Source organism: Haliea sp. E1-2-M8 (assembly GCF_030649675.1).
Taxonomy (GTDB): Bacteria; Pseudomonadota; Gammaproteobacteria; order Pseudomonadales; family Halieaceae; genus Haliea.
Map to the genome: position 1 here is coordinate 57,672 of NZ_JAUTDR010000001.1, position 340,586 is coordinate 398,257.

Below are 340,586 nucleotides of genomic sequence, written 5' to 3' on the forward strand. Positions count from 1 at the left end.
AGGGCTTCGGCTTCGCCAAAGAGTTGGCACTCAACCCATTCAACCATCCGCTTTTTATCCCCGTGAACCTGTTCATGGAGATTGTGGGCCTGCTGGCCAAGCCTTTTTCGCTCGCTCTGCGTCTGTTTGGCAACATGTACGCTGGCGAGATGATCTTTATTCTTATTGCTGCCCTGTTCAGTGCCGGTCTGGCCTGGATGGTGCCTGCCGGCTTCCTGCAGATTGGTTGGGCGATTTTCCATATTCTGGTAATCACCCTGCAGGCGTTTATCTTCATGGTGCTGACGATCGTGTATCTCAGCATGGCCCACGAAGACCACTGATTCACTTAAACTTTGCCTTTTAACGCTAGGAGAAAATCATGGAATTAGTTCTTATTGCTGCTGCAATTATGATCAGCCTCGGTGGTCTGGGCGCCGCTATTGGCATCGGCATGCTGGGCGGCAAGCTCATCGAAGGTTCTGCCCGCCAGCCCGAGCTGGCCCCCAAACTGCAGGTGACCTTCTTCCTGGGCGCTGGCCTGGTAGACGCGATTCCGATTATCGGCGTTGGTCTGGCCATGTACCTGATCTTCGTTGTTGCACCCGGCATGGCCTGAGCAAGAGCCCCGCAACAATATCGTGAGCGGGGCGGCCACACCGGCTGCCCCTTCATATCTGTGAGGAGTACGGCGTGAACATCAACCTTACGCTTATCGGACAGGTAATCGCCTTCTTTGGCTTCGTGTGGTTCTGCATGAAGTTTGTCTGGCCGCCGATCATTGCGGCCATGCATGAGCGCGAAAAGAAAATCGCAGACGGCCTGGCTGCAGCGGACCGCGCCAGCCACGATCTCGAGCTGGCGCAGGAAAAGGCACTTGAGCGCCTGAAAGAAGCCAAGCACGAAGCCTCCGGCATCGTCGATTCCGCCAACAAGCGCGCCAACCAGATCGTGGAAGAGGCCAAGGTCGCTGCCAAGACCGAAGCGGAACGGGTGAAGGCCTCGGCGCAGGCGGAGATCGACCAGGAAACCAACCGTGCGCGGGAAGCCCTGCGTTCACAGGTCGCGGCCCTGACGATGGCCGGCGCCGAGAAAGTACTGGGCGCCACCATTGACCACGACGCACACGCGGACCTGGTCGAAAAGCTGGCTGCAGAACTCTGATGGTGAGGACCTTATGGCGGAACTGACCACACTGGCTCGTCCCTATGCCAAGGCGGCCTTCGCATATGCCCGCGACAACCAGGCTTTGGCTGAATGGCACGCGCAGTTGCAAACGGTCGCGGCGGTGGTTGCAGACAGGCGCATGCAGGCGCTGCTGCGGGATCCGTCCCGGGACGGGCACGAACTGGCTACGATGCTGGCGGATGTGTGTGGCGACGCCATCGGCGATCCGGTGCACAACTTCCTTGCAGTGCTCTCGGAAAACAAGCGGCTGAGCCTGCTACCCCAGATCACCGTGCTGTTTGCCGGCTACAAGGCCAACTTCGAGAAATCGGTGGATGTAGAAGTAGTGTCCGCCTTTGAGCTCGCGGATGAAATGACGCAGAAGCTGGCGGCCGCACTGGGCAAGCGCCTGCAGCGGGAAGTGAACGTGCACAACACAACTGACGCAAGCCTGTTGGGTGGTGTGTTAATCAGAGCCGGCGATCTGGTGATCGATGGCTCCGTGCGTGGCCGGCTGAACAAGCTGGCGACGGCGATGAATTTGTAGGATTGAGGAACAGAGCATGCAGCAACTGAATCCGTCAGAAATCAGCGAGATGATCAAGCAGCGAATTGACCAGCTTGATATCTCTTCTGAAGCGCGCAACGAAGGCACCGTGGTGTCGGTCAGCGATGGTATTATCCGCATCTATGGCCTTACCGACGTCATGTACGGTGAGATGATAGAGTTCGAGGGCGGCCTCTTCGGCATGGCGCTGAACCTCGAGCGCGACTCCGTAGGCGCAGTGGTCCTGGGGGACTACAAGACGCTGGCGGAAGGGCAGTCCTGCCGCTGCACCGGCCGTATTCTGGAAGTGCCGGTTGGCCCCGAACTGCAGGGCCGCGTAGTTGACGCCCTGGGTTCGCCGATCGACGGCAAGGGGCCCATTAATGCTGCCCTGACTGACGCCCTGGAAAAGGTTGCCCCCGGCGTTATCGCTCGCCAATCGGTTGATCAGCCGGTGCAAATCGGCCTCAAGGCGATCGATGCGATGGTGCCGATTGGCCGCGGCCAGCGCGAGTTGATTATTGGCGACCGCCAGGTGGGCAAGACCGCCATCGCGGTGGACGCGATCATTAACCAGAAGGGTTCGGGCATCAAGTGTATTTATGTCGCCATCGGCCAGAAGGCGTCCTCGGTCGCTTCCGTGGTGCGCAAACTGGAAGAACACGGCGCCATGGAGCACACTATCGTGGTTGCGGCCACGGCGGCCGATCCGGCGGCGATGCAGTATCTGGCGCCCTTTGCCGGCTGCACCATGGGCGAGTACTACCGCGACCGCGGCGAGGATGCCCTGATCATTTATGACGACCTCACCAAGCAGGCCTGGGCCTATCGCCAGATCTCCCTGCTGCTGCGCCGTCCCCCGGGCCGGGAAGCTTATCCCGGTGACGTGTTCTACCTGCACTCACGCCTGCTGGAACGTGCAGCCCGGGTCAACGTCGCTTATGTAGAGGAGTTCACCAAGGGTGAGGTGAAGGGCAAGACAGGCTCCCTGACGGCATTGCCGGTGATCGAGACCCAGGCCGGTGACGTCTCCGCCTTCGTCCCGACCAACGTGATCTCCATTACCGACGGCCAGATCTTCCTGGAAGCTGACATGTTCAACGCCGGTGTGCGTCCAGCGATGAACGCCGGTATCTCCGTATCCCGGGTCGGCGGCGCTGCCCAGACCAAGATCATCAAAAAGCTGTCCGGCGGTATTCGTACCGCACTGGCCCAGTACCGGGAACTGGCGGCATTTTCCCAGTTCGCCTCTGACCTCGACGAAGCGACCAAGGCCCAGCTGGATCAGGGTGCGCGCGTCACCGAGCTGATGAAGCAGGGCCAGTATGATCCGCTCAGCATCGCCGAGATGGGTATCGTGCTGTACGCGGCGAACGAAGGTTTCCTGAGCGATATCGAAGTCGACAAGATCGGTGACTTTGAATCCGCGCTGCTTTCCTACATGCACGCCGAGCACGCCGACCTGATGCAGAACATCGTCGATACCGGCGACTACAACGACGAAATCGGGGCGAGTTTCAAAGCAGCGCTGGAGAAGTTCAAAGCCACGCAAACCTGGTAAGCCCGAGGACAACCAGATGGCAGTCGGAAAAGAAATCCGGACCAAGATCACCAGTATCCGGAGCACGCAGAAGATCACCAGCGCCATGGAAATGGTCGCGGCGAGCAAAATGCGCAAGGCCCAGGAGCGTATGGCGCTGGGCAAGCCTTACGCGCGTCGCATGCGTTCGGTAGTTGGGCACATTGCCAACTCCGCGCCGGAGTATCGCCACGCCTACATGGTGGAGCGCGAGGTCAAGCGTGTCGGCTTCATCGTCGTTTCTACTGACCGCGGCCTCTGTGGCGGCCTGAACATCAACCTGTTCAAGGCCACCGTAAAGGCCATGAAGGGCTGGGCCGACCAGGACGTTGGTATTGACCTGTGCCTGATCGGCGCCAAGGCAGCCGCTTTCTTCAAAAGCTATGGCGGCAACGTTACCGCTGCGGTGCGGGATATCGGTGAAGATCCCACCCTGGCGGCCCTGATCGGCAGCGTGAAAACGATGCTGGATGCCTACGAGAACGGGCACATCGACCGCCTGTTCCTGGTCAGCAACGAGTTCGTCAACACGATGACCCAGACCCCCGCTGTGGAGCAGCTGCTGCCGCTGGAGGCCGAAGACAACGCCGAGATGAAGCACCACTGGGACTACATCTACGAGCCCGACGCGATGGTGCTGCTTGAGCGTCTCCTGACCCGCTACATCGAGTCCCAGGTGTACCAGGCAGTGGTTGAAAACGGCGCCTGTGAACAGGCGGCACGGATGCTGGCAATGAAGAACGCGACGGACAACGCCGGCGACCTGATCGACGACTTGCAGCTGGTCTACAACAAGGCGCGCCAGGCATCGATTACCCAGGAGCTGTCGGAAATCGTCAGCGGCGCCGCGGCTATCAGCTAAGGCGCAATTGCAATACATTCGGTGCCGGCAGGACAGTCCGGCTGGCGCCAGACAGAATTGAACTTTGATGCAGAGGATCCGAACATGAGCAGCGGACGAGTCGTACAAATTATCGGCGCCGTTATCGACGTGGAATTTCCACGCGACGCGGTACCCAATATTTACGATGCACTGTTGGTTACCGAGAAGGGGCTCACCCTGGAAGTCCAGCAGCAGCTGGGCGACGGCGTTGTGCGTACGATTGCCATGGGCTCCTCGGAGGGCGTGAGCCGTGAGCTCGCGGTGGAAAATACCGGCGCGCCGATTTCAGTGCCCGTGGGTGTTGAAACCCTCGGTCGCATCATGGACGTACTCGGCAACCCGATCGACGAGCGCGGCCCCATCGGTGAGAAGGACCGCGCCTCCATCCACCGCAAGGCTCCTGCCTATGAAGATCTGGCCGCTTCCGACGAGCTGCTGGAAACCGGCATCAAGGTGATCGACCTGGTCTGCCCTTTCGCCAAGGGCGGCAAGGTAGGCCTGTTCGGCGGCGCCGGCGTGGGCAAGACAGTAAACATGATGGAGCTGATCAACAACATCGCCACCGAGCACTCCGGTCTGTCCGTGTTTGCCGGTGTCGGTGAGCGTACCCGGGAAGGGAACGACTTCTATTTCGAAATGCAGGAATCCAAGGTTGTCGATATCGAGAACCTGGGCAACTCCAAGGTGGCGATGGTCTACGGCCAGATGAACGAGCCGCCCGGAAACCGCCTGCGTGTGGCCCTGACCGGCCTGACCATGGCCGAGAAATTCCGCGACGAAGGCCGCGACGTACTGCTGTTCATCGACAATATCTACCGTTACACCCTGGCCGGTACCGAAGTTTCGGCACTGCTCGGCCGGATGCCCTCCGCAGTGGGCTACCAGCCGACTCTGGCGGAAGAGATGGGTGTACTGCAGGAGCGCATCACCTCCACCAAGACCGGCTCCATCACCTCCATCCAGGCGGTCTACGTACCGGCGGACGACCTGACCGACCCGTCGCCCGCGACCACCTTCGCCCACCTGGACTCCACCGTGGTACTGGCCCGGGACATCGCCGCCAAGGGTATCTACCCCGCGGTGGACCCGCTGGACTCCACCAGCCGCCAGCTGGACCCGCTGATCATCGGCCACGAGCACTATGACGTTGCCCGCGGCGTGCAGTCCGTACTGCAACGCTACAAGGAGCTGAAGGACATCATCGCCATCCTGGGTATGGACGAGCTTTCCGAGGAAGACAAGCAGACTGTGGCCCGGGCGCGTAAAATCGAGCGCTTCCTGTCCCAGCCATTCCACGTGGCGGAAATCTTCACCGGCGCTCCCGGCAAGTACGTGTCGCTGAAGGAAACCATCTCCGGCTTCAAGGGAATCCTGGCCGGCGAATACGACCACATGCCGGAGCAGGCGTTCTACATGGTCGGCGGCATCGACGAAGCCATTGAGAAAGCAGCCAAGCTGTAAGGCACTGCTGAAGAGGGTCTGGAGATGGTAATGACAATTCACTGCGACATCGTCAGCGCGGAAGAGGAAATCTTTTCCGGGCTGGTGGAAATGCTGGTGGCCACCGCCGACCTCGGTGAAATGGGTGTGACCTACGGCCACGCCCCGCTGCTGTCAGCCCTGATCCCGGGCCCGGTTCGCATCGTCAAGCAGGGCGGCGAGGAAGAGGTGTACTACGTGTCGGGCGGCTTTATTGAAGTGCAGCCCGGGGTGGTCTCCATCCTTGCCGACGCTGCTCTGCGTGCCGGTGACGTCGACGAGGCCGCTGCGGAGGAGGCCCGCCGTGAAGCGGTCCATACCCTGACCAACCAGTCGGGCGATTTCGACTACGGCCGGGCCTCAGCGCAGCTCGCCGAAGCCGCCGCTCAGCTCGCCACCTTGCGCAAGATGCGCAATCGCGCTGGACGCGGCTGAGTCGAGAGATTCGCCTCCGGGCCTCGGATTCCCGGGGCCGAATGGGTTATCCTGCGCTTCAGGTTTTCCTGAGAACGGGGCACCGCAATGTCTCTAGAAGTCGTCATCCTGGCAGCGGGCCAGGGCTCGCGCATGCGTTCAAGCCTGCCCAAGGTGCTGCACCTGTTGGCGGGCAAGCCACTGCTTGCGCATGTCATCGACAGCGCGCAACAGCTGTCCCCCACCGCCATTCATGTGGTTGTCGGCCACGGTGCCGAACAGGTCCGCTCCGTTTTTGGCGAGCAGGCGCTGTTCTGGATTGAGCAGCGGCAGCAGCTCGGCACCGGTCATGCGGTACTGCAGGCCCTGCCCGCTATTGGCGAGGGGAGCACAGTGCTCGTGCTGTACGGCGATGTGCCACTGGTGTCTCCTGGTATTCTGCAGGCCCTGGTGGCTGCCGCCGCGGGGGCGCCGGCTTTGCTGACAGCCACATTGGAAGATCCCGCGGGTTACGGTCGTGTCCTGCGTGACGCCGACGGTGCTTTCATGGCGGTAGTGGAACACAAGGATGCCACCGACTCCGAGCGCGGGGTGCGGGAGGTCAACACCGGCATCCTGGCAGCACCCGCCAGTCTGCTGCACCGCTACCTGCCCAGCGTGGACAACAGCAATCAACAGCAGGAATACTATCTTCCCGATGTCCTCTCGCTTGCCGTGGCTGACGGCGTGCCGGTGCAAACCGCCTCCGCCGCCAATCCGCTGGAGGTAATGGGCGTCAACGACCAGTTGCAGCTCAGCCGTTTGGAGCGCGAATTGCAGCGGCAGCGTGCCGAGGCGCTGATGCAGGCGGGAGTCAGGCTGGCGGATCCCGCCCGGATTGACATCCGCGGCAGCCTGCAATGTGGCCAGGATGTGTTTATCGATGTGAACTGCGTGTTTGCCGGCGAGGTGGTTTTGGGTGATGGCGTGTCCATAGGCCCCAACTGTGTCCTCCAGGACGCCACTGTGGGTGAGGGCAGCGAAATCTGCGCCATGAGTCACCTGGAGTCCGCCAGCGTGGGCAGTGCCTGTAATGTCGGGCCCTATGCCAGGTTGCGGCCCGGCACCCGCCTGGGTGATCAGGCCAGAGTGGGCAATTTTGTCGAGACCAAAAAAGCCAATATAGGCGTCGGCAGCAAGGTCAATCACCTGTCCTATGTCGGCGATTGTGAGATGGGTGCTGGGGTCAATGTTGGCGCCGGAACCATTACCTGCAATTATGACGGGGTCAACAAGCATATTACCCGTATCGGCGATGGCGCATTTGTGGGTTCCAACGCGACACTGGTGGCCCCGGTAGAGATTGGCGCCGACGGCTTTGTGGCCGCGGGCTCCACCATAACCCGCCCGGTTGCCACCGGGGAGCTGGCGGTGGGGCGTGGCAAGCAGCGCAATATTCAGGGCTGGACGCGGCCGGGCAAAACAGACAAGGACTGAAACATGTGTGGAATTGTTGCCGCGGCGGCCCGTCGCGAAGTCTCTGAAATCCTGCTTGAAGGGCTGCGGCGGCTGGAATACCGGGGCTATGATTCCGCCGGTATGGCGCTGATCGACAGCGACCACAACCTGCTGTTGCACAAGCGCCAGGGCAAGGTCGCGGAGCTGGAGCAGGCCCAGGCCATGGACCCCAAGTACGGCTGCGTTGGTATCGCCCACACCCGCTGGGCGACCCACGGCGTACCCTCCGCGGTAAACGCACACCCGCACCTCTCGGGCCAGCGGGTCGCCGTGGTGCACAATGGGATTATCGAAAACCATGCTGAGCTGCGCGCCGAACTGCAGGCGAGCGGCTACGAATTTCAGTCAGGGACGGACACGGAGGTGATCGTGCACCTGCTGCATCGGGAGCTGGAATCGGGCCGCAGCCTGCAACAGGCGATGCTGGCGGTAGTCCCCCGTTTGCAGGGGGCCTATGCCCTGGCCGCCATCGATGCAGAGCACCCCGATGAGGTGGTCGGCACCCGCGAGGGCAGCCCCCTGGTAGTCGGTGTGGGCATTGGTGAGTACTTCCTCGCCTCCGACCAGTTGGCACTGCGGCAAGTGACGGACCGTTTCATCTATCTGGAAGAGGGTGACCTGGTCCGGATTACGGCGACCTCCCTGCAAATCACCAACGTCGCCGGGGAGCCGGTGCAGCGCAAGATGTCGATGATCTCGTCGGTGGAGGAGAGCACAGGGCTGGGTAATTTCGAGCACTACATGCTCAAGGAAATCTACGAACAGCCCCGGGCCCTGGCTGACACCATTCCCGTCGCCGGTGCCCGCGAAATCGAAGACAGCGTTTTTGGCGCCGATGCCGGCGCCATTTTCGATCAGGTCAAGGCTGTGCAGATCGTCGCCTGCGGCACCAGCTATCATGCGGGCATGGTCGCTCGCTACTGGCTGGAGGAACTGGCCGGTATTCCCTGTGCGGTGGAGGTCGCCTCCGAGTTCCGCTACCGCAAGCGCGTGACTCATCCCGGTACCCTGCTGGTCACCGTGTCCCAGTCCGGTGAGACCGCCGATACCCTGGCCGCGCTGCGCAATGCCAATGAAGAAGCCTTTGTGGCGAGAATGGTGATCGCCAACGTGGATCACAGTTCCCTGGTGCGGGAGTCCGACCTGGTATTCCTGACCCGGGCCGGTACCGAAATCGGCGTGGCTTCGACCAAAGCCTTTACGACCCAGCTGGCGGCGTTCCTGATGCTGACCCTGGTGCTTGGCCGCAGGCACGCGCTGACACCGGCATTGGCTGCCGATATGGTTTCCGCGCTGCACAGTCTGCCGGACTATGTGGCGCAGACCCTGAGCCTGGACCCGGCAATCAAGCGCATGGCTTCCGCGTTTATTCCACGCCAGCATGCCCTGTTCCTGGGCCGTGGCATTCATTACCCGATTGCCATGGAAGGTGCGCTCAAGCTCAAGGAAATCTCCTACATCCACGCCGAGGCCTATCCTGCGGGCGAGTTGAAGCACGGGCCGCTGGCCCTGGTGGACGCGGATATGCCGGTGGTCGCCGTGGCGCCCGGCGACGAGCTGATGGAAAAGCTCAAGTCAAACCTGGAAGAAGTGCGCTCGCGTGGCGCCGAGCTCTATGTGTTTGCCGACAGCGAGGCCCACTTCGCCGACGAGCCCCGGGTTCACGTACTGGCGCTGCCGAGTTGCCCGGAGCTGCTCAAACCCATCGTCTACACGGTCGCCCTGCAGCTGCTCGCCTACCACGTCGCGGTACAGAAAGGGACGGACGTCGACAAGCCGCGGAATCTGGCGAAGTCGGTGACGGTGGAGTAGGGCGCTGCGGGAATTCGCCCAGCCGACCCGGTCTCCGGCACTTTTCAGTCGGAGTTATTCCGGCAGTAGCATCATGTATACCTTGCGCACTTTTTCCACGACTTCTGCGGAGCCTTTCCAGCCTTTCGGAAAGACCCAGCTATCGCCGGCTCGAACCTCGGTGACCTTCCCGGATTCAGAGGTGAATCGCCAGTGACCCTCGAGCAGGTGACAGAATTCGGTGACGTCCAGATCCAGCTGTAGCGTGCCGGGCTCGCACTCCCACGTACCTGCAATCATATTGTCCTGTTTGAAAAAGCCTTTGTCGGTCTGTGTCGGCAAGGGGCCAACCGGCTCTCCAAACGAATCTGTCAATGCCAGGTCTGTGAGGGAGGCGCACTGGTGTTGAACACTGATTTCGGGCATTTCCGAAGCTCTCCAATTCTGAATTCAGTGAAATTCTACGTCAGGGTGTGCCTGCATCGCTACCTGGCCCATCGGCTCGGAGATCAGGGAAAAACCGGTAACTCCCGGTTGCCTCCTGCACTGTCAGCCGTGATGATAAGGAAGCTTGGCTGTGAGTCCGCTGCTCCCGGCAAAAATGAGGACTAACGCGTGGTGAATAAAAAGACAGACACAGAACTTGGTATGGACGCGGTTATTACACGCCGCGATCTGATCCACGACGCCGGCATGGCGGCGCTGGCAATGGCGTTGTGTCCGTCTATTGTTGCCGCAGCGCCGGAGAAACCGGCGCCGGCCGCGAGCTCCCCGTCCGCCGCCGATTACCCTCCGGTCCGAACGGGCATGCGCGGGTCCCACCCGGGCGCCTTCGAGTCCGCCCATGCACTCGCCCGGGAGGGTCGCAGCTTTCCCGAGCCCGTCGATCTGGACCAGCACTTTGACCTGGTGATCGTCGGTGCGGGTATCTCAGGACTGGCTGCGGCACGCTTTTACCAGCAGCGTTTCGGTGCGGACAGGCGGATCCTCCTGCTTGAGAACCACGATGATTTCGGCGGCCATGCGCGGCGCAACGAGTTCCACCAGGCCGGGCGCATGGTGCTGTCGATGGGTGGTACCCACAACCTCGAATGGTGGGATTTCAGCGCAACGGTGCAGGAGTTCCTGAAAGACCACGGCGTCGATGTGGATTTGATGCGCGAACGGAAACAGTTCCACTACGGCGACACCGCGCCCAACAGCCCCGCAATGTGGTTCGATGCCGCAACGTATGGTGAAAACCGCCTGGTCGTCAACTGCGATCTGACCGCGCGCCTCGACTCCACGACGATCGATCAGATGCCGATCTCCGAGGCGGGTCGCGAGTCATTCAAGCACTTTTATGCCGCTCGCGAGGATCTGCTTGAGCACCTCGACGAGGCGCAAGCTGAAGACTACCTGCGCAGCATTTCCTACCCGGAGTTCCTGCGCCGCCATGGCGGCCTCACGGAGGACGCCGTTCAGCTTTTCGCCAAGCTGGAGCACGGCGGCTGGGGCGTCGAGATGCGTGCGCTCTCGGCGCAGGAGGCGATGGAGAGCGGCTTTCCTGGGGTGCACCTGCTGGGTGGAAGCTGGGACGGGGAGGGCTGGGACTATCCCGTAGCCATGTGGCCGGATGGCAACGCCAGCCTGGCGCGGCTGCAGGTGGCTACGTTGATCCCGGGGGTCGCGCCCGGTACCACGGCCGCTAACGTGGCAGTGGCGCGCTTCAATTACGCCGAGCTCGATCGCCCCGGGAATCCCGTGCGCCTGCGACTGAATTCGACGGTGATCAATACCGCGAATACGGAAGACGGCGTTGCCGTGAGCTATATCAACGACGGCAAGGTGTTGCGGGTTACCGCAGGGCACTGCGTGCTCGCCTGCTATCACAGTATCATCCCGCACCTGTGCCCTGAGCTGCCGCAGTCCCAGCGCGAAGCGCTTGAGTATCAGGTAAAGCACCCCCTGTTGTTGACCAACGTGCTTATCCGCAACACCGACGCTCTCGATACGCTCGGTATTGACGGTGTGCGTTGCCCGGGTCGCCTCATGGAGCGTCTGTTTACCTTTCGTGGCATCAACACCGGGGGTTACGAGCACGCCATTGATGACTCCGGCCCGGTAGCGCTGGTCTTCTGGGGCAGTATTTCGCCGCCGGCGGACGCCGTGGACATCAAGAGTCAGTTACGTGCGTCGCGGGCTATCATGCTGGGTATGAGCTTTGAGGACTACGAGCGCGAGGTGCGCACGGTGCTCGACGGTCTGCTTGGTCCCGCGGGCTTCGATGTGCGGCGCGACATCCTGGCCATTACCGTCAACCGCTGGCCGCATGGTTATGCCTACGAGTATCTCGACCTCTGGGATCCGGACTGGCCCGAGGACGAGGCGCCCCACGAGATCGCCCGCAAGCCGTTCGGCAGGATCGCGATCGCCAATACCGATGCGGCCGCGACCGCCTACACACACACTGCGATTGAGCAGGCCTGGCGTGCAGTGCAGGGGTTGCCGACGCGACGCCCCGCCGGTTTCAGTGAAGACCCGGGACAGCCATGAGCACTGCCAGCAAGGTGCCGATAGAACCCTGGATGCAGGAAACCCTCCGCGAAGGTTTTGCGCACCTGTCTGCAGGGCGCCCCAGCGAGGCATCGGCCTGCTGTAAACGTCTGCTTGGCGCCAAGGGCGATCTCGTCGAGGCGCATTTCCTCGTCGGGCTGATCGCCCTCGAACTCAAGCAGACCTGGCGTGCGGTTCAGGCCTTTGGCTCCGTGACCAGGCTACAGCCAGGTCATGCGGCTGCCTGGGCGAATCTTGCCCGCCTGTTCATGCAGGCGGGCCAGTCTGCCCGGGCGGACGCGGCGCTGGCCAAGGCAGTCGAACACAACGACGGCAACCCGACCGTGATGGATCTGATCGGGACCGTGCATGGCCTCCTGGGTGATCAGCAAGAGGCAGGGGAATGGATCGCCCGCGCCCTCGAACAGCGGCCCGATAGTATCCCCTTCCTTCTTAACCAGGCCAACAATCACATGTTCCTCGATCGCATAGAGGAAGCGGAAGCCGACCTGGAACGGGTGCTGGCGCAGAGCCCCTCGCATCCCAATGCGCACTGGCTCTGGTCCGGACTGAGGCGAGTGCAGGGTCGGGAACACGTCGAGCAACTCGAGCGGCTGATCGGCGATGAGTCGCAAAATCCCCGCTCGCTCGCCTTTCTCTGCTATGCGCTGGGCAAGGAGCTTGAGGATCTCGAGGACTGGGACCCGGCTTTCGAGGCCTTTGCGCGCGGCGCCCGCGCACGGCGCAAGACCATCGATTTCGACGAGGCGGCGGAGGACCAGATGTACCAGGCATTTGCCGACACTTTCACTGAGTCCTGGTTATATGATGGTGCGCGGGGGCATGACGACCCGGCGCCGATCTTCGTGGTCGGCCAGCCGCGCACAGGCACCACGCTCGTGGAGCGTATCATCACCAGTCATTCGCAGGTGCATTCGGCGGGAGAGCTGAAACAGTTCGGGCACTGTGTTCGCCGTATGGGAGACTACCGCGAGCCTCGGCGCCAGTCCGCGAAGCTCGCGGAAATCGGCGCGGCGATCGACCCGGAGCAACTGGGCAAGGCTTATTTGCAGGCGACCCGCAAACTGCAGGGAACACAACCGCGCTTCGTCGACAAGTTGCCCCCCAACTACCTCTACCTGCCTTTGATCCTGAAAGCCCTGCCCAGGGCGAAGATCGTGCACTTGCGCCGCGACCCCATGGATGCCTGTTTCGCAAGCTTCAAGCAACTCTTTGCCGATGCCTATCCACATTCCTACGACCAGGCTGAGATGGCGCGCCATCACGCGCGCTACTACCATCTCATGGCGACCTGGCGAGACCGCTTCGGCGACCGTTTCTTTGACATTTCCTACGAAGACACGGCCGCCAACCTCGAGCCGAATGCCCGCGCGCTTATCGACTTCCTGGAGCTGCCCTGGGAGGAGGCCTGCCTCTCGTTCCACGAGCAGAAAGCAGCGGTCACCACGGCGAGCGTGGTGCAGGTGCGTGAGCCAGCGCACACGCGCTCCGTCGGTCGCTGGCGTCGCTATGCGGAGCGGCTCTCGACCATGCGCGACACGCTGGCTGCCAAAGGTGTCCCGGAAAGCCTCTGATGTGGATGGCGCAACGCTCAGCAACGGTGCACGCACTGTTCCGGTGAGGTGCATACTGTCCCTGTAGGCTGCGAAGCATCAGATTCTGCCTGAACTATAGTCAGTAGCAGTTTACAAAAGCGTCATTTTTCACTACTTTTAATGAAAATAATGTGCGCGTGTCGGAAAGACCGCGGAGGAGAAAAGCATGGAGCCTCAACCATCCTCGTATTTTCCCGGAATCAGTACCACCGGCATCGCCTGCCGCGACGCGCGGGGGCTGCGCTTACCGAGCGCACCACGACGACTGCTGTCGCGGTCCGTGGCGGTGGCCATTCTGAGCGGTGCGGCTGTGACGCCGGCGGCAGCGCAGCAGCTCGAGGAGGTGATCGTTACCGCGACAAAACGCGCAGAGTCAGTAATGGACGTGCCGATTGCGATCACTGCGATGTCCGGCGCGGAAATCCGCAAGGTCAATCTCAGCGACATCAAGGACCTGATTTCCTTTACCCCGGGTATCAGCGGCAACAGCAAGGACAGCTTCCTCGATTTTGTCAGCGTTCGCGGCATTCGTACCATCGACTTTGGTAACGGCGGCGACCCGTCCGTCAGCCTTTACAAGAACGGACTCTATCAGGGCCGTAACGGGGCCGCTGTTTCCAGCCTCTACGATATCGAGCGCGCCGAGGTACTTCGCGGACCCCAGGGCTTCCTGTTCGGGCGCAACTCGGTGAGTGGCGCCATGAACATCATCACCGAGAAACCCGATGTCTCCGCGACCGAGGGCTATGCCGAGATCGACGTTGGTGAGCGTGGCGTTCTTACCCTGGAAGGCGCGGTAAACCTGCCCATCACCGAAAACCTCGCTGTGCGCATTGCAGGGTTTCACTCCGAAGAGGACGGCTATGTCGACAATCTCGCCGGTGGCGATGATCTTATTTCCCACGACAATCAGTCCCTGCGCATCACTACCCGCTACGAGAACGAAAAACTGACCGCTGATCTGATTCTGGAATTCGATGACCGCAACCAGTTCGGCAGCGTTTACCGGGCTACCGGTGAGGGTACGGCATTTAAGGTCAACCAGACGCGCATCAACGGCGGCGTGCCAATCGAAACCTCCGCGGATGGTCGCACCGTCAATAACGACAACTCGATGACACCCCGGGATGATTCCGATATCTTTTCCGTCGGCCTGCTTGTCGATTTTGATCTTGGCTGGGCGACGCTGACATCGCTGACCGGCTACAAGGACCACGAGTACGAGTACCTGGAGGATTACGATGGGTTGCCCACGATCACCTTCAACTACGGGCAGAGCCAGTCGGGGGAGTATTTCGAGCAGGAGCTTCGCCTCGCGTCCAACAGTGAAGGCCCGCTGGACTGGTACGCGGGCGCGTCCCTCTACGACGAGGACATCGACACCATATTTCTCGGCCAGCAGGAAGAGGATGTCTACTGCCTCGGGTACTGGTTCAACACCTGTTCCGATCTGTTTGACTACTACAACGGCCTGGACAGCTATTACGGTCAGACCACCTACTGTGACTACTACCTGGATTACTACTTTGGCAGCTGCGAATGGACACCTTCGCCCACCGGGCTGATCAACGACCGCAACCGGGTTGTCGGAAAATACCAGGGGTATTCAGCCTATCTGGATCTGGGCTACCGTTTCAGCGAAACCCTCGACGGCTCCCTGGGTGTCCGCTACAGCTACGACGAGAAGGACTTTTCCCAGAATGCCCTGCCCGACCCGGGCGGCTCCCTGCTGCGGTACAAGGTTCAGACCGGTTTTTCCACCCCGGAAGGCGCGTTGCGCGACAAGCAGGACTGGAGTGAAGTTACCTGGCGCGCGGTGCTCAACTGGCGCCCCAGTCTGGATACGTTGCTCTTTGCCAGCGTTGCAACCGGCTACAAGCCCGGTGGTTTTGGCAGCTTCAATATCGAGGGCCCCGGCAGCGAAGGCTGTCCCTTCGGCCTCTGTGTGGGCTTGCCCGGCCGCGATCGCCCCGGGGATTTCGGGCCTGAAACGGTGCTTTCCTACGAGATTGGCTACAAGGGGACATTGTGGGACGGGCGAGCCCAGGTAGCGACGACGGCGTTTTATTACGAGTACGAGGACTTGCAGGCGATTTTTGGCGAGGGCCCACGTACCCTCGTTGACAACGTCGGCGAGGTCGAGGGCATGGGGGTTGAGGTGGAAGCCAGCGTAGCGCTGACAGATCACCTGAAGTTCCGGACGGGGGGCTCCTGGTTCGATTCAGAAGCAACCAACGTCCAGGCTTTCTGTGGCGCGGGCGAAACGCTCACGGGATCCGCCGATGTCTGCGAGGGCAATTCTGTCCCCTGGGCACCGGAGTACACGGCGTTCGTGGTGCTTGATGCCAATTACCCGCTGGGCAACGGTGAGGCCTTTGGCACCATCGCGTGGTCCTGGGAGGATGACTATCGTGGCGACTGGCCGGATAAGGACTTGATCTACCAGCGAATCAAGGCTCTGAATCAGACTGACATTATCGTGGGTTATCGCCAGTCCAACTGGCAGGTGAGCGCCTACGTGGAGAATGTGTTCGACGATATCTGGTACGACGGCAACTACTCAGACGACCCCAGCGAGACCACGCTCTTCGTGCAGCATACCTTCGGTCCCTCCCGACCAAGGACCGCGGGTGTGAGACTGAGTTACACATTCTGAGGCGGTGAAACTCAGCCTCGCGCTGTAGCGGGCGCGGGGTCCACCGCTGTCGCTACAGCGCCCGCAGGTACCAGCTGTAGTCCAGGTCGGGCACCTCTCCGTGATACAGGTCGCTCTCACCCTGGCGTTGCGCCGCATAGGATCGGGCATAGCATTCACCAAGATAGGCGGGAATGATTTTCCCGGCCCGGAACAGGTCGAGGGCGCCGTCGAGGCGGGTGGGAAAACTGACAGCCGCGGCTGAGAGATCTGCCTCGCGTGCTACCGGCTCGCCCGGGTCCGCGCCGCTGCGCATGCCATGGTGCAGGCCCGCGAGCACTGCCGCGAGGACGAGATACGGGTTCGCATCGGCACCGGCTATGCGGTGTTCGATGCGTCGGTTTTGTTCTGACGAAGCGGGAACGCGCAGGGCCACTTCGCGATGATCGTAGCCCCAGGTCGGACCCGACGGCGCAAACGCGCCCGCCTTGAAGCGGCGATAGGAGTTGGGATTGGGCGCGAAAATGGCCATGGCTTCGTTGACGGTGTTGACGAGGCCGCCGATGCCGTCCAGCAAAGTCTGCGTTATCTGCGGTGGCTCTGCAGGTTCCCTATGGGCAAAGACATTGACCCCCTCGCCGTTGTAGACGCTCGCGTGTATGTGCAGGCCGCTACCGCCCAGGTCCGCGAACGGTTTTGCCATGAACGTTGCGCCAAGGCCATGGCGTCGGGCAATACCTTTGACCAGCCGGCGCAAGAGAAGCGCGTGATCGCCCGCCAGCAGCGCGTCCTGCTGATGGTGCGTGTTGATTTCCCATTGACCCGGTGAAAACTCGCTGTGGATCGCGGTAAGTGGCACCGACTGCAGTTCGCAGGCAAGGCGCACGTCCTCGAGGAACGCGTCGCAGTCCAGAAGGTCATCCGGCATGCAGTACTGGATACCGCCCTGGAGAAGTCCCGTGCCAGGCACACGCCCCATGAGCGGTTGCGGGCGCGCGCCGTCGCCATCGGCCAGCAGGTAGAATTCAAGTTCCGTGGCGACCACGGGTGCCAGGCCGTCAGCCGCATAATGCTCCAGCACCCGCAGCAGTGGCGCCCGGGGGTCGATCCAGCAGTAGCCTCCATCCTTATCCGCAAAGCCCGTGAGCACCTGCGCCGTGGGCGAGTCCAGCCAGGGAATGGGGGCAAGGGTACCGGCAACCGGGCGCAGGGTCTGGTCCGGATCGCCGCCGATAACAGCCTGATCCTGGCCGCTATACATGTCGCCGCGAACACCCAGGAACGGCACGGTCCGCGGCACCGAGAACGAACCGGCAAAAAAGTCGTCGAATTCGCGGCGCTGGATCCGCTTGCAGCGCAGGAGGCCATTCATGTCGGGCATCAACAGCTCGAGCATGTGTGTGTCCGGATGCTGGCGTAAAAAGTCATCCAGTTCTTGCGGTTGTGCAAAGTCCATGCGCCACCCAACTGATTGCCTGCCGCGCAGGGCAGATGCCTGGAAACTATGCAGCACCGCCCCTGATTGGCGCTTCCTAGCCCATCGGCTCGGAGGTTCCTCCCCCCTGCCCATTCTAGACTGTGGCAAGATTTCTGGGGGTGGTGGGGGTTCAGGTGTGAGCGACCAGTCGGATGTCATTGTCATTGGTGCTGGCCATAACGGCCTGGTCTGCGCTGGCTACCTGGCGGCTGCCGGTCTCAAAGTGACCGTCCTCGAGGCCCGGGACCGGGTCGGCGGCGCCGCGATAACAGAAGAGTTCCATCCCGGCTTCCGCAACTCGGTCTACTCCTATTCCATTAGTCTGCTGCACCCGAAGGTAATCGCTGACCTGGAACTGGAGAAACATGGCCTTGAGATCATGGAGCGGCCGGCGGGCACGCTCAGTATTCTCGACGGCGACCACCTGCAGCTGAGCCGGGACGGCAAGCAGGCGCGGGCCGCAGTGGCGCGCTTCTCCCGGCGTGACGCGGAGCGTCTTGAGGCCTTCGAGAACGAGATCGGTTCCGTGGCCCGGGCGTTGCGAGCCCTGGCCATGGAAGCACCGCCCAATTTTGGCGGCGGCTGGCGCGATGCGCTGGCGCTGCTCAAGGGCGGTAACGCTTTGCGCCGCTTGAGCAGCAAGCACCAGATGGTACTTGGGGAGCTGATGGTGCGTTCTATCGGCGATCACCTCGATGCCTGGTTCGAGGGCGAAGCGCTCAAGGGCGTACTCGGTCTCGAGGGGGTGATCGGCAACTTTGCGGACCCGTATCAGCCCGGCACGGCCTATGTGCTCCTGCACCACGCCTTCGGCGAGGTCAAGGGCCGTGAGGGGGCGTGGGGCATTGCGCGCGGTGGCATGGGTGCCATCACCCAGGCCATGGCCGCTTCCGCCCGGGCCCGCGGCGTGCGCATCGAGCTGGAGGCTCCGGTGGCGCGCATTCTTGTAGAGAAGGATCGGGCCTGTGGTGTGGTGACCGAGGACGGGCGCGAATTGCGCGCGCCATTGGTTGCGGCAAACGTTCACCCTCAGGTTTTGCTGCAGCGGCTGCTGGATGGGCATGGCCTTGATGAGGACGACCAACGGCGCATCGACAACTATCGCAGCCACTCGGCCACCCTGCGGATGAACGTTGCGCTGTCGGAACTGCCGCGCTTCACGAGCCTCAAGGGCAGTGACGACTCCCACTTCCTCGGCGCTATTGAGTTCTGCCCCTCTTTACCCTACCTGCAGAATGCCTACCGCGATGCGCGTGACCAGGGCTGGTCGCAGCGCCCGGTTATTTCCATGCAGATCCCCAGTACCCAGGACGACAGCCTCGCACCCGCCGGCGGCCATGTTGCGAGCCTGTTCTGCCAGCACTTTCAGCGGCACTTGCCGGACGGCCGCTCGTGGGACGAGGTCCGCGACGAGGTGGCAGATCTTGTTATCGATACGATTGACGCCCAGGCGCCAAATTTCCGGGCATCCGTGGTCGGTCGACAGATCAAGACACCGCTGGATATCGAGCGCGATCTGAACATGGTGGGCGGTGATATCTTTCACGGTGCCCTGCACCTGGACCAGTTCTACTGCATGCGTCCGATCCCCGGCCACGCCGGCTATCGCATGCCCACGGCCGGGGTATACCTCTGCGGCTCCGGGGCGCATCCCGGCGGTGGGGTTAGCGGCCTGCCCGGCTATAACGCCGCGCAGGTGATTCTTCGTGATCGATGATCCGCGCGGGGGTTCTCAGCCGGCTCCGGTGATGCAGTGCGGCAGCGCTGCCGAGCGGGTACCTGCGGGCCATGGATAGCTACACGCTGACCATCGCCGTCAGCGTGCTGTCCTTCATCGTGGTGGGGAGCTATGCCGGCCGCCGCGTGCATTCTGTGGAAGACTACTTCGTCGCCGGGCGCCGTGCGCCGACGCTGTTTATTCTCGGCACGCTGGTCGCCAGTGTCTTCAGCACTTCCCTGTTTCTCGGTGAGGCTGGTTTTACCTACGATGGCCAGATGGGGCCCTACCTGCTCTTGCCGGGGATCGCCGTTACCGGCTATATCTACGGCGCGCTCTTCTTCGGTACGTTTCTGCGTCGCAGCCGCGCGCCCACCGTAGCCGATTACTTCGGTCACCGTTTCAACAGCCGTCGTGTGCAGCAGGCAGCTGGGGTGACCATCGTCTTCGGCCTGGGCGGTTACCTGCTCGTCGTCACCCAGGGTGCGGCTCTGCTGCTCGCGGATTTGACGGCCCTGAACTACGTCGAAGCGGTCCTGGTCGCCTGGCTGAGCTACACAATTTTCACGCTCTATGCGGGTTCACGCGGGGTCATTATCACCGACACGCTCATGTTCCTGCTTTTTACCGTGGCAACGGTGCTCTTCGTCGGCAAGCTTGTCGGCGGCTTTGGCGGCGTTGCCACGGCGGTGGAGGCGCTTGCAAGCCAGGGCAGCAAGCCGGATATTGCCGCCTGGCACGGCACTATCGGCGAGGGCACGCCCTGGCCCAGGGCAGTGGATTTCCTCATCTGGTTCATAATTATCGACCTGTCCTGGAGCGTGGTCTACGCCGTCAGTCCCTGGCAGGCCAGCCGACATCTCATGGCGCGCGACGAACACGTGGTGTTGCGCGCATCGATCTACGCCTGTTTCGCCGTGATCATCATGCAGTACCTGATCTACGGCGCGGGTGGGCTGGTGAACCTCGCGCGCACGGATATCGCGCCGTCGGAAACTGTGCTGCTGTGGGCCGCGCGACACCTCGTACCTGGCTTCCTCGGCGCGCTGCTACTGGCGGGAATCGTTGCTGCGGCGCTGTCCTCTGCTTCCACTTTTTTGTCTCTGGTGGGTTTCAGCGTCAGCAATGATCTGGGCAGCCGCGACCGGGCGCCGCGTCTGGGCACAACGCGGCTGCTTATGGGTGGTGTCGCGATCGTGGTGCTCGCCCTGAGCCTGACCGTGCCCGCCAATGTTTTCTGGATCATGCTCTTTATCGGCACCGTATTCGCCTCGTCCTGGGGCCCGGTGGCGTTCATGAGTGTCTGGAGTTCGCGTATCACCGCCGCCGGCGCGTTCTGGGGACTCGTCGCCGGTTTTGCCGGCAATGTGATCCCGGCGGCGCTCGATTACGCCGGGCTTATTCGGCTACCCAGCTATCTCAACCCGGCGTTGCTCGGCGCGTTGACAGGCGTGGCGGCCATCTACCTTGCCTCGTCTGGCGCCGGACCGTCAGCCCTGGAGCAGTCCTTCCGCCAGCGCCTGCACATGACCCCCGCCGGGGACCGGGACCGGCGCAAGACGCTGGTTACTATGCTCGCACCGGCGCTCCTGGTGCTCTACGGCGCGCTCATGCCGGCGCTTCTGTTGCACTGGTACGTGCTGCCGTATCAACGTGGACGGGGGCTCGTGGGCGCCCTTGGCGGCATCGACTGGAGCCAGGCGGAGCCCTGGTTCGCCCTCGGCCCGGCACTGTTGTTCGTGCCGCTGGGCCTGATCGCGGCCGCAGTGATCTGGCGTCGCTACAGCCCCGGTGCAACAACCGCTACACTTCAGCCTGAGGAGGAATCTGTTGCCCCATGGTGAGCTATCTCCAAGCGCAGACCACTGTGTCCTGAACCGGTGCCAATGAACGCCGCCAACACCATGTTGCACCATGAGCGGACGCTGTTTGACGGCTGGCGTTCGCAAACGATCTCGCTTTATATGACGCTCGTAGGCTACGGCGTGCTCGCGGGCATTCCCGTTATCAGTACCGCCTGGGCGACCCAGCTTGGTTTCACGGATGTGCAGACGGGGCGAGTGGCCGGCGCGGACCTCGGTGGGCTCTCTTTTGGTGCCGTTCTCGCTTCCCTGCTGGTGGCGCGCATAAACCGGCGTTTGCTGGTGGTCATCGCGGCAGCGGTCGCCATGGCTGCCAATGCCTTGTGCATGGTGTTCGTGGACTACGAGCACGTCGTCTGGCTGCGATTTCTGGCAGGGTCAGGCAGTGGCGTCTACACGGCGATCGCCGTGGCAAATCTCGGCGCCAGCTCTCGGCCCGCACGCGCCTACAACATCATGCTGTTCTGCTTTGCCTTCACCCAGGCGGCCGAAATGTATGCGCTGCCGCGGCTGTCGATGGACGCCATCTACGCCGTCTTTATCGCCGCCTATGCGTTCGGGCTGCTTTTCCTGCGCTGGGTGCCCGCCCGGCCCGGGGAGCCCGGGCTGGAGGTCGAGGTCGAGGTGCAGGATCCGGAGGCCGGCGTGATCGTCGAGCACCGGCATGTGCCGCCGATGGTTCCCTGGCTTTGCCTGGGCGCTATCGCGCTTACTTATGTGAACATCGGCGCCTACTGGACCTACATCGAACTGGCCACCGCACGCGCCGGCCTGGAGGCACCCTGGGTTTCCGGTGTGCTGGTCTGGGTATCGCTCATGAGTATCCTCGGTTGTCTGGTCGCCACGATCATCAGCAACCGTTTCGGGCTGGTGCGCCCGTTGCTGGTGACGCTGCTGGTGCACGCGGCGGTCGTTGGCATGTTGGCCTTCGGTATTACCAACGTAACCTTTTTCATTAGCGTATATACTTTCAATTTTCTCTGGATCTTTATCGACGTGTACCAGATGGCGACAGTGGCAAACGTGGATCACTCGGGGCGCTTTGCCTCGCTGCTTCCGGCGGCGCAGGGTCTGGGCCAGATCATCGGGCCCAATCTCGCGGCTTCGGTGCTCGCCCTGGGCAATGGCTACGACGCGGTGTTCCAGCTTTGTGCGGCGGCATCCCTGGCCGCCTTCGCGATCTACGCGGGCCTGTATATCCGCCTGCGGCGCACATTGCCGGCCCTGGCGGACGCCCCGTGACGGCGGTCTTTGACGCAATTGTCATCGGTGCGGGCCACAATGGTCTGACCACCGCGAACTATCTCGCGCGGGGAGGCATGAAGGTCTGCGTGCTTGAGCGCCGGCACGTGGTCGGAGGCGCGGCCGTGAGCGAGGAGTTTCACCCGGGTTTCCGCAACTCCGTGGCGTCCTACGTGGTCAGTCTGCTGCGGCCGGAAGTGGTGCGCGATCTTGAGCTCACCCGCTACGGGTACGAGCCGCTGCTGCTCAACAATTCGCTGTACCTCGACTCGCGCGGCGATTACCTGCTGCTGAATGGTGACGAGGCCCACGACCGTGCCCAGTTCGGAAGGTACTCGGCGCGCGACTATGACGCGTACCTTGCCTTCGAGGAGTCGGTGGCAGTGGTCGGCGAGCTGCTGGCGAGCCAGTGGCTGCGTGAGCCACCAAAGCTCCACGGCGGGGGCATCGGCGATCTGCTTTCCGCGTTGCGTCTCGGCCTGGGTGCACGCAGGCTCGACGCCGACCAGCGCTGGCGTCTCATGCAATTTTTCCTCGGCGCACCGGAGACCATCATCGACCGCTGGTTCGAGAGCGACAAGGTCAAGGCCATGGTGGCCGCCCATATCATGCCCGCGAATTTTGCGCCGCTATCCCAGCCCGGCGCGAGCCTGGCCATGCTGCATCACGCCGTGGGCGAAATCGACGGCCGCAAGGGGGCCTGGGGCATTGTCCGCGGCGGGATGGGCGGTATCACCAGCGCCATGGCGGCGTCGGCCCGGGACAGGGGCGTGGAGATCCGCACGCAGGCGCCCGTGCAGCGCATCCTGGTCGCGCACGGCAAGGTGCGCGGCATTCGTCTTGCCAGTGGTGAAGAGATTGCCGCGCCGGTGGTGGCCGCGAACACGGAGCCGAAGCGCACGCTGCTGGAATTTCTCGGCGAGGAGTATTTGCCGGAGGCGTTCGTCCGTGACCTGCGGGCCTTCCGCCAGGAGTCCGCCTCCCTGCGCATCAACCTGGCACTCAGCGGCCTGCCGCGTTTCGCGGCCCTCGGTGGCGAGGGCGCCGGTCCCGAGCACGAGGCGACCATCACCTTCATCGAGAGCAAGGAGCACCTGGATGCCGCCTACCGCAGCGCGCGTGCTGGCGAGCCTGCGTCGCCGCCGATCATCGAGGCGGTGGTCCCGAGCGTTATCGACGACACGCTGACGGACGCCGAGGGTACGCACGTCATGAGCCTGCTGTGCAAATATATGCCCTACGACCTCGCCGATGGGCGGCACTGGGACACGGAGAAACCACGGGTCCTCGAGGATATTCTGGGCTGGGTCGAGCGCTTCGTGCCCAACCTGCGCGAGATTCTCGTCGCTACCCAATGCCTGACGCCGCTGGATCTTGAGCGCGACTTCGGCCTGCCCCGTGGTGACATCTGCCACGGCCGGATGGAACCGGACCAGCTCTTCAGCATGCGCCCACACCCGGACGCGGCACAGTACGCCACCCCCATGCCGGGCCTTTATCTCTGCGGTGCCGGGTCGCACCCGGGTGGCGGCGTTACCGGCGCACCGGGCTACAATGCCGCCCGGCGGATCCTGAAGGACCGGCGCTAAGACCCTGCCACGGCACTAGAGCGTGTCGCGCAACTTGAACCAGGCCATGCCGAGCGCCAGCCCCGGGCGCCGCAGAAGCTTGCCGCCGGGAAAGGAATGGTGCGGGATGCGCGCGAACACATCGAAATCCGTCGGCGAGCCGTCGATCATGGCAGCGGTGATGCGCGCCATCACATGGGTCGGTGCCACGCCGTGGCCCGAGTAGGCCTGGATATAGACGATGTTGCCGTCCAGGCGCCCGAGCTGTGGCATACGGTTGAGACCAATGCCGATCTGGCCGCTCCAGCCGTAGTCGATACCAACATCCGCCAGCGCCGGGAATACCCGCAGCATCTTGCGCCGCAGGGTGCCGACGAGGTCCCGCGGCTCCAGCCCGGTGTAGTTCGACAGGCCGCCGAAGAGCATGCGTTTGTCGGCAGAGAGACGGAAATAGTCCAGCGCTGTGCGCGGATCGCAGACAGCCACATCCCCCGGGATGAGTGACTGCGCGAGCTTGGCAGGCAGTGGTTCCGTGGCAATTACGGAGCTGTTCGAGGGCAGGACACGGCTCGCCAGGCGGGGAATAACCTTGCCCAGGTAGGCGTTGCCGCAGAGTACCACCGTGTTGGCCCGGACGCTTCCCTGCGCCGTTACCACGCGGGGCCGCGCCCCGGGTATTATTTCGGTTACCCGCGACTGCTCGAATATGCGCGTGCCCAGGGACTCTGCAGCCCTGGCTTCACCGAGGCAAAGGTTGAGCGGATGCAAGTGGCCGTTGGCGTGGTTGAGGAGGCCGCCGAGATAGACGTCGGCATTGACGTAGGCTCGCAGTTCCTCCCGGTCCAGGAGCCAATATTCATGTGGATTGCCGACGGCTGCCTGGTGGTCCCGCCACTCGGCGAACTGCCGCAGATGCCGCGGCTTGAGAGCCACATCGCAGTAGCCCCATTTGAGGTCGCAGTCGATGCCATAGCGCTCGGCCCGCTCGCGGATGATATCTGGCCCCTCGATACCCAGTTCATGGATGCGCCGGGCCCCATCGCTGCCGATGTGGCGTTGGAAACGCTCCGGGTCGTGACCGATGCCGCCAATGATCTGGCCCCCGTTTCGCCCCGAAGCGCCCCAGCCGAGGCGATTCGCCTCCAGCAGCACGACTTCGCGCCCGCGCTCGGCTAGCTCCAGTGCCGTGTTGATGCCCGTGAAGCCAGCACCGACAACGACCACGTCGGCCTCAACGTCGTTTGCAAGGGGAGCGTAATCGGTCTGCTGGTTGGCGGTAGCCGCGTAATAGGAACTCGTGTGTTCGGCGGTATCCAACGGTGGTCGCAGTCCAAACATGCCAAAACTCCGTTAGCCGTCGCGCAGGGATTCACGGCGGAACTGCGCCGGCGTCTTGCCCGTAGCGCGCTTGAAGGCTGCGTAAAACGTAGATACCGAGTTGAAACCTACGTCCAGGGCGACGTCGAGGATGCCTGGACAATCCGTCGGTACCAACAGAATCTCTACGGCGTCACGGACGCGGTAGTGGTTGACGAAATCGAAGAAGCCCACGCCATGTCCCTCGTTGATCGCTTGCGACAGGTGATTGATGGAACAGCCGAGGTTGGTCGCCAGTTCTGGCAGGGACAGAAGGGAGTTGAGGTAGGCGCGCTCCTCCTCCATGGCTTCGCGCAGCCGACCCAGCAGCGCTTCCCGCGCCGCTGGGCTCAGGCCCGACTTGGCGTAGCGCTCGCTCCTGGCGGCGGCACCTCGCTCGCGCGTGAGCAGGAGCTGGTCCCGGTAGTAATCCTCAATACGCGTGGCACTGTCCCCGTCCAGGGTAATGAACTCGGCACCCATCCAGCCACTGGCCTCGAGGCCGTCGCCCGTGGGGCAGGCCAGATACTGGAAGGCAATCGTTTCCCGACCTTCGAGCACTTCGCCTACAAGGATGTAGCGGCTGGTGTCGCGGCTGAAGTACTCTTCCAGATGTGTGATCAAGTCGCGGCGGGCGAGCTGTCGCAGCTCGCCCATGTCGTGGTAGGTGCCCCCGACCGCGAGATGGCCGGCGACACGAGTTGGGTCCTGTGCGTTCCAGGCCTCGATGTAGCTTTTGACGAACTCTGTGGACATCATTCGGGTCTTCCTCCGCGCGAGTCTTTGGCTCAACCCGGAGAATACACAAGCCGGCTGCTGGCGGGTAGGCCCCGAAACATACGGCAAACAACACCGCACAGGGTGCGGGCATGAGGTGACTGGCCCTGCGCTCACCGGTCGGGTGCGGGAGTCTGACGGGTGCGCGCAGGTGCCCAGAAAGGCTTGTCACGTACTGTGCAGCGCGCGACCTTGCGGTAGGGGCGCAACTCCTTCGGGTAGTAGATCTCGGCGAAGATGTCGCCAGCAAGGTACTTTGTCCTGACCATGGCGAGGGCGATATTGGCCTTGGCAGCCGGTGACCACATGGCCGACGTTACATAGCCGATTTCCCCTTTGCAGCGCCGGTCGGCATAGAGGATTGCGTCGTTGGCCGGCTTGTTGCCCTCGATATCGAGCTTCACGAGCGTGTACTTCGGCCCCTTGTCCCGCTCGCGGAGCAGAGCGCTGCGACCATTGAAATGGGGTTTGCGGAAATCCACAAGCCAGCCGAGATTGAGTTCGAAGGGCGTCTGGTCGAGTTGGAAATTCACCGTCTTCAGCGCCTCGTTGAACTCCATGGCCGGCATGATGAAGCCCGCCTCGAGACGGGCCATGTTGGTGGCCGCCTCGCCGTAGGGATGAATGCCGTGGTGCTCGCCCGCGCTGTAGAGCGCGTCCCAGAGGTCCAGGGCCAGCGAGCGGTCGATCCAGAGTTCATAGCCGAGATCCCCGCTGAATCCGGTTCGGGAAACCATCAGCGTGTCACCGCGAAAATCGAAGTGCAGGATCCCGAAGGGCTTGAGCTGCTCGATAGCCGCAAGCCCCATGGCCTTGAGTACCGCGCAGGCGGTAGGTCCCTGCAGGGACAGACCGGCGCGCTCCTCACTGATATCCCGCACCGTCAGCTCAGTAAAACCGAGGGCGCTCTGGCGCAGCCAGGCCAGGCAGGGGCTGCCACAGGTCAGCATGTAGTGATCGTCGCCGAGTCGAAAAATGGTGCCGTCGTCGATCATGCGCCCTTCGTCCGTGCACCAGCAGCAGTAGGTCACCCGGTCTAATTTCAGCTTCGCCACGTCCCGGGTCACCATCCGGTTGAGCATGGCGAGGGCGTCGGCACCGCGGATCTCGTACTTCTGCATCGGGCAGATGTCGTAGGTGCCGCAGGTATTGCGTATGCAAAAGTACTCGTACTGGGCGTCGTAATAGTAATCGGCGAACTTGTAGCTGTTCCAGCTGGACCAGGCATCGCGCAGGTTCATGGGCGCCTGCCTGGCATGAAAGGGAGAGAGTTTGAGCCGTTCGCCGGCGAAAGGGTCTGTGTGTTCCATGGCCTACTCGTCGTAGCAGTCGTCGTCGGGGACTACATTGGGCTTTTTCAGGTCGCGGAGGATTTCCCGCGCCGCGTTGGCTCCGCAGGCCGCGGACACGCCGCCGCCGGGGTGCGTCGAGGAACCGCACATATAGAAGTTGCGCAGGGGCATGCGGTACTGCCCATAGCCAGGGAAGGGACGGTTGAAGAGCAGCTGGTCGATGGTGAGCTCTCCCTGGAAGATGTTGCCCTGGGTGAGCCCGATCTCGGCCTCGATCTCGTGCGGCGTACGCACCTCCATGTGCACGATCAGGTCCTTGAAGCCGGGGCTGTAGCGCTCCAGCTTGTTGATCACCGTCTGGCCGAAGGCATCGCGTTTTTCCGGGGTCCAGGGACCGTCGGCCAGCTCGGGCGGGCAATACTGGACGAAGTTTGACATCCAGTGTTTGCCGGCCGGTGCCACGGTCGGGTCCCAGGCGCTCGGTATTATCGATTCGATGAACGGGTCCTCGGACCAGGTGCCGCGTTTCCAGGCGTCGTAGGCGCGCTCCATGGTTTCCAGGGAGCCCGCGAAAGTCTGGCCACCACGGTTGATATAGCGGTTGTCGGGTAGCCCCTTGAAGCGCGGCAGGCCCGAGAGCGCGATGTTGACCTTGCCGGAGGAGCCGCGGATCTTGAAGTTCCGCGCCCGCTCGAGGATGCGCGGCGGCAATTCCTCTGGCTGCAGCAGCCTGGTGAAGGTGCGCTTGGCATCAAGGTTGGACACAACGATATTGGCGTGCAGCTCATCGCCGTTCTCCAGCGCCACGCCCACGGTGGTGCCGTTGCGCACGAGGATGCGCTCCACCCCGGCGCAGGTGCGGATCTCGCCGCCCGCTTCCCGCAGCGCGTTGGCAATGGCATGGGAAATGGCACCCATGCCGCCGCGTGCCAGACCCCAGGCGCCAACGCTGCCGTCGACGTCGCCCATCACATGGTGCAGCAGGATGTAGGCGGAGCCCGGGGACTGTACGCCCAGCGCCGTGCCGATAATGCCGGGGCTCGCCATCGCCGCCTTGATCAGATCGTTTTCGAAGTAGTCCTCAAGGAAATCCGCCGCGCTCATGGTGAAGAAGCGCATGTACTCATAGAGTTCGCGCTCCCCGAGCGCCCAGAACTCTTTCGCCAGGAACAGTATTTCGCGGATATCTCGCGGCTTGAAAGACGCCGGATCTGGCGGCGTGCGCATCAAGGTCTTGCGAATCAGCTGCGCGTAGCGGCCGAGGTCAGCCTGGAAGCGAGACATGGCGTCGGCGTCGTGCGGCGAGTGGCGCTGCAGCTCCAGGTAGTGCGCCCCTTCATCCGGATAATCGATGAGGGTGTTGCCGTCGTCACCGAAGGCCACCGTACCCAGGTAGGGCACGAGCAGCAGACCGTGGCGGGAAAGATCGAGATCGCGGTGCAGGGACTGGCGCATCATGCTGCAGACGTAAGAGCAGCTCGAGTAATGCCAGCCCTCGTGCAGTTCCCGCGTGACCGCAGCGCCGCCGATATAGTCGTTTTTTTCCAGCACGACCACGTCGAGCCCGGCCCGGGCGAGATAGGCCGCATTGGTAAGGCCGTTGTGCCCCGCGCCGATAACGATTGCGTCGTAGCGCTTCACGACAGGATCACCCGCGCCGCATTGTGGCCGGGAGCGCCCGACAGCCCGCCGCCGGGGTGACTGCCCGCGCCACAGAGGAACAGGCCGGGGATGGGCGTTGCGTACTGGGCGGCCTCGTAGGTCGGGCGCATCATGAGCAGCTGGTCAATGGCGAACTCGGTATGGTGCCAGTGGCCGCCGGTCACGCCGTGCAGTGTTTCCAGGTCCGCGGGCGTCAGCAGCTCCGCATGCAACACGAGTTTCCGCAGCCCCGGTGCGTAGCGCTCCAGTTCGTCCAGGAGGCGCGAGGTCAGCGCCTCCCGGGCGTCGGCGGTCCAGCCCCCCTTGAGCCTGGCGGGCACATACATCACATGGGCAGAGAGCAGATGCTGACCCGGAGGCGCCAGCGCAGGTTCCCGCAGGCTTGGGATCACGATTTCCATGACCGGATCACTGGAGCACTGCCCATACTTGGCATCGTCGAAGGCGAACTCGATGGCGTCGAGATCCGGCGCGATGATCATCCTGCCGTCCGCCTGTTCGAGCCCGCGGAACCGGGGTTCTTCCGCGAGGGCGAGGTGCAGCTTGGCGACATAGCCCTCGCAGCGGAGTCGGCGGATGCGGTTGCTGAACCCAATCTCCAGGTGTCTGGTGCCAACCAGCTCGAGGAATGTACGCTGGGGATCCGCGGAGGAGACCACGCGGTCCGCGGCGATACGCTCGCCGCTGGCGAGTTCGACGCCGGTGGCACGTAACCCGGACTCATCGCCTTCGACCAGGATTTGCTTCACCGCCGCACCCAGACGCAGCTGGGCGCCCGCACCCGTCGCCGCGGCAACCAGCGCGTCGATCAGTCCCCGGATGCCCGCCTGCGGCACGACGTGCTGGCCGCCGTGTTCGCCGCAAAGACGGTAGAGCAGCATCAGCACGCTCTGGTTTGGCGAACGGGGTGCGAGTCGGCCGCCGATGATGCCGTCCCAGCTGAGTGCGGCCTTGAGGCGATCGTTGGCGAAGTTCTCGTCCAAGAGATCGCGCATGGGCAAGGTCGCCACGCGGAAGAACTCGAGCATGTCCTCCCGGCCGAGGCGCCGCAGGCGCAGCCCCAGCTGGGCGAAGGTGAGCAGCTCTTGCGCACTGTTGCCACCGATGCCCGGCATCCGTTTCATCCAGAACGGGGCGAGGGCGTCCCGGAAAGTCTCCAGCTCTGCCCGGTAGCGCCGATACCTGTCCGCGTCTTCGGCATCGACGCCGCTGACGCCCTCGGCGGTTATGGCAACGTGGTTTCCTTCCGGGTCCAGCCCGATGGTCGACAGCGGCTTGCCACTGTCGGCATAACCGTGTTTGGCAAGCTCCAGCTCTTTGGCTATCTGCGGCGAAAACTGGTAAACCGTATGCGCAGCGGCGACGTGGAACCCCGGGTGGAACTCCCGGGTGCTGGCGAGACCGCCGGCTGCGTCGGCGGCCTCGACAAGCAATACGCGTTGACCGTGCCGGGCCAGGTAGGCGGCACAGATCAGGCCGTTATGGCCAGCGCCAACGATGATGGTGTCGTAGCGGTCCAAGCCACACTCCCGCGCTGATGTCAGAGTGTGAAAGCCTAGGAGCGCGCTTCGGGTGCGGCAACCGCGCCTATACGCCGGGACTTGTCTCACAGGGACGGCGCCAACAGGGAAAAACATTCGCCGCTGTGCTTTACTGGCAAGCATGAGTCACCGCGATGAATACGATACGGCCATGCTCGCGGCCATGAACCTGATCTGGGGCGAGGGTTTCATGGCGCCGGGCGGAGTGGGGCACGTGGAGAAGCTCGTAGCGGGTCTGGCTCTCGCGGACCAGCGGCTGCTCGATATTGGCTGTGGCCAGGGCATGCCGGCGTGCCTGCTCGCGGAGCGCCATGGCGCCAGGGTCGTCGGCACAGATCTCGAGCATCACCTCGTGCGCCGCTCCCGGTCCCGGGCCGAGCGCCTGGGTGTCGCCGATCGTGCCACTTTCCTCACGGTGCAGCCGGGGCCGCTCTGCTTTGCCGACGGGAGCTTCGACGTGGTGATCAGTACCGGAGCGTTTACCCAGGTAGAGGACAAGCTCGGCATGTTCCGCGAATGCTACCGGGTCCTGCGGCCCGGCGGGAAGCTGCGCTGTTATGACTGGATGCGCAGCGGGGATGGCTACAGTGATGCGATGCGCCGGTGGTTGAAACTGGAGGGCCTTACCTACGCCATGGAAACCGCCGCCGGCCAGGCGGCGCTGCTGACTGAGGCGGGCTTTGGTGACGTACAGGTGATGGATGCCTCTGCCTGGTATCGCGCCGCTGTGCGCCGCGAATACGAGGCGCTCACCGGGCCGCTGCGGCAACCGCTGACGGCGCTGTTGGGTGCGGATCAGGCAGTGCATTTCATCGACAACTGGCGCGCCAGCTGTGACGTCTGTGAACGCGGCGAGATGCGCCAGGTTTACATGCGCGCGTGCCGTCCCTAGGATTGCAGCGCGTCGAGCCCGAAAAGCTTGCGCTTGCCCTCGGGGGCCAGCGCCGCTTCAAATACCAGGCAACATCCCGGGGGCAAAAGGAGTAATAGGTGGAAAACGCTGCATATATAGCCGAAAGGGTTCGCAACATCGCCGACGGCCAGAGGGACCTTCCCGGTGCCCTGCTGCCAATTCTGCACGCAGTACAGGACGCTCTCGGCTTTATCCCCGAGGCCGCAATACCGATTATCGCCGAGGTGCTGAACCTCTCCCGCGCCGAGGTACACGGTGTGGTCAGCTTCTACCACCACTTCCGCCGCCAGCTGCCGGGGCAGCACATTGTGCAGATCTGCCGCGCCGAGTCCTGCCAGGCGGTTGGAGCCCGGGCGCTGGAAGCCGAAGCCAGGGCGCAGCTCGGCATTGACTACCACCAGACCACGGCCGACCGCTGCATCACCCTGGAGCCGGTGTATTGCCTGGGCAACTGCGCCTGTTCCCCGGCGGTACGGGTCAATGACGAGATTCACGGCCTGATGGATGCCGCGAAATTATCCGCCCTGTTGGCTGCCCTGCGCAGCCAGGTTGTGGAGGTACGCTGACGTGAGCGCGATCACGCTCTATATACCCGGCGATACCACCGCCGCCTCCCTGGGGGCCGACCGGGTGGCGCAGCGGCTGGCGAGTGAGTGCCGAGATCGCGGCCTCGAAGTGGCCATCGTCCGCAACGGCTCCCGCGGCGCCTTCTGGCTGGAGCCCCTGCTGGAAATCGACGCCGGGGGGAAGCGCATTGCCTATGGCCCGGTACAGCTTGAGGACATCCCGCAGCTGCTGGACGACGGCATGCTGGCGGGTAGCACCCGGCCCCCGCAGTGTCTCGGCCCGGTCGAGGATATCCCCTTCCTGAAACAGCAGCAGCGCCTGACCTTCGCCCGCCAGGGTCTGGTGGACCCACTGTCGGTGGCCAGCTACCGCGCCCACGGTGGCCTCGCCGGGCTAGGGCACGCCCTGGGCATGACGCCCCAGGCCATCGTCGACGAAATCACCGAATCCGGGCTGCGGGGGAGAGGCGGTGCCGCCTTTCCTACCGGGATCAAGTGGCAGACGGTACTGAACACGGACGCCGCGCAGAAATACATCGTGTGCAATGCGGACGAGGGGGATTCCGGTACCTATTCTGACCGCATGCTGATGGAGGGCGACCCCATGAGCCTGCTGGAGGGCATGATCATCGCCGGCCTGGCGGTGGGCGCCACCCGGGGCTATATCTACCTGCGGGAAGAATATCCCCGGGCCGGTCGCATGCTGCAACAGGCCATGAATGCCCTGCGCGAGGCTGGCTACCTGGGAGAGCGCATAGGCGGTTCCGGCCACCGTTTTGAGCTGGAGCTGCGGATCGGCGCCGGGGCCTATATCTGCGGCGAGGAAACCGCGCTGCTGGAGAGCCTGGAAGGCCGCCGCGGCATGGTCCGCGTGAAGCCGCCCCTGCCGGCGATCCAGGGCCTGTTTGGCCAGCCCACGGTGGTCAACAACGTGATCTCACTGGCCACGGTCCCCGTCATTCTCGAGCGCGGCGGGGCCTTCTACCGGGATTTCGGTATGGGCCGCTCCCGGGGTACGCTGCCCTTCCAGCTGGCGGGGAACATAGCCCGCGGCGGTTTGGTGGAACTGGCCTTCGGCGCCACCCTGCGCGAACTGCTGTATGACTTCGGCGGTGGTAGCCGCAGTGGGCGGCCGCTGCGGGCGGTGCAGGTGGGGGGCCCGCTGGGCGCCTATTTGCCGGAAGCGCAGTGGGATACGCCGCTGGACTATGAGGCCTTCGCCGCCATGGGAGCGATGCTCGGCCACGGCGGTATCGTCGCCTTTGACGACAGCGTGGACCTGCGCGAGCAGGCGCGCTTCGCCATGGAGTTTTGCGCCGAGGAGTCCTGTGGCAAGTGTACTCCCTGCCGTATCGGCAGTATTCGCGGTGTCGAGGTAATCGACCAGCTGGCAGCAGACCCGGAGGGGAACCTGGCGCTGCTGGAGGAGCTTTGCGAAACCATGACCGACGGCTCCCTCTGTGCCATGGGGGGCATGACGCCCTACCCGGTACTGAGCGCCGTCCGGCATTTCCCGGAAGATTTTACTGCTGAGAGGGAGTCAGACGATTCCCGGGAGTCGGTCTGATGCTGCACATTTACGAACCGGAACGGGATTACGGTACCCCCGCGCCCCTGCCCGAGTACAACGAGGGCTACGCTGCGCTGGCAACCGTGGAGCTGACCATCGACGGGCGCGCGGTCGCGGTTCCGCAGGGCACCTCGGTCCTGCGCGCGGCCGCGCTGGCGGGGATCAACATCCCCAAGCTCTGTGCCACCGATGCCCTGGATGCCTTCGGTTCCTGCCGCCTGTGCCTGGTGGAGATCGACGGTCGCAAGGGCTACCCGGCCTCCTGTACCACGCAGGTGGAGGCGGGCATGGCTGTCACCACCCAGAACGGCAAACTGGCACGCCTGCGGCGCAATGTGATGGAGCTATACATCTCTGATCATCCTCTCGACTGCCTGACCTGTGCCGCCAATGGCAACTGCGAACTGCAGGACATGGCGGGCGCCGTCGGTTTGCGCGAGGTCCGCTATCCCGAAGGCGGGGAAAGCCACCTGCAGGCAGAGAAGGATCACTCCAACCCCTATTTCACTTTTGACCCGGCGAAGTGCATCGTCTGTTCCCGCTGTGTGCGCGCCTGTGAGGAGGTGCAGGGCACCTTCGCCCTGACCATCGCCGGCCGCGGTTTTGACTCCCGGGTGGCGGCGGGGGTGGAGCAGTCCTTCATGGACTCGGACTGCGTGTCCTGTGGCGCGTGCGTGCAGCACTGTCCCACCGCGACCCTGATGGAAAACAGCATTATCGAGCGGGGTCAGCCCGAGCATGCGGTGGTAACCACCTGCGCCTATTGCGGTGTCGGCTGTGGCTTCAGGGCGGAGATGCAGGGCGAGCAGGTGGTCAACATGCTGCCCTGGAAGGACGGCGGTGCCAATCGCGGCCACGCCTGCGTGAAGGGGCGTTTCGCCTTCGGTTACGCCACCCACCCGGACCGCGTCACCGCGCCGATGATCCGCGACGCCATCGACCAGCCCTGGCAGGTGGTGTCCTGGGAGGAGGCGATCACCTTTGCCGCCAGGCGCCTGCGCGAGGTTCAGCAGCAGCACGGGCGCAACAGCATCGGCGGCATTACCTCGTCGCGCTGCACCAACGAAGAGACCTACCTGGTGCAGAAGATGGTGCGCGCGGCCTTCGGCAACAACAATGTCGACACATGTGCCCGAGTCTGTCACTCGCCCACCGGCTATGGTCTCAAGAGGACCCTCGGCGAATCCGCCGGTACCCAGAATTTTGATTCCGTGGACCGGGCCGATGTGGTGATGGTGATCGGCGCCAACCCCACGGATGGCCATCCGGTGTTCGCCTCCCGCCTCAAGCGGCGTCTGCGCGACGGCGCCCGGTTGATCGTGGTCGACCCCCGCCGCATCGACCTGGTGGAGTCACCCCACGTTCGCGCCGACTACCATTTGCCGCTGCGCCCGGGCACCAACGTGGCGTTTATCAATGCCATGGCCCATGTCATCGTCAGCGAAGGTCTGGAGGACCGGGAGTTCATCGAGCAGCGCTGTGACCCGGTAGCGTTCGGGGACTGGCTGGAGTTCATCCGCGACTCCCGGCATGCCCCCGAACAGATAGCTGCGGTAACCGGCATTGACGCCGATGCCCTGCGGGCCGCGGCGCGGCTGTATGCCAGCGGCGGCAATGGCGCCATCTACTACGGCCTCGGGGTCACCGAGCACAGCCAGGGGTCGACCATGGTCATGGGGATCGCCAACCTGGCGATGCTCACCGGCAATATCGGGCGCGAAGGGGTGGGCGTGAATCCTCTGCGCGGACAGAACAATGTGCAGGGATCCTGTGATATGGGCTCCTTCCCCCATGAACTCCCCGGTTACCAGCCGATAGGCGATGACGCCGTGCGCAGCCGTTTCGAGCGCAACTGGCAGGTGGAACTGGATCCGGTGCCCGGTTTCCGCATCCCCAATATGTTCGATGAGGCGCTGGCGGGCAATTTCCGCGCGCTGTACTGCCAGGGTGAAGACATCGCCCAGTCTGACCCGAACACCAAACACGTCGAGGCGGCGCTGCGCAATCTCAACTGTCTGATCGTGCAGGACATCTTCCTCAACGAAACTGCCAAGTTCGCCCATGTGTTCCTGCCGGGCGCCTCCTTCCTCGAGAAAGACGGCACCTTTACCAATGCCGAGCGCCGCATCTCCCGGGTGCGCCGGGTAATGACGCCTTTGGCGGGGAAGGCGGACTGGGAGGCGACCATGGCCCTGTCCAATGCCCTCGGCTACCCGATGGATTATCGGCATCCCGCGGAGATCATGGCCGAGATCGCCAGCCTGACACCTTCATTCCAGGGCGTCAGTTACGAGCGGCTGGAACAGGAGGGTTCCATCCAGTGGCCCTGCAATGACGCCGCTCCCGACGGCACCCCGGTGATGCACGTGGACGAATTCGTGCGCGGCAAGGGGCTGTTTGTGGTTACCGAGTACGTACCGACAGAGGAAAAGGTTACCCGCCGTTTTCCGCTGTTGCTCACTACAGGGCGGATACTGTCCCAGTACAACGTCGGCGCCCAGACCCGGCGCACAGCCAACAGCGCCTGGCACCCGGAGGACATTCTGGAAATCCATCCCCACGACGCCGAGGATCGGGGTATTGCCGAGGGTGACCGGGTGAGCATCGCCAGCCGGGTAGGCGAAACCTCGCTCCACGCCAGCCTCAGTGAGCGGGTGCAACCGGGTGTTGTGTATACCACGTTTCACCACCCCATCAGCGGGGCCAATGTTATCACCACGGAGAACTCGGACTGGGCCACCAACTGCCCGGAGTACAAGGTAACGGCGGTGCAGGTGCGCAGGGCCACCGGGCCATCCGCCTGGCAGCGGCAGCACAGTGAGTTTGACCGGGAGCAACAGCGCCTCGCCAGTGGGGAGCCGATGGAGGCCGATCAGGATGCAGCCGGAACAGCCTGAGGCGCCGGTGAGGGGTGGCGGAGAGCTGCCATCTAGCCCGATCCACACCTGGCGGGCGGGGGAGTTGTCCGCCAGCCGGGACACACTGGCCGACGAGACCCCGGTGGCGCTGGTCTACAACTGTGTTTCGCACGCGGTGATGATGACCTCGGCGTTGGATCTGGAGGACTTTGCCCTGGGTTTCAGCCTCGGCGAGGGCATTGTCGACCAGCCCGGGCAGATTTATGACATCGAGGTACGGCATTGCGAGCAGGGCATTGAGCTGCAGATTGCGCTGGCCTCCGACCGCCTTGCCGCCCTCAAGGATCGGCGCCGGTTTCTTGCGGGCCAGTCGGGATGCGGTCTGTGCGGCGTTGAGTCGCTGGACTATTTTGCCGCGCCGCTGCCGACGGTGACGGCCGGGGTCCGGATCAGCCACCGCGCAATCCAGCGCGCCCTGGCGGCACTACCCGGCCTTCAGCGGCTGGGCGGCCTCACCGGCGGCATGCATGCGGCGGCCTGGTGTGACCCGGCCGGGGAAATCCTGCTGCTGCGCGAAGATGTCGGCCGCCACAATGCCCTGGACAAGCTGGTGGGCGCCCTGGCCACAAGTGGGCCGCGCCCGGCGGGATTCGCCCTGGTCTCCAGCCGCGCCAGCTATGAACTGGTACAGAAGGCCGCGAGGGCCGATATGGCGGTGCTGGTCGCCGTGTCCGCGGCCACGTCACGAGCTGTGGCTATGGCGCGGCAGTGCGGCATGACCCTGGTCGGCTTCGCCCGTCCGGGCAGGCAGGTGGTGTATGCGGGAGCCGAACGCCTCGACTGAATTGCGGTAGAATGGGCCATGATCTCACTGAAACAACTCACTTACGCCCTCGCGGTTGCGGATACCCGCCACTTCAAGAAGGCGGCGGAGCAGTGCTCCATCTCCCAGTCCGCCCTGAGCACCGCCATTTCCGAGCTGGAAGCCCAGCTCGGGACCCAGCTATTTGAGCGCGACAACAAGAAAGTGCTGGTAACGCCCGCGGGCGCGAAGATCCTGGAGCGGGCAACGGCGATACAAGTGGAGCTGGAGGACATCTATCGCCTCGCCCAGACCAGCAAGGAACCCCTGAGCTATCCCCTGAGCATGGGCGTCATTCCCACCATCGGGCCCTATCTGTTGCCCAAGGTGTTGCCTGCGGTGCGGCGCGACTACCCGGATTTTCGCCTCAGCATTGTCGAGGAACAGTCCCATGTGCTGGTGGAAAAGGTGCGCAAGGGTGAACTGGACTCCGCGGTGCTGGCGCTGCCCTACAGTCACGAGGGCCTGTTGGCGTTCCCCTTCTGGGAGGAAGACCTGTATCTGGTAACCCACCGGGACAGTCCGCTGGGCAAGCGGACCCGGGTGAAGGCCGGTGACCTGCGCGAGTTGAGCCTGATGCTGCTCAAGGACGGCCACTGCCTCAAGGACCACGCCCTGGCGGTGTGCCATCTGCAGTCTTCCAGCCTCGATGAGACCCTGGAGGGCGCCAGCCTCTACACCCTGATCCAGATGGTGGCAGGGCATATGGGCTCTACGCTGGTTCCTGAGATGGCGCTGGATCAGCTGCTGTCCGGCAGCTCCGAACTCAATGCCCTGCACCTGGATGAACCCGGTCCACACCGGACCATTGCCTTTATCGTGCGCCCCAATTTTGGCGGGGTGGGCAATATCGAGGTGCTGAAGGGGTTGTTCAAGACAGCGCTGGCTACCCACGTTGCGAAGGCAGCGCGGTAGCCACGCAGGGAATCAGGCTGGAGTGACGCCGGGGGTCAAGCCCGGCGCGCGGGATCAGCTGGGATTGGCGGCCCGGAACTCGCGGATTTCGGTATTGAACTGGCCTGCAACGGTCTCCTCGGTGGAGACGGCTTCGTTGTAGGCGTCTATGGATTTCTCATAAGCCGCTTGCAGAGCCTTCGGGTCTTCCGCCTCGCCCCCCTCGATTTCATTCTTTGCCGCAGTGAACTCGCCCTCCAGGCAGCCCATGTACTCGAGATTTTCAGTCTGGAAGGTCTTGACTGCCTGCTGGCCGGCAATCATCTCGTCCATGGTGGCGGCGGCGCCGTCGGGCAGGCTGGGGGTCTCTGGCTGGACACACTCCGCCATGGCCATGGAACTGCCCAGAGCCATTGCTGCAATCAGGGTATTTACAACTTTCATGATCGTACTCCTTAAGTAGTGGGACAAACCTTAGCAGTACCGGAGAGCGCTGCCAAGCTGGGGTGATTGCTGCTTATTCCCGGCCTACCCATAGTTTGGACAGTCCGTAATCCTGTTCCAGTTTCCTGGCGACCGTTTGCGCCTGGCTATCGGATGCCAGGCCGATAACCCGAACGCGATAAAAAGTGCTGCCGTCTTGCTGGGTATCGGTAACAGTCACCTGCCCCGAGCCTGGCTTCAGGCGCGCCGACCACTGCTCGGCCACGCTGCGGTCGCTGTAGCTGCCAAAATTGACGAACCAGTCGCCGCTGCTGGCAGGTGCCGGAGCGGGCTCGGCCGGCGCCGGTTGTGCTGCAGGCTGTTGTGGCTTTGCAGCTGCCGGTGCCGGAGCGGCGCGCGCGGCGGCATCGCGTTGGGCGACGAGTTGCTGCTCCAGCCCTGCCAGGGTGTCGCTGAGCTGGCGGTTTTCATCCCGCAGCTCGGTCAGGGCCGTGCGCAACTCGCGATTGTCCTCCTGCAGGCTGCCCAGGCTGGCCCGGGTATTGCTGATTGCTTCCGGATTCGCAGCCAGCGCCAGCTGTGCCTGCAACTCGCGAATTTCCTGTTCCATGGCCGAGCGCTGCTTCATGACCCCGTAGCCCCCCGCGGCCAACAGCACCAGCGCCAGCGCGGCCACCGCGATCAGCCCGATGGGCCAGGTGTCGGTGAAACGTGCGGGCTCTGTCGGCCGGTACTCGTCCTCGCGCAGCTCTTCATCATCATCCCAGGAATCGGCGTCGTCGTAGTCATCCGCTTCCTCATCGGAAGATGCCGCATTTTCCTGTGGTCGATAGGCCGGTGGCGCGGTTCTGACCGGGCTCACCGGCGGCAGGACAACCGGCGCGGGATCAACAACCTCGTCGGTGTCCCCGCCCCCGTCATCCTCGTCTTCATCTTCATCTTCATCTTCATCTTCATCCAGCGGGTCGCGTACGCTGGTTTCATCATAGCGGCGGAATTCGGCCTCTTCTTCGTCGCTGTCGTGGCTGAAGCTCGGCAGATCCTCTTCGCCGGAATCGTCCTCCAGCCAGGGGTTCCAGTTCTCCGCGGAGTTGTCCTGGTCCTGATCGTCGCGCTTGTCGTTGCTCATCCTTTGACTCCGGTTCGCCCCTGTGGCTATCGCGAATCTTAACAGAGGGCTGCGGCCAATGCTCTGCGACGATACCAATAGGACAACAGGAGAGCGGAATTGCTCACTCGCCCGCGCCGGAATTTGGGTAGAATGTGGCAATGGATGTTTCCGATATTCTCTCTCCCCTGAACGATGCCCAGCGCGAGGCCGTCGCCGATGACAGCCCCAACCTGCTGGTGCTCGCCGGTGCCGGCAGCGGCAAGACCCGGGTGCTGGTGCACCGCATTGCCTGGCTGGTCCGGGCCCAGGACGTGTCGCCCTGGGCCATACTCGCGGTCACCTTCACCAACAAGGCGGCCAAGGAGATGCGCTCGCGCATCGAGGAGATGCTGCATATCCCCACCCACGGCATGTGGGTGGGGACCTTTCACGGCCTCGCCCATCGTCTGCTGAAGGCGCATTGGAAAGAGGCGAAGTTGCCGCAGAATTTCCAGATCCTGGACAGCGACGACCAGTTGCGGCTGGTCAAGCGCGTGTGCCGGGAGCTGGAACTGGACGAGTCCCGCTGGCCGCCGCGGCAGGCGCAGTGGTACATCAATGCGCAGAAGGACGAAGGCCTGCGCGCGGCGCATATCAATCCGCCCCCGGGGGACCTGTTCGCGCAGACCATGCTGCAGGTCTACCGGGCCTACGAGGCAGCCTGCGAACGCGGCGGACTGGTGGACTTCGCCGAGCTGCTGCTGCGCGCCCATGAGTTGTGGCTGCACAGCCCGGCGGTGCTGAAGCACTACCGCGACCGCTTCCGCCAGATTCTGGTGGACGAGTTCCAGGACACCAACACCATCCAGTACGCCTGGCTCCGGGTGCTGGCGGGTGACCGCATCCCGGTGGTGGCGGTGGGCGACGACGACCAGTCCATCTACGGCTGGCGCGGGGCCAAGATCGAGAACATCCAGCGCTTTGGCGAGGATTTCAGCGGCACCCGCACCGTGCGTCTGGAGCAGAATTACCGTTCCACCCAGACTATCCTGCAGGCTGCCAACGGAGTCATCGCGTATAACTTCGGCCGCCTGGGCAAGGAGCTGTGGACGGAGGGTGAGTCCGGTGAACCCATCGCCGTCTATGCCGGCTTCAATGAGCAGGACGAGGCCCGCTTTATCGTCGAGCAGGCGGAGGCCTGGATCAACGAGGGCAATGAACGCGCCTCGGTGGCCATCCTCTACCGCTCCAACGCCCAGTCCCGGGTGCTGGAGGAGGCGCTGATCCGCAGCGGCATTCCCTATCGCATCTACGGCGGCCAGCGCTTCTACGAGCGCCTGGAAATCCGCAATGCCCTGGCCTATATGCGATTACTTACTAACCGGGGAGACGACGCTGCCATTGAGCGTGTCATCAATACACCACCGCGGGGTATCGGTAGCAAGACCCTCGAGACCCTGCGCGAGCTGGCCCGGGAACGCGGCATACCCCTGTGGGCTGCGATCAATGCCGCGCGCGAGGAGAAGCGGTTGCCGGCCCGCGCCCTGAGCGCGCTGGAGGGTTTCCAGGTCCTGATCAACGAACTCGACTCCGGCACCGATGAGCTCGCCCTGGAAGAGCTGGTTGAGCACGTGCTGGAGGGCTCCGGCCTGGTGGACTTCCACCGCAACGAGAAAGGAGAGAAGGGTCAGGCCCGGGTGGAGAACCTGGAGGAACTGGTCAGCGCCGCCAAGCAGTTCAGCCCTGAGGGAGAGGAATTGTCGCCGCTGCAGCAGTTTCTCGACAATGCCGCCCTGGATGCGGGCGACACCCAGGCCGAGGACTTTGAGGACAGCGTACAGCTGATGACCCTGCACTCGGCCAAGGGCCTGGAATTCCCGCTGGTATTCCTCGCCGGAATGGAGGAAAACCTGTTCCCCCACCGCATGTCCCTGGAGGAGCCGGGCCGGCTGGAGGAGGAGCGGCGCCTGGCCTACGTCGGCATCACCCGTGCCATGCAGCGGCTGGTCATCACCTACGCCGAGTCCCGCCGGATCCACGGCAGCGAGAGCTACAACACCCCGTCGCGCTTTATCCGCGAGATTCCCGCGGAGCTGCTGCGGGAAGTGCGCTTGCATACCGCAATCAGCCGCCCGGTGAGCAGTCTGTCCCAGGCCGCGGTGCCGGATACCGGCATTGCCCTGGGCCAGCGGGTCTACCACCAGGTCTTCGGCGAGGGCGTGGTGCTCAACTTTGAAGGCCGTGGCAACAATGCGCGGGTGGAGGTCAACTTCGACTTCGAGGGCAGCAAGTGGCTGGTGCTGCAGTATGCGAAGTTGCAGCTGCTGTAGTCGGGCGGCATCCCGCTGGGCGGCATCCCGCTGGGCGGCATCCCGCTGGGCGGCCCCGCGCCGGGTAGCGCCGCTGGCCAACCCTACCCCCCCGGGGTAGACTGCTGCCACTTGCAATAAATTGATTTTCCACCGCCAAGCAGAATAATCATGGCCGCATCCCCCTTCGAACGTCGCTACACCCCCGCTATCATCCTGCTTTTGCTGGCCGCTTTGGTGCTGGTCATCGCCCTCTGGGCCAGCGAACGGAGCGGGGGCATAGGCGCCCTGGCGGGGCGCGACGGAGTGCAGGCTGGCAGCGGCAACCAGGCCCGCTACACCTGGAAGATCGTCACCACCTGGCCCAAGAACCTGCCGGGGCTGGGCTCCGGGCCGGAGAACTTTGCCCGCATGGTGGGCGAGATGAGCAACGGCCGCCTGACGGCGCGGGTCTACGGCGCGGGCGAGATGGTCCCGGCCTTCGAGGTATTCGATGCGGTGCGCCAGGGTGTGGCGGACGCCGGCCACGGGGCCTCCTACTACTGGAAAGGCAAGATTCCTTCCTCGGTATTCTTTACCGCCATCCCCTTCGGCATGACCGCCCAGGAGATCAACGCCTGGCTGCATTACGGCGGCGGCCTGGAACTGTGGCGTGAGGCCTATGCCCCCTCCAATATCATCCCCTTTGCCGGGGGTAATTCCGGGGTGCAGATGGCGGGCTGGTTCCGCAAGGAAATCAACTCCCTGGCGGACATCCAGGGTCTGAAGATGCGCATCCCCGGGCTTGCCGGTGAGGTATTCACCGCCGCCGGAGGGAGCTCGGTGCGTATTTCCGGGGGCGAGCTGTATACCTCGCTGCAGACCGGGGTGATCGACGCCGCCGAGTGGGTGGGGCCCTACAACGACCTGGCCCTGGGCCTGTACGAGGTAGCCAAGTACTACTACTATCCGGGCTGGCACGAACCCGGCGCCATGCTCGAGTTGATCATCAACAAGGACTCCTACGAGGCCCTGCCACCGGACCTGCAGGCCATCGTCACCACAGCGGCCCGCGCCGCCAACCAGGACATGCTCGACGAGTTCACCGCGCGCAACAACGCGGCCCTGCAGCAGCTGGTGGAGAATCACGGGGTACAGTTGCGGCGGCTGCCGGATGATGTGTTGCAGGCCTTTCACCGGGCTGGCGAGCAGGCCATGAAGGACCTGGTGGCGGCGGATCCCATGGCGGCGAAGGTCTACGCCTCATTCATTGAATTCTACGAGGGGGTGCGGGCCTACCACCATATTTCCGAGCAGTCCTATATCAATGCCCGGGACGAGGTGCTGGACCGGGACTAGTACCTTGAGGGTACTAGCCGCTGATAGCGCGGGTCCTGCCCTTCTCGTCGATCGCGACGAACACGAATTCCCCTTCAGTGACTTTTATCGGGTCGCCGTCGTGCTTGGAGTTGATCCAAACCTCTACCACGATGCGCACCGAGCTGCGGCCGACTTCCAGCACATCGCAATAGCAGGTCACAACGGCGCCGACGTGCACCGGCGTGAGGAAGGCCATGCCCTCGATCGCCACGGTGGCGACACGGCCCCCCGCCACGTCGGTTGCGGTCACTGATCCTGCCATATCCATCTGCGAGACCAGCCAGCCACCGTAGATGTCGCCACTGGCGTTGGTGTCGCGGGGCATGGCAACGACCTGCAGCGCGAGGTCGCCTTGGGGCATGGGAGCGGAGTCGATGTCGTTCATGGGATGCCATTACCTCACAGCAGCGGGTAGCCAGGTTGCCAGGGCGGGCCATATCCAGAGGGCCGCCAACACCAGCAACTGGATGATTATAAAGGGAATCACCCCCCGGTAGATAGCGCTGGTACGCAGCTCGGGTGGCGCTACCCCACGCAGGTAGAACAGGGCGAAACCAAAGGGCGGGGTGAGAAAGGAGGTCTGCAGATTGATCGCGATCATGATCCCCAGCCAGATCGGGTCCAGACCCATCATCAGCAATACCGGGCCGACGATTGGCACCACCACAAAGGTGATCTCGATAAAGTCGAGAATGAACCCGAGCAGGAAGATCACCAGCATCACCACCATCGTGGCGCCGAGAACACCGCCGGGCATCTGTTCGAACCAGTGGTGGATCAGGTCCTCGCCACCGAAGCCGCGGAACACCAGGGAAAATACCGCGGCACCGATCAGGATCATGAACACCATGCAGGTCACCTTCATGGTGTCGATCAGCGCCTCCCGCAGCCGCGCCAGGGGCATCTCTCGCTTGGCCAGGGCCAGCAGCAAGGCGCCCACCGCGCCGACCCCGGCGGCCTCGGTGGGGGTAGCGGCACCGGCGAGGATGGAGCCCAATACCACGGCGATCAGGAGCAGTGGCGGCACCAGGCTGCCCATCAGCTCGGGCAGGGCCACCGGCTCGGTTTCGACATTGGGTGCCAGATGCGGCCGGACGCGGGCAATTCCGAGCACATAGGCAAGGTACAGCAGTACCAGCAACAGCCCCGGGATCAATGCGCCCACAAACAGGTCGCCGACCGAAACCGTCTTCGGGTTGAAAATCCCCATGCTCAGCTGCGCCTGCTGGTAGGCGTTGGAGAGCACATCACCCAGCAGCACCAGGGCGATTGAAGGCGGGATGATCTGCCCCAGGGTTCCGGTGGCGCAGATGGTGCCCGCCGCCAGGGATGGGCTGTAGCCACCCTTGAGCATGCTCGGCAGGGATAGCAGGCCCATGGTCACTACCGTGGCGCCGACAATGCCGGTGCTCGCCGCCAACAGCATCCCCACCAGAATAACCGCGATGCCCAGGCCACCGCGGAGGGCGCCAAAACTGCGGGACATGGTGCCCAGAAGCTGTTCGGCAATCCGGGACTTCTCCAGGATTACCCCCATCATGATGAACAGCGGCACCGCGACCAGGGTGTCGTTGTTGATGGTGCCGAATATCCGCGCCGGCAGCGCCGCCAGGAAAGCCGGGTCGAAATGCCCGGCGATAACACCCACCGCGGCAAAAGCCAGCGCCGTGCCGGCCAGGGTGAAGGCCACCGGGTAGCCCAGCATCAGCAACAGGCAGATGGCGGCGAACAGGTACAGGGCGATGTAGCCGTCCATCAATCCTGGCCCCCGACCAGGATGGCCGCATTGCGCAGGGTTTCCGCCAGGGCCTGCAGGAACAGGTTCAAGGCCAATAGCGGCAGCAGGCTCTTCAGCAGGAATACTGCTGGCACGCCGCCGGCCTCGGCGGAGCTTTCGCGGATGATCCAGGATGCTGCCACGTAGTCCCAGCTGGAGACCAGAATAACTCCGCACAGTGGCATCAGGAATACGATGCCGCCGACGGCGTTGATCCAGGCCTGGCCGCGGGGCGAGAACTTCCGGTAGAAAATATCCACCCGCACGTGGCCGTCGTGTTGCAGCGTATAGGCTGCGCCCAGCATGAATACGCAGCCGTGCAGGTAAATAATGGCTTCCTGGGCCATGATGGAGCCGGTATCGAAACCGTAGCGCAGCACTACCACCGCGGTAGTCAGCAGCGCCATCGCCAGCAGCAGCCAGGCCAGGAGCCTGCCGCAGACATCGGTAAAGCGGTCTATGGTGCGTACGGTGAGCGGTAGCAGGGCCATCAGTTATTGGTCTTTTTGATCAAACCGGTGCAGGGTATCATAGGGCCTGTAGTCAGGCGCAAGCTGCGGCAGCCTTCGCGGCGGCCTGATGATGCCCACGATGGACACAATCCCATGCTTACACTGATCTCGCCGGCGAAGACGCTCGATTTCGACACGCCTCCCACCACCCGCAAAAGCACCCAACCCCGCTTCCTTGAGCAGTCCACGGCGCTGGTGGAAGATGCACGTAAACTGGACCCGGCCGCCATCCGCGAACTCATGGGTGTCAGCGAGGCCATCGCCGACCTCAACTATCGCCGTTTCCACAACTGGGCCACGCCCTTCAGCCTGGACAACGCCAAGCAGGCGGTCCTCGCCTTTCGCGGTGATGTCTATAGCGGCCTGGATGCGAACAGCCTGGACAAGGCAGAGCTGGATTTTGCCCAGCGCCATCTGCGAATTCTCTCCGGCCTGTATGGCCTGCTGCGGCCGCTGGACCTGATGCAGCCCTACCGTCTGGAAATGGGGCTCAAGTTCGCCAACCGCGGTGGCAGCAATCTGTACCAGTTCTGGGGCGCGGAGATCACCCGAGCCATCAATACCCAACTGGGCAAGAGCGGCAGCCGGGTTCTGGTCAATCTCGCCTCCATCGAGTACTTCAAGGCTGTGCAGCCCCGCGCGCTGGACGCCGCTATCATCACGCCGCAGTTCCGGGATCTGAAAAACGGCAAGTACAAGGTCATCAGCTTCTACGCCAAGAAGGCCCGGGGTCAGATGGCGCGCTTCATTATCCAGAACCAGCTCAACGACGCCGAGGGCCTGCAGCACTTCAGCGTCGACGGCTACCGTTACAATCGCCGGGAATCCGGCCCCCTGGAGCCGGTGTTTACCCGCAAGGCACCCGCTGCCTGAAGCGCGGTCCGCTGTCTCCAACAACGATAACAAGGACATTGCATGAACGACGACATTCCGACTCACCAGGTCATCATTATCGGCGCGGGCATGTCCGGCCTGTGCATGGGTATTCGCCTGCAGGCCATGGGCATCAACGATTTTGTCATTCTGGAGAAGTCTGCCGGCGTCGGCGGCACCTGGTACGACAATACCTATCCGGGTGCCTGTTGCGATGTTCCCTCGGTGCTCTACAGCTACTCCTTCGAGCCCAACCCGAACTGGTCCCGCAAGTATTCCCCGCACGACGAAATCCGCGCCTACTTCGAGCATTGCGCCGACAAGTACGGTTTGCGCGAGCGCCTGCGTCTGTCGACCGCGGTGCGCTCGGCGCGCTTTGACGAGAGCGCCGGGGAGTGGGAGGTGACGCTGGAATCCGGCGAACAGCTGCGCGCCAGGGCTGTGGTCAGCGGCCTCGGCCAGCTCAATATGCCCAACACACCGGCGTTTGCCGGCGCTGATTCCTTTCGCGGCGAGTCTTTCCACTCCGCGCGCTGGCGCCACGATATCGATCTCACCGGCAAGCGGGTGGCGGTGATCGGCAACGCCGCCAGCGCCCTGCAGTTCATTCCCCACGTCGCCGCGCAGGCGGCACAGCTGTATGTGTACCAGCGCAGCGCGAACTATGTGGTCAAGCGTAACGACAGCGACTACACCGAAGCCGAGAGAAGCCGTTTCGCGCGCTGGCCCTGGCTACAGAAGCTGCATCGGGCCGGGGTCTACCTCCGCGGGGAGCTGCTGTTCTACCCGGTGCTGCGCAACAGTCGGCTGCTGCGGCCGCTGTGGGAAAAGTGGGCCCGGGAACACCTGGAGGAGCATATCCGGGACCCGGAGCTGCGCCGCAAGCTGACCCCGGACTATCCGGTGGGCTGCAAACGCATCCTGGTGGCGGACGACTATTACCAGGCTTTCGCCCGCGACAATGTGGAACTGGTGACCGCACCGATCAGCGCCATCGACGGGGAGGGCGTGGTTGCGGAGGACGGTCAGGCGCGGCCGGTCGATGTGATTATCTATGGCACCGGGTTCAACGCCTCGGCGCTGCTGTCAGGGGTAGACTTCACCGGCGCCGGCGGGCGCCGCCTGGAGCAGGCCTGGGCCGACGGCGCCGAGGCCTATCGCGGCGTTTGCGTTGCCGGCTTTCCGAATCTGTTCATGCTCTACGGGCCCAACACCAACCTGGGCAGCAATTCCATCATTTTCATGGTCGAGCGGCAGGTGAATTACGTTGCCGCCTGCATCGACAAGCTGCTGGCGCACGAGCTGCGCTCGCTGGCGGTGAACCCGGCGGTCATGCGCGCCTACAACGACCACCTGCAGGGTGACCTGGCGGGAACCGTATGGGTGGCCAATTGCGATAGCTGGTACAAGAATGCCGCCGGCAAGGTGGTCAACAACTGGCCCCGGTCGACGCTGTATTACTGGTGGCACATGCGCGCGCCGGATTTCGCCGACTTCGATATGCACTGACGGCGGCGCGCCGGTGCTCAGCTGTCCTGGCGGAAGGGCAGCAGGGTGGCGGCCTCCTGCCGGTAGGCCTCGATGTGCGGCCGCTCGCGGCGGGTAAAATCGGCGACCGCCGCCGCCAGCTGCGGGTCGGCAATCCAGTGATTGGAGAAGGTCTGCACCGGTCGGAAGCCGCGCTGGATCTTGTGTTCGCCCTGGGCGCCCGGGTCAAATCGTTGCAGGCCCTCGCGGATGCAGTATTCGATACCCTGGTAGTAGCAGGCCTCGAAGTGCAGACAGTCGAAATCCTCGATACAGCCCCAGTAGCGCCCGAACAGGGTACTGTCGGAGCGAAAGTAGAGGGCGGCGGCCACAGGCCGTCCCGCATGCTCTGCGACCACCATGATGACCTGCTCCCCCAGTGACGGTGCAGTCTGCAGGAAGAAGTCGCGGGTCAGGTAGCCACCGTGGCCACTGCGCCTGGCGTAGGTCAGCTGGTAAAAATGGTGAAACTGCTGCCAGTGTGCCCGGGTGATCTCGGCGCCCTGCAGGAGCTGCAGCTGCAGACCCTGTTGGCTGACCCGCTCCCGCTCCCGGCGCAGGTTCTTGCGCTTGCGACTGGCGAAGGTACCGAGGAAGTCCTCAAAACTGGCGTAGCCCTCATTGAACCAGTGGAACTGGGTCGTCATGCGCTGGGGCAGCCCGGCGGCGAGCAGGAGGGCCGAAGTATCCTCGTCGGGAAACAGCAGGTGCCAGGAAGAAATACCCCGGGCGCTCGCGAAACTGCGAATGGCGGCCAGGGCGTAGTCCCACATGGTGCTGCTGTCGAGGCCCGCGGCCACGCACAGGCGCGGCCCGGTGGCGGGGGTGAAGGGGATCGCCGACACCAGTTTGGGGTAATAGCTCAGGCCGCTGCGCTGCCAGGCATCCGCCCAGGACCAGTCGAAAACATATTCGCCGTAGGAGTGGGATTTCAGGTACAGGGGCAGCAGCGCCACCAGCCTCCCGCCCTGGCGCAGCAGCAGATGGCAGGGCTGCCAGCCGGTCGCGGCAGTGGTACAGGCGGTCTGCTCCATGCCCAGCAGGAAGGCGTGGCGCAGGAACGGGTAATCGGTGGCGGCCACCGCATCCCACTCGGAGGCGCTGACCGCAGCGAGGGAGTCGATAAACTCGGCGACGGGCAAGCCCGCGGTATCGGTTGCGGCCATGAGCTTGTCAGTGACCGTTGAAGGCGTAATGCAGGGCAATACCCATGAAGATGACCAGTCCCACCCAGTTGTTGTGGCGGAACGCCCTGAAACAGGCATCCCGGTCCCGGCTGCGTATCAGGTACTGGTGATAACCGAACAGCAGCGCGACTGCAACCAGACTGAGATAATAGATCCCGCCCAGGCCGAAGCGTTGGCCGGCGAGGAACAGGGCCAGCAGGCACAGTAGCTGCATGGCCCCCAGCACCGCTCGGTCGGCGTCGCCGAAGAGTATGGCAGTGGACTTGATGCCCGCCCGGAGGTCGTCATCCCGGTCCACCATCGCATACTGGGTGTCAAAGACCATGGTCCACAGCAGGTTGCCGAGGTACAGCAACCACAGGGCGCTGGGCAGTTCGCCCTGCTGGGCGGCAAAGGCCATGGGTATCGCCCAGGAAAATGCCGCCCCCAGGACCACCTGCGGCCAGTAGGTAAAGCGCTTCATGAACGGGTAGGTGGATGCCAGCAGGAGGCCACCCACGGACAACACGATGGTCAGGGTATTGGTCAGCAGTACCAGGCCAAAGGCCGCCAGGCACAGCAGCAGGAACAGGATGCGGGCCTGGGTGACGGTGACTTCGCCCGTCACCAACGGACGGGTGCGGGTGCGCTCAACGCTGCCGTCCCAGTGCCGGTCTGCCAGGTCGTTGACGATGCAGCCGGCGGAGCGCATCAGGAAAGTCCCGAACACAAAAATCAGCAGCAGCTTTGTATCCGGTACACCCCCCGCGGCTATCCACAGGGCCCACAGGGTCGGCCACAGCAGCAGCAGGGTGCCGATTGGCTTGTCGATGCGCATGAGTTGCAGCAGGGCGGTGATGGTGACGCGTTGACGCATGATCTGGAGCGGCCGGGGAACAAGCAGCAAGCTTACTGCTTTCCGCCGCCGATTGCAGCGCTGACCTTGCCGCGCTGGCTGCGGTGCAGCGGCAGCGCGGCGTCCCAGGGGGTGAAGCCCTGGAGGAAGACTTCGCTGACCAGCAGGCGCTTGCCACCGATATCGAAACAGGAGCGTCGCGCCCAGGCATCCTCCTGCTGGTGTATCCATGGCGCCATATAGGCGCTGTCACCGGTGATTCGGGCCAGCTCAAACGGGCTGCGCTGCATGCCCGGAAAGCGGAACAGGATGGCGCCGAGGGAGCGGTTCTGCAGTTTGCGCAGGTGCGCCAGTTCACCGCTCAGGCTGCTGATGGGAAATACACTGCGGGCGAACACCACGGCGCGTTCATTCAGCCGCAACAGCACCTCCCGGATCAGCGCGCGCTGCCGGGGCGGCACTTGCAGCAGGGTTTGCTCGGAGGGCAGTGGCACCTGCCAGCCCTGGTACAGCCGGCGCACACTGAACTCGCCGGCGTCGAGCGCAATCAGGCGGGCAGTCAGCGAATCGTTGTCCAGCAGCCAGCGGCGACAGGCCGCGGGCAGCTCAAGGGCTGTAAACTGTTGCTCTGGGCGCCAGCGGGGGTCGCGGTCGCCGCTTGCCGGCGGGTTGGCGGGCACAACGCGGGTCTCTCGATTTATCCAAAGGCGGGAGCATGCGCCAGGACCCGGCTGCATGCAAGGGCGTTGAGCCAGGGCCAGCCGGGCTTGCAACCGGTACGGGGGCTGCGGCGCAACTTGTTATCTGGATCGAATCCCGCTTCTTGGCTACAGTACGCTGGACCATAAAGCGCGCCCGCTGGTTTCCGGCGCGCTCCGCCAACAGCTAAACAGGTAAAAACGCGATGAGATTGATTGCCGTATTGGTAACGCTGCTGATCGTTGGCCTCCTGGTCCAGAAACAGCTGGGCGGCGGCAACGCCGCGTACCCGGACCGCGCATTGGACAGCTCGCGCGAGGGAAAGCCCAGGGTGCCGACCAATCCGGGGCAGCTTCCGGCGTTTGAAAAGCAGCTCAATGAATTCGTGGACGAAGAAGCCGCCCGCAGAGCCAGCGAGATGGAGGCGGCCGAGGCTCAGTGACAGGAGGCCTCGGGACGAGCATTCAAGGAGCAGTAGCATGTCTGACCAGTCACACCCGGTCATCATCGAGGTAGCCATCAACGGCGTGACCAGCAGGGAGCAGAATCCCCGGGTGCCCATCACCCCGGAGGAGGTTGCCCGCGACGCCCTCGCCTGTATCGAGGCGGGGGCGGCGGTGGTCCACAACCACACCACGGTGTTCGGCCAGGGCGCCGAGGCCTCGGCGGATGCCTACCTGGCGGGCTGGGCAGCAGTTTTAGCTGCTCGCCCCGACGCGCTGATCTACCCCACCGTGGACTACGACGACAACGGGGTGAGTTACGAACACCTGGCGGTGCTGGCCAGTCGCGGCGGTCTGCGGATCGGTATCTGTGACCCGGGCTCGATCAATCTCGGTGGCATGGGCGAGCGCGGTCCCGAGGGGATCGTCTATGCCAACAGCTATGAGGTGATCGGCCGGGCTCTGGATATCCACGCGCAGCACCGGTTGGGCCCGAGCTTCGCCATCTATGAGCCCGGCTTTCTGCGCACGGTACTGGCGTTCCGCAACAAGGGGCGTGTCCCGGACGGGGCCATGCTCAAATTCTATTTCTCCACCGAACACGGCCTGTTCGGCGCACCTTTCGGTATGCCGCCAACTATCAAGGCCTTGGAGATATATCTCGACATCCTTGGCGATTGCCCCATCCCCTGGGCAGTCTCAGTGGTAGGCGGCGACGCCGGCCGCTCCGAAGTGGCGGCTGCCGCGCTGGAGCGAGGGGGACACCTGCATGTCGGGCTGGAATTTTTCCACGGTGATCGCCAGCCCTCAAATGTTGAGCTGGTGCGGGAAGCCGTGGCCCTGTGTCAGGGCAGTGGCCGCCCGGTGGCCACGCCCAGCCAGGCCGCGGAGATTCTGGGGTTGCCCTAGCCGCGCCTCAGTTGTCCGGGCGATACTCCAGGGCACCCGCCAGGCCGGGCACCGGCACCCAGGTGTCGGCGCTGCCGTCGATGGGCGTGACCGTGACATAACCCTGCTCGAACAGGTGCGCGTCGTCCCCCGCATGGCCGTGGCCACCGACCACCGCGTCGATCAGCAGTTCACCCCCATCTTCGTCAAAGGGCCGTTCGCCGACACGCCAGTGCATATCCACGTGGCTGGCGGTGGAAAGGGGCGCCAGGCGCAGACCCCGTTCAGGTTGCCAGCCCGCGGGCACGTTGACGTTCAGGGCGAGCCCCGCAGGCAACAGCCGCTCGGGGCTGGCCTGTTGCAGCTGCTCCAGCATGGCGGTGAGCAGCTTCCCAGCCGGCCCGAAGGTGGCGATGGTGGAAGGGAAACGCTGAGGTTTGGCGTCAAACTCATCGAAACGCAGGCCTACGCTGATGGCGATGGCGGGGTAGCCCAGAAATGCCGCCTGCAGTGCGGCATTCACCGTACCGGACTGGTGGGCCGCGGCCCGCGCCAGGTTCTGGCCGAAGTTGCTGCCGCTGATCACAATATCCGGTGGGTTATCGCGGAGGATGACCTGCAGGCCGGCGCGCACGGAATCGGAGGGAGTGCCAGCCACCGACCACATGTTGTCAGCCACGCGGTTCACCGCGACATAGCTGCCGACGTCGGTGTTCATGGCGCCGCCGCGGCCGCTCTGGTCGGACAGCGGTGCCACCAGGGTTACCTTGTGTCCCGCAGCGGTCAGCGCCTTGTAGGCGCTCTGGATACCGGGCGCCTGCCAGCCGTCATCGTTGGTGAGCAGGATATTCAGTGCCAACGCGGGGCCGGCCGCCAACGTGGCCAGTACCAGGAAAAGCAATCGGGTCATGTTCGGATCCTTGCAGCTTCAGTGAAATGGCCGGCAATCCCGGCCCGGAAAGTGTGCCCGCTGGAGGCCATGCTTGCCAACGATAACTCGCGCCCATACCCGGCCCCATGCAAGGGTGTTGAACCAGCGCCCGGTTCCGCTGCGCCTGCGCCGCAAAGCCCTTGCACATTTTTCATACAACTCTATAGTGTTGCGCTCGAAATTCGGCCACTTCTGCCCCGGCAACTTTCGAGGATAGCGGCAGCGGCGGCCCGCACAATTGACTGGAGTGAGAGTCCTTATGAGCAAGTGGGAATGCATTGTCTGTGGCCTGGTCTACGACGAAAAAGAGGGTTGGCCGGACGATGGCATTGCGCCGGGCACCAAGTGGGAAGACGTGCCCGAGGACTGGCTGTGTCCGGATTGCGGGGTCGGCAAGGAAGATTTCGAGCTGATCGAGGAGACCCCCGTTGACGAAACGCCCCACCATGATGAACCGGTGGCCGACAAGGTGCATGCGCCGGTTGTTATCGTCGGCACGGGCCTCGCCGGCTACGGCGTGGCCAAGGAGTTCCGCAAGCACGATAGCGAAACCCCGCTGATCCTGATCAGCTCTGATGACGGTCGCTCCTACTCCAAGCCCATGCTGTCCACCGGCTATACCAAGGAAACCAGTGCCGACGACCTGGCCCAGCTCGATGCCGGCTCCATGGCCAAGCAGCTCAAGGCCAGCGTCTGGACCATGACCCGGGTCAGCGACATCGACACTGCGCAGCAGGTCATCCGGGTGGGGGACGCGAAAACAGCGATCCACTACGGCAAGCTGGTGCTGGCACTCGGCGCCCAGACCATTCAGCCGCCTATTGCGGGCGACGGGCTGGAGCTGGTCTACTCGGTCAATGACCTGCTGGACTACGACGATTTCCGCACCGCGATGACCCGGCACAAGGTGCGCAAGGTCTGCATCATCGGCGGCGGGCTGATCGGCTGCGAATTCACCAACGATCTCCTGAACGGCGGCTTCGAGGTGGAAGCGGTGGATCCGCTGGGCTACTGCCTGCCCACCCTGCTGCCCGAAGCGGCCGGCAAGGCGGTGCAGGCCGCATTGGAAGAGAAGGGTGCCAAGTTCCACTTCGGCCCGCTGGTGACGGCGGTAAACCGCGCCGAGCAGGGCGTTGCGGTCAGCCTCAACAATGACGTGACCATCGCCGCGGACCTGGTGGTATCGGCAGTGGGCGTGCGCCCGCGCGTGGATCTGGCGAAGGCCGCCGGGATCGAGGTCAATCGCGGTATTGTCACCAACCGCCTGCTGGAAACCAGCGCTGCCAATGTCTATGCGCTGGGCGATTGCGCCGAAGTGGCCGGCCAGGTGCTGGTCTACGTGGCGCCGCTGGTAGCGGCCTCCCGGGCACTGGGCAAGACCCTGGCTGGCGAACCCACCGAGGTGGTCTACCCGCCCATGCCGGTGACGATCAAGACGCCGGCCTGTCCGGTGGTGGTGGCACCGCCTGCCATCGGCGCGGCGGGCGAGTGGCAGATCGAGGCCGATGGCGTCAATGTGCGCGCCGAGTTCCGCAACGGTGCCGGTGACCTGCTGGGTTTCGCCCTGACCGGCGATGCCACCAGGGCCAAGATCGAGCTGCAGAAGGCGCTGCCGGCGATCCTGCCCTGAGCGGGCTGCGATCAGTGGGCCGCCATCGGTCGGGGCTGCCATGAGCCGGGCTGCGATCAGCGGGGTGCCGCTCAGCGCCGCCCGGGCCGAGCGCCAGCTGCTGGCCTGGCTGGAAAGCAGTGTGGTCGGCCTGAACCTGTGCCCCTTCGCCCGGCCCCTGCTGCAGGGGCCGGGTTTGCGCGTCGCGGTGTGTGCGGCGGATGACAGCGAGCAGGGGCGGCAGTGCATGCAGGAACAGTTGCTGCGGGAGCTGGACCTGTTGCAGGGCACCGGCGCCGAGGAAATTGCCACCACGCTGCTTGCCTTCACCGGCGGCCTCGCCGAGTTCGACGACTACCTGGACTTTCTCGACCATGCCAACGCCTTGTTGGAGGCGGCGGGCCTTGAGGGCGTGATCCAGCTGGCCAGCTTCCACCCGGACTACCAGTTCGCCGGTGAGCCGCCCAATGCCGCCAGCCACTACAGTAATCGCGCGCCGCTACCGGTTATCCACCTGCTGCGGGAGGACATGGTGGAGAGGGCGCTGACTGCCTGGCCCGAGCCGGAAAAGATCCCGCAGGCAAATATTGCCCGGCTGAACGCCATGGGGCGGGACGAACTCGCCGCCCGGCTGGCTCGACTGCGGAAGCTCTAGCGGGTTTCAGACCTCGGCAAAGCGCGCTTTGCTGCCGGTCCAGCGCTGGATCAGCTCGTCTACCACCGCCGGATCTTCCCTTTGCAGGTTGCCGGCGATGGCCTGTACCTGGTCCAGCAGATGATTGTGGGTCGGCAGCTCGGCAATGCGGAAGGCCATTAGCCCGGTCTGGCGGGTGCCCAGTACCTCTCCCGGCCCGCGCAGCTCCAGATCCCGCTCGGCAATGTAGAAGCCGTCGTTGCTCTCGCGCATCGCCACCAGCCGCTGCTTGCCGCCGCGCGACAGCGGGGACTGGTACAGCAGCACACAGTGACTGGCGCCGCCCCCGCGCCCGACCCGGCCGCGCAACTGGTGCAACTGCGCCAGACCCAGCCGTTCCGGGTTCTCGATAATCATCAGGCTGGCATTGGGCACGTCCACGCCCACTTCGATCACGGTGGTCGCCACCAGCAGTGCCACCGTGCCCGCCTTGAATGCAGCCATGACCGCGGCCTTGTCCGCGGGCTTCATGCGCCCGTGCACCAGGCCGATTGTCAGCTCCGGCAGAGCTTCCTGTAACAGCTCCGCGGTGGCCTCCGCCGCCTGGGCCTGCAACGCATCGCTCTCCTCGATCAGGGTGCATACCCAGTAGGCCTGGCGGCCCTCGCTACAGGCGCTGGCCACCCGGGCAATTACCTGTTCCCGGCGCTGGCTGTCCACCAGCAGGGTGGTCACCGGCTGGCGACCCGGCGGCAGCTCATCAATGACCGAACAGTCGAGGTCGGCGTAGGCGACCATGGACAGGGTGCGGGGGATGGGGGTGGCAGTCAGCACCAACTGGTGCGGGCGCCCGTCGATGCCGGCCTTTTCGCTCAGGGCCAGACGCTGGTGAACCCCGAATTTGTGCTGTTCGTCGACCATGACCAGGCCCAGACGGTGGAAACCCACATCCTCCTGGAACAGGGCGTGGGTACCGATCACCATGGCCGCTTCACCGGAGGCGATTCTGTCGGTCGCCGCCTTGCGCGCCCTGCCTTTCACCCGGCCGCTGAGCCATTCCAGGCCGATACCCAGGGGCTCAAACCAGCCGGCAAAGTTCAGCCGGTGCTGCTCGGCGAGGATTTCGGTGGGTGCCATCAGCGCGACCTGGTAGCCGTTGGCAATGGCCTGCAGGGCGGCGTGGGCAGCGACCAGGGTTTTGCCCGAGCCGACATCCCCCTGGACCAGGCGCAGCATGGGTAATGGCCTGGCGAGGTCGCGGCCGATTTCCTGCATCACCCGCAACTGGGCAGCGGTGGGGTCGAAGGGCAGCCCGGTCAGCAGGGCCTGCTGCAGTGGCCCTGCCCGCCGCGATTGCAGGGCGGGCGCGGCTCGCTCCTGCTGCTTCTCCCGCAGCCGCAGCAGGGACAGGTTGTGCGCGACCAGCTCCTCCAGCGCCAGGCGCAGTTGGGCCGGGTGGGTCCCGGTCAGCAGCTGGTTCAGGGGTGCATCCGGGGGCGGTGCATGCAGGTAGCGCAGTGCCTCCACCAGGGTGAAGCGCAGACCGCTGCCCGCGGGCAAAAGATCCCGCGGCTGCGCCTGCTCCAGCCGTTGCAGTGCCTGAGCGCAAAGCTTGCGCCACTGGGCCTGCCCTATGCCGTTGGTCGTTGGATACACCGGCGTCAGCGTCTCCTCCCCCTGCTTGTGGATTCCCTCCTTGTGGGAGCTCGCTCCGCGAGCGATCCCCTCAATGTGGGAGCCCGCTGGCCCAGGCCACTTTCTCTGTCCGCTGCGCGGCCATTCACCTTGTCCGCGGGCGATGCCCCCCCCCTCCTGATCCCCGGTCACCACCCGATACTCCGGGTGAAAAATCTCATAGCCACTGGCGCCGCGTCGCACCTGGCCAAAACAGCGCACCCGGGCACCGGGCTGCAAACTGTGCTTTTGTGCTGCGGTGAAGTGGAAGAAGCGCAGGGTCAGGGTGCCGGTGCCGTCCTGGATCCGAGCCACCAGGCTGCGGCGGCGCCCGAACACGATGTCAGCGAGCCGCACTTCGCCCTCCACCGACACCTCGCCACCTTCCTGCAACGCAGCGATCGGCGTGACCCGGGTGCGATCCTGATAGCGCAGGGGCAAGTGGAACAGCAGGTCCTCTACCTGGGTAACGCCATAGTCCGCGAGCTGTTGGGCGAGCCGGGGCCCGACCCCGCGCAGGGCGGTTACCGGCAGGGTTTCAAGCACGGCCAAGGTCGACGGCTCCGAAGGATGGGATGCGGGCACCGGTGCAGTACACTGTGATCACGGCGGCGGGCTCATTGGGTCAAAGCCGCACAGTGTAACCAGTCAGGGAAGGGCAGATGAAGAACAAAAGCGTGCTGATTGTTGGCTGTGGCGACCTTGGCGCCCGCGCCGGCGCCATTTTGCAGGAAGCCGGCTGGACGCTGACCGGTCTGCGGCGCAATACCCGGCACCTGCCCCAGGGCTTTGCCGGGATCGCAGCGGATTACGCAGCGACCGACGCGCAGCTATCCATGCTGGAAGCGCTGGCGCCGGATTATCTCATCCTGACCCTGAAACCGTCTGGCAGCGGCGAGGAGGGATACCGCGCGGGGTTCAGCCGGGCCATGCACAATGTCCTGACGGGCCTGGGTGAACACCGGCCGGCGGGAATCATCATGGTGTCCAGCACCCGCGTCTATGCCGAGTCGGAGGGCGGCTGGGTGGAGGACGGCAGTCCCCTGGCGACCTCGGATCCCGCGGCCCTGGCGATCATCGACGCCGAGCGGCAGCTACTGGCATCGGGGCATCCGGCCTGTGTGCTGCGCTGTGCCGGCATCTATGGCGACCCGGAGGGCTACCTGCTGCACCGGATCGCCGGCGGCGAGCTATGTTCCCAGACGCCGTTGCGCTACAGCAACCGGATTCACCGGGACGACGTGGGCGGGCTGCTGGCCTGGCTGCTGCAGCAATGGGATCGGGGTGTTGCCCCGGCGCGGACCATGATCGCGGTGGACAATGAACCCGCCCCACAGTTCGAGGTGGAACTGTGGCTGGCGCGGGAGCTGGGATTCACCGGGTGGCGGACCCGGCGGGCCACCGACATGCGCGCTGGTGGCCTGCGCGGCGGCGGCCTACGCGGCAGCGGCCTGCGCGGCGCGGACCACAAGCGTTGCCGCAACCGAGCGTTACAGACATCCGGTTATGTCCTCCGGTATCCGGATTACCGCAGCGGCTATGCCGCGGTGTTGCGTGATCGCCCGCAGACAAGGTGAATGGCCGCGCAGCGGACAGAGAGAGTGGCCTGGGCCAGCGGGCTCCTGCAGGTATTGTAGGAGCGCAGTCCCTGCGCGATCCAACGCTGCTGCAGCCCCGGGTCTCAGAGGGCGAGGATGGCCTCGACCTCGATAGCGACACCCTTGGGCAGGCCGGCGACCTGGACGCAGGCTCGTGCCGGGAAGGGCGCTTGCAGGAATTCCGCCATGACTTCGTTGACGGCGGTGAAGTCGCCCATGTCAGTCAGGGAGATGTTGATCTTCACCGCGCTGTTCAGCGTACCGCCGGCGGCTTCCGCCACCGCGGTCAGGTTGCTGAATACCTGCCGCGCCTGACCGCGGATATCCCCGGTGACCAGTTCCATGGTGCCCGGCACCAGCGGAATCTGGCCCGACAGCCACACCGTGTTGCCCACTTTGACGGCCTGGGAATAGGGTCCGATTGCCGCGGGGGCATCGGGGCTGGAGATAATGGCGCGGTTGGTCATTTGGCTGTTCCCTGTTTCGGGCGCCTCGCAGGCGCCTCATTCTTGAGTCGCGATACCCGGCGCACGGAGTTGATCGTGCGCAGGCGCTTCATGATCCGGGCGAGGTGAATCCGGTTGTTGACCTGCATGGCCAGGTCGACGAAGGTGAATTGGTAGTCCTTGTCCTCGGTGGAGATTTTCTCGATGTTCACGCCCATGCTGTTGATCCGGGTGGCGAGCACCGCGATCATGCCGCGGCGGTTTTCCACCTCAATGCGCAGTTCGGTAAGGTATTCACCCTGTACCTGTTCATCCCAGCGCAGGGCCACCAGGCGCTCGCGATTCTCGCGCATTTCCGCCAGGTTCTTGCAGCGCTCGCGGTGCACGACCACGCCTTTTTCCGAACTCAGGTAGCCCTCGATCGGGTCGCCCGGAATCGGGTGGCAGCAGCGCGCATAGGTGACCATGAAGCCTTCTGTGCCGCGTATGGCCATCGGCTGTGGTTTTTGCTCGGCCGGTTCCAGCAGGCCGGCCGCCAGTTCGCCGAGGATCTGCTGGGCGGTAATTGGCGGCAGGCGGTTGCCGCGGGCGATGTCCTCCAGCAGATCGTCAAGTTCGGCGTACTCGTGCCGTTTCAGGTAGTCCTGCAACTGGCTGGCGGGGAGCTGTTCCACGCCGGTGTCGAAGGCCTGCAGGGCCTTGTCCAGCAGGCGCCGGCCCAGGGCGACCGAGTCTTCCCGGGTCTGGTGCTTGAGAAAGTGGCGGATGTTGGTCCGCGCCTTGGCGGTCACCGCGTAGTTGAACCAGGACGGGTTGGGACGTGCGCCGGGCGCGGTGAGAATCTCGACGGTCTGGCCGCTCTGCAGGGGCTCGGACAGGGGCGCGAGGCGCCGGTTGATGCGGCAGGCCACGCAGCTGTTGCCGACGTCCGTGTGCACCGCATAGGCGAAATCCACCGCCGTGGCGCCGCGCGGCAGCTCCAGGATCCGGCCCTTGGGCGTGAATACGTAAATCTCATCCGGAAACAGGTCAATCTTGACGCTTTCGATGAACTCCAGCGAGTTGCCCGCCCGCTGCTGCATCTCCAGCAATCCCTGTACCCACTCCCGGGCCCGGGCATGGCTGCCGTTGGCCGACTGGCCGTCGCTCTTGTAGAGCCAGTGGGCCGCGATACCGTTGTTCGCCATTTCCTCCATTTCCCGGGTGCGGATCTGGATCTCGATGGGCACGCCATGCATTCCCATCAGCACCGTGTGCAGGGACTGGTAGCCATTGGCCTTGGGGATCGCAATATAGTCGCTGAACTCCCCGGGCACGGGCTTGTACAGGCTGTGCACGGAACCCAGCACCCGGTAGCACGTGTCCACCGAGTCGACGATGATGCGGAAGGCATAGATGTCCATGATCTCGGCGAAGGATTTCTTCTTCGACTTCATCTTGCTGTAGATGCTGTAGAGGTGCTTCTCGCGGCCGATCACCTCCACGTCGTGCCCTTCGTGCTCGAGGGTGGACTCAATCTGGTGGCGAATCTTGTCGACCAGCTCCTTGCGATTGCCGCTGCCGGCCCGCATCGCCGCGGCTATGCGGGTGGCGCGCATCGGGTACAGGGCGTTGAAGCCGAGATCCTCGAACTCGATACGCGCGGCGTTCATCCCCAGGCGCATGGCGATGGGAGCGTAGATTTCCAGGGTTTCGCGGGCAATGCGGCGGGCCTTGTCCTGGGGCAGGACTCCCAGGGTGCGCATGTTGTGCAGGCGGTCGGCCAGTTTCACCAGGATCACGCGGATGTCCCGGGCCATGGCCAGGGCCATTTTCTGGAAGTTCTCTGCCTGTTTTTCCGCCAGCGAGCTGAATTCCATCTGGGTCAGCTTGCTGACCCCGTCGACCAGTTCCGCCACCGCCGGCCCGAACTGGCCGCCGATGGAGTCCTTGTCGATGCCGGTGTCCTCGATGACGTCGTGCAGCATGGCCGCCATCAGGCTCTGGTGGTCCATGTGCATGTCGGCGAGGATGCCGGCGACGGCGAGGGGGTGCGTGACATAGGGCTCGCCGCTGCGACGGATCTGGCCGAAATGCGCCTGTTCGGCGAAATAGTAGGCGCGACGGACCTGCCGGGCCTGATCGGCGTTCAGATAACTGCGCAGGGTGGAATCAAGGGCATCGATGGTTTGCATGGCAGTAATATTAGCTGACTAGCAAGGATGCCCGGGAGACATCAGAACGACTCGTGGGATGCCGCCATGACTTCGGCGAACTCGTCTTCCGCGTCCATTTCTTCTTCACGGGTGAGGATTGACGCCGTGACCAGGCCCTCGGCGATTTCGCGCAGGGCAATGACGGTGGGCTTGTCTGACTCTTCGTCCACCAGCGGATCCTTGCCGCCGGTCGCGATCTGACGGGCGCGCTTGCTGGCGACCATGACCAGTTCAAAACGGTTATCAACGTTTTCCAGACAATCTTCAACGGTTACGCGTGCCATCTGTGTATCAGTCCTGTGGAGGTGAACGAACCGGTAAGTATACCTGTATTGGCCTGAATAAGGTACAGCACCGAAGGGTCGCCGGGCGATGTGAATAATGCCGCACCGGAGTCAGCAATCGAGCAGGTTCAGCAGCAGGTCGGTCAGCACCTCCTGTTGCCGCGTGGTCTGCAGCCGCTGGCAGACCACGATGGCTGCCAGCTCGGCCAGGGCCTGTTCGAAGTCGTTGTTGACCACCAGGAAGTCGGACTGGATATAGTGCGACATCTCCTCCACCGCCTGCGCCATGCGAGCGGCGATGATGGCCGGGTCATCCTGGCCGCGGCCGGTGAGCCGCTGCTCCAGGGCCTGGCGCGAGGGCGGCAGGATGAAGATGGCGCGGGTGGCGGGCAGCAGGCGCTTGACCTGCTCGGCTCCCTGCCAGTCGATTTCCAGAATCACGTCGGTGCCGGCGGCAAGCTGCTCCTCCACCCAGGCCTGGGAGGTGCCGTAGAGGTTGCCGAAGACCCGGGCGTGCTCAAGGAAAGCGGCCCGCTCCAGCATGCTCAAAAATGCGGCCTCGTCGACGAAGTGATAGTTGACGCCATCCTGCTCCCCCGGGCGCTGGGGCCGGGTGGTGTGGGAGACGGAGACCCGCAGGTGGTTGCAGCGCGCAATCAGCGCGTTGACCAGGCTGGTCTTGCCGGCCCCGCTGGGCGCGGAGACAGTGTACAGGGTGCCGGTGCCGCTCATGGTCTCGGGCTGTCCTCTTGCGGGTTTGGTTGGCTCGCATTTTACACAGTCACGCCGGCGCTGGGGCAAGCGGTGTGTTTTCGGGGCTATTCAATATTCTGGATCTGTTCCCGCATCTGTTCGATCAGCACCTTGAGCTGAACCGCGCTGTGGGTGTTACTGCTGGCGATGGATTTCGAGGACAGGGTATTGGCTTCGCGGTTCAGCTCCTGCATCAGGAAATCCAGCCGCCGGCCGCAGGGTCCGCCCTGGTCCAGGGTCCGGCGCACTTCTTCGACGTGGGTATGCAGCCGGTCCAGCTCCTCGTCCACATCGGCTTTCTGGGCCAGGTACACCAGTTCCTGTTCCAGGCGATCGCTGTCCACCTCCACCTCCAGTTCGGCCAGCCGCGCCAGCAGGCGAGCCCGCTGCTGCTGCTTGAGTTCCGGCAGCAGCTCGCGAGTGGCCGCGGTTTCCACCTCCACCTGTCCGAGGCGGTCCTGGATCATCGCCGCCAGCTTTGCGCCTTCCCGGGCGCGGTTCTCGACCAGCGATTCCAGTGCAGCGTCGAACAGTGCCGCGGCACTGGCCTGCAGGGCTTCTTCATCCGCTTCCGCGACGCTGCACACACCGGGGAATTGCAGGACTTCCAACGGGTTGATCGGCTGGGCCTGCGACAGTGCCGTGGCCACTGTAGTTGCCGCCACGATGACCCGCATCATCTGCTCGTGGTTGATGGCCAGCGCCGGCGCCTGGGCCGCCTGCGGTTGCAGCCGGAACAGGCACTCCAGCTTGCCCCGGGCCAGCTTCGCCGCAGCCTGCTGCCGCAGCCGGATCTCCAGGTTGCGCAGGGCGTCCGGCAGTTTGAAGCTGCAGTCCAGATAGCGGTGGTTAACCGTCCGGATCTCGACAGTGAGCGCCCCCTGCTCAGTTTCCGCGGTCTCGCGGGCAAAGGCGGTCATGCTGTAAATGGCTGCCAAGGGGACGCCTCACTGGTGAAGGGAAGCGTCCAGTCTAGCAGCTTGCACAGCCGGCTCACAGCGCGGGGACAGCGCCGTGCCTGCAGCTTGCGCGCGGCTCGCGTATACTGTCGCGCTGCCAATCCCAACGGAGTTCCAACCCATGCAAAGACCCAGTGGCCGCGCGCCCGCCGACCTGCGAAACGTTACCATGACGCGGGACTACACCTGCCACGCCGAGGGCTCCGTGCTGGTTGAATTCGGAGCCACCAAAGTGATTTGCACGGCTTCGGTGGATGCCGGTGTGCCTCGTTTCCTGCGCGGTACCGGCAGCGGCTGGGTGACCGCCGAGTACGGCATGCTGCCGCGTTCTACCGGTTCGCGCATGGACCGCGAGGCCAGCCGCGGCAAGCAGGGCGGGCGGACGCTGGAAATCCAGCGCCTCATCGGCCGCTCCCTGCGCTCCGCCGTGGACCTGAAAAAGCTGGGCGAATACACCATTACCGTGGACTGTGACGTCATCCAGGCCGACGGCGGCACCCGCACCGCGGCCATCACCGGCGCCTGCGTGGCCCTGGTCGATGCCCTCAACCACCTGCAGCGCAAGAAACTGATCACCACCGACCCGCTATTGCAGATGGTTGCCTCAGTCTCGGCAGGTATATTCCAGGGCGTGCCAGTACTCGACCTGGACTACCGCGAAGACTCCAAGGCTGACACCGACATGAACGTGGTCATGGGCGAAGACGGCGGCTTCATCGAAATCCAGGGCACCGCCGAAGGCAAACCCTTCCACCGCGCCGAAATGGATGCAATGCTCAATCTGGCGGAATCAGGCATCCGCCACCTGTTCGCCCTGCAGAAGCAGGCCCTGGCAGGCTAAACTTCGATATCGTAATCCATGATTACCGGCGCGTGACTGGAAAACACCCGCGCCTTGTAAATCGCCCCATAATCCACAGCGTACTTCAGCCCCTTCGACACAACCTGGAAATCAGTGCGCCAGCCATTGCTGCCGGGCTCACCGTCGGGCCACCAGCTGAACTCATCGCTGTCGGAGTTGATCTCGCGGAAGGCGTCCACATAGCCTGACTCCACCAGCTCATCCATCCACTGCCGCTCTTCAGCGAGAAAGCCGGGGGTGGTGCTGTTGCGCTCGGTGTCCTGCACATCGGCCGCGGTGTGGGCGATATGCCAGTTGCCGCAGATGATGAACTCCCGGCGCTTGTTGCGGACTTTTTGCAGGTGGTGCTGCAGCAGGCCGTAGAACTCCGTCTTGCGCCGCAGCTGTTCCGCATTGCCGGGTTCCGCGTAGGGCGCCAGCAGGCAGCCGACGCTGAGGTTTTCGTAGTCCGCCTGGATATAGCGGCCTTCCATGTCAAAGTCCGAGAAGCCCAGCCCGGTCATGATGGCCTTGGGCAGCTTCCGGCAGTAGATGGCCACGCCATCGGACTTGCCGTCCATGTGGTCGAAGAAATAGGCGTTGTATTCCGGCGGGAAGTAGAGATCGTCCCGCAAATCATATTCTGTGCAGCGCAGATCCTGGATGCAGACAAAGTCGGCATCCTGCTCGCTCAGCCAGTCATAGAAACCATTGCCCGCGGCGTGCTGGATGCCGTCGGCACTGAAACTGATGATCCTCATGCGTGGCCCCTTGCAGAGAGAGCGTGTATCATGGTTTTTGTTGGATTTAGCGCAACCTGTTTGCGGTGCGCGGTTACAGGCGCCCATGATAACGGCGCCGACAGGAAAGCATAACCCCAATCCCCCGATTTCGCAGCTTTTTACCCTGCACCGGATTAGCGCATGAATGTATACCAGCAGGAGTTCATTGAACTGGCCCGTCGCTACGAGGTGCTTAGATTCGGTGAATTTACCCTGAAATCCGGGCGCATCAGCCCCTACTTTTTCAACGCCGGTGGCTTTGCCAGTGGCGCCGCACTGGCCTCCCTGGGGCGCTGCTACGCCCAGCGTATTGTTGCTGCCGGGTTGCAATTCGATGTGCTCCTGGGCCCGGCCTACAAGGGTATTCCACTGGCTGCGGCGACCGCGATAGCGCTGGCGGACCAGTACGGGCGCGATGTTCCGTTCGCCTACAATCGCAAGGAAGCGAAGACCCATGGCGAGGGTGGGGTGCTGGTGGGGGCGCCCCTGCGCGGGCGGGTGCTGGTTATCGACGATGTGATAACCGCGGGCACCGCTGTCCTCGAGGTCATCGCGATGATCCAGGCGGCTGGCGCCAGCCTGGCCGGTGTCGCTATTGGCCTGAACCGGCAGGAACGCGGCGCCGGGGAACTATCCGCAATCCAGGAAATCGAACTGGAGCACGGTATTCCAGTGCTCAGCATCATAGATATGAACCACATCATTGCCTACCTCGAGGCTGCCGGTGACGACCACGCAGACGTGCTTGCAGCCATGCGCAGCTACCGTCAACGCTACGGAGTGTGACTTGTTTGCCCGAAGTGCAGGTTCTATATTGGGTCCGATGACCGAAGTACGCCCGCTGCTGCTGTCCTGTTTGCTGCTTTTGCTGGCAGCAGTTGCCTCGCTTGCGCACGCCCAGGGCAAGGAGTTCTACCGCTATCGCAATGCGGAGGGCAACGTGGTAGTTGACCACCGGGTGCCTCCCGAATATGTCGCCGGCGGCTACGAGGTCCTCAGCGACCGCGGTGTGGTGCTGCGTGTGGTGCCGCGAACGCCTTCGGAGGAAGAGCGCGCCGACGCCAGCGCGCAACAGCGACTGGATGCGGCCGCGCGGGCAGAAGAAGAGCGCCTGCGGGAGTGGGACCAGACCCTGCTGCTGCGCTATAGCTCGGTGGCGGACATCGAAGCTGCCCGCGACCGATCTTTGCGCGACCTGCGCGTGCGCCTGACAATTCTCAACAACAATCGCCACGGTCTCCGGGCACAGATTGAGAGCCACCAGGCCCAGGCCGCGGATCTGGAGCGCCGTGGCCGGGAGGTGGATGAAACGCTGCCCAAAACCATCGCCACTTTGCAGCGGGAAATTGCCGTCATTGAGCGCCAGATTGCCGAGCACGAGTGCGAGGCGGCAGAGGTAGAGAAGAGTTTCGCCGAGGATATTCAGCGGTTTTCACAATTGGAAGAGATCGTCCAGCTGCGTCGCGCCGCCGCCCGTCAGGATGATTAGGTGCGGCCGGCCAGGTGGGGCCGCCCAGGTGCGGCCGGCCAGGTGGGGCCGCCCAGGTAGCGCCGTTTAGGCCTGCCCTGCCACCTGGGTCGTCGCAGTCTGGCGAAAAAAACCGGCCATCAACAGTTCCCACTGGTCCTGCCAGTTCGCCGTTGGCGAGCGGGTGAAGCCGCTGCGCACGAATTGGGCAATACGCCCCTCAGCGGTCGCCATCAGCAGATTGGCCGCCGCTCCCAGGGGAATCACCGGCCGCACACCCTCCCGCATTTCCGCTTCCCTGAGCACCTGTTTCAGTTGGGTTTCGTAGCGGTCAAAGAGCTGTGCCACCCGCTGATGCAGGCGCTCGGTTTCACCCGTCAGGGCGTCACCGGTAAGGATGCGGGTTATACCCGGATTGCGTTCGGTGAAGGCCAGCAGCAACAACAGCATTTTTTCACAGCGCGCGGCCGCGCCAGATTCTTCGTTGAGGATGATGCTGATGCGGGAGAAGAGGGTGTCCTCGATGAATTCGATCAGGCCCTCGAACATTTTGCCCTTGCTGGGGAAGTGGCGATAGAGCGCTGCTTCCGAGACCCCTACCTGGCGTGCCAGACCTGCGGTAGTGATGCGCGTGCCGGGGCTGGCTTCCAGCATCTGGGCGAGTGCTTCCAGAATCTGCTGGCGGCGTTGGGATTTTTTCGGCGGCATGTCGCTCACGGTCAGCGGAGAGTGTGATTATGCTAGCGACTCGCCGTCGGTCCTGCAATAAGCCTCGGGCCGATAGCGGGGCTTTTTCCCCGAGTCAGTCCGGGAGGCTGGTGATCAGGGTGCCAATACCGATGTCGGTAAAGATTTCCAGCAGCACCGAGTGGGGTACCCGCCCGTCGACAATGTGGGCGCTGGCAACGCCGCTTTTCACCGCGTCCAGGGCGCAGCTTATCTTCGGCAGCATGCCGCCGCTGATGGTGCCGTCCGCAATCAATTCATCGACCTGTCGGGTGCTGAGCCCGGTCAGGATATTGCCTTCCTTGTCCAACAGGCCGGAGACATTGGTCAGCAGCATCAACTTTTCGGCGCGCATCACCTCGGCGATTTTGCCGGCTACCAAATCCGCGTTGATATTGTAGGTGTTGCCGTCCTGATCGACGCCGATCGGTGCAATTACCGGAATGAAGTGGCTGCCGAGAATGACTTGCAATACCTCGGTGTCGATCTGTTCCACTTCCCCGACGTGGCCGATATCCACTATTTCAGAAGCGCCCAGCTCCGGGCTGTAGCGGTTGACCTGCAGCTTGCGGGCGCGGATCAGCTGGCCGTCCTTGCCGGTAACGCCGATCGCCTTGCCACCGGCCCGGCTGATGGAGGAGACAATCTCCTTGTTCACGCTGCCGCCGAGCACCATCTCCACCACATCCATGGTTTCGCTGTCGGTCACCCGCATGCCGTTGACGAATTCGGTGTGAATGTTGAGCTTTTGCAACAGTTCTCCGATCTGTGGGCCGCCACCGTGCACAACCACCGGATTCATGCCGACCAGTTTCATCAGTACCACGTCGCGGGCGAAGCTCTCGTGCAGCTGGGGGTCCACCATGGCATTGCCACCGAACTTGACCACAATGGTCTTGCCGGTAAAACGCTGGATATAGGGCAGGGCCTCAGTCAGTACATTGGCAATATTCATGGCGGATTCGCGATCGAGTGACATAACAGTTCCTGAGCAGGGCTTAAGCCCGGGTGGGTAAATCAGTCGGGGATTTCGAGGCCTGAGTCGGTGGCAGCGAGCTGCTCCCGAAAAGTGTCCATGATAAGTCGCAGCTGCTCCGGTGTGGAGGCCTCAAAGCGCGCAGTCAGGGCGGGGGAGGTATTGGAGGCCCGGATAAGGCCCCAGCCGTCGTTGAAATCGACCCGCAGCCCATCCAGGGTGTTGACCTTGCCCTCGGGGAAGCTGGCGCCGTCGATGAACTTCTGCATCAGGCCGAATTTGGCGGCCTCCGGCACGGGAATCAGGATTTCGGGCGTGTTTGCGGTCTCAGGGAATGCGGCCATGAGTTGCTCCAGGGTCTTGCCCTGGTTGCTCAGGATTTCCGCCAGCCTGGCCGCAGCGTAGAGGCCGTCATCAAAGCCGTACCAGCGCTCGCCAAAGAAAATGTGCCCGGAGAACTCACCGCCGAGCAGGGCGCCCGTCTCTGCCATCTTTTCTTTCATGAAGGCGTGTCCGGTTTTCGACAGTACCGGCCGGCCGCCGTGCGTCACCACCAGCTGGGCGAGGTTGCGGCTGCACTTGATATCAAACACCACATCGGTGCCCGGGTTGCGGGAGACGACATCCTGTACATAGAGCATCAGCAACTGATCCGTACGCAGGATCCGTCCGGAATCGGTTACCACTGCGATCCGGTCACCGTCGCCATCGAAGGCGATCCCCAGATCGGCCTGCTCGCGCACAACGGTCTCCACCAGAGCGGCCAGGTTGTTCTCCCGGCTGGTATCGGGAGAGCGGTTGGGAAAGCTGCCATCGATGTCGCAGAACAGGGGCACCACCTCGCAGCCCAGCTCGGTAAACAGACGCGGCGCTAGCTCGCTGGTTGCACCGTTGCCGGCATCGATAACCAGTTTCAGCGGCACCGGCAGGGCGATATCGCGGACGACCTCATCCAGATACGCGGGCAACAGGTCTGTATGGGACAGCGTGCCCTGGCCTTCGCAGAAATTTGCCTCCAGGGCCGACTCCCGAATCCGTTGCACCAGGCCACCGGCGATACTGTGGTTCTTCAGCACGATCTTGAGGCCGTTATCCGCTGCCGGATTGTGGCTGCCCGTAACCATGACCCCGGAGCGGGAGTCCAGTTTACGCGTGGCGTAATAGAGCAGCGGTGTCGGCACCAGGCCGATGTCGATCACCTGGCGGCCGGCGCCGAGCAGGGCCTGTATCAGCGCCTGCTTGATCCGGGGGCTGGACTCCCGGCCGTCACAGCCCACCACCAGGGTGTCTTCATTCTTCTCCGCCGCGAGAGTGCCGATCGCCCTGCCGATCAGGTCAACGGCTGTATCGCCCAGCTCACTGTCTGCATTCCCGCGAATGTCATAGGCGCGAAAAATGTACGGCGGCAGGAGCAGCGTGGGGTCTGGTACCTCGCTGTCTTCCTCCAGGTCCAGCTCGAGGACTTCCTCGTCTTTGCCCTGCTCTGGGTCCAGGATGCTGCCGTTCTGGAACAAGGGGTTGGTCAGGTGATGGCCGGTGAGCACGGCCGGGGATTCCGGCCGCTTGCCGCTGTCCGCAGACACTGCTGCGGCGTGCCCGCCCAGCAGTCTGCGCAGGTACTGCCCCAGAGGCACCAGGTGGGGAATGTCCAGATGCAGGCTGGTTTTCAGGCCGGCACCGTCGATGATGCGCGCAACATCCTGCCCCACCAGCCGCGGCAGCCACAGCACCACCGTGAGCAGTCCGGCGCAGAGACCGGCCAGCAGCAGGCCCAGCACCAGCAGCAACGGCAGTCGCTCCACAGTGAAGTCAGCCAACAGTGCGGAGGAGGGTGTGAAGGTGACCTGCCAGGCGGTATCAGTGACTGGCTGCACAGCCTGGAAGGGGCGCCCCTCGGGGCTGGCCTCACCGACGCGAACAAAATCGTTGCGGTCGTTGCGGTAGAGTTGTTGCAGTGTTATCTCGCCGAGATCACCGTTGCCGTCTTGCAAGTGCGAGACCAGCCATTGTTCACGCAAGGTACCGAGGATCACGGTCCTGTCGTCACCCGCGTCCGAGGTGTTTGCCAGAGATGCCATGGAGGTAAGCAGCTCGCCGTCGACACGGTAGGTCTCGGGCCGCCCGCCTTCGCCAGCCGCGGCCCGGCGCACGAGGTCCACCTCTATATGGTTGCGCAGGCCAAACTGGCCCTCACCCAGCGTGGCGGTGCCCATTTCCGTCAGCGGTACCAGCCTGAGTTCGGAAAATTCGGGAAACCAGGGCAGCAGCGCCCGAGCCAGCACCTCGGGGTCGGTACCCTCGGTCAGCCTCAGTTGCCCCGGTGTCCCGGTGCCTGCCTGCTGCAGCCGCAGGCTCAAGTTCTGCAGCAGCGAGGAAAGGCTGTCCGCCTGCTGCCTGGCCACCATGGTGCTGACCGCATGGATGTGCCGGCTCTCAAGCTGCGGATCCCGCAGCAAAGCCAGATAGGCAAAGCCGGCCAGCAGCGGACCCAGTGCCAGCAGCAGGGCCAGGGCCGCGACCTTGAACAGGGTCCTGCTGCCGGCTACCACGCCGCGGCTGTTGTGTGGATCCCGGTCAGTCACGGCTGGCGCCGAACTCTTTGGCGATGAGTTCCATCAGCTCCCGGGCAATGGCAGCCTTGCTGGCCTGCTCCAGTTCCCGGCTGCCGTTGCGCCAGAGCACGGTAACGGCGTTGTTCTCACTGTTGAAGCCAATGGCGCTGTCAGAGACGTCGTTGGCGACAATCATGTCGAGGCCCTTGTTCTCAAGTTTGCCCCGGGCATAGGTCAGCACATCGGTGGTTTCCGCGGCAAACCCAACGGTGAATGGTGCCGCGGCGCTTGCGGCGATGGTGGCGAGAATGTCGGGGTTGCGCTGCAGTTCGAGGGTGATTCGCTCGTCACCTTTCTTGATTTTCTGCCCGGCGACGTCAGCCGGGCGGTAATCGGCCACCGCCGCACAGGCGATAAAGATATCGCAGGCCGGTGTCAGGGCAAGGCATTCGCGCAGCATGTCCTGTGCGCTCTGCACGTTTAGCCTGCGCACATGATCCGGTGTCGGCAGCTCTACCGGCCCGCTCACCAGGGTGGTCTGAGCGCCGGCATCTACTGCGGCCTGCGCGAGGGCGAAGCCCATCTTGCCCGAGCTGTGGTTGGAGAGGTAGCGGACGGGATCCAGTGCTTCCCGGGTGGGCCCCGCCGTGATCACCACGCGCTTGCCCGCAAGCAGGCCGCTGCTGAACAGGCCAGCCGCGGCCGCGGCAATGGCGGCCGGTTGTTCCATCCGGCCCGGGCCGACGTCGCCGCAGGCCTGCTCGCCATCTGCGGGACCGACCATGTGGAATCCGCGCTCTGCCAGGACGGCGACATTGGCGCTGGTCGCCGGGTCGCGCCACATCTGCTGGTTCATCGCCGGCGCCAGCAACCTGGGCGCAGCGGTCGCCAGGGCAACAGTGGTCAGGAGGTCGTCGGCGCGCCCGGCAGCCAGGCGCGCCAGCAGGTCCGCCGTCGCCGGGGCAATCAGCAGCAGGTCGGCCCAGCGGGCGAGTTCGATATGGCCCATGCCCAGCTCGGCTTCGGCATCCAGCAGCTCCGTGTGGACCGGCCTGCCCGAGAGTGCCTGCAGGGTCAGGGGAGTGATGAACTCGCAGGCACCACGAGTCATGATCACCCGTACATCGGCCCCCAGCTCCTGTAACTGGCGCACCAGTTCCGCGGACTTGTAGGCTGCGATGCCGCCGCTGACGCCGAGCACAACATTGCGATTGAAAAGATGTGCCACTGCGGCCACCGAACTGGGACAATAGGGTTGAATGAGTGAAACAATACCATCACGTCAGTCGATTTGACACTGCACGGGCACTGCCAGGGAGGGTAAGCCTATGTCGATCAGTCACTGGGGCGCCGGCGAGGGCCCGCGGGACAAGTTATTGCAGCGGGGGGCGGCGTCACTGTCCGATGCGGAGGTGTTGGCGGTGATGCTGCGCACCGGGCGGCGTGGTCATTCTGCGCTGGATATGGCGCGGGAACTGCTGCTGCGTTTTGGCAGTCTGTCGGGACTGCTGGGGGCGGGGCAGGAGACCCTGCTGGGCAGCCCCGGCATGGGTGCGGGCAAGGTGGCGCAGTTGGCGGCGGCGCTGGAGCTGGCCCGGCGGCACGCGCTGGAAGAAGCCAGGGCCGGCAGTGCCCTGTGCAGCCCGCGGGAGACCCGAAGGTTCCTGCAGCACCACCTTGGCGGCCAGCAGCGGGAAGTGTTCACCTGCCTGTTCCTGGACAACCAGCACCGTATTTTACGCTGTGAGGACCTCTTCTACGGCACGCTTGACGGCGCTGCGGTATATCCCAGGGAGGTGGCGGTCCGCGCCCTGCAATACCACGCAGCTGCGGTGATTCTGGCACACAATCATCCCTCCGGGGTGGCGGAGCCCAGCCATGCTGACCGCCGCATCACCGAGCGCTTGCAGTCCGCCCTTGGATTGCTCGACATCCGGGTGCTGGATCACGTGATTATCGGCCGTGGCCAGAGCTATTCCTTCGCTGAGAGCGGCCTGTTGTAAGCCCCGCTTTTGCTTGCGCAGCGGGGTGCCTTCTGGTATAAAGTCGCGCTCCGCGCGGCCGGGGTACCATTTCAGACCCGTTTGGCCACACCAACTTATTAATTCCCGTGGTAATGGGAGAGGCGAACATGGCAAGAGTATGTCAGGTCACCGGCAAGCGTCCGGTCACTGGTAACAACGTATCACACGCGAAAAACCGCACCCGTCGTCGGTTTTTGCCCAATCTGCACCAGCACCGGTTCTGGGTTGAGTCCGAGAAGCGCTTTGTGTCCCTGCGGGTTTCCAGCAAAGGCATGCGCATCATCGACAAGAAGGGCATCGACCAGGTGCTGAGCGACATTCGCGCCAATGGCCTCAAGGTCTGAGCAGCCAGAGCTGAAGGAGAAATATCATGAGAGACAAGATCAGAATGATTTCGTCAGCCGGTACAGGCCACTTCTATACCACTGACAAGAACAAGCGAACCACTCCGGACAAGCTGGAAATGAAAAAGTACGATCCGGTTGTGCGCAAGCATGTCATGTACAAGGAAGGCAAGATCAAGTAATTGAGCGCCGTAGTTGCTACGCGTAAAACCCCGGCCCAGGTCGGGGTTTTTTATGTTCTGAGCTGATGCCTGAGCTGCCCGAGGTCGAGACAACCCGCCGCGGCGTGGAGCCCTGGAGCTGCGGCCAGCGGGTGGTTGCGGTGCAGGTCCGAGAGCCGCGGCTGCGCTGGCCGGTGCCGCCCGACCTGGCCCAGCGTCTGCAGGGGCAGCTCATCGAGGCGGTGGAGCGGCGGGCCAAGTACCTCCTGTTCCGCACTGTCGCCGGCAGCCTGCTGGTGCATCTCGGTATGTCGGGTTCCCTGCGGGTGATCCGTGACCAGAGTCCCCTGCTGCGCCACGACCACGTTGAGATCCTGCTCGCCAGCGGCGATCGCCTGCGGTTCAACGATCCACGTCGATTTGGCTGCATGCTGTGGCTGGAGCCTGCTACCTCGCATCCGCTGCTGGAGGGGCTGGGCCCCGAGCCGCTGTCAGCCGATTTCAGCGGCGAGCTGCTCTATCGGCGCTCCCGCGGGCGTCGATCGGCGGTCAAGCCCTTCCTGATGGATGGCCGCATCGTGGTGGGTGTTGGTAATATTTACGCCAATGAGGCCCTGTTCCTGGCGGGCATTCGCCCGGAGCGCCCGGCGGGGCGTATCGGCCTGGCCCGCTACGAGCGTCTTGCCGAGCATGTGAAGCAAGTGCTGACTTCGGCTATAAGTCAGGGTGGAACTACGTTGCGAGACTTTGTCGGCGGTGACGGCAAGCCGGGCTACTTCGCCCAGCAGCTGTACGTTTACGGCCGTGGCGGGCAGCCCTGCAAGCGTTGCCAGAGGCTCCTGCGCGAGTGCCGGTTGGGGCAGCGGGCGACCGTCTATTGCGTGGCCTGTCAGCGCTGAACAGGCTAAACTGCAGGCAGTGTTGTCTGGGGTAGGGTTCTTTCCGGGAGTGGAAAATGAAAACAAGCCGCACAAACCGTCGTCTCGCATCCGTTGCACTCATGGCTTCCCTGGCAACGGCGTCACCGCTGTGGGCCCAGAGCGCGGTCGATGAAAGCCCCTCGGCCGGCGCCATGGTTGGCGACCTGCTGTTGGCGCGCCCCATCGGCGTAGTCATGACGGTAGGGGGCACCGCCGCCTGGATTGTCAGCCTGCCTTTTACCCTGATGGCGGGGCACGCCGGGGAGGCTGCCGAGACTCTGATGGTTGGGCCCGCGGAATCGACTTTCCTGCGCTGCCTGGGTTGCCTGGAAACCGGTTACACCAACAAGGATATAGAGCGCAACCGCAGGCAGTCCGCCGACGCGCAGTCCGCCGACGCGCAGTCCGCCGACGCGCAGTCCGCCGACTAGCTGAACCTGGCCTGCAGTGCCTTGGCCACCGGCTCGGGCACGAAGGGCGTGATGTCGCCCCGCAGCGCCGCGATCTCCCTGACCAGGGAGGAGGAAATATAAGACAGGTGTTCCGAGGGCGTCAGGAATACGCTTTCAAATTCCGGATCCATCGCCCGGTTCATGTTGGCCAACTGAAACTCGTACTCGAAGTCCGCCACCGCGCGCAGCCCACGCAGGACGCAGCGTGAATTCTGGCTCTTCGCGAACTCGATCAGCAGGTTGCTGAAGCCGACCACCTCGACGTTATCCAGATGCTGCAGCGCCACCTGGCACAGCTCTACCCGCTGTTCCAGCGAGAACAGCGGGGTTTTTTTCTCGCTGTGGGCAACGGCGACCACTACCCTGCCGAAAAGCCGCGCCGCCCTTTCTGTCAGATCGACGTGGCCGTTGGTGATCGGGTCGAAGCTGCCCGGGTAGATAACCGTGTGTGTACGCATTGTGCCGTCCGGCGTCAGGAAACAAGCGGCGGATGGTAAACACTCACTGATCCTCGTGCAAATGCTGCGCGGCCCCTGTTCGGTTCCGATACAGGCGGTAGCTGACTGCGCCTGCGGTCTTGTCCCGGTGCAGGTGCCAGGATCCCGGCGGTTCCGGCACCACGTCCCCGGCGCCTGTTTCAATATAAACGCAGGCACTTGCCGCCAGCAGTCCCCGGGCCTCAAGCACCTCGCAGGCGGGGGCCACCAGCGCGCGGCCGAAAGGCGGGTCGATAAAGACGATATCCCAGGGATTGTCGGCTCGGGCCAGAAAATCGCCGGCGCCAGCGAGGTGGCAGCTGCCCAGGGTTTCCGCCGCCAGATCCTGCAGGTGGCGCCGGATCTGCGCGATGCTGGCCGGGTTGTTGTCAACGAAATCGCAGTGCGCGGCGCCGCGCGACAATGCTTCTATACCCAGTGCGCCGGACCCGCTGAACAGGTCCAGGCAGCGGGCTTCGCGGATATCCGCTGCGAGCCAGTTGAACAGGGTCTCCCGCACCCGGTCCGGCGTGGGGCGCAGGCCTTCAGCGCCGGTGAAGCGCAGCTTGCGCCCGCGCCAGCGGCCGCCGATGATGCGCAGCAGGCCGGCCGCCGCGGGCGGGTCCTGTGGTCGCCGCCTGCTCCTCCCCGTCATTTCGCCGCTCCGCCCAAGAGTGATAGGATACGTCATCCCGCAGATGTCCTTCGGCAAACTCTACCACGAGACTCATGAAGTTTTTCAAACGCAACAAAAAGGTCCCCGGGCCGCCTGACACATCTGTCGACGGCGACGCCGACAATGGTGCCGCAGAACCGATCTCCGACGGGTCGGTTGACGATTCCACAACACCTGATGTACCAGTATCCACGCCGGTACCCGCAGCGGATGCGATGGTTCCGGAACCCCCCGGCGAAACCGCACCCTCTGTAACCGAGCCCGCCGCCCGCCCCGTCGCCGCCGCAGAGGCCGGGTTTTTCGCCCGCCTGCGACGCGGTCTCGGGCGCACCAGCGATACCCTGGTGCAGGGCATGGGTACGCTGTTCCTCGGTCGCAAGGAAATTGACGCCGAGCTGCTGGAGGAGCTGGAGTCGCGGCTGTTGCTGGCGGATGTCGGTGTCGACGCCACGGTGGAGATTGTCGGCCGCCTTACCCGGCGGGTGTCGCGCAAGGAGCTGACCAGTCCGGAAGCCCTGCAGCGGGCCCTGCAGGAGGAGTTGCTGGAGGTGTTGCGGCCCTGTGAGCAGCCGCTGGAAGTGGCCGGCAAAACGCCCTTTGTGATTCTGATGGTTGGCGTCAACGGCGTCGGCAAGACCACCACCATCGGCAAGCTGGCGCGCCGCTACCAGGCCGAGGGCCGCTCGGTCATGCTCGCGGCGGGTGACACTTTTCGCGCCGCGGCGGTCGAGCAGCTGCAGGTGTGGGGCCAGCGCCACAATGTGCCGGTCATAGCCCAGCACTCGGGAGCAGACAGCGCCTCGGTGATCTACGATGCCCTGCAGGCTGCCCAGGCGCGCAAGGTCGACGTGCTGATCGCGGACACCGCCGGTCGCCTGCACAACAAGGATCACCTGATGGAGGAGCTGCGCAAGGTGGTTCGGGTAATGGCCAAACTGGATCCGGAAGCCCCGCATGAAGTGATGCTGGTGCTGGATGCCGGTACCGGCCAGAACGCCCTGACCCAGGCAGCCCAGTTCCAGCAGGTGGTGGGGGTTACCGGTCTGACCCTGACCAAGCTGGATGGCACCGCCAAGGGCGGGATCATTTTCGCCATTGCCCGCAAGCTCGGACTGCCCATCCGCTTTATCGGTGTCGGTGAAACCGCCGATGACCTCCGGCCGTTCGCGGCCGAGCCCTTTATCGAAGCCTTGTTTGCGGGTGCCGATCCCGAGCAATGATCACTTTTGACCGTGTCAGCAAACGCTACGCGGAGGGTCACGAGGCCCTGAGTGAAATCAGCGTCGACATCCGCCAGGACGAACTGGTATTCCTTACCGGCCACTCCGGCGCAGGCAAAAGCACGCTGCTGCGCCTGATCATGTTGATAGAGCGCCCCAGCCGCGGCCAGCTGATTGTCGACGGCCAGAACCTCGCCAAGATTCGCGCCCGGGGTGTTCCCGGGCACCGTCGCAACATCGGCGTCGTGTTCCAGAACCACCAGCTTCTGTTTGACCGGTCCGTCTACCACAACGTCGCGCTGCCGCTGGTAATCGCCGGCTACGAGCAGCGGGAGGTCGGGCGCCGGGTGCGGGCGGCCCTGGACAAGGTCGGCTTGCTGGCGAAAGAGCGGGCTCTGCCCATCACTCTCTCCGGTGGTGAGCAGCAGCGGGTGGGCATTGCCCGGGCGGTGGTGGCGCGGCCCCGGATTTTGCTCGCCGATGAGCCTACCGGCAATCTCGATCCCGCCCTGTCGGCGGAGATCATGCAACTGTTTGAAGCCTTCAACCAGGTGGGCGTTACCGTGCTGATCGCCAGCCACGATCTGGCCCTGATTTCCCGTCTGCGCCACCGTATCCTGACCCTGCGCGACGGGCGTCTGGTGAGTAACCGCGCATGAGTGCCGCCGACAGCAAGGCGCGGCGGGAAGGCGCCAGCACCAGTCGCGCGCGCTTGCGCCATCGCTTCAACGGCTGGCTGAACCACCACCGTCTGTCGGCCGCCGACAGCCTGGCGCGGGTTCTGGACAACCCGGTGTCCAGCCTGCTCACCTGGTTGGTAATCGGCATTGCCCTGGCATTGCCCGCGGCCCTGGACGTCGCTCTGGACAATGCCCGTCAGCTCAGTGACAAGTGGGACAGCCCCGCCCAGCTGTCCCTGTTCCTGACCGCAACCGCCAGCGCGGAGCAATCCCGGGAACTCCAAAGGGAGCTGCAGGAAAGGCCGGATATCGCAGCGGTGGTGTTTGTCTCCCGGGAAGCGGCGCTGCAGGAATTCAGCCAGCTGTCCGGATTCGCGGATGTACTCGACAGCCTGGACAGTAACCCGCTGCCAGACCTGTTGCTGGTGACACCTGCCCCGGAGGCCGGACCAGTGACGGCGCTGCATCAAGAGCTGGCCGCCGATCCCCGGGTAGCAGAGGCGGTGCTGGACATGGCCTGGCTGGAACGTCTCAATACCCTTATGGAGCTCAGCCGGCGTATCGTGCTGGCCCTGGCCGCGGTGCTGGTGGCCGGGGTTGTGCTGATTCTGGGCAACACTATCCGCCTCGCCATTGAGAGCCGGCGCGAGGAAATCGTGGTGGTCAAGCTGGTGGGCGGCAGCAACGGCTTTGTCCGCAGGCCCTTCCTTTACACCGGCCTCTGGTACGGGGTTGGGGGCGGTTTTTTTGCCGCCCTGCTGGTGGCTGCGGCCCTGTGGTTCCTCGGCGAACCCGTGGCGCGGCTGGCAGAGCTGTACCAGAGTAGTTTCGAGCTGGGTGGGCTGGGGCTTATGGGCAGTCTCAACCTTGTCGTGCTCGGGGGCCTGCTCGGACTTACAGGGGCATGGCTGGCCGTTTCCCGGCATTTGGGCCGCATTGCGCCGCGTTGAAAGAATATTTTAACCTATTGTTATAAAAGGCTATTTTCTTATGAAGCTTAGTTCTGCCGGGAACTTCTCCGTTATTAGCACTCTAATTGAATGAGTGCTAGAATCAGGCACATTGAATATGGAGAGCCTCGCATGAGCAAAACCCTGCTACCGGTTGACCAGATGGTGCCGGGCGCCAATCTTGCGGCCTATGTCCAGGCGGTGGGCAGTATTCCGCTGCTGACTCCGGAGCGAGAGAAAGAGCTGGCCGAGGAGCTGTACTACAACGATAGCCTCGAGGCCGCCCGCCAACTGGTGATGTCACACCTGCGCTTTGTGGTCCACATAGCCCGCAGCTACTCCGGCTATGGCCTCGCGGAAGCGGATCTGATTCAAGAGGGCAACGTCGGCCTGATGAAGGCGGTGAAGCGCTTCAACCCCGAAAAAGGGGTGCGCCTGGTGTCTTTCGCGGTGCACTGGATCAAGGCCGAGATGCACGAATTTATTCTGCGCAACTGGCGCATCGTCAAGGTCGCCACCACCAAGGCCCAGCGCAAGCTGTTCTTCAATCTGCGTAGCGCGAAGAAAAACCTCGCCTGGCTGAGCGCGGAAGAGGCGCAGGCGGTAGCCAATGACCTGGGCGTTGATATTGTCGAGGTGCAGCGCATGGAAGGCCGGCTCACCAGCCGCGACGTCGCCTTCGACTCGCCCCTGGACCAGGACGATGACGATGCCGCCTGGCAGGCGCCCCAGTATTACCTGGAAGACCAGCGCAGTGACCCGGCCCTGGCGGTGGAATCCGACGACTGGCAGGAAAACAGCGAAGGACAGCTGTACCTGGCGCTGGCGGATCTGGACGAGCGCAGCCGCGATATCCTCGCCCAGCGCTGGCTGGCGGACGAGAAAGCCACCCTGCATGAGCTGGCGGCCAAGTACGAAGTTTCGGCCGAACGCATCCGCCAGTTGGAACAGAATGCGATGAAAAAACTGCGGACCGCTATCGCCGCCTGATTATCCCGCGGGAGTGACGCCGGCGTTTTACGTTACACTGGCACTCCCGTTCTCGCCGGATCCTCTGCCATGGCTCAAATCTTTATTGCCAGCGCCGCAATCAGCGGAGCTCTCGCCGTAGCCTTTGGCGCCTTTGGCGCCCACGCCCTCAAGAATCGTCTGGATGCACATGCCCTCGGTGTCTTTGAGACGGCCGTCCAGTATCATTTCTTCCATTCGCTGGCGTTGTTGGCGGTCGGCATCCTGGCCCTCAACTACCCTCACGTGAACCTGCTGCGCAGCAGCGGCTGGCTGTTTCTGCTCGGCCTGTTGGTATTCTCGGGCAGCCTGTATCTGCTCAGCTTCAGCGGCCTGCGCTGGCTGGGCGCGATAACTCCGCTGGGCGGCCTGGCCTTCATCGCCGGCTGGGGCTGCCTGGCCGCCGCCAGCTGGAAACTGCTGCCCTGACTTCATGACTGCTTCCCCGCACCGCCCCATCCGCAGTTACGTGCTGCGCATGGGGCGTCTTACCGACGGCCAGCAACGCGCTTTTGACGAGCACTGGCCGCGCTTTGGTCTGTCCCACAGTGACGGCCTGCTGGATTACCCGGCGGTGTTTGGCCGCGACGCGCCAAGGGTGTTGGAAATAGGCTTCGGCATGGGCCAGTCCCTGGTCGCCATGGCCGCCGCGGCGCCTGCCACCGACTTTATCGGCATCGAGGTGCATCGCCCCGGCGTGGGCAAGCTGTTGCACAGCATGGCGGAGGAGGGCGTGGACAATATCCGTATCTACTGCCACGACGCGGTCGAAGTGCTGCGCGACTGTATCCCGCCGGCTTCACTGGATACGATCCAGATCTTCTTCCCGGACCCCTGGCACAAAAAGCGTCACCACAAGCGGCGCCTGATCCAGCCGGCTTTTGCCGAGCAGCTGGTGGCCTACCTGAAGCCGGGCGGCGTCCTGCACCTGGCGACCGACTGGGAGAACTATGCCGGGCAAATGCTGGAAGTGCTGTCGGCAACGTCCGGGCTGGAGAATACCGCGGGCGCCGGCAACTATGCGCCCAAGCCTGAATCCCGGCCCCTCACCAAATTCGAACAGCGCGGCGAGCGCCTCGGCCACGGCGTCTGGGACCTGCTATTCCGCCGCGTTCAGTAATCGTTACCACCCTGGAGATCCAATGCTGCGTGCTCTGCGCCTGATATTGCTGACCACCGTTTGGACCGCGTTGGCTGCGGCAGCCGTTGCTGCGGCAGCCGTTGCTGCGGCAGCCGTCGCTGCGGCAGCCGTCGCTGCGCCGGCCGTTGCCGCGGCAGCCGAACCCGATCTGGAGCTGATCATGTCCGACCCGGACTGGATCGGCAATCCGCCCACCGGCGCCTACTGGTCCCACGATGGAGCGTCTGTGTACTACCATCAGAAGCGCGTGGGGGAGACTTTTAGCGACCTGTACCGGGTGGCATTGGACGACGACAGGGCGGCAATCGTCGCACCCGGTGAAGAAGCCGCCAGCGGCAATAATTCGCGCGTCTACAGCGCCGACCGCAAGCGCGTAGCCTGGGTCCATCGGGGCGACGTCATGCTGCGCGACCTGGCCCGCGGCGAGACCCGTCAGCTGACCCGCACCGCGGCGGTGGAAACTGCGCCGCTGTTCATGGCAGACGGGAACGCACTCGGGTTTTTGCGCGACGGCCAGCATTTCATTCATGAGTTTGCCAGCGGCCTGCAGGCCCAGGCCGCGGACATCCGCTTTGAGGAGGACCCGGCGGCGGAGCCCGACTTCGATACCCTGCGCGCGCAGCAGTTGCGCAACCTGGCGACCCTGCGCCGGCAGCAACAGCGCAAGGAGGCCAGGCAGGCCCACGACGAAGCGCGCCGTGCCGGCGACCCTGCTGCCGCGCCCGCGCCGATCTATCTCGGGAAGCAATGGCAGGAAGTGAAGCGCTCACTGTCACCCTCCGGCCGCTACCTGCTGCTGGTAGTGAAGGACAGGGAGGCCGACGAGGTTCAGGCGGGCAAGATGCCCAACTATGTAACCGCCGACGGTTATACCGCGGTCAGTGAAACCCGGCGCCGGGTGGGCCGCTCGGTGCCGCCGCCGCAGACCCTGCTGCTGGTGGACCTCGCAAGCGGCAGCGTCAGCCCCGTCGCCTACGACTCTTTGCCGGGCCATGACAGCGACCCGCTGGCGCAGCTGCGCAAGAGCGCGGTACGCTGGCATGTGCGGGAAGGCGCGGACCAGGAGCAGGTGGAGAAGCTGGTGCAAGCGCCCGAGCAACGCCCGCTGACGGTAGAGCGCATTGCGTGGAACAGCGCTGGCAGCCTGGCCGCGGTGCAGCTGCGTGCGATAGACAACAAGGATCGCTGGCTGGCCACCCTCGAGCCCGGCGAAGGCCGCCTGCGGCCCCAACACCGGCTCAGCGACCCGGCCTGGATCAACTGGGATCACAATGAATTTGGCTGGCTGCCCGACGGTGGCACGCTGTGGTATCTGTCCGAAGAATCCGGCTACTCCCATCTTTACATCAAGGCGGTGGACGAGCGCCGCGGCCGCCAGCTCACCGAGGGTGACTTCGTGGTGCGCGAGCCGGCACTGGACCCCTCAGGGCGCTGGTTCTACCTGGTGGCAAACCGCAGCCATCCGGGTAATTACGAGGTGTACCGGGTGGCCGCCGGCGGCGGCGAGCTGGAACAGCTGACCGAGCTGGACGGTGTGGTCCGCTTCCGGCTGTCCCCGGCCGGCGACCAGCTGCTGCTGTCCCGTTCCTGGATCGACCGGCACTCGGACCTGTACGTCCAGGCCGCCATCACCGATGCCGCCCCGCGGCAGCTCACTGATACCGTCAGCGACGCCTTCAAGGCTGTCGACTGGGTGATCCCCGAGATCGTCGAAGTGCCGTCGTCCCAGGTTGACGCGCCGATCTATTCCAAGCTCTACCTGCCGCCGGATTATCGCGCGGGCGAGTCCTACCCGGCGGTCATGTTTGTGCACGGTGCCGGCTACACCCAGAACGCCCACCGCGGCTGGCCTTACTATTTTCGCGAATTCATGTTCCACACCCTGCTCGCCAATGAAGGCTATGTGGTGATCGACATGGACTACCGGGCCTCCAAGGGCTACGGCCGCGACTGGCGCACCGCGATCTACCGCAACATGGGGCGCCCGGAACTCGAGGACTTCCGTGACGGGGTGGACTGGCTGGTCGAGAACTACGGTGTGGACCCGGGGCGAGTCGGTATTTACGGCGGTTCCTACGGCGGCTTCATGACTTTCATGGCACTGTTCCTGGAGCCCGACCTGTTCGCGGCCGGCGCCGCACTGCGGCCGGTGGCGGATTGGATACACTACGAACATTCCTATACCTCCAACATTCTCAACACACCGTTACTGGACCCGGAGGCCTACCACCGCAGCTCGCCGATAAACTATGTTCAGCACCTGGAAAAACCGCTGCTGATTGCTGCGGGCATGCAGGACGGTAACGTCTTCTTCCAGGATTCAGTGCTGGTATTACAGCGCCTGATCGAACTGAAAAAGGAAAATTTCGAGATAGCCATCTACCCGCTGGACCCGCACGGCTTCGTGAATCCAGAATCCTGGCTGGATGAGTACCGCCGCATTTACAAGCTGATGCAGACGAACCTGCGTTGAATTTATTTCTGGTAGCTCAGGCGAGAAACTCGGCAATCACCGAATCGAGGAAGCGCCGCCCCATGCTGGTGGCGCGTATCTGCCCCGCATCCAGTTCCAGCAAGCCGCGCCCGAGCAGCGAGTCCAGGGCGGGCTGCAGCGTATCTGCCGCCAGACCCGTGCGCGCGGTGTAGTCGACCAGGTGAAAGCCCGTATTGAGCCGCAGGGCGTTGAGCATGAATTCTCCGGGCAGGTCCCGCTCCTCCAGCCACAGCGGCCGGAGCTGCATCTGCTCCGGGGTTGCCGTCATATAGGCCTCGGGTTGCCGCCGTTTGGCATAGCGCAGGATGCGGCCGTCGGCGAAACTCACCTTGCCGTGGGCTCCGGCGCCGATACCCAGGTAATCGCCGAACTCCCAGTAATTCCGGTTGTGGCGGCACTGCTGGCCGGGCGCCGCCCAGGCCGAGACCTCGTACTGGCGCAGTTCGGTAGCCGCCAATAGCGCTTCGCCCGCATCCTGTATATCCGCCAGTGCATCTTCCACTGGCAGCAATGGCGGCTGTGTGTAGAACACGGTGTTCTGTTCAATGGTGAGCTGGTACCAGGAAAGGTGGCCGGTGCCATAGCCGGTGGCGGTGGCGAGATCAGCCAGAGCCAGCCCGGAATCCTGTCGCGGCAGGCCGTGCATCAGGTCCAGGTTGATGCGCTGGAAGCCAGCGCTGCGGGCGGCGGCGATGGCGGCGTGGGCCTGGTCGCTGTTGTGCACCCGCCCCAGCGCCTGCAGCTGGGCATCCTGGAAAGACTGGATGCCGATGGACAGGCGGTTGATGCCCGCCGCCCGGAAGCCGGCAAACTTTTCCGCCTCGGCGCTGCCCGGGTTGGCTTCCATGGTCGCTTCGAAGTCTGGTGCCAGCGGTACCCGCGCCGCAATACCCTGGAGCAGGCGCGCAATACCGGCGGCGCTGAACAGGCTGGGTGTGCCGCCGCCGATAAACAGAGTCGCGATGCTGCGGCCCTGGGTGTAGCGGGCATCCGCTGCCAGGTCAGCCAGCAGGCTGTCGATATAGGCCTGCTCCGGAATAAGCTTCGTTTCGTGGGAGTTGAAATCGCAATAGGGACACTTGCGCTCGCACCAGGGCAGGTGAATGTAAAGCCCCAGCGGGGGCAGTTGCAGCTCGGGCATCAGCTGCCCTGAAAGTCCGGGCCGCGCAGTGCCTGTTCCAGCTGGGCGCAGGCGATGGCCCGGTGACTGACGCGGTTCTTGGTGCGGGGTGCCAGTTCGGCGGCGCTGCAATTGAAGGCGGCAACGTGGAACAGTGGGTCATAGCCGAAGCCGCCGCTGCCCGCGGGCGCCTCCAGGATGTGGCCCTCCCAGCTGCCGTGGCAGATGATCGGGGTGGGGTCCAGGGCGTGGCGCATGAATACCAGTACACACTGGTAGCGGGCGCTGCGCTCGGCCCTGGGCACGCCGTCCAGGGCGGCCAGCAGCTTGCGGTTGTTGGCTTCGTCGCCGCCTTCGGCATAGCGCGCCGAGCGAATTCCCGGGGCACCCTGCAGGAAGTCCACTTCCAGCCCGGAATCGTCGGCAATGGCCGGAAGGCCGGTGTGCTGTGCCGCGGCCCGCGCCTTGAGGATGGCGTTTTCGACGAAGGTCAGCCCGGTTTCCTCGACTTCGGGTACCGCGAACTCCGATTGCGCCCGCAGCTTCACCCCGAGGGGCTCCAGGATGCGTGCCAGTTCCGCGAGCTTGCCCTGGTTACCGCTGGCGAGGACGACGGCCTGCGAGGGCGTGATCCTGGTCATCAGTGTTCGTACAGCTGGTGCTTGAGTTCAAAGCGGTAGCTTTCCTCCGCCCCCTCCGGCCGGAAATCGATGGTAAAGAAGCGCCACTCCTCGTTGATGAAGCGAAATTCGGCGAGGTAATAGATGGCCTCGCCCTCGCGGACTTCCAGGAACTCCAGCGCCTGCCCGGTGATGAGGTCGCGAGTGTTGCCTTGCAGCTGCATGCTGCGCGGCTCGGTGCCCTCGCCCACATGCTCGCGTACCGCCAGATTCAGTATCGCCCGGTTGTCGCCCCTGGTAATGCCGTAGGTGGACGCCACGCGGGGGTCGAGAAACGTGGTGTTGACCACGCTGTAGTGCAGTTCGTAGGGTCCGAAACGCTCGGACTGCTGGGCCGTTGCGCCCAGGGCAACAAGCAGCAACAGCGCCAGGGTGTAGCGTAGGTAGCGGATCATGATTACCTCAATGGCTGATCAGGTAGATGGCGGTGACGGCGAACAGGTTGGGCCAGGCACTGGCCAGCAGCGGCTTGCGCTCGGTGTTGCCGACCATGTCCCGGGCGAGAATGCGGATGCCGCGCTCCTCGCACAGCGCCTCGAAATCCTGCACCGTGCAAAAGTGGATATTGGGTGTGTCATACCAAGTATAGGGCATGAAGCGGGACACCGGCATGCGGCCGCGGGTACCCAGGTACAAACGGCAGCTCCAGTGAGCAAAGTTGGGAAAGGTGACAATACCCTGGCGGCCGATCCGCAGCATCTCATCCAGCACCCGGTCGGGGTAGTGAACCGCCTGCAGGGCGTGGGCCATCACCACCGTATCGAAACTCTGGTCGGGGAAATTGTCCATCCCCGCATCCATGTCCTGTTCCACAATGTTCAGGCCGCGGGCAACCGCTGCAGTGATTTTGTCCGGGTCGATTTCCAGCCCCAGGCCGCGCACCTCGCGCTCCTGCTGCAGCAGCTGCAGGAACTCGCCGTTCCCGCAGCCCAGGTCCAGCACTTTGGACCCGGGCTCGATCCAGCGCTGGATGTGGGTCAGATCGAGGCGCATCAGCGGTTCTCCCGCACGCGTTGCATATAGGCGCCAAACAGCTGCAGATAGCGGGGAATGGGCATCAGGAAAGCATCGTGGCCTTCATCGGCTTCAATTTCCGCGTAGGTCACCGGCCGGTCGGCGGCGATCAGGGCATCGACGATCTCCCGCGACCGCCGCGGTGAGAAGCGCCAGTCGGTGGAAAAGGACAGCACCAGGAAACTGCAGCGCGCTTCCCGGAACGCTGCCACCGGGTCATCGCCGAATTCCCGCGCCAGGTCGAAATAGTCCAGGGCCCGGGTCATCAGGATGTAGGTATTGGCGTCGAAGCTGCCGGAGAACTGGCTGCCCTGGTAGCGCAGGTAACTCTGGACCTGGAATTCGGCGCCCTCTTCACCTCCCAGCTCCAGGCTGCCGGAGCGCAGGTCGCGGCCGAACTTGTTGGCCATGGCGCCGTCGGACAGATAGGTGATGTGGCCGACCATGCGCGCGAGGGCCAGCCCCTGCGCCGGCAGCGTGTTATGCGCCAGATAGTGGCCGCCGGCGTAGCCCGGGTCCGACTGGATGGCCTGACGGGCGATCTCGTTGAAGGCAATGTTCTGGGCGCTCAGGCGCATGGCCGAGGCAATCACCACACAGTGGCGCAGGCGCTGTGGGTAGAGCAGGGCCCAGCGCATGGCCTGCATGCCACCCAGGCTGCCCCCTATCACTGCTGCCCAGCATTCAATGCCCAGATAGTCCGCCAGCCGGGCCTGGCTGTGCACCCAGTCCCGCACCCGCAGGGAGGGGAAGTCCGGCCCCCAGGGCTGGCCTGTCTCCGGGTTCAGGGTGACCGGCCCGGTGGAGCCGTGGCAGCCGCCCAGATTGTTCAGGCTGACGACAAAAAAGTGGTTGGTATCGATTGGTTTGCCGGGGCCGATGCATTCGTCCCACCAGCCCGGCTTGCGATCTTCGGCGCTGTGGTAGCCCGCGGCGTGATGGTGCCCGGATAGTGCGTGGCACACAAGGACCGCGTTTGAATGCCGGGCGTTGAGCTGGCCATAGGTTTCGTAGACCAGCTCGTAGTCCTCCAGAACCCGACCACAGGCCAGGGTCAGCGGCTCCGTGAACTGTGCGCGCTGGGGCGCAACGATACCGACGCTGGCGGGGTTCACGGCGCTGGGGTCAAAGTCCGATCACCAGCGCCGGGTGCAGGCCCACGCCTGCCGCCATGTGCCGCAGCGCAATCTGGATAATGTTGATCAGGATGAAAACCAGGATGGGCGAAAAGTCGAGGCCCCCCATATTCGGCAACATCTTGCGAAACGGCGCCATCACCGGCTCTGTGAGCTGGAACAGTAGCAGCAGGGCGGGGTGGCGGCTGGCGGGGGCAATCCAGCTGAGGATGATCATGGCCAGCAGGGCAAAAAAGTAGATATTGACCACCAGCCCGACTACGCCGAGCACTGACCATACCAGCAGCAGGCCGATATTCGGCAGCCCGATGCCGTTGAGTGCCAGCATTGCCGCGATGGCGGCCATCTGCAGCACCAGCGCCAGCAGCAGGGAGGACAGGTCGAGCCCGCCGAGGCTGGGCACGACCCGGCGCAGCGGCAGTACCAGCGGATTGGTCAGCCGGGCGAGAAACTGGCTCACCGGGTTGTAGAAGTCGGCCCGCACCACCTGCAGCAGCAAGCGCAGCACTACCGCCAGCAGCGCCAGGGTCAGCAGGGTCTGGATCAAATACGCGAGAATCTCGCTTATTGCACTCATGCTTTGCGGCTCTCCTGCGCGGCACCCATTTCCGCCGCGCGCTGTTGTGCCGCGGTCATTGCGTGCGCGACCAGTTCTCGCAGCCCCTCGTGCTCAAAGCACTGGACCGCGCGTTCGGTGGTGCCACCGGGGCTGGTCACACGACGTCGCAGCTCGGTCAGGCTGACGTCGCTCTCGCTCGCCATGCGCGCCGCGCCCAGGGCAGTCTGTTTGGTCATGGCAATGGCACACTCCCGCGACAGGCCCATGGCGCAACCTGCGTTGACCATGGCTTCCATGAACAGAAAGAAGTAGGCGGGACCGCTGCCGGACAGGGCGGTAATGGCATCGAGTTGGCTCTCCTCGGGCACCCATTCGATCAAACCCACGGCGCCGAGGACGGTGCTGGCCAGGTCACGCTGCACGGCGCTCACATTGCTGTTTGCGTACAGGGCAGTGGCGCCGACTCCGAGCAGCGCCGGCGTGTTGGGCATGCAGCGCACGACCGCTGTCGCAGCACCGAGGCCGGCCTCCATGGCGGCGATGGTGGTGCCCGCGGCAATGGAGATCACCAGCGCGCCCCTGGCCGTTACCGGCGCGGCGATGCTGTCCATCGCCGCGGCCATGATCTGGGGCTTCACCGCGAGGATCACCACGTCCGCGTCCGCACAGGCAGCGGCATTGTCCTGGAACGTCGCGATTGCACCCAGTTGGCGCAATTGCTCCAGGCTTTCCCTGGAGGGGTCCGAGGCCCGCAACGCGCTCGCGGGGTGGCCGCTTTCCAGCAGGCCACCGATGATGCTGGAGGCCATGTTGCCGGCGCCGATAAAGCTGATAACCGCAGTGTTCAAGGGCATTGATTCCGTTGGCTGATGGTCAGGGCAGGGCGCAGTATACACGCCGGATGGCGCCAAAATCACCCGCCGGGGGGCGCGCTGCGCGGGCCGAAAATGTCGGTGCCGACGCGAATGATGGTGGCGCCCTCGGCAATGGCGGCCTCCAGGTCGCCGGACATACCCATGGAGAGGGTGTCCAGGCCGGGGTCGTCGCGCTGTAATTCCGCCAGTGCCTGACGCAGGGCGGCAAAGGGCTGGCGCTGTTGCGCCGGTTCGGTGGCCGCCGCGGGGATGGCCATCAGTCCGCGCAGGCGCAGCCGGGGCAGTTGCGTGACCGCCCGCGCCAGTGCCGGCAGGTCCTCCAGGCTCACCCCGGACTTGCTCGCCTCCCCGGATATGTTTACCTGCAGGCAGACCTGCAGATCCGGCAGCTCTTCCGGCCGCTGTTCGCTCAGGCGTCTGGCTATCTTGAGCCGGTCGACGCTGTGCACCCAGTGGAAGTGGCTGGCGATTGGCCGGGTCTTGTTGGACTGGATGGGGCCGATGAAGTGCCAGCACAGGTCCAGATCCGCCAGTGTCTCGATCTTGTCCAGCGCCTCCTGCAGGTAGTTCTCGCCGAACTCGCGCAGGCCCAGTGCCGCGGCACTGCGTACATCCGTCGCCGGCCGGGTCTTGCTTACGGCCAGCACCCGCACAGTGTCCGGCTCGCGCTGGCTTTTTTCTGCGCTGAGTCGTACTCTTTCGAGCAGTCTGTCGATATTGTGCCTGAGGGTATCTGCGTCCATACCGGAGATGGTAGCGGATTCCGGCCGCGGCGGGCGAGTGAAGAATAAGTGGTTGCCGCGCCAGCCTGCGCCGGCAGCCGAACCCGGCGCTGGTGCCGGGCTGGCCCCAGGGGAGCGAATCGGTGGATATTACAGAACTTCTTGCGTTCAGCGCGAAACAGGGCGCATCGGACCTGCATCTGTCGGCGGGTTTGCCGCCGATGATCCGGGTGGACGGGGATGTGCGCCGCATCAACCTGCCGCCGATGGATCACAAGCAGGTGCACGACCTGATCTACGACATCATGAACGACAAGCAGCGCAAGGACTACGAGGAGTTCCTGGAGACGGACTTCTCCTTTGAAGTCCCCGGCGTCGCTCGTTTCCGGGTGAACGCCTTCAACCAGAATCGCGGCGCCGGCGGCGTATTCAGGACCATTCCCTCCAAGGTGTTGACCATGGAGGACCTGGGCATGGGCCAGGTCTTTCGCGACATATCAATGATGCCACGCGGCCTGGTGCTGGTCACCGGGCCCACCGGCTCCGGCAAGTCCACCACCCTGGCCGCCATGGTCGACCATATCAATGACAACAAGTATGAGCACATCCTCACCATCGAGGACCCCATCGAATTCGTGCATGAAAGCAAGAAGTGCCTGGTCAACCAGCGCGAAGTCCACCGCGACACCCTGGGCTTCTCCGAGGCCCTGCGCTCCGCCCTGCGCGAAGACCCGGACATCATCCTGGTTGGCGAGATGCGCGATCTCGAGACCATTCGCCTGGCGCTGACCGCCGCGGAGACCGGCCACCTGGTGTTTGGCACCCTGCATACCACCTCGGCGGCCAAGACCATTGACCGGATCGTGGACGTGTTTCCCGCTGCGGAGAAGTCCATGGTGCGCTCCATGCTGTCGGAATCGCTGCAGGCGGTCGTATCCCAGTCCCTGCTCAAGCGCGCCACCGGTGGCCGGGTGGCGGCGCACGAGATCATGCGCGGCACCTCGGCCATCCGCAACCTGATCCGCGAGGACAAGGTGGCGCAGATGTACTCCGCCATTCAAACCGGCCAGGCGCTGGGCATGCAGACCATGGACCAGTGCCTGAAGGAACTGGTCGAGCGGCGGGTGATCAACCGGGATGTCGCCCGCGAGAAAGCCCGCATGCCGGAAAACTTCTAGCCCCCGACGTCGAGAGGACACGCCATGAGGATCGAAGACCTGTTGCAACGCATCGTCAAGGAAGGCGCCTCCGACGGCTTTATCACCGCTGGCGCCGCGCCCTGCATAAAGGTAGATGGCCAGATCTACCCCGTCAGCGACACCAAGCTCAGCGAAGAACAGACCCGTGAAATTGTTCTCTCGACCATGAGCGACAAGCAGCGGGATGAGTTTCTCAGCACCAGCGAATGCAACTTCGCCCTCGCCAGCGAAGGCCTGGGGCGGTTCCGGGCCAGTGCCCTGGTACAACGCGGTCGCTGCGGCATGGTGCTGCGGCGGATTGAAACCCGCATTCCGGAAGTGGACGAGCTGGGCCTGCCCAAGATCATCGAGGATCTGTCGATGACCAAGCGGGGCCTGGTCATTTTTGTCGGTGCCACCGGCACCGGTAAATCCACCTCCCTGGCAGCGATGGTGGGGCACCGCAATCGCAACAGCCGCGGCCACATCATCAGTATTGAGGATCCGATAGAATTCATTCACGAGCACGCCAACTGCCTGGTAACCCAGCGCGAGGTGGGCATTGATACTGAATCCTTCGACGTGGCGTTGAAAAATACCCTGCGCCAGGCGCCGGATGTCATCATGATCGGAGAGGTGCGGTCGGCGGATACCATGGCCCAGGCGCTCACCTTTGCCGAAACCGGCCACCTGTGCCTGTGCACCCTGCACGCGAACAATGCCAACCAGGCACTGGACCGCATCCAGAGTTTCTTCCCCGCCAGCAGGCACACCCAGGTGTGGATGGACCTCTCCCTCAACCTGAAAGCCATGGTGGCGCAGCAATTGTTGCCGCGGAAAGACGGCAAGGGACGCGTCCCCGTGGTGGAAGTGCTGCTGAATTCGCCACTGATCCAGGAATACATCCGCAAGGGCGAAGTGCATCTGATCAAGGACGTGATGGCCAAGTCGACGGAGCTGGGTATGCAGACCCTGGACCAGTCGCTGGTGGCGGCCTACAAAAAGAGCTTCATCAGTCTGGAAGATGCAGTCCGCTATGCGGATTCGGCCAACGATGTCCGGCTGATGATAAAGATGTTCGAAAAGGGCCGTTCTCCCACGGACGGTACCCTGGGGCTCAGCTTCGACGAGGCCGACAATCGCGGCAACTATCTGGGGCGCAAGTAGCAGTTCAAGCTGGGGTCGGGCCGCGCCGGTAGTCCTCGTTCTCCCGCAACCAGGTCTGCAGGATCAGCTCCGCAGCATAGCTGTCGACGGGAACCGCCTTGTAATCACCTCGGTGCCCCTGCTGCCGTTGTTCTTCCTTGGCCGCGTAACTGCTCAGGCGCTCGTCAGTCATGCACACGGGCAAGCCCAGCCGGCCGTGTAAGCGGCGGCCGAACTTGCGCGCCCGGGTGGCCAGTTCACTGACGCTCCCGTCCATGTTCAGGGGGTCGCCGACCACCAGCAGGTCCGGTTGCCACTCGGCCACCAGTGCCTCCAGCGCCGTCCAGTCCGGGATCCCGTCTCGCGCACGCAGCACAGCGACGCTGCGGGTTGTGCCCAGCAGTGTGTTGCCCACGGCGACACCGATCTGCTTCAGGCCGTAGTCAAAGGCGAGCACAGTGGCGTGTTTGTGGTTGGCCGGGGTTGGCGAGTCAGGCATGCCCTGCCTGGGCTGAAATCAGATTCATGTCGATGCCGAGACCGGCCGCCGCCGCCGACAGCCGACGGTGCCAGGGGGTGGCGAAGATGATGTTGCTGTCCGCGGGCAGGGTCAGCCAGCTGTTGTGCGACAGCTCCTGCTCCAGTTGCCCCGCGGACCAGCCCGCATAGCCCAGGGCGATCAGATATTGTGCCGGCCCACTGCCGTCGGCGATGGCGCGCAGGATGTCGCGGGAGGTGGTGAGGGTGATGTCCGGGGTGACCTCGAGGCTCGCCTCCCAGTTTGCTTCGCTGTGGCGGTGCAGGACAAAGCCGTGGTCAATCTGCACCGGCCCCCCCGCCATTACCGGCTCGTCGCTGAAATTGCGGTGAGCGGCGATGTCGAGGTGCTCGAAAATCTCCGCCACGGTCAGGTCCAGAGGCTGGTTAATGATGATACCCATGGCCCCGCTTTCGCCGTGCTCGCAGATGTAGGTGATGCTCTGGGTGAAGATCCCCTCGGACAGGCTGGGCATGGCCAGCAGGAAGTGATCCCGCAGACAATTCCCGCTCTTGATGGCACTGGCCGCGGCCCGGACTGACATTGTGTGTGATAGACCCCTTCCCTGTGGCGGGCAACGTTTGCACCGCCAATTAGCCTGAGCTTAGCCGGTTTTCCTCGAATTGCCACGTGCGGATGATCTCCAGCTTGTCGGCGCTGGTCCTCAACTCGGCGGGAAACGGCGCAAATGGTGCCGCCATCCGCACTATCTTGATCGCCGCTTCATCCAGTACCGCATAGCCGGAAGAGGCGAGAACCTGGATGTCCTCAAGGCGCCCGTCGTAATTGATCACCACCAGCAGGCGCAGGCTGCCGTAGAGGCCGTAGCGGATTGACGCCTCCGGGTAGTACTGATTGCCCACCGCTTCCACTCGCCGCCGCCAGTCGTGCAGGTAGGCCGCGTCCGCGGCCTCCCGGGTCGAAAGCGAGGTCAGCCGTTTTACCCGAGGCCGGTTGGAATAGTCCCGCGCCTGGTCGTCCAGCGCCGCTTCCAGGTTCGCCAGTTCCCGGCTCAGACGTTCCGCGTCCGGGCTCAGCCCCGGCATCGCGGCAGCCTCCGGGGTGCTTGCGGCCGGGCTGGCGGGGGTCTGCCGCGGACTGGCACTGCTGGTGGTTACCGGCGTTCCGGTTTGCGGCTGCGCCCGGGGCGCCAGCTCGGCCTGCTGCTCGCTGGGCATGGCCAGGGGGGCACTGGCGGCGCTGCTGACGCTTGCCTCTGCCGACTCATCGCCACTGCCCTGCTGGCTGAATTGGGCGAGATGGGTGGCCTCGTCGGGGGCAAGTTCGCTGCGCCGCTGGGCCAGGGTGATTTCCAGCTGGGGGGTGTAGGCAGGCTCTGCGCCGGGATCAAAACCGATACCCAGCACCAGGATTGCGTGCAGAGTCGCGGCGAGGAAGATAGCTATCCCCAGGCCGTTTCCGGGTTCTGTGCCTATGCGCTGCTGCATGTCCCGCCTCAGCGTGCGGCCAACTCCTGGGCAATACAATCCATCAGCTGGCCGCCGATGTCCAGGTTATAGGCGTTATCGATTTCCCGAACCCCGGTGGGGCTGGTGACATTGATCTCCGTGAGGTAGTCCCCGATCACATCCAGGCCGACAAAATAGAGCCCCCGCTCCCGCAGGGAGGGGCCGACCTGGGCGGCAATCCACCGGTCCCTGTCGGAGAGCGGCTGCGCCCTGCCGGTGCCCCCGGCCGCCAGATTGCCGCGGGTTTCGCCCGCGACCGGGACACGCGCCAGGCAGTAGGGCAGCGGCTCGCCGTTGATCATCAGGATGCGTTTGTCGCCCTCGGTGATCTCGGGGATGAAGCGCTGGGCCATGATTGTGTGCTTGCCGTGGCCGGTCAGGGTTTCGAGGATGACGTTGAGGTTGGGGTCACCCGGCATGACCCGGAATATGGAGGAGCCGCCCATGCCGTCCAGGGGCTTGAATATGACGTCGCCGTGTTCCTTGTAAAAGGCCTTGAGCCGGGCAGGATCGCTGCTCACCAGCAGGGGCGGGCAGCACTGGGGGAACCGGGTGGCGAAAACCTTCTCGTTGCAGTCCCGCAGGCTCTGGCAGCGGTTCACGATCAGGGTGCCCTCGTTCTCGGCGGCCTCCAGCATATAGGTGGCGTAAACGTACTCGTTGTCGAAGGGCGGATCCTTGCGCATCAGGATCACATCGAGCTCGGTCAGGTCGCGCACATGCGCGGTCTCCAGCTGGAACCAGGCCTCCGGGTCGCGAAACACGGTCAGGTGCGCCATGCTGGCCCGGGCCTTGCCCTGTTCCAGGAACAGGTCCCCCGGTTCCATGTAGTACAGCTGCCAGTCCCGGGCCTGGGCGGCCAGGAGCATGGCCAGGGTGCTGTCTTTCTTGTACTGGATCCGCGAGATGGGATCCATGACTACGCCGATCTTGATGGTCATCGGGGATTTCCGCCGGTCTTGAGGGTTAGCTAAAGTACGCAATGGGTGAGTGCGGTGCAAGCCTGGGACGCGGCTACCGGGGTGTTTACCCGAGGCTGTTCATATCTCCCCAGCGGGCCTGCAGGATGGCGAGCGCCGCCAGCGGCGCCGTCTCGGTGCGCAGGACCCGCGGCCCCAGCGCCAGCGACGCGAAGCCGGCGGCCTCCGCAGCGGCAATCTCGGCCTCGCTGAGCCCCCCTTCGGGGCCTACCAGCAGGCTGACGGAAGCGGGAAAATCGGCTGCCCCCGGTGCCGCCGTCGCGCGGTGGTGGAGCACGTACCTGCGCTCGCCATCAGCGTGGTCCAGCCACTGCGCCAGCGCGACGGGCTCGTGCACTGCGGGGGTGACACTGCGCCCGCACTGTTCGCAAGCGCTTACCATCACCTGCCGCCAGTGCTGTCGTTTGCGCTCCTCCCGCTCCCCGCGCAGCCTTACCTCAGTGCGCTCGGTGTAGAGCGGACTGATCCCCGCCACGCCCAGCTCCGTGGCCTTCTGCACCACCCAGTCCATGCGCTCACCGCGGGAAATACCGATGCCGAGATGGATCCGCAGCGGCGATTCCGTCAGACCGGGCACGGCTTCCAGCAGCGCGACCGTAACCTGACGCTTGTCGGCCGCGACAATTCGGGCCCGGTATTCGACGCCGCTGCCGTCAAACAGGAACAGCTCTTCACCCTGTCCCATGCGCAGTACCCGGGCCAGGTGCTGGCTGGGGCCCGACTCCAGAGCCAGCTCCTCACCCGCTGCCAGGGCTTGCCCGGTAAAGATGCGCGGTATGCGCACGGTCCGCCTTCAGAGCCCCAGGTTGTTGCGGATTTGCCGGGTCGGCTCGATCTGGTTCATGGTATAGAAGTGCAGCCCGGGAGCGCCGCTGTCCAGCAGGGTCTGGCATAGCTGGGTGACCACTTCGATGCCGAACTGGCGGATGCTCTCCTGGTCATCGCCGTAGCCTTCTATGCGCTGGCAGATCCAGCGCGGAATCTCGGCGCCGCAATTGCGCGAAAACCGCGCCAGGTTGGTGAAGTTGGTGATCGGCATGATGCCGGCAACGATGGGCTTGTCGATACCGATCGCCGCGCACTGATCGAGGAAGTAGAAATAGGACTCCACGTTGTAGAAGTACTGGGTGATGGCGCTGTCGGCGCCGGCATCCAGCTTCCGCTTGAGGAATTTCAGGTCGCTGTCATAGCTGTCGGCCTGGGGATGGATTTCCGGGTAGGCGGCCACTTCAATATGGAAGTGCGCACCGGTCTGCTCCCGGACGAAGGCCACCAGCTCGCTGGCGTACACCAGCTGGCCGGCGCTACCCATCCCCGACGGCAGGTCGCCGCGCAGGGCCACCAGCCGCCGCACCCCCATGTCACGATAGCGCTGTAGCAGCGCGGCAATGGTGTCGCGGTCATCGGCACCGAAGCTCAGGTGTGGCGCGACATCAATGCCCTGGGCGCACAGCGCTTCCACGATACCCAGGGTGCTGTCGCGGGTTGAGCCGCCGGCGCCGTAGGTGACCGAGAAGAAGGCTGGATCCAGCGCCTGCAGCGCAGGTGTGGTCTTCTCCAGCAGTGCGGCCCGCCCTTCGGCGGTCTTGGGCGGAAAGTACTCGAAGCTGATGGTGCTCATGTCACTCCTAGTACTTGTAGCTGTCGGGCTTGAAGGGGCCTTCGACCCTGACGTTGATGTACTCGGCCTGGGACTTGGTCAGGCGGGTCATCACACCGCCGAAGCCAGCCACCATGTGCGCGGCCACTTCCTCGTCCAGTTTCTTCGGCAGTACTTCGACCTTCAGGGCCGCCGGTTTCATATCGGACTCCAGATTGGCGAAGCGGCGCTCGTACAGATAGATCTGTGCCAGCACCTGGTTGGCGAAGGAGCCGTCCATGATGCGCGAGGGGTGGCCGGTGGCATTGCCCAGGTTTACCAGGCGCCCTTCGGACAGCAGGATCAGGTAGTCGCTGCGGGCTTCGTCGCGGTAGACCTTGTGCACCTGCGGCTTCACCTCCTCCCACTGCCAGGTGCGGCGCATGAAGGCGGTGTCGATCTCGTTGTCGAAGTGGCCGATATTGCAGACCACGGCGTTGCACTTAAGGGCTCGCAGCATGTTCTCGTCACAGACGTTGAAGTTGCCGGTGCTGGTCACCAGCAGGTCGACGCTGCCCAACAGCTCGCGGTTGATGCAGTCCGGGGCGCCGCTGTTGATGCCGTCGATGAAGGGTGACACCACCTCGTAGCCGTCCATGCAGGCCTGCATGGCACAGATCGGGTCCACCTCGGCAATGCGCACGATCATGCCTTCCTGGCGCAGGGACTGGGCGGAGCCCTTGCCGACGTCGCCGTAGCCGATCACCAGCGCCTTCTTGCCCGCCAGCAGGTGGTCGGTACCGCGCTTGATGGCGTCGTTGAGGCTGTGCCGGCAGCCGTACTTGTTGTCGTTCTTGGACTTGGTGATGGAGTCGTTCACGTTCACCGCCGGAATCTTCAGCTCGCCCCGGGCCAGCATTTCCTGCAGCCGGTGTACGCCGGTGGTGGTCTCCTCGGTGACACCGTGAACGTGGTCCAGCACCGCCGGGTACTGCTGGTGCAGCAGGGCGGTCAGGTCGCCGCCGTCATCCAGCACCATGTTCGCGTCCCAGGGCTTGCCGTCCTTGAGAACGGTCTGTTCCAGGCACCACTCGTATTCTTCCTCGGTCTCGCCCTTCCAGGCGAATACCGGGATGCCGGCGGCGGCGATGGCGGCGGCGGCGTGGTCCTGGGTGGAGAAGATGTTGCAGGAGGACCAGCGCACTTCCGCGCCCAGTTCGATCAGGGTCTCGATCAACACGCCGGTCTGGATGGTCATGTGGATGCAGCCGAGGATCCTGGCGCCGGCCAGGGGCTGGCTGGTGCGGTATTTCTCACGCATGGCCATTAGCGCCGGCATTTCGGTTTCGGCAATGTCCAGTTCGCGGCGGCCCCAGTCGGCGAGGCTGATGTCGGCGACTTTGTAGTCCGCCTTGGTGTCGAGTTTCTTGGCTGTGCTCATGGTCATATCCTTCCTGCTGGTTGATTCAATTTTCGATTAATACTGCTTTGTGTTCCGTATTCCGTGTTCGTGTCCGTGGTTGGTGCTTCGTAGCGCGGCCCCGATTGCCGGCCGGCCGGGGCGACCGGGGCGGGCGGCCTGCGGCTGCCCTCGCTCCGGCGCCTGCTCCGGGCCCCGCCCCGACGCGCGTCCTGCGCGGCGGGGCTTTCCGGCACATCCATGTGCCTCCAGACCCTGCGCAGCCCCCTCCGCTCGGCGCCCTTTACGTTCGCCCCAACCGGCCGGCAATCGGGGCCTGGTTGAGGCGCCAGCTCCTCGGCCTGGTCGCCGGGACGCTTCGCTGCCGGCTGGGGCGGCGAAGTGCGCAAGTCCCGGCGGGCGGCGGGGACGCTTCGCTGCCCGCCGATGTGGCGCAGTGGTATGTGACCGCGGATGACCCAGTGGGTGACGCAAAGTCTGGGCGGCACCCAAGTCAGGCTCGGTGTGGTAGTTGGGGGTTTCGGGACTGTGTGAGACATGGATGTCGAACACAAGCCCCCATGGATGGGTTTACGGCGTGTCCCGAAACCCCCAACTACCACAGCGAGCCGATGCCACGGAGTCCCACTGCCCCACCAAGTAGGCACCCTGAAGTCCCGGTACCGACCGATTCACATAGCCGCCCGCAAAACCTCCGCCTTGTCCGTCTTCTCCCAGGTAAAGTCCGCGTCTTCCCGCCCAAAATGCCCATACGCCGCAGTTTTACGGTAAATCGGCCGCTTCAGATCCAGCATCTCGACGATACCCTTGGGTCGCAGGTCAAAATGCTCCCGCACCAGCTTGACGATGGTGGCGTCGGACAGCTTGCCGGTGCCGAAGGTGTTGAGCGAGATCGAGGTGGGCTCGGCGACGCCGATGGCGTAGGAGATCTGGATCTCGCAGCGGTCGGCGAGGCCGGCGGCGACGATATTCTTGGCCACGTAGCGGCCGGCGTAGGCGGCGGAGCGGTCGACCTTGGACGGGTCCTTGCCGGAGAACGCGCCGCCGCCGTGGCGGGCCATGCCGCCGTAGGTGTCGACGATGATCTTGCGTCCGGTGAGGCCGCAGTCACCGACCGGGCCGCCGATGATGAACTGGCCGGTGGGGTTGATGTGATAGCGGGTATCCGGCCCCAGCCAGGCTTCGGGCAGAACGTCCTTGATGATCAGGTCCATTACCGCCAGATGAATATCGGCCTGGCTGATGTTTTCGTCGTGCTGGGTAGAGAGCACGACCGCGTCGACCCCGATCGGGACGCCATTGTCGTAGCGCAGGGTAATCTGGCTCTTGGCGTCGGGTCGCAGCCAGGGCAGGGTGCCGTGCTTGCGCAGTTCAGCCTGGCGCTCAACCAGCCGGTGGGCGTAATAGATGGGCGCGGGCATCAGGGTGTCGGTTTCATTGGTGGCGTAGCCGAACATCAGGCCCTGGTCGCCGGCACCCTGTTCCTTTTCCGCGCTCTCGTCCACTCCCCGGGCGATATCGGCGCTCTGCTTGCCGATGGCGTTGAGTACGGCACAGGAGGCGCCGTCGAACCCCACTTCGGAGCTGTTGTAGCCTATATCCAGCACCACATTGCGGACTACGTCCTCGAGATCGACATAGGTGTTGGTGGTTACCTCCCCTGCGATCACGACCATGCCGGTCTTCACCAGGGTTTCCACGGCGACGCGGGCATCCCGGTCATCTTTCAGGATCTGGTCCAGGATGGCATCGGAAATCTGGTCGGCCATCTTGTCCGGATGTCCCTCGGAGACCGATTCAGAAGTGAAAATGGCGTACTCGCTCATACCGCGTTCCTTGTTGCTGTGTGTGGGTGGCCGAAAAGGCGCACCTGAATCTGAAAACCGTTGCGCTGGGCCAGGTAGACGCTGGCAATGTCTGCGAGGCCCGCTTCATGGGCCCAGTCCGCCAGCTCTTCCGGGGCGAACCCCAGCCACAGGTCACCGCAGTTCTCCCGTGCCCAGGCCTGATCGTGGCGGCACAGGTCGGTGACCAGCACGACGCCATCCGGCGCCAGGCAGTCGGCAACGTCGCGCAGGATCTGCTGCGGGCTGGGTGTGTGGTGCAGGACCATGTTGAGCACCACGCAGTCGGCCTGGAGCCCGGCGAGGCCGGTGTGGCTGGTATCGCCGTGGATGAACTCGACATTGCCCAGCCGCGCCCTGGCAGCGGAGGACCTGGCGCGTTCCAGCATCGCCGCGGCATTGTCCAGGGCGACGACTCGCCGGAACCGGGGGCTCAGTTCGGCGAGAAAGCTGCCGTCGCCGGGACCAACTTCCAGGGCGGTGTCCAGCCGCGCGAGGGGGGCGTCCCGCAGAATCTGGGCCACCGTGTCGGCGTACTGCTCGTAACTGGCGATCAGGTCCTGCTGCTGGCGGAATTTGTGGGCGTTGTCGCGGAAGAAGTGTCGGGAATTGGCCTCCCGCTGCTCCTGCACCGTGGCCAGGCGCTGTGCCAGGTTGTCAGGCAGGGGCAGCGCATCGAGCGTATCGAATATCTGCTGCTGCACGGCATCCAGGCCCGGTTGCTGCCCCAACTCGGCGCGCCGGTAGAAAATGGAGTTGCCCTCCCGGCGGGTAGCGACCAGCCCGGCGCCGGCAAGGACTTTCAGGTGGTGGCTGAGAGCAGGTTGGCGCATATCGAACAGGGTGCACAGCTCGGAGACGCCGAACGAGTCCTTGCGCAGCACCCGCAGTATTTGCAGGCGCAGGGGGTCCGCACTGGCCTTGCACAGGCTGGCGAGCGCTTCCAGGCGCGAGTCCGGACAGGCGCCGGCTGCGGGTTGTGGGCTGGTGGCAACTAACATGGCGCGGAAGTCTAGCAGGCATTGCAATCTATATCAAAATATTTTGATATAGATGCTGTCGCGGGGAAGAGGGGACGCGGTGTCCGGCAAATGTTTGGCGATTTGTTTGCCGTTGGCCCCTGCTTACGCGAAAATGGCGCCCCTTCTGCTGAAAGTCCCCGAACGTTTGCCCCCATGGAGTTGCCGATGCCAGCCCGTAACGAACTTGCCAATGCGATCCGCGCCCTGAGTATGGATGCCGTCCAGCGCGCCAATAGCGGTCACCCCGGCGCGCCCATGGGCATGGCTGATATCGCCGAAGTACTGTGGAACGATTACCTGCAACACAACCCGGCCAACCCGCACTGGCCCAACCGCGACCGTTTCGTGCTCTCCAACGGCCACGGTTCCATGTTGATCTACTCCCTGCTGCACTTGAGCGGGTACGACCTGCCGATGCAGGAACTGCAGAATTTCCGCCAGTTGCACAGCCTGACTCCCGGCCACCCGGAATACGGCTACGCGCCCGGCGTCGAGACCACCACCGGCCCGCTGGGCCAGGGCCTCGCCAATGCCGTGGGCATGGCACTGTCGGAGCGGGTGCTGGCGGCCCAGTTCAATCGTCCCGGGCACGATGTTATTGATCACTACACCTACGTTTTCGTCGGCGATGGGTGCCTGATGGAGGGGATTTCCCACGAGGCCAGCTCGCTGGCGGGTACCCTCGGCCTGGGCAAACTGATCGCGTTCTACGACGACAACGGTATTTCCATTGATGGCGAAGTGGAGGGCTGGTTTACTGACGACACGCCCGCCCGCTTCCGCGCCTATGGCTGGCAGGTTATCTCCAGCGTCGATGGCCACGATCCGGTGGAGATCCGCCAGGCTATCGAGACCGCTCGCGCGGAAGGCAGCAAGCCGACCCTGATCTGCTGCAAAACCCTCATTGGCAAAGGCGCACCCAACAAGCAGGGCTCCGAGTCCTGCCACGGGGCGCCGCTGGGTGCGGAGGAGATTGCCGCTACCCGGGAGGCCCTGGGCTGGCGGTACGCACCCTTCGAGATTCCGGAAGATATCTACGGCGGCTGGGATGCGCGCCCGGCCGGCGCCACCCGCGAGCAGCAGTGGGAAGAGGCCATGGCCGCCTATGCCAGCGCCCATCCGGGCCTGGCCGCCGAACTGCGGCGGCGCCTGGCCGGTGATCTGCCGGAGGATTTTTCCGCGCAGGCCCAGGCCTGGGTGGAACAGTGCCAGGCCGACGGCCAGACCATTGCCTCCCGCAAAGCCTCCCAGAACTGTCTCAACGCCTTCGGGCCGCTGCTGCCGGAACTGCTGGGCGGCTCCGCCGACCTGGCCGGTTCCAACCTGACCCTGTGGAGCGACTCCAAGGGAGTCAGCGCTGCCGACGCCAAGGGCAACTACGTCTACTACGGTGTGCGCGAATTCGGCATGACCGCCATCATGAACGGTATCGCCCTGCACGGCGGCTTTGTTCCGTACGGCGCCACGTTCCTGATGTTCATGGAGTACGCCCGCAATGCGGTGCGGATGGCGGCGCTGATGAAGCTGCGCTCGATTCTGGTCTACACCCACGATTCCATTGGTCTCGGCGAAGATGGCCCCACCCACCAGCCGGTGGAGCAACTGACCTCACTGCGCACGACGCCCAATCTGCACACCTGGCGCCCCTGTGATACCGTCGAATCCGCGGTGTCCTGGAAAGCCGCGCTGGAGCGCCGCAAGGGCCCGACTGCGCTGGTTTTTTCGCGCCAGAACCTCGCCCACCAGCCCCGCGAGCCGGAGCAGGTGGCCGCGATTGCCCGCGGTGCCTACACCCTGGTCGATTGCGCCCGCCATCCGCAGCTGATCCTGATTGCCACCGGCTCGGAAGTGCAGCTGGCGGTGGACGCCGCGGCGAGCCTGGCCGCCGCGGGCAAGCAGGTGCGGGTGGTCTCCATGCCCTGCGCCGAGCTGTTCATGGAGCAGGATGCCGGTTACCGCGAACAGGTCCTGCCCAGCGACGTGCTGGCCCGGGTAGCGGTGGAAGCCGGGCACACGGATTACTGGTACAAGTTCGTCGGCCTCGACGGCCGCGTGGTGGGTATGACCACCTTCGGCGAGTCCGCGCCCGCGGCTGACCTGATGCCGCACTTCGGCTTCACCGTCGACAACGTGGTGGCAGTGGCGGAAGAGATTCTGCTCGAGGAGTAAGGCCGTGCTGCGCCTCGCCATCAACGGTTATGGCCGCATCGGGCGCAGCATCCTGCGTGCGCTGTACGAGGGCTCGTTGCGAGACCGGTTGCAGGTCGTCGCCATCAACGAGCTGGCGGACGCGCGCACGGTCCTGCACCTGACCCGCTACGACAGCACCCATGGGCGCTTCGGCCTGCCTCTGGAAGGCGATGTCGGTGAAATACGGGTGGCGGGCGACCGCATAGCCCTGCTCAGCCAGCCAGAGGTGGCGAAACTGCCCTGGGCCGACCTCGGAGTCGATATGGTGCTGGAGTGCACCGGCGCCTTCAGCGACCGCGCCACCGCCGAGCTGCACCTGCGTGGCGGGGCCGGCAAGGTGCTGTTCTCGCAGCCGGCCCAGGGCGATGTGGATGCCACCGTGGTCTACGGCATCAACCACGATGCCCTGCGCGCGGAGCACCAGATTGTGTCGGCCGCCTCCTGCACCACCAATGGCATTGTGCCGGTCATCCACGCGCTCGACGACGCCCTGGGCATTGTCAGCGGCACCATCACCACCATCCACTCGGCGATGAACGACCAGCCCGTGCTGGACGCCTATCACCACACGGATCTGCGCAAGACCCGGGCCGCGGCCCAGTCCATCATTCCGGTGGATACCGCCCTGGCCAAGGGCATCGAACGCATCCTGCCGGCACTTGGAGGGCGCTTTACCGCCCAGGCCCTGCGGGTGCCGACCCTGAACGTGTCCGCCATGGACCTCACCGTGCAGGTAAGCCAGCCCACCAGTGAGCAGGCGGTGAACCGGATCCTGCGCGAGGCTGCCGCGGCCCGCTATCACGGTGTGCTTGGCTTTACCATTGAGCCGCTGGCATCCTGTGATTTCAACCACGACCCGCGCTCCAGCATCGTCGATGCCAGCCAGACCCGGGTCAGTGGCGAGCAGCTGGTTAAAGTGCTGACCTGGTTTGACAACGAGTGGGCCTACGCCAACCGCATGCTGGATGTGGCTGCCTGGTGGGGCAGCCTGTAAACTGAACAACAGCGCTGGAGAGCACCGATGATACTGATGACAGATCTTGACCTCGCCGGCAAGCGGCTGCTGATCCGCGAGGACCTCAACGTACCGCTGCAGGACGGCGTGGTCAGCAGTGACGCGCGCATCCGCGCCGCCCTGCCGACGATTCGCCAGGCGGCCGCGGCGGGCGCCAAAGTGCTGCTGATGTCCCACCTGGGGCGACCGCAAGAGGGCGTGTTTGCGGAGGAGTTTTCTCTGGCGCCGGTCGCCACGCATCTGGCGGAGCTGCTGGGCCAGCCGGTGACCCTGCTGGCGGAGTGGCGGGAAGGCGTCGACCTGGCTGACGGCGAGGTCGCGCTGCTGGAAAACGTGCGCTTCAATCCGGGCGAGAAAAAGGACGACGAGTCCCTGGCCCGGGCCTACGCAGCGCTCTGCGACATTTTTGTCATGGATGCTTTCGGCACCGCGCATCGTGCCCAGGCTTCCACCCACGGGGTAGCCCGCTTTGCCCCGGTCGCCTGCGCCGGCCCGCTGCTGGCCGCTGAACTCACTGCGCTGGACAAGGCCCTGGCGCAACCGGCGCGGCCCCTGGTCGCGATTGTCGGCGGCTCCAAGGTCTCCACCAAGCTGACAGTGCTGGAAAACCTGGCGGACAAGGTCGACCAGCTGGTGGTCGGCGGCGGCATCGCCAACACCTTCCTGGCAGCCAGCGGCAAGCCGGTGGGCAAATCCCTGTGCGAGCACGACCTGATCCCGGCGGCCCGGGCATTGATGGCCAGAACCAGTGTTCCCGTACCCGTGGATGTGGTTACGGGGAAGGAGTTCTCCGCCACCGCCACGGCGGAAACCAAGTCCGCGGACGCGGTAGCCGAGGACGACTTGATCCTGGATATCGGCCCCCAGGCCGCCGCCGCCATTGCCGAAGTCCTCGCCACTGCCGGCACCATCCTCTGGAACGGCCCGGTGGGTGTATTTGAATTCGACCAGTTCGGTGGTGGCACCGAAGCCCTGGCTCGGGCCATTGCCGACAGCCCGGCGTTCTCGCTCGCCGGTGGCGGTGACACTTTGGCGGCAATCGACAAGTACGGCATTGCCGACAAGGTCTCCTATATCTCGACCGGAGGCGGGGCCTTTCTGGAATACGTGGAAGGCAAGACCCTGCCCGCTGTCGCCATTCTCCAACAACGCGGCGAGGGCGTCTGAGGGCGCCGTCTCCGCCAGGAACTCATCGAGGATTTTCCCATGGCTCTTATAAGTATGCGTCAGTTGCTGGACCACGCCGCCGAACACGGCTATGGCGTGCCTGCCTTTAACGTCAACAATCTGGAACAGACCCGGGCCATCATGGAGGCGGCGGACGCCACCAATTCTCCGGTGATCATGCAGGCCAGTGCCGGCGCCCGGAAATACGCCGGCGCACCGTTTCTGCGCCACCTGATTCAGGCTGCGATCGAGGAATTCCCGCACATCCCGGTGGTCATGCATCAGGATCACGGGGTGTCCCCGGCGGTGTGCCAGCGCTCCATTCAGCTGGGCTTCAGCTCGGTGATGATGGACGGCTCCCTGGGTGTGGACGGCAAGACGCCCATGGACTACGACTACAACGCCAGCGTTACCCGTCAGGTGGTGGAAATGGCGCACGCTTGCGGCGTTTCCGTCGAGGGGGAGCTGGGTTGCCTGGGCTCCCTGGAAACCGGTCAGGCGGGGGAGGAGGACGGCAGCGGTGCGGCGGGGACCCTGAGCCATGAGCAGCTGCTGACTGATCCGGAAGAAGCCGCGGCGTTCGTCAAGGCGACCGGCGTCGATGCCCTCGCCATCGCCTGTGGCACCAGTCACGGGGCCTACAAGTTCAGCCGCCCGCCGACCGGGGATATCCTCGCCATCGACCGGATCAAGGAGATCCATGCCCGCATCCCCGACACCCACCTGGTGATGCACGGCTCTTCCTCGGTACCCCAGGAGTGGCTCGCCATCATCAACGAGTTCGGCGGCAACATCCCGGAAACCTACGGCGTGCCGGTGGAGCAGATCCAGGAAGGGATCCGTCACGGGGTGCGCAAGGTGAATATCGACACCGACCTGCGCCTGGCCTCCACCGGCGCCGCGCGCCGCTTTCTGGCCCAGAACCCGGCTGAATTCGATCCGCGCAAGTTCCTCGCCGCGACTACGGTGGCGATGAAGGACATCTGCAGAGACCGCTACGAATCCTTTGGCAGCGCCGGCCAGGCGGACAGGATCAAGGTCCGCTCACTGATCGCCATGCAGGAAGCCTACGACGCCGGCCAGCTGAAGCCGAAGGTCAACTAGCACCGCTGGTTGCGTGGCGCGCCCCGACCGCCAGAGCCTGCAGGCCCTCCGCGACGCGCTGCCGCCCCTCGGCGAGGCAGGCTCGGTACCGGGCCTGGCGGAATACCTTGAGTTCTACGGCCTGGACTTTGCCCGGCAGCAGGCGGGCGTAAGCCATGGGACAGGTACTATATCCAGCGGTGACTACCGGGTGGCCGTCCACTGCTGGCAGCAGCCCGGTGCCCGCCACAACCTGCTGCTGGTGCACGGCTACCTGGACCACGTCGGCCTCTACGGCCATCTGATTGGCCACGCCCTGGCGCGGGGCTGCAACGTGGTTGCCTTTGACCTCCCCGGCCACGGCCTCTCCACCGGTACCCCCGCCGCCATCGGGGAATTCCGCGATTACGGCAGCGCCATCCGCGACGTTCTGGCCGCGGTGCCCCTGCCCCGCCTGCCCTGGCAGGTAATGGCCCAGAGCACCGGCGGCGCCGCCCTGGTCGAATTTGCCCGCCACCATCCGCCCTGGCCCTTCACCGGCACCGTGCTGCTGGCTCCCCTGTTACGCCCCGCTGGCTGGTGGAAGGTCCGCGCTGCACACGCCCTGGTGCACCGCTTTGCCGACACCGTGCCCCGGGGCTTCGCCGAAAACTCCTCCGATCGCGATTTCCTCGCATTCATCCGCAATGACCCGCTGCAGTCCCACCGTATCCACACAAGCTGGGTCGGCGCCCTGCGCCGCTGGCTGGCGGCGCTGCCGCTGCAGGATCTCGGCGTGGGCCCGGCCCTGCTGCTGCAGGGCGATGCCGACACCACGGTGGACTGGCGCTACAATCTGCCGCAGTACGGGAAGCTGTTTCCGGGACTGCGGATTGAGCTGGTTCACGGCGCCGGACATCAGCTGGCCAACGAGTCACAGGCGTTGCGGGAACGGTATCTGAAGGTTGTTGACCGGTATCTTGGGTGGTGACCGTGCGAGTTGCTGTGAGTGCCTGTTCAGGAGTCATTGGACATCAGTTCTAGATTCGGCTCCGGCGCCCCTGGGGGTCTTCATGGACACGCCGTTAATACGTCCCTGTAGGCTTGGATGAAACATCCATGTTTCATACAGTCCATGAAGGCCCCCAGGGGCACCGGAGCCTCGCCTTTGTGCGGGGTCAGCGCTTCCTGATTCTTTCCAGCCGGCATTCACGGAATCGCAAGTGCTGCAGGTTTCCAGCCAAGTAGTTTCGAAAACGTAGTGCACGGCTTTTCGTTGGCAGAAAAAGAGGCGGCCGGTTCCGGGTGGGGGTTGCCGGACTGTATGAAACATGGATGTTTCATCCAAGCCCCCACGGACGGGTTCACGGCGTGTCCGGCAACCCCCACCTGGAACTGGCCGCCGGCTTCAAACACCGCGAACCGCGAACCGCGAACCGCGAACAGTGAGCAGTGAGCAGTTACACCGCTGCCAGGTTGAGAAACTTCTGCACCCCATCAAAGAACATCTGCACCGAGATGATCACCAGGATCATCCCCATCAGCCGCTCCATCGCGATCAACCCCCGCGCGCCCAGCGCCCGCAGTAGCAGGGGCGAGGCCATCAGCAGTACCGCGCAGACGCCCCAGGCCCCGACTACCGCCAGGGTCCAGTCCAGCATCCGATCCGGATCCTTGTGCACCAGCAGCATGGTGATCGCCAGCGCCGAGGGGCCGGCTACCATGGGGATGGCCAGCGGCACGATGAAGGGCTCGCCGTCGGGGGTGTCGCCCAGCATGCCCTGGGGGTTGGGGAAGATCATGCGCAAGGCGATCAGGAACAGGATGATAGCGCCGGCAATGCTGATGGATTCCTGGCGCAGGTTGAGCACCTCCAGCATGGTGGAGCCCGCATAGAGGAACAGCAGCAACACGCCCAGGGCGATCAGCATCTCGCGAAAAATGACCCACTGGCGACGTTTTGCTTCCACGTCTTTAAGCACAGCGAGAAAGATCGGAATATTGCCCAGCGGGTCCATCACGAACAGCAGGGTAACGAAGGCGGATACGGTGTCCATGAGTGCTCCGGTGCAGGGGGGGCCAGTTTAACCCGTGCAGGGGCTTCGCCGCGAGGACGCTCAAGCCGCCGTCTGGTAACATGCCGGCTGGCGTTTTGACTGGAGACAAGCGATGCACCGGATGCCCCCGGGCTGTATACGGCAGCCCCTGCGCACCCTGGTTTTGGCCTGGGAGCAGGCGCGATGAGCAGCCGCGAAGAGCGTATGCAAAAAGCGTTGGCGTCCCTGCGCGGCGGCAACGCCGAGGCGGCGGCATCCATGCTGGAGCAGCTTGCCGCGGAGGGCCCGGTACCGGCTGCGACCTGGTTGGCGCTGGCATTTGCGCGGGTGAATCTGGAGCAGTCAGATGCCGCGCTGGCGGCAGTGGATCAGGCGCTGGCGCTGGAGCCGCGCAATATCCGGGCGCTGCTGTTCAAGGCGGATCATCTCGACCGGCTGGGGCGTACCCGCACTGCGGTAAGTTTCTATCAGGGCGCTCTGCAGGTGGCGTCCGCCATGCCCCAGGCGCCCCAGGATGTAATGCAGGGGTTGCGCCGGGCCCAGGATGTCTGCGACCGCCAGGCGGCTCACTACGAAAACTACCTGCTGGAAACACTGGAGGCGGACGGTTTCAACCGCCGTGCACTGCCGCGCTTTTCCGAGTCCCTGGACATTGCCTGCGGCAAACGGCCGGTTCAGCTGCAGCAGCCCACCCGCTTTTATTTCCCGGGCCTGCCGCAGCGGGCCTTCTACGAACGCGACGAATTCGCCTGGGTGGAAGCGCTCGAGGCCCAGACCGATGCAATCCGCGAAGAACTGCTGGCGATTGAGCAGGACGCGGGCCAGTTTGAGCCCTATCTGCAATCCAACCCGGATTTGCCAAAGTTTAACGCCAGCGGGACTCTGGACAGCATGGACTGGAGCGCCTGCTATCTGTGGCGCGAGGGAGTCCGGGTGGATGCGGTGACGGACCGCTGCCCACGCACCATGGCCGCGCTGGAGCACGTGCCGCTGTGCCTGATTCCGGGCCAGATGCCCTCGGTACTGTTCTCGCGCCTGGCCCCCGGGACCCGCATCGAACCGCATCATGGCGCGGTCAACAGCCGGTTGATCTGTCACCTGCCGCTGGTAGTGCCACCGAACTGTGGTGAGCTGCGGGTGGGTAACTACAACAGGGCCTGGCGGGAGGGCGAGCTGCTGGTGTTCGATGACAGCATGGAGCACGAAGCCTGGAACCACAGCAGGGAGCGGCGGGTGGTGTTGCTGTTTGATATCTGGCGGCCGGAGCTGGAACCGGAGGAGAGGCACTGGGTGGCGAAGATGTTGCAGGCCGTCAAGGCCTATGGTGAACCATGACAGGCACAGGGTCAGCAGGCTTTGCACCCGCCTGGGACACCTACTGGCGAGGTACCCGGGAGAACGCCGCGCACAAGGAAGGGGGGGTTCAGGAGGCGCTACTGGTCGAATTCTGGCGTGAGCTGCTGCAGACGCAGCTGGCGCGAAACCCGGACCTGCGGGTCCTCGATCTCGCCTGTGGCAACGGCGCCGTCACCGGATTCGTGCGCCAGATCAGCCCGGCACTGGTGGTTCATTGCTGTGACTATTCGCTGCATGCCTTGGTGGAATTGGAGCGTCGCCACCCCGGCAATTTGCGGGTCGTGGCTGATGCCGCCCGCCTGCCCTATGCCGATGCCAGCATTGACCTCGTTGCCAGCCAGTATGGGGTCGAATATGCGGGGGCAGACGCCATCGTCGAAGCCGCGCGTCTGGTTGCTCCCGGGGGCACTCTCGCCCTGTTGCTGCATGTGTCTGAGGGGGCCATTTACCGCGAGTGCGAACGCAACAGGGATGTGGTCAACGCCATCCGGGCGCTGGACATACTGGCCCTGGCCCGAAGTGCCTTTGCCGCCGGGTTTGCCCTGAACGCCGGCACGGCCACCCCCGAGACGTTTAAGCAGGCAGAGCAGGCGTTCACGCCGGCGGTGAGGGGGTTGGAAGAAATACTGCGGGAAGCCGGGCCGACGGTGGCGGGCGGCCTGCCGGGGCAGCTGTACCGGGACATCGCGCACATGTACCGCAAAATGTCAGCCTACGACCCGGCTGAAATCCTTGGCTGGCTGGAGGGTATGGCCCGGGAACTTGACGCCTACCAGGGACGCATGCAGTCCATGCTCGATGCGGCACTGCCACGCGACCAGCTGCTGGCCCTGCAGGCGGAAGTTCAAGCGATGGGATTCGCCGCCTCGCCCCTGCGGAGCCTGACAGTAAATGACCACAGCCCGGCGGCAGCCTGGGCCCTGGTCATGCAGCGTCGCTGAGCGCTAGTTGCCAATCATGGTCGCGGAGTGCACGTTGCCGCGCTGAATGTTTTCGACCGCTTCCTTGCTGGTCCGCGCATCCTGCTCCCACTCGCGGTTGGGCTTGCAGAGGCGGGTACCGATGCGGGTCCCGGTCTTGATCACTTTCTTGCAGGTGATGGCGTTGGGGCTGCCGAGTTCCGCGCTCGCGACCTGGGTTGCGCCAGCGGCGGCAGGATTGGCATTATCTGCGACCTGGGTGGAAGAACAGGCGCCGAGCAGCGGGGCGACAAGAAGCAGTGCGAATAGCTGAAATGATTTCATAAAAATCTCCCATCAAACGACAATTGTGGACTCATGCAAGGTAAGCGTCAAACCGGTTTAACGCGCCAGGTTTGCCAGGCCGGTGTCTTGCAAAGGCAGTGGGTGCGCCGTTAGATTGCCAGATCCAGTGACCAGACCGAGGTACTCCCATCGCTTCCGCAACTGATCTGATCAAGCAGGCCCAGTATCTGGTGCAACAGGCCCCCGCCGAGCCCCAGTATCGGGATCGCCTGGCCACGCTATTGGAGCACAGCGGCCAGCGGGAGCAGGCGCTGGCCTGCTATGAGCGGTTTCTGCGGGATTATCCGGGAGAAACTGTCAGCCGCTACAATTATGCCTGTGTGCTGCGCCGTGCCGGTCGCAATGAGGAAGCGCTGGCGCAGTTCGGACGCGCCCTCGAGGAAAAAATCTCGGATCCCCAGGAGGTGCTGGCCACCATGGCGCCGATCCTGGCCGATCTGCAGCGCCACGCCGAGGCCAGGCAGGCGCTGGACCGGTCGCTGGCGCTGGATCCGGCTTTTTATCCCGCGCTGTATAACCTCGCGTTACTCGAGGAGGAGGAGGGCAATCAGGCGCAGGCACGGATGCTGCTGCAACGGATTCTGGCACGATCACCACACGATTCTGCAGCCCTCGCCCGCCTGGCCAACGGTCAACGCCTGGTCGACCCCGCCGATCCCTTGCCCGGGCAACTGGAGCGAGCACTTGCGAACGTGCGCAACAACCCCTTTGCCGAGGAGGAGTTGCGCTATGCGCTGGGCAAACTGCGAGATGATCTGGCGCAGTATCCCGAGGCATTTGCCCAGTACACCGAGGGCAATCGGCTCAGCCGCCAGCGTGTCGGCCCCTACGACCGCGCGGGCCAGGAACAGCTGGTCGCCGCGCTGCAGAATCGCTTCGCTGAACGCCCGCCGGATGCCGCGGATACCGACGCGTTCAGCCCGGTGTTTGTCTGCGGGATGTTCCGCTCCGGTTCCACCTTGCTGGAGCAAATGCTGGCAGCGCACCCTGCTGTTACTGCCGGTGGTGAACTGGACTTTTTCCCGTCCCGGGTGCCACTGAATGAGCTGCCAGGGCCGATACCCGCGGAGTCATTGGCCTTGAGCGACGGCTACCGGCAATTCCTGGCCAACACCTTCCCGGGGGCGGGGATGGTGACCAACAAACGCCCGGACAACTTCCTCTACCTGGGCCTCATCCTGAGTCTGTTTCCCAGCGCCCGCGTGCTCTATACCCACCGCAATCCGCTGGACAACTGTCTTTCGGTCTACTTCCAGCAACTGGGCCCGGGCTTTCGCTATGCCAACGACCTGCTGGACACAGGCCATTTCTACCGGCAGCAACAGCGTCTGCTGGAACACTGGCAGAGGGTGTTTCCGGACAATATTTTGCTGGTGGAGTACGAGCAGCTGGTGACCGCGCCGCGAGAGCAATTGGCCCAGGTGCTGGCCTTCCTCGGGCTGCCCTGGAACGACGGCTGCCTTGATTTTGCCCGGGTTCGCAATCGCGTGCGAACCGCCAGCGTCACCCAGGTTCGGGAGGGGCTGTACACCCGCTCCTGCGAACGCTGGCGCAACTATGCCCGGCAACTTGAGCCTCTGGCGGAGTACCTGCGGCAGCAGGGATTCCCCAACAGCCAGGCATAAAAAAACCCCGGCACCTGGCCGGGGTTCTGAAAGAGTGCCGGACCAGGCTTGCGCCGGGCCCGGCAGGTACCAGCCTAGAAGCTGACGGTCACACCGACGTACATGTAACGGCCCAGTGCGTCGTAGACGCCGGGGAAAGTATTACCGTTACCACCGATGGACGGGCCAGCCGCGTTACCGGCAATCGGGGGCTCCTTGTCCATGACGTTGTTGATACCCGCGCGGATGGAAGCGTTCTCCATAACGTCCCAGATACCGGCGACGTCAAAGTAGTTGTTGGAGGGCAGATCCAGGTTGCCGTTCAGGTCTTCAACTTCGCTCATGTGGCGCCACAGTACACTGGCAGTGACACTCCAGGGAGTGAGCCAGGTCACCCGCAGGTTGTTGCGGAAGTCCGGGTTCGGGAACCCGCAAACACCGCCCCAGACACCCTTGCAGTCTTCCGTCGGCGCGGAAGCCAGTTCCTGCTGGTCCCACTTGTCGACGATGGACATGGTGTTGCTCGCCGTCAGGGTGCCCATGTCGCCCAGGGTTACCGCGTAGTCGGCGACGATGTCGAAGCCTTCTACTTTCTCGATAGCCAGGTTGTCCAGCAGGGCTACGATTTTACCGCTGGAGTTGACGTCGGAGCCAATCCAGAGGTCGCCGCTGGTGCCACGCTGGACGTTGCCACACTGGGCCGTATTGCCGTCCAGACACTCGTTGAGGATGAACTCCGGGGTCAGGTTGCCGATACCCTGCTCGATCTCGATGGAGTACCAGTCAACGCTCAGGGTCAGGTCTTCAACAAAGCCCGGTGACCAGACGATACCCATGGAGTAGGTGTCAGCTTCTTCCGGAGCCACGTCGGGGTTGCCGCCCTGCAGGTAGTTGTACTGACCGGCAGGTGAGTTGGCAATGTTGCCGTACTGGCCAGCGGTAACGCCGGTGCGGGCACATTCCTCAGCGCTACGGAGCGGGGTGGGGCCGCCACAGGGGTCCTGCGCCATGTCGAACAGGTTCAGACCCTGGGCCTGGAACAGCTCGCGGATGTTGGCGGCGCGAACAGCACGCTGGAAGCTGGCGCGCAGCTTGACGTCCTGGTTGATGGCCCAGCCGCCGCGGATACCGTAGGTGTCCGTGGTCTGGTCGGTGGAGTAGTCGGAGTAGCGGTAGCCCAGGTCGAGGGTTACTTCTTCCGCCATGGCCGCACCTTCGATCAGCGGAATGCTGGTCTCGATGAAGAATTCCGTGACGTCAAAGCTGCCGCTCACTGGCAGGGTTGCACCGCCCTGGCCGGCGCCCAGGCCGAGGCGGAAGCCTTCGTCCGGGTCAAAGTTCAGGCTTTCCTTGCGGTATTCGGCGCCGAGTACGACTTCCACACCGTTGTTGGCGGAAGGCAGCTTGACGCCGTAGTCGCCGAGGCTGCCGGCCACAAAGCCGGTGAAGACTTTCTGATCGGTGGTGCCGCGGGCAAACAGGGGCAGCTGCAGATACTCAACCATCTCATCAGTGACTGCGCCTTCGGTGAAGATGTTCCAGGGCACGCAGGGCGGGCCAGAGCGGCACACGATGTTGCCTTCTTCGTCTTCAACCGCGTCCAGGGCCAGGGCGATCTTGTTGGAGCCGAAGTCGTTCAGGTAGGTGTTTTCCATGCTGACTTCGGAGTACTGGCCGGAGAAATCGTAGCGCCAGGAATCGTTGATGTCACCGCGCAGGCCGAACACGCCGCGGAAGCTGGTGTGGCGCAGGTCCTGCTGGCGGCCACCACCTTCCACGTTCCGACGGCCGATGTAGACTGTCTGCGAATCGTCCTGGGTCAGGCCGTAGTCGCCGCAAAGGACGTTAAACTGCTGCTGGGACAGGAAGGGGTTGCCGCAGGACAGACTGTCGGTCACGAAGAAGGCACCGGAAGGCGCAATCTGGGCCAGTGTCTGGTTGTCCATGAACATCAGCTCGGTGTAGGCCTCGACATGTTCATTGACCTGGTAGCGGCCGAAGGCGCCGGCGGTGTAGCGCTCGTCGGGGCGCTGGTAGTAGTTCAGCGGGCCGTAGTTGTAGACCTCACCGTCGCGCGGGACGAACTCGTTACCCACGACCTTGAAGTCGAAGGACTCACCCCGGTCGGTCGCCGGCAGTACGCCGAAATCGGAGAAGGTGCCGCGGGGCGCGGTGGCGGAGCCGAAGCAGCCAGTGGCCGGGTTGTTCAGGGCGCACGCGGAGTAGTCGCGCTCGCTCTGCAGAACAGCATCGACCTTGCGGTAGCCGGCGTAGGCGGTGACGTTACCGCGGCCGTTGTCGAAGTTGCCGCCCATGATCAAGGACCAGTTCTGCATGTCACCGTCGGTCTTGCTGCCGTCGGGGAAAGGGAACCCGGCGTCACCAACGATTTGCTGCAGGCCACTGTTGTCGTTGTCGTGGTGATACTGGCTGAACTGGTAGTCGAACTCGATGCCTTCGAAATCGTCAACCATGACGAAGTTGACAACGCCGGCGACCGCGTCGGAACCGTAGGTGGCGGAGGCGCCACCGGTCAGCACTTCAACCCGCTGGATCAGGGAGCCGGGGATCTGGTTGATGTCGGCGCCGATACCACCTTGCAGCGGCGAGCCAGAAGGCAGGCGGCGGCCGTTGACCAGCACCAGGGTACGGGCGTCACCCAGGTTGCGCAGGTTCAGGGTTGCGGTACCGGTGGCCCCGTTGGAGGTGCCGGTGTTCTGGTTGGAGTACACCTGCGGCAGGTTGCGCATCAGGTCTTCCACGCGCACGTTGCCCTGGAATTTGAACTCCTGCGCGTCCACCTGGGTAACCGGGCTGGTGGACACCAGGTTCGCTTTCTGGATGCGGGAACCGGTTACTACCACTTCCTCAACCAGAAGCTGCTCTTCCTGGGCGTTGGCGAACTGCGGCAGAGCCGCTGCTGCGCCCATGCCCAGAGCAGCCGAAACTGCCATGGTCAGACGATTTTTCCTTAACATAGTAAATACCCCTGCACTCTGTTTAAGTATGCGTTTCCTGTGGCCAATACCACTGGAGTCCAACATTAGACGAATTTGGCGGGGGGGTCCTCAAAGTTCCTTGCAATTTTGTGACATATTCACGCAATCGGCGAGGAACTCGGCAAATTACCAGAAATAGCCTGAATTTCTCGCGCCAGGATACTGATTGGCAAACGGTTTTCTAGCGCAGCCGGGTAACGCCAATGGACTTGCCGGAAGCCGTGACCGTCATTTTGTAGAAGCCCAGCAGGTTCTTTTCAATGACCACGGCGGTGTCGTCCCCGCGGTGGAAGTAGCGGCCCCGCAGACGCTGGCGCCAGACCTGGCCGTTATCGAGGTAGAACAGGGTATCCCCGGACCAGCCCTCAAAGGGCGGGTTGATGCGCGCCTCGATGCGGATTGATTCCTCCGCGGCGCGCACTTCCGGATTGCTGCGCAGCATCTCCGGGGCTTCTTCGGCGGTGTAGCTCAACAGCCAGCGGTCCAGGGCCTCCCGCTCCGCCGGTGTCAACTTGTGCAGGCCCGCTGCCTCAAACTGTTCCGCGGACATCAGTTTTTCCACGCCGGGAAAATCCTCTGCCGCCAGTGCGGGGGCAGTGGTGAAGACGGCGCAGAGCAGGGCTGAAGCGAGAACGGGAAAGCGCATGGTGTTGCTCCGTTGGTCAGAAACGCTGACTGATACGGGTGTACCAGAAGCGGCCCTTGAGGTCGTGGGTTCGGGCGTCGATGTTATCGTTAAACGCGGAGGCCGCCAAAGGGGCCGGTTCGTCAAAGGCATTGTCCACGCCCATGGTCAGGCGCAACCCGGCCAGCACCTCGAACACGTAGCTGAGTTGCAGGTCATGCACGGTCCAGTCGCTGATGCTGCGCCGGAGGTTGCTGCCCGGCAGCGTCTCCCGCATGGCGCTGACATGGTGGATGTCGTAGCTGGCGTGCCAGCGCTCCCGCTTCCAGCGCAGGCCGAGCTGGCCCTTCCACTCGGGGATGCCCCCCAGGCCCTCGGAAGCCTCGTCCAGGAAGGTGCCCGCGAGATCAATTGTGTTCGCGCCGGGGTCCTGCTGTGCCAGGTACTCCCGGATCCAGGCCCCGTTGCCGGTGACCGACAGCTGGCCCCAGGGCTGGTCGGGGAAGTGATAGGAGAAACCCAGATCGGCGCCGCGGATCCGGCGCCGGCCGACGTTGATGTTGTTGGCCTCGACCCGCACCAGGTTGCCGAGCGGGTCCCGGGTGACGCTGTCGGCGAAACTGCCGTTGCGGGCGTTCTGGTCGACGATAAACTGGGCGCTGGAGGACACAACGTCATCCTGTTTGATCTCCCAGTAGTCCGCGCTTACCCGCAGCCCGGGGATTCGCAGCGGGATCCAGACCAGTCCTGCGCTGAGGGAATCGGAGGTCTCCGCTTCCAGGTCGGGATTGCCGCCCTTTACCGTCAGGAACTGGTTGCGGCTCGGATCCGCCTGCTGCGTGCATCCCGGCAGTACGCCCGTATTTGCGGCCTGGGTACAGGGGTCACTGAGGAAAGCCTGTTGCTCGCTGCTGCCCTCGTACAGTTCGTTCAGGCTGGGAGCGCGGAAGCCGCGGGCATAGCCGCCGCGCAGGGTCAGGGATGGCCCCAGCTGCAGCTTCAGGCCCAGCTTGGGATTGGTGCTGGCGCCGAAGTCGCTGTAGGTGGAATGCCGGATGGCCGCCTCCAGTTCCAGGCCGCGGCCGCCGCTGGCACTGTTCCAGATTGGGACCCGGGACTCGGCGTACAGCTCGATGATCTTGCGGTCGCCGTGGGTGGCTTCGAAGTTGGTGGCACCGATCGTGCCCAGGCTGGCCAGGCGGGCATCGGGCCGCTTCGCGGTCGACTCATGCCTGAATTCCACCCCCAGCGCCAGGTCACCGCGCCCCGCTGGCAGGTTCAGCAGGGCGTTGCTCAGGTTGATGGCGGCGCTGGACAGGGACGAGTGACCGCTGGTTTCGCCGGCAACCCGCAGGTAATCGACCTGCTCTGGCCCGATGCTGCCGACGGGTCCCATGATCGCCACCGGCACACAGCCATCGACGCCGGCCCCCTGGCACTGGTCTGCAGGCCCCAGCGCCCGGCGCAGGCGTTCCGTGTCCACGAGGTTGGAGACGGTCTCGGTGGCCTCGCTGCGGCTCCAGTTGACGCCCATATCCCAGTGCCAGTCGGAATACAGGCCTTCCAGCATGGCACTGACGCGCCCGACCCGGGATTCATTGCGCTGAGTACGGGAAGGAAATTCCACCAATCTCCGGCGAACGTCGACAATATCCTGGCCAAAGTCATTGAAAGGGTTGTCCGCGGCCACGGTCAGCGGGATCTGTTCGAAACCGGTGAATACCGGTGTCGGGGCCAGAGTCGCCCGGGCGCTGGTCTGCAGGTAGCTGGCCTCGAGACTGGTCGTGACCTGCGGGTTGAGGTCCCGGTTGATGCTGGCGTAGACGCTGCTGCGCCGCAGTGGCACCACCGCGGTGGTAAAGGCCTGGAAGTCGAACAGGTCGTCGGGGCCGGTTGGCCGGTAGCTGCCATCGCTCCGGGCAATCAGGCTCTGGCCGTCGGGCAGGACAACGCGGGCGTTGGCGGTGGCGCTGGAGCGCTGGTCGGTACCGCCGAGAAGACGCGTGTCGGCACTGCGCGAGACCGCCCGGTCGCGGCTGAACAGGGGTTCCTGTTCATAGTGGGAGGCGCTCAGGAACAGCCCGCCGTCGCGGAAGCTGGTGCCGTATTGCAGGGTCTGGGTGGTCGTTGCAAGGTCGCCGCGACTGCTTTCGCCGTAATAGGTCTCGGCCAGGACGCCGTAGAAGTCCCGTTTCATGATCACATTGACTACGCCGGCGATGGCGTCAGAACCGTAGATGGCCGAGGCGCTGTCCTTGAGAATTTCCACCCGCTCCACGGCAGCAGGTGAAATACTGTTGAGATCCACGGATTCGCCCGACAGGCCATCATTGGCGACCCGGCGGCCGTTGATCAGGATCAGCGTGTTGCTGGCGGGGAGGCCGCGCAGGGTGACCGTGGCAGTGCCGTCGCCGCCGTTGGATATCGCCGTGCTGGTCGAGTTGCCGATGACAGCCGGCACGAATTTGAGCAGCTCGCCCAGGGTCTGGGCGCCGCTGCGCTCTATATCCGAGCGGGCATACACCTCTACCGGGGCGCTGAAGCGGTTGGGGTCGCGGCGGATGCGCGACCCGGTCAGGCTGCTGCCATAGACATAGGTTTCCTCCATGCCGGGCTCGTAGACCGGAAACCGGGCGCTGGTTTGCTCGGGGTTGTCACAGGGGCCGTCGCTGCAGTTGACCGCGTAGATGGCGACGATGCGATCGTCGATCAGTTCCCAGTGGAGCCCGCTGTCGGCGAGCAGTTGGGCCAGGGCCGCGTCCCGCTGCAGGCTACCCACCAGGGTCGGGGCGGGGAGATGCCGCGTGAGCCGGTCCGAGAACACGATCGGCGTGTTGCTCTGGCGGCTGAACTGGATCAGCGCCGAGGAGAGGGTGCTTTCGCGAATGTCGAAGCTGTGGGAGGGCAGCCCGCTACGCTGTGAGTCCTGCGCCCAGCCGCAAGCCGCGGCTACCGTCAGCCATGCCGAAACGATACCCTGCGCGATGCACCTTGTCGCCCGGGACTCGGCAAGCATTCTCGGACCCTGCCTGTCTGATTATTGCAACCCACTGATAAAGCAGGAGAAATACATACGGCCGCGGAAAGCGAACCGACAGGGGTTTGTTATATCCTACTGGCGGGGTTTGAGCAACTGCACGGTGCCGTTATCCAGCCGCACCACCTGCAGTTGCAGGCTGCGTTCGACGGCCTGGAGCACGCTGTCCGGATGATCGAGGTCGAATACGCCGGAGACCGTTAACCTGGCCACGTCGCGATCTCTGATGACGATACGGGTGTCGGTGTAGCGTGCCAGCTCGCGCGTCAGCTCCAGTAGCGGCATTTTGTCAGCAATCATTTCACCCTGCTGCCAGGCTGTCAGCGGAGTCGGGTCGACCGGGCGGCTGTCGCCGAGGCCGCGCTCGGAAGCCTGCAGGTATTCATTCGCCTCGAGCATGGCCGAGCGTGGGATGCGGCCGGCGCGAGCCGACTCGGTGATCCGGACCACGCCCTCGGTCACGGTGATATCGCTGGCGTCCTCTCTGCGGTAGATGTTGAAGGCGGTGCCAATGGCGGTGACTGTCGCGTTGCCAATGTTTACCTGGAACGGACGGTCGGCATCCGGCTCCACGGCAAAATAGACCTCGCCCCGCAACAGCGCGACCTGGCGCAGGGAGCCGCTGAACTCGACTTCGACCCGGCTGCCGGTATTGAGCGTGATGCGGGACTGGTCTTCCAGGGTAAAAGTCGCCCGCTCGCCCTGAGCGGTCTGGAATTCCTGTGAATAGACTTGATCGTCGCCGAGAGGCAAGACAATTACCGCGAGCACCAGGCCGGCTGCCAGGGCGGCGGCCCCTGCCAGCCACTGCCGCCGTGTACTGACGTTGGCCGCGGGCAGGGGCTGCTCGAACGGCAGGTGACGGACACTGCCGAGGTCGTCCCACAGTTCCAGCATCAGGTCCATGGCCTGCCGATGACTGGCGTCGGCAGCCAGCCACAGGGCGAAAGCCCGGTGGTCCTGCTCCGAGGCGTCGTCGCTGCGAAAACGCGCGATCCAGCTGGTGGCCGCGTCGCAATCCCGCTCGAACTGTCGTGTAAAGGTCTGGTTCATCTCTTCCCCGGCCGGCCGCTCTGTGTCTCGCCAACGCAGTACGGAAATTCCGCGGCGGGCCCACTTTTGTCTTATGGCTGTTAGTGTAACGAAAAAGCGCGAAGTTCCCTCAAGTAAATATTCACGGCTGGTCAGCCGCCGTCCTCGGGCGGGTACAGTGCCGCCAGCCGCTTGCGGCAGTGCTGCAGGGCCTGGAGGATATATTTCTCCACGCTGGACACGGAAACCTGCATGGCGTCTGCTATCTCGCCGTAGGAAAGGCCGTTGCGGCGGTGCAGCAGAAAGGCCTGGCGAATGTTGACCGGCAGCTCCTCTACGGCCTCGAAAATCAGCGCCAGCTTTTGCCTGGCGCCCAGGATGTGTTCCGGCGAGGCGCCGCTGGCATTGATATCCCGGGGCTCGCCTTCCTTGGCATGGTTGCGTTCACCGTTGAGGAACTGGAGGTGAAGCTTGCGCCTCCGCAGTTGGTCCACAGCCAGGTTGGTGGCCACCTGAAACAGGAAGGCGCGGGCGTTGTCCAGGGTTTCGGGGGCCTCTAGCCGGTGCAGTCGCAGGAAGGCCTCCTGGGCTACCTCGGCGGCGTCCTCTGGGTTGTCGAGTTTACGCGCCAGATAGCGCTCCAGGGCTGTGCCGTGGGTCGCGACCAGATGCGCGAGAAACTGGTGCTTCTTGTTTGCCGCCAAGGTGATGGTGCAACCCTCCTTGCGCCGGGAGAAGGCGCCCGCAGGCGCCGGGTTGTCAGAATAGTACGCGACTGCGGATTGTACCGTCTATGCTCGCCAGTTTTTCCAGGGCCACGTCCGAGTACTCTGCATCGACATCAATGACCACATAGCCGACGGCCTCATTGGTCTGCAGGAACTGGGCGGACACGTTGACATCGTTTTCCGAGAAGACCCGGTTGATCGCACTCATTACCCCCGGCACGTTGTGGTGGATATGCAGCAGGCGGTGGCTGCCCTCGTGTTCCGGCAGCGCCACCTCGGGCAAGTTGACCGAGGAGGTGCTGGTGCCGTTGTCGCTATAACGCGCCAGCTTCTCCGCGACCTCTACCCCGATGTTGGCCTGGGCCTCCACCGTGCTGCCACCGATGTGCGGAGTCAGGAAGGTGTTGTCGAAAGCCCGCAGGGGAGAGATGAACTCGTCGTCATTGGAACGGGGCTCCACCGGGAACACATCAATAGCCGCGCCGCCCAGATGGCCGTGGGCCAGGCTGGCAGCCAGGGCGTCGATATCCACCACCGTGCCGCGGGAGGCATTGATGAGAATACTGCCCCTGGGCATCTGCTCAAGCTGGCTCGCACCGACCATGTTGCGGGTGGTGCGGGTTTCCGGCACATGCAGGCTGACCACATCGGACTGGGCCAGCAGTTGCTCAAGATTTGGCAGCTGGCGGGCGTTGCCCAGAGGCAGCTTGCTGACCACGTCGTAGAACTGCACCTGCATGCCCAGACCCTCGGCAATGACGCCCAGCTGCATGCCGATATTGCCGTAGCCAACGATGCCCAGGCGCTTGCCGCGAATTTCGTAGGAGTCGACCGCGCTCTTCTGCCACTCGCCGCGATGGGCGGCAGCGTTCTTGGCGGCGACCCCGCGCAGCAGCAGAATGGCCTCGGCGATGACCAGCTCCGCTACGCTGCGGGTGTTGCTGAACGGGGCATTGAATACCGCGACGCCGCGTCGGGTCGCGGCCGCCAGGTCGACCTGGTTGGTGCCGATGCAGAAACAGCCCACCGCTACCAGCTTGCGGGCCGCTTCGATAATGTCTTCGGTAAGCTGCGTACGGGAGCGGATGCCGATAAAGTGGGCGTTGGCAACTGCCGTCTTCAGGTCCTCCGGCGCCAGCGCCTTCTGGTGCTGCTCGATATTCTCGTAGCCGGCATGGTGCAGGGTCTCGACCGCGGAGGGGTGGACCCCTTCCAGCAGGAGGAACTTGATCTTGTTTTTCTCTAGCGACTTGGGCGCCATAAGCGTGGGTGCTCCCGGGATGTGACTCTGTGGGCAGGAATACAAAAGGGCGCGTATGCTACCATAGGCCGGCCGTTTTTTGAGTGCCCTGCCCGCCTCCAGAGGAGCCCCCGAGTGACCCCCATCAGCCCTGATAACCTGGCAGCGCTGCAGGCCTGTGTCGGCGCGGATCGCGTCCTGACCGATGCCGCGGCCTTGGCCCAATACGGTCGCGACTGGACCCGGGTGCACACCCCGGCGCCCTCGGCGGTAGTCTTGCCGGGCTCCATCGCGGAGGTGCAAGCGCTGGTGCAGTTGGCCCTCGAGCGGCAACTGGCGCTGGTGCCTTCCGGCGGCCGCACCGGCCTGAGCGCCGGAGCCGTGGCCTGCAACGGCGAGATCGTCGTGGCCCTAGACCGCCTTAACCGCATTGCCGACTTCAACCCTGTCGACCGCACCGTGCGCTGTGGTGCCGGGGTGATTACCGCCCAGCTGCAGGCCTTTGCCGGGGACCAGGGCCTGTTTTACCCGGTGGATTTTGCCTCCAGCGGGTCCAGTCAGATCGGCGGCAATATCTCCACCAACGCCGGCGGCATCAAGGTGATTCGCCACGGCATGACCCGGGACTGGGTGGCGGGGCTCAAGGTGGTGACCGGCAGCGGCGAGTTGCTGGACCTGAACCGGGGCCTGGTCAAGAACAATGCCGGCTATGACCTGCGCCAGCTGGTGATCGGCGCCGAGGGCACCCTGGGCATCGTGGTCGAGGCCACCATGCAGCTCAGCCGGCCACCGAAGGACCTCGCGGTACTGGTGCTGGGGGTAACCGACATGGCGGCGGTGATGCGGGTACTGGAAACCTGGCAGGGCGCCATGGACCTGCAGGCCTTCGAGTTTTTCTCCGAGCTGGCGCTGCAGAAAGTTGTTGCCCACCAGGGCCTGCAGCGGCCCTTCGCGACCGAGGCGGATTTCTACGCCCTGCTGGAGTTCGAACAGAACACCCCCGCGGACATGGAGCAGGCCATGGCCCTGTTCGAGCACTGTATGGAGCAGGGCTGGGTGCTCGACGGAGTGGTGAGCCAGAGCGTGGCCCAGGCCCAGGCGCTGTGGCGTTTGCGGGAGGACATCTCGGAGACCATCTCCCGCTGGACCCCTTACAAGAACGATATCTCCACCACGATCGCCAGGGTTCCGGATTTCCTGGCGGAGGTGGAGGCGGTGGTCTCCAGCGCCTACCCGGACTTCGAGATCATCTGGTTTGGCCACATCGGCGACGGCAATGTGCATCTCAATGTGCTCAAGCCCGACGCGCTGCCAATGGCGGAATTCCAGCAGCGCTGCGGCGAGGTCAGCCGCTGGGTGTTCGAGATCGTGCAGCGCTACGAGGGCAGCGTATCAGCGGAGCACGGGGTGGGGCTGTTAAAGAAGGATTACCTGCACTACAGCCGGTCCGCGGCGGAGATCGCCATCATGCAGCAGATCAAGCGGGTGTTTGACCCGCAGGGGATCATGAACCCCGGGAAAATCTTCGACCTCTAGGGTCATGCCAGCCGCAGGGTTTTCACGCCCTCGGCAGTGCCCAGCAGCAGCACGTCCGCCGGCCGCAGGGCAAACAGGCCGTTGCTGACCACCCCGGCGATGTTGTTGATCTTGGCCTCCATGGCGAGCGGCTGCGGGATAGAGAAGTTGTGCACATCGAGGATGACGTTGCCGTTGTCGGTGACTACCCCTTCCCGGTACACCGGGTCGCCACCCAGTTTTACCAACTCCCGGGCGACATAGCTGCGGGCCATGGGAATGACTTCCACGGGCAGGGGGAACTCGCCCAGGGTATGCACCAGCTTGCTCTCGTCGGCGATGCAGATGAAGGTGCGGGCGACCGCGGCGACGATTTTCTCCCGGGTCAGGGCGGCCCCGCCGCCCTTGATAAGCTGCAGGGAGTCATTGGCTTCGTCGGCACCGTCGATATAAAAGTCCACCTGATTGACGGTACTGAGTTCATACACCGGAATGCCATGCTGCCGCAGGCGTTCAGCGGAAGCGTCCGAGCTGGCCACCGTTGCATTGACCTGGCCGCGCAGCTCGGCAAGGTTGTCGATGAACAGGTTGGCGGTGGAACCGGTGCCGATGCCCAGCACGGTATTGTCCTCCAGATAGGGCCGGATGTAGTCGAGTGCCGCGGTTGCCACTGCCTGTTTCAGTTCATCCTGTGTCATCGCTGTGCTCCCTCCATTTCCTTTGTGTCAGCAGTATAGGAGAGGGAAAGCGCCAGCACACGCAAAATACCTGTTGTCCTTGCAGCATCGGAGCTGAAATCGGGCGCTGGCTCCATTACCATGACGGGCTGATTTCAATGTGGATAGCTGTGCCCATGCCCAAGTCCTATATCAAGCGCATCCTCGATGCCCGCGTCTATGACATCGCGCGCGAAACTCCGGTCGACGAAGCGATGCTGATGTCCCGGCGGCTGGGCAACCGCGTTCTGTTCAAGCGCGAGGACCTGCAGCCGGTTTTTTCCTTCAAGCTGCGTGGCGCCTACAACAAGATGCAAAAACTCACTCCCGAGCAGCTGGCCTGCGGCGTGGTGGCGGCTTCGGCGGGCAATCATGCCCAGGGCCTGGCCATGGCCGCACATCACATGGGGGTGAAGGCTATTATCGTGATGCCCCGGACCACTCCCCAGATCAAGGTGGATGCGGTACGCAACCGCGGTGCCCGGGTGGTGCTGCACGGCGACTCCTTCGACGAGGCCTCGGTTTACGCGCAGAAACTGGTAGCGGAGAAATCCATGGTCTATGTGCATCCGTTCGATGACCCGGACGTGATCGCCGGGCAGGGCACCGTGGGCATGGAGATCGTGCGTCAGCTCCAGCGGCCGCTGGATGCCATCTTTGTGCCTGTGGGCGGCGGCGGCCTGCTGGCGGGAGTTGCCGCCTATATCAAATACGTATGGCCGGAAACCCGGTTGATCGGGGTGGAGCCGGAGGATGCCGCCTGCCTGCAGCTGGCACTACAGAAAGGCCGCCGCGCGATCCTGCCGGAGGTGGGCCTGTTCGCCGATGGCTGTGCGGTGGCGCAGATCGGCAAGGAGACTTTTCGGGTGATTCGCGACACGGTGGATGAAGTCGTGACCGCCAGCACCGATGAAATCTGTGCCGCTATCAAGGACATCTTCGAGGACACCCGTGGTATCGCCGAACCCGCCGGGGCACTGGCCCTGGCCGGCCTGAAGAAGTACGTGGAGCGCACCGGGGTCAAGGGCCAGGATCTGCTGGCCATTGTCAGCGGCGCCAACACCAACTTTGATCGCCTCCGTTACATCTCCGAGCGCACCGAGATTGGCGAACACCGGGAGGCGGTCATCAGCGTTACCATTCCCGAGCGCCCCGGCAGCTTCCGGGCTTTTTGCAGCGCCCTGGGGCGCCGCAACATCACCGAGTTCAACTACCGTTACTCGGACCCCGGGGCTGCCCTGGTATTCCTCGGCCTGTCGGTAGTGCCGGGAGGAAATGATCAGGCCGAATTGCTGGCGGACTTGCAGGAGCAGGGTTATGCCACGGAAGACATGACCGATAACGAGATGGCAAAGTTGCATATCCGCTATATGGTCGGCGGTCGTGCTCCGGCCCACCTGCAAAATGAAGTGGTCTATCGGGTTGAGTTTCCGGAGCGCCCGGGAGCCCTGCTCAAGTTCCTGTCCGGACTTGGCCAGCGCTGGAATATCTCCATGTTCCACTACCGCAACCACGGTGCCGCCTACGGTCGCATCCTGCTCGGTGTGCAGGTGCCGCGCGCCGAGCGCCGGGAATTCCGCGAAGTTCTGGAAGCGGTGGGTTACCCCTGTTGGGACGAAACCGGCAACCGGGCCTACCAGCTTTATCTGGGGCAGTCCCAACCGGGTCAGTCCCAAAGTGGGTGACCTTGCGTCCTCCAGCCGGGAAAAACTGTAGATTGCGGCAGATTCAGGGTTTCATTTCAAAAATTGCTGGGCTAGACTCGGTCACGTTCGTGAATAATGCCAAAAAAACTCTGGAATATAACTATTATGAGAGTGTTGCCGTGAAGAGTAAGCCGGATTTTATCCTCGTCCTCATCGCTGCCTTCGGCATTGGTGTGCTGGTCACCATGTTGTTGCCCCTCACCGCTACGGATACCGTGGCTGCTCCCGCATCCGAGCTTCAGGCCGGTCTCATTATTACCGAATAGGGCATTGCCGGGTAAAACGGCACCTCAAGGGCACTCTGCATCGGCGCAGCGGTGCAGGATCGTTTCCGTCAGCACATAATCCAGCGCCACATCCCAGCGCTCCGCCATCTGGCCCGTGAGCTCCTGGCAGCTGAAACCCATTCCTACTCTCAGCGGCCCTGCCGGCCCTGCCAGTGTGCGGTCATAGAATCCGCCCCCCATTCCCAGGCGGTAGCCGTCCCGCTGCCAGCCAACCAGCGGCAGGAAAACGATATCCAGCTCAGCTGTGTCGGGCTCGGGGCTGCCGGGTTGGGGTTCGGGGATGCCGAACTGGTTTACAGGGAGAGTGGTGTCCGCATCCCAGCGGCGAAAAATCAGGCGGTTGTCACCCGCCAGCACCGGCAAATAGAGATTGCGCTGCTGCTCCCGGCAGGCGGCGGCCAGCGGTCGCGGATCCAGCTCGCCGTCGTTCGGCCAGTAGAAGGCGATGTGTCGCGCAGTGTGCCAACCGGGGAGACCGGCGGCCAGTGCGGCTGCAGCGGTGGCTGCCTGTGCCCTGAAGGCTGGAGCAAGTGCCTGCCGCTTTCGGCGCAGGTATTTGCGCAGGGCGGGCTTGGCTTGTTGCTCTGGGCTCATGAAGAGGATGGATTCCCGGCATAGCGTTGACAGAGTGGCCCTTGAACCCGACGGTTCAAGGCGGGGGCTCCTGCACTGTTTTCAGGCTTTCCGGAACGGGCCGGACTTGCACACCAACAGCGGCGAGGATCCTCCAGGTATAGACTTATCGGCTCGAGGACTTGTCTGCCTGGCGCATATGCCAGGGATCCAGGATCAAGTATACACGATCCGGCAACCGGCTTGGGGCTCAGTTGATTTCCAGCTGCCGAATTTGGTGCAGGGCCTGGTCAATTTTCCGTTGCAGACCCTGGACAGACTGGGCGTCTGGGCTCGCGGCTGCCCCGGCTCCGCCGCCCTGATCGGAGGCTTGCAGCAGTTCGTGGCTGATGTTCAGCGCCGCCATGACTGCGATACGCTCCAGGCCGATAACCTTGCCACTGTCGCGGATCGCGCGCATTTGCTTGTCGAGATACCGGGCCGAGACGATCAACTCCGCCTGCTGCTCTTCCGGGCAGGCCACCTGGTATTCCTTGTCGAGAATTCGCACCGAGACCGTGTTGACCGGATTCACAGGCATTACTCCATTGACCGCAGGCGCGCTATCATGGCTTCGACCTTGGACCGCGCCAGCTCGTTCTTGCTGACAAGGTCCTGCCGTTCCCGGCGCCAGTCGTCGTTCTCGCCCTGCAGCCGCTGGTTTTCACGATTGAGGTCCCGGCACAGGGCAATCAGTTCGTCGATTTTGGACTCCAGTGCCTGAAGCGGGGTATCTGCCATGACGCTGTACTTGGGCTGTGTGAATATAGGGCTTACTATAGAGCCGGCTGTGGAGCAGGTCAACGCAGCAAAAGTTTTTGAATTTCAATAGCCTGCCCGCCTTTTTGCAGTTTTCGGTGGAGGTGCGGCAGACGCAGCGGGGGTTTGCTGGATGTTTGACAGGTTACCGGGCGATACGGGGCTGTTCGTTTTCGATGAAGTGGCGGATCAGCTGCTGGAACAGGGTGCGGCCATTTCCCCTTCGGAACTGCACGGTTGCCTGGTCGGTCTGCTGGCGGCCGGGCACAGCGATGACTCGGGTGCTGGTCTCGCCGCCCTTAACCACGCGCTGGAACTGGACCTGCATGGGGATCTGGCCGACGAGGTCATGCAGCTCTACACGGTCAGCGAGCAAGCTCTCGGCGAGGACCTGTTCGACTTCTGCCCGCTGCTGCCGGATGACAGCCACGAACTGGCGGTGCGTACCCAGTGTCTGGCGCACTGGTGCCAGGGCTTTCTGGCCGGCTTTGCCCGCGCCATTGTGATGTCCGGCACCGGTGCCGAAACGCTGCCCGGCGACAGCACCGAGATCCTGCGGGATTTTGCCGCCATGGCCCAGGCCGATGCGGATGCCCTCCAGGAGGATGACGATGATGCCGAAGCCGCCTATGTCGAGCTGGTGGAGTACATGCGGGTGGCGGCGGTCAACGTGTTCCTCGACAGCCGCGCCCGCAAGGAAGACCGCGAGCAGGCGGCGGGAGGTTCCGATGTCCGTCACTAGGGGCGAGCGTGTCGGGCGGCGGAGCGGGCGCCGGTGAGCGCGGTGAAAATCAGCAAAAATGAATTCGAGCGCCGCCGGCAGCGCCTGATGGCGCTGATGGAGCCGAACAGCATTGCCATTATTCCCGCCGCCAGGGAGCAGCTGCGCAGCCGGGACACAGAGTATCCGTTCCGTCAGGACAGCGACTTTCACTACCTCTGCGGATTTCCCGAACCGGATGCGGTGCTGGTGCTGGTGCCCGGTCGCGAGCATGGGGAATATGTTCTGTTCTGCCGCGAACGGGATCCCGGGATGGAACTCTGGCACGGTTATCGCGCGGGGCCCGAGGGCGCGTGCGCTGACTACGGCGCCGATGATGCCTTTCCCGTCGGTGATATCGACGATATTCTGCCGGGGCTGATCGAAGGCCGGGAGCGGGTCTATTACTCCATGGGGCGCAGTACCGACTATGACCGCCGGGTCATGGCCTGGGTGAATCTGATTCGCAGCAAGGAGTCCAGCGGTGCGGTGCCGCCGGGGGAATTTACCGATCTCGACCATATGCTGCACGACCTGCGGCTGAAAAAGAGCGCGGCTGAGCTGCGGCTGCTGGCCCACGCCGGGGAGATTACCGCCCGCGCCCATTGCCGGGCCATGCGCCATGCCCGCCCGGGGGTTTTTGAGTACCAGCTCGAGGCTGAGCTGTTGCATGAATTCGCCAGCGGCGGCGCCCGTCAACCGGCGTATCCAAGCATTGTTGGCAGCGGCCCCAACAGCTGCATCCTGCACTACACCGAAAATGGCCGCGCCCTGCGCAAAGGGGACCTGGTGCTGATCGATGCGGGCTGCGAGTATCAGGGCTACGCTGCGGATGTTACCCGCACCTTTCCGGTGAGCGGACGCTTCAGCCGCCAGCAGCGCGCCATCTACAGCATTGTGCTGGAGGCGCAGCAGGCCGCGATTGCGGCGGTGCGCCCGGGCAATCACTGGAACGCGCCCCACGAAGCAACCGTGGAGGTTATTACCCGGGGTCTGCGCGATCTCGGCCTGCTGCAGGGTGAGGTGCAGGAATTGGTCGCCGCTGAAGCCTACAAGGAGTTCTATATGCATCGAGCCGGCCACTGGCTGGGTCTGGATGTCCACGATGTCGGCGACTACCGCGTTGCCGGGGAATGGCGGCAGCTCGAACCCGGTATGGTGCTGACGGTTGAGCCGGGGATTTATATCGCCCCTGACAACACACGGGTGGCGCCGCGCTGGCGCGGCATCGGCATCAGGATCGAGGACGATGTGGTGGTAACCGACGCCGGTTGCCAGGTATTGACCGACGGCGTGCCGCGCCAGCCCGACGCGATTGAAGCGCTGATGGCAGGCTGAGCAAAATGACCGAACAGCGGGACATTGTGATAGCGGGTGGCGGCATGGTGGGCATAAGCCTCGCCCTGGAGCTGGGCCGGCTGCTGCCGGCAACGAGCCGCATCACGCTGGTGGAAGGCTTCACCCTGCCGCCGCCGGCCAGCTCGGCACCGGATTACCATCCGTCATTCGATGCCCGCTCCACGGCCCTGAGCTACAGCTCGCAACTGATCTACCAGGCCATGGGGCTGTGGCCGGCACTGCAGCGCTGGCTGTGCCCCATCAGCACCATTCACGTGTCCAGCCGCGGGCACTTTGGCAGCACCCTGCTGCGGGCCGCGGACTATGGCTGGCAGGCGCTGGGGCACGTGGTTGAGAATCCGTGGCTGGGCCAGACCCTGCTGCACGCGTTGCGCGGGCAGGGCCGGGTGGAACTGCTGAATCCGGCGCAAGTGGTCGCCGCCACGGCGGTCAGCGGCGGGGTCGATCTGGCACTGGAAGGCACTACTCCGGCGCGCCTGCACACGGCTCTGCTGGTGGTTGCCGATGGGGCGGATTCCGGGTTGCGCCAGGGCCTGGGCGTCAGCAGCAGTGAAAAGACCTATCGTCAGCACGCCCTGATTTGCAATATCGCCACCGCGCAGCCGCACAGCGGCTGCGCCTTCGAGCGCTTTACCGACGAGGGGCCGCTGGCGCTATTGCCGCTGCTGCCCGCCGCAGGCAGCAGCAACCGCAGTGCCCTGGTGTGGACCCTGCCCCCGGAGCGGGCGGAGAGCCTGCTAGGCTGTACCGACGATAAGTTCCTGGCGGCCCTGCAACAGCGCTTTGGCTACCGCCTCGGGCGCCTGCTGCAAGCCGGTGCGCGTCAGGCTTATCCGCTGTCCCTGCGGCACTGCGAAGAACAGGTGCGGGCCGGTGTGGTGGTCATGGGCAATGCCGCCCATGCCCTGCATCCCGTGGCGGGGCAGGGTTTCAACCTGGCCCTGCGCGATATTGCCGCCCTGGGCCGGGTACTGGCGCCGGCGGTGGCTGCCGGAGCGAGCCCGGGCTCGCTGTCGGTGCTGCAGCGTTACCGGGAGCATCAGCGCGAGGACCAGCTGCGGACCATCCAGTTCAGCGACCGGCTGCCCGCCCTGTTCATGCACTCTGACCCGATGCTGGCGCTGGCCCGGGACCTCGCCCTGTCCGGCCTGGACTGGGCGGCACCGCTGAAACGGGCTTTCGTCGAGCACGCCGCTGGCCTGGAGGCCACCCGTGGCTGAGCTGCCGGGCTGCGATGTGGCAATTGTCGGTGCCGGCATTGCCGGTAGCGCGCTGGCGCTGGGCTTGTCGGGGCACGGCTTGTCGGTGACGGTAATCGAGGCGCAGCCCCTCGATTCCGGGCCGCTGCCCGCAGGCCTGGAGCTGGAGGATTTCGACCCACGGGTGGTGGCGTTGAACCCCAGGTCGCAGGATCTGCTGGAGCAGTGGGGTGCCTGGCAGGGTGTCGTGGACTACCGCAGCTGCGCCTATCGGCATATGACGGTGTGGGATGCAGACGGCACCGGCGCGATTGATTTTGACTGCAGCGACGTCGGCGCCATCGCTCTCGGCCATATAGTGGAGAACCGGGCGTTGGTCCGCTCCCTGCTCGCCCGGCTGCAGGCCGCAGCGGATGTTCGCCTGCTCGCGCCCGAGCGGCTGCAGGCCTGTAGCCGCGAAGGGGCGGGTGGCATGCTGCTGCAGCTGGAATCCGGGAGCCAGCTGCGGGCGGGGCTGGTAGTGGCCGCCGACGGCGCCCTGTCCAGAGTGCGGGAATTGCTCGACTTCCGTACCCGCGAGTGGGACTACGGCCACCACGCCATCGTCGCCACGGTACAGGTAGAGCAGGATCACCGGGCCACCGCGTGGCAGCGCTTCCTGCCCACCGGGCCGCTGGCGTTCCTGCCCCTGCCCGGAACCGCCAGGGCGCATTACTGCTCGCTGGTCTGGTCCATCGATTCGGACCGGGTAGAGGGGCTCATGAATATGGCCGAAGAAGAGTTCTGCCTCGCTCTCGGACGGGCCTTTGAGCAGCGTCTCGGCAAGGTGCTGGCCTGCTCCCGGCGCTATTCGTTTCCGTTGCGCCAGCGCCATGCGCTGGACTATGTGCAGCCCGGAGCGGCTCTGGTAGCCGATGCCGCGCACACCATCCACCCCCTCGCGGGCCAGGGGATCAACCTGGGTTTGCAGGATGTTGCCGTGCTGGCGGAGGAGTTGTTGCGTGCCCGGCAGCGGGGCGAGGCACCGGGAAGTCTGACGGTACTGAAGCGCTACCAGCGCCGCCGCAAGGGCGAGAACCTGGCCATGATGGTAGCCATGGACGGTTTCAAGCGCCTGTTCGAGCAGCCCGCGCTGCCGCTGCGCTGGTTGCGCAACGCGGGCATGCGCGGGGTGGATCGAGCGCGCCCGCTGAAGCAGCGGCTGATGCAGCAGGCCATGGGCGTAGCGGAGCGCGACTAGCCGGCTTCTGCAACCGCTGATTGTTTTTCATGGTCCTGCCGTTAGAATGTGGCCTTGCCAGCCCCGGCGGCCGCCGGATCCCGAACGAGAGGATGCACCATGAGCCAGACCCCCAGTGAACTGAAATACGCCAGCAGCCATGAGTGGGCGCGCCTCGAGGAAGATGGCACGGTGACCATCGGCATCACCGACCACGCCCAGGAGGCCCTGGGCGACGTGGTTTTTGTCGAGCTTCCGGAAGTGGGCGACCGCCTGGCGGCGGGGGACGAGGCCGGTGTGGTGGAATCCGTCAAGGCCGCTTCCGACATCTACGCGCCGCTCAGCGGTGAGGTCATCGCGATCAACGATACCCTGGAGGACGAGCCGGAAACGGTCAACGGGAACCCGTACAACGATGGCTGGTTCTTTCGTATCCAGCCCGACGATAGCAACGAACTGGAAAACCTGCTGAGTGCGGAGGATTACACCGAGCACTGTGCCGACGAGTGACCGCCGACCTGTTCCTGCGTCCCGGCGCTGACCGCCGCCTCGGGGCGGGTCATCTCTGGGTCTATTCCAACGAAATTGATGTCCAGCGCAGCCCCTTGCAGGCATTTACTGCCGGCGACCGCGTGGCGGTGCGCAAGGCCGACGGCGTTCTGCTGGGCTCGGCCTACATGGAGCCCCAGGCACTGATCTGCGCCAGGCTCTACGCTCACGGCGAGGATCGGGCCCTGAATGCCCCCTTGCTGCAGGCGCTGGCGGCGCGCGCCCTGGCCAGCCGCGAGGCGCTGTTGGCGGATGCCTGTTACCGCTTGATCTATGGCGACAGCGACGGCATACCGGGGCTGGTGGTGGACCGGTTTGGCGACTATCTGGTGCTGCAGTTCCACAACGCCGGCATCGAGTGCTACGAGGCGGAGATTGTGGCGGCCCTGGTCGCGCTACTGGAGCCGGCGGGCATTCTGTTGCGGGCCGACAGCCGCAGCCGCCGCGAGCAGAACCTGCCGGAGCGGATTGAGGTGGTCTACGGGGAGGTGCCAGAGACGGTGCCGCTGCGGGAAAACGGTGTGTCCTTTCAGGTGCCAGTATTCCAGGGCCAGAAGACCGGCTGGTTCTATGACCATCGCATGGCCCGCGCGCGATTGGCCGCCTACGCACCGGGCAAGCGGGTGCTGGACGTCTACAGCTATATCGGTGGCTGGGGCATCCAGGCCGCCGTCTTCGGCGCCAGTGAGGTGCACTTTGTAGACAGCTCGGCGACGGCGCTGGAGGGCGTACGCGGCAACGCTCGCCTGAACGGCTTGGAGGACAGGGTTCAGCTGCGCCAGGGACCGGCGGCCGAGACCCTGCAGGCGCTGCAGCATGAGGGCGAGACCTTCGACCTGGTGATTCTGGATCCCCCCGCGTTTATCCAGCGCCGCAAGGACATCAAGAAGGGCATCAAGGCCTACCAGCGGATCAATGAGCTGGGGCTCAGGCTGCTGCGGCCCGGCGGGGTCCTGGTGTCCGGTTCCTGCTCCATGCACCTGGCCCGGGCGGACCTGATGGCCGCCATGCAGGGCGCGGCCCGACGCAGCGGTTGCGAACTGAGGGTACTGGAACAGGGCGGACAGGGGCCGGATCATCCGGTGCACCCGCTGATCCCGGAAACCGAGTACCTGAAGTCGGTGTTTGCCCGCCGCCTCAGCCCCGCAGGGATATGATCGGCCAGTTGGCTTCCAGAGCCCGCGCTTTCAGGGTCGGGTCCGGGTCCACCGCCACCGCGTAATCCACTTGCTCCAGCAGGGGCAGGTCATTGTGGGAGTCGCTGTAAAACCAGCTCCCCGCCAAATCCAATTGTTGCTGCTGCAGCCAGGCCTGCAGGCGCAGTACCTTGCCACTGTGGTAGGACGGAATGCCGACCGGTTCCCCGGTATACCGCCCTTCGCTGATCTCCGCCTCGCAGGCCAGCAGGTCGGTGATACCGAGCGCGTCGACAATGGGGCGCGTGATGAAGTGGTTGGTCGCGGTGATGACCAGCAGCCGGTGGCGCTGGCGCCGGTGGCTGTCGATCAGGCGCAGTGCCTGCGGCAGCATGATGGGTTCGATCTTCTCCCGCATGAATTGCCGGTGCAGCGGCGCCAGCTCCTCCGGCGAGCGCCCTTTGAGCGGCCCCAGGGCAAAGCGCAGGTAGGCGTCAATGTCCAGGGCGCCGGCCTGGTAATCGCGGTAGAAACGCTCGTTGTCACGGGCAAAGGAATCACCGTCCACCAGAGCCTGTTCACAGACGAATTGTCCCCACAGGTTGTCGCTGTCGCCGCCGATCAGGGTGTTGTCGAGGTCAAAAATGGCAAGAGTCATGGCTTCTCCAGGCAACCGCGGAGGATAGCGCGGCGAGCGCCCCGAGTAAATTTCCCGGCGGCCGGAAATTGTGGAACAATGGTCCGCCTGATAAGAAGGTAGCTATTGGTGATCGATTCAGATGGATTCAGGGCTAACGTAGGCATAGTGCTGGCCAATGACGCCGGCCAACTACTGTGGGCCCGGCGCGTGGGCGGCAGGGATGCCTGGCAGTTTCCGCAGGGCGGGATCAACCCGGGTGAATCTGCCGAGCAGGCCCTCTACCGCGAGCTGGAAGAAGAAGTCGGGCTGACCGAGGACGCGGTCCGGGTGGTCGCCGCAACCCGCGGCTGGCTGCGCTACCGATTGCCCCGGCGTTTTATCCGCAAGGGGCAGAAGCCGGTCTGCATCGGCCAGAAGCAAAAATGGTTCCTGCTCCACCTGCGGACTGCCGATGATGCCGTTCGCCTGGATGGCAACGGCAAGCCGGAGTTCGACCACTGGCAGTGGGTCAGTTACTGGTATCCGCTGAACCAGGTGGTCGCATTCAAACGCGAGGTCTACCGGCGCGCCCTCAAGGAGCTGGCGCCACCGCTGGCCCGCATCACCCGGGACCACAGCTGATGGCGGCAATGATGCTGGAGACACTCCGCAACATTGTGCAGGAGGTAAATGCCGCCGAGGGGCTTAACGATGCCCTGGAAATCATCGTCAAGCGCGTTCGCGATGCCATGGGCACCGAAGTCTGCAGTGTCTATATGCGCGACGAACACAGCGGGCGCCTGGTATTTCGCGCCACCGAGGGTCTGAATGCGCTGCAGATCGGCGAGGCCAGTCTGGCCCCGGGGGAGGGGCTGGTGGGCCTGGTGGCCAGCCGCGAGGAGCCGGTCAACCTGGAGGATGCCGAGAGCCACCCCAGGTTCCAGCTGCTCAAGGGCCTCGGCGAGGAATCCTTCCACGCCTTTCTCGGCGTGCCGATTATCCACCAGCGCGACGTGTTGGGCGTGCTCGTCATCCAGCAGGCGAAGCGGCGCCGCTTCGATGAAAGCGAAGAAGCCTTTCTGGTTACCATGTCGGCCCAGTTGGCGGGCGTTATTGCCCACGCCAGGGTTACCGGCGCGGTACAGGAGGAGCTGCGCGCCGGTGCCGGTGGCCCGGCCCGCATCAATGGTATCGCCGGAGCGCCGGGAGTCGCCATCGGCACCGCGGTGGTGGTGTCCCCGGTTGCAGACCTGTTTGCGGTACCGCGCAAGCCGGCCGTCAGCCGACGCGACGAACTGCGCGCGTTCAAGGCGGCGCTGGCGGCGGTGCGCACCGATATCGAGGCGGTATCGGAGAACCTTCGGGGGGAAATGAGCCCGGAGGACCATGCCCTGTTTGATGTCTATCTGGGGATACTCGGTGACTCTGCCATCGGTGGCGAGGTCGCCCGTCTGATCAAGGCGGGGCAGTGGGCCCAGGGCGCCCTCAGCGAGGTCATGATCAGGCATATCCGCCATTTCGAGAGGATGGAGCACAGTTACCTGCGGGAGCGGGCGGTCGACGTCAAGGACCTCGGTACGCGAGTGCTTGCTTACCTGCAGGATGAGGCAAAAAAGGAGCTCAAGTCCTATCCGGAGCAGACCATTCTGGTGGGCGAGGAACTGACTGCCTCGGCTCTGGGCGAAGTCCCCAGGGAGCGGCTGGTCGGCCTTATCTCGGTGCGCGGCTCCGGCAACTCGCACGTTGCCATTCTGGCGCGGGCGATGGGGGTGCCGACGGTGATGGGCGCCGTGGACCTGCCCTATACCCGGCTCCAGGACCGGGAAGTGGTGATCGACGGCTACAACGGCATCGTCCACCTGAACCCCCTGCCGGAAGTTCGGGCGCGGTTCCAGGCGCTGGCGGACCAGGATAAGGCTGTATCCCGGGATCTGGAATCCCTGCGGGATCTGCCCTGCGAGACCCTCGATGGCCACCGCTTGCCTCTCTGGGTCAACACCGGCCTGATGGCTGATGTCACCCGCTCGCTCGAGCAGGGCGCGGAGGGCGTCGGTCTGTACCGCACCGAAGTCCCCTTCCTGCTGCGTGACCGCTTTCCCAGCGAGGAGGAGCAGCGCCAGATCTATCGCGAGCAGCTGGAGGCCTTCGCCCCCAGGCCGGTCACCATGCGCACCCTGGACATCGGTGGCGACAAGGCGCTGCCCTATTTCCCGATAGCGGAGGACAACCCCTTCCTGGGCTGGCGCGGAATTCGCGTCACCCTCGATCATCCGGAGATCTTTCTGGCCCAGGTCCGGGCCATGATCAAGGCCAATGCCGGCCTCGGCAACCTGCGCATTCTGCTGCCCATGATCAGCAATATCGCCGAGCTGGAAGAGGCCATGGCGCTGATTCACCGCGGCCACCGGGAGATCGTGCAGGAAGGCACCGACGTGACACTGCCGCCCATAGGCGTGATGGTGGAGGTGCCCTCCGCGGTGTATCAGGCCCGCGCCCTGGCGCGGCGGGCGGATTTCCTGTCGGTGGGCAGCAATGACCTTACCCAGTACCTGCTGGCGGTGGATCGCAACAACTCCAGGGTGGCGGATCTCTATCACTCCTTCCACCCCGCGGTGCTGCAGGCCCTCTGCGCGGTGGTCGAGGCGGGGCAGGCGGAAGGCAAGCCGGTCAGCATCTGCGGTGAGCTGGCGGGGGATCCGCTGGCCGCCGTGCTGCTGCTGGCGATGGGCTACGAGGTGCTGTCCATGAACGCGACCGCGCTACCGAGGGTGAAGAAAACCCTGCGCAGCATCACCCGTGCCGATGCCTGTGCTCTGCTGGCGGAGGTCATGCTGCTGGAGCATTCCGCAGCGGTTCTGCAGCGCCTGCAGCGCCTGATGACCGAGCGGGGGCTACAGCAGTTCGTTCATGCGCCAGTGGCTTGAGACGCGGGAGCGCAACTGAACGCCACACTGCTGCGCCCGGTTTCGCGGCCGGCCGGGTCGAAACTGAGCTCTTCCCAGCTCGCGGCCAGGCTGCTGCCGGCGCCGCGCTGTAGCCAGAAGCTGGTTGTCGAGCGGGTCCCGTACTCTTCCGTGACAATAAACTGTGCCGAGAGCTGTCGGTCCATGGCATCGCGCAGGCCCAATGGGTGCAAGTCATTTTGATCTGCGAGACGCCGGTCCGACACCGCCTGGCGCAACGCATCGTGTGCCAGCGTGGGCGCTTCCAGCAGTGGCGCGAGTCGCGATCTCGCCAGCGCCAGTTTCGGCCAGGGCGTGTCCAGGCGCGCGTTGCTGAGACCATAGATTCCTGGTGCCAGGGCTTCCGGCCGGTGTTCGCTGCTGCTGTTGCTGAAGTACCACAGTTGGTTCCCGGCCCCCACCAACAAATTGAATCCGGCGTAGTCTCCGGCCCTTGCCGCCACCTGCCGCAAAAATGCCGCGGGCGAGTCACTGCCGGTGAGAAAAGCCAGCGGTAACTCCCCTCGGGAACGGGCGGCGGGCAGGGTGCGGTTCGGGTCGCGGTAGTTGGTGATCGCCGCGAAGCGTCCCTGGCGGGTCACTCCCATCCAGGTGCCACCCGCCTCCAGGTCCCGGCCGGCGAGAAGATCGGGCTGCTCCGGCCAGAAGTCCGAGGGCGCGGTGGGTCGCCGGTGGAACTCGTCGCGGTTGGCGGCCAGTACCAGGGGGAAGGCGGGTTTTACTTGCCAGGCAAATACGATCAGGCACATCGCGGGCTGGGACTCCTTGCATCATGGATGCATCCTGCCAGCTGCCGCTGCAATTGTGAATCGGGCCCGGGTACACGATAATGAGCGGCCTGACTTGCGGCCGGTCGGGCAGCCATTGCCAGTACCGCCCGCGGCTACGCATTCAAGACCGGAGATTATGCTGCCTTACCCCGATATAGATCCCGTTGCCTTTTCCCTGGGACCGGCCCAGGTGCACTGGTACGGACTTACCTATCTGGCCGGGCTGGCTTTTGCCTGGTGGTTGGGTGTCAGGCGCAGCGCCCGGCCCGACGTGCCGCTGCGGCGCGAGCACATAGATGACCTCGTTTTCTTCAGCGCCCTGGGGGTGGTGCTTGGCGGGCGTATTGGCTACGCCGTATTCTACGGCGGTGAACGCCTGCTGGAGGATCCGCTCTGGTTGCTGCAGGTCTGGCAGGGCGGCATGTCATTCCACGGTGGCCTGCTCGGGGTCATCATTGCCATGTTCTGGTTTGCCCGTAGCCGCGGCCTGGCGGTGGGGGCGGTGCTGGATCTTGCCGCCCTGCTGGCGCCCATGGGGCTGGCGCTGGGCAGGCTGGGCAATTTCATCGGCCAGGAACTCTGGGGTCGGCCCACCGATGTCCCCTGGGCGATGGTGTTCCCCAACGATCCGCTGCAGCTGGCGCGCCACCCCTCCCAGCTCTATCAGTTCGCCCTCGAGGGGCTGCTGCTGTTCGGCATCATGCTGTGGTTCACTGCGCGGCCGCGCCCGACCTGGGCCGCCAGCGGGCTGTTCTGTGTGGGCTACGGTTGCCTGCGTTTTCTCGCCGAGTTTTTCCGCGAGCCTGACGCCCACATCGGCTTCCAGGCCTTTGGCTGGCTCACCCGGGGCCAGCTGCTCTGCCTGCCCATGATAGCCCTCGGTCTGTTCCTGCTGTGGTGGGCCTATCGTCACCAGAGCCTGACCGGCAAGGAGTCGCGTTGACATGAGGCAATATCTCGACCTGCTGCAGGATATCCTCGACCACGGCAGCCGCAAGAGCGACCGCACCGGGACCGGCACCGTGTCGGTTTTCGGCCGCCAGTTTCGCCACGACCTGGCCCGGGGTTTCCCGCTGCTGACCACCAAGAAGCTGCACCTCAAGAGTATCGTCAACGAGCTGATCTGGTTCCTGAGTGGCGACACCAATACCCGCTGGCTGAAAGAGAACGGCGTCAGCATCTGGGATGAGTGGGCGACTGAAACCGGTGACCTAGGGCCGATCTACGGCGCCCAGTGGACCGCCTGGCCGACCCGCGACGGCGGCAGCATCAATCAGATCGACTATGTCATCGATTGCCTGCGCAACAATCCCGACAGTCGGCGCATCCTGTTTCATGGCTGGAACGTGGAGTTTTTGCCAGACGAGAAACTGAGCCCGCAGGACAATGTCCGGGCGGGCCGGATGGCGCTGCCTCCCTGCCATCTCCTGTACCAGTTCTATGTGGCGGATGGAAAACTCTCCTCACAGCTGCTGATCCGCTCCAGCGACTCCTTTCTCGGGCTGCCCTACAACACGGCCAGCCTGGCCCTGCTGACCCTGATGCTGGCCCAGCAGTGCGACCTGGAGGCGGGCGAAATCATCATCTGTACCGGCGACTCCCACATATACAGCAACCACCTCGAGCAGGTGCAGGCGCAGCTGGGGCGCGAGCCGCGGCCACTGCCGCGGCTGGAGATTCTGCGCCGGCCGGCCTCGATCTACGACTACCGGTTCGAGGACTTCAGGCTGCACGACTACGATCCGCACCCGCACATCGCGGCACCGGTGGCGATCTAGCGGTGACCGCCCGGCTCGCGCTGATGGTCGCGATGGCGTCCAATGGGGTCATCGGTCGCGACAATGGCCTGCCCTGGCATCTGCCCGAGGACTTGCGCTACTTCAAGCGCACCACCCTGGGCAAGCCGGTGATCATGGGGCGCAGGACCTTTGAATCCATCGGCAGGCCGCTGCCGGGCCGGCCCAATATTGTGGTGTCACGCAGTCCCGCCTGGTCCGCTGCGGGAGTGACAGTGGCCGACTCTCTGGTCTCGGCACTGGACCGGGCGCAGGAGCTTGCCACAGCTGGCGGCGTCCAGGAGATCGTGGTGATTGGCGGTGCGCAGATCTACGCGGCGGCGCTGCCCCTGGCGAGTCGCCTGTACGTTACCGAAGTGCACGCTGCTGTCGCAGGTGATACCTGGTTTCCGCCCATGAATTCGACCGAGTGGCGGGAAGTTGCCAGGGAAGAGCACGAGGCAACGGCCGACAACCCATATCCCTACGCTTTCGTGGTGTGTGACCGGTTGTTGCCCTGATTTTGAAGTTGCTTGACGCCAACAAGTGTTACTTTCGGGTTTTTTGCGGGTGCTTTCTGTAACCTTTCTACACGTTTACAGAAAATGCCGGAGCGTCTGCAGGTGATTGATTGAAAATGGCGGGGTATTGGGTTTAAATTCTTTCCCTCGGTTTACCGACCCAGATTTTTCCACTATACAAAGTAGTAAAGTATAACCTCAGTACCGAGTCGCGCTGTCTCAGCTCTGAATCACTCTTGTTGGAAATAGGAAGCCCAATTCCCATGACTATGCATCGATTGAAGAACGTATTGATCGCTGCGCTGGTAGCCACCGGCACCCTCTTCGGTGCCACGGCAGCAGTGCAAGCCGATACCCTCGACTCCATTCTGGATGTCGGGGAATCCCGCAACAAGGCTGCGCGTGAGTCGCAGGTGAAGATCGACCGCCTGGCGGACGAGACGCGCGACCTGTTGTCCGACTACAAGTCGGTCATGAAGCAGGTCGATGGCCTCAAGGTCTACAATACGCGTCTGCAGCGGCAGATCGATAGCCAGATGCAGCGCATTGAAGACATTGAGGAGTCGATCAACGAAGTGACGGTCATCCAGCGCCAGATGATGCCGCTGGTGATCCGCATGATCGACAGCCTCGAGCAGTTCATCAAACTGGATATCCCGTTTAACCTGGAAGAACGCCTCGAGCGCATTGCCTTCCTGCGCAACAACGTCGACCGGTCCGATCTGGCGGTAGCCGAGAAGTTCCGCCAGGTGCTGGAAGCCTACAACATCGAGCTTCAGTACGGCCGCGGCTTCGATACCTACAGTGACGCGATCGAAATCAACGGCGCAATCCGCGAAGTGGACTTCCTCCGCATCGGCCGGATTTCCCTGGTCTACCAGAGCACCGACGGCAACGAAAGTGGCGTCTGGAACAACGAGACCAGAAGCTGGGATCCGCTGGACTCGGGCGATTACGCTGCTGAAATCCGCAAGGGCGTGCGCATTGCCAACAGACAAGCCACTATCGATCTTCTCAACATGCCAGTACCTGCACCGGAGGCTGAATAATGAAAGCGCTGAACAAGATTTTCCCGGTCCTGCTGCTGGGTGGCGCGCTGGCCATCTCCGGAGCCGCCAATGCCCAGGAGGAAGCTGCGACCCTCGATGAGCTGCTCGGTCTGGTAAAACAGGGCCAGGTGACTGAAGCGCGTGAAAACGCTGAACGTGAAAGACAGTTCGCTGCCGCCAAGGCAGATCAGGCCCGGCTGCTGCGTGAAGCGGAGAACGAGCGGACCCGCCAGGAGGAGGAATCCACCCGCCTGGAGAACCAGTTTGAAGAAAACGAACTGCTGGTAACCGCCAAGCAGGAGCAGCTGCGTGAGCGCCTGGGCTCCCTCACCGAACTGTTCGGCCACCTGACGGCGGCCTCTGGTGACCTCGCGTCGACTTTCGAGGTATCGCTGGTGTCTGCGCAGTATCCCAACCGGGGTGAATTTCTCCGCGAGCTTATCAACAAGATGAGCAACTCAGACAAACTGCCGCGGATCGAGGAAATCGAGCGCGTCTGGTACGAACTGCTGCGCGAAATCACCGCAACCGGCAACGTGGCGGAGTTCACTGCCGAAGTGGCCAGTGCCGCGGGCGAGCGCTCCGAGCGCGAAGTTGTGCGCGTCGGTGCCTTTAACGTCATCGACATGGAAGGCAACTACCTTGCCTACAACAACGACACGCTGAGCGTGCTTCCGCGCCAGCCAGCCGGCCGCTTTACCAACTGGGCCGAGAACCTGGCCAATGCCGACAGCGGTATGCACCGCTTCGGTATCGACCCCACTGGTCCTACCGGCGGTTCCTTCCTGGCAGCAATCATCGACAGCCCGACGCTGGAAGAGCGCTGGCACCAGGGCGGCTATGTCGGCTATGCGATTACTGCGGTGGGCGTGTTTGCCTTCATCCTGGCCATCTACCGCCTGATCGTCCTGTCCGTGGTCGGCGCCAAGGTGAGCAGCCAGCTGAAGAGCGGTACTGCCAACACCAATAACCCGCTCGGCCGCGTGCTCAAGGTTCACGAGGACAACCCATCCATGGATCCCGAGACCCTGGAGCTGAAGATGGCCGAGGGTGTCATGCGTGAAACTCCGCGGCTGGAATCTGGTCTCACCCTGTTGAAGATCATCGCTGCGGTAGCGCCGTTGATGGGTCTGCTGGGTACTGTTACCGGTATGATCATTACCTTCCAGGCCATTACCATCTTTGGTGCCGGCGACCCGAAGGCAATGGCTGGCGGTATCTCCAGCGCTCTGGTGACCACGGTTCTGGGTCTGCTGGTTGCGATCCCCGTCGTTCTGCTGCACACGATTGTGAATGGTCGCGCCCAGCGCATTATCCATGTGCTCAATGAGCAGGCGACCGGTATCGTGGCAGAGCACTCCGAAGCCAACGCCAAGTAGACAGGGGTTCGACCATGGGAGGTATATTCGACGCCGTTCTCGCCTTTATGGACAAGGGTGGGGACGTGCTCTGGCTCATCGCCATCCTCGTCTTCGTGATGTGGACGCTGATCTTCGAGCGCCTGTGGTATTTCACTTTCACCTGGCGCAAGGAAGTTTTTGAGGTCATCAAAACCTGGGAAGCGCGTTCTGAACGCAAGTCGTGGAACGCCAAGCAGGTGCGCATGCGCCTGCTGTCCCAGAGCCGCGAAGCGATCAACGCCAATTTGCCGGTGATCACCACGCTGGTAGCCCTGTGCCCCTTGCTGGGTCTGCTGGGCACCGTCACCGGGATGATCGAGGTGTTTAACGTGATGGCGGTGACGGGTGGTGGCGATGCCAAGTCAATGGCTGGCGGGGTCGAGCGTTCAACCATCCCCACCATGGCGGGCATGGTTGCCGCACTCTCTGGCCTGTTTGCCAACACCTACATCAGCCGTATGGCCGCGCGGGAACAGGAATATCTTCAGGATAACTTGACGTCCGACCACTGAGCGGGCGTCCAAAGGTAGCTATCAGATGCGCAGACTTGCAAGACATCATGAAGATGAAGGAGCGGAGATCGACCTGACGCCGATGTTGGACGTCGTGTTTATCATGCTCATTTTCTTCATCGTAGTGGCATCCTTTATCAAGGAAGCCGGGGTTGAGATCAGCCGGCCGGACAGTGCCAAGTCCGACCCGAGCGACGCCACCAGTATCCTGGTTCAGATTCGTAGCGACGACCAGATCTGGATGGAGAATCGCCGCGTTGACACGCGCGCAATTCGCGCCAACATTCAACGCCTGCTGGCCAACGACCCGCAACAGGGCGTTACCATCAAGGTCGAGAAAGGTGCTCGGTCCGGTACCGTCGTTGATGTGGCTGATGCCGCTCGCGAAGCGGGCGCACCCTCGGTCAACTGGGCCAGCGGAGGGCAGCAGTAGCCATGAGCATGAGAGAAGGCGCCGCGCGCAAGCCCGCCGGCAACGAAAGCACTATCGACCTGACGCCCATGCTGGATGTCGTGTTCATCATGTTGATTTTCTTCATCGTGACGTCATCCTTCGTCAAGGAGCCAGGGGTTGAGCTGATGAAGCCCCAGGCAACAACGACCGAAGCGTGTGAGCGCGGCACCATCATTTTCGCGGTCGACAGTCGCGGGGAGATCCACTACGACAAGAACCGGGTGTCGCTGGACCGCGCCATGCGCCTGGCCGAGACAGCCAAGAAAGAGGCGCCGCAGGCCAATGTGGTGATTCAGGTGGACCGTGAGACACCGGCATTTGCCGTGGAACAGCTTATTGATGAGTTACGGCCCATGCTGACAGCGCCGCCGTGTATTTCAACGGATGATGAGGTTTAATGGTGATGGGCAGTAGCTTTGTGAGGGTACTGGTCGGTGCACTGGTAGCGGTTCCCGTTGCGATTGGCCTGTTTTTTTTGATGCACAGCCTCATCGACACTGAGTATGAGCAGGAAGATGTCGAGGCAAGGAAGATCGCCGATATTGTTGTGCCCGAAGATGAGATCGAAATTAACGTCAAGCAGCCGAAGCCGGACAAGGTGGAAGATCCGGAAGAACCACCACCGGAACTGCCCACACCCGACATCGACATGGACATGGACCTGAATGTGGTCAATACCGCACCCAGGGCCTCGGTTGATGTGCAGATCAGTGCCTCGGGCATCAGTGGCGATGGTGAGTATCTGCCGATTGTGAAGGTTGCTCCCGTCTACCCGCGCCGTGCGCAGACCCGGGGTATCTCTGGCTACTGTATTGTCGAATACACGGTAACCCGCACCGGCTCTATTCGCGATCCGCGCGCGGTGGATTGCCAGCCCTCGGGCGTGTTCGAGTCCGCTTCCATCAAGGCCGCGGAGAAGTTCAAATACCGGCCCCGGGTAGTCGACGGCGAGCCCATCGAGGTAGCTGGGGTGCAAAACCTGTTTACCTACGAGCTGGAAAACTAGGACGGTGGTACGTATGAAACTCCATGATTCCGGTGTCTGGTTGCGTGCGGCCCTGCTGGCGCTGCCGGTAGCGATCGCTCAGGTTGCGGTGACCCAGGTTCAGTCCGAGCTCGGCTTGCGGCCATTTGCCGCCGCAGTAGCCCAGGAAGGCGAACAGCGAGAGACGCGTCGTACCCCGGCGTTGCGCAACCAGGTCTATGAAAAACTGGCGGAGGCCCAGGCCGCGGCGGAAGCCGAGGATCTGGCGGGTGCCGCACGTATCCTGGAAGACATGCTCGCTTCGGGGGGCAAGAACGAACTGAACAGCTACGAGCTTGCCAACGTATACAACCTGTATGCGTTTATCCACTACACCCGGGAAGACTACAACGCTGCGCTGAAGGCCTACGAAAATGTGGCCAGACAGCCGGATATCCCGCTGGCAATGGAGATCAGCACCCGCTATACCATCGCCCAGCTGTACTTTGTGCAGGAGCGCTGGCAGGACGGCATCAATTCGCTGCTGGACTGGTTCAAGCTGACTGAAAATCCCAATGAGGAGGCCTATGTCCTCCTCGCTCAGGGTTATTACCAGCTGAACGACTATACCAAGGCGCTGCTCAATGTGGAGAAGGCGATCTCCCTGTACCAGGAGAAGGGTAAAACGCCCAAGGAGCAGTGGTACAACCTCGCACGCTTCCTCTACTTTGAAAAAGGCGACATCAACAACACTGTGCGGGTGCTGGAAGAGTTGCTGAAGCACTACCCCGACAAGCAGTACTGGGTGCAGCTCTCACACATGTACGGGGAGCAGAAGAAGGATAGCGAGCAGCTGGCTGCCATGGAAACTGCCTATGTGCAGGACATGCTCGACAAGGGTACGGAGCAGGTCACCATGGCGTACCTGTATCTGAACGCCGAAGTTCCCTACAAGGCCGCCAAGGTGTTGGACAGGGGTCTCAAAAACGATTCCATCGAGGACAACTCGCGCAACTACGAAATTCTGGGCAACGCCTGGCGTCAGGCACAGGAAGTCGACAAGGCTATTCCGGCGATGGAAAAGGCGGCGGCCAAGGCTGAAACCGGCGAGCTCTACGCCCGCCTCGGCAATATCTACCTGGACGGCGACCGCAACGAAGAAGCCATCACGGCCATTACTCGCGGCTTGCAGCGCGGTGGTGTTCGGCGCCCCGACTCCGCGAGGCTGGTGCTCGGCATGGCCTACTTCAACACCGGGCAGTATGACAAGGCGCGCGAAGCGTTCAAGGCGGCGGGTCGCGACGAGCGTTCAGCGAAATACGCGGAGCAGTGGATCCAGTACATGGAATCCGAAATCGAGCGTCAGCGGCAGCTGGCGCAAAACTGACCAAACCATTCCGGAATAAAAAAAGGAGCACAATGTGCTCCTTTTTTTATCTGCCCAAAACTCACCCCTTAGACAGGGGTTACGTTTTCGGCCTGGGGGCCCTTCTGGCCATTGGTGACAGTGAACTCCACCTTCTGGCCATCAGTCAGTGTTTTGAACCCTTCGCCCTTGATGGCGCTGAAGTGAACAAAGACATCGGGGCCACCTTCGCGCTCGATAAAGCCGAATCCCTTGGTCTCGTTAAACCACTTAACGGTGCCGGTTTCTGTAGACATAAGTGTTACCTGTATAGCGTTGGGAAGCCCGTCTGGGCCCCAGGGGGTTAGTCATTCATTTATGTTCAACGTACCGAGGAACTTGAGGGAACTTCGACCACGCGCATAAATACCACTGATTTCTCAGCTTTAAGAAGTGTAGCACCGCGTTCAGAAACTGGGATTACAGCGGGAAGAAATTTTTTGGGCAATTTTACTCGTTTGCCATCCCTGTCCGGGGCGCAAGTCAGGCCAGGGGAGCGTGTGCAGCGCCCAGCAGACCGGGCTGCGCGTGGGTGATCACCCTCACCGGCATTCGCTCGAGATGCCCGTGCATGGGGCCGCGATCGGTAAAGCGCGGATGAAAGTCGCTCAGTTGCAGAAACTCTGGAAAGGTGGGCAGGATACCTCCGGCCAGGAACAGGCCACCAAATGCGCCGCTGGCCAGAATAAAATCGGCACTGGCCACACCCAGCAGCGCGCAAAATCGGTGCAGCGTGGCAGTACACAGCGCATCCGCCCCAGACAGCGCCCGGGTGCTGATTTCCTCGCTCTGCAGGGGTTCGGCAGTAGTGCCCTGCACTAGCGCCAGCGCCTGGTAAATCCGCCCCAGGCCCGGCCCTGACAGCAATAGCTCGGTGTAGATCCGCCCGTGCTGGTGCATCAGGACGCGCCAGAGCTCGAGTTCCAGCAAGCCCTGCGGCGCAAGCGCCATGTGCCCCGGTTCGCAGGGCACGGCGCGATGGGGCTGGGCGCTGGTATCCAGTACCGCGCCACCGAGCCCGGTGCCCGGCCCCAGGACGGCGAGCCGCGGGTAGAGGGTGGTACCGGGGTGAATTTCGTAGCAGTCTCCGGGCTGTAGCCAGGGCAGGGCAAAGGCGTTGGCCTGGAAGTCGTTGAGCAGACGGACCCGGTTCCAGCCAAACCGCGCCGCGAGCTCGCTGCCGCGAAAGGACCAGTTGCAGTTGCTCATGCGCGCGAAGTCGCCTGCGGGTGGAGCCGCCACCGCGATGCAGGCCTCAAGGGGCCGGGCTTCGGGGAAGTCATCCAGCCAGCGGGTGACCACCGCCTCCAGCCCGGTGAAATCGCCATTACGGTAGCGCGTCACTGCCAGCAGCCGGGGTTCGGTGGGATCAAACAGGGCGATGCGCGTATTGGTGCCGCCGACGTCCGCTACCAGGCGTCCGCTGCGCTCCGGCACCCGGCTCATAGAACCGGCAGGATCTTCATGATGTTGGTGGAGCCGGGCCTGCCCATGATCGCACCCTTGGTCAGCAGTACCGCATCGCCCTTGTGCAGTTGACCCTCATCACAGAGGAACTCGATGGCGCTGGCCTCGACGGTATCCTGGTCAAACACGCTGGCGTCGAAAAACAGTGGCACGACGCCGCGGCACAGACAGAGCCGTTGCAGGGTTTCACTGCGGTTACTCAGGGCGAAAATCGGCAGGCCTGAACTCAGGCGCGACATCAACAGCGGCGTGGTGCCGGACTCGGTCAGGCAGGCAATGCCGCGCACGGTCTTGTAGTGGTTGGCGGCATAGATTGCAGACATCGCAATCGTTTCCTGGGCGCTGGCAAACTGCTTGTCGAGGCGGTAGCGGGAGGTTCTCGCCACCGGATGGCGCTCGGCTCCCAGTGCCGCGTCGGCCATAGCCGTTACCACTTCCACCGGGAAGCTGCCCACGGCGGTCTCTGCCGACAGCATTACCGCGTCGGTACCGTCGAGGACCGCATTGGCCACGTCGAAGACTTCGGCCCGGGTAGGCATGGGGCTGTTGATCATCGACTCCATCATCTGGGTGGCGGTGATAACCACCCGGTCCATCTTGCGGGCGCGGGAGATCAGGTCCTTCTGCAGACCTATCAATTCCGCGTCGCCGACTTCCACCCCGAGGTCGCCCCTGGCTACCATGATGCCGAAAGCGGCGTCGATAATGCCGTTGAGAGTGGCGTCGTCCGCCACGACCTCTGCCCGTTCGATCTTGGCGATGATGGCGGGCTCGAGCTGATGCGCACGCAGCAGGTCGCGGGTCTGGAAAATATCCTCCGCACTGGAGACGAAGGATACGGCGACAAAATCGGGGCGTACTTCGGCCAGGCTGTCGATGTCGGCGATGTCCTTGGTGGTCAGCGCCGGCGCGGCCAGGCCGCCACCGAGGCGGTTGATTCCCTTGCGCGAGCCGAGTGTTCCGCCGACCAGGACCGTGCAGTCGACGGTGTTGGCCTGGACCTCGTCGACCCGCAGGCGCAGACGGCCGTCATCGAGCAGCAGGGTGTCGCCGCGGAACACGCTGGTAGTCAGTGCCGGATAGTCCAGCCCGACACTGTGGGCGTCTCCTGCGGCGTCGTCCAGACCCAGATCCAGCCGGAACCGGTCGCCGTTCTCCAGCCGCACCGAACCGTCGCGAAAACTGCCGATGCGAATTTTGGGTCCTTGCAGGTCGGCGAGGATGCCCACATAGCGGCCGGCCACGGCTGCCTGCTTGCGTATGCGCTGGGCTACCTGGGCATGCTGGGCAGCGGAGCCGTGGCTGAAATTGAGCCTGAACACATTCACCCCGGCGCTGATAAGCCGGGCTATCATGTCCTCGGATTCACTGCCGGGGCCGATGGTGGCGACAATTTTGGTGCGCCGGTTGACTCTGGGTGTCACGGTGAGGTCCTGTTGTCGGGGTGCTGGAGCAAATAATTGCTGGCGAGGTCGGGAAAGTCGGTAAACAGGCCGTCGACACCGGCCTGGTGCAGAAAAATGTCGAGCAATTCCTCGAAGCTCTCTATGCCTTCCGGCAGCTGGTCGGCGCGGAAGGTATAGGGATGTACCTGCAGCCCCCGTTCCTGGGCCAGAGCCACCAGATCGCTGAGTTCCACGCTGCCATCGGCCCGCTTGCCGCGATAGATCTGCATCAGCCAGGGGCCGATGCCATCGGCGTAGCCGGCCACAGCGTCCAGGCCGGCGGCGGTCTGCAGGAAATCGTAGTCCACCGCGCTGTCTTCGCCCCAGTTACTGTCGGCGATCAGTTGGATCAGCGGCAGGGGGGTCTGCAGGGTGTTGCGCAGATAGCGCAGGGTGGCGTCGTCAAAGCACTGCAGGAATACCTGGTCCCGGCGCTGGTCATAGCCCTTCTCCACCAGCACTTCAAGCACCCGGCGAGCAATATCCTGGCCCTCCCGGAGGTGGAAATTGGGCGCCTTGAGTTCAATGTAGAGCCCGGTTTTGCGGCCGCGGCTGTGGTCCAGCCCGCTGATAAAGTCGATTTCCTCCGCCAGGGTAGGAACGGTCAGTAGCCCCGGCCCCAGGGGGAAGCGGTTCGGGAAAGCGGCGTTTCCGTCCGGGCCGGTGCGTTCGTGGGCGCGCAGGGTGCGGATTTCCGCGATGCTGAAGTCGATCGCGTAGTAGCGGCCGTCCTGCCGGGCGCGGTCGGGAAAGCGCGCGGCGACGTCCGTGGTGGATTCCAGGTGGATGTCGTGGAGGACGATGGGGACGCCATCGCGGGTCAGCACCACATCCTGTTCCAGGTAATCGGCACCCATGGCGTGAGCCAGGGCCTTGGCCGCCAGAGTATGCTCCGGCAGGTAGCCGCTGGCGCCGCGGTGGGCAATAACAATCGGGGAATTGGCAGCTGTCGTCATAGCCGTCCATGGTAGCAGGACAGCGGCGATCAGGGCGAGATGCCGCTGCCCTAATCGCATCGCCAACCTGCCGATGTGCTCACTTCTTGACCTGCATGCTGATGGTCTTCTCCGTGGCCTTGCCGTAGGGCGGCAGCATTCCGCCCAGCTTGCCGACGTTGATGCCCGCCTGCCGGTAGACGGATTTGGCGTGGCTGAAGGTGCGGAAGCCGGCTTCGCCGTGGTAGGCGCCCATACCGCTGGGCCCGACCCCGCCAAACGGCAGTTCCTCCTGCATGACGTGCATGATGACATCGTTGATGCAGGCGCCGCCGGAAGTCGTGCGCTTGAGCACGGCTTCTTCCTCGGCCTTGTCACTGCCGAAGTAATACGCTGCCAGTGGCCGCGGGTTGGCATTGACGTAGTCGATGGTCTCGTTGAAATCCTTGTAGGTGCGGATCGGCAGCAGGGGGCCGAACAGCTCCTCCTGCATCAGCTTGAGATCATCCGCGGGCTGGGGGATCAGGGTCGGGGGAATTTTCCGGTTCCCCTGCTGGGCGCTGAAATCCTCGTTGCCCGGATTGATCGCAATGGTCTTCAGGCCGCGCTCTTCGGCTTCGCGCAGATAGCCCGTCAGGCGTTCGTAGTGGCGCTCGTTGACCACGGCGGTGTACTCGGGATTGGCGAGGATAGTGGGGTACATGGCAGTGACGGCCTTTTCCGCCGCGGCAATCACTTCCTGCAGTTTTTCCTCCGGTACCATCAGGTAGTCCGGCGCCAGACAGATCTGGCCGGCGTTCAGGGTCTTGCCCAGCATGACCCGTTCCAGGCTCTGTTCGAGGTTGGCGCTGCGGGAAATGATCACCGGGGACTTGCCGCCCAGTTCCAGGGTAACCGGCACCAGGTTGCGGGCCGCCGCGGTCATGATGTGGCGGGCAACCGAGGTCGCGCCGGTAAACAGCAGGTGGTCGAAGGGCAGGGCGGAAAAAGCCTGGCCCACTTCCGGGCCGCCGGTAAAGATGGCAACTTCCTTCTCGTCCCAGGCCGCGGCGACCATTTCCGCCATCACTTCTGAGGTGGCGGGAGTGAACTCCGAGGGCTTGATCAGGGCCCGGTTGCCCGCAGCCAGAATCCCCGCCAGCGGGCCGAAGGTCAGGTTCACCGGGAAGTTCCAGGGTGAGATCACGCCGACAACCCCCAGCGGCTGGTACTCGATCCGGGAGCGGCCGCCAAGCAGGTTGAGCGGGAACATGGTGGGCCGACGCTGGGGCCGCATCCACTTGCGCAGGTGTTTGCGCGCGTGTTTCAGCGGTGTAACCGCGGCGGCGACGTCGGTCAGCAGGCTGACCTGGCGAGCCCTGCAGCTGAAATCCGCGTTCAGCGCTTCGACGATCTTGTCCTGATACTTGAGCACTACATCGATGCCGCGATCAAGGCGGTCGATGCGCGTTTCGGCGCTGACGTCCCCTTCCCGCAGGTAGTCCTTGCGCTGGGCTTCCAGCGCCTGCAGCATGCGTTGCTCAATGCCTTCTGCCTGATTGATTGCTTGCGGTGCGTTCATGGCTGTTATCCTCTTGTTGGCCGAGTTGTCTGACGGCAATCGCTATGAACCCAGTATAGTAGTGCCCTCTGTCGAAATTAACCGCCACTGCCGGTCTTTTGTGGCCACGACGAACTGGTCATGGAGACAGGCAGCATTTACCAACAGGCAAGTGCAGGATGAACTGTGACCAGTGTGAGGTTGTCGAGGCAATCCCCACCTAGAGCGACCGGTATATCTGACAGCACCGTTTGCAGCACTGGAGCGACTGATGAAAGATTCCGAAGGAGACAAGCTGCCCCGTTCCGGCCCTATTGATCTGGCGTCCATCATCGAGTACTCGCCCTGCGTGGCGATTACCTGGTGCAACCGGCCGGGATGGCCCGTCGACTTTGTCAGCGCGAACTTTCTGCAGTTTGGCTACGATGCGGCCGATTTGATGTCTGGCCAATTGACGTACCGCAGCCTGATCCACCCGGATGACCTGGCCAGAATTGAGCCGGAGCTGCTGGCCCGGATCGAGCTCGGTCCCGATCAGTATCGGGAGCGGTACCGGCTGCGCCACGGTGCCGGCCACTGGATCTGGGTAGAGGGCTATAGCTGGCTTATCCGCGAACAGAGCGGAGACGTGATCCGCCTGGGCGGTTTACTGATCGATGTCACGGAGCAGGAACTGATTGCCCAGGCGTTGCAGGAAAGTGAGCACCGGTTCCGCAGCCTGTTCGAAAATCTGGAGCGGGTCTCCGTGCAGGGGTATGACCACGAGCACAAGGTCCATTTCTGGAACCGGGCCAGTGAGCAACTGTATGGCTACAGCCGCTCTGAGGCGCAGGGTCGCACCCTGGAGTCGCTGATTATCCCGCCCCCCATGCGGGAGCAGGTGACTCGCAGTATTGATGCGTGGGCAAGCGGCGGACCGGCGATTCCCCCCGGAGAGCTGGTACTGCAGGACAAGTACGGCGATCCGGTGCCGGTATACTCCAGTCATGTCATGACAAAAGACTCCCGTGGCCGGCAGGAGCTTTACTGCATCGATATTGACCTCAGTGAGCAGAAGGCCTACCAGCGCCAGCTGGAGCAACTGGCTCATCACGATGCGCTCACCGGGCTGCCCAATCGATTGCTGCTGACCGAGCGGCTCAAGCTCAGCATGGCCCAGGCTGAACGCCGGGCGCAGAGGGTGGCTGTGGTCTATCTCGATCTGGACAGCTTCAAGCCGATCAATGACCGCTTTGGTCACGAGGTGGGCGACCGGCTGCTGGCCGCTCTGGCGGAGCGCATGCAGCGCGCTCTGCGCGGGGGCGACACCCTGGCTCGGCTCGGCGGTGACGAGTTTGTGGCGGTGCTGGTGGATATCGATGACGTCGACCAGAGCTTGCATGTGCTCGATCGGGTGCTGGCAGCGGCTTCCGATCCGTTGCAGCTAGAGGGGCTGCAACTGGAGGTGTCCGCCAGTGCCGGGGTCACCTTCTATCCGCAAAGCATTGAGGACATCGATGCCGATCAGCTGCTGCGTCAGGCCGATCAGGCCATGTACCAGGCCAAACTCGCCGGCAAGAACCGGTTTCATCTGTTCGATGCCGAGTATGACCGCAGCTTGCGCAGCCGCCACGAGGTGTGTGAAGAGGTCCGTCGCGGCCTGGCCAGGGGTGAGTTCGTCCTGTTCTATCAACCCAAGGTCAATATGCGCAGCGGCGCGGTAATCGGTGCCGAAGCCCTGATTCGCTGGCAGCATCCAGAGCGTGGCCTGGTGCCCCCGCTGGGGTTTTTGCCGATGATTGCCCGCGACAGGGTGGAGGTAGAACTGGGCAACTGGGTAATGCGGGAAGCTCTGGACCAGCTTGCGCGCTGGCGCCGGCAGGGGCTGAACTTGCCGGTCACCGTCAACATTTCGGGCTTCCACCTGCAGCAGGCCGGATTCAGCGCGGAGCTTGAGACCCTGCTGGTAAAGCATCCCGAACTACCCCCAGGCGGCTTCGGCCTTGAGGTTCTGGAAAGCAGTGCGCTGGAGGACATACAGCAGGTGTCGCGGGTCATCGGCGAATGCGCTGCGCTGGAGGTGCCGTTTTCGCTGGATGACTTTGGCACTGGCTACTCCTCGCTCACCTATCTCAAGCAATTGCCGGCCCGGGAACTGAAAATTGACCGGAGTTTTGTCAGGAATATGCTGGAGGATCCCGATGACCTCGCCATCCTTGAGGGGGTGCTCGGGCTGGCCCGGGCATTTTCCCGAAGCGTCATTGCCGAGGGTGTGGAAACGGTGACCCACGGCGAGGTTTTGTTGCACCTTGGTTGCGAGCTGGCCCAGGGTTACGGCATAGCGAGGCCAATGCCCGCTGCCGACATCCCGGCCTGGCTGGCAAGCTGGGCGCCGCCCGCTGCGTGGCGCCGGGCCACACTGCTGCCGCGAGAAGCGCTGCCGTGGCTCTATGCCAGCGTTGAGCACCGGGCCTGGATGACCGGGCTACGAAGCTACCTGGAGGGAGGTCGATCGCCGCAGCCGGTACTTGGCGCGGAGCGTTGCCGGATCAGCCAGCTGTTGGCGACTACCCCCTCCGGGAGTGTCGCTGAAAATGATGCATTCAGGGCCCTGCTTGATCTCCATGAACGTCTGCACGCGGCGGCCAATACCCTGGTGGCGGAATTTCGTGGCCAGTTACCGGAGGTTGTTGCCAGCCGTCTGCAGGCGGTGGATCAACTCAGCGCACAGCTTATCGAGCAGCTCAATCAGATAATTCGTTCGCCGCCCCACACCGGGCCTGGTCCTTGAGCGGATTCGGGCTTGGCATAGCCGGTCGCTCCTGCTAAAACAGCGCCATGGAAAATACGCCCCCCAATATCGATTCCCGGACGCCGTCGCCGCCACATGGCTATTCGCGTCAGTGTGACTACAGCCGCGAGCAGCAGCTGCACATTGTGGCGGAGTTCCACGCCCACAGAATCCGGCCCAGCCGCATTGCCTATCGGGTCGGTATCGACATCGCCTTTATCGAGGCGCTGATCGCGGGAGAAATGGAGGAGGAGCGGTTTCCGCGCCTGGTGGCGCATTACCGGCGCCAGCGCTACCGGCAACGCATGCAGGCCAGCAACAGCCATAACGGCGTCACCCGGTTTGAACTGCAGCAGCGCATAGAGGGCGACTTCCAGCGCGAGACAGACCTCTAGCGGCTGGCGCTCTTGCCGCAGACTTGCCTGAAGCCCGCGGCGACAAACGGAATCATGTGGTTGTAGGCGGCCTCGAAATCAGCGGACAGGCACTTGCCGCCGGACAGTTTGTCGATACGGCCAGTCTGGGCCAGGGTCAGGGTCAACGCGCCGGAAAGATTGTGGTAGCACCAGTAAAGGTCCTCGTCCCGGGCGTCCGGCAGAGCCTTGCGCAGGGCGGCAATAAACTCGCTCACCAGTTGGTCAAACAGCTTGGACATCATGCGCGGCCCCCAGTAGGGGGAGTTGTTGATATAGGCAATGAGCGCGAGATAGTGCTGCCAGCCCGGGTCCCCGGTTTCCTGGGCCAGCTCCAGGGGGCGCAGAAACGCTTCGATAATCTGTTCAACGCTGGGCCCCTGGCTGTCCGCCGATTGCTGGCAGGCCCGCAGTGCGTCGAGGCGGGCGCTGTTGAGCAGCTCTGCCCGGCGCTCGAAAACCGCGTTGAACAGGTCCAGCTTCTTGCCGAAGTGGTAGCTGGCCAGCGCCACATCGACACCGGCGCCCTTCGCGATCTGGCGCAGGGTCACGCCATCGTAGCCGTGCAGAGCAAACAGCTCCTCCGCAACATCGAGGATGCGTTCTCGTTTAGGCTGGCTGCGGGGCTTGCTCATGATCGATGCGTGTCTTCCTGTCCGGCGGGACCATAGCATAATCTAAATTTCAACGCTTGTTGAATGTTTCGCTGATTTTGTTCAGAATCCGGTCCGGACCGACACCATAACCATAACCGGGCACCCCGCCATGACTCCCGATCTGTTCAAGTACCTTATCACTGCAACCTACGTCGTACTGGTTTTCTGGTTGTCCTGGGTGGGCATGCGCCGCACCCGGGACATCCGCGGCTTCTCCATCGGCAACAAGGACATGAGCCCCTACCTGATCGGCATCACTCTGGCGGCGTCCATAGCCTCCACCGCGACCTTCGTGATCAACCCCGGTTTTGTCTACAGCCACGGTTTGAGTGCATACCTGCATTACGGTCTCGCCGGGTCCCTGGGCATTCTCACCGCGTTTCTGGTCCTGACCCGGGGATTCCTGCGGCTGGGTGAGAGCAGCAGGGCCCTGACCATTCCCCAGTGGATCTTCTACCGCTACAACCACCGCGGCCTGAGCCTGTTCTTCGCCTTTATCAATCTGCTGTCGATTACCTTTGTGGTGTTGATCCTGGTCGGTTGCAGCCTGTTGGTGACCGGCCTGTTTCCCGTCGACCAGAAGACCGCGCTGATTCTGGTGCTGGTGTTTGTATTTTCCTATGTGCTGATGGGCGGGACTTACGCCCACGCCTATACCAATACCCTCCAGGGTCTGATGATGCTGGCGATCACGGTGATCCTGTTTGTGCAGGGCTGGAAATACTTCGGGGGCGATCCGCTGGCGGCGCTGCGCGGAGTCGGCGCCGGTTATGCCGGTGCCGTCAATAGCGGCAGCGATCTCTACTTCGACTTCTTCTCGGTATTTGTCAGCGGTTTTGTGGTGACCTTTGCCCTGATGCTGCAGCCCCACATTCTGACCAAGGTGCTCTATCTGCGCAGCGAGCGCGACATCGGCAAGTTCATCGGCACCACGGTGGTGGTCGGCACCGTGTTCACCCTGATGCTGATGATCGGTTTCTACGCCCGCCTGGCCGGGCTCGAAGTGCCGGATCAGGACACTGTAGTCCGGGAGTACCTGCTGTTTGAGTTCGGCAGTTCCGTGTGGGGAGAGTACGCGCTGGTATTCATATTTCTCACCTTGCTCGCCGCGGGCATGAGTACGCTGGACGGCATTCTGGTGTCCCTGTCGGCCATGGTGGTCAGCGATATCGTCCAGCCCCTCTGGGGCGATCGCTACAACGCGCTGGCGCTGTCGCGCATTGTGCTGGTTCTGGTGGGGGTGATCGGCGTCATCCTGGCCTGGAACCCGCCGCCCCTGATCGGTCTGTTTGCCCAGAAAGGCGTTTACGGTCTGGCGGCGGCTTCCATCGTACCGGTGTTGTTTGGAGTCCTGGTGCGGCGTCACATTCCCCTCTGGGTGGTGCTGGGGGCGGCTGTGCTGGGCCTGTTTTGCCACCTGGGACTGAACCTGACCGGGCTGGTAAAAAATCCGGCGGTGTCCGCCAGCTATGCCATTTTTCTGGCCCTGGGCTATGGGCTGCTGGGGCTGCTGCTGACCCGGCCGAAGCCCGGGATTCCTGAACCTGCCGCCAGCCCCTCTTGACATTTCAACAAATGTTGAATACTTTGCTCCCGAATTCAACAACTGTTGAATCTGCGTCGCAAGCGCAGAGTCGACCAGACTACTCATAATGAAAAAGGTGATCACCATGAAAGCACTCGCACCGCGTTCCGCTATAGCTCTCGCAGTTTCCCTGGCGTCTGCAGCCCAGTTCAGCCCCGCCCTGGCCCAGACCGGCCCGGCCCTGGCGCTGGAAGAAGTGGTGGTTACCGCCCGGCGCCGGTCCGAGAACCTGCAGGATGTCCCCATCGCGGTCACCGCCCTGTCCGGCGACGCCCTGCGCCTGCGCGGCGCCACCGATATCAGCGAGCTGGCGCAGATGATTCCCAGCGTAACCCTGGAGCCCTCCCGGGCCACCAGCACCACGCTCACCGCCTTTATCCGTGGTGTTGGCCAGCAGGACCCTCTCGCCGGTTTTGAACAGGGTGTCGCCCTGTACCTGGACGATGTGTACATAGCCCGTCCCCAGGCCGCCCTGCTCGACATCTACGACGTGGAGCGGGTGGAAGTACTGCGCGGCCCCCAGGGCACGCTGTACGGACGCAATGCCGTGGGCGGGGCCATCAAGTACGTGACCCGCCGGCTCAGCGACGAGTTTGACGTGCGCCTGAAAGCGTCCTACGGCAGCTATGACCAGATGGACCTGGTGGGCACAGTATCGGCGCCGGTGTCTGATACCTTCCGCGTCGGGGCGACTGTGGCCTCGCTGACCCGCGACGGCTACGGCAAGAACCTGACCACCGGCGACGAGCACTACGACAAGGATCTGTTCGCCTGGCGCGCCAGTGCCGAGTGGCTGCCCAGCGACGACTGGTTGGTGCGCATTGCCTACGACAAGCTCAACGACAAGACCAATCCCGTTGCCGGCTTCCGGCCATTCCCGGGCGCCGTGAGCGGCGTACCTGTGCTCGACAACCCCTATGACACCACCGCCGGCGCGTCCGAGTCGGTGTCCACCGCCGGGATCAATGGCAACAACGAGATCGACGCCGAAGGCCTGATGCTATCGGTGGACTGGAACCTGAATGCAACCACCACCCTGCGCTCGATCAGCGCCTGGCGTGAAGACTATACCGAATCCGTGATCGATTTCGACGGCCTCGCCGTCATGGATTTTGATGCTCCGGTTATCTATGACAACGAGCAGTTCAGCCAGGAATTCCAGCTGCTGTACAACGCCGACCGCTGGAACGTGGTCACGGGTTTCTATTACCTCGATGCGACCGCCTCCAACGACTTTGACGTGGTTCTGGGGCAGCTCGGCCCGGTGACGGCCTACACCGGCGGTACCGTGGATACGGAAGCCTGGTCGGTGTTTGCGGACGCGACTTACCGCCTGACCGACGCCCTATCGCTCTCTCTCGGCGGCCGCTACACCGAAGACAAGCGTAGCGCAGATATTTTCCGCGCCGCCTACCTCGGCTTCGGATCGCCTTTCCTCGGCAATGACAGTGCGATCTTCCTCGGCGCCACCAGCGACTATGAAGCCAGCAAGACCTATACCGACTTCTCGCCGCGGGTCAATCTCAGCTACGCGCTGAACGACGACACTACGGTCTACGCCAGCTACAGCCAGGGCTGGAAGGCAGGTAGTTTCGATCCCCGCGGTGCCAACTTCGCGACCCCCGAAGTCGAGCGCGGTTTTGATCCGGAAACCCTCGATTCAATGGAATTGGGCTACAAGACCACCTGGATGGACGGGCGCGCGGTCACCAACATCGCGGTGTTCTACAGCGACTATCAGGACATGCAGATTCCCGGCTCAGTGGGGACCGACAGTGACGGCGATGGCATCAACGACGGCTTCGTGGGCACCGTGACCAACGCGGCCGAGGCGGAGATCTCAGGTATCGAGCTGGAAGGCAACATGCTGCTGGGGCAGGGCTTCAGCCTGCAGCTTGCGCTCAGTTTCCTGGATGCCGAGATCAAGGATTGGCAGGTCAATGGAGTGGATGTGTCCGACCAGCGTGCGGTGCAAAATACGCCGGAGGAAATGGCGTACGTCGGCTTTACCTACACCACCGGGCTCGCGGAGGGTGACGTCACCGCCAACCTGAACTGGTCCTACAAGGGCGACATCACCCAGTTCGAGGCGCCGGTGGCGGTTATCGACCAGGAGAGCTATGACGTCCTCAATGCCAGCATTGTCTGGCTCAGCGCCGACGAGCAGTGGCTCTTTGGCGTCCACGGCAAGAACCTGACCGATGAGCTGATCAAGACCGCGGGCTACTGTTTCGGCTCCGGCGGCTGCCCCTCGACACTGGGGCTGGAAGACAACACCTCGGTGTTCTATGCGCCGCCACGCACGGTTACTGCCACGGTGGAATACCGCTTCTAGGCTGGAGTCAACAGCATGAGCGGATTTGAGGCGCCGGTGCCCCTGTTGCCGGAGATTCTGGCACTGCACGGTAAATGGCGCGCGCACAAGCCGGCGGTGGTCTGTGCCGACACTCGCCTGGACTGGGCGCAGTTTACCGCGGCCAACCACCAGTTTGCCCACGGTCTGCTGGCGCGCGGGGTGGTACCCGGCGATCGCGTCGGCGTGGTCATGAGCAACGGCCTGCCGATGGTGCAGGCCCTGTTCGGGACCATGGCCGCGGGCGCGGTTTCGGTGCCGATCAACCTGTCGGTCAGTGACGAGGCCCTGGTTTCCATGTTGCGGGACGCCGGTGTCGCGGCTCTCGTGGTCAGCGCGGACCAGCAGGCGCGTCTGCAGCCCCTGCTGTCATCCCTGCCCGAATCACTGCGCCTGTGCCTCAGTGCGGGGGGCTGTGACGGTGCCTGGGTCGGGCTCGATGAACTCAGCAATGGGCAACCGACAGAGCTGCCGGCCGTTTCGCTGGTGCCGGATGCGCCGCTCAATATCATTTACAGTTCAGGGACCACCGGGCAACCCAAGGGGATTCTGCACAGTCACCGCACCCGCCGCGACTGGGCCTATGACCTGGCTATTGCTTTGCGCTATCACGGCGCCGCGCGCACGCTGCTCACCCTGGGCCTGTACTCCAACATCTCCTGGGTGGCGATGCTATGCACGGTGCTCGCGGGCGGCACCCTGGTGGTACACAACCGGTTTGATCCCGCGGAGTTTCTTGCGACCGTGGAGCGGGAGCACATTACCCACACCGCCATGGTGCCGGTGCAGTTCCAGCGGGTGTGCGAACGGATGGCCCAGGGCGGTTTCGACGTCAGCAGCATGCACGCCATGATGAGCTGTGGTTCGCCCCTGCGCGAGGGCCTCAAGCGGGAAATCTTCCGCCACTTCCCGTGCGGTATTATCGAGCTCTACGGGCTGACAGAGGGCATTATCACCACCCTCGAACCGGAAGAGGCGGAGGGCCGCTGGGATTCGGTGGGCAAACCGCTGATCGGCACCGACATCTGCATCGTCGACGACGACGATCGCGTGCTGGGCGCCAACAGCCCCGGGGAGATTGCCTCCCGGGGGCGGATCACCATGCCCGGCTATTGGCATCGCGACGACGCCAATAGCGAGTCTGAATTTGTCGATGGACAGGGCGTGCAGTGGCTGCGCTCGGGCGATATCGGCTATGTTGACGATGACGGTTTCCTGTTTATTGTCGACCGGAAAAAGGACATGATCCTGTCCGGGGGGCAGAATGTTTACCCACAGGATATAGAGGCAGTGCTGGTGCAGCACCCGTCGGTCAACGACGTCGCCGTTATCGGCATCGTCAGTGAGCGCTGGGGAGAAACGCCGCTGGCGGTGGTGGTACCGGAAGCGGATGCCGCGGACAGTGCCGAGGAGCTGCTGGCCTGGGCCAACACTCGCCTCGGCAAGCAGCAGCGGCTGGCGGAAGTCCGCTTTGCCGACAGCCTGCCGCGCAATCCCAATGGCAAGATTCTCAAGCGCGAGCTGCGCACACAGTTTACGGAGCTGCGACATGACTGAGTTTGCGGACCTCTGGTATCACAGCACTGACGGCCTGCGCCTGTATGCGCGCGATTACGCCGGGCCCGGGCCGGATGCGCCGGTAGCCCTGTGCATGCATGGCCTGACCCGCAATTCCGCCGATTTTGCCGGCCTGGCGCCGCACCTGGCGCAGCGCTACCGGGTGCTGGTGGCGGACCAGCGCGGACGCGGCCGCTCGGACTACGACCCCGCCCCGGCCAACTACCAGCCGGGCACCTACGTGCAGGACATGTTTGCCCTGCTGGACAGCCAGGGGGTGGAGCAGGCCCTGCTGGTGGGAACGTCGATGGGTGGCCTGATGGCCATGCTGATGGCGGCCATGCAGCCAGCACGGGTCAGCGGCATTATTCTCAACGATATCGGCCCGGTGGTGGATCCGGCCGGGCTGGAGCGGATCAAATCCTATGTTGGCAAATCCGAGCCGGTTGCCGACTGGCAGCAGGCCGCTGCCCAGGTTCGCGCAATTAACGGCGATGCCTTCCCCGATTTTACCGACGAGGATTGGCTGGCATTTTCTCGCGCTCTGTATCGCGAGATGGACGGCCGGCCAGTGCTTGCCTATGACCCAGCGATCGCCCAGCCGATGGCCGCCAGCGACGACAACGCGGTACCACCCGATCTGTGGCCGGTGTTTGAGTCCATCCGGGCGCTGCCGATCCTGGTCCTGCGGGGCGCACACTCCGACATTCTCGCCAGTAGCTGTGTGGCGGAGATGCAGCGGCGCAAGCCTGACCTGGTCAGCGCGGAGATTCCCCGGCGCGGCCATGCGCCCACCCTGGATGAGCCGGAATCCCGGCGCGCAATCGATTCGTTCCTCAACTAGGGAGGCACCATGCTGCAAGCACTGACTGAGTGGCACGAGATCGTCAAATCGGGCGACCCTTCACGTCTGGATACGCTGCTGGCGGAGGACTGTGTGTTCTGGTCTCCCGTCGTGCACCGGCCGCAGGAGGGGCGCGATCTCACTCGCATGTACCTGACCGGTGCCATGGCGGTGTTCAATGACAGCTTCCGCTATGTCAAGGAAGTGGTCGCCGAACCCCACGCGGTGCTGGAATTTACCTGCGATATCGACGGCATTACCGTCAATGGCGTCGACATCATCACCTTTAATGCGGACGGCAAAATCGTCGAGTTCAAGGTCATGGTGCGGCCGCTGAAGGCCGTCAACCTGTTGCACGCGAAAATGGCCGCCATGCTGGAACAGCTCTCCGCCTGAGGCGGGGCGCAGCGAAAAACAGGGCTACCGAAAGGGGTACCGAAAAACTTGGCTGCTCTCTGGAGGAGCCGGTATACTCCGCCGTCAACCTGTTTGCTGTACTGAAAACGTCATGGTTTTTTCGTTCACCCTGAAAGCCCGCAGTGGCCGCGTCGCCCGCATTATCGCGGTGCTGGCACTGCTGTGCCTCACGGGTGTCCAGGCCCTGGAGGCCAGCCATGCCCACGGGCTTGGCGACGCACCGGCGGAATGTCTGCTGTGCAAGACCTCCGCGCCCCTGCCGCTGGCAAGCGCACTGCCTCCCCTGGTGCTCTCCCTGCTGCTGGCACTGCTCCTGCCGGTGCCCCTGGCTGCCCGCGCCTGCAATCGCTACCTGCCCCGCCAGACCACAGGTCCCCCCGCACACTCCTGAAAAGAACCTTTTTCTTTCTATCAGGAGTCCACCATGAGACGTTTCATACCTCTCGCGCTGGCGGTTGCCAGTGCGAACATGGCGGCGCAGCCGCTGCCTATCGAACATGTACTGGTGTCTGCGCCGCTGCAAAAGCAGGAAGCGGAAACCGCCCTGCCGGTCACCGTGCTTAACGGTGACGACCTCCGGCGCGCCGCCCGCGCCAGCATCGGCGATACCCTGGGCGATATCCCCGGCCTGGCCAATGCATCCTTCGGCCCGGGTGTGGGCCAGCCGGTTATCCGGGGCCAGCAGGGCCCGCGGGTCACGGTCCTGCAGAACGGTACCAGCAGCGCCGATGCCTCGGCGGTCAGCGCCGACCACGCGGTCTCGGTCGAAACCCTGTTGGCGGACAGTATCGAGGTGCTGCGCGGCCCCGCGACCATGTTATACGGCGCAGGGGCCATCGGCGGGGTCGTGAACGTCATCGATAACCGAATTCCACGGCAGCGGCTTGACGGGGTCGAGGGCGGCGCGGAAATGCGCCACGATTCCGCCTCGGATATGGATACCGGGGTACTGCGGCTCGATGCCGGCAGTGGCAACCTCGCCTTTCACCTCGACGCGCTGTACCGGGACTGGAACAACCTCAATATCCCCGGTCTGGCTGGCCGCGAGCATGACGACGGCCACGACGATGAAGAGTTCGAGACTACCGACGGCTACATCGACAATACCGGTGGCCGTACCCGGACGCTGACTCTCGGCTCCAGCTATCATTTCGACCGCGGCCTGGTCGGGCTCGCCGTCAGTCGGCTGGAGAACAACTACGGGATTGGTGACCACGATGAAGAGCACGACGAAGAGCATGAGGACGAACACGGTGCTGAGGAGGAGGAAGGTGGAATTCGCCTCGACGTCGAGCAGACCCGCTATGATCTGGCGTTCGAGCTCCACGAACCCCTGCCCGGCTTTGAGTCCCTGCGCAGCACGGTGACTTACACGGACTACGAGCACGCGGAAATCGAGGGCAACGGCGAAGTAGGCACCCTGTACAGCAACGAAACCTGGGAGACCCGGGTCGAGTTGGTGCACGCCGAGGTCGCCGGCTTCCGCGGCGCCCTGGGCCTGCAAGCCAGGGACGGCGAATTCAGCGCCCTGGGTGAAGAGGCCTTCATCCCGCTGACTGACAGCCGCGACCTGGGGCTGTTCCTGATCGAGGACTGGCGCAGCGACAACTGGATTTTCGAGACCGGCCTGCGGCTGGACCGCGATGAGCGTGACCCGGAAGCGGCAAGCTCGAGCAAGCAGGACTTCACCTCGGTGAGCGTGTCCGGCTCCGCCATCTGGAATGCCGGCGAAGACTGGCAGCTGCGCCTGCATCTGGCCAGGTCAGAGCGTGCACCGTCCATTGAAGAGCTGTTTTCCAATGTCGACGGCAGCGGCCCGGAGGACTGGATTGAGCACGCCGCCACCGCCGCGGTCGAGTTGGGCAATCCCGGTCTGGACACCGAGGTGTCGCGCAACGTCGACCTGTCGCTGCACTGGCACAATGGCAACAAGGATCTGGAGGTCACCTTTTACTACAATGATTTTGCCGACTACATCAACCTGATGAACACCGGGCTGGAGGTGGATGAACTGCCCGTACTCGCCTACATCCAGGAGGACGCCGAATTCCATGGGGTGGAAGTCAACGGCCAGTTTGGCCTCGGCAGTTTTGCCGGGGGCGAGTTCCGGCTCGGCGTATTTGGTGACGTCACCCGCGGCAAGCTGGACAACGGCGACTCTGTGCCGCGCCTGCCACCCCGGCGCATCGGTGGGCGCCTGAGCTGGGGCGGTGATGCCCTGGAGCTGTGGACCCGGGTAGTGGGGGCGTCCAGCCAGGACCGCGCCGGCGTCAACGAGGAGCCTACTGACGGCTATACACGCTGGGATCTCGGGGCCGACTACCGCCTGCCGCTGGGCGCCAGCGAGCTGACCCTGTTCCTCGCTGCGCGCAATCTCGGGGATGAGGAGATTCGGCTCAGTACCTCCTTCCTGCGCGATGTGGCGCCGGAAGGCGGGCGCTCGATCGAAGCGGGGTTACGCTACCGGTTCTGAGGCGTCCCAGCCATACAGGCAGAGGTTTTCGGCGTCGGACGTGAGCTGCACCGTGCTCTCATGCCCGAAGCCGAGGCTTGCCAGCAGCGCCCGTGAGGGCGCATTCCCCGGCGCTACCACGGCCACCAGCCGGGCCAGCCCCAGGGTCTCCCGGGCGTAGAGCACTACCGCCTGCGCCGCCTCCCTGGCGAATCCCCTGCCACGCGCCTGCGGCAGCAGAGCATAGCCGATATCCACGTCCGCCAGCGTTTCTCGCCGCAGCAGTCCGCAGACTCCAATCGCGTCGCCGCCGCGCAGGCGCACCGCCCAGAGCCCGAAACCGTGCTGGCGATAGCTCGCCAGTGGACCCTCCTCCAGGTAACGCCTGGCCGCGGCCTCGTCGCGGACCCCGCGGTCGGCAATCTGGGCGATAAAGTCCGGGTCGTTCAGCAGTGCCAGGATGAAGGGGGCATCGTCCAGGGTAAGGGGCTCAATGGTGAGGCGCTCTGTCTGCAGCATGGCTGGCCGGGTTCCCTGAGTGATACCCCATTAGCCTACTACAGTGGGGCCAACGAGGCGCCCGCCGGGCAGTGAAATCCGACGGGTGTACTGGTAAAGTGCAGGGTCTTTTCGCGGGGCGGGGCGGGGCAGGGCATGGCACAGCGCATTATTGTCGGTATCAGTGGCGCCTCCGGCATTGTCTACGGCGTTCGTGCCCTGCAGCTTTTGCGCGACTGCGGGGTGGAAACCCACCTGGTCATGACCCGGTCCGCGGAACTTACCCTGCACTATGAAATGGACCTCTCCGCGGACGAGGTGAAAGCGCTGGCGACGAAGGTGCACGCCATTCGCAATGTCGGGGCCTCCATCGCCAGCGGTTCGTTCCGGACCGCCGGCATGCTGATCGCACCCTGCTCCATTCGCAGCATGGCGGAGATAGCCACCGGGGTAACGTCCAGCCTGCTGACCCGGGCCGCCGACGTCGTGCTCAAGGAGCGGCGCCGACTGGTGCTCATGGTACGGGAGACCCCCCTGCACACGGGGCACCTTCGCAGCATGACCCAGCTTTCGGAGATGGGCGCGGTGATTGCACCCCCGGTACCGGCCTTTTACGCCAGGCCGGACTCGCTGGATGCGATGGTCACCCAGACCGTGGCGCGGGTGCTGGAGCTGTTCGATATCGACACGGGGCAGGTGACACGCTGGCAGGACGGCTGAATATGCCGCGCCACGCGCTATTGCTGGCGGCCGGCTGATGCCGATCCTGTTCGGCGTTGTCCTGCTGGATCTGATCGGGTTTGGCATTGTCATTCCCATCCTGCCGTTTCTGTCCCCGCAGCTGGGGGCCGACAAGATCGATATCGCCCTCATCATCGTCACCTATGCGGCCTTTGCGGGGATTTCAGGTCCGTTCTGGGGCAGGTTGTCCGACCGGCTGGGGCGTAAACCGGTGATCATGTTGTGCCTGGGAGGCGCTGCGGTTTCCTATGTGATGCTGGCCCTGGCTTCGCAGCTGTGGATGATTTTTGCGGCGCGGGGATTTGCCGGGATCATGGCGGGCAATCTCGGGGTGGCCTCTGCGATGATGAGCGACATCACCACCCACGAGAAACGCGCCAGGGGCATGGGTATGCTCGGGGCGGCCTTCGGCCTGGGCATGGTGTTGGGCCCACTGCTGGGTGGGCTGCTGGCCGGGGACAGCGGCAGCTTCACCTTGCCCTGCCTGGTGGCCGGCGGCATGTCGCTGCTGGCCATCGTAGCGGCGGCGCTGTTCCTGCCGGAGTCAGTGAGCCCGGAGCGTCGCGCTGCCAACCTGCGTCAGCAGCGCGACGGTTCCCGCCTCTCCACCTGGACGATGCTGCGACAGACCGGGAGCCGCATGCTGGCGCTGCAATATGTGCTGCACGCGGCGACAATCAGCGCCGTGACCTACCTGGTGCCCCTGTGGCTGGGTGACCTGCTGGGCTGGGGCGCACGGCAGGTCGGCATGGTGTTCGGTGTCCAGGGTGTCATCATGGTGCTGCTGCAGGGTGGTCTGCTGGGCCCTCTGGTGCGGCTGACCGGGGAATGGCAACTCCTGCGGATCTGTATTGCCAGCCTGATGCTCGGCCTGTGGCTGGCGGTGTTCGCCGGCAGCATGCCGTGGATGCTGGCGGCACTGTACCTCGCCATGTCCGGCGCGACCCTGTGCATGCCTCTGCTCAACACCATCACCAGCCATCGCACTCCCCAGCAGTTGCGGGGGCAGATGCTGGGCACGACGGCCTCTGCCTCCTCCTGGGGTCGGGTATTGGGGCCGCTACTGGCGGGCGCCAATCTCACCCTGTTCGGCTACGCCGGGGCCTGGCTGGGGTGTATCGTGCTGGTGCTGTTCTACCTGGCGTGGGCTCTGGGGCCCCCGCCTTCGCGGCTTTCCGCCGCGCCGGCCACGCCGGCAGACCTTCAATAACCCTGCAAGGAGAACCCGAAGCATGACCACCAAACTGTTTGACCTGACCGGGCGCATCGCGCTGGTGAGTGGCGCCAGCCGCGGTATCGGGGAGGCTATTGCGCGCCTGCTTGCAGAGCAGGGAGCGCATGTGATCGTGTCCAGCCGCAAGTTGGACGGCTGTACGTCGGTAGCGGACTCCATCTGTGCGAGTGGCGGCAGCGCCGAGGCCTTTGCCTGCAATGTCGGCGACATGGGCGCTATCCAGGCGCTGTTCGAGCACATCCACGGCGCCCACGGGCGGCTGGATATCTGTGTCAACAACGGCGCCGCCAATCCCTATTTTGGCCATGTGCTGGACACGGACCTCGCCGCCTTCCAGAAGACCGTGGACGTCAACATCCGCGGTTACTTCTTCATGTCGGTGGAGGCGGGCAAGCTGATGCGGGAGCAGGGTAGCGGCGCGATCGTCAATACCGCCTCGGTGAACGCCCTGCAGCCCGGCCCCATGCAGGGCATCTACTCAATCACCAAGGCCGCGGTGGTGAACATGACCAAGGTGTTCGCGAAAGAGTGTGGGGGGCTTGGTATTCGCTGCAATGCCCTGTTGCCGGGGCTCACCAAAACCAAATTTGCCGGCGCCCTGTTCAGCAATGACGAGATCTATCAGACCGCAATCGAGAAAATCCCCATGCAACGCCATGCGGATCCGGAGGAGATGGCGGGCGCCGTGCTGTACCTGGTCTCGGATGCGTCCAGCTACACCAACGGTGAGTGCATTGTGGTGGACGGCGGCCTCACCCTGTAGCCGCCAGGGGGGCGCTGCGCAGGTAGCTGAAACCGCCCTCCTTGATATAGAGCTCGCAGTACTCGTTACTGGTCGGGTGCACGGAGCCGCCAGCGGGGATCCGCAGCCAACAGTGGGTGCGGTAGTGGCCCCGGTCGTCGCTGAAGCTGCCTTTCAGGACCAGTATCTCCGCACCCTGGGGGAAGTTGATCTGGCCGATTGCGGCTGGCGTGTCCCAGCTTTCCAGGCGCATGAAGTCGGTGTAGGGCTCCTGGGCATAGAGCTTTTTCCAGCTGGTATTCTTGCGCACCGACGGCTGCCAGGGCCGGGATCCGGTAGCCACCACCACGTGCTCCCGGTCCGCGCCCGGGTACTGCCGCAACTTCACGAACAGCAGGCAACCGTCGCTGGAAAACGGCGCGTGGCGGAACCCCTCCGGATTGAGCAGGTAGGTGCCGGCCGGCCAGTCACCGTGCTCGTCCGAGAAGGTACCCTCCAGGACCAGGATTTCCTCGCCCTGGGGATGGTCGTGGGCGGGAAACCGGGCTCCCGGCTCGTAGCGCACCAGGGAGGTAACCTGACCGGACTCCGCCTGGCCCACCCGGTGCAGGCGCTTGCGCAACACATGGCCGCCGGGGCTGGGCGTCCAGTCCAGGGTTTGCGTGTCTACGACCACGTGCAGGGAAAGGTCGCCATTCAGTGCAACACTGCTGTCATTCATGTTCGGGCCTGTCAGATAAAGTCGGATCTGCGGTGGCAGGGAGTTTCGACTGCCGGGAGGGGTGTCTGTTCCCCGGCACATGCGCCTATCATAATCCGATTGCGGGCGCGCAGAAACCATCGCAGTAGGACAGCCAAAAGGCCCGGTTCCCGCTGTTGCCGGTCATCGGGTTTGCGGTATGCTCGCCCCATGAACAGAAAAGTTTTCGTTACTCATGAACTGCCCGGGTGCCGCATCCACGAGCTGTCGGAGCACTGCGACGTGAACGTATGGCTGGGTCCGGGCCTGTTGCCAGCAAAGTCCCTGCACGAGGAACTGGCGGGCTGCCAGGGCCTGGTCTGCCTGCTGACCGACCGCATTGACCGCGACCTGCTGGACGCGATGCCCGACCTGGAGTTCGTCTCCAGCATGGCGGTGGGCGTTGACCACGTCGACGTGGCGGCGCTGACGGCACGCGGCATTCCCCTTGGGCATACGCCGGGGGTGCTCACGGATACAACCGCGGACACGACTTTCGCGCTGCTGCTGGCAGCTGCCCGGCGCATCTCCGAGGCGGATCGTTTTGTCCGCCAGGGAGAGTGGCGCAGGGAAAACCGCTGGTCGCCGGACTTCTTTACCGGCAAGGATGTCAGCGGCGCCACCCTGGGTATTGTCGGTCTGGGCGAGATCGGGCAGGCGGTGGCCCGGCGCGCGGCGGCGTTCGGCATGGAGGTGGTGGGCTGGAATCGGAGCCCGAAGGACGTTCCCGGGGTCGAACAGCTGTCCCTGGCGGCACTGCTGGCGCGCAGCGACTTCGTCAGTGTGCATGTCGCCCTGACTCCAGATACCCGCTGCTTGCTCGGTGCCGCGGAAATCGCCGCGATGAAGCCGGGGGCGGTGCTGGTGAATACCGCCCGCGGCGGCATAGTCGATGAACCGGCGCTGGCGGCGGCGCTGGCCAGCGGTGCTCTCTATGCCGCCGGCGTCGATGTCTTTGCCGAGGAACCGGTGCCGGTGGACAACCCGCTGCTGGCGCTGCCGAACGTGGTGCTGGCGCCCCACATCGGCAGCGCTACCACTCGCACCCGGGCGCGCATGGCGGACATGGCAGCAGCCAACGCCATCGCCGCCCTGCAGGGGCAGCCCATGCCCCATTGCGCGAATCCCGAGGTATACACGCGCTGACAAGCCCGCCGGGGCCCGGCTGGTGGGAAGCGCTACTTGCGCACCGAGCTGCGATAGGCCCGCGGTGACAGCCCTACGGTCTGCCGGAACAGGCGCGAGAAATACAGGGCATCCCCATAACCCACGGCAGCCGCAATCGCTTTTACGCTGAGGTCGGTGCTGTCGAGCAGCTGGCAGGCGTACTCGATTTTCATGTGCAGGAAGTGCTTGATCGGCGAGTAGCCGGTCAGGGCCTTGTAGCGGCTGGCAAAGTGGTATTTGGACAGGTGTGCGACCGCTGCCAGCTCTTCCAGCTCCAGGCTGCCGTGGATCCGGTCCTGCATGATGCCCTGGATTGCCTCCAGGTCCAGGCCCGCGGTGTGGGTGGCGCGCTGGCGGTTGGCCTCCAGCACGATCTGGGTGAACAGATGGCGGCACTGGTTGGCGGCATTGATAAAGGCGCTGCTGCTGTAGCCGGTGCGATTGACCGCCAGCAAGGTGTGGAAGGCCGCGATCAGGCCGGGAGCAACACCCGCGTGGACCACCGCCCGGCCTTCACGGTAGCCGAGATACTCCATGAAGATCCGGCTGCTGATGCCCTGGAAATGGATCCAGTACAGGCTCCAGGGGTGCTCCCGGTCGGCGCTGTAGCTATGGCCCAGGCCCTGGGGCAGCAGGATCAGGTCGCCGGCGCCTATATCCTGGCGCTGGCCGCCAATGCGCAGCCGGCCCCGGCCGTCGACACAGTACAGCAGCAGATTATCGTCGTGGCGCGGCCGCCGCATGCGGTGCCCGCTCGCCTGCGGGTAGTAGCCCATAGCGGTCGGATAGCAATCCCGGGTGAGGGGGTGGCGGTGCAGCTGCTCCAGCATGAATGCCGGCGTCAGGAAGCGTACGCCCTCGGCGGGCAGCGGCCACTGTGAAGTGCTGCTCATGGCCTGCCGTTCAGGCGCTCTGAATCCAGCGTGTTCAGGCGGTCGAAATCGTAGGCGCTGATGCTAAAAAACAGGTCGTAGCGAGGATCGTGGACAAAGTGCTCTTCCTCCAGCAGATAGAATGTCAGGTTACGTTCTCCCGCTGCGGTAGCAACGCTGACGCTGAAGGCCGGCGCTGCTTCGGCCAGGCTGCGCTGCTGGTCGTCGCTGGCGATCCCGTCCACCTGCAGGTTAGCCAGGGAACCCAGCAGCGCCTCCAGTTCCCGCGGCTCTGGCGTTGCGCCATCGAAGGTCCTCCAGTCGCCGCTGTCGGTTTGCGCCACGGCGAAACCCGGACCCTGGATGCTGCGAGGCTGTGGCACCTGCAACAGGCGCCGGTCCAGCCAGTCCGCGTCGCGGGCGGGTGCATCAAAGCTGTTGAAAGCAATGCTGTAGATGGCGTCAGCCGCGTCATTGCGGGCGTGGATGCGACGAAACGCAGGCGCGGTACCGAGAAACACAGTGCCCAGTTGCGCGTCGTCGCTGCCGGTCAGGGTCACCCGGCGCTGGAAGCGGTAGCTGGCCACTTCAAAGCGCTGCCGGGCGGCGATACTGGTGGCGACCGGGTAGCCGTGCTGCTCTCTGGTCAGCACCCGCAGCAGCCTCTCGATCAGGGCGCTGTCCGCGGGCAGTTCCTGCCGCAGCGGTAACTGCCAGCGCCCGTCAATGCGCTGCAGGAAAGCCTCGTTTCCCTGCTCGTCAGCCAGCTGGATCCCGGTAACCGCGGCGGGGTCGATTGCCAGCAACGGTGCCGCGGGGTCCGCCACAATTTCTGCCTGCTGCGGCCAGTAGACCACGGCGGCCAGAAAAACCTGAATCACCAGAATCAGCAGCAGGGCACTGTTGATGCGGTTCACAGCCCCAGGCTCCTGCGGTAATGGCGCTTGCGCAGCAGGGTGCGCAGCCAATGCACTGCGGCCAGCAGGAGCAGCCAGGCAACCGCCAGGCCATAGTTCAGGTACTCAACGAACTGCTGCGCCTCCCGGCTCATGGGAGGCAGGGTGCGGTTGAAATGGGCGCGGGAGCGGATTTGCAGCAGGGATTCATCCTGCAGCGACCACTCCAGGGTATTCAGCAACAGCTCCAGCGGGCCGAGATACTGGGTGCCGGCGGCGGCGACCACCGCGTTCAGCATCTGGTCATCCATGAAATCGTTGGAGGCAAGCACGATCAGGCGCGCGGATTCCGGCGAACGTTCCAGCACGGTCCGCACCTCGGCGGTGGCATCATTTGCCAGCGGCGGCGGCTTGCGCTCCGCGAACCAGGAGCTGAATCGGCCCTCCAGGGCCACGCCCAGCCGGAACTGCTGGCGCTCCGTGGCCGGGGTGAACACCGGTGTGGCGCCATCCTCCTGCCGCGGCAGGATGTCGCGCTCGGTGGAGGTCCAGGCCGTAGCCGAGCTTTGCAGCAGGCTGGTCAGGCGCAATCCGTGGGGCGGGTCGACGCTGATCGGAGAGGCCCAGCCCATGGTCAGCTGGGGCAGATTGGCGGTCACCGGGTGCTCCGGGTTCAGCCCGGGCGGCCGCAGGTCGATAAAGTAGGGGTAGTCAATCATCTGCACATCGCGAAATTCGTAATCGCCCACCTTGCGCAGTATCGGTGCCGGGAAGGTGGCGCTTTGCGGGTCCAGCACGAGGCTCTTGCCGATGCTGATGCCGTGTCCCGCCAGCCAGTCGTCGAGGCCGCTGGGGTAGTCCAGCAGTCGCATCTGCCCCGCGGTCAGCTCAACGCTGAACGGTGAGGTTGCCAGAATCACGGTGCCGCCGCGCATCAGGAACTGGTCGATGGCGAACAGGGCGGCGCTGTCCAGCTCGCGCGGGGCGACGACGGCGAGGATATCGGCTGCCGGGTCGACCCGGCCATCCTCCAGCTGTTCCAGGCGGATGCTGTAGTCGCGGGTGATGGCCTGCTCCAGGTTAGAAAAGGTGGGTGCGCCGAGATGATAGCGGGCCATCTGCTCGTTGAGTTCCGGGACAGCCAGGGCAACCGTGCGGGTGAAGCCGCTGGCGAAGCGCTTGAGGCCGGCATCCAGCATGGTTGCAAAATCCGCTGGATCAAACTCCTCGGTGGGCAGCTGTACGACCTGGTGGTCATCCTCCAGGGTCAGGTAGAACCAGAACTCCTGTTCCTCGCCCAGCGCCGAGATCATGGGGCGAAAGCCCCAGTCCTCGCCCAGCTTGCGGGCAACCTCGCCGCCGTTCGCTTCCGGTTCCACGAAACGGTAACTGAACAGGCCGCCGGACTGGGCCACTTTCTGCTCCAGTTGCGGGAGGATGGCGCTCTTGTAGTTGCGCAGCAGGTCCGGCAGCAGCGCATCGTCAGAGGCGTAGGCTACCAGTTCCACCGGCTGGCGCAGGCTCGGGAACAGATTGCCGCCGAGCTGATAGCTGAACAGCACATCCCGGATCGCCCGGGTGAGGTCAAATTCGGGATTGCGCAGGCGCACCTCGGCCTCGGTATTGCCCGCGGTGCGGACATCGATCAGGTCGCTGAAGCCCAGGGTGGCGAACTCATCGCCGTAGCTGACCAGGACATGGAACCAGGCGTTTACCAGGGCGGACTGGTAGCGGTCTGCAACCTGCAGGGGTGTTGCATTCATCTGGTAGCGCTCGTTGGCTTCCTGTTCCAGCTCCGGATGCTCGGCGGGGTCGATGAACTCCACGCGCACCCGCTCGCCACCGGCGATGGCGTACTCCTCGATCAGGTCGCGCAGTTGGGGTACCAGTGGAGCCAGCAGTGGATGGGTGCGGGCACTGAAGTAACCGCGTATCAGCAGGGGCTCCTCCAGCTGTGCCAACAGGTTCCGGGTGGGCGCGGAGATGGAGTACAGGCGGCCCTCGGTGACGTCCAGGCGCAGACCCGGCAGGCGTTGCAGCCAGACATTGGCCAGCACCAGGTTGGCCAGCAGCAGCACAATCCCGACGCGCCAGCGTCGCTGCCGGGCGGTTCGGACATCCCGGGCCCAGCGCTCCCGCTCCAGGCTGTAGACGTTCAGCGCCAGGAAGCCGGCCACCAGTCCCAGGTACCAGGCCAGGTCCCGCAGGTCGAGCACGCCGCGGCTGATACTCTCGAACCGCGAACCGGTGCCCAGCAGCCGCAGCAGTTCGCCGCTGCGGTCGTCGAAGAAGCCGGTCAGGGTGCTGCTGCCCAGCAGATACAGCAGGCCGCAGACCGCCACAGTGCCGATCAGGCTGACGATGGGGTTGTCGGTGCGGGAAGAAACGAACAGACCGATGCTGAGGTAGGCGGCGCCCAGCAGGGCGGTGGCCAGATAGCCTGCGGCCACCGGCCCCCAATCCAGATCCGCCATCAGGCTGGCAGTGACCGGCAGGGGCAGGGTGGCCAGCAGGGCCAGCAGCAGCAGACTGAAGCAGGCCCAGAATTTGCCGAGCACAAAGCGCCAGATGCCGGCGGGTTGGATCAACACGTGCTCAAGGGTGCCCGTGCGGCGCTCCTCGCTCCACATGCGCATGGTCAGGGCGGCGCTGAGCGGTATCAACAGCAGGGGCATCCACTCGAACAGCGGCCTGACATCGGCGATGTTGCGGGCAAACCAGGACTCGACCCAGAAGAAAATGAACAGGGTGACCGCGGCAAACACCGCCAGGAACAGCCATGCCACGGGCGAGCCGAAGAACAGGCGCATTTCCTTCTGCGCCACCCGGCGGCTGATGCTGGAGGTACTCATGCCACCGTCCCGCCTTGCGTGGCCCGGCCTTTGGTGGCCCCGCGAAAAATGCTGTCCAGATCGCGCCGCACCGGTTGCAGCTCATAGAGGCAGACACCGGCTCCGATAACGCACTTGGCGATGTTGTTGGCGGCGGTGTCGATATCGGCCTTTGCATGCAGCTGTAACAGCCAGGTTCTCTCGTCGGTCGCACCGTCTTCGCTGTTGACGCTGGCGATCTGCGGCAGCCGCTTGAGCCAGCTTTCCAGCGCCGGCTCTTCCAGCCCGGCGCGCAGTTTCAGGGTCCGGCTTTGGCGCAGGGCCTGCAAGGGCTGGTCCAGCACCAGTCGGCCCGCGGCCAGCACCAGCACGCGGTCACAGACCGCTTCCACCTCCTGCATGATGTGGGTGGAGAGAATCACGGTGGCGCGCGCGGACAGGCGTCGCAGCAGCTCCCGCATCTGCGCCGTCTGCTCCGGATCCAGGCCGTTGGTGGGCTCATCCAGGATCAGCAGGCGCGGTTGTCCGAGGATGGCCTGGGCCACGCCGACCCGCTGGCGCAGGCCCCGGGACAGGCGATTGATGGGATCCAGGGCTCGCGCGCCGAGGTCGGTGGCGGCGATGGCCTCGCGCAGGGCCAGGTGCCGGTCGGCCGCGGCGATACCCTTGAGGGTCGCGGCGTACTCCAGATAATCCGCCACCGGCATCTCCGGGTACACCGGCAGGTGCTCCGGCAGGTAGCCGAGCTGCCGCTGTACTGCGCGCGCCTGGGTCGCCATATTGGCGCCGGCGATGATGATGCTGCCCGCCGACGGTTCCAGGAAGCCGCTGAGCATGCGCATGATGGTGGTCTTGCCGGCGCCATTGTGGCCCAGCAGCCCGACCACTTCGTTGGCGCCGATACGGAAGCTGACATTGTCCACCGCCGGGGTAGTCCCGTAGTTGCGCGTCAGCGAATCGACCTCAATCATGCAGCGCGCCCCGGATGCCTCAGTCTTCCGTCCACGGCTCGCGCATGGTGACAAACTCCTCCGCCGCGGTTGGGTGAATGCCGATAGTGGAATCAAACACAGCCTTGGTTGCGCCGGCGCGCAGGGCTATGGCTATCCCCTGGATGATCTCACCGGCATCCGGGCCCATCATGTGCACACCGACAACCCGGTCGCTGGCCTTGTCCACGATCAGCTTCATGAAGGTCTGTTCGTCGCGGCCGCTGATGGTGTGCTTCATGGGCCGGAAGGAGGCCTTGAACATGCGTATATGGCCGTACTTTGCCCGCGCTTCTTCCTCGGTGAAGCCGACGGTACCAATGTTGGGCTGGCAGAACACTGCGGTCGGGACGAAATCGTGGTCCACCTCCTGGCCGGGTTCGCCGAACTGGCGCCGGGCGAAGGCCATGCCCTCGGCCAGGGCAACCGGGGTCAGTTCCATGCCGCCGATGACATCGCCCACCGCGAAGATGCTTGCTTCGCTGGTCTGGTAGTGTTCGTCGACCGCGATGGTGCCGAACTCGGTGAGCTCGACATTGACGTTTTCCAGCCCCAGGCCGTCGAGGTGGGGCATCCTGCCGGTGGCGTAAAGCACGGCGTCCGCGGTTAGCTGGGTACCGTCGGTCAGCTGCAGGTCGAGGCCGTCCGGGCCCCGGCTGATGGACTCCAGGTTGACCTCAAAACGCAGGTCGACGCCGGTCTTGGCAATTTCGCGGGCCGCGTGGGCGCGGATATCCGGGTCGAAACCGCGCAGGAACAGGGGGCCGCGGTAGAGCTGGGTGACCTGGGCGCCGAGCCCGTTGAAAATCCCGGCAAACTCCACCGCGATATAGCCGCCGCCGACAATGACCAGCCGCTCCGGAAAGTAGTCCAGATCGAAAACTTCGTTGGAGCTGATGGCCAGGTCGCTCCCCGGGATCGCCGGAATGTGGGGCCAGCCGCCGGTCGCGAGCAATATTTTCCCGGCAGTGTACTGCTGGTCACCTACCGCTACGGTGTGGGCGTCTACCAACCGCGCCCGACCGTCAATTATGTCGGCATTGGCGCCGGTAAGGAGCCTGCGGTAAATGGCGTTGAGTCGCGAGATCTCGGTTTTCTTGTTGTCGCGCAAGGTGGCCCAGTGGAAGGCCGGTTTGCTGCTGTCCCAGCCAAAACCGCGTGCATCCTCGAAGGCCTTGCCGAATTCCGAAGCGTAAACGTACAGCTTCTTGGGAACGCAGCCGACATTGACGCAGGTCCCGCCCATATAGCGGTCCTCGGCAATCGCTACCCGGGCGCCAAAGCCCGCGGCCATGCGCGCTGCGCGAACGCCGCCGGAACCGGCGCCGATGACAAAGAGGTCGTAATCCGTGTTGCTCACAGTTGTCTCCTATGGGGGGTACAGCATTCTAGCAGTGTTGGCGAGGCCACATAACCGCTGCAAATCCAGTATTATAGGCGCTTCCCCCCTGTTTCAAGGAACTGCATCTGATGGCATTCAATTTCTACCCTGTGGGCCGAATATCCGTGGCGATGGTGGCACTGGCTGCCGGCCTGGCCGCGACTGGTGCGGTGGCGGCCCCGGACGAGCTGGTACTCAGGAACGGCTCGCGAATTGTCGGCACCGTCCAGGGCGTCCGCGACGGCGTGGTAACGGTCGAGACGGAGTTTGCCGGCAGCATTCGAATCCAGCAGGACCAGATTGTCAGCCTGCAGTCAGACGGCCCCGTGGTACTCAAGCTGACGGACGGGGAAGTACTCACCGAGCCTGGCCTGACCGTCGCGGAGGAGCAACTGGTACTGACTTCCGGGGACGCACCTGCGGGCAGCTACTCTTTGCGCGACCTGGCGCTGAGCGACCCCGAGCCCTGGGAGCTGGGGCGCGGCTATCACTGGACCGGCCAGGCCAGTGCGGCCCTCGGCTTGCAGCGGGGCAATACCGAAACCGACGAATTTGACTATCGCGTCGACAGTGTCTGGCGCAGCCTGCAGGATCGCTACACCACCCTTCTCAACGGCGAGGTCGACGAGGCCAACGGGGTCAAGAATGCCGAAAACTGGTCGGCGCTGGTCAAATATGACCGCTTCCTGGAGGGGCCGCTGTATTGGGGTGTGAATGCCTCCGCCGAGCAGGACAAGTTCGCCGACCTCGACCTGCGTTACTACCTCGGTCCCTATATGGGCCGGCAGTTTTACGAGCAGCCGGTATTGACCCTCTCGGGCGAGGCGGGCCTGGTCTTTGTCGACGAGGATTTCATTATTGCCGAAGACCAGGATTACCTCGGTGCCAACTGGACGGTGGACGCCAGCAGCAACTACCTGAACGGCAAATCCCTGCTCTACCTCAAGCACACGGGGATCTGGAACCTGGACGAAACCGACAATGTCGTCCTCAACCTCACCATGGGGCTTTCGTTTCCGCTGTTGCTGAACGTCGAGGGCGCAGCTGAAGTGCAGCTGACGTACGACAGCGCCGTGCCCAGCGAGCTGGACAAGCTGGACCAGAGCTACCGGTTCCGGATCGGCTACGCCTGGTAGGCAGGATCAGCCGCGGCGTCGCACTGCCGCCGCCAGCTGTTCCAGCAGAGGCAGCGTTTCTGCAAGTGACAGGCAGGCATCGGTGATGCTCTGGCCGTAGTTCAGCTGGTCGCGATCCGCCATTGGCTGGGTGCCCCCGACCAGGTGGCTCTCCAGCATGACGCCGCGGATGGCCTGTTGCCCCTGCTCGATCTGGTCACAAAGTGAAGACACCACCGCCGCTTGCTGCTGTGGATCCTTGTCGCTGTTGCCGTGGCTGCAGTCGACGATCAGGGATGCGGGCAGCTCCTTGGCCGCAAGCGCCACGGCCGCGGCCTGAATTGCCTCGGGATGGTAGTTGGGCCCGGAGTCTCCGCCCCCGCGCAGGATCAGGTAGCAATGCGGGTTGCCGGTGGAGTGCAGGATCGCGGGGGTGCCCTCCTTGGTCAACGACGGGAACCAGTGGCTGTGGCTGGCTGAGCGAATGGCGTCGATGGCGACGGTGACATTGCCGTTGGTGCCGTTCTTGAACCCCACCGGCATGGACAGACCGGAGGCCAGCTCGCGATGGATCTGGCTCTCCACGGTGCGCGCGCCGATGGCGCCGAAGCTGACCAGGTCCGCGTAGTACTGGCCGAAAGTGGTATCGAGAAACTCGCTGGCCGCCGGCAGCCCCAGTGTGGCGACATCCAGCAGCACTTTGCGTGCCTGGCGCAGGCCCTTGTTGATATGGAAGCTGCCGTCCAGGTCCGGGTCGTTGATCAGGCCTTTCCAGCCCACCACCGTGCGCGGTTTCTCGAAATAGACCCGCAACACCGGCAGGATGGCATCCGCCAGCGGCGCGCAGCCTCCCTGCAGGCGCGCGGCGAAGTCGAGCAGGGCGGCGGGGTCATGGACGGAGCAGGGTCCGACGATCGCCAGCAGGCGACGGTCCTCACCCTGCAGCACGGCCTCGATCTCGCGCCGGGCGCCGGCAATGCCGCGGCGCTGGCCCTCGGCCAGCGGCAGCTCCTCCGCCAGCACCCAGGGCGTGATCAGCGGCTGGGCCCCGTGGATGCGGACGTCATCAGTAAGGTCAGTCGGGCTGCGATCAGTCGGGCTGCGGTCAGTCGGGCTGCGGTCAGTCATGCTGTTCTCGGTGGCGCGTGGGGGGGCATTTTGACCCAGGGGTTGCGTCCGGGCAACCGGGGCCACTGCCCGCGGCGCTCGCTGCAGGTTGGCTCCGGCTCACTCTGCCAGCGCGCGCCGGGCAGCGATTTTTGCCTGCACCGCCTCGACCTGGGCCTGGCTGGTACGGATCCGGGAAATGATCCACAGGGCGACCAGCAGCGGCGGGATGACGCCGAGCCCCAGCGCATAAACCAGGCCATGCAGAGTCTCCAGGGGAACTTCGCCGGGGCGCATGCCGGTTTCCAGGCCGATGATATCCAGCGCCAGGCCGCCGTAGAGTGGCCCGGCCACCGTAGCCATCTTGCTGACAAAGTTGGTCATCGAAAAGAAGCCAGCCTCCTGGCGCACGCCGTGGTCCAGTTCGTGCTCGTCGGTCAGGTCCGCGACGATGGAGGTGCTGTTCACGATCCGCAGCATGAACAGGTACATGAACAGCAGCATGAAGATGAAGTTGAGGGCGAAGACCAGCCGGTCACTGTCCGCGGGCAGCAGCTCAAACAGCTGCAAGGGGTAAAGCCACAGGCAGTTGAGAATAAGCCCGAGCAGCGACAGCTGCACCAGCCGCTGCTTCGACAGACGCCTGCCCAGCGGGCCCAGGGTCACCGCAGCCAAAAGCACAGCCAGCAGCGTCGGCAGTGACAGGATGATGGAAATCTGGGTGGCCGAGAACTCCCAGAAAAAAGTCCACACCAGCATGTTCAGGCTGCTGATCACTCCATAGGCGGAGGTGGCAGCGACATCGTAGGCAATCAGGAGGCGAAAGTTGCGGTTGCCCAGGGTGCGCCAGAGGTCGCGCATCAGGGCCAACAAGGTCGTGCGGTCGCCGTCGTCGTCGCCGGGCCGCGGAGCCTCAGGCCGGATGTGGTGCCGTGTACCTACCGTGCTGAGCGTTGCCATGACCCAGACCACGGCGCAGGACAGCATCCCGTATAGAGGATAGCGCGATTGCTCGAAGCGCCCGTCGATGCCGTTCTGCTCCGGGAACACCAGCACCAGGGCCGCCGCGGGCAGCAGAACCGCGAACAGGAACATCAGCCCCATGCGGGCGCCCAGCACCTGGGTGCGATCGTGGTAGTCGGTGGTGATCTCCGCCGACAGTGCGAGGTGGGGAATGGTGAAGGTGGTGACGAAGGTCCGCACCCACAGGGACCAGAACAGGAGCCAGGCCGCCAGCAATGTGCTGTTGTCGATCACCGCCTGGGGTGGTGAAAACAGGCCGACGAAGCCCAGGCCAAGGGGCAGGATACTCAGCGCCATGAACGGATGGCGGCGGCCAAAGCGGCTGCGCAGACGGTCGGAAAGAGACCCGACCAGGGGGTCCGAGACCCCGTCCCAGATAAGGCTGACGGCGATGATGAGGCCGGTGACGGTGCCGCTCAACCCCAGGACCTGAGTGTAGAACAGCAGGATGAACATGGTGTAGGCCGCTTCCTTGGCAGCGGCGACCGCACCTCCTGTGCCATACAGGAGGCGGGTTTTGAAAGCTATCACGGCGTCAGGATGAGGCGGGCGTGGCGTCCTGTGTCAGTGGGCGGGTCAACGTCCGCCCTTGACCAGACTGCGGAAGCGGTCGAGCAGAGTTTCGTGCTTGTAGTCGGTGAACTCCCCTGAGTCCATGAACATGCCGTGTTCGCTGCAGGTCTCGTACCAGATGTGTTTCTGCTTGGGGTCGGAGGTCTTTTCCATGTCCTTGCCGCAGCGCGGGCAGGCGATGTCGGCCACCTTGTCCCATTGCTTGCCCTCGGTGGGGTTGCCGAGGTCGAGGGCATCGCCCATCCACCTGGCCTTCAGCTTGTCCGCTTCACCGGTGTCGAACCAGAGGCCCATGCAGTTGCTGCAACGGTCGATGGTGACATCGCCGTAGGTGACTTCCTCCATGCCATGTCCGCACTTGGGGCATTTCAGGCTGTGTTGGTCTGGGTTGTATTCCATCGGTCGTCCCTGTCAGGTCAGTTTATTCTGTTCGTCACTGGTGCTCCCGCGGAGCAGTTAGAGGCGAGTCTAGCGCAGGGCTGCGAATTTGTCGTCCCCCCTGGTTACCCCCCTGGATTCGCAGCGGGCGCGGTCCGCATTCTGTCCGGACCGCAGTTGCCGCTGAGCGATACTACGGTTGGTGAAAAGCTGCTAAATTCCCCGGTTGAAGGTTTCTGCCGGGAACAACACGATGCGTTTAGCTCTTCTACCCCTGCTGGTGCTGCTCGCCGCCACATCCGGTGCGGTCAGTGCGGCCCCCGACACCAGTGCCGCCGAACTCTACCAGCCCTGCGCTGCCTGCCACGGTGTCGCTGCCGGGGGCAATGCCGCGTTGCGGGCCCCGCGGCTGAACCATCTGCGGCCGGTATATATCCTGGCGCAGCTGGACAAGTTCCAGCGCGGCCTGCGGGGTGGTGACGGCGCCACCGAGGTGGCGCAGCAAATGGCCGCGGGGGTCGCGATGCTGCCGCCGCGGGAACGCTGGCCGGACCTGGCCCTGTATATCAGCGAGCTGGCGGGCAGCCCGTCAGCGGCTACCCTGGCGCAGGGCGATCCGACCCTGGGCGGCGACTACTTCAATCAGTTCTGTGGTGCCTGTCACGGGCCCGCGGCCGGCGGCAACGTGGCACTCAGCGCGCCCGCCCTGGCGGGGGCAGACGACTGGTACCTGGCCGCGCAACTGCACGCGTTTCGCGAAGGCCGCCGCGGCCAGCACCGCGAGGATCGCGGCGGCAGGCAAATGCGCTCCATGGCGGCAGTGTTGCCCGGCGAACAGGCGATACTCGATGTCATTGCGTTCATTCGCAGCCAGCCAGAGGAGTAGGCGCTGTTGGCCGGCCTGTTGGCTGGTCGTCATTGTGTTCCTGGTGGGATGGGGGCCGGGCGCTGCCGCGGCTGACGGTTCGCCCGGGTTCAAGCTTAGCCAGACTTGCCCTCCGGGGTTCGAACTGACGCAGGGTGCCTGCAAGCTGCGCAGCCTCTACCAGCGCTATGGCTCGCTGCAGGGTGCCGGTGTCGGCGGTCTGAAAACCGGCCTGCCACCCTGGCGCGACGGCTTTAGCCCGCAGCAAATTGATCTCGGCCGCTACCTGTTTTTTGATCCACTGCTGTCCGCGGATCACACCCTGTCCTGTGCCAGCTGTCACCAGCCCGATCGCGGTTTCGCCGACGGCATGGGGCGCAGTGTCGGTACTGACGGCCAGTTGAGTACGCGCTCTGCGCCCAGCCTGTGGAACGTTGCATTTCTGCAAAGCCTGTTCTGGGATGGCCGCGCCGGCAGCCTGGAACAGCAGATGCTGGAGCCTCTCTTTGGCGCTGCCGAAATGGCCAATTCAGCAACCACCCTGTTGGCCAGCCTGCGCGCTTCCGCCGTTTATCGCCCTCTTTTTGCCCAGGCCTATCCCGAGCACTTCAGCCACCCCGGCGCCAGCATCCAGCTGGACCAGCTATACACGGCCCTGGCCGCGTTCCAGGCTTCGCTGATCTCCCTCAACAGCCGTTACGACCAGTACGCCCACGGCTACAGCGATGCCCTCAACGCGCGCGAGCAGGCAGGGCTGAATGTGTTCCGCTCCTTTGTAGCCCGCTGTGCCGAGTGCCATACGCCGCCTTTGTTCAGCAATCAGCAGCTTGCGGTCATTGGCACGCCGGAGCCCGAAGGCATGCCATTCGACCCCGGCGCCGGGCCAGGCCTGGGCGAGCCCACTCTGCGCGGCGCCTTTCGCACTCCGGGCCTGCGCAACATCGCCCTGACCGCGCCCTATATGCACTCGGGCCGCTTTGCAACGCTGCGCGAGGCGGTGGCCTTCTACACCGGTGGCCGCGGCCATGCGGTACCCGCCGGTGAAGATCTCAGGATACACTGGCATATCTGGGAGCCGCGGTTAACGGATGAGGAACTGGACCAGCTGGTCGAATTCCTGCACACCTTGACCGATGAGAGCCTGAAGCCGGTTACCCCCGTGGCCGTGCCCTCGGGCTTGCCGCTGATGCACGGCCCCGCGACACCAATAACAACAGGGAACGCGCCATGAAAAAAACCTTGGGTATTGCCATCGCCGCGGTGCTGCTGATCGCCGGCGGATTCTATGCCGGCCAGGCGCGCCAGCCACCGCCCACGGTGATCCAGGCGCCCGCGGCAGCCAAGGCGGCTTTTGTACCGGCGGATATTGCCCCGCCGGCCTCGGGGCCGGTGCGCACGCTGGCGACCCCGGTCAGCGGTGAACTGATCCTGGTGCGCGACGGCGAGTCTATCCAGGCGGCAATCAGCGAGGCGGCCCCGGGCGCGGTGATCAGGGTGCTGCCCGGCACCTACCGGGAGACCGTCTACATCGACAAGGACAATATCACTCTGTCCGGGGTGATCGAGCGCGGCGCCTATCCGGTGCTGGACGGTGAGGGTTTCCGCAACGATGCGGTCCTGTACTCGGGTAACGGCGTGACCATTGAAAACCTGTACATCACCCGGTACAAGGGCAACGGCATCATGGGCCAGGCGGGCAACAACTACATCATCCGCAACAACATCGTTGTCGATACCGGCGTCTACGGGATCTTCCCCCAGCTGGGGAAGAACGGCATCGTTGCCCACAATGTCGTCTCCGGCATCGAGGATGCCGCGATCTACATCGGCATGTCGGACAATGTCGATGTGGTATTCAACGAAGTGTTCGAGAGCGTGGCCGGCATTGAGATCGAAAACAGCCGCGGCGCACTGGTGGAAGGGAATTATGTCTACAACAACACCGGCGGTATCCTCGCGTTCATCACTCCCGGCCTGCCGATCAAGACCTGCGGCGATGTGATCATCCGCAACAACTTCATTTCCGGGAACAACCACGAGAACTTTGCCATTCCCGGTTCGCTGGTATCGAATATTCCGCCCGGCACCGGGGTGCTGGTGATGGCCTGCGACGATGTGATGCTGGAGGGCAACATCATCACCAACAACGATTCCGTCGGTATAACCTTCACCGATTTTTCCCTGGCCTCCAATGCCGCAGTGGATCCAGAATCGGACCCCTACCCGAACCGCCCGGTGATCCTCAACAACATCATGCTCAACAACGGCGGCAACCCGGCACCGGTTGTGCGGGCAATTCTCGCAGCCATGCTGGAGACCCGGGGCCCGGATATTATCGACACGGTGGGCATGGACGACGGCTGTATCCTGAATCCGGAGCGCTTCCGCACTATCGGCCTTGGCCAGTACGGGGACTGCGCGTTCGATACCACCGCCAACGTTGCAACCTACACCTTGCCGGAACCGGTGCCGGCCCGGGACCTCGCCGACGCGGATACCGGGCGCCTGGTGTACTACGGCATCTGCGCCGGCTGCCATGCCTATAATTCCAGACTCATCGGCCCGCCGGTGCAGGTAGTGCAGGCGCTATATATGGATGATCCCGAGGGCATTGCGGCCTATATTGCTGACCCGGAACGCAAGCGGCCGGATTATCCGGAGATGCCACCGCAGGCGCACCTGGATGCGGCTACACGTCTTGCCGCCGCCGAGTTCATGTTGCAGCTGGAGAACTGAATTGGAGCGAGTGCTCAAACCACCTGAATTATCAGTTGGTTTGAGCACTTGACCCTTGCGACAGATCAAAAAATAGACATTGCGCCTGCCGTTATTACGCCTACACTTAAGCTGCGGTACCCGTTCAACTACCAGAGTGATAACGACCATGTTGGAGAAAGAAATGGCCCAGGCTGTGAAGATGGCAGAGCAGGCAAACAAGAAAGTCGTGCAGCTGCAGAAGCAGCTGTTGTCGGAAACAGAAAAGGCACATGCCAGGGTCAAGGCTGACCTGACCGCTGCCCGGAAAAAACATACTTCCGCCAACACGCGCCTGAAGAAAGCGCGCAATTCCTTTCGCGGCAAAGCCAACAGCGCCAGCCAGAAGCATATCGAAGACCTGGTAACGCAAGTGCAGGATCTGGCGGAGTCAGTCGCGAAGATCGCCAAGACTGCCTACAGCTCCTTCGAGAAGCTGCTGCCGATTCAGGCAGATCTGGCGCTGGAGTCCCGCAGGGCTGAAGCGGCGGACAAGGCGGCATCAATGGTCGAGAAGGCCGCTGATCGTCGCAGCAAGATCCAGCATTCAGCAGCCGGGAAAAAAGGGGCAGCGGTGACAAACGCAGCGGCCAAGAAATCGGCAGCCAAAAAGAAAACGGCAGCCAAGAAATCGGCAGCCAAAAAGAAAGCGGCCCCGAAGAAGAAAGCAGCTCCGAAGAAAAAGGCGGCGCCGAAAAAGGCAGCGGCGAAAAAGACCAAGGCCGCCCCGGCGAAATCCAGCTGAGGCGTTGACAGATTAGCTACACCACTCGCAAAGAAGTGGTATAGCTGTTCAGTTCGCCGGCGGCACCTCAGCCGGCCACACCTCAGCCGGCCGCACCCGCAGCAGGGCGCCGTCTTCGGCATCCGTAAGCAGGTAGATGAAACCATCTGCTCCGGTGCGGACATCGCGGATGCGCGCGTCCAGTTCACTGAACAAGGCAACTTCATTGCTCACCTGGCCGTCTTGCAGGGTAAGCAGCCTTACCTCCTTGTCCACCAGCGCACCGACCAGCAGCTTGCCATGCCAGGCGGGAAACTGGTCGCCGTCATACCAGGTCATTCCCGAAGGCGCGATGCTGGGTACCCACACGTGCAGGGGCGCAACCATTCCCGGCAGCTCATTGAAAGGTGAGACATAGGCGCCACTGTAGTCAACGCCATGGGTTGCCAGGGGCCAGCCGTAATTGTTACCCGCTTGCAGCAGGTTGACCTCATCGCCCCCCTTGGGGCCGTGCTCGTGCAGGTACACCGCGCCGGAATCGCCGGCGGCAACCAGGCCCTGGGGGTTGCGGTGCCCCAGGGTCCAGACCCGCTCGCTACCGGGCTCACTGAAGGGGTTGTCTGCCGGTACGCTGCCGTCATCCATGATGCGCAGCACCTTGCCCAGCTCACTGACCGGGTTCTGGGCCTGTTCGCGAAAATCAAAGCCATCGCCGGTGGTGAGCAGCAGGCTGTTGTCCGGCAGGAACAGCATGCGGCCGCCATAGTGCTGGGCGGTGTTCTTCTTGTCCGCCACCCACAGGATGTCACTGCCATCCAGCAGCGCATTGCCCTCCAGCCGGCCGCGCCAGACGGCGGTGCCGTTGGCGCCCCGGTCACCCCGGGCATAGGCGAGGTACAGCAGCCGGTTAAGCGCAAACTCCGGGTGCAGCACAACATCGAAAAAACCGCCCTGGCCGGCCAGCCAGGTGGAGGGCACCCCGCTGATTTCCTCGCGGCGGCTGCCATCGGCACTGATGTGCAGCAGCTTGCCGCGACGCTCGGTGACCAGCAGGCTGCCATCGGGAAGTTGGGCGACAGACCACGGGTGGTGCAGGCCACTTGCTACCGTTTCCAGTTGGTAGTCTGGCGCCGCGACCGCCAGGCCAGCCACAAGGAATATTGCGGCCAGAGCGTGACGGAGTATCGCTATCGCATTCATGGGCTTTTCCTTTGCGGTTTGTGCGGTCATTATAAACAGGCACAGCGCCAGAGGTGGTCACCCATGATACGTGTGCTCAAGGCATTTTTCCCCGCGGTTATTACGGCCTATATTGTTGGCTGTCTGTTGGCGACGCAGGTGGTGCTCGGCAACCTGGGGGATATGGGTGTTGACGTTACTCTGGCCACGCGTCTCCAGGCCAGCTTGCACGATCTCCTGGGCATGATCGCTTACCTGCTGTTGATCCTGGTGGCGTTTGTGATTGCGATGCCGGTTGCCGCCGGTCTGGTGCGCGTTCATGTGGTGCCGGGCACCCGGGTGTTCTGGTTCACCCTGGCAGGTTTTGTCGCGCTGGTGGCACTGCACCTGATCATGCGTCAGGTGCTGGGTGTTTATCCGGTAGCTGCGGCCAGGGAGTGGGACGGATTGTTGCTGCAGGGGCTCGCCGGTGCCGTTGGCGGGTTCCTCTACAGCGTCATCAGCAGCAGTGGCCGCCGCTGATTCTAGATAATGCGCGAGAAGCGGTTGCCGGACAGTTGGCTGGGGTCGATGTAGGCGTCGAACTCCATGCAGATGCGCCGCACCAGCAGGCGCCCGGCCGGCAGCACTGCAATGCCACCGGCGGATAGCGCCAGCAGGCCATCCGCCGCAAGCGCGGGCAAGCGTTCGAGTTCGGCGCTGAAATAGTCCGCGAAACGAATCCCGAATTGTTCCTCGATGGCCTGGTAGTCCAGGGCAAAATTGCAGATCAATTCGTTGATGACGGCCCTGCGGATAATGTCGTCGCGACTGAGTGTGATCCGTTTCGCCAGCGGCAGCTTGCCCGCCGTGATGGCGGCGGTATAGGACGGCTCATCCTTGAAATTCTGGAAATGGTTATTGCCCAGGGCATTGATGGCGGAGACGCCGAAGGCCAACAGTTCGCAGTCCTTGTGGGTGGAATAGCCCTGGAAGTTGCGGTGCAGGGTGCCCTGCATCTGCGCCAGGGCCAGCTCGTCACCCGGCCGGGCAAAGTGGTCCATGCCAATGTATTCGTAACCCTCCTGCAACAACCGGTCTATGCTCTGCTGCAGGATTGCCAGCTTGACTCCGGCCGCGGGCAGCTGGCTTTCGTCAATCTGGCGCTGGGTCTTGAATAATTGCGGCATGTGCGCGTAGTTGAACAGTGACAGTCGGTCCGGCTGCAGGCGGATAACCTGGTCCAGGGTGCGGGCGAAGGAGTGTTCGCTCTGCAGCGGCAGGCCGTAGATCAGGTCCATGCTGAGGGACTTGAAGCCCGAGGTGCGGATCTCCGCCACCAGTGCCGCGACTTCTGCAACATTGTTGAAGCGGTTGACCGCCTGCTGGACCTCCGGGTCGAAATCCTGCACGCCCATGCTGAGGCGGTTGAAGCCGAGCTTGCGCAGCTGCCGGATGCGCTCGGGGGCCATGCCCCCGGGGTGGACCTCGATCGAGAACTCGCCCTCGTCGTCCGTGGCCAGGCGGAATTCCTGGCGTATGGTTGTCATCAGCGACTGCATCTCGCTGTCGCTGATGTAGGTCGGTGTGCCGCCGCCCCAGTGCAGCTGGCGCACGATCCGCTCCGGGTTGACCGCGGCGGCCTGCAGCTCGATTTCCCGGTGCAGGAACCGCAAATAGTCGCTGGCCCGCTGGCGGTTGGCGGTGACGATTTTGTTGCAAGCGCAGTAGTAGCAAACTGTATTGCAGAAGGGGATATGAAAATACAGCGACAGGGGTGCGCTTACTTCATTGCTGGCGGTTATCGCCTCGCGCCACTGCGTTTCGCTGACATCGTCCCGAAACTGGGCGGCGGTCGGGTAGGAGGTGTAGCGTGGGCCGGCCAGGTTGTAGCGCGCGATCAAGGCCGGGTCCCACAGCGATGCGGTGGTCAGTTCCCGGGTCGGGGCTGCGTTTGGGGATGCCATGGCGATCTGCCTGCACGGGTAATGGCATTCAGTCTACCGCGGCGGCCCCCCGCGACTGTTGACCTGCGTCAAGCCAAAGGCCGACTCTCAGGGTCTGCGCGGCAGGCCGGGCCGGGCCGCTCCCCCGGCGGTGGCGGTGGCGGCATCGGGCAGGCTGATCAGGTAGTCGGCCGGGAACTCGATATTATCCCGATTGCGGTCCAGATTGATCTCGGCCGGCTGGTCCGTGGTCAGCCAGGCGCCGCAGGCCTCGCCGGCATCACAGATAAACAGGTCATTGTCCGCATCGGAGCCGGCGAAAACCAGGTAACGTCCAGCCGCCAGCGCGGGGAAACTGAATTCGTAGCGGCCATCGCGAGCCCTGACTGCAGTCTGCTCCACCGCATCATCCAGTGCCGGGTCGAACACCAGGATGTACAGCACCCCCACGTCTGCCACCGCCGCATTGCCTGCCGAGACCAGTACCCGGATCTGCAGACTGTTGGCACTGGAGCGTGCCGTAACCTTGGCGGCATAAAGGCCGTCGCCCAGTTGCCCGCGATCCACCGTCAGCCGGTAGCGGCCCAGGCCCTGGCCGTCGACCTCCGCGGCGCTGACCTGTAACCATGGTACGTCGCTGTCCACCCCGGTGACCCGCAGCTCGCCGCTGCCAGCATTGCTCAGGAACAGGGTCAGGGTGTCCAGGCTGGTGCCGAAATTCAGATTGAGGCTGGATGCCTGCAGCGACGCCGGTGCGACAAATTCCGCGCCGATACTCTCCAACGCTGCCTCCACCGCCCGGCGCGCGTTGATCAGGCCGTAGCCATAGAGATCATCGCGGCCCGGCGCACCCAGATCATCGGTCAGGCGACCGCTCTGGAGCAGGGTTGTCAGCTGCGCCGGGGTGAGGTCCGGGTTGATGCTTTTCATCAGCGCGATGACGCCGGAGACATGGGGAGCGGCCATCGAGGTGCCGCTAAGGAATACATAGGCATACTCAAGCGTGGAGTCGGTCGCGCTGCCGCCAGTACTGAGCACGCCGTCGGGATAGCCGTCGCCGTTGACATCGGGGCCGCTGTCACCGCCCGGCGCGGCGAGGTCGATGGTAGTTCCGCGGTTGCTGTAGCTGGTTATCTGGCGCTGGATGTCGACAGCCGACACCGAAATCACACTGTCGTAGGCTGCGGGATACCCCGGAGCACTGCTCGCCTCGTTGCCCGCAGAGCTGACCGCGAAGACGCCCGCCTGGCGCAGATCCCGGTATAGCTGCTGGTTGATCTGGCTGAAGCCCTCTCCGCCGAGGCTTAAGTTGACGATGTCGGCGCGCCGTGCCGGCACGGTGCCGGAGTCGTTGGGCAGCCCGGCGGCAAAGCGCACTGCCTGGGCGACATCGTAGGAGGTGCCACCGCTGGCACCCAGGGCGCGCAGGGGCATGACCCGGGTATCCCAGGCGACCCCGACCACGCCTATGCCGTTGTTACCCCGGGCGGCAATGGTGCCGGCCACGTGGGTGCCGTGGAAGCTGCTGGCAGCGGGGTTCTCGCGGTCGCCGGGGTCCGCGGGGTTGGGGTCGATGCCGTTGCCGTCCCCGGCTGTCGTGCGGTCCCGGACAAAGTCATAGCCGGGCACCAGTTGCCCCGCAAGATCGGGGTGACCCGCCAGGATGCCGGTGTCCACCACCGCGACGATCACGCCCGGGTCCCCGGTGGTTACGTCCCAGGCAGCCGGCAGAGAAATCAGGGGGTAGTGCCAATGCAGGTGGTAAGCGCTGTCATTGGGCTGCAGGGATGCCCGCACCCGGTAGTTGGGTTCAGCCCAGCGCACCCCGGGTGTGCGCCGCAGCGACTTGATGCTGAGCAGCGTCTCCCAGCGTTGCTGTTGCGTCGAGTCGCTGAACTGTTGCCTGCGGTCAGCAGCGGTGCCAAGGCGGCGCTGTAGCGCCTGGCCGGCCCGCAGCGCCAGCAGACGTGCCCGGCCCCGGGCACCGGCGCGCTGCTCCATGCCCATCTGGTGGGCCAGGTCCTCCAGCGGCTGCCCCGGTTGCTCTGCCGCCGCATCGAGGTACTCGACCACGATTTCTCCGGGGATGATTTCAGGCCGTTGCCGGGTGCCTTCCAGCGCCTGGTTGCCGACCGCCAGAATGTAGTTGGTGGCATCGGTGAAGGCGGTGACATTGACGATCCAGCTGCCGCTGCCGGGCGCGGTCACGGTTTCGATTTCCCCGGTTTCGACGGAGAAGTCGACGATCTCTCCCTGCTCCGAATAGAGATAGAGGTCCGCATCCGCGGTCTCGAAGTCGGCGACCAGCAGTGTGACCGACTGGCCCTCGAACAGTTCCAGGCGGTAGTAGTCGTCGATGTCGCCGATTGTCTGCGAGCGTCCCTCGGCGCCCGTGCCCGGCTGGTTGACATAGCCCCCGAGAGTGATCGGATTGGCCAGGGCCAGGGCCTGGGCCGTGGCCAGGGTGTCGTTGGGGCTGTAGAGGTTGGCGGGGTCGTTGGTGTCGCCGTCCACGGCCTGGTTGGCAGACGCCAGCACGCTGCCGCTGAGGCTGAACGTCACGCCGCCGGCGCTGCCGGCAACGACCACACTGGCGCTGCGGCTCGCCTCGGCGCCAGCATTGTCCGCGACGGTCAGGGAGAAGGCGAGGGTAGTGTCGCCGTTGACACTGGGGGCGGTGAAGCTGGCCCGGGCGCTGGTGCTGCCCGCCAATTCCACATCCGGCCCCTCAACCTGCTGCCACTGGTAGCTGACGATACTGCCATCGCTGTCGCTGGAGCCGCTGCCATCCAGGGTCACGGTGGCACCGATGTCGACGGATGCGGGCGCGGAGATGTCGGCGATGGGTGGCTGGTTGGGCGGGGGTGGCGTCGAACTGCCGCCGCCTCCGCCGCCACAGGCGGACAGAGTGAGGATCAGGAGCAGCGCCAATGGCGGGAGGTTGTGGTGACTGACCAGCATGGTGGCCTCTCGGAGGGTCAGGTCCCGCATTGTTGCATCCTCTGATGCAACAATGCGAGACCTGACCCCACTTTCACATGCCCGGGTGTGCTCAGTCCCTGCAAACAATACTTTCGAACATGTGCCGCGCCTCCTCCAGCTTGGCGAAGATGGGGTAGCTGCTGTCCATGGCCCAGCTTACGGTGAGAACGTTCAGGGTGCCGACGACCATGGCGGCGAGGATTTCGGGGCTGAAGGTCGAGCGGGCGTCGCCCTGTGCCTGGCCGGCGGCAAACAGGCGGGCAAAGCTGTCCAGTGCGGAGCTGTTTATCTCGCGCTGGGTTTCGGGGTCGTTGGCGAACACGGTCGGCGCCGCCAGGATCAGCTGCCGGTCGATCTCCTCATAGCTGGCAAAGGTGGCCTCGATAAAGTCGATCATGGCCCGCAGCCGGGCCTGGGTGCTGCTGTAATTGTCGATCAACACCTGCAGCATCGGGCCGGACTGGCTGAACAGGCGGGACACGCCCAGGCCGCCGAGCAGGGCGTGTTTGTTGGGGAAATAGCTGTAGAAGGTGCGCCGGGCGACGTCGGCCTCGGTGCAGATCTGTTCGATGCTGGTGTCGTCGATTCCCTGGCGCCGGAACAGCTCGTAGGCGGCATCTTCGATGCGCGTGCGGGTCTCAAGCTTGCGCTTTTCCCTGCGTCCCTGCGGTGCCTCGGCTATGCCCATGAAATTTCCGTAATTCGGTTGCTTTTCAGCAGCCATTAAACTAATTTGTAGACAAATGTGCAACTTTGCACAAGTGAGTGCGCTCACAACAATGGTTTGCAACTGTCTACAGAGAGTAAGTTCATGTCCGATCGATTGCTAGTGGTGTCTTCGGACTGCCACGCCGGCCTTCACATCGCCGATTACAAACCCTACGTCGAGGCGAAGTATCACGACATCATGGACATGGCGGTGCCGGTCCAGGTGGAGCTCACGGAAAAGGCGGAACAGAGTTTCCTGATCAAGGAAATCAACGATGCCTGGCGCGCCCCCATCAAGAAGCAGTTGACCGGGGCCTGGGATTATCGGGAGCGGGTGCGAATGCTGGCCGAGGACGGCATCGCCGCGGAGGTCATTTTCCCGGACGGCATCACCGAGATGAACACGCCGCCCTTCGGCGCCGGGCTCGGCCTGTCGCCCCGGGACCAGGTGCCCGAGTTGCAGTGGGCCGGGGCCATGGCGCACAACCGCTGGTTGGCCGAATTCTGCGGCAATGACCCCGCCCGCCACATCGGCGTCGCCTCCATACCCCTGCTGTGGGACGTGCAGCAGGCGGTGGACGCGGTGCGCTGGTGTGTCGACAATGGCCTGAAGGCGGTGATGATTCCGACCCTGTGGGGCGAGCACGCGCCCTACCATGACACCAAATACGACCCGTTCTGGGCGGTCTGCGAGGACCTCGGAGTGATCATTCACTTCCACTCCGGCCCCGCTCCGCACCCGGAATACTTCGGCAAGCAGTGGCCCCAGGAAGATCGCAGCGATGAGCTGCCGGGGGCGATGGGCATCTACGTCTCCGAGGTCATGTGGTGGTTGTACCGGCCCCTGACCTTCATGATCTGGGGCGGCGTGTTCGAGCGCTTCCCGCGGCTGAAGGTGGTGATGACCGAGGGCGGCACGGTGTTCATGCTGCCGCCCTGGCTGCGCCTGCTGGACCACAACTACACGGATGTGCAGTTCTCCGCCAAGCTCGGGGACTTCCGCAGCCACCTGTCCATGTCACCCAGCGAATATTTCCAGCGCAATATCGCGGTCGGCGCTTCCTGCGTGCCGCGTCAGGACATTGATCTGCGTACCGTGCTGGGGGTCGACAAGCTTATGTGGGGCAGCGATTTCCCACACCCGGAAGGTACCTGGCCCAACACGGGCGACTACTTCCGGGAGACCTTCTCCGGTGTACCCGAAGCCGACGGGCGCAAGATTCTGGGCGAGAACGCCGTGGCCTGGTATGGCCTCGACCGCGCCCGCCTGCAGGCCGTTGCCGACGAGATCGGCCCCAGTTCCTCCATCTTCCATGCCAGGGGAGAAGCCGCATGACCACCAAGATTGTTGAAGCCTGTGAATCGAAAACCAATACCACCCCGGATTTTCCCATGGGCTGGTACTCCGTTGCCCGCAGCCATGAGCTGCTGGTGGGCGAAGTCAAACGGGTACACGCCTTCGACCGCGAGTTTGCGCTGTATCGCACGCGTTCGGGCAGGGCGGTGCTGCAGGACGCGTTCTGCCCCCACCTCGGTGCCCACCTCGGCGTCGACGGCCGGGTGGTCGGCGAGTCACTGCGCTGCCCCTTCCACGGCTGGCGTTTCGACACCGAGGGCCAGTGTGTGGAAATTCCCTACTGTGACGAGATCCCCGAGCGTGCCCGTATCCGCAGCTGGCACACCGAGGAGCAGAACGGTGAGGTCTACATCTGGTTCCACCCGCAGAACCTGGCGCCGAAGTGGGAGCTGCCGCTGCTGACCGAACTCGGCGACGACAACTGGACCGCGCCGCGCTATGCGGAGTTTGAGGTGCCCGCCCACATCCAGGATATCGCGGAAAACTCCTGCGACCCGGTGCACTTCCAATACGTGCACCGGCAGCCTGATGTACCGGCCTCGGAAGTGACCATCGACGACGATGGCCGCACCCTGCACCTGCGCGCGGATGCCGCCCAGGCCGCGGTGCCGCACAAGCTGCACGCGATGGTGCTGAACCCGGGCCTGGCGGTGGTGCGAACCGACTACGGCCCCGGGGCGGAGATGCTGGTCTACAACAGCGCCCAGCCCATCGACAAGCACACCACGCTGCTGCGCTGGACCCTGTCCGTGCGGCGTGAAATCGAGGACCTGGCGGGTGATGACGTGATGAAGGGCATTATCGCCGGGATTCAGGACGATTACCCGATCTGGGCCAACAAGGTGCACAAGCACAGGCCGGTGTTCTGTCGCGAGGACAAGACCCTGGTGCTGTACCGCAAGTGGGTGCGCCAGTTCTACATTGATGTGAGGGATATTGCCTGATGCGAGATTTCAAGGACAAGGTAGCGGTAATTACCGGTGGCGCCAGCGGCGTCGGCCGCTCGCTGGCTTTTGCCCTGGGTCGCCGCGGCGCCCGCATCGTGATCGGTGACGTCGACGCCAAGGCCATGGAGGCCATTGACCAGGAGCTGGCGGCGGAGGGCATTGAGGCCCGGGTCGCGGCCTGTGATGTCACCAACGTCGCCAGCCTGGAGAACCTGGCGGATATCGCCACCGAACACTTTGGCGGCGTCCAGCTGGTATTCGCCAATGCCGGCATCGGCGCCGGCGAGTCCGGCGCCATGTGGGACTACTCCGACAAGGACTGGCAGTGGTGCTTCAACGTCAATATCTGGGGCGTTATCAACACCATCCGCGCGTTCATGCCGCGGCTGGTGGCGGCCAATGAACCCGCGCACTTCGTGGTTACCGGTTCGGGCAATGGGGCACTGCTGATTTACCCCGACGCCCCCATCTACACCGCCAGCAAGGCGGCAGTGCACGCGATTACCGAAAACCTGCACTACCAGCTGCAGGCCGCCGAGAGTCCGGTTGTGGTCAGCGCCCTGTTCCCCGGGCCCCATGTGGTGGAGACCGGCCTGTTCAATTCCGGCCGGGTGCGCCCCGAGGCCCTGAAGAAGGAGGTAGAGGGCAACGCCTCCGGAATCAGCTCGGTGGATGACATGAAGCGCATGGCAGCGGAATACGGCATCGAACTCCAGACCACGCACCCGGATGAAGTCGCGGCCATGGCCTTGGAGGGGCTGGAGCGCGATGCCTTCTGGCTGCTGGCCACCACCCCGGACACGGAACAGAAAATCCGCGCCCGGGCCGAGATGATCCTCAACCGCGATACCCCGGTCCCGAACATGGTCGGCGGCTGAAAAATAAAGGGTCAGGTCCCTTTTTTCCGGAAAATGGGACCTGACCCTTTATTTTCGTCGCCCTAATCGCAACAGCAACAATAAGGAAGCTCAAGCATGTCCAACGCAGGAAACGCACCCCAGGGCAGCCCCGGTGATATCAACAACTGGCCGATGCTCAAGATTGTCTACCGGACTGATCCCGAAGCCATTGCCGCGGTGCTGCCCCCGGGGATCGAACCCGGAGCCAAGCCCCACGTCAACCTGACCATCTACAACGTACCGGTACCGGACGAACCGGAATACGGCATCCTGCAGACGGTGGATGCCGACTACAACGGCACCGCGGGTGAGTACGCCCTGGGCTACGGCATCGACCAGGAATCGGCGATCTTTATCAGCCGTGACCACAACGGCCAGCCCAAATACCCCTGCACCACCGATTATTACCGGCAGGGCTCCAGCGTTACCGCTCGCGCCACTCACCAGGGCTACACCTTTGTGGAATTTCGCGGCACAGCCAGCGGGGAAAACGATCCGCTGCCGGAATTTGACATGCATGAATGGTGGGTGAAGTTCTCCCTGGCCGTGGGCATGATGCCGGACCCCGCACGGGGCTATGACTTCCCGCCCCACGTGGTCCACGTGCGCAGCAAGTACGGCACGGCGTGGCGCGAGCGGGTCGACGGCGAACTGATCCTGCGCGACAGCCCCTGGGATCCCCTGGCCAGTCGCCTGCCCCTGCGTGAGCAGGTTTCGGCGCACCTGTGGTGGCCCACGTTCCTTGACCGGGAGGTCACCCTGGCCGGCAAGCTTGATCCAGACGGTTTCATGCCCTTCACCGACACTATTTCCGGCTCCCGCTGGCAGGGTACCCGCGGCGGGCCACGCCGCGGCTGAAACGCTCTCTCCGGACTGCGCCAGCAGCGGGTGCATCTACCCCTGCTGGCCCTGTTCGACGTTTTCCCATATGAGCGATACCACACGAATGCTTGATCGTCGGTCAATGCTGGGCGATGATCATGCAATGCCTACAGGCCGAAGCCCTAGCTTATGAATTTCGATGCCGTTGCCGCGCTGCAGGTGACTCTGGTGGTCGTCAGCGCGGTTTTCGCTGGCGCCAACTATCTCGCCTGGCGTTTGTTCGGTCACCCCCGGCATGCCCTGATCTGGACCTTTGCCTACCTGCTGGCCATGGCGCAGTACCTGGTCAATCTGGTTCGCGAACTGTTGCCTTCCTACGAGTTCTACTGGCTGTCCGCCAACCTCATGTCCACCCTGCTGGTGATCGCCGTGGTCTGGGGCCATCGGCAGCGGCTGGGCAGGGTAACCCCCTGGCATTGGGCCTTCGCCTTGTTTGCCCTGATCATGGTCACGCAACTGGTTTTTACCCTCTGGGTGCCGCGGGCGGATGTGCGGGTTTCACTGGCGCCGGCCTTTGCCTGCATCGCGCTGCTGCACGTCGCCTGGCTGTTGTTGCGCCATGGCCCGGAACCAGTGCTGGCTCAGCGGGTAGCCGCGGTCATTCATGGCCTGTTCGGCCTGGCCCAGGGTCTGGCGGCCGGGATTGCGCTGCAGTTTGGCGCGGTTGCCTCGCCAACGCAGGGGCAGGCCTACAATCTGGTCAACTTCGCCCTGATGCCGACTTTTTTCGTGGCCATGGGGGTTGCGGTGATCTTCCTGCTGGCAACAGATCTCTCCAACAAGCTGCGTCTGCTGGCGATCACCGACCAGCTCACGGGCGTCAGCAACCGGCGCGGCTTCCTGCAGGCCGCTGACCTGCTGCTGGCCCGGGCCCGACGCCATCGGGGCCCACTGGCAATGGTGCTCGCCGATATCGACTTCTTCAAACGGGTCAATGATCGCTACGGCCACAGCGTCGGTGACCGCGCCCTGGCGCATTTCGCCCAGGTTCTGCGGGAGAGCGTGCGGGCGGAAGACTGCATCGGCCGCATCGGCGGAGAAGAGTTCGCCATCGTCATGGGCGAGTCCAGTGTCGGGGACGCGGGCCGCATGGTAGCCCGGGTGCGGCAGGCTCTGGTTGAACATCCCATGGCGGACAACGGCGAGAAAATCCCCATTTCAGCCAGTTTCGGCATCGCCGCCTTCGCCGGCAATGAAAGCAAGGAGGCGCTGTTGATGCGCGCCGACCAGGCTCTGTACCAGGCCAAGGAGGCCGGCCGCGATTCGGTGATTGTGGCTGAGGACGCCCACCCCCTGGGTATGGTTTCCCTCGGCTGATTTGGCCATACTGTCCGACCCCGAACACCCGATAAACATAAACGCCCAGAATGGAGCCCGCGATGTCCCTGCGCAAGTTCAAGCACGCCTCTACCCTGTTTCTGATGAAGTCCCTGGCCGGTCTCGCTGGCAGCCCGGCCTATATGGCCTATACCGGCAGCGGCAGCGCCGCTGAACTGTGCCGTCACATCACTCGCACCGGGGTGCGCAAGTTGCTGCTGGTGACAGACAAGCCGCTGCGGGACCTGGGCATTGTCGACCAGGCCACCGCCGCGCTGGCGGACACCGGGGTAGAGCTCGTGATTTTTGACGGGGTCGAACCCAACCCGACCTACGACCAGGTGGCGGCGGGCCGCAAGCTGATGCTGGAGCACGGTTGCGAGGCGGTGCTGGCCATCGGCGGCGGCTCGTCCATCGACGCGGCGAAAATCATCGCCGCCGCAGCCACCAGTGACGAAGACCCGAAAAACTGGGTGGGCTTTGGCAAGGTCAAGCACGAGGTACCCAAGCTCTACGCGATCCCGACCACCTCCGGTACCGGCTCGGAAGCCACCATGGGGGCGGTGATTTCCGACAGCGAAAGCCGGGAGAAGGGCGTGATCTCCGGCGCCAGCCTGCTGCCGGCGGCGGTGGCGCTGGACTCCGACCTGATGCTGGGCATGCCGGCGCCGATCACCGCCGCCACCGGCATCGATGCCCTGACCCACGCCATTGAAGCCTATATCTGTGTCTGGGACCGGGGCACGCGCAAGGAGCACGCGGCCATGGCAACCCGGTTGATTTTTCAGCACCTGCGCGACGCGGTCGCGGACGGTAGCAACCGCGAGGCCCGCGACGCCATGGCGTTGGCGGCCTATTACGCCGGCATTGCGATCAACCAGGTCAATGTCGGCAATGTGCACGCCATTGCCCACCAGATCGGCGGCAAATACGGCATTCCCCACGGCCTGGCCAATGCCCTGGTGTTGCCCCATGTGCTCGAGTACTGCCGGGTCGAATCCGGCGAGGCGCTGGCGGAACTGGCACTGCTGGCAGGGGTGGGCACCGCCGGCGAGACCACCGATGCGCTGGCGGGCAAGTTCATTGCCGCGGTGGTACAGCTGCGCGCCGATGTCGGCCTGCCGGAGACCTCCGACAAGATTCGCGCCGAGGATTACGATTACCTGGCTGGCCTCGCGTTCAAGGAGTGCGAAGGCTACCCGGTGCCGAAGCTGCTGGAGCGGGACGCCATTCTGGCTATTTTGCGCAAAATCACCGCCTGAGGTTGCCGCCGGTGGGGGCCGGGCATCAGCCGCGGAAGACGGTTGCGCCAGCCTCCGCCTCGTTGACCGCGGCGCGCATGAAGCCGAACAACTCCCGCCCGGTCCCGTACCCGGAGCTGTCATCGTCGCGCTGGGCTGGCGTGCGCTCGCGCCACTCGTCCGCCGGTACCAGTGCCTGCAGTTCACCGCTGTTGCAGTCGATGCGAATGGTGTCGCCATCGTGGACTCGCGCCAGCGGCCCGTCGGCAATGGCCTCCGGACTTACGTGAATGGCCGCCGGTACCTTGCCGGAAGCCCCCGACATGCGACCGTCGGTGACCAGCGCCACCCGGAAGCCGCGGTCCTGGAGAATGCCCAGGTAGGGGGTCATTTTGTGGAGCTCGGGCATGCCGTTGGCGCGGGGGCCCTGGAACCGCAGCACGGCGACCAGGTCGCGCTCCAACTCCCCGGCATCAAAGGCCGTCTTCAGCGCATCCTGGGTTTCGAAAACCCTGGCGGGCGCCTCAATGACGCGGTGTTCCTCCGCCACCGCAGAGATCTTGATTACGGCGCGGCCGAGATTGCCCTGCAGCAGGCGCAGACCGCCTTCCGCCGAGAACGGCGCCGAGGCCGGCCGCAGTACAGCGAGGTCAGCGCTGGCCTCGGTACCCTCTACATAGTCGAGGCCGGCGTCAGCCAGGCGCGGCTCGCGGGTATAGTGGCGCAGCCCCGGCCCCCAGTTGGTGAGCACATCCTCATGCAGCAGACCGCTGTCGAGCAGGGTGCGAATCACAAAGGCCGTGCCGCCCGCGGCATGGAAATGGTTCACGTCCGCGCTGCCGTTGGGGTAGACCCGGCTCACCAGCGGAGTGATGGCGGATAGCTCACTGAAATCCTGCCAGTCGATGATGATGCCCGCGGCGCGGGCGATCGCGATCCAGTGGATGCTGTGATTGGTGGAGCCCCCGGTCGCCAGCAGCGCAACGATGGCGTTGACGATGGCTTTTTCGTCTACCACCTGGGCCAACGGCGTGTACTCCCGGCCCAGCGCGGTGATCCGGCACAGGCGCTGGGCCGCGGCCTCGGTCAGGCGCTGGCGCAGCTCGGTGTCCGGCTGCTCGAAGGCGGCGCCGGGGATGTGCAGCCCCATCGCCTCCATCAGCATCTGGTTGCTGTTGGCGGTGCCGTAGAATGTGCAGGTGCCCTTGCCGTGATAGGCCCCGGACTCCGCTTCCAGCAGCTCATCGCGGCTGGCCTTGCCCTCGGCGAACAGCTGCCGGACCCTGGCTTTTTCGCTGTTGCTGAGGCCGCTGCTCATGGGGCCGGCGGGGGCGAACATCACCGGCAGATGGCCGAAACTGAGGGCGCCGATCAGCAAGCCCGGCACGATCTTGTCGCAGACCCCCAGGCACAGCACACCGTCGAACATGTTGTGCGACAGGGCGATGGCGGTAGCGCCGGCGATGATGTCGCGACTGAACAGGGACAGCTCCATGCCCGCCGTGCCCTGGGTAACGCCGTCGCACATCGCGGGCACGCCGCCGGCGACCTGGGCGGTGCAGCCCATGGCGTGGGCAGCGCGCTTGATGATGTCCGGGTAGCCACTCAATGGCTGGTGGGCGGAGAGCATGTCGTTGTAGGCGTTGACGATGCCGATGTTGGCTGCTTCCACCAGCTTGAGCACCTGCTTCTCCTGGGGCTCGCAGGCGGCAAAGCCGTGGGCGAGGTTGCTGCAGGACAGGCTGCCCCGCTGCGGGCCCTGGCGGCGCATGGCGTCAATGCGGTCGAGGTAGGTGCGACGGGAGTCGGCGCTGCGCTCGCCAATGCGCTCGGTGATCTGCTGCAGTCGGGGATCAGTCATCGGGGGCCCACCAAATTGTCAGGGGTGTGTGTGTCTGTGCCAGTACGCTCGCCACGGGATAGCCCCGGGCGATAGCGGATTCCAGCACAGCGCGTTTGGCGCTGCCGGTGATATGGAGGTGAATATGGCGGCTGTCCAGCACTGCCGCCAGGGTCAGGGTCATGCGCGGGTGCGGGGCGGTGACAGGGTCGGTCGCGGCCACCCGGGCAGGGTTCGTGGGGTCCAGCAGCAGCTGCAGGTTGCTCGCCTGTGGAAACCAGGAGGCGGTGTGGCCGTCGCCCCCCAGGCCCAGAACCACCGCGGCGAAGGGACGCGGCAGGCTGCTTAACGCATTTTCGACCTCCGCCACAGCTGCGGTGCAGTCCGCGCCGGGGGTTTTCAAACCGACAAAGCTCGCCGCCGCCGCCCGCTCCCGCAACAGGCACTCGCGCACCAGGGCTTCATTGGAATCCGGGTCTGTGGGGTCTACCCAGCGCGCATCCACCAGGGTGACTGCCACCCGGGCCCAGTCCAGCTTGGCCGCGGCCAATTCCCGGAACATGTGCCGCGGCGTGCTGCCGCCGGATACCGCCAGGCTGCTGCGGGGATGGTCGGCGAGATCCGCTTTCAGCGACGTGGCCAGCTCTGCTGCCAACGCCGCGTCCAGTTCCCCGCGACTGCCGAACTCGCGCCACTCACTCATACCAGCTGCGGCCATCCACCGCGACCAGGGCGGTGGCGGCACCGGGGCCCATGGTGCCCGAGTTGTAGGGTTTGACCGGGGTGCCCGCTTCCTCCCAGGCGGCGATGATGGAGTCGATCCAGCGCCAGGCGGTCTCGACTTCGTCGCGGCGCATGAACAGGGTCTGGTCGCCGTTGATGGCGTCCAGCAGCAGCCGCTCGTAGGCATCGTAGCTCACACCCTTCTGCGCCGGATCCTCGGTCAGGTGCAGCTCCACCGGCTGCAGGCGCAGCTTGCGGGTCAGGCCCGGCTTTTTGTTGAGGGTGTGCAGGCTGATGGTTTCCTCGGGCTGGATACGGATTACCAGCTTGTTGGTGAGCTCGTTGGGATCGTTGGCAAACAGCGAGAACGACAGTTTCTTGAATTCGATGACAATCTCGGAGTAGCGCCGGCTCAGGCGCTTGCCGGTGCGCAGGTAGAAGGGCACCCCGGCCCAGCGCCAGTTGTTGATGCTGGCCTTTAGCGCGACAAAGGTTTCGGTGGCGTCGGCATCCTTGTACTCGGCCTCCTCCAGGAAGCCCTTCACCGCCTCGCCCCTGACCGCGCCGGCATCGTAGCGGCCGCGCACCGAACGCTCCTTCGCGTTGTCCGCGGTGATGGGCTCCAGACAGCGCAGGACCTTGACCTTTTCATCGCGGATATCGGTGGGGTCGAGGCTGGTCGGCGGCTCCATCGCCACCAGCGACAGCACCTGCAGCAAGTGGTTCTGTACCATGTCGCGCAGGGCACCGGTCTTGGCGTAGTAGTCGCCGCGGCCCTCGACACCGATCTCTTCGGCCACGGTAATCTGTACATTGTCGACAAAGGTGTTGTTCCAGACCGGGTGCAGCAGCGGGTTGCCGAAGCGCACCGCCATCACGTTCTGCACGGTTTCCTTGCCCAGGTAGTGGTCGATCCGGAAAGTGTCTTCCTCACCGAACACGTCGGCAACCTGCAGGTTGATCTCGTGGCAGGAGGCGAGGTCGTGGCCCAGGGGTTTCTCCAGTACCACCCGGCTCTGCTCCTGCACCGCGCCCGCCTGCTGCAGATGGCTGCAGATGGTGCCGTAGAGGGCCGGCAGGGTGGCGAGGTAGAACAGCCTGATGGGCGCGACGTCCGCGTTCAATAGTTGGGTCAGGTTCTCGTAATCGCCGCCATCGCTGGCATCCACCCGGACATAGTGCAGGTGCTGGCAGTAGCCTTCCCAAACCGCCGTGTCCCAGTCTTTCGCGGGCACGAAGGTCTGCAGGTTGGCATGGGCTTCGTTGCGGAAGGTCTCCGAGTCCATCTCGCGGCGGCCGGTGGCAATGATGCGTTGCAGGCGCTCGGCGAGGCCGTGGCGGTGAAGCTGGTACAGGGCGGGCAGCAGCTTGCGGGTGGAGAGATCCCCGGTGCCACCGAAGATTACCAGGTCAACCTTGTCATTCATTGCAGGGCTCCCTTCACTCGAAGGCCACGGATTCAGTCGAAGGCCACGGATTCCGGCAGCTGGCGGTACCAGCGCACACCCTGGGCATCGATATCAAAGTCGATCTGGCGCCGGCGCTGCAGGCAATTCAGGTGGGCAAGCGTCTCGCCTGTTGCCAGGCTGAGATGGTCGCCGGTGATCTTGCGTTTGAACAGGGCAGGGAAGCAGTCCACCACCCGTTGTGGTTCCACCAAATGTTCGTAGAGCTGGTTCAGCTCCTGTTTGTGGGCTTCGATCAGCTGGGTCAGGCGCACGTGCAGGCCGCGGAAGGGGGCCTCGTGGGAGGGCAGCACCAGCAGGTCGTCGGGGAGCAGTTCGCGGATGCGGGCGCAGGACTGTAGCCACTCCTGCAGCGGGTCGCTCTCGGGCTCGGTGGGGAACACGCTGACATTGGGCGTGATCCGGGGCAGCACCTGGTCGCCGGAAATCAGGATTTTCAGTGCCGGGCAGTAGAGGCAGGCGTGCTCGGGCGAGTGGCCGCTGCCGACAATGACCTGCCAGTAGCGGCCGCCGATGGTCAGGGTCTCGCGGTCCTTGAGACGGCGGAAGCTGTCCGGCAACTTGTAGACCGCGCGGCCAAAGCCGCCGAAGGCCTTGCGATAGTTCTCTATCTGCTCCTCGCTGTAGCCGGCCGCCTGGTAGAAGCGTATGGCCACCTCCGGCGCGGGCTTGCCGGTGTCGCTGACCAGGGAGCGGCACATCAGGAATTCTTCCCGGGTCATCAGCAGCTGGCAGTCGTAGCGTTCGGTCAGCCAGCCGGCGAGACCGACGTGGTCCGGATGCATGTGGGTACAGATGACCCGCTTCACCGGCCGGTCCTTCAGAAAGCCGTTGCACAGCTGCTCCCATATCTCACGGGAACGCGGCAGGTCCAGGCAGGTATCCACCACGGTCCAGCCGTCGCCATCCTCCAGCAGCCAGATGTTGATATGGTCCAGCCCCATGGGCATGGGGAATCGCACCCAGTAAATCCCCTCGGTGATCTGCTGCGGTACGCCCGGCTCGGGGTTGACGGCCCGCGACCAGGGGTAGGTGAGGCCGGCGTAGATTTCCGGGTTTTCGACAAGCATGGGCGGATCCGGGAGCAGCGACAGAGCCCACTATGTTCGGCGTTGGTGGGGGGAAAGTCCAGTGTGAGTCCGGTCAGGGCGCGATGCGGCTGTCCCTCACACCTGAAGCCGTTTCTGGTCTAATCTATTCCGGCACCCTCGGTTGGGTGCCACACAGGAGCAAGGCATGGACTGGCGAGGGAGACGGAAAAGCAGCAACGTCGATGACCGGCGCGGACAGCCGCTGCGCGCAGGCGCCGGCGGCGGGGCGGGTCTGCTTATGCTGCTGCGTGTGCTGCCCTGGCTGTTGCGCAGCAAGGTCGGGCGCGTGCTGCTGGTGGTGGGTGTGCTGGGTTTCGTCGGCGCCCAGATGCTGGGGATCGATCTGCTCCAGCTGACAACCGGGGCGGGAACGCCATCCGAACAGGTGTCGTTCTCGGCGGAGGAGCAGGAACTGCCCGACTTCGTTGCCGTGGTGCTGGCGGATACCGAGCAGACCTGGCAGAAGATCTTCGCCGCCTCCGGCAACCGTTATGAAGAGCCGGTGCTGGTGCTGTTCACACAGCGGGTGGCCTCGGCCTGTGGCACAGCCAGCTCGGCGGTCGGCCCCTTCTACTGCCCCGCGGACCGCAAGGTGTACATGGATCTGGGCTTCTTTCAGGACCTCGACCGCCAGCTGGGTGCGCCCGGCGACTTTGCCCAGGCCTACGTGATCGCCCATGAGGTGGGGCACCACGTGCAGACATTGCTGGATATCACCCAGCAGGTGCGCGCCAGCGGGCAGGGCAGGTCCGCAGCCGAGGTCAACGCTCTCTCAGTGCGCCAGGAGCTGCAGGCCGACTGTTTTGCCGGCCTCTGGGGCCATTCTGCCCACAACTACAGTCAGATGCTGGAGCCCGGTGATCTGGAAGAGGCTCTGCAAGCGGCATCGGCGATTGGCGACGACCGCCTGCAGAAACGCAGCGGCGGCGACGTGGTTCCTGACAGCTTCACCCACGGCACCTCGGCCCAGCGGGTGGCCTGGTTCCGGCGCGGCTTTGAGAGCGGTGACATCAACCAGTGCGATACGTTTGCTGCGGGGAGTTGAGATGCCTCAGCGCAAGGCAGTGCCACAATGCTTGTTGCCGGTGAGCGCACCGCCCTGGGGCCCGGCGATTATTTATTCCTGCCTGCGGGCACGCCGCATCGGGTGGAAAGCTGCGAACCTGGCACGCTATGGCTGGCGGTGCACCTGCATCCCGAGTGACAACCAATGATGCGTTGGTTGCTGCATCGGCATAGACCGGGCGCTGCTAGTGTGCGTGGTGAGGTGCCGCGTGGCTGGCGCATGACGTGTTTTGAGAGTTGCTTGGCACGTGGTATAAACGGAACGGTCGCTCCTCGAAAATAACAAATAAATGGTTGGTGGCCGTATGGATCGCGAATGAAAAAACCATATTAGAACTTGCCGATGGCTTTTGCTGCACTCCGCGTTGCGAGGAAGCTGAAATGGGCGTGCGCTCAATGTCCGGTTTCGACCGAGGCTGTGTGAAAAGTCCTATGATAGAATTAGCCGACCGTCCAAGGGATTTTGGGAGCGCGTAGATGAGTGGATTCATTCGCGCTGAGAGTCGACAGCAGTCGGCTTTATTTCCTGAAAGTCTAGACGACTATATTGCTGAAGATAATCCTGCCAGGCTTCTCGATGCATTTGTAGATTCTCTGGACCTCGGCGCACTGGGTTTTGATCGAGTTAAACCTGCCCCTACTGGGCGTCCGGCATATCACCCTTCGATCCTCCTTAAAATCTACATCTATGGGTATTTGAACCGCATTCAGTCGAGTCGACGCCTTGAACGGGAAACCCAGCGCAATATCGAATTGATTTGGCTGACAGGCCGTTTAAGTCCAGATTTCAAAACGATTGCCGATTTCAGGAAGGATAATGGCGGAGCAGTTCGCAAGACGTGCAGTCAGTTTGTCATTCTTTGCCGGCAGCTCGAACTCTTTGAGCACTCTGCTCTGGTTATAGATGGCAGTAAGTTCAAGGCAGTCAATAGTCGAGATCGAAACTACACGCCTGGAAAGCTTAAGGCGCGCATTGCCCAGACTGAAGAGCGTGTTGTCCGCTATCTTGACGAACTTGATCGGGCCGACCGGCAGCCTGACTCATTACCTCGGGCGCGAATTGAACATTTAAAGGAGCGCCTGGAGGCCGCAAAAGGGCTGTTGAAGCGGCTGGATTCTCTCAGCGAGGTTATTGAACAGTCGCCCGATCACCAGGTTTCCCTGACAGATCCGGACGCCCGCTCTATGGCAACCAGTGGAAAAGGTACTGGAATTGTAGGGTACAACGTGCAGGCAGTAGTGGATGCGAAGCACCACATCATCGTAGCCCATGAAGTGACAAACCTGGGTCACGATCGATTTCAGCTGGGGAATATGGCTAAACAAGGGAAGCAGGCAATAGCCAGGGACGATGTCACTGTCTTTGCAGATCGTGGTTATTACAGCGGCGTAGAAGTACTTGAGTGCGAGAAGGAAAATATTACCGCGCTAGTTCCAAAGGTATTAACTTCAAATAGTAAAGCGGCGGGTCGATTCGACAAACGGGACTTCATTTATATCGCCGAAGTAGATGAATACGAGTATCCAGCCGGCAAGAGAGCGAAATATCGATTCCGCACTGAGGAGAAAGGTTTAGATATCCGGCTCTACTGGTCTTCTGATTGTCCGGCTTGCCCAATCCGCGAAAAATGCACGACGTCCAACTATCGACGAATTCGCCGGTGGGAACACGAGGCGGTAATGGATTGAATGCAAACTCGGTTAGATAATCTACCTGAAGCAGCAAGGATACGGCGACAAACTGTTGAGCACCCATTTGGAACGCTAAAAGGGTGGATGGGGGCGACGCATTTTTTGACTAAAATGCTACCGAGAGTGAGTACGGAAATGAGCTTGTATGTATTGGCCTACAATATGAAGCGTATGTTGAGCATTTTCGGAACGCAGCGATTGGTGCAGGCGATCCAAGCCTGAAAACCTCACCTCTATATATTTGAAAAAAATAATTGGGCCGCCTGGCTAGGAGTTCCAGTTTCCCCTTATGGTGATGGTGGTTGGGATTCTCAAGCAAGACTCAATGATGAATACCTAGTCTACCTATTCGAGAATTACCCTGAACCCGCAATCTGGACGCTGAATGGAGGAGGTTACCTTTGGAAAACGGTAGCGAACTCGAACGATGAGCGTGCGCCCCCCGGATTGGTTACAGATAGATGCAGCGGTGCATTTTAGTTGGAGTTATTCATATAACCATTTTGCAGGTAGGAGATGTATGGCAGGTTTTCAATGAGTTGAAGCCTGCCCTGCTTGTATTGAATTTTTGCACACCACTGTTCAGCATGCGAACGCCACTACTATCGCAGTAATAGGTAACAACACATCCCAACAATAAACATTAGTGTAAAACTGTTCGTGTTCATTGCTGCTGCCGTGGAATATCAAGGCGAGTCTTGAAAAAAATCGGGTCCAGGAGAGGTAGAGGTAGTACGTCGAGAAATGGGCGCTTACCTTGTTGATACATTAATTACCTACATGGATAATTTCACTTTTTCTAACTATTGGCATAGCACTCGTACCTCGGAACTGATACACGCACACCGAGAACTCTACATATCTCCGAGAACTGATCTCCTACTGTTTTCTTGCCGTCTCTGAAAAAGGGCTGGATAATCAGCGGCAGATCTGAGTCATGAGACGCGGCTATGTGTAGCGACAATTCGTGAGCGAATTTTAGGAATTCTGCTGTTTTCAATGCATACGCATCTTCACAGGAAAATTCTATGAGAACGCCAATCCGATTTTGATGATTATATGTTTCTATATGAAACGGCACGATATACCTCCAGTGTTATGAGCTTGAGGTGGTCAACACAAGCTATAACGGCATATTATTCATAATTTCGTACGCTGGCCATAATCCGTATTAGGGGCAACGGCACTTAGTTAAGCTCATATCAGATGACCATAAGTCTGTATCTGACGACGAGCTTCGGCCCTGGGTACTTTCAGCCACGGGTAGGGCTTCGGTCGTCGTTTGCGTGCCCGTGGCTCAATACGTCCAGGCCGGTTCCCCACCGTGAGCTGGGCGATCAGACGAAAACAACTCGGCCGATTCCGTCCGCAGCGCGGTTGTCGTCCACACGCTCCACAGCTGTACGGTATGTTTGAAGCTCAGCTCGCGGGGATGCAGGCCGGCGTGCTGCGCCGCCTGTGCCATCAGCAAGCGAATGACGTTATAGGCCAGCAAATACACACTCAGCTCCTTCTCCACCATGGGCGGCGTCAGGCAGCGCAATACCTCCATACCCAGGGTGGTCTTGATATTGCGGATATCCAGCTCCACATGCCAACGACAGGCATAAAGGTCGGAGAGCTCGCCCTTGGGCACCTGGCGTGCGCTGACCATAGTGGTCACCAGCACCCGGCCATCGACTTTGACTTCACGCACCGTCAACTCATCAGGAAAGCTCCGGTACTGCTCGGGCGTCATCCACTCGGGACGCCGCCTCGGTTTTGTCCAGCGCACGACATGATCACGTTCGCCAAGCCGGCGACCGCGGCGAAAGTCCGTGATACGGGCGCCATGTTGCTCGAACAGCACATCCACACCGGCCGCCTGCAGCAAGGCGATCATGAAATAGTTGCAATACAAGGCATCCGCCAGCAACACATCGCCCGCCGAGAAGGCGTCGAGCAGGCCTCGCATGAGGCTCAACTCGCAGTTGCCTTTGCCGGCAGGCGGCCCGATCGCAGCATCCAGCACCGCACCCGTGGCCAGACAGATGATGGCCACCAGTCGCGCCTGCGGAAAGCCCACGCCTGGCGCCTGTGTGCTCGGCTGCGGATAAGACGCCTGGTTCTCGGGCGTGTTGCTCGTTGTGCCGCCCAAGCATTGACGGCCTGCTGACAGGATCGATCGGCCGCCAGCACTTGCTTCATGAACATCGACAAGGCTACCGTCGGTGGATACAGTCTCTCGCGATGTTCTGGCAATTCATCCTCCACCAGCTTGAGCAATTCCGGTCCGGTCAGCATATTGAAGAAATCCACCGCCCCGGCTTCTCGCGTGCGTCGACGGATGAGGTTTCGATGTTGCTGTGATTGCGAATGCGCATTACGATTCATATGGGCTGGCCTCCGGTATTGGCGGGGTGGTTGTCTGCAAACAACATCCTACCAATCCAGGCCAGCCTTCTCCTTTTATTTCAATCGTTTAACCTCGCGAATCCATGCTGTTGGGGCTTAACTAAGTGCCATTGTAATTAATCCGTATCTGCGCGATTGTGCCAATAGTCACCGAAAGCTTGATATCAAAAGGCGCCCCTAAGCCTTAGCAAGCGCAAGCACACCGACACCATTTCCGTTGCGCCTTTGGCTCTGCTACAAAGCTGGGTGTATTGGCAGCGGTAATGTCTGCTCTGGCCGAGAGACGAATTCAAGGTTATTAGATAAATGATGTCGGGACTGTATTTAGATCGAACACGTCACCGGGCAGTCAGATACTGAGTTGGTCAGGGTGGCTTTGGTCCTCCGCAACGAGTGGGTGCCGTAATCTTCCGGCTGTAAACCAATTTGTGAGATCGAATTTTACGATTCGCGCATACTGCCTGGTGCTCATGTGGTTGTTAGCGTGGATACGGCTTGGAAACAAATAGTCGTCGTATGCTAATTCCTTTGAGGCCACCCATTTCTCCAGAGACTCTCGGGTTTGTGGGGTGATTTCGAATTTCACTGGCTGTAGCGTCTTCTGTTGAATCACCATCGCCAACCCCGATGAATGAAGTGATTAGCAAATAGTTAATGTTTCTTTCCTGTGTTTGTCTTGATCTGGACATGGTGCTAGCGTACGACTTGAAGTCAAGAGGTTTGAATGGATATCGCTGAAGCTGCCAAACGTTCGGCGAACTAATAGACCATATCAATGAGAATATCGCAGCCTTCCTCGCGCAGATGGTCGAGGAAGAGCAAGACGCCGACCATAATGGCGCCATCAATGCCTGCATGAGGCGACTCGGCCGCACCGACTGCGGCCAGAGTCTGCACGTCAATACAGAACTTTCGAGAACGGCGCCAAGAATTGCAGGGGATCGATCTTGACCTTCGAGGCCTTGTGCTTAAGGAGGCTCCTGGCGTCCTTGCGCCGGGCCGCGAAAATGTCAGTTCCCGCGAACATCAGAAGCAGATTCTTGCGGTCGGACTGGAGCTTCTTCGCCCCGGTGACCAGCTCGTCGCCAGTCGTCGCGAAAGTGACGACGGGTTTCAAAAGCTCTTTCGCGCGGGAAGAGAGTGGGCCGAACCGATCTGCATCCGGATGCTCCTCAGTAAGTAGGTTGATAGCATCGAGGAAACGGTACTGCCGCACCAGCTCAGCCGTGCGGTTAGCGTATTTCTCGACGGCCTCGCGCTCCCTGCCGCTGAGCAGGGCGACGACCTTCTTGAGCTCCTCGATACATTCGTAGTGACGGTTCCACAGCCGGATGTAGCGCTGGTGGACCTCGGGGTCCCAGAGTAACATCCGGTGCCGGTAGCGGTAGCACACAAGGTTCTTGTCCGAGATTTGCGTGCGGTCCTGCTGCATGATGCGGTTTTCGGACAGCGACTTGGGATAGGAGACCACCTCGACCTCGCCGCACGGAACGACATCCTGGTAGACTTCGACGAAGCGAAAGCCACGCAGAACGCAGATCAGCCCGTCGGCAAAGGACTCCGCCTGCATCTCGAACAGGATGTCGTATTGGTAATCGGCGTAGGTGTAGGTCGACTTGAGCTGCTTGCCGCCGAACGCCTCGAGGTCGGTCCAGTCAGTCTGGACCGTGCGCACGGTGTCTTCTACCAGCGACCTGAACGACTGGCCACCCTGTTGAACGCGCATCCCCTCGTAGACCTTCGAGCGATATTCGCGGGCGACGCCTTCGGCGTTCACCTTGGCCAGTCTGCGTTCGAGCAGGTAGAACATCACCTCGACCGCGAAGCCGACGAGGAGGCTGCCGACGAAGCCCAGGCGCAGGGGCTCGGTGACGAGGTCGAGCGGGTCTGGGAAGGCCATGTTGACGCCATTGCCGAGCGCGCTGAGCGTGCGCCTGAGGCCGAGCCTGCCGCCTGAGAACCCGCCCGAATTGATCCGCGCCCTGGCGGTGGGCAGGTTGGCCTTTGGGGTCTTGGGCGGGGCGTCGAGTGTATGGGCCGTGGTCTTGCTACCGGTCGCTTTTGTGGACGTAGCCGCATCGTTGGCAGCCCCGGCACGCGTGCGCGCCCCGGGTAGACCGCCCGTTCCGCCTCCGGGCATGCCTTTGGACCGCTGCGACTTGGTCAGCCCGTTCCGCTGCGCGAAATCCTCGATCTTGTCGACGACCGAGGCACCGGGCGCGCTTTCCATGGGGAAGGCCGACCCTTCGGAGAACAGCTTGCGGTATTCGTTGGTGTCCGCGCTGACTGGGGCCAGGCTGTCGCCGTTGAACGTGTTGAACGGGTTGCGTTCGCGGGGGGGCCAGTGGTCGATCTGCAGCGCGGTCCATTTGTTGTTGATACGGTTCTTGATCTGGGGTGCATTGCCCACCCGAATCGAGTCCTCGGTATAACGCACGACCCCGGCCTCGCGCGCCTTTTCCAGCATCTTCCGGAACGCGGGGTCGCGGTAGGCTTCGCGCCAGATCGGCTTGGATTCGTAGGCCTGCCCCAGGTCGTAGGCGCGGTCGAAGATCCGCCGCGCGCGGTTCAGGTGAGCCTCGGGTACCTCGTCAGGATAGGCCCGGACGATCTCGAGCATTTCCTTCTCGAGTAGTTTGAGCTTGGGCAGCTGCCGGATCCTTGTCTTGCCGTAGAACCGCCGCGCCGCGTCCTTGACCGGCCCGGTGAGGTCCTTCAGGAACTCGTTCTGCGCGCGGATCCGGGCGCTCGGCTTGCCGAGATCCTTGATGAGCTTCTGCGGAAACGCGTCGGGCGGCCGGGCGTAACGGGGCGGCTTGCGCCGTGCCTTTTTCTTCCTTCCGCCGCTGCGGTTGCCGAACTTGCCACCCATGTCAGGCCGCCAGGACGGTCACGGCCCGCCGCCGCCTTGCGGATCGCCAATCGCGAAATCAAGGTCGGGGTTGCCGGTGAACTCGTAGCGGGCATCTGCCGCGGGGTCGTCGGTGCGGCCCGCCAGAAGCCGCTGCGCGTAGCGGATCTTCTCCATCCGCTTCAGGCGCAGATCCTCCTGTGCGTCGGCGGCGTCGAGCTGGCGGTGAAGGAGTTTGAAGTCCTCGAGGATGGGGCGCGATCCCGGCAGCGCCTCAATATACATGGCGTCCATCGGCACCACGATTTCCTCGTCGTCGCGGAGGGGCGATTGCAGCAGCCTCTTGAGCTGCGCCCTGAGCCCGTCCTCCAGCGCCGCGAACTCCTTCGGATCGAGGTTCTCCTTCAGGCAGCAGACGTAGTCGAGGAAGTCGTCAAGGTTCATGTTGCCGAGGTCGTCGGGGTCGGTGATCCCGAAGCCGCCGGCGGCACGCTCGACGTAGGGTTCCATCATGAAGTCGGTGATCGCGTTGGCCTTCTGCATGGGGAAGATCATATAGTTCGCGCGGAACCCGATCAGGTCGTCGATGTCGGCGACCTGGTACAGTGGCACGGTCTCGACCACCTGATCGCCGACGGGCTGCGCGACGGTTGGCGGCTCGATCTCTGGCCAGACCTCGAAATCATGGATCGAGGTGCGCAGGTGTGCGACGTTGGCCAGGGCCCCCGACAAAGCGCTTCGACGGATGCGGTAGGACCGGCTGGTGGCCTGAGAACGGTGCAGGACCGGCACCGGCACGTCTTTCAGCCGCAACCAGCGCTGCTGGAACGGCTCGTGCATCCAGATCGCCTGCATGTAGTGCGTGATGAAGCTCTTGATGTGGTTGCGCAACTCGTACACCCGGACGGTCATGGCCAGATGCGCCCCGAGCCGGTCGGCGAAGTCCTCGGTCGCGCGGGCGAGGCTGACGTTCATCTGGGCAAGCTGCGCCTCGAGGTCGCGCAGCTTGTTCATCTCGCGCTGGTATGCGTCCTGTGCGGCAGCCTCGCGCACGCGGGCTGCCTCGGGGGGCTCGCCCTCGCCGCCGATGAACCGGTCGACGAGGTTGCCAACGATGCCGACCGAAGTCAGCTTGCGCGCGAAGCCGAACAGCTCGCCGCTGCGGGTCTTGCGCTGCGCGGCGCGGGCCGAACGCTCCATCGAACGTTGCAGCGCGGCGTACCGGGATTCGGTCAAGCCGCGGGATTCGGTGATGTCCTCCCTCAATTCCTCGACCAGGCGGCGCTGCTGTTCCAGCGACTTGCGCGCTTCCTCGAGCGCGAACTGGTCGGCCACGCTGTTCTCGGCCACGTAGTCGAGTGGTGGGCGCAGTGCGTCGTCCAGAAGTACGCGGTTCAGGATCCAGCGGTGCGTGATTAGCCAATCCTCGTCGATCTCGGAAGGCCGAGGCATTTCCTGGGCGACCAGCACGACCGAGGACATGCGGTGCAGGCGTTCCTCGACCCGGTAGCGGCGCTGAAGCTCGTAAAACAGGTAGGTGACGGTCAGCTCGTCGTTGGGATTCGAGATCTCACCGGATTCCTCGTAGGTGTCCTCAAAGGATTCTTCGGTCTCGAGCTCGACCTTGGTTTCGTTGCGGTATTCGCGCGCGGCCTTCATCACCGCCTCGTGCATCCGCTTTTTAGTCTCGGCTGACTTGTTGGAGGCGTCTTGGCTGAGGGTCGAGCTGGTACCGCCTGACCAGACGCCGACGGTAAACGACCCATTGGCCGAGGCGTTGAAGTTGGTCTTGTCCATCGCGTCCTGGACGATCTCCGCCTCGGCGCGGGTGGTCGAGTTGGTCTCGCTTTTCATCGCCTCAAGGTTGGTCTCGATCTCCTTCCGGGCGCGGCGGCGCTTGCGCACGGTCTTTTTGGAATACTTGCGCACCTCCTTGGGGGCCAGGGGTATGCTCTTGATCAACTCGCCCACCTGGTAGGCGGTCGGTGTCCAGCGCTGGCGGTAGGTCAGCATCAGGCCGAAATTGACGCTGCGCTGGCGGCGGTTTGCGGCGAAGTACTTGGCCGGGTAGGCTGAGTTCAGCCGCCCGCGCAGCTGGTTCAAGATGTCGCTGTTCGGCAGGATCGACTTTCCGGCCGCCTGCCGTTCGAGTTCCTTACGCGCAGCAGCGACGATGCGCGCGGCCTGGTCGCGCAGTTCGTCCACCCGCGTCATCACGTATTCCTTGGTTCGGTTGAACGTGTCGAGGTCGCCGCTGGTGAGTCCGTCGTCGAACACGTTGCCTTGCAACTTGCGCTGGAACAGAAACTCGAAGCGGGTCTCGATCTCGTCGGCGATGTCCGACAGCTCGGACTGCTGCGATGCGGACAACGCGTCCCATTCGCGCTGGTCGATCTCGGCATGGCGCTGAACCTCGACGTCAACCGGCGTGGAGACCTGCGACCACAGGGATATGCCGTTGCGCAAGATTAGCGAATCGAGGAAGCGCGTTGAGGACCCTCCGCCCTCGACGAAACGTTCGTAAATCGCTTCCGCATCGGCGATCAGTGCGTCGTCGAGCGCCTCTTGCCAGACCGGGGAAAATGCGATTTGCAGGTCGTAGAAATCGAAGAAGGCCGGCACGTCGGCGGGGCCCGGCGGTAGAGTCAGGCTCGGGAAGCTATCGGCCGCCGCAATTCCCTCCTCGTCGAGGCGCGAACCCGGCGCGGGCAGCGGCGACTGGCCGGGATCGAGTATCGAGCGTTCGTCGAGGACCGCGGCGATGTAGGTCGGCAGCACGTCCTTCAGCTCGTCGACGGTGACGTTCCGCCCGGTGCGGCCGGCGGTATCCGCGGGCCGCCGGTCCTCGATCGGAAGGGGACCGCCGTTGTCATCGTCGATGTGGTTGCCGTCCTCGTTCTGCCCGTCGTTATCCCCCTCGTTCCATGGTTCGTCGTCGAAGCAGATCTCGCGGCGCCGGTCGCGGCAGAAGCGGTTCAGCGCGTCGATCCGGTTGACGATCTGGCCGTCGGCCTCGGGATTGGCGCCCGAGCCGTCCTCGCCGGCGAGGACCACGCGCAGGTCTTCTTCCCTGACTGTTATGGTGTCGTCATTGTCGCCAGCATCACCCACGTCGTCGCCGCCCCGGCGAGTCGCCCCGGCGCGCGCCTCAAGCGCGAGGAGTTGCTGCGACGTCAGCGAGATGCGGCCCTTGAGCGTCATCCGGTCCGCGAGCGGCAGATCAACCGAGAGGTCGGTGGCGAGGCGGTCGGCGATCGCGAACTCGCTGGCCTGACGGACCGAAGCTCCCTGCTCAACGAAGAGTGGGTCGCGGGCGACGCCCTTGTTGTCTCGTTCGACCAGAGACATCCGGGCCTCGAGCTCAAGCGCGACCGTCTTCCTGAACTCGTCGCGGCGCTGATCGCTGAGCGCGAGGCGTTCGGCCGCGATATTCCTGCGCGCGGCCCTGCGTGCCATGCGCGCGGTCTGGTCGGCGAGGATCGCCTCGGGGCCGGGCTGCACGGGCGGCGGGGTCGCCGGGTTGTTGGCATCGGCGAAGTCCGCGGGCAGGCAGACGATGAATTCCTCTGTCTCTCCCGCGCAGAAGCGGATGTCGCCGGCCTGGTAGATAAATTCCATTGTCCCGGCGTCGTCGCAGCATGAGGACACGGCGAGCCAAAGGTTGGCCCTCCGTGAGTTCCACGAAATCGGAAAGCGCGAGGGCGGACCGGTCAGTGCGTATTCGATTGAAAACTCGCCAGATGCGAGGCTGCGGGTTGAGCCGAGTCGCAACAACTGGTGGTCGCTCAAGGCATCGCGTCGGCCGAGCGGGAGTGCCGAGGTGAATCCCCGATCTACGTGAAAGGCTTCGACGAGCAAGCCCGAGATCGGGCGCCCGGCGGCGGTGACTTGACCTAGAACGATCGGCATCCTCAAACTCCGCTTTGTGGTCTACGGGCGGTCTTCGGAATATGCGGTGCTGAACGATAATTTCAGACTAGCAGATTCCGCCCTTGATGCAAATCCACCCATTGGGCGTCAGCCAGGAGCGCGCAATTTCCGCGCTGCAACTGCAAAGGTGGCATACGTTTGACTGTGTGCCATTATTAGAATGTCCATCACGAGCGAATTTACTTTCGCGTGTACATGAGTGCGCGGTGCAGGGAAAACGTTAAATGCTCAACCGACTCTGGCTCTCCGCGAAACTGTTTACCCACCAGCGGTCCTGGACGCGCCATATACTCTATCTCACGACGATTGCCGTCCTGCTTGCCGTAAGCCTGGTTTTGGTCTTCTACACCGGTGGGGCGCGCAGTCCCTATTCCTATGCCGTGGTGCTGCCCGCTTTACTGGGTGCGGCGTGGTTCGGTGTTCCAGGCGGTTTTCTGACCGCGCTGCTGGGTGCGCTTCTCCTTGGTCTTTACGTACCCCTGGACACCATCGGCGGGGAGCCGCAGGGGCCGGGGCATTGGCTGCCGCGTCTGGTGATTTTCGTCTTCATCGGCGTCATTGCAGGGGCGCTGCATGACCGGTTGCGGCGACAGGCGCAGGCGGTGATCGAGGCGGAACGTGTCGACCCGATGACGGGGTTGCCCAACCTGTTCGCGCTCAGGGCGGAGCTCGACTCGTCTCTCGGCCATCGATCCGCGGACGAGAGCCGAATGGCGCTGATGCTCTTGAGGGCCACGGATCTCGCCGAGATCATCGACGTCATTGGCCTTGGCGCCGACGACAAGATCATGCATGAAGTGGCGCAGTATCTTCTCCGTGTCTGTCCCGAAGTCACGGGGGTCTATCGTTTCGGCGGTTCGGAGCTGGGTTTTGTCATCAGAGCCAAGGATGCCCAAACGCTGAAACGGGTCGCGCCTACCCTGCACCAGGCGGCCGCCGCCACGTTCGAAGTCGACGGCATGCCCATAAGGATCGAGCCGGCTATCGGTATCGGTCATGTCGACATCAACGGTGAGCCTTGGACGGATGAGCTCATACGCCGCGCACGCGTGGCGTTGCGCCATGCCACGACGATGGAACGGGAGTGGGTCGCCTACGAGCCCAGGATCGAATCGAATCAGAAGGGCACCATGGAGCTGATCGCGGGAGTCGAACAGGCGCTCCAGGCCGGTGAGTTCGAACTCCATTACCAGCCCAAGATGCGCCTGGCCGACGGACAGCCGGCCGGTGCGGAAGCCTTGGCGCGCTGGCGTCAGCCTTCCGGGGAGATTGTGCTGCCCCTTGCATACATATTAAAACTGGAGCAGACCAGCCTGATAGACGAATTCAGCCGTTTCGTGATCCGCGCGGCCATCGATTATGCTGGCTCCGGGTTGCTGATCCCGGTGAGCATCAATCTGGCCGCCCGCAACGTTGGCGACGAGGATTTGATCGACACACTGATCGACAGTTTGCAGGCCTCCGGCACGCCGGCGGCACACTTTGAGGTTGAGGTGACGGAATCGGCGCTGATGCGGGATCCGGAAACCACCACCAGAATGCTGGCCAGGCTGCGCGCGGCGGGTATCGGCGTGTGCATCGACGACTTCGGTACCGGTTTCGCCTCGTTTGGCTATCTGCGTCGTCTGCCGGCCACCAATGTAAAAATCGACCGCGAGTTCATCTCCCCCCTTGAAGCAGATGCCAAGGCGCGTCGTCTGATGCAGTCGATAGTGGAAGTCGGACACGCACTCGGCCTGACGGTGACGGCGGAAGGTGTCGAGACGGAGGGGCAGGCACGGATACTCGCGGACCTTGGATGCGACTATGGCCAGGGTTTTCTTTGGAGCGCAGCGCAGCCCGCGGACGGCCTACAGGCATGGTTGGATGCGAATGACTTCGCGGTGGGGCATCGAAACTAGAGCAGCACTCGCCCGGGCCGGGTTTGTGGTGTATTTAATTGATGGCTACAACCACACGGGGATCTTTGGCATCGTTTAGCCGGATGACCATACCTTTGTAGCGGTAGCTACTTATCCCAAGGACATACATGCCTTCTGCGATTCCGAAGTGAATGAACCGAGATTTAGGGCTCTTCAAGAGCTCATCGAGTCGCCTCTGAAAGGCCTCCTCGCGTTTCTCCTGGGGTATGAGCTCGAGCGCAATCATCAGTACAACCGTACGTTTAGACGGAACAGAACACTACTCGAAATTCTTCAAGATTGTCCGCCAGTTGTCCTATTTATCAGTAACAACCGACTTTCTTCTGTGCAGTACCAAACTCGAAGGCAAAGTAAATAATTGGGCATCAGGCTGATTAACGGGGGGCAGGAAACGTCCGCTACTGGCCGGGAGTACCAATTTCCCGAAAAACCTGGCTATTCCAGCTACACTGCCGTCCCAACGCGCAGCGAGGAAGATGTCATGCACCAGGCCATTGCCGGCTATCACCAGGATGAACACCACGACTGGGTGGCGGAACTTGCCTGCGGCCACTACCAGCACGTGCGGCATCAGCCACCCCTTGCCCAGCGTCCCTGGGTGGAAACGGCAGAGGGGCGGGCGTCCATGCTGGGGCAGGACCTGGCCTGCAAGAAGTGCGAGCTGGGGGCGCCCGCGGATGAGCCGAAGGTGCCCAAGGTGGTTGTGGAATCCAACCGCGAGCGCACCCTCCGGTTGATCCAGGCCATCGCCCGCGGCGACGCCGATTTTATCGCCGACGCTTATGCCGACGATGGCAAGTTGCACACGATGGGCGGCACCCTGATTTCCGGCGTCTATGACAAGTCACAGATCCGGCAGTTTGCCGGCAGTGTGCTGGAGGCCTTCCCCGCCGGGCTGAGCTACACAATCCACGCGGTTACCGCCGAGGGCAACCGGGTGGCGGTGGAGGCGACGGGCAAAGGGCGCCACGTGTCCGGCCATGACTACGTCAACCACTATCATTCCCTGTTCACCTGGCGCGACGGCAAGCTCCTGGAGCTCAAGGAGTACATGGATACCGAGGCGGTGACCAAGGTGCTTTGCGGTGGGGTGCGGCCCGGATAGCGGCTGGTTTGTCGGCCCCTCCGTCCGGCAATGTCGCGTTTTATCTTCTATACTGAAAAAATCCATCAGGCAACGAGACGCAGCCCCGTGCGCAAGCAGGGCAGGCGCAGTGAACTGCGCCTACAGCCAGGCGGCTAGCCCGGGTTGACGGAAATTTCTCAACCGAAGGACTGTGAGGATGGCCAGCACGGAGACAGGCAAGCACAGCAAACCGTTGGTAATGATTACCGGCGCTGCCGGAGATATCGGCACGACACTGACGCAGGCACTGAAGTCCGCCTATCGCGTGATAGGACTGGATATTGAGCACGCAGAAGAAGCTGACGACAGCTTCGAGTTCGATCTGACCTCGGCGGACTCCGTGCAGCTGGCATTGCGAAAAATTGCCGACCAGTACGGCAGGGAATTCGCGGCCGTTGTTCATCTGGCGGCTTACTTCGATTTTTCCGGCGAGGAATCGCCGATGTACCAGGCCGTCAACCTGGAGGGCACCCGTAATCTGCTCAGGGGGCTGTGCGATTTTACCGTGGATCGGTTCATCTACTCCAGTACCATGCTGGTTCACCGCCCTGGAGTGCCGGGCCAGAAGATCACCGAAGACACTCCCATCGAACCCGGCTGGATCTATCCGCGCTCAAAGGCGGAGACCGAGGAAGTAATCCGCAAGGAAGCAGGCGACATGCCCTTCACTCTGCTGCGGCTGGCGGGTGTCTATGACGAACATACCTGCGTGCCCACACTGGCGCACCAGATTGCACGCATTTACGAGCGCACCCTGAAAAGCCACTTGTACGCCGGCAACACAGGCGTCGGCCAGGCTTTCCTCCACAAGCAGGACATGATGGATGCGTTTCGGCGCACCATCGACAAGCGCAACGAGCTGCCAAAGGAGGGGGCGATCCTGGTCGGTGAGGAGCGCAGTGACAGCTATGAAGCCATCCAGAATCGAGTTGGCGAGTTGCTACACGGTGAGGAAGAGTGGAGGACTATCAGCGTCCCCGCGCCCGCGGCCAAGGCCGGTGCCTGGGCCGAAGCCAAGGCGGAGCCTCTTGTTCCGGATGATTTCGATAAAGGCGAAAAGCCCTTCATCCGTCCCTTCATGGTCGAGCTCGCCAACGACCACTATGAACTGGATACCAGCCGTGCCAGGGAGTTGCTGGGCTGGCGGCCGCGCCATCAGCTGTTCGATGTGCTGGCAACTCTGGTGGAAAACCTGAAGCAAGACCCCCGGAGCTGGTATGCAGCCAATGGCGTCACGCCGCCGGATTGGATGGAGGAGGCCGACGAGCTTGGCCGCAATCCGGACCGCCTGCTGGCGCGGCACAACGAACACTACCGGGAGCAGCACCGCCAGACCCAGTGGGCCCACTGGCTCAACATGGCGGTGGGCGCCTGGTTGATCACCTCGCCGCCGGCGCTCGGCTACGGCGGTACCTGGTTGGCTTACAGCGACGCGCTGGCGGGTCTGGCACTGCTGGTATTTGCCGGTATGTCGCTGTCCTGGCGCTACGGCTGGGCGCGCTGGGTGTGCGCACTGGTGGGCGTATGGCTGATGTTTGCGCCGCTGGTTTTCTGGACAGAAAGTGCGGCCGCCTATCTCAATGGCACCGTGACCGGTCTGCTGGCTATCGGCCTGTCGGCCCTGGTGAGGCCGGCGCCGGGCGTATCACCGGTGGCGGCAAACACCGGGCCGACCACGCCGCCCGGCTGGGACAACAATCCGTCGAGCTGGTACCAGCGCTTTCCCATTATTCTGCTGGCGCTGGTTGGCTTCTGTATCTCCCGCTATCTGGCGGCCTATCAGCTTGGCCATATCGATGCCGTGTGGGAGCCGTTCTTCGTCGGTACCGGGATCGAAGGCAAGAACGGCACGGAGGAAATCATCACCTCTGATTTATCCGAGGCCTGGCCAGTTCCCGATGCCGGCCTTGGCGGCATGGTCTACGCCCTGGAGATCATGCTGGGCCTGCTCGGCGGCACACGCCGCTGGCGCACCATGCCCTGGGTGGTGGCTTCGTTCGGTGTACTGATCGTACCCCTCGGGGCAGTGTCCATCACCTTTATCATCATCCAGCCGATTCTGCTCGGCACCTGGTGCACCCTGTGCCTGATTGGCGCCGGCGCGATGCTGCTGCAGATCGCCTACGCCTGCAACGAGCTCGTGGCCACCGGCGGCTTCCTGCTGCGCCGGTATCGCGCGGGAGCGCCGGTGCTGAAAATCTTTTTCACGGGCGATACCGATGAGGGCCGCAGCGAACCGGAGGACACCAGCTTCCAGCAATGCGGCCCCGGGTCCCTGCTGCGCGAGGCTTTCACCACGGGTGTGAACCTGCCCTGGAACCTTGCGCTGTGTATCCTGATCGGTGCCTGGCTGATGTTTACCCGGGTCACTCTGGGCGCCGAGGGCGGCATGGCGGACTGGGATCACTTTGTGGGCGCGATGGTGATTGCCATAGCCGTGGTCGCCATGGCGGGTGCCGCGAGGCCTGTGCGCTGGCTGCTGCTTCCTCTCGCGGTGATTTTGCTGGTTACGCCATGGGTTTACGGCGCGGCCTTGCCGGCTCTCGTGGCGAGCCTGCTGTGCGCTGTCGCACTTGGCGCCCTGAGCCTGCGGCGTGGCCCGATCCCCGGGCACTACGGCGACTGGAACCGGCTGCTGGGGTGATGTGCAGCCATCGGGCGTGGGCCTCCACTGCCTGTCGTTTACATGTCGAAGGCGGCGTTGGCCTTGCGGCTGAAGGAACGTCCTTCTGCTTTCTCCAATTGCATGATGTTCTGCAGCAATTCTTCCCCCTGTGTCGAGGGAATTTTGTGACTCGCGCCCTCCAGTAGTTCGATCAGATAGCCGTGCAGCTGTTCGCCCAGACGACCGATCTGTTCGAGGCTGAGCTCATCGGTTTCTGGCGTGATGGAATCGATAAACTCCTGGGGAACTTGCTCCCGGGCGTACTGCAGCCGGGTGTCCAGAATGTCGTCGTCTGCTCGCTCGACCATTTCCTCCAGCTGGTTCGCCATGCGCGCTTCATTTTCTGCCATCTGCTTAAGCAACTCCTTGCAGGGAGGGTCACCGGTCTTGTGTTGCAGGGACTCGTAGAGTGGCGCACTGAGGTGATGGACTTCGATGGCATTCTCGATCAGGTGAGCCAGGGAATGAAAAGTGGTGGTCATGACGTCAACTCCTTGTTCCAGGATCAACATCCCGGCAATTTTTCAGTGTGGCGTATTTGCCAGACGACTTCCAGACGGCCGCAGTTGGCGAGTCCGGGCTAACCTATCTGACGAGTGGCGTACATTGATAGAATGTAGACCAAATTAACCGAAGGTTCCCCGCCATGTCGCCCGCCGACACTCTGCGCCTGCTCCTGCTGTCATCACTGTGGGGATTCTCGTTCATCTTCATGCGCGTGGCGGCGCCCGAGTTCGGCGCGGTAAGCCTGATTTTGCTGCGCATGACGTTGGGCGCGTTGTTGTTGGCGCCGCTGCTGGCCAAACCCGAGTACCTGCGTCTGCTGCGCCAGAATCTGGGGCCATTGCTTGTGCTCGGCCTGACGACCTCGGCGCTGCCCTATACCCTGCTTGCCCTCGCCACTATGCGCCTGGAAGCGGGGTTTACCTCCCTGATCAATGCCGCCACCCCCATTGCCACGGCCCTGATCGGGGCAACGTTCTTTGCCACCCCGATCCTGCGCCAGCAGATTCTGGGCCTTACCCTGGCCCTGATCGGCGTGGCGGTGCTGTCCGGGGGACGGCTGGATTTCAGCGCCGGCGGTGACGGCTGGTTTATCCTGTCGGCGCTGGCTGCCACCCTGTGCTATGGCTTTGGCGGCAATTATTCCCGGACCCACCTGTCTCACCTGCCGAGCCGGGTGCTCGCCGCCGGCAGTTGTGCGGCGGCGGCCGTGATGTTGTTGGTTCCAGGCCTGCTGCTGTGGCCGGAGGCGCCGGTCAGCGATACCGCCTGGGGCGCGGCCCTGGGCTTGGCCGCTCTTAGCACCGCCGCAGCGCTGCTGCTCTACTTCAAGCTGTTGGGCAGTGCGGGTGCTACCGCCGCCTCCACCGTGACCATGCTGGTGCCGGTCAGCGCGCTGGCCTGGGGTTTCCTGCTCCTGGGCGAGTCCATCAGCCTGCAGGTGCTGGTGGGCATGGTCGTTACCCTGTTGGGTACGGGAATAGCCACCGGAGTGGTGCGGTTGCGGCGCAAAAAGCCGCTAATGTAGGAGCGCAGGCTCTGTGGGAGCGCAGTCCCTGCGCGATCGCCCGCGGAGCGGGCTCCTACGGTGGCCGGGTAGCGCAGGGTCTGTGGGAGCGCAGTCCCGGCGCGATCGCCCGCGGCGCGGGCTCCTACGGTGGCCGGGTAGCGCAGGTTCTGTGGGAGCGCAGTCCCTGCGCGATCGCCCGCGGAGCGGGCTCCTACACTGGATGGCTAGCTGACCCCGCGCGCCTGGTCGCCCCAATAGCGGGCGCGCACGGCTTTCTTGTCGGGCTTGCCTACCGGCGTCAGGGGAATGGCGTCGACGAAGTCCACGCTTTTCGGCGCCTGCACGGAACCCTTGGCGTCCTTCACCTGCTGTTTCAGGGCGGCGGCCAGGGTCTCGTCTGCGGTTATGCCGGGTTTGACTACCACCACCGCCTTCACCGCTTCGCCCCACTGCTCATCGGGCACGCCGATCACCACCACCTGCTGCACCGATTCGTGCCGTGACAGCACGTCCTCTACCTCCCGCGGGTAGACGTTGAAGCCGCCGGTCACGATCATGTCCTTGGTGCGGTCGACAATATGCAGGAAGCCATCCTCATCCAGCCGGCCGACGTCGCCGGTGTGCAGCCAACCGCCGGCAAAGGCCTCGGCGGTCGCTTCCGGCATGTCCTTGTAGCCGCTCATCACCAGTGGCCCGCGTACGCAGATTTCCCCCGGCTCCCCGGCGGGCGCCGGATTGCCGTCGCCATCCAGCAGCGCCAGATGGACCCAGGGCGAGGGCCGGCCGCAGGCCGCCAGGCGTTCGGGCTTGCTCAGGTCGTGTTCGCCGCGGCGCATGTTGGCGATCACCATGGGCGCCTCGGACTGGCCGAAGAACTGGTAGAACACCGGCCCCCACATTTCAATGGCCTGCTTCAGGCGCGCGGGGCTCATCGGCGAGGCGCCGTAGAAAATGGATTCCATGCTCGACATGTCGGCGGTCTTGGCCCGGGGTGAATCCAGCAGGATATACAGCATCACCGGCACCAGCATGGTGGCAGTGATGCGGTGCTGTTCAATCATGTCGAAGAAGCCGTCGGGGCTGAAGCCCTGCATCACGTAGAAGGCGCCGCCCTTCTGCAGTACCGGGATAAAAAAGGCCGCCGCCGCGTGGGACAGGGGCGTGGCAATCAGCATTCGCAGATCCTCGGGAAATTCCCACTCCGCCAGCTGGATCTGGGTCATGTAGCTGGTGACCCGGTAGCTGCTCATCACCCCCTTGGGCTTGCCGGTGGTACCGCCGGTGAAGTTGACCGAGGCGATATCTTCCGGATTTACGTCCGGCGCCACCAGGGGCTGGGGCGCGAAGCCGTCCGCCAGATCCAGGTAGTCGATGCCACTGTCGCTGGGGCCGAAGGACAGCAGATGCTTCACCCCCGGCACCCGCTGCTGCAGGGCGCCGGCGTGGGCGTCGAAGGCCGTCGGGTCGAAGACCAGGGCGTCGATTTCCGCCGCCTCCAGCACGTAGGCGTGGTCCTCCAGCGAGCCCAGCGGGTGCAGTGGCGTGCCAATACAGCCCGCCAGCTGCATGGCGGCGATGTTGGCCAATACCTCGGGGCGGTTGCCGGAAATCACCGCCACCCGGCTGCCGCGACCCAGGCCCAGGGATTGCAGGGCCTGCACCAGCTGGCTGGTGCGCTCGCGGACTTCGCGGTAGGTTGCGACCTTGTCGCCGAGGAACAGGCAGGGCTGGTCGTGGTAGCGGTTCAGGCCCTCGATCAGCAGGTGAGGCATCAGGGGCGGGTGGTAGAGCGAATTGTTATCCATTGTGGTGCGGCTCCTGGCAGTGTTTATTGCGGATCGACGCAGAGGCCACGGGCGAGCGCGGCGAACATGTCCGCCACGCCGCGTTTGCTGAGAGCCGCGTCCACCACCATGCTGGAGCCGTGGAAGGTGCCCGGGTAGCAGTGGATCTCGGTGGACACCCCCGCCGCCAGCAGGCGCTGGGCGTAGATCAGGGACTCGTCGCGCAGCGGGTCGAACTCCATCGCGGTGATGCAGGCGGGGGGCAGGCCGGCCAGGTTCGGTTCCCGGGCCGGGGCAGCGAGCGCCGGGACGTTTTCCGCGCCGCGCTGGTAGTTGCTGCCCAGGTAGTAGTCCCAGCTCTGTTCAGCATTGGCCCGGTGCCAGATCGGAGTGTCGGTGAAGTCCCGCATGCTGGGGGTGTCGAGCCGGTCGTCCAGTACCGGGATGGACAAAAACTGGTAGCACAGCGCCGGGCCGCCGCGCTCCCGCGCTGCCAGCGCTGTGGCCGCCGCGAGGCAGGCGCCGGCGCTCTGGCCCATGATGCCGAGCCGCCGCGGGTCAATGCCGAGGCTGTCGCGCTGGGCGTGGGTCCAGCCGAGGGCGGCGTAGCAGTCCTCCAGCGGGCCGGGGAAAGCCGTCTCCGGCGACAGCCGGTAGTCCACCGACACCACCACAATGCCCAGATTGCGGCACAGGGCCACACAGGTCGCGTGCTCGCTCTCCAGATTGCCGAATACAAAACCGCCACCGTGCAGGTAGATCAGGCCGGGCACCGCGCCGCTGGCATTCGCTGGTTGGTACACGCGCACCGCTACCTCGGGGTCGCCCGCGGCTCCTTCAATCCTGTGATCCGTGATAGTGATGCCGCTGGTATCCAGCTCTGCATTGCCCGGCGCCACCATGGCGTCCATGGTGGCGCGCATTGTCTGCGGCTCCTTCAGGTCGAAGGGTGGCAGCAGGTCGAGGATGGGGCGCAGTTCGGGGTCTATGTTGTATTTCATCGCTGGGGTTCCGTTACCTTTGATAGAGGGATTTTATTGTGGGACGCGCGGCGGCGAGTGTCACGCCCACCGCCCCGCCTTCGGGGTACAACAATCAATACCCCGGTGCAAACTCTCAGCGGGCGACCAGCTCCACCCGCCGGTTTTCCGCGCGACCGGCCTCGGTGGCGTTGCTGGCGAAGGGGGCCAGCGGGCCGACCCCGGCGGGGATCGCGCGGCCGCGGTCGACAGCATGGCCGCTGGCCAGGGCCGCAACCACGGCCTCGGCGCGCTGCCGCGACAGGGCAAGATTGCCTTCATAGGCGCCCACCGAGTCAGTGTGTCCGACCACGTAGATGTCCAGGTCCGGGTTGTCCCGCAGTAATCGGGCGGCTTCAGCGATGGCGTTGTCGGATTGGGCGGTGAGTGTGGCGGCACCGAAGTCGAAGTAAATATTGTCCAGGGTGACGCTGCCCTTGTCACCTATCCCCTTGGCCAGCGCGGCCGCATCCACCATGCGCTCTTCCATGTCCTGAACTTCCAGCACATCCACGTGGATTGCAACGCGGAGCTTGTCTGGCGCGCGCAGAAACATGTGCTTGGCCTCCGCGACATAAACGCCGACCCAGGTCTGGTTGTCACCGCTGCGCGCGGTCAGATAGCGACGATCCTTGACGTTGAAGTTAAAAGCGGTTGCGGCGTGGTCGCCCGCCTTGCCAATCCGGCGACCGGCCGGGAGAATCGAGTCCTGCAGCGACTTGCCGCCGCGGGCGTCGCAGTCGTTTGCGGAACAGTCAAAGAGGACCTCAAAGCCACGAGCCTGCAACGAACTTTCGTAGTTGCGAAAGACCTCCAGCGAACTGCGCCCCGCGGGCGCCAGATACATAAGCCGGGTGGACTTGCCCTCCAGGATTTCACTGCTTTCCGGTTGGCGTGCTCCGTCGCGCTCAATCACCGGTCCCATTGGCAGCAGCACCTCGTCTTAGGCGCGTTCGAGGTACGCTATCAGGCAGGTGCCGTCATAGCGCGGTACCTGTGGATGGTCAGCGCCCGCGACATCGGTACACTCTTCTGCCACGGCGGGCAGCGCGACGGTGAGGGCAAGTAACAGCGGGATCAGGGTTCGGGTGAGCCTCATCGGACTTCTCCATCTACGTTTTTTGTTATAGTGCTTCCAGCGATCTCAGGCCATCCTGGCTCAAGCTTGGCAATCCAGCACGATCTTGCCCGCCACCGCACCCGCATCGATCAGGCGGTGGACTTCAGCCGCATCCGCCAGCGGCCTCAGCTCCGCCACGGCTGGGTGCAGCCGCCCGTCCTTGAGCCACTGCATTAACGTCATGACATCCTCCCGGAACTCGTCTGGCAGCTTCTCGCGCCGGGACTGAATATTGTAGAACCCGGTGTGGCGCCCATCAGGCAGGCAGCGCCAGAGGCCGAGGAGTTTGGCGAATCCCCACAGCAGGCCAGGAATCGATTCCTCCCCGGTGCTGACCTGCAGCGCGCCAAAACCTACCAGCTTGCCGCCTTTGGCGACACAGCGGTAAGAGCGGGACCAGTTGTGCCCGCCGATGGTGTCGAACACCGCCTGCACGCCTCTTCCTCCCGTCAGCTGCGAGATTTCCTCGACAAAATCCGTGCTGCGGTAGTCGATGGGGGTAGCGCCGAAGCTGCGCACCAGTTCGTGCTTGCCAGGGGAGGCGGTGCCGTAGGCCGTGAGCCCCAGTTCCCGCGCCAACTCCAGCAGGGCCGTACCCACCGCGCCCCCGGCGGCGTGGACCAGGACGCTGTCGCCAGGCTTGAGCGTGCATTCACGGGTCAGCATCTGGAAGGCGGTGGTGTAGGACAGGATCATGCACACCGCCTGGGCCGGGTCGAGACCGACGGGGCAGGGAATTACCCGCGCAGCGTCTGCCAGCAAGTACTGGCTGTAGCCGCCGATCACCGGCATGTCTGCTACGCAATCGCCGACCTGGAGCGTGTCCACGCCGCTGCCGATGGCATCCACCACCCCGAACCAGTCGTAGCCCGGGGTGAAGGGCGGCTTCTGCTTCACTCCCGGATACTGGCCCTGGCGGATGATGGTGTCGGTAAAGCCGGTACCGGCGGTCAGCACTTTCACCCGCACCTGGCCCGGGTCTGGCTCGGGCAGCGTGGGCTCGCTGACAAGTTGCAGCTTGTCCGGGCCACCGAAGGCGGTGAGCTGGACGTGCTGCCAGGGGGTGGAGGTCATGGTTAATACGCCCTAATGCTTGTTAGTCTCAACTGCGGCGGAAGTATTACCCGTCGTGGCGACTGTTGTCCAATCAGATTGTTTGTTGCCACTGCAGCTGCTGCTAGAGTGTCGGAGGAACCAGGCACCGATACGGAGCGTACAACTGCCCCATGACAACACTGCGCCAGACCAATCTCGCCCGGCTCGCCGGCCAGGAATTCGATGTGCTGGTCATTGGCGGCGGCATCAATGGCGCCGTCTCCGCCGCGGCCCTGGCCGGGCGCGGGGTCAAGGTGGCGCTGATCGAACGCGAGGACTTCGCCAGCGGGGTCAGCTCCCAGTCTTCCAACCTCGCCTGGGGCGGCATCAAGTACCTGGAGAGCTGGGAGTTCCTGCTGGTCAACAAGCTCTGCCGCTCCCGCAATGAGCTGATGCGCGCCTATCCCTCCACCGTGAAAGAGATCCGCTTTTTTACCACCATCCAGAAAGGCTTCCGCTGGCCGCCGTTCTTCATCTTCCTCGGCAGCGTGCTGTACTGGATCATGGGGCGTTTCAAGACGGAGCCGCCCCGGTATGTGAGCGCCCGCCAACTCGAAGCCACCGAGCCGGTGATCAACACGGAACACGCCGCCGGCGGCGTGGAGTACTCCGACTGCTACCTCTACGACAACGACGCCCGCTTTGTTTTCGGCTTTGTGCGCAAGGCCCTGGACTACGGCTGCGTAGCCGCCAACTACGTCGCCGCTACCGCAATGCGTCGGGACCGGGGGCGTTGGCTGGTGGAGGCGCGGGATGCAATCAGCGGCGAAACCTTTACCGTCGCGGCGAAGGCCCTGGTGAACGCTGCCGGTCCCTGGCTGGATGAACTCAACCGGGGCGCCCACGTGCCCACCACACACCACCACCTGTTCTCGAAAGGGATTCACCTGATCGTCAACCGCGTTACCGACAACAAGCGCGTGCTGACCTTCTTCGCCAGTGACGGCCGTCTGTTCTTCCTCATTCCCATGGGTCCCTGCACCTGCGTCGGCACCACCGACACCCAGGTGGAATCCCCTGAAGTTGGCGTGACCGACGAAGACCGCGACTTCGTCCTGCGCAACATCAATTCCCTTCTGGACATGGACCCGCCCCTCACCCGCGACAGCATAATTGCCGAACGCTGCGGTGTACGCCCCCTGGCCGTGAGTGGCACTGGCGGCGTAGCAGATTGGGTACAACTTTCGCGCAAACACGTGGTCGAGGTGGACCGAGAACGCCAGCACCTGAGCATCCTTGGCGGCAAGCTTACCGATTGCCTGAACGTGGGCGACGAGGTGGTAGCCGAGCTCGCCAGGCTGGGTATTGAGGTGCCGGAGCCCGATGCAGGCTGGTACGGCGAGCCGCCGGCCGTAGTGCACGAGGAATATCTGCGCCAGGCGCGGCTGATGAACCTGGATGCACTCACCGACCCCTCATCTTCCGAGCTCCTGAGCGAACGCTTCTGGCGCCGCTACGGCCAGTCCGCCTTCCACCTGCTGGAACGCATCCGCGAGGATCGCAGCTGCGCCCGCCTGCTGATCGCACGCGCCGAATACACCCGCTGCGAAATGGAGCTGACCGCGCAGCGCGAGATGGTGGTGAAAATGGAGGACTTCATGCGCCGCCGCTCCAAGATCGAACTGGTACTGCGGCCGGAGGATATCGCCGAGGCGCCGGGATTGCGGCGGGCGGCAGAGATTCTGTTCGGGGCGGAGGCGGAACACGAGATTGAAGAGTATTTGGCTCGGCTGGGGGGCGACCAGCGCAAGATATGACCATGTCCCGTTGAGCGCGCAATGCGGCGCAGTTTGCTCCTGGCGGCAGCGTCATTTACTTCGAGCGTGAGCAGCTCGACGACCTCGTCGAGAAATTAAAGGCCAAAGGTTTCGAGTTTGGCCAAGGAACCCACGGATACGGATTATCTCTGGCGTGAGGCGGTGTTACATGATCCATCGGGGAACAAGATCAAACTTTACTGGGCGGGGGAAAATCGCCTGAACCCGCCGTGGCGTGTGCCGGTAGTGGAAAAGGCGGGCAGTTGATATGGTCAAGGAAGCTGCCTGCAGATATTAGATATGAAGTCGAAATAATTCCGGAACAGATATTTAACTGCCATTGTCGGTTTTGTAGAAAGGCTCACGGTGCAGACTACGCGACAGTGGCTTTTGCGAAAGCCTCCACGTTAAAGCTGATGGATGAAAAAGGTTTCAGGTGTGACAAGAGTCACGAAGCCGGGGTGATCTCGCTGCTAAAAGCCGAGCTCGACTGGAACTCTTCTACCAGGGAAGAAGCAATCGACGCGTTCAGGAATGCACTGTTGTGAGGAATCATCATGCCTGTAGCCATTCACCACATCACAGCAAACGACGTCGGTCTTATGAGCTCGTTGTTGACGGTCTTCGAGTTGTCCAGGCAAGAGGCATAGACAATGTACGTTCCTGACCATTTCAAAATCGACGACACATCCATGCTTCAACAGTATATCCGCGAGTATGGTTTTGGCTTGCTAATCTTCGCCGATGACAGCGGGATTGAGGCACATCACGTGCCCTTTCTTCTCGACTGTGGGGAGGATGAGTCGCTGGGTACCCTGCAGTGCCATGTCGCTCGCAAGAACGAGGTATGGCAGCGAATGGATGACGCGCCTTCGGATTACACAGGGAGTCTGGTGCAGGCTATTGTAGGAATAGAAATCACAATCGGAGTTCTGACAGGGAAGTTGAAAGCAAGCCAGAACCAGCCCGAGCGAAACAGGGCGGGAGTGAAGGCCGGCCTTGAGGCGGGCGATGGGGCACATAGCCTTGCCATGTCCAGGTTGATCGATTAACCCGGGCGGACGGCGGACGTCTTATTTCCGAGTGATACAATTTTTGATGTCATTTATAACCGGCGAGCGTTTCCGCGGAGACGCTGGTTCGTCGCTACAAGCGGAATATCTGCCGGTAGAGGCAATTGTCACCTCTGCCAGGCACGTTACAGGATGAAAACAGAACTCATCGAGCTTGATGCAGAAGTCAAAGCCCTGCTCCTGGAGGCGGGGCTCCCCGTGTCAGACTTGTCCGGCAAGGCCAGTCTCAGCTTGTTGGGCGCACGCAAAAAAGATGGTCAGTTGTTGGGTGTGGTCGGCATTGAAGCTTCCGGTACGGAGGGACTACTACGCTCTCTGGCTGTAGCCCCGACCGCTCGCGGTGCCGGGTTGGGGCAGCACCTGGTATCTGAGGCTGAGGCGTGGGCAGTAGCGCGTGGCATCACAGCCCTTTACCTGCTCACGACAACGGCGGATGAATTTTTTGTCCGGCTGGGCTATAAGTCCATCGCAAGGGACGAGGCGCCGACTTCCATCGCTGTTACGGCTGAGTTCAGAGAGCTGTGTCCGGCGGCCTCCGCATTCATGCGTAAGGTATTGGTCGCAAAACGTCAGAATGATTAGCAGGAGAACGTGAATGAACGCAATGTCACTACTCAACCAGATCATGCAGCAGGCTTCCGGCGGGCAGTCGACAAACCCGGGAGACAGCGCTGGCAGTAACGATCTGATGAACCAGCTGCGCTCACAATTCAAAGGCGGACAGAGCTCAGGCGGTAATGGAGTCGATATGAAGAGCCTGCTGGGTGGTGGCGCCCTGGGCCTGTTGTTGGGTTCCAAACGCGGCCGGAAGATGGGTGGGAAAGCGCTCAAGTACGGTGCCCTGGCGGGTGTGGGTGCACTGGCCTGGAAGGCCTACCAAAACCATCAGGCCAACGCCCAGCATGGTGCCCAAATGCAAGGGGCAGCTGCCCAGCAGGGCCAACCGCTGGAACAGTTGCAGGGGCAGGCCCAGGAGCAACGCGGCCTGGAAATTCTCCAGGCCATGATCATGGCGGCTCGCGCCGATGGTCACGTCGATGGCAGCGAGCGCACCCTGCTGACGCAGGAAATTGAAAAACTCGGCCCGGATGATGAGCTGCATGCCTGGATCCAGCAGCAGTTCGACGCGCCACTGGACGCCTCGGTCCTGGCGCGCGCCGCGGATTCCCCGCAGGCCCGGCGGGAGATGTATCTGGTGAGTGCGGCGATCATCGACGAGCAAAATCCCTTGGAGCGCGCCTGGCTGGACCAGCTTGCGACCGCCCTGGAGTTTGAGCCCACCATGGCCAGGGAGCTTGATCGACAGCTGCAGAGCAATGGCTAAACGCCCCGCCAAAACACGCCAGCTCTGGTGCCGGCTCGGTATCCGGGCAAATGTGGGCAAATTGGACTACTCTCCTTGGTCAGCGCCGCCAAGCGGCCACTAGCGGCGGTTTCATGGGACTCCGCCAATCCGCGAATTAAGGAGCGTGTCATGCGCATAGCAAAAGATGATATCCCCGTCCGTATTGACGTCCCCGGTGCCACCGCCCGGCAGCAAAGCGACTTCGGCGATGTCTCGGGGTACGGGAAGCTGGGTGCGGAATACTTTTCCTTCGGCGCCGGTACCGATATCACCGAACTACTGCACGGCCTGGCTGGCGACAGTTGCCAGAGCCCGCATTGGGGCTATGTGGTCGATGGCGCGATTACCGCATTGTATTCCGATGGCAGCACCGAGACCTCCAGAACCGGCGACCTGTTCTACTGGCCGCCAGGGCACAGCGTCAGGGCGGAAGAGGACACCAACATTGTGATGTTCAGCCCCCAGGTGGAGCACTGCGCCGTCATTGACCATATTCGCAAGAAAGTGGGTCAATAGTGGTCGGCGCCCGACACCAAAACCGGCCCGGGCCGCCATTGTCCGCAACAGGGGGAATCTCATGGAACTGCTCGCCATCGCCGCACTCGCCTTTCTGGCAACCCACCTGGGCGTCTCCGGCACTCCGCTGCGGGGTGTGCTGGTAAATTCTCTGGGGGAGGGGCTCTACCAGGGGCTCTATTCCCTGGTGGCGGTGGTGACCCTGGGGCTGATGATCTACGCCTATGCGTTGGTGCCTCATCACGATTATCTCTGGCATCCCTCGCGCGGGCTGCACCTGCTCGCCGCGGCCCTGATGCTGGTCTCCTCGGTGTTGCTGGCGATGGGTCTGCTGTCGAAGAATCCCACTTCGGTGGGCATGGCCTCGGCGGTCAGGCAGGAGATCGCGGGGATTTTTCGCATCACCCGGCACCCGGTACAGTGGGCCTTCCTGCTGTGGGCCATCGCCCATGTGCTGGCCAATGGCGATGTTGCCACGCTCATTCTTGCGGGCACCATCGGCCTGGTCAGCGGGCTGGGCATGCTGGCCATCGATGCCCGACGCCGCCGCGCCCCTGATACGGACTGGCAGGCCTTTTACCAGAGCACCTCAATGATCCCCTTCGCCGCGCTCATCGCAGGCCGGGCCCGGCTCGCGCTCGGCGATCTCAACTGGGTGGCCTTCGCCGCTGGCCTAGCGCTGTACGCGGCCTTCTACTTGCTCCATGGTTGGATAGCTGGCGTGCCGCTGCGCTGAACCGGCCGGCATGACGATCACCGGATTCGATTCGCTGCTCTGCCCGTTGGACGGCGACCCGCTGCAGCGCCACGACACCACCTGGCGCTGCGCCGCCGGCCACAGTTTCGACATTGCCCGTCAGGGTTACGTGCATTTACTACCGGTGCAGAACAAGCGCTCCCGGGACCCCGGCGACAGCCGCGAGATGGTGGCGGCCAGAGCGCGCTTTCTTGAGGCTGGGTTCTTCAAGCCGCTGGCCACTGCGGTGGCGCGGGCGGCACTGGAGGGCCTGCCGGCCGATGCGCCGGCGAGCTTGCTGGATGCGGGGTGCGGCGAAGGCTACTACCTGCGGCAACTGGCGGCGGCCGCCGGGCTCCGGCAGTCTCTTGCCCTGCTGGGACTCGATATCTCCAAATGGGCGGTGCTGACCGCTGCGCGGACCGACCCGCGCCCGACCTGGGTGGTGGCCAGCAACGCGCGCCTGCCGGTTCCGGCGCAGAGTATCGACAGAGTGCTGTGCCTGTTCGGTTTCCCGGTCTACCCCGAGTTTACCCGGGTGCTGAAACCCGGCGGCGAGCTCTTGCTGGCGGATCCCGGCCCAGCGCACTTGCAGGAGTTGCGCGAGATCATCTACCCGACGCTGAAACCGGTAGTTAGTGAGGAGGCTGCCGTGCCGGAGGGCTTCACCCGGGTGGCGGTCGAGTCTGTGACCTACCCCATGATACTGGCAGACAGCCAGATGATAGCGGATCTGCTGGCAATGACCCCGCACCTGTATCGCGCCAGCGCCGCAGGCAAGGAGAAGCTGCTGGAGCGCTCCCGGCTCGCGGTGACCGTGGATGTGCGCTTGACCAGGCTCCGACTCATGGCCTGAGCGCCCGTTCCTGTTAGAATCACCGGTTTTTATCGCAGCGAAAGGGCAAATACCATCATGGCCGACGTCATCACCGTCCCGGTTTCCTTCGGCGAGGTTCTGGACAAGATCACCATCCTCGAAATCAAGTCCGAGCGTATTGCCGACCCCGCCAAAGTAAAGAATGTGCGCCTGGAGCTGGCCGAGTTGAGCCAGACCTGGGACGAGGCGGTGCCGGATCAGGCCGCGATCTCGGAGCTGCGCCAGCAGTTGAAGGCGGTCAATGAATCCTTGTGGGTGATCGAGGACGATATTCGTGACCAGGAGGCGGTGCAGGATTTTGGGCCGCGCTTCATCGAGCTGGCGCGGGCGGTGTATGTCACCAACGACCAGCGTGCGAAATTGAAGAAGGACATCAACCTGGCTCTCGGTTCGCGCTTTGTGGAAGAGAAGTCCTACCAGGATTACACCGCGAAGCAGACCAGCTAGCCGGGGGCGCCTAGCCGGGGGCGCCTAGCCGGGGGCGCCTAGCCGGGGGCGCCTAGCCGTGCTCCCGCGCCGCGACCCAGCGGTCCAGCATGGCGGTCGCGTCCTCTACGGTAATCAGGTCCATGGCGCCGGGGAATTCCGCCTTCGCTCCCCAGCGCGTCTCATCCACGCTCTTGCCGGTAAATTGCTGTAGCGCCTCGGGGTAACGGTTCACGCACCAGTCCAGTGAGCGATAGGGGCCCGAGCGGAGCGGGTTGCTGGCGGCGTACAGGCCCAGCACGTCAGTGCCTACGGCGCTGGCAATATGGGCGGGCCCGGTGTCCGGGGCTACCAGCAGGTCGGCATGGGTGAGCAGCGCGGTGAGTTGCTTCAGGGTGTCCTGGCCGCAGAGGTTGAGCGCGGGTTCCGCCATTTCAGCCGCAATCGCGGCGCACATCTCCTGCTCCGATTGCGCCGGGCTCCCCACCAGCAGCACTTGCATGTGGTGCTGGCGCACCGCGTGGTCCGCCAGGGCGGCGTAGCGTTCCGCCCGCCAGTTGCGCAGTGTGTGGCTGGCGCAGGGGCTGAGCACCAGGCTGCGGCGCGTCGGGTCCAGGTGGCGGCGGGCAAACTCATGGTCGGCAGCCGCGAGCGGAATCGTCCACAGCGGCGCCGCGGCTTCCAGCCCCAGCGGCTCCAGAAAGCTGGCTAGGCAGTCGCGCACATGCTGGCGCGGCGCGGCGGCGATCCGCCGGTTGATGAACAGCTGGTGCAGGTCCTTGCTGCGGGCGCGGTCGTAGCCGACTGTGATCCGCGCCGGAATCAGGGCGGCGGCCAGGTTCGCCCGCAGCGCCACCTGCATGTGTAGCAGGGCATCAAAGCGTCGACCCCGCAATCGTGCGCGCAGTTCCCGGTACCCGCACCAGCCCGACTTCTTGTCGAACACGATGAACTCGACGCCGGGCAGGTCGCCCACCAGCTTGTGTTCCACCTTGCCGATAATCCAGGTGATTTCGATGCCAGGCCGCTGTTGCTGAAGGCTCAGCACCACCGGGACGACGTGAGTGACATCGCCGATGGCGGAGATACGGAGAATGCAGACGGAGTTCAGCAAGCGGCGTTCCATTGCGGCCTCCGTATGCTTGGCTGGAGGCGAAGTGGTGATCGTTGTTACACTGCGGGCATTCTAACCAAGTCTTTCAGGTAGCGCGATCGGGGTGCCAGACGCTTGAACAGCAGTACCGAAGCAGCGCTTATCACCGGTTCCTCAGCCCTGCTGTGCAATCCCGCGTTCAACGCTGTCACCGGCGATTGGCTGGACCCGGGATTCTGGGGTGATCGCGCCCGCCTGGTAGCTTCCGGGGGCCGCGGTGGCGCCTGGTATATCAGCGCCAGCGAGGGCGAATTCGTGCTGCGGCGGTATCTCCGCGGCGGCCTGGTGGCGCGGCTGTCCCGCGCCAGCTATGTGTTCACCGGTTTCAACAATACCCGCTCCCTGCGCGAGTTTCGCCTGCTGCTGCAACTGCGTGCGCGCGGCCTGCCGGTGCCGGAGCCGGTCGCGGCGCTGGCCCGCCGCAGCGGCCTGCTGTTCTGGCAGGGCGCCATCCTGTTGCGCCGGATACCGCGGGCTCACCCACTGCCGGAGTCCCCGGCCCTTGGTGAGGTCGATCTGTGGTCCAGGGTCGGAGAGCTGGTGCGCAGGTTCCACGACGCCGGCCTTGACCACGCTGACCTCAATTGTGACAACATCCTGGAGGCAGGCGAAGATCTGTGGCTGATCGACTTCGACCGCTGTCGGTTGCGCCCTGGCAGCGGGCCGCAGGCCCGCTGGAAACAATCCAACCTGCGGCGCCTGCGGCGCTCGGTGGCCAAGCGTTGCCGTGTGCTTCCTCCCGAGCGGCAAGAGGAGCTCTGGCAGCAGTTACTGCAGGCCTATGCGGCGAGCGGCGGCCAGCCCGGGCGGCCGTTGTGACCAGCGTGGTGCTGAAGCAGGAACTGCACGCGAATACCCGCCGTACCCGCCTGACCTATCGCGGCACGGTCGACGGCCGCCCCGCGGCCATCAAGTGCTACCGCCGGCCGCTGTTCGGGCTGTTCCACTGGCTGCGCGCCCAATATCGTGGGCGCCGCCTGCGCGCGGCGGGGGCAGCGGTGCCCGGGCTGGTGTATTCGGGCTGGTTCGCGGCGGAGCGCTGTTTCTGTTTTGCCACGGCCTTCCTTGAAAACTATCGATCGTTGCGGGCAGTGCTTACGGAAGAGCCCTCCCGGACCCGGCAGCTGGCGCTGGTCGCGGTACTGGGGCGCAGCCTGGCAGATGCGCATAACAAGGGCATCCTGCAACCGGACTGCAACCTGACCAACTTCATGCTCGGGGACAACGATGTACTGGCGTTTGTGGACGAAGATGATATTCGGGTCTATCGCGCAGGCCTGTCGCCGGCACGGGCCCGGTTGAACCTGGCCAATGTGGCGGCCAGGCTGCCGGATGAGGAAATGGTTGCAACGCTATTGGCTGCCTATCTCGGTGCGCGTCCCGCCGGGGTGGGGGCAGGTTGGGACCCGGTGCGCTTCCGGGCGGCGATCGCACACTGGGAGCGCAGACTTGCCCACAAGCGGGCGCAGCGTAATATCACCGAGCAGCGTCGTTTCGACTGACTGCGGCCGGCGCTGCATGGGCCAGGGCGCCGGCGATCACCAGGTTGAGCAGGTAGCGCCCGCTGGAATACAGCATGTAGGCCTCAAACAGGTTGATGATCAGCCAGTACACGGTGAAGCCGGCGATAAACAGGAATACCGCATCGGGCATGCGCTGCTGCTGCCAGGTCTGTCGCGACCGCAGCAGCAGCCACAGCATCAACCCGAGAAACAGCAGTACGCCGGGTAGTCCGTACTGGGCGGCCAGGTCCAGGTAGCTGCTGTGCAGATGGGTATAGATCAACCTGAGCTCCGGGGTAAGGATCTCGGAACGCTGGCTGATCAGGTGGCTGCCCTGGATGCCCCAGCCGGTTAGCGGTCGCTCTAATATCCAGGGCACGCCGTAGACCCATGAACGCACCCGAATGCCGACGCCGTCATATTGCAGCGCCTCCACCTCCAGGCTCTCCAGTTGCTCGAACGTGCCCCGCCCCTGCTCGAACTTGCCCAACAGCTGCGTTGCCAGCACCATCGCCAGGGTCAGTAGCGCGGTGGCAGCCAGCAGGATCGGTAAGCCGCGGGCCGCGGTCCACTGCCGGCGGCGAGCCAGCATGCGCACCTTGAGCAGGGAAATCACAACGACCCCAATGGCCGTCCCCAGCCAGACTCCGCGGGTCTGGGTGAGCATGACGCCGGCTCCGGTCAGCAGCAGCAACAGCGCAATCAGCCCCGTGGTCAGCCGGGGCAGCGAGCCCCGCGCAATCCGGGAGAGTAACAGCGCATACAGGCCGAGAAATCCGGCACCAAAGAACATCGCCGTGTGCTGGGCATTGCGCAGGCCAAAATCGACCCGCTCGCCCGCCAGGCCGCGCAGGATCTCGGCCTGGCCACCGCCGGTAATCCAGGGCGAGAGCAGCAGGCCCCCGATCGCTCCCAGCCACATGTATTTAACGCTTTCGGGCCGGCCCGTGAGCCAGAAGACCATGAACAGGAACAGCATCCAGCGGGCGAGACGGTCCAGCTTGGGTGACGCCTCCACTTGGTAACCAACGAGTTCGGGTGTAAACCACCAGCTGGAGAGCTGCACCAGCAGGGCCGCAAGCATGAACAATGCGGGTACCCGAAGAATCCCCGGACGTACGCCGGCCAGCAGCAGCACCAGCGCGGGCAGGATGAAAACTATCTGGGCGATGTGTCCGACCTGGGGCAGAATCTGGTCCGCGGCGGCGAACACCACGATGGCCAGCAGGCAGGGCCACTGCAGCCAGCGATAGGCCTGCACTGCCAGCCCGCTGTCGGCGCGGGTCTCCCGCTGTGTATCGGCTCCGGTCACGTTGCGGGGAACTCGAGGAACTGGCGGGCGATGGTGTCCGGGTCAAAGGGCGCCAGCCAGTCTTCCCCGACTTTCCGCGGCAGTTGCGCGAGAGTAGCCTCTATCAGGGCGGCCAGGTCCGGCGCGGTGCGCGGGCAAAGGTAGCGCTCGGACTCGCCGCGGAAGACATCGCGTATGCCCCCGGGGCAATCCACGGAAATGATGGGCGTGCCGCAGGCCAGGGCTTCGGTCAGGACCAGACCCAGCCCCTCGTAGGCAGAGGCCAGCACAAACAGATCCGCGCCGGCCATCCAACAGAACGGGTTGCTGCGCTGCCCTGCAAACAGGACCCGGTCGCGAATGCCGAGGCTCTCGGCTTGCGCTTCCAGTGCCGGACGCAGCTCGCCATCACCGACAATTACGAGCAATTGCTCCGGCCGACACAGGGCATAGGCCTCCAGCAGTAGCGCGTGCCCCTTTTGCGGCACCAGCCGCGCGACATTGATGATGTAGGGTTGCTGCGGCAGGTCCGGGTCCGGCACCGCGGCCGCCGCCCGGATCTGCTCGACCGGGCAGGGATTGGTGATCACGCGCAGGCTGGCGGGTGTGATACCGCCCTGCGCAAACGCCGCCTCGGCGGATGTCCTGACACCGCTGGAGACGCAAACCAGATGGCGCCCGGCAAATACCAGCCGCCATTCGAGCTTTTTCTGCCACAGGGGCCGGTCGTGATGGATTACGTTCTCCAGCACATACACGCAGCGCGGGTCCCGCCAGGACCAGAAGTACTTGTAGGTGCCCAGACCGCGAAAAATGATGCGGTCGAAAGCGCCGAATTCCCGTTCCAGCCCGCGAATATTGCGCCGCAACAGCCAGCCGCTGAGCCAGCCCACCCAGATGAAGTGAGACCGGGGCAGGATCACCCCCAGCAGCAGTCGCGACAGCAGGAACACCGGAACACCGACGACCGATGCCAACAGTGCCCGCTGCTGGTCATGGTAGTGCACGATGACGCCGGGGTGTTCCGGCGCCAGAGTCCGGGGTCGGCGCCGGCAGGCCAGCAGATGGCTGTCGTGGCCCGCCGCCGCAAAGGCGTCGGCGAGATTGACCGCGGCCCGCTCCATGCCGCCCATCTTCAGGCTGTGGACGATAACCAGGGTACGCACGGGGTCAGCTATCCGCCGCGGCGGCTTTCACGATACCGTTGCTGGCCCACCAGCTCCGGTTCTGCTTTACCGCCTTGCGGATGGCCCGGTTATTGGCCCAGATTTCCGGCTTGGCATAGCCGCGGGCGTGATCCAGATGCAGGCAGACGGTGCTGTAGCGGATCTGGCGCGACTTGTGGCCGTAGTTCCACAGCCGCTCGCCCAGCTCCCGGTCCAGGCCGCCGTACTGCATGTCCTCGTTGAAGCCGTTGACCGCCACCAGGTCACGGGTCCAGGTGGAGCTGTTCATGCCATTCCAGCTTGCCGCCGCAGGTGTGATGCGGTTGAGCAGGCTTTGTTTCCAGGGTTTCCGCAGCAGCTTCCACAGCTTGTGGCTGCGAGGCTGACCGCGGGCGATAAGCCAGTCGCGGTCGAAAATGACTCCGCTGCTGATCTCCTCCTCGGTCAGGCTTTCGGAGACGGGCAGGGTCAGCTTGATATAGCCACCGGAGAGGAAGTACCCGGGCGCGGCCAGGCGATGGTGGGTAGCCACCAGGTTCGGTTCCGGGATGCAGTCGCCGTCGGTGAAGATCAGGTAGTCGCAGGGAGTGTCGGCGATGGCCCGGTTCAGGATCCGGCACTTGCGAAACCCCTGGTCTTCCTGCCAGACGTGTTCCAGGCGCAGGATTCCGCGTTCGCGGAAGCGGTCGACAACCGCCCGGGTCTCTGCTCCGGAGCCGTCATCGGCAATGATGGCGGTAAAGTCGCGGTGGCTTTGCTGTTCGTAGCCTGCGAGTACCTTTGCCAGCCACAGGGGCGAGTTGTAGGTGGTGATGACGACACCGATATGCTCGGGGGGCATTGCAGGTTCCTGTGTCTGGTCACACCGTTGCCGGTGAAGGAAGGAGTTTACCCCATCCGGGCCGATGCGTGCGATCAGGGTTGCTGTTCCCCCTGGTAGGGGTTCGGCTGCCCCGGCGGGCGGTGGCGGAACCGCTTGTATTCCCACTGGTACTGCTCTGGTGCCTCACGCACACAGGCTTCCACCGAGCGGTTCAGCGCGCTGGTGGCGACCACCGGATCCGGGGCTGCCATGCCCTCGGCACAGCGGCGTACCACCAGGCGGAAGCCGCTGCCATCGGGCAGCCGCTGGCACCAGGTCATCAGTGGGGTGGCACCGGATTTCTGCAGCAATTTTGACACCAGGGTCATGGTCCGGATCTCGATGCCGAAGAAAGGTGCAAAGGCGCTGCCGCTGCCTTTCGGGCTCTGGTCCGGCAGGATGCCCGCAACCTCGCCTTCCCGCAGGATCCCGATCAGCCGGGCGAGACCGCGGCGGTCGCCGGGTACCAGTTCCGAATCCTGGCGGCCGCGCTGGGCGGTCATGTAATCCTCGAAGCCTGGCAGGGAGGGCGGGCTGTAGAGTGCTGCCATGCGATAGCGGGTGGAAAAATACAGGCCGGCCAGCTCCCAGTTGCCCAAATGGGGAGCAAGCAGGAGCAGGCCTTTGCCACTGGCGCGGGCTTCCGCCAGCAGTTCTTCGCCGTCGATCTCGCGGATCAGGTCCAGGCAGCGCGGCACCGGCCATTCCCAGATCAGCGGGATCTCCAGGGCGACCTGACCCGTGTGGCGCAAACTGTCCCCGACCAGTTGCCGCTGCTCTGCCTCGCCGAGCTCGGGAAAGCAGAGCCGCAGGTTGATCTCCGTGACCCGGCGCGAACGTGTCGGCAGCCAGCTGGCGAGCGTACCGATTGTGCGACCGAGGCGCTGGGCGGCGGGCAGGCTGAGCTTGCTGAGGAGCCGGATCAGGCCGATCAGCAGTTGGGCGCGGGACAGTGCCATGTGGCGGGCGAAGCTCCGATTGAAAGGTCAGGGTCAGAAACTACCATCAGCGAACGGGCAACGCTATTTGGCGTCGCGGTACAGGTCCGGATCCTCTGGCGTGGGGCGGGTCTTGAACCGCCGATGCATCCACAGGTACTGCTCCGGATGGCGGCGAACCTCGCGTTCAATGGTCGCGTTCACCAGGGTCGCGTCCGCCAGATCATCGCCGGAGGGGAAATTCTCCAGCGGTGCCCGGAAGTGGATGTCATAGCCCAGTGCGTCGCTGCGGCGGAAGTGGCTGAACGGCAGCACCGTACAGCCGCTGTGCTCGGCGATGCGGGAGGTGGCGGTGATCGAGGCGGCGGGGATGCCGAAGAAGGGGGCAAACACGATACCTTTGCGACCATAGTCCTGGTCGGTGGCGTACCAGACCGTGCGGTTTGCCCGCAGCTGTCGCAGCAGGCCGCGCAGATTCCTGGCTGACAACGCCACGCCGTAGTGGCGCTCCCGGGCGCGGGTCATGAATGCGTTCAGCAACCGGTTGTTGTGGTCGCGCTGCATCACGTCGGCATCGACGAAGGAGGTTGCCAGGGTGCCGCAGAGATCCAGCGAACTGTAGTGGCCGCCGAGGGCGAGGATGCCCCTGCCCCGCTGCAGGGCCGCTGCCACATGCTCCAGCCCGTGCACGCGGGTATGCTTGAGGAAGTGCTCCGGCTTGCGAAACCAGGCCATGCCGATTTCCAGGATGCCGATGCCGTTGGAGTGGAAGGCACGGCGCACCAGCGCGCGCTGCTCCTGCGCATCCAGTTCGGGGAAACACAATCGTATATTCACCTCAGCGATATGGCGCCGGCGCGGAATCAGGCGCCAGGCCAGTTCGCCCACGCCGGTGCCCAGCCACCACTGGGCCCGCAAAGGCAGTTGCGCCAGCAGCCACATCAAACCGATCAGCAGCCAGGTCGGCCACCAGCGTGGGTGCAGGTAGCCGCTGTAGCGGGTGTCGCGGGGTTGCTGCCGGCGCTTGCTCACCTTGCGAAATGCTCACTCTGTTCTGGTTCCGGCCCGCAGTTTACCAGCCGGGGTGCGGCTGGCGGGAATACTTCGGCAGCGATAGTGCACGGGTTTCGGTAGAATGCCTGCTGACCCCGGTGCCGGAACTTGTATGCTGCGCGCGCTCTACTCCCTGCTGTTTCGCCTGGCGCTGCCCTTTGTGCTGCTGCAGCTGTGGTGGTCCGGGCGCGGCAATCCAGGCCTGCGCAGCCACTGGCGCCAGCGGCTGGGCTACCTGCAACCCGTGGCGCAGCCGGTGATCTGGGTGCACGCGGTATCGGTGGGGGAAACAATCGCCGCCGCTCCCCTGGTCAAAGCCCTGCTCAGGCACTACCCGGACCAGCCGATCCTGATGACCGCGATGACCGCCACGGGCGCAGCCCGGGCTCGCGCCCTGTTCGGTGAGCGGGTGCAAGTGGCGTTCTCACCCTACGATACGCCGGGCGCGGTTGGCCGCTTTCTCGACCGCGCCCGTCCCGTGGCGCTGGTGATTCTGGAGACCGAGCTGTGGCCAAATATGGTCGCCCTGACCCGGGCTCGCGATATCCCGGTCATGCTGGTCAATGCACGCCTGTCGGAGCGCTCTGCCCGCGGCTACCGGCGCATTGGTGGCCTGGTGCGGCCAATGCTGGCGAGTCTGGACTGGATCGCAGCCCAGGCGGAAGACGATGCCCGCCGCTTTATCGACATTGGTGCGTCGCCACAGGTCGTCACCGTGACCGGCAGCATCAAATTTGATGTCGAGATTGAGCCGGAGGTGCGTCTTGCGGCTGCCAGTCTGCGCAATAGCCTGGGCGCGAGCCGCCCGGTATGGATCGCCGCCAGTACTCACGATGGCGAGGATAGCCAGGTCCTCGCGGCTCATCGCGGCGTGCTGGAACAGTACCCCGAGGCGCTGCTGATCCTGGTGCCGCGCCATCCCGAGCGCTTCGAGCAGGTGGCCCACGAGGTGACTGCGGCCGGCTTCAGGCTGGCCCGGCGTTCCATTGCTGCAGATGCCCGGGCAGCGGAGGTGTATCTCGGCGATACCATGGGCGAACTGCTGCTGCTTTACGGGACGGCCGATCTCGCCTTTGTGGCCGGCTCGCTGATAGAGCGCGGCGGCCACAACCCGCTGGAACCTGCAGCGTGGGCCCTGCCGGTGATCACCGGGCCGCAGGTGTTCAATTTCGAGGTTATCTATGATGCGCTGCAAGCGGGGAGCGGACTGCTCCGGGTCGCCGACAGCGACAGCCTGGCCCGGGCGGTATTGTCGCTGCTGGCGGACCCGCAGCGGCGCGTGAGCACCGGGCGCGCTGCGCTGGCAATCGTGGCGGCCAATCGGGGAGCGCTGGAAAATGTCCTGACGGGGGTGGTGGCCCGTCTGCCGCGCTAGTGTCGCATCACCCCGCTAGAGCCCGCCCAGCAAGGCTGCGCGCAGGGCCGGGCGGCTGGTGTCTGGCGACAGCCAGATGGCGACGAAGTATGCACCAAAATCGGCGTCTTCCATCATTCCCAGTTTCTCGCCGTTGAAGTAGAAGGTGCTGCGATTATCCGCATCCAGCTCCAGGGCGATGACATCGTTCTTGCCGACGTCCGGCCACAGCGCAGTCAGTTCCTTCAGCCAGGCGTCGCGCCGTTCGTGGGCCACCTGCAGGTGATCCCATTCAGCGTCGGTCTGCTCTACCAGCGCTTTCGCCTTGATCTTGCGCAGGTACTCAATCTCCAGCCGCAGGGGACGCTGGTCCTGTTGATAGCGGCCGTCCTCCGTATACAGGCGAGAATCGTAGACGGAGAAGAACATCACGTTGAGGCGCGCCTCGCCGACCATTTGCAGGGAGGACGAGGCCGCCAATGCGGTGGTGGCCAGCAGGCCGAAGACGAGACTAGCCAGGAAGCGGGTCATGACTCTCAACCTCCACAGGACCGAACAAGCGCCGTTGCAGATAGTATAGCGCCGGCAGCAGCAGTGACCAGATCAGCGCCATGATCAGCAGGCTTTGCCACAGGGGCCAGCCGAACTCCACCGCGCCCAGGCGGGAGCCGGCGAAGTAGTTGAAGGGGAACACCAGCCCGCCGGCAAGGGCGGTCAACCAGGGCCGGGCGCCGAGAAAGGCGAGGCTGCGGCCCGGGGTGGTGGCGAAAGCCAGCCACAGGCAGCCCAGCCAGCCGGGCATCAGCACGCCCCCTGCAAACTGGAACACGCCGACCAGGCTGAGGCCCGTGTCAACGGCAATGCCGATCCCGCCGAGCAGGGCCAGTTGGCGTATCTCCAGGCGCCGCCTCGCCACCAGCAGCAAGTGCAGGCCGATCAGGCCGAGGCTGACCACAAGCAGGTTGTCGCGCCCCAGTACGGTGCAGAACCAGGTGCTCTGGAACCAGAGGGCGTTGAACCAGGGCTTCTCGCCGAGTTGGCCGGCGAAGGACCGGGGGCTGGCGGCGCTGTCAGCAAGCGGTGGCGTCATGCCAGTGTGACCTCAGGAATGGGGTCTTGTTACGGGCCGCAGCCAGCGCCGGATCAGGCGGCTCCTCAGCTGCCGTGAGTGCCCAGGTAGTGTGAGCTCAGGGCAGGGGGTTTTTCCAGGGTCTCATTGATCTCGTAGAGACGCTCGTAGCGGGTTTCCCGGATCAGCCAGCGGCCGTTGACCTTCACGTAGCGGTCCCAGTACAGGGCGGTACCCGTGGTGAGAGCGTTGTGTTCCAGCAGCCACATATTGTCCGCCAGGTACCAGATACCGGTGGCCTCGGTCTCGCTGAGGATCTGGATTTCCGGCTGGTGGCCGTTGTGGTGGCCGACGGAGCGCTTGTTGAAGGACTTGCCGATATTGGCCAGATAGTCGGCCTTGCCGTTGACCTTCCATTCGTAGCTGCCACCGATGAAGTGAACCTCGACGTCGTCGTGGAACAGAGGGCCGAGCTCGTCCAGGTTGGCGGTGTCGATGCAGCGGAAATAGGCGTGTTTGAGCTGCTTGATGGCCTCCATGTCCATCAACCGCTGGATATCCCGGCGCAGGCCCTCGATGTCGGTACCGGTAGCCTCCAGGGGCAATCCATCCTGGATTCCCATGGTGCTCTTGTTCAATTTCTGCCGCTGCGTTGTCATTGTGCTGTCCCTCCGGGCTGTTATTCGTCGGCAGTGTAAGCGCCGCGCGGGCAGGGGTCATCAGCCGGGGGCTGAATAGTTAGGCTCGCCGCCAGAACTGTTGCGGCCACAGCCAGCTTCAGCGCGGGCGGTGCTTTTCGGCGCTGTGGATCACCGCTTCCCCCAGCAGCAGGGTCACGATGACGCCGATCAGCACCGGCCACTGGATGCCGTCCACCGGCGTGTAGACAAACAGCACGATGGACAGGGCCAACACCAGGAAACAGGCCCAGGCGCAGAGCCGGGCCAGCGGCATGCCGCCGGGGATGCGGTAGGGACGATGGTGGTGAGGATCCGTGCGGCGCAGTTTGAGGAAGGTCAGCAGCATGCCCAGGTAGGGCAACAGGAAGATAACCGCGCTGAAGGTGAACAGGGACCAGAACAGGTCTTCGTTGGACAGCGCCAGGAAGCCGTACAGCAGCAGCACGACAGTGCTGACGATACCCATCAGCACCGCAGCCCCGATTGGCGTGCCCAGGGATTTGTTCTCGAAGGCGAAGATGCGTGGCAGCTCGCCCTCCAGCGCCGCTTCTGCAGCCGCCCGGTTGCAGCCCAGGGCCCAGGTGACGCCGTTGGAGAAAAACGTGTAGAGGGCGCCGATGCCCAGCACGGTGACGAACACGGTGCCCCCCGCGCTGCCGCCAAAGAACAGTTGCAGGGTGTCGACGAGCCCCTCCACCAGGTTGATGTCGGCGGCGGGGAGGGCGGCCAGTACCGCCATGGTGCCGCCGACATAGAGCACCAGGATGATCACACCGGAGATCAGGATGGAGCGCGGTACATCCCGGGCCGGGTTGCGCATTTCCTCACTGCCGGCGCTGACCAGCTCGAACCCGAGCATGCCGTAGATAATCGCCGGGATGTAGTGAATGCTGTTGCTCCAGTCCGGTGTCAGCGTCTCCAGGGTCAGCGGATTGGCCATGCCGTGGTCCTGCACGTGAATGATCGCGCCGACAATGATGGCAAGAAAAATCAGAACCTTGAGGATGGCGCCGAGGTTGGGAATCCACTTGCCGACCTCCAGGGTCACCACGTTGACCAGCACCGCCAGCCAGGTCAGGACGATGCCGATGGCAATCTGCCAACCCAGGCTGAGATCGGGAAAGAACATCTGCTTGAAGACCCCGGCAAAGAGGATGAAGATCGCCGGCATCCACACCGCGGTATTGACCCAGTAGCACCAGGTCGCCCGGGCGCCCCAGCGGCCGCCGTAGGCATCCCGGATCCAGGCGTAGATCCCGCCCTGCTGCGGGTAGGCGCAGCCCATTTCGGCGCAGATCAGGGCAAAGGGGACAAAGAACACCAGCCCCAGCAGCAGCCACCAGAACAGGCTGGGGGCGCCGACCGAGGCGGCGGCGGTCAGGGTATCCAGCAGCAGGATGGCGGAGACGGTGAACAGGACCATGTCGCGCTGGCGCAGGGTTTTGCTGTGCACGATCTGCTCGGTCATCGCAGTTGCCCCCTAGGGGAAAGGGCTAGTTGACGCCATAGTGCGCCGCGGTTTCATCGAGCGCCTGGTGCAGTTTCTCCACCAGGATGTCAATTTCCGCCGTGCTGCTGACCAGCGGTGGCGCGGTAATCATGGCATCCCCGGTCTGGCGCACCATCAGGCCATTGCTGTTGGCGCGGTCGCGGCAGTAGACCGCGGCCTGGCCGTCGGGCGCCAGGCGCTCGCGGGAGCCCTTGTCGCGAACCAGCTCGACGGCGGCGAACATGCCGCGGCCGCGCACCTGGCCGACGATCGGGTGGCTTTCCAGCTCCCGCAGGCGGCGCTGGAAATGCGGCGCTATGTTGTCCGCGGCGGTCTGGATGATATTGGTCTTGTGCAGGGTCTGTAGCGTGGCCAGGCCCGCGGCGCAGGACGCCGGGTGCCCGGAGTAGGTCAGGCCGTGAGTGAACTCGCCGCCGTGGGCCAGCAGCACGTCCGCGATCTGGTCGCTGATCATCACCCCGCCGAGGGGGATGTAGCCGTTGGTGATGGCCTTGGCGAAGGTCATCAGCTGGGGCTTGATCTGGTAGGTGTCGCTGCCGAACCAGTCCCCGGTGCGGCCGAAGCCGCAGATCACTTCGTCGGCGATCAGCAGGATATCGCGCTCGTCGCAGATGCGCTGGATTTCCGGCCAGTAGGTGTCCGGGGGCACGATAACACCGCCGGCGCCCTGGATGGGTTCGGCGATAAATGCGGCGACGTTCTCCTCGCCCAGTTCGTCGATCTTCTGTTCCAGTTCCCGCGCCACCTTGACCCCGAATTCCTCCGGGGACAGGTCGCCGCCCTCGGCAAACCAGTGCGGCTGGTTGATGTGGTGGACGTAGTTCAGGCCCCAGACCTGCGCATGCATGGCGCTCATGCCGCCCAGGGAGCCCGCGGCGATGGTGGAGCCGTGGTAGGCGTTCTTGCGGCTGATGAAGTGTTTCTTGTTCGGTTTGCCCAGCAGGTCGAAGTAGCGGTGTACCAGGCGGATATTGGTGTCGTTGGCCTCGGAGCCGGAGTTGGTGAAGAACACGTGGTTGAAGCGCTCGGGGGTGATTTCTACCAGCGCCCGGGCCAGCTCCACCGCGGGCTGGTTCGAGCAGCGGAAGAAGTTGTTGTAGAAGGGCAGTTCCTGCAACTGACGATAGATGGCTTCAACGATCTGGTGCTGGCTGTAACCGAGGTTGCAGCACCAGAGGCCGGACATGCCGTCCAGCATCTTGTTGCCGTCGGTGTCGTAAATATAGATGTGCTCGGCCCGGTTGACGATGCGTCCGCCGTGGGCGGCGTAGTCGCGCAGGTCGGTGAACGGGTGGAAGTGGTGGGAGCGGTCGAGGTCCCGCAGTGCTTGCGAATCAGCTGTCATGTCCATTGTCCTGAGTATCTACCCGGAAGTGGTATAGTCGCGCACACCGCCAGCGTAGTTTAATGATGATGCCGAATAGTGTGGCACAGCCTCCCGCTGAAGCAATTACCCCTAAAGTGGTGTTTTCCATGAATGATGTGCAGCAGAGCCTGCAGGCTTTTCTCAACAGTAACCCGGATATCGAGATCTTCGAGGTCATGCTCCCCGACATCGGCGGCGGCATGCGTGGCAAGTGGATCACCCGGGACAAGATCCACAAGGTTTTCGCCGGCGAGGTCAAGCTGCCAGCGAGCTCCATCGCCTTCGATACCTGGGGCCGCGACATCGAGGCCTGGGTGTTCACCGGCGGCGACGGCGACGGTTACTGCGAGGCGGATGTCCGCACTTTGGTGCGGGTGCCGTGGATGCCGCGGCCCACTGCCCAGGTGCTGATGTCGATGCGCGAGGCCGACGGCAGCCCCGGTGTCCTCGATCCTCGCTTCATGCTGCGCAACATCATGGCCCGCTTCGCGCAACTGGGCCTGACCCCGGTGCTGGCCACGGAAATGGAGTTCTACCTGCTGCAGGAGGAGCCCGATAGTTTGGGTCGACCCCGCCATACCCAGACCGACCGGGTCGGCGGCCGCCTGCACGCGGGCCAGACCTACTGCCTGGACACCATGGCGTCCATGTCGGAACTGATGCACGGGATCCGCGATGCCTGCGAGATTCAGCAGCTACCGGTAGACACGCTGATCAAGGAGGGCGCGCCGTCCCAGTACGAGATCAACCTGTATCATAGCCCCGACGCCCTGCTCGCCTGCGACCAGGCGGTGATGCTGCAGCGCGCGATCAAGGGCGTGGCCCGCAGCCAGGGTTTGCTCGCCACTTTCATGGCCAAGCCTTTCGGTGAGCTGGCGGGTAACGGCATGCATGTGCACTGCAGCCTGCTGGATGCCGAGGGCAACAACGCCTTCGACGACGGCACCGGCAGGGGCACGCCGCTGTTGCGCCAGGCGATCGCCGGCTGTATGGCGAGTATGGCCGACAGCATGCTGCTGTTTGCCCCGCACCTGAATTCCTACCGCCGTTTCCGCCGCGGCACCCATGCTCCGCTGGCGCCCTGCTGGGGCTACGAAAACCGGACCGTTTCCCTGCGGGTGCCCACGGACCAGCCGGCGGCCACCCGCATCGAGCACCGTGTCGCGGGTGCGGATGCCCACCCCCACCTGGCCGTTACCGCGATTCTGGCCGGCATGCTCGCTGGTATCGAGCAACAGCTGGAAGCACCGCCGCCAATCGAGGGTAACGCCTACGACCAGGTGCCGCTGTCCCTGCCGCGCTACTGGCCGGACGCGCTGGATCGGTTCCGTGATTCGGCGTTCATCCGCGACAACTTCGGCCCCGAATTCCAGCGCGTGATGACCCTGATGAAGGAACAGGAGATGGACGACTTCGACCGCCAGGTTACCCCGCTGGAGTATGACGCCTGTCTCTAGTGCTCAAACCGTTTGAGCACCAGAGGGCGGCCGCAACACGCTGCCGCCCAGGAGCAGCGGCACCAGCAGGGTGTAGCCGCCCAGCACCAGTGCAATACTGCGCATGTCAATTCCGGCGTCCATCAGGGCTCCGAATAATACCGGTGAGATCGCCGTGCTCACCACCATCACCGCGTGCAGCATGGCGCGGATGGCGCCGATGTGGCGGGTGCCGTAGAGCTCTGCCCACAGAGCGCCGCCGAGGGTGCCATGGGCGCCGGCGGACAGACCGAGCAAGCCCATGTAGGCGAAGACCTCCCAGGTGGCACTCTGTTGCCACAGCAGCAGGCAGCCCAGTCCCATGGGAACCAGGTAGAAGCGCATCAGCCGCCGCGCCGTATAGCGGTCGGTGAGAAAGCCAGCCAGCAGGCCGCCGCTGACCTGGAACAGGGCGTAGGCGGTAAAGGCCGAGGCCAGCAGGGGCAGGGTCCAGTCCGTGGCTTCAGCCACCGCCGTCTGGTGGAAGAACAGGCCGGTAATAACGAAGGGCGTGGTGAGTGTGACCGGGAGAATGGCGTAAAAACGCCAGTCCCGGAGCACCTGCTGGCGGCTGGCGTGGCTGATGTCGGGGCTGTCATTCAGTATCGGCGCAGGCAGCTCGCGGCACAGTCGCAGCAACAGGGGAATCAGCAGCAGCAGCGCGACAGCTGCCAGCCACCACAGCTGGCGCCAGGCCACCACGCCCAGCGCGGCGACCACCAGCATCGGCAATAGCGCCTCGCTCAGCGGGAAGCCCAGCTGGGCCAGCGCCAGGGCGCGCCCGCGCCCGGCCTGGAAATAGCGGGCAATAGTGGTGACGGCGATGTGGCCCATCAACCCCTGGCCGCAGAGGCGCAACAGCAAAATTCCCGGGATCAGCCAGAGGGCGGTGGGCGCCAGCGCCACCAGGGCACAGCCAGCGGCAAAGGTGAGTACCGCGAACGCGGTGTAGCGGGGCAATGGCACGTCGTCCAACCAGCGCCCGACCTTCACTATCAGCAGGCCACTGACGAGGGTGGCGCAGCTGTAGATCAGGCCGAGCTGGGCGTAGTCCAGGCCGAATTCATCGCGCCAGGCGCCCCCGAACAGGCCGATAAAGAAGGTTTGCCCAAAACCCGAGAACAGGGTCGCGAGCAGGCCGAAACCCAGCAGGCGGATACCGAAGTCGGGCAATTGACGGTCCTTGTGTTGCCGTGGCGGGTCGAGATTATAACGCAGGAGTTGCGGCCGCCCGGGGTGGTTTTCATCAGGAAATATCGAAATAAAATCGTGTCAATTTCGAATAGATCGATTCCAATGCAGCCGTTAAGGTAGCGACGCTGTCGAATCCACATCCAGAGCAAGGAGCGTCAATGAACAGATTCCAGACCTTTTCCCGTGTACTTGCCGTTACCGCGGCACTCGCAGTAGTAGCGCCCGCGGTACAGGCGCTGGAGCCACCGGTGACCCAGACCGCAGCCTCCCAGGCGGCCCTGTCGCCCACAGATGCGCTGGCAATGCTGCAGGCGGGCAATGCACGTTTCGTGGCTGGAGAGATGTTGCAGCGGGATCTTTCGGGCCAGGTATCGGCCACCGCGGCGGGCCAGTATCCGCATTCCATAGTGCTGGGCTGCATCGACTCCCGGGTGCCACCCGAACTGGTGTTTGACCAGGGACTCGGCGATATTTTCAGCCCCCGTATCGCCGGCAATGTGGTGACCCCGGAGCTGCTGGGCAGCATGGAGTTCGCGGCCGGCGTTGCCGGGTCCCGTGCGATCGTGGTTCTGGGTCACACCGAGTGTGGCGCAGTCAAAGGTGCCTGTGATGGCGTGGAGTTGGGCAATCTGACCAGCAACCTGGCGCATATTCAGCCCGCAGTGGAGGCGGTTCCCGTCACCGAGGGTCCGCGTAATTCCACGAACACGGCCTGGGTGAATGCCGTGGCGCATGAGAATGTTGCGCAGACGGTGCAGCGTATTCTCACCGACAGCCCGTTACTCAAGCAGCTGGTCGATGAGGGCAAGCTGCAGGTGGTTGGCGCCATGTATGACGTTGCCACCGGCAAGGTCGAATTCCTGTAGCGGACGGCGCAGTGGGCCAGCAGCCCCGCTCCGGCGGTCACGTTGCCGCCCGCGCTTGCGGCGGCTGCAGGTAGGCGATCAGGGTGTCACCCCCGGCGTAGTTGCCGGCGCTCATGAGCGAATCCAGGAACAGGTAAAACAGCTCTGCCTGGGAAGTGACCTCCAGCTTGGCATAGGCGTGCTTGCGGTGCAGCTTCACGGTCTCGACCGAGATGGACAGCTTTTCCGCCAGGGTCTTGGTGCTGTGGCCGTGCAGGACCAGGTTGATGACCTGGGCTTCACGCTCGGTGAGCAGGCTGCTGCCAAACTGGTTGAGGGCGGTGTTGAGCTGCTCGCGCAGGTTGACCGTGTCCTCCTGGTCCGCCGTGACCGCGGGGCGCGCTTGCCAGTGTTGCTGGCACAGCACCTCAATGACCGGCTTCACGGCCGTCAGGGCGGCCACCTGTTGGCGGGTGAAGCGGCTCCTGTCCCCGGTGCGGCCCAGGGCAATATTGATGAATCCGGTGGCGCCGTTGGGCAGCAGGAAGCCGCACTCGTCCTGGTAGCCGCAATTCCGGTACCAGGCCTTGTAGTACTCGCTGTCGCGAAAGCCCGTGGGGGCCAGGTCGCGGAGCTGGAAGACGCCGAAGCGCCGGTCCCGGCTCGCGGCCTGGTAATAGGGGTCCAGCACGAAGGCGCCGGCGACAAAGACGTCCAGGGTGGAGCGGTCAAGCCCCGCCGGAACCTCGAAATATTCGACCACCGGCAGGTCGGTATCCGGATAGACCAGCACCGTGGCATCGTCGATGGGCACCAGGCTTTTCAGCGTGGCCACCAGCTGCGGGGCGAAATCGGCCTGGCCAACCTGTGTGATCAGGCGGGCGAGCTGTTCGTTGTAGCGGGATGGTGTCGGCATGGGATGCTGGGAAACGACTCTTGCGCTGGTTAATTTCGCATCATACCTGCAAAGCGGCCCAATCCAGAAATGCCTGGTTGGCCAGCGAGATGGTGCGCTGCCTGCGCCGGGCCAGCAGCAGCCGGATGCGCGGCTGTTCGGTGAAGGGTACAGAGACAATCCCGGGTTCCTGTTGCGCCAGCATGGCGAGGCCGATGGTGGTGCCCAGGCCCTGTTTCACCATGCGGATCAACAGGGGCAGGAAATTGCTTTGCAGGCGCAGGTCGGGGCTGACCCCATGGGTCGCGCACAGCTCGTCCAGGCGCTTGCGAATGAAGTAGCCGCTCTCGTACACCACCATGGGTGAGTCCTGCAGCTCGGCCACTGGTACGCTGCTGCGCCCGGCCCAGGGATGGTCCCGGGCCATGCACAACACGATCTCTTCGTCGATCAGTGGCACGGTGGCGAAGTCGCCGTCAGCATCCGCGGTGGAACCGCTGATGACGCCGAGTTCGATCTCATCGTCCAGCAGCGATCGCCGGATAAGGTCAGTGCCGGCCTGGGTCACTGCGGTGTGCAGCTGCGGGTGCAGCACCAGGAAGCGGCCCAGTAGATCCGGCAGATAATACGTTGCCAGCATGGAAGGGCAGGCGATGGCCAGCTCTCCCTGCAGCAGGCCCCGCAGGGCGCTGCCGGTCGCCCGCAGGCCTGCCACCTGCTCGAGAATGGCAACCGCCTGCTGCAGCAGGGTGCGCCCCTCCGCGGTCAGGGAAACGCGGCGACCGCCGCGGTCGAACAGGACCAGGCCCAGTTCCTCTTCCAGTTTGCGCACCGCAATGCTGACCGCCGGCTGGGCCATGTGCAGCTGCTCCGCGGCCCGGCTGAAGCTGCCCTGGGCGGCCACTTCGCGGAAGATGTCCAGCTTTCTCAAGTCCATATAAATATATTTAACATATGGAACATATAGAAAACATATATTTTATTAATGAAATGCGCCCTGCTACTGTGGCTGGTACAGATTAATCCGGAGTGAATCCCATGGCACAGGCGAAACAGTGGCAACGGCTCGACTGGCAGGACCCTTTCCTGCTGGAACAGCAACTGACCGACGAGCAGCGGATGGTGCGTGACAGCGCCAGACATTACGCGGTGGGGAAGCTGGCGCCCCGGGTCCGGGATGCATTCCGGGCCGAAGAGACCGACGTCGCGATCTTCCGCGAGATGGGCGAATTGGGGCTGCTGGGCAGCACCATCGACGGTTACGGCTGCCCCGGGGTGGACTACATCAGCTACGGCCTGGTCGCCCGCGAGGTGGAGCGGGTCGACTCCGGCTACCGCTCGATGATGAGCGTGCAGTCCTCCCTGGTGATGTACCCGATCCACGCCTATGGCACCGAGGAGCAGCGGGAAAAATACCTGCCAAAGCTCGCCACTGGCGAGTGGATAGGCTGCTTCGGCCTCACCGAGCCCGACCACGGTTCCGACCCCGGTTCCATGGTCACCCGCGCCCGCAGCGTCGACGGCGGCTACAGTATCAGTGGCGCGAAGATGTGGATTACCAACAGCCCCATTGCCGATGTGTTCGTGGTCTGGGCCAAGACCGACGACGGCAAGATTCGCGGCTTTATCCTGGAACAGGGCATGGCGGGATTGAGCGCGCCGAAGATCGAGGGCAAGCTGGCTCTGCGGGCCTCGGTTACCGGGGAGATCGTCATGCAGGATGTGTTTGTGTCCGAGGACCAGCTGCTGCCCAATGTGGAAGGGCTGAAGGGCCCCTTCGGCTGCCTCAACAACGCCCGCTACGGCATTGCCTGGGGTGCCCTGGGCGCCGCCGAGACCTGCTGGTTTGCCGCTCGCGACTACACCATGGAGCGCACCCAGTTCGGCCGGCCGCTGGCTGCCAACCAGCTGGTCCAGCTCAAGCTGGCGGACATGCAGACCGAGATCAGCCTGGCGCTGCAGGGCTGCTATCGCGCCGGCCAGCTCATGGATGCGGGCCAGATCGCGCCGGAGCTGATTTCCCTGATCAAGCGCAATTCCTGCGGCAAGGCCCTGCATGTCGCTCGCCAGGCACGGGATATGCTGGGCGGCAACGGCATTTCCGACGAGTACCCGGTCATGCGCCACATGGTGAACCTGGAGGTGGTCAACACCTATGAAGGCACCCACGATGTGCACGCGCTGATCCTGGGCCGCACCCAGACCGACATCCCCGCCTTCTAGCATGGGCGCCCTGTCCCAAATCCGGGTGCTGGACCTGTCGCGGGTGCTGGCCGGACCCTGGGCCACCCAGCTCCTGGCGGATCTTGGCGCCGAGGTGATCAAGGTCGAGCGCCCGGACGGAGGTGATGACACCCGGGGCTGGGGCCCGCCCTTCATGGCGGATGCGGACGGCGCGCCGACCGCGGAGTCGGCGTATTTTCTCTGTACCAATCGCGGCAAGCAGTCGCTCTGCGTGGACATCAAGTCCGCGGAGGGTCAGGCAACCCTGCGCGCCCTGGCCGCGGAGTGCGATGTGGTGGTGGAGAATTTCAAGGTCGGCGATGCCGCCCGGTTCGGGCTGGATTACGCGAGTCTCGCGGCCTTGAACCCGGGGCTGGTGTACTGCTCCATCACCGGTTTCGGCCAGACCGGGCCGCTGCGGGACAGGCCCGGTTACGACTTCCTGGTGCAGGCGATGGGCGGCCTGATGAGCGTCACCGGCCAGCCCGACGGCAGCCCCGGTGCGGAACCAATGAAGGTGGGAGTGGCGCTCACGGACATCATGACCGGACTTTACGCCACTATTGGCATCCTGGCCGCGCTCACCGAACGCGACCGTTCCGGGCTGGGCCAGCAAGTGGATCTGGCGCTGCTGGACGTGGCCGCGGCGACCCTGGCCAACCAGGCCAGCAATTATCTGGTCGGTGGCCTCAACCCCGGCCGCCTCGGCAACGCCCACCCCAACATTGTTCCCTACCAGAGCTTTGTTGCCCGCGATGGCCACCTGGTCGTGGCAGTGGGCAATGACGCCCAGTTCCGGCGCTTTGTCGCCGTGCTGGGCAGCCCGGAGCTGGCGGATAACCCGCGTTTCCAGAGTAACCGGCAGCGGGTCCAGCACCGGGAACAGCTGATCCCGCTACTGCAGGCGCGCATGCTGGAACGGGACAAGGCTGACTGGCTCCAGCGCCTGGAGCAGGCGGGTGTGCCGGCCGGCCCGATCAACAGCGTGGCAGAGGTGTTCAATGAGCCCCAGATCCTGGCGCGGGAGATGCGGGTGAACGTACCCCATCCGCTGAATCCTGACCTCGAACTGGTGGGCAACCCGATCAAGCTGTCGCGCACCCCGGTGGCTTATACCGCGGCGCCGCCCACCCTGGGCCAGCACACCGGGTCGTTGCTGGCGGCCTTGCAGGCCTTAGAGAATGGTGGGCTGGCAAGCGTGGTGCCTGATCGGCAATAATCCCCGTTTCCTGATAACGGTGGGCCGCGGATGAAAACCTTTTTCAAAGTCATGCTGATTCTGGGCGTCATTATTGGCGTGGTTCTGCTGGTGCTGGTCAACGGCAAGCAACCGGAGCCATTCCCTCCCGGCTCGGAGAGCGCGTCTCGTCTGCAGCCGGGACCGCTGGCAGTGGCCAGGCTGGATACCCGGTTTGTCGATCCCACCCGCCCGACCGCCGCCAACGGTGACTATGCCGGCCGCGGGGAGCGGCAGCTGGAAGCTAGCGTATGGTATCCGGAAGACCGGGAGTACGGCCCCTATCCGCTGCTGGTGTACAGCCACGGTTTTTCCTCCTCACGCCGGGAGGCGGCCTATCTGGCGCAGCACCTCGCGAGCTTTGGCTATGTGGTGGTGGCCGCGGACTTCCCGCTGACCAGCATGCTTGCGCCCGGTGGGCCGCAGGTGAAGGATGTGGTCAACCAGCCGGAAGATGTCAGTTTCCTGATCGACAGCCTGTTGCAGCTGTCAGCGGATGCCGGTCACACCCTGCACGGTCAAATCGACCCTGAGCGCATCGGCGCCCTGGGCCTGTCGCTGGGCGGGCTAACGACCACGCTGGCGGCTTTTCACCCTGACTTGCGCGATCCAAGGATCAAGGCCGCGCTCTCCATTGCAGGCCCCACCTTTGTCTTCACCCCGGCTTTCTACCGCCATCACAGCCTGCCCTTCCTGATGCTGGCGGGTGATATCGATGCCCTGGTGCCCTACGCCGCCAATGCCGCGCCGGTACCCGAGCGGGTGCCCGGGGGTGAGCTGATCACCCTGCACGCCGGCTCCCATACCGGCTTTGCCGGCCCGGCCGCGGTGATGCGCTGGCTGGACAATCCGGATGTTGTCGGCTGCTGGATAGTTCAGCGCAATGCCGGCGATGCCATGGAGGAGCCCTGGTTCGACCTTATCGGGCCTCCGGAAATGGGTGTGGACTACGCGGCGGAGGCCGATTTGTGCACCCTGGATTCCCTGCCAGTGGCCATGAACACTCTGCGCCAGCAGATGATCACCCGGGTGGCGGTCAGCAGCTTCTTTGAGCGCCAGTTTTCGCGCTCAGCGCCGGGGAGGGCAGCCGCGGCGCGCTATCTGCAGCAGATACTGCCGGCAGAGCTCGACGACGTGACCTACGTGCCGCCCGCGAACTGAGCTCAGAAGGGCAGGCCGTCGTCGATGGCGTGGCCGGCTTCCTCGGGCGTTGCCAGGCCCTTGGTATAGTACTTGCCGTTGACCTCGCCGCGAATTTTACCTGCGTCATCCGCTGTGGCGAAGAACTGCGAGTACCACTGGCGGCCGGTGCGGAAGGGTCCGTCGGTCTTCATCTGCATGATCTTCAGCGCTGGGCGCTTGAATTTCCAGACGTTGAAGTCCGCGCCGAAGGCCTCCAGCGCATTGGCCTGGAACTGCTTGGCGGCCTCCTGGTCGAGGGCGCTGGCGGGCGACTCGGCGCCGCGATACAGCACCGCGTGCCAGCATTTGACCACGCCGTCGTCCACCGGGGTGTTGGCGATCAGTTCGAACATCACCGCGTCGCCGAATACCTGCTTCGACAACAGCAGGCCCGGGCCCGTGTACCAGGTGGTGGTATACAGGTAGGTGTTATACAGCTGCATCGGGCCGCCCTGGCGCTGGATATACACCTGGTCGCGGAACTCGTTCTCGAAATATTCGCAGGGTGCGCCGTGGGTGGGGCCGAGATGACGGCTGTCGGCCATGTTGTCGAGGATCTCCTGGGGATGGATCTCCAGTTCGCCCAGGTGGTCCAGTTCCCACTGCACCCACTGCGGGTCATTCCACTGCTGCAGCAGGGGCGCGTCGTATTCGGGAGGACGGCCGTCCGGGTCATACCAGGCCATCACGCAGCCCATATTGTCCACCACCGGGTAGGAGCGGATAGAGGCGGATTTGGGGTAGGGGCCATCGGCGTAGGGGATGTCATCGACGTCGCCATCACAGCTGTAGCGCCAGCCGTGGTAGGGGCAGCGGATGGAGTCGCCCTCGATCTGCTCGCCGTTCTTCACGATCATGGCGCTGGTGCTGGCGGTCAGGTGGGTGCCCATGTGGGCACAGTAGGCGTCCAGCAGGACCGGTTTGCCGCTTTCGCCGCGGTATAGCGCCAGGTCCTGGCCAAAGAATCGGACCGCCATCGGCCCGGCGTCCAGCTCCTTGCTTTCCGCCACAATGAACCAGCCCCGGGGGAAGGTGTTGGGACCCAGGTTGTATTCAGCTGCTGTTGCCATGATGCGTATCTCCGTTGTGCTCAATTACCCCCAGTATAACGGGCGCGGGCCTTGCGGCCACATCGGGCCGCCGCAGGCGCAGCAGGCAGCATGGCTTGGCTCAACTATTTGGTGTGCGGGTCTGACGGGTTGAGCTCGCGGCTGAATCTGCGCCCGAGATAAACCCCCGTAGCCCCCCAGCAGGCCGCAATAATGGCGCCGATCAGGGCCACCGGAGCCATGCCCAGGCCCAGGCCCTGGGTGAGGCCGGTAAAGGCCCAGGCATTGACCATGTCGCCGCCCCGGTAGACCACGATGTCGATCACCGGTTTGGCCTTGTAGCGGGTCTCCTGGTCGACGGCGGTAAACAGCATTTCGCGCCCGGGCCGGGTGATGGCGAAATTGCCTGCCCGGCGCACGATCTGTATCCCCACCACCACGGCCACTATGGGTGCTGCGGCCAGCAGCAGGAGCCCGCCACAGATCACCGCGGGGACACAGGCAAGGGTGAAGGGCAGCCCCAGGTGGTTGGCAATCCGCCCCGTCGCAAAGGCGGCGATGACTACGGTGAGGGTGTTGACGGCCAGGTCCATGGCGGCCCAGATCTGGGTACGGGTCTCCCGGTCATAGGGCTCCAGCAGGTTTTTCAGCTCGAAGTAGATGAACGAGCTGAGGGACGTGTAGAGCAGAATGAACAGGCCGATGCCCAGCAGGTAGGGGCTGCGCAGGAACTCCGTGAATCCCGCCAGCGGGTTGCCGCCGATATAGTCGAAATCCCGCGCGCCGGCCGCCAGCCCGGCATTGTCGAGATCGGCGATCTTGAGCCGCTGCAGCCAGTAGACCAGCGGCAGGGTGGCAACCAGGGCCGCACTGCCGATCAGCAGCAGCGTGTCGGTGCCCGCTTCCGCCGCCAGCAGGGCAGTAAAGGCCGGGCCGAGCATGGCGCCGACGCTGGCGCCAGCACCGATGAACCCGAACAGGCGTGTGGCCTGGGGTTTGGCCCAGGTGTCCGCCATGAAACTCCAGAATACCGAGATATGGAACAGGCTGAACACGCTGATCCAGACGTAAAATGCCTTGTCCAGCAGCGTGCGCTCGGTCACGGTCTGGATGCCAATAAAGAACAGGACGAAGGTCGCGGCGAAGAAGCCGTACACCGCCGGCACCAGGTGGCGCAGGCGGATCCGGGTCACGGCGTTGCCGTACAGCGACACCGCTATCACGCTGAAGACAAAAGTGAGGGTCCACAGCACGCTGACTTCGGCATCGCTCCAGTCACTGGCCATGGCATCCCGCACCGGGCGCAGGATGTAGTAGGCGGCCATCAGAATCAGCACCAGGCTGAAGGAACCCAGGGTGGCCCGCACCTCCCGCGGGTGGATGTCGCAGGCGAAGTCCAGTCCCCGCTGCAGCAGTGAGGGTTTCTGTTCGCTCACGCCGCCGCCACTACAGGGCGGTAAAGGCGCGCATCATCTCCGCACGCTGCCTGCTGTCCGGCAGCGGGCCGAAGTTGGCCTGCATGTTGTCCTGCATGTGGTGGACCTTGGAGGTGGCGGGAATCAGGTTGGTCACCGCCGGGTGACCCAGGATCCATTTCAGGAAAAACTGGCCCCAGCTGCTGCAGCCGAGTTCCGCGGCGACCGGGGGCAATTCCTGGTCGCGGGTTTTGGCAAACAGGGAACCGCGCTGGTAGGGGCGGTTGATCATGGTGGCGATGCCGCGTTCCTGCGCCAGCGGCAGCAGGGCCTGTTCCGCGGCGCGATCCTCCATGTTGTAGCTGAACTGGACAAAATCCAGCGGCTCCTTGCGCATGATCTCCAACAACTCCTCGTGGTTGCGGCCGTGGGAGGTGGTGATGCCGATATAGCGCACCTTGCCCTCATCCTTCCACGTCTTGAGTGTGGCGAGGTGGGTGCGCCAGTCCTGCAGGTTGTGGATTGCAATCAGGTCGAAGCGCTCTACCGCCATGCGCTCGGCTGAAGTCTGCATCTGGGTGATGCCTTGCTCCCGGCCCGTGGTCCAGACCTTGGTGGCGGCAAAAACCGGTGGCCGCGGCGAGAGTGTGCGCAGGACATCGCCGACTCGTGACTCCGCTTCGCCGTACATTGGCGAGGAATCAATCACCTTGCCGCCGGCGGCGAAGAAAGCCTGCAGGACTGCGCCCAACCGCTGCAGTGCCTCGGAGCTGGCAGGCACGTCGAACGTCTGGGAGGTGCCCATGCCGATGACCGGCAGTAGCTCGCCGGAGCTGGGGATTGGGCGCGTGTTCAGCGCGGGTGCAGGCCCTGGTTGGGTTGCCGAGCCGACCGCGCCTGCGCTCAGCAGTGGCAGGGTGGCGGCGAGCTGGAGAACCTGGCGTCGCTTGAGCATGAGCCGTTCCTCGTTATGGCTGTTCGGGAAGTGTCTCCGGCCGGTTGCGGCAGGTCAAGTGCGCCCTAGCGGCGGGGTGATTCGACACTTCTTTCTATATGGCAATATTTCATGGGAAAACGGGGGAAATTTAGCATATTCTCCGGCAATGATAATTATTACGCTTTCCCGTGTAGTTCGCACTATCGCATTGTTGCTGGCTTGCCTGAGCACTTTCCACGCTGTTGCCGAACACCCTGATCTCCATGTGCGGGAGCGGGTCATTATCGCCGGCTCCGTCACCCTGGGCGATGCGCCCACCCGGCTCGCCGACCAATTGGGCCTTTTTGCTGGCGCCGGTGCCGAGGTGGAGGTGACCTCTTACTCCTCCGGGGCCGCGGCCCTGAACGAGCTGCTGCAGCGCAGGGCGGATTTCGCCCTTACCTCGGCAGCCCCTTTTGCGGCTGCGCTGCTGCAGCAAGAAAAGACAGCGGTGGTCGACGGGGAAGAGCTGGTGGTGCTCGCGCGCATCAGTCGCTCCAACAACACCCATCATGTGGTGGTGGCCTCCGCGGACGCGGATTTCCCGCCGGGGCAGTTGGTGGGTCGTAGAATAGGCGTTATGCCCGGCACCACCTCCGAGTATTTCTGGGCCGGCTATGCGCCGCTGCACGGCATCGCCCAGGCCGATGTGCAGCTCGCCCTGTTGGATGTCGACGCAATGACCGCGGCGCTGCGGGCGCGGGACATTGACGCGGCGGTGGTCTGGGATCCCTGGCCGCGGCGCATTCGGGACGCGCTTGGCGGCGAGTTGGCGCTATTGTCTGACAGCCGCATCGACAGCATGAGCTGGCTGCTGGTTACCCGGCGCCTCATGGTCGAACAGCACCCGCAGCTCTGCGACGGCATCCTGCGGGCGTACCTGCGGGCCGAGGAAATTATTCACGATGACCCCGCCCGGGCCCGGGGGCTGGAGGCGGATGCCAGTGGCCTGTCGCTGGGCTATGTGCAGCGTCTCGCCGGCGATTTCATTTTCAGTCTGGGTCTGGACTGGTCCCTGCTGAGCGAGATCAATCATCACGTGGCCTGGCGCCTGGCGCAGGCGGGCGGGGACAGTGACTTCGTGTTCGCGCCAGAGCGGTACCTGGCGCCAGAGCCCCTTGCCAGGGTGGCGCCAATACGCATGTTGCTGCCGCGCTACTGGCAGCAGGACGCCGCGCGATGATGCTGCGGCGCATCATCCGGGTCTGTCTGGGCGCCAGCGCGCTTGGCGTGGCGGCACTCGGCGTGACCATCGTACTGGCGTGGGGGTCCCTGCGCGAACAGCAGCAGTCGCTGTTGCACATTTACGCCATCCAGCAGCGAATGGCGACCCTGTCCCAGGGCATCAATCACCTGCTGCTGCAGGATCAGCCGGCCTGGAGTGCGCGCGTCCTGGTTGCCGAGGCGCGCCAGCTTGCGTCGGCGATGGGGCTCATCAATTATCGCGATGCGGATGCCGCCAGTCAGTTCCTGCTGGAACTGGAGGGCAATATCGCCGCCATCGCCGAGCTGGCGCAGCAAAAGTTGTCCGCCACGGAGCAGGCATCGGTGCGCCACGCCCAGGGCATCCTGGTCAATCAGGTGAGGGCGCACGAAGCGGGCCTGAACGTCGCCGCCCAGGCCGTGCTCGGCAACCATTACAGCGGCGTTGAGCAGGCGGTCTATCGCGTCATTTTGACTCTGTTCGCGATGGCGCTGGCCCTGGCGGCCCTGTCCCTGGCGGGCTTCGCCCTGCTGTTCCGCCGTATCGACCAGCCCCTGAATGCGCTGAATGAGGGCATTTCGGCTCTGCAGCAGGGGCGGCGTGACCAGCCCATTGTCGTTTCGGCCCGGGATGAATTTGGTGACCTCGCCGAAGGTTTCAACCACATGCTCGGTTCCCTGCGCAACCACGAAGAGACGGTGCAGCAGCAGCAGCGGTCCCTGGCCCTGGCGCTGGCGCAGCAGCAAGCCATTTTGGACACCCTGCCGGCAAATATCGCCTTGCTCGACAGCGACGGCAAGGTGCTGGATACCAACTCCGGCTGGCAGGCGTTTGCCCGCGACAATGATTACCGCGAGGCGGATCAGGGGCGGGAGCGCAATTACCTGGCGGTCTGTGATACTGCCACCGGTGCCGACGCGGAAATCGCCGCGGAGGTGGCAAAGGGTCTGCGCGGGATCCTCAGTGGCGAATCCGGTGCCAACAGCTTCACCCTGACCTACCCCTGCCATTCCCCCGATGAACAGCGCTGGTTCCGACTGATGGCAACCCCGCTGGTGGATGGCGGCCAGCACCGCGGCGCGGTGGTGATGCACATCGATGTCACTGAACGCGAGCTGGCGGAGCTCGCTCTCGAGCGCACCGCCTACGAAGACCCGGTGACCGGGCTGCCATCCAGGGCGGGCTTCGGCAAGCAGCTCCAAGATACTCCATTGCCGGCGAGTCCCGGTGAGGCCTTCTATATCCTGCTTTGCGATGTGCGCAAGCTCAACGACATCAACCAGAACTGCGGGTACCTGGCAGGCGATCACCTGCTGCGGGCGCTGGGCCAGCGCCTTGCGGAGAACCTGGTCTCCGGGGAGCGCATCGGTTCCATGAGCAGCGGTCAGTTTGTCCTGCTCATCGACCACCGTCAGCGCGGCCTGACGACGCCGGGGGAGATCTGGGCCTGGCTCGACACCCTCATCGATCTACCGTTTTTTGTCGACCAACACACACTGTATATCGACCTGACCCTGGGGCTGACCCTCTGCGATAGTTCTGCCCGGGGCCATGAGGAACTGCTGCGTCATGGCCAGCTGGCGCTGCAGACAGCCCGCGAGCGCGGTGAGCGCTGGGTCGCATTCGACCCGGCGCTGGAGAAGCGGGTGCAGGACCGCATCTGGACCACCGTGGGCCTGCGCAATGCGCTGGCGGAACGCCATTTTGAACTGCACTATCAGCCCAAGGTCAATCTGGCGGATGGCCAGGTAACCTCCGCCGAGGCGCTGTTGCGCTGGCGCCACCCTATCCTGGGCTTGCGCCCGCCGGACTCGTTCATTCCGGTGGCCGAGAGCTCCCAGCTCATCGTGCCGATCGGCGAGTGGGTGCTGCGCGAGGCCTGCGAGAGCCTGAGTTTCTGGCAGAAGCAGGGGCTGCATGCGGCCCGTATCGCGGTCAACGTTTCGATGGTGCAGTTTATGCAGTCGGATGTTCCCGCCATGGTATCTCGCATCCTCGACGACGTCGGCATTGATCCCTCCGCGCTGTCCCTGGAGATCACCGAGAGTGTCTTCGAACAGGAGAGCGAGCACCTGCTGCGGCAGATGGAGGCATTGCAGGCACTGGGCGTACGCCTGTCTCTGGACGACTTCGGTACCGGCTTCTCGTCACTCAGCCACCTGCGGCGCTACCCGTTTGACGAGATCAAGATTGATCGCAGTTTCATTCGCGATTGCACCGAGAACAGTCACAGCCGCGGCATCGTCGAGGTGATCATGGGGCTGGCGGCCAACCTGGGCTGCAGCGTCGTCGCCGAGGGTGTGGAGACTGTCGCCCAGCGCGATCTCCTGTTGCAGTTGGGCTGCACTATCGGTCAGGGCTATTTCTACAGCATGCCGCTGACGGGGGAAGACTTTTACTGGCTGCTGTCCAGCAGCAGCCATTTGCCTCTCAACGAGCAAGCGAAAATAACCGAGGTGAAAATATGACAGAACGCGGAGTGACGCTGGCCCCCGGAGGACGCAATGGCTGAACGGGCGATGCAGTTGACCAAGCGCCCTACCCGGATTTCGGGCTTTGACGCGATAAGCCATGGGGGCCTGCCCATGGGCGGGATTACCCTGTTGCAAGGGGATACCGGTACCGGCAAGACCCTGTTTGCCCTGCAGGTGCTCGCCAATGCAGTCGAGGCCGGGGACAGTGGGCTGTTCCTCGCTTTCGAAGAGCGCGCGGTGGATGTATTGCGCAACACCTCCGCTCTGGGCTGGAATCTCGAGCCGCATCTCGACCACCGGCTGTTCGTGATTGACGGGCGCCCGCCCGGCCAGGTCCAGGTGAGCGGCCAGTTCGATATCGGCGGCCTGCTGGCGGTGCTGTCGGCGATGGCCGACAAGGTCGAATTGAGCTGGGTAGTCCTCGACGGCATCGACCAGTTGCTCACCCGCGGCGGCAACCTGCACCGGGTTGACAGCGAACTGGTGCGGCTGCGGGACTGGCTGCGGGACCGGGATGTTACGGTGCTGATGACCGCCAAGGAATCTCCGGAAGGCAACTTCCAGTCCGGCTACCTGGAACAGTTGCGCTTTGAACTTAATACGGTGATCACGCTGTCTTCGCAGTGGTGCGGGCAGCGGGTGAGCCGTCGCCTGCGGATCGCCAAGTATCGGGGTTCGGCACACGTGGCCGACGAGGTGCCGCTGCTGATCGGTGCCGGGGGTGTGGTGCTGCCCTATAGCACGCCGCCGTCAGCGGATCCCGTACCCGCCAGCAGCGAGCGCGTCAGTACCGGGGTCGAGCGTCTGGACATATGCGCTCGGTCGGTATTGAGCTGGGCCCGCACCGGGAGTCTGGCCGGCTGGTCATCGTCGAACGCCGCAGCTGGCAGGCGCTGGCTGAGTCGCACTTTTTCGCTATCATCGAACATCTCGATAGCGAGCAGCCGGACTGCGTGGTTGTCGACCCTCCGTCGGCACTGGCCAAGGCCGGCGGCGATACCAGCTCCTACAACACTATCGAGCGCCTCATGGACCTGTTCAAGGCGCGGGGCATTACCTGTGTGGTGACCTCGCTGATCGAAACCGATGCCCGCACGGACGAGACTTCGGCGGCCCAGGTGTCCACCATCGCCGACACCTGGCTGGCCCTGAACTACCAGATTCACGACGGTGAGCGCAATCGCTCCATGTCGGTGGTGAAGTCCCGCGGTACCGCCCATTCGAACCAGGTGCGGGAGCTGGTGTTGTCCAGCGACGGGATTCACCTGGCGGATGTCTACGCCTTCGGCTCCGGGGTGCTGATGGGCACCGCACGCCTGAATCAGGAGCACGCCGCGGCCCGTGAGCGTGAACTGGCACAGCAGCGGCAGGAGCAGCGGCGCCGCCAGCTCGAACAACAGCTGCATGAATTACGGGCCAGGACCTCGGAGCTGGAAGACGAGCTGGCGGGTGAATCAGCGCTGTTGGCGTCCGACCAGGATCAGGATCGGCGTCAGCAGGATGAAATCCTGCACAGCCGCCATGGCATCGCCAAGGCAGAGCATCAGGGGGGGCAGAAAAAATGATGACCGAACTGGGCGCAAGTACGCGCCGCCTGATGCTGTTCCTCGCCGGCGACTCGCCGGGTTCGCGCCGGGCCCGCAGTAACCTGGCAAAGGTACTCGGCGACTACGATCTGGATGATTCCGCGGTGACCATTGTCAATGTGCTGAGCGAGCCGGTGGTGGCGCTGGACATGAGCGTGTTTGCCACGCCGGCGCTGATCTACGGAGCGGATGAGGCAGAAAGCAGCCTTTACGGCGATCTCTCCGACGCGGAGACCTTGCGCGGCTTCCTGGAAAGCATCTTCGGTGCCCGGGGACAACGCGCCTGAGCTGCCGTGACGGCCCCTAGCTGTTTGCCAGCATCCACTTGCGCAGGCGGTTGGAATCGCCGAATGGGGTGAGTTTGCCGAAGGAATTGAGCAGCACGATCGACACCGGTTCGCCCTCAATAACCGCCTGCATGACCAGGCAGCGGCCCGCCTCATCGAGGTAGCCGGTTTTGCTCAGGCCGATTTCCCAGCTCTGGTTTTTCAGCAGGCGGTTGGTGTTGTTGTAGTTGAGGGCGCCGCGGCCGGCAAAGGGGTAGACCTCCATGCCCGGCGTGGTGCTGGCCTCGGTAATCAACGGGTAGCCGCCTGCGGCGCGCACCATCAGCGCCAGGTCCCGGGCGGTGGACAGGTTGTCGCCGTGCAGGCCTGCCGGATCCGCAAACTGGCTGTTGCGCATGCCCAGCGCTTCCGCTTTCAGATTCATCGCCGTGACAAAAGCCTTGAGCCCGCCCGGATAGGTGCGCCCCAGCGCGCTGGCGGCACGGTTTTCCGAGGACATCAGCGCCAGCAGCAGCATTTCCCGCCGGCTCAGGGTGGCGCCGTAGGCAAGCCGGGAGCCGGTCAGCCGTATCAGGTCGCGGTCGTCCCTGGTCACTGTGATCCGCTCGTCCAGGCCCAATCCCGAATCCAGGATGACCATCGCGGTCATGAGCTTGGTGATGGAGGCAATGGGGCGTACGGTTTCAGTGTCCTTGCCGTAGATGACGTTGCCGGCGGCGTCGAGGACGATGGCGGAGGCCGATTTAAGCCCCGGGTTGCCGTTGAGCTGGGCAAATTTGCCACCGACTGCAGCAAGCCCGGTGACGGGCAACAACAGCATCAGGCACATGGCCCACTGCGACGCTTTCATGTTTCGGTTCCATGGTTATCAAGGGCTTTGCTCTGCGCCCAGTTTGCCCCAGCACCGGTGCCGGCACTAGACCCGATCTTTACTTTTCTGAACATTACTCCTGCCCGGGTCAGCCGGGCTCCCACTCGGCTCCCGCAGAAACCCGCAGCAGGCCGCGGAAAATGCGCTGGGCCGATGTCTCGCCACTCAACACTTTGTAGACGTCACTGGCAATGGGCATCTCCACCCCGTGCTGTTCCGCCAGCGCCATTACCGCGGGCGCACTCTTCGCGCCCTCGGCCACCATGAACATCTCCCCGGAGATGGTCGCCATGCTCTTGCCGCGGCCCAGTTCCATGCCGACGTGGCGGTTCCGGCTCTGGGGGCTGGTGCAGGTGGCGATCATGTCGCCAATGCCCGCGAGCCCGGCAAATGTTTCCGGCTGCCCGCCCATGGCGCAGCCGAGGCGGCTGATCTCCGCCAGGCCGCGGGTGATCAGGGAGGCCCGGGTATTGTCCCCGGCGCCGAGGCCGTCGCCCATGCCCACGGCGATGGCGATGATGTTTTTCAGCACGCCCCCCAGCTCACAGCCCACGACATCGGTGTTGGTGTAGACCCGGAACAGGCCGCTGGAAAACAGGCACTGCAGTTCGCGGACGATGATCGCGTCCTCCATTGCGATGACACTGGCCGCCGCCTGGCCGGCCATGATCTCCCGCGCCAGGTTGGGGCCCGTGAGCACGCCTACAGGGTGCCCCGGCAGGACCTCGGCGATGATCTCGGTCATGCGCATGCGGGTGTCCAGTTCCAGCCCCTTGGCCAGGCTGATGATCGGCACCCAGGGCCGGATATGTTCCCGTACCTGTTGCAATACGCCGCGGAAATTCTGCGCCGGGACCCCCATGACAATAACATCGGCACCGGCCACGGCTTCGCCAATGTCCGCGGTGGCCCGGAGCTTTTCCGGCAGCCGGGCCCCGGGCAGGTAGGTCTCGTTGCTGTGCCGTGTGTTGATTTCCTGCACGGTCTCGGGGTTGCGGGCCCAGAGTGTGGCCGGCGCATTGCGGGCGACCAGGGCGGCAACCGTGGTGCCCCAGGAACCGCCCCCCAGGAGTCCGACTTTGAGGTTGTTCATGACATTGGCTCCTTGAACCGGTCGCGCCCGGTGAGGCCGATGGCGCGTATGACTTCCAGCCGCCGTTTCAGTTCCCGCAGCTGTCGCGCGAGGTTCTGCCGTCGCTCACCCTGTTCCGGCTCGCCGCCGCTGGTGAGCCCCCGGTGTTGCAGCATCTGGAAGCCGTTGCGGAACAGCAGCTTGCCGATGGAGGATTCGCTGCTGATGCGGCGCTGCAGATACAGTTGGCGCCCCAGCTTCAGCGCCTGGTTGACGCAGGCCTGTTCGTCCATGCCCTGTTCCGCCGGAAGCCGTGCGGCCAGGTCCGACACCACGGAGTAGGCCTCGACATAGGTCAGCAGGGTGACGTGGGCCACCAGGGGGGTCAGCGCCAGCAGTAGCTGGGTGAAGCCGCCGGGGGTGGTCTCCGGGAGTGACTCCCAGTCCGGGTCATAGCGCGCCAGTTCGTCGCGGATCTCGCGATGGAATTCGGCGCTGGGGGCGTAGAAGAACTCGAACTTGAACAGGTCGCGCAGCTCGTCAACTTCGGCCCAGAACGCCTCCAGTGCCTGCGCTTCCGGGACTTCCGTGGATTTCACCAGCGCCAGTTCAATGATCGCCTTGTTGACGAAAAAGTGAATAACCGTATTGCGATAGTAGCTCGCCACCGGGTGCTGTTCCAGGGCGATGCCATAGACGATCTCCGGTCCTTCGTCATAGCGGGTGACGATGCCCTCGTTGATCATGATGCCCAGCAGGCCATCGATGTGTTCCGCGTAGCCGCGGTCAAAATCCGCGGAAATACGCAGCTGGCGCGCCTCGGCCCAGGTCAGCAGGGCCCGCAGTTCCTCGACGACTTCCGCCTCGGTGAGGGCCTTGGGCGCGGCGCCGAGCAGGCTCATGGTCACCAGCGAGGGAAAGGTGATGGGAGTGACCCGGTTGGCTTCCACCGCCACCTCGAAGGCGATCTTGGACAGGGCCAGGCTGTCATCCGGCTCCGGAGCTCGCGACAGCACCACGGGCTGGCCGATATCCATGTAGATCTTGCCCATGGGCCTGGCGAGGCTGCGCACGTAGCCGATAAACCAGCGCAGGGATTCAGCGCCCTTGCCGCGCCCGGTCTGCTCGGTGGCGTATTCCTCCACGTCGCGGATCAGGTCGTAGCTGATGGAGATGGGGATGATGTGAATGTCCCGCGCATCGGTGGCATGGCAGGCTTCCAGAACATATTTGAGCAGGCCGTAGCGCGGTGGCATCAGCTTGCCCAGACGCGAGCGGGTGCCCTCGAATGACCAGTTCATCGGAAACCGCTTTTCCATCAGGTAGCCGATGTAGTGGCGCAGGGTCAGCTTGTACAGGGTATTGTCGCTGAAGCTGCGTTTGATGAAGATACCGCCCGCCCGGTGCACCATGAAGCCGACGCCGGCGAAGTTGATGTTGGCGCCTCCGAACATGTGCGGCATGGGAAAGTCGTTGTCGTAGAGGACCTTGGGTACCACCATGCCGTCGAGGTAGGTCTTGTGGGTCCACAGCAGCATGGACGGGTGGTCGCGGACGATCTGCCGCATTTCCTCGATGGCGGCCGGGTCGACGACAATCTTGCGCTCATACCCAAGGCGCAGACAGAAACCGCAGAAGCTCGCCCACAGGTCCAGCCAGAACGTGCTGGGGATCGAGATCATCTCCTCCATGTAGGCCGAAGCTTCCTTCAGCAGCGCGTCCCGGGTGCTGCCCTGTTCCGCGGCCAGTTGTTCCAGTGCCTCGTTGTAGCTGCGGTTGGCGCGCAGGCTCTCGGCCACGTAGCGGGGCACCTTGTAGCGCCCGCCCTGCAGCCGGCGCTCGGCGATATCCAGGACCACCGCCGCCTGCCGGGCGACGAAAATGCTGAAGGCGTGAACGTCGGCACTACTGTCCTCGGCATACTTGCCGAGGTAGCGGCTGCGCAGGTTGGCCAGGGAATCCGGCTCGCCGCTGACCAGGTGGAGCCGTTCGGGCTCCCGCGCGGCGATGCGGCGAGCCTGGCCCAGGCGCGGGCGGCGGGGGTCGCCGAGGATCAGGTCCCGCAGGCGCGGCCCCGAGTTGATGACCTCGAGGGGCGGCGTCCAGGCGACCCGCAGGGGGGCGATCATGGCCTCATCGCCGAGAGAGAGCTGGTCGCGCAGGCTGCTGGGATCGATACCGCGGCGGTCGTCACCCAGGTTCAGGCACAGGCGCAGGCTGTTGCGCTCCCCGCCCTGTTCCATCCCGGCGTGGGTGGCAATCCAGCGTTCCAGCAACTCCTGCTCGAAGCCGTTGCGGGCGTCGAGAATGAATACCACTGCTGCCTCCCCGGCTGGCCAGGGGCTGGCGCCGAACCTGTCCTCCAGGTTCACGGCCTGGCTGCCCGCGATCCGGCTTTGGATTTGGGCCTGGATTTAGCCTTGGGTGTGGCTGCAGCCTTGGGCTTGGGTTTGGGTTTGGGTTTGGGCTTGGGTTTAGGTTTGGGTTTGGCCTTGGGTTTGGGTTTGGGTTTGGGTTTGGGTTTGGGCTTGGTTTTGGCCTTGGCCTTGGTTTTGGGTTTAAGCTTCGGGGCCGCCCGGCTCGCGGTTTTCGCCGCAACCTGCTCCAGCGGCTGGCCCAGGCTGCGCAGGAACAGGTTGCGCACCTCACGCACGTGCTGGTCCAGCGTGGCCGCGGTCCAACTGGCTGTGTCGATGGGTGCCAGCACCTCGACATCAACGGTCGCGGGCCGGAATACAAACTCGCCCTTGGGCGCCACGTCACCCGCGTTGCGGATCACGATGGGGACAATGGGGACGCCGGCCTGCAGCGCCAGGTGGAAGGCGCCCTTCTTGAACTGGCCCAGCCGCGGGGAGACGCTGCGGGTGCCCTCGGGCGCCAGCGCCACCGACTTGCCTTCCTCGCGTATCGCCTCGACCAGCGGCGTCATGGCGTCAATGGCGCTGGCGGAATTGGCGCGATCGATCATCACTACCCCGCCAAGCTCCAGCACCTTGCCGATGACCGGCATATTGCGAATCTCTTTCTTGCCTACCCCGGCCATGTCGCGCCGCAGCAGGCTCGCCATGATGATCACGTCGGCCTTGCTCTGGTGGTTGAAGATGAACACGGCGGGGCGCTGCGACCACAGGTGCTCCTGGCCCTTGACGTTGAGGTCCAGGCCAATCAGGGCACTGGCGGTGTCGGCGAACAGGGACAGGGAGAAGTTGAGCGACTGGCGTCTGGAGCGGGTCAGGGCGTAGACCGGCAGGCCCGCCAGAAAGGTGGGCACCAGGCTGACCGTGGCCGCAGCGGAACGGAGGTACTGGGAGATGGACGGACGCCCGCGGCTGGTGAAGCGCACCACCGGCCACTGCCGGTCGCGGGCGATGCCCCGCAGGCGAGTGCTGGGATTCAGCACTCGCGGATAGCAGACCCGCTCCAGCAACAGCAGGTCATCCTGGCTGTCGCTGTAGAAGAAACTCTGGTCGAGGTCGGCACCCTGGTCGGCCGCCAGCTGCTCGGCCGCGTCTACCTTGCCCTGGCCGAAGCAGGTGGGGCGAACGACGCCGCCGGTGAACTTGCCATCCGCAACCTCCAGCGCCGTGCACATGACGTGTTCGATACCCAGGTCCCGGGCCGCGGGCTGGACCTGGTAGCAGGTGGCCGAGGAAATGATGGCCACCGTGTGGCCTTTGGCGTGGTGGGCGTCGATCAGGGCGCGCGATTCGGGGTAGATCCGGCGCGCGATCTGGTCCCGGTACAGGGTTTCCCCGAATTCGTGGTAGCTGTCCTCGTCAATACCGCGCAAAAACTGTGAAGTCACGGTCATCATCGCCGAGAAGCCCAGGCTGCCGAAACCGAAGCTGGTCATGGCCTGCACCAGTTCAATCAATTCCCGGGCGTTGAGATCACCGCGGCGCAGCTGCTCGCGAATAAACACGGTGGCCGAGTATCCGGAAATGACCGTGCCATCAAAATCGAAGATGGCGGCGACCTGGGGTCCCGCCGGTGTCGCTTCAATGTCCTTGAGTAGTTGTCGGATACTTGCCATGGCACTCCCTGCAGCGCCGGTTACCCGGGCTCGTTATTCTCCCGGCAAGCATACTGGTCCCCCAGGGGATAGGGAAGCGCTCAGGCCAGCGCCTTCAGCTTGCCCTCCGCGTCGACTTCCATCAGGGCATTGCGGGGATCTTCGGTCTCCCAGAAACCGCGCAGGGAGAGCAGCTTGCCCTCAGGGTCCACATGGTAGGTGAAAATGCCGTGCACCTTCTGCTGCAGGGTTTTGCCCTCGCCACCGTCCATGGTGATGGTGAGATTGACGTGGTTGGCCACTTCATCACCGGCGGCAAAGGATTCCAGTATTTCGATACGGATAGCCACCGGCGCAATGAAATTGTCCCAGAAGGCCTCGCGCGCCGCCGGCCCCCGGTGGCCGTGGCCCTCCGGGTCGATGTGGGAGACCCCGATGGGATCCTGGATGATGGCGTCCTCGGCATACAGGCCCAGCCAGCCGGCCTTGTTCTTGCTGTGGACGTACTCTCTCGACAACAGCGCCGCGCGGCGCGCGGGGTGCTCATTCTCAAACATGGCTAATCCTTAAATAGTTGCGTATGGCGGTGTAGTCCCGCACCAGCGTGGCAATGTCAAAGCCGGGGAAGCCCATGGCATCGACGCGGCCGGGCTCAAGCACCGCCTGGAGCTTGCCGGCGGGGTTCAGCAGCAACAGTGTAACCCCATGGCTGACCTGGTAGTCGCCGTCTTCCAGGGTGGTGCCCGCCGCGGGTTCCAGCACGGACAGAATGCCCAGGCTGTCGGCAAAGGCGGCGGCGCCGGCTTCACCCCCGTCGGTAGCGGTCAGGCCGGTGAAGCTGGGGTCAAAGAAGGAAACATAGCTGGCCAGTTGCTCCGGAGTGTCGCGTCGGTGATCCACGCTGTAGAACAGCACCTGCAGGTCGCGACGGAGTTCTGGCTGCAACCGGCTGCGGAAGCTCGCAAGTTCGGCCAGGGTAGCGGGGCAGACATCCGGGCAGGTGGTGAAACCATAACTGACCAGGTGCCAGCGACCCTCCAGGTCCCCGTTGCTGAAGGTATCACCGCGGTGGTCGGTAAGCGTAAACGGCGCCAGCGCTCGAGCCTCTGGCAGCAGCACACCCTGGATCTGGGGCGGCGGTATGGGCCGGCTCAAAAACAACGTGGCCGCGACTGCAGCGATGGCGCCATTGGCGAGGATAAAGCCCAGCAGCATGCGCTGGCGTGGCTGCATGCTCATCCGGGGTCGAAAAAGGCGTGCCGGGTGGCGAAGGTATAGTCGCCTTCAATCAGCATCAGGGCTATCAGCACCATGACGGCCACCGTCGGCAGCAGCAGGGTGTACTTGAGTGCCAGCCGCTCCCACTGGAAGTGCATGAAGATGGCCACGATGAGGCCTGCCTTCAGCAGCATGAAAATGATAATCAGGGTCCAGCGCAGGTAACCCTGCAGCTGGAAGTAGTCAACCATGTAGGAACAGGCGCTGAGTGCAAACAGCAGCAGCCAGATCTTCAGGTAGATGCCGATGGGGTGCTGTTCACTCGCGGTGTCGCTCATGCAGTCCTCCTTACCACAGGTAGAAGAAGGCGAAAATAAAGACCCAGACCAGGTCCACGAAGTGCCAGTAGAGACCGCTGATCTCGACGATGGCGTAGCCTTTCTTCTCGTAGTCGCCTCGCTTCACCTTGCGCGCGATGATGGCGAGGTAGATAACCCCGGCGCTCACGTGCAGGCCGTGGAAGCCCGTTATCATGAAGAAGGCGGAGCCGAACTGGGCCGCGCCCCAGGGGTTGCCCCAGGGTCTCACCCCTTCGTGGATCAGCTTGCTCCACTCAAAGGCCTGCAGGCCGACAAAGCTTGCCCCCAGCACGGCGGTGATTGCCATCAGGATCACGGTGCGGCGGCGGTCGCCCCGGTAGGCATAGTTCACGGCCATGGCCATGGTGCCGCTGCTGGTGATCAGGATAAACGTCATGATGGCAATCAGCAGCAGTGGCAGGTGCACCCCGCCCACGGTCAGGGCAAAAATCTCACTCACCGGCGGCCAGGGTTCGGTTGCCGACAGCCGCACATTCATGTAGCCGGTGAGGAAGATACTGAAGATAAAGGTGTCACTGAGCAGGAAAATCCACATCATCAACTTGCCCCAGGGCACGTCGAAGGCCTGCTTGTCAGCGCCCCAGTCGCTGACCATGCCGGAAACGCCGGGCTGGGTGTAGTCGCTGTTGACGGGTTCGGCTGTTTTCATGAGCGCTGCCTCAGAAGCCGCACAGGGCTGCCAACATGTTGATGGTTTCGACGCGGCTGGTGAGCAGGGCAAACAGCAGCAGCCAGACTCCCAGCAGGAAGTGCCAGTAGTGTGTGCAGAGCGTGAGCGGGCCGCTCAGGCGGGCCATGGCGCCGTCATACCAGACCCGGAACACCACGTTGGCGAGCACCATCAGGCCGCCGAGGACATGCAGCCCGTGCACCGCCGTCAGCAGGTAGAAATAGCTGTTGGCGGGATTGGTGTTGACGTAGTAGCCCATGGTCTGCAGATGGCGCCACAGCTCCAGCTGCGCCACCAGGAAGGCCACCGCGAAGAACACGGCGGCACTGATCCCCACAACGGCCCGGTTCACCTGCTCCCGCCGTGCCGACCACAGGCCCCAGTGCATGGCCAGGCTGCTGAGCGCGAGGATCGCGGTGTTGAGCCAGAGCCGGCTGGGGTCGCTGAAGGGCTGCCACGGCTGTCCGGCCAGGGCCTGGAAGTCCGGGTACTGGGAGCGCGACAGGAAGGTAATGATGAACAGGAAAAACAGTACGCTGACCATGCCCATGATAAAGCGCAGGGCGGTTCGCGGTGCCGCCAGCGGGTCGACTGCCAGCGCGACCCCGGCAGTGCTGACCATGGTGGGATCGAGCCAGGGCTTGGTGCCCAGTGTCTTGAAGAATCTCATCCTTCAGCTCCTTTCCCTTCGGGCTGATTCTGGGGAATGAAATCGCGCTCCGCGCCCGGTACGCTGAAGTCATAGGCCCAGCGGTGCACGACCGGTAGCTCCGGACCCCAGTTGCCGTGCCGCGGCGGTACATCCGGGGTCTGCCACTCCAGGCTGGTCGCACCCCAGGGGTTGTGCCCTGCCGGCTCGCCCCGGCGCAGGCTCCAGACAAGGTTGTAAATGAAGATCAGCTGACTCAGGCCCACGATCAGGGCCGCGAAGGTAATGCTGGCGTTGAGGGATTGCGCGGATTCGGGAATGAAATCGGAGCCACCCATGGCGAAGTAGCGCCGCGGTACGCCGAGGAACCCGAGGTAGTGCATGGGCAGGTAGATGGCGTAGGTGCCGAGGAAGGTGAACCAGAAGTGCGCCTTGCCGAGGCCGGTATGCAACATGCGCCCGGTAATCAGCGGGTACCAGTGGTAGAGGGCGGCGAACAGCACCATGATCGGCGATACGCCCATGACCATATGGAAGTGCGCCACCACAAAGTAGGTGTCGGACAGCGGCAGGTCGATGGTGACATTGCCCAGGAACAGGCCGGTCAGGCCGCCGTGGGTGAAAGTGAAGATGAAGCCGATGGCGAACAGCATCGGCACAGTCAGGTGGATGTTGCCACGCCACAGGGTCAGCACCCAGTTGTAGACCTTGAGTGCGGTGGGCACGGCGATAATCAAGGTTGTCGTGGCGAAGAAGAAGCCGAATGCCGGGTGCATGCCGCTGACGTACATATGATGCGCCCAGACCACAAAGCTGAGGCCGCCGATGGCGACGATGGCCCACACCATCATGCGATAGCCGAAAATGTTCTTGCGGGCGTGGGTGGCGATCACATCCGACACCATGCCGAACGCGGGCAGGGCGACGATATACACCTCCGGGTGACCGAAGAACCAGAACAGGTGCTGGAACAGGATCGGACTGCCGCCGGTGTAATCCAGCGATTCGCCCAGCGACACCAGCGCGGGCATGAAAAAGCTGGTGCCGATTACCTTGTCCAGCATCATCATGATGGCGCTGACCAGCAGCGCGGGAAAGGCCAGCAGGCCCAGCACGGTGGCAGTGAAGATGCCCCAGATGGTGAGCGGCATGCGCATCAGGGTCATGCCGTGGGTGCGCGCCTGCAGCACGGTAGTCACATAGTTGAGCCCGCCCATGGTGAAGGCGACGATAAAAATGGCCAGCGACGCGAGCATCAGGATGATGCCCCAGTCATGGCCGGGCGTACCCTGCAGAATCGCCTGCGGGGGATACAGTGTCCAGCCGGCGCCGGTTGGTCCGCCGGGCACAAAGAAACTCGCCAGCAACACAATCACCGACAGCAGGTAGGTCCAGAAACTGAGCATGTTGAGATAGGGAAACACCATGTCCCTGGCGCCGATCATCAGCGGGATCAGGTAGTTGCCGAAGCCGCCCAGCAGCAGCGCCGTGAGCAGGTAGATCACCATGATCATGCCATGCATGGTGACAAACTGCAGGTAGGCGCTGGGGTCGATGAAGTCGAAGGTGTCGGGGAAACCCAACTGCAGCCGCATCAACCCCGAAAGGACCAGCGCCACCAGGCCGACGAAGATCGCGGTAATCGAATACTGGATGGCAATGACCTTGTGGTCCTGGCTCCAGATATAGGTGGTGAAGAAGCTGTGTGGTTCGTGCAGGTCTTCCTCGATCTGGTCGGCGATTGCAGTGTGTTGCATGCCATTCCCCTCAAAGCGTGTTCAGGTAGGAGAGCAGGTCGTCGATGGACCGCTCGTTCTGCACCGAGCGGGCCATCAGTACCATTTGCTGGCCGTAGCGGTCACTGCTGTGCCCGCCGCGCACGCCCTGGCGGAAATTCTCCAGCTGCCGGCGAATGTACCAGTCCTGCAGGCCCGCCAGCGCGGGTGCCTGCAGCGCTGCGTTACCCTGGGCGCGGCTGCCGTGGCAGGCGCCGCAGCTGTTGTAGTGGGCTGCGCCCCGGTCCGGGTTGCCGCTGACTGTGCTGGCAAGCTGTGCTTGCGGCAGCGAAGCCAGCCAGGCGGAAACATCCCGCACCGCCTCCTGGCTGCCGAGGACGCCGGCCATGGGCGCCATCTGCCGGCCAAAGGTGTCGGCCTCGTGCGCGCCGCGAATGCCCTCTCGGTAGTGTTCCAGCTGGCGCTGTAGATACCAGGCTGGCAGGCCCGCCAGCTGTGGCGCGTTCATCTCCTGGTTGCCCTCGGCATTGGCGCCATGGCAGGCCGCGCAGACCGCGTACTGTGCCTCCCCGGCAACCGGGTCGCCGCTGGCGTCGTCCTGAACCTCGGCCCAGGTAGGTTGCCCTGCAAGCCATTCTGTGAAGTCCTGTTCTTCCTCGACAATGACATTGCCGCGCATGGCGTAGTGCGCGATGCCGCACAGCTCCATGCACATCACATCGAAGCGCCCGGTACGGGTGGGAGTGAACCAGACGTAGCTCACGGTGCCCGGGATCATGTCCATCTTGACCCGGAACTGGGGCACCGCGAAATTGTGCAGTACGTCGCGGGAGCGCAGCAGGACCTTGACCGGCCGGTCCAGCGGCAGGCGCAAATCTTCTCCGCGGACCAGGATGTCGTCGGCGCCGGTGGGATCGTTGGGGCTCATGCCTAGCGGGTTTTCGGCCGACATGAAGCGGGCGTCGACCTCGCCCAGCTCGCCGTCGGCGCCGGGGAAGCGGTAGCTCCACTGCCACTGCTCGCCGAACACCTCTACGACATCGGCGTTTTCCGGCACCTTGACGAAGTCCGCCCACACCACCAGCCCGGGCGCCAGCATGGCGACAATGCCGACGGTGGTGATGCCGGTGAGCCATTTCTCCAGGGAGGCGTTTTCCGGTTCATAGTCCGCTTGCCGATTGGCGGTATTGCGGTAGCGAAAGACTGCCAGTGCCAGGAACAGATTGACGGCGACGAAGACAAAGCCGGTGATATACAGGGTGATGGTAATGGTGGTGTCGATGGAACCCCAGTTGGATGCCAACGGCGTGAACCACCAGGGGCTCCACCAGTGGAATGCCAGTGACCCGAGCACCAGCAGAACCAGGGCAATCACTATTTTCATGCCACCTCCCTGTACACTTGCAGCTGGCGCGCGGATGCCCCCGGCCGCTGCAGGCGATTATTGTTATGTGTGTATCACTGATGTCGCCAGGCGGTACCTTTCATCATGGTTTCTATTCTGGTCCGGCAGCTCACAAACCAGCCCGGTGCGGCAGGGCCCTCGCCGGCCGCTGTCAGTTTGGGATGGGTGCTCGCGATACGCCGCAGAATATCCTCCTGGGCCGTGCTGACGTCGACAAACAGGACATGCCTGCCGGCCCGCAGGTCCTCGGTAAAGCGTTTGAAGTCTGAGTGTGGCTCTTGAATCCCGATCAGGCCGCCCTCCCAGGTGCAGAAGCCAAGCACAATGACGGCGAGAAAAACCGGGGGGACCCAGGTGACGGTAGCGGCTATGCCGGTTGCCCACGCGGCGGCGAGAACGATGGCCGCGCCGATGACGCCGATCACGGCGCCGCGCTCGGTACCGTGTACCACATCCTTGCGCAGCACGGCTTCCACGTCGTTGAGTCTATGGGACTGCACGCCTGCGTCGTCCTCGCTGAGGACATGAATTTGCGGTGTGGAAACGCCCGCCGCCTCCAGGTCACGTTCCACTTGTTCCAGTTCGTCGAGATCATCGCTGAGAAAAAAGTGGCGTTTCATTATTAGAATACTCCTCGCCGGATAACCGGATGTGCGGTCGACGCCATCGAGTATAGCACCCTCATTGCCCGCCACTAGCCATGGCCACGCGGGGCATTTTTTTTAGTCTATTCTGTGCTTAAAAAGTAATCTCTATAGAAAAAAAAGTACTTAAAAAAGGTGTTTTTCTCGATAAACAAGACTGTTCGCGGCCTTCCCTGGGCACATTTACAGTTTTCTGAGAATGTTTTTGCATAAACACCATATTTTATAGATCCAGATGAGCTAAGTGTTGGTTCAGGCGCAAACACCAGCCGTTCGATGTGGTCACACCGAACTATTTTTTCGACATATTCCCGCCACCGGTTAGGATAGGGGCTCGAAGCACAGACAAAGGAGGTGCAGATATGGCAGGGGCAGGGGATAAAAAGGAGCAGCCAGCGAAAGACGCGGACAGGACGCTGGTGGCTGACACCGCGGACCAGACCGTTGTCGACCCGGAATCCGGATCCGACGCCCTGCCGCCGCTGCCCGAGGGCAACGAAGACGAGACCGTGTTGGCGAATCCCGCCGCTGCCGAGGGTCCCGGCCTGCACACCGCTGCCGAGCTGCCCACCCGGGCGATCGACGAGGACAGCACCCAGGTCAAAACCAATCCGGGCGCATCCCCCCTGACCGGGCGCAGCTACGTACCCCACGCCAGCAATGTCATCAAGGATCGCTTTGTGCTCGAGTCCCGGCTCGGCAAGGGCGGCATGGGCCAGGTATACAAGGCGCGGGACCTGCGCAAGGAAGAGGCCAACGACGACAACCCCTGGGTTGCCATCAAGTTCCTCGGGGAAGAGTTCAGTCGCCATCCCAAGGCCCTGATCAGCCTGCAGCGGGAGGCGAAAAAATCGCAACAGCTCGCCCACCCCAACGTGTTGACCGTGTACGACTTCGATCGTGACGGTGACCGGGTCTACATGACCATGGAGATGCTGCAGGGTGACGACCTGTCGGGTCTCAAGAAGATCAAGTTCGCCGAAGGCAAGGAACCGGATAACGAGACCCTCATCGAGCAGATGGCCAGCGGCCTCGCCTATGCTCACGAAAACGGCCTGGTGCACTCGGACTTCAAGCCGGACAACGTATTTGTCACCACCGAAGGGCGGGTCAAGATCCTCGACTTCGGCATTGCCCGGATCATGGATTCCGCGGTACAGAAGGACAGCTTCGACGCCGGCGAACTGGGGGCCATGACCCTGCGTTATGCCTCCCTGGAAATGCTGCGCCGGGACAGCGATCCCCATCCCTCGGATGATGTCTACGCCCTCGGTCTGATCGCCTACCAGCTATACGCCGGCGTCCATCCCTATGGCGGCAGAACGGCGCTGGACGCGCTGGATCAGGGCCTGACGCCGCAGCCCATCAAGGGCATCAAGCGTCACCAGTGGCGGGCCATTGCCGGCGCCATCGCCCTGGAGCGCGCGGACCGCACAGCCTCCGCAGAGCAATTCCACAAGGAATTTTCCGGCACCAGCAGGCGCAACCGGATCCTGCTGGCGCTGGTGCTGGTGCTGGCGCTGGCGTCGGGCTACTTCGCCTGGGAAGCGAGCAAGCCGGAGGGTCCCGCGGTGCCTTTTGCGGAGCTGCCAGCACAGGTCCAGAGCGAGTTCCGCGGGCACATCGACCGCGGCCAGCAGTCTGCAGAGATCGGGGACTGGGACGGCGCCTCCCGCTATTTTACCGCCGCCTATGCCCTGCACCCGCGCAATCCCGAAGCCGAAGAAGGCTTGCGCATGCTGGTCCAGCACCTGGTGGAAGTTGCGCCGAGCATGGTTACCCCGCGACAGCAGGAGTATTTGGCGAAGCTTATCGATGCCTACGCCGAAGAGAACGAGTACCTGGCCAACGACAAGCAGCTGGCGCAGGTGCGGGATACGCTGCGGGCACAGTTGAACGGTGACTAGGTGTAACGGCCGGCCGGGCGATCACTCGCCGCCGGCCAGCACTTTTGCCAGCAGTCCGGGCCACGCCTCCAGCCAGCAGCAGCGGTGGTCAAAGTCTTCATGCAACCAATACTCAGCGGCCGGGTGGCGTTCCCGGTAGCCAATGGTTGTTGCGGGTGGCACCACCCTGTCCCCGGCACCGGCGAGGTGAACCTGCCTGAAGGCAGCGCCGGGCGCGATCTCCAGTGTCGGATTCAGTGAACCCGTAAGAGGCAGGTGCCGGTGGTGCCGGGTCCAGGCCGCTGTATCGAGGTTGCTGGCCACCGTGACAACCGTGGTTGGAAGCGTCTGCTCCTGCGCCAGCAGCAGCGCCAGTACGCCGCCACCGCTGTAGCCCACCAGCATCAGCGAGCTAGGCTGGTACTCGGCGAGAAGCCGCTGCATCGCGTCGGCGAGCGCGTCCAGCACTGCCCGTGAATAGCGCCCCTCCGTCCACAGGTCTGCTTCGCAGGGCGGGAAGGGCGTATCCTGCTGGTGATAGCAGGGCCGGCCCAGGAGCAGCGCCGGATGGGGGTCTGCCAGCATCAGTTCCAGCGCTACCGTGCTGCGTCCTGTGGGGTTGGCGGCCCGCTCCCTGCCCAGCCAGGGGCGTCCATCGCCTGCAAGGTAAACGTGCAGCCGCCCGCCCCGCGCCTGCTCGTGCCTGCTGGCCAGCACGGGGAGAACGAAGGGGCCGCCCGGAACCTGCTGGAGGCTGAGACCGTGCCTGGCGGCGAGCTGTTTGGCGTCGGGAATACCGCCGCAGGCAGCCAGTAGCGACACAGTTAGCAAAACCAGCCATCGACCCTTGTGGCCGTACCACGAATGCACTATGTTCAGGGTTTGCATTAAAATAACAGTGGGTTCCTTAGCCATGACCAATCAATTTTCGTCACTTCGGCCCGCTGCCGGCCGCACCATGCGCAATGCTCTGCTGGCCGCCGCAGCCTCTGCCTTGCTGGCCGCCTGCGCTGCGGGCCCGAGCGGTCCGGTGGAGATACCCGAGGGGGCAGCGGTCGCTGACCTGTACATTGTAGACTGCCTGCTGCCGGGTCAGGTACGCCAGTTGGGCAATTCCACCTACCTCACGCCGCGGCGACCCACCCGCACCACCGCCCAGGACTGCCGCCTGCGCGGCGGTGAATATGTGGCCTTCGACCGGGCGGACTACAAGACAGCGCTGAAAGTCTGGTTACCGGCGGCTGAAGCCGGCGATGCCGACGCCCAGAACTCCGTCGGGGAAATCTTCGAGCGCGGCCTCGGTACCGAGCCCAACTATGCAGTGGCCGTCCTCTGGTTTGAACGCGCGGCCAAACAGGGCCACAAGGGTGCCCAGTTCAATCTCGGTACCCTCTACGAAACGGGCAAGGGAGTGCCCCAGGACAAGGCCATGGCCCTGAACTGGTATCGCCAGGCCTGGGGGCTGGCCGAGGACCAGCTGGTGTACAAGTCCGACGCGGAAGAGGCGCTAATGGCCCAGGCCGAGGAGAACGTGGCCCTGCAGGCCGAGAACGTCACGCTTGCCGAACAGATGGCCCAGGCGCGCGCCGAGCGCGAAAAGGCCCGGGCCGAGGCCGCCGCCGCCAGGGCGGAGGCAGATGCCGCGATAGCGGATGCTGCAACGCCGGCCCCCGCGCCTGCACCTGCCGCTCCCGCTCCGGTCACCCCGGCAGAGCCCCTGGTTGATGGTGGCCTGGTCAGCATCGGCGCCGATACCGCCGAACCCGGCGCTGCCGTCTCCAAAGACGGACGCGATTATGGCCGCTATTACGCCCTGGTCATCGGCAATGGCAGCTACCAGTTCCTGGATGACCTGCAGACGCCGGCCTCCGACGTGGACAAGATCGCCCGCCTGCTCAGCGACAAGTACGGCTTCGCGGTGCAGGTGCTCAAGAACACCAGTGACGTCGGCGTGCTGCGTGCCCTCAACCAGCTCAACGAAGTGTTGCAGGAAAACGACAATCTGCTGATCTATTACGCCGGCTACGGCAATCGCAGGCCGGTGGGAGCCTACGAGGCGGGCTACTGGCTGCCGGTCAACGCCGAACCGCCGCCCAATGATACCTTCTGGGTGCCCACCGAGCAGGTCAGCAGCCATCTGGCTCGTCTGCCGGCCCGGCGCATCATGGTGGTGACCGACTCAACCTTCGCCGGCCTGCTGGCGGACAACCCGGCCTTCCTGCTGGCAAGCGGTCGCGAGGCCCTGCTCAGCGACGCCTATATCGGCTTGCGCTTCCCCAACAAGTCGCGCCTGCTGCTGACCTCCGGCCAGGATTTCCCCCTGGCCAGCGAGCGCGATCCGGGCACTTCGGTATTTGCGAACGCCTTTATCAGCGCCCTGCAGGACAACGAAGCGGTAATCACCGGCCCCGCCCTGTTCCTCAGCATGCTGGACCTGCTGGACGAAAGCCTGCCGGGGCTGGACCCCGAGTTCAAGGCGATCAAGCGCGCGGGAGACGAGGTTGGCGAGTTCTACTTCGTCGCCCGCTAACCACCGTAGGAGCCCGCTCCTGCGGGCGATGCTTCAGGAAACAGTTGAGGAAACCCGGCGGCGCCCTTATAATCCCCGCCCTCAGACAACAGGACCATAGCTCAGTTGGTTAGAGCGCTACCTTGACATGGTAGAGGTCGCCAGTTCGAATCTGGCTGGTCCTACCAAACACAAGACCCCGCCCATGGCGGGGTTTTTTGTTTGGATAGAGGGTGGATTTGAACTGGCGCCAGTTCGACAAACTGCGGGAGCAGTTTGCAACGAGCGGCGCCAGCCGCGAAGCCCGCAGGGTCGGAGCAGGCGCCAGCCTGATCCGATTCATCTGGCTGGTCCTACCAAACACAAGACCCCGCCCATGGCGGGGTTTTTTGTTTGGATAGAGGGTGGATTTGAACTGGCGCCAGTTCGACAAACTGCGGGAGCAGTTTGCAACGAGCGGCGCCAGCCGCGAAGCCCGCAGGGTCGGAGCAGGCGCCAGCCTGATCCGATTCATCTGGCTGGTCCTACCAAACACAAGACCCCGCCCATGGCGGGGTTTTTTGTTTGGATAGAGGGTGGATTTGAACTGGCGCCAGTTCGACAAACTGCGGGAGCAGTTTGCAACGAGCGGCGCCAGCCGCGAAGCCCGCAGGGTCGGAGCAGGCGCCAGCCTGATCCGATTCATCTGGCTGGTCCTACCAAACACAAGACCCCGCCCATGGCGGGGTTTTTTGTTTGGTCAAAGGGTAGATGAGCGGCAATCTGGGCGAGATGACGATCGCGGTACGCGCGCTGGCTACCGGTGTGTCGCTATGTAGTCGATAAACTTCTGCACATTCAGGGAGCCGAGGCCAGTCGCAATATCGTAGCCGGGGCCTGCCGGGTACGCGCCTGCACCGGCGTAACCCCGCACGACGTCATTGAGAATGGTGGAATTGGTGGGCCCTCCATTGGTGGACATGAGCCCGTAGAGGCGGCTCTGGAGCGGATCGACAGCACTGGTGCTGGAAGATAACATCGGCTCGCTCTGGGCTTTTCTGGTCTGGTTGGCAATGGCTACAACGCCCGCGAAGAACGCCGACGATACCGTGTTGCCGCCGACCAGGAACCACCCGCCTAATGTTGATGAATAGATATGGGCACCGTACTTGGGATCAGCGTTGAAGGCCACGTCGGGAACGGACCGGTACATCGTCGTGTTGGCTGCCTGGACGGATGGGATCGCCTGAAACGCGGGCATCCGTTCCCGCTCGGACATGCCAGCCCCTGATTCGGCCCATGCCGTCTCGACAAAGGGTGCAACCGAACTCAGCGTCGTGCCACCCACCGCGATGACGCCCGAATAGGTCGCCGGAAAGCTCGGCCTCATGTCGCTGCCCGATGGTGCGATCCATACTATATTAGTATTTAAAAACAGGTGTGTTTTGCTGTCTTGCGTGCTGAACTCATCGGCGCCGAACGGCAATAAGACGACATTTACCCCTAAATTTACGGCGGTTTGTATGGCCGTATAGATATCGTTATAGCCTACTGATTTGGCCTCGATGACGTAGACAGTCGCCCCTGGACTCACGGTGTTTACCATCTGAACGGCGGTGTTGGTGTTCAAGGCCATTGTGCTGTTGGTAACAACCCCAGCCTGATTGATAATGTTCAGGGTGATTGGCTTTACCCCAAATTGCTGAGCCCACTTATTGAGATCTAGCTGCAGGTTCGAATAGTGGTAAGCTGTGATGATGGCCACTTTGATCCCGTAGCCCGCGGGCTTGTTGTTCGCCCCAGTAGCCGGCACGTTATAGGCCTCCAGAAGCTGCTGAGGCGTCCACCCTCGGGACAGATCCAGACCAGACGAGACCACGTCGGTCGAGTTCGTCGTGGAGGTTCCGTAGCCCGCGAGCTTTTTGCCCGAATGAGTCTGTTGAGTATCCGGTGTGTTGTCGGTCTCCTGAAGCTGCTCAGGCGCCCACCCACCGGATGGGTCCGCACTGGCCGAGGTCATTGCATCCTCGGACAGCTCATAGCCATCAGCCAGCACGTGAGCGTGTCGGTAGTCGTCGGCGGCAGGAGCATTCTGCCCGCCGCCCGGGGCCGGATCCTCCTGCCCGCCGTCCGTGGATCCGCATCCCTGCAACCCCGCGGCTGCGAGCAAGACAGCCACGCACACGCTGCGCCGCACCCACGTTGTAAGCTCGTTCATTGCTAGATGCCTTTTTAGAACCAAGGGGCTTGAAGTGCGGGCAGCATAAGCCCCCGCTCACTGAATAGCCACCTGAAGTGACCCCCTGAGAGTGGAATCAGAACTGGCGCCAGTTCGACAAAATCGACTTTCAGCCAGCTTGTGCTAGTGTTCGGCAGGCCATAACAACAAGGAGCACCGCCGTGTCCCGTCTAGCCTCCGCCTGTCTGCCCCTTACCCTCGTCCTCGGCTTCGCCACCACCGCGATAGCCGACCCGTTGCCCGAACCACCAGTCGGCATCGCCACCCTGGCCACCCAGGCCGCCAACACCGCGGTGGCCGAGCGCCTGCCCCTGACCGACCCGCAGGACTTCGAGGATGCCAGCCGCGGCCTGGTCGCGCAGCTCGACGATCCGCGAATCCTCAATCCGGATGGCAGCGTCGCCTGGGATACGGCGCGGTTCGACTTCCTCGACGCGCCCGCTCCGGCCACAGTCAACCCCTCACTCTGGCGCCAGGGTCAGCTCAACAGCCTGCACGGTCTGTTCGAGGTGGTGCCCGGCATCTGGCAGTTCCGCGGCTACGACATGGCGGTGATGACCCTGATCGCCGGCGACATTGGCTGGATCGTGGTGGACCCGCTGACCACCTCGGCGCCGGCCCGGGCCGGCCTGGCCCTGGCCAACCGTGAGCTGGGTGAACGGCCGGTGACGGGCATTATCTTCACCCACTCCCACGGTGATCACTTCGGCGGTGTCCGCGGTATCATCGACGAAGCGGAGGTGGCGGAGCGCCAGGTACCCGTCATCGCCCCCCACGGCTTTACCGCGGAGGCGGTCAGCGAGAACCTGATGGCGGGCAACTACATGGGGCGACGCGCTTCCCTGCAGTTCGGCAACCATCTGCCCCCGGGTGAGACAGGGCATGTCGGTACCGGTCTCGGGCAGCGCCTTTCCAATGGCCAGATTGGCCTGCTGCGGCCTACTTACGAGGTGCCACTGGGGGGTGAAACCCTGACCATCGATGGGGTGGAGTTCGTGTTCGTGGATGCCTCCAACACGGAGGCACCGGCCGAACTGATGTTCTACCTGCCGGCCCTGAAAGCACTGTCCACGGCGGAAGTGGCGACGCGTACCTTCCATAATGTACTCACGCCCCGCGGCGCCAAGGTTCGCGACACCCTGCGCTGGAGCCAGGCGCTGGACGAGGTGCTGGTCCGGTTCGGCGGCGAGGCCGAGGTGCTGTTTGCCTCCCACCATTGGCCGACCTGGGGCCGGGAACGCCTGCAGCAAGCCCTGCAGAACCAGCGTGACCTGTACCGCTACGTACACGACCAGACCATCCGCCTGGCCAACCACGGCGGCACCCAGCACGAGATCGCCGAGGAGCTGGAGGAACCCTGGTTTTCAGCCACTGATTTCGGTACCCGCGACTATTACGGCACCCTCAATCACAACTCCAAGGCGGTGTACCAGAACTACTTTGGCTGGTGGGATGGGGTGCCCGCCAATTATCATCAGCATCCGCCGGAGGCCGCCGCCACCCGCTATGTCGACCTGATGGGGGGCGCGGAGGAGGGGCTGCGCAAGGGCATCGCCGCCTTCGAGTCCGGTGACTACCGCTGGGCGGCCACCGTGTTCAACCACATCGTGTTCGCGGATGCCGGCAACCGCCCGGCGCAGGAGTGGCTGGCGGCGGCCTATGAGCAGATGGGCTTCCAGGCCGAGTCCGGCGCCTGGCGCAATTATTACCTGACCGCGGCCATGGAGCTGCGCGACGGCCTGCCCGAGACTCCCCAGACCTTTGACGATCCTGCTTTCCTGCAGGGTGTACCCACGGCTGCCCTGCTGGACGCGCTGGTGGCGCGCTATAACCCGGCCCGGCTGAGCCGCGAGGCCTTTGTCATCCAGTTCGTGTTCCCGGACCGGCAGGAACAGTTTCATGTCGAGGTCAATCCCGCGGTCGCTTTCCCGCGCAGTGGTATGGCGCCGGCGGCGACCGCGCAGCTGACCCTGGATCGCAGCGACTTTGACCGTTTGTTGATGCGCCGGGTCGAGCTGCCGGAGCTGCTGCAGGGTGGCGGGGCGGAGCTTTCCGGCGATGGCACCGCTATTGGCGCTTTCTTCGGCGCCCTTGACCAGTTCGAGTACTGGTTCAACGTGGCTACCCCCTGAAGCGAAGCGCAATCGTGGAGGGCTATGCGCTCATCAAGCTGACTCACCTGCTGGCGGCTTACCTTACCGGGCTGTTGTTCGTGCTGCGGTTGTTGCTGGATCTGGCAGGGCAGCCAAGCTGGCGGCAGACGCCGTTGCGTTGGCTGCCGCATGCGAATGACACGGTACTGCTGGCCATGGCGCTGTCGCTGCTGGTGTTCGGGGGCTGGCAGATCACGGTACACAGTTGGCTGGCCCTCAAGGTGGTACTATTGCTGGGCTATATCGCAGCCGGTATGGTCGCCATGAAACCGCGCTTCCGCGTGCCAGTGCGTGTGTTGGCGGCCGGGCTGGCCCTGGCGCAGCTGGCCGGCATTTATTTTTTGGCCATGACCCGCCCCGTACTCTGGTAGCTGCTGGCGGGCGAGGGTGGCCTCCACCATCGAGGAGATTCGGCATGCAGGGCAGCAAGTTGACCGACGAGGCTGCGCTGGCGCCGCTGCTGCGGCAGGCTTTCCGGCCCCTGTTTCTGTTGGGGGCACTGTTCAGCGCCGGGGCCATGCTGCTGTGGGGGCTGGCGCTGGCTGGCTGGATCAGCCTGAACCCGTATCAAAACGTGCTGTTCTGGCATCAGCACGAAATGATTTTCGGTTTCGTGGCGGCGATCATTGTCGGCTTTCTGCTGACCGCGGTGCAGAACTGGGCGGGTACCCGTGCCACGCACGGCAGGGAACTGCTGGTGCTGGTGCTGGTCTGGCTGACGGGGCGCGGCTTGATGCTGTTCGGCGCCGGCCTGCCCCCCGCACTGGTGGCGGCAGTGGATCTGGCCTTCCTGCCCCTGGCAGCCTGGTTTTTCGGTAGCATCGTGCTGGCGGCGGGCAACACCCGCAATCTGTTCTTTGTGCCGCTGCTGCTGCTGTTGATGGTCTGCAACGGGCTTATGCACGCCGGCGCGATCCTAAACCGCTTCGAGCTGGTTCAGTACGGCAATCTCAACGCCATCTGGCTGGTGACCCTGGTGATGGCGATTGTCTCCGGGCGGGTGCTGCCGATGTTCACTGCCAACGGCACCGGCACGCCGAAGGTTGAGCCGCTGCCCTGGCTGGAGCGGGTCGCGCTGGGCTGCCTGTGGCTGATCTTCGCCCTGCATTTTCTGGCGCTCGCGCCGCGGATGCCGTCTTCGGCGCTGGCGCTGCTGTTTGCCGTTGCCGCGTTGAGTCAGCTGGCGCGAATCCTCAGGCTCAGGTTCTGGGTAACCCTGCGCGTGCCCCTGCTGTGGTCCCTGCACGCGGCTGCCCTGTTTATTCCCTTCGGGCTGGCGCTGTTCGCGGCCCGCCATGCGGGATTGCCGGTGACCCAGAGTAATGCAGTCCACGCACTGACTGCGGGGGCCATGGGGGGAATGATCCTGTCGATGATGGCGCGGGTGTCCCTCGGGCATACCGGGCGGGCCCTGCAGCCGCACCCGCTGATGACGCTGGCCTTCGTGCTGGTGATCTGCGCGGCGCTGCTGCGCCTGGCGGCGCCGTCCCTGTTGCCGGGGTCACTGACGACCTGGTATCTGCTGGCCATCGCGGCCTGGGTACTGGCTTACCTGGCCTACAGCCTGCTGTACCTGCCGCTCCTGACGCGCCCGCGGCCGGACGGGCAGCCCGGTTAGGCGCGGCCTCAGCTCGCCGTCGACAGGAAAGGCCCATCGACACAGCCCCGGCGCCCGTCTGGTGCCGCACAGGCGCCGCAGATACCGACCCCGCACTTGGTCAGGTAGTCGATGGCGCTGTGGATCTGGTCCTCGCGGCAGAACTCCCGCTGCACTTTTTCGGCGGCATGCACCATGGGCTCAGGGCCGCAGTTGTAGAACACCAGGTTCGCCCGTTCCTCCTTGCTCATCTCCTGCAGGCGCTGCTGCAGCAGCTCGGTAACCCGGCCGTGGAAGCCAACGCTGCCGTCGTCGGTGGCGACATGCAGGGTGGCGATCTTCGCGCACTCATCCAGGAAGTACAGCCGGTCCTTACTGCGGGCGCCGGCAAACACCTCGGCGTTGCCGAAATCCCGCGCAATCTGGTACACCGCCGCCAGCCCGGTGCCCCCGGCCACGGCCATGATGCGGGCATCCTCCGGCGGGGTCACCGGGATGCCGTGGGGGCCGCGGACATAGGCTTCAGTGCCCACCGGCAGGTCCATCAGGGTATGGGTAAACAGGCCCAGGTCGATCACCACCAGTGAAAAGGGGTCGTCGGTGAGGGCGGAGAAGGGCTTCTCGCCCACGCCCGGAACCCAGAGGAAAATGAACTCGCCGGCCTGCACATTGATCTTGCGGTCGAAGGTGAGGATGGCGATGTCCTCGCAGACCCGCTCGGTACTGACCAGCGTGACCGGGCGGAACTGCATGTCGATGTCATAGCGAACCAGGCTTTCGGCGCGGTCGCTGCCCAGTTCCAGATCACGCTGCAGAGTGCGGAAATACTCCGCCATATCTTCGGTGGTCATGCCCACCAGGGCCGAGCCCACCCCCACTACCGTGGCTCCCGCATCCAGAAATGCGCGCACATCCTCGGCGCTGCTGGCGCCGCCACAGCCGATCACCGGCAGCCCGGTGGCGGCCACGACCTCCCGCACACACTTGAGGCCGATGGGCAGCACGCCCTTGCCGGACATGCCGCCCGAACCGTTACTCAGCACCGCGTGGCCATGTGAAGAGGTGTAGCCAGGCCCGACCGTATTGATGGCGCACAGGCCGTCCGCACCGCCAGCTTTCGCAGCCTCGGCGATCTCGGCAATATTGGGCGTGTTCGGGGTCAGCTTGGGAATCACCGGGATAGCCACCACCGCCTTCACCGCCGCGGTAATTTCCCGCACCATGTCCGGGTCCTGGCCCATCGCCATGCCATAGCCCTTGGCGTGGGGGCAGGACAGATTCAGCTCCAACCCGTCGGCCACCGGCGCCAGCAGCCTGGCTACCTCGACAAACTCCTCCAGGCTGCCGCCGAAAATCGACACCAGCAGGAAGCGATCCGCCGGCACCCGCAGCTTGCCCAGCAGCGCTACCGACTCCTCCGCCCCCGGGTTGGTCAGCCCCACCGCATTGACAAAGCACCCCGGGGCGTACTGGCTCAACACCGGCTCCCGGTTCCCCATGCGCGGCTCCAGACCGATGCTCTTGGTAGTCACCACCCCAACCTCCGGCATATGGTCGAACACATACTGGATGATCGAGGTGGCAGTCGTAACAATCCCGGAGGGAATCGTCAACGGGCCGGACAGGGTCTTGCCGAAGAATTCAGTGTTCAAGGCGGCGCTCGGAGCTGGATGGCTGGAGGCGGCAATTATACGGGCTTGTCCGCAGGTAGTCGAAGCGCGCTTCTACCGAGGCCGAAATGTGCGAGCAACTGAGAATCCGGCACTGAGGCAGGGGGCGGGTTGAAGGCTTGCAGGACCGTCCGAGACATGGATGTCGAGGCCGAGCGTCCATGGACGGACTTGCAGCGTGTCCTGCAAGCCTCCAACGCGACCCCTGCCGGAGCCCGATCTTTAGCTCAGGTCCCGCAGAAAGTCTGGTGCACCCGCTGTTCCGGCCCCGGAGGCAGGGCAAAGGCCCGGTCCTCCGGGCGCCAGGTCCAGGGGTCCGCCAGCCGGTCCACCAGGGCATGGAAGGGCGCGAAGTCCTCCTGATCCGTGGCGGCGGTGATGGCGGCTTCCACCAGGTGGTTGCGCGGGATAAAGATCGGGTTGGCGCGGTACATTGTTGCCTGTCGCGCCCCGGGGTCGACGGCCTCGATGGCCAGGCGCTCCTGCCAGCGGGCCAGCCAGGGGTCGAAAGCAGGGGGCAGTAGATACAGCTCGCTGCAGTCCTGGTCACCGGCGGTGTCCGGGCTGGCGAGATCCGCCAGGCGGCGGAAGGTCAGGGTGAAGTCCGTCACCCCGGAAGCCATCAGGGTGTACAGGTCCTCGATCAGCGCGGCGTCTTCGGGGCGGTCCTGCTGCAGCCCCAGCTTGGCCTTGAGGCCGGCGGTGTGGGCCTCGAGGAACTGGTCGCTGTAGGTATCCACCGCGGCCTGGGCCAGGGCCACGGCCCGCTCGCTATCCTCGTGCAGTAGCGGCACCAGCGCCTGGGCCAGGCAGGCCAGGTTCCAGTGGGCGATGCCGGGCTGGTTGCGGTAGGCGTAGCGGCCGCCGTGATCGATGGAGCTGAACACGGTGTCCGGATTGAAGGCGTCCATGAAGGCGCAGGGGCCGTAGTCGATGGTTTCACCGGACAAGAGCATGTTGTCGGTGTTCATCACCCCGTGGATAAAGCCCAGCAGTTGCCAGCGGGAAACCAGGCTGGCCTGTGCCCGGACCGCCGACTCGAGCAGGGCCAGGGCGGGATTGTCGGCATCCGCCAGGCTCGGGTAGTGGCGCTCGAGGGTGAAGCGCACCAGAATCTCCAGGGCCTCCTTGTCCTTGCGCGCGGCAAAAAATTCAAAGCTGCCGATGCGGATGTGGCTGGACGCCACCCGGGCCAGCACCGCGCCGGGGAGTGAGCGCTCACGATACACCGGTTCACCGGTGCTGACCGCGGCCAGGGCGCGGGTGCTGGGTACGCCCAGGGCTGCCATGGCCTCGCTGACAATATATTCCCGCAGTACCGGCCCCAGCGGCGAGCGTCCATCGCCACCCCGGGACCAGTGGGTGCGGCCCGCGCCCTTGAGCTGCAGGTCCATGCGTCTACCGTCGGTCCCCCGCAGCTCGCCCAGCAGGATGGCGCGGCCATCTCCGAGCTGAGGGTTGAAGCTGCCGAACTGATGGCCGGCATAGGCGGCAGCCAGTGGTTCCGAGCCCTCGACAACGCTGTTGCCCGCGAGGAAGGCGGTACCCTCGGCCGATGCCAGCCAGTCCGGGTCCAGCCCCAGTTCCAGGGCCAGGCCGCGATTCACCCGGATGGGCGCAGGTGCCGCGACCGGCGTCGGCGCCAGCAGCTGGTAGAAGCGCGCGGGCAGGCGCGCAAAACTGTTGTCAAAGTTGGCTCGGGCTTTCGCGATTGGCACTTTGGCGGGACTCCGGGGCTCGGGTGGGGACATTGTCGGCGCCGCCGCCGACGGCGCGAGGCACGCGCAGCAACAGCACCAGTGGCATGGTAGCAAGGTTAACCCACATCAGCAGGTGGAAGTCATTGGCGAAGGCAATCTCTGCCGCCTGTCGGCTGACCTCGGTGACGACCGTCGCTGGCAGGCCGCCGACAGATACGGGGTCCGCCAGCCCGGTCAGCAGTGCCGACTCCGGGCGCAGGCGGGAGGCCAGCTCCTGCTGATTGATCCACAGGTTGCGGGTGAAGAGCCCCATCATGATGGAGACTCCGATGCTGCTGCCCAGGTTTCTGGACAGGCTGTACAGGGCCGCGCCCTCATCACGCAGCGTAGCCGGTAGCGTCGCATAGGCCAGCGTGGTGGAAGGAATGAAGACCAGCCCGAGTCCGAGCCCCTGGATAAAACCGGTGATGATCAGCTGGCGTTCACCGACCTCCATGGTGAAACCCGCCATGTGGTACAGGGACAGGCAGACCAGTGCCATGCCCAGCAGCATCAGTGCTCGCGGGTCAAACCGGCGCATCAGCCGGGCAACCAGCAGCATGCCCAGCATGGTACCCACTCCCCGCGGCATCAGGATCAGCCCCGTGGTCATGACCGGATAGCCTTTCCAGTTCTGCAGAAAAGGCGGCAGCAAGGCCATGGTCGAGAGCAGGACAATGCCGACCAGGAAGATGAACATCAGCCCGGTAACAAAATTCCGGTCGCGAAACAGTGACGGAGACAGGAGCTGCAAGCGGGTGGTACGCGAGTGAACCAGGAACAGGTAGAGCCCGAGAGCCACCAGCACGGCGTAGACCTTGATCTCCATCGCGTCGAACCAGAGTAGATGCTCGCCCCGGTCCAGCAACAGCTGTAGTGCTCCCACCGCCAGCGCCAGCAGGCCAAAGCCCATAAGGTCAAAGCGTTTGTTTACGGTGACCGTGGCCGGCAGGTAACGGTAGATCCCCAGCAGCGAAAGCATGCCGAGCGGCACGTTGATGTAAAACACCCAGCGCCAGGAATAGGACTCGGTTAGCCAGCCGCCGAGCGTTGGCCCCAGAATCGGGCCTATCATTACACCCATGCCCCACAAACTCATGGCGGAGGCGTGCTTTTCGCGCGGGAATGTGTCGAGCAGGATGGACTGTGACAAGGGTACCAGCGCCGCGCCGAAGCCCCCCTGCACCACACGCCAGACGACCATTTCCGTCAGGCTGGACGCCTGCCCGCAGAACATGGATGCCGCGGTGAAGCCAGCGACGCAGTACATCAATACGTTGCGCCTCCCAAAGCGCCGGGCCAGGTAGCCCACGGGCAGGGTCATGATGGCGGTGGCGACGATGTAGGAGCTCAGGATCCAGATCACCTGGTCACTGCTGGCCCCGAGACTGCCCTGCATATGCGGCAGTGCGACATTGGCGATAGTGGTGTCCAGCACCTGAATGATGGTCGCCAGCATGACGCTGGCGGCCACCAGCCACTGGCCCCGGTTCTGTGTGGTCACTGACTAAGGGCGGCGACGGGCTGGTCGCCATTGTCGTACGCGGTCTTGTCCTGTGGCGAGGTCGGATGGGTGTGGATGCGGACCGCAGCGCTCATTCCCGCGCGCAGGGTCGGCCCCGAGCTGGTATCCAGCAGGCGCAGCCGTACCGGGATGCGCTGTACCACTTTGACCCAGTTGCCGCTGGCGTTTTGCGCCGGGATCAGCGCAAATTCAGAGCCACTGGCGACGCTGACGGTATCGACTTCCGCCCGCAACACCTGCCCCGGGTAGGCGTCGATAGTCACATCCACTGCCTGGCCACTGTGAACCGCGGCAAGTTGGGTCTCCTTGAGGTTGGCCTCGATCCAGTGTCCGCCCGTTTCCAGGATAGTGATGACGGTAAATCCCGGGGGCGCCATTTCGCCTGCCTGGGGTACATCATTGGCGACCACGCCGGCCACCGGCGCCACGATCCTCGTGCGCGATAGCTGGTACCGGGCATGGTCCAGCTGGGCCTGGGCGACCATGATGTCTGCCTGTTGCTCGAGCGGGATATCCGGGCTGCCGCCCAGTGCAGCCCGCAGGCTGGCGAGTCTCTGGCTGCCAATCGCAATCTGTGCCCTGGCGCGCGAGAGCTGTTGCCGCGATTCGTCAAGCTGTGATTCCGAGATCGCGGTCGGACCCATGTTCTGGTTTCGCGCCAGTTGCCGCTGGTAGAACGCGGCGTCCTCTTGCGCCTGCGCAAGCTCTGCCTCTATCTCGGCATAATCGGCTCGACGGGCCAACACCTCGTTGCGCACCTGCAGCAAGTGTGCCTCCGCTTCGGCGACGGCGAGCCGGAATGGCTGGTCCTCCAGTTGCACCAGCAGCTGTCCCTGGCTCACCGGCGTATTGGGGCTCACAAGAACCGCCTTGACGATGGCGCTCACTTCGCTGGCGAGGGCCAACTTGTTGGCCTTGACGTAGGCGTTGTCAGTGCTGACCACGCCGCCTCCGCCAAGGACAAACCAGCTGATCACGGCAATCGCTACGGCAATACCCGCACCGAAACCGAGTTGCCGCTTACCTGTGTTGGTCACGAATCCTGTCCCTCCCGGCCCAGATTGAGGCGCACCTGTTGCAACAGGTGCCGCAGCTGCACGATTTCGGCGGCCTGCAGCCCGGCCAGAGCCTCTGCCCGGGTTTCCTCGGCCAGGGTCCGCAGTATTTCCAGCACCGGCTGGGCCGCGGGGGTGAGGTAGATCCGGAAGCAGCGCCGGTCCTCGCTGTCGCGGACACGCTGTACCAGTTGTTCTTCCTCCAGATTGTCCAGCTGCCGCGCAAGGCTGATGGGCGCCACATCCATCCGGTCGGCCAGTTCCGCCTGCTTCAGGCCTTCCTCCCGCGCCAGCTGCCACAACACCTGCCACCGCGACCGGGTCAAGCCGTGGGCCTTGGCCCGGCGGTCGAAGTTGCGCCGCAGCAACCTGGCAGCGCTGTGTAGTTCAAAGCTGAGCTGGCTGGCAGCTTCCTCTGTCGCTCGGCTCACGCTGCGCCTCCAATTGATGTCGCCGCTTATTATAAGTGTGCTTATAAAAATGACAACTTGGCAAAGCTTTACTGTGGCGGTCTTGGATGGCAGATTAGCGGATCTGCGCAACGACTATCGGCTATTAGCCGGCATTCACATGGAGCCACAATGAGCACAAGCACTTGGGATACCCTGATCACGGACGCCCTGGTCTTTGACGGCAGGGGCGGGGCGCCGCAGCACCTGGACATTGCCATCAAGGACGGCCGCATCGCCGCCCGGGGCAGCGCCCTGCCGCGGGGTGAAGCGTCCAGGGTCATTGACGGCTCCGGGCAGTGGCTTATGCCCGGCCTACTGGACATCCATACCCACCTCGACCTGGAGGTAGATCTGGACCCGCGCCTGGAGGAAGTGGTGCGCCACGGCACTACCACCGTGCTGGTAGGCAACTGTAGCCTCGGCACCTGCTTTGGCCAGCAGGTGGAAGGCGAGCAGAATCCCATCGTCGACTGTTTTACCCGGGTGGAGAACATCCCCAAGAAAGTGCTGAGCAAATGCGTGGAAACCATCACCTGGGACAATACCGGTGACTACATGGACCACTTCGACAAGCTGCCGCTGGGGCCCAATATCGGCGCTTTCGTGCCCCATTCCATGCTGCGGGTTGAAGTGATGGGCCTCAAGGACAGTATCAGCCGCGAGCCCACCGAGACCGAACTGCGGGAGATGGAAAGACTGCTGGACCAGGCCATGACCCAGGGCTACCTGGGCCTGAGTACCGACGGGCTTCCCTTCCACTACCTGGCCAACGCGCCGCATACCGACCAGCGGATCCCGACCCAGTTCGCCAGTTTTGGCGAGCTCAAGCGCCTGCTGCGTGTGGTCCGCCGCCACGACCGGGTCTGGCAGACCACGCCCATCATCGAGAACCGGATCAAGGGGCTGCTGTATTTTTTCCTCAGCAGTGGCCGCCTGTTTGGCAGTCCGCTGAAAACCTCCGCCCTGTCGGTGATGCAATTCGTGCTGGCACCCAAAGCGTCCAACGCCTTCCTGGGTGTGGCGGGGCTGGTCAACAGCGCGCTGCTCCAGGGGCGTATCCATTTCCAGGCCCTGGGCACCAATTTCCGCATCTGGGCCGATGGCATCGTCAGCCCGATTTTTGAGGAGCTGGACTCCACCTGCAAGCTGATCGCCAGGGAGTATGACGATGTGGCGGGGCGCCGGGCGCTGCTCAACGACCCCGCCTTTGTCGAAGAGTTTCGCCGCGACTGGTTTCACGGTCGCAAGGGGCGCAACCTGGCCACGTTCAAGGCCAAAATGGGCCTGCCGGACAAGGTGGTTATCCGCGACCCCGAGCTGATGATATTTGATGGAGCACCTGTGCCCGAGTGGGATGGCGAATCCATGCAGCAGGTATTCGAGCGTCTGCAGCGGTTCCAGCGCGGCCAGACAGGGGAGGCGCGTTCAGAGAAAGAGCGCGAGGCGCTAGCTGCCTTCCCCAACCCGACCGCGGACGACGCCGACTTCATGTTGCATCTGCTGCGTGAGTACGACAAGTCCTTCCGCTGGTATGTCGACGTCGGCAACACGGACAAGCAGGCAACCCTGGGCTACCTGCTGCACCCGAACGCCATGCCCGGCTTCAATGACTCCGGCGCCCACATCACCAATATGGCGTTCTTCGACGCCAACCTGATGTCGCTGAAACTGGCGCAGGCCGAGGGCATGGAGACCGTTGCCCGGATGGTCAAGCGCCTGACGCGGGACCCGGCGGAGTTCTTTGGCCTGGATGTGGGCAGCCTGGAAATTGGCGCCCAGGCGGATGTCACCCTGGTTGATCCGGAGGTGCTAAAGGGCTGGGATACCAACGAGCACCGCGCCTTTATCCACCGTGAACTGTTTGATCACAAGCAGATGGTCAACCGGTCGGACGGCGTGGTAACCCACGTGCTGATCAACGGCGAGCCGGTCTGGCAGCAGGGCGAGTTTACCGAGGTACTGGGTAACCGCAGCCTGGGTCGGGCCCTGCGGGCCGCCTGAGTGTAGGAGCGCACTCCGTGCGCGATCGCCCTCAATCGCCCGCGGACAAGGTGAATGGCCGCGCAGCGGACAGAGAAGGTGGCCTGGGCCAGCGGGCTCCTATAGAACACGGTGGGTTCCCACAGGTCTAGTACCCCGCTTCCAGATCCACCAGGTTGAGCAGCGGCTCGCCCTTGACGTAGCGGCGCAGGTTCTCGGTCGCGATCAGGGCGCTACGCTGCAGGCTGCCGCCCCCGGCCGCCGCCACGTGCGGGGTGATGATCACGTTGGGCAGCAGCCACAGCGGGCTGTCCTCCGGTAATGGCTCCGGCTCGGTGACATCCAGGCCCGCCCCGTACAAATGCCCGCTCTGCAGGGCCGCTACCAGCGCGGCGGTGTCCGTGGTCTTGCCGCGGCCCACATTGATATAAATTGCCCCAGGCTGGATCAGCGCGAACAGGTCGGCGTCGAACAGGCCGGCGGTCTGCTCCGTCAGGGGCAGCGCATTGACCACCACATCCGCCTCGCCGGCCAGCTTGCCCAGTTCATCCGCCAGTCCGACATAGGAGACAAAGCCCGGCCCTTCCCGGGAGGAATTGCGGGTGGCGGTGACCCGCATGCCGAGGCCGTGGGCCCGGCGCGCCACTTCGGTGCCGATACCGCCGAGACCGGCTACCAGCACGGTCTTGCCGGCCAGTTCGCCAAAGGCCAGCTCGGCAGACAGCTCCCGGCGCCACTGGCGCTCGGCCTGGGCGGCGGTGTAGGCGGGCAAACCCCGGCTGATCGCCAGCAACATGGCGATACCGTGTTCGGCGATGGTAGGCCCCGACAGGCGCTGGTTGTTGGTAAAGATCCGGTCCGCTTGCTGGGCCTCGCTGGCACCGCTGCAGCGATCCATGCCAACGGTGTAGCTGTGAATCCACAGCAGGCCCGGATCGGCGTTGGCGAGCATGTCGGTGGTGCAGAAACCGATGTAGCCATCGGCACCGGCCAGGGTTTCCCGCGTGGGTACAAAAGCCCCCGAATCGTCCACCACCAGGGCCACGTCTCCCGCCGCCACCTGCAACTGCTTGAGAAAGCTTTTATTACCGGCCATACCGCGCGGTAGGGACACGACCACGCGGCCGGGCTTCCAGCGAGGGTGGCTGCTGACAGCCGTGGGCGCGGCCTCCAGGTCGAGCTTGTCGATCAGCTGTTGGGCCGCGTTCGAAGGGGTGGCTTCTGGTGTTGCCTCTTTCGCTAGCAAAGGCAGACTGGCTGCCTGCAGCAATGCCAGGGACAGTACCCCTGCACCAATGCGGAGTTGCGCTGTAATCCTCATTGTTTTTCCTCCTCCTCCTCCGGCTGGTTGCGTTGCAGCAGGCGCTGCAGGAAACGGCCCCCTTCTTCCCGCGCCATGTTTTCAAGCTCTCTGCGGGCGAGATCGGCGACTATCGCCTCGCTGTCGACCCTGCACCATTCGCCGGGTTCGCCACCGAGTTTGCCGCTGCAGTTCACCGGCCAGTCAATCGCGGCCAGGCGCTGGTTGACCCGGCAGGCAGGGTCAACCTCTTCCAGGGTTGGTGCCAGCCGCGCCCGGAAGCTGGCGACAAAGTCGTTGCTGACCAGGTCCAGCCTGCCGTCGCCGCGCAGGCCGACATGGGCGAGGTCCGCCTGCAGCGGGTCCAGCCGGGCCTCGCCCGCCGCCAGCTGGATGCGGGCACTGGCGCTGTCGAAGCTGCTGCGCGCGGGCAATTCGGCCTGTAACGGCTCCTGGTTGATCTGGGCGATCACCTGGCAAAGCATGCGTTCGATGCCGACCTGCTCCAGCGCAAGTTGCTCGGTGTCGAGCCGGATTTCGCCCTCCAGGGCGGCGACCAGGGCATTGCGACTGTTGCCCCGGCTGTCGAGTTGCCAGCTGGCATCGGCCGTGCCAGACAGGACCGGGTCTGCCTCCAGCGCAGCCAGCAGGGCGACGGTGTCCAGCCCGGCGAGTTCGCCCCGGGTGCTGAGCGTGGTGGTGCTGAGGCGTGCGTTCAAGGTGGCGGTGGCGTCAAGTTTGCCGCCGTGGATGACGCCGCTGATGGTGTCGAAGGTCGCGACCCCTTCCACCGCGCGCAGGCGCAGGCGCAGGTTTTCCACTGTATGCACACCGACCACGGCGCGTTCGACCCGCAAGTCAGCCCGGGTATCGGTGAGGCGCAGCGCATCGAGGGGCAGGGGGGCATCGCCGTCGGGGCTTTCTGTCTCGGCGCTGCTGGCCGCCTCGGGGCCCGCCAGCAGGAGTAGCGCAGGGTCCAGCAGGTTCATGCGCAACACCGCGTCAATTTGCGGGCTTTCCGCGGCGGCATAGCGCACTGTGCCGCTGCCCTGGGTGGCGCCGCTCTCCAGCTCCACTTCCAGCTCGGCGAGGCGCTGGTCCAGCCTGACGCTTCCGTTGGCCCGGAGCGTTACCGGTGTCGGCGTGGCTCCAGTCAGTTCGCCTTCCAGTCCCTGCAGGTTGAGAGTCTGGGAGTCGGCGCTGGCGCTAAAAATGGTGGCGAGCTCGAGGTTCATGCTGGGTTCGCCCGGCATGCGCAGTTCCAGTTTCAGGGAGGCGGGGTTGCCCTCCAGGTTGAGATCGGTACCCCTGAGCATCGGCAGCTCGAGAACCACGGGTCCGGCGCCGGCGGGTTGTTGCAGGATGATGCGCGCATCGGTGAGCCGCAGGCTGGCAACGTTCAGGGCCAGCGGCGCGCCGAAGACGGCGCCGACGCTGCTCTCCGCAGTGTCCTGCAGGGCCTGCCGGCGCGTGGCGTAGAAGCGTTCCAGTTCCGCATCCGAGAGGGTGGCGAGATCGGGCGCCTCGATCTCCGCCCTGGCTGGCAGGGTGACTACCAGGCCGTCCAGTTCCAGACCCTTGATGATAACTTCCCGCGACAGCAGTGGCCGCAGGAACACTTCGACGGACAGCTCCCGGACACTGATCTCCGGCGGTTCCTCGCCGGGGAGCTGCAAGCCGGCATCGCCCAGGCGCAGGGCCAGGCGCGGGAACAGGGTCAGGCCGGCATCGCCGCGGACGGTCAGCCGCGCACCGCTGCGCTCCTCCAGCTGCTCCGTCGCAATTTTGACCAGCCTTTCTTGGTCGAGCACCAGTGGCACCACCACCACGGCTACAATCACCAGCAGAAGGGGAATGCCGAGCAGGTAGAGCAGGATTCTGGTCATGGGAGCCTCTCCTCAAGGGGGGTCAGGTCCCGTATTGTAGCAAATGTAATTTGCTACAATACGGGACCTGACCCCGCCCCGGCGCAGGCAGTAACGAAAGCGGCCCGGAACAGGTTCCGGGCCGCTGAGGGACCAGGCGATTGCTAGAAGTTGTAGCCGACTGCCAGGCCGTAGGTCCGGGGCTCAATCGAGAACACGTTGGTGTACATGCCCGAGGAGGGATCGGTGACGTACATGGCGACCAGGTGGTCGTCGTCGGCGATGTTCTTGATGTAGGCCCTGGCGTACCAGCGGTTGTCAGCCGAGGTATAGGTCGCCTGGGCATTCCAGATATCCCAGGAGTCTATGCGGTCGATTTCCCGGTTGAACAGGCGCGCATACATTTCGTCCTGCCAGTAGTAGTCGACCCGCAGGCTCAGTTCGCTGCTGTCCTGCAGGGCAAAACTGTACTGCGCCCCCAGACTTGCCGACCACTCGGGCGATTGTTGCAGCTGGTTGCCGTCCAGGTTCTGGCTGATGCCGTCGGTAATGGGAAGACCCGCATCGGCCAGGGCGCTGCAACTGGTGAACGGCGAGCCGGCGAGCGCAGTGAAGACATCCGGCGGCAACAGCGCCACGCAGTTGGAGGCATTGGACAGATCCTTCAGCAGGGTGACGTCGCTGCGGCCAGCGGTGGGGTCGCGGGTGTCCACGCTTTCGAAGTCCTTCACCTCCGTGTTGAGATAGGCGATATTGGCATTCAGCAGCCAGTTCGTCGTGGGCGCGAACACGAACTCTGCCTCGCCTCCCCAGATTCCCGCATCCGTGTTCTCGTTGAATGAGGTGCGATTGACGATCTTCGATACCTGCATATCGGTATAGTCGTAGTAGAAGGCGCTGAAATTCGCCTGCAGGGTGTTGTTCAGCAGGGTGTTCTTTACCCCGATCTCCAGCGCGTCCACGAACTCCGGTTGGAAGTCAGGCTTCTGACTGGGAAACTGGACCGGGTCGAAGGGTGGGTTGAAGCCGCCGCCCTTGTAGCCGCGCGAATAGGACGCGTAGGCCAGCGTATCCGCGGACACCGACCAGTCCAGCACGATGCGCCCGGTGGTTTCCTTCCAGTCATTTTTTGCCCGGCGGGTTGCCGTGGGAATGGGCAGGTCCGCGCCGTAGGGCTGTAAAACCGGGAGGCCCGTCACCGGATCATTGTTGAGCAGGATCTGGCGATCCTCGATTGTCTTTTCATCAACGGTATAGCGGGCGCCGACGGTCAGCTTCAGGGTATCGGTGAGTTCATAGTAGACCTCGCCGAACAGCGCCTGGGAATTGATATTGTAGTCGCCGGTCTCGTTGTTGAAGTTGGGCCCAACCCAGCCCAGGCCGTCCAGCCCCAGGGCGGCGCCGGGGAACACCGCGGAGAAATAATCCAGGCCGGTCGCGAACACCCAGTACTGGTTTTCCAGGTCGACATCCATCCAGAAGCCGCCTACCAGAAAGTTGAAGGGGCCGTCAAAGTCCGACTGCAGGCGCAGCTCGGCGGAGAGCTGCTCCGAGGACTGGTTGGACTGGTCGTAGGACTCGAGGCCCACGCTGTAGGAGTCGATATGGCCTCCGATCAGGCCGGTGGATTCGGTCGAGGGCGCCGAGATCGGGAACAGGCCATCGCTATAGAAGGTGCTCACCGCGGTGGGTGCGACAAAGGGCAGGAAGGCCGGCAGCGTGCGCGGCCCATCCACGGTCCACTGGTAATCCATCTGGGACAATACTTCGGTATCCTGGTAGCCGCCGACAAAGGTCAGGGTGTATTCGTCGAGTTCCTGGGCGATGGTCAGGGTTGCCAGCTTTTCATCGGCCTCGTAGATGGGGTCGCGTTCGGAGATGACCTTGCGCAGGTCCCGGGGTACCGCGCCACGCTCATTGGAACCGAACGGGAACAGACCCAGCGGGCCCAGCACTGCGTCCGAGGACAGGATATTGGCAAGCTGGGACGACGGGTTGGGCACATCAAAATCGAGTTTGTCCGGCAGGCAGCCGAGTACGCCGCTGGGGTCGTTGTGGCACATGGTTTTCTGGCTGCGGGTGCGGGTGCTGTCTTCGTCAAACCAGGACAGCATCAGGTCCACCTGGGTGGTTTCGGTGGGCAGCCAGCGGAACGAAGCGCGCGCCGATACCTGGTCGCGGCCGTCGACGTCGGTACCGGTGAACAGGTTCTCGGTGTAGCCTTCCCGATCCAGCCAGAGACCGGCAAAGCGCATGGCGAAGCTGTCATTCAACGGGATATTGATCGCGCCGCTGATTTTCTTGTGGTCGTAGTTGCCATACTGCCCCTCGACGCTACCTTCGAAGCCATCTGTACGGGCACCCCGGGTGATCATGTTGGCGGCGCCGCCCGTGGAATTGCGGCCGTACAGTGTCCCCTGCGGCCCGCGCAGGATCGCGATCTGCTCGACATCGTAATATTCGGTCTCGAACAGGCGCGGCGAAATCAGCGGTACCTCGTTGACATGGACCCCGACACCACTGTCTGCCGAGGCGGCTACCAGGTTGGTGCCGACCCCGCGGATCTGGAAGTTGTTGCCGGTGAAGTTGCCCTTGTTGTAGGACACGTTGGGCGCGGTAAAGCGCATGTCGGCAAAACCGTTGATCTGTTTGGCGCGCAGGGCGGATTCATCGAATGCGGTGATCGCGATAGGTACGTCCTGCACGGATTCCGCGCGTTTCTGTGCTGTTACAATAACCTCTTCGAGCTGGGCGTGGGCGGGAGCGCCGAGAGCGGTAGCGGTTGCGGCAACGATGGCAATGTACAGGGGGCTGATGCTGTGATGAGCGGAAGTTTTCATACAGTTTCCCACATAGTTATATTTATCGAAGGTTTTAGTATGTCAAGCTAGTGACCATTCAATAATAGTCACAATTGCAGGCGTGTGGCAACAATGCCGCAATAGCCAGTCTGGATATCGAGGGAGTAATGAAAATCACTCTGCAACAGCTACAAAACAGCGTCGGCCTGACCCGGGGCTGGGGCGATTTCCCGGGGGGAAGCTGAGATGGAGAAACTTCCCCGCGCCATCGTCAACCCGATCAATTCCCTGAACCTGTTGTCCCGGGCGGAAATCGAGTCCTTTACCACGACCCGCGGCGAGCTGTTTGACCTGTATCGTCGCTGTGCCCTGGCGATCCTCAACACCGACAGCAACGAGGACGACGCCGCGGAAATCTATGAGAATTTCTCGGATTTTGACCTGCGCCTGGTGCCGCAACCGCGGGGTCTGCGCCTGGAGCTGTTCAATGCACCGGCCCAGGCCTTCGTCGATGGGCGCATGATCCGCGGGATCCAGGAGCACCTGTTCTCCGCGCTGCGCGACATTGTCTACACCGATATCAAGCTGGGTGCGGACCTCTCGGGCTCTTCAGCGGAGGCGACCAACCTGGTGTTCCGGATCCTGCGCAATGCCAACGTGGTGCTCCCGGATGTGTCGCCGCGCCTGGTTGTGTGCTGGGGTGGCCACGCCATTCCGCGGGAGGAATACGACTACGCCAAGGATGTGGGCTATGCTTTGGGCCTGCGCGGGCTGGATATTGTCACCGGCTGCGGTATCGGTGCCATGAAAGGGCCGATGAAAGGCGCGGCGGTGGGGCATGCCAAGCAGCAGATCAAGAATGGCCGCTATATCGGCATCAGCGAGCCCGGCATCATTGCTTCCGAGTCACCCAATGCCATTGTCAACGAGCTGGTGATCATGCCGGACATCGAGAAGCGGCTGGAGGCCTTCGTGCGCCTGGCCCACGCCATCGTGGTGTTCCCGGGAGGCGTCGGCACGGTGGAGGAGGTGCTGTATCTGCTGGCCATCCTCATGCATCCCGATAATGCCGAGAGCCTGCCGCTGGTGTTTGCCGGACCCGCGCACTGCGAGGAGTATTTCGCGGAACTGGAGCGCTTCCTGGTGGGCTGCCTGGGCGAGGAGGTGAAAGGTTACTACCAGATAATTCTCGGCGACCCGCACCAGGTCGGCCGCAGCGTGCGCAAGGCGGTGCAGGAACAGCATTCCCGCCGGCGCAAGACGCAGCAGGCCTACTACTTCAACTGGGAGTTGGCGATCACCGGCGACCTGCAACAGCCATTCGTTCCCACCCATGCCAACATGGCAGCGCTGGAGCTGCACGATGACCTGCCGCGACACGAGCTGGCCGCCCAGCTGCGCCGGACGTTCTCTGGTCTGGTGGCCGGCAACGTCAAGGCGTTTGGCATCGAGCAGGTGAACAAACACGGGCCCTTTCAGCTGCACGGCGAGCCGCGCCTGCTCCAGCATATGGACCGGCTGCTGCGCATGCTGGTGAAGCAGAAGCGCATGAAGCTGGGGGAGGGCGAGCACGATTACCAGCCCTGTTACCGGATCTGAAACCACGCTAACCATCAGGCAGGATCACCATGCAAATACTGTATCGCAGCGCCTTCGAGCTGGCGCAAGACATCAAGGCCGGGCACTTGTCCTCGGTTCGGGTACTGGAGTTCTTTCTCGACCGCATCGAGCGTTTCAACGGCGACCTGAATGCGGTCGTGGCGCTGGATGTGGAGCGCGCGCGAGAACGCGCGGTGGCAGCCGACGCCGCCGCCGCGCGCGATCAGGACTGGGGCCCGCTGCACGGGGTGCCGCTCACGATCAAGGACGCCTACTGTACTGCGGGCCTGGTCACCGTTGGCGGTATTCCCGACTGTCGCGACAATATTCCCGCCACCAATGCCGACGCCGTGCAGCGCTATATCGATGCCGGCGCCATCGTGTTCGGCAAAACCAATGTTCCTTTCATGAGCGCCGATCTGCAGACATTCAATGAGGTTTATGGTGTCACCAACAATCCGTGGAACACCGCGCGGACCTGCGGTGGCTCTTCCGGTGGCGCTGCCGCGGCTTTGGCTGCTGGCCTGACCCCACTGGAAGTGGGCAGCGATATCGGTGGCTCCATTCGTTCCCCCAGCCATTTCAACGGCGTGTTCGGTCACAAGAGTAGTTTTGGCATCATCTCTCACGCCGGCCACCTGCCGCCGGGGGAGGGCGTTCTGTCGCAGCCGGACCTGTCCGTGGTGGGGCCGCTGGCGACCTGCGTCGATGACCTGGAGCATGCCCTGGACCTGTTGTTAGGGCCCAGCACCAGCGATGCGCCGGCCTGGCAGGTAAACCTGCCGCCGCCCAGCTTCAGGGAGACAGGCGGCCTGCGGGTTGCGGTGTGGGCGGACGATCCCTTTTGTCCGGTGGACAGCGAGGTTCTGCGCTGCATCAACAGCGTGGCGGGCACCCTGCAGCATCTCGGTGCCCGGGTCGACCTGGAAGCGCGACCGGAGATAGACCCGGAGGCCAACTACCGCAACTATGTGCAGCTGCTGACGGCGGTCATGGCAGGCACCATGCCCGATTCCGTGCGCGAGATGGCGGCGGAGGTGGTGGCCGCCGCGGACCCAGCGGACGACAGCGATTTTCTGCAGCAGATGCGTGGGGTCGCGCTCAGCCACAGTGCGTGGCAGCGGGAGAACGAGATCCGGCTGCATACCCGGGCCGCATGGTCGCGTTTTTTCGAGGATTTTGATGTTCTGCTGTGCCCCTGTGTGCACGTGCCGGCCTTCCCGCACGACCACACGCCGGACATGCTGCAGCGCACTCTGCAGGTCAAAGGGGCGGAGCGGCCCTACATCGAGCTCCTGCGCTGGGCGGGTCTGACGATCAATGCCTACCTGCCGGCTACCGTGGTGCCGGCAGGCCTGACGCTGGATGGGCTGCCGGTGGGGGTGCAGGTGGTTTCCCGCTATCTGGGCGACCGCACTACCCTGGCGGTGGCGCGATTGCTGGAGCGCCACCACCGCGCCTTCACCGCACCGCCCGGGTACGCCCAGTAATTTTAAAACCGGCGAGAATGCGCCAGAGTACAGCCAACAACAACAGCAGTACTGCGACGCAGATTAGCAAAAGCAGCCAATAGTTGGCTGCCAGCACGCGCAGCGAATTTGCGTGCAATTGCTGCAGTGACTCGTAGCCTGGCGGCATTTCCAGCACGCCAACCCGGCGCGCATAGTCGGCATAGTCCCGCTGCATCTGCGCGAACAGGGCGGGCTCGGTGCGGGCCAGGTCACGGGTTTCGCCCGGGTCGCGCGCAAGGTTGTACAGCTTCCATTCCCCGTCGCCATAGGGTGGCAGGTTGCGCACCAGCTTGAAGTCCCCGCGGAACAGGGCGGCATTGCCGGCGGTTTCGATGCCGGTGGCGACATCAGGCGGGTAGACCCGGTCCGCTTCACCGCGCAGCAGGGGCAGCAGGCTGCGCCCGGTCATGGCCTCGGCCACCGGTTGCTGCACCAGGTCCAGCAGGGTGGGGGCAATATCGGCGGCGATGGCGAAGGCCGGTTGCAGCTTGTCGGGAGCGATTCCCGGCCCCGCGATGATAAGCGGCACCCGCAGGCCGCCCTGGCCGCTGTAGAACTTGAACAGGTCGCTGGGGCCGGCGGCGGCGCTGGCCCAGGCCGGGCCAATAAAGCCGTAGCTGCCGGGCTCGCCCAGGGTTTCGACCGTGGTGGCGTCGTAACCCACCAGTTGCAGCCACAGCCGCATCGCGGCGGAGTCGACGGGGTCGGCCGCTTCGGGCCCGTTGTCCGACGTAACAACAAACAGGGTGTTGTCATACAGGCCCTGCAGCCGCAGGTACTCGATAAAGCGCCCGATATGGTGGTCCATGGCCTCGATCATGCCGGCGTTGACTTCCATGCGGCGGCTGAACAGCTGGCGCTCAGCTTCGTTCAGCGCGCTCCAGTCCGCCAGCGCCGGGTGTATGGGTGCCAGGGCTGAATCCTCCGGCACCAGGCCGCGATCCCGGGCGCGCTGCCAGCGTTCAGTTCGCAGTGCCTGCCAGCCGTCGTCATAGACGCCGCGGTAGTTATCGCTGAATTCGCGCGGGGCCTGCACCGGTATGTGCACCGCCTGGAACGCGAGGTAGGCGAGGAAGGGCTGCCGCGCCGGTTGCCCTTCCTCGATGTACTCCAGCATTTTGTCGACGATAAAAGCCGAGGAGTAGAAATCCTCCGGCAGGGTTGCGGGCGCGCCGTCCTCGAACCAGGGTGCCGTCCTGTAGAACGGCAGGTAGGGGCGCTGCTCCCAGTTGTCGGCACCGGAGGCGTCGAGAACAAACGAGCGTTCGAAGCCGTGGTGGTTGGGGAGCTGCCCCGGCCCGTGGCCCAGATGCCACTTGCCGGTCATCAGGGTGCGATAACCCAGCGGCTGCAGGCGCGCGGCAATGGTCTCGACACCGGGCTCCAGGTACATGCTGTAGCCGGGCTGGCCCCGGTGTTCCGGCGGCAGTACTTCGGGAATGGTGGCGACTCCGGTCAGGTGGTTGTCCATGCCGGTCAGCAGCATGGCCCGGGAGGGCGCGCACATGGGCGTGGTGTGGTAATTGGCGAACAGCACCCCCTGTTCCGCCAGGGCATCAATGTTGGGGGTGTGCGCCTCGCCGCCATAGGCGCTGAAATCCATCAGCGCGACGTCATCTGCCAGGATCAGGACGATGTTGGGGCGCGCGGGCTCGGCAGCCGCCAGCGAGCTGGCCAGCATCCCGGCGCAGAACAGCAGGGCACCGCGCCAGGTGATGGAGCGAGAAGCCGATGTGAACATGGTCGAACTCCTCGTGGGCTAGAACTCCGGGTTTATTCGCGCCCGGCCTGGAAGCGTACCAGCCATGCTGCCACGCGGGCGGAGATATCGGTAGCGTAGTCCTTCATCGCACTCAGCCAGCCCTCCTCCTGGCGCAGGTCGTAATCCTCGTGGGCCCGGGCAATAACGTAGGCGTGAATCTGTTCCACCTGGGCCGCATCCAGCACGTCGTCAAACCGCGGCATGCCGGCCCGCTCCATCAGGCCGTCCAGCACCACCGCGGCAAAATTCTCGTGCCAGACCGGGGCCAGGTAGCGCAAGTCGGGGATGGAACCGTCACCGGACACATCGGCGCCGTGGCAGCGGGCGCAGTAGCGATTGAACGCGGCGCGCCCCTCGGCCAGGTCCTCTGCCGTCGCCTCGGGCTGGGGCGGCGGTGCCGGGCGTTCCGGCGCGGGAGTTGCGGGCAGCGAGGCATCTCCGCCCAGCTTGAAGGCCACGATGCGGTTGTTGGGATTGCCGGTGGGGAACGACCGGCCCGTGTTCATGGTCAGCGCGCCGCCGCGACCAACCGCGACCGCGACGTACTGCTCGCCGTTGACCCGATAGCTCACCGGGCCCGCCATCACGCTGTTCAGCGTCTCGAAATTCCACCGCAGCTCGCCGTTGTCCGCCTGTACCGCGATAAAGCGTCCGTCCGACGTGCCCTGGAAAACCAGGTTGCCACCGGTGGCGAGGACGCCGCCGTTGTGAATGTTCGGGTGCGGCAGCTTCCAGGCTGGCTTCTGGCTCACCGGGTCCCAGGCCAGCAGGTGGGCCTTGGGCAGGTGCCGCAGCATGGCCTGGGTGAAGCGCTGGGAGTAGCCCTCCTGATTGAATTCATAGCCCGTGTTGTAGTGGCGCTTTAGATGCTGGTAATCGACGGGCGCGACTTCGTCGTAGAGCATGCCCATGTCCAGCTCGGGAATGTAGAGCAGGCCGGTGTCGGGGCTGTAGGCCATGGGGTGCCAGTTGTGTCCGCCCATGGCTGAGGGGAACACCATGGCCGGTTCGCCGTCGTAGTCCTGGCCGGGGTTTTCCTGCGGCCGGCCGCTGTCCATGTCGTAGCCGCTGGCCCAGGTGACGGTAGTGTAGGGCTCCGCCGACAGCAGTTTGCCGGTGGCGCGGTCGATAATGTAGACGAAACCGGCCTTCGGTGCGTGCAGAATCACCTTGCGCGGCTCTCCCTCCCAGGGGATCTCCGCCAGGGTCATCTGCTGGCTGGCGGTGTAGTCCCAGGTTTCCCCCGGCACCTGCTGGTAGTGCCACAGGTACTCGCCGGTGTCCGGGTCGACGGCGACGATCGAGGTCAGGAACAGGTTGTCACCGCCACCGGGGCTGCGGATGCGCCGGTTGTGGGGCGCGCCGTTGCCCACCCCCAGGTAAAGCTGGTTGAACTCCGGATCGTAGACGATGCTGTCCCAGACCGTGCCGCCGCCGCCATAGCGCCACCACTCACCACTCCAGGTTTTGGCGGCGCGGGCCATGGCCTCGTTTTCAAAGCCCTCGGCCGGATTGCCCGGGACGGTATAAAAGCGCCAGACGAACTCGCCGGTGGCAGCGTCGTAGGCACTGACATAACCGCGGGTGCCGAACTCGGCGCCACTGTTGCCGATGAACACCTTGCCCCGGGCCACTCGTGGCGCGCCGGTAATGGCATAGGGTTTGGCGGGGTCCGTGGTCTGCACGGACCAGCGCATCTGCCCGGTGGCGCGGTCGATGGCGATCAGGCGGCCGTCGAGGGCGCCCATGAACAGCAGGTCACCCCAGGCCGCCAGGCCGCGGTTGATGGCACCGCAGCAGGCGGTGATACTTTTGCTGCGCGCTACCTGCGGGTCGAACTTCCACAACAGTTCCCCCGTGGCGGCGTCCAGCGCCCAGGCGGTGTTCCAGGCGCCGCTGAAATACAGCACGCCGTCGATCACCAGTGGCGTGGTCTGCAAGCCGAGGCGGGTGTCGGTGTCAAAGTGCCAGGCCAGGCCCAGCTCGCCCACATTGTCAGTAGTGATTTCCGCCAGTGGGGAGTAGCGCTGCTCGCTGTAGTCGCGGCCGTGGCTGAGCCAGTTGTCGGCATCGCTGCCGGCGGCGAGCAGGCGCTCATCGGTAACCGGCGCGGCGCCTGTGGGCAGGCTCAGCAGGCAGGTGAATGACAGTAACAACAGTGAGCGCATGGCAGCTCCGTTTCGGTTGATTGGGCTTGGTTTGCTGCAATTAGGCCGAGATCTGCTCCGTTTGGCTATCCGCCGCGGCACACGGCGGCGGCTGGCGCAAATACTTGTACCTTTCGGTGCCGCGTTCAGGCGGCAGCCTCTGCAGCCTCTCGCGCCGGGTTCTGTTCTGGCTCCGGGTAGATGACCTTGGCGATGTGCAGGATGTGTTTGGCGCTATCCTCGAACAGGCCGACGATATGCAGCAGCCGTGTGGCGTCGGGTGCAGTCATCAGGCCGCTGCCGATCTGTCCCAGCAGTTCGGCGCGGCGTTGCCGGCGCAGGCGTTTGATCGCCTTCAGGCGCACAATGCGGTGGTCGAGGTCGAGCTGTTTGAGTTCGCCGCTGCGCATGATCTCGAGAAAGGCCTCCTGCAGCGCCGGGGTGAGCGCGGCGTTGATGTCCGCTTGCGGCAGGTCCGCCAGCTCCAGCAGCAAATCCCGCAGCTGCACACACTCCTCTCTTGCCCAATACAGGTTGAGGAAAGTTTCCGAGAGACCGTTGCCCAGGTTCTGGGCGCCGATGCGGTTGCCGTAGTCGGCGATGGTCGCGAGCAGGATGCCCGTGCGTATGCTCTCCGCTGGCGCGGGCTCCCGGGCAGGGTCAATGATCAGGCGCCCCCGGGCCAGTAGCTGCTTGAACACCCGCTTGATTTCGGAGTGCATGGCGCTGACGCCCATCGCCGGCAGGGCCAGCACGGTGTCGTCAAGGTAGCGCAGTTTTTCCGAGCTCAGCTCGGGCTGCTTGATCCAGCGTTCCACCCGCCGCAGCAGCGGGTCTGCCAGCAGCCACATCAGCAGCAGGCCCAGCAGGTTGAACAGGGTGTGGAACAGGGCCAGGCCGGTACTGATGTTGGTGCGCCCGGCGCCGCCCGCGAGTTGCTCGGAGATCCACCACAGCGGCACCAGCAGAATCAGCGCAATGACCGCGGTCAGTACCTTCTCGGTGACGTGGACCAGGGCCAGCCGGCGGGCGTTGGCCGTGGCCCCGATACTCGCCAGCATGCTGGTGACAGTTGTGCCGATATTGGCGCCGATCACCAGTGAGGCACCGAGCAGGGGAGTCAGTACCCCGGTTACGGAGGCGGTGAGGATGATGGCGAGTGCCGCGGAGGAAGACTGGATCAGGGCTGTCAGCAGGGCACCGGACAGCACCCCGAGCATGATACCGGTCACGCCGGCGGTTCCAAGCTGGTCGATGGGGATCCAGTCGGCCACGTCAATGAAGGCGTCCCGCAGCATGCCCAGGCCCAGGAACAGCAGGCCGAAGCCCGCCAGAGCGACACCGATATGGGCGCTGCGGCCCCTGCTGAAAAACAGTTTCAACAGCATGCCGATGCCGATCAGGGGCAGGGCGATGATCTCCACTTTGATCCGCAGGCCAACCAGGGCCACGATCCAGGCGGTCATGGTGGTGCCTACGTTGCTGCCGAAAACCACCCAGGCGGCCTGCTTCAGGCGCAGCATGCCGGCATTGGTGAAACCCAGGGTGGCGACGATGACGGCGCTGGAGGATTGCACCAGCGCGGTAATGCCAAAGCCGGCCAGAGCTGCCCGCAGGCGGGTCTGGGTGGAGCGCTCGAGGAATGCCTGCAGGGAATTGCCCGCGGCAGCCTTGAGGCCGTCGGTCATCATGCCCATGCCCAGCAGCAGCAGCCCCAGCCCGCCGAGGGACATGGTGAGCGTCAGCCAGGCCATGTCATGCCCCTACCTGTGCCCTGAAGGCGGCCGGCACCGGCACTACCCGGTGTTGCTGGTAGTCAAAAAACAGGAGTGTGGTGGCGACCCTGGCAACCTCGACGCCGCTGGGGTCCTTGCTGATACGGTAGACAAACTGGAAGCTCTTGTCCTCGATATCCCGGACCCCCAGCTCCACCTTGAGCCGGTCGCCGTAGTCCGCCTCGGCCAGATAGGCGGTTTCGGCGTGGGCCATGATCAACCCCGCTTCTTCGAAGACAATCGCTTCGCTGTGCCCGAGCTGGCGGATAAAGCGCAACTGGGCCTCCATGGCGATGGAGAGCAGCCGTTCGGCACCGAGGTGGTTGGCGCTGTTTACATCGGTGTAGAGCACGTCATAGTGGGTCGCGAAGATGAAATGTTCGGGCAGAGCCAGGGTCTTGCGGGGCATGGCGGGGTCCGTCGTGCAGGGGCTGCAGGGCAAAAAGTGCATTCTAGTGCAAGCACGCGCAGCAGGGCACCCGCTTTTTCCTGCCGTTCGGTGTTGGTTGACAGCTGCCATGAGGCCCCGCAAACTCGTCACATCTACTTCAGTGTGTCTGCGACGGGGCCTTGGCCGCTATCACTAGTTCTCTATTCATGCCAGGTGACCCGGCCACGCCCGAACAGGAGGTGGCAGCAGACTATGTCATGCTCGCGGTCGACGATGACCCCGGCACCCTGCTGCTCGCGGAAACCTTTTTTGCCTCCGAGGGCTATACGGTAGCCACGGCTCTGAGCGGCGCCGAGGCGCTGGCGAGGATCGATGAAATCGCGCCAGACATCATCCTGCTCGATATCATCATGCCGGGCATGGACGGTTTCGAGGTGTGCCGCGAGATCCGCCGGCGGCCCCGGTACAAGAATACGCCCATCATCGTCCTGACTTCGCTGAACGACACCGATGCCGAGCAGCGCGCTTTTGCCATCGGTGCCTGGGATTTCGTCGCCAAACCGGTGCGCTGGTCGGCTCTTGCCTATCGTGCCCGGTTCGCATTGCGCGCCGCCGGCGTCGTGGCCATTCAGCGTTCGGCCGACCGCTTTGCCCGCGTCATCAATCAATCCCCGGACGAGATCCTGGTGTTCGCCGCCGACACCCTTGTCTTGCTCGACGAGAACATCAGCGCGCTGCGCAACCTCGGGTACAGCAAGCTGGAACTGCAGGGCATGAATTTCGCCGAGCTGCTGCACAACGGTTCCGCGCAGGGGCTGGGCGGCATGCTGCAACAGGTGCGCTTGCACCAGCAGGAGAAGTTTTCGCTGCAGCTGCGGCGCAAGGATGGTTCGGTCTACCCCACCGAGGGCACCCTGCTGTATACCGAAGACGACGACCCCAGTGTATTCGTCGCTATCCTCCAGGACACCAGCGAACGCCAGCGCATCCAGCAGGAACTGCACCGGCTGGCGCATTACGATGAGATGACCGGCCTGGCCAACCGTCGGCTGCTGGAGCAGCAGGCGGTTAAGTTGCTGGCCCGGGCCACCCGGCAGGGGCACCGCTGTGCGGTGTGCATGCTGGATCTCGACGGCTTGCGCCATATCAACGACACCCTCGGCCCGGCGGTCGGGGACGGCCTGATCCGCGAAGTGTCCTCGCGGCTCGCCCGTGCGGTGCGTCCGGGTGACCTGGTCGCCAGGGATGAAAGCCTCGGCCTGGAGAGCCTGGGGATGCAGCTGGCGCGGTTCGGGGGCGATGAGTTCGTGGTTGTGCTCAGTGACTTTTCCGACACGCTGGATGCCGCCAGGGTGGCGGACCGTATTCTCGCCACCATCGCCGAGCCCTGCGAGCTGCCGCAGGGAGTCCGGCACAGCCTGACCGCATCCATGGGCATCTCGGTGTACCCCGACGACGGCGCCAACTTCGATGTGCTCGTACAGCGGGCGCACACGGCGATGTTCGATGCCAAGCAATCCGGCAGGAATCGCTACGCTTTCTACACCGAGGCACACAATCACAAGGTCTTTTCCCGAATGCAGCTGGAGTCCGAGCTGCGTACCGGGCTACAGGAAAATGAGTTCGAGCTGCACTATCAGCCGCTGGTGGACAGTGCCCTGCAGCGGGTGGTGGGCGCCGAGTGCCTGCTGCGCTGGCGACATCCCGATGGCCTCCGCTATCCCGACAGCTTCATTCCCCTGGCGGAGGAAACCGGCCTGATCCTGCAGTTGGGAGACTGGGTGCTGGAGGCAGCGGTCAGTCAGCTGTCGGCGTGGGCGGATCAGCTGCCAGAACCCTTCGATCTTTCAATCAACGTGTCGGCGCTGCAGGTGCGCGACGATGCCTTCCTGAATCGCGCCCGCGAACTGCTGGCAGACAATCCGGGTGCCGCCAGGCATCTGGTGTTTGAGCTGACTGAAAGCAGCCTGATCCAGGATATGGAGAGTACGGCCCGCTGGTTGCAGGACCTGCGCGCGCTCGGCGTGCGCATCGCCATTGACGACTTCGGGACCGGCTACTCGGGGCTGCACTACCTGGTGAAATTGCCCGTGCAGACCCTGAAGATAGACCGCATGTTTGTCAGCGGCATAGACCGGGATGGGGAGCAGGCCGCAGTGGTCTCCGCCATTTTCCAGATGGCCCGTGCCCTGCACATGGAGATCGTGGTGGAGGGTGTGGAGACTCGCGAGCAGCTGCAGATCGTCGCCGCCATGGGCGCCTGCGTTGTGCAGGGCTGGCTGATCAGCAAGGCTTTGCCGGCGCCGGAATTCGGCGTATTTATCGGGCAGTTCCCGGCCTAAAGCGCCAATTGTTCCGCAATATAGTCCATGTTAACCGCAATTTAGTCCCTTTGCCCCTGCCCCTCTCCGCAGTATGCTTACCGGCTAATATAAGAATCCCGTCTATAGTCAGGTGATGGGATCCCCTATCCGCAAGCAGCACGACAGGAGTGTGAGCCATGGCCAAAGCACAGGAAATTCAGGAAGGTAACGAAGTTCAGCAGGAAATCGCCGCGATGCTGGCGCGCGCCCGGGCGGCGCAGGCAGCAATCGAGCACTATACCCAGGAGCAGGTCGACGAATTGATCACCGCCATGGTGTGGTCGGTGGCGCGCGAAGACGTCTCCGAGAAGATCGCGCATCATACCGTCGAGGAAACCCAGCTCGGCAACTACGACGGCAAGTTCCTCAAGATTCATCGCAAGACCCGCGCTACCCTGGTGGATATCATCAATGACAAATCGGTGGGCGTGATCGAGGAGGATCCGGTCCGCAACATCATCAAGATCGCCAAGCCCGTTGGCGTGATCGCCGCGCTGTCGCCCTCCACCAACCCGGAAGCGACGCCGGTAATCAAGGCCATCTCCGCGGTCAAAGGGCGCAATGCGATCATTATTGCGCCACACCCCCGCGCCAAGCTGACCAACAAGATGATCTGCGATTACATGCGCGAAGCCATCGTTGCCATGGGCGCGCCGGCGGACCTGGTGCAAAGCATCGACGTGCCCTCCCTGGACAAGACCAACGAGCTGATGCGCCAGTGTGACCGCATCCTGGCAACCGGTGGCGAGGCCATGGTCACCGCCGCCTATTCCTCGGGCACCCCGGCCCTGGGCGTGGGCGCGGGCAACGCGGTGATCACGGTTGACGACACCGCGGACCTGAACGACGCCGCGGAGAAAATCCGCATCTCCAAGACCCTGGACCTGGCGGCCTCCTGTTCCTCGGACAACTCGGTGCTGGTGTTCGAGTCCGTCTATGACGCGTTCCTGGAGAAACTGAAGCACGAAGGCGGCTACGTCATCGAGGGCGAGGACAAGCAGAAGCTGCAAAGCGTCATCTGGGTGGACGGGCAGCTGAACCCCAACATCGTCGCCCAGCACGCCACGACCATCGCCGGCCGCGCCGGCATCGACTTGCCTGAGGGCAAGCAGTTCCTGATCGTGCCTGAAGTCGGCGCCGGCCCGGAGCACCCTTTCTCCGGCGAAAAGCTGACCGTGACCATGGCCCTGTACAAGGTGAAGGATATTGACGAGGCCATCGAGATGACCAACCGTATCCAGGCCTATCAGGGCCAGGGGCACAGCTGCGGCATCTACTCCAACAGCGACGACAACATTCTCAAGCTGGCCATGGCCACGCGCACCTCGCGGGTGATGGTGAACCAGCCCCAGGCCCCCTCCAACAGCGGCAACCTGTGGAACGGCATGCGGCAGACCTTCTCCCTGGGCTGCGGCTCCTGGGGTGGCAACAGCATCAACCACAACATCACCTGGCGCGACCTGATCAATGAGACCTGGGTGTCCAGGCCGCTGGCCCAGAACAAGGTGATCCCCAGCGACGAGGAATTGTTCGGCAAAGTCATGAACCGCTTCTGAGGAGCCTGAGCCATGGATTTTTCGGTTTCCGAGGAACAACAATCCTTTATTGACAGCGCGCGCGCCTTCTCCAAGGGCGCGCTGGCACCGAACGCGGCGCAGTGGGATGAGGACTCCTTTTTCCCCAAGGATGCGCTGCGCCAGGCCGGCGAGCTCGGTTTCATGGGCATGTATACCCCCGAGCACGCCGGTGGCCTGGGCCTGGGGCGGCTCGACGCCAGCCTGATTGTGGAAGAGTTGGCGCGGGGCTGTACCACCACTGCCGCGTTCCTCACTATCCACAACATGGCCACCAGCATGATCGGCAACTACTGCAGCGAGGCCGTTATCGAGGCCTGGTGCCCGGCCCTGGTCAGCGGCGAGAAGCTGGCGTCCTATTGCCTGACCGAGCCCGGCGCCGGTTCCGATGCTGCCTCCCTGCGCAGCTCGGCAAAGCGTGACGGTGATGACTACGTCGTCAACGGCAGCAAGGTGTTCATTTCCGGCGCCGGCGACACCGATGTGCTGGTGGTGATGCTGCGCACCAGCGACAACGGCTCCCGCGGCATCACCGCGCTGCTGGTGCCGGCGGATGCGGAAGGCATCAGCTATGGCAAGAAAGAGGCCAAGATGGGCTGGAATGCGCAGGCTACCCGCATGGTCACGTTCGACAATGTACGGGTGCCGGTGGGCAATCGCCTGGGCGAGGAGGGGCAGGGCTTCGCCATCGCGATGATGGGCCTGGACGGCGGGCGCATCAATATCGCTACCTGCAGCGTCGGTACCGCCCAGCAGGCGCTGGAAGAGGCTGCCGCCTATGTCCAGGAGCGGCGCCAGTTCGACACCGCCATCGCGGACTTCCAGCACACCCAGTTCAAGCTCGCGGACATGCTCACCGAGCTGGTCGCGGCACGGCAGATGGTGCGTCTCGCCGCCAGCAAGCTCGACCACAAGGATCCGCAGGCGTCGACCTACTGTGCCATGGCCAAGCGCTTTGCCACCGACGTGGGCTTCAATGTCTGCAACGATGCCCTGCAGCTGTTCGGCGGCTACGGCTATATCCGCGAGTACCCGATGGAGCGCCACGTGCGCGACACCCGGGTCCACCAGATTCTGGAAGGCACCAACGAAATCATGCGGGTCATCGTGGCCCGGAAAATGCTGATGGACGGCGCACTGGAGGTCATTAAATGAGCCTGAGCACATCCGACAAACTCAAAGTCGAGGTCCGCGGCCACACCGCCCTGGTCACCATCGACAACCCGGCGGCCAATACCTGGGACACCGAGAGCCTGCCCGCCCTGCGCGACCTGGTTAACAAGCTCAATCAGGAAGACACCATTTTTGCCCTGGTGCTGACCGGCGCCGGCGACAAGTTCTTCTCCGCCGGCGCCGACCTGAAGCTGTTTGCCGATGGCGACCCTGGCACTGCCCGGACCATGGCGGAATACTTTGGCGAGGCGTTTGAGACCCTGGCGGATTTCCGCGGCGTGTCCATTGCCGCGGTCAACGGCTTTGCCATGGGTGGCGGCCTGGAAGTGGCCATGGCCTGCGATATCCGCATTGCCGAGGAGCAGGCACAGATGGCGCTGCCGGAAGCAAAGGTCGGCCTGCTGCCCTGCGCCGGCGGCACCCAGCGCCTGGCGCGGCTGGTGGGCGAGGGCTGGGCCAAGCGCATCATCCTCTGTGGCGAGCGCGTGGACGCAGCAACCGCGCTGCGCATCGGCCTGGTGGAGGAAGTGGTACCCAGGGGCGAGGCGCTGGCCAAGGCGCTGGCCCTGGCGGAGCAGGTGGGCGGACAGAGCCCTGGCGCCGTCGCCTCCTGCAAGACGCTGATCCACAGTGGCCGGGACATCGAAATCGGCAGCGGCCTGGCGCTGGAGCGGGACCTGTTTGTGGACCTGTTCTCCACCGAAGACCAGCGCGAGGGCGTCAACGCCTTCCTGGAAAAGCGCAAGCCCGAGTGGAAGAACCGCTAAGGATCCAACCATGTCAGATGCAGCTGTAATTATCGAGGAACTGGATTGCGCCCACCTGAAAGTGGGCCGCCTGACTCTCAACGTACCGAAAACACTGAATTCCCTCACCCTGCCAATGGTGGACACGCTGCAGCAGCAGCTGGATGCCTGGCGCGACGACCCGGCGATAGCCGCAGTGTTTATCGACGGCAGCGGTGAAAAGGCCTTCTGTGCCGGCGGTGACGTGCAGGCCCTGCACCGCTCCGCCACTGCGACCCCCGGCGGCCCCTGCGAGGAGGCGGAAGCCTTCTTCGCGCGGGAATACCGCATGAACTACACCCTGCACACCTGGCCCAAGCCGATCATCTGCTGGGGCCACGGTATCGTCATGGGCGGCGGCCTCGGAGTCATGGCCGGCTGCTCGCACCGGGTCGTGACCGAGGCCACCCGCATCGCCATGCCCGAGATTACCATTGCCCTGTTCCCGGACGTGGGCGGCAGCTGGTTTCTCAACCACATGCCCGGCAAGTCGGGGCAGTTCCTGGCCCTCACCGGGGCCTCGATCAACGCTGCGGATGCGGTGTTCACCGGTCTCGCCGACCGGTTTATCGGCAGCGAGCACAAGGCTACCGTGCTGGAGCAGCTGCGCCGCAGCCGCTGGAGCGAAGACACCGCGGACAACCATGCCCAGGTGCGCCACATCCTGCGCCCGCTGACCGGGCAGAGTGTCGGCAGCATGCCCGGCGGCCAGGTGGAACCGCATCTGCGGCTGATCAATGCCCTCTGTGACGGCGACGATGTGCACCAGGTGGTGGACACCATCACCGGGCAGCAGACCGAGGATCCCTGGCTGGCGAAGGCGCGCGACGGCCTCGCTCACGGCTCGCCGCTGGCCGCCCTGTGGATCACCCGCCAGTTGCAGGAGACCCGCCACGCCTCCCTGCGCGAGGTGTTCCAGGCCGAAATCCGGCTCGCCACCAATGTCGTGCGCTACCCGGAGTTTGCCGAGGGCGTGCGCGCCCTGCTGCTGGACAAGGATCGCAACCCCGCCTGGGCTTTCCCGCGGACGCGGGATGTACCGCAAGACCTGCTCGACTCATTTTTCCAGGCGCCGTGGGCTGAAAACCCGCTGGCGGACCTCTAACAGCACAGGAGTTTTCCATCATGGCGCAAGTCGCGTTTATCGGCCTCGGCAACATGGGCGGCCCCATGGCCAGCAATCTGGTCAAGGCCGGCCATACCGTACAGGTGTTTGATCTCTCCGAGGCTGCCTGCCAGCAGCTCGCGGACGCTGGAGCCACGGTCGCAGCCTCCGCCAGTGATGCGGTGGTTGGCGCCGAGTACGTGATCTCCATGCTGCCCGCGGGCAAGCACGTGGCCGGCGTTTATCTGGGTGACGACGGCCTGCTGGCACAGCTTGGCAGCGGTACCACCGTGCTCGACTGCAGCACCATCGACGCCCCCACCTCGCGTGAGGTTGGCAAGGCCGCGGCGGACCTGGGTATCGGCTTCATGGACGCGCCGGTCTCCGGCGGCGTTGCCGCGGCCGCGGCGGGCACCCTGGCGTTCATGTGCGGTGGTGAAGCTGCCACCTTCGAGAAAGCGAAGATCATCCTCGCCGATATGGGCAAGAACATCTTTCACGCCGGAACCGCGGGTGCGGGCCAGGTGGCCAAGGGCTGCAACAACATGCTCCTGGCGATCCACATGATCGGCACCTGTGAGGCGCTGGAAATGGGCGTGCGCAACGGCCTGGACCCAAAGGTTCTGTCCGAGATCATGCTCGCCAGCTCCGGCCGCAACTGGTCGCTGGAAGTCTACAACCCCTACCCCGGGGTGATGGAAAAGGCGCCCGCCAGCAACGATTACAAGCCCGGATTCATGGTCGACCTGATGGCCAAGGACCTGGGCCTGGCGATGGCTATTGCCGAGCACAGCGGGGTGGACAACCGCATGGGCAAGCTGGCCCGGCAGTTGTACACCCAGCTGCAGGAAGACGGCATGGGCCAGCAGGATTTCTCCAGCGTGATGCAGAAGCTGGCGGCCAAATCCTGAGCGTGCTTCAGGCTCCCCAGCGCATCAGGTTGAGGAACTCGCGCCGGTTCTTCGGGCCGTAGGTGCGAAAATGCGGGTCGGGTTGCGCGCGGTAGTCGCTGCGCAGGGCGGCCACCGTATCCAGGCCGAAGCGGGGCATTAGATCCGCCACCTGCTGGCCGTAGGGCTTGAGCGCGTTGAGCCCGAATACCTTGGCGCGCAGCGCCGCCGTCATCTTCGGGTAGCCGTATAGCTGCTGCAGCTTGTCCGCGATCTGGAAGCTGCGGAAGGCCTGAATCTGGTCCTGTGGCGAGCCGTACCAGATCGAGTCGGTGCCCCAGAGCACGTTGTCCTCCCCCACGTAGCTCAGCAGCTTGCCCAGGCTGTGGGCGGCGCTGTCCGGATCCCGCATCAGGTAGCGCCAGGTGCTCCCCAGCTCTGCATAGACATTGCTGTTGGGGGCGATGCCGTTGTCCCGCAGCGACGTTACCAGGGCGTCGATACCATCCTCCCGGTTCGGGTCGTAGGGCCCCTCGGCGGTCCCCGCCACATAGCCCGAGTGGTACACCAGGAAGCTCAAGTCCGGGTACAGTTTGGCGACCCGGCCGATATCGGCGCAGGTGGAGTGTTCGTAGGACTCCGGGCCGAAGGGCAGGCCCTTGTGTATCGCGACGATCTTCACGCCCAGCTTGCGTGCCTTGTCGAGAAAGGGAATGCCGGTGTCCTCGTCGTCCAGCCAGTAGCCCTTGCCCTCCGGGCCCCACTGCGTATAGGTCTTCCAGGCGCTGACGCCCCAGTGTTGCGCCAGTTCGTCCATGGCGTCCAGGTCACCGGGCTGGTTGGGATTGACCCGGCCGTGCAGCAGCAGGCGGTGGCTGCCGTTCATCCGCTCGACGATTTCCGCCGTGGCCGCCGCTTCCTCGATCGTGAGTGGCTCCGCGTCCGCGCGCGAGGGCACGAAGGACAGCACCATCAGGTCGGTGTCGGAATCCATGAACACATCCTGCACGAACTGCTCCGAGTTGAAGCAGTCCAGGTAAGCCCGCCCGGACCGATCGCGGCCCGACCCTTCACCCGCCTCGCAACTGGCATTGGGGAGGCCGGACAGGGGGCGGGCGTCCTCCGGCAGCTTTTGGGTCCAGGCGCCGGTCGGGTTCACGAAGTGGCCCTGCACGTCGAAGATAAACTCGTTGCCCTCGACGCCCGCGGCTGCCAGCTCGGGGTCCAGGGCCGCCTCCGGGTCCAGCTCGAAATAGCCGCCGCGTTCGCCGCTGGCGGCATAGGCGCTGTTGAAGGCGAGCAGGGTGCTGGCGGCACCGCAGGCGCTGACCAGGAACGAACGACGGTCGACGCCCCGGCGGCGCGCGCTGCGGTCGGCATTCTCCAGCGCCAGGCGATTGGCGTGGTGATGAATGGCGTCCAGCGGGATGGGCATGAACTCCCCGTTGGAGGTAGTGTCCAGCTTGATCGGCAAGCGGATGCCATCAGGGTCCTGCTGCATTGTCCTGGCCATGGTGGTGAGTCCTCGTTCTGGTCATTGTTGAGTCCCTATGTTAGTTCATTGCCGGGAGTCGCGTAACTTGAACTGGCTGGCGCTAATGCCGCTCCGGGCTGGGCAAGCCGCGCGCGGGTGCGGATACTGTTGCCACTCCAATAACAGAAGGTAGCGATCTCATGCAGAATTTCTCCGATACAGTGGCCGTGGTAACCGGCGGCGCCAGCGGCATTGGCCGCGCCCTGGTCAAGGCCCTGTTGCAGGAAGGCGCCCACGTGGTGATGGCGGATGTCGAGCAGTCCGCATTGGACCGCGTTACCGCAGAGTTTGCCGCGCTGGGTGATATCCACGGCGTGGTCACAGACGTGGCGGACGCGGATTCGGTCAATAGTCTGGCTGACCAGGTGTTCGAGCGCCACGGCCGTTGCCACCTGCTGTTCAACAATGCCGGCGTCGCCGCGCCTTCGGCCAATATCTGGGAGACCACGCCCAATGACTGGAAGTGGGTGCACGGGGTCAACGTGCTGGGGGTAGTGCACGGCATCCAGGCATTCGTGCCACGGATGATCGCCTCCGGCGAGCCGGGCTACGTCATCAACACCTCCTCCGGGGATGGTGGCATCTCCGCGCTGCCCTACCAGTCGGTGTACGCCTCCAGCAAGGCGGCGGTGTCCTGCCTGACCGAGTGCCTGGCGGCGCAGTTGCAGTCCCAGGGCACGGCCCTGGGCGCCTCGGTGTTCTACCCCTCCGGCGGACTGCTGGATACCGGCATCTGGACTACGGATCGCAACCGCCCGTCGACCCTCGCGCGGGAGCAGCCCGCGGTGCCGGCGCCGACCATCGAGCAGTTCAAGGAGGCGGCGGCCAGCGCCGGTTGGGAACTCCAGTTCCAGGATCTGGACGAACTGGCCCAGTACTGCCTGCAGGGTATCCGTGAGCAGCGCTTCGTGATCATGATCGGACTGGAGGACGCGGCGCAGACCCTGCAGCAGCGGGCAGAACGCATTGGCCGCGCCGAGCTGCCCATCGACGAGGCGGAAGTGCCACAGCTTTAGGGCTCCAGCTGCCAGTGTTCCAGCGCCTGGTAGCTGGCGCCCTGGCGTCCCAATTGTGATTCAAACAAGGTGAAGTGGGCGTAGGCCAGGGTAATGGCCGGCAGGACCGCTGGCGCAGGCGGTGGTTCGGTACAGCCCCGGTACAGCGTCACATGGGGGGCGAAGGGCCTCTTCTCCAACCTGGCGCCAACCATTCCGCCCACATGCTGCAGCTTGCGGGCCAGTGCCGCAAGCTCCGGCGCCGGCTGCGACGGCCCCGCCCAGTAGATGCCGGGTTTGGGCCAGTATCCCACCTGATCCAGTAATATTTTCCCGGCGCCGCCATGCGGGCCCGGCTCCAGTGCATCAACGGCCCGGCAGAGTGTGTCCAGCCTCCGGTTGTCTACCTCGCCAATGAAGGCCAGGGTAATATGGAAGTTGGCCGCGGGCACCGCGCGGCCAGCGGCGATGCCGTAACGGTCGCGCCAGTCGGCCAGCGCCCGGCGGGTGTCGCTGTCGGTTTCAAGTCCGAAAAAAATACGCATGCAGATTCATCCTCCCCGGGGGGCCTCGAATTTTCCGTGGCGTCCGGCACCGCCGGCAAACCTTTCGGCACCGGCAATGGCTTCGGCGAAGACCACCGGGTAGCCCTGCCGCCCCTCGTTCTGCAGTGCCGCGGCCAGGTCCAGGTCCCACTGCGCCAGAGCCGAAGCCCGGTCCGCCAGCATGCATTGCTGCGGGAAGGCGGCGATTTCGGCCGCCAGCGCCTCGGCGGCTGCGCGCGCGGTACCGTCCGCTACCACGCGATTGGCCAGGCCCATCTGCAGCGCTTCGGCGGCGGCGACCGGGCGCCCGGTGAGGATCATGTCCAGGGCCCGGCCCTGGCCGACTACCCGCGGCAGGCGCACCGTCCCGCCGTCGATCAGGGGTACGCCCCAGCGTCGGCAGAACACGCCAAATACAGCGGAGTCCGCCGCCACTCGCAGGTCGCAGAGTAGCGCCAGTTCCAGTCCGCCGGCGACCGCATAACCTTCAATCGCTGCAATCACCGGCTTGGAAAGCTGCATCCGGCTCGGCCCCATGGGTCCGGGCCCCACACCCTCCGGATCCACCTCATTGCGCAGGGCCGGATCATGCATCGCGGTCAGGTCGGCGCCGGCGCAAAAGTTGCCGCCGGCACCGCGGAGTACGGCCACCCGCAGGTTGTCATCGTGCTCGAATTGCTCGAAAGCCGCGCGCAGCGAATCCGCGGTGGGGCGATCAACGGCGTTGCGCTTTTCCGGGCGGTTAAGGGTGATGGTGCAGACCGGGCCTGCGATGTCGACGATGACTGCCTCTGTGCTCATGTAGGGCTCCTCAACATCACTCCAGCAATCGCTCCCGCAGCTCCAACAGTTCCTCCCGGCTGCCGAGAAAGTGGTCGCGGTCGATGACAGCCTTCAGGCGCTGCAGGAGGGCGCTCTTGTCTGCGACGCTGGCCTGCGGGTCGGCCAGGTGCGCATCCACCAGGGTATCGAAGACCTCCTCCATCTCATCGGTTATCCAACGACTGCGCGGGTGCAGCTGATAGGCCTCTTCGTAGATGAGCAGGGCCTCCTCCTGTTGCCCGGCCCGGCGCGCCACCACGGCGTCACCCATCAGGTGCTCGACAGCGCGGCGGGTTTCCTTGGGCAGGGCGTCGAAGGCGACAGCCGGTGCCTGGCGCAGGCGCGCATCCGCAATCTCCCAGCCGATGTAGCCCAGCGCCAGTAGACTCACCAGGGCGGCACTTGCGGCGAGCCAGAACAGGCCACGGCGTCCCTTCCAGCCGCGCAGGAACTCGCCCGCGTCCCCAGGGCGCTGTTCGCGCTGGAAGGCCAGACCGCGGCGCAACGTGCGCCACTGGTGCCGACGCAGTCCCGGCGGGCGCTTTGGCACCAGGTTGCGTTTCCGCGCTTCGGGGGCCGGTAATCCCTGGTAGGGGTGCCGCCCGGTGAGCAGCTTGTAGCTGACGATAGCCAGTGCGTAGACGTCATCCGCCGGGTGGGCCTCCAGGCCTGCAAACATCTCCAGAGCGGCATAGCCGGGGGTGAGGGCACTCAGCTCGCCGGTTACAAAGCGGGTGGCCTCACCGGGTTCGCGTGTGATTTCGGCGTCGTTGAGCCAGCCGGCGGGCGCCGCGCGGGCGATGCCAAAGTCGAGGATACGGGTATCACCCGTCGCGGTGAGGAAAACATTGGAAGGCTTGAAGTCTGCATGCACCACGCCTTTGGAATGAGCGTAGGCCAGACCCTGCGCCGCCCCCAGGATAATCAGCGCGACCCGTTCCCGGCTGAGACCTTCGGGGTGATCTGCAATCAGCTCATCCAGGGGCTGGCCGCTCAGCTCCTCCATGGTGATGTACACGAGACCTTCGTCGCGATCGAAATCATAGACGGTGGTGATGTTCGGATGCGCCAGGCGCTGGGCCTTGCGGGCCTCGCGTTGGAGTGCTGTGGCCATGCGTGGGTCGTGGCGGAAGCGCCCGGACAAGACCTTCAGGGCGACATGGGGTTCGCTGTCACCGGCTTCCTGTTTGCGCAGGTCCAGGGCCCGGTAAACCACGCCCATGCCCCCGCGACCGAGTACTGCCTCAATGACAAACCGCCGGTTGAGGATATGTCCGGTAGCGAGATCCGCGGTGTCTGCTGGCGTTTCCCCCCCGGGCTCCTGGCTGACTTCGGTCGCCTGATCGGCGTCGTTATCCATGAGTGGCGTGGCCTTCCTGTTGTTATGCAGTCAGGCGCCAGCATGCCTCAGGGTGCGGGGAGATGCTACTCGAAGAGGGACATCCAGCCAGTCAGGTTCCTGCCTCGGTAACTCGCTTGGCGCGGAAGTTCGCCGGCATTGTGTCCCCTGGTCCTTGCAGCTGGTTGATCAGGGCCAGCTCCTCAATTGGAATCGCGGAGGGGTAGGACTTGTTGAAGGCCTCCAGCGTCATCTTGCGCGGGACCCGCACAATGGACAACTGCAGCGGCTGCTTGTTGAGAGCCTTGGCATTGGTGAGACGCGCGAAGCTGTTCATGCTGGCACGGAAGGTCTTGTCGTATTTGGCGCGCTGCTGGGCAGGCGTGTAGCCCAGTATCCTGTAGGTGCGGCCTTCCAGTTCAACGAAGGTTACAGCCCCGCCGAGTTTGGCTTGTTCGGTTTGCATCTCGAAATTGCCTGAGATCGCGGGGAGGCCGTTGACTTTTTGCGACCCGATTCTGCCTGCCTTCATTCCCTGTTGGCTGAAGAAAGCGTTGGCGGCTTCCTTCAGACTGCCGGGGACCACCGTCATCTGGATAATTGCGTCCTCTTCCGGACTGCCGGCTACGACGGCCCGGGACTGATTCTGTGTGAGCCAGCCCTGGGGGAAATCAAGGCGGAAGGCGAGGTCTGGATGCAAAAAACGATTGCCATCGAAAAACCCCTGGCGCGGATTGTCGCCATAGTCGAGCCCGTCGATTCGCTGCAGAAATTCATCTTCGCCGATGCGGCGGTCGGTGGACGGTGGCAGTGATGCAAGCTGCTGGTTGATGCGCTGGATCCGTTCTTCCGGGTACGGGTGCGAAGCCATCCAACTCGGTACCGGGCTCTGCCCCGCCAGCTCCGCTGATTTCTGCAAAGCGGCAAAGACATTCACCATCTCCCGCACGTCATAACCCTGCTCCAGGGCATAGCGATAGCCGAGATCATCCGCTTGTCGCTCGGCATCGCGGCCGTACTTCAGGAACAGTAACTGCAGGCCGCTCGCCGCCAGGTCGCCAAACTGCGCCACGGTGGGGCTGAGGATGGAGCCGATGCCGATGCCGAGCTGGGCGAGCTGTGACCTGCTCATCATGGTGACCGAGTGGCGCGCCGTTACATGGCCGATCTCGTGACCGAGAACAGTCACCAGTTCCGCTTCATTGCGCATCATGGCCAGCAGACCACGGGTGAAGTAAATGAATCCCCCCGGCGCAGCAAACGCATTCGGGGTCGGCTCGTCGACCACCCTGAAAGTCCAGGGCAGATCCGGCCGTTCAGACGCGCTTGCCATCTTGTCGCCGAGCTGCTGTATATAGGCCTGGAGCTCGTCGTCCTTGACCAGGCCGAACTGCTGCTCGGCAGAGCCGGCGACTTCGCGCCCGATCTGGATTTCCTGTGCCTCTGAAACCAGAGCCAGCTGCCGGTCGCCGGTGACGGGATTGACTGCGCAGCCTGCAAGCGACAGGACAAGGAAGATAATGGCGAGACGATTCATGTTTTTTGCCTGCTCAGAATTGGAAGTTGCCCGCCCCCAGCAGTCCGATAACACCAACGGCGATGAGGTAGATCGCGACAATCTTGGCCAACAGGCGCGGGAACACGAAAATCAGAATACCGGCAATCAATGAAACAACGGGTGTCAGTGCGAGGCTCAGATCCATAAGGTGTAACTCCCTGGTTGGTGGCAACTGCAACTGAGTGTAGCCCCTTATGGTCGACAGTACACTATTTCCATCGCCAGACCCTCGGCGTCACGTTCGGCGCTGATCGGGAGGCTGCACCAACGCCCGCGCATTGACGCCGTCAGCGCGCATACCGTGGCGTCCAGTATGTCGTCCCTGGCCAACCGGGAGCGCGGGTAACGGGTGAGGGTTGACCCCACGAAACCTCCGGCTGCGGGCAAATGGCGCTCAAGCAGTGCCAGGCGCTCTTCGAAACCCGCCTCGGTTTTCTTGTTGTGTTGCATCGGCGTGCCGCCCGCCAGGCCGAAGAAACACAGCTCGGGGTGCGCCTCGCGGAGGATATTCCGGGCTTTCGCGTCCGTACGCAGCACGCTGTCCACCTCGCGAATCTTGCCGCAGATATTCCAGGTCTGCTTGCTGAGGCCTTTGCCTGTTACCTCGCGGCTGAACAGGTTGGCTTGCGCGTAGCTCTGCTGGCCGAGCACACCCCTGATGGGGGCGTTGAAGACGCTGGATGCCCGGGGGCCGAGCAGGCGCCGCGCCTCCGCATCGCACAGCCGTGCGCCGGGGCCAGATTGCGACAGGCCAATGGGTATATCGATAAACATATCATCAGCGGTGGTAGCCTGCGCCAGAATCACGCTGATGTGTGGGGCAATAGCGCCCGAGAGTTCACCGTGTGCCAGGCAGACATAGAACCAGCCGCCCTTGCAGCCATCGATGCCGAAATGGCGCGGGGTATCGGGGTGCCGGGGAGACATGGCTGGTTAGAGCGTCAACAGCCAATACAACAGCGGCAGGCTCAGGAACGACAACATCAGCCCCAGCCCGACTATTCCTGCTACCAGCCGCGGTGCCAGCCCCGCGCCAATGGCAATGGCGCCGGCCGAAATCATCGATGGCATGGCGGCCTGGAAAACCGCAACGCGGGTCGCCAGCCCGGCCTGTCCCATTGCCAGCCAAAGCAGCCACGCGCAGGCGGGCATCAGCAGCAGCTTGATACCCAGGGCGACGGTCAACGGCAGTACTTCGCGACGCTGGAAGCGCGCTGTCACCTGCAGGCCCACCGCGACCATCACTACCGGTATGAGAGTGGCGGCCAGCATGTCCACCAGTTGATTCGCCAGTGGCGGCAGTTGTACCCCACGCAGCAGCAGTCCCGCGATGAGGGCGATAAAGGGAGGAAAGGTAAATATCCGCGCCAGAATGGCTGTCGCAGCTGGCCGCTCCTTCGCGGAGCCGTAGAGCGCAGCAATGACCGGCGCGTACACGGCGAGCGCGATAAATGAGCCCAGCTGGTCGTAGACCACGGCGTAGGGCATGGCCTCCTGGCCAAAGAACGACTGCACCAGGGGAAAGCCGAGATACGAGGTATTACCCAGTGGTACCACGATCAACAGTGCGCCGGTGAGTTCCCGGGACCAGCGCAACAATCGGGCGAGCGTGAGCAGCAGGGCAATAACCAGCAGCATCAGCAGCCAGGGCGTCAGTGCCGGAATCAGCAGCGCGCTGGAGACGTTCAGCAGCGGTACGTTGGCGAGAATGACTGCCGGCAAGGCCACATTGAGCGCGTAACCGTTGAGCGCGACGGCGCTGTCGGGGGGCATCCCGGGCGCGCGACGCAGCAGCAGGCCGATGCCCAGGCACGCCAGTATCAGGTAGAAGTTGTCCATGCTCGGGTTGTGAAGTCCAAGGCGGTGACGATGACTCGAGTAGCTGCTTAGTATACCAATTACGGACTGTGATTTTAGCCAAACAACACAGGTATCAGCGCTCCCGCAAGTAGGTTAGGCTTGAGGGTCATTTTCGTTTTTTCTGCGGTTGTGTGCGTATGTGTTCGCGCCTTGGGATGTTATGGATTTATCAATATTGGAACAACTGCGTGAGCAAACCCGGCCAGCCCATCTGGCTCTGGAAACTCAGCCTTTACTGAAGCAGCTGCTGTCCAGCCGGCTGACCAGGGCGGAGTACGGCCAGGTACTGCAAGCCATGTTGGCGTTCTACCAATCCCTGGAGCTGGAGCTGGTTCCCGCCGCAGCGGCCCTTCTGCGCCGACATCCAAGCCCGGATTATCAGTATCTGCCCCGCGCCCCGCTGCTTGCCGATGATTGTCGCGCGCTGGGCTGCGCCTCCGCCGGTTTCATCCATCCCCCTGTGGAAATACAGCTGGGCGGCAGGGGAGCGAATCTTCCGGGGGTGCTGTATGTGATAGAGGGTTCTACCCAGGGCGGCAAGTTCATTGCCAAACATCTGGCGCACACCCTGGGTGTGAGTGAGGATTCAGGCGCCAGCTTTTTTCACAACCAGCGATGGGCCAATTCCTGGCCGGCTTTTCGTCGCTGGTTCGGCACGGATTGGGCGCACGATCGGCAAGCTGAAATTGACAGCGTTATTGCGGGGGCCAACATGACTTTTTCTGCTTTGCATACCCACTTTGACCACTGGCAGGGTCTCACCCATGGTAGATAAACCACTTTTTTCCGAAGACCAGATAGAATCGGCTCTCGCCGCCTGTGACGGGGAGCCGGTCCATATCCCCGGTGCCGTCCAGCTATTTGGTGTGTTGATAGGTCTCGATCGGGAACTCAAGTGTATTGAGCAGGTGAGTGCCAATAGCGAGGATTTCCTGGGCATTTCCGTCCAGGAGTGCCTGTCGGTCTCTCCCCAGGCGCTGCTGGGCAAGAGAGTGTACGGCAGCTTGCGTGAAGGGATTGCTGACCGTGATCAGTTACCCCCGGGGTTGGTGTTGAGCCGCAAAGTGGAGAATAGAACCCGGCGGTTTCATGTGACGGCCTACCGGACTGGCGATTCTGTCGTGGTGGAGTTGGAACCCGTCGTGCAGGGAGTTCGCTATCGCTGGCAATCGCTGGTCAATGAATACTTGAATAATTTGGTCAGCGCCGACACGGAAGCAGCCCTGTTGAATGAATTGGTAGGCGCGGCGAGGGCGGTTACCGGTCACGATCGTACTCTGGTTTACCGATTTGACGAAGACTGGAATGGTCGTGTGGTGGCAGAAAGTCATAACGAGCGACTGCCCTCTCTATTGAATCATCATTTCCCTGCCAGTGATATTCCTCCTCAGGTACGCTCGCTGTACGCGGTCAACCAGCTGCGTTTTATCGCGGATGCCTACCAGGACCCGGCACCCCTGGTGCCTCCCCGGGACAAACCTCTGGACCTGAGTTCCGGGGCCCTGCGCGCCGTGTCCCCCGTGCACCGGAAGTATATGCGGAACATGGGGACTGCTACTTCACTGTCCGTGGCGATTCACTCAAACACCGGGCTTTGGGGCCTGCTGGCCTGTCACAAGCGGGATGCAGCAGTGCTGACGCCTTCTCTACGCGCTAGTGTAGCGATCCTGGTGCGGGTGGCCACCCAGCGGCTGTTTTTGTTGAAAGCGGAGGCCGAAGCCCGGTATCGGGACGAAATCCATCAAAACCGGATAAGCCTGGCGCGTGAAGTACAGGAGCATGGACCAGAGCAAATTCTCGCCAAACACGCGGTCGAATGGCTGCGCTTGTTTCAGGCGCAGGGAGTCGCTCTGGTTTATCGCGACCACACTTCCCGACATGGCTGTGCCCCGGACATGGACCGACTGGTTGATTTGGCGGCTTGGCTGGCGGAAGGATGGCATGAGCTTAACCCCTGGTCGACAACCGACCTGGAGGAGGCCGGCTACCCTGGAGCCTGCGATATTGACTGTGGCTGCTGTGGGGTATTGGCCATGCCCCTGGTGATAGATGTCACCACCCGCGGCTGGCTGCTGTTCTTTCGCCGGGAGGAGGTGGAGACTATCGACTGGGCAGGGGAACCGCAGAAAGTACTTGAACGCCTGGGTGACGAAATCAGGCTTTCGCCGCGACAATCCTTCAGCGTGTGGCGGGAAGAAGTACAGGGAAGAAGCCTCGTGTGGCAACCGGAGGAGTTGGTGGCCGCCAGAGACCTGGGCGACGATCTGGCAGTGTTGGCTTCGGCGCACGAGGTGACTCATTTGAACGAACGCTTGCAGACGGAGCGGAAGGCGCTTGCGCGCGCCAACAAACACTTGCACGAGCTGGCCACCACCGATTCTCTAACCGGGATAATAAACCGTTATCGAATCGACCACTTGGTGCGGGTAGCCCTGGCCAATGCCGAGCGCTATGGCCATGCTTTTTCCCTGGTATTGTTTGACATCGACCATTTCAAGAAGGTGAACGACACCTACGGACATGAAGAGGGAGACAGGATTTTAAAAACGCTAGTGAGCAGCTTGAAAAGCTGCTTGCGAGAGGGAGACCAGTTGGGCCGTTGGGGCGGTGAGGAGTTCCTGGTGCTGGCGCCTTACACGGACCTCGACGGAGCCACCGAATTTGCCGAGCGACTGCGGGCCCGGGTAGAGGCCACGGATTTTGGCTTGCGGGACCCGGTGACGGTGAGCCTGGGTGTTGCCGAGTGGCTGCCGGGGGATAGTCTCAAAAGCTTGTTGGTGCGTGCCGATGGCGCTATGTATCGAGCGAAGGAAACTGGCCGTAATCGGGTTGTTGCCGCAAGTGGCCAGGATTAGCCTTGGCTATTTCCGCACCAAGAGGGCGTTGACCGGTTCAGGCAGGTGAATGCCAAAACCCTGACCCATGTTGACTCCCAGGCTCTGGAGCAGGGGGACCTGCTCCAAGCGTTCCACGCACTCCGCAATAGTGGTGATACCCATGGCCCTGGCCACTTTGGTCACGGCCTCAACGATGGCCTCACCGGCAATGTGGGCATCCATGTTCTTGATGAACTCGCCATCAATTTTCACATAGGCAACCGGCAGTCTCTCCAGGTAACTAAAGGACGACATGCCGCTGCCGAAATCGTCCAGCGCAAAGCTGAAGCCGGCATCTACCAGATGCTGCATGGCTTCAGCGGTACGCGCCAGGTTGGTTATGGCGGATGTCTCGGTTACTTCGAAGCATATGCTGCCGGGCGAGACCCCAGGATAGTTGCTGGCGATACGACTGATAGCGGCGGAAAAGTCCTGGCCGCTAAGGGTCGAACCAGAGAGGTTGACGAACAGCAACGGCGACGTGACGCTCATGGGGTGTGAATCAAGTAATTCGAATGCCATGTCGACGATATGGTAATCCAGTTGCTCGACAATTCCGAAGCGCTCGGCTGCCGGAATGAATGCGCCGGGCGGGATGGTTTGGCCCGTATCATCAATCAAGCGCGCCAGGAGCTCGATACACAACTCGCCGTCGTTTCCGGCAAGCGACACGATTTTCTGGCCCCATAACACCACGTTTTTATCGGCGATGGCCTCTTTGATACGCGAGGCCCAGTCCATGTCGGCCTGCTGCTGCCGGATCTCCTGATCGTCGGGCTTGCTGATCTGAACCCGGTTGCGACCTTTCTCCTTGGCCAGGAAGCACGCCGAATCCGCCAGGCTCAACGCCCGGGTAACTTGGGTGTCATCATGGCGACCGAAAACAACCAGCCCGGCACTGAGGGTGATGCCATAGCGACGGTCGTTCCAGACAAAAATCAGCTCCTGAACTGCGTGGCGCAACTGGTTGGCGATTTCCAGCGCTACATACTCTGTGCAGTCCTTCAGCAGGATAACAAACTCGTCACCTCCCACGCGGGCCAGCAGGTCGTCCGGACGCGTTCTTCCCTTCAGAATCTCGGCCACCTGGCACAGTAGTTCGTCACCCGCATGGTGGCCGCAGCGATCATTGACGATCTTGAAATGGTCCAGATCCAGGTATAACAGTACATGGCTGCCAACCTGCTCAAGCTCCTCATCAATGCCATCCAGCATCCTGCGGTTGGCCAGGCCGGTCAGCGGGTCGTGTGCTGCCTGATAAGCGACCTCCTGGGAAAGCCGGTGGGTTTCCGTGACGTCGTGGCCCTGCACAAAAATGCCCTTGATTCGGTCTGTTTCATCGTGAATTGGCTGGTATATGAGGTCGATAAACGCTGTCTCCAGGTCGCCACCCGGGGTACGCTGGAGGTCAATCCGGACAGCCCTGCCGATAAAGGGGATACCGGTGTCATAGACCTTGTTCAGCTTGTCGAGAAAGCCCTGGGGCACTACCTCCGGCAATACGGTGGCAACATCATAGCCAATGATCTCGCGGTGACCGACGAGTTGGTAATAAGCATCGTTGGCCATATCGTAGACATGCCGGGGGCCACTCAATATGCAGACGAAGCCGGGCGCCTGCTGAAACAATTGCTCCAGCCTGCGCCGCTGGGCTGACAGTATCTGTTGCACCTCCTGAAACTGTAGCGGCCGCCCCGCTGCCTCCGCCGCTGAATCCATCGCCATCCCCGGTGACGGATTCAGGGCATGGCGGAAGCGGGTAAGCTCGGTGACATTGGTGGGCTGGGTGAGCAGGTAGCGGACCTCCCCGTTTACGTCCAGCAACGGTGTGTTTACTACAGACCAGTAGCTTCGGCTTTCATCCAGGTGGTAGGCGACCAGTTCAATGCTGTGGGCGCTACCGTGGGTCCAGACATAGTCACAGGAGGCTTTGAAGGGTGCCTGTTGCTCGGGGTTCAGCCCTGGGAACAGGTCGAAGAAAGCACGCCCGAGAACTTCCTCACGGCTTTTACCGCTGGCCTCCTCATAGGTCCGGTTACAGGCGACGATGACCATTTCCCGGTCGAGTATCGCCGCTGGCGCCGAGGCGTGTAAAAACGTGGAACGCCAATCGAGGTCTGGAAGATCTACGTCAATGATTACAGCCACCCTTTTTGCGCTCCCCCTCAAGTCAAGACGGGAAGCTGACCAGGGGCCGACCGTAGTTCGGAGCCACTAACCGAGGAAAGGTGGCGCCCATTCAATGGAATACTCTTGGTGGCCACTATACGCGGGGCTGTCAGCCGCGCAAGCACGTTCGAAACTGCTGCCGACGCTGCCGCGGGAACGTGTTGCTGCGACTGTCGGCATGCCCGCCTTCACCTCGAAGACGACCAAGCTAACCTTGGTAGCCAAGCACCTCCTGGAATCCATTGTCCATGATGGCTCTGATAAGACCTTGTACAGCCTCGGTATCATTGACGTGCGGGAACGCCTCCTTGGGGGCGGGCAGTTCCAGAAACTCGCAGAGTGGCTCCCACCCATCGGCTACTTCGAAGATCAGCAGCCGCTTCGGCTCAATGGTTTCCCTGACATCGGCAACATGTTCATTGAATCGACGAACAAGGTGATCATGATCATGCATCCGGCCATCAAAATAATCATTGATTGTCGTCTTCATGTAGGCACCTGCTTCAGTGCCGGGCAGGAACTCTATCCATTCCTTTCCAAAGATGGTGCTCTGGACTGAGGCAAACCACTTCTCCGGATCCCGCACTGTAAGCACGACTTTTGCGTCGGGGTAGTATTCAGCCAGTGCGGCATAGCTGGTGCAGGCGGGGAAATCGACTGTTGCGGTAAAGCCCTCGAAAATCGCATCCCAATCCGCTGCAGCGGCGCCAGCCTGTTCCCACAGTTTCCAGTGCGCAGGCCCTTTGGGGAAGCATTCCACCATGTGATAACAGGGGTAACCCAATTCCTCCAGTGCCGCTTTCAGCGACATGGTGCCAGTTCGGCCGAAGCCTGCCCCGATAATGTCCAGTGCCATCTCACGCTACCTGCGAATAATTGGGCCGTTACAGATTGTAGACCATGTGGCGTCCTTGTCAGCCGTTTCGGCATCGTCCCTGCGAGTCACCTGCCTGTACTTGCACGCCACAGGTGCCGGAGGTGACTGGTGCCGGAGGTGTCCCGTCGCCCCGGACGGCAGGTTGAGGGGCTTCAGGCCCGCCGACGACCCTCAGTCACATGCAAGTGGCATAAGTGCCACTAGGGCCACTTTGCATTATAATCGTCAATGTGGTGATTGAACGAGGAAGCCAGTTATGGAAAGTGATGCCGTGAAGAAACCGGAGCATGGGGCCGCGAAACGTGGGTTGGTCGCCCAGACGCGGCGGTTGATGCAGAGACTTGCCTGGCTGGCACCGGCCGCGACGCTGAGCAGCAAGGGCGGCCGTGACTTCGGCCGGCAGATAGAGGCCTCGCTGGCAGAAATAAACGAAGGCGAGGGTGTGCTGCGCCTGCAGTTGCGCAAGCGCGATGCTGCAGTGGTGGTCAGTGTGGACCATTACGAAGAGATGGTAAGGATGAAGGCATTGTGTGCCCAGCTGGTAGACCAGATGAAAGAACAAGAGATCGCTCGGGCAAGCGATAAGTACGAAGCGCTCTACCAGCGCATCAGCTCACCGGCCTCCCGCCGCGCCGCGGATGCCCTGTTCTCGGCGACGGGCGAAGAGCTGCGGCAATCCTACCGGCCGGGTAAGACAGAGTCCGCGTGATCACGGTGATCGCCGGGGTGAACGGTGCCGGCAAGAGCTCCATCGCCGGAGCCAGTGTGCGTCAGGCCGGTGGTGACTATTTCAACCCCGATGAGGTGGCCCGCACCCTGCTGGAAGAAGATGCTTCCGAGGCGGAAGCGAACGTCCGGGCCTGGCAAATGGGCTACGAGCAGTTGCTGCGGGCCATCGACGAGCGGCGGGATTACACCTTTGAAACCACTCTTGGCGGCAACACCATCTGTCAGACGCTGCACGACGCGATCGACCAGGGAGAGGACGTTCGGCTCTTTTTCATGGGGCTGGCATCGCCCGAACTGCACATCGCAAGAGTGGCGGCCCGCGTCAGTCGCGGTGGTCACGCAATCCCCGAAGCCAAAATCCGTGAGCGCTGGATCGGTGCGATTCACAATCTGATGGGGTTGATCCCGCGCTGCGCTGCCGTGCGCGTATTTGATAACTCGGCCGAAGACACGGGAGCAGGTCCCGATCCGGTGTGCCTGTTTTCCCTCCATGGTGATCAGTTTGCCAGCCTGCCAGTGGACCCGATGCCTGGCTGGGCCAAGCCGCTGGCCAGCGTGGCAATGACGCGAGCATTGAAACCGGTCAGTTGATCGGGTACCAGGTGGTATGAACCCCACCCCAGCCCGGCCGGTTCCCGTCGATGACCACTTGCTATAGTCACATTCAAACAGTACAGTTGTGACCATGGTCCATGACTATATGAGAGAGAAGATGGAGCAAGAGCAAGTCACCAAGTCCCAGTTCAAAGCAAAGGCGCTAGAGTATTTCCGACAAGTGGAGGCTTCGGGGCGGGTAGTGGTGGTTACCGACCGGGGGCAGCCAACAGTTGAAATTCGCCGCTATCGCTCAGATCCACGTTCCCCGCAAGAAAAGCTCAAAGGCAGCATTGTCGAGTTCATGGACCCAACCCTGCCGGTCGCCGAGGATGAATGGAAGGTCCTGCCTTGATCGTGCTCGATACCCACTCTTTGCTGTGGTGGTTGAGTGGCCACAGCGAGCTTTCGGAAAATGCCGGCGCGGCAATCGAGAGAGAGCTGCAAGAGAGCAGCGGCGCAGTACTGGTATCGGCGATCTCGGCATGGGAGATCGGAATGTTGGTCAATCTGAATCGTTTGACGCTAACCATGAGTGTTGATGACTGGCTCGAAGCAGCTGCAGACGTTGAAGGTGTCCGCTTTGTTCCGGTTGACAACGCCACCGCGGTTGAGTCGACGCGCCTGCCCGGCGAATTCCACAAGGACCCGGCGGACAGGATGATTGTAGCTCTGGCCAGGCACCTGAATGTGCCCCTCATTACGGCAGACAAGAAAATCAGGGACTACAAACACGTCCGATCCATTTGGTGACCCCCGTTTCCGCAAAGTCGCGTTTCCGCGGAAACGTGTTTCTGAGTCTGTTTATCTTCCTGCATCGAGGCGATACCGGCTTCGATCGCCCTGATCACTAACGCGCCGGCCTCCTGTGGCAGGGTGCCGGTTGAATACCGCCCAACATGCCGACTCGATATCCACTTCAAGCTTGCCAGCCAGCGAATCAGATAGAGCTGAACAACGGCGATTTCGTCACGCAAGGCTACTAGTTGCGCATCCATGCCCTTACAGCACGGACAGGAATTCGCCGATGATCGTAAGGTCCTCAAGCTCATCCTCGAGAACGATGTCCTTATAGCCGAAGGCGTTGGTCTGGGGCTTGAGCACGATACGCTGGTTCACAAACTCGCCGTACGCCTCGACTTTCTCGCTCTGATACAGCTTGATCGTGAAGCTGCCACCGTGGTCCGGGTCCTCGATGGTTCGATGCTGCACCACGACGATCTTGCCTTGCCGTGTGCCGCCTGGGTTTGCACGAAACAGACACCAGGCGCCATTGGGAATGCGCCGGTTCATCGACTCCCCAACTACCCGGCTGACGAACAGGCCTGGGCTCGCCCGCATGAAATCCGGCAGCTCGACCCAATGCCTGGCTTCGGCGATCTGCATCGCGCTGAACTCGCCCGCGGCTATGCTCAAGTCGTACACGGGCACATGGCGCTCGAACGGAGCTGCCTCGTCACGCGTTACGATTGGAAGTTGCAAGCCATCAAGCACCAAGGCGTTTTCAGTCGCGTCAAGTCGCTCGGCGGCAACTTGAGAGGGAACGAAGGCTGCGAAGTACGCTCGGGTCTCGGGGTCTGTGGCGTAGACGTAGCAGCCCTTCTGGCCACGCGTCATGAGCGTGCGATAGGTGTTCTTGATGATCTGGTCGGCCAAAGCATGGGCATGATCAGGCTGTTCCTTGAACATTTTCTTGTAGCCATGCACGGAACGATCCTGCCCTGCGCGCTTCCCCGCATCTGTCATTACGCGGCCGTCACGAATCACGAAGTCGTCTCCGATGATGACGCCGACGTAGTCGAATTCGAGACCCTGGCAGGTGTGGATGCAGCCGACCTGCTCGACGGATTCCTCGGCGATGGCCCACAACATACCGTCGTCATCGAGGTTCCACTGGGCCGCGAAGCCATACTCGGGGAAGACGATGTCCATGGCCTGCTTGTCCTTCTTGCTCGCCCAGGGCCAGCAGTAGCCCGCCACCATGCGTGCCTTGTTGGCCTTGCGGTTCTTCTCGAGAATCGCCCGGCGCAGGGCGCTCGGGTCATCGAACACCTGGAAGTCGTAATCGATGTCAGCCAGATCAGTGTTGGCCGTGGTGCGAACCTGGAGGGCATGATCGAGCCATGCCAGATAACCATCCGAACCGTTGCAGCGAAACTGCGACTCCAGCTCGAGTTCCTGGACGTCGGCTCTGCAGTCCGCTGCCTGTTGCCTGATCTCCTCGACTGTCCCCACATCCTTCAGCGTCACGCGCTGCGCCTCATCGATGAAGAAGATCGAGAAGCGTGACGCGGCGATCACCTCCTTAATCTGGCTCTCACCGAGGTTCTGGTACATGCCGGATTTTTCGTTCAGTCGGTGCGCCTCGTCCACGATCAGGGCATGGAAAGTATCGGGCTCGGCATTAACGTAGCTGCCCGAGCCCTTGAACAGGTTGTCGATGTGGGTCTTCCTGCGCGTGCCGGTCAACTTCTTCTTAAAGACCTCGCGTGGGGCCGAGTTGCGCGACACGTACTGCGTCATCATCTCGCGCCTGGTCAGTTCCACCAGCAGATTGATGGCCACTACCGACTTGCCGGTGCCAGGCCCGCCCTTGACGATCAGGCACTGCTTGTTACCGTTGCTTGCGCGATGGGCCAGATCGATCGCGGTTTCATAGACGAGCTTCTGCTCGTCGATCATCAGGAACTCGGCATTGCCCTGCATCATAGATGCCAGGGCATCCGCCAGGTTCTTGCTCGGCTTGATCACACCATGCTCGATGCGATACATGATGTCGTTACTGTCGCCATACTTGATGTGCTGGCTGAGAAATACCGAGAGTTTCAAGGCATCCCGCGAGATGAACACCGGTGCACGGCGCGTATGGTGCTCGTAGAATGGATCATTGATGGCATCCGCCCGCTTCATGTTGTGCAGGTAGGCGCAGGGCACCAGGCGGATAGATTCAGAGCGCACCGTCTCGTTGTAATCCTCGATCAGCGCGCCATAGGACCATGCTTGATACGACGGATGGGGGGTCTCGCGTACTCCTTTGCCCAATTGGGTGCGCACGATGGCGTCTTTTTGTGTCACCTCGACGGACTGCCACTGTTTCAGCTCAACGATGACTGCTGAATCCTCCCGCTGGTGGTTCTTGCCGGTCAGGATGAAATCGACGCGGCGATTAGTCAGCGGAATGTTGTACTCGATGGCCACGCCCGCCGATGCGGGAATACCCTCATCGAGCAGAACGCTCATCATGAAGCGAAGGGAATTTTCCCAGGAAGTCACCTCATTGCGCGGCGAGTTGCGGTGCAGCCTGCGGGCCACCTCGTTCTCGATGGCGTCGGTGATGACGTTGGCTCGAACATCGTCGATGAACTGCTGCTTGGTGGCGCTGTAGACCAACATTCCTTAAGGATTTCCTTTATAAACATGTGCTTATGGTTTGTCATGGGCGCACTCCGAGCAATTATGCACACTATTGGCTGCCATAACATCACCTTAAGCTCATGTCCCTGCCACGGCGGGCATAGAAAGGAGTTATTGTCAAATCTGGTGTTCAAGGGCCTGAATCAAGCGGCGGCCTGGTTTGATTCTGTTACCTC

At 63.6% G+C, this 340,586-nt stretch carries 297 protein-coding genes, 1 tRNA gene, 1 other RNA gene and 4 pseudogenes (1 of these 303 only partly in view); 154 read left to right on the forward strand and 149 right to left on the reverse strand.

The window, feature by feature from the left end:
* The 10 genes from atpB to glmS form a co-directional block, all read left to right on the forward strand.
* On the forward strand, positions 1 to 323 hold the final stretch of the coding sequence (gene atpB / locus Q6D67_RS00255; RefSeq protein WP_304703479.1) for a F0F1 ATP synthase subunit A. Its footprint begins 556 nt before the window's first position; only the last 323 of its 879 coding nucleotides appear in the window; its start codon lies beyond the left edge, outside the window; the stop codon is at positions 321 to 323.
* Positions 324 to 361: 38 nt separating this feature from the next.
* On the forward strand, positions 362 to 598 hold the full coding sequence (gene atpE, locus Q6D67_RS00260; RefSeq protein WP_027949997.1) for a F0F1 ATP synthase subunit C: 237 nt from the start codon (positions 362 to 364) through the stop codon (positions 596 to 598).
* 74 nt (positions 599 to 672) lie between these two features.
* Entirely contained in the window at positions 673 to 1,143 is a 471-nt protein-coding gene (locus Q6D67_RS00265) for a F0F1 ATP synthase subunit B (RefSeq protein ID WP_304703482.1), read from the forward strand.
* A 13-nt stretch (positions 1,144 to 1,156) separates the two neighbouring features.
* Positions 1,157 to 1,693 carry a F0F1 ATP synthase subunit delta gene (locus Q6D67_RS00270; RefSeq protein WP_304703483.1) on the forward strand — a complete coding sequence of 179 codons (537 nt, stop codon included), beginning with the start codon at positions 1,157 to 1,159 and terminating at the stop codon, positions 1,691 to 1,693.
* A 16-nt stretch (positions 1,694 to 1,709) separates the two neighbouring features.
* A complete protein-coding gene (gene atpA, locus Q6D67_RS00275; protein ID WP_304703485.1) occupies positions 1,710 to 3,254 on the forward strand; it encodes a F0F1 ATP synthase subunit alpha in 1,545 nt (514 codons plus the stop codon).
* 16 nt (positions 3,255 to 3,270) lie between these two features.
* Entirely contained in the window at positions 3,271 to 4,134 is an 864-nt protein-coding gene (gene atpG, locus Q6D67_RS00280; RefSeq protein WP_304703487.1) for a F0F1 ATP synthase subunit gamma, read from the forward strand.
* Between the two features lie 84 nt (positions 4,135 to 4,218).
* Entirely contained in the window at positions 4,219 to 5,616 is a 1,398-nt protein-coding gene (gene atpD / locus Q6D67_RS00285) for a F0F1 ATP synthase subunit beta (protein WP_304703488.1), read from the forward strand.
* Positions 5,617 to 5,640: 24 nt separating this feature from the next.
* Positions 5,641 to 6,069, forward strand: coding sequence for a F0F1 ATP synthase subunit epsilon (locus Q6D67_RS00290; protein WP_304703490.1), 429 nt, complete (start codon positions 5,641 to 5,643; stop codon positions 6,067 to 6,069).
* An 87-nt stretch (positions 6,070 to 6,156) separates the two neighbouring features.
* The gene (glmU, locus tag Q6D67_RS00295; protein ID WP_304703492.1) at positions 6,157 to 7,524 is read left to right on the forward strand and encodes a bifunctional UDP-N-acetylglucosamine diphosphorylase/glucosamine-1-phosphate N-acetyltransferase GlmU; all 1,368 of its coding nucleotides are present in this window, start codon (positions 6,157 to 6,159) and stop codon (positions 7,522 to 7,524) included.
* Positions 7,525 to 7,527: 3 nt separating this feature from the next.
* Complete coding sequence (glmS, locus tag Q6D67_RS00300) at positions 7,528 to 9,357, forward strand: glutamine--fructose-6-phosphate transaminase (isomerizing) (RefSeq protein ID WP_304703494.1); 1,830 nt, start codon at positions 7,528 to 7,530, stop codon at positions 9,355 to 9,357.
* A gap of 54 nt (positions 9,358 to 9,411) precedes the next feature.
* On the opposite strand, the gene Q6D67_RS00305 is transcribed toward glmS, so the two are convergent.
* Positions 9,412 to 9,762 carry a cupin domain-containing protein gene (locus tag Q6D67_RS00305; protein WP_304703496.1) on the reverse strand — a complete coding sequence of 117 codons (351 nt, stop codon included), beginning with the start codon at positions 9,760 to 9,762 and terminating at the stop codon, positions 9,412 to 9,414.
* A 222-nt stretch (positions 9,763 to 9,984) separates the two neighbouring features.
* Between Q6D67_RS00305 and Q6D67_RS00310 the strand changes: the two genes are divergently transcribed.
* From Q6D67_RS00310 to Q6D67_RS00320, 3 genes are all read left to right on the forward strand, one after another.
* Positions 9,985 to 11,871, forward strand: a complete 1,887-nt coding sequence (locus tag Q6D67_RS00310) for an NAD(P)-binding protein (protein WP_304703497.1) — start codon at positions 9,985 to 9,987, stop codon at positions 11,869 to 11,871.
* Positions 11,868 to 13,466 carry a tetratricopeptide repeat-containing sulfotransferase family protein gene (locus Q6D67_RS00315; RefSeq protein ID WP_304703498.1) on the forward strand — a complete coding sequence of 533 codons (1,599 nt, stop codon included), beginning with the start codon at positions 11,868 to 11,870 and terminating at the stop codon, positions 13,464 to 13,466. Before Q6D67_RS00310 ends, Q6D67_RS00315 begins: the two co-directional genes overlap by 4 nt.
* 187 nt (positions 13,467 to 13,653) lie before the next feature.
* Positions 13,654 to 16,143: a TonB-dependent receptor gene (locus tag Q6D67_RS00320; RefSeq protein ID WP_304703499.1), complete on the forward strand. Its 2,490-nt coding sequence runs from the start codon at positions 13,654 to 13,656 to the stop codon at positions 16,141 to 16,143.
* Between the two features lie 52 nt (positions 16,144 to 16,195).
* On the opposite strand, the gene Q6D67_RS00325 is transcribed toward Q6D67_RS00320, so the two are convergent.
* Entirely contained in the window at positions 16,196 to 17,578 is a 1,383-nt protein-coding gene (locus Q6D67_RS00325) for a glutamine synthetase family protein (protein ID WP_304703500.1), read from the reverse strand.
* A gap of 157 nt (positions 17,579 to 17,735) precedes the next feature.
* On the opposite strand from Q6D67_RS00325, the gene Q6D67_RS00330 reads away from it, so the two are divergent.
* The 4 genes from Q6D67_RS00330 (at position 17,736) to Q6D67_RS00345 (ending at position 24,009) form a co-directional block, all read left to right on the forward strand.
* Complete coding sequence (locus Q6D67_RS00330; protein ID WP_304703501.1) at positions 17,736 to 19,316, forward strand: NAD(P)/FAD-dependent oxidoreductase; 1,581 nt, start codon at positions 17,736 to 17,738, stop codon at positions 19,314 to 19,316.
* A gap of 71 nt (positions 19,317 to 19,387) precedes the next feature.
* Entirely contained in the window at positions 19,388 to 21,160 is a 1,773-nt protein-coding gene (locus Q6D67_RS00335; RefSeq protein WP_304703502.1) for a sodium:solute symporter, read from the forward strand.
* 42 nt (positions 21,161 to 21,202) lie between these two features.
* On the forward strand, positions 21,203 to 22,420 hold the full coding sequence (locus tag Q6D67_RS00340) for an MFS transporter (RefSeq protein WP_304703504.1): 1,218 nt from the start codon (positions 21,203 to 21,205) through the stop codon (positions 22,418 to 22,420).
* Positions 22,417 to 24,009 carry an NAD(P)/FAD-dependent oxidoreductase gene (locus tag Q6D67_RS00345; protein ID WP_304703506.1) on the forward strand — a complete coding sequence of 531 codons (1,593 nt, stop codon included), beginning with the start codon at positions 22,417 to 22,419 and terminating at the stop codon, positions 24,007 to 24,009. Before Q6D67_RS00340 ends, Q6D67_RS00345 begins: the two co-directional genes overlap by 4 nt.
* A gap of 15 nt (positions 24,010 to 24,024) precedes the next feature.
* Here the strand turns inward: Q6D67_RS00345 and Q6D67_RS00350 are convergent, their stop codons facing one another.
* From Q6D67_RS00350 to Q6D67_RS00370, 5 genes are all read right to left on the reverse strand, one after another.
* The gene (locus Q6D67_RS00350; protein WP_304703507.1) at positions 24,025 to 25,326 is read right to left on the reverse strand and encodes an FAD-binding oxidoreductase; all 1,302 of its coding nucleotides are present in this window, start codon (positions 25,324 to 25,326) and stop codon (positions 24,025 to 24,027) included.
* Positions 25,327 to 25,338: 12 nt separating this feature from the next.
* Complete coding sequence (locus tag Q6D67_RS00355) at positions 25,339 to 26,103, reverse strand: AraC family transcriptional regulator (RefSeq protein ID WP_304703509.1); 765 nt, start codon at positions 26,101 to 26,103, stop codon at positions 25,339 to 25,341.
* A gap of 131 nt (positions 26,104 to 26,234) precedes the next feature.
* A complete protein-coding gene (locus Q6D67_RS00360) occupies positions 26,235 to 27,431 on the reverse strand; it encodes an aminomethyltransferase family protein (RefSeq protein WP_304703510.1) in 1,197 nt (398 codons plus the stop codon).
* A gap of 3 nt (positions 27,432 to 27,434) precedes the next feature.
* Positions 27,435 to 29,054, reverse strand: a complete 1,620-nt coding sequence (locus Q6D67_RS00365; RefSeq protein ID WP_304703511.1) for an NAD(P)/FAD-dependent oxidoreductase — start codon at positions 29,052 to 29,054, stop codon at positions 27,435 to 27,437.
* On the reverse strand, positions 29,051 to 30,595 hold the full coding sequence (locus Q6D67_RS00370; RefSeq protein WP_304703513.1) for an NAD(P)/FAD-dependent oxidoreductase: 1,545 nt from the start codon (positions 30,593 to 30,595) through the stop codon (positions 29,051 to 29,053). Before Q6D67_RS00370 ends, Q6D67_RS00365 begins: the two co-directional genes overlap by 4 nt.
* 142 nt (positions 30,596 to 30,737) lie before the next feature.
* Between Q6D67_RS00370 and Q6D67_RS00375 the strand changes: the two genes are divergently transcribed.
* From Q6D67_RS00375 to Q6D67_RS00400, 6 genes are all read left to right on the forward strand, one after another.
* A complete protein-coding gene (locus Q6D67_RS00375) occupies positions 30,738 to 31,508 on the forward strand; it encodes a class I SAM-dependent methyltransferase (protein ID WP_304703514.1) in 771 nt (256 codons plus the stop codon).
* Between the two features lie 98 nt (positions 31,509 to 31,606).
* On the forward strand, positions 31,607 to 32,095 hold the full coding sequence (locus tag Q6D67_RS00380) for a formate dehydrogenase subunit gamma (RefSeq protein WP_304703516.1): 489 nt from the start codon (positions 31,607 to 31,609) through the stop codon (positions 32,093 to 32,095).
* Between the two features lies 1 nt (position 32,096).
* Entirely contained in the window at positions 32,097 to 33,662 is a 1,566-nt protein-coding gene (locus tag Q6D67_RS00385) for an NADH-quinone oxidoreductase subunit NuoF (RefSeq protein WP_304703518.1), read from the forward strand.
* On the forward strand, positions 33,662 to 36,562 hold the full coding sequence (fdhF, locus tag Q6D67_RS00390) for a formate dehydrogenase subunit alpha (RefSeq protein WP_304703520.1): 2,901 nt from the start codon (positions 33,662 to 33,664) through the stop codon (positions 36,560 to 36,562). Before Q6D67_RS00385 ends, fdhF begins: the two co-directional genes overlap by 1 nt.
* On the forward strand, positions 36,543 to 37,367 hold the full coding sequence (gene fdhD, locus Q6D67_RS00395) for a formate dehydrogenase accessory sulfurtransferase FdhD (RefSeq protein ID WP_304703521.1): 825 nt from the start codon (positions 36,543 to 36,545) through the stop codon (positions 37,365 to 37,367). Before fdhF ends, fdhD begins: the two co-directional genes overlap by 20 nt.
* Positions 37,368 to 37,385: 18 nt before the next feature.
* Entirely contained in the window at positions 37,386 to 38,300 is a 915-nt protein-coding gene (locus Q6D67_RS00400; RefSeq protein WP_304703522.1) for a hydrogen peroxide-inducible genes activator, read from the forward strand.
* A gap of 54 nt (positions 38,301 to 38,354) precedes the next feature.
* Here the strand turns inward: Q6D67_RS00400 and Q6D67_RS00405 are convergent, their stop codons facing one another.
* Together Q6D67_RS00405 and Q6D67_RS00410 are read right to left on the reverse strand one after the other, a co-directional pair.
* Entirely contained in the window at positions 38,355 to 38,723 is a 369-nt protein-coding gene (locus Q6D67_RS00405; protein ID WP_304703524.1) for a hypothetical protein, read from the reverse strand.
* A gap of 73 nt (positions 38,724 to 38,796) precedes the next feature.
* Positions 38,797 to 39,852 (reverse strand): SPOR domain-containing protein, encoded by a 1,056-nt coding sequence (locus Q6D67_RS00410; RefSeq protein WP_304703525.1) that lies wholly within the window; start codon positions 39,850 to 39,852, stop codon positions 38,797 to 38,799.
* A 140-nt stretch (positions 39,853 to 39,992) separates the two neighbouring features.
* Between Q6D67_RS00410 and uvrD the strand changes: the two genes are divergently transcribed.
* Both uvrD and Q6D67_RS00420 read left to right on the forward strand, forming a co-directional pair.
* Positions 39,993 to 42,143, forward strand: a complete 2,151-nt coding sequence (gene uvrD / locus Q6D67_RS00415; RefSeq protein ID WP_304703527.1) for a DNA helicase II — start codon at positions 39,993 to 39,995, stop codon at positions 42,141 to 42,143.
* A 150-nt stretch (positions 42,144 to 42,293) separates the two neighbouring features.
* The gene (locus tag Q6D67_RS00420) at positions 42,294 to 43,460 is read left to right on the forward strand and encodes a TRAP transporter substrate-binding protein (protein WP_304703529.1); all 1,167 of its coding nucleotides are present in this window, start codon (positions 42,294 to 42,296) and stop codon (positions 43,458 to 43,460) included.
* Between the two features lie 13 nt (positions 43,461 to 43,473).
* On the opposite strand, the gene Q6D67_RS00425 is transcribed toward Q6D67_RS00420, so the two are convergent.
* The 3 genes from Q6D67_RS00425 to Q6D67_RS00435 are packed head-to-tail and all read right to left on the reverse strand — an operon-like array spanning position 43,474 to position 45,749.
* The gene (locus tag Q6D67_RS00425) at positions 43,474 to 43,866 is read right to left on the reverse strand and encodes an acyl-CoA thioesterase (protein ID WP_304703531.1); all 393 of its coding nucleotides are present in this window, start codon (positions 43,864 to 43,866) and stop codon (positions 43,474 to 43,476) included.
* A gap of 9 nt (positions 43,867 to 43,875) precedes the next feature.
* The gene (locus Q6D67_RS00430) at positions 43,876 to 45,237 is read right to left on the reverse strand and encodes a TRAP transporter large permease subunit (protein ID WP_304703533.1); all 1,362 of its coding nucleotides are present in this window, start codon (positions 45,235 to 45,237) and stop codon (positions 43,876 to 43,878) included.
* The gene (locus Q6D67_RS00435; protein ID WP_304703534.1) at positions 45,237 to 45,749 is read right to left on the reverse strand and encodes a TRAP transporter small permease subunit; all 513 of its coding nucleotides are present in this window, start codon (positions 45,747 to 45,749) and stop codon (positions 45,237 to 45,239) included. Before Q6D67_RS00435 ends, Q6D67_RS00430 begins: the two co-directional genes overlap by 1 nt.
* Positions 45,750 to 45,863: 114 nt before the next feature.
* Here Q6D67_RS00435 and yaaA point away from each other — a divergent pair, with 114 nt between their 5' ends.
* Both yaaA and Q6D67_RS00445 read left to right on the forward strand, forming a co-directional pair.
* A complete protein-coding gene (gene yaaA, locus Q6D67_RS00440; protein WP_304703536.1) occupies positions 45,864 to 46,643 on the forward strand; it encodes a peroxide stress protein YaaA in 780 nt (259 codons plus the stop codon).
* 42 nt (positions 46,644 to 46,685) lie between these two features.
* Entirely contained in the window at positions 46,686 to 48,152 is a 1,467-nt protein-coding gene (locus tag Q6D67_RS00445; protein WP_304703538.1) for an NAD(P)/FAD-dependent oxidoreductase, read from the forward strand.
* A 17-nt stretch (positions 48,153 to 48,169) separates the two neighbouring features.
* Here the strand turns inward: Q6D67_RS00445 and Q6D67_RS00450 are convergent, their stop codons facing one another.
* From Q6D67_RS00450 to Q6D67_RS00460, 3 genes are read right to left on the reverse strand one after another with little or no spacing between them, the layout of a single operon-like run.
* On the reverse strand, positions 48,170 to 49,336 hold the full coding sequence (locus Q6D67_RS00450; RefSeq protein ID WP_304703539.1) for a GNAT family N-acetyltransferase: 1,167 nt from the start codon (positions 49,334 to 49,336) through the stop codon (positions 48,170 to 48,172).
* Positions 49,337 to 49,343: 7 nt separating this feature from the next.
* Positions 49,344 to 50,213, reverse strand: a complete 870-nt coding sequence (gene ubiA, locus Q6D67_RS00455) for a 4-hydroxybenzoate octaprenyltransferase (protein ID WP_304703798.1) — start codon at positions 50,211 to 50,213, stop codon at positions 49,344 to 49,346.
* Between the two features lie 32 nt (positions 50,214 to 50,245).
* Positions 50,246 to 50,872, reverse strand: coding sequence for a chorismate lyase (locus tag Q6D67_RS00460; protein WP_304703541.1), 627 nt, complete (start codon positions 50,870 to 50,872; stop codon positions 50,246 to 50,248).
* Positions 50,873 to 51,096: 224 nt separating this feature from the next.
* Here Q6D67_RS00460 and Q6D67_RS00465 point away from each other — a divergent pair, with 224 nt between their 5' ends.
* Both Q6D67_RS00465 and Q6D67_RS00470 read left to right on the forward strand, forming a co-directional pair.
* Positions 51,097 to 51,333 carry a hypothetical protein gene (locus Q6D67_RS00465; RefSeq protein WP_304703543.1) on the forward strand — a complete coding sequence of 79 codons (237 nt, stop codon included), beginning with the start codon at positions 51,097 to 51,099 and terminating at the stop codon, positions 51,331 to 51,333.
* A 37-nt stretch (positions 51,334 to 51,370) separates the two neighbouring features.
* Positions 51,371 to 52,243: a 3-keto-5-aminohexanoate cleavage protein gene (locus Q6D67_RS00470; RefSeq protein ID WP_304703545.1), complete on the forward strand. Its 873-nt coding sequence runs from the start codon at positions 51,371 to 51,373 to the stop codon at positions 52,241 to 52,243.
* 7 nt (positions 52,244 to 52,250) lie between these two features.
* Here the strand turns inward: Q6D67_RS00470 and surE are convergent, their stop codons facing one another.
* Positions 52,251 to 53,132, reverse strand: coding sequence for a 5'/3'-nucleotidase SurE (gene surE / locus Q6D67_RS00475; protein WP_304703546.1), 882 nt, complete (start codon positions 53,130 to 53,132; stop codon positions 52,251 to 52,253).
* 280 nt (positions 53,133 to 53,412) lie between these two features.
* On the opposite strand from surE, the gene Q6D67_RS00480 reads away from it, so the two are divergent.
* Entirely contained in the window at positions 53,413 to 54,783 is a 1,371-nt protein-coding gene (locus Q6D67_RS00480) for an FAD-dependent oxidoreductase (protein WP_304703548.1), read from the forward strand.
* Between the two features lie 40 nt (positions 54,784 to 54,823).
* The gene (locus Q6D67_RS00485) at positions 54,824 to 55,417 is read left to right on the forward strand and encodes a DUF1415 domain-containing protein (RefSeq protein ID WP_304703549.1); all 594 of its coding nucleotides are present in this window, start codon (positions 54,824 to 54,826) and stop codon (positions 55,415 to 55,417) included.
* Between the two features lie 6 nt (positions 55,418 to 55,423).
* Here the strand turns inward: Q6D67_RS00485 and recG are convergent, their stop codons facing one another.
* Complete coding sequence (recG, locus tag Q6D67_RS00490) at positions 55,424 to 57,622, reverse strand: ATP-dependent DNA helicase RecG (protein WP_304703550.1); 2,199 nt, start codon at positions 57,620 to 57,622, stop codon at positions 55,424 to 55,426.
* A gap of 110 nt (positions 57,623 to 57,732) precedes the next feature.
* Between recG and Q6D67_RS00495 the strand changes: the two genes are divergently transcribed.
* Positions 57,733 to 58,647: an epimerase gene (locus Q6D67_RS00495; protein ID WP_304703551.1), complete on the forward strand. Its 915-nt coding sequence runs from the start codon at positions 57,733 to 57,735 to the stop codon at positions 58,645 to 58,647.
* A gap of 104 nt (positions 58,648 to 58,751) precedes the next feature.
* On the opposite strand, the gene Q6D67_RS00500 is transcribed toward Q6D67_RS00495, so the two are convergent.
* The 5 genes from Q6D67_RS00500 to Q6D67_RS00520 form a co-directional block, all read right to left on the reverse strand.
* Positions 58,752 to 59,135 (reverse strand): RidA family protein, encoded by a 384-nt coding sequence (locus tag Q6D67_RS00500; protein WP_304703552.1) that lies wholly within the window; start codon positions 59,133 to 59,135, stop codon positions 58,752 to 58,754.
* Positions 59,132 to 61,288 carry a bifunctional GTP diphosphokinase/guanosine-3',5'-bis pyrophosphate 3'-pyrophosphohydrolase gene (spoT, locus tag Q6D67_RS00505; RefSeq protein ID WP_304703553.1) on the reverse strand — a complete coding sequence of 719 codons (2,157 nt, stop codon included), beginning with the start codon at positions 61,286 to 61,288 and terminating at the stop codon, positions 59,132 to 59,134. The genes Q6D67_RS00500 and spoT overlap by 4 nt, the downstream gene beginning before the upstream one ends.
* A gap of 41 nt (positions 61,289 to 61,329) precedes the next feature.
* On the reverse strand, positions 61,330 to 61,593 hold the full coding sequence (rpoZ, locus tag Q6D67_RS00510) for a DNA-directed RNA polymerase subunit omega (RefSeq protein WP_304703554.1): 264 nt from the start codon (positions 61,591 to 61,593) through the stop codon (positions 61,330 to 61,332).
* 111 nt (positions 61,594 to 61,704) lie between these two features.
* A complete protein-coding gene (gene gmk, locus Q6D67_RS00515; RefSeq protein ID WP_304703555.1) occupies positions 61,705 to 62,325 on the reverse strand; it encodes a guanylate kinase in 621 nt (206 codons plus the stop codon).
* 86 nt (positions 62,326 to 62,411) lie between these two features.
* Positions 62,412 to 63,284, reverse strand: coding sequence for a YicC/YloC family endoribonuclease (locus Q6D67_RS00520; protein ID WP_304703556.1), 873 nt, complete (start codon positions 63,282 to 63,284; stop codon positions 62,412 to 62,414).
* Between the two features lie 142 nt (positions 63,285 to 63,426).
* On the opposite strand from Q6D67_RS00520, the gene rph reads away from it, so the two are divergent.
* Entirely contained in the window at positions 63,427 to 64,146 is a 720-nt protein-coding gene (gene rph, locus Q6D67_RS00525; protein ID WP_304703557.1) for a ribonuclease PH, read from the forward strand.
* Here the strand turns inward: rph and Q6D67_RS00530 are convergent.
* Positions 64,143 to 64,907, reverse strand: a complete 765-nt coding sequence (locus Q6D67_RS00530; RefSeq protein ID WP_304703558.1) for an exodeoxyribonuclease III — start codon at positions 64,905 to 64,907, stop codon at positions 64,143 to 64,145. The genes rph and Q6D67_RS00530 overlap by 4 nt on opposite strands.
* Positions 64,908 to 65,069: 162 nt before the next feature.
* Here Q6D67_RS00530 and pyrE point away from each other — a divergent pair, with 162 nt between their 5' ends.
* Complete coding sequence (pyrE, locus tag Q6D67_RS00535; RefSeq protein ID WP_304703559.1) at positions 65,070 to 65,714, forward strand: orotate phosphoribosyltransferase; 645 nt, start codon at positions 65,070 to 65,072, stop codon at positions 65,712 to 65,714.
* Between the two features lie 37 nt (positions 65,715 to 65,751).
* Positions 65,752 to 66,417: a hypothetical protein gene (locus Q6D67_RS00540; protein WP_304703560.1), complete on the forward strand. Its 666-nt coding sequence runs from the start codon at positions 65,752 to 65,754 to the stop codon at positions 66,415 to 66,417.
* Positions 66,418 to 66,483: 66 nt separating this feature from the next.
* On the opposite strand, the gene slmA is transcribed toward Q6D67_RS00540, so the two are convergent.
* The 4 genes from slmA to coaBC all read right to left on the reverse strand — a co-directional run bounded on the left by slmA (position 66,484) and on the right by coaBC (position 71,878).
* Positions 66,484 to 67,104 carry a nucleoid occlusion factor SlmA gene (gene slmA, locus Q6D67_RS00545; protein WP_304703561.1) on the reverse strand — a complete coding sequence of 207 codons (621 nt, stop codon included), beginning with the start codon at positions 67,102 to 67,104 and terminating at the stop codon, positions 66,484 to 66,486.
* Positions 67,105 to 67,198: 94 nt separating this feature from the next.
* Entirely contained in the window at positions 67,199 to 68,101 is a 903-nt protein-coding gene (argB, locus tag Q6D67_RS00550; protein WP_304703562.1) for an acetylglutamate kinase, read from the reverse strand.
* A gap of 38 nt (positions 68,102 to 68,139) precedes the next feature.
* Entirely contained in the window at positions 68,140 to 70,680 is a 2,541-nt protein-coding gene (locus tag Q6D67_RS00555) for a phosphomannomutase/phosphoglucomutase (protein WP_304703563.1), read from the reverse strand.
* Positions 70,673 to 71,878: a bifunctional phosphopantothenoylcysteine decarboxylase/phosphopantothenate--cysteine ligase CoaBC gene (gene coaBC, locus Q6D67_RS00560; RefSeq protein ID WP_304703564.1), complete on the reverse strand. Its 1,206-nt coding sequence runs from the start codon at positions 71,876 to 71,878 to the stop codon at positions 70,673 to 70,675. Before coaBC ends, Q6D67_RS00555 begins: the two co-directional genes overlap by 8 nt.
* A 100-nt stretch (positions 71,879 to 71,978) precedes the next feature.
* Here coaBC and radC point away from each other — a divergent pair, with 100 nt between their 5' ends.
* From radC to Q6D67_RS00585, 5 genes are all read left to right on the forward strand, one after another.
* Positions 71,979 to 72,653 carry a DNA repair protein RadC gene (gene radC, locus Q6D67_RS00565; protein WP_304703565.1) on the forward strand — a complete coding sequence of 225 codons (675 nt, stop codon included), beginning with the start codon at positions 71,979 to 71,981 and terminating at the stop codon, positions 72,651 to 72,653.
* Between the two features lie 128 nt (positions 72,654 to 72,781).
* Positions 72,782 to 73,018 (forward strand): 50S ribosomal protein L28, encoded by a 237-nt coding sequence (rpmB, locus tag Q6D67_RS00570; RefSeq protein ID WP_304703566.1) that lies wholly within the window; start codon positions 72,782 to 72,784, stop codon positions 73,016 to 73,018.
* A 26-nt stretch (positions 73,019 to 73,044) separates the two neighbouring features.
* Positions 73,045 to 73,200 carry a 50S ribosomal protein L33 gene (rpmG, locus tag Q6D67_RS00575; RefSeq protein ID WP_027950179.1) on the forward strand — a complete coding sequence of 52 codons (156 nt, stop codon included), beginning with the start codon at positions 73,045 to 73,047 and terminating at the stop codon, positions 73,198 to 73,200.
* A gap of 65 nt (positions 73,201 to 73,265) precedes the next feature.
* A complete protein-coding gene (gene mutM, locus Q6D67_RS00580) occupies positions 73,266 to 74,078 on the forward strand; it encodes a bifunctional DNA-formamidopyrimidine glycosylase/DNA-(apurinic or apyrimidinic site) lyase (RefSeq protein WP_304703567.1) in 813 nt (270 codons plus the stop codon).
* A gap of 56 nt (positions 74,079 to 74,134) precedes the next feature.
* Positions 74,135 to 74,530, forward strand: a complete 396-nt coding sequence (locus Q6D67_RS00585; protein ID WP_304703568.1) for a hypothetical protein — start codon at positions 74,135 to 74,137, stop codon at positions 74,528 to 74,530.
* Here the strand turns inward: Q6D67_RS00585 and coaD are convergent.
* Both coaD and rsmD read right to left on the reverse strand, forming a co-directional pair.
* Complete coding sequence (coaD, locus tag Q6D67_RS00590) at positions 74,527 to 75,009, reverse strand: pantetheine-phosphate adenylyltransferase (RefSeq protein ID WP_304703569.1); 483 nt, start codon at positions 75,007 to 75,009, stop codon at positions 74,527 to 74,529. The two genes, Q6D67_RS00585 and coaD, sit on opposite strands and share 4 nt — an antisense overlap.
* Positions 75,010 to 75,052: 43 nt before the next feature.
* Entirely contained in the window at positions 75,053 to 75,682 is a 630-nt protein-coding gene (gene rsmD / locus Q6D67_RS00595; protein WP_304703570.1) for a 16S rRNA (guanine(966)-N(2))-methyltransferase RsmD, read from the reverse strand.
* A gap of 74 nt (positions 75,683 to 75,756) precedes the next feature.
* Between rsmD and ftsY the strand changes: the two genes are divergently transcribed.
* From ftsY to Q6D67_RS00630, 7 genes are all read left to right on the forward strand, one after another.
* Entirely contained in the window at positions 75,757 to 76,923 is a 1,167-nt protein-coding gene (ftsY, locus tag Q6D67_RS00600; RefSeq protein ID WP_304703571.1) for a signal recognition particle-docking protein FtsY, read from the forward strand.
* Positions 76,920 to 77,582, forward strand: coding sequence for a cell division ATP-binding protein FtsE (ftsE, locus tag Q6D67_RS00605; protein ID WP_304703572.1), 663 nt, complete (start codon positions 76,920 to 76,922; stop codon positions 77,580 to 77,582). Before ftsY ends, ftsE begins: the two co-directional genes overlap by 4 nt.
* Positions 77,579 to 78,553: a permease-like cell division protein FtsX gene (gene ftsX, locus Q6D67_RS00610; protein WP_304703573.1), complete on the forward strand. Its 975-nt coding sequence runs from the start codon at positions 77,579 to 77,581 to the stop codon at positions 78,551 to 78,553. The genes ftsE and ftsX overlap by 4 nt, the downstream gene beginning before the upstream one ends.
* 132 nt (positions 78,554 to 78,685) lie before the next feature.
* A complete protein-coding gene (gene rpoH, locus Q6D67_RS00615) occupies positions 78,686 to 79,543 on the forward strand; it encodes an RNA polymerase sigma factor RpoH (protein WP_304703574.1) in 858 nt (285 codons plus the stop codon).
* Between the two features lie 69 nt (positions 79,544 to 79,612).
* On the forward strand, positions 79,613 to 79,990 hold the full coding sequence (locus Q6D67_RS00620; protein ID WP_304703575.1) for a DUF423 domain-containing protein: 378 nt from the start codon (positions 79,613 to 79,615) through the stop codon (positions 79,988 to 79,990).
* A 4-nt stretch (positions 79,991 to 79,994) separates the two neighbouring features.
* A complete protein-coding gene (gene trmB / locus Q6D67_RS00625) occupies positions 79,995 to 80,681 on the forward strand; it encodes a tRNA (guanosine(46)-N7)-methyltransferase TrmB (RefSeq protein ID WP_304703576.1) in 687 nt (228 codons plus the stop codon).
* Positions 80,682 to 80,703: 22 nt separating this feature from the next.
* On the forward strand, positions 80,704 to 83,175 hold the full coding sequence (locus Q6D67_RS00630) for a prolyl oligopeptidase family serine peptidase (protein WP_304703577.1): 2,472 nt from the start codon (positions 80,704 to 80,706) through the stop codon (positions 83,173 to 83,175).
* 16 nt (positions 83,176 to 83,191) lie between these two features.
* On the opposite strand, the gene hemW is transcribed toward Q6D67_RS00630, so the two are convergent.
* From hemW to Q6D67_RS00670, 8 genes are read right to left on the reverse strand one after another with little or no spacing between them, the layout of a single operon-like run.
* Entirely contained in the window at positions 83,192 to 84,337 is a 1,146-nt protein-coding gene (hemW, locus tag Q6D67_RS00635) for a radical SAM family heme chaperone HemW (RefSeq protein ID WP_304703578.1), read from the reverse strand.
* Positions 84,337 to 84,957: an RdgB/HAM1 family non-canonical purine NTP pyrophosphatase gene (gene rdgB, locus Q6D67_RS00640; RefSeq protein WP_304703579.1), complete on the reverse strand. Its 621-nt coding sequence runs from the start codon at positions 84,955 to 84,957 to the stop codon at positions 84,337 to 84,339. Before rdgB ends, hemW begins: the two co-directional genes overlap by 1 nt.
* On the reverse strand, positions 84,957 to 85,391 hold the full coding sequence (locus tag Q6D67_RS00645) for a DUF4426 domain-containing protein (protein ID WP_304703580.1): 435 nt from the start codon (positions 85,389 to 85,391) through the stop codon (positions 84,957 to 84,959). Before Q6D67_RS00645 ends, rdgB begins: the two co-directional genes overlap by 1 nt.
* A 7-nt stretch (positions 85,392 to 85,398) precedes the next feature.
* On the reverse strand, positions 85,399 to 85,989 hold the full coding sequence (metW, locus tag Q6D67_RS00650) for a methionine biosynthesis protein MetW (RefSeq protein ID WP_304703581.1): 591 nt from the start codon (positions 85,987 to 85,989) through the stop codon (positions 85,399 to 85,401).
* Positions 85,989 to 87,125: a homoserine O-acetyltransferase gene (locus tag Q6D67_RS00655; protein WP_304703582.1), complete on the reverse strand. Its 1,137-nt coding sequence runs from the start codon at positions 87,123 to 87,125 to the stop codon at positions 85,989 to 85,991. Before Q6D67_RS00655 ends, metW begins: the two co-directional genes overlap by 1 nt.
* A 10-nt stretch (positions 87,126 to 87,135) precedes the next feature.
* Entirely contained in the window at positions 87,136 to 87,723 is a 588-nt protein-coding gene (locus Q6D67_RS00660; protein WP_304703583.1) for a YggT family protein, read from the reverse strand.
* Entirely contained in the window at positions 87,720 to 88,559 is an 840-nt protein-coding gene (gene proC / locus Q6D67_RS00665) for a pyrroline-5-carboxylate reductase (RefSeq protein WP_370551903.1), read from the reverse strand. The genes Q6D67_RS00660 and proC overlap by 4 nt, the downstream gene beginning before the upstream one ends.
* A 59-nt stretch (positions 88,560 to 88,618) precedes the next feature.
* Positions 88,619 to 89,323: a YggS family pyridoxal phosphate-dependent enzyme gene (locus Q6D67_RS00670; RefSeq protein WP_304703585.1), complete on the reverse strand. Its 705-nt coding sequence runs from the start codon at positions 89,321 to 89,323 to the stop codon at positions 88,619 to 88,621.
* A 122-nt stretch (positions 89,324 to 89,445) separates the two neighbouring features.
* On the opposite strand from Q6D67_RS00670, the gene Q6D67_RS00675 reads away from it, so the two are divergent.
* Both Q6D67_RS00675 and Q6D67_RS00680 read left to right on the forward strand, forming a co-directional pair.
* Positions 89,446 to 90,480 (forward strand): type IV pilus twitching motility protein PilT, encoded by a 1,035-nt coding sequence (locus Q6D67_RS00675; protein ID WP_304703586.1) that lies wholly within the window; start codon positions 89,446 to 89,448, stop codon positions 90,478 to 90,480.
* 24 nt (positions 90,481 to 90,504) lie between these two features.
* Entirely contained in the window at positions 90,505 to 91,647 is a 1,143-nt protein-coding gene (locus Q6D67_RS00680; RefSeq protein ID WP_304703587.1) for a PilT/PilU family type 4a pilus ATPase, read from the forward strand.
* Between the two features lie 4 nt (positions 91,648 to 91,651).
* Here the strand turns inward: Q6D67_RS00680 and ruvX are convergent, their stop codons facing one another.
* The 9 genes from ruvX to Q6D67_RS00725 all read right to left on the reverse strand — a co-directional run bounded on the left by ruvX (position 91,652) and on the right by Q6D67_RS00725 (position 100,457).
* On the reverse strand, positions 91,652 to 92,125 hold the full coding sequence (gene ruvX / locus Q6D67_RS00685) for a Holliday junction resolvase RuvX (protein ID WP_304703588.1): 474 nt from the start codon (positions 92,123 to 92,125) through the stop codon (positions 91,652 to 91,654).
* Complete coding sequence (locus Q6D67_RS00690) at positions 92,118 to 92,708, reverse strand: YqgE/AlgH family protein (protein ID WP_304703589.1); 591 nt, start codon at positions 92,706 to 92,708, stop codon at positions 92,118 to 92,120. Before Q6D67_RS00690 ends, ruvX begins: the two co-directional genes overlap by 8 nt.
* A 49-nt stretch (positions 92,709 to 92,757) precedes the next feature.
* Positions 92,758 to 93,612 carry an energy transducer TonB gene (locus Q6D67_RS00695; RefSeq protein WP_304703590.1) on the reverse strand — a complete coding sequence of 285 codons (855 nt, stop codon included), beginning with the start codon at positions 93,610 to 93,612 and terminating at the stop codon, positions 92,758 to 92,760.
* A gap of 8 nt (positions 93,613 to 93,620) precedes the next feature.
* Entirely contained in the window at positions 93,621 to 94,574 is a 954-nt protein-coding gene (gene gshB, locus Q6D67_RS00700) for a glutathione synthase (protein ID WP_304703591.1), read from the reverse strand.
* Positions 94,575 to 94,659: 85 nt separating this feature from the next.
* Positions 94,660 to 95,397, reverse strand: coding sequence for a 16S rRNA (uracil(1498)-N(3))-methyltransferase (locus Q6D67_RS00705; RefSeq protein ID WP_304703592.1), 738 nt, complete (start codon positions 95,395 to 95,397; stop codon positions 94,660 to 94,662).
* Positions 95,398 to 95,406: 9 nt separating this feature from the next.
* On the reverse strand, positions 95,407 to 96,234 hold the full coding sequence (metF, locus tag Q6D67_RS00710) for a methylenetetrahydrofolate reductase [NAD(P)H] (protein WP_304703593.1): 828 nt from the start codon (positions 96,232 to 96,234) through the stop codon (positions 95,407 to 95,409).
* A 7-nt stretch (positions 96,235 to 96,241) separates the two neighbouring features.
* Positions 96,242 to 97,633, reverse strand: coding sequence for an adenosylhomocysteinase (gene ahcY / locus Q6D67_RS00715; RefSeq protein ID WP_304703594.1), 1,392 nt, complete (start codon positions 97,631 to 97,633; stop codon positions 96,242 to 96,244).
* A 650-nt stretch (positions 97,634 to 98,283) separates the two neighbouring features.
* The gene (gene metK, locus Q6D67_RS00720; protein WP_304703595.1) at positions 98,284 to 99,438 is read right to left on the reverse strand and encodes a methionine adenosyltransferase; all 1,155 of its coding nucleotides are present in this window, start codon (positions 99,436 to 99,438) and stop codon (positions 98,284 to 98,286) included.
* Complete coding sequence (locus tag Q6D67_RS00725; RefSeq protein WP_304703596.1) at positions 99,435 to 100,457, reverse strand: metalloregulator ArsR/SmtB family transcription factor; 1,023 nt, start codon at positions 100,455 to 100,457, stop codon at positions 99,435 to 99,437. The genes metK and Q6D67_RS00725 overlap by 4 nt, the downstream gene beginning before the upstream one ends.
* Positions 100,458 to 100,643: 186 nt before the next feature.
* Between Q6D67_RS00725 and tkt the strand changes: the two genes are divergently transcribed.
* From tkt to Q6D67_RS00750, 5 genes are read left to right on the forward strand one after another with little or no spacing between them, the layout of a single operon-like run.
* Positions 100,644 to 102,647 carry a transketolase gene (tkt, locus tag Q6D67_RS00730; protein ID WP_304703597.1) on the forward strand — a complete coding sequence of 668 codons (2,004 nt, stop codon included), beginning with the start codon at positions 100,644 to 100,646 and terminating at the stop codon, positions 102,645 to 102,647.
* Between the two features lie 4 nt (positions 102,648 to 102,651).
* A complete protein-coding gene (locus Q6D67_RS00735) occupies positions 102,652 to 103,662 on the forward strand; it encodes a glyceraldehyde 3-phosphate dehydrogenase NAD-binding domain-containing protein (RefSeq protein ID WP_304703598.1) in 1,011 nt (336 codons plus the stop codon).
* Positions 103,663 to 103,698: 36 nt separating this feature from the next.
* Positions 103,699 to 104,850, forward strand: coding sequence for a phosphoglycerate kinase (locus Q6D67_RS00740; RefSeq protein WP_370551906.1), 1,152 nt, complete (start codon positions 103,699 to 103,701; stop codon positions 104,848 to 104,850).
* Between the two features lie 39 nt (positions 104,851 to 104,889).
* Complete coding sequence (gene fba / locus Q6D67_RS00745) at positions 104,890 to 105,954, forward strand: class II fructose-bisphosphate aldolase (RefSeq protein WP_304703600.1); 1,065 nt, start codon at positions 104,890 to 104,892, stop codon at positions 105,952 to 105,954.
* Between the two features lie 13 nt (positions 105,955 to 105,967).
* Positions 105,968 to 106,903: an alpha/beta hydrolase gene (locus Q6D67_RS00750; RefSeq protein ID WP_304703601.1), complete on the forward strand. Its 936-nt coding sequence runs from the start codon at positions 105,968 to 105,970 to the stop codon at positions 106,901 to 106,903.
* Between the two features lie 469 nt (positions 106,904 to 107,372).
* Here Q6D67_RS00750 and Q6D67_RS00755 read toward each other — a convergent pair whose 3' ends face one another.
* Positions 107,373 to 107,969: a YhgN family NAAT transporter gene (locus Q6D67_RS00755; RefSeq protein WP_304703602.1), complete on the reverse strand. Its 597-nt coding sequence runs from the start codon at positions 107,967 to 107,969 to the stop codon at positions 107,373 to 107,375.
* A 183-nt stretch (positions 107,970 to 108,152) separates the two neighbouring features.
* Between Q6D67_RS00755 and Q6D67_RS00760 the strand changes: the two genes are divergently transcribed.
* The gene (locus tag Q6D67_RS00760; RefSeq protein ID WP_304703603.1) at positions 108,153 to 109,304 is read left to right on the forward strand and encodes an aspartyl/asparaginyl beta-hydroxylase domain-containing protein; all 1,152 of its coding nucleotides are present in this window, start codon (positions 108,153 to 108,155) and stop codon (positions 109,302 to 109,304) included.
* Positions 109,301 to 110,266 (forward strand): class I SAM-dependent methyltransferase, encoded by a 966-nt coding sequence (locus tag Q6D67_RS00765; RefSeq protein ID WP_304703604.1) that lies wholly within the window; start codon positions 109,301 to 109,303, stop codon positions 110,264 to 110,266. Before Q6D67_RS00760 ends, Q6D67_RS00765 begins: the two co-directional genes overlap by 4 nt.
* A gap of 3 nt (positions 110,267 to 110,269) precedes the next feature.
* Here the strand turns inward: Q6D67_RS00765 and Q6D67_RS00770 are convergent, their stop codons facing one another.
* Positions 110,270 to 110,569 (reverse strand): hypothetical protein, encoded by a 300-nt coding sequence (locus Q6D67_RS00770; RefSeq protein WP_304703605.1) that lies wholly within the window; start codon positions 110,567 to 110,569, stop codon positions 110,270 to 110,272.
* A gap of 191 nt (positions 110,570 to 110,760) precedes the next feature.
* Between Q6D67_RS00770 and Q6D67_RS00775 the strand changes: the two genes are divergently transcribed.
* On the forward strand, positions 110,761 to 112,215 hold the full coding sequence (locus Q6D67_RS00775; RefSeq protein WP_304703606.1) for a sulfotransferase family protein: 1,455 nt from the start codon (positions 110,761 to 110,763) through the stop codon (positions 112,213 to 112,215).
* 74 nt (positions 112,216 to 112,289) lie between these two features.
* On the opposite strand, the gene Q6D67_RS00780 is transcribed toward Q6D67_RS00775, so the two are convergent.
* The 6 genes from Q6D67_RS00780 to serA all read right to left on the reverse strand — a co-directional run bounded on the left by Q6D67_RS00780 (position 112,290) and on the right by serA (position 121,876).
* Complete coding sequence (locus Q6D67_RS00780; RefSeq protein ID WP_304703607.1) at positions 112,290 to 115,148, reverse strand: TonB-dependent receptor domain-containing protein; 2,859 nt, start codon at positions 115,146 to 115,148, stop codon at positions 112,290 to 112,292.
* Between the two features lie 226 nt (positions 115,149 to 115,374).
* Positions 115,375 to 115,839 (reverse strand): hypothetical protein, encoded by a 465-nt coding sequence (locus Q6D67_RS00785; RefSeq protein ID WP_304703608.1) that lies wholly within the window; start codon positions 115,837 to 115,839, stop codon positions 115,375 to 115,377.
* 16 nt (positions 115,840 to 115,855) lie between these two features.
* Positions 115,856 to 118,834 carry a TonB-dependent receptor gene (locus tag Q6D67_RS00790; protein ID WP_304703609.1) on the reverse strand — a complete coding sequence of 993 codons (2,979 nt, stop codon included), beginning with the start codon at positions 118,832 to 118,834 and terminating at the stop codon, positions 115,856 to 115,858.
* A 96-nt stretch (positions 118,835 to 118,930) separates the two neighbouring features.
* Entirely contained in the window at positions 118,931 to 119,908 is a 978-nt protein-coding gene (locus Q6D67_RS00795) for a FecR domain-containing protein (RefSeq protein WP_304703610.1), read from the reverse strand.
* Between the two features lie 131 nt (positions 119,909 to 120,039).
* Entirely contained in the window at positions 120,040 to 120,591 is a 552-nt protein-coding gene (locus Q6D67_RS00800; RefSeq protein ID WP_304703611.1) for an RNA polymerase sigma factor, read from the reverse strand.
* A gap of 55 nt (positions 120,592 to 120,646) precedes the next feature.
* On the reverse strand, positions 120,647 to 121,876 hold the full coding sequence (gene serA / locus Q6D67_RS00805) for a phosphoglycerate dehydrogenase (RefSeq protein WP_304703612.1): 1,230 nt from the start codon (positions 121,874 to 121,876) through the stop codon (positions 120,647 to 120,649).
* A 114-nt stretch (positions 121,877 to 121,990) separates the two neighbouring features.
* On the opposite strand from serA, the gene Q6D67_RS00810 reads away from it, so the two are divergent.
* Positions 121,991 to 123,391, forward strand: a complete 1,401-nt coding sequence (locus Q6D67_RS00810) for an FAD-binding oxidoreductase (protein WP_304703613.1) — start codon at positions 121,991 to 121,993, stop codon at positions 123,389 to 123,391.
* A 2-nt stretch (positions 123,392 to 123,393) separates the two neighbouring features.
* On the opposite strand, the gene rpiA is transcribed toward Q6D67_RS00810, so the two are convergent.
* Positions 123,394 to 124,068 carry a ribose-5-phosphate isomerase RpiA gene (gene rpiA / locus Q6D67_RS00815; RefSeq protein ID WP_304703614.1) on the reverse strand — a complete coding sequence of 225 codons (675 nt, stop codon included), beginning with the start codon at positions 124,066 to 124,068 and terminating at the stop codon, positions 123,394 to 123,396.
* A gap of 155 nt (positions 124,069 to 124,223) precedes the next feature.
* Here rpiA and ilvA point away from each other — a divergent pair, with 155 nt between their 5' ends.
* Complete coding sequence (gene ilvA / locus Q6D67_RS00820) at positions 124,224 to 125,771, forward strand: threonine ammonia-lyase, biosynthetic (RefSeq protein WP_304703615.1); 1,548 nt, start codon at positions 124,224 to 124,226, stop codon at positions 125,769 to 125,771.
* A 32-nt stretch (positions 125,772 to 125,803) separates the two neighbouring features.
* Positions 125,804 to 126,058, forward strand: a complete 255-nt coding sequence (locus tag Q6D67_RS00825) for a hypothetical protein (RefSeq protein WP_304703616.1) — start codon at positions 125,804 to 125,806, stop codon at positions 126,056 to 126,058.
* A gap of 24 nt (positions 126,059 to 126,082) precedes the next feature.
* On the opposite strand, the gene Q6D67_RS00830 is transcribed toward Q6D67_RS00825, so the two are convergent.
* The 4 genes from Q6D67_RS00830 to Q6D67_RS00845 form a co-directional block, all read right to left on the reverse strand.
* Positions 126,083 to 126,673 (reverse strand): 5-formyltetrahydrofolate cyclo-ligase, encoded by a 591-nt coding sequence (locus Q6D67_RS00830; protein WP_304703617.1) that lies wholly within the window; start codon positions 126,671 to 126,673, stop codon positions 126,083 to 126,085.
* A gap of 8 nt (positions 126,674 to 126,681) precedes the next feature.
* Positions 126,682 to 126,864, reverse strand: a non-coding RNA gene (gene ssrS / locus Q6D67_RS00835) — 6S RNA.
* Positions 126,865 to 126,902: 38 nt separating this feature from the next.
* Positions 126,903 to 127,226, reverse strand: coding sequence for a cell division protein ZapA (locus tag Q6D67_RS00840; protein WP_304703618.1), 324 nt, complete (start codon positions 127,224 to 127,226; stop codon positions 126,903 to 126,905).
* 5 nt (positions 127,227 to 127,231) lie between these two features.
* Positions 127,232 to 127,432 carry a TIGR02449 family protein gene (locus tag Q6D67_RS00845; protein WP_304703619.1) on the reverse strand — a complete coding sequence of 67 codons (201 nt, stop codon included), beginning with the start codon at positions 127,430 to 127,432 and terminating at the stop codon, positions 127,232 to 127,234.
* A gap of 151 nt (positions 127,433 to 127,583) precedes the next feature.
* On the opposite strand from Q6D67_RS00845, the gene Q6D67_RS00850 reads away from it, so the two are divergent.
* The 6 genes from Q6D67_RS00850 to Q6D67_RS00875 all read left to right on the forward strand — a co-directional run bounded on the left by Q6D67_RS00850 (position 127,584) and on the right by Q6D67_RS00875 (position 133,693).
* Positions 127,584 to 128,192, forward strand: coding sequence for a UPF0149 family protein (locus Q6D67_RS00850; protein ID WP_304703620.1), 609 nt, complete (start codon positions 127,584 to 127,586; stop codon positions 128,190 to 128,192).
* Positions 128,193 to 128,234: 42 nt separating this feature from the next.
* Positions 128,235 to 129,548, forward strand: coding sequence for a Xaa-Pro aminopeptidase (gene pepP / locus Q6D67_RS00855; RefSeq protein WP_304703621.1), 1,314 nt, complete (start codon positions 128,235 to 128,237; stop codon positions 129,546 to 129,548).
* Positions 129,549 to 129,553: 5 nt separating this feature from the next.
* On the forward strand, positions 129,554 to 130,789 hold the full coding sequence (gene ubiH, locus Q6D67_RS00860; protein WP_304703622.1) for a 2-octaprenyl-6-methoxyphenyl hydroxylase: 1,236 nt from the start codon (positions 129,554 to 129,556) through the stop codon (positions 130,787 to 130,789).
* Positions 130,782 to 132,008, forward strand: coding sequence for a UbiH/UbiF/VisC/COQ6 family ubiquinone biosynthesis hydroxylase (locus Q6D67_RS00865; protein WP_304703623.1), 1,227 nt, complete (start codon positions 130,782 to 130,784; stop codon positions 132,006 to 132,008). The genes ubiH and Q6D67_RS00865 overlap by 8 nt, the downstream gene beginning before the upstream one ends.
* 99 nt (positions 132,009 to 132,107) lie before the next feature.
* Positions 132,108 to 132,497, forward strand: a complete 390-nt coding sequence (gcvH, locus tag Q6D67_RS00870; RefSeq protein WP_304703624.1) for a glycine cleavage system protein GcvH — start codon at positions 132,108 to 132,110, stop codon at positions 132,495 to 132,497.
* On the forward strand, positions 132,494 to 133,693 hold the full coding sequence (locus tag Q6D67_RS00875) for a class I SAM-dependent rRNA methyltransferase (protein WP_304703625.1): 1,200 nt from the start codon (positions 132,494 to 132,496) through the stop codon (positions 133,691 to 133,693). The genes gcvH and Q6D67_RS00875 overlap by 4 nt, the downstream gene beginning before the upstream one ends.
* Here the strand turns inward: Q6D67_RS00875 and Q6D67_RS00880 are convergent.
* Positions 133,674 to 134,330, reverse strand: coding sequence for an HAD family phosphatase (locus Q6D67_RS00880; protein WP_304703626.1), 657 nt, complete (start codon positions 134,328 to 134,330; stop codon positions 133,674 to 133,676). The genes Q6D67_RS00875 and Q6D67_RS00880 overlap by 20 nt on opposite strands.
* A gap of 108 nt (positions 134,331 to 134,438) precedes the next feature.
* On the opposite strand from Q6D67_RS00880, the gene Q6D67_RS00885 reads away from it, so the two are divergent.
* Both Q6D67_RS00885 and ptsP read left to right on the forward strand, forming a co-directional pair.
* Positions 134,439 to 134,933 carry an RNA pyrophosphohydrolase gene (locus Q6D67_RS00885; protein ID WP_304703627.1) on the forward strand — a complete coding sequence of 165 codons (495 nt, stop codon included), beginning with the start codon at positions 134,439 to 134,441 and terminating at the stop codon, positions 134,931 to 134,933.
* An 11-nt stretch (positions 134,934 to 134,944) separates the two neighbouring features.
* Positions 134,945 to 137,215, forward strand: a complete 2,271-nt coding sequence (gene ptsP, locus Q6D67_RS00890) for a phosphoenolpyruvate--protein phosphotransferase (RefSeq protein ID WP_304703799.1) — start codon at positions 134,945 to 134,947, stop codon at positions 137,213 to 137,215.
* On the opposite strand, the gene Q6D67_RS00895 is transcribed toward ptsP, so the two are convergent.
* Positions 137,197 to 138,003 carry an NRDE family protein gene (locus Q6D67_RS00895; protein ID WP_304703628.1) on the reverse strand — a complete coding sequence of 269 codons (807 nt, stop codon included), beginning with the start codon at positions 138,001 to 138,003 and terminating at the stop codon, positions 137,197 to 137,199. The two genes, ptsP and Q6D67_RS00895, sit on opposite strands and share 19 nt — an antisense overlap.
* Before the next feature lie 157 nt (positions 138,004 to 138,160).
* Between Q6D67_RS00895 and lgt the strand changes: the two genes are divergently transcribed.
* The 10 genes from lgt to Q6D67_RS00945 all read left to right on the forward strand — a co-directional run bounded on the left by lgt (position 138,161) and on the right by Q6D67_RS00945 (position 146,086).
* Positions 138,161 to 138,967 carry a prolipoprotein diacylglyceryl transferase gene (lgt, locus tag Q6D67_RS00900; RefSeq protein WP_304703629.1) on the forward strand — a complete coding sequence of 269 codons (807 nt, stop codon included), beginning with the start codon at positions 138,161 to 138,163 and terminating at the stop codon, positions 138,965 to 138,967.
* Between the two features lies 1 nt (position 138,968).
* Complete coding sequence (locus Q6D67_RS00905; RefSeq protein ID WP_304703630.1) at positions 138,969 to 139,802, forward strand: thymidylate synthase; 834 nt, start codon at positions 138,969 to 138,971, stop codon at positions 139,800 to 139,802.
* Between the two features lie 23 nt (positions 139,803 to 139,825).
* The gene (locus Q6D67_RS00910; protein ID WP_304703800.1) at positions 139,826 to 140,320 is read left to right on the forward strand and encodes a dihydrofolate reductase; all 495 of its coding nucleotides are present in this window, start codon (positions 139,826 to 139,828) and stop codon (positions 140,318 to 140,320) included.
* Between the two features lie 263 nt (positions 140,321 to 140,583).
* Positions 140,584 to 141,369 (forward strand): DUF3450 domain-containing protein, encoded by a 786-nt coding sequence (locus Q6D67_RS00915; RefSeq protein WP_304703631.1) that lies wholly within the window; start codon positions 140,584 to 140,586, stop codon positions 141,367 to 141,369.
* Positions 141,369 to 142,748 carry a MotA/TolQ/ExbB proton channel family protein gene (locus Q6D67_RS00920; protein WP_304703632.1) on the forward strand — a complete coding sequence of 460 codons (1,380 nt, stop codon included), beginning with the start codon at positions 141,369 to 141,371 and terminating at the stop codon, positions 142,746 to 142,748. The genes Q6D67_RS00915 and Q6D67_RS00920 overlap by 1 nt, the downstream gene beginning before the upstream one ends.
* A 14-nt stretch (positions 142,749 to 142,762) precedes the next feature.
* Positions 142,763 to 143,281: a MotA/TolQ/ExbB proton channel family protein gene (locus tag Q6D67_RS00925; protein WP_304703633.1), complete on the forward strand. Its 519-nt coding sequence runs from the start codon at positions 142,763 to 142,765 to the stop codon at positions 143,279 to 143,281.
* A 25-nt stretch (positions 143,282 to 143,306) separates the two neighbouring features.
* A complete protein-coding gene (locus tag Q6D67_RS00930; RefSeq protein ID WP_304703634.1) occupies positions 143,307 to 143,714 on the forward strand; it encodes a biopolymer transporter ExbD in 408 nt (135 codons plus the stop codon).
* A 2-nt stretch (positions 143,715 to 143,716) separates the two neighbouring features.
* Complete coding sequence (locus tag Q6D67_RS00935; protein ID WP_304703635.1) at positions 143,717 to 144,133, forward strand: biopolymer transporter ExbD; 417 nt, start codon at positions 143,717 to 143,719, stop codon at positions 144,131 to 144,133.
* A gap of 5 nt (positions 144,134 to 144,138) precedes the next feature.
* A complete protein-coding gene (locus Q6D67_RS00940; RefSeq protein WP_304703636.1) occupies positions 144,139 to 144,741 on the forward strand; it encodes an energy transducer TonB in 603 nt (200 codons plus the stop codon).
* 13 nt (positions 144,742 to 144,754) lie between these two features.
* The gene (locus tag Q6D67_RS00945; RefSeq protein WP_304703637.1) at positions 144,755 to 146,086 is read left to right on the forward strand and encodes a lipopolysaccharide assembly protein LapB; all 1,332 of its coding nucleotides are present in this window, start codon (positions 144,755 to 144,757) and stop codon (positions 146,084 to 146,086) included.
* A 68-nt stretch (positions 146,087 to 146,154) separates the two neighbouring features.
* On the opposite strand, the gene Q6D67_RS00950 is transcribed toward Q6D67_RS00945, so the two are convergent.
* The 5 genes from Q6D67_RS00950 to Q6D67_RS00970 form a co-directional block, all read right to left on the reverse strand.
* The gene (locus Q6D67_RS00950; protein ID WP_304703638.1) at positions 146,155 to 146,361 is read right to left on the reverse strand and encodes a cold-shock protein; all 207 of its coding nucleotides are present in this window, start codon (positions 146,359 to 146,361) and stop codon (positions 146,155 to 146,157) included.
* A gap of 226 nt (positions 146,362 to 146,587) precedes the next feature.
* Positions 146,588 to 147,550: a glucokinase gene (gene glk / locus Q6D67_RS00955; protein WP_304703639.1), complete on the reverse strand. Its 963-nt coding sequence runs from the start codon at positions 147,548 to 147,550 to the stop codon at positions 146,588 to 146,590.
* Positions 147,547 to 148,995, reverse strand: a complete 1,449-nt coding sequence (gene pyk / locus Q6D67_RS00960; RefSeq protein WP_304703640.1) for a pyruvate kinase — start codon at positions 148,993 to 148,995, stop codon at positions 147,547 to 147,549. Before pyk ends, glk begins: the two co-directional genes overlap by 4 nt.
* Positions 148,992 to 150,032 carry a glycerophosphodiester phosphodiesterase gene (glpQ, locus tag Q6D67_RS00965; protein ID WP_304703641.1) on the reverse strand — a complete coding sequence of 347 codons (1,041 nt, stop codon included), beginning with the start codon at positions 150,030 to 150,032 and terminating at the stop codon, positions 148,992 to 148,994. The genes pyk and glpQ overlap by 4 nt, the downstream gene beginning before the upstream one ends.
* A gap of 19 nt (positions 150,033 to 150,051) precedes the next feature.
* On the reverse strand, positions 150,052 to 151,512 hold the full coding sequence (locus tag Q6D67_RS00970; protein WP_304703642.1) for a coniferyl aldehyde dehydrogenase: 1,461 nt from the start codon (positions 151,510 to 151,512) through the stop codon (positions 150,052 to 150,054).
* Between the two features lie 250 nt (positions 151,513 to 151,762).
* On the opposite strand from Q6D67_RS00970, the gene Q6D67_RS00975 reads away from it, so the two are divergent.
* Positions 151,763 to 154,261: an EAL domain-containing protein gene (locus tag Q6D67_RS00975; RefSeq protein WP_304703643.1), complete on the forward strand. Its 2,499-nt coding sequence runs from the start codon at positions 151,763 to 151,765 to the stop codon at positions 154,259 to 154,261.
* Between the two features lie 47 nt (positions 154,262 to 154,308).
* Positions 154,309 to 154,656: a hypothetical protein gene (locus Q6D67_RS00980; protein ID WP_304703644.1), complete on the forward strand. Its 348-nt coding sequence runs from the start codon at positions 154,309 to 154,311 to the stop codon at positions 154,654 to 154,656.
* On the opposite strand, the gene Q6D67_RS00985 is transcribed toward Q6D67_RS00980, so the two are convergent.
* Positions 154,653 to 155,309 (reverse strand): TetR/AcrR family transcriptional regulator, encoded by a 657-nt coding sequence (locus tag Q6D67_RS00985; protein WP_304703645.1) that lies wholly within the window; start codon positions 155,307 to 155,309, stop codon positions 154,653 to 154,655. The genes Q6D67_RS00980 and Q6D67_RS00985 overlap by 4 nt on opposite strands.
* Positions 155,310 to 155,439: 130 nt before the next feature.
* On the opposite strand from Q6D67_RS00985, the gene Q6D67_RS00990 reads away from it, so the two are divergent.
* The 7 genes from Q6D67_RS00990 (at position 155,440) to Q6D67_RS01020 (ending at position 164,559) form a co-directional block, all read left to right on the forward strand.
* Entirely contained in the window at positions 155,440 to 156,894 is a 1,455-nt protein-coding gene (locus Q6D67_RS00990; protein WP_304703646.1) for a sodium:solute symporter family protein, read from the forward strand.
* 106 nt (positions 156,895 to 157,000) lie between these two features.
* On the forward strand, positions 157,001 to 159,250 hold the full coding sequence (locus Q6D67_RS00995; RefSeq protein ID WP_304703647.1) for a TonB-dependent receptor: 2,250 nt from the start codon (positions 157,001 to 157,003) through the stop codon (positions 159,248 to 159,250).
* 15 nt (positions 159,251 to 159,265) lie between these two features.
* Positions 159,266 to 160,825 carry a class I adenylate-forming enzyme family protein gene (locus Q6D67_RS01000; protein ID WP_304703648.1) on the forward strand — a complete coding sequence of 520 codons (1,560 nt, stop codon included), beginning with the start codon at positions 159,266 to 159,268 and terminating at the stop codon, positions 160,823 to 160,825.
* Complete coding sequence (locus Q6D67_RS01005; protein ID WP_304703649.1) at positions 160,818 to 161,669, forward strand: alpha/beta fold hydrolase; 852 nt, start codon at positions 160,818 to 160,820, stop codon at positions 161,667 to 161,669. The genes Q6D67_RS01000 and Q6D67_RS01005 overlap by 8 nt, the downstream gene beginning before the upstream one ends.
* Positions 161,670 to 161,678: 9 nt before the next feature.
* A complete protein-coding gene (locus tag Q6D67_RS01010) occupies positions 161,679 to 162,065 on the forward strand; it encodes a nuclear transport factor 2 family protein (protein WP_304703650.1) in 387 nt (128 codons plus the stop codon).
* 112 nt (positions 162,066 to 162,177) lie between these two features.
* Positions 162,178 to 162,477: a hypothetical protein gene (locus Q6D67_RS01015; protein ID WP_304703651.1), complete on the forward strand. Its 300-nt coding sequence runs from the start codon at positions 162,178 to 162,180 to the stop codon at positions 162,475 to 162,477.
* A 33-nt stretch (positions 162,478 to 162,510) separates the two neighbouring features.
* Positions 162,511 to 164,559 (forward strand): TonB-dependent receptor, encoded by a 2,049-nt coding sequence (locus tag Q6D67_RS01020; protein WP_304703652.1) that lies wholly within the window; start codon positions 162,511 to 162,513, stop codon positions 164,557 to 164,559.
* Here the strand turns inward: Q6D67_RS01020 and Q6D67_RS01025 are convergent.
* Positions 164,542 to 165,057 (reverse strand): GNAT family N-acetyltransferase, encoded by a 516-nt coding sequence (locus Q6D67_RS01025; protein ID WP_304703653.1) that lies wholly within the window; start codon positions 165,055 to 165,057, stop codon positions 164,542 to 164,544. The genes Q6D67_RS01020 and Q6D67_RS01025 overlap by 18 nt on opposite strands.
* A gap of 135 nt (positions 165,058 to 165,192) precedes the next feature.
* Here Q6D67_RS01025 and Q6D67_RS01030 point away from each other — a divergent pair, with 135 nt between their 5' ends.
* From Q6D67_RS01030 to Q6D67_RS01040, 3 genes are read left to right on the forward strand one after another with little or no spacing between them, the layout of a single operon-like run.
* Entirely contained in the window at positions 165,193 to 165,756 is a 564-nt protein-coding gene (locus Q6D67_RS01030; protein ID WP_304703654.1) for a UbiX family flavin prenyltransferase, read from the forward strand.
* A gap of 37 nt (positions 165,757 to 165,793) precedes the next feature.
* Positions 165,794 to 166,987, forward strand: a complete 1,194-nt coding sequence (locus Q6D67_RS01035) for an MFS transporter (protein WP_304703655.1) — start codon at positions 165,794 to 165,796, stop codon at positions 166,985 to 166,987.
* Between the two features lie 22 nt (positions 166,988 to 167,009).
* Entirely contained in the window at positions 167,010 to 167,774 is a 765-nt protein-coding gene (locus Q6D67_RS01040; protein WP_304703656.1) for an SDR family oxidoreductase, read from the forward strand.
* On the opposite strand, the gene Q6D67_RS01045 is transcribed toward Q6D67_RS01040, so the two are convergent.
* A complete protein-coding gene (locus Q6D67_RS01045) occupies positions 167,764 to 168,474 on the reverse strand; it encodes a cupin domain-containing protein (protein ID WP_304703657.1) in 711 nt (236 codons plus the stop codon). The genes Q6D67_RS01040 and Q6D67_RS01045 overlap by 11 nt on opposite strands.
* A gap of 189 nt (positions 168,475 to 168,663) precedes the next feature.
* Between Q6D67_RS01045 and Q6D67_RS01050 the strand changes: the two genes are divergently transcribed.
* The gene (locus tag Q6D67_RS01050; protein ID WP_304703658.1) at positions 168,664 to 169,638 is read left to right on the forward strand and encodes a D-glycerate dehydrogenase; all 975 of its coding nucleotides are present in this window, start codon (positions 168,664 to 168,666) and stop codon (positions 169,636 to 169,638) included.
* A gap of 32 nt (positions 169,639 to 169,670) precedes the next feature.
* On the opposite strand, the gene Q6D67_RS01055 is transcribed toward Q6D67_RS01050, so the two are convergent.
* The 5 genes from Q6D67_RS01055 to gor are packed head-to-tail and all read right to left on the reverse strand — an operon-like array spanning position 169,671 to position 176,607.
* Positions 169,671 to 170,552 (reverse strand): AraC family transcriptional regulator, encoded by an 882-nt coding sequence (locus Q6D67_RS01055; protein ID WP_304703659.1) that lies wholly within the window; start codon positions 170,550 to 170,552, stop codon positions 169,671 to 169,673.
* On the reverse strand, positions 170,549 to 171,448 hold the full coding sequence (locus Q6D67_RS01060; RefSeq protein WP_304703660.1) for a DUF4340 domain-containing protein: 900 nt from the start codon (positions 171,446 to 171,448) through the stop codon (positions 170,549 to 170,551). Before Q6D67_RS01060 ends, Q6D67_RS01055 begins: the two co-directional genes overlap by 4 nt.
* Positions 171,445 to 174,279, reverse strand: coding sequence for a Gldg family protein (locus tag Q6D67_RS01065; protein ID WP_304703661.1), 2,835 nt, complete (start codon positions 174,277 to 174,279; stop codon positions 171,445 to 171,447). Before Q6D67_RS01065 ends, Q6D67_RS01060 begins: the two co-directional genes overlap by 4 nt.
* Positions 174,276 to 175,229, reverse strand: a complete 954-nt coding sequence (locus Q6D67_RS01070; protein ID WP_304703662.1) for an ABC transporter ATP-binding protein — start codon at positions 175,227 to 175,229, stop codon at positions 174,276 to 174,278. The genes Q6D67_RS01065 and Q6D67_RS01070 overlap by 4 nt, the downstream gene beginning before the upstream one ends.
* 19 nt (positions 175,230 to 175,248) lie before the next feature.
* Positions 175,249 to 176,607 (reverse strand): glutathione-disulfide reductase, encoded by a 1,359-nt coding sequence (gene gor, locus Q6D67_RS01075; RefSeq protein ID WP_304703663.1) that lies wholly within the window; start codon positions 176,605 to 176,607, stop codon positions 175,249 to 175,251.
* Positions 176,608 to 176,717: 110 nt separating this feature from the next.
* Between gor and Q6D67_RS01080 the strand changes: the two genes are divergently transcribed.
* The gene (locus Q6D67_RS01080; protein WP_304703664.1) at positions 176,718 to 177,764 is read left to right on the forward strand and encodes a YdiY family protein; all 1,047 of its coding nucleotides are present in this window, start codon (positions 176,718 to 176,720) and stop codon (positions 177,762 to 177,764) included.
* A 6-nt stretch (positions 177,765 to 177,770) separates the two neighbouring features.
* On the opposite strand, the gene Q6D67_RS01085 is transcribed toward Q6D67_RS01080, so the two are convergent.
* The 3 genes from Q6D67_RS01085 to Q6D67_RS01095 all read right to left on the reverse strand — a co-directional run bounded on the left by Q6D67_RS01085 (position 177,771) and on the right by Q6D67_RS01095 (position 180,845).
* A complete protein-coding gene (locus Q6D67_RS01085) occupies positions 177,771 to 178,871 on the reverse strand; it encodes a 3-deoxy-7-phosphoheptulonate synthase (RefSeq protein ID WP_304703665.1) in 1,101 nt (366 codons plus the stop codon).
* A 99-nt stretch (positions 178,872 to 178,970) separates the two neighbouring features.
* Positions 178,971 to 180,404: an MFS transporter gene (locus Q6D67_RS01090; protein ID WP_304703666.1), complete on the reverse strand. Its 1,434-nt coding sequence runs from the start codon at positions 180,402 to 180,404 to the stop codon at positions 178,971 to 178,973.
* A 45-nt stretch (positions 180,405 to 180,449) separates the two neighbouring features.
* Positions 180,450 to 180,845, reverse strand: a complete 396-nt coding sequence (locus Q6D67_RS01095; RefSeq protein WP_304703667.1) for a zf-TFIIB domain-containing protein — start codon at positions 180,843 to 180,845, stop codon at positions 180,450 to 180,452.
* Positions 180,846 to 181,077: 232 nt separating this feature from the next.
* On the opposite strand from Q6D67_RS01095, the gene Q6D67_RS01100 reads away from it, so the two are divergent.
* From Q6D67_RS01100 to Q6D67_RS01115, 4 genes are all read left to right on the forward strand, one after another.
* A complete protein-coding gene (locus tag Q6D67_RS01100; protein ID WP_304703668.1) occupies positions 181,078 to 181,710 on the forward strand; it encodes a cytochrome c in 633 nt (210 codons plus the stop codon).
* A 34-nt stretch (positions 181,711 to 181,744) separates the two neighbouring features.
* Entirely contained in the window at positions 181,745 to 182,920 is a 1,176-nt protein-coding gene (locus Q6D67_RS01105) for a cytochrome-c peroxidase (RefSeq protein ID WP_304703669.1), read from the forward strand.
* A complete protein-coding gene (locus Q6D67_RS01110; protein WP_304703670.1) occupies positions 182,917 to 184,425 on the forward strand; it encodes a parallel beta-helix domain-containing protein in 1,509 nt (502 codons plus the stop codon). The genes Q6D67_RS01105 and Q6D67_RS01110 overlap by 4 nt, the downstream gene beginning before the upstream one ends.
* 148 nt (positions 184,426 to 184,573) lie before the next feature.
* Positions 184,574 to 185,188, forward strand: coding sequence for a hypothetical protein (locus tag Q6D67_RS01115; protein WP_304703671.1), 615 nt, complete (start codon positions 184,574 to 184,576; stop codon positions 185,186 to 185,188).
* A 48-nt stretch (positions 185,189 to 185,236) separates the two neighbouring features.
* Here Q6D67_RS01115 and Q6D67_RS01120 read toward each other — a convergent pair whose 3' ends face one another.
* Positions 185,237 to 186,367: a PQQ-dependent sugar dehydrogenase gene (locus Q6D67_RS01120; RefSeq protein ID WP_304703672.1), complete on the reverse strand. Its 1,131-nt coding sequence runs from the start codon at positions 186,365 to 186,367 to the stop codon at positions 185,237 to 185,239.
* 63 nt (positions 186,368 to 186,430) lie between these two features.
* Between Q6D67_RS01120 and Q6D67_RS01125 the strand changes: the two genes are divergently transcribed.
* Positions 186,431 to 186,868: a hypothetical protein gene (locus Q6D67_RS01125; RefSeq protein ID WP_304703673.1), complete on the forward strand. Its 438-nt coding sequence runs from the start codon at positions 186,431 to 186,433 to the stop codon at positions 186,866 to 186,868.
* 2 nt (positions 186,869 to 186,870) lie between these two features.
* Here Q6D67_RS01125 and hemN read toward each other — a convergent pair whose 3' ends face one another.
* From hemN to Q6D67_RS01140, 3 genes are all read right to left on the reverse strand, one after another.
* Complete coding sequence (gene hemN, locus Q6D67_RS01130) at positions 186,871 to 188,292, reverse strand: oxygen-independent coproporphyrinogen III oxidase (RefSeq protein ID WP_304703674.1); 1,422 nt, start codon at positions 188,290 to 188,292, stop codon at positions 186,871 to 186,873.
* Positions 188,293 to 188,379: 87 nt separating this feature from the next.
* Complete coding sequence (locus Q6D67_RS01135) at positions 188,380 to 191,262, reverse strand: S8 family peptidase (protein WP_304703675.1); 2,883 nt, start codon at positions 191,260 to 191,262, stop codon at positions 188,380 to 188,382.
* Between the two features lie 61 nt (positions 191,263 to 191,323).
* Positions 191,324 to 191,941, reverse strand: a complete 618-nt coding sequence (locus tag Q6D67_RS01140) for a TetR/AcrR family transcriptional regulator (protein WP_304703676.1) — start codon at positions 191,939 to 191,941, stop codon at positions 191,324 to 191,326.
* Positions 191,942 to 192,064: 123 nt separating this feature from the next.
* On the opposite strand from Q6D67_RS01140, the gene Q6D67_RS01145 reads away from it, so the two are divergent.
* The 6 genes from Q6D67_RS01145 to Q6D67_RS01170 all read left to right on the forward strand — a co-directional run bounded on the left by Q6D67_RS01145 (position 192,065) and on the right by Q6D67_RS01170 (position 198,625).
* A complete protein-coding gene (locus Q6D67_RS01145; RefSeq protein WP_304703677.1) occupies positions 192,065 to 193,297 on the forward strand; it encodes an amidohydrolase family protein in 1,233 nt (410 codons plus the stop codon).
* On the forward strand, positions 193,294 to 194,262 hold the full coding sequence (locus Q6D67_RS01150; RefSeq protein WP_304703678.1) for a Rieske 2Fe-2S domain-containing protein: 969 nt from the start codon (positions 193,294 to 193,296) through the stop codon (positions 194,260 to 194,262). Before Q6D67_RS01145 ends, Q6D67_RS01150 begins: the two co-directional genes overlap by 4 nt.
* Entirely contained in the window at positions 194,262 to 195,143 is an 882-nt protein-coding gene (locus tag Q6D67_RS01155; protein WP_304703679.1) for an SDR family NAD(P)-dependent oxidoreductase, read from the forward strand. Before Q6D67_RS01150 ends, Q6D67_RS01155 begins: the two co-directional genes overlap by 1 nt.
* Positions 195,144 to 195,239: 96 nt before the next feature.
* Positions 195,240 to 196,022: an acetoacetate decarboxylase family protein gene (locus Q6D67_RS01160; RefSeq protein WP_304703680.1), complete on the forward strand. Its 783-nt coding sequence runs from the start codon at positions 195,240 to 195,242 to the stop codon at positions 196,020 to 196,022.
* 153 nt (positions 196,023 to 196,175) lie between these two features.
* On the forward strand, positions 196,176 to 197,363 hold the full coding sequence (locus Q6D67_RS01165) for a diguanylate cyclase (protein WP_304703681.1): 1,188 nt from the start codon (positions 196,176 to 196,178) through the stop codon (positions 197,361 to 197,363).
* Positions 197,364 to 197,425: 62 nt separating this feature from the next.
* Positions 197,426 to 198,625 carry an iron-containing alcohol dehydrogenase gene (locus Q6D67_RS01170; protein ID WP_304703682.1) on the forward strand — a complete coding sequence of 400 codons (1,200 nt, stop codon included), beginning with the start codon at positions 197,426 to 197,428 and terminating at the stop codon, positions 198,623 to 198,625.
* Between the two features lie 25 nt (positions 198,626 to 198,650).
* Here Q6D67_RS01170 and edd read toward each other — a convergent pair whose 3' ends face one another.
* From edd to Q6D67_RS01190, 4 genes are read right to left on the reverse strand one after another with little or no spacing between them, the layout of a single operon-like run.
* The gene (gene edd / locus Q6D67_RS01175; protein WP_304703683.1) at positions 198,651 to 200,465 is read right to left on the reverse strand and encodes a phosphogluconate dehydratase; all 1,815 of its coding nucleotides are present in this window, start codon (positions 200,463 to 200,465) and stop codon (positions 198,651 to 198,653) included.
* A complete protein-coding gene (gene pgl, locus Q6D67_RS01180; protein WP_304703684.1) occupies positions 200,458 to 201,147 on the reverse strand; it encodes a 6-phosphogluconolactonase in 690 nt (229 codons plus the stop codon). The genes edd and pgl overlap by 8 nt, the downstream gene beginning before the upstream one ends.
* Positions 201,140 to 202,594, reverse strand: coding sequence for a glucose-6-phosphate dehydrogenase (zwf, locus tag Q6D67_RS01185; protein ID WP_304703685.1), 1,455 nt, complete (start codon positions 202,592 to 202,594; stop codon positions 201,140 to 201,142). Before zwf ends, pgl begins: the two co-directional genes overlap by 8 nt.
* Positions 202,595 to 202,626: 32 nt before the next feature.
* Complete coding sequence (locus tag Q6D67_RS01190) at positions 202,627 to 203,703, reverse strand: MBL fold metallo-hydrolase (RefSeq protein ID WP_304703686.1); 1,077 nt, start codon at positions 203,701 to 203,703, stop codon at positions 202,627 to 202,629.
* 166 nt (positions 203,704 to 203,869) lie between these two features.
* Here Q6D67_RS01190 and Q6D67_RS01195 point away from each other — a divergent pair, with 166 nt between their 5' ends.
* From Q6D67_RS01195 to Q6D67_RS01205, 3 genes and pseudogenes are all read left to right on the forward strand, one after another.
* Positions 203,870 to 204,769, forward strand: coding sequence for a neutral zinc metallopeptidase (locus tag Q6D67_RS01195; RefSeq protein WP_304703687.1), 900 nt, complete (start codon positions 203,870 to 203,872; stop codon positions 204,767 to 204,769).
* Positions 204,770 to 204,790: 21 nt separating this feature from the next.
* Positions 204,791 to 204,928 (forward strand): annotated as a pseudogene (locus Q6D67_RS01200) (cupin domain-containing protein); the annotation flags it as partial.
* 338 nt (positions 204,929 to 205,266) lie between these two features.
* Positions 205,267 to 206,703: pseudogene (locus Q6D67_RS01205) on the forward strand (IS1182 family transposase).
* Between the two features lie 975 nt (positions 206,704 to 207,678).
* Here the strand turns inward: Q6D67_RS01205 and Q6D67_RS01210 are convergent.
* From Q6D67_RS01210 to Q6D67_RS01225, 4 genes and pseudogenes are all read right to left on the reverse strand, one after another.
* A pseudogene (locus tag Q6D67_RS01210) lies at positions 207,679 to 208,854 on the reverse strand (IS4 family transposase).
* Positions 208,855 to 209,634: 780 nt separating this feature from the next.
* Positions 209,635 to 209,772 carry a hypothetical protein gene (locus tag Q6D67_RS01215; protein WP_304703688.1) on the reverse strand — a complete coding sequence of 46 codons (138 nt, stop codon included), beginning with the start codon at positions 209,770 to 209,772 and terminating at the stop codon, positions 209,635 to 209,637.
* A gap of 1 nt (position 209,773) precedes the next feature.
* Complete coding sequence (locus tag Q6D67_RS01220) at positions 209,774 to 211,747, reverse strand: hypothetical protein (RefSeq protein ID WP_304703689.1); 1,974 nt, start codon at positions 211,745 to 211,747, stop codon at positions 209,774 to 209,776.
* An 18-nt stretch (positions 211,748 to 211,765) separates the two neighbouring features.
* The gene (locus tag Q6D67_RS01225) at positions 211,766 to 215,635 is read right to left on the reverse strand and encodes a DUF2225 domain-containing protein (protein WP_304703690.1); all 3,870 of its coding nucleotides are present in this window, start codon (positions 215,633 to 215,635) and stop codon (positions 211,766 to 211,768) included.
* Positions 215,636 to 215,880: 245 nt separating this feature from the next.
* Here Q6D67_RS01225 and Q6D67_RS01230 point away from each other — a divergent pair, with 245 nt between their 5' ends.
* The 3 genes from Q6D67_RS01230 (at position 215,881) to Q6D67_RS01240 (ending at position 221,348) form a co-directional block, all read left to right on the forward strand.
* A complete protein-coding gene (locus tag Q6D67_RS01230; RefSeq protein WP_304703691.1) occupies positions 215,881 to 217,557 on the forward strand; it encodes a bifunctional diguanylate cyclase/phosphodiesterase in 1,677 nt (558 codons plus the stop codon).
* 502 nt (positions 217,558 to 218,059) lie between these two features.
* Positions 218,060 to 218,683, forward strand: coding sequence for a DUF3565 domain-containing protein (locus Q6D67_RS01235; protein WP_304703692.1), 624 nt, complete (start codon positions 218,060 to 218,062; stop codon positions 218,681 to 218,683).
* Positions 218,684 to 218,861: 178 nt separating this feature from the next.
* Entirely contained in the window at positions 218,862 to 221,348 is a 2,487-nt protein-coding gene (locus Q6D67_RS01240) for a vitamin K epoxide reductase family protein (RefSeq protein WP_304703693.1), read from the forward strand.
* Positions 221,349 to 221,386: 38 nt separating this feature from the next.
* Here the strand turns inward: Q6D67_RS01240 and Q6D67_RS01245 are convergent, their stop codons facing one another.
* Entirely contained in the window at positions 221,387 to 221,851 is a 465-nt protein-coding gene (locus Q6D67_RS01245; RefSeq protein WP_304703694.1) for a hypothetical protein, read from the reverse strand.
* Positions 221,852 to 222,015: 164 nt separating this feature from the next.
* On the opposite strand from Q6D67_RS01245, the gene Q6D67_RS01250 reads away from it, so the two are divergent.
* Entirely contained in the window at positions 222,016 to 222,900 is an 885-nt protein-coding gene (locus Q6D67_RS01250) for a DMT family transporter (RefSeq protein ID WP_304703695.1), read from the forward strand.
* Positions 222,901 to 223,106: 206 nt separating this feature from the next.
* Here the strand turns inward: Q6D67_RS01250 and Q6D67_RS01255 are convergent, their stop codons facing one another.
* From Q6D67_RS01255 to Q6D67_RS01275, 5 genes are all read right to left on the reverse strand, one after another.
* The gene (locus Q6D67_RS01255) at positions 223,107 to 224,687 is read right to left on the reverse strand and encodes an AMP-binding protein (RefSeq protein ID WP_304703696.1); all 1,581 of its coding nucleotides are present in this window, start codon (positions 224,685 to 224,687) and stop codon (positions 223,107 to 223,109) included.
* 23 nt (positions 224,688 to 224,710) lie between these two features.
* Complete coding sequence (locus Q6D67_RS01260) at positions 224,711 to 225,667, reverse strand: alpha/beta hydrolase (RefSeq protein WP_304703697.1); 957 nt, start codon at positions 225,665 to 225,667, stop codon at positions 224,711 to 224,713.
* Between the two features lie 115 nt (positions 225,668 to 225,782).
* Positions 225,783 to 226,610, reverse strand: a complete 828-nt coding sequence (locus Q6D67_RS01265) for an OmpA family protein (protein ID WP_304703698.1) — start codon at positions 226,608 to 226,610, stop codon at positions 225,783 to 225,785.
* 18 nt (positions 226,611 to 226,628) lie between these two features.
* Entirely contained in the window at positions 226,629 to 226,784 is a 156-nt protein-coding gene (locus tag Q6D67_RS01270) for a hypothetical protein (RefSeq protein WP_304703699.1), read from the reverse strand.
* A 60-nt stretch (positions 226,785 to 226,844) separates the two neighbouring features.
* A complete protein-coding gene (locus Q6D67_RS01275) occupies positions 226,845 to 227,879 on the reverse strand; it encodes a medium chain dehydrogenase/reductase family protein (RefSeq protein ID WP_304703700.1) in 1,035 nt (344 codons plus the stop codon).
* Between the two features lie 152 nt (positions 227,880 to 228,031).
* On the opposite strand from Q6D67_RS01275, the gene Q6D67_RS01280 reads away from it, so the two are divergent.
* From Q6D67_RS01280 to Q6D67_RS01315, 9 genes are all read left to right on the forward strand, one after another.
* The gene (locus tag Q6D67_RS01280) at positions 228,032 to 229,657 is read left to right on the forward strand and encodes a glycerol-3-phosphate dehydrogenase/oxidase (RefSeq protein WP_304703701.1); all 1,626 of its coding nucleotides are present in this window, start codon (positions 228,032 to 228,034) and stop codon (positions 229,655 to 229,657) included.
* 230 nt (positions 229,658 to 229,887) lie between these two features.
* Positions 229,888 to 230,205, forward strand: a complete 318-nt coding sequence (locus Q6D67_RS21700; protein ID WP_370551904.1) for a GFA family protein — start codon at positions 229,888 to 229,890, stop codon at positions 230,203 to 230,205.
* Positions 230,206 to 230,310: 105 nt separating this feature from the next.
* A complete protein-coding gene (locus Q6D67_RS01285) occupies positions 230,311 to 230,709 on the forward strand; it encodes an FMN-binding negative transcriptional regulator (RefSeq protein ID WP_304703702.1) in 399 nt (132 codons plus the stop codon).
* Positions 230,710 to 230,862: 153 nt separating this feature from the next.
* Entirely contained in the window at positions 230,863 to 231,312 is a 450-nt protein-coding gene (gene arsN2 / locus Q6D67_RS01290; RefSeq protein ID WP_304703703.1) for an arsenic resistance N-acetyltransferase ArsN2, read from the forward strand.
* Between the two features lie 13 nt (positions 231,313 to 231,325).
* Complete coding sequence (locus Q6D67_RS01295) at positions 231,326 to 232,054, forward strand: tellurite resistance TerB family protein (RefSeq protein WP_304703704.1); 729 nt, start codon at positions 231,326 to 231,328, stop codon at positions 232,052 to 232,054.
* A 150-nt stretch (positions 232,055 to 232,204) separates the two neighbouring features.
* The gene (locus Q6D67_RS01300; protein WP_304703705.1) at positions 232,205 to 232,591 is read left to right on the forward strand and encodes a hypothetical protein; all 387 of its coding nucleotides are present in this window, start codon (positions 232,205 to 232,207) and stop codon (positions 232,589 to 232,591) included.
* Between the two features lie 61 nt (positions 232,592 to 232,652).
* Positions 232,653 to 233,327, forward strand: coding sequence for an NnrU family protein (locus Q6D67_RS01305; RefSeq protein ID WP_304703706.1), 675 nt, complete (start codon positions 232,653 to 232,655; stop codon positions 233,325 to 233,327).
* Positions 233,328 to 233,337: 10 nt separating this feature from the next.
* Positions 233,338 to 234,183 carry a putative RNA methyltransferase gene (locus Q6D67_RS01310; RefSeq protein WP_304703707.1) on the forward strand — a complete coding sequence of 282 codons (846 nt, stop codon included), beginning with the start codon at positions 233,338 to 233,340 and terminating at the stop codon, positions 234,181 to 234,183.
* Positions 234,184 to 234,240: 57 nt separating this feature from the next.
* A complete protein-coding gene (locus Q6D67_RS01315; RefSeq protein WP_304703708.1) occupies positions 234,241 to 234,651 on the forward strand; it encodes a DUF6165 family protein in 411 nt (136 codons plus the stop codon).
* A gap of 52 nt (positions 234,652 to 234,703) precedes the next feature.
* Here the strand turns inward: Q6D67_RS01315 and Q6D67_RS01320 are convergent, their stop codons facing one another.
* Positions 234,704 to 235,756, reverse strand: coding sequence for a glycosyltransferase family 9 protein (locus Q6D67_RS01320; RefSeq protein ID WP_304703709.1), 1,053 nt, complete (start codon positions 235,754 to 235,756; stop codon positions 234,704 to 234,706).
* A 102-nt stretch (positions 235,757 to 235,858) separates the two neighbouring features.
* On the opposite strand from Q6D67_RS01320, the gene Q6D67_RS01325 reads away from it, so the two are divergent.
* Both Q6D67_RS01325 and Q6D67_RS01330 read left to right on the forward strand, forming a co-directional pair.
* Positions 235,859 to 236,602 (forward strand): 3-deoxy-D-manno-octulosonic acid kinase, encoded by a 744-nt coding sequence (locus Q6D67_RS01325; protein WP_304703710.1) that lies wholly within the window; start codon positions 235,859 to 235,861, stop codon positions 236,600 to 236,602.
* Positions 236,599 to 237,285, forward strand: coding sequence for a hypothetical protein (locus Q6D67_RS01330; protein WP_304703711.1), 687 nt, complete (start codon positions 236,599 to 236,601; stop codon positions 237,283 to 237,285). The genes Q6D67_RS01325 and Q6D67_RS01330 overlap by 4 nt, the downstream gene beginning before the upstream one ends.
* On the opposite strand, the gene Q6D67_RS01335 is transcribed toward Q6D67_RS01330, so the two are convergent.
* From Q6D67_RS01335 to lpxL, 5 genes are all read right to left on the reverse strand, one after another.
* Positions 237,260 to 238,597: an O-antigen ligase gene (locus Q6D67_RS01335; protein WP_304703712.1), complete on the reverse strand. Its 1,338-nt coding sequence runs from the start codon at positions 238,595 to 238,597 to the stop codon at positions 237,260 to 237,262. The genes Q6D67_RS01330 and Q6D67_RS01335 overlap by 26 nt on opposite strands.
* Positions 238,594 to 239,742, reverse strand: a complete 1,149-nt coding sequence (locus tag Q6D67_RS01340; protein WP_304703713.1) for a glycosyltransferase — start codon at positions 239,740 to 239,742, stop codon at positions 238,594 to 238,596. The genes Q6D67_RS01335 and Q6D67_RS01340 overlap by 4 nt, the downstream gene beginning before the upstream one ends.
* 4 nt (positions 239,743 to 239,746) lie before the next feature.
* Positions 239,747 to 240,583 (reverse strand): glycosyltransferase family 2 protein, encoded by an 837-nt coding sequence (locus Q6D67_RS01345; protein ID WP_304703714.1) that lies wholly within the window; start codon positions 240,581 to 240,583, stop codon positions 239,747 to 239,749.
* A 74-nt stretch (positions 240,584 to 240,657) separates the two neighbouring features.
* Positions 240,658 to 241,563 (reverse strand): lysophospholipid acyltransferase family protein, encoded by a 906-nt coding sequence (locus Q6D67_RS01350; RefSeq protein ID WP_304703715.1) that lies wholly within the window; start codon positions 241,561 to 241,563, stop codon positions 240,658 to 240,660.
* A gap of 63 nt (positions 241,564 to 241,626) precedes the next feature.
* Positions 241,627 to 242,574, reverse strand: a complete 948-nt coding sequence (gene lpxL / locus Q6D67_RS01355) for an LpxL/LpxP family Kdo(2)-lipid IV(A) lauroyl/palmitoleoyl acyltransferase (RefSeq protein WP_304703716.1) — start codon at positions 242,572 to 242,574, stop codon at positions 241,627 to 241,629.
* Positions 242,575 to 242,707: 133 nt separating this feature from the next.
* Between lpxL and waaA the strand changes: the two genes are divergently transcribed.
* On the forward strand, positions 242,708 to 243,970 hold the full coding sequence (waaA, locus tag Q6D67_RS01360; RefSeq protein WP_304703717.1) for a lipid IV(A) 3-deoxy-D-manno-octulosonic acid transferase: 1,263 nt from the start codon (positions 242,708 to 242,710) through the stop codon (positions 243,968 to 243,970).
* A 15-nt stretch (positions 243,971 to 243,985) separates the two neighbouring features.
* On the opposite strand, the gene Q6D67_RS01365 is transcribed toward waaA, so the two are convergent.
* The 5 genes from Q6D67_RS01365 to Q6D67_RS01385 all read right to left on the reverse strand — a co-directional run bounded on the left by Q6D67_RS01365 (position 243,986) and on the right by Q6D67_RS01385 (position 248,559).
* On the reverse strand, positions 243,986 to 244,480 hold the full coding sequence (locus tag Q6D67_RS01365) for a chalcone isomerase family protein (protein ID WP_304703718.1): 495 nt from the start codon (positions 244,478 to 244,480) through the stop codon (positions 243,986 to 243,988).
* A complete protein-coding gene (locus tag Q6D67_RS01370) occupies positions 244,461 to 245,039 on the reverse strand; it encodes a DUF2878 domain-containing protein (RefSeq protein WP_304703719.1) in 579 nt (192 codons plus the stop codon). Before Q6D67_RS01370 ends, Q6D67_RS01365 begins: the two co-directional genes overlap by 20 nt.
* 65 nt (positions 245,040 to 245,104) lie before the next feature.
* A complete protein-coding gene (locus tag Q6D67_RS01375; protein WP_304703720.1) occupies positions 245,105 to 245,677 on the reverse strand; it encodes a nuclear transport factor 2 family protein in 573 nt (190 codons plus the stop codon).
* A 118-nt stretch (positions 245,678 to 245,795) separates the two neighbouring features.
* Positions 245,796 to 247,166: an APC family permease gene (locus Q6D67_RS01380; protein WP_304703721.1), complete on the reverse strand. Its 1,371-nt coding sequence runs from the start codon at positions 247,164 to 247,166 to the stop codon at positions 245,796 to 245,798.
* Between the two features lie 25 nt (positions 247,167 to 247,191).
* Complete coding sequence (locus tag Q6D67_RS01385) at positions 247,192 to 248,559, reverse strand: aminotransferase (protein ID WP_304703722.1); 1,368 nt, start codon at positions 248,557 to 248,559, stop codon at positions 247,192 to 247,194.
* A gap of 122 nt (positions 248,560 to 248,681) precedes the next feature.
* Between Q6D67_RS01385 and Q6D67_RS01390 the strand changes: the two genes are divergently transcribed.
* On the forward strand, positions 248,682 to 250,031 hold the full coding sequence (locus tag Q6D67_RS01390) for a glutamine synthetase family protein (RefSeq protein ID WP_304703723.1): 1,350 nt from the start codon (positions 248,682 to 248,684) through the stop codon (positions 250,029 to 250,031).
* Positions 250,032 to 250,034: 3 nt separating this feature from the next.
* Here the strand turns inward: Q6D67_RS01390 and Q6D67_RS01395 are convergent, their stop codons facing one another.
* Positions 250,035 to 251,222, reverse strand: a complete 1,188-nt coding sequence (locus Q6D67_RS01395; RefSeq protein ID WP_304703724.1) for an MFS transporter — start codon at positions 251,220 to 251,222, stop codon at positions 250,035 to 250,037.
* Between the two features lie 179 nt (positions 251,223 to 251,401).
* Here Q6D67_RS01395 and Q6D67_RS01400 point away from each other — a divergent pair, with 179 nt between their 5' ends.
* Positions 251,402 to 252,109, forward strand: a complete 708-nt coding sequence (locus Q6D67_RS01400; RefSeq protein ID WP_304703725.1) for a carbonic anhydrase family protein — start codon at positions 251,402 to 251,404, stop codon at positions 252,107 to 252,109.
* Positions 252,110 to 252,146: 37 nt separating this feature from the next.
* On the opposite strand, the gene Q6D67_RS01405 is transcribed toward Q6D67_RS01400, so the two are convergent.
* A complete protein-coding gene (locus tag Q6D67_RS01405) occupies positions 252,147 to 253,004 on the reverse strand; it encodes a helix-turn-helix transcriptional regulator (protein WP_304703726.1) in 858 nt (285 codons plus the stop codon).
* A 40-nt stretch (positions 253,005 to 253,044) separates the two neighbouring features.
* Positions 253,045 to 253,920, reverse strand: a complete 876-nt coding sequence (locus Q6D67_RS01410; protein WP_304703727.1) for a LysR family transcriptional regulator — start codon at positions 253,918 to 253,920, stop codon at positions 253,045 to 253,047.
* Between the two features lie 101 nt (positions 253,921 to 254,021).
* Here Q6D67_RS01410 and Q6D67_RS01415 point away from each other — a divergent pair, with 101 nt between their 5' ends.
* From Q6D67_RS01415 to Q6D67_RS01425, 3 genes are read left to right on the forward strand one after another with little or no spacing between them, the layout of a single operon-like run.
* Entirely contained in the window at positions 254,022 to 255,206 is a 1,185-nt protein-coding gene (locus Q6D67_RS01415; RefSeq protein ID WP_304703728.1) for an acyl-CoA dehydrogenase, read from the forward strand.
* A 1-nt stretch (position 255,207) separates the two neighbouring features.
* Entirely contained in the window at positions 255,208 to 256,425 is a 1,218-nt protein-coding gene (locus tag Q6D67_RS01420) for a CaiB/BaiF CoA-transferase family protein (protein WP_304703729.1), read from the forward strand.
* Between the two features lie 30 nt (positions 256,426 to 256,455).
* A complete protein-coding gene (locus Q6D67_RS01425) occupies positions 256,456 to 257,604 on the forward strand; it encodes a CocE/NonD family hydrolase (RefSeq protein WP_304703730.1) in 1,149 nt (382 codons plus the stop codon).
* 2 nt (positions 257,605 to 257,606) lie between these two features.
* Here Q6D67_RS01425 and Q6D67_RS01430 read toward each other — a convergent pair whose 3' ends face one another.
* The 3 genes from Q6D67_RS01430 to Q6D67_RS01440 all read right to left on the reverse strand — a co-directional run bounded on the left by Q6D67_RS01430 (position 257,607) and on the right by Q6D67_RS01440 (position 261,044).
* A complete protein-coding gene (locus tag Q6D67_RS01430; RefSeq protein ID WP_304703731.1) occupies positions 257,607 to 258,695 on the reverse strand; it encodes a Rieske 2Fe-2S domain-containing protein in 1,089 nt (362 codons plus the stop codon).
* 104 nt (positions 258,696 to 258,799) lie between these two features.
* Positions 258,800 to 260,110, reverse strand: a complete 1,311-nt coding sequence (locus Q6D67_RS01435; protein ID WP_304703732.1) for an NTP/NDP exchange transporter — start codon at positions 260,108 to 260,110, stop codon at positions 258,800 to 258,802.
* Between the two features lie 10 nt (positions 260,111 to 260,120).
* Positions 260,121 to 261,044 (reverse strand): aldo/keto reductase, encoded by a 924-nt coding sequence (locus Q6D67_RS01440; RefSeq protein WP_304703733.1) that lies wholly within the window; start codon positions 261,042 to 261,044, stop codon positions 260,121 to 260,123.
* Between the two features lie 148 nt (positions 261,045 to 261,192).
* Here Q6D67_RS01440 and Q6D67_RS01445 point away from each other — a divergent pair, with 148 nt between their 5' ends.
* The 5 genes and pseudogenes from Q6D67_RS01445 (at position 261,193) to Q6D67_RS01465 (ending at position 266,616) form a co-directional block, all read left to right on the forward strand.
* Positions 261,193 to 262,248 (forward strand): ABC transporter substrate-binding protein, encoded by a 1,056-nt coding sequence (locus Q6D67_RS01445; RefSeq protein ID WP_304703734.1) that lies wholly within the window; start codon positions 261,193 to 261,195, stop codon positions 262,246 to 262,248.
* Positions 262,245 to 264,737: an EAL domain-containing protein gene (locus tag Q6D67_RS01450; RefSeq protein WP_304703735.1), complete on the forward strand. Its 2,493-nt coding sequence runs from the start codon at positions 262,245 to 262,247 to the stop codon at positions 264,735 to 264,737. The genes Q6D67_RS01445 and Q6D67_RS01450 overlap by 4 nt, the downstream gene beginning before the upstream one ends.
* A 51-nt stretch (positions 264,738 to 264,788) precedes the next feature.
* Positions 264,789 to 265,262 (forward strand): annotated as a pseudogene (locus Q6D67_RS01455) (ATPase domain-containing protein); the annotation flags it as partial.
* 293 nt (positions 265,263 to 265,555) lie between these two features.
* Positions 265,556 to 266,308 (forward strand): ATPase domain-containing protein, encoded by a 753-nt coding sequence (locus Q6D67_RS01460; RefSeq protein WP_304703736.1) that lies wholly within the window; start codon positions 265,556 to 265,558, stop codon positions 266,306 to 266,308.
* Positions 266,305 to 266,616 carry a circadian clock KaiB family protein gene (locus tag Q6D67_RS01465; RefSeq protein WP_304703737.1) on the forward strand — a complete coding sequence of 104 codons (312 nt, stop codon included), beginning with the start codon at positions 266,305 to 266,307 and terminating at the stop codon, positions 266,614 to 266,616. Before Q6D67_RS01460 ends, Q6D67_RS01465 begins: the two co-directional genes overlap by 4 nt.
* 16 nt (positions 266,617 to 266,632) lie before the next feature.
* Here Q6D67_RS01465 and pbpG read toward each other — a convergent pair whose 3' ends face one another.
* The 12 genes from pbpG to Q6D67_RS01525 all read right to left on the reverse strand — a co-directional run bounded on the left by pbpG (position 266,633) and on the right by Q6D67_RS01525 (position 279,249).
* Positions 266,633 to 267,466: a D-alanyl-D-alanine endopeptidase gene (pbpG, locus tag Q6D67_RS01470; RefSeq protein WP_304703738.1), complete on the reverse strand. Its 834-nt coding sequence runs from the start codon at positions 267,464 to 267,466 to the stop codon at positions 266,633 to 266,635.
* A gap of 109 nt (positions 267,467 to 267,575) precedes the next feature.
* The gene (locus Q6D67_RS01475; RefSeq protein WP_304703739.1) at positions 267,576 to 268,580 is read right to left on the reverse strand and encodes an NAD(P)H-dependent glycerol-3-phosphate dehydrogenase; all 1,005 of its coding nucleotides are present in this window, start codon (positions 268,578 to 268,580) and stop codon (positions 267,576 to 267,578) included.
* Entirely contained in the window at positions 268,577 to 270,931 is a 2,355-nt protein-coding gene (locus tag Q6D67_RS01480) for a glycerol-3-phosphate 1-O-acyltransferase (protein ID WP_304703740.1), read from the reverse strand. Before Q6D67_RS01480 ends, Q6D67_RS01475 begins: the two co-directional genes overlap by 4 nt.
* Positions 270,928 to 272,592: an HAD-IB family hydrolase gene (locus Q6D67_RS01485; RefSeq protein WP_304703741.1), complete on the reverse strand. Its 1,665-nt coding sequence runs from the start codon at positions 272,590 to 272,592 to the stop codon at positions 270,928 to 270,930. The genes Q6D67_RS01480 and Q6D67_RS01485 overlap by 4 nt, the downstream gene beginning before the upstream one ends.
* Before the next feature lie 80 nt (positions 272,593 to 272,672).
* Positions 272,673 to 273,128, reverse strand: a complete 456-nt coding sequence (locus tag Q6D67_RS01490; protein ID WP_304703742.1) for a nuclear transport factor 2 family protein — start codon at positions 273,126 to 273,128, stop codon at positions 272,673 to 272,675.
* The gene (locus tag Q6D67_RS01495; protein ID WP_304703743.1) at positions 273,121 to 273,804 is read right to left on the reverse strand and encodes an SCO family protein; all 684 of its coding nucleotides are present in this window, start codon (positions 273,802 to 273,804) and stop codon (positions 273,121 to 273,123) included. Before Q6D67_RS01495 ends, Q6D67_RS01490 begins: the two co-directional genes overlap by 8 nt.
* A 2-nt stretch (positions 273,805 to 273,806) precedes the next feature.
* Entirely contained in the window at positions 273,807 to 274,127 is a 321-nt protein-coding gene (locus tag Q6D67_RS01500) for a cytochrome C oxidase subunit IV family protein (RefSeq protein ID WP_304703744.1), read from the reverse strand.
* 10 nt (positions 274,128 to 274,137) lie between these two features.
* Positions 274,138 to 274,818 carry a heme-copper oxidase subunit III family protein gene (locus Q6D67_RS01505; RefSeq protein WP_304703745.1) on the reverse strand — a complete coding sequence of 227 codons (681 nt, stop codon included), beginning with the start codon at positions 274,816 to 274,818 and terminating at the stop codon, positions 274,138 to 274,140.
* 10 nt (positions 274,819 to 274,828) lie between these two features.
* Complete coding sequence (locus Q6D67_RS01510) at positions 274,829 to 275,509, reverse strand: cytochrome c oxidase subunit 3 (RefSeq protein ID WP_304703746.1); 681 nt, start codon at positions 275,507 to 275,509, stop codon at positions 274,829 to 274,831.
* Positions 275,506 to 277,245: a cbb3-type cytochrome c oxidase subunit I gene (locus tag Q6D67_RS01515; protein ID WP_304703747.1), complete on the reverse strand. Its 1,740-nt coding sequence runs from the start codon at positions 277,243 to 277,245 to the stop codon at positions 275,506 to 275,508. The genes Q6D67_RS01510 and Q6D67_RS01515 overlap by 4 nt, the downstream gene beginning before the upstream one ends.
* A gap of 10 nt (positions 277,246 to 277,255) precedes the next feature.
* A complete protein-coding gene (locus Q6D67_RS01520) occupies positions 277,256 to 278,608 on the reverse strand; it encodes a c-type cytochrome (protein WP_304703748.1) in 1,353 nt (450 codons plus the stop codon).
* A gap of 74 nt (positions 278,609 to 278,682) precedes the next feature.
* On the reverse strand, positions 278,683 to 279,249 hold the full coding sequence (locus Q6D67_RS01525) for an NAD/FAD-utilizing enzyme (RefSeq protein ID WP_304703749.1): 567 nt from the start codon (positions 279,247 to 279,249) through the stop codon (positions 278,683 to 278,685).
* A gap of 386 nt (positions 279,250 to 279,635) precedes the next feature.
* Here Q6D67_RS01525 and Q6D67_RS01530 point away from each other — a divergent pair, with 386 nt between their 5' ends.
* Entirely contained in the window at positions 279,636 to 281,180 is a 1,545-nt protein-coding gene (locus Q6D67_RS01530; RefSeq protein ID WP_304703750.1) for a serine/threonine-protein kinase, read from the forward strand.
* A 21-nt stretch (positions 281,181 to 281,201) separates the two neighbouring features.
* On the opposite strand, the gene Q6D67_RS01535 is transcribed toward Q6D67_RS01530, so the two are convergent.
* Entirely contained in the window at positions 281,202 to 281,981 is a 780-nt protein-coding gene (locus Q6D67_RS01535; RefSeq protein WP_304703751.1) for an alpha/beta fold hydrolase, read from the reverse strand.
* A 91-nt stretch (positions 281,982 to 282,072) separates the two neighbouring features.
* On the opposite strand from Q6D67_RS01535, the gene Q6D67_RS01540 reads away from it, so the two are divergent.
* Both Q6D67_RS01540 and Q6D67_RS01545 read left to right on the forward strand, forming a co-directional pair.
* Entirely contained in the window at positions 282,073 to 283,689 is a 1,617-nt protein-coding gene (locus Q6D67_RS01540) for a caspase family protein (protein WP_304703752.1), read from the forward strand.
* A gap of 90 nt (positions 283,690 to 283,779) precedes the next feature.
* A tRNA-Val gene (locus tag Q6D67_RS01545) sits at positions 283,780 to 283,856 on the forward strand.
* Between the two features lie 608 nt (positions 283,857 to 284,464).
* On the opposite strand, the gene Q6D67_RS01550 is transcribed toward Q6D67_RS01545, so the two are convergent.
* Complete coding sequence (locus Q6D67_RS01550; protein ID WP_304703753.1) at positions 284,465 to 285,865, reverse strand: hypothetical protein; 1,401 nt, start codon at positions 285,863 to 285,865, stop codon at positions 284,465 to 284,467.
* Between the two features lie 182 nt (positions 285,866 to 286,047).
* Here Q6D67_RS01550 and Q6D67_RS01555 point away from each other — a divergent pair, with 182 nt between their 5' ends.
* From Q6D67_RS01555 to Q6D67_RS01565, 3 genes are read left to right on the forward strand one after another with little or no spacing between them, the layout of a single operon-like run.
* On the forward strand, positions 286,048 to 288,018 hold the full coding sequence (locus tag Q6D67_RS01555) for an alkyl/aryl-sulfatase (RefSeq protein ID WP_304703754.1): 1,971 nt from the start codon (positions 286,048 to 286,050) through the stop codon (positions 288,016 to 288,018).
* Between the two features lie 14 nt (positions 288,019 to 288,032).
* Positions 288,033 to 288,410 carry a SirB2 family protein gene (locus Q6D67_RS01560; protein ID WP_304703755.1) on the forward strand — a complete coding sequence of 126 codons (378 nt, stop codon included), beginning with the start codon at positions 288,033 to 288,035 and terminating at the stop codon, positions 288,408 to 288,410.
* Positions 288,411 to 288,454: 44 nt separating this feature from the next.
* Positions 288,455 to 289,657 carry an NnrS family protein gene (locus tag Q6D67_RS01565; protein WP_304703756.1) on the forward strand — a complete coding sequence of 401 codons (1,203 nt, stop codon included), beginning with the start codon at positions 288,455 to 288,457 and terminating at the stop codon, positions 289,655 to 289,657.
* A gap of 8 nt (positions 289,658 to 289,665) precedes the next feature.
* Here Q6D67_RS01565 and Q6D67_RS01570 read toward each other — a convergent pair whose 3' ends face one another.
* The 5 genes from Q6D67_RS01570 to Q6D67_RS01590 all read right to left on the reverse strand — a co-directional run bounded on the left by Q6D67_RS01570 (position 289,666) and on the right by Q6D67_RS01590 (position 296,056).
* Positions 289,666 to 291,288, reverse strand: a complete 1,623-nt coding sequence (locus Q6D67_RS01570) for a tRNA-dihydrouridine synthase (protein WP_304703757.1) — start codon at positions 291,286 to 291,288, stop codon at positions 289,666 to 289,668.
* A gap of 245 nt (positions 291,289 to 291,533) precedes the next feature.
* Complete coding sequence (locus tag Q6D67_RS01575; protein WP_304703758.1) at positions 291,534 to 293,024, reverse strand: YdiU family protein; 1,491 nt, start codon at positions 293,022 to 293,024, stop codon at positions 291,534 to 291,536.
* Entirely contained in the window at positions 292,993 to 294,549 is a 1,557-nt protein-coding gene (locus Q6D67_RS01580; protein ID WP_304703759.1) for a DHA2 family efflux MFS transporter permease subunit, read from the reverse strand. Before Q6D67_RS01580 ends, Q6D67_RS01575 begins: the two co-directional genes overlap by 32 nt.
* Positions 294,546 to 295,607 (reverse strand): HlyD family secretion protein, encoded by a 1,062-nt coding sequence (locus Q6D67_RS01585; protein WP_304703760.1) that lies wholly within the window; start codon positions 295,605 to 295,607, stop codon positions 294,546 to 294,548. Before Q6D67_RS01585 ends, Q6D67_RS01580 begins: the two co-directional genes overlap by 4 nt.
* Positions 295,604 to 296,056: a MarR family winged helix-turn-helix transcriptional regulator gene (locus tag Q6D67_RS01590; protein ID WP_304703761.1), complete on the reverse strand. Its 453-nt coding sequence runs from the start codon at positions 296,054 to 296,056 to the stop codon at positions 295,604 to 295,606. The genes Q6D67_RS01585 and Q6D67_RS01590 overlap by 4 nt, the downstream gene beginning before the upstream one ends.
* A gap of 150 nt (positions 296,057 to 296,206) precedes the next feature.
* Here Q6D67_RS01590 and Q6D67_RS01595 point away from each other — a divergent pair, with 150 nt between their 5' ends.
* Positions 296,207 to 298,078: an amidohydrolase family protein gene (locus tag Q6D67_RS01595; RefSeq protein ID WP_304703762.1), complete on the forward strand. Its 1,872-nt coding sequence runs from the start codon at positions 296,207 to 296,209 to the stop codon at positions 298,076 to 298,078.
* Positions 298,079 to 298,205: 127 nt separating this feature from the next.
* Here the strand turns inward: Q6D67_RS01595 and Q6D67_RS01600 are convergent, their stop codons facing one another.
* The 3 genes from Q6D67_RS01600 to Q6D67_RS01610 form a co-directional block, all read right to left on the reverse strand.
* Positions 298,206 to 299,378 (reverse strand): D-2-hydroxyacid dehydrogenase, encoded by a 1,173-nt coding sequence (locus Q6D67_RS01600; protein WP_304703763.1) that lies wholly within the window; start codon positions 299,376 to 299,378, stop codon positions 298,206 to 298,208.
* Entirely contained in the window at positions 299,375 to 301,243 is a 1,869-nt protein-coding gene (locus Q6D67_RS01605; RefSeq protein ID WP_304703764.1) for an AsmA family protein, read from the reverse strand. The genes Q6D67_RS01600 and Q6D67_RS01605 overlap by 4 nt, the downstream gene beginning before the upstream one ends.
* 143 nt (positions 301,244 to 301,386) lie before the next feature.
* Positions 301,387 to 304,062, reverse strand: a complete 2,676-nt coding sequence (locus tag Q6D67_RS01610) for a TonB-dependent receptor (RefSeq protein ID WP_304703765.1) — start codon at positions 304,060 to 304,062, stop codon at positions 301,387 to 301,389.
* A gap of 207 nt (positions 304,063 to 304,269) precedes the next feature.
* Here Q6D67_RS01610 and ppnN point away from each other — a divergent pair, with 207 nt between their 5' ends.
* Together ppnN and Q6D67_RS01620 are read left to right on the forward strand one after the other, a co-directional pair.
* Positions 304,270 to 305,622 (forward strand): nucleotide 5'-monophosphate nucleosidase PpnN, encoded by a 1,353-nt coding sequence (ppnN, locus tag Q6D67_RS01615; RefSeq protein WP_304703766.1) that lies wholly within the window; start codon positions 304,270 to 304,272, stop codon positions 305,620 to 305,622.
* Positions 305,623 to 305,651: 29 nt separating this feature from the next.
* Positions 305,652 to 307,112 (forward strand): amidase, encoded by a 1,461-nt coding sequence (locus Q6D67_RS01620; RefSeq protein ID WP_304703767.1) that lies wholly within the window; start codon positions 305,652 to 305,654, stop codon positions 307,110 to 307,112.
* Here Q6D67_RS01620 and Q6D67_RS01625 read toward each other — a convergent pair.
* From Q6D67_RS01625 to Q6D67_RS01640, 4 genes are all read right to left on the reverse strand, one after another.
* Positions 307,084 to 308,874 carry an arylsulfatase gene (locus Q6D67_RS01625; protein WP_304703768.1) on the reverse strand — a complete coding sequence of 597 codons (1,791 nt, stop codon included), beginning with the start codon at positions 308,872 to 308,874 and terminating at the stop codon, positions 307,084 to 307,086. The two genes, Q6D67_RS01620 and Q6D67_RS01625, sit on opposite strands and share 29 nt — an antisense overlap.
* Positions 308,875 to 308,906: 32 nt before the next feature.
* Positions 308,907 to 311,063 (reverse strand): PQQ-dependent dehydrogenase, methanol/ethanol family, encoded by a 2,157-nt coding sequence (locus Q6D67_RS01630; protein WP_304703769.1) that lies wholly within the window; start codon positions 311,061 to 311,063, stop codon positions 308,907 to 308,909.
* Between the two features lie 125 nt (positions 311,064 to 311,188).
* On the reverse strand, positions 311,189 to 312,796 hold the full coding sequence (locus tag Q6D67_RS01635; protein WP_304703770.1) for a Na/Pi cotransporter family protein: 1,608 nt from the start codon (positions 312,794 to 312,796) through the stop codon (positions 311,189 to 311,191).
* A gap of 1 nt (position 312,797) precedes the next feature.
* Positions 312,798 to 313,226 carry a thioesterase family protein gene (locus tag Q6D67_RS01640; protein WP_304703771.1) on the reverse strand — a complete coding sequence of 143 codons (429 nt, stop codon included), beginning with the start codon at positions 313,224 to 313,226 and terminating at the stop codon, positions 312,798 to 312,800.
* 188 nt (positions 313,227 to 313,414) lie between these two features.
* On the opposite strand from Q6D67_RS01640, the gene Q6D67_RS01645 reads away from it, so the two are divergent.
* The 6 genes from Q6D67_RS01645 to mmsB all read left to right on the forward strand — a co-directional run bounded on the left by Q6D67_RS01645 (position 313,415) and on the right by mmsB (position 321,119).
* A complete protein-coding gene (locus tag Q6D67_RS01645; RefSeq protein ID WP_304703772.1) occupies positions 313,415 to 315,550 on the forward strand; it encodes a bifunctional diguanylate cyclase/phosphodiesterase in 2,136 nt (711 codons plus the stop codon).
* A gap of 158 nt (positions 315,551 to 315,708) precedes the next feature.
* Positions 315,709 to 317,127 carry an aldehyde dehydrogenase family protein gene (locus Q6D67_RS01650; RefSeq protein WP_304703773.1) on the forward strand — a complete coding sequence of 473 codons (1,419 nt, stop codon included), beginning with the start codon at positions 315,709 to 315,711 and terminating at the stop codon, positions 317,125 to 317,127.
* A gap of 12 nt (positions 317,128 to 317,139) precedes the next feature.
* Positions 317,140 to 318,300 carry an acyl-CoA dehydrogenase family protein gene (locus tag Q6D67_RS01655; protein ID WP_304703774.1) on the forward strand — a complete coding sequence of 387 codons (1,161 nt, stop codon included), beginning with the start codon at positions 317,140 to 317,142 and terminating at the stop codon, positions 318,298 to 318,300.
* Positions 318,297 to 319,085 carry an enoyl-CoA hydratase gene (locus Q6D67_RS01660; protein WP_304703775.1) on the forward strand — a complete coding sequence of 263 codons (789 nt, stop codon included), beginning with the start codon at positions 318,297 to 318,299 and terminating at the stop codon, positions 319,083 to 319,085. The genes Q6D67_RS01655 and Q6D67_RS01660 overlap by 4 nt, the downstream gene beginning before the upstream one ends.
* A gap of 10 nt (positions 319,086 to 319,095) precedes the next feature.
* Positions 319,096 to 320,208, forward strand: a complete 1,113-nt coding sequence (locus Q6D67_RS01665; protein ID WP_304703776.1) for an enoyl-CoA hydratase/isomerase family protein — start codon at positions 319,096 to 319,098, stop codon at positions 320,206 to 320,208.
* Positions 320,209 to 320,228: 20 nt separating this feature from the next.
* On the forward strand, positions 320,229 to 321,119 hold the full coding sequence (gene mmsB / locus Q6D67_RS01670) for a 3-hydroxyisobutyrate dehydrogenase (protein ID WP_304703777.1): 891 nt from the start codon (positions 320,229 to 320,231) through the stop codon (positions 321,117 to 321,119).
* 7 nt (positions 321,120 to 321,126) lie between these two features.
* Here mmsB and Q6D67_RS01675 read toward each other — a convergent pair whose 3' ends face one another.
* Positions 321,127 to 322,611, reverse strand: a complete 1,485-nt coding sequence (locus Q6D67_RS01675; protein WP_304703778.1) for an amidohydrolase family protein — start codon at positions 322,609 to 322,611, stop codon at positions 321,127 to 321,129.
* Between the two features lie 161 nt (positions 322,612 to 322,772).
* Between Q6D67_RS01675 and Q6D67_RS01680 the strand changes: the two genes are divergently transcribed.
* On the forward strand, positions 322,773 to 323,648 hold the full coding sequence (locus Q6D67_RS01680) for an SDR family NAD(P)-dependent oxidoreductase (RefSeq protein WP_304703779.1): 876 nt from the start codon (positions 322,773 to 322,775) through the stop codon (positions 323,646 to 323,648).
* Here Q6D67_RS01680 and thpR read toward each other — a convergent pair.
* The 7 genes from thpR to Q6D67_RS01715 form a co-directional block, all read right to left on the reverse strand.
* Entirely contained in the window at positions 323,645 to 324,172 is a 528-nt protein-coding gene (gene thpR / locus Q6D67_RS01685) for an RNA 2',3'-cyclic phosphodiesterase (RefSeq protein ID WP_304703780.1), read from the reverse strand. The two genes, Q6D67_RS01680 and thpR, sit on opposite strands and share 4 nt — an antisense overlap.
* 6 nt (positions 324,173 to 324,178) lie before the next feature.
* The gene (locus Q6D67_RS01690; RefSeq protein ID WP_304703781.1) at positions 324,179 to 324,973 is read right to left on the reverse strand and encodes a crotonase/enoyl-CoA hydratase family protein; all 795 of its coding nucleotides are present in this window, start codon (positions 324,971 to 324,973) and stop codon (positions 324,179 to 324,181) included.
* 16 nt (positions 324,974 to 324,989) lie between these two features.
* A complete protein-coding gene (locus Q6D67_RS01695) occupies positions 324,990 to 326,354 on the reverse strand; it encodes a serine/threonine-protein kinase (protein WP_304703782.1) in 1,365 nt (454 codons plus the stop codon).
* Between the two features lie 91 nt (positions 326,355 to 326,445).
* Positions 326,446 to 327,870, reverse strand: a complete 1,425-nt coding sequence (locus Q6D67_RS01700) for a M48 family metalloprotease (RefSeq protein ID WP_304703783.1) — start codon at positions 327,868 to 327,870, stop codon at positions 326,446 to 326,448.
* Between the two features lie 13 nt (positions 327,871 to 327,883).
* Entirely contained in the window at positions 327,884 to 328,036 is a 153-nt protein-coding gene (locus tag Q6D67_RS01705) for a DUF3096 domain-containing protein (RefSeq protein WP_304703784.1), read from the reverse strand.
* Positions 328,037 to 328,083: 47 nt separating this feature from the next.
* A complete protein-coding gene (locus tag Q6D67_RS01710; protein ID WP_304703785.1) occupies positions 328,084 to 328,818 on the reverse strand; it encodes a DUF429 domain-containing protein in 735 nt (244 codons plus the stop codon).
* Between the two features lie 6 nt (positions 328,819 to 328,824).
* Complete coding sequence (locus Q6D67_RS01715; protein ID WP_304703786.1) at positions 328,825 to 329,730, reverse strand: AEC family transporter; 906 nt, start codon at positions 329,728 to 329,730, stop codon at positions 328,825 to 328,827.
* 196 nt (positions 329,731 to 329,926) lie between these two features.
* Here Q6D67_RS01715 and Q6D67_RS01720 point away from each other — a divergent pair, with 196 nt between their 5' ends.
* Both Q6D67_RS01720 and Q6D67_RS01725 read left to right on the forward strand, forming a co-directional pair.
* Positions 329,927 to 330,526 (forward strand): biliverdin-producing heme oxygenase, encoded by a 600-nt coding sequence (locus Q6D67_RS01720; protein ID WP_304703787.1) that lies wholly within the window; start codon positions 329,927 to 329,929, stop codon positions 330,524 to 330,526.
* The gene (locus Q6D67_RS01725; protein WP_304703788.1) at positions 330,516 to 332,606 is read left to right on the forward strand and encodes a sensor domain-containing diguanylate cyclase; all 2,091 of its coding nucleotides are present in this window, start codon (positions 330,516 to 330,518) and stop codon (positions 332,604 to 332,606) included. The genes Q6D67_RS01720 and Q6D67_RS01725 overlap by 11 nt, the downstream gene beginning before the upstream one ends.
* A gap of 6 nt (positions 332,607 to 332,612) precedes the next feature.
* Here Q6D67_RS01725 and Q6D67_RS01730 read toward each other — a convergent pair whose 3' ends face one another.
* Both Q6D67_RS01730 and Q6D67_RS01735 read right to left on the reverse strand, forming a co-directional pair.
* The gene (locus Q6D67_RS01730) at positions 332,613 to 334,775 is read right to left on the reverse strand and encodes an EAL domain-containing protein (RefSeq protein ID WP_304703789.1); all 2,163 of its coding nucleotides are present in this window, start codon (positions 334,773 to 334,775) and stop codon (positions 332,613 to 332,615) included.
* Between the two features lie 229 nt (positions 334,776 to 335,004).
* Positions 335,005 to 335,652, reverse strand: a complete 648-nt coding sequence (locus Q6D67_RS01735; protein WP_304703790.1) for a sulfotransferase family protein — start codon at positions 335,650 to 335,652, stop codon at positions 335,005 to 335,007.
* Positions 335,653 to 335,929: 277 nt separating this feature from the next.
* Here Q6D67_RS01735 and Q6D67_RS01740 point away from each other — a divergent pair, with 277 nt between their 5' ends.
* The 4 genes from Q6D67_RS01740 (at position 335,930) to Q6D67_RS01755 (ending at position 337,749) form a co-directional block, all read left to right on the forward strand.
* On the forward strand, positions 335,930 to 336,382 hold the full coding sequence (locus Q6D67_RS01740; protein ID WP_304703791.1) for a hypothetical protein: 453 nt from the start codon (positions 335,930 to 335,932) through the stop codon (positions 336,380 to 336,382).
* On the forward strand, positions 336,379 to 336,993 hold the full coding sequence (locus Q6D67_RS01745) for a zeta toxin family protein (RefSeq protein WP_304703792.1): 615 nt from the start codon (positions 336,379 to 336,381) through the stop codon (positions 336,991 to 336,993). The genes Q6D67_RS01740 and Q6D67_RS01745 overlap by 4 nt, the downstream gene beginning before the upstream one ends.
* Before the next feature lie 121 nt (positions 336,994 to 337,114).
* The gene (locus Q6D67_RS01750; protein WP_304703793.1) at positions 337,115 to 337,351 is read left to right on the forward strand and encodes a type II toxin-antitoxin system Phd/YefM family antitoxin; all 237 of its coding nucleotides are present in this window, start codon (positions 337,115 to 337,117) and stop codon (positions 337,349 to 337,351) included.
* 2 nt (positions 337,352 to 337,353) lie between these two features.
* Positions 337,354 to 337,749 (forward strand): type II toxin-antitoxin system VapC family toxin, encoded by a 396-nt coding sequence (locus Q6D67_RS01755; protein WP_304703802.1) that lies wholly within the window; start codon positions 337,354 to 337,356, stop codon positions 337,747 to 337,749.
* A gap of 249 nt (positions 337,750 to 337,998) precedes the next feature.
* Here Q6D67_RS01755 and Q6D67_RS01760 read toward each other — a convergent pair whose 3' ends face one another.
* Complete coding sequence (locus Q6D67_RS01760; protein ID WP_304703794.1) at positions 337,999 to 340,389, reverse strand: DNA/RNA helicase domain-containing protein; 2,391 nt, start codon at positions 340,387 to 340,389, stop codon at positions 337,999 to 338,001.
* Positions 340,390 to 340,586: the final 197 nt, after the last annotated feature.

Coding starts and splice junctions, on each gene's coding strand:
- atpE (WP_027949997.1), top strand. CDS start 362: ATGGAATTAGTTCTTATTGCTGCTGCAATTATGATCAGCCTCGGTGGT.
- Q6D67_RS00270 (WP_304703483.1), top strand. CDS start 1,157: ATGGCGGAACTGACCACACTGGCTCGTCCCTATGCCAAGGCGGCCTTC.
- atpA (WP_304703485.1), top strand. CDS start 1,710: ATGCAGCAACTGAATCCGTCAGAAATCAGCGAGATGATCAAGCAGCGA.
- atpG (WP_304703487.1), top strand. CDS start 3,271: ATGGCAGTCGGAAAAGAAATCCGGACCAAGATCACCAGTATCCGGAGC.
- atpD (WP_304703488.1), top strand. CDS start 4,219: ATGAGCAGCGGACGAGTCGTACAAATTATCGGCGCCGTTATCGACGTG.
- Q6D67_RS00290 (WP_304703490.1), top strand. CDS start 5,641: ATGGTAATGACAATTCACTGCGACATCGTCAGCGCGGAAGAGGAAATC.
- glmU (WP_304703492.1), top strand. CDS start 6,157: ATGTCTCTAGAAGTCGTCATCCTGGCAGCGGGCCAGGGCTCGCGCATG.
- glmS (WP_304703494.1), top strand. CDS start 7,528: ATGTGTGGAATTGTTGCCGCGGCGGCCCGTCGCGAAGTCTCTGAAATC.
- Q6D67_RS00305 (WP_304703496.1), bottom strand. CDS start 9,762: ATGCCCGAAATCAGTGTTCAACACCAGTGCGCCTCCCTCACAGACCTG.
- Q6D67_RS00310 (WP_304703497.1), top strand. CDS start 9,985: ATGGACGCGGTTATTACACGCCGCGATCTGATCCACGACGCCGGCATG.
- Q6D67_RS00315 (WP_304703498.1), top strand. CDS start 11,868: ATGAGCACTGCCAGCAAGGTGCCGATAGAACCCTGGATGCAGGAAACC.
- Q6D67_RS00320 (WP_304703499.1), top strand. CDS start 13,654: ATGGAGCCTCAACCATCCTCGTATTTTCCCGGAATCAGTACCACCGGC.
- Q6D67_RS00325 (WP_304703500.1), bottom strand. CDS start 17,578: ATGGACTTTGCACAACCGCAAGAACTGGATGACTTTTTACGCCAGCAT.
- Q6D67_RS00335 (WP_304703502.1), top strand. CDS start 19,388: ATGGATAGCTACACGCTGACCATCGCCGTCAGCGTGCTGTCCTTCATC.
- Q6D67_RS00340 (WP_304703504.1), top strand. CDS start 21,203: ATGAACGCCGCCAACACCATGTTGCACCATGAGCGGACGCTGTTTGAC.
- Q6D67_RS00350 (WP_304703507.1), bottom strand. CDS start 25,326: ATGTTTGGACTGCGACCACCGTTGGATACCGCCGAACACACGAGTTCC.
- Q6D67_RS00355 (WP_304703509.1), bottom strand. CDS start 26,103: ATGATGTCCACAGAGTTCGTCAAAAGCTACATCGAGGCCTGGAACGCA.
- Q6D67_RS00360 (WP_304703510.1), bottom strand. CDS start 27,431: ATGGAACACACAGACCCTTTCGCCGGCGAACGGCTCAAACTCTCTCCC.
- Q6D67_RS00375 (WP_304703514.1), top strand. CDS start 30,738: ATGAGTCACCGCGATGAATACGATACGGCCATGCTCGCGGCCATGAAC.
- fdhF (WP_304703520.1), top strand. CDS start 33,662: ATGCTGCACATTTACGAACCGGAACGGGATTACGGTACCCCCGCGCCC.
- fdhD (WP_304703521.1), top strand. CDS start 36,543: ATGCAGCCGGAACAGCCTGAGGCGCCGGTGAGGGGTGGCGGAGAGCTG.
- Q6D67_RS00400 (WP_304703522.1), top strand. CDS start 37,386: ATGATCTCACTGAAACAACTCACTTACGCCCTCGCGGTTGCGGATACC.
- Q6D67_RS00405 (WP_304703524.1), bottom strand. CDS start 38,723: ATGAAAGTTGTAAATACCCTGATTGCAGCAATGGCTCTGGGCAGTTCC.
- Q6D67_RS00410 (WP_304703525.1), bottom strand. CDS start 39,852: ATGAGCAACGACAAGCGCGACGATCAGGACCAGGACAACTCCGCGGAG.
- uvrD (WP_304703527.1), top strand. CDS start 39,993: ATGGATGTTTCCGATATTCTCTCTCCCCTGAACGATGCCCAGCGCGAG.
- Q6D67_RS00420 (WP_304703529.1), top strand. CDS start 42,294: ATGGCCGCATCCCCCTTCGAACGTCGCTACACCCCCGCTATCATCCTG.
- Q6D67_RS00425 (WP_304703531.1), bottom strand. CDS start 43,866: ATGAACGACATCGACTCCGCTCCCATGCCCCAAGGCGACCTCGCGCTG.
- Q6D67_RS00430 (WP_304703533.1), bottom strand. CDS start 45,237: ATGGACGGCTACATCGCCCTGTACCTGTTCGCCGCCATCTGCCTGTTG.
- Q6D67_RS00435 (WP_304703534.1), bottom strand. CDS start 45,749: ATGGCCCTGCTACCGCTCACCGTACGCACCATAGACCGCTTTACCGAT.
- yaaA (WP_304703536.1), top strand. CDS start 45,864: ATGCTTACACTGATCTCGCCGGCGAAGACGCTCGATTTCGACACGCCT.
- Q6D67_RS00445 (WP_304703538.1), top strand. CDS start 46,686: ATGAACGACGACATTCCGACTCACCAGGTCATCATTATCGGCGCGGGC.
- Q6D67_RS00450 (WP_304703539.1), bottom strand. CDS start 49,336: ATGGCCGCAACCGATACCGCGGGCTTGCCCGTCGCCGAGTTTATCGAC.
- ubiA (WP_304703798.1), bottom strand. CDS start 50,213: ATGCGTCAACGCGTCACCATCACCGCCCTGCTGCAACTCATGCGCATC.
- Q6D67_RS00465 (WP_304703543.1), top strand. CDS start 51,097: ATGAGATTGATTGCCGTATTGGTAACGCTGCTGATCGTTGGCCTCCTG.
- Q6D67_RS00470 (WP_304703545.1), top strand. CDS start 51,371: ATGTCTGACCAGTCACACCCGGTCATCATCGAGGTAGCCATCAACGGC.
- surE (WP_304703546.1), bottom strand. CDS start 53,132: ATGACCCGATTGCTTTTCCTGGTACTGGCCACGTTGGCGGCCGGCCCC.
- Q6D67_RS00480 (WP_304703548.1), top strand. CDS start 53,413: ATGAGCAAGTGGGAATGCATTGTCTGTGGCCTGGTCTACGACGAAAAA.
- Q6D67_RS00485 (WP_304703549.1), top strand. CDS start 54,824: ATGAGCCGGGCTGCGATCAGCGGGGTGCCGCTCAGCGCCGCCCGGGCC.
- Q6D67_RS00495 (WP_304703551.1), top strand. CDS start 57,733: ATGAAGAACAAAAGCGTGCTGATTGTTGGCTGTGGCGACCTTGGCGCC.
- Q6D67_RS00500 (WP_304703552.1), bottom strand. CDS start 59,135: ATGACCAACCGCGCCATTATCTCCAGCCCCGATGCCCCCGCGGCAATC.
- spoT (WP_304703553.1), bottom strand. CDS start 61,288: ATGCAAACCATCGATGCCCTTGATTCCACCCTGCGCAGTTATCTGAAC.
- rpoZ (WP_304703554.1), bottom strand. CDS start 61,593: ATGGCACGCGTAACCGTTGAAGATTGTCTGGAAAACGTTGATAACCGT.
- gmk (WP_304703555.1), bottom strand. CDS start 62,325: ATGAGCGGCACCGGCACCCTGTACACTGTCTCCGCGCCCAGCGGGGCC.
- rph (WP_304703557.1), top strand. CDS start 63,427: ATGCAAAGACCCAGTGGCCGCGCGCCCGCCGACCTGCGAAACGTTACC.
- Q6D67_RS00530 (WP_304703558.1), bottom strand. CDS start 64,907: ATGAGGATCATCAGTTTCAGTGCCGACGGCATCCAGCACGCCGCGGGC.
- pyrE (WP_304703559.1), top strand. CDS start 65,070: ATGAATGTATACCAGCAGGAGTTCATTGAACTGGCCCGTCGCTACGAG.
- Q6D67_RS00540 (WP_304703560.1), top strand. CDS start 65,752: ATGACCGAAGTACGCCCGCTGCTGCTGTCCTGTTTGCTGCTTTTGCTG.
- slmA (WP_304703561.1), bottom strand. CDS start 67,104: ATGCCGCCGAAAAAATCCCAACGCCGCCAGCAGATTCTGGAAGCACTC.
- argB (WP_304703562.1), bottom strand. CDS start 68,101: ATGTCACTCGATCGCGAATCCGCCATGAATATTGCCAATGTACTGACT.
- radC (WP_304703565.1), top strand. CDS start 71,979: ATGTCGATCAGTCACTGGGGCGCCGGCGAGGGCCCGCGGGACAAGTTA.
- rpmB (WP_304703566.1), top strand. CDS start 72,782: ATGGCAAGAGTATGTCAGGTCACCGGCAAGCGTCCGGTCACTGGTAAC.
- rpmG (WP_027950179.1), top strand. CDS start 73,045: ATGAGAGACAAGATCAGAATGATTTCGTCAGCCGGTACAGGCCACTTC.
- mutM (WP_304703567.1), top strand. CDS start 73,266: ATGCCTGAGCTGCCCGAGGTCGAGACAACCCGCCGCGGCGTGGAGCCC.
- Q6D67_RS00585 (WP_304703568.1), top strand. CDS start 74,135: ATGAAAACAAGCCGCACAAACCGTCGTCTCGCATCCGTTGCACTCATG.
- coaD (WP_304703569.1), bottom strand. CDS start 75,009: ATGCGTACACACACGGTTATCTACCCGGGCAGCTTCGACCCGATCACC.
- rsmD (WP_304703570.1), bottom strand. CDS start 75,682: ATGACGGGGAGGAGCAGGCGGCGACCACAGGACCCGCCCGCGGCGGCC.
- ftsY (WP_304703571.1), top strand. CDS start 75,757: ATGAAGTTTTTCAAACGCAACAAAAAGGTCCCCGGGCCGCCTGACACA.
- ftsE (WP_304703572.1), top strand. CDS start 76,920: ATGATCACTTTTGACCGTGTCAGCAAACGCTACGCGGAGGGTCACGAG.
- ftsX (WP_304703573.1), top strand. CDS start 77,579: ATGAGTGCCGCCGACAGCAAGGCGCGGCGGGAAGGCGCCAGCACCAGT.
- rpoH (WP_304703574.1), top strand. CDS start 78,686: ATGAGCAAAACCCTGCTACCGGTTGACCAGATGGTGCCGGGCGCCAAT.
- Q6D67_RS00620 (WP_304703575.1), top strand. CDS start 79,613: ATGGCTCAAATCTTTATTGCCAGCGCCGCAATCAGCGGAGCTCTCGCC.
- trmB (WP_304703576.1), top strand. CDS start 79,995: ATGACTGCTTCCCCGCACCGCCCCATCCGCAGTTACGTGCTGCGCATG.
- Q6D67_RS00630 (WP_304703577.1), top strand. CDS start 80,704: ATGCTGCGTGCTCTGCGCCTGATATTGCTGACCACCGTTTGGACCGCG.
- hemW (WP_304703578.1), bottom strand. CDS start 84,337: ATGCCCGAGCTGCAACTGCCCCCGCTGGGGCTTTACATTCACCTGCCC.
- rdgB (WP_304703579.1), bottom strand. CDS start 84,957: ATGACCAGGATCACGCCCTCGCAGGCCGTCGTCCTCGCCAGCGGTAAC.
- Q6D67_RS00645 (WP_304703580.1), bottom strand. CDS start 85,391: ATGATCCGCTACCTACGCTACACCCTGGCGCTGTTGCTGCTTGTTGCC.
- metW (WP_304703581.1), bottom strand. CDS start 85,989: ATGCGCCTCGATCTGACCCACATCCAGCGCTGGATCGAGCCCGGGTCC.
- Q6D67_RS00660 (WP_304703583.1), bottom strand. CDS start 87,723: ATGAGTGCAATAAGCGAGATTCTCGCGTATTTGATCCAGACCCTGCTG.
- proC (WP_370551903.1), bottom strand. CDS start 88,559: ATGCCCTTGAACACTGCGGTTATCAGCTTTATCGGCGCCGGCAACATG.
- Q6D67_RS00670 (WP_304703585.1), bottom strand. CDS start 89,323: ATGGACGCAGATACCCTCAGGCACAATATCGACAGACTGCTCGAAAGA.
- Q6D67_RS00680 (WP_304703587.1), top strand. CDS start 90,505: ATGAGGATCGAAGACCTGTTGCAACGCATCGTCAAGGAAGGCGCCTCC.
- ruvX (WP_304703588.1), bottom strand. CDS start 92,125: ATGCCTGACTCGCCAACCCCGGCCAACCACAAACACGCCACTGTGCTC.
- Q6D67_RS00690 (WP_304703589.1), bottom strand. CDS start 92,708: ATGTCAGTCCGGGCCGCGGCCAGTGCCATCAAGAGCGGGAATTGTCTG.
- Q6D67_RS00695 (WP_304703590.1), bottom strand. CDS start 93,612: ATGCAGCAGCGCATAGGCACAGAACCCGGAAACGGCCTGGGGATAGCT.
- gshB (WP_304703591.1), bottom strand. CDS start 94,574: ATGACCATCAAGATCGGCGTAGTCATGGATCCCATCTCGCGGATCCAG.
- metF (WP_304703593.1), bottom strand. CDS start 96,234: ATGAGCACCATCAGCTTCGAGTACTTTCCGCCCAAGACCGCCGAAGGG.
- ahcY (WP_304703594.1), bottom strand. CDS start 97,633: ATGAGCACAGCCAAGAAACTCGACACCAAGGCGGACTACAAAGTCGCC.
- metK (WP_304703595.1), bottom strand. CDS start 99,438: ATGAGCGAGTACGCCATTTTCACTTCTGAATCGGTCTCCGAGGGACAT.
- Q6D67_RS00725 (WP_304703596.1), bottom strand. CDS start 100,457: ATGTTAGTTGCCACCAGCCCACAACCCGCAGCCGGCGCCTGTCCGGAC.
- tkt (WP_304703597.1), top strand. CDS start 100,644: ATGCCAGCCCGTAACGAACTTGCCAATGCGATCCGCGCCCTGAGTATG.
- Q6D67_RS00740 (WP_370551906.1), top strand. CDS start 103,699: ATGACAGATCTTGACCTCGCCGGCAAGCGGCTGCTGATCCGCGAGGAC.
- fba (WP_304703600.1), top strand. CDS start 104,890: ATGGCTCTTATAAGTATGCGTCAGTTGCTGGACCACGCCGCCGAACAC.
- Q6D67_RS00755 (WP_304703602.1), bottom strand. CDS start 107,969: ATGGACACCGTATCCGCCTTCGTTACCCTGCTGTTCGTGATGGACCCG.
- Q6D67_RS00760 (WP_304703603.1), top strand. CDS start 108,153: ATGAGCAGCCGCGAAGAGCGTATGCAAAAAGCGTTGGCGTCCCTGCGC.
- Q6D67_RS00765 (WP_304703604.1), top strand. CDS start 109,301: ATGACAGGCACAGGGTCAGCAGGCTTTGCACCCGCCTGGGACACCTAC.
- Q6D67_RS00770 (WP_304703605.1), bottom strand. CDS start 110,569: ATGAAATCATTTCAGCTATTCGCACTGCTTCTTGTCGCCCCGCTGCTC.
- Q6D67_RS00780 (WP_304703607.1), bottom strand. CDS start 115,148: ATGGCAGTTTCGGCTGCTCTGGGCATGGGCGCAGCAGCGGCTCTGCCG.
- Q6D67_RS00785 (WP_304703608.1), bottom strand. CDS start 115,839: ATGCGCTTTCCCGTTCTCGCTTCAGCCCTGCTCTGCGCCGTCTTCACC.
- Q6D67_RS00790 (WP_304703609.1), bottom strand. CDS start 118,834: ATGCTTGCCGAGTCCCGGGCGACAAGGTGCATCGCGCAGGGTATCGTT.
- Q6D67_RS00795 (WP_304703610.1), bottom strand. CDS start 119,908: ATGAACCAGACCTTTACACGACAGTTCGAGCGGGATTGCGACGCGGCC.
- serA (WP_304703612.1), bottom strand. CDS start 121,876: ATGGCGCCCAAGTCGCTAGAGAAAAACAAGATCAAGTTCCTCCTGCTG.
- rpiA (WP_304703614.1), bottom strand. CDS start 124,068: ATGACACAGGATGAACTGAAACAGGCAGTGGCAACCGCGGCACTCGAC.
- ilvA (WP_304703615.1), top strand. CDS start 124,224: ATGCCCAAGTCCTATATCAAGCGCATCCTCGATGCCCGCGTCTATGAC.
- Q6D67_RS00830 (WP_304703617.1), bottom strand. CDS start 126,673: ATGAGCCCAGAGCAACAAGCCAAGCCCGCCCTGCGCAAATACCTGCGC.
- Q6D67_RS00845 (WP_304703619.1), bottom strand. CDS start 127,432: ATGGCAGATACCCCGCTTCAGGCACTGGAGTCCAAAATCGACGAACTG.
- Q6D67_RS00850 (WP_304703620.1), top strand. CDS start 127,584: ATGTTTGACAGGTTACCGGGCGATACGGGGCTGTTCGTTTTCGATGAA.
- ubiH (WP_304703622.1), top strand. CDS start 129,554: ATGACCGAACAGCGGGACATTGTGATAGCGGGTGGCGGCATGGTGGGC.
- gcvH (WP_304703624.1), top strand. CDS start 132,108: ATGAGCCAGACCCCCAGTGAACTGAAATACGCCAGCAGCCATGAGTGG.
- Q6D67_RS00880 (WP_304703626.1), bottom strand. CDS start 134,330: ATGACTCTTGCCATTTTTGACCTCGACAACACCCTGATCGGCGGCGAC.
- ptsP (WP_304703799.1), top strand. CDS start 134,945: ATGCTGGAGACACTCCGCAACATTGTGCAGGAGGTAAATGCCGCCGAG.
- Q6D67_RS00895 (WP_304703628.1), bottom strand. CDS start 138,003: ATGTGCCTGATCGTATTTGCCTGGCAAGTAAAACCCGCCTTCCCCCTG.
- lgt (WP_304703629.1), top strand. CDS start 138,161: ATGCTGCCTTACCCCGATATAGATCCCGTTGCCTTTTCCCTGGGACCG.
- Q6D67_RS00905 (WP_304703630.1), top strand. CDS start 138,969: ATGAGGCAATATCTCGACCTGCTGCAGGATATCCTCGACCACGGCAGC.
- Q6D67_RS00910 (WP_304703800.1), top strand. CDS start 139,826: ATGGTCGCGATGGCGTCCAATGGGGTCATCGGTCGCGACAATGGCCTG.
- Q6D67_RS00915 (WP_304703631.1), top strand. CDS start 140,584: ATGACTATGCATCGATTGAAGAACGTATTGATCGCTGCGCTGGTAGCC.
- Q6D67_RS00920 (WP_304703632.1), top strand. CDS start 141,369: ATGAAAGCGCTGAACAAGATTTTCCCGGTCCTGCTGCTGGGTGGCGCG.
- Q6D67_RS00925 (WP_304703633.1), top strand. CDS start 142,763: ATGGGAGGTATATTCGACGCCGTTCTCGCCTTTATGGACAAGGGTGGG.
- Q6D67_RS00930 (WP_304703634.1), top strand. CDS start 143,307: ATGCGCAGACTTGCAAGACATCATGAAGATGAAGGAGCGGAGATCGAC.
- Q6D67_RS00935 (WP_304703635.1), top strand. CDS start 143,717: ATGAGCATGAGAGAAGGCGCCGCGCGCAAGCCCGCCGGCAACGAAAGC.
- Q6D67_RS00940 (WP_304703636.1), top strand. CDS start 144,139: ATGGGCAGTAGCTTTGTGAGGGTACTGGTCGGTGCACTGGTAGCGGTT.
- Q6D67_RS00945 (WP_304703637.1), top strand. CDS start 144,755: ATGAAACTCCATGATTCCGGTGTCTGGTTGCGTGCGGCCCTGCTGGCG.
- Q6D67_RS00950 (WP_304703638.1), bottom strand. CDS start 146,361: ATGTCTACAGAAACCGGCACCGTTAAGTGGTTTAACGAGACCAAGGGA.
- glk (WP_304703639.1), bottom strand. CDS start 147,550: ATGAGCCGGGTGCCGGAGCGCAGCGGACGCCTGGTAGCGGACGTCGGC.
- glpQ (WP_304703641.1), bottom strand. CDS start 150,032: ATGCGATTAGGGCAGCGGCATCTCGCCCTGATCGCCGCTGTCCTGCTA.
- Q6D67_RS00970 (WP_304703642.1), bottom strand. CDS start 151,512: ATGAACGCACCGCAAGCAATCAATCAGGCAGAAGGCATTGAGCAACGC.
- Q6D67_RS00975 (WP_304703643.1), top strand. CDS start 151,763: ATGAAAGATTCCGAAGGAGACAAGCTGCCCCGTTCCGGCCCTATTGAT.
- Q6D67_RS00980 (WP_304703644.1), top strand. CDS start 154,309: ATGGAAAATACGCCCCCCAATATCGATTCCCGGACGCCGTCGCCGCCA.
- Q6D67_RS00985 (WP_304703645.1), bottom strand. CDS start 155,309: ATGAGCAAGCCCCGCAGCCAGCCTAAACGAGAACGCATCCTCGATGTT.
- Q6D67_RS00990 (WP_304703646.1), top strand. CDS start 155,440: ATGACTCCCGATCTGTTCAAGTACCTTATCACTGCAACCTACGTCGTA.
- Q6D67_RS00995 (WP_304703647.1), top strand. CDS start 157,001: ATGAAAGCACTCGCACCGCGTTCCGCTATAGCTCTCGCAGTTTCCCTG.
- Q6D67_RS01000 (WP_304703648.1), top strand. CDS start 159,266: ATGAGCGGATTTGAGGCGCCGGTGCCCCTGTTGCCGGAGATTCTGGCA.
- Q6D67_RS01005 (WP_304703649.1), top strand. CDS start 160,818: ATGACTGAGTTTGCGGACCTCTGGTATCACAGCACTGACGGCCTGCGC.
- Q6D67_RS01010 (WP_304703650.1), top strand. CDS start 161,679: ATGCTGCAAGCACTGACTGAGTGGCACGAGATCGTCAAATCGGGCGAC.
- Q6D67_RS01015 (WP_304703651.1), top strand. CDS start 162,178: ATGGTTTTTTCGTTCACCCTGAAAGCCCGCAGTGGCCGCGTCGCCCGC.
- Q6D67_RS01020 (WP_304703652.1), top strand. CDS start 162,511: ATGAGACGTTTCATACCTCTCGCGCTGGCGGTTGCCAGTGCGAACATG.
- Q6D67_RS01025 (WP_304703653.1), bottom strand. CDS start 165,057: ATGCTGCAGACAGAGCGCCTCACCATTGAGCCCCTTACCCTGGACGAT.
- Q6D67_RS01030 (WP_304703654.1), top strand. CDS start 165,193: ATGGCACAGCGCATTATTGTCGGTATCAGTGGCGCCTCCGGCATTGTC.
- Q6D67_RS01035 (WP_304703655.1), top strand. CDS start 165,794: ATGCCGATCCTGTTCGGCGTTGTCCTGCTGGATCTGATCGGGTTTGGC.
- Q6D67_RS01040 (WP_304703656.1), top strand. CDS start 167,010: ATGACCACCAAACTGTTTGACCTGACCGGGCGCATCGCGCTGGTGAGT.
- Q6D67_RS01045 (WP_304703657.1), bottom strand. CDS start 168,474: ATGAATGACAGCAGTGTTGCACTGAATGGCGACCTTTCCCTGCACGTG.
- Q6D67_RS01050 (WP_304703658.1), top strand. CDS start 168,664: ATGAACAGAAAAGTTTTCGTTACTCATGAACTGCCCGGGTGCCGCATC.
- Q6D67_RS01055 (WP_304703659.1), bottom strand. CDS start 170,552: ATGAGCAGCACTTCACAGTGGCCGCTGCCCGCCGAGGGCGTACGCTTC.
- Q6D67_RS01065 (WP_304703661.1), bottom strand. CDS start 174,279: ATGAGTACCTCCAGCATCAGCCGCCGGGTGGCGCAGAAGGAAATGCGC.
- Q6D67_RS01070 (WP_304703662.1), bottom strand. CDS start 175,229: ATGATTGAGGTCGATTCGCTGACGCGCAACTACGGGACTACCCCGGCG.
- Q6D67_RS01080 (WP_304703664.1), top strand. CDS start 176,718: ATGGCATTCAATTTCTACCCTGTGGGCCGAATATCCGTGGCGATGGTG.
- Q6D67_RS01085 (WP_304703665.1), bottom strand. CDS start 178,871: ATGACTGACCGCAGCCCGACTGACCGCAGCCCGACTGATCGCAGCCCG.
- Q6D67_RS01095 (WP_304703667.1), bottom strand. CDS start 180,845: ATGGAATACAACCCAGACCAACACAGCCTGAAATGCCCCAAGTGCGGA.
- Q6D67_RS01100 (WP_304703668.1), top strand. CDS start 181,078: ATGCGTTTAGCTCTTCTACCCCTGCTGGTGCTGCTCGCCGCCACATCC.
- Q6D67_RS01110 (WP_304703670.1), top strand. CDS start 182,917: ATGAAAAAAACCTTGGGTATTGCCATCGCCGCGGTGCTGCTGATCGCC.
- Q6D67_RS01115 (WP_304703671.1), top strand. CDS start 184,574: ATGTTGGAGAAAGAAATGGCCCAGGCTGTGAAGATGGCAGAGCAGGCA.
- Q6D67_RS01120 (WP_304703672.1), bottom strand. CDS start 186,367: ATGAATGCGATAGCGATACTCCGTCACGCTCTGGCCGCAATATTCCTT.
- Q6D67_RS01125 (WP_304703673.1), top strand. CDS start 186,431: ATGATACGTGTGCTCAAGGCATTTTTCCCCGCGGTTATTACGGCCTAT.
- hemN (WP_304703674.1), bottom strand. CDS start 188,292: ATGGCATCCCCAAACGCAGCCCCGACCCGGGAACTGACCACCGCATCG.
- Q6D67_RS01135 (WP_304703675.1), bottom strand. CDS start 191,262: ATGCGGGACCTGACCCTCCGAGAGGCCACCATGCTGGTCAGTCACCAC.
- Q6D67_RS01140 (WP_304703676.1), bottom strand. CDS start 191,941: ATGGGCATAGCCGAGGCACCGCAGGGACGCAGGGAAAAGCGCAAGCTT.
- Q6D67_RS01145 (WP_304703677.1), top strand. CDS start 192,065: ATGTCCGATCGATTGCTAGTGGTGTCTTCGGACTGCCACGCCGGCCTT.
- Q6D67_RS01150 (WP_304703678.1), top strand. CDS start 193,294: ATGACCACCAAGATTGTTGAAGCCTGTGAATCGAAAACCAATACCACC.
- Q6D67_RS01155 (WP_304703679.1), top strand. CDS start 194,262: ATGCGAGATTTCAAGGACAAGGTAGCGGTAATTACCGGTGGCGCCAGC.
- Q6D67_RS01160 (WP_304703680.1), top strand. CDS start 195,240: ATGTCCAACGCAGGAAACGCACCCCAGGGCAGCCCCGGTGATATCAAC.
- Q6D67_RS01165 (WP_304703681.1), top strand. CDS start 196,176: ATGAATTTCGATGCCGTTGCCGCGCTGCAGGTGACTCTGGTGGTCGTC.
- Q6D67_RS01170 (WP_304703682.1), top strand. CDS start 197,426: ATGTCCCTGCGCAAGTTCAAGCACGCCTCTACCCTGTTTCTGATGAAG.
- edd (WP_304703683.1), bottom strand. CDS start 200,465: ATGACTGATCCCCGACTGCAGCAGATCACCGAGCGCATTGGCGAGCGC.
- pgl (WP_304703684.1), bottom strand. CDS start 201,147: ATGAGTGAGTGGCGCGAGTTCGGCAGTCGCGGGGAACTGGACGCGGCG.
- zwf (WP_304703685.1), bottom strand. CDS start 202,594: ATGAATGACAAGGTTGACCTGGTAATCTTCGGTGGCACCGGGGATCTC.
- Q6D67_RS01190 (WP_304703686.1), bottom strand. CDS start 203,703: ATGCTTGTCGAAAACCCGGAAATCTACGCCGGCCTCACCTACCCCTGG.
- Q6D67_RS01195 (WP_304703687.1), top strand. CDS start 203,870: ATGGACTGGCGAGGGAGACGGAAAAGCAGCAACGTCGATGACCGGCGC.
- Q6D67_RS01220 (WP_304703689.1), bottom strand. CDS start 211,747: ATGGGTGGCAAGTTCGGCAACCGCAGCGGCGGAAGGAAGAAAAAGGCA.
- Q6D67_RS01225 (WP_304703690.1), bottom strand. CDS start 215,635: ATGCCGATCGTTCTAGGTCAAGTCACCGCCGCCGGGCGCCCGATCTCG.
- Q6D67_RS01230 (WP_304703691.1), top strand. CDS start 215,881: ATGCTCAACCGACTCTGGCTCTCCGCGAAACTGTTTACCCACCAGCGG.
- Q6D67_RS01235 (WP_304703692.1), top strand. CDS start 218,060: ATGCACCAGGCCATTGCCGGCTATCACCAGGATGAACACCACGACTGG.
- Q6D67_RS01240 (WP_304703693.1), top strand. CDS start 218,862: ATGGCCAGCACGGAGACAGGCAAGCACAGCAAACCGTTGGTAATGATT.
- Q6D67_RS01245 (WP_304703694.1), bottom strand. CDS start 221,851: ATGACCACCACTTTTCATTCCCTGGCTCACCTGATCGAGAATGCCATC.
- Q6D67_RS01250 (WP_304703695.1), top strand. CDS start 222,016: ATGTCGCCCGCCGACACTCTGCGCCTGCTCCTGCTGTCATCACTGTGG.
- Q6D67_RS01255 (WP_304703696.1), bottom strand. CDS start 224,687: ATGGATAACAATTCGCTCTACCACCCGCCCCTGATGCCTCACCTGCTG.
- Q6D67_RS01260 (WP_304703697.1), bottom strand. CDS start 225,667: ATGAAATACAACATAGACCCCGAACTGCGCCCCATCCTCGACCTGCTG.
- Q6D67_RS01265 (WP_304703698.1), bottom strand. CDS start 226,610: ATGGGACCGGTGATTGAGCGCGACGGAGCACGCCAACCGGAAAGCAGT.
- Q6D67_RS01270 (WP_304703699.1), bottom strand. CDS start 226,784: ATGAGGCTCACCCGAACCCTGATCCCGCTGTTACTTGCCCTCACCGTC.
- Q6D67_RS01275 (WP_304703700.1), bottom strand. CDS start 227,879: ATGACCTCCACCCCCTGGCAGCACGTCCAGCTCACCGCCTTCGGTGGC.
- Q6D67_RS01280 (WP_304703701.1), top strand. CDS start 228,032: ATGACAACACTGCGCCAGACCAATCTCGCCCGGCTCGCCGGCCAGGAA.
- Q6D67_RS01285 (WP_304703702.1), top strand. CDS start 230,311: ATGTACGTTCCTGACCATTTCAAAATCGACGACACATCCATGCTTCAA.
- arsN2 (WP_304703703.1), top strand. CDS start 230,863: ATGAAAACAGAACTCATCGAGCTTGATGCAGAAGTCAAAGCCCTGCTC.
- Q6D67_RS01295 (WP_304703704.1), top strand. CDS start 231,326: ATGAACGCAATGTCACTACTCAACCAGATCATGCAGCAGGCTTCCGGC.
- Q6D67_RS01300 (WP_304703705.1), top strand. CDS start 232,205: ATGCGCATAGCAAAAGATGATATCCCCGTCCGTATTGACGTCCCCGGT.
- Q6D67_RS01305 (WP_304703706.1), top strand. CDS start 232,653: ATGGAACTGCTCGCCATCGCCGCACTCGCCTTTCTGGCAACCCACCTG.
- Q6D67_RS01310 (WP_304703707.1), top strand. CDS start 233,338: ATGACGATCACCGGATTCGATTCGCTGCTCTGCCCGTTGGACGGCGAC.
- Q6D67_RS01315 (WP_304703708.1), top strand. CDS start 234,241: ATGGCCGACGTCATCACCGTCCCGGTTTCCTTCGGCGAGGTTCTGGAC.
- Q6D67_RS01320 (WP_304703709.1), bottom strand. CDS start 235,756: ATGGAACGCCGCTTGCTGAACTCCGTCTGCATTCTCCGTATCTCCGCC.
- Q6D67_RS01345 (WP_304703714.1), bottom strand. CDS start 240,583: ATGCCCCCCGAGCATATCGGTGTCGTCATCACCACCTACAACTCGCCC.
- Q6D67_RS01350 (WP_304703715.1), bottom strand. CDS start 241,563: ATGGCACTGTCCCGCGCCCAACTGCTGATCGGCCTGATCCGGCTCCTC.
- waaA (WP_304703717.1), top strand. CDS start 242,708: ATGCTGCGCGCGCTCTACTCCCTGCTGTTTCGCCTGGCGCTGCCCTTT.
- Q6D67_RS01365 (WP_304703718.1), bottom strand. CDS start 244,480: ATGACCCGCTTCCTGGCTAGTCTCGTCTTCGGCCTGCTGGCCACCACC.
- Q6D67_RS01370 (WP_304703719.1), bottom strand. CDS start 245,039: ATGACGCCACCGCTTGCTGACAGCGCCGCCAGCCCCCGGTCCTTCGCC.
- Q6D67_RS01375 (WP_304703720.1), bottom strand. CDS start 245,677: ATGACAACGCAGCGGCAGAAATTGAACAAGAGCACCATGGGAATCCAG.
- Q6D67_RS01380 (WP_304703721.1), bottom strand. CDS start 247,166: ATGACCGAGCAGATCGTGCACAGCAAAACCCTGCGCCAGCGCGACATG.
- Q6D67_RS01385 (WP_304703722.1), bottom strand. CDS start 248,559: ATGGACATGACAGCTGATTCGCAAGCACTGCGGGACCTCGACCGCTCC.
- Q6D67_RS01390 (WP_304703723.1), top strand. CDS start 248,682: ATGAATGATGTGCAGCAGAGCCTGCAGGCTTTTCTCAACAGTAACCCG.
- Q6D67_RS01400 (WP_304703725.1), top strand. CDS start 251,402: ATGAACAGATTCCAGACCTTTTCCCGTGTACTTGCCGTTACCGCGGCA.
- Q6D67_RS01405 (WP_304703726.1), bottom strand. CDS start 253,004: ATGCCGACACCATCCCGCTACAACGAACAGCTCGCCCGCCTGATCACA.
- Q6D67_RS01410 (WP_304703727.1), bottom strand. CDS start 253,920: ATGGACTTGAGAAAGCTGGACATCTTCCGCGAAGTGGCCGCCCAGGGC.
- Q6D67_RS01415 (WP_304703728.1), top strand. CDS start 254,022: ATGGCACAGGCGAAACAGTGGCAACGGCTCGACTGGCAGGACCCTTTC.
- Q6D67_RS01420 (WP_304703729.1), top strand. CDS start 255,208: ATGGGCGCCCTGTCCCAAATCCGGGTGCTGGACCTGTCGCGGGTGCTG.
- Q6D67_RS01425 (WP_304703730.1), top strand. CDS start 256,456: ATGAAAACCTTTTTCAAAGTCATGCTGATTCTGGGCGTCATTATTGGC.
- Q6D67_RS01430 (WP_304703731.1), bottom strand. CDS start 258,695: ATGGCAACAGCAGCTGAATACAACCTGGGTCCCAACACCTTCCCCCGG.
- Q6D67_RS01440 (WP_304703733.1), bottom strand. CDS start 261,044: ATGCTCAAGCGACGCCAGGTTCTCCAGCTCGCCGCCACCCTGCCACTG.
- Q6D67_RS01445 (WP_304703734.1), top strand. CDS start 261,193: ATGATAATTATTACGCTTTCCCGTGTAGTTCGCACTATCGCATTGTTG.
- Q6D67_RS01450 (WP_304703735.1), top strand. CDS start 262,245: ATGATGCTGCGGCGCATCATCCGGGTCTGTCTGGGCGCCAGCGCGCTT.
- Q6D67_RS01460 (WP_304703736.1), top strand. CDS start 265,556: ATGCGCTCGGTCGGTATTGAGCTGGGCCCGCACCGGGAGTCTGGCCGG.
- Q6D67_RS01465 (WP_304703737.1), top strand. CDS start 266,305: ATGATGACCGAACTGGGCGCAAGTACGCGCCGCCTGATGCTGTTCCTC.
- pbpG (WP_304703738.1), bottom strand. CDS start 267,466: ATGAAAGCGTCGCAGTGGGCCATGTGCCTGATGCTGTTGTTGCCCGTC.
- Q6D67_RS01475 (WP_304703739.1), bottom strand. CDS start 268,580: ATGAACAACCTCAAAGTCGGACTCCTGGGGGGCGGTTCCTGGGGCACC.
- Q6D67_RS01485 (WP_304703741.1), bottom strand. CDS start 272,592: ATGGCAAGTATCCGACAACTACTCAAGGACATTGAAGCGACACCGGCG.
- Q6D67_RS01490 (WP_304703742.1), bottom strand. CDS start 273,128: ATGTTTGAGAATGAGCACCCCGCGCGCCGCGCGGCGCTGTTGTCGAGA.
- Q6D67_RS01495 (WP_304703743.1), bottom strand. CDS start 273,804: ATGCAGCCACGCCAGCGCATGCTGCTGGGCTTTATCCTCGCCAATGGC.
- Q6D67_RS01500 (WP_304703744.1), bottom strand. CDS start 274,127: ATGAGCGACACCGCGAGTGAACAGCACCCCATCGGCATCTACCTGAAG.
- Q6D67_RS01505 (WP_304703745.1), bottom strand. CDS start 274,818: ATGAAAACAGCCGAACCCGTCAACAGCGACTACACCCAGCCCGGCGTT.
- Q6D67_RS01510 (WP_304703746.1), bottom strand. CDS start 275,509: ATGAGATTCTTCAAGACACTGGGCACCAAGCCCTGGCTCGATCCCACC.
- Q6D67_RS01515 (WP_304703747.1), bottom strand. CDS start 277,245: ATGCAACACACTGCAATCGCCGACCAGATCGAGGAAGACCTGCACGAA.
- Q6D67_RS01520 (WP_304703748.1), bottom strand. CDS start 278,608: ATGAAAATAGTGATTGCCCTGGTTCTGCTGGTGCTCGGGTCACTGGCA.
- Q6D67_RS01525 (WP_304703749.1), bottom strand. CDS start 279,249: ATGAAACGCCACTTTTTTCTCAGCGATGATCTCGACGAACTGGAACAA.
- Q6D67_RS01530 (WP_304703750.1), top strand. CDS start 279,636: ATGGCAGGGGCAGGGGATAAAAAGGAGCAGCCAGCGAAAGACGCGGAC.
- Q6D67_RS01540 (WP_304703752.1), top strand. CDS start 282,073: ATGACCAATCAATTTTCGTCACTTCGGCCCGCTGCCGGCCGCACCATG.
- Q6D67_RS01550 (WP_304703753.1), bottom strand. CDS start 285,865: ATGAACGAGCTTACAACGTGGGTGCGGCGCAGCGTGTGCGTGGCTGTC.
- Q6D67_RS01565 (WP_304703756.1), top strand. CDS start 288,455: ATGCAGGGCAGCAAGTTGACCGACGAGGCTGCGCTGGCGCCGCTGCTG.
- Q6D67_RS01595 (WP_304703762.1), top strand. CDS start 296,207: ATGAGCACAAGCACTTGGGATACCCTGATCACGGACGCCCTGGTCTTT.
- Q6D67_RS01600 (WP_304703763.1), bottom strand. CDS start 299,378: ATGAGGATTACAGCGCAACTCCGCATTGGTGCAGGGGTACTGTCCCTG.
- Q6D67_RS01605 (WP_304703764.1), bottom strand. CDS start 301,243: ATGACCAGAATCCTGCTCTACCTGCTCGGCATTCCCCTTCTGCTGGTG.
- Q6D67_RS01610 (WP_304703765.1), bottom strand. CDS start 304,062: ATGAAAACTTCCGCTCATCACAGCATCAGCCCCCTGTACATTGCCATC.
- ppnN (WP_304703766.1), top strand. CDS start 304,270: ATGGAGAAACTTCCCCGCGCCATCGTCAACCCGATCAATTCCCTGAAC.
- Q6D67_RS01620 (WP_304703767.1), top strand. CDS start 305,652: ATGCAAATACTGTATCGCAGCGCCTTCGAGCTGGCGCAAGACATCAAG.
- Q6D67_RS01625 (WP_304703768.1), bottom strand. CDS start 308,874: ATGTTCACATCGGCTTCTCGCTCCATCACCTGGCGCGGTGCCCTGCTG.
- Q6D67_RS01630 (WP_304703769.1), bottom strand. CDS start 311,063: ATGCGCTCACTGTTGTTACTGTCATTCACCTGCCTGCTGAGCCTGCCC.
- Q6D67_RS01635 (WP_304703770.1), bottom strand. CDS start 312,796: ATGGCCTGGCTGACGCTCACCATGTCCCTCGGCGGGCTGGGGCTGCTG.
- Q6D67_RS01640 (WP_304703771.1), bottom strand. CDS start 313,226: ATGCCCCGCAAGACCCTGGCTCTGCCCGAACATTTCATCTTCGCGACC.
- Q6D67_RS01645 (WP_304703772.1), top strand. CDS start 313,415: ATGCCAGGTGACCCGGCCACGCCCGAACAGGAGGTGGCAGCAGACTAT.
- Q6D67_RS01650 (WP_304703773.1), top strand. CDS start 315,709: ATGGCCAAAGCACAGGAAATTCAGGAAGGTAACGAAGTTCAGCAGGAA.
- Q6D67_RS01655 (WP_304703774.1), top strand. CDS start 317,140: ATGGATTTTTCGGTTTCCGAGGAACAACAATCCTTTATTGACAGCGCG.
- Q6D67_RS01660 (WP_304703775.1), top strand. CDS start 318,297: ATGAGCCTGAGCACATCCGACAAACTCAAAGTCGAGGTCCGCGGCCAC.
- Q6D67_RS01665 (WP_304703776.1), top strand. CDS start 319,096: ATGTCAGATGCAGCTGTAATTATCGAGGAACTGGATTGCGCCCACCTG.
- mmsB (WP_304703777.1), top strand. CDS start 320,229: ATGGCGCAAGTCGCGTTTATCGGCCTCGGCAACATGGGCGGCCCCATG.
- Q6D67_RS01675 (WP_304703778.1), bottom strand. CDS start 322,611: ATGGCCAGGACAATGCAGCAGGACCCTGATGGCATCCGCTTGCCGATC.
- Q6D67_RS01680 (WP_304703779.1), top strand. CDS start 322,773: ATGCAGAATTTCTCCGATACAGTGGCCGTGGTAACCGGCGGCGCCAGC.
- thpR (WP_304703780.1), bottom strand. CDS start 324,172: ATGCGTATTTTTTTCGGACTTGAAACCGACAGCGACACCCGCCGGGCG.
- Q6D67_RS01690 (WP_304703781.1), bottom strand. CDS start 324,973: ATGAGCACAGAGGCAGTCATCGTCGACATCGCAGGCCCGGTCTGCACC.
- Q6D67_RS01695 (WP_304703782.1), bottom strand. CDS start 326,354: ATGGATAACGACGCCGATCAGGCGACCGAAGTCAGCCAGGAGCCCGGG.
- Q6D67_RS01700 (WP_304703783.1), bottom strand. CDS start 327,870: ATGAATCGTCTCGCCATTATCTTCCTTGTCCTGTCGCTTGCAGGCTGC.
- Q6D67_RS01705 (WP_304703784.1), bottom strand. CDS start 328,036: ATGGATCTGAGCCTCGCACTGACACCCGTTGTTTCATTGATTGCCGGT.
- Q6D67_RS01710 (WP_304703785.1), bottom strand. CDS start 328,818: ATGTCTCCCCGGCACCCCGATACCCCGCGCCATTTCGGCATCGATGGC.
- Q6D67_RS01715 (WP_304703786.1), bottom strand. CDS start 329,730: ATGGACAACTTCTACCTGATACTGGCGTGCCTGGGCATCGGCCTGCTG.
- Q6D67_RS01725 (WP_304703788.1), top strand. CDS start 330,516: ATGGTAGATAAACCACTTTTTTCCGAAGACCAGATAGAATCGGCTCTC.
- Q6D67_RS01735 (WP_304703790.1), bottom strand. CDS start 335,652: ATGGCACTGGACATTATCGGGGCAGGCTTCGGCCGAACTGGCACCATG.
- Q6D67_RS01740 (WP_304703791.1), top strand. CDS start 335,930: ATGGAAAGTGATGCCGTGAAGAAACCGGAGCATGGGGCCGCGAAACGT.
- Q6D67_RS01750 (WP_304703793.1), top strand. CDS start 337,115: ATGGAGCAAGAGCAAGTCACCAAGTCCCAGTTCAAAGCAAAGGCGCTA.
- Q6D67_RS01760 (WP_304703794.1), bottom strand. CDS start 340,389: ATGTTGGTCTACAGCGCCACCAAGCAGCAGTTCATCGACGATGTTCGA.